388 protein-coding genes, 1 tRNA gene, 27 pseudogenes and 1 other annotated feature (2 of these 417 cut by a window edge) are annotated in these 461,373 nt (G+C 64.0%); of the genes and pseudogenes, 161 read left to right on the plus strand and 255 right to left on the minus strand.

The genetic code is table 11. From position 1 onward, the window contains the following. Together leuB and recO are read right to left on the minus strand one after the other, a co-directional pair. Positions 1-356, minus strand: the beginning of a protein-coding gene (leuB, locus tag HNP60_RS12180; protein WP_184154083.1) for a 3-isopropylmalate dehydrogenase. The gene continues 688 nt to the left of window position 1, outside the view; the window shows 356 of its 1,044 coding nt (coding positions 1-356); its start codon is at positions 354-356; the stop codon falls past the left edge of the window. A gap of 68 nt (positions 357-424) precedes the next feature. After that, positions 425-1,159 carry a DNA repair protein RecO gene (recO, locus tag HNP60_RS12185; protein ID WP_184154085.1) on the minus strand — a complete coding sequence of 245 codons (735 nt, stop codon included), beginning with the start codon at positions 1,157-1,159 and terminating at the stop codon, positions 425-427. A gap of 117 nt (positions 1,160-1,276) precedes the next feature. Here recO and HNP60_RS12190 point away from each other — a divergent pair, with 117 nt between their 5' ends. Beyond that, positions 1,277-1,765, plus strand: coding sequence for an FKBP-type peptidyl-prolyl cis-trans isomerase (locus HNP60_RS12190; RefSeq protein ID WP_184053398.1), 489 nt, complete (start codon positions 1,277-1,279; stop codon positions 1,763-1,765). Positions 1,766-1,784: 19 nt separating this feature from the next. Here the strand turns inward: HNP60_RS12190 and tpiA are convergent, their stop codons facing one another. Further along, entirely contained in the window at positions 1,785-2,531 is a 747-nt protein-coding gene (gene tpiA / locus HNP60_RS12195; RefSeq protein WP_184154087.1) for a triose-phosphate isomerase, read from the minus strand. Positions 2,532-2,701: 170 nt separating this feature from the next. Between tpiA and HNP60_RS12200 the strand changes: the two genes are divergently transcribed. Both HNP60_RS12200 and HNP60_RS12205 read left to right on the plus strand, forming a co-directional pair. Continuing rightward, positions 2,702-4,654, plus strand: a complete 1,953-nt coding sequence (locus HNP60_RS12200; protein ID WP_184154089.1) for a peptidylprolyl isomerase — start codon at positions 2,702-2,704, stop codon at positions 4,652-4,654. 30 nt (positions 4,655-4,684) lie between these two features. Further along, positions 4,685-6,181, plus strand: a complete 1,497-nt coding sequence (locus tag HNP60_RS12205) for an anthranilate synthase component I family protein (RefSeq protein WP_184157027.1) — start codon at positions 4,685-4,687, stop codon at positions 6,179-6,181. Positions 6,182-6,201: 20 nt separating this feature from the next. On the opposite strand, the gene HNP60_RS12210 is transcribed toward HNP60_RS12205, so the two are convergent. Beyond that, positions 6,202-7,518, minus strand: a complete 1,317-nt coding sequence (locus HNP60_RS12210; RefSeq protein ID WP_184154091.1) for an amidohydrolase family protein — start codon at positions 7,516-7,518, stop codon at positions 6,202-6,204. Between the two features lie 190 nt (positions 7,519-7,708). Here HNP60_RS12210 and HNP60_RS12215 point away from each other — a divergent pair, with 190 nt between their 5' ends. Next, entirely contained in the window at positions 7,709-8,662 is a 954-nt protein-coding gene (locus HNP60_RS12215) for a cation diffusion facilitator family transporter (RefSeq protein WP_184154093.1), read from the plus strand. 12 nt (positions 8,663-8,674) lie between these two features. Here the strand turns inward: HNP60_RS12215 and HNP60_RS12220 are convergent, their stop codons facing one another. Together HNP60_RS12220 and HNP60_RS12225 are read right to left on the minus strand one after the other, a co-directional pair. Next, positions 8,675-9,514 (minus strand): class I SAM-dependent methyltransferase, encoded by an 840-nt coding sequence (locus HNP60_RS12220; protein ID WP_184154095.1) that lies wholly within the window; start codon positions 9,512-9,514, stop codon positions 8,675-8,677. Beyond that, positions 9,511-10,014, minus strand: a complete 504-nt coding sequence (locus tag HNP60_RS12225) for an asparaginase domain-containing protein (protein WP_184154098.1) — start codon at positions 10,012-10,014, stop codon at positions 9,511-9,513. The genes HNP60_RS12220 and HNP60_RS12225 overlap by 4 nt, the downstream gene beginning before the upstream one ends. Before the next feature lie 87 nt (positions 10,015-10,101). Here HNP60_RS12225 and HNP60_RS12230 point away from each other — a divergent pair, with 87 nt between their 5' ends. From HNP60_RS12230 to HNP60_RS12265, 8 genes are all read left to right on the plus strand, one after another. Next, positions 10,102-10,686, plus strand: a complete 585-nt coding sequence (locus HNP60_RS12230) for an anthranilate synthase component II (protein WP_184154101.1) — start codon at positions 10,102-10,104, stop codon at positions 10,684-10,686. A 178-nt stretch (positions 10,687-10,864) separates the two neighbouring features. Continuing rightward, on the plus strand, positions 10,865-12,592 hold the full coding sequence (locus tag HNP60_RS12235; RefSeq protein ID WP_184154104.1) for a DUF885 domain-containing protein: 1,728 nt from the start codon (positions 10,865-10,867) through the stop codon (positions 12,590-12,592). Between the two features lie 170 nt (positions 12,593-12,762). Beyond that, entirely contained in the window at positions 12,763-13,755 is a 993-nt protein-coding gene (gene trpD, locus HNP60_RS12240) for an anthranilate phosphoribosyltransferase (RefSeq protein ID WP_184157029.1), read from the plus strand. Beyond that, positions 13,752-14,543, plus strand: coding sequence for an indole-3-glycerol phosphate synthase TrpC (gene trpC / locus HNP60_RS12245; protein ID WP_184154107.1), 792 nt, complete (start codon positions 13,752-13,754; stop codon positions 14,541-14,543). Before trpD ends, trpC begins: the two co-directional genes overlap by 4 nt. Then, positions 14,540-15,007 carry a cyclic pyranopterin monophosphate synthase MoaC gene (gene moaC / locus HNP60_RS12250; protein WP_184154109.1) on the plus strand — a complete coding sequence of 156 codons (468 nt, stop codon included), beginning with the start codon at positions 14,540-14,542 and terminating at the stop codon, positions 15,005-15,007. The genes trpC and moaC overlap by 4 nt, the downstream gene beginning before the upstream one ends. Then, positions 15,004-16,218, plus strand: a complete 1,215-nt coding sequence (locus HNP60_RS12255; protein ID WP_184154111.1) for a molybdopterin molybdotransferase MoeA — start codon at positions 15,004-15,006, stop codon at positions 16,216-16,218. Before moaC ends, HNP60_RS12255 begins: the two co-directional genes overlap by 4 nt. 96 nt (positions 16,219-16,314) lie before the next feature. After that, positions 16,315-16,401, plus strand: a tRNA-Leu gene (locus HNP60_RS12260). A gap of 179 nt (positions 16,402-16,580) precedes the next feature. Then, complete coding sequence (locus HNP60_RS12265; RefSeq protein ID WP_184154113.1) at positions 16,581-17,807, plus strand: tyrosine-type recombinase/integrase; 1,227 nt, start codon at positions 16,581-16,583, stop codon at positions 17,805-17,807. A gap of 96 nt (positions 17,808-17,903) precedes the next feature. Here HNP60_RS12265 and HNP60_RS12270 read toward each other — a convergent pair whose 3' ends face one another. From HNP60_RS12270 to HNP60_RS12330, 13 genes and pseudogenes are all read right to left on the minus strand, one after another. Next, a complete protein-coding gene (locus HNP60_RS12270; RefSeq protein ID WP_184154116.1) occupies positions 17,904-18,140 on the minus strand; it encodes a MerR family transcriptional regulator in 237 nt (78 codons plus the stop codon). Further along, complete coding sequence (locus HNP60_RS12275) at positions 18,137-18,367, minus strand: DUF2274 domain-containing protein (protein ID WP_184154119.1); 231 nt, start codon at positions 18,365-18,367, stop codon at positions 18,137-18,139. Before HNP60_RS12275 ends, HNP60_RS12270 begins: the two co-directional genes overlap by 4 nt. A 1-nt stretch (position 18,368) precedes the next feature. Next, positions 18,369-19,577: a TraB/TrbI/VirB10 family type IV secretion system protein gene (locus HNP60_RS12280; RefSeq protein WP_184154122.1), complete on the minus strand. Its 1,209-nt coding sequence runs from the start codon at positions 19,575-19,577 to the stop codon at positions 18,369-18,371. Continuing rightward, entirely contained in the window at positions 19,574-20,527 is a 954-nt protein-coding gene (trbG, locus tag HNP60_RS12285) for a P-type conjugative transfer protein TrbG (protein WP_184154125.1), read from the minus strand. Before trbG ends, HNP60_RS12280 begins: the two co-directional genes overlap by 4 nt. Continuing rightward, positions 20,524-21,318, minus strand: a complete 795-nt coding sequence (gene trbF / locus HNP60_RS12290; RefSeq protein WP_184154128.1) for a conjugal transfer protein TrbF — start codon at positions 21,316-21,318, stop codon at positions 20,524-20,526. Before trbF ends, trbG begins: the two co-directional genes overlap by 4 nt. Before the next feature lie 5 nt (positions 21,319-21,323). Then, complete coding sequence (gene trbL / locus HNP60_RS12295; protein WP_184154130.1) at positions 21,324-22,631, minus strand: P-type conjugative transfer protein TrbL; 1,308 nt, start codon at positions 22,629-22,631, stop codon at positions 21,324-21,326. A 114-nt stretch (positions 22,632-22,745) separates the two neighbouring features. Continuing rightward, a complete protein-coding gene (gene trbJ, locus HNP60_RS12300) occupies positions 22,746-23,489 on the minus strand; it encodes a P-type conjugative transfer protein TrbJ (RefSeq protein WP_184154132.1) in 744 nt (247 codons plus the stop codon). After that, the gene (gene trbE / locus HNP60_RS12305) at positions 23,489-25,936 is read right to left on the minus strand and encodes a conjugal transfer protein TrbE (RefSeq protein WP_184154134.1); all 2,448 of its coding nucleotides are present in this window, start codon (positions 25,934-25,936) and stop codon (positions 23,489-23,491) included. The genes trbJ and trbE overlap by 1 nt, the downstream gene beginning before the upstream one ends. After that, positions 25,930-26,214, minus strand: a complete 285-nt coding sequence (locus tag HNP60_RS12310; protein ID WP_184157031.1) for a VirB3 family type IV secretion system protein — start codon at positions 26,212-26,214, stop codon at positions 25,930-25,932. The genes trbE and HNP60_RS12310 overlap by 7 nt, the downstream gene beginning before the upstream one ends. Positions 26,215-26,222: 8 nt before the next feature. Continuing rightward, positions 26,223-26,558 carry a TrbC/VirB2 family type IV secretion system protein gene (locus HNP60_RS12315; RefSeq protein WP_184154136.1) on the minus strand — a complete coding sequence of 112 codons (336 nt, stop codon included), beginning with the start codon at positions 26,556-26,558 and terminating at the stop codon, positions 26,223-26,225. Position 26,559: 1 nt separating this feature from the next. Further along, positions 26,560-27,507, minus strand: a complete 948-nt coding sequence (gene trbB / locus HNP60_RS12320) for a P-type conjugative transfer ATPase TrbB (protein ID WP_184157033.1) — start codon at positions 27,505-27,507, stop codon at positions 26,560-26,562. Positions 27,508-27,545: 38 nt separating this feature from the next. After that, positions 27,546-27,950 (minus strand): CopG family transcriptional regulator, encoded by a 405-nt coding sequence (locus HNP60_RS12325; protein ID WP_184154138.1) that lies wholly within the window; start codon positions 27,948-27,950, stop codon positions 27,546-27,548. A 3-nt stretch (positions 27,951-27,953) separates the two neighbouring features. Beyond that, positions 27,954-29,976 (minus strand): annotated as a pseudogene (locus HNP60_RS12330) (conjugal transfer protein TraG). 165 nt (positions 29,977-30,141) lie between these two features. Between HNP60_RS12330 and HNP60_RS12335 the strand changes: the two are divergent. The 4 genes from HNP60_RS12335 to HNP60_RS12350 all read left to right on the plus strand — a co-directional run bounded on the left by HNP60_RS12335 (position 30,142) and on the right by HNP60_RS12350 (position 32,046). Beyond that, positions 30,142-30,384 carry a hypothetical protein gene (locus HNP60_RS12335; RefSeq protein WP_184154140.1) on the plus strand — a complete coding sequence of 81 codons (243 nt, stop codon included), beginning with the start codon at positions 30,142-30,144 and terminating at the stop codon, positions 30,382-30,384. Positions 30,385-30,456: 72 nt separating this feature from the next. Beyond that, positions 30,457-31,158: an antitoxin Xre/MbcA/ParS-like domain-containing protein gene (locus HNP60_RS12340; protein ID WP_184154141.1), complete on the plus strand. Its 702-nt coding sequence runs from the start codon at positions 30,457-30,459 to the stop codon at positions 31,156-31,158. Next, a complete protein-coding gene (locus tag HNP60_RS12345) occupies positions 31,155-31,736 on the plus strand; it encodes an RES domain-containing protein (protein ID WP_184154143.1) in 582 nt (193 codons plus the stop codon). The genes HNP60_RS12340 and HNP60_RS12345 overlap by 4 nt, the downstream gene beginning before the upstream one ends. Before the next feature lie 37 nt (positions 31,737-31,773). Next, positions 31,774-32,046: a hypothetical protein gene (locus HNP60_RS12350; protein WP_184154146.1), complete on the plus strand. Its 273-nt coding sequence runs from the start codon at positions 31,774-31,776 to the stop codon at positions 32,044-32,046. Positions 32,047-32,057: 11 nt separating this feature from the next. Here HNP60_RS12350 and rlxS read toward each other — a convergent pair whose 3' ends face one another. From rlxS to HNP60_RS12380, 6 genes are all read right to left on the minus strand, one after another. After that, positions 32,058-34,097, minus strand: a complete 2,040-nt coding sequence (gene rlxS, locus HNP60_RS12355; protein ID WP_260394862.1) for a relaxase/mobilization nuclease RlxS — start codon at positions 34,095-34,097, stop codon at positions 32,058-32,060. A 277-nt stretch (positions 34,098-34,374) separates the two neighbouring features. Beyond that, positions 34,375-34,533, minus strand: a complete 159-nt coding sequence (locus HNP60_RS12360; protein ID WP_184154149.1) for a hypothetical protein — start codon at positions 34,531-34,533, stop codon at positions 34,375-34,377. A gap of 264 nt (positions 34,534-34,797) precedes the next feature. Beyond that, positions 34,798-35,424, minus strand: a complete 627-nt coding sequence (locus tag HNP60_RS12365; RefSeq protein ID WP_184154151.1) for a transglycosylase SLT domain-containing protein — start codon at positions 35,422-35,424, stop codon at positions 34,798-34,800. Next, positions 35,412-35,972: a S26 family signal peptidase gene (locus tag HNP60_RS12370; RefSeq protein WP_184154153.1), complete on the minus strand. Its 561-nt coding sequence runs from the start codon at positions 35,970-35,972 to the stop codon at positions 35,412-35,414. The genes HNP60_RS12365 and HNP60_RS12370 overlap by 13 nt, the downstream gene beginning before the upstream one ends. Beyond that, a complete protein-coding gene (locus HNP60_RS12375; protein ID WP_014076936.1) occupies positions 35,969-36,193 on the minus strand; it encodes a helix-turn-helix domain-containing protein in 225 nt (74 codons plus the stop codon). Before HNP60_RS12375 ends, HNP60_RS12370 begins: the two co-directional genes overlap by 4 nt. A gap of 127 nt (positions 36,194-36,320) precedes the next feature. Continuing rightward, complete coding sequence (locus HNP60_RS12380) at positions 36,321-36,620, minus strand: DUF736 domain-containing protein (protein ID WP_184154156.1); 300 nt, start codon at positions 36,618-36,620, stop codon at positions 36,321-36,323. A 385-nt stretch (positions 36,621-37,005) separates the two neighbouring features. Here HNP60_RS12380 and HNP60_RS12385 point away from each other — a divergent pair, with 385 nt between their 5' ends. Beyond that, positions 37,006-37,221, plus strand: a complete 216-nt coding sequence (locus HNP60_RS12385) for a hypothetical protein (protein WP_184154158.1) — start codon at positions 37,006-37,008, stop codon at positions 37,219-37,221. Here HNP60_RS12385 and HNP60_RS12390 read toward each other — a convergent pair. From HNP60_RS12390 to HNP60_RS12405, 4 genes are all read right to left on the minus strand, one after another. After that, a complete protein-coding gene (locus tag HNP60_RS12390; RefSeq protein WP_184154161.1) occupies positions 37,174-37,374 on the minus strand; it encodes a hypothetical protein in 201 nt (66 codons plus the stop codon). The two genes, HNP60_RS12385 and HNP60_RS12390, sit on opposite strands and share 48 nt — an antisense overlap. Positions 37,375-37,652: 278 nt before the next feature. Next, a complete protein-coding gene (locus HNP60_RS12395) occupies positions 37,653-39,410 on the minus strand; it encodes a ParB/RepB/Spo0J family partition protein (protein WP_184154164.1) in 1,758 nt (585 codons plus the stop codon). An 86-nt stretch (positions 39,411-39,496) separates the two neighbouring features. Continuing rightward, a complete protein-coding gene (locus tag HNP60_RS12400; protein ID WP_184154167.1) occupies positions 39,497-39,898 on the minus strand; it encodes a DUF2958 domain-containing protein in 402 nt (133 codons plus the stop codon). Continuing rightward, positions 39,895-40,101, minus strand: a complete 207-nt coding sequence (locus tag HNP60_RS12405; protein ID WP_260394864.1) for a zincin-like metallopeptidase domain-containing protein — start codon at positions 40,099-40,101, stop codon at positions 39,895-39,897. The genes HNP60_RS12400 and HNP60_RS12405 overlap by 4 nt, the downstream gene beginning before the upstream one ends. A gap of 411 nt (positions 40,102-40,512) precedes the next feature. Between HNP60_RS12405 and HNP60_RS12410 the strand changes: the two genes are divergently transcribed. Beyond that, positions 40,513-40,719: a TOBE domain-containing protein gene (locus HNP60_RS12410; protein ID WP_184154173.1), complete on the plus strand. Its 207-nt coding sequence runs from the start codon at positions 40,513-40,515 to the stop codon at positions 40,717-40,719. A 3-nt stretch (positions 40,720-40,722) separates the two neighbouring features. Beyond that, positions 40,723-41,133 carry a winged helix-turn-helix domain-containing protein gene (locus HNP60_RS12415; protein ID WP_184154176.1) on the plus strand — a complete coding sequence of 137 codons (411 nt, stop codon included), beginning with the start codon at positions 40,723-40,725 and terminating at the stop codon, positions 41,131-41,133. Between the two features lie 2 nt (positions 41,134-41,135). Here HNP60_RS12415 and HNP60_RS12420 read toward each other — a convergent pair whose 3' ends face one another. Continuing rightward, a complete protein-coding gene (locus HNP60_RS12420; RefSeq protein WP_184154179.1) occupies positions 41,136-42,155 on the minus strand; it encodes a cytochrome c peroxidase in 1,020 nt (339 codons plus the stop codon). 4 nt (positions 42,156-42,159) lie between these two features. Continuing rightward, positions 42,160-42,687 carry a homogentisate 1,2-dioxygenase gene (locus HNP60_RS12425; protein ID WP_184154182.1) on the minus strand — a complete coding sequence of 176 codons (528 nt, stop codon included), beginning with the start codon at positions 42,685-42,687 and terminating at the stop codon, positions 42,160-42,162. A gap of 112 nt (positions 42,688-42,799) precedes the next feature. On the opposite strand from HNP60_RS12425, the gene HNP60_RS12430 reads away from it, so the two are divergent. Further along, positions 42,800-44,863, plus strand: coding sequence for a TonB-dependent receptor plug domain-containing protein (locus HNP60_RS12430; protein ID WP_260394865.1), 2,064 nt, complete (start codon positions 42,800-42,802; stop codon positions 44,861-44,863). A 17-nt stretch (positions 44,864-44,880) separates the two neighbouring features. On the opposite strand, the gene HNP60_RS12435 is transcribed toward HNP60_RS12430, so the two are convergent. From HNP60_RS12435 to HNP60_RS20315, 8 genes and pseudogenes are all read right to left on the minus strand, one after another. Then, positions 44,881-45,750: an ArdC family protein gene (locus HNP60_RS12435; protein ID WP_184154188.1), complete on the minus strand. Its 870-nt coding sequence runs from the start codon at positions 45,748-45,750 to the stop codon at positions 44,881-44,883. 169 nt (positions 45,751-45,919) lie between these two features. Beyond that, positions 45,920-48,082 carry an integrase gene (locus HNP60_RS12440; RefSeq protein WP_184154191.1) on the minus strand — a complete coding sequence of 721 codons (2,163 nt, stop codon included), beginning with the start codon at positions 48,080-48,082 and terminating at the stop codon, positions 45,920-45,922. Next, positions 48,079-49,866 (minus strand): annotated as a pseudogene (locus HNP60_RS12445) (hypothetical protein). Before HNP60_RS12445 ends, HNP60_RS12440 begins: the two are co-directional and overlap by 4 nt. Then, positions 49,863-51,212, minus strand: a complete 1,350-nt coding sequence (locus HNP60_RS12450) for a site-specific integrase (protein WP_184154193.1) — start codon at positions 51,210-51,212, stop codon at positions 49,863-49,865. Before HNP60_RS12450 ends, HNP60_RS12445 begins: the two are co-directional and overlap by 4 nt. Before the next feature lie 157 nt (positions 51,213-51,369). Further along, the gene (locus tag HNP60_RS12455; protein ID WP_221414701.1) at positions 51,370-52,179 is read right to left on the minus strand and encodes an ArdC family protein; all 810 of its coding nucleotides are present in this window, start codon (positions 52,177-52,179) and stop codon (positions 51,370-51,372) included. Between the two features lie 353 nt (positions 52,180-52,532). Next, positions 52,533-53,036 (minus strand): hypothetical protein, encoded by a 504-nt coding sequence (locus tag HNP60_RS12460; RefSeq protein WP_184154196.1) that lies wholly within the window; start codon positions 53,034-53,036, stop codon positions 52,533-52,535. A 196-nt stretch (positions 53,037-53,232) separates the two neighbouring features. Then, positions 53,233-53,751 (minus strand): DNA -binding domain-containing protein, encoded by a 519-nt coding sequence (locus HNP60_RS12465; RefSeq protein WP_184154200.1) that lies wholly within the window; start codon positions 53,749-53,751, stop codon positions 53,233-53,235. A gap of 7 nt (positions 53,752-53,758) precedes the next feature. Continuing rightward, positions 53,759-54,040, minus strand: coding sequence for a transcriptional regulator domain-containing protein (locus HNP60_RS20315; protein ID WP_221414700.1), 282 nt, complete (start codon positions 54,038-54,040; stop codon positions 53,759-53,761). 184 nt (positions 54,041-54,224) lie between these two features. Between HNP60_RS20315 and HNP60_RS12470 the strand changes: the two genes are divergently transcribed. The 6 genes from HNP60_RS12470 to HNP60_RS12495 all read left to right on the plus strand — a co-directional run bounded on the left by HNP60_RS12470 (position 54,225) and on the right by HNP60_RS12495 (position 58,367). Next, positions 54,225-54,971, plus strand: coding sequence for a LuxR family transcriptional regulator (locus tag HNP60_RS12470; protein WP_014076944.1), 747 nt, complete (start codon positions 54,225-54,227; stop codon positions 54,969-54,971). Positions 54,972-55,051: 80 nt separating this feature from the next. Continuing rightward, the gene (locus tag HNP60_RS12475; RefSeq protein WP_184154203.1) at positions 55,052-55,660 is read left to right on the plus strand and encodes an acyl-homoserine-lactone synthase; all 609 of its coding nucleotides are present in this window, start codon (positions 55,052-55,054) and stop codon (positions 55,658-55,660) included. Positions 55,661-55,665: 5 nt separating this feature from the next. After that, positions 55,666-56,568, plus strand: coding sequence for a phytanoyl-CoA dioxygenase family protein (locus tag HNP60_RS12480; protein WP_420825247.1), 903 nt, complete (start codon positions 55,666-55,668; stop codon positions 56,566-56,568). Beyond that, positions 56,565-57,173, plus strand: coding sequence for a GntR family transcriptional regulator (locus HNP60_RS12485; RefSeq protein ID WP_184154206.1), 609 nt, complete (start codon positions 56,565-56,567; stop codon positions 57,171-57,173). Before HNP60_RS12480 ends, HNP60_RS12485 begins: the two co-directional genes overlap by 4 nt. A 218-nt stretch (positions 57,174-57,391) precedes the next feature. Beyond that, entirely contained in the window at positions 57,392-58,171 is a 780-nt protein-coding gene (xth, locus tag HNP60_RS12490) for an exodeoxyribonuclease III (RefSeq protein ID WP_184154209.1), read from the plus strand. Between the two features lie 28 nt (positions 58,172-58,199). Next, complete coding sequence (locus tag HNP60_RS12495) at positions 58,200-58,367, plus strand: hypothetical protein (protein ID WP_184154212.1); 168 nt, start codon at positions 58,200-58,202, stop codon at positions 58,365-58,367. Positions 58,368-58,727: 360 nt separating this feature from the next. Here HNP60_RS12495 and HNP60_RS12500 read toward each other — a convergent pair whose 3' ends face one another. The 3 genes from HNP60_RS12500 to HNP60_RS12510 form a co-directional block, all read right to left on the minus strand. Then, positions 58,728-59,471 (minus strand): trypsin-like peptidase domain-containing protein, encoded by a 744-nt coding sequence (locus HNP60_RS12500; RefSeq protein ID WP_148276594.1) that lies wholly within the window; start codon positions 59,469-59,471, stop codon positions 58,728-58,730. A 192-nt stretch (positions 59,472-59,663) separates the two neighbouring features. After that, positions 59,664-61,286 carry a chaperonin GroEL gene (groL, locus tag HNP60_RS12505; RefSeq protein ID WP_184154215.1) on the minus strand — a complete coding sequence of 541 codons (1,623 nt, stop codon included), beginning with the start codon at positions 61,284-61,286 and terminating at the stop codon, positions 59,664-59,666. A gap of 57 nt (positions 61,287-61,343) precedes the next feature. Next, the gene (locus HNP60_RS12510; RefSeq protein ID WP_014076989.1) at positions 61,344-61,658 is read right to left on the minus strand and encodes a co-chaperone GroES; all 315 of its coding nucleotides are present in this window, start codon (positions 61,656-61,658) and stop codon (positions 61,344-61,346) included. Between the two features lie 269 nt (positions 61,659-61,927). Between HNP60_RS12510 and HNP60_RS12515 the strand changes: the two genes are divergently transcribed. After that, positions 61,928-62,161: a hypothetical protein gene (locus HNP60_RS12515; RefSeq protein WP_184154218.1), complete on the plus strand. Its 234-nt coding sequence runs from the start codon at positions 61,928-61,930 to the stop codon at positions 62,159-62,161. Next, entirely contained in the window at positions 62,158-62,427 is a 270-nt protein-coding gene (locus HNP60_RS12520) for an usg protein (RefSeq protein WP_014076991.1), read from the plus strand. Before HNP60_RS12515 ends, HNP60_RS12520 begins: the two co-directional genes overlap by 4 nt. 65 nt (positions 62,428-62,492) lie before the next feature. Here the strand turns inward: HNP60_RS12520 and HNP60_RS12525 are convergent, their stop codons facing one another. The 5 genes from HNP60_RS12525 to HNP60_RS12545 form a co-directional block, all read right to left on the minus strand. Then, a complete protein-coding gene (locus HNP60_RS12525) occupies positions 62,493-63,134 on the minus strand; it encodes an HdeD family acid-resistance protein (RefSeq protein WP_184154221.1) in 642 nt (213 codons plus the stop codon). Further along, complete coding sequence (locus tag HNP60_RS12530) at positions 63,131-63,568, minus strand: NADH dehydrogenase ubiquinone Fe-S protein 4 (RefSeq protein ID WP_184154224.1); 438 nt, start codon at positions 63,566-63,568, stop codon at positions 63,131-63,133. The genes HNP60_RS12525 and HNP60_RS12530 overlap by 4 nt, the downstream gene beginning before the upstream one ends. Beyond that, the gene (locus HNP60_RS12535; protein WP_014076994.1) at positions 63,531-64,052 is read right to left on the minus strand and encodes an Hsp20/alpha crystallin family protein; all 522 of its coding nucleotides are present in this window, start codon (positions 64,050-64,052) and stop codon (positions 63,531-63,533) included. The genes HNP60_RS12530 and HNP60_RS12535 overlap by 38 nt, the downstream gene beginning before the upstream one ends. Before the next feature lie 86 nt (positions 64,053-64,138). Then, a complete protein-coding gene (locus tag HNP60_RS12540) occupies positions 64,139-64,618 on the minus strand; it encodes an Hsp20 family protein (RefSeq protein ID WP_184154227.1) in 480 nt (159 codons plus the stop codon). Between the two features lie 343 nt (positions 64,619-64,961). Continuing rightward, positions 64,962-66,530, minus strand: coding sequence for a hypothetical protein (locus HNP60_RS12545; RefSeq protein WP_184154230.1), 1,569 nt, complete (start codon positions 66,528-66,530; stop codon positions 64,962-64,964). A 352-nt stretch (positions 66,531-66,882) separates the two neighbouring features. Between HNP60_RS12545 and HNP60_RS12550 the strand changes: the two genes are divergently transcribed. Next, the gene (locus HNP60_RS12550; protein WP_184154233.1) at positions 66,883-70,803 is read left to right on the plus strand and encodes a hypothetical protein; all 3,921 of its coding nucleotides are present in this window, start codon (positions 66,883-66,885) and stop codon (positions 70,801-70,803) included. A gap of 221 nt (positions 70,804-71,024) precedes the next feature. After that, positions 71,025-75,758, plus strand: a complete 4,734-nt coding sequence (locus HNP60_RS12555; RefSeq protein WP_184154236.1) for an NACHT domain-containing protein — start codon at positions 71,025-71,027, stop codon at positions 75,756-75,758. Positions 75,759-76,303: 545 nt separating this feature from the next. Here HNP60_RS12555 and HNP60_RS12560 read toward each other — a convergent pair. Together HNP60_RS12560 and HNP60_RS12565 are read right to left on the minus strand one after the other, a co-directional pair. Then, the gene (locus HNP60_RS12560; RefSeq protein ID WP_184154239.1) at positions 76,304-76,867 is read right to left on the minus strand and encodes an alpha-ketoglutarate-dependent dioxygenase AlkB; all 564 of its coding nucleotides are present in this window, start codon (positions 76,865-76,867) and stop codon (positions 76,304-76,306) included. Between the two features lies 1 nt (position 76,868). Next, the gene (locus HNP60_RS12565) at positions 76,869-77,132 is read right to left on the minus strand and encodes a DksA/TraR family C4-type zinc finger protein (protein WP_184154242.1); all 264 of its coding nucleotides are present in this window, start codon (positions 77,130-77,132) and stop codon (positions 76,869-76,871) included. Positions 77,133-77,482: 350 nt separating this feature from the next. Between HNP60_RS12565 and HNP60_RS12570 the strand changes: the two genes are divergently transcribed. After that, positions 77,483-77,725 carry a hypothetical protein gene (locus HNP60_RS12570; protein WP_148276589.1) on the plus strand — a complete coding sequence of 81 codons (243 nt, stop codon included), beginning with the start codon at positions 77,483-77,485 and terminating at the stop codon, positions 77,723-77,725. On the opposite strand, the gene HNP60_RS19765 is transcribed toward HNP60_RS12570, so the two are convergent. Both HNP60_RS19765 and HNP60_RS12580 read right to left on the minus strand, forming a co-directional pair. Next, positions 77,722-77,943 (minus strand): hypothetical protein, encoded by a 222-nt coding sequence (locus HNP60_RS19765; protein ID WP_221414841.1) that lies wholly within the window; start codon positions 77,941-77,943, stop codon positions 77,722-77,724. The two genes, HNP60_RS12570 and HNP60_RS19765, sit on opposite strands and share 4 nt — an antisense overlap. A gap of 162 nt (positions 77,944-78,105) precedes the next feature. Then, entirely contained in the window at positions 78,106-78,921 is an 816-nt protein-coding gene (locus HNP60_RS12580; RefSeq protein WP_184154248.1) for a SirB1 family protein, read from the minus strand. 148 nt (positions 78,922-79,069) lie between these two features. Between HNP60_RS12580 and HNP60_RS12585 the strand changes: the two genes are divergently transcribed. Further along, positions 79,070-79,978 (plus strand): endonuclease/exonuclease/phosphatase family protein, encoded by a 909-nt coding sequence (locus HNP60_RS12585; protein ID WP_014076969.1) that lies wholly within the window; start codon positions 79,070-79,072, stop codon positions 79,976-79,978. A 61-nt stretch (positions 79,979-80,039) separates the two neighbouring features. On the opposite strand, the gene HNP60_RS12590 is transcribed toward HNP60_RS12585, so the two are convergent. After that, the gene (locus HNP60_RS12590) at positions 80,040-80,534 is read right to left on the minus strand and encodes an SOS response-associated peptidase family protein (protein WP_184157041.1); all 495 of its coding nucleotides are present in this window, start codon (positions 80,532-80,534) and stop codon (positions 80,040-80,042) included. Positions 80,535-80,580: 46 nt separating this feature from the next. Between HNP60_RS12590 and HNP60_RS12595 the strand changes: the two genes are divergently transcribed. The 4 genes from HNP60_RS12595 to HNP60_RS12610 all read left to right on the plus strand — a co-directional run bounded on the left by HNP60_RS12595 (position 80,581) and on the right by HNP60_RS12610 (position 87,068). Next, entirely contained in the window at positions 80,581-81,228 is a 648-nt protein-coding gene (locus tag HNP60_RS12595; protein ID WP_184154250.1) for an SOS response-associated peptidase family protein, read from the plus strand. A 68-nt stretch (positions 81,229-81,296) separates the two neighbouring features. Continuing rightward, positions 81,297-82,076 (plus strand): ImuA family protein, encoded by a 780-nt coding sequence (locus HNP60_RS12600; protein ID WP_184154252.1) that lies wholly within the window; start codon positions 81,297-81,299, stop codon positions 82,074-82,076. Then, positions 81,991-83,808, plus strand: a complete 1,818-nt coding sequence (locus HNP60_RS12605; protein ID WP_338056716.1) for a Y-family DNA polymerase — start codon at positions 81,991-81,993, stop codon at positions 83,806-83,808. The genes HNP60_RS12600 and HNP60_RS12605 overlap by 86 nt, the downstream gene beginning before the upstream one ends. Then, a complete protein-coding gene (locus HNP60_RS12610) occupies positions 83,808-87,068 on the plus strand; it encodes an error-prone DNA polymerase (protein WP_184154254.1) in 3,261 nt (1,086 codons plus the stop codon). Before HNP60_RS12605 ends, HNP60_RS12610 begins: the two co-directional genes overlap by 1 nt. A gap of 146 nt (positions 87,069-87,214) precedes the next feature. Here the strand turns inward: HNP60_RS12610 and HNP60_RS12615 are convergent. Beyond that, a pseudogene (locus HNP60_RS12615) lies at positions 87,215-87,469 on the minus strand (xanthine dehydrogenase family protein molybdopterin-binding subunit); the annotation flags it as partial. Positions 87,470-87,859: 390 nt separating this feature from the next. Between HNP60_RS12615 and HNP60_RS12620 the strand changes: the two are divergent. Both HNP60_RS12620 and HNP60_RS12625 read left to right on the plus strand, forming a co-directional pair. Beyond that, positions 87,860-88,339: a thermonuclease family protein gene (locus HNP60_RS12620; RefSeq protein WP_184154256.1), complete on the plus strand. Its 480-nt coding sequence runs from the start codon at positions 87,860-87,862 to the stop codon at positions 88,337-88,339. A 37-nt stretch (positions 88,340-88,376) separates the two neighbouring features. Further along, a complete protein-coding gene (locus HNP60_RS12625; protein WP_184154258.1) occupies positions 88,377-88,562 on the plus strand; it encodes a hypothetical protein in 186 nt (61 codons plus the stop codon). A 168-nt stretch (positions 88,563-88,730) separates the two neighbouring features. Here the strand turns inward: HNP60_RS12625 and HNP60_RS12630 are convergent, their stop codons facing one another. Genes HNP60_RS12630 through HNP60_RS12645 form a run of 4 tightly spaced genes read right to left on the minus strand, consistent with a single transcriptional unit; the run spans position 88,731 to position 92,099 of the window. Continuing rightward, a complete protein-coding gene (locus tag HNP60_RS12630; protein ID WP_184154260.1) occupies positions 88,731-89,411 on the minus strand; it encodes a peptidoglycan-binding protein in 681 nt (226 codons plus the stop codon). After that, positions 89,408-90,493, minus strand: coding sequence for a His-Xaa-Ser system radical SAM maturase HxsC (hxsC, locus tag HNP60_RS12635; protein WP_184154262.1), 1,086 nt, complete (start codon positions 90,491-90,493; stop codon positions 89,408-89,410). Before hxsC ends, HNP60_RS12630 begins: the two co-directional genes overlap by 4 nt. Continuing rightward, positions 90,490-91,890, minus strand: a complete 1,401-nt coding sequence (gene hxsB, locus HNP60_RS12640) for a His-Xaa-Ser system radical SAM maturase HxsB (RefSeq protein WP_184154265.1) — start codon at positions 91,888-91,890, stop codon at positions 90,490-90,492. The genes hxsC and hxsB overlap by 4 nt, the downstream gene beginning before the upstream one ends. Further along, positions 91,887-92,099, minus strand: a complete 213-nt coding sequence (locus HNP60_RS12645) for a hypothetical protein (protein WP_184154269.1) — start codon at positions 92,097-92,099, stop codon at positions 91,887-91,889. The genes hxsB and HNP60_RS12645 overlap by 4 nt, the downstream gene beginning before the upstream one ends. Positions 92,100-92,297: 198 nt before the next feature. On the opposite strand from HNP60_RS12645, the gene HNP60_RS12650 reads away from it, so the two are divergent. Further along, a complete protein-coding gene (locus HNP60_RS12650) occupies positions 92,298-92,885 on the plus strand; it encodes a hypothetical protein (RefSeq protein ID WP_184154272.1) in 588 nt (195 codons plus the stop codon). Between the two features lie 749 nt (positions 92,886-93,634). Next, complete coding sequence (locus tag HNP60_RS12655) at positions 93,635-94,675, plus strand: CHAT domain-containing protein (protein WP_184154275.1); 1,041 nt, start codon at positions 93,635-93,637, stop codon at positions 94,673-94,675. A gap of 490 nt (positions 94,676-95,165) precedes the next feature. Here HNP60_RS12655 and HNP60_RS12660 read toward each other — a convergent pair. Beyond that, a pseudogene (locus HNP60_RS12660) lies at positions 95,166-95,279 on the minus strand (IS5/IS1182 family transposase); the annotation flags it as partial. A 334-nt stretch (positions 95,280-95,613) separates the two neighbouring features. Here HNP60_RS12660 and HNP60_RS12665 point away from each other — a divergent pair. The 3 genes from HNP60_RS12665 to HNP60_RS12675 are packed head-to-tail and all read left to right on the plus strand — an operon-like array spanning position 95,614 to position 100,681. Next, positions 95,614-96,366 carry a hypothetical protein gene (locus tag HNP60_RS12665; RefSeq protein WP_184154278.1) on the plus strand — a complete coding sequence of 251 codons (753 nt, stop codon included), beginning with the start codon at positions 95,614-95,616 and terminating at the stop codon, positions 96,364-96,366. A gap of 27 nt (positions 96,367-96,393) precedes the next feature. After that, positions 96,394-99,873, plus strand: a complete 3,480-nt coding sequence (locus HNP60_RS12670; protein WP_184154281.1) for a DUF7379 domain-containing protein — start codon at positions 96,394-96,396, stop codon at positions 99,871-99,873. Further along, the gene (locus HNP60_RS12675; RefSeq protein ID WP_184154284.1) at positions 99,866-100,681 is read left to right on the plus strand and encodes a hypothetical protein; all 816 of its coding nucleotides are present in this window, start codon (positions 99,866-99,868) and stop codon (positions 100,679-100,681) included. The genes HNP60_RS12670 and HNP60_RS12675 overlap by 8 nt, the downstream gene beginning before the upstream one ends. A 711-nt stretch (positions 100,682-101,392) precedes the next feature. On the opposite strand, the gene HNP60_RS12680 is transcribed toward HNP60_RS12675, so the two are convergent. Then, positions 101,393-101,854 carry an IS3 family transposase gene (locus HNP60_RS12680; RefSeq protein WP_260394872.1) on the minus strand — a complete coding sequence of 154 codons (462 nt, stop codon included), beginning with the start codon at positions 101,852-101,854 and terminating at the stop codon, positions 101,393-101,395. Between HNP60_RS12680 and HNP60_RS12685 the strand changes: the two genes are divergently transcribed. Further along, the gene (locus HNP60_RS12685; RefSeq protein WP_184154287.1) at positions 101,827-102,267 is read left to right on the plus strand and encodes a hypothetical protein; all 441 of its coding nucleotides are present in this window, start codon (positions 101,827-101,829) and stop codon (positions 102,265-102,267) included. The genes HNP60_RS12680 and HNP60_RS12685 overlap by 28 nt on opposite strands. A 179-nt stretch (positions 102,268-102,446) precedes the next feature. On the opposite strand, the gene HNP60_RS12690 is transcribed toward HNP60_RS12685, so the two are convergent. From HNP60_RS12690 to HNP60_RS12700, 3 genes are all read right to left on the minus strand, one after another. Continuing rightward, positions 102,447-102,956 carry a DUF4411 family protein gene (locus HNP60_RS12690; RefSeq protein ID WP_184154290.1) on the minus strand — a complete coding sequence of 170 codons (510 nt, stop codon included), beginning with the start codon at positions 102,954-102,956 and terminating at the stop codon, positions 102,447-102,449. Then, a complete protein-coding gene (locus tag HNP60_RS12695) occupies positions 102,956-104,149 on the minus strand; it encodes an ImmA/IrrE family metallo-endopeptidase (protein ID WP_184154293.1) in 1,194 nt (397 codons plus the stop codon). Before HNP60_RS12695 ends, HNP60_RS12690 begins: the two co-directional genes overlap by 1 nt. A 238-nt stretch (positions 104,150-104,387) precedes the next feature. Further along, positions 104,388-105,824: an IS1182 family transposase gene (locus HNP60_RS12700; protein ID WP_184154297.1), complete on the minus strand. Its 1,437-nt coding sequence runs from the start codon at positions 105,822-105,824 to the stop codon at positions 104,388-104,390. 410 nt (positions 105,825-106,234) lie between these two features. Between HNP60_RS12700 and HNP60_RS12705 the strand changes: the two genes are divergently transcribed. The 5 genes from HNP60_RS12705 to HNP60_RS12725 all read left to right on the plus strand — a co-directional run bounded on the left by HNP60_RS12705 (position 106,235) and on the right by HNP60_RS12725 (position 112,790). After that, on the plus strand, positions 106,235-106,939 hold the full coding sequence (locus HNP60_RS12705; RefSeq protein ID WP_184154300.1) for a dienelactone hydrolase family protein: 705 nt from the start codon (positions 106,235-106,237) through the stop codon (positions 106,937-106,939). 152 nt (positions 106,940-107,091) lie between these two features. After that, positions 107,092-109,305: a TonB-dependent receptor gene (locus HNP60_RS12710; RefSeq protein ID WP_184154303.1), complete on the plus strand. Its 2,214-nt coding sequence runs from the start codon at positions 107,092-107,094 to the stop codon at positions 109,303-109,305. Positions 109,306-109,320: 15 nt separating this feature from the next. Then, on the plus strand, positions 109,321-110,664 hold the full coding sequence (locus HNP60_RS12715) for a Rieske 2Fe-2S domain-containing protein (RefSeq protein ID WP_184154306.1): 1,344 nt from the start codon (positions 109,321-109,323) through the stop codon (positions 110,662-110,664). A gap of 9 nt (positions 110,665-110,673) precedes the next feature. Next, positions 110,674-111,960: an MFS transporter gene (locus HNP60_RS12720; RefSeq protein WP_184154309.1), complete on the plus strand. Its 1,287-nt coding sequence runs from the start codon at positions 110,674-110,676 to the stop codon at positions 111,958-111,960. Then, a complete protein-coding gene (locus HNP60_RS12725) occupies positions 111,957-112,790 on the plus strand; it encodes a class II aldolase/adducin family protein (RefSeq protein ID WP_184154312.1) in 834 nt (277 codons plus the stop codon). The genes HNP60_RS12720 and HNP60_RS12725 overlap by 4 nt, the downstream gene beginning before the upstream one ends. 13 nt (positions 112,791-112,803) lie before the next feature. Here HNP60_RS12725 and HNP60_RS12730 read toward each other — a convergent pair whose 3' ends face one another. The 6 genes from HNP60_RS12730 to HNP60_RS12755 all read right to left on the minus strand — a co-directional run bounded on the left by HNP60_RS12730 (position 112,804) and on the right by HNP60_RS12755 (position 118,389). Beyond that, a complete protein-coding gene (locus tag HNP60_RS12730) occupies positions 112,804-113,757 on the minus strand; it encodes a LysR substrate-binding domain-containing protein (protein ID WP_184154314.1) in 954 nt (317 codons plus the stop codon). Continuing rightward, positions 113,754-114,647: an oxidoreductase gene (locus HNP60_RS12735; protein WP_338056717.1), complete on the minus strand. Its 894-nt coding sequence runs from the start codon at positions 114,645-114,647 to the stop codon at positions 113,754-113,756. The genes HNP60_RS12730 and HNP60_RS12735 overlap by 4 nt, the downstream gene beginning before the upstream one ends. Beyond that, positions 114,637-115,641 carry an NAD(P)-dependent oxidoreductase gene (locus tag HNP60_RS12740; protein WP_184154320.1) on the minus strand — a complete coding sequence of 335 codons (1,005 nt, stop codon included), beginning with the start codon at positions 115,639-115,641 and terminating at the stop codon, positions 114,637-114,639. Before HNP60_RS12740 ends, HNP60_RS12735 begins: the two co-directional genes overlap by 11 nt. A gap of 459 nt (positions 115,642-116,100) precedes the next feature. Beyond that, positions 116,101-117,111 carry a DUF3644 domain-containing protein gene (locus tag HNP60_RS12745; protein WP_184154323.1) on the minus strand — a complete coding sequence of 337 codons (1,011 nt, stop codon included), beginning with the start codon at positions 117,109-117,111 and terminating at the stop codon, positions 116,101-116,103. 65 nt (positions 117,112-117,176) lie between these two features. Further along, positions 117,177-117,962, minus strand: a complete 786-nt coding sequence (locus tag HNP60_RS12750) for a hypothetical protein (protein WP_184154326.1) — start codon at positions 117,960-117,962, stop codon at positions 117,177-117,179. Between the two features lie 19 nt (positions 117,963-117,981). Continuing rightward, positions 117,982-118,389: a DUF488 domain-containing protein gene (locus HNP60_RS12755; RefSeq protein WP_338056718.1), complete on the minus strand. Its 408-nt coding sequence runs from the start codon at positions 118,387-118,389 to the stop codon at positions 117,982-117,984. 551 nt (positions 118,390-118,940) lie between these two features. Here HNP60_RS12755 and HNP60_RS12760 point away from each other — a divergent pair. Beyond that, positions 118,941-119,669, plus strand: coding sequence for a hypothetical protein (locus HNP60_RS12760; protein ID WP_184154328.1), 729 nt, complete (start codon positions 118,941-118,943; stop codon positions 119,667-119,669). A gap of 392 nt (positions 119,670-120,061) precedes the next feature. Here the strand turns inward: HNP60_RS12760 and HNP60_RS12765 are convergent, their stop codons facing one another. Together HNP60_RS12765 and HNP60_RS12770 are read right to left on the minus strand one after the other, a co-directional pair. Continuing rightward, positions 120,062-120,985, minus strand: a complete 924-nt coding sequence (locus HNP60_RS12765; protein ID WP_184154331.1) for a nucleotidyltransferase and HEPN domain-containing protein — start codon at positions 120,983-120,985, stop codon at positions 120,062-120,064. Between the two features lie 92 nt (positions 120,986-121,077). Beyond that, positions 121,078-121,293 carry an RNA polymerase sigma factor gene (locus HNP60_RS12770; protein ID WP_184154334.1) on the minus strand — a complete coding sequence of 72 codons (216 nt, stop codon included), beginning with the start codon at positions 121,291-121,293 and terminating at the stop codon, positions 121,078-121,080. A 439-nt stretch (positions 121,294-121,732) separates the two neighbouring features. On the opposite strand from HNP60_RS12770, the gene HNP60_RS12775 reads away from it, so the two are divergent. The 4 genes from HNP60_RS12775 to HNP60_RS12790 all read left to right on the plus strand — a co-directional run bounded on the left by HNP60_RS12775 (position 121,733) and on the right by HNP60_RS12790 (position 128,095). Then, entirely contained in the window at positions 121,733-122,275 is a 543-nt protein-coding gene (locus HNP60_RS12775; protein ID WP_184154337.1) for an RNA polymerase sigma factor, read from the plus strand. Then, positions 122,272-123,294, plus strand: a complete 1,023-nt coding sequence (locus HNP60_RS12780) for a FecR family protein (protein ID WP_184154340.1) — start codon at positions 122,272-122,274, stop codon at positions 123,292-123,294. The genes HNP60_RS12775 and HNP60_RS12780 overlap by 4 nt, the downstream gene beginning before the upstream one ends. Positions 123,295-123,392: 98 nt before the next feature. After that, entirely contained in the window at positions 123,393-125,993 is a 2,601-nt protein-coding gene (locus HNP60_RS12785) for a TonB-dependent receptor plug domain-containing protein (RefSeq protein WP_184154343.1), read from the plus strand. Continuing rightward, the gene (locus HNP60_RS12790; protein WP_184154345.1) at positions 125,987-128,095 is read left to right on the plus strand and encodes an Atxe2 family lasso peptide isopeptidase; all 2,109 of its coding nucleotides are present in this window, start codon (positions 125,987-125,989) and stop codon (positions 128,093-128,095) included. The genes HNP60_RS12785 and HNP60_RS12790 overlap by 7 nt, the downstream gene beginning before the upstream one ends. Here HNP60_RS12790 and HNP60_RS12795 read toward each other — a convergent pair. The 3 genes from HNP60_RS12795 to HNP60_RS12805 all read right to left on the minus strand — a co-directional run bounded on the left by HNP60_RS12795 (position 128,049) and on the right by HNP60_RS12805 (position 130,664). After that, a complete protein-coding gene (locus HNP60_RS12795) occupies positions 128,049-129,833 on the minus strand; it encodes an asparagine synthase-related protein (RefSeq protein WP_184154347.1) in 1,785 nt (594 codons plus the stop codon). The genes HNP60_RS12790 and HNP60_RS12795 overlap by 47 nt on opposite strands. After that, entirely contained in the window at positions 129,830-130,216 is a 387-nt protein-coding gene (locus HNP60_RS20200) for a lasso peptide biosynthesis B2 protein (RefSeq protein ID WP_184154349.1), read from the minus strand. The genes HNP60_RS12795 and HNP60_RS20200 overlap by 4 nt, the downstream gene beginning before the upstream one ends. A gap of 316 nt (positions 130,217-130,532) precedes the next feature. Continuing rightward, the gene (locus tag HNP60_RS12805; protein WP_184154351.1) at positions 130,533-130,664 is read right to left on the minus strand and encodes a benenodin family lasso peptide; all 132 of its coding nucleotides are present in this window, start codon (positions 130,662-130,664) and stop codon (positions 130,533-130,535) included. 510 nt (positions 130,665-131,174) lie between these two features. Here HNP60_RS12805 and HNP60_RS12810 point away from each other — a divergent pair. Both HNP60_RS12810 and HNP60_RS12815 read left to right on the plus strand, forming a co-directional pair. Further along, positions 131,175-131,432 (plus strand): annotated as a pseudogene (locus HNP60_RS12810) (DDE-type integrase/transposase/recombinase); the annotation flags it as partial. Between the two features lie 159 nt (positions 131,433-131,591). Beyond that, positions 131,592-132,615 (plus strand): annotated as a pseudogene (locus HNP60_RS12815) (IS110 family RNA-guided transposase). Positions 132,616-133,056: 441 nt separating this feature from the next. Here HNP60_RS12815 and HNP60_RS12820 read toward each other — a convergent pair. The 6 genes from HNP60_RS12820 to HNP60_RS12845 form a co-directional block, all read right to left on the minus strand. Continuing rightward, entirely contained in the window at positions 133,057-133,404 is a 348-nt protein-coding gene (locus HNP60_RS12820; protein WP_184154353.1) for a hypothetical protein, read from the minus strand. 14 nt (positions 133,405-133,418) lie between these two features. Then, positions 133,419-136,106 (minus strand): RHS repeat domain-containing protein, encoded by a 2,688-nt coding sequence (locus tag HNP60_RS12825; RefSeq protein WP_184154355.1) that lies wholly within the window; start codon positions 136,104-136,106, stop codon positions 133,419-133,421. 21 nt (positions 136,107-136,127) lie between these two features. Beyond that, positions 136,128-137,915: a hypothetical protein gene (locus HNP60_RS12830; RefSeq protein WP_184154358.1), complete on the minus strand. Its 1,788-nt coding sequence runs from the start codon at positions 137,913-137,915 to the stop codon at positions 136,128-136,130. Between the two features lie 112 nt (positions 137,916-138,027). Further along, positions 138,028-138,300, minus strand: a complete 273-nt coding sequence (locus tag HNP60_RS12835) for a hypothetical protein (protein ID WP_184154361.1) — start codon at positions 138,298-138,300, stop codon at positions 138,028-138,030. A 153-nt stretch (positions 138,301-138,453) separates the two neighbouring features. After that, positions 138,454-138,786, minus strand: a complete 333-nt coding sequence (locus HNP60_RS12840; protein WP_184154364.1) for a hypothetical protein — start codon at positions 138,784-138,786, stop codon at positions 138,454-138,456. Positions 138,787-138,868: 82 nt separating this feature from the next. Next, positions 138,869-139,123, minus strand: a complete 255-nt coding sequence (locus tag HNP60_RS12845) for a hypothetical protein (RefSeq protein ID WP_184154367.1) — start codon at positions 139,121-139,123, stop codon at positions 138,869-138,871. Between the two features lie 1,151 nt (positions 139,124-140,274). On the opposite strand from HNP60_RS12845, the pseudogene HNP60_RS12850 reads away from it, so the two are divergent. Continuing rightward, positions 140,275-140,631 (plus strand): annotated as a pseudogene (locus HNP60_RS12850) (transposase); the annotation flags it as partial. A 236-nt stretch (positions 140,632-140,867) separates the two neighbouring features. Here the strand turns inward: HNP60_RS12850 and HNP60_RS12855 are convergent. Then, entirely contained in the window at positions 140,868-141,305 is a 438-nt protein-coding gene (locus HNP60_RS12855) for a hypothetical protein (RefSeq protein WP_184154370.1), read from the minus strand. 281 nt (positions 141,306-141,586) lie between these two features. Beyond that, positions 141,587-141,754 carry a hypothetical protein gene (locus tag HNP60_RS12860; protein ID WP_184154373.1) on the minus strand — a complete coding sequence of 56 codons (168 nt, stop codon included), beginning with the start codon at positions 141,752-141,754 and terminating at the stop codon, positions 141,587-141,589. 257 nt (positions 141,755-142,011) lie between these two features. On the opposite strand from HNP60_RS12860, the gene HNP60_RS12865 reads away from it, so the two are divergent. Further along, a complete protein-coding gene (locus HNP60_RS12865; protein ID WP_184154376.1) occupies positions 142,012-142,350 on the plus strand; it encodes a hypothetical protein in 339 nt (112 codons plus the stop codon). 271 nt (positions 142,351-142,621) lie between these two features. Here HNP60_RS12865 and HNP60_RS12870 read toward each other — a convergent pair whose 3' ends face one another. The 12 genes and pseudogenes from HNP60_RS12870 to tnpA all read right to left on the minus strand — a co-directional run bounded on the left by HNP60_RS12870 (position 142,622) and on the right by tnpA (position 152,020). After that, positions 142,622-143,005, minus strand: coding sequence for a TrbC/VirB2 family type IV secretion system protein (locus HNP60_RS12870; protein ID WP_184154379.1), 384 nt, complete (start codon positions 143,003-143,005; stop codon positions 142,622-142,624). Next, positions 143,002-144,027: a P-type DNA transfer ATPase VirB11 gene (gene virB11, locus HNP60_RS12875; RefSeq protein ID WP_184154382.1), complete on the minus strand. Its 1,026-nt coding sequence runs from the start codon at positions 144,025-144,027 to the stop codon at positions 143,002-143,004. The genes HNP60_RS12870 and virB11 overlap by 4 nt, the downstream gene beginning before the upstream one ends. Next, positions 144,024-145,175, minus strand: a complete 1,152-nt coding sequence (locus HNP60_RS12880) for a TrbI/VirB10 family protein (protein WP_184154385.1) — start codon at positions 145,173-145,175, stop codon at positions 144,024-144,026. Before HNP60_RS12880 ends, virB11 begins: the two co-directional genes overlap by 4 nt. Beyond that, positions 145,175-145,867, minus strand: coding sequence for a TrbG/VirB9 family P-type conjugative transfer protein (locus tag HNP60_RS12885; RefSeq protein WP_260394876.1), 693 nt, complete (start codon positions 145,865-145,867; stop codon positions 145,175-145,177). The genes HNP60_RS12880 and HNP60_RS12885 overlap by 1 nt, the downstream gene beginning before the upstream one ends. A gap of 11 nt (positions 145,868-145,878) precedes the next feature. Next, positions 145,879-146,649, minus strand: a complete 771-nt coding sequence (locus HNP60_RS12890) for a VirB8 family type IV secretion system protein (protein WP_184154391.1) — start codon at positions 146,647-146,649, stop codon at positions 145,879-145,881. Beyond that, positions 146,646-147,788: a TrbL/VirB6 family protein gene (locus tag HNP60_RS12895; RefSeq protein ID WP_260395048.1), complete on the minus strand. Its 1,143-nt coding sequence runs from the start codon at positions 147,786-147,788 to the stop codon at positions 146,646-146,648. Before HNP60_RS12895 ends, HNP60_RS12890 begins: the two co-directional genes overlap by 4 nt. A gap of 44 nt (positions 147,789-147,832) precedes the next feature. Further along, positions 147,833-150,206 (minus strand): annotated as a pseudogene (locus tag HNP60_RS12900) (VirB4 family type IV secretion/conjugal transfer ATPase). Then, positions 150,185-150,469: a VirB3 family type IV secretion system protein gene (locus HNP60_RS12905; protein ID WP_184154396.1), complete on the minus strand. Its 285-nt coding sequence runs from the start codon at positions 150,467-150,469 to the stop codon at positions 150,185-150,187. The pseudogene HNP60_RS12900 and the gene HNP60_RS12905 overlap by 22 nt, the downstream one beginning before the upstream one ends. 2 nt (positions 150,470-150,471) lie before the next feature. Beyond that, on the minus strand, positions 150,472-150,798 hold the full coding sequence (locus HNP60_RS12910; RefSeq protein ID WP_184154401.1) for a TrbC/VirB2 family protein: 327 nt from the start codon (positions 150,796-150,798) through the stop codon (positions 150,472-150,474). Positions 150,799-151,043: 245 nt separating this feature from the next. Beyond that, positions 151,044-151,184 carry a hypothetical protein gene (locus HNP60_RS12915; RefSeq protein ID WP_184154404.1) on the minus strand — a complete coding sequence of 47 codons (141 nt, stop codon included), beginning with the start codon at positions 151,182-151,184 and terminating at the stop codon, positions 151,044-151,046. Between the two features lie 54 nt (positions 151,185-151,238). After that, positions 151,239-151,604 (minus strand): IS66 family insertion sequence element accessory protein TnpB, encoded by a 366-nt coding sequence (tnpB, locus tag HNP60_RS12920; protein ID WP_184154407.1) that lies wholly within the window; start codon positions 151,602-151,604, stop codon positions 151,239-151,241. Continuing rightward, the gene (gene tnpA / locus HNP60_RS12925) at positions 151,601-152,020 is read right to left on the minus strand and encodes an IS66-like element accessory protein TnpA (RefSeq protein ID WP_184154410.1); all 420 of its coding nucleotides are present in this window, start codon (positions 152,018-152,020) and stop codon (positions 151,601-151,603) included. Before tnpA ends, tnpB begins: the two co-directional genes overlap by 4 nt. Positions 152,021-152,098: 78 nt before the next feature. Here tnpA and HNP60_RS12930 point away from each other — a divergent pair. Then, positions 152,099-152,916, plus strand: a pseudogene (locus HNP60_RS12930) (IS701 family transposase); the annotation flags it as partial. 102 nt (positions 152,917-153,018) lie between these two features. Here HNP60_RS12930 and HNP60_RS12935 read toward each other — a convergent pair. The 4 genes from HNP60_RS12935 to HNP60_RS12950 form a co-directional block, all read right to left on the minus strand. Continuing rightward, positions 153,019-153,420, minus strand: a complete 402-nt coding sequence (locus HNP60_RS12935) for a hypothetical protein (protein ID WP_184154413.1) — start codon at positions 153,418-153,420, stop codon at positions 153,019-153,021. Continuing rightward, positions 153,417-154,574, minus strand: a complete 1,158-nt coding sequence (locus HNP60_RS12940) for an RHS repeat-associated core domain-containing protein (RefSeq protein ID WP_476712842.1) — start codon at positions 154,572-154,574, stop codon at positions 153,417-153,419. Before HNP60_RS12940 ends, HNP60_RS12935 begins: the two co-directional genes overlap by 4 nt. Beyond that, the gene (locus HNP60_RS12945) at positions 154,540-157,602 is read right to left on the minus strand and encodes an RHS repeat domain-containing protein (RefSeq protein ID WP_184154419.1); all 3,063 of its coding nucleotides are present in this window, start codon (positions 157,600-157,602) and stop codon (positions 154,540-154,542) included. The genes HNP60_RS12940 and HNP60_RS12945 overlap by 35 nt, the downstream gene beginning before the upstream one ends. A gap of 143 nt (positions 157,603-157,745) precedes the next feature. Then, entirely contained in the window at positions 157,746-158,285 is a 540-nt protein-coding gene (locus HNP60_RS12950) for an Ig-like domain-containing protein (protein WP_184154421.1), read from the minus strand. Positions 158,286-158,488: 203 nt separating this feature from the next. On the opposite strand from HNP60_RS12950, the pseudogene HNP60_RS12955 reads away from it, so the two are divergent. The 3 pseudogenes from HNP60_RS12955 to HNP60_RS20325 all read left to right on the plus strand — a co-directional run. Further along, positions 158,489-158,698, plus strand: a pseudogene (locus HNP60_RS12955) (transposase); the annotation flags it as partial. A 24-nt stretch (positions 158,699-158,722) separates the two neighbouring features. Then, positions 158,723-158,934 (plus strand): annotated as a pseudogene (locus HNP60_RS20320) (IS481 family transposase); the annotation flags it as partial. Between the two features lie 66 nt (positions 158,935-159,000). Further along, positions 159,001-159,196, plus strand: a pseudogene (locus HNP60_RS20325) (IS481 family transposase); the annotation flags it as partial. 202 nt (positions 159,197-159,398) lie between these two features. On the opposite strand, the gene HNP60_RS12965 reads toward HNP60_RS20325, so the two are convergent. From HNP60_RS12965 to HNP60_RS12975, 3 genes and pseudogenes are all read right to left on the minus strand, one after another. Beyond that, positions 159,399-160,283 carry a hypothetical protein gene (locus HNP60_RS12965; protein ID WP_184154424.1) on the minus strand — a complete coding sequence of 295 codons (885 nt, stop codon included), beginning with the start codon at positions 160,281-160,283 and terminating at the stop codon, positions 159,399-159,401. Continuing rightward, on the minus strand, positions 160,277-160,924 hold the full coding sequence (locus HNP60_RS12970; RefSeq protein WP_184154427.1) for a hypothetical protein: 648 nt from the start codon (positions 160,922-160,924) through the stop codon (positions 160,277-160,279). Before HNP60_RS12970 ends, HNP60_RS12965 begins: the two co-directional genes overlap by 7 nt. Before the next feature lie 150 nt (positions 160,925-161,074). Further along, positions 161,075-161,299 (minus strand): annotated as a pseudogene (locus tag HNP60_RS12975) (IS481 family transposase); the annotation flags it as partial. 189 nt (positions 161,300-161,488) lie between these two features. Between HNP60_RS12975 and HNP60_RS12980 the strand changes: the two are divergent. After that, entirely contained in the window at positions 161,489-161,833 is a 345-nt protein-coding gene (locus HNP60_RS12980) for a hypothetical protein (RefSeq protein WP_184154430.1), read from the plus strand. A gap of 261 nt (positions 161,834-162,094) precedes the next feature. On the opposite strand, the gene HNP60_RS12985 is transcribed toward HNP60_RS12980, so the two are convergent. Next, positions 162,095-162,637 (minus strand): hypothetical protein, encoded by a 543-nt coding sequence (locus HNP60_RS12985; RefSeq protein WP_184154433.1) that lies wholly within the window; start codon positions 162,635-162,637, stop codon positions 162,095-162,097. On the opposite strand from HNP60_RS12985, the pseudogene HNP60_RS20330 reads away from it, so the two are divergent. Both HNP60_RS20330 and HNP60_RS12995 read left to right on the plus strand, forming a co-directional pair. Then, positions 162,591-162,887: pseudogene (locus HNP60_RS20330) on the plus strand (IS110 family transposase); the annotation flags it as partial. The gene HNP60_RS12985 and the pseudogene HNP60_RS20330 sit on opposite strands and share 47 nt — an antisense overlap. Before the next feature lie 594 nt (positions 162,888-163,481). Beyond that, positions 163,482-164,712, plus strand: a pseudogene (locus tag HNP60_RS12995) (tyrosine-type recombinase/integrase). 329 nt (positions 164,713-165,041) lie between these two features. Here HNP60_RS12995 and HNP60_RS13005 read toward each other — a convergent pair. The 3 genes and pseudogenes from HNP60_RS13005 to HNP60_RS13015 all read right to left on the minus strand — a co-directional run. After that, positions 165,042-165,272: a DUF2274 domain-containing protein gene (locus HNP60_RS13005; RefSeq protein ID WP_184157048.1), complete on the minus strand. Its 231-nt coding sequence runs from the start codon at positions 165,270-165,272 to the stop codon at positions 165,042-165,044. A gap of 1 nt (position 165,273) precedes the next feature. Beyond that, a pseudogene (locus HNP60_RS13010) lies at positions 165,274-165,636 on the minus strand (TraB/TrbI/VirB10 family type IV secretion system protein); the annotation flags it as partial. A gap of 1 nt (position 165,637) precedes the next feature. Then, positions 165,638-166,668: pseudogene (locus HNP60_RS13015) on the minus strand (IS3 family transposase); the annotation flags it as partial. Continuing rightward, positions 166,271-166,387: a sequence feature (AL1L pseudoknot), on the minus strand. It overlaps the preceding pseudogene by 117 nt. A 402-nt stretch (positions 166,669-167,070) precedes the next feature. Here HNP60_RS13015 and HNP60_RS13020 point away from each other — a divergent pair. Genes HNP60_RS13020 through HNP60_RS13035 form a run of 4 tightly spaced genes read left to right on the plus strand, consistent with a single transcriptional unit; the run spans position 167,071 to position 173,776 of the window. Further along, on the plus strand, positions 167,071-169,080 hold the full coding sequence (locus HNP60_RS13020; protein WP_260394877.1) for a TonB-dependent receptor plug domain-containing protein: 2,010 nt from the start codon (positions 167,071-167,073) through the stop codon (positions 169,078-169,080). A gap of 3 nt (positions 169,081-169,083) precedes the next feature. Beyond that, the gene (locus HNP60_RS13025) at positions 169,084-169,617 is read left to right on the plus strand and encodes a MotA/TolQ/ExbB proton channel family protein (protein ID WP_184154445.1); all 534 of its coding nucleotides are present in this window, start codon (positions 169,084-169,086) and stop codon (positions 169,615-169,617) included. Continuing rightward, positions 169,614-169,991, plus strand: coding sequence for a DUF2149 domain-containing protein (locus HNP60_RS13030; RefSeq protein ID WP_184154448.1), 378 nt, complete (start codon positions 169,614-169,616; stop codon positions 169,989-169,991). The genes HNP60_RS13025 and HNP60_RS13030 overlap by 4 nt, the downstream gene beginning before the upstream one ends. Continuing rightward, entirely contained in the window at positions 169,988-173,776 is a 3,789-nt protein-coding gene (locus HNP60_RS13035; RefSeq protein ID WP_184154451.1) for a cobaltochelatase subunit CobN, read from the plus strand. Before HNP60_RS13030 ends, HNP60_RS13035 begins: the two co-directional genes overlap by 4 nt. Before the next feature lie 273 nt (positions 173,777-174,049). On the opposite strand, the gene HNP60_RS13040 is transcribed toward HNP60_RS13035, so the two are convergent. Genes HNP60_RS13040 through HNP60_RS13055 form a run of 4 tightly spaced genes read right to left on the minus strand, consistent with a single transcriptional unit; the run spans position 174,050 to position 178,639 of the window. Further along, positions 174,050-175,444: an efflux transporter outer membrane subunit gene (locus HNP60_RS13040; protein ID WP_221414695.1), complete on the minus strand. Its 1,395-nt coding sequence runs from the start codon at positions 175,442-175,444 to the stop codon at positions 174,050-174,052. After that, positions 175,441-176,346, minus strand: coding sequence for an HlyD family secretion protein (locus HNP60_RS13045; protein ID WP_184154454.1), 906 nt, complete (start codon positions 176,344-176,346; stop codon positions 175,441-175,443). The genes HNP60_RS13040 and HNP60_RS13045 overlap by 4 nt, the downstream gene beginning before the upstream one ends. Continuing rightward, positions 176,343-176,558, minus strand: coding sequence for a DUF1656 domain-containing protein (locus HNP60_RS13050; RefSeq protein WP_184154457.1), 216 nt, complete (start codon positions 176,556-176,558; stop codon positions 176,343-176,345). Before HNP60_RS13050 ends, HNP60_RS13045 begins: the two co-directional genes overlap by 4 nt. Further along, a complete protein-coding gene (locus HNP60_RS13055) occupies positions 176,555-178,639 on the minus strand; it encodes an FUSC family protein (RefSeq protein ID WP_184154460.1) in 2,085 nt (694 codons plus the stop codon). The genes HNP60_RS13050 and HNP60_RS13055 overlap by 4 nt, the downstream gene beginning before the upstream one ends. A 77-nt stretch (positions 178,640-178,716) precedes the next feature. Between HNP60_RS13055 and HNP60_RS13060 the strand changes: the two genes are divergently transcribed. Next, positions 178,717-179,517 carry an AraC family transcriptional regulator gene (locus tag HNP60_RS13060; RefSeq protein ID WP_184154463.1) on the plus strand — a complete coding sequence of 267 codons (801 nt, stop codon included), beginning with the start codon at positions 178,717-178,719 and terminating at the stop codon, positions 179,515-179,517. 216 nt (positions 179,518-179,733) lie between these two features. Here the strand turns inward: HNP60_RS13060 and HNP60_RS13065 are convergent. Both HNP60_RS13065 and HNP60_RS13070 read right to left on the minus strand, forming a co-directional pair. After that, positions 179,734-179,949, minus strand: a pseudogene (locus HNP60_RS13065) (RES family NAD+ phosphorylase); the annotation flags it as partial. A 43-nt stretch (positions 179,950-179,992) separates the two neighbouring features. Next, positions 179,993-181,140 (minus strand): IS3 family transposase gene (locus HNP60_RS13070; protein WP_184150945.1). Its coding sequence is split into 2 segments (ribosomal slippage): positions 179,993-180,882 and positions 180,882-181,140, totalling 1,149 coding nucleotides; the frame shifts between segments, so codons are not numbered across the junction. Positions 181,141-181,495: 355 nt separating this feature from the next. Here HNP60_RS13070 and HNP60_RS13075 point away from each other — a divergent pair. Then, the gene (locus HNP60_RS13075) at positions 181,496-181,771 is read left to right on the plus strand and encodes an Arm DNA-binding domain-containing protein (RefSeq protein WP_184154466.1); all 276 of its coding nucleotides are present in this window, start codon (positions 181,496-181,498) and stop codon (positions 181,769-181,771) included. Between the two features lie 9 nt (positions 181,772-181,780). Here HNP60_RS13075 and HNP60_RS13080 read toward each other — a convergent pair. The 3 genes and pseudogenes from HNP60_RS13080 to HNP60_RS13090 all read right to left on the minus strand — a co-directional run bounded on the left by HNP60_RS13080 (position 181,781) and on the right by HNP60_RS13090 (position 186,134). Continuing rightward, a pseudogene (locus tag HNP60_RS13080) lies at positions 181,781-182,470 on the minus strand (IS6 family transposase). Positions 182,471-182,542: 72 nt separating this feature from the next. Then, positions 182,543-183,214, minus strand: a complete 672-nt coding sequence (locus HNP60_RS13085) for a response regulator (protein WP_338056719.1) — start codon at positions 183,212-183,214, stop codon at positions 182,543-182,545. After that, the gene (locus HNP60_RS13090) at positions 183,201-186,134 is read right to left on the minus strand and encodes a sensor histidine kinase (RefSeq protein WP_184154469.1); all 2,934 of its coding nucleotides are present in this window, start codon (positions 186,132-186,134) and stop codon (positions 183,201-183,203) included. Before HNP60_RS13090 ends, HNP60_RS13085 begins: the two co-directional genes overlap by 14 nt. 530 nt (positions 186,135-186,664) lie before the next feature. On the opposite strand from HNP60_RS13090, the gene HNP60_RS13095 reads away from it, so the two are divergent. The 12 genes and pseudogenes from HNP60_RS13095 (at position 186,665) to HNP60_RS20335 (ending at position 198,036) form a co-directional block, all read left to right on the plus strand. Continuing rightward, on the plus strand, positions 186,665-187,321 hold the full coding sequence (locus tag HNP60_RS13095; RefSeq protein ID WP_184154472.1) for an isochorismatase family protein: 657 nt from the start codon (positions 186,665-186,667) through the stop codon (positions 187,319-187,321). A gap of 77 nt (positions 187,322-187,398) precedes the next feature. Continuing rightward, the gene (locus tag HNP60_RS13100; protein WP_184154475.1) at positions 187,399-188,235 is read left to right on the plus strand and encodes an alpha/beta fold hydrolase; all 837 of its coding nucleotides are present in this window, start codon (positions 187,399-187,401) and stop codon (positions 188,233-188,235) included. Positions 188,236-188,257: 22 nt separating this feature from the next. After that, a pseudogene (locus HNP60_RS13105) lies at positions 188,258-188,413 on the plus strand (DUF1427 family protein); the annotation flags it as partial. A 32-nt stretch (positions 188,414-188,445) separates the two neighbouring features. Continuing rightward, positions 188,446-190,386, plus strand: a complete 1,941-nt coding sequence (locus tag HNP60_RS13110; protein WP_184154481.1) for an amidohydrolase — start codon at positions 188,446-188,448, stop codon at positions 190,384-190,386. 3 nt (positions 190,387-190,389) lie between these two features. After that, on the plus strand, positions 190,390-190,797 hold the full coding sequence (locus tag HNP60_RS13115; protein WP_184154484.1) for a DoxX family protein: 408 nt from the start codon (positions 190,390-190,392) through the stop codon (positions 190,795-190,797). After that, positions 190,794-192,365 carry an MFS transporter gene (locus HNP60_RS13120; RefSeq protein ID WP_184154487.1) on the plus strand — a complete coding sequence of 524 codons (1,572 nt, stop codon included), beginning with the start codon at positions 190,794-190,796 and terminating at the stop codon, positions 192,363-192,365. Before HNP60_RS13115 ends, HNP60_RS13120 begins: the two co-directional genes overlap by 4 nt. Continuing rightward, positions 192,362-193,726, plus strand: a complete 1,365-nt coding sequence (locus HNP60_RS13125) for an alginate export family protein (RefSeq protein ID WP_184154490.1) — start codon at positions 192,362-192,364, stop codon at positions 193,724-193,726. The genes HNP60_RS13120 and HNP60_RS13125 overlap by 4 nt, the downstream gene beginning before the upstream one ends. A 179-nt stretch (positions 193,727-193,905) precedes the next feature. Next, positions 193,906-194,082, plus strand: a complete 177-nt coding sequence (locus HNP60_RS20015) for a DUF1810 domain-containing protein (protein WP_260395051.1) — start codon at positions 193,906-193,908, stop codon at positions 194,080-194,082. A gap of 196 nt (positions 194,083-194,278) precedes the next feature. Further along, the gene (locus HNP60_RS13135) at positions 194,279-194,887 is read left to right on the plus strand and encodes an FMN-dependent NADH-azoreductase (RefSeq protein ID WP_184154493.1); all 609 of its coding nucleotides are present in this window, start codon (positions 194,279-194,281) and stop codon (positions 194,885-194,887) included. A 12-nt stretch (positions 194,888-194,899) separates the two neighbouring features. Further along, positions 194,900-196,132 carry an acyl-CoA dehydrogenase family protein gene (locus HNP60_RS13140; protein WP_184154496.1) on the plus strand — a complete coding sequence of 411 codons (1,233 nt, stop codon included), beginning with the start codon at positions 194,900-194,902 and terminating at the stop codon, positions 196,130-196,132. A 35-nt stretch (positions 196,133-196,167) separates the two neighbouring features. After that, positions 196,168-196,542, plus strand: coding sequence for a glutathione S-transferase N-terminal domain-containing protein (locus HNP60_RS13145; RefSeq protein WP_184154499.1), 375 nt, complete (start codon positions 196,168-196,170; stop codon positions 196,540-196,542). Between the two features lie 285 nt (positions 196,543-196,827). Next, complete coding sequence (locus tag HNP60_RS20335; RefSeq protein WP_184154502.1) at positions 196,828-198,036, plus strand: MarR family transcriptional regulator; 1,209 nt, start codon at positions 196,828-196,830, stop codon at positions 198,034-198,036. A gap of 18 nt (positions 198,037-198,054) precedes the next feature. On the opposite strand, the gene HNP60_RS13155 is transcribed toward HNP60_RS20335, so the two are convergent. The 3 genes from HNP60_RS13155 to HNP60_RS13165 all read right to left on the minus strand — a co-directional run bounded on the left by HNP60_RS13155 (position 198,055) and on the right by HNP60_RS13165 (position 203,212). Further along, positions 198,055-199,464 (minus strand): MFS transporter, encoded by a 1,410-nt coding sequence (locus HNP60_RS13155; RefSeq protein WP_184154505.1) that lies wholly within the window; start codon positions 199,462-199,464, stop codon positions 198,055-198,057. Between the two features lie 119 nt (positions 199,465-199,583). Further along, positions 199,584-200,510, minus strand: coding sequence for a TauD/TfdA dioxygenase family protein (locus HNP60_RS13160; RefSeq protein WP_184154508.1), 927 nt, complete (start codon positions 200,508-200,510; stop codon positions 199,584-199,586). Positions 200,511-200,533: 23 nt separating this feature from the next. After that, the gene (locus tag HNP60_RS13165) at positions 200,534-203,212 is read right to left on the minus strand and encodes a TonB-dependent receptor (RefSeq protein ID WP_184154511.1); all 2,679 of its coding nucleotides are present in this window, start codon (positions 203,210-203,212) and stop codon (positions 200,534-200,536) included. Between the two features lie 365 nt (positions 203,213-203,577). On the opposite strand from HNP60_RS13165, the gene HNP60_RS13170 reads away from it, so the two are divergent. Further along, positions 203,578-204,474, plus strand: a complete 897-nt coding sequence (locus HNP60_RS13170) for a LysR family transcriptional regulator (RefSeq protein WP_184154514.1) — start codon at positions 203,578-203,580, stop codon at positions 204,472-204,474. A 54-nt stretch (positions 204,475-204,528) separates the two neighbouring features. Here HNP60_RS13170 and HNP60_RS13175 read toward each other — a convergent pair whose 3' ends face one another. From HNP60_RS13175 to HNP60_RS13185, 3 genes are read right to left on the minus strand one after another with little or no spacing between them, the layout of a single operon-like run. Next, positions 204,529-205,704 (minus strand): amidohydrolase family protein, encoded by a 1,176-nt coding sequence (locus HNP60_RS13175; protein ID WP_184154517.1) that lies wholly within the window; start codon positions 205,702-205,704, stop codon positions 204,529-204,531. A 54-nt stretch (positions 205,705-205,758) separates the two neighbouring features. After that, the gene (locus HNP60_RS13180; protein WP_338056720.1) at positions 205,759-206,823 is read right to left on the minus strand and encodes a Rieske 2Fe-2S domain-containing protein; all 1,065 of its coding nucleotides are present in this window, start codon (positions 206,821-206,823) and stop codon (positions 205,759-205,761) included. 38 nt (positions 206,824-206,861) lie between these two features. Next, positions 206,862-207,878, minus strand: a complete 1,017-nt coding sequence (locus HNP60_RS13185; RefSeq protein WP_184215314.1) for a DODA-type extradiol aromatic ring-opening family dioxygenase — start codon at positions 207,876-207,878, stop codon at positions 206,862-206,864. Between the two features lie 187 nt (positions 207,879-208,065). On the opposite strand from HNP60_RS13185, the pseudogene HNP60_RS13190 reads away from it, so the two are divergent. Continuing rightward, a pseudogene (locus tag HNP60_RS13190) lies at positions 208,066-209,441 on the plus strand (helix-hairpin-helix domain-containing protein); the annotation flags it as partial. Between the two features lie 147 nt (positions 209,442-209,588). On the opposite strand, the gene paoC reads toward HNP60_RS13190, so the two are convergent. The 3 genes from paoC to paoA are packed head-to-tail and all read right to left on the minus strand — an operon-like array spanning position 209,589 to position 213,377. Further along, entirely contained in the window at positions 209,589-211,790 is a 2,202-nt protein-coding gene (gene paoC, locus HNP60_RS13195) for an aldehyde oxidoreductase molybdenum-binding subunit PaoC (protein ID WP_184154522.1), read from the minus strand. Between the two features lie 4 nt (positions 211,791-211,794). Continuing rightward, positions 211,795-212,745: an FAD binding domain-containing protein gene (locus HNP60_RS13200; protein ID WP_184154525.1), complete on the minus strand. Its 951-nt coding sequence runs from the start codon at positions 212,743-212,745 to the stop codon at positions 211,795-211,797. Then, positions 212,742-213,377 carry an aldehyde dehydrogenase iron-sulfur subunit PaoA gene (paoA, locus tag HNP60_RS13205; protein WP_184154528.1) on the minus strand — a complete coding sequence of 212 codons (636 nt, stop codon included), beginning with the start codon at positions 213,375-213,377 and terminating at the stop codon, positions 212,742-212,744. The genes HNP60_RS13200 and paoA overlap by 4 nt, the downstream gene beginning before the upstream one ends. 291 nt (positions 213,378-213,668) lie before the next feature. Between paoA and HNP60_RS13210 the strand changes: the two genes are divergently transcribed. Further along, a complete protein-coding gene (locus tag HNP60_RS13210; protein ID WP_184154531.1) occupies positions 213,669-214,499 on the plus strand; it encodes a 23S rRNA (adenine(2030)-N(6))-methyltransferase RlmJ in 831 nt (276 codons plus the stop codon). A gap of 75 nt (positions 214,500-214,574) precedes the next feature. Continuing rightward, on the plus strand, positions 214,575-214,838 hold the full coding sequence (locus HNP60_RS13215) for a hypothetical protein (protein WP_184154534.1): 264 nt from the start codon (positions 214,575-214,577) through the stop codon (positions 214,836-214,838). Between the two features lie 96 nt (positions 214,839-214,934). Here HNP60_RS13215 and HNP60_RS13220 read toward each other — a convergent pair whose 3' ends face one another. Genes HNP60_RS13220 through HNP60_RS13235 form a run of 4 tightly spaced genes read right to left on the minus strand, consistent with a single transcriptional unit; the run spans position 214,935 to position 219,765 of the window. Next, positions 214,935-217,439: an ABC transporter permease gene (locus HNP60_RS13220; protein ID WP_184154537.1), complete on the minus strand. Its 2,505-nt coding sequence runs from the start codon at positions 217,437-217,439 to the stop codon at positions 214,935-214,937. Positions 217,440-217,473: 34 nt separating this feature from the next. Continuing rightward, a complete protein-coding gene (locus HNP60_RS13225) occupies positions 217,474-218,154 on the minus strand; it encodes an ABC transporter ATP-binding protein (protein WP_184157062.1) in 681 nt (226 codons plus the stop codon). A 13-nt stretch (positions 218,155-218,167) separates the two neighbouring features. Further along, complete coding sequence (locus HNP60_RS13230; protein ID WP_260394881.1) at positions 218,168-219,511, minus strand: efflux RND transporter periplasmic adaptor subunit; 1,344 nt, start codon at positions 219,509-219,511, stop codon at positions 218,168-218,170. 35 nt (positions 219,512-219,546) lie between these two features. Further along, the gene (locus tag HNP60_RS13235; protein ID WP_184154540.1) at positions 219,547-219,765 is read right to left on the minus strand and encodes a hypothetical protein; all 219 of its coding nucleotides are present in this window, start codon (positions 219,763-219,765) and stop codon (positions 219,547-219,549) included. 153 nt (positions 219,766-219,918) lie between these two features. On the opposite strand from HNP60_RS13235, the gene HNP60_RS13240 reads away from it, so the two are divergent. Together HNP60_RS13240 and HNP60_RS13245 are read left to right on the plus strand one after the other, a co-directional pair. After that, the gene (locus HNP60_RS13240) at positions 219,919-221,319 is read left to right on the plus strand and encodes a sigma-54-dependent transcriptional regulator (protein WP_184154543.1); all 1,401 of its coding nucleotides are present in this window, start codon (positions 219,919-219,921) and stop codon (positions 221,317-221,319) included. Next, the gene (locus tag HNP60_RS13245; protein ID WP_184154546.1) at positions 221,309-222,643 is read left to right on the plus strand and encodes a sensor histidine kinase; all 1,335 of its coding nucleotides are present in this window, start codon (positions 221,309-221,311) and stop codon (positions 222,641-222,643) included. Before HNP60_RS13240 ends, HNP60_RS13245 begins: the two co-directional genes overlap by 11 nt. A gap of 481 nt (positions 222,644-223,124) precedes the next feature. Here HNP60_RS13245 and HNP60_RS13250 read toward each other — a convergent pair whose 3' ends face one another. Genes HNP60_RS13250 through HNP60_RS13260 form a run of 3 tightly spaced genes read right to left on the minus strand, consistent with a single transcriptional unit; the run spans position 223,125 to position 228,005 of the window. Continuing rightward, on the minus strand, positions 223,125-224,612 hold the full coding sequence (locus HNP60_RS13250; protein WP_184154548.1) for a sulfatase-like hydrolase/transferase: 1,488 nt from the start codon (positions 224,610-224,612) through the stop codon (positions 223,125-223,127). 10 nt (positions 224,613-224,622) lie between these two features. Continuing rightward, the gene (locus tag HNP60_RS13255; protein ID WP_184154550.1) at positions 224,623-226,095 is read right to left on the minus strand and encodes a sulfatase-like hydrolase/transferase; all 1,473 of its coding nucleotides are present in this window, start codon (positions 226,093-226,095) and stop codon (positions 224,623-224,625) included. A 2-nt stretch (positions 226,096-226,097) separates the two neighbouring features. Continuing rightward, positions 226,098-228,005, minus strand: a complete 1,908-nt coding sequence (locus tag HNP60_RS13260; protein WP_221414693.1) for a sulfatase-like hydrolase/transferase — start codon at positions 228,003-228,005, stop codon at positions 226,098-226,100. A gap of 275 nt (positions 228,006-228,280) precedes the next feature. Here HNP60_RS13260 and HNP60_RS13265 point away from each other — a divergent pair, with 275 nt between their 5' ends. Then, positions 228,281-229,321 (plus strand): LacI family DNA-binding transcriptional regulator, encoded by a 1,041-nt coding sequence (locus HNP60_RS13265; RefSeq protein ID WP_184154553.1) that lies wholly within the window; start codon positions 228,281-228,283, stop codon positions 229,319-229,321. A 68-nt stretch (positions 229,322-229,389) separates the two neighbouring features. Here the strand turns inward: HNP60_RS13265 and HNP60_RS13270 are convergent, their stop codons facing one another. From HNP60_RS13270 to HNP60_RS13335, 17 genes and pseudogenes are all read right to left on the minus strand, one after another. Further along, the gene (locus HNP60_RS13270) at positions 229,390-231,675 is read right to left on the minus strand and encodes a TonB-dependent receptor (RefSeq protein WP_184154557.1); all 2,286 of its coding nucleotides are present in this window, start codon (positions 231,673-231,675) and stop codon (positions 229,390-229,392) included. Between the two features lie 269 nt (positions 231,676-231,944). Next, the gene (locus HNP60_RS13275; RefSeq protein WP_184154559.1) at positions 231,945-233,204 is read right to left on the minus strand and encodes an MFS transporter; all 1,260 of its coding nucleotides are present in this window, start codon (positions 233,202-233,204) and stop codon (positions 231,945-231,947) included. Positions 233,205-233,234: 30 nt separating this feature from the next. Further along, entirely contained in the window at positions 233,235-234,920 is a 1,686-nt protein-coding gene (locus HNP60_RS13280) for a sulfatase family protein (protein ID WP_184154561.1), read from the minus strand. Continuing rightward, on the minus strand, positions 234,917-235,852 hold the full coding sequence (locus HNP60_RS13285; RefSeq protein ID WP_184154563.1) for a formylglycine-generating enzyme family protein: 936 nt from the start codon (positions 235,850-235,852) through the stop codon (positions 234,917-234,919). Before HNP60_RS13285 ends, HNP60_RS13280 begins: the two co-directional genes overlap by 4 nt. Before the next feature lie 109 nt (positions 235,853-235,961). After that, entirely contained in the window at positions 235,962-237,650 is a 1,689-nt protein-coding gene (locus tag HNP60_RS13290; RefSeq protein ID WP_184154565.1) for a glycoside hydrolase family 3 protein, read from the minus strand. A 780-nt stretch (positions 237,651-238,430) separates the two neighbouring features. Beyond that, positions 238,431-238,643, minus strand: a complete 213-nt coding sequence (locus HNP60_RS20340; RefSeq protein ID WP_420825249.1) for a transposase — start codon at positions 238,641-238,643, stop codon at positions 238,431-238,433. After that, on the minus strand, positions 238,640-238,840 hold the full coding sequence (locus tag HNP60_RS20345; RefSeq protein WP_420825250.1) for a transposase: 201 nt from the start codon (positions 238,838-238,840) through the stop codon (positions 238,640-238,642). The genes HNP60_RS20340 and HNP60_RS20345 overlap by 4 nt, the downstream gene beginning before the upstream one ends. Then, complete coding sequence (locus HNP60_RS20350; protein WP_420825255.1) at positions 238,816-238,944, minus strand: hypothetical protein; 129 nt, start codon at positions 238,942-238,944, stop codon at positions 238,816-238,818. Before HNP60_RS20350 ends, HNP60_RS20345 begins: the two co-directional genes overlap by 25 nt. Continuing rightward, the gene (locus HNP60_RS20355) at positions 238,914-239,186 is read right to left on the minus strand and encodes a transposase (RefSeq protein WP_420825251.1); all 273 of its coding nucleotides are present in this window, start codon (positions 239,184-239,186) and stop codon (positions 238,914-238,916) included. Before HNP60_RS20355 ends, HNP60_RS20350 begins: the two co-directional genes overlap by 31 nt. Before the next feature lie 413 nt (positions 239,187-239,599). Beyond that, a complete protein-coding gene (locus HNP60_RS13300) occupies positions 239,600-240,520 on the minus strand; it encodes a DUF8021 domain-containing protein (protein ID WP_184154567.1) in 921 nt (306 codons plus the stop codon). Between the two features lie 42 nt (positions 240,521-240,562). Further along, a complete protein-coding gene (locus HNP60_RS13305) occupies positions 240,563-243,604 on the minus strand; it encodes a TonB-dependent receptor (RefSeq protein ID WP_184154569.1) in 3,042 nt (1,013 codons plus the stop codon). Between the two features lie 171 nt (positions 243,605-243,775). Next, positions 243,776-244,726, minus strand: a complete 951-nt coding sequence (locus HNP60_RS13310) for a DUF8021 domain-containing protein (RefSeq protein WP_184154571.1) — start codon at positions 244,724-244,726, stop codon at positions 243,776-243,778. 31 nt (positions 244,727-244,757) lie between these two features. After that, complete coding sequence (locus HNP60_RS13315) at positions 244,758-245,747, minus strand: FecR family protein (protein WP_184154573.1); 990 nt, start codon at positions 245,745-245,747, stop codon at positions 244,758-244,760. After that, positions 245,744-246,319, minus strand: coding sequence for an RNA polymerase sigma factor (locus HNP60_RS13320; protein ID WP_184154576.1), 576 nt, complete (start codon positions 246,317-246,319; stop codon positions 245,744-245,746). The genes HNP60_RS13315 and HNP60_RS13320 overlap by 4 nt, the downstream gene beginning before the upstream one ends. 437 nt (positions 246,320-246,756) lie before the next feature. Then, positions 246,757-248,098, minus strand: a pseudogene (locus HNP60_RS13325) (dicarboxylate/amino acid:cation symporter). Between the two features lie 82 nt (positions 248,099-248,180). Further along, on the minus strand, positions 248,181-249,638 hold the full coding sequence (locus HNP60_RS13330) for an amidohydrolase (protein WP_260394882.1): 1,458 nt from the start codon (positions 249,636-249,638) through the stop codon (positions 248,181-248,183). A gap of 89 nt (positions 249,639-249,727) precedes the next feature. Beyond that, positions 249,728-251,551: a TonB-dependent receptor gene (locus HNP60_RS13335; RefSeq protein WP_184154579.1), complete on the minus strand. Its 1,824-nt coding sequence runs from the start codon at positions 251,549-251,551 to the stop codon at positions 249,728-249,730. 37 nt (positions 251,552-251,588) lie between these two features. Between HNP60_RS13335 and HNP60_RS13340 the strand changes: the two genes are divergently transcribed. Then, on the plus strand, positions 251,589-252,071 hold the full coding sequence (locus HNP60_RS13340) for an RNA polymerase sigma factor (protein WP_260394883.1): 483 nt from the start codon (positions 251,589-251,591) through the stop codon (positions 252,069-252,071). Further along, the gene (locus HNP60_RS13345; protein WP_184154582.1) at positions 252,068-253,090 is read left to right on the plus strand and encodes a FecR family protein; all 1,023 of its coding nucleotides are present in this window, start codon (positions 252,068-252,070) and stop codon (positions 253,088-253,090) included. The genes HNP60_RS13340 and HNP60_RS13345 overlap by 4 nt, the downstream gene beginning before the upstream one ends. Before the next feature lie 6 nt (positions 253,091-253,096). On the opposite strand, the gene HNP60_RS13350 is transcribed toward HNP60_RS13345, so the two are convergent. The 3 genes from HNP60_RS13350 to HNP60_RS13360 form a co-directional block, all read right to left on the minus strand. Continuing rightward, positions 253,097-255,529 (minus strand): TonB-dependent receptor, encoded by a 2,433-nt coding sequence (locus tag HNP60_RS13350; RefSeq protein WP_184154585.1) that lies wholly within the window; start codon positions 255,527-255,529, stop codon positions 253,097-253,099. A 357-nt stretch (positions 255,530-255,886) separates the two neighbouring features. Then, positions 255,887-256,750: an NAD(P)H-binding protein gene (locus HNP60_RS13355; RefSeq protein ID WP_184154588.1), complete on the minus strand. Its 864-nt coding sequence runs from the start codon at positions 256,748-256,750 to the stop codon at positions 255,887-255,889. A 37-nt stretch (positions 256,751-256,787) separates the two neighbouring features. After that, entirely contained in the window at positions 256,788-257,450 is a 663-nt protein-coding gene (locus HNP60_RS13360; protein ID WP_184154591.1) for an O-methyltransferase, read from the minus strand. Positions 257,451-257,546: 96 nt separating this feature from the next. On the opposite strand from HNP60_RS13360, the gene HNP60_RS13365 reads away from it, so the two are divergent. After that, positions 257,547-258,179, plus strand: a complete 633-nt coding sequence (locus HNP60_RS13365; protein ID WP_184154594.1) for a TetR family transcriptional regulator — start codon at positions 257,547-257,549, stop codon at positions 258,177-258,179. 536 nt (positions 258,180-258,715) lie between these two features. Here HNP60_RS13365 and HNP60_RS13370 read toward each other — a convergent pair. Then, complete coding sequence (locus tag HNP60_RS13370; RefSeq protein ID WP_184154596.1) at positions 258,716-259,027, minus strand: ArsR/SmtB family transcription factor; 312 nt, start codon at positions 259,025-259,027, stop codon at positions 258,716-258,718. Positions 259,028-259,157: 130 nt separating this feature from the next. Here HNP60_RS13370 and HNP60_RS13375 point away from each other — a divergent pair, with 130 nt between their 5' ends. After that, positions 259,158-259,892, plus strand: coding sequence for a 3-oxoacyl-ACP reductase family protein (locus HNP60_RS13375; protein ID WP_184154599.1), 735 nt, complete (start codon positions 259,158-259,160; stop codon positions 259,890-259,892). 94 nt (positions 259,893-259,986) lie between these two features. Next, a pseudogene (locus HNP60_RS13380) lies at positions 259,987-260,746 on the plus strand (IS5 family transposase). Between the two features lie 127 nt (positions 260,747-260,873). Here HNP60_RS13380 and HNP60_RS13385 read toward each other — a convergent pair. Continuing rightward, positions 260,874-261,320, minus strand: a complete 447-nt coding sequence (locus tag HNP60_RS13385) for an Lrp/AsnC family transcriptional regulator (RefSeq protein ID WP_221414691.1) — start codon at positions 261,318-261,320, stop codon at positions 260,874-260,876. A gap of 133 nt (positions 261,321-261,453) precedes the next feature. Between HNP60_RS13385 and HNP60_RS13390 the strand changes: the two genes are divergently transcribed. Then, on the plus strand, positions 261,454-262,500 hold the full coding sequence (locus HNP60_RS13390) for an ornithine cyclodeaminase (protein ID WP_184154602.1): 1,047 nt from the start codon (positions 261,454-261,456) through the stop codon (positions 262,498-262,500). A gap of 6 nt (positions 262,501-262,506) precedes the next feature. Here the strand turns inward: HNP60_RS13390 and pdxR are convergent, their stop codons facing one another. Further along, positions 262,507-263,919, minus strand: a complete 1,413-nt coding sequence (gene pdxR / locus HNP60_RS13395) for a MocR-like pyridoxine biosynthesis transcription factor PdxR (RefSeq protein WP_338056758.1) — start codon at positions 263,917-263,919, stop codon at positions 262,507-262,509. A 65-nt stretch (positions 263,920-263,984) separates the two neighbouring features. Here pdxR and HNP60_RS13400 point away from each other — a divergent pair, with 65 nt between their 5' ends. After that, positions 263,985-264,674, plus strand: a complete 690-nt coding sequence (locus HNP60_RS13400; RefSeq protein WP_260394885.1) for an FMN-binding negative transcriptional regulator — start codon at positions 263,985-263,987, stop codon at positions 264,672-264,674. 15 nt (positions 264,675-264,689) lie between these two features. Here the strand turns inward: HNP60_RS13400 and HNP60_RS13405 are convergent, their stop codons facing one another. From HNP60_RS13405 to HNP60_RS13435, 7 genes and pseudogenes are all read right to left on the minus strand, one after another. Then, positions 264,690-266,228 (minus strand): amidase, encoded by a 1,539-nt coding sequence (locus HNP60_RS13405; RefSeq protein WP_184154608.1) that lies wholly within the window; start codon positions 266,226-266,228, stop codon positions 264,690-264,692. Positions 266,229-266,245: 17 nt separating this feature from the next. Next, positions 266,246-268,270, minus strand: a complete 2,025-nt coding sequence (locus HNP60_RS13410) for a S9 family peptidase (protein WP_184154610.1) — start codon at positions 268,268-268,270, stop codon at positions 266,246-266,248. 26 nt (positions 268,271-268,296) lie between these two features. Continuing rightward, positions 268,297-270,876, minus strand: a complete 2,580-nt coding sequence (locus tag HNP60_RS13415; RefSeq protein WP_338056721.1) for a TonB-dependent receptor domain-containing protein — start codon at positions 270,874-270,876, stop codon at positions 268,297-268,299. A 483-nt stretch (positions 270,877-271,359) separates the two neighbouring features. Beyond that, positions 271,360-271,458, minus strand: a pseudogene (locus HNP60_RS13420) (IS5 family transposase); the annotation flags it as partial. A 10-nt stretch (positions 271,459-271,468) separates the two neighbouring features. Then, positions 271,469-272,500, minus strand: coding sequence for a methionine synthase (locus HNP60_RS13425; RefSeq protein ID WP_184154616.1), 1,032 nt, complete (start codon positions 272,498-272,500; stop codon positions 271,469-271,471). A 15-nt stretch (positions 272,501-272,515) separates the two neighbouring features. After that, complete coding sequence (locus HNP60_RS13430; RefSeq protein ID WP_184154619.1) at positions 272,516-273,502, minus strand: DUF1852 domain-containing protein; 987 nt, start codon at positions 273,500-273,502, stop codon at positions 272,516-272,518. A 53-nt stretch (positions 273,503-273,555) separates the two neighbouring features. Beyond that, entirely contained in the window at positions 273,556-274,515 is a 960-nt protein-coding gene (locus HNP60_RS13435; protein WP_184154622.1) for an ArsR/SmtB family transcription factor, read from the minus strand. Between the two features lie 601 nt (positions 274,516-275,116). On the opposite strand from HNP60_RS13435, the gene HNP60_RS13440 reads away from it, so the two are divergent. The 4 genes from HNP60_RS13440 (at position 275,117) to HNP60_RS13455 (ending at position 279,045) form a co-directional block, all read left to right on the plus strand. Continuing rightward, positions 275,117-275,878: a GAF domain-containing protein gene (locus HNP60_RS13440; protein ID WP_260395053.1), complete on the plus strand. Its 762-nt coding sequence runs from the start codon at positions 275,117-275,119 to the stop codon at positions 275,876-275,878. A 150-nt stretch (positions 275,879-276,028) separates the two neighbouring features. After that, on the plus strand, positions 276,029-277,555 hold the full coding sequence (gene adh / locus HNP60_RS13445; RefSeq protein WP_184154628.1) for an aldehyde dehydrogenase: 1,527 nt from the start codon (positions 276,029-276,031) through the stop codon (positions 277,553-277,555). 66 nt (positions 277,556-277,621) lie between these two features. Continuing rightward, positions 277,622-278,653 carry an alcohol dehydrogenase AdhP gene (gene adhP / locus HNP60_RS13450; RefSeq protein WP_184154631.1) on the plus strand — a complete coding sequence of 344 codons (1,032 nt, stop codon included), beginning with the start codon at positions 277,622-277,624 and terminating at the stop codon, positions 278,651-278,653. An 11-nt stretch (positions 278,654-278,664) separates the two neighbouring features. Continuing rightward, positions 278,665-279,045 carry a DUF779 domain-containing protein gene (locus tag HNP60_RS13455; protein WP_184154634.1) on the plus strand — a complete coding sequence of 127 codons (381 nt, stop codon included), beginning with the start codon at positions 278,665-278,667 and terminating at the stop codon, positions 279,043-279,045. 27 nt (positions 279,046-279,072) lie between these two features. On the opposite strand, the pseudogene HNP60_RS20025 reads toward HNP60_RS13455, so the two are convergent. The 3 genes and pseudogenes from HNP60_RS20025 to HNP60_RS13465 all read right to left on the minus strand — a co-directional run. Next, positions 279,073-279,522, minus strand: a pseudogene (locus HNP60_RS20025) (transposase family protein); the annotation flags it as partial. A gap of 17 nt (positions 279,523-279,539) precedes the next feature. Next, positions 279,540-279,992: a DUF3237 family protein gene (locus tag HNP60_RS13460; protein ID WP_184154637.1), complete on the minus strand. Its 453-nt coding sequence runs from the start codon at positions 279,990-279,992 to the stop codon at positions 279,540-279,542. Further along, complete coding sequence (locus HNP60_RS13465; protein ID WP_014077041.1) at positions 279,992-280,540, minus strand: DUF3237 domain-containing protein; 549 nt, start codon at positions 280,538-280,540, stop codon at positions 279,992-279,994. The genes HNP60_RS13460 and HNP60_RS13465 overlap by 1 nt, the downstream gene beginning before the upstream one ends. A 214-nt stretch (positions 280,541-280,754) precedes the next feature. Here HNP60_RS13465 and HNP60_RS13470 point away from each other — a divergent pair, with 214 nt between their 5' ends. Beyond that, on the plus strand, positions 280,755-281,174 hold the full coding sequence (locus HNP60_RS13470) for a MarR family winged helix-turn-helix transcriptional regulator (RefSeq protein ID WP_260394886.1): 420 nt from the start codon (positions 280,755-280,757) through the stop codon (positions 281,172-281,174). Here HNP60_RS13470 and HNP60_RS13475 read toward each other — a convergent pair. The 10 genes from HNP60_RS13475 to HNP60_RS13520 all read right to left on the minus strand — a co-directional run bounded on the left by HNP60_RS13475 (position 281,159) and on the right by HNP60_RS13520 (position 295,418). Continuing rightward, the gene (locus HNP60_RS13475) at positions 281,159-281,962 is read right to left on the minus strand and encodes an alpha/beta fold hydrolase (protein ID WP_184154643.1); all 804 of its coding nucleotides are present in this window, start codon (positions 281,960-281,962) and stop codon (positions 281,159-281,161) included. The two genes, HNP60_RS13470 and HNP60_RS13475, sit on opposite strands and share 16 nt — an antisense overlap. A 14-nt stretch (positions 281,963-281,976) precedes the next feature. Beyond that, positions 281,977-282,846 carry a DUF8021 domain-containing protein gene (locus tag HNP60_RS13480; RefSeq protein ID WP_184154646.1) on the minus strand — a complete coding sequence of 290 codons (870 nt, stop codon included), beginning with the start codon at positions 282,844-282,846 and terminating at the stop codon, positions 281,977-281,979. Further along, positions 282,843-284,171, minus strand: a complete 1,329-nt coding sequence (locus tag HNP60_RS13485) for a spinster family MFS transporter (RefSeq protein WP_184154649.1) — start codon at positions 284,169-284,171, stop codon at positions 282,843-282,845. Before HNP60_RS13485 ends, HNP60_RS13480 begins: the two co-directional genes overlap by 4 nt. Then, positions 284,161-285,621 carry a carotenoid oxygenase family protein gene (locus tag HNP60_RS13490; RefSeq protein WP_184154652.1) on the minus strand — a complete coding sequence of 487 codons (1,461 nt, stop codon included), beginning with the start codon at positions 285,619-285,621 and terminating at the stop codon, positions 284,161-284,163. Before HNP60_RS13490 ends, HNP60_RS13485 begins: the two co-directional genes overlap by 11 nt. Before the next feature lie 68 nt (positions 285,622-285,689). Beyond that, on the minus strand, positions 285,690-287,225 hold the full coding sequence (locus HNP60_RS13495; protein ID WP_184154654.1) for an MmgE/PrpD family protein: 1,536 nt from the start codon (positions 287,223-287,225) through the stop codon (positions 285,690-285,692). Next, the gene (locus HNP60_RS13500; protein WP_260394887.1) at positions 287,212-289,983 is read right to left on the minus strand and encodes a TonB-dependent receptor; all 2,772 of its coding nucleotides are present in this window, start codon (positions 289,981-289,983) and stop codon (positions 287,212-287,214) included. The genes HNP60_RS13495 and HNP60_RS13500 overlap by 14 nt, the downstream gene beginning before the upstream one ends. 222 nt (positions 289,984-290,205) lie before the next feature. After that, complete coding sequence (locus tag HNP60_RS13505; RefSeq protein ID WP_221414689.1) at positions 290,206-291,045, minus strand: LysR family transcriptional regulator; 840 nt, start codon at positions 291,043-291,045, stop codon at positions 290,206-290,208. A 43-nt stretch (positions 291,046-291,088) separates the two neighbouring features. Further along, entirely contained in the window at positions 291,089-292,582 is a 1,494-nt protein-coding gene (locus tag HNP60_RS13510; protein WP_184154660.1) for a PepSY-associated TM helix domain-containing protein, read from the minus strand. Beyond that, complete coding sequence (locus HNP60_RS13515) at positions 292,579-293,157, minus strand: hypothetical protein (RefSeq protein WP_184154662.1); 579 nt, start codon at positions 293,155-293,157, stop codon at positions 292,579-292,581. The genes HNP60_RS13510 and HNP60_RS13515 overlap by 4 nt, the downstream gene beginning before the upstream one ends. Beyond that, positions 293,154-295,418, minus strand: coding sequence for a TonB-dependent receptor (locus HNP60_RS13520; protein ID WP_184154664.1), 2,265 nt, complete (start codon positions 295,416-295,418; stop codon positions 293,154-293,156). Before HNP60_RS13520 ends, HNP60_RS13515 begins: the two co-directional genes overlap by 4 nt. A 103-nt stretch (positions 295,419-295,521) precedes the next feature. Here HNP60_RS13520 and HNP60_RS20360 point away from each other — a divergent pair. The 3 genes and pseudogenes from HNP60_RS20360 to HNP60_RS13530 all read left to right on the plus strand — a co-directional run. Beyond that, positions 295,522-295,710 (plus strand): annotated as a pseudogene (locus tag HNP60_RS20360) (GMC family oxidoreductase N-terminal domain-containing protein); the annotation flags it as partial. Beyond that, a pseudogene (locus HNP60_RS20030) lies at positions 295,670-295,816 on the plus strand (SUMF1/EgtB/PvdO family nonheme iron enzyme); the annotation flags it as partial. The pseudogenes HNP60_RS20360 and HNP60_RS20030, both read left to right, overlap by 41 nt. A 125-nt stretch (positions 295,817-295,941) precedes the next feature. Next, on the plus strand, positions 295,942-296,205 hold the full coding sequence (locus tag HNP60_RS13530; protein WP_014077054.1) for a DksA/TraR family C4-type zinc finger protein: 264 nt from the start codon (positions 295,942-295,944) through the stop codon (positions 296,203-296,205). Positions 296,206-296,315: 110 nt separating this feature from the next. Here the strand turns inward: HNP60_RS13530 and HNP60_RS13535 are convergent, their stop codons facing one another. Both HNP60_RS13535 and HNP60_RS13540 read right to left on the minus strand, forming a co-directional pair. Further along, the gene (locus HNP60_RS13535; RefSeq protein WP_184154668.1) at positions 296,316-297,038 is read right to left on the minus strand and encodes an anti-sigma factor family protein; all 723 of its coding nucleotides are present in this window, start codon (positions 297,036-297,038) and stop codon (positions 296,316-296,318) included. A 4-nt stretch (positions 297,039-297,042) separates the two neighbouring features. Further along, positions 297,043-297,582, minus strand: a complete 540-nt coding sequence (locus tag HNP60_RS13540) for an RNA polymerase sigma factor (RefSeq protein ID WP_184154670.1) — start codon at positions 297,580-297,582, stop codon at positions 297,043-297,045. A gap of 62 nt (positions 297,583-297,644) precedes the next feature. Between HNP60_RS13540 and HNP60_RS13545 the strand changes: the two genes are divergently transcribed. The 3 genes from HNP60_RS13545 (at position 297,645) to HNP60_RS13555 (ending at position 300,094) form a co-directional block, all read left to right on the plus strand. After that, complete coding sequence (locus HNP60_RS13545; RefSeq protein WP_260394888.1) at positions 297,645-298,934, plus strand: S8 family serine peptidase; 1,290 nt, start codon at positions 297,645-297,647, stop codon at positions 298,932-298,934. Positions 298,935-299,032: 98 nt separating this feature from the next. After that, on the plus strand, positions 299,033-299,692 hold the full coding sequence (locus HNP60_RS13550) for a hypothetical protein (RefSeq protein ID WP_184154676.1): 660 nt from the start codon (positions 299,033-299,035) through the stop codon (positions 299,690-299,692). A gap of 171 nt (positions 299,693-299,863) precedes the next feature. Then, entirely contained in the window at positions 299,864-300,094 is a 231-nt protein-coding gene (locus tag HNP60_RS13555; RefSeq protein WP_184154679.1) for a hypothetical protein, read from the plus strand. A gap of 56 nt (positions 300,095-300,150) precedes the next feature. On the opposite strand, the gene HNP60_RS13560 is transcribed toward HNP60_RS13555, so the two are convergent. Further along, positions 300,151-300,672 (minus strand): DUF1993 domain-containing protein, encoded by a 522-nt coding sequence (locus HNP60_RS13560; RefSeq protein ID WP_184154682.1) that lies wholly within the window; start codon positions 300,670-300,672, stop codon positions 300,151-300,153. 313 nt (positions 300,673-300,985) lie between these two features. Here HNP60_RS13560 and HNP60_RS13565 point away from each other — a divergent pair, with 313 nt between their 5' ends. Further along, positions 300,986-302,374, plus strand: coding sequence for an MFS transporter (locus HNP60_RS13565; protein WP_184154685.1), 1,389 nt, complete (start codon positions 300,986-300,988; stop codon positions 302,372-302,374). A gap of 12 nt (positions 302,375-302,386) precedes the next feature. On the opposite strand, the gene HNP60_RS13570 is transcribed toward HNP60_RS13565, so the two are convergent. The 7 genes from HNP60_RS13570 to HNP60_RS13600 all read right to left on the minus strand — a co-directional run bounded on the left by HNP60_RS13570 (position 302,387) and on the right by HNP60_RS13600 (position 312,862). Continuing rightward, a protein-coding gene (locus tag HNP60_RS13570; RefSeq protein WP_476712839.1) for an IS630 family transposase occupies positions 302,387-303,329 on the minus strand; the annotation gives its coding sequence in 2 pieces (ribosomal slippage) (positions 302,387-302,984 and positions 302,983-303,329; 945 coding nt in all). Positions 303,330-303,543: 214 nt separating this feature from the next. Continuing rightward, entirely contained in the window at positions 303,544-304,626 is a 1,083-nt protein-coding gene (locus HNP60_RS13575; RefSeq protein WP_184154687.1) for a hypothetical protein, read from the minus strand. 301 nt (positions 304,627-304,927) lie between these two features. Continuing rightward, positions 304,928-305,839 (minus strand): LysR family transcriptional regulator, encoded by a 912-nt coding sequence (locus tag HNP60_RS13580; RefSeq protein WP_184154689.1) that lies wholly within the window; start codon positions 305,837-305,839, stop codon positions 304,928-304,930. A gap of 34 nt (positions 305,840-305,873) precedes the next feature. Beyond that, the gene (locus tag HNP60_RS13585) at positions 305,874-306,818 is read right to left on the minus strand and encodes a glycoside hydrolase family protein (RefSeq protein ID WP_184154692.1); all 945 of its coding nucleotides are present in this window, start codon (positions 306,816-306,818) and stop codon (positions 305,874-305,876) included. A 221-nt stretch (positions 306,819-307,039) separates the two neighbouring features. Next, positions 307,040-308,464, minus strand: a complete 1,425-nt coding sequence (locus HNP60_RS13590) for an FAD-dependent oxidoreductase (RefSeq protein ID WP_260394889.1) — start codon at positions 308,462-308,464, stop codon at positions 307,040-307,042. Positions 308,465-308,544: 80 nt separating this feature from the next. Further along, complete coding sequence (locus HNP60_RS13595) at positions 308,545-311,433, minus strand: TonB-dependent receptor plug domain-containing protein (RefSeq protein ID WP_184154696.1); 2,889 nt, start codon at positions 311,431-311,433, stop codon at positions 308,545-308,547. 514 nt (positions 311,434-311,947) lie between these two features. Continuing rightward, positions 311,948-312,862: an SDR family oxidoreductase gene (locus HNP60_RS13600; protein ID WP_184154699.1), complete on the minus strand. Its 915-nt coding sequence runs from the start codon at positions 312,860-312,862 to the stop codon at positions 311,948-311,950. A gap of 210 nt (positions 312,863-313,072) precedes the next feature. Between HNP60_RS13600 and HNP60_RS13605 the strand changes: the two genes are divergently transcribed. Beyond that, positions 313,073-313,534: a MarR family winged helix-turn-helix transcriptional regulator gene (locus HNP60_RS13605; protein WP_221414687.1), complete on the plus strand. Its 462-nt coding sequence runs from the start codon at positions 313,073-313,075 to the stop codon at positions 313,532-313,534. Next, positions 313,531-314,346: an NAD-dependent epimerase/dehydratase family protein gene (locus tag HNP60_RS13610; RefSeq protein WP_184154705.1), complete on the plus strand. Its 816-nt coding sequence runs from the start codon at positions 313,531-313,533 to the stop codon at positions 314,344-314,346. The genes HNP60_RS13605 and HNP60_RS13610 overlap by 4 nt, the downstream gene beginning before the upstream one ends. 51 nt (positions 314,347-314,397) lie before the next feature. Here HNP60_RS13610 and HNP60_RS13615 read toward each other — a convergent pair whose 3' ends face one another. Both HNP60_RS13615 and HNP60_RS20035 read right to left on the minus strand, forming a co-directional pair. Continuing rightward, entirely contained in the window at positions 314,398-315,375 is a 978-nt protein-coding gene (locus HNP60_RS13615; RefSeq protein ID WP_184154708.1) for an AraC family transcriptional regulator N-terminal domain-containing protein, read from the minus strand. Between the two features lies 1 nt (position 315,376). Continuing rightward, positions 315,377-315,652, minus strand: a complete 276-nt coding sequence (locus HNP60_RS20035) for a hypothetical protein (RefSeq protein ID WP_260394890.1) — start codon at positions 315,650-315,652, stop codon at positions 315,377-315,379. Here HNP60_RS20035 and HNP60_RS13620 point away from each other — a divergent pair. Then, positions 315,651-316,802, plus strand: a complete 1,152-nt coding sequence (locus HNP60_RS13620; protein ID WP_260394891.1) for an MFS transporter — start codon at positions 315,651-315,653, stop codon at positions 316,800-316,802. The genes HNP60_RS20035 and HNP60_RS13620 overlap by 2 nt on opposite strands. 112 nt (positions 316,803-316,914) lie before the next feature. Continuing rightward, entirely contained in the window at positions 316,915-317,709 is a 795-nt protein-coding gene (locus HNP60_RS13625) for a MipA/OmpV family protein (RefSeq protein ID WP_184154714.1), read from the plus strand. 60 nt (positions 317,710-317,769) lie between these two features. On the opposite strand, the gene HNP60_RS13630 is transcribed toward HNP60_RS13625, so the two are convergent. After that, on the minus strand, positions 317,770-318,666 hold the full coding sequence (locus HNP60_RS13630; RefSeq protein WP_184154717.1) for an SDR family oxidoreductase: 897 nt from the start codon (positions 318,664-318,666) through the stop codon (positions 317,770-317,772). Positions 318,667-318,764: 98 nt separating this feature from the next. Here HNP60_RS13630 and HNP60_RS13635 point away from each other — a divergent pair, with 98 nt between their 5' ends. From HNP60_RS13635 to HNP60_RS13660, 6 genes are all read left to right on the plus strand, one after another. Then, the gene (locus HNP60_RS13635) at positions 318,765-319,589 is read left to right on the plus strand and encodes a helix-turn-helix transcriptional regulator (protein ID WP_184154720.1); all 825 of its coding nucleotides are present in this window, start codon (positions 318,765-318,767) and stop codon (positions 319,587-319,589) included. 211 nt (positions 319,590-319,800) lie between these two features. Further along, positions 319,801-322,737: a TonB-dependent receptor domain-containing protein gene (locus HNP60_RS13640; protein WP_184154723.1), complete on the plus strand. Its 2,937-nt coding sequence runs from the start codon at positions 319,801-319,803 to the stop codon at positions 322,735-322,737. Positions 322,738-322,951: 214 nt separating this feature from the next. Next, on the plus strand, positions 322,952-324,325 hold the full coding sequence (locus HNP60_RS13645; protein ID WP_184154726.1) for an MFS transporter: 1,374 nt from the start codon (positions 322,952-322,954) through the stop codon (positions 324,323-324,325). A gap of 58 nt (positions 324,326-324,383) precedes the next feature. Then, positions 324,384-324,971, plus strand: a complete 588-nt coding sequence (locus HNP60_RS20205; protein ID WP_184154729.1) for a MarR family transcriptional regulator — start codon at positions 324,384-324,386, stop codon at positions 324,969-324,971. Between the two features lie 39 nt (positions 324,972-325,010). Next, positions 325,011-326,300: an aconitase X gene (locus HNP60_RS13655; RefSeq protein WP_184154732.1), complete on the plus strand. Its 1,290-nt coding sequence runs from the start codon at positions 325,011-325,013 to the stop codon at positions 326,298-326,300. Continuing rightward, positions 326,297-326,737, plus strand: a complete 441-nt coding sequence (locus HNP60_RS13660) for an aconitase X swivel domain-containing protein (protein WP_184154735.1) — start codon at positions 326,297-326,299, stop codon at positions 326,735-326,737. The genes HNP60_RS13655 and HNP60_RS13660 overlap by 4 nt, the downstream gene beginning before the upstream one ends. A gap of 178 nt (positions 326,738-326,915) precedes the next feature. Here the strand turns inward: HNP60_RS13660 and HNP60_RS13665 are convergent, their stop codons facing one another. The 4 genes from HNP60_RS13665 to HNP60_RS13680 all read right to left on the minus strand — a co-directional run bounded on the left by HNP60_RS13665 (position 326,916) and on the right by HNP60_RS13680 (position 333,446). Continuing rightward, positions 326,916-329,450: a TonB-dependent receptor gene (locus tag HNP60_RS13665; RefSeq protein WP_184154738.1), complete on the minus strand. Its 2,535-nt coding sequence runs from the start codon at positions 329,448-329,450 to the stop codon at positions 326,916-326,918. A gap of 75 nt (positions 329,451-329,525) precedes the next feature. Then, positions 329,526-330,881, minus strand: coding sequence for an MFS transporter (locus HNP60_RS13670; RefSeq protein ID WP_184154740.1), 1,356 nt, complete (start codon positions 330,879-330,881; stop codon positions 329,526-329,528). After that, a complete protein-coding gene (locus tag HNP60_RS13675) occupies positions 330,878-332,506 on the minus strand; it encodes a thiamine pyrophosphate-requiring protein (RefSeq protein ID WP_184154743.1) in 1,629 nt (542 codons plus the stop codon). The genes HNP60_RS13670 and HNP60_RS13675 overlap by 4 nt, the downstream gene beginning before the upstream one ends. Position 332,507: 1 nt before the next feature. Beyond that, entirely contained in the window at positions 332,508-333,446 is a 939-nt protein-coding gene (locus HNP60_RS13680) for a TauD/TfdA dioxygenase family protein (RefSeq protein ID WP_221416051.1), read from the minus strand. 374 nt (positions 333,447-333,820) lie between these two features. Between HNP60_RS13680 and HNP60_RS13685 the strand changes: the two genes are divergently transcribed. Beyond that, on the plus strand, positions 333,821-334,609 hold the full coding sequence (locus HNP60_RS13685) for an IclR family transcriptional regulator (RefSeq protein ID WP_184154749.1): 789 nt from the start codon (positions 333,821-333,823) through the stop codon (positions 334,607-334,609). Positions 334,610-334,696: 87 nt separating this feature from the next. On the opposite strand, the gene cobA is transcribed toward HNP60_RS13685, so the two are convergent. The 15 genes from cobA to HNP60_RS13760 form a co-directional block, all read right to left on the minus strand. After that, positions 334,697-335,491, minus strand: a complete 795-nt coding sequence (cobA, locus tag HNP60_RS13690) for a uroporphyrinogen-III C-methyltransferase (RefSeq protein WP_184154752.1) — start codon at positions 335,489-335,491, stop codon at positions 334,697-334,699. Next, a complete protein-coding gene (locus HNP60_RS13695) occupies positions 335,484-338,075 on the minus strand; it encodes a molybdopterin-dependent oxidoreductase (RefSeq protein WP_184154755.1) in 2,592 nt (863 codons plus the stop codon). The genes cobA and HNP60_RS13695 overlap by 8 nt, the downstream gene beginning before the upstream one ends. 58 nt (positions 338,076-338,133) lie before the next feature. Continuing rightward, positions 338,134-338,472: a nitrite reductase small subunit NirD gene (gene nirD, locus HNP60_RS13700; RefSeq protein ID WP_184154758.1), complete on the minus strand. Its 339-nt coding sequence runs from the start codon at positions 338,470-338,472 to the stop codon at positions 338,134-338,136. Continuing rightward, a complete protein-coding gene (nirB, locus tag HNP60_RS13705; RefSeq protein ID WP_184154762.1) occupies positions 338,469-340,988 on the minus strand; it encodes a nitrite reductase large subunit NirB in 2,520 nt (839 codons plus the stop codon). The genes nirD and nirB overlap by 4 nt, the downstream gene beginning before the upstream one ends. Before the next feature lie 183 nt (positions 340,989-341,171). Next, a complete protein-coding gene (locus tag HNP60_RS13710; RefSeq protein WP_184154766.1) occupies positions 341,172-342,377 on the minus strand; it encodes an alginate export family protein in 1,206 nt (401 codons plus the stop codon). A gap of 64 nt (positions 342,378-342,441) precedes the next feature. Beyond that, entirely contained in the window at positions 342,442-343,692 is a 1,251-nt protein-coding gene (locus tag HNP60_RS13715) for a nitrate/nitrite transporter (protein WP_184154768.1), read from the minus strand. A gap of 215 nt (positions 343,693-343,907) precedes the next feature. Further along, positions 343,908-345,119, minus strand: a complete 1,212-nt coding sequence (locus HNP60_RS13720) for an ABC transporter substrate-binding protein (protein ID WP_184154771.1) — start codon at positions 345,117-345,119, stop codon at positions 343,908-343,910. Then, positions 345,116-345,697, minus strand: a complete 582-nt coding sequence (locus HNP60_RS13725; RefSeq protein ID WP_014077092.1) for an ANTAR domain-containing response regulator — start codon at positions 345,695-345,697, stop codon at positions 345,116-345,118. Before HNP60_RS13725 ends, HNP60_RS13720 begins: the two co-directional genes overlap by 4 nt. 111 nt (positions 345,698-345,808) lie before the next feature. Beyond that, a complete protein-coding gene (locus HNP60_RS13730) occupies positions 345,809-346,003 on the minus strand; it encodes an alkaline phosphatase (RefSeq protein WP_338056722.1) in 195 nt (64 codons plus the stop codon). A 234-nt stretch (positions 346,004-346,237) separates the two neighbouring features. Then, on the minus strand, positions 346,238-346,750 hold the full coding sequence (locus tag HNP60_RS13735) for a hypothetical protein (protein ID WP_184154774.1): 513 nt from the start codon (positions 346,748-346,750) through the stop codon (positions 346,238-346,240). Beyond that, a complete protein-coding gene (locus HNP60_RS13740; RefSeq protein WP_184154777.1) occupies positions 346,747-347,166 on the minus strand; it encodes a c-type cytochrome in 420 nt (139 codons plus the stop codon). Before HNP60_RS13740 ends, HNP60_RS13735 begins: the two co-directional genes overlap by 4 nt. Further along, the gene (locus HNP60_RS13745; RefSeq protein ID WP_184154780.1) at positions 347,163-348,728 is read right to left on the minus strand and encodes an FAD-binding oxidoreductase; all 1,566 of its coding nucleotides are present in this window, start codon (positions 348,726-348,728) and stop codon (positions 347,163-347,165) included. The genes HNP60_RS13740 and HNP60_RS13745 overlap by 4 nt, the downstream gene beginning before the upstream one ends. Before the next feature lie 159 nt (positions 348,729-348,887). Further along, positions 348,888-349,403 carry a nuclear transport factor 2 family protein gene (locus HNP60_RS13750; RefSeq protein WP_260394894.1) on the minus strand — a complete coding sequence of 172 codons (516 nt, stop codon included), beginning with the start codon at positions 349,401-349,403 and terminating at the stop codon, positions 348,888-348,890. Then, positions 349,400-349,816, minus strand: coding sequence for a nuclear transport factor 2 family protein (locus HNP60_RS13755; RefSeq protein ID WP_014077100.1), 417 nt, complete (start codon positions 349,814-349,816; stop codon positions 349,400-349,402). The genes HNP60_RS13750 and HNP60_RS13755 overlap by 4 nt, the downstream gene beginning before the upstream one ends. A gap of 7 nt (positions 349,817-349,823) precedes the next feature. After that, a complete protein-coding gene (locus tag HNP60_RS13760) occupies positions 349,824-350,339 on the minus strand; it encodes a DUF3237 domain-containing protein (protein ID WP_184154786.1) in 516 nt (171 codons plus the stop codon). A gap of 308 nt (positions 350,340-350,647) precedes the next feature. On the opposite strand from HNP60_RS13760, the gene HNP60_RS13765 reads away from it, so the two are divergent. Continuing rightward, positions 350,648-351,187, plus strand: a complete 540-nt coding sequence (locus tag HNP60_RS13765; protein WP_260394895.1) for a MarR family winged helix-turn-helix transcriptional regulator — start codon at positions 350,648-350,650, stop codon at positions 351,185-351,187. Positions 351,188-351,527: 340 nt separating this feature from the next. Here HNP60_RS13765 and HNP60_RS13770 read toward each other — a convergent pair whose 3' ends face one another. Then, the gene (locus HNP60_RS13770; RefSeq protein WP_184047224.1) at positions 351,528-351,956 is read right to left on the minus strand and encodes a nuclear transport factor 2 family protein; all 429 of its coding nucleotides are present in this window, start codon (positions 351,954-351,956) and stop codon (positions 351,528-351,530) included. A 393-nt stretch (positions 351,957-352,349) separates the two neighbouring features. Between HNP60_RS13770 and HNP60_RS13775 the strand changes: the two genes are divergently transcribed. The 3 genes from HNP60_RS13775 (at position 352,350) to HNP60_RS13785 (ending at position 356,867) form a co-directional block, all read left to right on the plus strand. Beyond that, a complete protein-coding gene (locus HNP60_RS13775; protein ID WP_184154789.1) occupies positions 352,350-354,719 on the plus strand; it encodes a TonB-dependent receptor in 2,370 nt (789 codons plus the stop codon). Between the two features lie 87 nt (positions 354,720-354,806). Further along, a complete protein-coding gene (locus tag HNP60_RS13780; RefSeq protein WP_260394896.1) occupies positions 354,807-355,385 on the plus strand; it encodes a nuclear transport factor 2 family protein in 579 nt (192 codons plus the stop codon). A 63-nt stretch (positions 355,386-355,448) separates the two neighbouring features. Further along, positions 355,449-356,867: an aldehyde dehydrogenase family protein gene (locus tag HNP60_RS13785; RefSeq protein ID WP_184047218.1), complete on the plus strand. Its 1,419-nt coding sequence runs from the start codon at positions 355,449-355,451 to the stop codon at positions 356,865-356,867. A 60-nt stretch (positions 356,868-356,927) separates the two neighbouring features. On the opposite strand, the gene HNP60_RS13790 is transcribed toward HNP60_RS13785, so the two are convergent. Then, a complete protein-coding gene (locus HNP60_RS13790; protein WP_184154792.1) occupies positions 356,928-358,397 on the minus strand; it encodes an aldehyde dehydrogenase in 1,470 nt (489 codons plus the stop codon). Between the two features lie 113 nt (positions 358,398-358,510). Between HNP60_RS13790 and HNP60_RS13795 the strand changes: the two genes are divergently transcribed. Genes HNP60_RS13795 through HNP60_RS13810 form a run of 4 tightly spaced genes read left to right on the plus strand, consistent with a single transcriptional unit; the run spans position 358,511 to position 362,068 of the window. After that, positions 358,511-359,149, plus strand: coding sequence for a nuclear transport factor 2 family protein (locus HNP60_RS13795; RefSeq protein ID WP_184154795.1), 639 nt, complete (start codon positions 358,511-358,513; stop codon positions 359,147-359,149). Next, on the plus strand, positions 359,143-360,024 hold the full coding sequence (locus HNP60_RS13800; protein WP_184154798.1) for a DUF8021 domain-containing protein: 882 nt from the start codon (positions 359,143-359,145) through the stop codon (positions 360,022-360,024). Before HNP60_RS13795 ends, HNP60_RS13800 begins: the two co-directional genes overlap by 7 nt. Further along, positions 360,021-360,821 (plus strand): SDR family NAD(P)-dependent oxidoreductase, encoded by an 801-nt coding sequence (locus tag HNP60_RS13805; RefSeq protein ID WP_184154801.1) that lies wholly within the window; start codon positions 360,021-360,023, stop codon positions 360,819-360,821. The genes HNP60_RS13800 and HNP60_RS13805 overlap by 4 nt, the downstream gene beginning before the upstream one ends. Before the next feature lie 35 nt (positions 360,822-360,856). After that, positions 360,857-362,068, plus strand: coding sequence for an MFS transporter (locus HNP60_RS13810; protein ID WP_221414686.1), 1,212 nt, complete (start codon positions 360,857-360,859; stop codon positions 362,066-362,068). Between the two features lie 179 nt (positions 362,069-362,247). On the opposite strand, the gene HNP60_RS13815 is transcribed toward HNP60_RS13810, so the two are convergent. The 3 genes from HNP60_RS13815 to HNP60_RS13825 form a co-directional block, all read right to left on the minus strand. Continuing rightward, on the minus strand, positions 362,248-363,006 hold the full coding sequence (locus HNP60_RS13815) for a hypothetical protein (protein ID WP_184154805.1): 759 nt from the start codon (positions 363,004-363,006) through the stop codon (positions 362,248-362,250). A gap of 147 nt (positions 363,007-363,153) precedes the next feature. Further along, the gene (locus HNP60_RS13820; protein WP_184154807.1) at positions 363,154-364,632 is read right to left on the minus strand and encodes a lignostilbene-alpha,beta-dioxygenase NOV2; all 1,479 of its coding nucleotides are present in this window, start codon (positions 364,630-364,632) and stop codon (positions 363,154-363,156) included. Between the two features lie 88 nt (positions 364,633-364,720). After that, the gene (locus HNP60_RS13825) at positions 364,721-366,328 is read right to left on the minus strand and encodes a GMC family oxidoreductase N-terminal domain-containing protein (protein WP_184154809.1); all 1,608 of its coding nucleotides are present in this window, start codon (positions 366,326-366,328) and stop codon (positions 364,721-364,723) included. 215 nt (positions 366,329-366,543) lie between these two features. Between HNP60_RS13825 and HNP60_RS13830 the strand changes: the two genes are divergently transcribed. Then, complete coding sequence (locus HNP60_RS13830; RefSeq protein WP_184154811.1) at positions 366,544-367,041, plus strand: nuclear transport factor 2 family protein; 498 nt, start codon at positions 366,544-366,546, stop codon at positions 367,039-367,041. Positions 367,042-367,229: 188 nt separating this feature from the next. Here HNP60_RS13830 and phoA read toward each other — a convergent pair whose 3' ends face one another. Further along, positions 367,230-368,636 carry an alkaline phosphatase gene (gene phoA / locus HNP60_RS13835; RefSeq protein WP_184154814.1) on the minus strand — a complete coding sequence of 469 codons (1,407 nt, stop codon included), beginning with the start codon at positions 368,634-368,636 and terminating at the stop codon, positions 367,230-367,232. A gap of 109 nt (positions 368,637-368,745) precedes the next feature. Beyond that, positions 368,746-371,496, minus strand: a complete 2,751-nt coding sequence (locus tag HNP60_RS13840) for a TonB-dependent receptor (protein WP_260394898.1) — start codon at positions 371,494-371,496, stop codon at positions 368,746-368,748. Between the two features lie 542 nt (positions 371,497-372,038). On the opposite strand from HNP60_RS13840, the gene HNP60_RS13845 reads away from it, so the two are divergent. From HNP60_RS13845 to pcaF, 3 genes are read left to right on the plus strand one after another with little or no spacing between them, the layout of a single operon-like run. Beyond that, a complete protein-coding gene (locus HNP60_RS13845) occupies positions 372,039-372,791 on the plus strand; it encodes an EthD domain-containing protein (RefSeq protein ID WP_184154819.1) in 753 nt (250 codons plus the stop codon). Between the two features lie 18 nt (positions 372,792-372,809). Continuing rightward, positions 372,810-373,520 carry a CoA transferase subunit A gene (locus HNP60_RS13850; protein WP_184154822.1) on the plus strand — a complete coding sequence of 237 codons (711 nt, stop codon included), beginning with the start codon at positions 372,810-372,812 and terminating at the stop codon, positions 373,518-373,520. Next, on the plus strand, positions 373,517-374,719 hold the full coding sequence (gene pcaF / locus HNP60_RS13855) for a 3-oxoadipyl-CoA thiolase (protein WP_184154825.1): 1,203 nt from the start codon (positions 373,517-373,519) through the stop codon (positions 374,717-374,719). The genes HNP60_RS13850 and pcaF overlap by 4 nt, the downstream gene beginning before the upstream one ends. Before the next feature lie 4 nt (positions 374,720-374,723). Here pcaF and HNP60_RS13860 read toward each other — a convergent pair whose 3' ends face one another. Both HNP60_RS13860 and HNP60_RS13865 read right to left on the minus strand, forming a co-directional pair. Further along, positions 374,724-375,890, minus strand: coding sequence for an iron-containing alcohol dehydrogenase (locus HNP60_RS13860; protein WP_184154828.1), 1,167 nt, complete (start codon positions 375,888-375,890; stop codon positions 374,724-374,726). A 534-nt stretch (positions 375,891-376,424) separates the two neighbouring features. Beyond that, positions 376,425-377,324, minus strand: a complete 900-nt coding sequence (locus HNP60_RS13865; protein ID WP_184154831.1) for a LysR family transcriptional regulator — start codon at positions 377,322-377,324, stop codon at positions 376,425-376,427. Positions 377,325-377,481: 157 nt separating this feature from the next. Between HNP60_RS13865 and HNP60_RS13870 the strand changes: the two genes are divergently transcribed. The 8 genes from HNP60_RS13870 to HNP60_RS13905 are packed head-to-tail and all read left to right on the plus strand — an operon-like array spanning position 377,482 to position 387,768. Continuing rightward, positions 377,482-377,697, plus strand: a complete 216-nt coding sequence (locus HNP60_RS13870) for a DUF3311 domain-containing protein (protein WP_014077123.1) — start codon at positions 377,482-377,484, stop codon at positions 377,695-377,697. Beyond that, positions 377,694-379,262, plus strand: a complete 1,569-nt coding sequence (mctP, locus tag HNP60_RS13875) for a monocarboxylate uptake permease MctP (protein WP_184154834.1) — start codon at positions 377,694-377,696, stop codon at positions 379,260-379,262. The genes HNP60_RS13870 and mctP overlap by 4 nt, the downstream gene beginning before the upstream one ends. A 13-nt stretch (positions 379,263-379,275) precedes the next feature. Further along, positions 379,276-379,890, plus strand: coding sequence for a glutathione S-transferase family protein (locus tag HNP60_RS13880; protein WP_184154837.1), 615 nt, complete (start codon positions 379,276-379,278; stop codon positions 379,888-379,890). A gap of 31 nt (positions 379,891-379,921) precedes the next feature. Next, complete coding sequence (locus HNP60_RS13885; RefSeq protein WP_014077126.1) at positions 379,922-380,800, plus strand: amidohydrolase family protein; 879 nt, start codon at positions 379,922-379,924, stop codon at positions 380,798-380,800. Then, the gene (locus HNP60_RS13890) at positions 380,790-382,889 is read left to right on the plus strand and encodes a nuclear transport factor 2 family protein (protein ID WP_184154839.1); all 2,100 of its coding nucleotides are present in this window, start codon (positions 380,790-380,792) and stop codon (positions 382,887-382,889) included. The genes HNP60_RS13885 and HNP60_RS13890 overlap by 11 nt, the downstream gene beginning before the upstream one ends. Then, positions 382,879-384,789, plus strand: coding sequence for a nuclear transport factor 2 family protein (locus tag HNP60_RS13895; RefSeq protein ID WP_184154842.1), 1,911 nt, complete (start codon positions 382,879-382,881; stop codon positions 384,787-384,789). Before HNP60_RS13890 ends, HNP60_RS13895 begins: the two co-directional genes overlap by 11 nt. Then, positions 384,786-385,592 (plus strand): fumarylacetoacetate hydrolase family protein, encoded by an 807-nt coding sequence (locus HNP60_RS13900; protein ID WP_184154845.1) that lies wholly within the window; start codon positions 384,786-384,788, stop codon positions 385,590-385,592. The genes HNP60_RS13895 and HNP60_RS13900 overlap by 4 nt, the downstream gene beginning before the upstream one ends. 31 nt (positions 385,593-385,623) lie before the next feature. Then, entirely contained in the window at positions 385,624-387,768 is a 2,145-nt protein-coding gene (locus HNP60_RS13905) for a nuclear transport factor 2 family protein (RefSeq protein ID WP_184154848.1), read from the plus strand. 85 nt (positions 387,769-387,853) lie between these two features. On the opposite strand, the gene HNP60_RS13910 is transcribed toward HNP60_RS13905, so the two are convergent. The 3 genes from HNP60_RS13910 to HNP60_RS13920 all read right to left on the minus strand — a co-directional run bounded on the left by HNP60_RS13910 (position 387,854) and on the right by HNP60_RS13920 (position 392,987). Continuing rightward, positions 387,854-389,359: a CoA-acylating methylmalonate-semialdehyde dehydrogenase gene (locus HNP60_RS13910; protein ID WP_184154851.1), complete on the minus strand. Its 1,506-nt coding sequence runs from the start codon at positions 389,357-389,359 to the stop codon at positions 387,854-387,856. Between the two features lie 13 nt (positions 389,360-389,372). Further along, on the minus strand, positions 389,373-390,344 hold the full coding sequence (locus HNP60_RS13915; protein ID WP_184154855.1) for an alpha/beta fold hydrolase: 972 nt from the start codon (positions 390,342-390,344) through the stop codon (positions 389,373-389,375). A gap of 138 nt (positions 390,345-390,482) precedes the next feature. Further along, positions 390,483-392,987 carry a TonB-dependent receptor gene (locus tag HNP60_RS13920; RefSeq protein WP_184154858.1) on the minus strand — a complete coding sequence of 835 codons (2,505 nt, stop codon included), beginning with the start codon at positions 392,985-392,987 and terminating at the stop codon, positions 390,483-390,485. A 67-nt stretch (positions 392,988-393,054) separates the two neighbouring features. Here HNP60_RS13920 and HNP60_RS13925 point away from each other — a divergent pair, with 67 nt between their 5' ends. After that, on the plus strand, positions 393,055-393,516 hold the full coding sequence (locus tag HNP60_RS13925; RefSeq protein WP_184154861.1) for a hypothetical protein: 462 nt from the start codon (positions 393,055-393,057) through the stop codon (positions 393,514-393,516). Here the strand turns inward: HNP60_RS13925 and HNP60_RS13930 are convergent. Then, positions 393,473-394,408, minus strand: coding sequence for an alpha/beta fold hydrolase (locus HNP60_RS13930; protein ID WP_260394899.1), 936 nt, complete (start codon positions 394,406-394,408; stop codon positions 393,473-393,475). The genes HNP60_RS13925 and HNP60_RS13930 overlap by 44 nt on opposite strands. Before the next feature lie 577 nt (positions 394,409-394,985). Between HNP60_RS13930 and HNP60_RS13935 the strand changes: the two genes are divergently transcribed. The 8 genes from HNP60_RS13935 (at position 394,986) to HNP60_RS13970 (ending at position 402,351) form a co-directional block, all read left to right on the plus strand. Beyond that, positions 394,986-397,988 (plus strand): TonB-dependent receptor domain-containing protein, encoded by a 3,003-nt coding sequence (locus HNP60_RS13935; RefSeq protein WP_338056723.1) that lies wholly within the window; start codon positions 394,986-394,988, stop codon positions 397,986-397,988. Between the two features lie 633 nt (positions 397,989-398,621). Next, positions 398,622-399,191, plus strand: coding sequence for an SRPBCC family protein (locus HNP60_RS13940; RefSeq protein WP_184154870.1), 570 nt, complete (start codon positions 398,622-398,624; stop codon positions 399,189-399,191). Further along, positions 399,191-400,381: a zinc-dependent alcohol dehydrogenase gene (locus HNP60_RS13945; RefSeq protein ID WP_184154873.1), complete on the plus strand. Its 1,191-nt coding sequence runs from the start codon at positions 399,191-399,193 to the stop codon at positions 400,379-400,381. The genes HNP60_RS13940 and HNP60_RS13945 overlap by 1 nt, the downstream gene beginning before the upstream one ends. A gap of 22 nt (positions 400,382-400,403) precedes the next feature. Beyond that, positions 400,404-401,186: an SDR family NAD(P)-dependent oxidoreductase gene (locus tag HNP60_RS13950; protein WP_184154876.1), complete on the plus strand. Its 783-nt coding sequence runs from the start codon at positions 400,404-400,406 to the stop codon at positions 401,184-401,186. A gap of 3 nt (positions 401,187-401,189) precedes the next feature. After that, entirely contained in the window at positions 401,190-401,486 is a 297-nt protein-coding gene (locus tag HNP60_RS13955; protein WP_184154879.1) for a DUF3175 domain-containing protein, read from the plus strand. Then, positions 401,473-401,769 (plus strand): plasmid stabilization protein, encoded by a 297-nt coding sequence (locus HNP60_RS13960; protein ID WP_184154882.1) that lies wholly within the window; start codon positions 401,473-401,475, stop codon positions 401,767-401,769. Before HNP60_RS13955 ends, HNP60_RS13960 begins: the two co-directional genes overlap by 14 nt. 49 nt (positions 401,770-401,818) lie before the next feature. Beyond that, complete coding sequence (locus HNP60_RS13965; protein WP_184154886.1) at positions 401,819-402,100, plus strand: hypothetical protein; 282 nt, start codon at positions 401,819-401,821, stop codon at positions 402,098-402,100. Next, positions 402,097-402,351: a hypothetical protein gene (locus tag HNP60_RS13970; RefSeq protein WP_184154889.1), complete on the plus strand. Its 255-nt coding sequence runs from the start codon at positions 402,097-402,099 to the stop codon at positions 402,349-402,351. Before HNP60_RS13965 ends, HNP60_RS13970 begins: the two co-directional genes overlap by 4 nt. Before the next feature lie 249 nt (positions 402,352-402,600). Here the strand turns inward: HNP60_RS13970 and HNP60_RS13975 are convergent, their stop codons facing one another. The 7 genes from HNP60_RS13975 to HNP60_RS14005 form a co-directional block, all read right to left on the minus strand. Beyond that, entirely contained in the window at positions 402,601-403,956 is a 1,356-nt protein-coding gene (locus HNP60_RS13975; protein WP_338056724.1) for a glycoside hydrolase family 130 protein, read from the minus strand. 8 nt (positions 403,957-403,964) lie between these two features. Next, on the minus strand, positions 403,965-406,187 hold the full coding sequence (locus tag HNP60_RS13980) for a glycosyltransferase family 4 protein (RefSeq protein ID WP_338056725.1): 2,223 nt from the start codon (positions 406,185-406,187) through the stop codon (positions 403,965-403,967). 237 nt (positions 406,188-406,424) lie between these two features. Continuing rightward, complete coding sequence (locus HNP60_RS13985) at positions 406,425-407,549, minus strand: glycoside hydrolase family 130 protein (RefSeq protein ID WP_184154894.1); 1,125 nt, start codon at positions 407,547-407,549, stop codon at positions 406,425-406,427. Beyond that, positions 407,546-408,343 carry an SDR family oxidoreductase gene (locus HNP60_RS13990; protein ID WP_184154897.1) on the minus strand — a complete coding sequence of 266 codons (798 nt, stop codon included), beginning with the start codon at positions 408,341-408,343 and terminating at the stop codon, positions 407,546-407,548. Before HNP60_RS13990 ends, HNP60_RS13985 begins: the two co-directional genes overlap by 4 nt. A gap of 176 nt (positions 408,344-408,519) precedes the next feature. Next, positions 408,520-409,992 carry an aromatic aldehyde dehydrogenase DesV gene (gene desV, locus HNP60_RS13995; protein ID WP_184154900.1) on the minus strand — a complete coding sequence of 491 codons (1,473 nt, stop codon included), beginning with the start codon at positions 409,990-409,992 and terminating at the stop codon, positions 408,520-408,522. 123 nt (positions 409,993-410,115) lie between these two features. After that, complete coding sequence (locus HNP60_RS14000; RefSeq protein ID WP_184154903.1) at positions 410,116-410,805, minus strand: glutathione S-transferase family protein; 690 nt, start codon at positions 410,803-410,805, stop codon at positions 410,116-410,118. 153 nt (positions 410,806-410,958) lie between these two features. Further along, positions 410,959-411,843 (minus strand): SDR family oxidoreductase, encoded by an 885-nt coding sequence (locus tag HNP60_RS14005; RefSeq protein WP_184154906.1) that lies wholly within the window; start codon positions 411,841-411,843, stop codon positions 410,959-410,961. Positions 411,844-412,204: 361 nt separating this feature from the next. Here HNP60_RS14005 and HNP60_RS14010 point away from each other — a divergent pair, with 361 nt between their 5' ends. From HNP60_RS14010 to HNP60_RS14030, 5 genes are all read left to right on the plus strand, one after another. After that, a complete protein-coding gene (locus HNP60_RS14010; RefSeq protein ID WP_184154908.1) occupies positions 412,205-413,122 on the plus strand; it encodes a ketopantoate reductase family protein in 918 nt (305 codons plus the stop codon). A 538-nt stretch (positions 413,123-413,660) separates the two neighbouring features. Beyond that, positions 413,661-413,918 (plus strand): hypothetical protein, encoded by a 258-nt coding sequence (locus tag HNP60_RS14015; RefSeq protein ID WP_184154910.1) that lies wholly within the window; start codon positions 413,661-413,663, stop codon positions 413,916-413,918. Then, positions 413,915-414,523, plus strand: coding sequence for a DUF4142 domain-containing protein (locus HNP60_RS14020; RefSeq protein ID WP_184154912.1), 609 nt, complete (start codon positions 413,915-413,917; stop codon positions 414,521-414,523). The genes HNP60_RS14015 and HNP60_RS14020 overlap by 4 nt, the downstream gene beginning before the upstream one ends. A gap of 189 nt (positions 414,524-414,712) precedes the next feature. Further along, entirely contained in the window at positions 414,713-415,411 is a 699-nt protein-coding gene (gene gntA / locus HNP60_RS14025; RefSeq protein ID WP_014077154.1) for a guanitoxin biosynthesis heme-dependent pre-guanitoxin N-hydroxylase GntA, read from the plus strand. Beyond that, entirely contained in the window at positions 415,408-415,998 is a 591-nt protein-coding gene (locus HNP60_RS14030; protein WP_184154914.1) for a DUF1989 domain-containing protein, read from the plus strand. The genes gntA and HNP60_RS14030 overlap by 4 nt, the downstream gene beginning before the upstream one ends. Here HNP60_RS14030 and HNP60_RS14035 read toward each other — a convergent pair. From HNP60_RS14035 to HNP60_RS14085, 11 genes are all read right to left on the minus strand, one after another. Continuing rightward, positions 415,974-416,873, minus strand: coding sequence for an oxygenase MpaB family protein (locus tag HNP60_RS14035; protein WP_184157081.1), 900 nt, complete (start codon positions 416,871-416,873; stop codon positions 415,974-415,976). The two genes, HNP60_RS14030 and HNP60_RS14035, sit on opposite strands and share 25 nt — an antisense overlap. Beyond that, the gene (locus tag HNP60_RS14040) at positions 416,873-417,310 is read right to left on the minus strand and encodes a hypothetical protein (RefSeq protein ID WP_184154916.1); all 438 of its coding nucleotides are present in this window, start codon (positions 417,308-417,310) and stop codon (positions 416,873-416,875) included. The genes HNP60_RS14035 and HNP60_RS14040 overlap by 1 nt, the downstream gene beginning before the upstream one ends. Before the next feature lie 362 nt (positions 417,311-417,672). Next, positions 417,673-417,792: a DUF2474 domain-containing protein gene (locus HNP60_RS14045; RefSeq protein ID WP_184154918.1), complete on the minus strand. Its 120-nt coding sequence runs from the start codon at positions 417,790-417,792 to the stop codon at positions 417,673-417,675. Beyond that, on the minus strand, positions 417,792-418,790 hold the full coding sequence (gene cydB / locus HNP60_RS14050) for a cytochrome d ubiquinol oxidase subunit II (protein ID WP_184047071.1): 999 nt from the start codon (positions 418,788-418,790) through the stop codon (positions 417,792-417,794). Before cydB ends, HNP60_RS14045 begins: the two co-directional genes overlap by 1 nt. After that, complete coding sequence (locus tag HNP60_RS14055) at positions 418,787-420,235, minus strand: cytochrome ubiquinol oxidase subunit I (protein ID WP_184154920.1); 1,449 nt, start codon at positions 420,233-420,235, stop codon at positions 418,787-418,789. The genes cydB and HNP60_RS14055 overlap by 4 nt, the downstream gene beginning before the upstream one ends. Positions 420,236-420,372: 137 nt before the next feature. After that, positions 420,373-421,821, minus strand: coding sequence for a UdgX family uracil-DNA binding protein (locus HNP60_RS14060; protein ID WP_184154923.1), 1,449 nt, complete (start codon positions 421,819-421,821; stop codon positions 420,373-420,375). Then, positions 421,818-423,059 carry a putative DNA modification/repair radical SAM protein gene (locus HNP60_RS14065; protein ID WP_184154926.1) on the minus strand — a complete coding sequence of 414 codons (1,242 nt, stop codon included), beginning with the start codon at positions 423,057-423,059 and terminating at the stop codon, positions 421,818-421,820. The genes HNP60_RS14060 and HNP60_RS14065 overlap by 4 nt, the downstream gene beginning before the upstream one ends. A 194-nt stretch (positions 423,060-423,253) precedes the next feature. Continuing rightward, positions 423,254-423,799: a hypothetical protein gene (locus tag HNP60_RS14070; RefSeq protein ID WP_184154929.1), complete on the minus strand. Its 546-nt coding sequence runs from the start codon at positions 423,797-423,799 to the stop codon at positions 423,254-423,256. Between the two features lie 66 nt (positions 423,800-423,865). Beyond that, positions 423,866-424,642, minus strand: a complete 777-nt coding sequence (locus HNP60_RS14075; RefSeq protein ID WP_184154932.1) for a hypothetical protein — start codon at positions 424,640-424,642, stop codon at positions 423,866-423,868. Next, positions 424,639-425,604 (minus strand): hypothetical protein, encoded by a 966-nt coding sequence (locus HNP60_RS14080; RefSeq protein WP_184154935.1) that lies wholly within the window; start codon positions 425,602-425,604, stop codon positions 424,639-424,641. Before HNP60_RS14080 ends, HNP60_RS14075 begins: the two co-directional genes overlap by 4 nt. A 68-nt stretch (positions 425,605-425,672) precedes the next feature. Then, positions 425,673-426,578: a hypothetical protein gene (locus HNP60_RS14085; RefSeq protein WP_184154938.1), complete on the minus strand. Its 906-nt coding sequence runs from the start codon at positions 426,576-426,578 to the stop codon at positions 425,673-425,675. Between the two features lie 154 nt (positions 426,579-426,732). Between HNP60_RS14085 and HNP60_RS14090 the strand changes: the two genes are divergently transcribed. Next, positions 426,733-429,471 carry a protein kinase domain-containing protein gene (locus tag HNP60_RS14090; protein WP_184154941.1) on the plus strand — a complete coding sequence of 913 codons (2,739 nt, stop codon included), beginning with the start codon at positions 426,733-426,735 and terminating at the stop codon, positions 429,469-429,471. 333 nt (positions 429,472-429,804) lie between these two features. Here HNP60_RS14090 and HNP60_RS14095 read toward each other — a convergent pair whose 3' ends face one another. Both HNP60_RS14095 and HNP60_RS14100 read right to left on the minus strand, forming a co-directional pair. Then, a complete protein-coding gene (locus HNP60_RS14095) occupies positions 429,805-430,635 on the minus strand; it encodes an alpha/beta fold hydrolase (protein ID WP_184154944.1) in 831 nt (276 codons plus the stop codon). A gap of 38 nt (positions 430,636-430,673) precedes the next feature. Then, positions 430,674-431,477 carry an alpha/beta fold hydrolase gene (locus HNP60_RS14100; protein WP_260394900.1) on the minus strand — a complete coding sequence of 268 codons (804 nt, stop codon included), beginning with the start codon at positions 431,475-431,477 and terminating at the stop codon, positions 430,674-430,676. Positions 431,478-431,617: 140 nt separating this feature from the next. Between HNP60_RS14100 and HNP60_RS14105 the strand changes: the two genes are divergently transcribed. Further along, the gene (locus tag HNP60_RS14105) at positions 431,618-432,091 is read left to right on the plus strand and encodes a MarR family winged helix-turn-helix transcriptional regulator (RefSeq protein ID WP_260394901.1); all 474 of its coding nucleotides are present in this window, start codon (positions 431,618-431,620) and stop codon (positions 432,089-432,091) included. On the opposite strand, the gene HNP60_RS14110 is transcribed toward HNP60_RS14105, so the two are convergent. Genes HNP60_RS14110 through HNP60_RS14125 form a run of 4 tightly spaced genes read right to left on the minus strand, consistent with a single transcriptional unit; the run spans position 432,080 to position 436,726 of the window. Further along, on the minus strand, positions 432,080-433,363 hold the full coding sequence (locus HNP60_RS14110; RefSeq protein WP_260394902.1) for an MFS transporter: 1,284 nt from the start codon (positions 433,361-433,363) through the stop codon (positions 432,080-432,082). The genes HNP60_RS14105 and HNP60_RS14110 overlap by 12 nt on opposite strands. 48 nt (positions 433,364-433,411) lie before the next feature. After that, positions 433,412-434,461 (minus strand): amidohydrolase family protein, encoded by a 1,050-nt coding sequence (locus HNP60_RS14115; RefSeq protein WP_184154956.1) that lies wholly within the window; start codon positions 434,459-434,461, stop codon positions 433,412-433,414. After that, positions 434,458-435,747, minus strand: coding sequence for a fumarylacetoacetate hydrolase family protein (locus HNP60_RS14120; RefSeq protein WP_184154959.1), 1,290 nt, complete (start codon positions 435,745-435,747; stop codon positions 434,458-434,460). Before HNP60_RS14120 ends, HNP60_RS14115 begins: the two co-directional genes overlap by 4 nt. Further along, positions 435,737-436,726 carry an MBL fold metallo-hydrolase gene (locus tag HNP60_RS14125; RefSeq protein ID WP_184154962.1) on the minus strand — a complete coding sequence of 330 codons (990 nt, stop codon included), beginning with the start codon at positions 436,724-436,726 and terminating at the stop codon, positions 435,737-435,739. The genes HNP60_RS14120 and HNP60_RS14125 overlap by 11 nt, the downstream gene beginning before the upstream one ends. A gap of 115 nt (positions 436,727-436,841) precedes the next feature. Between HNP60_RS14125 and HNP60_RS14130 the strand changes: the two genes are divergently transcribed. Continuing rightward, complete coding sequence (locus HNP60_RS14130; RefSeq protein WP_184154965.1) at positions 436,842-437,477, plus strand: TetR/AcrR family transcriptional regulator; 636 nt, start codon at positions 436,842-436,844, stop codon at positions 437,475-437,477. Positions 437,478-437,495: 18 nt separating this feature from the next. On the opposite strand, the gene HNP60_RS14135 is transcribed toward HNP60_RS14130, so the two are convergent. The 4 genes from HNP60_RS14135 to HNP60_RS14150 all read right to left on the minus strand — a co-directional run bounded on the left by HNP60_RS14135 (position 437,496) and on the right by HNP60_RS14150 (position 442,990). Continuing rightward, complete coding sequence (locus HNP60_RS14135) at positions 437,496-438,431, minus strand: fumarylacetoacetate hydrolase family protein (protein ID WP_184154968.1); 936 nt, start codon at positions 438,429-438,431, stop codon at positions 437,496-437,498. Between the two features lie 19 nt (positions 438,432-438,450). Then, positions 438,451-439,566: an FAD-dependent oxidoreductase gene (locus tag HNP60_RS14140; protein WP_184154971.1), complete on the minus strand. Its 1,116-nt coding sequence runs from the start codon at positions 439,564-439,566 to the stop codon at positions 438,451-438,453. Then, complete coding sequence (locus HNP60_RS14145; RefSeq protein WP_184154974.1) at positions 439,563-440,471, minus strand: VOC family protein; 909 nt, start codon at positions 440,469-440,471, stop codon at positions 439,563-439,565. The genes HNP60_RS14140 and HNP60_RS14145 overlap by 4 nt, the downstream gene beginning before the upstream one ends. A 71-nt stretch (positions 440,472-440,542) precedes the next feature. Continuing rightward, on the minus strand, positions 440,543-442,990 hold the full coding sequence (locus HNP60_RS14150) for a TonB-dependent receptor (protein ID WP_184154977.1): 2,448 nt from the start codon (positions 442,988-442,990) through the stop codon (positions 440,543-440,545). A gap of 203 nt (positions 442,991-443,193) precedes the next feature. On the opposite strand from HNP60_RS14150, the gene HNP60_RS14155 reads away from it, so the two are divergent. After that, positions 443,194-444,069, plus strand: a complete 876-nt coding sequence (locus HNP60_RS14155) for an SDR family oxidoreductase (RefSeq protein ID WP_221414685.1) — start codon at positions 443,194-443,196, stop codon at positions 444,067-444,069. A 19-nt stretch (positions 444,070-444,088) separates the two neighbouring features. Here HNP60_RS14155 and HNP60_RS14160 read toward each other — a convergent pair whose 3' ends face one another. After that, positions 444,089-444,607 carry a DUF3237 domain-containing protein gene (locus HNP60_RS14160; RefSeq protein WP_184046994.1) on the minus strand — a complete coding sequence of 173 codons (519 nt, stop codon included), beginning with the start codon at positions 444,605-444,607 and terminating at the stop codon, positions 444,089-444,091. A gap of 243 nt (positions 444,608-444,850) precedes the next feature. Between HNP60_RS14160 and HNP60_RS14165 the strand changes: the two genes are divergently transcribed. Further along, a complete protein-coding gene (locus HNP60_RS14165; RefSeq protein ID WP_184154980.1) occupies positions 444,851-446,263 on the plus strand; it encodes a FadR/GntR family transcriptional regulator in 1,413 nt (470 codons plus the stop codon). Between the two features lie 36 nt (positions 446,264-446,299). Here HNP60_RS14165 and HNP60_RS14170 read toward each other — a convergent pair whose 3' ends face one another. From HNP60_RS14170 to HNP60_RS14180, 3 genes are all read right to left on the minus strand, one after another. Further along, positions 446,300-447,706 carry a spinster family MFS transporter gene (locus HNP60_RS14170; RefSeq protein ID WP_184154983.1) on the minus strand — a complete coding sequence of 469 codons (1,407 nt, stop codon included), beginning with the start codon at positions 447,704-447,706 and terminating at the stop codon, positions 446,300-446,302. A 96-nt stretch (positions 447,707-447,802) separates the two neighbouring features. Then, complete coding sequence (locus HNP60_RS14175; RefSeq protein WP_184154986.1) at positions 447,803-448,522, minus strand: alpha/beta hydrolase; 720 nt, start codon at positions 448,520-448,522, stop codon at positions 447,803-447,805. 163 nt (positions 448,523-448,685) lie between these two features. Beyond that, positions 448,686-449,882: an LLM class flavin-dependent oxidoreductase gene (locus HNP60_RS14180; protein ID WP_184154989.1), complete on the minus strand. Its 1,197-nt coding sequence runs from the start codon at positions 449,880-449,882 to the stop codon at positions 448,686-448,688. Positions 449,883-449,964: 82 nt separating this feature from the next. On the opposite strand from HNP60_RS14180, the gene HNP60_RS14185 reads away from it, so the two are divergent. Next, positions 449,965-450,276, plus strand: a complete 312-nt coding sequence (locus HNP60_RS14185; RefSeq protein WP_184154992.1) for a YciI family protein — start codon at positions 449,965-449,967, stop codon at positions 450,274-450,276. 44 nt (positions 450,277-450,320) lie between these two features. Here HNP60_RS14185 and HNP60_RS14190 read toward each other — a convergent pair whose 3' ends face one another. The 3 genes from HNP60_RS14190 to HNP60_RS14200 form a co-directional block, all read right to left on the minus strand. Beyond that, positions 450,321-451,130 (minus strand): CmcJ/NvfI family oxidoreductase, encoded by an 810-nt coding sequence (locus HNP60_RS14190; protein ID WP_184154995.1) that lies wholly within the window; start codon positions 451,128-451,130, stop codon positions 450,321-450,323. 181 nt (positions 451,131-451,311) lie between these two features. Next, complete coding sequence (locus tag HNP60_RS14195) at positions 451,312-452,724, minus strand: MFS transporter (RefSeq protein ID WP_184154998.1); 1,413 nt, start codon at positions 452,722-452,724, stop codon at positions 451,312-451,314. A 94-nt stretch (positions 452,725-452,818) separates the two neighbouring features. Then, positions 452,819-455,773, minus strand: a complete 2,955-nt coding sequence (locus tag HNP60_RS14200; protein ID WP_184155002.1) for a TonB-dependent receptor domain-containing protein — start codon at positions 455,771-455,773, stop codon at positions 452,819-452,821. Positions 455,774-456,228: 455 nt separating this feature from the next. Here HNP60_RS14200 and HNP60_RS14205 point away from each other — a divergent pair, with 455 nt between their 5' ends. Then, positions 456,229-457,104, plus strand: coding sequence for a TauD/TfdA dioxygenase family protein (locus HNP60_RS14205; RefSeq protein ID WP_184155005.1), 876 nt, complete (start codon positions 456,229-456,231; stop codon positions 457,102-457,104). Positions 457,105-457,180: 76 nt separating this feature from the next. On the opposite strand, the gene HNP60_RS14210 is transcribed toward HNP60_RS14205, so the two are convergent. The 3 genes in view from HNP60_RS14210 to HNP60_RS14220 are tightly spaced (at most 50 nt apart) and all read right to left on the minus strand, a layout consistent with a single transcriptional unit that may run on beyond the window. Continuing rightward, positions 457,181-458,164, minus strand: a complete 984-nt coding sequence (locus HNP60_RS14210) for a phospholipase C/P1 nuclease family protein (RefSeq protein ID WP_184155008.1) — start codon at positions 458,162-458,164, stop codon at positions 457,181-457,183. Between the two features lie 14 nt (positions 458,165-458,178). After that, positions 458,179-459,300: a YdcF family protein gene (locus tag HNP60_RS14215; RefSeq protein WP_260394903.1), complete on the minus strand. Its 1,122-nt coding sequence runs from the start codon at positions 459,298-459,300 to the stop codon at positions 458,179-458,181. A 50-nt stretch (positions 459,301-459,350) separates the two neighbouring features. Next, on the minus strand, positions 459,351-461,373 hold the 3' portion of the coding sequence (locus HNP60_RS14220) for a TonB-dependent receptor (RefSeq protein ID WP_184155014.1). It continues 452 nt past the right edge of the window; only the last 2,023 of its 2,475 coding nucleotides appear in the window; its start codon lies beyond the right edge, outside the window; the stop codon is at positions 459,351-459,353.

The following is a 461,373-nucleotide window of genomic DNA, read 5'->3' on the forward strand; positions in this document are numbered from 1 at the left end:
ACTTCGCGGCGCAGGGTGGACGCATCGGCTAGCTCGGGGAACATCTTCGCCGGGCGCAGGTTCGAGAACAGGTTCAGTTCCTTGCGCAAGCCAAGGATCGCCTGCTCCGGGCGCAGGGAACGCTCCAGCGTGTCGCAGCGCGGATCGCCCACGGCGCCGAACAGGATGGCATCGGCCCGACGCGCCAGCGAAAGCGTCTCGGGCGGCAGGGGGTGCCCATATTCGTGATAGCCCGCGCCGCCGACCAGCGCGTCCTCATAAGCAAGGCCGGGGATCGCCAGCGCATCGAGCACGCGCTTTGCCTCCGCCACGACTTCGGGGCCAATGCCGTCTCCGGGAAGCAGCGCGATCAACATGGAGCTCACCTTATCTTGTGCCCCGCACGCGCGGGAATGGGGAAGGGCCATAATGGCGGCGAACGCTCTCACGCAACCGCTCTTTTGAGCCGCTCGATCAGGCGCTCGCGCGCGGCGAGCACGTCCTGCCGGCGCGGATCGAAAAGATTCTGGAGGAGGAAATGGCCGGTGAGCGAGAAGCCGGCGAGGATCTCCGGCCAGCCGGCCTCGCCGCCCTGGGTGAGGAAAGCAGGCAAGGGCAGCAACCGCTCCTGCCGCCCGCCTGCCCCTTCCTCGGTCACCGCCCGGCCGGTGCGCGGGCTGATCCAGACGAGCCCCTCGCGCGCGCCGGTGACGGCACATTCGGCCAGATCGAGCCCGAAGCCGAGTTCAGCGAGCAGCAATTGCTCGTAGCGCACCAGCGCCACGGCCCAGCCGCGCGCGGCCGGGGCGGCTTCCACGGCGTCCAGCACCGCGCCGAGCCCGCTCCAGAGCGAGGGATAAGGCTGATGCTCGGGCAATGTCGCGGCCGTGAGCGCGCAGGCCCAGTCGATGGCCGCCGCCGGCAAGGGCTCTGCAAGCAGCGGACCGCGGCTGCGCTCCAGCTCGAGCGAGAGGCTGGCGAGTTGCTCCGCCGTCCGGGCGCGGAAGAGACCGCGCACGACATTGCCGGGAATCAGCACCGGCCGCAGCCGGCTCGATCGTCCGCCCTGCACATAGCCGGCCATGAGCCCTGCCTCCTCCGTCAGCGCGCGCACGATCGCACCGTGCTCGCCATGCGGCCGGACCGCGCAGATGATGGCCGTAGCGGCAAGGCTGGTCATCGCCCTTCCTTACCCGGCCTTCGCGCGATCGCGAAGAGCGGGACGATTGACCGGCGCGCGCTTTCCCGCAATGGCGGCGGCAACTGGTAATGAAAGGAGCGGCAGGTGCAGCGAATCATGCGTTGGGGCATCGCGGGAATGGCGGCCGCGACTCTGGGCGCCCTCGCCTTCGCGCAGGACGAGCCGAGCGCCCCCGACGTCGCGCAAAGTGCGCAGTGGCACAATCAGCAGGCGCTCGCTCTGGCGAAGCTGCACTGGCAGGATGGCTGGCGAGTGCTGCCCGGCGGACTGCGCTGGCGACCGGTCAGTGGCGACGGCTCGGGAGTTCATCCGACTGTCGAGGATGCGGTGACGCTCCATTATGAGGGCCGCCTCGTCGACGGCACGGTGTTCGACAGCAGCTACGCGCGCGGCGAACCGGCCACCTTCCCGCTCGGCCGGCTCATCAAGGCTTGGCAGATGGCGGTGCCGCAGATGGGCCTGGGCGACACAATCGAGATCGCGGTGCCGGCAGAGCTGGGCTATGGCCCCCGCGGCAAGGGCCCGATACCGGGCGGCGCGACCATGTTCTTCAAGATCGAGCTGCTCGGCATCGAGGGCCGGTAAAAGGCGCTTTCGCCCGGCGTCAGGCTGCCGCGATGATCGGCGCGAACTTCGCGGCTGAGAGGCTGGCGCCGCCGACCAGCGCGCCGTCGACATTGTCGAGATGAAGGATATCGGCCGCATTGTCGCCCGAGACCGAGCCGCCATAGAGAATGCGCATCGCCTGCCCGTCCGCGCCCAGCGCTTCCACCAGGGCGTCACGAAGCGCGCCATGCATGGCGGCTATCTGCGCCGGGGTAGCGACCTTGCCGGTGCCGATCGCCCAGACTGGCTCATAGGCGATGGTCAGCCAGCCCGAACCCGCGCCTTCCGGCAAGGATGCCAGCAGCTGATCGACCACCCAGCCATGGGCGGCCTCGTCGCCCTGCTCGCGCGTATCGAGCGTCTCGCCCACGCACAGCACCACCTCGAGCCCGTGCTGGCTGGCGCGCGCGGCCTTGGCGGCGACATCCGCATTGGTCTCATGCTGATAAGTGCGCCGTTCGCTGTGGCCGACGAGCGTACCGCCCGCGCCGGCACCCAGCAGCATGGGCGCGGAGATGCATCCCGTGAACGCGCCCGCTTCTTCCTGATGGCAATCCTGCCCGCCGACAAGGACGGTCCCGGCGAGCGGCGCGGCGGCAGAAATGAGCGTCGCGGGCAGAAACAGCGCCACGTCGATATCCGGACGCCCTGCAGCCAGCTCCCCAATGGCCGAAACCTCGCCGAGCTGCGCCTTCAGCCCGTTCATCTTCCAGTTTCCCGCGATCAGCTTGCGCCTGCCGGTCATCGTCCGAACTCTCCTCTCGCTGTCCAGTCTTCCACGATACAGTCGGTCCGGATGGACGGCGCGGGCGGCTTTGTCCAGTGCTTCCACCCGCATTGCCCGCTTGATGCCGCTGGTGCGCGGCCCTAAAGCGACCGGACCTTTCCTTCCCGCCAGCTCCTGGACCCTACGACATGAATTTCTTCCGGCGCATCCTCAAGTCCAAGTTCGGCGGGGTGTTCGCGGCCGTGTTTCTTGGCCTGATCGCGCTCGCCTTCGTCTCGGGGGACCTCACCTCGGGCGGCATGAACCTGTTCGGCCCCTCCTCCGCCGAGGTGGCGAAGATCGGCGGACGGACCATCACCGTCAACGACGTGCAGACCCGCACGCAGATGGTGTTCGAGCGGATGCGCAACGAAAACCCCGCCCTCACCATGGACCAGTTCCTCGCCGAAGGCGGACTGCGCAACGTGGCGAGCGAGATGATCGCGATGCAATCGCTCATCGCTTATGGCGAGAAGCACGGAATGCAGATCAGCAAGGCGCTGATCGACGCCGAGATCGCATCCAATCCCGCCTTCGTGGACGCGACCGGCAATTTCAGCGAGACCGTGTTCCGCCAGATGCTGGCCCAACAAGGCATTGCCGAGAAGGATCTGCGCGAGGACATCATCGCCAGCATCGTCCAGCGACAGATGCTGGCGCCGGTGAGTGCCGGCGCGCGGACGCCCGCCAGCATGGTCCCGCCTTATGCGGCGATGCTGATCGAGGAACGCAGCGGCGAGATGATCTCCATTCCCTCCGCGGCCTTCGCACCCTCGACGCCGCCGGGCGATGCCGAGCTGCAGGCTTATTACCGCAGCAATCCCGGCCAGTTCACGGTGCCCGAACAGCGCAAGCTGCGCTATGCGACAGTGAACCTCTCGCGTTTCGAGGCCCAGGCCGCCCCGACGGAGGAAGAGCTTGCGCAGGCCTACAAGGCACGGTCGCAGGAATTTCAGGCGCGGCAGACGCGCGACGTGAGCCAGCTCATTCTCGCCACCGAGAACGCGGCCCGCGACGCCGCCGCCAAGGCCAAGGCCGGAACCCCGCTCGCCGATGTGGCGCGCGGGCTCGGCCTCGCCGCCACGCGGATGGACGGGCAGGACGAGAAGGCGCTTGCCAACCAGACGACGCCGGAGATCGCCAAAGCCGTCTATGCTGCCGCGAAGGACGCCGTGATCGGCCCGGTGCGCTCACCGCTCGGTTGGGCGGTAGTGCGGGTGGAGGACGTGCGCGCCGTGCCGGGCAAGACGCTCGATCAGGCCCGCGCGGAGCTTACAGCCGAACTCCGCAAGTCCAAGGAACAGCAGCTTTTCAGCGCCTTCCTGAACGACATCGACGGCAAGATCGGCGAAGGCCTCAGCTTCGCCGAACTGGCCAAGGCGCACAACCTGACGATGGTCGAGACCCCGCTCGTCCTCAAGGACGGTACGGCGCTGCGCGATCCGGCCTTCAAGGCCGACGCGACGCTTGCCGCACTGCTCGACCAGGGCTTCTCCATGTCGGCCGACGATGATGCGCAGGTCGTCTCGGTAAAGCCCGATGAGGAAGCCGCCATTCTCGCGGTCGAGGACGTGGTAGCAGAGGGCCCGCCGCCGTTCAACGAAGTGAAGTCCGCCGTGCAGGTCGCATGGGGCCTTTCCAAGGGCGCGGAGCGCGCGCGCCAGCTCGCCACGCAGCTCGCTGCGGAACTGGGCAAGGGCGCCGACCCTGCCGCTGTGCTCGCCAAGCTCGGGCTCGCGCAGCAAGCGGAACGCCAGACACTCTCGGTCCGCCGGGCCGACATCAACAATCGTGAAGACGGCCGCATCCCGCCGCCACTCGAAGCCCTGTTCACCATCAAGGTCGGCGCAACGCGCTTGCTGCCGCTGGAGAACAACCAGGGCTTCTCGGTCGTGCGCCTGGACAAGATCACCCCCAACGATCCCTCACAGGTGCCGCAGCTGCTGGCTTCGACCCGCGCCGGGCTCAGCAATGTGCTGGGTGGCGAATATGCTCGCCAGTTCATGGTCGCCGTCCAGAAGGAGCTGGGCGTCCAGAGAAACGAATCCGCGCTGGCGGCAGTCGAGAAAGCCTTGCGCAGCGCGAATGGCGGCGGCGAATAGGACCGGCGCTTGACCCGGAGCACCAGCAGCATGGAGGCCGCGCGCGCGGCACTTTCCCGAGGGCGGCCGGCGCTGCTTTGGCAACGCGTCATCGCCGACACCGAGACCCCCGTCTCGGCGGCGCTCAAGCTCATCGAACCGGAACGCGGGGACTTCATCCTCGAATCCGTGGAGGGCGGCGCGGTGCGCGGGCGCTTCAGCCTCATCGGCCTGGCACCGGACCTTGTCTTCCGCGCCACGGGCCGCACGAGCGAGATCAACCGGGACTGGCAGACCGATCGGGAAGCCTTCACGCCGCTCGGCACCGATCCGCTCGATGCCCTGCGCGCGCTCGTCGCCGAATGCCGGGCCGAAGTCGACCCCGAGCTGCCGCCGGCGCTTGCCTGCCTCGTGGGCTATTTCGCCTATGAGACGATCGGCCTTGTGGAGAAGCTCCCGCGCCCTGCGGACAATGGCCTGGGCACGCCGGACATGCTGTTCGTGCGCCCTACGGTCGTGCTGGTCTTTGACCGTCTGGCCGATGCGTTGACCATCGTCGCACCGGTCTGGTCAGCGCAGGCAGACCAGATCGACCGCGCGCTGGCGGCGGCGCAGGACCGGATCGAGCAGACCGCCGCCCGGCTCGCCCGCCCCCTCCCACGCGCACAGGCGCCGGACTTCGACCCCGCAGACATCGCGGTGGAGCCAGTCCTCGGGCCCGGTCGTTATGCGGACATGGTGCGGGCGGCGAAGGATTATATCGTCGCGGGCGATATCTTCCAGGTCGTGCTGGCGCAGCGCTTTACCACACCCTTCACGCTGCCGCCGATCGATCTCTATCGCGCCCTGCGACGGATCAACCCGTCGCCCTTCCTCTACCATCTCGACTTGCCCGGCTTCGCGCTCACCGGATCCAGCCCGGAAATCCTCGTGCGGGTGCGCGACGGGGAAGTCACGATCCGGCCGATCGCGGGGACGCGTCCGCGCGGCCGCGCCGCGACGGAGGATGCCGCGAACCGCGATTCCCTGCTGGACGATCCCAAGGAACGGGCCGAGCATCTCATGCTGCTGGACCTCGGCCGCAATGACGTGGGCCGCGTGGCCGCCGCCGGCAGCGTGACGGTGACGGACAGCTACATGGTGGAGTTCTACAGCCATGTGATGCACATCGTCTCGAATGTCGTGGGCCGCCTCGCGCCGGGCAAGGATGCCCTGGACGCGCTGTTTGCCGGCTTCCCCGCAGGCACGGTATCCGGCGCGCCCAAGGTGCGGGCCTGCGAGATCATCGCCGAGCTGGAACCCGAGACGCGCGGCCCTTATGCGGGCGGCGTCGGCTATTTCTCGCCAGACGGGAACATGGATAGCTGCATCGTCCTGCGCACCGCGCTGGTGAAGGACGGCGTGCTCCATGCGCAGGCGGGCGCCGGCATCGTGGCGGACTCAGAGCCCGCCTACGAGCAGCGCGAATGCGAGCACAAGTCCGGCGCGCTGTTCGCGGCGGCGCGCGAGGCCGTCCAGATCGCACGCGAGGGCCGGTTCGGGCAGTAGCCGCGATCCGTCAAAAGATGTTACTCGGCCAGGCTGTAGGCTTGGCGAACATTATCCAGCATCGCCGCCAGGGCGGTACGGTCGTGCCAGCGCCCCTCAACCATCACACCCACCGGATCGCGTAACGTCCCCAGATCATCGAGCGGACTGGCGGCGCTGACAATCAGGTCAGCGCGCGCGCCGGATTCGATTACGCCGTTCCGCGTCGCGCCAATGGTGGTGGCAAGAAATGCGCCGGGGATGCGCGTCGCCGTCGACAGCGCCTGAAAGCGGCTGAGCCCCGCCTGCTCCAGCTCGGCCAGGTTCTCATGCAACGAGAAGCCGGCCGCGACGCAGGGGATAGTCGGCGCATCGGTGCCGGCGAGCAGGGGCACATCAGCATCGGCCATCGCCTTCAGCATCTGCTGCAGGAAGGCATATCTGGCGCGCAGATCAGCCGTCTTTGCGACGTATCCGCTGCGCCGCCATGCGAGTCTGTCCGCTGGCGACACGAGACTCGCATTTGCCGCCGCAAGGCAGGCTGCGACCACCTCCCTGTGCCCGATGACCCGCATGATACCGCCATAAGTGACCAGATCCGCGCCAACTGCGGTGCCGTGGCGCCGCAGCAGCGCGATCACATCTGCGATCCGGGCCACCGGCGGCGGTGCATCGGTCTGCTCCGACCCCGGTGCCGAGAAGAAGGTGTAGAAAAACTCTTCCGCATGCGCGACGGCCGCCTGGCCTTGCTCGATCTGCGCTTCCAGGCCCAATTTGGTGATCCCATGGCCGACCAGCGCCAGGCCCTGGCTGGCTGCCTCATCAGCCGCGGCTGCAAAGACATCGGCCTCGAGATTGTTGTAGACCTTGATGAAGCGGTAGCCATTCGTCTTCGCCAGCATCACCGCGGTCCGCGCCTCCTTTGGCGTTGTGACGGTAAAATGCCCGAATGCAGGCGAGCCATCGATAACGAAGGCACTGAACACACGGGGACCGGCGATGTCTCCTCGCGCCGCGGCGGAGGAAAGCCGGCCGACGAACGCCATGCGCGCGTCTCCCATGTTGACGATGGTCGTGACGCCATTTGCCAGATAAACGGCAAGGTCATCGCGCGTGTCTGAATGGACATGCATGTCGGCAAGTCCCGGAGAGACCCATAGTCGCCCTTCGCCATCGATCACCTGCGCGTCGGCCGGAACCTTGATGTCGTTGCCGATCTGCGCGATGTAGCCGTCACGCACGATGATGGTCTGATCCCGCAAGACGCGCTCGCGGTCCATGGGGACCAAGTTGACGCGCACGAACGCAGTTTCCCGCGCCTGCAGCGAAACAGCGAAGAGGGCCAGCAGGAGGCCCATGATGGCTCTGGCGAGGCTTGGCACTGCTCCGCTATAAGACTGGACCGGACGGACGCAAGATCCCAACCTGTCGCGGCCCAGCCAGGATGGGAGGCGGGCAGATAGCAATACCCGTCAGCGACGCCCTTGGAGCCCGCCTTCCGCTCTGATAGGCAGGCCCGAACACGGACGGGACGACACCGCAACGGCCATGCACGGACATAGCAGCCAAGACCATGATCACGGTCATCCGGATGACGGGCACGCGCACGATGCCCATCACCATCATCACGCACCCGCATCCTTCGGCCGGGCCTTCGCGATCGGCATCGTGCTCAACACCGCTTTCGTGGTCATCGAAGCGGTTTATGGCTTTCTCTCCGGTTCGATGGCGCTGGTCGCCGATGCCGGGCACAATCTCTCGGACGTTCTCGGCCTCGTCATAGCCTGGGGCGCGACCGTGCTCTCGGCCCGATCGCCCTCCAGCCGCTTCACTTATGGATTCAAGAGCTCGTCCATCCTCGCCGCGCTGCTGAACGCAGTGCTGCTGATGATCGCCGTGGGGGCGATTGCGCTGGAAAGCATCCAGCGCTTCATCAATCCAGCGCCGATCAACAGCGGCACGGTCGTCATCGTGGCAGGCATCGGCATCGTCATCAACGGCTTCACCGCATTGCTCTTCATGCGTGGCGGCAGGGATGACATCAATATCCACGGCGCCTTCTTGCATATGGCGGCAGATGCGCTGGTCTCGCTGGGCGTGGTGGTCGCCGGTGTGCTGATCGGCCTCACCGGCCTGCTGTGGATCGACCCGCTGACCAGCCTCGTGATCGTGCTGGTCATCACCATCGGCACCTGGGGGCTGCTGCGGGATTCCGTGAAGATGAGCCTGCTCGCCGTGCCGGACCGGGTGGATCACGAAGCGGTCGAAGCCTGGCTGCGTGCCCAGCCCGGCGTGACGAAAGTCCATCACATCCACATCTGGCCGCTTGGTACCACGGACACTGCGATGACGGCGCATCTCCAGATGCCGGCCGGGCATCCGGGCGACGCCTTCCTGCAGCGGCTGGACGCGGAGATGAGCCGGCGTTTCCGCATCGGCCATTCGACGTTCCAAATCGAGATCGACGCTGCCGAGGGGCGCGTGCCCGGCTGCCCGGCCTGACGGGCGCTCCGTTCAGCCGGGCTTGCGACCGCTCGCCCACCACACACGATGCGGCACGAGCAGAGGCTCCGCGCTGAAATCAGCGGCGAGCAGAGCGCGCAGGCCCTCTTCGAAGCGATCCGTCGCGGCCGGGTCGAGACTGGCGCGGACGCCGGCGCTGGCCCGGATGCGCCCGCACCAGCCATCATGACTATAGGGCTGCGTCACATCGAAGGAGCATGTCTCGATATCCGTGAAGCCCGCATCGGCCAGATCGCCGGGCCATTGCGGATAGATGCCGGTGCCACCGCCCATGGTCCAGGCCGGGTTCGCCTCCAGGATCAGTCCTTCGGTCGCTTCCACGACGGAACCGCGCAATGGCAGCCAGTCGAAATGGGCAATGACCATGAAGCCACCGGGGCGCAGCACGCGGAAGGTCTCGGCGGCGGCCTGCGCGCGATCGAACCAGTGCCAGCACTGGCCGGCAGTCACCATGTCGAAGGCAGCATCAGGAAATGGCAGGCTCTCGGCCGTCCCCTGCCGATAGTCCACAGTGACGCCAGTTTCCCGGTCAAGCCTCGCCGCTTCGTCCAGCAGGGCCGGCGCCGGATCGAGCCCCGTCACACGCATGCCGCGCCGCGCGAAGCCCCGCGCCAGCGTACCGGTCCCCGTGCCGACATCGAGTATCGTTGCGACACCCGAAAATGCGCCGGTACCGGCCAGCCGGTCGAAGAACGCCTCGGGAAAGCCGGCCCGAAAAGTGCCGTAATCCGATGCCGTGCGTCCGAAATCCACCTGCGCACCGAAACGGGCGGTGGCCTCGATGTTCGGACCGCGATCCGCTGACGCCGTCCGCGCACCGGGCTGGATCATGGCATCGCCACGAATGCACCCTGCGCCCGGTCCTTCACTACCTCGGCCGCGCGAAATACCGTGCCGTTCATGGTGATGTAGACGCCCGGCGGCGCGATCTGCGCCGTCGCGAAGGCCATGCCCAGATTGAACGGCGCATCGCTCTCCGCAAAGCGGGCGGGCGCAAGCGCGCCAACCAGGACGACAGCACGGTCCTGCGCCAGAGGGGCCAGCGCTGCGGCCGTCTGCGTCATCGTATCGGTGCCATGGGTGATGACGACCGGCCGACCGGGCGCCGCCGCGACGCGCTCCACGATAAGCGCGCGATCGGCATCGTCGAGATCGAGACTGTCCTTGCGCAGCAGTTCCACGATCTCGACCGGATGCGTAACCCGCGCAGCGTCGAGCACGCGCGCGAGGATCGACTCGCCGATGCGGTATTCGCTCAGCGCGTCGAAATAGAGCTTGTCGATGGTGCCGCCGGTGGTGAGCACGAGGATGGGATCGCGGGATTTGATCATGTCTCGTCCATAGCGCGGAACACCGCCGCCCCGCTACCCGTGCGAAGCGATTGCGCACCGGCCCGCCAGCCCGTAGAGCAACGCGCCATGATCCTCGTCATCGACAATTATGACAGCTTCACCTGGAACCTGGTCCATTATCTGATGGAGCTGGGCGCACAGGTGGAAGTGGTGCGCAACGACGCCATGTCCGCCGGGCAGGCGCTGTCCAGCGGCGCGCAGGCCTTCCTGCTTTCGCCCGGGCCCTGCACGCCCAATGAAGCGGGGATCAGTCTGGATCTGGTCGCGGCATGCGCGGATGCCGGCAAGCCGCTGCTGGGCGTGTGCCTCGGGCACCAGGCGATCGGACAGCATTTCGGCGGCAAGGTGGTGCGTGGCGGACTGATGCACGGCAAGACATCGCCGGTGAGGCATGACGGCACCGGCCTGTTCGCGGGCATCCCCTCCCCCTTCATCGCGACGCGCTATCATTCGCTGATCGTGGAGGAGATTCCGGAAGCGCTGATCGTCAACGCCACCAGCGAGGACGGCTCCGTCATGGGTTTCCGCCACGCGAGCCTGCCTATCCACAGCGTCCAGTTCCACCCCGAGAGCATCGCCACGGAACATGGCCATGCCATGTTGGCCAACTTCATGAAGGTCGCGGGCATCAAGGTGACGGAGCGCGCCTGATCTTGCGGCGAACTGCAGTCCCTGCCCGTCACGACCCGTCCATCGTTTTTGAAGTCTGATCTCCTGCCATGCGGGCGCGCGAAGCGATGCCCCCTGCGTCGCAGAACGCCTGCTATATGGACAATGATTGTATTTCGTATACTAAACTTCGAGTCGAGGATTCGAAGGGGAAGCGGACATGCGCAGGCACTGGTTCATCGCGGCGGCACTGGTCGCTGCATCGGTATCCACGGGGGCGCTGGCCCAGGGCGCTGCCGACCAGCAGCTCAAGGCCCTCTACGACGCCGAGTGGCAGTGGCGAGTCAGCGAGAATATGGCGCGGGGCGAGGGTCCGCCCAATCCGCACATGCCGCATGTCGACGCCGCGTCGCAGGCGCGGCGCGCTGCTTACTGGAGCGATGCGCTCAAGAAGCTGGACGCCATCCCGCTCGACCAGCTCTCGCCGGAAGAACGCATCAATGCCGAAGTGTTCCGGGAAGCGTTGGAGGGCTTCCTGACCGAGTATCGCTTCAAGGAATATGAGGACGCATTCGGGTTCTGGACCTGGATGGCCCCCAATTATGGCTTCGGCTCGGTCGAGGGCTACAAAGCCTATCTGTCGCGCCTTTCCGAAATGCCGCGCTATGTGGACGAGCAGATCGCCAACATGCGCGCGGGAATCAAGCGTGGGTTCACGCGTTCGGCGATCGCCGTGAAGGGTCGCGAGAAGGCGGTGGAGCCGCTGGCGAGCACGGACGCCACAGCCAACCCCCTCTACCAGCCCTTCACCATGATGCCTGCCAGCATCCCCGCCGACCAGATCGCGCCGCTACAGGCGCAGGGCAAGGCCGCCGTCGCTGAGACATCGAAGGCGTTCGCGAAGCTGCTGACTTTCCTCCAGACCCAATATATGCCCAAGGCCCGCACCGAGACCTCCGCTGAGGCACTCCCGGACGGCAAGGCCTATTATGCCGCCAAGCTGCGGCAATATACCACGCTGGACCTGACGCCGGACGAAATCCACGAGATCGGCCTGAAGGAAGTCGCCCGCATCAAGGCGGACATGGACCGGACCATGAAGGAATCCGGCTGGACCGGCGATTTCGCCGGCTTCCTGCACTTCCTGAAAACCGACCCGCAATTCTATGCGAAGACGCCTTACGAGCTGCTCGCCAAGTCCTCTTATGTCGCCAACAAGATCAATGGCGAACTGAAGAACACGATCGGCCTGCTGCCGCGCTATCGCTTCACCATCCGGCCAACGCCAGACAATATCGCGCCCTTCGCGACCGGCGGCAATGGCGGCCTCGAAAGCTGCAAGATGAACACCTACAATCTGCCGGCACGGCCGCTCTATACCATCCCACCGCTCACCGCGCATGAATGCGCGCCGGGCCACAGCTTCCAGGCCGCCCTCGCTCTGGAAGGCCCGGACAGGCCGGAGATCCGCAAGAACACCTATTTCTCCGGCTATGGCGAAGGCTGGGCGCTCTACATGGAATGGCTGGGCACCAAATGGGGCATCTACGAGACGCCTTATGACGAATTCGGCCGCCAGACCTACGAGATGTGGCGCGCCACTCGCCTCGTGATCGACACCGGGCTGCACCACAAGGGCTGGACCCGCCAGCAGGCCTATGATTATCTCAGGAACCACACAGCCCTGTCCGACCATGAGGTCACGATCGAGACGGACCGCTACATCACCAGCCCGGGCCAGGCCAATGCCTACAAGCTGGGCGAACTCCTCATCCGCCGCAAGCGTGCCGAGGCGGAAAAAGCATTGGGCGACAGGTTCGACCAGCGGTGGTTCCATGACGTGATCCTTGGCCTGGGCGCGGTGCCCCTGCCCACGCTGGAGCGCGTGATCGACGAATGGATCGCGGGCGGCGGCAAGAACCCCAACCCCGATCTCGTCGCGGACTGAGGCGCGGAGCGGCGCTTGTCCGGCGCCGCTCTTCCTGCCGCGAGGGCGCCGTCCCCGCCCCGGCCGCTTCCCCCTTTCCGGGGTAATCCTCGCCGCGCGCTGGCGAAACCGGGCATGAACGGGCTCGACTTTTTCGATCCACGGCCCTTATGGCAACGACCATGAGCGCGATGACCTCCCTGCCCGACCCCACCGCACCGCTACCCGAGGCGGATGCAGCCCGCGCCTTTGCGGCCATTCTCGATGGCGCGGTCAGCGATGAGGCCATCGCTGCCTTTCTCGTCGCCCTCTCCGACCGGGGCGAGACGGCAACCGAAATCGCCGCTGCAGCGCGGGAAATGCGCGCGCGGCTGATCCCCGTCACCGCGCCGCCCGGCGCGATCGACGTGTGCGGCACCGGCGGCGACGGGCATCATACGCTCAACGTCTCCACGGCCGTCAGTCTCGTGGTCGCGGCATGCGGGGTACCAGTCGCCAAGCACGGCAATCGTGCCGCCTCATCCAAGGCTGGAGCCGCGGACACGCTGGAAGCACTGGGGCTCGATCTCGACCGCGCGGCGCAAACTGCCGAGCGCAGCCTCGCCGAGATCGGCATCTGCTTCCTCTTCGCGCAGAAGCACCACCCTGCCCTGGCGCGGCTGGGTCCGATCCGCCGGGCTCTCGGGCGGCGCACCATCTTCAACCTCATGGGCCCACTCGCCAATCCCGCGGGCGTCACGCGCCAGCTCATCGGCATCGCGCGGCCGGCCTATGTGCCGATCTATGCGCAGGCGCTCGCCTCGCTGGGCATCGAGCGGGCCATGGTCGTCTCGGGCGACGAGGGGCTGGACGAACTGAGCATGGCCGGGGGCAACGACGTCGCGGACGTGACGGCTGACGGCATCGTGGCGATGCGACGCGTGAGCGCGGCCGACGCCGGCCTGCCATCCCACCCCATCGATGCCATCCGGGGCGGCGACCCGGCGCACAACGCCGCGGCGTTGCAAGCGCTCTTGCTGGGCGAGCATGGTCCCTATCGCGACGCCGTGCTGCTCAATGCCGCCGCGGCGCTCATGGTCGCCGGACGAGCGGAGACGCTGGTCGAGGGTGTCGCGCAGGCCGCCGAAGTCATCGACAAGGGCCTTGCCAAGGCCCTCCTCCAGTGCTGGATCGCTTACGAATGAACAAGCTCGACGAAATCTGCGCCACCAAGCGCGAGGAAGTTGCCGCGCGCAAGGCGGCGATCAGCCTTGCGGACCTCGAGAGCCGCGCCGCCGCGCAGACGCCGCCGCGCGGCTTCCGCCGGGCGCTGGACGCGAAAGTGGCCGCAGGAGGCTATGGACTCATCGCCGAGGTGAAGAAGGCCAGCCCTTCCAAGGGGCTCATCCGCGCCGATTTCGATCCGCCGGCTCATGCCCGCGCTTATGAAGCCGGCGGCGCGGCCTGCCTCTCCGTTCTGACCGATGCCCCCTATTTTCAGGGCCATGAGGATTATCTTGTGGCCGCCCGCGCTGCCTGCACACTGCCGGTGCTGCGCAAGGATTTCATGGTCGATCCATGGCAGATCCTGGAAAGCCGCGCGATCGGCGCCGACGCGATCCTCATCATCGTCTCGGCACTAAGCGACCAGCAGATGTGCGAGATCGAGGACGTAGCCATCGGCCTGGGCATGGACGCGCTGGTGGAAGTGCATGATGCCCACGAGTTGGAACGGGCGCTTGCCCTGCGCTCGCGCCTCATCGGCGTCAATAATCGCAATCTCAAGGACTTCACCGTCGATTTTGCCCGAACATATGAGCTGGTGGGCAGTGCGCCGCAGGGCTGCACTTTCGTCGCCGAAAGCGGCCTCACCACGCGCGCCGATCTGGACGACATGGCGGAGCACGGGGTGCGCTGCTTCCTCGTTGGCGAATCGCTCATGCGGCAGGCGGACGTCGAATCCGCAACCCGCGCGTTGATCGGCGCCGCATGACCGGGCTCAGCCATACCGACGAAGCGGGGGCCGCGCGCATGGTGGATGTCTCCGCCAAAGCGGACACTGCCCGCACCGCTGTCGCAACCGGCCGGATCGACATGAATGACGCGGCGCGCGCCGCGATTGCCGAGGGAAGCGCCGCCAAGGGCGATGTGTTCGCCGCGGCACGCATCGCCGGGATCATGGCGGCCAAGCGCACGAGCGACATCATTCCGCTTTGCCACCCGCTGCCGCTCACCGGCATCACGCTCGATCTTGCGCTCGACGAGAAAGGCGCGATCGCCACGGCGACCGTGAACACGGCAGGCAAGACCGGCGTGGAAATGGAGGCGCTCACGGCCGTCTCTGCGGCCCTCCTCACCTTGTATGACATGCTCAAGGCAGTCGACAAGCAGATGATCATGAAGGACATTCACGTCTCGGCAAAGAGCGGCGGGAAATCCGGCGACTGGTCGGCATGAGCCTGCTCCCCGTCGAGGAGGCGCAGGCCCGGCTGCTCGCGATGGCGAGCCCCCTGCCCGCCTGCCCCGCGCCCCTGGCCGAGGCTGCCGGCCGCTACCTTGCCGAACCGCTTGCCGCCGCGCGCGATCAGCCCTGGACGGATCTCTCCGCCATGGATGGCTATGCCGTGCGCCATGCGGACATGCCCGGCCCCTGGCGCGTCGTGGGCGAGATGGCGGCGGGTGCCGTACCGGGCCGTGCGCCTCTTGGCGAAGGCGAGGCGATGCGCATCTTCACCGGCGCGCCATTGCCCCCCGGTGCGGACACGGTCGTGGTGCAGGAGGACGTCCATGTCGATGGAACGCTGGTACGCCTCACCGGCGAGGGACCCGGGGGACGGGGACGCCATGTCCGTCCGCGCGCCAGCGACTTCGCACAAGGCGCTACCCTGCTGCCGGCTGGCATCCGCCTCGGCCCAGCTCAGGTCGCGCTGGCCGCGCTGGCGGGATACGGAGCGATGCCGTTGGGGGGGCGCCCGCGCATCAGCATCCTTTCGACCGGAAGCGAGCTGGTCCCGCCCGGCGCGCCTTGCTCACCGGGCCGCCTGCCCGCCTCCAACGGCGTCATGCTGCGCGCGATGGCCGAGGGTGCCGGCGCGACCGTGGCCGGGGAAACGCTGGTTCCCGACGATCTCGGCTTGCTGACACAGGCCCTGCGGCACGCCGCCGAAGCGGATGAAGCGCATGTCATCGTCACCTCGGGCGGCGCCTCGGTCGGCGACCACGATCTCGTGCGGCCTGCGCTGGAGGCCGCGGGGGGCAGCATCGATTTCTGGCGGATCGCCATGCGGCCGGGCAAGCCGCTGATCGTGGGCAGGATCGGCGGCGCCATCCTCCTCGGCCTGCCGGGCAACCCCGTATCCGCCATGGTGACCGGCGCATTGTTCCTGCTCCCGCTGGTCCGTCACCTCGCAGGCGCTGCCGAACCGCTGCCTCGGACGCGCGATGCCATGCTTGCCGTCGACATGCCGGCGGTGGGCGGCCGCACCGATTTTGTGCGTGCGACCGTGGCAGGCGAGACCGTCACGCCCATCGCGTTCCAGGACAGCGCGGCCATGCATGCAGCCGCCAGAGCGAATGCACTCATCGTCCGCCCCGCAGATTCGCCGGCCTCCCGCGCCGGCGAAAAGGCCCCGATCCTCGACTGGCCCGCCCTCGGCCTCGCCGGCTGAGCGATCTCCTGCGATTTTCCCCAACGGACTCGTTGACAAGCCCGCTCGCGCCCGCTACCCGCGCCCACCTACCCAACAGGCAGTCCACTGCCCCGTGCCCAGATGGCGGAATTGGTAGACGCACCAGCTTCAGGTGCTGGCGATCGCAAGGTCGTGGAGGTTCGAGTCCTCTTCTGGGCACCATTTCTGGACGCTAAGTGCGTCCAGCAACGTCCAGTAAGCGACTGGTTTTGCAGCATTAATCGACCGATGATCGCCGGCTAAATGTCCGGTGACGTCCGGTCAGAACCATCAACAGCACAACATCCCTGATGGTGCTATCGATGGTCTCCGGATCGACCCGGCTTGCTGGGAAGACTCCAATGCTCACACACATCAAAATCACATCCGCCAAACCCGCAGCGAAAACCTATCTCCTGCGCGACACCCAGGGCCTGTATCTTGCCGTTCAGCCTACAGGCTCGAAGCTGTGGCGCCTCAACTACCGGTACCTGGACAAGCAGAAGACGCTCCACCTCGGTCGCTGGCCGGAAATCGGCCTGGCCGCTGCACGCGCCAGACGGGATGAGGCCCGAAAGCAGATCGCGGAAGGCATCGATCCCGCGATCGAAAAGAAGCGGGCCAAAATCGCTGCGAGATATGCGGCGGCCAACACGTTCAGCGCGGTCGCGGAAGAATGGCTCCTGAAGTGCGAGCGCGAAGGCCTCGCAGCTGTGACCATCGACAAAATTCGCTGGCTGCTCTCCAAGGCCTATCCGGTCATCGGCAGTCTGCCGATCTCGCAAATCACTCCCCACGAGGCCCTCGCCGTGCTGCGCAGGATCGAAGCCACCGGCGCCTACGAAAGCGCCCGGCGCATGCGCAGCGTGCTTAGCCGGGTCTTCCGGTATGGCGTCGCTACGCTCCGATGCGAGAAGGACGTGGCACGTGATCTTCGGGGCGCGATCGCGACGCCAAAGGTCAGGCACTTCGCCGCGATCACCGACCCGGCGGACGTGGGCAAGCTTCTGAGGGCCATTGATGGCTATACCGGCAGTGCAATCACACGAATGGCGATGCGAATCTCGCCGCATGTCCTTTTGCGCCCCGGCGAACTCAGGCTGGCCTTGTGGAGCGATATCGATCTCGACAAGGCGATCTGGTCGATCCCCGCCGAGCGAATGAAGATGCGCAGGCCCCATCGCGTGCCGCTGTCGCGCCAGGTTCTCCTGATGCTGGAGGAACTGCGGGAATGCACCGTCTACTGGCAGTATTTGTTTCCTGCCCGGGGGAAGCCGCGCAAACCGATGTCCGAGAACTGCGTTAATCTGGGTCTGCGTCAGCTGGGCTACGCGAACCAGATGACCGCGCATGGTTTCAGGGCGATGGGCGCGACGCTGCTCAATGAATGCGGCAAATGGCACGCCGATGCGATCGAGCGGCAGCTTGCACATGTGGACACCAATCAGGTCCGGCGCATCTACGCCCGCGGCGAATATTGGGATGAGCGGGTGCACATGATGCAGTACTGGTCCGACTATCTCGATACGCTGCGGGACGGCGGGAAAGTGCTGCAGGGCAGCTTCGGCAAAGACGGAACTTCCGGCTGAATGTTCTTTCCGGCGCTGGCACGGGGCAGCATCGTCTCGTGTCAGCGCCACTGATCGGTTTGCCGGTCACTCCCGCATTGACGACCGCAGTATCGGTCATTCCCCGTGATTCGTATCGCTGCCTGACCCGGGCATGGCTGAAGCCTCGTTGCCCGTCAGGACCTTCAGGCTCCGATACTGGACGAGCGTCGCGCGCCCGACCTTCGTTGTTTCAAGGTCACCGGACTGGATGAGCTCGTAGATCCGGGATCGGCTGAGACCTGTAATCCGGACGGCCGTGGACACACGCACCGTCAGGGGCTCAATCTTCTTTTCCCATCCCCGCTCGATCATTGCTGCCCCCTTAGCGCAGCGTCACGGGCCCTCAGAAATCCGCGATCGCTCTCAAGGAATGCCGCGAGCATCGCGGGAATGAGTTCGGTCAGCGGCTCGGGTGCGCCATAGGCTTGCTCATAGGCACGGGCATAAGCCTTGAGCGCCTGATGCAGCTCGGGTGAGAGCGTGATGCCGAGCTTGACCGGCGTCCGATCGGGAAGCTTTCCCAGTTTCAGGTCCGCCATGTCAGTCTCCTTGTTCATGCCAGGGCGCGAGGTTCAGATCCTTGTGAACGACCAGGCGCACGGGCGCGCCGGGCCGGATCGTGATAGTCGGCTGGATGTTGAGATTGCGCTGGGTGATCCGGTCGCCGGCGCGCGATACCGTATCCTGTGTCGCCATGCGGAGCGCCTTCACAAGATCGCTCTGACCGGAGAAGGCCAGCTCGGAGCTGACGCCGAGCAAGGTCGACAGAGCGACGCCTTTCAATAGCTGCCAGGTGTGAAAATCCACCTTGTCCTGCAATCCGGCATACCCGGAGGGACCGGTCGCCGGCACGTTGTCGATACGAAGCGAGCTGCCGTCTGGCAGCATGATCCGTTGCCAGACGACCAGCGCACGCTTCTGCCCGAAAGCCACCACACTGTCATAGCTGCCGATTAGCCGCGCGCCCTGCGGCACGAGCAGAATACCGCCGGTGGCGCTGTCATAGACATTCTCGGTCACCTGGGCGGTGACCAGCCCGGGCAGGTCAGATCGGATGCCCGTTATGAGGCTGGCCGCGATCACACTGCCGGCCGACAATGTGTAAGGCGACGGGGCCGGGACGAGTGTGTGCGGATTCGTGTCGCCGCGCGGATCGAGGCTGCTCACGAATTCGGCCTTGCGCCCCTGGGCGTTTGGATCGCGCTCGGGATCGAGCGCGACCTTGCCATTGTCCGCCGATGAGGCCGGCGCGGAGGCAGCCGGCGCCGCAGGCAGGCTGTCGGCGGTGCTGCCCCCCTGGCGGCTCCGCACCAGCACGTCCGATTCCCGCGCCGCCTTCTGCTCGGCAATCCGGCGCTCGCGCTCGGCTGCCTCGATCTGCTGCGCCTGCTGATCCACCGGGCCGGCCACCCCAGCCATCGCCCGCTGATGCTCGAGGATCGGCCTGCCGAGATCGCCGGGCAGCGGCGGACCCAGCCTTGGCAGATCGCCATAGCTGGCCGGCGCTCCGCTCAGCGCATCGCTCGTCGGACGTGCGTTCGGCTGGGACAGTTCCTCCTGTGCATCGAAGCGCTGGAACATACGCGGCTTTAGCGCCAGCCAGGCGACCGTAATGAGACTGGCCGAGCCGATCGCGGCAATGGCGATCATGACGCCGCGCCTGAACCGGATCGCGCGCGGCGGCCGGGCGCGCAATACCAGCGTCTCCGGGTCAGCCTTGGGCGCCGGCTGGAGGGCTGCTTCGCTCATGAGCCCCTCCGACGCCGACCGCTGTCGCTCACGCGGGCGATGCGGACGATCTGCTGATGCCTGAGCCCCAGCCGCAGCTCGGCCACGTCGAACAGCCGATCTACCACATAGAAGCGGCCCTGGACGCGGTAGTTGACAAGGCTAGCCTCGCCTTTCGCATCGACGAGGAACAAAGGCGGCGCCTCGCCGGTCGCGAGGCTCGCCGGGAACTCGATGAAGGACTGCCGCCCGTCGTCGAACGCGCGCAGCGGCCGCCACGCCGGGTTGTCGCCGGTGATCGCATAGCCGAAATTGAGCTGCTCGACAGCAAGCCCCGAGGCGACCGGCCGGGCCGCCGCCGCCTCGGTCTGCTGGCGCCGGATCGCGATCAGCTCATCCTGCGGATAGGTCCAGGACAGCGCGGCCATCGCGGTCGTCGCAGTGCTTTCGAGCTGCAGATGATAGGCGCGCCGGTCCGTGGTGATGATGAGGTTGGTCGACAGGTCCGCCGCGAACGGCTTGACGAGGATGTGCGCGCGCTTCGTGTCGCCGGTGCCGCTGCTCGTATCGCCGACCGTCCAGCGCGCGGTGTCTCCCGCAGCGATCGAGACGATCGTCTCCCCCGGCTGAAGCGCGATGTCGGTCACGCGCTCGGGCGCTGCGAAAAGCCGATAGAGCACGCCGTCGCTATAGGGATAGATCTGAACGGCGTTGATGAAGGCGCGCGCGGCCGGCTCCTGCGTTGCCTGCACATTGGCGGCGCGCACGCGCAGCTCGGCCTCCGAGGGCCGCACCTGTCGATGCCGGAGAGGCTGCGTCGCTGCCACGGGCATCGGGGGAGCTGGCGGGATCGCTGCCAGAATGACGGGCGGACTCGCTGCGACCACCGGCGGCGCGACCGTCGCCCGGGGCGTTGATTGGGCATGGGCGGTGGCGGCCAGCACGGCCGTCGCGAGGATCGCATATTTCATGGACGGGTCTCCGGTTGGGGTTGCGCGGGAGTGCCGGGGTTGAGGTCGAGTGGGGAGCCGAGCGGCAGATTGGCCGGAGGCCGCATCGGGGCCGGCCGATCGGCCGACGTCTCAAGCTCGCGACTCCAGTCGATCGCATCGACATAGAGACCGAGCGGGTTCTTCCTCAGCGTGTCGGCGGTCTTTGGCGGCCTGACCGTCACGCTAAGGATGGCTGTCCAGCGCGACGTACCCGCCAGTGCGCCGCGGTCCCAGGCCGTCTCGGTCCATTTCACCTGAAAGCTCGTGTCGGATGCGCGCACAACGCTCGTCACCTGAACCGATACGGTCCTGTCGCCGAGACCCGCGAAGGGATTGGCCGAGCGGGCATAGTCGCCGAGGAAGACGCTTCCACGCGTCGTCACGAAATCATAGGCTGACAGCCAATTCTGGCGCATCAGCACGGGATCGAGCGAGCGACCGCGGACATCCGCGATGAAGCGGCTGAGGAACCAGGCGATCTGCGGATCAGTCGGCCGATATGTCGCATCCGCCGGACTGACAGCGCGGGGTTCTCCGAGCTGGTCCACCTCGACCACATAAGGGACAACGCGGCTCTGCATCGACTGCCACAGCAGGCCGCCGGACAGCGCGGCAGCGAGGCCCAGCCCGCCGAATGCCATCAGCCGCCAGTTGCGGGCCTGGACGCGGGCTGAGCCAATCCTTTCGTCCCAGAGCTGGCCGGCACGCTGAAACGGTGTTTCCGGTTCGGGGGTTCGTCCATAACGCTGGACCGGACGCTTGAAGATCATGAGGATCAGTCCTCCCTTTGCTTGATGTCGGGGGTGGCGCCATGACCGCCGCGGTCGCCGGATTGCAGCGCATGGATCGCCATCTGACGGTGATGACGGGCGGCCTGCCTGGACTGGAGCCGGCGTGCCCAGCCGGGGGGCCTATCGGATACCGGCCCGCCTGCGGTCGCGCGGGCTGACGCGGGCGCGGTGCCCCCCGTTGCCCAGGCCGCTTGCTGGCCCCGTTCGGCAGCGGCGCGAACGCCGAAAGCATTGTTCAGCCGCTGCGCCGCTGTACCGCGCGCGGCTGTGGCGAGGCCGCCCAGACCAGCACCGACCGTGTTGGAGCCGGATGTTTCCTGGCCGAGCTTCCAGGCCGTGGACGAGGCTGATCCCATCGTCGTGCCAGCGCGGATCGCGCCAAGGCCCGCGCCCGCGAAACCCCGCGCCGCGGAGACACCGGCACCACCAGCGGCGGCGAATCCGCCTGCCGCCAGTGCTGTCGTGGCGATCGCCGATCCGGCGCCGAGCTGTGGGGCGCCTGCGACCAGGCCGGACGCGATGCCGGGGCCGAAAATGCCAAGCCCGAACAGGGCGAGGCTCGCCAGCACGAGGCTCATCGCCTGCCCGATGTCGGGTTCCTGACCCTGCAGCGCGGTCGTGAACTGGGTGAAATAATTGGAGCCGATGCCGACGATGACGGCGAGCACCATCACCTTGATGCCGGAGCTGACGACATTGCCAAGCACCCGTTCGGCGAGGAAGCTGGTGCGGTTCCAGAAGGCGAACGGCACGAGGATGAAGCCGGCCAGGCTGGTCAGCTTAAACTCGAGGATCGTCACGAACATCTGCACCGCAAGGATGAAGAAGGCGAGGATGACGATGACCCAGGCGATCAGCAGGATCATGATCGTCAGGAAATTCTCGAAGAAGCCGGTGAAGGTGGTGAGCTTCGACGCCTGATCGAGCAGCGGCCAGGCCGCCGAGAATCCAGTGCCGGCGAGCCTGCCGGGCTTGAGCAAATCGTCCGCCGTCAGCGTACCGCCGCCGGCCGTGAGCCCGGCCTGTGCGAATGACCGGAAGATGATGTCGGCCAGCGTCGAGAAGCTGTTCAGGATGAACGCGAAGGCACCGATATAGAGCACCTTGCGGATCAGGCGCCCCAGCACATTGTCTTCGCCACCCAGGGCCCAGAACAGGCCGGCCAGCGTGATGTCGATCGCGATCAGCGTGCGGGAGAGGAAGCTGACATCCCCGCCCAAGAGGCCGAACCCGCTGTCGATGTAGCGGATGAACGCCTGCATGAAGCTGTCGATGACGTTGAGGTCGTTCAAATTCGTTGTCCTGTTGAAGCGGGATGCCGCGGGACGTGCCTGGGGAGCTGAGGGCGACACGCCCCGCGGCGACGGCGGCGGGAGGCGAACCGCCGCCGCCTGATCCGGCGCAGCCTATTGGGGGGTGTAGGCGTTACCGGAACCGAGGAACCTGGCGGTTGCCGCCTGCCCATCCGCCTTGGACTGCGCACGCTGCGCCTGCTCGATCGCCTGCGCGCGATATTGCGCGGCCAACAGGTTCTGAATCTGGAACTGCTGCTTAGCGGTGAGCGCCAGAAGCTGGTTGGTGGCCTGTTGCGCCTGAAGCGCGCCCTGTGCGCCCTGGCTGCGCGCGACGATGCCGGCGAGCGCCTGCGCGTCAGTCTGCACATTCTCGACAACCTGCGACTGGACCGTCATGGTCTGCTGGAATGCCGCCTTTGCCGTATCCATGCGGGCGCGGGCACTCTGCACCTGCTGGTTGGTGGTGAATGCCTGGTTCAAGCTGTCGGGGAAAAGCTGGTGGAATTGCTGGTCGAGATTGGCGACACGGAACTGGATGCCCTGCGCCTGTCCCATGAGCTGGTCGATCTGCTGGATTGTCTGGGTGATCGTCTGAAGCTCGGGAAAGCTGATCGTCGTCAGGTTCTTCGTCTGGTTGATGAGACTCTGCGCCTGGTTCTGCAGCATCTGGATCTGGTTGTTGATCTGCTGCAGCGTCCGGGCGGCCGTCAGGATATTCTGGCTATAGTTCGAGGGATCGAACACGGTCCATTGCGCCTGGGCAGGCGTGCTGGTGGTCACAGCGATGATGAGCGCGCCGGTCGCGCCGAGACCGAGCGCGGACGCGATCAGATATTTGCGTGGGACGATACGCATTACAGGACTCCTTCTTTGGGGGCAGGGGGGGCGGTAAAGTCAGCGAGCAGCTCAGCGGCCCAGTCGAGGCCAGTGGAAGCGAGGAAGTGGGTCGCGAACTGATCCGGCCCTTGCTCGGCCAGGATGCTGTCGATCCGCTCCTGCGTGGCGGGATCGGACGCGCCGCACAGCGCCAGCGCAATCGGTCCCAATCCCAGCTCGAACAGCCGATTGCCCCGCGCCGATTGCAGATAATAGTGCCGCTTCGGCGTGGCGCGGGCGATCAGTTCGATCTGGCGGTCGTTGAGCCCGAACCGCTCATAGGCGGCGCGCGCCTGCGGCTCGATCGCGCGATCATTGGGCAGCAGGATACGCTGCGGGCAACTCTCGATGATGGCCGGGGCAATGCTGCTTTCGGCCACGTCGGCGAGGCTCTGGCTGGCGAAGACGACACCGACATTCTTCTTTCTGAGCGTCTTCAGCCATTCGCGGATGCGCGCGGCGAACAGCGGATGGTCGAGGAACTTCCAGGCCTCGTCGAGGATGAGCAGCGTTGGCCGTCCGTCGAACCGCTCCTCCAGGCGGTGGAAGAGATAGGTCAGCACCGGCGCCACCGCGCCCGTGCTGTTCATCAACGTCTCGGTCTCGAAGCACTGCATATCGGCAAGCGCGAGCCGGCTTTCCGCCGCATCGAGCAGCCGTCCATAAGGGCCTTCGAGCGTATAGCTGGCGATCGCGGACCGGAGCGCATTGGACTGAAGCAGGAGGGCCAGGCCGGTGATTGTCCGTTCATCGGGCGGGGCCGACGCCAGGCTGCCAAGTGCCGACCAGACCGCTTCCTTGATGGCCGGATCGACCACAACCTTTTGCTGGTCGAGCAAAGCCACGATCCATTCGGACGCCCAGGCCCGTTCCGCCATGTCGTCGATCGCGCGCAGTGGCTGGAAGGCCAGACCGCCCTCGTCGTCGCCGGACCCGAGCGCGTGGTGAGCGCCACCGCATGCCAGCGTCGCAGCGCGGGCCGAACGCCCCATGTCGAAGATATAGATCTGGCTCGCTGCATAGCGCCGGAACTGGAGCGCGATCAGCGCCAGAAGAACCGATTTGCCGGCGCCCGTCGGCCCAACGACCATCATGTGACCGACGTCGCCGACATGGGTCGAGAGCCGGAACGGGGTCGAGCCAGCGGTCTGCGCCACGAGCAGTGGCGGCCCGTCGAGATGAGCATTGCGCGCCGGTCCCGCCCATACCGACGAGAGCGGCATGAGATGGGCCAGGTTCAGCGTGTGGACGATGGGCTGGCGGACATTGGCATAGGTCTGGCCGGGGAGCGACGACAGCCATGCCTCGACCGCGTTCACACCCTCGCGGATCGTGGTGAAGCCCAGCCCGTTGATGATCCGCTCGACGTTGCGGACCTTGTCCTCCACGCGCACGCGATCCTCATCCGCCACGGTGATCGTGGCGGTGAGATAGCCGAACGCGACATGATCGCCGCCCAAAGCCTGCAGCGCGAGATCGGCATCGATCATCTTGTTGTCGGCATCGCTGTCGAGGAGCTGCGCCGGCTGGTTATACATCACCTCGCGCAGCAGCGCGGTGATCGACTTGCGCTTGTTGAACCATTGCCGCCGGAGCCTGGTCAGCACCCTGGTCGCATCGGCCTTGTCGAGACTGATGAAGCGCGTCACCCAGCGATAGGGAAAAGCGGCCTCATTGAGCGCGTCGAGAATGCCCGGCCGGCTCATATTCGGGAAGCCGGTGACGGTCAGCGTGCGGATATGACTGAGCCCCAGCATCGGCTCGAGGCCACCGATGAGCGGCGTGTCGGCCAACAGTCCATCCAGATAGATGGGCGTATCGGGCATCGCGATCGGATGCGGCCGCTCCGATATGGCGCCATGCAGATAGGTCAGCGTTTCAGCCGAGGAGAGCGCGCGCATCTCGGGCATGAAGGCGCCGAACAGGTCGAGCGCGCGATCGGTTTCGGCGACGAAAGATGCGAGCACGCTGCGCCAGTCGCGGCCTACATGGGCATCGGGACGCTCCACAAGCGACCGGCCGGCGGCGTCGCTGCTATCGGCAGGCGGCAGCCAGACCAGCGTCAGATGGAAGCGGCTCTCATAATGCTCGCCTTCGCCTTCGAATTCAGCGCGCCGTTCCTCATCGAGCAGCCAGGACGCCGCATCGGGAAAGGCGCTATCGGGATAGCCTTGGCTCTCGCGCCGTTCCGCCTCGAAGAACAGCGCCCACCCGGTCCCGAAGCGTTTGAGGACATTGTTGGCCCGCGCGCAGGCCGAGATCAGCTCCGCTTCGGTCGCGCTTTCGAGGTCGGGGCCGCGAAACGCCAGGGTGCGCTGGAAGCTGCCATCCTTGTTCAGAACAACGCCGTCCGCGACCAGCCCCGCCCAGGGCAGATGGTCGGCCAGACGGTCGGCGCGGTGGCGATATTCGCGCAGGTTCAGCATGTGAAATGGCTCCTCTGCCTGAGATGGCGGATGAGGACTGGCGCGAAATCGGGGTCGCGGCGGGCGGCGAACACGGCAAGGCTGTGTCCGGCCGCCCACAGCACCAGCCCCGCCACCCATTGCTGGAGACCGAGACCGATCGCGGCCGCGATCGTGCCGTTCACGATCGCGATCATCCGCGGTGCGCCGCCCAGCAGGATCGGCGAGCCCAGGGCGCCGTAAATTGGCGCCTCGAAGCCCTCGATGTGGGCCCCGGCGATATGCGGCGAAGCTGGCATGGCGGTCGTCACGCAATCAGCGCCCCGCCGCCAAACGAGAAGAAGGACAGGAAAAAGCTCGACGCGGCAAAGGCGATCGACAGACCGAATACGATCTGGATCAGGCGCCGGAAGCCACCGCTGGTCTCGCCGAACGCGAGCGTCAGGCCGGTGACGATGATGATGATCACCGCGACGATCTTGGCGACCGGCCCTTGCACCGAATCCAGAATCTGCTGGAGCGGTTGCTCCCACGGCATTCCGGTGCCGGATGCAAAGGCACGGGTCGTGACGGTGAGCGCCAGGCCGATCGCGGCGCCGATGAGGAAAGTGGAACGGCTACAAGGGATCTTCAAAGCACGCATGTCATTCTCCTTGGGGTTGGGAGGCTGGGGTGATGTCGAGGACCGCGTAACCGCCGTCGGGATCGAGACCGGCGACGCGGGCGATCGTCTCGATGCGGCGGCCTACGCCACGCCCGGCGATGAACACGATCAGGTCGATCGCCTCGGCGATCAGCCGACGGGGCACGGTGACGACCGCCTCCTGCACGAGCTGTTCGATCCGATAGAGGGCGGAGGTCGCGCTGTTGGCATGGACGGTCGCGATCCCGCCAGGGTGACCGGTGTTCCAAGCTTTCAGCATGTCGAGGGCTTCGGGGCCGCGCACTTCACCGACGATGATGCGATCCGGCCGCAGCCGGAGCGTCGATCGAACAAGGTCGGCCATCGTTACCGAGCCGGCACGGGTACGCAGCGCCACGACATCGGGTGCAGCGCATTGCAGTTCGCGCGTGTCCTCGATCAGGATCACCCGCTCGTCGAGATGCGCCATCTCGGCGAGCAGCGCATTGGCGAGCGTCGTCTTACCCGACGACGTGCCGCCGACGACGAGGATATTCATGCGATCGACGACGGCGCGGGACAGCAGCCGGGCGGATTCCGCCGGCATGATACCGTCGGTGACATAATCGAGCAGCGTGTAGATGCGCGCGGCAGGCTTGCGGATCGAGAAGCAGGGCGCGGTCGATACCGGCGGCAGCAATCCTTCGAACCGCTCGCCGGCGCCGTCGCCGTGCGGCGGCAGCTCGGCCGAGACGATCGGCCTTTCGCCATGCACCTCGCTCCGGGCCTGGCTGGCGACCAGCCGGATGATCCGCTCGACCTGCGCGGGATCGAGGCGGACGTCCGTATCGACCCGACCTTCGCCGAGGATGTCGACGCGCAACGCGCCATCGGGATTGACCATCACCTCGACCACGCGGGCATCGCCAAGGGCGGCGGCGATGGCCGGCCCCATCGCCGTGCGCAGCATCGCGCGACGCCGGTCGACGGACAAAGTGGATGCCGCGGTCACTGCTGCGCCTCGGCGGCGTCAGCGCCGCGCAATGTGTGCTTGCCAGCCGCGATCTGGCGGCCGAGCTGGGCGATGAAACGCTCGAACCGTTCGTTGCCGGTCGCGAGCGCGGCGGTATCGGCTTCGGGGAGCGGCGCGGTGACGGTAAGCTGGTAGCGCACGAACAGCGCGAAGGCTTCGAGCACAACCTCGATGTCGCGGCGGCACGATCCGATCTCGCGCGAGATGCGGTCGAGCCGAACCTTGAGCAGATCATCGACTTCCTTGGTGGCCCTGCGGGCCAGCCAGGTGCCGAGCGCCTCATTGACGATGCGCGACTTGTTGCCGCCGGGGCGCAGCGCCAGCGCTTCCAGCGCGTCGGCAAGCTCCCGGTCGATATAGAGGTTCTGCCGGATCTTCATAGGTCAGAACCCTGGGAGCAGGTCCTGGGCCTGCCCCTGGTTCATCGCATGGCCGCGCACCAGCGAGGCACGGGCGCGATCCATCACGCGCTTATCGACGGCGGCGTCCGTGTCGTCGCGCTCGGTCTCGGGAAGATCGGGCTGCTTCTCCGTCTCGGTCCGATCTGTTTTCTCCTCGAGACCGGGGTGGCGCTGCTGCTGAAGACCACCTTCGTCCTCGGCCGCACCGGCCTCGTCACTGGCGATCCCGAGCCGCGCATCGGGTGTGCGGACGATGCCAGCCCAATCGTCGGGACGGGTCTGCGGCCGGTCGGCATAGGCGCCGCGGGCCAGCTCGGGCGGCGGGGCGAGACGGTCGCGGAAGTTCCGATCCTCGTAATAGCGCAGCTTTTTCGCACGGATCGGCGCGAGCCCCGAGACCAACACCAGCTCATCGGCGGGCGGAAGCTGCATCACCTCGCCCTGGGTCAGCAGCGGACGGGCGGTCTCCTGCCGGCTGACCATGACGTGCGCGAGCCAGGGTGCGAGCCGGTGCCCGGCATAGTTGCGCATCGCGCGCTGCTCGGTCGCTTGCCCGAGCGCGTCCGAAATCCGCTTGGCGGTGCGCTCGTCGTTGGTCGCGAAGGCGACGCGGACGTGGCAATTGTCGAGGATGGAGTTGTGCTCGCCATAGGCTTTCTCCACCTGATTCAGGGACTGCGCGATCAGGAAGACGCGCACGCCGTATCCGGCGAGAAACGCGAGACTGGTCTCGAAGAAGTCGAGCCGCCCCAGCGCCGGGAACTCGTCCAGCATCATCAGGAGTTGGTGCCTCCGGTTCTTGTCAGCGTTCGCCATCGAGCTTCTCGGTGAGGCGGCGGCCAATCTGGTTGAGCACGAGGCGCACCAGTGGCTTGGTGCGGCTGATGTCCGACGGCGGGATGACGAGATAGAGCGAGACCGGCTGCGGCCCTTCGACGAGATCGGCGATCCGCCAGTCGCAGCGCGATGTGACCTCGGCGACGGTCGGATCGCGGTACAGCCCGAGGAACGAAATGGCGGTCGACAGCACGCCGCTGCGCTCGTTGTCGGACTTGTTGAGCACCTCGCGCGCGGCCGACGCGACGACGGGATGTACCCTCGGCGCATCCTTGGTGCCGAGATGATTGGTGGTCATCATCCGCCGGAGCGTGGCGGTGAACGGGCGCCGGGGATCTGACAGGAAGGTGGCGACCCGCGCGAGCGTTTTCTCTTCTTCGGCGTAAAGAACATGCAGGATCGCGCCGACCAGCAGCGAGTGGCTGGTCTTTTCCCAATGATTGCGACGCTCGAGTGCGCCTTCGGGATCGACCAGGATGTCGGCGATGTTCTGGACGTCGCGGACCTCGGATTCGCCGCGGCGGACCTCGAGCAGGGGATTATATTTGGCCGAGCGCGGGTCGGTGGGATTGAACAGCAGCACATGGCTGAAGCGCGACCGCCAGCCGGCGGTGAGCTGCCAGTTCTCGCCCTTGATGTCGTGGATGACTGCCGAGCCGGTCCAGCTCAGCAGGGTCGGAACGACCAGCCCAACGCCCTTGCCCGAGCGGGTCGGCGCGAACGCCATGACGTGCTCTGGCCCGTCATGACGGAGATAGCGTCCCTCCAGGCGGCCGAGAAAGACACCGGCATCGCGGCGCAGGCCAGCACGCGCGATCTCACCGGACCTTGCCCAGCGCGCGGAGCCGTAGGTGGTGACGTTGCGCGACTGGCGAGCCCGCCAGAGCGAACCGGCGATCGCGGCGCCGCAGCCCAGGAAACCGCTGGCACCGGCAAGCGTGCCGGCCTTATCGAAGACGTGCGGCGCATAGGCTTCGTAGTGATACCACCAGAGGAAGATCGCCCAGGGCCGATAAATCGGAGTGCCGTCGATCACGAACCAGGCAGCGCCGAGCTGCCGCTGGTAGCCGAGCATCGCCGCGCACCATTGCGTCGATGCCCAGACGCCCGCGATAACGATCGCGAAGACAACAAGAATCTGGCCGATCAGCAGCTTGGTTGGGGTCACGTTCCAGCTCCGGGAAGGACGGTTCGTCCTGACCGGGCAAGAATCCCATTCCTCAGCCTGCGAGCGTTACGGCCTCGCTGCCGACAGGGGCTGCCTTTCTGCCGACAGCCGTTCAATCATGCGCGGTGATTGACTCGATGTTCCATTTTTGTTCTCATGCTCGGCATGACCCGAGTCGATGACGATATGCTCTCGCTGCACCTCGAGGTGGCCCTTTCCACCGCAGCCCCTTCGTTGCTCGATAGCCTGACCGATTCCGACCGGCGGCGGCGTCATGCCGCAGTCGGCGAGATCGTGCGGCAACTGGTGGAACGGTTGCGCTGCTTCGACATCCGTGCCGAGCGCGATGAGACAGGGGTATCAAGGCAGCGGCTGCTCTTCCCTCCCGATATGGGGCCGCTAGGTTAGAGTCGGACATATCGGACATTCTGGACAAAGCGGATGTTCATCGCTATATCCGGCCTGGAAGGAGCGATGAACATGGCGACTCAGTTGCACAGTGCCGATACCAGCGCCGGTGTCCGCCGGTTGGTGGCGAGCGAAGTGAATGAAGCGCTCACTCGCCAGCCTGGCCTTGCCAAGTCCGCGGCCGCCAACACGGCGCAGATCGTCGCCGCCGTCGCCGCCGTCGTGGTCGCGCTGCCCCCGGCGCAGCAGAAACGGCTGAAGAGCAAGAGCGCTGACGTCGCCGATATGATCGCCGCCCTGGCCCGGGAGGATGCGCCTGCCCGAATCGAGATTCCCGAGCCGACTGAGATTGAGCTCGGCAAGGGCAGCGGTATCGGCGAGTTGATCGACATTGAGGAGGGCCGGCGTCGGCTGGCCGCTTATGCGACCAGGGTTCCGCTCGAGGATTGGGCGGGGCCTGTCGCCGGATCGAGCGCGCTGAGCGATCAGGGCATTGCCCGCTCGACGCTCCATGACTGGCAGAAGCGTGGACAGGTCGTGGCGTTGCTTGCAGGCGCGCGTAAGCACGCCTTTCCGCTAGAGCAGTTCGTCGACGGCCGCCCCGTCGAAGGCATCGCCGATGTGCTCAAGGCCGTCGGCAATCCGCGCCGTGCCTGGCTGTGGCTGGTCCAGCAAAGCCCGTTGCTCGCCAACAAGCGGCCGATCGACCTGCTCAAGCAGGATCGCAGGGACGAGGTCGTGGAAGCGGCCTGGACGGTCTTCGAACATCCGTGACTTTCGACGCCGCAATCCTGCGGGAGCTGGCGGTCGGTATCGACGTGTCCGGCTATCTGCGGATCATCGAAGCGCGCCATCGCGCCACGCCGATGGGCGTGGGGCATGGGAAGACGCGCTTCTCCAGCGCGACCAACGCCTTCACCGTGCTCTATGCCGCGCAGGATCTGCCGACCGCCATTGCCGAGAAGGTCATCCGCGATCGCTTTCAGGGCAAACAAGCGCGTGTGCTGCTCGGAGCCGATCTTGATGAGTTGGTGGTCACGAACCTGATTGCGTTGAAACCGCTCAAGCTGCTGGATCTTCGCACCAGCGGAGCGAGCCGGCTTGGCGTGCCTACTGATGCCATTCGCGGCCGGGCACAAAAGGCCGGTCGCAGGTTCAGCCAGCAACTCTATGACGCGACCGACTTCGACGGCGTCGTCTATATGTCCAGGATCACCAACGCCGAGTGCGTCGCGATCTACGATCGCGCTGCCGAGGTGAAGCTCGATCCGCGCTGTCCGGTCGAGGATTTGACGCGCCTTGCCGATCTCATACCCGCACTGACGTCACTGAACGTTCAGCTCCGGCATTGACGTAAGCGCAATCGCTATATGGCCGAAGGAGAGCAAAATGGATTTCGACACCATCGTCATAGCCCGACGTCTGCAGGACACCGGCGCAACGATCCGGGTTCAAACGACCGCGGCCGAAGGCGAGCGGCAATTTCGGTTCGATGCTTCCGATGCGATGGATTTCTTGACCCATCCTCGTGCTTGGACCGCGACTGGTCTAAGGACGCCTGCCGACGGCCGGCTCGGCGATGAAAGGTACGAAGGCGATCCCGACGACTGGATGGAAATCGAGTTCGGCGAGCCGGATCCAGCCATTACTCCCTTTCGTTGAACCTGTGCCGATCAGGAAATGCTCGGCCCACTCCGTTGACGCCCTAGCGACCAACTGATCCCACCGTCGCGCATGATGCCGGACACCGACTTGCCAACATGCGGCCCCAGCACCGGGCGCCAAGGGACCAATGTGAAATCCCGCGAGCGCTCGATCAGCGCATGCCGGCCGCTCACCAGCTCGACCGTGCGTGCGAACCGGCCCTCGATCCGCTCATGCTGCCCTGCCTCGGCGAACGGCAGGCCCAGCTCGTCGGAAAGCTGCCCGGCCACGCGCAGCAACTCGCGCCGCTGAAGCGCGGTGAGCATATCTGGCCGCGGCGTCCATTGTCCGTCCATCTCCTCGGCAAGCCCCTGCGCCATCAGCCATTGCCGCCGCCGCGCCTGCGCCTGAACGGCATCTTGCCCGAACGCGGCGTCGCGCAGCGGCTCCGGCGTGGGCGCGACCAGCTCGCGGTCGAGCCAGGTCGCCGCATCGGCGTCGACCAGTTTCTCCAGGGGCAGGTGCGAGAGTGTTTCCACCGCAATCGGCCGATCCCTGGCGCGCGCCGCTTCATAGGCGGCGGCGCGGTCGAGATGATCGGGCGCGATGATCCAGGCGCCGTCGGGCTCCCGCTCAACCGCCTTCGTCAGTCGCCGCATCGCCTCAAGCCGGCGCACATGACTTTCGGCGAACGCTTCGGTGGCGCTCGGATCGTGGCGAAGGTGCGCATCAACCGTATAACGCCCGCCATTGGCGGCAGCGACTTCAGCCACGGTGCGATCGGCAGCGCGGATGCGCGTTTCGACCGGCGTAATGCGAACGATCGCGCCGGTCTCATGAGCCTCGACATTTTCGCCCTTGCCGATCGCAACATAGTGCGAGCGTCCGTCGGCCGCCTCGACGATCAGGTAATGGCGATCGGCATGTTCATCGGACAGGCCGCGCTCGGCGATACGACCGACCAGCGGACGGGCACCCGGCGCGGTGGGATCGTAGATTGCCTGGTCGGCGATCGCCAGCGCCTGGCCGCGCGCGGCATAAGCACGCTGCATCGTGCGGATGATGTCGCCGCGCTCGCCCATGCGCCGGAGCGTGCCTGCGAGATCCGGCGCAAGCCGCCAATGGGCCGCGCCGAACTGCGTTGCCAGGCCCAGGCGCTCCAGCTTCTTCAGCCGGCCCATGCGGATGGCCTGATCGAAGGCGCCACGCGCGTCCGAGCTGACGAGGATATTGGCGTCGGCCTCGCGGATCAGCGCGCGGTCGATGCTGGTCAGTCGTTCCTGTCCGACCTCGGCGCGCAGTCGCAGCTCGATCGCGTCGTCAGTGCGCGGTCCCAAGTCGAGATCGACCAGCTCGCAGGCGCGCTCGCGCAGGCCGTGGCTGATATAGTCGCGGGCGATGACGAGATCGCGGCCGCGCTCGTCGATCCCGCGGACGATGATATGGGTGTGCGGGTGGCCGGTATTGTAATGATCGACCGCCACCCAATCGAGCTTCGTTCCGAGATCCTCCTCCATCCGGGTCATGAGACGCCGGGTGAGCGGCTTCAGATCCTCATAGTCCGCGCCGTCCTCGGGGCTGACGATGATGCGGAACTGGTGACGGTCGTCCCTGGCCTGGTCGAGCCAGGCGTTGCGATCGACCTTGTCGGTTTCGGCGCCATAGAGCTGGCCGCGATCGCCATCGCGGGTGGTGCCATCACGCTCGACATAGCGAAGATGCGCCTTGGCGACAGCGAAACCCTTGCCGCCCAGGGTGACCGGCCTGATCTTGACGATGACGCGGCGCTGGCGAAACGCGGCGAAGCGGTCGCGGCTGGCGAGCACGCGGCCGACCCCGGCGCCGCGCCCGATCCGGCTGCCGGTGAAGCCCGGCTTGCGCGACAGTCCCGGCGCGCCGCCGCGCGCGAGGTTGGCGGCGGCGATGACGCGGTGGAGAAACTTGCGCGGCGATCGCGACTTGCTACCGCTGCGGATGCGGCCCAGCCGAGGCTCGAACTCGTCTTCGGTGCTCATGGACAGGGTGATCCGGCCAGCGAAAAGCCGACCATGCGCGCTGGCGAAATCCATGAAAACCGGTGCCGCTGAACATGGCGGAAATCCGCCATTTCTGGCCCGACCGGCACTGCCTCCGCAGCGGCGGCACTGTGCTCCGCCCTAGAAAAACGATGTGCAGACAATAACTTATGGTATGTCGGCGGAGCCGGTAGTGCCATAGCTTCTCTATCTTGCCTTACCCCTTCTGCTCCTGCCCCCCGCCCCTGCTGCCACTTCGTGCTCGATCCCGTTCTCTGTGCAACGATCAAAATGGGGGAGCGACGCCCTTGCAGACATCGCTCCGGACCGGTCATTCCAGCGCTGCGTTTCCTGTTCCGAACGCGGCCTCGAGCCGCGCTTTCTCCGTCAGCGCCATCGCCAGTTCGGCCCTGATCTGAGCCTCCTCGACAGGGTTCGATATGGCTCCTAGCTCGGCGCGCAGCTCCTCGATCTGAGCTTCGATTGTCATGTCCGGTTCCTCGCTTTGCTGTGAAAGACGAGGCTGGCCGCTGGGTGGATCGGGTCGGGTCAGGAGATCGTGGCGCTGGGCGCCACGACCGCGCGAGCGGCGATGGGGGTCACGATTTTCCTGGCGCCGCGCGACGCTGACGAAGGAGAGCCGACGCTGGTTCGCCAGGAAAATGGTGGGGCCCCGTCGTCTCTTGAGGCGGCCCGATCCAGCCTGCACACTGGGACGAACTGAGCAGACATCCCCTTTCCGGGTTGCGCCGCCCTATGGTCGCGCGCGGTCGGAAGCCGTGTTTAGATCGACAAAAATGCCATTGCCATTCGGCTGTCGGGGGGGCTGTCCAATAGCCCTGCCCGCAGAGAAAAACAGCCTGTCGCCGGAAAGAATGCCGGACGGCATGGCAGGCGAAAATGGCATCCGGGCAAGCACCGCGAGGTAGGCCCGGGTCTCGCCCGGAAGCGGACGGCCCGTCCGAAGGTGCTCCGCATAGCGTGTTGGGCCGGCATTGTAGGCCCCAAACAGCCCCGGGTAGCCGAACCGATCATGCATCAGCCGCAGATAGGCCGCGCCCGCCAGGATGTTGTCGCGCGGATCATGAGGATCGGGCCCAAGCCCGAGCCGGCCGCGCATTTCCGCATAGGTGCCCGGCATGAGCTGCATCAGGCCTATCGCTCCGGCACGGCTGGTGATCGGTTGGCCATCGAGGGTCGTCCTTCCGCGGCTTTCGGCGCGCATGACGGCAATGATCCAGGCTTCCGGTAGGCCGAGGCGCTGTGAGGCTTCGGCGATGATCGGCTGCCATCTTGCGACCGGATCTTCAGCGACACGAGCGCTTGCCGGGGCCGCGACCAGCAGTGCCAGCGCGACCGCGATCGTATTCAGCGCCGCCACAAAAGATGCGCCTTGCCGATGATGCCATCCGCTTGGGTCGGCCCGAAATAGCGCCCGTCAAATGACGCCGGGTTGTCCATCAGGAGGAGCAATGCGCCATCGCTCAAGGTGACGCAGCCGGTCCACCAGGGCATCGGACGGCCACGCGCATCTGTGGTCAGACGCCGCGCAATTGTCCGATCGTTGACGCTCAACGCCGACCCGGATGCGCAGACCCTGTCGCCCGGCGCGGCGGCGACGCGCTTCACCAGCGGTACATTGAAGGGGATGTAGCGGCGCTCCGCACCAAGCCGGCGCGCGGTCTCGGGTGGCCAGGCGATCACCATATCGCCGGTCCGAATTCGCTCGGGCGCGGTCACGGCATAGAGGCCGACCGGCGCGCTTGCCGATGTATTCCAGACCAGTAGCGGGCGCGGCGGCAGCGCGATCGTTGCGGCGAGACACGCGACCCCGATCCCGAGGATCGCTGCGCGATGGCGGAGCGTGCGGCGGCGCTGCCTGGCGTCCCGCAGCGCATCGCCCCAGCGGGAAAGCCCGCGCCCGCTCATCGCCGGCCTCCGTTGCGCGAGGCCTCGGACCAGGCGATGAGATCGTCGATATGGTAGAGGACATAGCGCGCGTGGCGGCGGAAGGCGGGACCTTCTCCGCGCCGGCGCATGCGCTCCAGTGTGCGCATCGACAGGCCGAGAAAGTGTCCGGCCTGGGCGGTGTTGAGAAACGGATTGCTGGTGCGCGCACGCTCGGCGCGCGTCATATCATCATCGTCCATGTCGGGCTCCGTTCCGGGCGGCGCCGTGCTGGTCTGGGGGCGGCCCGGTACGGCGTACTTCGCCTGCCGACGGCGATGGTGGGAGTGTCGAACCCGCCAGAGGCGAATTCGACACTCCTTTGGCCGGTCAGCGCGACCAGATGAGCTTGTGCTCGCCTTCGTCGCTCTGGGTGAGCGTCGCATAGATCGGGGCCGGGAAGGACGGATCGTCGAGCTTGAGGCTCAGATATTCGAGGCCGGTTTCGCGCGCCGCCTTGGTCCAGCCCGCGCCGAATTCGACGCCGTTGGCGTTGACGCGGTGGTCGGGCGCCTTGTCATGCTCGCGCTCGCAGGGCCGGATCGTGGCCTTGACGCGCAGGGTCAGGGTGCGGATTTCGCCGGCGTAGATGCCGTTCTCGCCGCGGATGAAGCTGCCAATCTGTGCCATGTCGTCATTCCTTTTCAGTCTCGACGCCGCCCGATTGCGGCCTCGATGCGGTTGTCGGGCCGCAGGCCGGACGGCGCGCACCCGCAGGGCCGAAGCGGAAGCGGAGGACGGCGGGAGGCGGGCTTCTTGCCGCGCGAGGAAGGCGTGGCACACGCCGGGGAAGAAGCCCGTCGGTTCGCCGTTGCGCGATGAAGGACGGACAGCGGCAAACCGCTCAATCGAACAGGCCGCCGGCAGCGCAGACGGAAAAGTCGGGCGACAATGAAACGGGAATGCGTCAGCCCCGATGGGACGGCCTACGCCCGAAACCAGCGCCTGTGGTCCCCCTGCCGCCCGTTGCCCGCCCGCCGCGACGCTCCTACAAGAGGCGGACGGAGGGGGAACGATGACGGTACTGGATCAGGTGCGGGGATTGGTCGAGCGGCTGGCGCCGACACCGATCTGCGACGACTGCATCACCGGCAAGCTCGGCCTTTCGGTGCGCCAGCATGCCAATCACAAGACACGCGAGCTGGCTGGCAGTGCGGGGTTCGAGCGCCGCAAGGATGTCTGCTCAATCGGCGGCGAGACACGGATCGTGATCCGCCGCGCGCGGAAATAGCATGCCGATCAGGCTGTCTTTTCCGGTCGGTGCGTTTGCCCTGCCGCTGACCGCGCCATTCGAGCACCTGTCACCGGTCGGATTGCTGATGTAACCGATGGCGATAACTTCCAGCTGGAGAGCGGCGAACGCATCCGGATCGGCGGTATCCATGCGCCGGAACTGCATCAATGCCAGGCGGCAAGAACAGCGGCAAGCGGTCGATCTGGTTCAACGGCAAGAACACGCGCGCAGACTGAGCCTGTAAAGCCGCAATATCAGAAATATGTCGCAACCGGTTTCCGCCGCATCGTCGAGGATGACCCGGACCTGCCCGTTCCCTGAAACGAAATGCCGCGCGCCGACGCCCGTCAGGGCCGAGGCGAGCGGCGAAATTTTTCAACCAGCCGGAAAGAAGAGCGGACGGCGGAAAACCGCCGCCCGCATCGAGATCAGGCCGCGTGCGCCACCGGCTCGGCCTCTGCTTCGCCCGCAAGCATCGCCCGCGCCGCTTCGACCCTGGCATGGGCGGCGACGGTGGCGACGCCGCCGCGCGCGGTATAGGCGGCGGGGGGGAAGGCCATCCATTTCGGCACCCAGCGTTCGACCCTGGTCCTCCCATCCTTGCCGTCGAGATGATCGCGGACGATGCGCTTCAGGGTCATGGTCGTCTCGTCCGCATTGGCGCTGGCGACCTGCTCGCCCGCCATTTCGGCGACGATCTGGCCGAGCACTTCCTTATCACGGATCAGCTCGAACAAAGCCGCGTCGGCCTGCCACCAGTCGGCCATATCGACGGTCAGACAGGCGCCGACCGCATCGACGGCGGCGCTGCCGACTGCCAGCGTTTCGCCCATGACAAGGACGATGACCTCCATCAGCGCCGGGTCGGACAGGTTGAGCAGGCGCAGGAACAGGCTCGCCACGCCATAGTCGTCGCCATTGCCGCCGGTCACGGTCGCTTCCTCGGCAGAAAGACCGAGCACAGCGAGCACGGCGCGGCGATGCTCGTCGAAGCGGGTTTCGGCAAGGCAGGTTTCGACGGACTCGCGCACCGCATCGTTGCGAGCGGTCTGCGGGTCGGGCTTCACGCTCCACAGGTGCGAGCCGACGATGGCATGGGCGACCATGAGACGCAGCGCGACCGCCGGATGGCTAAGGAGAGCGGCCCGCACCGCCGCATGGCGATGGAGATGGACATAGGCGGCGAGGGTGCTGGTGAGTTCGGCGCGCCCCGGCTTCGTCCCGCTCGCGGGGGTCGCGCCCGTTTCAGCGCGGCGGGCTTCCTTGCGCGTGAGATAGCCCTCATGGAACACCACCTCGCCATTGGCGCGCAGGGCAATATAGACGCGCCCGCCCTTGCGCTTCTGCGCGCGTTCATGCTCCCAGGTCTGGAAATGCTCGCCGGGCGGCACGATCACGACATCGCTCCAGCCATTTTCCAGATAGGCGGCCTTCTTGGTCTCGATCGCCGCATTCTGTGCGGTCCAGAAGGCATCAGCGTCCGCGAAATAGCGGTCCTCGCCGAAAAGATCGCCGGTGATCGGCCCCTTGAAGCTGTCCACGTCGAACAGGGCGTGCCTGACCGGGATCGCCTGTCCTCCGAACAGCCATGCCTTCACCTGATGCCCGGTCGGCGCCCGGGCTTGCGGATCGTCGATCAGCGCCAGCCATGCCTTTTGCTGGCTCTTGCTGGCCAGGGTCAGGTGGCGGACAGTGGCCGCATCGATCTTCTCCCTGCGGTAGAGATCGCGGATACGCGGGAGCAGATTGCCAAGGGCGAGGACGCGCCGGACCGTCAACTCGGGCAGCCCGAAGGTCTCCGAAATGTCGGCCACGTCGCGGCCTTCCCTGACCAGCCGGGCGAAGCTCTCCCACTGGGTCACCTCGTCGGGGTCGAGCCGCGCCATGTTCTCGATCATCGAGGCTTCGATGGCGGCGGCATCATCGCCGTCCCCGAGAATGGCGCAGGGCAAAGGCCCGTGGTCGATGCCTTCGGCGCGGGCAATGCCATCGGCGGTCCAGCGCCGCGCGCCTGCGACGATGCCGCAACGGCCTTCGTCATTGGCGGGCTTGACCAGCAGCGGCAGTATGATGCCGCGCTTGCGGACAGTGGCGATGATGTCGCTCACGTCCGGGGCGCGTCTGCCGTAGCGAATATTTGTCTTGTCGATGAACAGCTTGTCATGATCGATGAAGTCGAGTTTCATGGGACTACTCCTTTTGAGTGCCGGTCCCGTTGATCTTGCCGGATGGCGGGACCGGCTTTCTGATCGGCGGCGAACGGCCGCCCGCGTCATCCGCCGTTGCCGGTCGGAAGCTCGGAAGCGCCGCGCGCTGCGCGGCGGAGCAGCGATTCGGCTTGGAGGATCGAACCGGCGCGGCGCGCCCATTCGGCCCAGACCGACAGCGGCCGGTCCGTCCCGAACGCGATGTCGCGTTCGATGCGCAGGCCGTACGGCAGGCGGACGCTGGCGATTTCGGACAGGCTGAACACCCCGAGCCCGGGGCAGCCGAACCCGAGATCGGCAAGGCCGAACAGGGTGTCGTCATCCTCGTGAAGCTCGGTCGCCAGCCATGTGGCAGCGCTCAGCGGATTGAACAATTTGACCAGGGGCAGCGGATCGTGGCCGGGCAAATTGATTTTGCCAGCGTTGGCCCGCAGGGCGGCGCGAAGCCCGGGCGTGAGGAGGATCATGCCGCGATCCTCCCTCCGACGCGCGCATCCTGCGCTTTGCGATGCCGGGTCAGCAGCCAGTCGGCGGCCCTGCTTGCCTGACTGGCGGCGCGGAAGATCGCCCGGCTGTCCTCCCGGCAAACCTCAAGCCATGCCGCGAGGTAGTCGGCATGGCGGACGGTCGGCACGATGCCCAGCGCGGCGCACAGGAAGGCCGATCCCATTTCGGCGATATATCCTGACAGTCCAGCCCAAAATGGCGGTTGGAAGGTGAAAAGCATCGGTAGCCTCCAGCACTGCCCAAAAACCCCATGGCTCCCGCCGAGGCGGGGGTGGGCGGCGAGAGCGACTGGAGAGGCCCGCTGAAGCGGCGGGCTGCACCCGGAGGGGCGAAATGAAATGGAGCAGCCCGGCGAAGCCGAGGCTTGCAGCGCACCGTGGCGGGCCTAGCAGGGATCGCCGACCACTCCCGCATCGCAGGGAGGCCCAGAATATCAGCGCCGCCGCGCAAGCGGCGTCCGCAATACTTTAAGCGTCTGTCTGGCTATGGCGCCGGCAGCTTCTCCGGCTGCTCGAAAGCGTTATCGAGCGGGGCGAATATGCTATGACTGTTCAGGATTCCGCAGGAGTTGAAGATGAAGATAAGCGCGCGCAATCAGATCGCAGGAACAGTCGTTTCTGTTACGCCAGGTGCGGTGAGCGCTTCGGTCAAGATCGACATCGGCGGCGGCAACATCGTCACGTCCAGCGTGACCAACGAAGCCGTGGCTGATCTGGGTCTTTCCGCTGGCGACAAGGTGACGGTCATCGTGAAGGCGAGCGACGTCCTGATCGGCAAGTAGTCGATGGTCAGGAAAGGGGCTCTCAAGCTCAAGGCGCAGATATTCTGCGGCGATCAGCCGGCCATCGGCCCCGGCAAGGCCGATCTGCTCGAAGCGATCGACCGCGAAGGCTCGATCGCGGCCGCGGGCCGCGCGATGGGAATGAGCTATCGCCGCACCTGGATGCTAGTCGACACCATGAACCGATCCTGGAAAGACAAGCTCGTCGAAACGACCAAAGGCGGCGGGCCGTCCAAGGGCGCGCGGCTGACCGATTGCGGCCGAACGGTGCTCGATGCCTATCGCGCGCTTGAGCAGCAGCTTGCGGAGGCGGCCGAAGGGAGGCTCCGCACGTTGACTGCGCTCTTGCTCGACACCCCACGAGAGGCGAGCGAGCCGGCCCGAGCGGCATCGACGCCGGCAGCAACGAATTAGCCTCAGAGTTTTTTGCCGCACGCCTTCATCGGCAACGCGAACTGCGGGTCTGTGATGAAACGCTGATCGGTCAAGGCCCTGAGAAAGGCGACGAGATCGGCAATATCGGGTTCCGAAAGCCTCTCGATCGAGGCAACAGTACGATGGTGACGAACAGCATCGATCAATGTCGGGCTTTCGCCGTCGTGCATATAGGGCGCAGTCAGGGCCACATTGCGGAGCCCGGGCGTACGGAATTTGCCATCGTCCGAAGCGATGCCCGTCACCTCCCCGAGACCCCGATCGGTTCCCCGCGTCGGAACTTCGAGGGCATGGAAGCCATCGTCGGTGAAGTTCGGCCCGCCATGGCAGCTGGCGCAATCAGCGCGTCCGAAAAACAGCTCGGCACCGCGTCGCGCCGCTGGGATCATCGCATCGGCCCGCCCCCGGCGAGAGCGATCGAAGGGCGTATCGAACGCCAGCATCGTGCGCTCGAATGCCGCGAGTGCCTTTGCCACGGTCGTCATGTCGATCGCGCCGTTCACCTCGGGAAAGGCCGTCTGGAACATCCGAATGTAGCAAGAATCGCTGGCGAGCCGCCGCGCTATCTCGGCCTCCTTGCCCTTCATGCCCATCTCGACCGGATGCTCGCCTAGCACCGGCACAGCGACCTGCAACTCCAGGCTCGTCAGGCGCGGGTCGGCCCAGGTCAGCCTTGCCGCATAGCCGACGTTGGCGAGCCCGGGGACATTGCGGCGGCCGGGATCGCCATACACGCCGGGACGCGTGCGGTTGTCGTCGGCGAAGGCATGCTTTTGCGAATGGCACGTGCCGCAGGACATGGTGCCGTCGATCGACAGGTCGGCTTCATAGAATAGCCGCCGGCCCAGTTCGACCTTGGCCGCACTCATGGGGTTGTCGATGGGAACCGGGGGCGGCGCCATTCCGGCTAGAAGGTTCCAGCGCCATTGCGGCGAATGGGCAGCTGCGATCGTCAGAAGAGCAGCCGCGATCCCCAAACCGTTACGTGCGACGCGGCGCATTGCCTCAGGGCAGCCGGGCGATCATCAGCGAAAGCTTCGGCTCCCCGTTCGCCGCGATCTGGAGCGTGTACCGGCCCGGCGTCAGCGGGAAATCGACCATCTTGCGGATGCCCGAGCAGTCCGGCCCGTGACCATGCGCCGTCGATGCGACTGCAGTCCTGCCCCGCAGCACATCGATCCACGCCCCGGAGCCGAGCGCGACGCGATAGATGCCCGCTTGTTCGACCGTAAAGGCGAACAGGCCGCCATAGCTGACCGAGCCGCCGGGCTTCTCAGGGCGCGTCACGTAGCGGACTTCGCTGGTCGACTTGAGTGTCGCGTCCGCCGCAGAACCGATGACGAGAGTCGCGGCGCGAAGGCCCGACGCATCGCTGGATGCAGCGATCGGCCGCCGTGAAGACCACCCCAAGAGCTCGGGTGGCATGGTCGCCGAACCGGCAGCGCAGCCCTTTACGTCCTGCTGGGCGCGGGCGTCCGACAAGGACGTCATCAGTGCGATCCCGACCAGTGCTGCGACAAGACCATGGCGCATCCCGCTGTTCCTCCGAACCAAGTGATGTATATGGCCATATATAGCGAGTCGCCAAAGCACAATGCCGGCGCGCGCCGATGGGGGACTGATGCGACTTTTACCGATGCTTGCCATGACCACCGCGCTCGTGGCCAACACACAGGCGCACGCCCAGACGGCGGACACCGCGGGGCTTGCGGACGACAGTGCCTTCACGCTGGGCCAGATCATCGTCACCGCGCCGCGGCCAGAGGGGATCGCGATCGGTCAGGCGACATTGTCGTCCGACGCGATCTACACCTTCAACCGCAACACGCTCGACGAAGCGGTCAACCTGATGCCCGGCGTGTCGTCGTCGAACAGTGGCGGCTCGCGCAACGAACGGCTGATCTTCGTGCGCGGCTTCGACCGGTTCCAGGTGCCGCTCTCGCTCGACGGCATCCGGGTCTACCTTCCCGCCGACAACCGGCTCGATTATGGCCGCTTCCTCACGCCCGACATCGCCGAGGTGCAGGTCGCCAAGGGCTACGCTTCGGTGCTCGACGGCCCCGGTGCGATGGGCGGTGCGGTCAATCTGGTGACGCGCAAACCCACCAAGGAGATCGAGGCGGAGGTGCGCGGCACGCTCAACCTCGATCGCGACGCCGACTATGCCGGCTACAACGTCTTCGCGCTGCTTGGGACCAGGCAGGATAGATGGTATGCGCAGGGCTCTTACACGCGCAACTTCCAGGACCATTGGGATCTCGCGGGCGGCTACACGCCCACGCCCGGATCGGCGGAGGATGGCGGAGCGCGCGACTTCTCGCGCACCCGCGACTGGCGGGTGAACGCCAAGTTCGGGCTCACGCCCAATGAAACGGACGAATACTCGATCAGCTACACGCGGCAGGAAGGCGCCAAGAACGCGCCGCTCCATGTAACCGATGGCGTTGCGACCCAGCGCAACTGGAGCTGGCCCTATTGGAACATCGAGAGCATTTACTTCCTGTCGACCACGGCGCTAGGCGAGCGGGCGACGTTGAAAACGCGCGCCTACATCAACAGCTTCGACAATCTGCTGCGCTCGTTCGACAACCGCACCCAAACCACGCAGACACTGGGCCGCGCCTTCAACAGCTACTATGCCGACAAGACCTGGGGCGGCTCCGCCCAGCTCGACGTCGAGCTGACCGATGCCGATCGGTTGAGCCTTGCCGCGCACTATCGGCGCGACAAGCACGTCGAATGGCAGCAGAGCTTCCCGAGCGGCTTCACCGAACCGCGCCAGACCAATGTTGAAGACACCTACAGCATCGCCGCCGAGAATCGACTGGTATTGTCGCCCGCGCTGACGTTCATCGCCGGCGCGAGCTTCGACTGGCGCGATCTCCAGAAGGCTGAGGAATATGGCACGCCGCCCGGCGGCGGCGCCGCGCGGTTGTTCAGCTATCCGATCCGCAATGCGAGCGCGTTCAACGGTCAGGGCCAACTCGTGTGGACGCCTGATGCCAGCACCAGCCTCCACGCGAGCATCTCGTCGCGGGCACGCTTCCCGACGATCTTCGAGCGGTTCAGCACGCAGTTCGGCACTGCAGCATCCAATCCCGACCTCAAGGCGGAGCGAGCAACCAATTACGAAATCGGCGGGTCGCGCCAGTTCGGCCTGCTGCGGGTCGAAGGCGCTATCTTCTACAGCGACATTAGCGACGCGATCGTATCGGTGCGGCCGGCCGGCTTCCCGGCGAACACCAGCCAGCGGCAGAATCTTGGCAGCGCCGAATATTATGGGGCGGAACTGGCGCTAACCGCCCATGTGAGCTCCACCCTCGAGCTTGGCGCCAACTATACTTACACGCATCGCTCGTTCGACATCGGCACGCCCGCGCCCGGCACGATCGTTCCTGTCTTCCGGTTGACCGACGTGCCCACCCACAAGGGCTTCGTCTATGCATCCTGGTCCCCGGTGGCGGGGCTGACGGTCGTGCCAAACGTTGATATCGCATCGGACCGGACGACCCTGACCACCGCCTCGCCGCCGGTCTACTACCGCACCGGCAGCTATGTGCAGGCGAACCTGCGTATCGATTATGCGCTGCTTGACGGCGTTGAAATCGGTGTCGGCGCACGCAACCTGTTCGACGACAACTACACGCTGACGGATGGCTTCCCCGAGCCCGGCCGCAGCTTCTTCGCCAGCGTTCGGGCTCGATACTGATCGGTTCGACTGAAGGATCAAGCAGGTGCCTGCTGGGAGTGCATCCAGTCGGCCGCGGCTTGCGCCTTACTGGCGGCGGTGAAGATCGCCCGAGGCTCGTCCTTCAGGAGTTGGAGCCAGAAGGCGATGTAGGCGGCGTGGTCGGGTCGGGGTTCGTGCGCGATCCCGAGATCGGCGAGCAGGAATGATGCGGTGAGCTCGGCGGTCGCTTCCTCCATGGCAAGCGCGTGCCTGGTCCACTTGGCGCTGAAGTCCCGGTCGAGCCGGTGGGCTGCGCCACTGGCATGAGCCGCCTCGTGAATATGGGTGGCGTAGAAGCCGTGGGCATCGTGAAAGGCGCTGAAATCCGGCATGTGGATGCGGTCTTCGGCGATGTGATAATAGGCGCTGGCCGAGCCGTAGACGGTATCGATGCCGAGGGCGGCGATGAAGGCTTCGGCGGCGGCGAGGCGTTCGCTCTGGGGCAGGTCCGGCCCCGGTTCGGGCGCATAGCCATCGACCTGATCGGCGTTGAACAGGCTGAACGCCTTGGCGAAAAGCCGTCGATGGTCGTCATCGTCAACGGCTTCGTCGCCCTTCGCGCGAAACTCCTTCCAGAGGACGCCGAGGCTGGAGTGCTCACCCTTGCGGACCTGCGAGCCGAGCGCCTGCCACTGGCGATAGGTGCCCCAGACCCCGCTCGCATAGCCGCTGCCATAGGCGGCCGCCCAGAGCGAGACCGTATTTATGCCGCGATAGGGCTTGCCGCTGGCGACGTTGGTCGGGCGGGTGACGTCGGCGCCGGTGTGGTGCCAGGGCATGCGCCAGGTGCCGGTGCCGGCTTCGATGGCGTCGACAATCGCTTGCGTGACGCGAGCATAGACGTCTGAGCGTTGTGAGGCTGACATGATCTGTTCTCCGTTCTCGCGCCGGGGACCATCCCCGGCGGCGGAGGCCCGTTCGCGCCGGGCACAGGGGTGCTCGCGCACCCGTCAGGGCCGCAGCGAAGCGAAGGACGGCGAAGCCGTTGCGCGGGCGCGCCGACCGGCGCAGGACTCCGCCAACAGCCGGGGTGGTCTACGGCGCGGGAGGATCGATCCCGGCAATCACCACGCTCAGGCGATCCAGCTCGCGCTGGAGAGCCTGACGCTGGAGATCGGAGATGCGCCGTTCGCGTAAGTGCGCCTTGGCATCGGCCGCCGCGCGTTCCCAGGCCGGCCTATGGCGAGCGGTGATGCAGGCGTTGGGACAGCGGGTCGGTTCGCACAGGGCGGTGAGCGGCTGTGCCGGATCGGGGGTCGTCACGCGCTTGAGGCAGAGCGCGGTCGCGGGATCGAAGAAGCAATCCGCAAGCGGGCCGACATGGAAGGTGCGCGCGACGCTGGCGAGCATGACGCGCAGGCGGGCGCGATCGGCGATCATGGCGGGCAAAGGCCCTTGTCTGACGGCGGCATCGTCGAGCGTCCGCGCGATGCGCGGTCCCGCCGGTCCACCGAGCGATGCGCCGCCCTGACGCCGGTCGAAATAGTCCAGCAGGTCGTCAATCTGACCGAGCCGGCGCTGCGCCTCGACCTCAGCGCGAAACCCCGATGCGCTGGTCCCGGCATAGCCTTCGAACGCGGCGACCGAGGCGTGCTTGTACTGGATCATGCCGGCGATGGTGCCGAACGGACGGTTGGCGATGTGCCACGCGATGGTGCGCCGGAACTGCCTCGTCGTGATGCGCCATGGGTTGCCATCGGGACCGGGCGGGATGACCGGCTCATCGGGGCTGCCGAAGGCGGTGTTGAGGTGATCGCGGAAGGTGTTGAGCTGGCGCACCACCTCACTCGACAGATGCGTCTTGCTGACAGCGCGGGGACGAAGCACCGGCCAGAGCGTATCGCTGCCGCTGGCGCGCGCCGCTCCTGCCGACAGACGTTCGAGCACCGCGATCGCGTCTGCGACCGGTTCGATCGTCACCCAGCTCGCCGCCTCGCCCGCGGCGGCGCGGCGCTTGTAGATGGTCGATCGGATGCGATGCCGTTCGATCAGGCCGTCCTCGCTGCGCGCGATCGAGAGACATCCGCGCCGCATCGCCTGCACCTCGCAGTCGCGCATGCCGGTCAGATAGGCGCACACGATATAGGCGGCGGCCTGGAGCATCCGTTCCTCGTGTGCGAGAGTCTTCGCGTCGAAGCGCTCGCGCCATGGCCGACCGCTATCGGGATCGATCGAGATCGGCGTGTCCATGCCGCCGACCTCCACCCCCAGCTCGGCCGCCACTGCATCGATCAACCTCGCTTCGCCGCCGGTCAGCATGAGATGCGCTCCGGGCTCGGCCTGCGCGTCGATCCCGGCATGGAGATGCAGGAGATGGGCGTTGATCGGTGGGGTCACGTTGCCGGTGCCCGGATCGACGCGCAGCTTGCCGTTATGAGCGGTGGCCCAGATCGGTGCGCCGCGCCCCTCGCGGCGTCGGCGATCGAAATAGGCCTTCAGGCGGGTGCGGCGACGTTGCCGGCGATCAGCGTCTGGAAGGCCGGCATCGGCGGTGACAAGGCGGTCCCGGCGCGCTTCGAGCCGATCAAGCTCGCGGCGGGCTGCGAGAATATCGTCAGCGAAGACGGTGACGTAGCGCAACGACCAGGCGAGCAGCGCGGCGATGACCTCTTCGGGGAACCGCGGCGTGCGGTTCTCCCGGACATGCCGGTAGCCCGCGACGCGTGCCGGGGCCTGGCCGGCCCAAGGCTCGAATGCAAGGCCTCCGCCAGCGAGGTGGTCACGATAGTAATAGAGATCCGAAACCACTTCGAGGAGGTGGCCGACGATGACTGGCCGTCGGGCAGGATCGTCACGAAGATGACGGGCATAGGCATCGACCAATGCCTGATCGATACGGGAAACGTCGAGCCGTCCGAGCCGGTCACGAGCGAAGGCGAAGAACCGGCGGGCACGGTTGAATGCCTGGCGGATACAGGCGGGCGGTAACTTCGTCCGATAGCCGGGGAGATCGGCGTTGAGGCGGGCGTAGAGATAGGCGCGCATCGCCGCCTGCACATCGGCATGTTCGAGCACGTCGAAATGCACGGTGACGTGGCAGCGCCGGGCGTTCTCACGGAAGACGGCGGGACCGAGATCCCAGCTCGGATCGCCGACGCGCGACAGCTCCTCGCGGGCGTGGCCTGCCTTGAGCGGCGCGCTCGCCAGCACGGGGCGATCGTCGAAGGCGGGCGCCTGGGCATGGGCTGGCATGGTCATGCGCGTGCCTCCGGTGGCAGATAAAGCCGCTCGCTCTCCATCTGCCGGCGTCCATCGGCGATGACTGCATCGGCGAAGGCCGGCAGGACCTGGGCGGTGATGCGGGCATGGACGCGGCCGAACTTGGCCGTCCAGTCGGTCGGGGGCAGGCTCAGCCGCTGTTCTTCGACGAACGCGAGGAAGGCGAGGATCGCGGGGAGCTTGCGCACAGTGATGACGGCGTTGGGACAATCGAGGCAGCCCCAGAAGGGCTGCGCGCAGGGTGATCCAGCGTCGGCGAAGGGACTGCTATGGAAGCCCGCGCAGGCGGCGAGCCAGACATCCTGTTCGCCGTCGAGCAACGGACCCACGGTATCGGGCGGCATCAGCGGCGCGGCCTGATCGGGTGCTTCGCGCAGCGCCTGCTCGGCGGTGGGCGGCAGCACGGTCGGCGTGGCGGTGGCGACCGCTTCGCGAAAGGCGTCGGCGACGGCCTTCTCGTGCAGGGGTCGGAGCGATGGGAGATCGGCATAGTGCCGCGCCGCAACCTCGCGCGAGTGGCCCACCGCGAAGCGGGTCATATGCCCCTCGGTCTTGGTGTACCACAGCGCCTTGTGGGTCTTGCGGAGCCGGGAGAGCAGCAGGTGGAGCGGATTGCCGTCGTCATCGACAATAGCATGCTGTGCTATCCAGGCAGCGATCCGCTCCTTCGGATGAGCGATACCCGCCCGCAGGCCGCCAACGTTGTGATAAACCTAAAGACGCTCATCGGTCAGATGCTCGCGGGCGACCGATGTAGCCTCGATGATGCGACGGATCAGGCCGCCGGGAGTGCCGCTGCCGCCATCGCGCACCCGCATGCTCTTGTGCTCGGCGCCGCGGGCGCGGTGCTTGAGATAGTGTAGCTCCACCGTGCCGGCATGGGGGTTGGCGAGACAATCTGTGGTCAGCGCCTTCAGGCACTCGGGCTCGAGGCCGGTATCGAGCGTCAGCAGCACGAGCAGCGCCGGCAGATCGCGCGCAAGCAGGTGATGGCGGCCATGCAGATCGTCGATGAGCGTGCTGATCGGCAATCCGCGCCGCATGCGCATGAAATAGAGGCTCTTCAGCGCCGGATGTTCTGCAACGATAAAGCCCTGCCGCGCGATGATGGCTTCGACGTCGGCCCGCGCTCTGGCGATGACCGGGTCGCCCTCATCGGTGCGGTCGTCGGCACCGAGACGGCGGAACATCGCTTCGACGTCGGTCCTCGCGGCGTCACGCAACGCGCGGGCGACGAAGGGGCTATAAGCATCGCGCGGGGTCGAGCGGCCCGCCGACGTGGCCAGTGTGTAGCGCAGCCGCTCATGCAGGTCAGGCGCGATCCGATCGGGCCGGTCTGCCTCGATCGCGCGCAATGTGTTGACGATCTTGCCGACCGTTATGTGCCGGTGGATCGCGCCCATACCGCGGCGGTCGAGCGCGGAGGCGAACCCATCGATATGGGCTGCGCGCAGGTCGCCGACGCCAGCCACGTTCAGCGCTTCGTCGCCAAGCCAGGCGAAGAACAGGCGGTAGGCATTTACATACTGCTTGATGACGCTCGCCGCACCGATCGGTCCTCCGAGCGCGGCCGACCGACGCAGCGCGCCGGCGAAGGCGATGGCGAGCGGACGAGGATCGAGTGCGGCCATATCGACCAGGACCGTCCCGCCATGCCGCGCCTCGATGGTGAACTTGAGGCCGAGCACGGGATCAGGCTGCACGGGCTCCGGCGTGATCGGCACGAAGGCGACGGGCCGGCCCTTGCGGGGACGACCGCTCATGCGCCCTGCGGTCCCGGCAGCAGCGCGAGCAGCTCCTCGACCGCCGCATCCACTGTATCGGCGCGGGTCGCAATATGGTCGAGGTAGATATAGGTGGTGGTGAGGCTCGCGTGGCCGAGCAGGCGTTGCACCTGTTGCAGCGGGTCCCCGAGGATCAGCCGGTAGCTCTCCACCGGCCCCGCCGGCAATGCCGCTTCGCGCAGTCGCTGCTGGATCAGCAAGGCGAGCATATGGACTGCGAATGTGTGGCGAAGCTGGTGCGGGTTGATCGACAGCGGGAAGCCGTTCTCCGCGCACCGGTTGCAGGCACGGGTGAAGATCACCTCCCACGAGTTGGGCCGAACGGGCTGCCCTACCTCGGTCAGCCACAGCGCCGCCGGCTCGCGGGGCGGTCCATCCTCGTCGTACAGGATCAGGCGGCATCGTTCCTCCGGGGTGCAGATATCGCGCATGCGGTCGAGACCGGCGCGGGTGACAGGGATCGGTCGTTCGAGCTTGGTCGCGCCGTCTCGCGCGGCGAACTTGGCCACGCCCGCTGCGCGCTCGACGGCGACGTAAGCGGCAATCTGACGAAGCAGCCGACGCGGGAGCAGGACGCTGCGTCCCCGGTCGCCCTTGGTCAGCGGTGGCGGGAGAGGCAACCAAAGTTGTTGGGCATCGCCGTCCTCGCGGTCGATCGCCGCGAGCTCGGCGGCGAGCAGCCCCGACGCCTCTTCGAGGCGCAGGCCGGTGGTGACGAGAAGATCGGCAAACAGCGCGTTGCGCTGCCCGTTCCGGTCGCGCGCGCCGGGGCGCTCGGTGCCGTCAGGGGTAAGGCCGCGCAGGCCGACCTCGCGGAAAATACGGTAGTCGTCCATCGTGACGAACCGCACATCCGATCGCCTGGCAACACGTTCATAGGCGTCATTGCGCGCCGCGATCATGCCGCGACGGCCACCATGCGCCGGTCGCCACACGGCGCGGCGGCTGAACGGCGCGTCGGTGATCAGCCCGTGCTGCTCACCCCATCGGTAAAGGCGATCGAGACTGGCGACGGCGCGGTTCCAGCTTACGGCCGTTATCCGGTGATCGGCCTCGTCGCGGCGTCGCTCACGATGATAGGCGTCGACATCGTCGCGGGTCGCAGCCCACACGGTCTTGTCGCAGGCATCGAGAAAGCGAATCCAGACAACGACATCATAGGCATAGGCGCGAAGCGAGTGCCGCGAGCGGACGCCCGACAACGGCAGGTCGAGAAAGAAGCGATCCAGATCGGGATCATAGAGCGCGTCGCCGCGCAGGATCAGCGGCACATGCGCATCGAGGCCCCTGGCCTCGCGGCGCTCGCAAACAGTAATGATCGACACCGGCGCGAAGCCCTCCCCCCGGACCCCCCACCCGGAAGCTGACCTTCACACCGTTGCGCACTATGGCCCGGCAGCAATCAGGCTGGCCTCCGCCAGCTCTTGGGTCAGCGCTACGGCCAGCCTGATTACTGCCTACCGTGGGCGTCCATCGCCGACCTTACTGCAAAGTTGCGGGCGGCGCAGACTGTCCAGATAAGGCGACCAGTTCCTCGCGGGCATAGTCGTTCGATCCGAAGGCGCCGGTCAGGTTGCGATTGAGCCGCCTGGCGTGGCCGGTGGCATGGGTCAGTTCGTGCAGGCAGGTGCGGTAATAATTGATCTGCTCGAAGAATGCGGGCTGCGGGGGCACCTGTACGAAGTCATGGGCGGGCACATAGAAGGCGCGATCGCCGCCGATGCGGAAATCCACGCCGCTGGCCGCGATCACCTCTTCCGCAACCGGCACGATCGCGCGCGCGGGAAGCCGCACCGGATCAGGCATGAGACCGGGCCGCAGCCCCTCGCACTGTGCGATATTGAAGACAGTGAAGCGCCTGAGGAACGGGATCGCCCGGGCCTCGTCGCCGCGTTCCCGCGCGCGCTCGGCCTCGGCTTCAGGGACAAAGCGGTCCGCATAGACAACGGTGGTTCCGCGCTCGCCCTTGCGGACGGCACCGCCCGCTTGCGAAGCCTGACGGAAGGTGAGCCAGCCTTGCGAGGGCCAGCCCCGCTCGATGACCGCGCCCCACAGGATCAGGATATTGATGCCGGAATAAGCGCGGCGGGTCAGCGCGTTCATCGGCAGACCGGGAACGGGCGAACCGTCCCCGACCTTTCCCCACGGCTGTACCCAGGGGAAGCGGCCCGCCTCCAGTTCGGCGACGATGCGGGCGGTGACGGTCTGGTAGAGATCGGCGCGCGGCGAGGAACCCTGTTCGCGTTCCTGTTTCCCGGCTTTGCCCCGCACACGGGCGTTGGATTGGCGCATGACGTTTCCTCCTTCGCCACCCAAAAAGCGCTTGGCCTCCCCGGAAAGCGGGGGTGGGCGGCGAGATGCGGACGGAAAGGGCCGGCAGGCGACGGCGGCACCCGAAGGGGCGCAATGCAATGGAGCACCCGGCGCGAAGCGCAGGGTTGCAAGCCGGCGACCGCCGGCCCTAGCCGGGAGCGCTGCCCACTCCCGCGCCACCGGGAGAGGCTCCAGGCAACGCCGTCGCGCCGATGAGGCGCGGCGACTGCATTACGATCGTGACCGTCAGGCCGTGACCTGCAGGGGCCCGGCGGAGGCCGGCGGCAACGCCCCGGCCGGAGTAGAGCGCGGTCGCGCGTATGGGCGAGGCGCTATCGACCTTTTGGCCACCGACAGTCGACGCTCTTTCCGGACCGCCAGGCGATCCCGAAACCGTTGACGAGGGCGAGTTCCATATCTTCCTTGCAGGGCTGATCGTCGATGACGATCAGCTTCGCGGGATTCCCCTTCGCGCGCTGATGAAAATCGAGAAGCTGCCCGATCGCGGCCCGAATAGCGAACCGGACCGTTGCCGGTTCCGTCGACGTGATCCCGGCCAGGACCAGACCTTGCGTTGCATCCCGAAAGCGCACATCGACGCGGTCGGGCCTGGCATGGACGCCTGTGTCGCCAGCCGCCTTAAGGAAAGTCTCGAAATCTCGTTGCAGCAGACGATGCCAGGGCGAGATAACCAGCTCATATTCCTGCATATAGCGAACCATCGGGCCGGTGGCGGTCGATGCCGGGCGGCGACCTCCGTTCTTCGGCGGCCGCGCGCCCTGAACGCTTTTGTCGCGGACGGGATCGAAATCAGGCGTGGACAGCCAGGCAATCACGGCGTGATCCGGTGAGAGCGCGCGCTGAACAATCGACAGCGCCTGATCGGGCGGGATACACGACTGTGCCGACTATGGCATGGAGGTGGCCGCCCTGTTCGATACGGTGTGTGAGGGTCATTTCGGCCCGGCATCAAAAGGACAGGAGCAGACCGGACCTGAGCGCGGGCTATCGTCCTGGCGCGCCCGCAGCGCGCTAAGGCAGGAGCAGATGCCGATATTCACCGCTGGCCATCCGCCGCGCTTCGGCCACACGACGACGCACGCGGGAAAGGAGAAAGTCCGAGCGGCCACCCCATTCCTCGCGAACACGCTCAATGCCGAAAAGCGCAATGGCCACATCCCGATAGGAAGCGCCGTCCGCCAGTGCGTCGGAGACGCGCAGGGCTTCCAGCCGCTGTGCCATCCGGGGGAGACGTGGAAAGAGAGAAGGATCGAAGCCGTCGTCGCGTTGGAGAGCGAGTAACTGGCGAAGTGCGCGAAGACGGGGCTCAAGGCCGGTAAAGCCGGACAGCTGATAGTGCAGCCTGACCTGCCTGGACGCGCATATTGAACCTTCGATCACATCGAGCCGGACACGGTGCCACCCATTCGACAGGGCAAGATATTCGCGGCCATCGTCGTCGCGGGCAAGGGTTGCCTGATGGCCGAGCCGGGTCAGATCAAGCGCTTCGGGGTCGTCAGGGGCAGTCGGCTCGGCGCGCACCCGCAGCACGTGCGGGTCAAAAGCGGCACGCCAGAGCAGCCGTGCGGCGGGCGCCGGACGATCTGGACATTCCGCGAAAGTGGAGGCCCCACGGCCGTGCCGACGCATCTGCCTGCAAAGGAAATACCTGCGTTCCGGGGGCCGAAGTCCCTCCAAAACCGTGCCAGGACGCCACATAGCCCGGATCGCGGCGCAACCATTCCCAGGCGAGGCCGGCACGATCGATGCCCTCCAGCGCGCAATAAGGCGCGCCGGAGCGCCAGTCAGGGCGATGATCAGCCCCGCGCTCCGCCGGCATGAAAGGAACAGCCGTACCGGGAACGAAAGCAAATATATTTGCACAGTCGCAACGGGCTACATAGCATTCCGCACTTGCCGAACGATCTGCCGCGCCGACTGAGAATCGGTGTCTGCAGACTCTTGAATGCTGTCACGGGAGCATCGCAGCCTGGGGCGTCTCCCGCATCGATGTGGCGCATGCTATGTTGCTGACCAGGATCGCCCGGGAGTTTGCAGATGCGGTGGATGAGGCGCAGACGGCCGAGGCGCTGGCCACCATATTGCACGATGTGGCGCGCGAAATGGGGTTTCACTATTTCGCGCTGACCCACCATGTGGACGTTCCTCTCGCGCCGCAACCGGCAATCAGGCTGCACAATTATCCTGCAGCATGGGTCGACTATTTTGACGCGCACCATCTGGGACTGTCCGATCCCGTGCATCGGGCAAGCCAGCAGACCAACGTTGGCTTTTCCTGGTCGCGACTGGCCGGGATGATCGAACTGACGGCGCGCGACCGCGACATTCTCGAGCGCTCGCAGCGTGCCGGTATCGGCGAAGGGTTTACGGTGCCGGCGCATGTACCCGGCGAATCCGCGGGCTCCTGTTCTTTCGCCGTTGCAGCGGGGCAGCCATTGCGGGAAGAACGGCTCCCGCTCATCCAGCTTGTCGGGGCGATCGCATTCGAAGGCGCGCGCAGGGTCTCGGCCCTGCGCATGCCGGCACCCGCCCGGCCGCGGCTGACCGACCGGCAGCGGGACTGCGTCTACTGGGCCGCGCGCGGCAAATCCGACTGGGAGATCGCGAAGATACTTGGCATCAGTCATGAAACGGTGATCCAGCATCTCAAGCAGGCGCGCGAGCGCTATGGTGTCGGCAAGCGGGCGCAACTGACGGTGCATGCGCTGTTCGACGGAACGCTGACCTTCGTCGATGTGCTGCGGCGTTGATATCCCCATTTCTGGGGAATGGTCCTGGCGGGCAGCCGGGCGGATGATCGGGGCCTTTCACGAGGCAGGGAGCTCCGGTCATGCTCTTTACGGTCAGTGCGGGCAGCAGCAGCGAGGACGCGGCGATGCGCGCGATGTTCGAGGCGCGCAAGCGCGTGTTCGTCGACCTTCTCGGATGGGACCTTCCCATTCTCGACGGGCGCTATGAAGTCGACCAGTTCGATGATGTCCATGCATGCTACCTGATCCTCACCGACGGCGAGGGGCGGCATCGGGCATCGGCGCGGCTGCTGCCAACGACGCGGCCGCATATCCTCGACAGCCTGTTCGGCACACTATGCGAGGAAGCGCCACCGCGCGGCCCGGACATTTTCGAGATCACCCGGTTCTGCCTCGACCGCGGCCTCAACGCCGCGCGGCGGCGGCAGGCACGCGATACGCTGGTCACGGCGCTTGTCGAACACGCGCTGAAAACGGGGATTTCGATGTATACGGGTGTGGCCGAGATCGGCTGGCTGCAGCAGATCCTGGCCTTCGGCTGGCGCTGCCGGCCGCTCGGGCTGCCGCAGAGGATCGACGGCATGATGCTGGGCGCGCTTCGCATCGACATCACGCGCGATACGCCGGCGCTGCTGGCACGGGCAGGCATTCGCAGCGAGCAACCCGAAACGAGGCGGGAGGCGGCGTGATGCAGATGATCCGCCCGGTGCCATCGGCCGATCGCGACAAGGAGATCGACGCCTGGACCATGCGCCTGCTCGATCAGGGCTATTGTGTCATTCCCGATGCCGGCTCGCCCGGCACCATTGCGGCACTCGACCAGGATCTTGCCGGGGACTTCGCAGATACGCCCTTTTGTCAGGGCGGCTTCTACGGGGCACGGACACGGCGGTTCGGGCGCCTGCTCGCCCGTTCCTCTCATGCGGCGGCGCTGGTAATGAACCCGCTGGTCCTCGGCGTTGCCGGACGCGTGCTGGGGCCATGGTGTGAGAGCATCCAGCTCAACCTGACGCAGGCGATCGCCCTGCATCCGGGGGCGCTTTCGCAACTGCCGCACCGGGATCAGGACATGTGGCGGGGAACGTCCGGCGAAGTCGAATATCTGGTCAACGTGATGTGGCCGTTCACGCCATATCGCGAGGAAAACGGCGCCACGCTTGTCTGGCCCTGCAGTCATGGGCAGCATGCTCTGGAGCCCGAGCCGGCAGGATCGTCGGTCACGGTCGAGCTCGATCCCGGCGCGGCTCTGATGTTTCTCGGCTCGACGCTGCACAGTGCCGGCGGCAACCGGAGCACCAGCGTACGGCGCGGGATGATCGTCAGCTACTGTCTGGGCTGGCTCAAGCCTTATGAGAATCAGTGGCTGGCCTATCCACCCGCGATCGCGCGCAACTTTGCGCCCGACCTTGCCGCGCTCGTGGGATACCGGCAGCACCGTCCCAATCTCGGCAATTACGAAGGTCAGTGCCCGTCGGTGCTGCTGGCGGACAATCTTCCGGCTCACCTCGGGGCGGTCGACGCGCTACGACCCGACCAGCAGGCGCTGGTCGACGCCTATGTCACCGGCCAGGAAGAATGCCGGCCGGCGGGAGAATGAGCCCCGGCGTCACCTTCGAGCGCATCTACCGGGAGCTGAAGCGCCAGCTTCGCGATGGCGTGCTCGCCCCGGGCGCGCCGGTCGAGCCGGCCGTCATCGGCCATGAACTTGGCGCAAGCATCACGCCGGTCCGCGACGCGCTCCACCGTCTGACCGGCGAGCAGCTGGTGGAGACGCCGCAGCACAACGGGTTCCGGGTGCCCCGGCTCACCGAGATGGAGCTGCGCGATCTCTATGCCTGGAACGGACTGGTGATCGGGGTCGCCACGAGCCGGGCGAAAGTCGATATAGTCCGCGATATCCGCCCGCCGGAAGACGGAGAGACCATCGCCGGAAGAACCGCGGCCATGTTCCTGCGGATCGCTGCTGCAACCGGCAGCGGCGAAAATCTGCGGGCGGTCGCGCAGCTCAACGACCGCCTGGCGCCCTTCCGGCGTGCCGAGCAGCAGGTGCTCGATGGACTGGCAGAGGAACTGGAGGGAATGACCGGACTGGCAGCCGCCATCGGACGGACCCGTCTGAACCGCGCTCTCGCGCGTTATCACCAGCGACGAACGACCGAAACGCCGCGCATCCTTGCGGCGACCCTCAACGCCCATGCCTGATCTGCTTTCACCAGGCACCGTTCGGGTGACATCCTGGTAGACGACCAGCTGAAGCATGCTTCTCTCCGGGAGGAGGCCGGTGGTACTTTTGCGCACCCAGGGATGCGAAGACGACGATCGCGACGCTGACGAATCTGATTCCAGCATTTCGCGACCGAACCCCGGTTCGTCGCGAGCTGATCCTGGAACGACTCGTTCGTCGCGTCATTTCGAGCGGTGTGAAGATTGCGACCTACAATGTGAATGGGGTCAACGGCCGCCTCCCCGTCCTGCTTCGCTGGCTCCAGGAAGCCGGGCCAGATATCGTTTGTCTCCAGGAATTGAAGAGCCCTGATGAGCGCTTTCCGGCGCAGCCGATCCGTGAGCTGGGTTACGATGCGATCTGGCAGGGCCAGAAAAGCTGGAACGGCGTCGCGATTCTGAGCCGCGTTGGCGAGATTCACGAGACACGTCGCGGCCTTCCGGGCGATCCCGATGACCGTCACAGCCGCTATATCGAAGCAGCTGTCAACGGGATCCTGATCGGAGCGCTCTATCTCCCCAACGGCAACCCTCGCCCGGGACCTAAGTTCGATTACAAGCTGCGCTGGTTTGAGCGACTTATCGAGCACGCCAGAGGCCTGATCGAGACGGGCCTGCCCGTCATGCTGGCCGGCGACTTCAATGTGATGCCGACTGACCTCGACGTATACAAACCGGAGCGCTGGCTCGACGACGCGCTGTTCGCACCCGACGTGAGAGCTGCCTATTCCCGGCTTCTGGATCAGGGCTGGACCGACACGCTGCGCTCCGTTCATCCCGGGGAGACGATCTACACTTTCTGGGATTATTTCCGGAATGCCTATGCCCGTAATGCGGGCTTGCGGATCGACCACCTTCTCCTCAGCCCAGCGCTGTCGGATCGGCTTCTCGACGCGCAGGTCGACCACCATGTCCGGGGCTGGGAAAAGACCAGCGATCATGCGCCGGTCTGGATCGAACTGGCGGACAAGGCATAGGCAGGCGACGCAGGTCCGGAGACTGACGATGGCGGTGATCGGCTGGAAAGCCGATGTGATCGATCGCGCAGCGCTGCTAAACCGATTTCCGCCCATATGGCCCGACATCATCGCGGATCATGTGACATTCGGTGGCAAGCTGGCGAGCGGTCAGCTGCCGCCCTCAGTTGCAGCCCCGGATTGTCGGCCCCGCTGATGACGGCATCGGCCTGGAGGCCTGGTGGTTGCGATCGACGGGACGGCCACCCGCATCGAGGGCAGCAGTTGTCATATAACCTGGTCTCCTGATCGTACCGCAGGGTGAACCGCGCCGGGTCTGCCGGAGGCATTGGGTTGTGAGACACGCTGCCATATCGTTGGCACGTGAAGCCGTTGCCGCCAAGATTTCAGTCGTTCCCTCGCCATTTTGCGCGCGCTAATATCTGCCATCCGTTCAGGGGCTTTGTTGAGAACTGTTCTTGCCTCATTCACTCACGCCGACAAAGCAGAAGAGCCGGAACTGCTCACCGCTCTCACCGCCCAGATCTAATACCAGCAGAGTCAATGCCTAGCTTATCTACTTGGGCAGCTTCGTACCCGTAAGCTGTTCGACGACGGTGCGGGTAACATCGGCCGGCACGGCAAGACCGATGCCGACATTGCCGTCGCCCGGCGTGATGATGGCGCTGTTCACCCCAATCACTTCACCGCGCATGTTGATGAGCGGCCCGCCGGAATTGCCGGGATTGATCGGCGCATCGGTCTGCACATAGCGATAGCGGCCGTCAGAGGAGGTGCGGATCGCGCTTACGATGCCGGACGTCACGGTCTGACCGACTTGAAAGGGATTGCCGATGGCCACGACATAGTCGCCGACCTCGGTGCGCCGCGCCTCGGCCAGCGGAAGTTGGCGAAGACCACGCGCGGCAATTCTCAGCACCGCGAGATCGGTGCGGGGGTCGCTGCCAATCAGTTCGGCCTCAACTCTGCGATCCCCGATACCGACCGCTATGGCGCGCGCATTGGCGATCACATGATGATTCGTGACCACCAACCCGCGCGCAGCGTCCACGATAAAACCTGAACCGGCCGAGACGCGCGGCGCCAGCGCCTCGTCAGGAACGCCCATGAACATGCGGTAGTAGGGATCGCGCAGAAGCGGATTCTGAAGATGTGGCGACGCTTGCAGGACGGCGATGTTGACCACCGCCGGCGACACCTGCCTGACGAGTGGCGCCAGCGTAAGCTGATCGAGCCGAACGGCATTGACCGGCAGAGACCCGGCGGCCCGCGCTTCCGGTTGTTCGAACAGCGTGGTCATCGCGGCGCCACCGGCAAAACTGCCAAGCCCGCATATGGCGAGAAGCGCAAGCGCGAAGCTCCGCGAACGCCCGGATGATGCCGATCCCCCGTTCACGACCAAGTCTCCCATGCGAAAAAGCCGCTGTCACGCGGAGCCCGCTTCATCTCTGGAATCGCGTTTGGGGCCGGCGCGGAGCCAGCCCCGCCTTTCTCAGAAGTCCATCGCCGGCATGGCGGGCGATGCCTTCTCGTCCTTCGGCAGTTCCGCGACGAGCGCTTCGGTGGTAATGAGCAGCGAAGCAACCGACGCTGCATCCTGCAGCGCGGTGCGCACGACCTTGGCGGGATCGATCACGCCGGCCCTGACGAGATCCTGATACTCGCCGGTCGCGGCATTGAAGCCCCAGTTATAGTCGTCGCTCTCCAGCAGCTTACCGACGATCCACGCGCCGTCCTCGCCAGCATTGTCGGCGATCTGACGCACGGGCGCGCGAAGCGCGCGGCGGACGATGTCGATGCCCGACTGCTGGTCGTCGTTTGCAACCTTCAGCCCCTCGAGCGCCTTCAGTGCGCGCAGCAACGCGATACCGCCGCCCGGCAGAATGCCTTCCTCGACCGCGGCGCGGGTTGCGTGAAGCGCGTCATCGACGCGATCCTTCTTTTCCTTGACCTCAACCTCGGTCGCGCCACCGACCCGGACGACGGCGACGCCGCCAGCCAGTTTCGCGAGACGCTCCTGCAGCTTCTCGCGATCATAGTCGCTGGTGGTCGTTTCGATCTGCTGACGGATCTGTGCGACCCGACCATCAATGTCGGACTTCTGGCCCACACCTTCGATAATGGTCGTGTTGTCCTTGTCGATCGTGACCTTCCTGGCCCGGCCCAGCATGTTGATCGTGACATTCTCAAGCTTGGTGCCAAGCTCTTCGCTGACCACATTGCCGCCCGTGAGGATCGCGATGTCCTCAAGCATCGCCTTGCGCCGGTCACCGAAGCCAGGCGCTTTCACGGCCGCGATCTTCAGACCGCCGCGCAGCTTGTTCACAACCAGCGTCGCGAGGGCTTCGCCTTCCACATCCTCCGCGATGACGAGAAGCGGCTTGCCGGACTGCACGACCTGTTCAAGCAGCGGCACCAGCGCCTGCAGGTTGGAAAGCTTCTTCTCGTGGATCAGGATGTAGGGATCGTCGAGTTCCACCTTCAGCTTTTCGGCATTGGTAATGAAATAGGGCGAGAGATAGCCGCGATCGAACTGCATGCCCTCGACCGTTTCCAGTTCGGTCTCCAGGCTCTTGGCTTCCTCGACGGTGATGACACCTTCGTTGCCGACTTTTTCCATTGCTTCGGCGAGGATGCGCCCGACCTCGGCGTCGCCATTGGCCGAAATGGTCGCCACCTGGGCGATCTCGCTGTTCGCGCCGACTTTCTTCGCGTGGGCCTCAAGGTCCTTTACAACCGCGCCCACGGCCAAGTCGACGCCGCGCTTGATATCCATCGGGTTCATGCCCGCTGCGACGGCCTTGGCGCCTTCGCGCACGATCGCCTGGGCGAGCACGGTTGCGGTGGTCGTGCCGTCTCCTGCCTTGTCATTCTGTTTGTTGGCGACTTCGCGCAGCATCTGCGCGCCCATATTCTCGAACTTGTCGGCCAGTTCGATTTCCTTGGCGACCGTCACCCCGTCCTTGGTGATGCGGGGCGCGCCGAAACTCTTGTCGATCACGACGTTGCGGCCCTTGGGACCCAGCGTCACCTTCACTGCATTCGCAAGCGTATCCACGCCGCGCAGCATGCGATCACGCGCGTCCGACGCAAACTTCACTTCCTTGGCAGCCATCTGCCTTGCTCCTTTCTATTGATATCCTTCCTGAATGTTTGTGGTGAGGGCGGTGGATCAGGCCGCCTGCTTGAGCGGTACGACGTTGTCGAGGACGCCGAGGATATCGCTCTCCTTCATGATGAGCAGATCCTCGCCATCGATCCTGACTTCGGTACCGGACCATTTGCTGAACAGGATGCGATCACCCGCCTTGACGGACAGCTCGACGAACTGGCCCTTATCGTCGCGCGCCCCTGGGCCAATGGCGAGAACCTCGCCCTCTTGTGGCTTTTCTCTGACGGTGTCGGGGATGATGATGCCGCCCGAGGTCTTTTCCTCGGCGTCGATGCGGCGGACGACCACACGGTCGTGCAAGGGGCGGAAATGCATGGCAAAACCTCCAGATGCAAAACAGGATGTGATAGCCTGGCCGTTCATGCGAACGACAGGTGTCGCGGAGCTAGGAAGTCATATTTTTCCATTCAAGAGCCGGATTGAAATTTTTGGCACTCTCCTGCGCAAAGTGCCAATCTGTTTGTTATCGGTGGCTTAGTCGCCAATTCCGCTCTTGACGCGACTCATTCAGGTACCAAAATTTGCAAGCGCGGCAGCGCGCCGCACTCGTGAAAGGAGCGACATCAGGAAAGGAGGCAACAGCCATGTCGCAGCCATTTTCCCGTTTCCTGCATCCCTTCGACGTTGCGCGCCATCCGAGCCTGGAGCCGGAAGTGAAGCGCGCCATCCTCGCTTCATGGGCATCGGATCGGTCGGCGGTGAAGGATCAGCCGGCAATGCGCAAACCACCCGGTGCCCGCCGTGCCGTGCCGATCGACGACATCTTCGCCGCGATGCGGACGCTGGACGAACGGCTGGATCACACGTCGCTGCAATGACCGATCGCGCGTTCATGATGCGGTTGCAGGGCTATGGCCTGACGACGGCCGAGATCCATTATTATCGCCCCGATGCGCCGTCGCTGCTGCAACTGTTCGTCTGGCAGGAATATGACCTGGCGCCGGACTTTCCGGTATTGTTCGATTTCATCGACCATTGGAACCGGGAGATCGAGGCGGCGCTCCATTCCATCCGCATCGCTCATGACCAGTTGGTCCGGCCGACGGAATGGCGTGCCGCGCGTGGCGAACTTCGGCTCGACTGAACGACCACGCGCCAAAGGCCCGCCGTCCCGCTTCCGGGATGACGGGCCTTTCTTTGGCGTCCGCTTCAGGCGGCGGCTTCGCTCCTGCCAGCCTCGCGCTTGCGTAGACGCAGGCCGAGCGCGATCAACACACACCCGGCGAACAACGCCCAGACGGCAATCATCGTCCCCACAGAGAGGATGGTCGCGACCGGGTGCAGCCAGAGGAACGCCCAGACACCCAGGCCAAGTAGGAACGACAGCGCTCCGGAGAGACCCAGCAACCATTCGCCCTCGATCTCCTTGCGCAGCCGAATGGCGGCCGCGATCTCGAACGCGCCGGTCAGCAGCGCCCAGGCGATCACGGTGCCTAGCGTCACGAGCGCATAGCTGACCACGGCGAGACCAGGCAGGATCACGAAGATCACGGTGCAGGCGATCCCAACCACGCCCCGGAGCAGCGCGCTCCACCAGCGCTTTTCCTTGCGCGAAGCGCGCCGGATGCCGGCGATCAAAGACAGGATGCCGTCCGCGCCGGCATAGGCCGCGAACAGCAAGGTGAAGGCGAGCAGCGCATTCGCCGGGAACAGGAATGCCGCGACGCTGAGCGCGAGCGCGAGCACGCCGCGCAAGATGAACCAGCCGGGATGACGGGTGGTCAGCACCGGCTCAGACGGGTTGTCCCGCCCCGATTCCTGGAGCGGGAGAGTAGCGGATGATCCAGTCATCTACTTCTCCCTTCACTATTGATATGACGTTGATTGTGATCCCCGGGCCAAGCCCGCACCGTATAGGGCAATCCCTGGCGCATGCAGTATCCAACCGCCGCTTCCGCGTTGGGAAAGCGCAGTCCAACATGGACGAGAGGATCGCTGCCACCGGTCCACCCGGTCAGCGGGTCGGCGAACGCCGGCGCCTTCTGCTCGAACCGCAGACGCCACTGGTCGCGCAGCTTGCGTGGCACGCGATCGCCGAGCAGCCGGATCGGCTCGATGATCGTGTGCGCGTCCGGTGGGAAAGTGCTTCCCCACGCCGGATGAGCGCCGCGATTGTCATTCGCCGCCGATTGCCGCGGTGCGTGACCGTAACGGCACGGCCCGGGGCTCACGCCCCGGACCGACGGATCAAGCCGCTTTCGCGTTGACCGGGATGCGCCGGACATTTTCATTCGCCTCCGCGGAGCGGGGCAGCGTGACGGTGAGCACACCGCTCCGGAAGCTTGCCTGCGCCTTGTCGCGTTCGATCCCGCGCGGCAGGCCGATGCGTCGCTCGAAACGGCCGTAGCTGCGCTCCGAATAGCCGCGTTTCTTGTCCTCGACCTCGGCCCGCTTCTCGCCGCGCAGCGTGAGCACGCCGTCCTCCACCAGGATATCGATGTCCTTCTCGTCGAGGCCTGGCAGTTCCGCGGTGATGCGGATTTCGGTGTCGTTCTCGTCCAGCTCCACCTGCGGCCAGCTCGCCGTGCGGCCCAAGCCGGCGAAAGCGGGCACGCCAAAGCCACGAAAAACGTCGTCGAACAGCCTGTTCACCTCACGATGGAGCGAGAGCAGGGGATGGGACTCCAACGCCGCTTCCCGCTCGGGTTCGACCGTCGCGGGCAGCCGGTTCTCCTGCCGGCTCCAGGGAATCAGATCACGCAATGCCATGATAGTCATCTCCTTTTCTGGCTGGAATTGGCATGACCCGCCGGCCCACCCGAAGGCAGCGCCGGCAAGTCACTTTTGTTTATGGATCAGGCCGCTTCGAGCGCCTTTTCCTTCGGCGCCTCGATCCGCTCGCCAGCGGGCTTCGCCCTGCCAATCTCGATGCGGCGCGGCTTCATCGCCTCGGGAACCACCCGCTTCAGCGCGATGCTGAGCAGGCCGTTGTCGAAGCTGGCCTCACCCACCTCGATATGGTCGGCAAGCTGGAAGCGCCGCTCGAACGCGCGCGTCGCGATGCCACGGTGCAGATATTCGCCCTTGCCGTCCTCATCGGCGCGCTTGCCGGTGACGGTGAGCTGATTCTGCTGGGCCACCACCTCGATTTCGTCAGGGCGGAAGCCAGCTACCGCAAGCGTGATACGATAGCTGTCCTCGCCTTCCTTCACGATGTCGAAGGGCGGATAGCCATCGGCTGCGTCGCCGCGCATGCCGGTCTCGAGCAAATCGAACAGACGATCGAAGCCGACCGTGGAACGCCGATAGGGCGTGAAGTCAAAGTTGGTTCTCATCTCCAAATCCTCCTGAAAGCGATCTGGGCATGAGCTGCGCCGGAAAAAGGAGAGCCGACGCCCTCTATGTCCCACCGGACCCGAACACGGCGCCCGGCAAGCAGGAGTTAGAAAGCATTTTTTTCGTTTCAAGACCTGTATCGGTAGGCACGTCGACCTCAAGTCAGCCAACCTGGATTCCAACGTCCTTTCCAGCAAATCCGGCCGTATTGATCGCTAGACGCTGAACGCCGTCCATTGCAGACGAGGCAGCGCTCGCCGCAGTAGCCGTCGTTCAACGCCCCGAATTGCCTCGCCGTAAGCGGCCCTTCATTCAAGCTAAATTCGGCGACTAGGAACGACTTCAGCCGCCCTGACCGGGGGTGGCCATTTTTGCGCCTACTACATCCCACCAAGGCAGAACCTCGCCGAGATTTGCCTCGAATGGATAGGGTCGCGGTTCCACCTCGTCGCGATTGACGATTTCTGCATGGAGTTCCGCGAGCCGCCACCCCTTGCGGCCGTTCTGGGTGGACAGTTCCAGTGCGGCCCAAAAGTCGGCTTCACCCGCCTTGTTCAGCGTATCTTCTAGACTCGTGATCGGGCAGAAGAAGATCGGTCTCTTGTCTTCCGGCAGGATGTTCGGATCTCGCTCCGCCGCCATTTCCTCGGCCCTGCGCACGATGTCGTCGATAAGGCTGTTCGCCATGACCAGCCAATCGTCAAGCGTGAGCACCATCCCCATGGCATCGCCGCGGACAGGCCTGCCGCTGATCTTACGCCGGCAATGAGAAAAATACCGCCAGATTTGGAAGACCGCTTTGACGAGATCCCCATAGCCGGGCACTTCGAGCGGGTCATCCGCAAACCGCGCATTGTGGGAAAGGCGCGTTGCCTTGCATTCGATGGCAAGCCGCACTCCGTCCGGCTCACACCAGAGAATATCCGGACTTTTGAATCCTCCTTGAGGCGTTTGATAATCATGCTCCGCTTCCCACTGGATGCTGGGCAACATCGCGCGAAGGAAAGCGAGACCATATTCCTCGAAACGGACGCCATATTCCTGGCGCACGTTCCAGCCGCCATCCACCACATCGTAGAATATGCCCGAAGTAACCCGTTCAACGACAAGTTGTGAGAGTGGCGAACGGATACGTTCGCCTTCTTCGCCGAACGCAATGCAGGGATATTGGCGCAGGAGACTAGGCCTATGGGCGACCGGTCCGGGACTTATCTTCATCTTGGCTGTCTTCGAGCGCATTTCATGCATCGGCAAACTCATCAGATCGAGGCCGCGCCGGACAATCTCATTGGGTAGATCAAGATCGGGAAGTGACATTGTGCGGGCTGCGATTGGCCGAGCAACGGATTGAGCATGAAGGACAAAGCCGAGAAGCGAGAATTGATTTACGGTCAAACCATGCTTGTGCTCGAAATGCGCCGAACAAGCGCCCTGTCCGTAAATAAACGCCGAACGGTAGAACTGGGGCTTGTTGAACCATCCGCGCTGCCATTCGAACTGTCTTGCCGCGATGCGCGGCATCTCGTCGAGAATATTGCCGTTGCGAACCCAGCGGCCCGCTTCGGCGTTCTCCAGTTTGCGTAGCTTGTTGATGACTTCGGCCAGCGCCTTGTACTGCTTGCAGTCGAGCTGATGAAACGGGCCGCGGCTAGGCGCCTTGCGTCTCGGGGTTCGGAGCAGCTCATTGAGCACCGTCTCGAGTTCCCACTTGTAGATGAAGTGTTGGTCGGCGATCGTGCTTGTGACGGCAGCCTGCGGCACACCCGCTACATAAGGGAGCCCGGCTTTGGGATTCTCCCCTTGAATCAGGTTGAAAGCCCAGACGAGTTGGACAAACATCTCATCGTCCGCCGAACCCAGCAGCCAGACCAGTCGCTTGCGATACATCGCACTCAGCGCCTGCTTGCGCATTCTCTTCACGTCTGATGCCCTAACGAAGCTCGCATTCCCATCGTCGCGGTATACAAATCAATTATCGATGCGATTCCAGTTAAAGCTCTGGACAATGTATTGGCGAGACATGACGATGCCAGTCTCCCCTGCCTTTTTCATGCCTGTGGATAGATGGAATCTCGCCGAAATTGGGGACATTCGACTGGCCAAAATGGTTCCTGAAACCTGCCCTTAGTTCATCCGACTGGCGTAAGGTGGAGAACAATCGGACTTGGGCCGTATCCCTGCTGGCGAGTTTTCGGTGCATTAGGCGCAAAGCGGTCATTCGTTATGAATGCGCTACACCGATTGAGCAGCTAAGACTGGGTCAATGGCCGACACCATCCTCATCGATCCAGAACTATGGGCATCAACCCGCGCGGGTGCTCGCGCGGGCCGTGGCTTTCGTTACCAGGACGTCGCAACCGCACTACTCGCAGTGCAATCATGGTCGGGTGCCGAGTGGACGTCGGTCATCCCAGAAGGCGTCGACGACGCTACCCTGCACGGGCCGGCTCGCGAGTTAAGGGTTCAGGCGAAGTCACGTCACGATCCGCGCGGCATGTTCAGTACCGTCGAGGTGGCTGCCCACATTGCGAAGTCTGTTGCCGATGTCTCGGCCCAAGACTTGTTGGCTGGCCGCGTCGGGCTGGTGCTGCTTCTCGAGCGGCCGGTGGATGGAATCGAGGCTACCGGGCTCGATGCAACGCTGGGTGACGATTCGGGCGCGGCTGCCGCCTTGAGTGAGCACCTGACTGAGGTTGCGAATGCCCTTGGCATTTCCGCTACCGATATAATGGCAGCCACCCATCTGCTTGTTGTGCCGGAGCCCGCCGATGCCATCGTCGATCTCGTCGTTAGCCGAGCTGACTGCGTGCCGGCGGCGGGACGCCTTGTAGCCGATCGGCTTCGCCAGCGAGTTGGTGCGCTTGCCGACGCCAATTATCGCGCCGCGGCTGCTTCACCCGCACTCCTGAACTCGAACGATGTTCAAGCGGTCGTCGACGATGTACTAGCCCTGGTCGATCGCGACTCCGTGTTGTCTGCGATTTCGATCGGCCTGTGCGAACCGGTTTCCTTCGCTCCGCTAGAGTCGCCTGGTTTCTTCGACGGCGTCGATGTTGTTCCTGGGCACGTCGGGGCTGGACTGGTGCTCGATAGACCGGAAGTGATCGCCGAGGTCTCGCGCGCATTGCAACGGCGAAGAAGCGCTCTCGTGGCGGGACCATCGGGCAGCGGAAAGTCAGCCTGCGCATGGCTAGCCGCCCACGACAGCCGTCACGCAGTTCGCTGGTATCGCGTTCGACGCGCCCCTCCCGACCAGGCTCATCTTCTTCTCGATCTCGCAAAGGCGATCGAAGCCTCTGCGGACCGCCCGGTAGGGTTCGTATTCGACGATCTAGGTCGCGACCTTGCCGGTGGCTGGGATGCCTTTCAACGCGCAGCCGACGGCCAACCCGGCATCCTGATGCTTGGTACGGTGCGGGAAGAAGATCTGTACCTCATCAACGATCTGGCCGGCACGCCGCTCGTTCGACCGACGCTCGACGAAGGGCTCGCACAAAGGATATGGACCGCGCTGCGTGCCGAGCGCGACCTCGCATTCGTGTCTTGGCGCGAACCGTATGAGCGCTCGCTCGGCCTCATGCTCGAATATGTGCACCTCCTTACAAGCGGAAACCGGCTGCAGGATACGCTGGATGCACAGGTGCGACGACGCGTGCGTGAGGCGCGCGATGCCGAGTTGAACGTGCTTGCCGCCGTGGTGGAAGGTGCCCGTTTAGGCGGATCAATCGACGCGAAGCTGCTGCGCGACCGTCTCGGCCTATCTGCCGGTGACTTCGATCGCGCGCTGATGCGCTTGGTCGACGAACACGCGATCAGAGTGGTGGGTGATGGCACCCTGACCGGGCTTCACGAAATTCGTTCTGCCGGCCTGCACGATGCGCTGGCGCGGATGACGACCCGGTCGCGGGGAGATGCGCTCGACGACTTGATCGCGATGCTATCCCCTCGCTCGTTCGCGGTGGTATTGCCACGGCTGCTTGCGGACGGCGGCTTCACCGACGGTGCCTTGCTCGACGCGGTCGCAACGCGCGCACCGTCGCTCTCGGCTCCCGACATCGCATCACTGGCCTACGGACTTGGCCTGGCGAACTGCGATCGGGTCGCCGAACGTTGGCTTGTCATCGCTGGGGAGGAAGGCCTTGAGCCAAAGCAGGCGTCGCTACCGCTGAGCCTCGCCATCGCGGAGACCACGATCGATGTTCCACCATTCGCGAAGATCAACGCGGCGATCAATCGGCGCAACGAGCTGGTCATGCCCGACCTTCGAGCGGGCCTTTTGGACCGAACGGGCGGGTTGCGCTGGCTCAATCCAGGCTTGACGGACTATCACGACCTAGCCGCCTCGTTCGCGCCCATTCCGTTTCTCGATCCCGAACCGCCATTCGAACTGCTGCCCGACCTGGGTACGAGCGATCCCACGCTCGACGAGATCCTCGACTTGCTTTCGACGACGCGGACTTTCGGCGGTGGTCGAGCGGAACGCGTCGTCGACCTGTTCGGCGGCACCGAAGCGCTGCTGGAGCGCATCCACATGGAGAAGTCGTGGATAATGCGCCCGGTGCTCCGCAACGAACCCGAAGGTCTCGCTGTCGTGTCGGACGTGCGCTATGTCGATCCGGTCGTGCAGGGCGAGCCAAACGACGTTGTCGTCACGCATTGCGGCCATCTCATCGCCGCTGCGCCATTCGCGGACCTCGCGGTTTCCACCCTTGTCGGCTGGGATGGCCGACCAGCGGGGCTTGCGAATTTTCCGGTGGCGGCAAAGCGCATCCCGCGCGAGAGCCTTCCGTCGCCGGTGTCGGTCGCGTGGAACCGGGCAATTTTAAGGGCCGTGCAGCGGCGCCATGCCAGCGCGACCGAAAGTGGGCGCGCGAACGCGCTCTCCGTCGCAATCGCCGAACTCGGCGACCTGCTTTCCGACGCTGCCGAATTGCATTGCCGAGGCGCCGCCGCGGGCAAGCCGGCCGAGCTCATGGTCGCAGTGCGCACCCTGCTTAACTCGTTCATTGAGGCCGGCGGCACCGATCTTGGCGGCCAATCTGCGCGCGATCCCGGGGCGGCAGACATGAATGACGAACTTCATTCGTTCGTGACGTCCGTCACCGACCTCGTGCGCGAATTAGGGGCCGGGGACATTGAGCGCCCGCTCATCAAGGCCGCCGACGTGGCACGGCTGAGAGCCACGGCGAGAACGATCAGAAGTGCGCCCGACTGGCGTTGGCTCGAGGAGCCACCGCATGAAGCGCTCGACCGATTGGCGGGCATTTTCGACGATCTCGATGCCGTGCTCGGCTTGGCCCATGGCGACCGTAACGCTTGGCGCCAACTGCGGCTCCATGCTGAGCGTAGCAGTCGCAAGAACCGGACGCTGCCACGCTTTGCTGCCGACGCCAGGCGGATCACCGAGGCAAGTTCCGAGCGTGTAGCATTGGCAATTCGCGACGCGCTCTCGGCGGATGGACGCACGGCCCGGGTCGTGAGGCGACCCGCAGACCCTGATGCCCTGGCATGGCCCCGCGTCGAATATCTCGCACTCGTGACCGTCGACAGCCTCGCCACGTTCATGGCTGAAGTCGACATCTTGACCGCCACCTGTCGCGCCGCCGCCAGCGGACATCCGATCTACATCGCACCCGTGCGTGAAGGCATGGTTGTCGCAATGCTGGCCGGCTTGGCCGCAAGCGTTGACGAAAGCTCGATTGGTTCGGTGTTCCCGTCAGGGTTTGTCACCGACACGTCCTTCGACCGCTGGATCCCACATTTGCCACTGCCCTTGCTTCAAGAACGCTCGTCCGCTGCGTTCCATGAGGTCACAGCGACTGCTGTTCAGCTGTCGTCGGTCATGGCCAACGCCGACCGACCGCCGAACGAGAAAGAGATGGTTTATGCGCAGGGGCTTGTTGATCGGATGCGCGCCCGAGCCGCAGAACTTGGCGCCCTGCGCGACGCCGAGCCGGACGAGGATCTTATGCTCGCGTCCGAATATGTGATCAATCTGCTGCAGCGCCTGCAGCGAGAACTCGACGGTGTCGAGGACGGAGAAACCATTGCTGCAGAGACCGCCCGCCTTGCTTTTGGCGAGGCGACGGAAGCCAGCTTGCGCGGACCGATCATCCGGATCGGCTTGGTCGAGCGTGACATCCTCGCTTCGGCGCAGACGAATCTATCGGGCGAGGCACCGTAAGCTCTCCAACGCTCGGAGAAGAAGGCGACAATTAGTGCGTGCCCTGATCCGCGAAATCCGCTGCAGAATTTCTAAAGGCCAGGCAGAGAACCGATTGAAGCAAGACCTCCAGCATGCCCCGAACACTTCACGGCTTGCGCGATAGAACGCGGCATGGCCTTTTAGCAAAGCATGCCGATGCCCGTCTTCCTTCCCGCTATCTCCGCTCGAGGAAAGACACGATGAAGCACGCGGCATCGACCGAATCGACGGGTGGAATCGGCGTCAGCTATGAGCGTGCTGCTGCCGCCGTCTACCTCGCGGCGATGCTGGCAGGCGGAGCGGGACCCGGGCTAGCCGGAAAGGTGGTCCGCGTCGCTGCGCAGCAGGCAGCGGCGCTCGACGACCTCGAAATCCATTGCGAGGACGAACAGGGCCGCACCACCGTCGCTCGCTTTCAAGTCAAGCATCAGCTCACACTGAGCGCATCGCCGAGCAACACCAACTTCGCCGACATCGTCCGCGATGCCTGGCGCGACCTGTGCGCGCCAGGCATCGCAGCGGTGGATTGGGTCGGCGCGGTCGCCGAGCGGATCGCCAGCGACAGCCTCTATGCAGTGCGGCGGCTCACCGAGATGGCTGTGCTGGCCGCAGACGGCGCCGCGCTGGTAGCGGCGCTCGATCGGCCTGGCCAGGGCGGCGACGCCAAGCAGCTTTGGGATAATGTCGCGGCGCTCAGCGAGAAGCCGCTCGGTCGCGCAGCGACCAGCGAAGAGCTCCTCAACTTCTTCCGGCGTTTCACCGTCGTCGGCATCGACGCTTCGTTCGCGCGGGACCGCGACCGCGCGCACGCAATCGATCAATTGCGTGCAGTGACTTATCTGGCAAATGCTCCCGATCCGGTGAGCTTGTTCGCCACCCTCGAAGTCGTTGCGGGCACGCTCAACGTCCGCGGCGCGGGGTTCGACGCCGATCAGCTGCGCAGCCATCTCGCCGAACAATATGCCATCACGCTCGAGCCGACCGACCCCCAACTCGAACCGATCACCCGCGCTGCGCGCAAGGCTGCCACCCGCGATGCCCAGGCATGGCGCGACGGACTCCAGATCGCAGCGCTGTCTCCGGAGTTCGTGCCACTCGATCCGATCGGCTATGAGGGCGATCCGCCGTCACCCGGCGCCAGCACGACGTTCGCCCTTGGTGATATCGAAGCCTTGCTGCGCAAGCATCGCGGCCTCGCAGTCGAAGGGGTGCCGGGGGCGGGCAAGACGCAGAGCCTCGTGCAAATCGCGACGCATCTGCTCGAGAGCAGCGAACTGGTGCCGATCGTTCGCCGCCTGCCCCGGCTCGCACTCGGTGGGCAGCCGATCCTCGACGGGATCGCCAGCGATCCATTCCACACGATTGGTCGCGACGCGCTGGCGTTGCTGGCGCGCAGCGGGCGGCTGGTGCTGCTGCTCGACGGGTGGAACGAGCTCGGACAGACACAACGCGACTGGGCCTGGGAGGCACTGGGCGAGCTGCGGCGGCTCTACCCCCACGTCCTGCTCGTCCTCACCACTCGTACCGGCACGGTACGTCCCTTTGGCGCCGAGATGCGACTCGAGCTCGCCGCGTTCGACCGCGACCGCCAGTTTGCCGCCGCCGAGCTCCAGCATGGCAGCGACGGCCGCCAGCTGCTGATCCGCGCCCGTGCGCAGCCCAAGTTGCGGCCGCTGCTGCGCATTCCCTTGTTCTTGACCGCGATCCTCGCCCAGGCGCGCGGCGGGACGCTTCCGACTGATCGCGAGAGCGCGATCCGCCAGCTGATCGACGTCGCTAAGGGCGAGCCCAAGCAGCGCGAAGCGATGCGCATCGCGCTAGACGGGCAGCAACAGGCGTTGCTCGAGGATCTAGGCTCGGCGCTAATGGCGGCCGAGAGCACAGCGATCGCCGAAGGTGAGCTACTTCCTCTGCTCGCCACCAGCCTCGACCGGCTGCGCGCCGCGCACATGCTGTTCGTGCCGGTCACGCCTCCGCAGGCGCTCGACCAGCTGCTCGCGGATTCGATACTTACCGCCGATGGCGAGCCCGGCAGCCGCGATATCGCTTTCTCGCACCAGTTGCTCCAGGAATGGTTTGCGTCGCACGCGATCGACGAGATGATCGCCACTGCCGACCGGACCATTCCGACCAGTCTACTCGCCATCCTCGACGCACCGTTCTGGGGACAGTCCCTCGTGTTCTCGGTCGAGCGGCTCGCGCGCGACGGCAGCCGCGCAGCTGCGCTTCGCGCGCTAGTTTCGGTCACGCTCGGCATCGAGCCATTCCTCGCGACCGAGATGCTCCAGCGCGTGCCCGAAGCGGCCAAGGCGCCGCTCGATCCACTGCTTGATGCGTTCGCGACCGCCTGGCTTAAAGAGCAACAGACCCGCGCCGCGAGCTTCATGCTGGCGAGCGGGCGGCCGCAGTTCAGCGAGAAGCTCTGGCAGATGCTTGAGGCGCATGGCGAAATGGCCTTCGGCCTCAGAAGCGTACGCCACCGTTTTCCGCTCGACGCGCTGCTGCCAGGCTGGGACGCGCATTTTGCGAGGCTCGGAGACCAGACCCGCCGCGTGCTGTTGATCGACATCATCGACCAGGGCGATTCCGCCGGGCTTGACCGCGTGGTCACGGCGGCGCTGGCCGACCCCGATCCCGATGTCGTCTCGGGTGTGGTCGACTATCTCGACTTCCACGACGAAGCCAGCCACCTCAACGGCCTGCTCACGGGTATCGACGACGCGACCGGCATCCGCATCGCCCGCGAACGCCGACCCGAGGCGATCGACCAGGCCAATCGCGCCCGCTGGGAGCTATGGCGACGCAAGCGCTTCGAGACGGCTGAGGGTGTGGAATGGATTGACCTCGCCCTCGAATATGACCTGGCCAGACCGGAGGCCATCGTCGCGGCGCTGCTTGCGATCAAGCTCGACCATAGCTGGTCGGCGCGCGGCATCTACGAGAAGGTTGCGGCGCGTCATGCAAGTACGCTGAGCGAAGCTCTCGCTGAACTGCTGGGAAAGGGCAAGCGCATCCCGCTCGAAGCGCGACCCTGGCTGACCCAAGCGCCTGCCAACACGGGCTATCTCCGCCTCATCCTGACCAGCGAGGACGGCGACTGGCAGAAGCGCACCGACGCCGCTCGGCTACTCGACGCAGATGCGATCAGCACCATCCTCGAAGAATTGCTTTCCTCCAGCAGCAACCCGGAGTTCCGCCGCGACAAACGCCTCGCGCGACTCTCCGACGCGCTCGTACACACGCCATTTGCGCTGCTGGCCGGCCAGGTACTTGCCCGCGACGCGCGTAATGCTGGCGAGACTTTCGTGCTCGCGGACGCGCTTGCCGGCTGGAAGAGCGGCAGCGACGAGAGGCCGTTGCTGCCGATCGCACCGGGCGAGCGCGCCGCGCTCGACGCTAAGCTGCCGGGCTGGACGAGAATGATGATCGCCGATGCCGACGGTCCGCGCTTCCGTCTCGTCCCGCTAGGTCGGCTGATCGGCCGGCTCGGCGATAGCCGCCATCTCCCGTTGCTGCTCGACCTGATCGAGGAGGACCGCGCCCGCCTCGTCCGCCAGCGTGCCGCACGCGACGCCGCGTTCGGCAATATGGCGGGCAGCGAAGCCAATATGGTCTATGACAACCAGTATCAGGATGCGCTGGTCCGGCTCGGCGGCGACATCGTCGTCGACGCGATGATAGAACGGTTCGCCGACCCGGCATGGGAGGACGATGCGGCTTCGGTGCTGAGCCAGCTACGCGCCGTCGAACCGCGCAGCTCCACCCTCTTCGGCGGCCAGCTCGACGACATGACCGCACGCCGCGCCAGCCTTGCCGAGCGGTCCCACCGCACGCCCGATCCCGCCGCCGCGATGATCCTCGGCCGGGTCGATCAGCTTGCGGCACGGGACGATAAGGCATCGATCGCCAAGGCGCTGTACCTTGCCAGCCGGGCAATGCAGATGGACTATGGCAACCGCGGCGCCAGCCTCCGTCACCTGCTCGACACTGCCAAGGAAGCCTATCGCTTCCCCGAATACTGCAAGGCGTTGGCCGAACGCGGGGAACTGCTCCCTGCGGCGCTAGTCCATGACGAAATCGACCGCGAAGCCAGAGCGATCGAAGCGCGCTGGCATTCCGAAAACGATCTGTGGAAGCTCAAGCTGTGGATCCGGCTCGCCGCTTTCGCCGACGATCCGGCTGCGGCGCTCCCCGACCCCAGCCAATGGCCCGAGCAACTCCGACGCCAGCACAATCATCAGGATCTGGTGTTCGCACTCGGCTATTCCCCTGCGCAAACTGCGCCGAAAGCGCTCGAGATGTTGCGCCAAGCCGACCCACTCGCATTGTTTGGTGACACTTGGCCGCGCGCGCTCGCCACGATCGGCAACGACGATGCCGCCAATGTCCTGCTCGACGCAATCGAGACGACGCCGGTCGACGCCACGCACTGGCGCGACAGTCACGGCATGCGCACTGCACTCGAAACACTTATTGCCCGGCCCGCGCCGCGCGCCCGGGCCTTCGCCATGCTTGAGATGCTCAGCGAGCAAGCCAAGCTCGGCGTCATCGCCAGCGCGATCGCCGAGACCATGGACGAAGGCGATGCGATCAGACTGCTCGAGCTCGCCGACACCAAAGGGCGCAATATCATCGGCAATGAGCTAGCCAGCCGCCTCGAGAATGCGGCCGTCACCCGAATACCGGCCGCTAATTTGGGAAACACCTACGAACTTGAGAGCAAACCACTCCCGGCCCTCCGAAAACGCGCTTTCAAACTGATGCGCACAAATGCGGCCTCCGCCCATCACGCGCGCTTGTGCCTGCGGGCCATCGACGAACTGCGCGACCAGTATGGCAAGCCTTTGGCCGAGCCGAATCATCCTGATCTCGAATCCCATATTCCCTGGCCCGAAGCGGGAATGTTAGGTTGGAGCTCCGTGAACCTTGAATAGCGTCACTCAATGGTGCGCCGTTTGGTGACATTCTGCACGTCGATGTCGAGAATGAATGTCCACTTCTGGTGGCGCTCTCAGATCGGTCCAACGGCAGCAATTAGGGCGTGAAACTGACGCGCCGGCCCGCTCCTCGAAACGTCCGCTATCCCACTCTGCGCTCCTCAAAGGGGACGTTCCGGATCGTCCAACGAAGATGACGCTGTCCTAGCCTCTCGGTAGTCCGGTGACCTGGCCATGCAACGTACCCTAAATCACCACGGGCACGGGTTAGGCGAGCCACCTTTGTTGCGCATCACCGACTGGACTAGGCATTCATTTCCGCCCTCACACAAAAACGAAGGGCCGCCCCAGCCGGGACGACCCTTCCATTGTCGGTGCCTTATGCGGCAGGCTTAGAGCCTGACCCCCGCGGAGGCCATGCCCAGACAATCTCCCGCACGTAGCGTGGGACAATGAGACATCTGACCACCTCCTTTCCGTTGTTGAACGATAGGTTGGATGTGGGGCGCGCCTTGCCCCTCTTCAAGATACCGGCCCGTCAGTCATCGTGCGAGACTTCGAAACGTGATTGACCATCGGGGGAGCTCCAACGGTGCAATGCTGTGCTCCCAATTGTGTCGGACCTCGCCAGAGAGATGGTAGATCGACCGGGGCGGGAGTTCGATCTTCGCCCGCCTGAAGCCGTCCGCGCGGCGCTGTCGCAAGCGAAGGGTGGCTGCATTGCCTAAGGAAAGACCGACAACGTGCCCGAAGACCGGACGGTCCCTGTGCCAGCCGATGCCGGCCCCCGGATCGTAGCGGATGAGAAGTGCCTGGACGAGATCGCCTTCGGCGAGGCCCGCAAATCGCTCGGCCCGCCGTTTCACGGTATAAAGCCACTCGGGTATCGGCTCCGTCTGCGTGAAGGATCCAGTCTCGAAATCGTAACTCCAACCGAAGGATCGCGTCAGGCGTTTGCCGGTCCACTGCTGGAAGCGGAACGGACTGAGCGACTGTTCATCGATCCGCTCGATGAGGTCTGCTTCTTCGCCGGACGCGACTGCCTCCCCCTGAAAGGCCAGACCAGAGACGACAGGCGTCGGAAACAGGTCTAGGTTAGAAGCCATGTCAGCGTAGCTGGCTATCCTTGCTGCCCCGGCGATTGATAGCAGAATAGCCTGGACGCCTGTCGCGCGCCGACTGGCAACCGACACATGTTCGCGCCCCAGGAAGGGCAATCCGGCGCGCATCCGGAATTGGCTCGCCGCATTCCTCGCATTGGGACAACCCCTCTCCGGTGGGCAGACGCGCACGCGCCATCGCCAGCGCGTCCTTCACGCTGTCGTCGATCTGATCCTGAACGGCGCCATCGGGCGCCCAGCCATTCGCCATGGGCATTCCCTCTCATTGCTAAGCCAGTGTCTATGTAGGATGCCTGCCGAGATTTTCATCCGCCCGAGCCCTGGCTTACAACGATCGCCGGGAGGGATTGCGCAACGAGCGCCCTATCGGCCCTTGATCATCGTTCTTCTTTCGTTCTACCCAAGCCGACCATGAAGATCGAATCGACGCGCGGGAGTAAAAGCAGTGCAATCCGGTGACCGGCCCTATGGTCCGAACGAGCGGGCCGAAGACAGCAGCCTTTTTGAGATCATGATGGGCATGACGCCGGAGGAATGGGACGCGCCCGTTCTCCCGAAGGGCAGTGAGGCGGATGACTAAGCCCGCTCACGCACCGATCCATGGATGAGGCAATGGAGGTTTTGCGCGCTGCGGTGAGCCGCAGCGGCGCAGGAAAACAGACTGGCGCCGATGTGCGGCTCGCCCTCAAGGCGCTTCGGTTCGTTGGCATTCCAGCAGAAGCGATCCGTTATTTCTGGGACTCGTGTCAGTCAGACAATGAGATCGGGCGCTCCCAGAATATGAGTGCTGCTCTGCGACGCATTGAGTTGCTGAGCGCTGCCGCGCGTCTGCGGCAGGACTAGTCTGGAGGGCCTGAGATCTCGGCCAGTCCGGCGAACCATGGTGCATAAGGGGTGCTGCGGACCATGTGGTGATTATAGTCAGGCGCGCCATCGTCCCACCAGACCGGTCCCCGTTCGCCCAGTGCGCGTTTCAGCCGGTCGACCTCCGTTCGCGCAGTCGCCCGGCCAGCCTCGTCATTCGACCGACTGGCCTGTGCAATCGCGCGGCGGACCCTCATGAGGGCGCGAACCAGCGCATCTTTTTCCGCAGTCGGCAGGGCAGGATTTGCGAGGCGCCACAGCCGGCCACGAACGACGAAATAATGTCCGTCAGGCGTGACCGGACGGCCCGATCTTTGGGGGCTCGTTTGCTCAGGCATGACAGGAGCGATCCAGCATTCTCACCGTCTCGCGAGCCGCCAGGCTCCGGAAATCTGTTCGAGCACCGAGGTGATCACTTCACGACGCTCCGGGTCCCGGGTGATTTCAAGCATGGCACTGAGGCTCTTGCGGGCGGGATCGATGTGTCCTGCCGTGAGCTGCAGTCGTGCGAGTGACCACCAGCCGTCCGGATTGCTCGGGGCAACCAGTGTCATGCGTTGGTAGATTGTCATGGCCCGGCCCGGATCGTTCGCGCTTTCGGCTCGCATGGCCTGGTTCATCAGGAGGCGGACCAGCGTGTTGCGATTGCTCATGGGGCCGGATTGTTCCGCAGATACCGCGACACCTGCGGCTGCGGCCCTGCCGAGGAGCGCGAGGAGCTGTTCCGGTCGGACAATCGCGCCGCCGTTGAATGGATCGATCACCACCGCATCATCTCCGCCGAGGCGGACCAGAACATGACCCGGCGTATTGAGAGGGTCGGCGGTCCATCCGACCCGCCGCGCTGCGGCGACATAGAGGATAGAGAGGCTCACCGGCAGACCCTGACGTCTGTCGAGCACGCGGATCAGATCACCATTGAGCGGCGCATCATAGCTCTCCACGTCGCCTTTGAACCCGAACTCCTCGTGAAGCACCTTTGCCAGAACGGCTGCCTGGTCCGCCGGACGTGTCGCGTCGGCGCCGTCGTCCGCAAGACGGCTCGAAATATCCTGGAGCAGACTAGCATAAAGCTCAAGGTCCGTGCCCGGATGATCGAGCTCACTGAGGGCCAAAGCTGCCAGATCGAGGGTGATTTGCTCGTCATCGAGCAGGCCGATAGTCGCAATGGTCATTAGCCTTATGTCGGCGGCGGGTGACTTCGCTTCAAGGCGTATGCGCAAGCCGTCGCGATCCCGAGGATTTCGACACACTGGCAATCTGGAGAGGCGGCGGCTGCGTTTGGCAGTTGATGCCCGATCACCTTGGCGCCAGAAGCGACCGATGAAATTCCTCCTCGCGCTTCCCCTCGCCTGCCTTGTTGGCCTCTCCGCCTGCGCGACGCCAGCGGCACCGCCATCTCGCGCCGAAACACGCGCCGACCGTCCGCTCAAGCTTGTGAGCTGGAACATGGAATTTCTGGCTGAGAAGGATGGCGTCGGTTGCGAGCCACGTGTCGAGAGTGATTACGCCGCTATGCGCAGGATCGTCGATGGTCTCGATGCGGACGTCATCGCTTTCCAGGAAGTCGAGACCGAGGCGGCAGCGGCCCGCGTGTTCGATCCTGCGCGCTACACCATCGTCATAGAGGCGCGAAAGGGCTCGCCTGGCGGCACCTGTGGCGGGCAGTTCAAAGAGCAGGCCGTCATTCGTCAGGCCGTGGGATTTGCCATTCGCAAGGGCCTTGCGTTTGAGCGTCATCCTGATGTGACATCGTTGATGCTCGGCAATGAGCAGCTTCGCTCGGGCGTGGACCTGACGTTGAGGCCGGCCGGCCGCAAGCCGCTGCGCCTTCTCTCGGTTCACCTCAAGTCGGGCTGCTTCACCGGGCAGGATGCGAAGGCTTGCCCTGTCCTGCTCGACCAGATTCCGAAGCTTGAAGCCTGGATCGACGAGGCCGCGAGAGGTCCTCTCCCGTTCGTGATCCTGGGCGACTGGAACCGACGCCTTGGCTTGCCTGATGACCGGGTCTGGGCAGAGATAGACGATGGTGAACCAGCAAATGCGGATCTCAGGCTCGCCGACGCCGGCACGCCGCCGACCTGTGATCCCCGCTATGACAGCTTCATCGATCATATCGTGCTGGATCGCCGTGCCGCGGGCCGCATGATCGCGTTCGGGGAGACCCGCTATGCTCCAGGCGAGAAGCATTATTCAGATCATTGCCCGGTCTCGGTGACACTGAGCGAGTGACCAGCTGATCCGGATACTCAAAGCGTCAGCTTGCGCGGCTCCGGCGGGCCGATGCTGCGCGTCAGATCTGCTCGACGATGAATGTGTTCCTGGGCGGCGTGATCAGCAGTTCCTCATTGGAAACGGTCCGATCCAGCCAGTGCATGACCTGTCGCGGAAAGAGGATCGCGCCGTGCCGATCCTGGAAAGGCGCGACCTCGACATTGGCCGCAACCGTCACGATCCGGAAAAATGGGAGATCGGAGTCCGTCCCCAAGGGCGGCTCCCAGACCCCGGCCAGATAGAAATGCTGGCCACTGTCGAGCATCACCCGGTAGCGCTTCTTGCCGACCTTCATGTGGAATTCGGACGCCGGCATCAGGCAACGGTGGCTGGGCAATGTCTGCCCTTCAGATCGCACAAAGCGATAGCTCACCCCATCGCTGAACCGGGGATTGGACCCCCAGCGCGCTTCGATCATCTCAAGCTCCTCGACATCTTCGGGATTGCGCCGGATGATCGGCCGCGTCGCGCCCATGGGAGCGTCGGAGTCGAAGGGTGTTGCCGCCACGCCCATCATTGGAACATACAGGGAACGATGACGATCGACAAGGGCCCGGACCATGTGCAATGATTACCGCCTCCTTCTCGACATCGCCACGATCGCCGATGACTTTGAAGGGCTGAAAATCAGGATCAGGATGCCGGAAGGCGCGCCGAACGTGCAGGCGCGTCAGGACATCAGGATGACCGACATGGCGCCAATCGTGCGTACGCCTGCCGACGGGCAGCACCGCGTCGGCGAGCTTGTGAGCAGACGTTGGGGCTGGCCAGGTAAGTCGGGGCCGGTCTATAATTTCCGGACTGAGGGCTTTGGCGGCAGACCGCCCGATCTCAGCGTCCAGCGCTGCCTCATCCTCGCCGACGGCTTCTACGAATTTACCGATCCCGAAGTCCCACGTCCGAAGGACAAGCGCCTCGACAAATGGCTGTTCACGATGAAGGACCATGACTGGTTCTGTATCGCCGGGATCTGGCGGGATAGTCCGGTCGGCCAGTGCTTCTCGATGCTGACGATGGACGCAGGCGAGGAGATTGCGCCCTATCATAATCGGCAGATCATTCCCCTGACGCGCGACCAGTGGGCGGACTGGCTCAATTCCCAAGTGCCTGCGCAGGAAATCCTGCGGTCTCTTCCGGCGGGAAGCCTGGTGGTCAAGCGCCTCTACCCGCCGCCCGGCCGGCTCGCCCAGGCGACGCTCTCGCTCTGACGCAGCCGTCTTGACGGAACCTTCATACAGGTAGAACATAATGGGAACATCTGAGTCGATGTCTCACTATGACAGAACCGAACCATTCCCCCGATCGCCTCCGGGCCGATCAGCTGTCGGCGCTTCGCGCCGAGCTCATGCACGCGCAAAGCGTGCGCGGCCCCGTGCTGCCATTTGGCGTGCCTGCGCTCGATGATCGGCTCGTCGATCATGGCCTGTCGGGCGCTGGCCTGCATGAAATGGCGCCCCGGTCCGCCGAGCTGACCGACGATGCAGCGACCAGCCTGTTCATCGCCGGGATTGCCGCGCGCTTCGCGGCGAAGCCTGGAGCCAATGTGCTCTGGGCCCTCTCGACGTTTGATCTCTATGCGCCTGCGCTCGAACATGTCGGCCTCGGTCCGGATAAGCTTCTCTATGCCCAGGGACGCCGGGACAGCGAGGTTCTTGCGCTTGCCGAGGATGGTCTGCGGGACGGATCGCTGGCCTGCGTCGTCGCGGAGGTGAAGGTCGCCGACCAGGTGGCGACCCGCCGTCTGCAACTGGCTGCATCCGACGGCGGCACGCCGATCCTGCTCTATCGCCGTCACCGCGCGCGCGATCGGTGCCCGCTGGCGCAGCCATCATCTGCAATGACCCGCTGGCTGATCGGCTCTGCCCCCTCCGCCCCCCTGCCCCATGCCGGTGTCGGCCGTGCGCGCTGGTCGGTCGAGCTGGTTCGCCAGCGTGGCGGCAATCCCTTCCAGCTTGAGATCGAGGCCTGCGATGACCAGGGTCGCCTCGCTCTTCCTGCCGCAGCTCCCCATCGAGCGCCTGCGCAGGATGGAGCGGCCATCAGCGCTGCTGCCTGAGCCGTTTCCGCAGTCCGCCCAGACGCCCCTGCCGCCCATCGATGATGAGCCAGGCGCCTGCTCGGTTCCGCGCGGCGGAGGCTGGAGGCCGGGTGCACGCTGGGCGCGCGATGGCGCGCTAAGCCGGCGCCCCTCGCAGGCCGAACCGGATGCCATGCCGGCTCATCAGCGGCCGACCATGCGCGAGATGGGACGCCGCAGCGAAGCCGCGGACAATCCATTCAAGGCTATGCGGCCTGACGATGGCAGCCGGGGCGGCGGCCAGGTCCTGCCAACGACGATGACAAATCCATGGGCCAGGCCGCTCATCCTGATCGAGCGGATCGGGCAAAAGGAAGTGATCAGTGCGGCCTGCCCGATCGCAATCGATCTGGGCCTGCGCCCTGGCATGCCCGCCGCGCAGGCCCGGGCACAGGTCACCGATCTGGAAGTACGCGATGCAGAGCCGGATGCCGATCGGGCCGTTCTCGATCGCCTGGCGCTCCATGCGGTCGGGCATTGGACGCCGACCGCAAGCGTCGCCGGTCCTGACGGCCTTTGGCTCGACCTGACGGGCACGACGCATCTGTTCGGCGGCGAGGCGCGCTTCTGCCAGCGGCTGCTCAATTTTCTACGCAGGCTGGGCTTCACGGGCGGGATCGCAATCGCCGGAACGCCCGGCGCGGCCCATGCGCTCGCCCGGTTCAGCGGGCGCGCGACAACGATCCTCCGGTCCGGCCAGGAAACGCAGGCGCTTGCCGACCTTCCCGTTGCTGCTCTGCGACTGTCTCCGGCCGCCCTGGTCTCGGCGGCGCGCTTTGGTCTGGAGCGTGTCGGCGATTTCTATCCGATGCCGCGCGGCCCGCTCGCTCGTCGCTTTGGTCTCGAAACGGTCCAGCGTCTGGATCAGGCGCGAGGCCTCTCGCCTGAGCCGATCGTTCCCGTCGTGCCGTTCGAGGAGCCCTTGGTCGAACGTCAACTGCTCGAACCGATCGGAACAGCCGAAGCCATTACGCAGGTCATCGGCGATCTGGTCGACGATCTGGTAGCCGTGTTGCAGGTGCGCGGCCTCGGCCTGCGCACGCTGGTATTATCCTGCACGCGGGTCGATAGCGACGAGCAGCGGATCGGCCTCGGCACAGCACGAGCAACCCGCGATGCCAGGCATCTCAAACGCATGCTCGGTCTGCAGATCGAGCGGATCGAGCCAGGCCTCGGTATCGAGGCGATGCGGTTGCGCACCCCGCGCGTCGAGGATCTTCAACCCGAAGCGCTAGGGGACCCGCTCGGCGGCGAGACCGCCGCGCCGGACATCGCTCTGCTGGTGGACCAGCTTTCGGGCCGCGTCGGTGAGGAAGCGCTGTTTCGCGCGAGGGGCATCGAAAGCGACGTTCCGGAGCGCGCGGTCGGTCGCGCGCCGCCCCTGTCGACACCAACGGGATGGGCCCCCTGGCGCCGACCGGTCCGCCTTCTGGCGCGGCCGGAGCCCTTGGGCCAGGTCATCGCCTTGCTGCCCGATCATCCGCCACGGCGTTTCATCTGGCGCCGCCAGCTCTACACGGTCGTTGCTGGCGATGGTCCGGAACGCGTCCATGGCGAGTGGTGGCAGCGGCCCGGGGAGCTCTGGGCCGTGCGGGACTATTTCGCGGTCGAGACGCAGGGTGGCGCGCGCTTCTGGATCTTCCGGCGCGGCGACGGCGTCGAAGCGCCCACGGGCGATCTCAGCTGGTACATGCACGGGGCGTTCGGCTGATGGCGACTTATGTCGAGCTTCAGGTCACGAGCCACTTCTCTTTCCTGCGCGGGGTCTCCTCTCCCGAAGAGCTGTTCGCCGCAGCCCGGCTGCTCGGCCACAAGGCGCTGGGCCTTGCCGATCGGGGCAGTGTGGCGGGCGTGGTGCGCGGCTGGGAAGGCCAGAAGGCCACGGGTGTTCGGATGATCGCCGGCGCGCGCGTCGATCTTGTCGATGGCCGCGCCCTGCTGCTCTATCCAACGACACGCCCGGCCTGGTCCCGGCTCACCCGGCTTCTCTCGGTCGGGAAGGCGCGCGGCGGCAAAGGACATTGCACGCTCGAATGGAGCGACGTCGCTGCATGGGCCGAGGGCCTCGTCGCCATTCTCATCCCCGACGAGCCTGATGACGGGCTCACGGGACGGCTGAGAGAGCTACGCGATGTCTTCGGGTCTAACGGCCACCTCGCCCTCACCTTGCGCCGGCGCCCGAAGGACGCGGCCCGGCTTCACGCGCTCGCCGCCGCTGCCGACGCCCAATCCATACGCTGCGTCGCGACCGGCGACGTCCTGTTCCATTCGCCCGAACGGCGCCCGCTCCAGGACGTCGTCACTGCCATCCGGGAGCGAACGACGATCGATGCGCTGGGCTTCAGGCGCGAGCGGTTCATGGACAGGAACCTCAAATCGCCACAGGAAATGGAGCGGCGCTTTTCGGCCTTTCCTGACGCAATACAGGCCAGTGCCGATATCGCCGCGCTCTGTGCATTCGACCTCAGCGAGATCCAGTACCAATATCCCTATGAGCAGGTGATCGAAGGTCGATCGGCGCAGGAGGCGCTGGCGATCCTGACAGAACAGGCCGCCCGGGTGATGTTTCCCGACGGTCTCCCCCGGCCCTATCGCGATCAGATCGATCACGAGCTGCGGCTCATCGGAGACCTTGGCTATGCGCCCTATTTTCTCACCGTGAATTCGATCGTCGCCGAGAGCCGCAGGCGCGGCATCCTCTGCCAGGGTCGCGGCTCAGCTGCGAACAGCTGCGTGTGCTTCATGCTCGGCATCACTTCCATCGATCCGATCAAGCATGAGCTGCTGTTTGAGCGTTTCGTCTCGGGCGAACGCAAGGAGCCGCCCGATATCGACGTCGATTTCGAGCACGAGCGACGCGAGGAGATCATCCAGTGGATCTATGAAACCTATGGTCGCACGCGCAGCGCGCTGACCGCGGTCGTCACCCGTTATCGCACGCGCGGCGCGGTGGGCGAGGTTGGCAAGGCGCTCGGCCTGCCAGCCGATCTCACGAAGATGCTGACCGGCCTTGTCTGGGGCTGGTCGGAAGACGGGATCTCGCAGGAGCAAATTGCCGCCCTGAACCTCAATGGTCAGGATCATCGCCTGCGCCTCACGCTCGAGCTCTCCAGGCAGTTGATCGGGACACCTCGCCACCTCTCGCAGCATCCCGGCGGCTTCGTGCTGACTCAGGAGCGCCTGGACGATCTCGTACCGATTGAGCCTGCGGCTATGGAGGATCGTCAGGTCATCGAATGGGACAAGGACGATATCGACCGCCTCAGGTTCATGAAGGTCGATGTGCTCGGCCTTGGCATGCTGGGTTGCATGAACAGGGCCTTCAATCTGCTTGAGCAGGACAAGGGGATCAGGGTCAGCATGGCTGACCTGCAGGACGATGATCCCGATGTCTATCGCATGATCCGGAAGGCCGACACGATGGGCACTTTTCAGATCGAAAGCCGCGCGCAGATGTCGATGCTGCCGCGCATGAAGCCGGTCCGTTTCTACGATCTTGTCATCGAGGTCGCGATCGTACGGCCTGGCCCGATCCAGGGGGACATGGTCCACCCCTACTTGCGTCGCCGCGAGGGCAGGGAGACGCCGGACTATCCCAAACCCGAGCTGCGCGCCGTCCTCGAAAAGACGCTTGGCGTGCCGCTGTTCCAGGAACAGGCGATGAAAGTGGCCATCGTCGGCGCCGGCTTCACGCCCGTCGAAGCCGACCAGCTGCGCCGTGCCATGGCGACCTTCAAGCTCACCGGCGGGGTCAGCCATTTCTACGACAAGCTCGTCAACGGCATGGTCGAGCGCGGCTACCCCAGGGACTTTGCCGAGCGGACCTTCAGGCAGATCGAAGGGTTCGGCTCCTATGGTTTTCCCGAAAGCCATGCCGCGTCGTTTGCCAAGATCGCCTATGCGAGCTGCTGGATGAAGCATCACCATCCCGATGTCTTCTGCGCTGCGCTGCTCAACGCCCAGCCCATGGGCTTCTACGCGCCTGCCCAGCTCGTGGGGAATGCGCGCGATCATGGCGTCGAGATCCGTCCGGTCTCGGTCAATCACAGCCATTGGGATTGCACGCTCGAAACGACCGGGGGGCGATATCTTGCGGTCCGGCTCGGCTTCCGGCAGGTGCGCGGTCTTGCCAATGCCCACGGCGCAGCAATCGCGGGCGCACGCGGCCCGGTGCCCTATGACAACGTCGAGGATGTGTGGCGGCGCGCTGGTGTGCCGCGCGCCGCGATCGAACGTCTGGCGGAAGCCGATGCCTTCCACGTCATTGCTGAGGACCGGCGCCAGGGTCTCTGGAAGGTGAAAGGCCTGGGCGAAGCGCCGCTGCCTCTGTTCGCGGCGGCAGATGCGCGCGAGGGCAAAGTGAGCGCGGAAGGGATCGAGCCTGACGTGGCTTTGCGCCCGTTGACCGCTGGCCGCGAGGTTGTCGAAGACTATCGGTCGACCCAGCTTTCGCTGCGCGGACATCCGGTGAGTTTTCTTCGCGAAGAACTGGATCGAATGGGCATCGTGCGGTGCGGCGACCTTGCCGGCATCCGCGATGGCCGGAATATCGAGGTCGCGGGGGTGATCCTCGTGAGGCAGCGCCCAGGCTCGGCAAAAGGCGTCCTGTTCGTCACGATCGAGGACGAAACCGGAATCGCCAACGGCATCCTGTGGCCCGACCGGTTCGAGATCTATCGCCGGCCGATCATGTCGAGTTCGATGATTACCATGCGTGGCCGGCTGCAGAAGGAAGGCGAGGTCATTCATGTGATCTGCGACCGGATCCTCAATCAGGACGATATGCTCCGCTCGATCGGCCGGACCGATTTCCTCGTCGCGCCCGGCAGAGGCGATGGCGCATCAAATGGCGGCGGACCGGATCCGCGCGGTCCGGCATTCCCGCGCGGGCGGCCCCTCGCCTCCCCGCCCCGCGGCACGGCGACCGAACAGGATGAGATTGTGCGCATCAGGAGCCACGACTTTCATTAAACGCGCAATCCTGATTCGCCAGAGCTGCGTCGCTGCCCATCTGGTCTGACGGCGCATTCCTGGCGAACGGGACAGCAACTGTCAGGCCTTCCGCCCCCGGGGCAAAGCTCTGCTTTATTGACGGACACCGATACTCCTGCTTCAGACTAGACCGGCTTTGGCAAGCGCGAGAGATGCTTGTCCAGGGTCATCGGATAATCGCGCAACCGCACGCCGGTCGCATTGTAAATGGCGTTGGCGATCGCCGCTCCCACACCGCAAATTCCTAATTCTCCGACGCCCTTCGCCTTCATCGGAGTGGACCAGGGGTCGGTGGCATCAAGGAAGATAACGTCCTGGTGCGGGATATCGGCATGGACACGTACTTCGTACCCAGCGAGGTCATAATTGACGAAGAAGCCTTTAGCATATCCGGATCGGTGTCTGCCGAGGCGGCACGGAACTCAATCGCTTCCGGGGCGTCGCGACAGAGCGGCGCCGGGTCGTGAAGCGCCGCAGATCGGCGCCTCCTCGCACGCAGGCCGCAGAAAGGCATGGACGAGCATGCGCACCCGGACCCTCGGGGGCTTGCTTCTGTCCCCCAGCATGCCGCGCAGCAGATCGGACGTGCGGCGGCACTCGTCGCTGTGGCGGCGGCAAAAGATCGACGCCTTGTTGGGGAAATATTGGCAGAGCGACCCGGGGGCCGCGGTGAATGGCTTCGCGCCTTCGGTCGTCAAAACCTGAACAGCCGCATGACTTCGCGCCTGTCACTTACCGTTGGTTAAGCTGCTCCCCCGCATTATAGGGCTATGTCCAGGCTCTCAACGCCCATCATCATCGGTACGGCGGCGGTCATCGGACTGGGCGCTGGAGCGCTCTGGTCAAACGTCGAAGGCCGTCAGGCGCAAGCGCAACCTGCAGCAACAATGGTGTCGATCGCACCACGCGTCTTCAGCCTCTGCCATACCGGTGGCGGCACCAATTGCGTGGTCGATGGCGACACCGTCTGGGTGGATTCTGTCAAAATTCGCATCGCGGACATTGACGCGCCTGAAACCCATCCACCGCGTTGCGATCAGGAAGCCGAGCTTGGCCGACGCGCAACGGGACGGCTGCTCCAGCTTGTGAACGCCGGGCCATTTGAGATGCGCGCCCTGAATGGCCGCGAGGCGGATCTCTATGGCCGAAAGCTCAGGATCTTCCTGCGGAACGGCCAGTCCCTTGGCGATCAGCTGGTTCGCGAAGGACTCGCCCGGACCTGGTCCGGGCGCCGGGAACCCTGGTGCTGACCATTTGATGGATGTCTGGCCAGGAAGGACCAGTCGTGTGATTGCTGCTTTCGAACTCCGGGCTTGCGCCCATGCGGTGTTGCAGGATCAGGGTCCTAATGCGCTGACCTTCGTGACCAAACGCATCGGCCCGCTGGCCGTTAAAGGCGATGTCGAGGGCGTCGAGACACGGAAGCAAATCGCGCACCGGTTGGAGCAGCCCATGGGAACCCCGCTTCGCTGAGCATGAAGCGTCGCCCTGAATCAGGGCTGCCTGCAATAGCCGGCTGAGTCATCATTCTGTCGCCCATCTTCTCTCCATCGAAGCCGGGGCTCAGCCAGTTGCTCACGGTTGCAGACCGCTTAGGGAGCATATCACCGTGAGACCATCTTTGCCGGCGCCGCGGCGATGTCAGTTGCTCGCGATGCGCAGAGCATCGAGCACCTGAGGCGTGATTGTACCGGTGACGGTCAAACCATGACTTGTCTGAAATCTGCGCAAGGCAGCTCGCGTGGCAGGGCCGACATCACCATCGATAATGCCTCGATATTCGCCCTGCCCCGTCAACCCGATCTGCACCCGTCGCACGATCGCCCTGAACCGTTCCGCGCGCGCCTGGATCGCAGCGCCTGGGCCCAGTTGCGGCGGCGTAGCGCGGTCCGGCGCTGCCGAAGATGGCATCTCCAGCAAAGAGCGCGGCCCCAGGGTTGACGTTGAAAAGGGAGCGGCAGTGTCTTCCGGCGGCGTTGGCGTGGAGCTTGGCGATGGCTCGCTCGGCCTGGGAGCAGGCGCCTGGTAAAAGGACCCGCCACTGTAGCCCCCCGTGCTCGATCTGTGACTGGTATGGCTTGTGTGGCTATAATGGCCGCCACTGCCGGAACGATGGCTGCTATGGCTGCGGTGACTGCTGTGACTGCGATGGCTTCTGTGGTCGGCAAAAAACAGCGGATGATCCTGGGTGAAGATCTGAAACAGCCTCGCACCCTCATCGATCGGCGTTGAGGCGGCCTGGATCAGCTGGGCCTGGATCGTCTGGGGTTTGAAAAACCCGGCGGCCAACAGGCTCGAGACGAGAAACTTCTTAGGGATCATAGCGGCGATATCCAGGCATTGGCGTGCTCATCAGGATGCCATTCGAAGAACCCGCAGCACTGGTCCTGCTCCCGGCAGGTGGCGCAGGCGGGTGCAAATTTGCGCTTCCAGTCGGAAATGGAGGCCGGCGCGAGCGCACGATACTGAGCCGGGACCGTACAGCGGGGAAAATTGAAGAGATGCACCGCTTTGCCGTGCAGCAGCGCATAGTCCAGAGCAGCAGCAACCGGTTCGAAGCCGACCTTGTGATCCACGAACAGACCGGCCCAGCGATTGCGGGCAAAGCCGGTTTTCTCCAGCTGCATGATCGACCAGCTCTCGATGAAGCGCAGCCGGCTCGCGACCAGCCGGGCCAGTCGCGGCAGGTGGTCGATATTGTCCTGGATGAGCACGGTGCGCAGCTCGATCCGCGCGCCGGCCAGAAGCAGCACATGAAAGCTGCGTTGCAACCGATCGAAGGCGCCCGTCTTGCCGACAATCTCATCATGGCGCGCCGGTTCGTTCGAATAGAGCGGAATGCCCCAGCTTACGCGCCGGAACACGTCCTGGCGCAGGCGATCGACGTCGGACGCTTCAAAATGCTGCGCATTGGTGAGAACATGGAATTCGATATCCGGGCGTACCGTTCCAACGCGCTCAATCAGGCCAAACAAGTCGTCCTTGTAAAGAGTCGGTTCGCCCCCGGTGATGCCAATAACGATATTGGGCCGGGCCAGCAGGCAAGCCTGTTCAAAGAGCGCGAAACGATCAACATGCGTCTTCCTGGGCGGCTGCGAGCACATGACACAGAGCTGATCGCAGCGTTCAGTCACAAGCAGCGTATTGTGCGAAGACCCATGGCGCAGCAATCGTTCAGCCCGACCAGTATCGGGTTGCACGAGCATGACATCGCCTTCGAGCGCGTCAGCACACACACCTTCCAGGGTCAGCAGGCCGTGCAGGCCGCTAAAGCTCGGTCCTTCCTCGTCTTCAACGACAAGGACAGCGTCAGCCTCATCGGTCGCCGCTGCCGGATCAACGCGCAGGCGCGCCACATAAGGCATGGTTGCTTCGGACACAGCCGGAACGCTGAGCGGAATCATAGCCTGGTCCCGAAGCTTGCAGGGACGCCTGGCAAACGGAGCCACCGGGCCAGCGAATAGTGAATCGCCGGATCGTCCGAATAGACCATCTCGAAGATGAGATCGAACATGTGCAGGTGCCGGCGGCAGAACTCGGTCTGGGTCCGCTCGACGTCGATGCGACCATAGCGGGCCAGGTCATCGACCAGATCGCGCCCGCAAAATGGCTGGTAGGCGCAGCGACGACAGCTCTCGTCGAACTGGTTGGTCGCATGCGCATTGAGCAGTTGCCGCTTCTCGCTGTCCCAACCCGAAAAGACATCTCCGATCGAGAGGTCAATGATCCCCGAGCGCGTCAACATGCGGCTCTCATCAGTCGGGTAGACGGTCCCGTCATGGTCGATGACTACATAATCGACACCCATCGGATTGGGATTGCGCAGATCGACATGACGATCATGGCCGGGCTGGAAAATCCGTCGCAGGCAAATGCTGAAATAGGTTTCCTCCAGCACCACCTCCCGATCGGCCCAATTGCGTTCGATGATCCGTCGGACGAAACGTTCATGAAACCGTCGCCAGTCATTCGACTGCTCGCGCGCGCCGCTATGTCGTTTGCGCGCGAAGCCCTGATAGTTGATGGGCCGCAGAAAGATGCTGTGAAGGCCGCGCCTAGCATAGCTGTCGATCAGGGCATCGATCGCAGGGGGGGTCTGCGGATCGATCGTCGGGAGCGCGGAAACCTTATCGGGACCGAATTCGCTCAGAATGCGCTCGAGATTGTCGAGGAACTGCTGCGTTCCTGCTCCGGTGCGGTTATGGGCATGTGTGTCGACATCCCCATCGAGCGACGTGCTGATATAGACATCTGGTCGCGCCAGTATGGCGAGAAAATCGTTGTGCAGGTCCTGGAGATTGGTGCAGATGACAAACTGCTTATGCTCGAACCGCTCGCAGCGTTCGATCACGGCCGTAATGAGATCAGGACGTAAGCTCGGCTCGCCACCCTGAAACTCGATTTTGATACGCTGCGTCGGAAGTGTGTCGAGCAAAGTCAGGACGGCATCCAGCGTCTCGCCACTCCAGTCAAACCCTTTACGTTCCAGCCCCACGCGCGAAACCTGACAATAGCTGCAGCTTAAGTTGCACCGTAAAGTGGGGACCAGAATCAGATAATCGAGTTCTCCCGTCCGGTCCCACCGCGAGGCGCAGCCATAGGCGTGCGCATCGAACGCGAAGGCATCATCCTCCGAAAAGAGGTGTCCGTCACAGGCAAGTTCAGCCCGGTCACTCTGCGCGAGGGCATCCCCGATGACACGCTCGACCAGATAATCCGACGCGAGAAAGAAGCGTCCGGTATCATTGACTGCGAGCGTGCCCCGATCAATCGCCCGGAACCTCAGCGGAATGACGCTCATTGCAGCAACCGTTCGATCACGGCCACCCGCGCCGGCTCGCTGCGCCGCACGCTCAACTCATTCACGATCATAACCTGAAGAATCCGGCGCAGAGCATCGTCCGAGCGCGCATCACTCGACAAAGTCACCAGCTGCTCGTCAATGGACACGGTCACGTCGGGATAGAAACGCACAGCCATATCGGCCAGTGATGTTTTGAGTTCGCGCATTTGTGGCGCGAGCAGATGTTGAACCACCCCCATGGCTTACCCCCTCCCTGCCATGTCTAACAGGAAGTCCTGGTCCGCCAAAGACCCTTTGCATCGTCATTGACTTGAATATCGCAACCGCTGCACATTCATGCCCGGGATCAATATTCCTGGGAGCACAGATTCCCCGGGGATGTTTCGAAAATCAGGGGAAGTCATATGGCGCCAATGCCACATGGCACACAGAACGGATTGGGGGCATGGCTCGGGCTGGGCGCTATCGTCATCATTCTCTTCGCTGCGGCCTCCCAATGCTCCACAGAAACGCAGACACCGGCGCAACTGGCGGCGGCCGAGTTCGCGCAGAACACCAGCCAAGGCATCGCAGCGCAGACGGCCGATCCGATTGAACCGATGAATCGTGCCAGCCTCCGGCAGGGACTGGCCGATATGCGGGCGGCGATAAAGGCCGAAGGCATCTCCGGGGCCATGATCTACAGTCAGAATTGCTACGAGGGCTTGTCGCGGAAATTCACATGGGTGCGAATGGATGTTTGCGGCGCCGCAGACATGTTGGCCGTTCAAGCCGTCGATGTCGCCGACAGCATTCGATTATCGGAAATTGGCTATTTCGAAAGCGAGGTGGCAGCCGGGCGATACCTGGCGGCGGCCACGAGCGCCGGCCAGGATGCGTCCGAGGCCGATCAGCGGCTCGAGAAACTGAAAGCACAAACGCGCGATCGTGTGGAAGCGATAGATCCTGAACAATCAAGCGCGGAAAATGAAGATAATGGTGTCAGCTTCTAGCACTACATGGCAGAAGTTCATTGAGACGCCTGGCCGCATCCGCATTGAGGACAACGGTCCGGCGGTGAGCAAGACAGGCGCTCAATGATGGCGTGGCGCACTGCCGGCAAGGTGGGCTGGAGGTGGGCCGAGGAGTCTTTTGTCCGCCCCGCCCTGGCGGCCGGCAACTCACCCTGCCCTACGTGATTCACCTTATTGACAGGCGTCGTGAATGGGGCCGACACCGTCTGCGGGAGTGGGCGGAAGCTGGCTTCCTGGTGGGGGGGAAGCCTTGGGAGAAGAGTTTGGGTCCTGCCGGACATGACAACAGGGCCCTTGGTGCTCGGTAAAGGTCCAGACCAGCCGAGTATTGTCATCCGCCGTTGGGTAATGCCACAAGCACGACCAGCCGCCCGGCCTGGACGGCTCCAGCCTTGTCTCAAGGCGCCTTCGTCTCACCCAGTCGTTTTGCCCGGTCGAGGGCGTCGCGTTCGGCCCCGGGACAAGTAGGTCTTGGCCGGCCGCAATGAGACAACCTGCGAAAGTGGGAATTGAACATGGGTGAGCTTGATCTGATCCGTCGATTGCTACTCGACACCTTGGTGTAGGCGAGTATTAGATACGGGATCCTGGCCGCGCGCGCTGGAACAACAGTGCTCAGGCCATTGCTCGAAGATTTATCGACTCAGCGAGCGAGCCATGTTGGCTTTGTGCCAGCCATTATCGAGAACCTAGTGCGAGGACTCGGCTGTGAACGATCGGGGGGATCTATGCGCATACTTTACGTTGCTTCGCAGACTGACGAATCTGAGACGCTCGCGCTCGAGCGTGAAATTACCGATGTGCAGCGGCAGTTGTCTCAGACGTCGCTGCGCGCCGCTGATATCGAGTTTCTTCCTGACATCACGATCGAAGCATTGCCGATCGAACTGTCGCGCACCAAGCCCGACCTGCTGCATATTTCGGTCCATGGCGAACGCGAAGGACTGTGGTTCGCGAAGGAAGCGTTCCGAGGTCAGCCTAAGCAATTCGTTCGCTTGGCAGCCGAGCGGCTGTACGCATTTCTGGATCCCGATAAACCACCGAAACTGGTATTCCTGAACGCCTGCAATTCGCATCAGGTCGCTGAAGTCTTGGCTGAGCGCGGGATTGCGGCTATCGGAACGAGCGCGCCGATCACCAACCATGCGGCGGCGGCGGCAAGCCGGCTACTATACGAACGGCTGCTGGGTGGTAGATCAATCGCCGAGGCGTTCGAAGCCGTCAACGCCTTGGCACAGACGATCGATGACGACCGCGTCAAGCTCCACCTGTTCATGCCAGCGGGACTGGATGCCGGCACCCTCGCGCTGCATCGTGTGGTCAAGCTTGCGGCACGCCTCTCTAGCGAGGCGGTCGTCAAGCCGGGCAAGCCCGTCGCGATTCAGTTGGGGGTGATCGGCTGCCCGGCCGAGACATCCCAAGTAGTCTTCTTCACCGACGACCTGACGTTCATTTCCCAGAACAACAAATCAACCCTCGAGGAGGATTTGTGCGAAGTCATCCGAGATAACCCCCGTCGCGGCGAAATATGGACCGAAGTCGACTGGCGCGCAGACGGAGATTTCCGAGGCGCGGCATGCGGCATTACCGCAGCGGGACGAACCTTCGCCGTCAGCGGCATGCTCATCGACGCACTCGAGTCCTATGCCCGGATGTCGTCGCCCTCGCCCGAATACCTTGATTTGCTCGCACAAGCTGTCGACTTGCTGCGCACCTATGACGGTGCCGGCCTTGCCTCGTGGCAGAAGGCGAAGCCGAAAACAGCATAGACCGCAACACCACCCTCAGTCCCCTCCGATGGCTAATGACGACCATGGTTTCGGATGAGGGAGCGAATTCTCATAAGGCTGAGGTGTCCAGAATGATGGCGACCCCAACAGGCGATCGTGCGGTGGCCATGACGGCTCACGAGGATCGGGGCCCCACCATTTTTCGCGCCTTTGCCGCAGCCCGGAAAACCCCCGGGCTACTAATACTGGCCAAGGGGGATGAGCAGATTGTCCATATACTAGAAGGAAAGCTGTTCTGCCAAGAGAAGGATTTGGAACAGGCGGTCGCCATATACAGAAAGCATAAACGGTAACCATCCGTCATATTAATCGTTTTGGGTTTTGCTGCGATCGGCTTGTCGATCACACCTGATCCAACGCCCAGAGTCGATCGGCCGCCTGATCCCTGAACAAGGGTTTACTTCGACTGGGATAGCGCAAGCCTCACGCCTGAAACAGCGGCTCTGCTAGGGCTGAGACTCAATCGCAGCCAGAATGCCGACGCGGTGACGAGCGCTGCGCCTGACAGGAAATTGGCGGCAAGCTTGTCGTAACGGGTCGCGACGCGGCGGAAATCCTTGGTCCGGCAGAAGGCATTTTCGATGAAGTTGGCGTCCTCAGCCGAAGATGTAGGCGGGTTTTTATAAAGTTTGGGCGTACCACAGGACAGGATGGAACTAAGGGCTGGGGCGACGAAAGTTATCCGTGAACCGTAAGAGGCCCCACCAAGAAAAAGAACGCCAGTCGGACGAGTCGATATCTGGGTCTATGGCCGCGAGCGTTCGAACGCCAACCGCGCACCAACGAAATAGCCGCTCGCTAAATAGACGAAGCGCCGGGCGATAGACGACTCCGACAGAATCATGTATCCGCAGTGAAAATCATAGGTCGCATCCAGCCAGACTGTTCACTCTGAACTTGGGGGCGTTGCGATGTCATTGGCAGCCTATATCGAAGAAGTCCCGCTTGCCGCGATGCAGGCGTTTTCGCAGCGGCGCGACATAAGCGAGGATGCGCCGCCACCAGCCGATTCGGAACAGATTCGCGCTGCCGTCAATGGCAGCAGCCTGCTGTCCTTCGTCGACGGGATCGAGGGGACGGAAAAGCAAGATATTCTCTTCTCCATCCAGTTCGCCGCCCGCGCGGCATCGGGCAAGCATGACCGGTTTCTCGAAACGCCGGCTTGGTACCGCCGCTACATCGAAGTGCTCGAACAGGTTGGTTGGGCCGGCGAGCAGTTCGTCTTCAAGGCTGTTGGCGAACGCGAAGGCGGCGTGCGCATGGACAGCGAGGCGCTGAGCGTCATCGCCGCCATCGCGACCGGCAATCAGCTCACCGTGCTGACCGAATCGATCAAGGCATTGCGGGCGATGGCCGACGATGATGGCATGATCGACCTGTTCGAATTTCAGGCGTCCAGCCTGCTCGGCGGCAATTTCCAGATCGGTGCCGTGGAAAAGAGTACCAGTGGGCTGCTGTCGATAGCGCTTGGCGGCTTCTATTTCAAATCCTTCGATAATCGGAAGAAATTCCTCTTCATCAAGTGGCACGAGAAAGAGGTGAACCTGTGGACAGCCGCGCAGCGGATGGTCTTCAACCCGGTCCTCTACGCGGCCGCGCGCGAGCCGATCAAGAAGCGGCTAACTGACGCCATGGACTTCATCGACACAATCGAACTGGCAGACATGTAGCCCCGCCGGACGGAGAGGAACCAATAAATGACAACGATCAGCCTGGGGCTTGGCGTGACGTTCGAAGGCGCGTCGGGCCATGTGATTCATGATGAGACGGCTGGACGCCGGAGCTTGCGGTCCACCGATTTCGTGGCCGACGATTTTACAAGCGTCATCGACGATGCGCTCGGGGCTGCCGAGCTGGAGGTCGTCGCCGACGCGATCATCGCGCCGGATGGCGCCGCGCCCATGCGCCGCAATTTCGACGATGCCGATGGCCCGCCCACGATCACGGTCGAAGTCGGCGAGAATGAAAGTGCCGTGCTGCTGCTGGAGGATGCCGAAGGCGTCTTCCACTGGCAGTTCCCGCGCGAGGAGGACGCGCAGCGCCGGGGCATTGGCCCGGATGTGCTGGTCTTCGAGCTGACGCCGGCTGGCGATGGCGCCTCGGATCGGCGTTCGTTCGGGAGTGCCCTGTCCTGGCTTGGCAAGAAGCTCATCGCGCCCATCCGCGTGCGCGTGGTCCGCTTTCTCGCCACCGCCACGATCGAGACAGTGATCGACCGCATCGAAGGCGATCTGAAGCTGGGTCTCGTTGTGCTGGATAGCAGCAAGAACCAGTGGCAGGCGACTGACAGAATCCCTGCGCTCACCCCGGGACGGACGCCGCGCGTGCTGCTGCTGGTGCACGGAACCTTTTCGACCACCCTGGGCAGTTTTGCCGCGTTCGAAGTCTTGCCGGAAGGGCGCGATTTCCTGAAGCAGGCGCAAACGGACTATGATATCGTCCTCAGCGTCGATCACAAAACGCTCGCGGTCGATCCCGACGTCAACGCCAAGGAGATGCTTGAGGCGCTGGCCTTCCTGCCGCACGGCACGCACATCGATGCGGTCGCTTATTCCCGCGGCGGGCTGGTCCTGCGCGCCTTTCACCGGCTGGCCGGGCAAGGCCCCAACAAGAACCGTTTCCGTTTCGACAAATCGGTGTTCGTCGGCTGCACAAACAGGGGGACGTTGCTGGCTGAGCCGGACAATTGGGACGATCTGCTCGACCTCTATACCAATATCGGCATCGCCGGCGGCCGCGCCTTAGGCATTTTGGGCAGCCCGCTGGCCGGGACCATCGTCACGCAACTGGTCAAGCTGCTCGGCGGCTTCGTGCGAGCACTCCCTCAGATCGGGGTCAGGGAAGGGCAAGTACCCGGCTTGGTCGCCATGCGGCCCGGCGGCAAGTTCGTCACCGATCTCGCACAGGAAGCCTTTCCGGTCGAGCGTGCCTATGCCGTGATCTCCGACTTCGAGCCACGGCCGGGAGAAGGAAACGGGATGACGGCGGGCCTTGCCAAGGTTCTGACCGATCGCATCGTGGACCGGCTGATGCAGGAAGGGAACGATCTGGTCGTCCATTCCGCATCGATGACGAAGCTGGGCAACAACCAGACGATCACTGAGGACAGGGTCTTTTCCTATGCGCCGAGCGAAGGCGTGTATCACACCATCTACTTCCTGACGCCCGAGACGATTGCGCGGCTCAGCGACTGGCTGCTCGCCAGGCCGACGGCCGCTGCCGTGGAACCGGAGCGACGCGATGGGGGCGTGGACGGCGGCGGCTTTGGTGGCGCAGTCCCCTGGGAAGAAGTGGAGGAATCGGCAGCGCCGGACGAGGACGCCTTCGACTGGGTGGACTTAAATATTGGACGGCCATCACACCATTATGCGGAAGGCTCCCCAGCGGATTTCGGTGCCCGGCGATCAATCGCCGACGACGATGATGGCCTTGAAACCTGGAGCCTGCCCGATAGCGACGGCGGCCATCGCGGCATAAGCTCGCCCCTCCCGCCGTCGCGCGCTTCGATCGATGACCTGGAAGAAGCGCCGCCAGCCGCCGCGGCGGCGGAACCGCCCGGGACCGCAGCCGCAGAAGAACCGCCGGCAAAGGTCGACTGCCATTTCGCCGCCGAAATGAACCCGACGCCGAAACTCGGCGGGGTGACGCCGCTGTTCCTCACCATCTCCCGCAACAAGCTGCGCCGCGCGATGCATGCGGCGGCAGCGGGCAATGACGAGGCCGTGGCTGCTGACCCGATGCTGCCACTCGACGTCGAAGTGCTGGCCATCGAAAATTGCCGGGTCTGGTCGGACCAGCCCGAATCCGAGAACCAGGCGCAAAGCAAGATCGAAGGCGCATCGGCCAGCCAGAGCATCCCGCTGCCCGAGCGTTCGGACATATTGCGCTTCCTCGTCGAAGGCGTGGCGGCCGGCACGGCAATGATTCAGGTCGAGGTCACGCAAGGCCCGGTCGGCCTGGTCTCCTTCATGCTCGAGCCGGTTTTCATCGGGGCCGAGCAGCAGCGCCTGAGCGTCGAGCGCAATGCCGTTCCGGCCCAGCCGACGGCCCAGCATCCGGCCGTGCTGCGCATCTATGAGCAGAAGGTCCCCGGTGTCGGCCTCGTGCTGAAATATGACCTGGTCTGCATCAGGCCGAAGATCGCGGTGAAGGAAGAGCTGGTCCTCCCCGCCGGTTTTTCGGTCGAGGCCTTTTCGGCAGGCTTCCTCCAGGCCCTGAATGACGCCTGGCAATTGAGCGACGACCAGTATGACAATTTTCTCGAGAAGATCGCGGCCTACTCCGTGAACCGGACCAACGAATTGCTCCCCGTCGGCATTCGCCAGGCGCTGTGGGACAATTGGGATAAGCTGCTCACCATCCAAGTCTTTGCGGAAAATGCGCATATTCCCTGGGAGCTACTCTATGTCGACGATCCGACAGGCCAGAACCCCCGCACGGACGGCTTCCTCGGTCAGCGCGGGCTGATCCGCTGGGTCTACAATGCCCCCCTGCCCGACGAAGAGTTGCCCATGCGCGGCGCGGATGTCCGCTATGTCATTCCCGAATACCGCGATTCGCGCCACACGCTGCCGAATTCCAAGGATGAAAAGGAAATGCTGGAGGGCTATTTCCCCGGCTGCCGCCCGGTCGAGGCAACAACCGCGGGGGTGACGGAATTCCTGCGAACGGAAGCCGAGACCAGCAGTCTGCTCCACTTCACCTGTCATGGCGACACAGAAATGCGCGCCGTCATCTCGGCAGATCTGCTGATGGAAGGGATCGACGGGCGCGACGGGAAGATCGTGCAGGACCGGCTCTCGAGCGAAGTCGTGAAGCGTTATGCTCGCTTTGCCGAAATAAACCCGGCTGCCTTTGTCTTCGTCAATGCCTGCAAGACCGGCCAGACCGGGCCCAGTATCGCGGGCGTCACTGGCTTTGCCGACGCTTTCCTGCGGCCCAACGGCAAGCGCGGCGCGGCCGGCTTCATCGGTGCGCTTTGGTCGGTCGGCGACAAGTTGGCGCTCGATTTCGCCAAGAGCTTCTATGACGGCATGGTCAAGGAGCAGCTGACCTTGGTCGAAGCCGTCAAGCAGGCGAGAAAGGCCGCGATGGACCGATCGGACTTCACCTGGCTCGCTTACACGGTTTACGGCAACCCGCTGTCTCGTTTCGTCATGCCGGACACCGATGGTTGACGTCATCCCGGGCGGGTCGGGCTCGTCGCTCGATGTCGAACTGGTGGCCGCGCGGGCGGCCGCGCTCCCCGGCGAGATCCGCGCGGCCCTAGCCGATCGGGGCATTCGCATCGTGGCGTGCCGCGACAATGTGACCGACTATCAGCCGAACATGGCGGAGCTGCTGCCGCGAAACTGGCCCGCGGGGGTCACCTGGTCGGTCGTACCGGGATGCTTCATCCCCGCCCAAAGCGTCGTCGTGATCGCTACTCTGGGCGATGACGACGAGCGCCACATTCCCGCCAAAGGCGAGAAGCACGGCTCCTTCGACCTGGTGATCCATGAAGTGATGCACGCAGACGACATCCTGCTGCAGGACAATGTCTGGCGCCGGCGGAGCGACAATCCGCAGTTCCGCAGCGCCTGGGCAGCGGACATCGCGGCCCAGGGATTCGAGCGATATGCCTATGAAAGGGCGCAAGCCGAAGAGGCCTATGCCGAGAGCGCCGCACGGCATTTTGCCGGCGATGATCGGCTGGAGGTCGAATGGCCCGCAATGGCGGAATTCTGGCGATCGACGTCCTATCCGGTTGCGGTCGGCGAGACCCGCCGCGCCATCGTAAGCCGTGGTACCCATAGCGTGGGAACGGCGCGCGCCTTGGGAGAAGCCGGTTTCCAGCTCGATCTGGTGGCGACGAGCGAGGATGGGATTATCGGCCATGCGCTCGTCGCCCTTGAGCCGGGCGACGCCGGATATGATGCGGTAGACCGCCAATTTTCGCGCCGCCGGGATTTCGGCAGTGAGATCATCGTGCTGGAGCCGTTCTGAATCTCCGGCGTGCCCCCTTGTTTGATCGATCGTCCAGCTATGCGTTCACCGTCGATGCCTACATTCGCGGTATCAGCAGAACGCATTGGCAACCTGTACCCGCCGGGGCGTCGAGCAATTGGCTTCGAAAATCTGGGGCAAGCCAACTTGGATCGTCACGCATTTCTCTGGCGTTGTCGAACTTCGGCTTTGCGCGACATCGATGGGTGAGTTTGCCAGTCCAGGCTTGGGCCACCTGCCGAATAATATGATTGCTTTGTTCCATGCCTTACCGAAATCCCATGGTCAGCAGCCGACCCAATTGCGGACATAACATGGGGGTGGCAATAACGCCGTTATGGCAGGGCCACGATCAAAAAGCCGCAGCGAAAGAAGGCCCTGAGCTACGCCAAGGATCGTCGGAACGTTTATGGCGAGGATGACAAGGCATCTCGCAAGGCGATCCCGGCTCGCAAGGCGGTCGAGAACGGGAAGGTCAGGCGGAATGCTAACCAAGCCCTGGAAGCAGTTGAGCAATTGCACGAAGCCGCTTTGGATTTGATCGATAGCTCTCTCCGTTACGACATCACACGCGTTGGTGGATGGAAAAAGGGTGCCGATGCCCCGCTCGCTGAGTATATCGACCTTCAGGCGCGACGCCGCTCTTGGCGTGATCTTTCTCCCAATCGGCCTGGCCTGCTGCCGGTTTGGTGGACACCGAGATAGGCTCATTTAGGCTACCCCAGCTTCTCGCTCGAAGTCGATAGGGCTGAGGTAACCCAGGGTCGAGTGACGCCGGGTCGGATTGTAGAAGCACTCGATGTATTCGAACACGTCCGCCTTCGCCTGTGCCCTCGTGCGGTAGACCTTTTTCCCGATCCGCTCGGTCTTGAGCGAGGAGAAGAAGCTTTCCATCGCGGCGTTATCCCAGACGTTGCCGGACCTGCTCATCGAACAGGTGACGCCGTTGTCGGCCATGAGCCGCTGGAACTGCTCGCTGGTATATTGGCTACCCTGGTCCGAGTGATGCAGCAGGGCATCGGGCTTTCCGCGTCGCCAGATCGCCATGATGAGCGCATCGGTAACGAGCTGGGCGGTCATCGTGTCGCTCATCGACCGTACGACGCAACTCATGCTTTCCAGACTGCGGCTGCAGCTGCGGCGATATGGGTGAGGCTTTCGATCGCATCGCAAAGCAGGAGATGCGGGTACCGCTCAAACTGACCGACCTTTGCCGCCAAAACATCGGGTGGTACAGCGACCGCTCGCTGGAGCCGAGCGGTGTAAGCGGCTGGGGACTTGGCAAGCGCTCTGGCCTCTATTTCCTCTGGCACAAAGATGACTATTGCGATCAGCACGACCTATTCCACATGCGTGCGCTATACGTCGGCAAGGGGGCTTTTTCAGCCCGACTTAGGAAACATTGGGCAGCAAAGGATACGTCGGAAGAGATGTTGGTATATTTCACATACGTCGAACTGCCCAATCGGATCGCGAAATATGTCGAGCAGCTACTGCTAGACATATACCGACTGCCGTTGAACATCTCGGAGAACCGCGGAAAAGCAACGCTCTGCGCCTACTTCTCGCAGTGCGAGGTTGACTGAAATCGCCAACAAAGCCGATGCTCGACCGTTCGAAAGAGCTCCGTAAAACTTGCCCTTTGTTCATCTGGCTATCACGGCATAGTGATCGACCGCCCTTGGGACTTAACTGCCGTCCCAGAGCAAGAGTTCGGGCGACCGCTCTAATCAGGAGCCGACGTTCAGCGGTTGCCCAACCGGCACTAACCCACAAGCTTCTCTAAGCAGTCCCAATCGGTCGTGAAATCGAGCTCAGCGATGAACGCGACCGGACTAATCCAGTTGACGGCGCAATCGCCACAGACGTCGGGGACGTGTCGACGGGCACCCGTTCTCGTTGGCTTCGACACTTCGGCGGTGACGACGCAGCGATCATCCTTTCCGACGGCCGCTGCGATCAAGAAAGGGTCTTGCCCGATCGTGATCATGTCATCTTCCGTCAATGGATTTCCGTAGCAAGCCAGCACCATCTGGACCGAGTCCAGATCGCTGTCCTCGGCGAGCATCAGCGCCTTCTTCGTTGCAGCGTCGTGCATCCATGCCGCCAACTCGTCCTTGCCGGCCTCTACCTCGGCGTAAATCTCTTGCGGCAGTTTGATCGTGCCCGCTTCGCCATGATGTATTAGCCAACGCCAGAACTCAGGTACGCGCTTGTGCCCGTACCAGGTGTTGTGCGCGGTGATTAGCGCATTGGCGTCCAGTAAGTAGAGCATCAGGCGTTTGCCCGTCGCGGTTCAGCGAGAAGCGGGTAGACGTTCATTGGCTTCACCCCCAACATCCTCGCCGCGCGCGTCGGTGTCAGGGAGCCGTCGGCCATTCCTTGCCGCGCGACTGCCAAGATCGCGGAGCCAAGCCGGTGCCGACGCACGACATACCAGTTGGGGCCACCGTCTTTGCCTCGGTTTCTTTCGCGCTCGCGGTCCTTCTGCGTGACCCACAGGCGGCGGAAAGTGTCCCGCAGCTCGGTCCAACGAACCTCGTCGATCACGCCGACGCGAAACAATTGATACGCAACCATCGACTGGCTGATGCGAGCTTTATCGGCGAAAACTTCGATTACGTTGATGTCGCCATCACCGTCGCGGAGAAGCCGCTTCAAATCGACCACCTCCGCGCGGTCGACAAGGACTGCTGCGGCAGCATCATTGCATAGCTGCTCGATACCAGCCGCCGGTGTGCCGCCGCTGACACCGGTCTCGCCAATCAGTAGGTGGGCCAACTCGTGCAGAAGGGTAAAGGCCCAGGCGGACTTCGCGTCTTGGTCATTGATTACGATGAAGGGTGCCAAGCGATCGGCGATCGCGAAACCGCGGAAAATGCCGACCTCAATTGCGGTGGACCAGTGCCCGCAGTCACCTGCTAGCAGGACGAACACGCCTTTGCCCTCCACCAGCGTGCGGAGATACGCGAACGCCTCCTCGCCCTTTGCGTGTGCGCGGTATGCGGCTCGGTCAAAATCAATTGCGCGGGCGATCGCGGCACCTAGTTCGGCGGCGTTGCGGATACCTTTTGCGGATCCGACGAGGTCGACCTCCACAGCGTCTTCGTCTTCCTCAAGCGTCTCGCGCACTAGTGCCTGCCTTGCCTTGACGTCGCGTAGCAAGGTGGCGAGTAAAATGTTGGACTCGTCGCCTTGATCCGGCAGCGTACGAAAATCCTGCCCCAGCTGCGGCGGCGCGGGCACCGTCGGCAGGTAGAATGTCAGGATCGGGCGGTGGTATTTTTCCGCCATCCGGCGAAGCAGCGCTGCGCTCGGCATCACCTCGCCAGCCTCAATCGCTGCCAGCCGCTCAGCCCCGGACATACCGCGCGCGGCGTTGAGCGCGATCTTGCGGGCAGCCGTCTCCAGATCAAGACCAGCGGTCTTGCGTGCCCAGATCAGAATCTCGGGGTTTATCTCTGCCACGACGACACAATGCACAAGGACCGGTTAACGCGCTACTGCGATTATCAAGGATGGTGGTCCGAACGAACCGCAGATTCTGGCAGACGCTGCTGTTAGAAGCCCGACCAGCGAACGACACATGTTGGTCGCTTGCTGCCGGATGCGGAACGCCGCGAAGTGGGACAGGCCGTGTAAAAACGGCTTCACAGTAGCTGGTCGGTAGTTTCGGCGCGGCGCGTTAAAGGTTGAACGTTGGCGCTCAGCGCTGGATGGCTGCGATCAGTGGCTGGACACCGAGGATGCCGACCAGCCTTTTAAAGTTATAGGCCAGAATGTGGAGACTGGCTTCCGTTCTGACGTGTTTTAGCGTCTTCATTTGGAAGTGGGTCGAGCCCATCCAGGATTTCAGCGTGCCGAACGGATGCTCGACCGTCTGTCGGCGGATTCGCATCGCCTCTGGCCTACGATCGAGGCGGCGTTCCATTGCTTCAACGACGGCCTCATGCTCCCATCGTCTAACCCGCCGTTCCTTGCCGGTCGTGCATTGGTCATGAAGCGCGCAGGTCTGGCAGTTCGAGCTCCAGTAGCTATGGAGCGTCATGCCGTCCTCGACCGACGTGTACCGATAGATCAGATCTTTGCCTGCGGGACATCGATAGACGTTTTCCTGCTCCAGATAGAAGAAGTCCTGCTTTCCGAAGCGGCCTTGCGCTTTTGCCCCCGAGGTCAGCGGCCTGGGCACGAAGGCGGTAACGCCCATTCCCTCGCAGGTCCGGATGTCCTCGCCCTTGAAATAGCCCCTGTCGGCCATGGCATCCAAAGCCTCCACGCCCATGGCGTCCTTGGCTTTCGCCGCCATGGGAGCAAGTTGCCCGCGGTCATATCCGATATTCAAAAGCTCGTGCGCGACAATGAGGTGATGCTCGGCATCGACGGCCGCCTGCAAATTGTAGCCGACGATGCTCGTGCCGCGCCCCGCACTCGCCATGGCGCGGGCGTCCGGATCGGTCAGCGATACCTGCTGGTCCGGCGCATTCTGGACTTCCTCTTCGCGTGCGGCGAGATCGCGCAACTGCGCGCGCAACCGGGCAATCTTCTCCGTCAGGCGCTTCGCTTTCGGCTCGGCAATGTCGTTTTCTTCGCGATCGGTACGATCAAGCGCGTCGAGATATCGGTCGATATTGTCCTGCACCTGCTTCATCCGCGAGGCGACCTTCGCGGCCGTGTAGTTCTTGTCGCGGTTGTCGACCGCCTTCATCTTGCTGCCGTCGATCGCGACAACCGCGCGCTTGAACAGCCCCAACTGCCGGCACAGAACGATGAACTGGCTGCACACAGACTGGATCGCAGCGCCATTGGCCTGGCGGAAGTTGGCGATCGTCTTGAAGTCGGGCGCCAGTCGCCCCGTCAGCCACATCAGCTCAATGTTCCGTTGGGTTTCACGCTTGAGCCGTCGGCTCGATTGGACGCGGTTCAAATAGCCGTAGAGGTAAATCTTGAGCATCGTTGCTGGATGATAGGCAGGACGGCCCGTCTCAGCCGGCGTCATTCCAGCGAACTCCAGCGCCTTCAAATCGAGCGCATCGATGAACGCCTCGACCGCCCGAACCGGGTTGTCTGCCGACACGTAATCATCCAGCGATGCTGGCAGTAGATAGTCCTGCCGACGGTCTTCCCCCTGAACGAAACGGCTCATGCCCAAGCCTCCCGAAACGCCAAAGAACCATAGCAGATTCCAGCGTTTTTACACAGCCTCGGGACATTCCGGCCGGTCGGCATTGCGACTGAGAATGTCCGCGGACGCCGACACCGGACATTCCTAAAGCGCCGAAGCCCGCGCTACCATGACCAAGTTGTCGGACAGTCCGGAATGTCCGCTTCTGGCCCCAAGGTCTAACTTAGCGGTCGTCGCGCAGCGACTGAGGCTTCTCGCGATGCAATTGATAGGCATGTCGTTCGCCTTCCGTAAGCACAGCAATATGCATCGAGGCATGCTCGCCGAGCGGGCTCTCCCGAAAAGCCGGTGATCGATTTAGTTCTGCTAAATTGTCATTGTCTATCGAATCAGTAGAAAGAAAGCGTTCAACGTGAATGGAGGCTTGTGCGGTGGCACTGCAGGATATCGTGATCCTCGAAGATGAGGGAAAGCAATTTGGCGCGACGCTGGCCGTGCCCGCGAGCGGAGCGGGGCAGGCAGTCCTGCTGCTGCCCGAGGTCTATGGTGTGAACGAGGATATTCGCGGGATTGCGGCCTGGCTCGCCGAGGCCGGTTATGTCGTGCTCGTGCCGGATCTTTTCTGGCAACAGGACGCGGGCGTGACCTTTGCCTATGCCGACCGTGAGGCCGCGGGCGCCGCCTTCCGTGCACTCGGTGCGTTCGATGGCTATTATGCGCTGGTCGAACCGGCCCTTGCAGCACTCAAGGCGCGGCCGGAAGTGTCCGGCGAGCGGGTCGCCCTCCTGGGCATCGGCATGGGCGGCATCATCGCCTATCGCGCGCTGGCGAGCGGCCAGGGCGATCTGGGTGCCGTCTATTATCCGGCGCTGCTCGATCTCGCGCTGGCGCCGCAGTTCGACGCGCCCTTGCTCTACCAGGTTGCACAGAACGACAAGATCGCGCGACCGGGGCTTTATGACGACGCGAAGACGGCCTTTGCCGACCGCCCGAACGTCGAAATCGTGCTGCACGAAGGCGCCGAGCATGGCTTCGCGTCGCCGGGCCGGCCGGAATATGATCAGGCTGCCGCTGACCGCGCAAATGCGCTGACCCTGGCCTTTCTTGAAAAGGCCTTCGAGCGCGAGCTGAGCTGACCGCGGGTTCTTCCGCAGGGGACAATGGAAAACCAGTCGGGCCAAGGCCCGGCCACGCGCTGGAGTCCGGCAGCGGGAGGCTTCCCGTCGCCCGACCACCGCTGCGCGCGCCGCGAACCGGAATACCGGCACAACATATTGGCGATTATTCAATGAAAACAGATAATCATATATTTGTCGGGGCAACTTCGGCGCGTATTCGCTTCGCGTCATCCAGCGTTATCGCCGCCATGCTGGCCATGGGCCTGCCCGTGCTGGCGCAGGCCGAGGATGGCGCCGCGGCGCTTGCGCCAGCCGATACCGGCCTCGCCGCCGCAGATGACGGGAGCCGTGAGGCGGGCGATATCGTCGTCACGGCGGAGCGACGCGAGACCTCCATCCAGCGCACGCCGCTGGCCGTCACCGCCGTCGATGCCGAGACGCAGCGCGAGCGGGGTGTTGTGGCGCTGCGCGATCTGGTCGGCATCGCGCCCGGCCTCGAGGCGCCAGCAGGTCCGATGCGCGGCACGGAAAGCACCCAGCAGCTCTATATCCGCGGCATCGGCACGGCCAGCCCGGCTTATTATGGCGCGGTCGGCCTCTATCTGGACGACGTCTATATCCCGCGCATGTACGGGAATGGCGGCATCGATTTTCCCGATGTCGAGCGGATCGAGATCCTGCGCGGGCCGCAGGGCACGCTTTACGGGCAGAATACCAGCGCGGGCGCCATCAAGATCGTTTCGCGCAAGCCCTCCGAGGAAACATCGGGCTGGGTGCGCGGCGCTTATGGCACGTTCGATACGGTGGAACTCGCCGGCTACCTCACCGGCCCGCTGGCCGATGGCCTGTCCGCCAGCCTGGCGGCCAGCACCCGGCGCAACGACGGCTATGTCTATAACGAGACGCTCGGCAGGAACGTCCGCCGGGTCAATATCAGCCAGTATAGCGCCAAGCTTCGCTACAATCCTGACGACCGGCTGGATGCCGTCCTGTCGATCAACTTCACCCGCGACCGGTCGGACAATGGCGACATCATCGCCGAAGGCTATCGCGATTCCGGACCGCGGCGCACCTATGGCAATATCGATCCGCGCAACAGCAATGATGCGCTCGGGATCAATCTCAACGTCAGCTATGCGCTGAACGACCATCTGACGCTCCGGTCCATCACGGCCGGCCGAGGTTTCGACTATTATGGTCCCTGGGATTTCGACGGGCGGCCCGAGGATCTGAGCGGCTTCCTGCTGTTCGTGAATCAGCGGCAGTTCAGCCAGGAACTGCAGCTCATCGGGGATGCGGGACGCTTGTCCTACATCGTCGGCGGCCTGTTCTTCCATGAGGATTATGAGGCGTCGCGCCCGTCCTGGTTCAATCGCAACTATTCCGGGCTCCATTCACACACCGATACCTCGAATGTCGGCCTTTATGCACAGGTCGGCTATCAGGCCACGGACGCGCTCAAGCTGGTGCTCGGCGCCCGCCTGCACCATGAGTGGCAGACCTTCTCCGACTATGGTTTCGCCACGGACGCCAGCTTCAAGGAGCTGTCGCGGACCTGGTCGGTCAGCGATCTCAAATATGACAACACGGCCTTCACGCCCAGGATCGCCCTGGAATACCAGGCGACCCCGGACATCTTCGCCTATGTGAGCGTGACCAGGGGCTCGAAGTCGGGCGGCTACAATCCGCTGGCCGGCGCGCTCGTCGTGGCGGAATATCCGGTCGGCCCGGAAAAGGTGACTGCCTATGAGGGCGGGCTCAAGACGCGCCTTTTGGATCGGCGCCTGACCTTCAACGTGGCGGCCTTCTACAATGACTTCCGCGATTATCAGGCCTCGGTCCAGTCGCCGATCATCGACGGGCGGCCGGTCATCGGCAATGTCGTCGTCAATGCCGGCCGCGCCCATACCTATGGGCTGGAAATCGAGACGATCGCGCATCTCACCGACACGTTCACGCTGAACGGCAATGTCGCCATCCTGCGCACTAAGTTCGACAAGTTCATCAATCCGACCGGCAACGCCAATACGGATTATACCGGCAAGGAACTGACAGGGGCCCCGCGCCACAGCTTCGGCGTGCAGGCGAACTGGCAGCTACCGCTGCCGACGGAGGCCGAACTGCGCTTCAACGCCGGCCTTCGCTATGTGGAGAAGAGCTGGACCGATCAGGCCAACACCATCCCCACCAGCAACCAGACCTATGTCGACGCGGCGATCAGCTACACCGACCCGACCGGTCACTGGCTGCTGAGCGTGCGGGGCAAGAACCTGTTCGACAAGCAATATGTCCACAGCCGCACGTTCGACGCGATCGCCAACATCTCGACCGTCTCATACGCCCCGCCCCGCACGATCCTGGGCGAGGTCCGATACAGCTTCTGAGCAGGAGAATTTCCCATGGCACTGACGCACGAGGAAAATGAAGCGTTGACCCGGGTCGGGCCGGGCACGCTCATGGGCGATGCATTGCGCCAATATTGGCATCCGGTGCTCCGTTCCGAAAAGCTCGTGGCGGATGGGCCGCCGGTGCGCGTGCGTCTGCTCGGCGAGAATTTCGTGGCGTTCCGCGCCACGGACGGGCGCATCGGCTTCTTCGACGAAGGTTGCCCGCATCGCTGCGCCTCGCTCGCGCTGGCGCATAATGCGGGGAATGGCCTGCGCTGCATCTTCCACGGCTGGAAGATCGACGTCTCCGGCCAGATCGTCCATATCCCGACCGAGCCAAAGGAAAGCGCGCTCGAACTCGCCTCACGGGTCAAGGTGAAACATTATCCGACCTGGGAAGCGGGCGGGCTCGTCTGGGTGCATCTCAACACCAACGGCGCGCCGCCAAAACGGCCGGACTTCGCCTTCACGCATCTGCCCGACGCACATGTCGACGTGCGCGTCGGCAAGTTCAACTGCAACTGGCTGCAGGCGATGGAGGCCGTGCTGGACCCGGCACATCTGGGCCAGCTTCATCGCTCCTCCTTCGCGGAGAACCCCATCGGCGGGCGCAAGAACCCCAATCATGCGCTGGAGACATGGAAGGAGCAACCGGCGCTGACGTTCGAGGCGCTGTCCACGCCCTACGGTTTCCGCCAGGCGGCGATCCGGACCATGGCCGACGGCGCACGCCACCTCAATCTGCGCCAGTTCGCGGCGCCCTACTATTCCTTCCTGGGCTCGCTCGATCGGTACATCATCCTGTGCGTCTCGGTTCCGCATGACGATGAATGGACCTCGCAATTCTTCATCAGCTACAATGCGGCCCGCCCGCTCGATCCGGAATGGATGGAGGATCTCTGGCTCTACGCCAATCCCGACCCGGACGACATCGCCGGCAACATCGGCAGCATCGACAATATGTTCGGGCAGGACCGGGCCGCCATGCGGGCAGGCCATGCAAGCGGCTTCCCGGGCCGAAACTTCTTCCATGAGGATTTCATCGTCCAGCTCTCGATGGGCACGATCGTCGACCGGACAAAGGAGAATCTGGGCGTCAGCGACAGCCAGATCAGCTATGTGCGCCGGCACCTCCTCAAATCCGCCTACGACTTTCGCCACGGCCAGCAGCCCTGGGGGCTCGAGGAGGTCGATGCCTTCGATTATCGCAAGATCCAGTGCGGCGGGAAATTGCTGGCACCCGGCGAGGACTGGCGCGGCTATGACCCCTATACGGAATGGGCGGCCCGGATCGCGGCGGCGGCGGAAGCCGACCGCACCCCCGAAGAGCCGGCCGCCCATTCGGTTCGGGCATAGGAGGGAGCGATGCGTCCTTCTGTCCTGAGCGATGTCGAACGGCTGCGTGGTTTTGCCATCGTCGCCATCCTGTTCCTCTCCAGCGCCCTCAATGGTGGCACGACGCTCGCCAAGGGCGTGTTCTTCGATGGCCTGAGCCACGAGTTCGATCTCGGCTCGGCGGCGACGGCGGCGCTGCTCAGCACCACCCAGTTCGTCGGCATCGCCTCGACACTGCTCGGCGGCTGGTTCCTCCGTCACAACCGCACGCCGCAATATTGGCTGGCGGGCGCCGCGCTGCTCGACGGTCTGGGTTATGCCTGGGCGGGCGTGGCGCAGAGCTATTCGCAGCTTGTCGCAGCCTATTTCCTGATCGGCGCGGGCGCCGGTGCGGCTGTGATGATGCCGCTGGTGCTGCGCAACTGGTTCCCGCACCATACCGGCACCGTGCTCGGCATCACCATGGCGGGCATCACTGCGGGCGGTGTCATCGTCACCCCGCTCATCAACCTCGTGGTCGAGCAATGGGGCTGGCGCGCCGGCTATCTCGCGCTGGCGGTACCGGCGGTGCTTGTCCTCGTGCCGCTCTATCTGGCGGTGCTGCGCTTTGCCCCGGCATCGTCGCGACCTGTTGCGGTCGGGGCGGCCGCCGAGCGCAGCGCCGGTGCGGCCGATCCGGAACAGGACGGTTTCACCATCCTGCAGGCAACGGCAACGCCGACCTTCTGGCTTCTGCTGATCGCCAAGTTCATTTTCTTCGCCGTCTGCTTCTCCTTCTTTCTCTTCTTCGTGCCTTCCCTCAAGGAGGCGGGCTATTCGAGCTCGGAGGCGGTGCTGGCAATGAGCAGCATCTATTTCCTGGCGTCGCTCTCCAAGCTCGGATTCGGCTATGCGTCGGACCGGATCGGGGTCCGCAAGATCCTGATCGGCTCGTTGCTCGCGACCTCCGTCATCCTGCTGCTGATGATCCATATGGGTGGTCGCGCGCAGATCTATGGCTTCGTGCTGCTTTATGGCCTCGTCTATTCGGCGCCGCTGGTGCTGTTCACCGTCATCGTGCTCGATGTGTTCGGTCGCCGCCATTTCACGGCGCTGACCGCGGTGATCAACGTCGTGGCGAATGTCGGCAGCGCCGTCGGGCCCATAATCGGCGGATGGATCCTCGACCAGACCGATCGGTCCTTCACGACGCTCTATGCGGCCAGCGCGGTCGCATTCCTCATATCGGGCCTGCTCGTGCTCGCGTCCGGCCGTCCGGTCCGCCGTGCCGCGCGCACGGGCACCGACCAGCTCATCCTCACCGGAGAACCCACATGACCGTCCTCACCGCCCTGCGCCCCAAGGCCATCGACCGTAGTTTCGCCGAACCCAGCGACAAGGGCAGTCCGCTCGCCTTCGCGATTCCGCAGGCCGATCCCGATCCGGCCGTGGAACGCCTCTACCGCAAGCAGCGTCTGGCGGGCGCCTTGCGCATCTTCGCCCGGCAGGGCTTCGATTTCGGCATGGCCGGCCATTTTGTCGCGCGCGATCCGGAGTGGACCGATCATTTCTGGGTGAATGCCTGGGGCAAGCCCTTCTCGCTGACCAGAGTTTCCGATCTCGTGCTGGTCGGGCCCGATGGCGGCGTGGTCGGCAGCGATCGCACTTATAATCGCGCGGCCTATGCCATCCATTATCCGATCCTCCGCAAGCGGCCCGAGATCGTCTCGTCGGTCCATGTCCACTCGGTCTATGGCAAGACATGGTCCGCTGTAGGCCGCGAGATCCAGCCGCTCACGCAGGATCTGACGGCCTTTTACCAGGATCATGTCGTGTTCGATGCCTATGAGGGGCTGATGGGGCGCGGCGAAGGCGAGGCGATCGCCGAAACATTGGGGGCGCACAAGGCCGCCGTCCTGCTCAATCACGGCCTGCTCACGGTCGGCACGTCCGTCGAGGTCGCGGCCTGGTGGTTCATCGCCTTCGAGGATGCGTGCCGCGTGCAGTTGCTCGCCGAGGGGGCGGGCACGCCGAAGCCGCTGCCGCACGAGATGGCCCGCAAGCTCGGCTCGACCAAGCTCGGCATCGGCAACGACACCTTCGCCTGGGCCTCGTTTCACAATCTCTGGCAGGAGATTGTCCAGCGCGAACCGGATTTCCTCGAATGAAAGTGATAGCCCGTCAGGCGCCGGACATGATGCCGGGATCATGTGGCCGCGGGAGGCCGTCCTTGGCGGTCTCGCTCATCAGCCAGGAAATGAAGGCGCGAACCGGCGCGCGCAGCGTCCGGCCGCGCGGCCAGACGAGCCAATAGGCAAAGGCGAGCCGCGTTTCGTCCGGCAGCAGCGGGACGAGACGGCCGGCGTCGAGGTCCATCTCGGCAATGACGCGCCGCGCCAGCGCGATGCCCTTTCCGGCAACGGCTTCCTCGATGACGAGGCTGCTCTGGTTGTAGCGCGGGCCGATGCGCGTTTCAGCGCCGCGCACATTGCGCGCCTGGAACCACATCGGCCAGTCGGGGCAGGACGGGTCGCCTTCGTCGCTCGCGTCATGGAGCAGCGGCGCCCCGAGGAGCCGGTCTGGATTGTCGCCGAATCCGAGCTTCTCCGCCAGAGCTGGCGATGCGACCGGAAGGACCGTCTCCTCCAGCAGCTTTTCGGCGACAAGGCCATCATAAGCGCCGCCGCCATAGCGGATGGCAAGGTCGACATTGGTGTTCAGGAAATCGACCAGTTGCATGTCCGCCGACACCCAGACCTCGATACTGGGGTGCATCTCCCGGAACCGGTCCAACCTGGGCAACAGCCATTTCGACGCGAATGAGGGCGGGGCCGAGAGCGAGACGACGCGGCCGGACCGTCCGCCCGAGCGCAGGATTCGACCTGTCTCCGCAAGCCGGTCGAAGCCTTCGCGCAGCGTGGGAAGCGCTTCCTCGAGAAGCTCGGTCAGCAGCACCTCGCGACCGGTCCGCCTGAAGAGCGGTGTGCCGACCCAATCCTCGATCGTGCGGATATGCTGCGTGACCGCGCCTGGCGTGACGCCCAGTTCCTCGGCAGCCCTGGCGAAGCTGCGCAGCCGGCTGCAGGCTTCCAGCGCCCGAAGCGCCGTCAGCGGGGGCAAGCGGGGTTCGTTCATAGGGGAATGCTGGTGAACGGATCGCTCGAACTGTCCTGCCGCGCATAATCGGTTGCTGCCGACAGGCTTTCCCAGGCGTCGAGGTCTTCGCGCACGCTGCGCAACTTCGCGCGGGCAGTCTCCAACGCTAGGCGGCCCAGCGCGAGGCGCAGCGGCGGATCGGCACTGACGGCCGCGTGAATGATGGCGCGGGCGCCGCGTTCCGGATCACCGGGCTGATGGCCGCTGGAGGCGGACACCTGCCGTCGCCTTTGGCCTGCCGTCGCTTCATAAGCGGGCAGGTAGACCGGGGACTGATGCAAGGACCGACCGGCCCAATCCGTGCGGAACGGCCCCGGCTCGACGATCATCACCCGCAGGCCCAACGGCTCGACTTCGCGGGCCAGCGCCTCGGACAGCCCCTCGATCGCGAATTTGGACGCCGCATAATAGCCCGAGCCCGGCAAGCCGACGAAACCGCCCGCGGACGAGAGATTGATGATGACGCCCGAGCCCCCTTCACGCAGCGCCGGCAGTGCCGCGCGCGTGACCGCCGCGAGCCCGAAGACATTGGTCTCGAACAGGTCGCGGATCTCCCGATCCTCGCCTTCCTCCACCGCCGCGAGATAGCCATAGCCGGCATTGTTGACGAGCATGTCGATCCGGCCAAAGCGCTCGATGCCAAACGCGATCGAAGCGTCGATCTCGGATTGCCGCGTGACATCGAGCCGCGTCGTCGCGACCCGATCGCCATAGCGGCGGGCGAGCCAGGCGATCTGCTCGGGCGTGCGCGCCGTCGCGATCACCTTGTCCCCGCGCTCCAGTGCGGCGAGGGCGAGCGCCAGGCCGAAACCCGACGAAGCCCCGGTGATGAACCAGACGCGCGCGCCTGCCGCGGGATCAGTAGCCACGGGCGGCATCGACCAGATCTTCGAGCGCGTTGCCCGCGCGATAGTCCGCCAGATTGTCGACCAGCTTCCGGAGGACAGCGCGCGCGAAATCCGGTGTCGCGCTCGAACTGTGGCCCGTCAGGCGGACATTGGGCAATGCATAGAAGGAGTGGCCTTCCGGCAAAGGTTCGGGCTCGGTCGTATCCAGCGTCGCGAAACCGACGATGCCGCTTTCGAGCGCATCGTGCAGCGCATCATGATCGACGAGCGATCCCCGCCCGACATTGACGAGATGGAGGCCGCGCCGTGCGCTCGCCAGCACCGTGCGGTCGACGATGTGACGGGTCCGTGCGGTCGCGGGCGCTGCCAGCACGACGGCATCGGACGTGGCGAAGAGTTCGGCGGCGCTCGCCGCGCGCCAGACGCCCTCGATGCCAAAGGGTGCGTCGGACCGGCGAACGGCCCTCACGTTCATCCCCAGCGCGAGCGCGAACCGAGCCAGATGCCGATTGATCGGACCGAAGCCCAGCAGGCCGAGATCGAAGCCCCGGACGGCGCGCAGCGGACGCATTCGCCAGTCTTCGCGTGTCGACGCGTCATTGGTGCGAACCTGCTTGATCTCCGCAAGCAGCGCCGCGAGCGCGAATTCGGCGATCGGCTGGCCGGCCGGCCCGCGCATGCAGTTCACCACCGGGCCATCGCCCAGCCATGCGGGATAGCCGTCCGACCCGACCGTGACGAGCTGGACGAGCCGAAGACCGAACGGCCAGCCAGGCGGTGGCAGGCTGTCTCGGCGGATCCCCCAGGGAATGAGGACCTCGGCATCTGTCGGGAAGTCGGAGAATGAACCCGGCGCCAGGGCAGCGACGCTGCTGTTCGGCAGGCGATCGGGCAAGGTCGCGGCGATCTGCGACCCCAGTTGCGCCAGTGGTCCGCCGAGCTGCGACGCGACGACCAATGCGCGCGCCGGTCTCTCATATGTGTTCAGCCTGTCCACATCGATTGCGCCAGTCATAAAGTCTTCCGTTTCGATAGACTTTATGACTGGCGCAATTGGATGGATGGGTCAATTTAGCAAAACTAAATCGCGCATTGGTCTGACTTGTGCGGCCGACCCAGCGCAACGACCCCGTGCGGTAAAATCGAATCCATACTTCACGCCAGCCATGCAACCTCCGAGCCGTACCGTCGTAGATTGCTGCCCCCCCCCGGCGCCCCTCCAACCAAAGCCGCGCGAGAGCGGCGTGGGCGGGCTCTCAGAGTGACGTGAATGAATGGCCATTCTCAGACCTATACCCCTTTTCTCCAATGTCCGAGATGTTGGCGGCGGCAGTAGTCGCCCTTTCGTCGCCGCATAATTTCCACTCAGCCTTCACTTTCCGGACGTCAACTCTAGATGTTCAACGTTCCCATTCTGAAACCTATTGGAAAAGATATTCGATACTGGCCATAACCGCCCGACGATAGAACCAATCTACTCGGATGGCGCTGGATCGAACAAAGTCGCTTCCTTGCGTGTGTAGTGCGCGTCAAACTCCTTCAACACATTGGGGTTGAAGAAGGATTTCTTGGTTCCCTTGCGTTTGTCGGGGTCCAGATAGCGCTCATAGCACAGCTTCGCGTTGGGCTTCACCGCGTTCATCAATGTATGGAAATCGCCATTCTGTTTGAAGTCGGAATAGCGTTCCTGCAGCTTCTTGACGAGGTCCTGGTAAGTTAGGGTGAACCCGGCCGGGACCTTGTCCCCTTCGACCGTCACCGTCAGATCCGCTTCCGCCCCGCCGACAACGGCAGCTTTGACCGCCGCGCCGTCCTTCTTCTTGATCAGATCGAAGTCGACCCGGACTGTGAAGGAATAGGGCGATTGATCATTGGGCAAGGCCGCCTCGACCTTCTGCATATGTGCCAGGAATTTGGTCACCGCCTCCGCTGATTTCTTCGCCACGGCATCGACCTCCTTCTGGTCCAGGTCGAAGGAAATCGGGATCGAGGCGATGTTCAGATCGGAGAACGAAATCGAAAACCAAGACTGGGCCGCCTCTACGTAGTTGCGCACCGCCGCCAGGGAAATTTCGGTGAGCTTCTTGCGGAGCAGTGCGTCGGTAGCGACGAAGTGGGTGGCGCTGTCGCGGATTTCCATCAACGCCTCGATGTTGGCGATGCAGTGGGCGTCAATGCGGTGCTTCGAGTAATTTGACACCAAGTTCCAGCAACGGTCGATGCCGATCGTCATCGGCGCGCCGGATCGGGTGGTCTTCACCTCCCTGAATTTGCTCGGCGTCCCGTCCTTCTTCTTGCGTTGTCGATATTCATGAAGGGCGCTTGCCTTGCCACCATGTTCGCGCATGACCCGGGCCTTGAGCAGCAGCTCCCAGGCGTTGATCATCAGGATCGCGAAGGTTTCCTCGCGATACAGTGAGGACGCCCTGTTGTAGCTCTCGACGGCGGAAAGACAGGCAGCTCGGGACTTCGCAACCAACAACATGTATTTCGGGGTAGGCAATCCGGTCCCTCCGTCCGGTCAAAAACACCACCAGATTCAAGCTGCAGTTACAGCATTGTCATCTGGGTTACCGGGTTCGCCCGCAGGACGCCATTGATCAACCACTGACCTTCCCAGCGCCGGTGGGTGCCCATGGCCAGGACCATGCCCTTCCGCGGAAATTCGACACCGAACTTTTCGGCCATCCAGTCGAGCGCCGCCGCCTCGCTTCCGAGGTCGCGCCGGCGGTGAAGGAATGTCGCTTCCGTCTCCCAGTCCTGGCATGTGCCGATATGGATGCCGTCGGCGTCGCGATAGCGATACTTGAAGACGTGGGGACAGGCCTCCCTCGGAATCAGATTGCCCTTGCTGAAAAAGTCGTTCTGCCTCCGCATATTGTCATAGACATCCTCCTGCCGCCTGAGCTCTTCGGCGGTCTGAGGCTCATGCCAGAAATCGATGATTTCGCAGTTGAGGATGGCAAGGCTGCGACCTTGGTCCCATTCAGCCTTCAGAGAGGATACGGCCGCCCGGCTCAGGAAGGAATGGCGCTCGCCTTCCTTCAACTTACCCTTGATCTCGATGCTGTCCTGATCGACGCGCCGGGATTCCACCCGCTGATCTGAGGTTGCCTTACGCCAGCGATAAGAAATCCGATCCCACCGGCCGAATTTCTGCCCATCAGCCAGGTGTCGGAACGAGACCGGATAAAGACGAACCCATTTCCCGTTCATGTCGATGGCAGCAATGCAGACCGTTTCGCCATGTGACTGGCTCGCCCGGGGAGCGGCTTTCACTATGATGAAGGCTTCATCATCCTTGTGTTCATGTGATCCCTCGGGCGCCGACGACATTCACAGTTCTCCTCGTCGTTCAGCTTGGATGTACCCCCAAGTGAACAATTTCGACCGATACTATGTCGCGAATTCGTTCTGCCACAATAGATCTGTGGCAATCTTTGGGTGTCCGCTCGTAGCACATGAGCGCCACTGTCTCTTCTTGGGACACCGTGGCGGCATCCCGAATGGCGATCTGGGACTCCTCGGACTCCAAGTGGGCGCCGAAGATCGAACGGAATTCAGCCATGTCGCCGCGGCGTGCCGCATCGCGTCCCGGCTTGGGGTCGCCCAGCTGGCGCATGTGCCGATAGCCGATGCCTGCTTCCTCCAACGCTTCCGACAGCACTCGCTTCGAAAAGCCTGGGCGGCGGGACTGAGGCAGCTGACGCACATCAAGCAGCAGGGATATTCCGGCACGCTTCAAGGTCGCGATGAAATCCACGACATTGGCACCTTCATATCCCAGCGTGTAAATCTTGTTCAGCTCTACCTCCCCGGCAAATTGGCGATGGTCATCATCACCGGCGCCCTAAGCGAGAACCAGCCAAAATTCTATCGGTCATCGCCGCGCCGGGGCAATTAGCGACTCAGCCGTCCGATTGGCATCGGAGGCATTAAAATGGGGCGTGAACGACGGCTTATCCCAATTGACTGTGAGGAAGCGGACTGACCGTATAGTCCCAACGAGGGGCGATCGCCGCGCTGAGTTACCTATGAACGAACGGCAAGTTTCGATGGCACGATCCTACACTCGGAACGACAGTTATGTTGGCGGGAGCAGCATCCGACCAAAAAACCGTCCAGAATGCGGGCGTCATTACGAAACCGCCCTTGGTTGGACCGGCAAGATTGACCCGAGCCTCCTAGCTTGGCAATACCGATGCGGGATGATGGTGTAATGGAAACACGCCCCTCGGGGAGTCTATCCGGGTTCGATTCCCGGTCATCAAAGGGCATTCACTGAGTGCCCTTTGATGACCGGGGATGAATTGAATGCCAGCGACGCCAGAAAATCTCTACAAAGCTCACGTGAAGAATCTGCGTGCGGTTGATACTGCGCTTGAGCGAATGTTGCGTGAGCTGAACGCTTCTCTCTCACGATGCGACGAGACCACCTCCGATGCATTGCTTAAAACAACAATGCTTCTGCTCGGAGCGTGGGCCGAAGATCGTTTAAGAAAGATGCTGTTCGAGCCCAATGGGTTCACCCCTGCCGAGCGGCAGCAAATAACAAGCGCAGGATCACAAATTGAAATTTGGAAGGCAGCTTTGGAACGAGGGTTCAGGAAGCGATATCAAATTCCGTTGGCCGATCTTTCACAGACACTCCCGCTTACTCCACGAGCCCGTTATGCAGCGCTCCTGAGCGTCATCGAAGATGATCTAAGGCCGATAATCGAGGTGCGAAATAAGCTTGCCCACGGGCAGTGGATAAGGCCGCTTAATTCGGAAAATGATGATTACTCACCGGTCCATACGCAGCAAATTAACGGAGAGAACGCTCATTCGGTGAAATGTAAGCATCGGCTTCTCGAGTATCTTTCGCAGATCATCCATGACTTGGCCGTCGGCGGCCAGGCATTTGAGCGAGACTTCGATGGGCATTATTCTAAATTGGAACACGCGAAGCGCGAAACCACCTCACGCTCTTACCAAAAATGGCTCGCGGCGATGCGTGCCAAATACCAGCGAGGTCGGGCCCGGCGAACCGGGCAAGCGTGAGGCGACGTACTTGCGTCAGGAGGGCGCTTGGATGCTCATCGGCGCCCTCGTCATCCAAGCAGAACGTCTTCAATGTCGCCGGAGAGCGGCTGCACCGGAGATCGTGAACGAACGACCGCTTTCAGAAAATTCCGTGCCACCGTGGAACGACGGCTATGTTGGCGGTTGCGGCCGAGATGATCGGCCACATGCCAACGGCAAGTTTCGGCCTAAGCGGACGCTCAGCATGTCTAGGCTGAACGACCGGCTCTGGGTCGAACGCGACCGTAGGTGTTGAGCGGGCGAATGGCGGCTATCCCGTTTTCGCGGGCCATAAGCTGCCTTTCCGGTTCGTCCGCAATCTCGGTCGTGTCCTACCGGTTGTCCCCCTCAGATCGTGCGTAGTGTGGCAGCTAACTGCGAGCGTCCCTTTCCAGTTCGGCGATGCGCTCCGAGCAGACGGCGTGGACGACGCGTCCAAGTTCCTCAATATGGTCGGCCAGCCAGGTCAGCTCATCCATTGTGATCCGGTAATGCTTCGAATAGCGGGCCTTGACGTAGGCTTCCTTGAGCTTCGAAAAGATCGCACGCTCGCGGCGGTTATCCGACGGCCAGACCTGAGCCAGCCGCGCATCCAGCCTCTCAGCCTGACTGCGCAAAAAAGCGAGATTGTGGACATGGGGTGTATAGAAGGTCACCACTAGCAGCACACAATGATACAATTGCTCAGTGGCTTGATGCAGAAGAAACGCAGCACGTTTTGAACGGCCCTTGCTAATCAAATGGTCGGCACTATCCTTGAAATCTACTGCCGCCGGAAACCATTCCTCGTAATATTCCTCGGCCATCTCCAGCGCCTTTTCGGGCGTCTTGGGCACGGGCGTGCGCAGTTTCCGGTCATCGCTTTCGTAGAGGACGATCCCATCACGGGCGATATCCATGAAGAAGTAACGGCCATGCGCCAGCCCGTCGTTCACTTCCTGGAGCGAATGGACGATGAAATTGACGGGCGTACGCAGCCTGTTGACGATGCTGGTCTCGCGCATCAGCCGGTCATCGGCATTCGACCAGTAATCGACGCGATCGGTCAGCCGCTTGTCGTTGACGATCACCAGCAGATCGAAATCGGAGCGATATCCCTTTGCGGTATGCGGCTCGTCGACCCAGCCACCACGCGCATAGGAACCGTAGAGGATGACCTTGAGGATGCGCCCCTTCTTCTTCCAGTCCTGCGTCGCCAGGGCACGCGCCTCGTCGAACTCCTCGAACAGGATCTGGAGCACGCGCTCCAGCTCGCGGCGTTTCGCAGGGGGAAGATGATCAAGATCGGTCTGCATCGGAAAAGGAATCCTAACCGGGACCGGCGCTTATGCAACCGGATTGAGAAGGAAAGCGCTCCGGAACGTTGCCGGAACGGCCGGGGAGACGCTCACCCGTCGGGCGCGTTGCCCAGCGTCCGGCCGATCTGGACGATGGCGGCCCCGAGCTGACGTTCGACCTCGCACAGGCTGATGCCCAGCCGAATGCCGATCGTCGGATAGTCCAGCCCGTCTGCAGAGTGCAGCCTGAATACCGAGCGCATCGGTTCGGGGAGCGCTGCGACGGCTGCGCGTATCCGGTCGGGGTCCTCATCGATTCCGGTCATATCTGCCTGCTCCATTCTGCGGCGCCGCCGGGGCTGGCGGCAGGCAGCGATCCCAGGAGCGCGACGGAGTGAGGCGGACCGCACCCGCAGGGGCGCAGCGCCAGCGGAGCAGCCGGGCACCGGCTTGCGGTTCGCCGCGTCGTGCCCAGGGTCGGCCGCCACCCGCCCCGGCGATCCGCCTGCAGCAGGCAGTTCCGAGGGGAGATGAGGGGCAGCGACCGCCACGAATTGCATCGCCCGCCAATCTCGCGCAGGATGAAGGTGCAGCCGGACAAGGCCGGCAGCTGGCTGCGGAACTGACCGCCAGGCATCACGAGCGTCCATCCGTCCCGGTCGGACGACATATCCGAGGCATCGCCCGGCACGGGACCTGATCTCGTGCGATCCTTTTTGCGTGCCTCCGCTCCGGGCGGGTGCAGTTCACCGTGCAGCTGACGCAATGGCGCAGCCCCCAGACGATGACGATGTACCGCCCGCCGATGCCGGCAACGGTGTCAGGGCGCACCTCGATATCCTGTACCGCGATCAGGCCCCGCAGCTCCGCCGCCGGCTTCGCGGGCAGCTGCGCTCCTCCGAGGAAGCGCACGACCTCGTGCAGGACGCGTTCGTCAGGCTGCTGGGCGCGGCTGCGCGACAGGCACTGCGCGAGCCGGAGGCCTTTCTCAACCGGATCGTCCGTAACCTGCTCATCGACCGGTCGCGCCGTCTCGCTGCGCGCGCGGCGCATGTTCCGCTCGACGAGGACAGCGAACCGGGAGTGCGGCCCTCGCAGGCCGACACCATCGAGCTGGCACAGATGCGCGACCGCTACCAGGCCGCAGTGAACGCGCTTCCCGAACGGATGCGCGAGGTATTTCTGCTCCACCGGATCGAGGGGCTGGGCTACAGGGAAATCGCGACGCGGCTCGGGATCAGTCACCGGACGGTGGAATGGCATATCGCCGAGGCGATCGTCCGGATCGGCAAGGGCCTGGAGCAATGAACGAACCTGAAGCACCGCCGGCGGAGCCGCCCGAACAGCTCGCGCGCGAAGCCGCGACCTGGTTCGCCCGGATGCGCGGTCCTGATGCGGATGCGCACCGCGCGGCGTTCGATGCCTGGCTCGCGCAGGGTGCCGCGCACCGCAGTGCCTATAACCGGGCGGCCGAGATTTTCGCGTTGGGCAAGCTCCTTGCCGAACCCGAGACAGCCGCGAGTGTTCGCAGAGGGCGCAGGCCACGGATTGCCGCGCTGACGGCCGGCATCGCGCTTCTGCTCAGCGCCGCCGGCTGGTTCGCCCTGCACAGGTCAGGCCCTGACGGGCCGGCACCCGCCGTCGTGGCCGGTCGCGGCAACGACACGCGGCTGCTGTCGACCGTCGCGGGCGAGAGGCGGACGATCCGCCTTGCCGATGGCTCTGTCGTCCGGCTCGAGGGCGACAGCATGGTCAGGACCGGGTTCAGCGCGGACATGCGTCAGCTGCGCCTCGAACGCGGCAGCGCCAGGTTCGAGGTCGCGCATGAACGCCGGCCCTTTGTCGTTCTCGCCGGGGGCGGCAGCGTCACGGCGCGCGGCACGATCTTCGAGGTCGCCCTGACAGGCCGGGGACATGTCGACGTGCATCTGCTGCAGGGTGCGGTTGACGTCGCGCTGCCGGGCCGGAACAGCGAGAACAGGCCCGAAGCGGTCAGGCGGCTGGCGGCGGGCGAGCGCGTGTCGTTCGTGGCGAAGCCGCCGGCTTCCGGGACGGGGCTGTCGGTCCCGGGCGCGGCGAATCCGCCCCCGTCCCCCCTCCCCTCTCCTGCGCGCGATTTCACGGGCATTGCGGTTGCGGACCTGGTCGCCGAGGCGAACCGCGATGCCGTGCGTCCCATCCGGCTGGCTGACGCCTCGCTCGGCGCCCGTCGCGTATCGGGACGGTTCCGGGTCGACGACACGTCGCTGCTGGCGCGCCGCCTCGCGGCACTGTTCGACGGAACCGCAGATTCCAGCGATCCGCAGGAGATCGTGCTACGGCCGTAAGCCAGGATAAATTTTTTCGCCCCCGCGCCCCGTAGTTCCGCAATCACTGCGTCAAGCCCCCTGACGCCGGCCTGAAGCCGGCAGGAAAAGGGGTGACGATGACAATCAGCAAGGGGGCGTTCACGGCCGGCTGCCTCGTGGCGGCGGCAATCCAGGCAGGCATGCCAGCACCGGCGAAGGGGCAGACGGAGAGCGTCGCGACCTGGGATCTTCCCGCGCAGGCGCTGGGGGAGACATTGCGGGCGATCGCGCGCCGCTCGGGTCGTGATATCCTGTTCGCAGATGCGCTGGTCCGGGGGCGCCGGGCGCCGGCGGTACGGGGCAGTCTTACGGCCAGGGCCGCAGTGCGCGCGGCACTGGCCGGCAGCGACCTTATGGTCGAGGACCGTGAAGGCGCTTTGCTGGTGCGGGCCCGGCCGCATGCCGCCCGGCAGGACGATCCGGGGCCGGGCGAGATCGTGGTGACCGGTACGCGCATCCGTGGCGCGCAGAGCCCGTCGCCGCAGATCGTCGCGACACGGCAGGCGCTCGAGGATGCGGGCATCGACGATATGGCCGGCTTCTCGCGTATGCTGCCGCAGAATTTCTCGGGCGGGCAGAATCCCGGCGTGGCGGGCGGCGGCGACCAGGGCGGCCAGAGCAATATCAACAATTCGACGACGCTCAACCTGCGGGGGCTTGGTGCCGATGCGACGCTCACGCTGATCAATGGCCATCGCATCGCCTATGACGCGCTGAACCAGGGCGTCGATGTATCGGCCATTCCGCTCGCCGCGATCGACCGGATCGAGGTAATCGCCGACGGTGCCTCGGCGCTCTACGGCTCGGATGCGGTCGGCGGCGTAGTCAATCTGCGGCTGCGACGCGACTATAGCGGTCTGGAGACGACCGCCCGGTTCGGCGCCTCGACCGAAGGCGGCAATGTCCAGCAGCAATATAGCGCTGTGACCGGCGCGCGCTGGGGGTCGGGCGGGTTCATGGTCGCGGCGGACTATGACCATTCAACCCCGGTCCTGGCCTCGGACCGAAGCTATACGCGCAAGCTCAACGGATCGCAGACATTGCTCGCGCGACAGTCGCAGACCAGCGTTGTTCTCGCCGGCCACCAGCAGCTCATGCCGGGCGTCACCTTCGAGCTCGACGGGCAGTTTTCCGACCGCAGGCTTCAGAAGACGAATGCCTTCACGGCAACGACCGACGCATCCGTCAACGGCCTCGTCAACCGTCCTGCTGTCCGCTCATGGTCGGTCACGCCGACATTGCGCATCGATCTGTCTCCGGACTGGACCGCCTCGCTGGAGGCGACCCGCTCGGTCAGCAAAACGGATATCCGCTCGCGCAATTTCCGGAGTGGTATCGAGACCCCGGGGCGGCTGATCTACGAAAACAGGCTTGTCAATATCGAGGCCGGTGCCGAAGGCCCGCTCGTCCGGCTGCCTGGCGGCGACGCACGGCTGGCGCTCGGCGGCGGGTGGCGCCAGTTCGATCTCGGGATCGATGTCACGCAGACAAGTGCGGGCGTTACCCGGACGACGCGACGCGGGACCGAAACGCGCAGGAGCCTGTTCGCCTATGGCGAGCTTTCCGTGCCGCTGGTCGGGCCGGACAACCGCATGCCGCTTGTCGAGCAGCTGCAGCTCAGTGCGGCCGTGCGATATGAACGCTATCAGGGCATCGAACAGGTGGCGACGCCCAAGCTCGGCATCATCCATGCGCCGCATCGCGATGTGACGCTGCGGTTCAGCTGGGGCAAATCCTACAAAATTCCGACGCTCGATCAGGTCAACCGCGTCGAGGCCGGAGGGCTTCTGCCGGGCAGCCTGTTCGCGCCGCAGCCGGTACCGGCGCTTCCGTCCGGTGCGACGGTGCTGGTGCTGAGCGGGGGCAATCCCGACCTCCGCTCCGAGCGGGCGACGACCTGGACTGCGTCGTTCGAGGTGCGTCCGCAATTCCTCGAGGGCCTCAAACTGGGCGCGAGCTGGTTTGACGTCGATTATCGCGACCGCATCGCCTCGCCGATCTCGGATACGCTGTCGGCGCTCGCCAATCCGGCATTCGCCGATTTCGTCCTCATGGCCCCTTCAGCGGCAGCGGTGCAGGCCATCGTCGATGGTCTGCCGCAGGCAATCACCAATGCGACCGGACAGCCGTTCGATCCGGCAAGGGTCGGCGCGATCCTCGATGGACGTCTGCGCAATTCAGCGCATGAGCATGCCCGCGGCGTGGATCTCGACATCGAATACCGGATCAGTCCGGGTCCCCGGGAGAGGCTGACGCTCAGCGCGACTGCAAGCTATCTCGATGCCAGCCGGCAGCTCAGCCCCGGCCAGCCCGTGCTTGCGCGATCGGGGGTGATCTTCACGCCTCCCACGTGGCGCGTGCGGACAGGCGGTAGCTGGGATCGCGGCAACACCGGGTTCACGGCCTTCTTCAACTATTCCGGTGGGGTCTATGACAATCGCCTCGCGTCGCCGGGCGATATCCCGGCCTTCCCGACAGTGGATCTCAGCGCGCGCATCCGTACCACGGACGACCGGGGCCTGCTCCATGGCCTGGAATTCCGGCTGTCGGCGCTCAACGTCCTCGACGAGAAGCCGCACACCATCTTCACCTCCGACCCGGCGGCGATCCCCTATGATTCGACGAACCAGTCGTCGATCGGACGGTTCATCAGCCTGGCCGTGACCAAATCATGGTGAGCGCGATGCGGATGCTGCTGGCGGGCCTTGTGCTGCTCGCTCTCCTGCCCGGCAGGGCGCTTGCCGATACGGCAACGCCCTGCGGCGATATCGTTCCGCAGGCGGAGGGACCGTTTCCCGTGCGTCCGGTCACACCTGATGATCTCGTCAGGCTGCGCGACATCGGCCCGGTGGATGCTTCTTCGCTCGACGCGCGGCTGTTTACGCTGTCCCCCGACGGCAGGAGCGTCGCATTCCAGCTGCGCCGGGCCGACCCGGTCCGCAACGGCTATTGCCTGGCGATGGTCGTGCTTGATCTGCGGAAGGGCGCGCATCCACGTATCATCGATTCCGGCGGCGAATTCATCCGGATCCATTTCGACTTTCGCGACAAAGCGGATTTCCCGACCGGCATCGCCCGGCCGATCACCCCGCGATGGTCTCCGGACGGGCGCTGGATCGCGTATCTGAAGCGCGAACACGGCCTCACCCAGGTCTGGCGCGCCAACGTGGATGGGTCCGGCAGCATGCCCCTCACCCACAGCGCCAGCGATGTGGAGGATTTCCGGTTCGCTCCGGATGGTCATACGCTCGTCTTCTCGAGCCGTCCGGCACTCGATGCCGCCCGACGGGCGATCGACCGTGAGGGGCTGTCCGGCTTTCATTATGACGATCGCTATGCACCGATGGCCAGCGACCGCCCGTTTCCGACCGCGCCGCTCCCGCGCGAGGTCGTCGCACAGGAGCTCGGGACCGGGACAATCCGTCCGGCGACCGCAATCGAGACCGCATTGCTGCCGGGGTCCCCGGTCACGGAAGTCGCATGGACCGAAACGCGTGGTCGCGATGGACGAAAGGCGTGGCTCGCCATTCCGTCCGCGACATTCTGGGCATGGCGCGGGCGGCTGATGGCCGAAGACCGCAATGGCAAGGCAGTCACCTGCGCGGCACTCGTCTGCGCGGACGCGCGGCGGCCCTGGTGGACGCACAACGGGCGCGTCCGGTTCTTCCATCAGGAAGGCTGGGCAGATGGGTCGGTGGCCATCTACGAATGGACGCCCGGCGTCGGCGCACCACGTCGCCTCTACGTAACGGAGGATGTTCTGGCCGACTGCCAGCCCGATGGCGATACCCTGCTGTGTCTGCGCGAGGCGTCGCTGACGCCGCGGCGGCTTGAACGGCTCGATCCGGCGACCGGGCGCCGCACGGTCATCTTCGACCCCAATCCCGGCTTTGCCAGGCTGCAGAAGGGGCAGGTCGAACGGCTGCATCTGCGCAACGCCTTCGGCCTGCCATCGATCGCCGATCTCGTGCTGCCGGTCGGCTACCGGTCAGGCACACGCTATCCGCTGGTTGTTGTGCAATATGAGACGCGCGGTTTCCTGCGGGGCGGCACCGGTGACGATTATCCCATTCAGGCCTTTGCGGGTCGCGGCTACGCTGTCCTCAGCGTCAGCCGGCCGGCGTTCACGGGGTCGGAAAGCGGCAAGGCGGATGTCGTGAAACTCGAACGCGGCAATCTTGCCGATTTTTCCAACAGGAAGAGCGCCCTCTCCTCGATCGAGGCCGGTGTCCGGCTCGCCACAGAACGCGGGATCGCCGATCCCGGACGGGTCGGCCTTACCGGCATGAGCGACGGCGCGACGGTCGCCGCCTATGCGCTGCTGCACAGCCGGACCTTCGCCGCGATCGCCATGAGCAGCTGCTGCTTCGACACGACATTTCCGACGCGGGTCGGACCGGTCGCGGCACGGCATTTTTATGCGGTCGGCTATCCAAAGATGACCGACGAGGCCAGGGGAGCCTTCTGGGACCAGATCTCCCTTTCGCGGAATGCCCGGAAGATCCGGACGCCGATCCTCCTTCAGGTGGCGGACGATGAGTTTATGAGCGCGCTGGAAAGCTACACCGCCCTGCGCGAGGTGAACACGCCCATCGATCTGTTCATGTTCCCGGGCGAGCATCATGTGAAATGGCAGCCTGTCCATCGTCTTGCCATGTACCGCAGGTCGCTTGACTGGTTCGATTTCTGGCTGAAGGGCGAGAAATCGGCTGAGCCCGACCGGCAGGAGGACATCAGGCACTGGGAGGCCCTGCGTGATGCACCGCCGGCTGTGAAGTGAGGTCCGCCAGTTTCCGGCTCCATATCCCTGTCCATGCCTCGCTATCGAGCAGATCGAGAAGGCGTACCTGCTCTTCGCCCGTGAAAGGCATGTCGCTGCGAAACCGGCGGTCGACCGCATCGCGGTCGAGGATCTGCTGCCGGGCGAGATTGCCTTCGAGGAGCCGGGACCGGATCTGCTCGCGATGGTTACGAAGGATGGTCGCACTGACGCCGTCAGGACCACCCTTGGTCCGGCGAAAGAGCACGGCATCCGGCAGATCGGCGGCGAAGGCTTGTCGGGCGACGGCGCGATCGCGGCCGCCCGATCGCCATTGCCATGACGGAATGGCGAGGCAGGCCTCCACGAGGGGTTGCGAGACGAGCGGTGTCAGGACGGGCGCGAAAGCGCCCCGGCCAGGGTCGAGAACATGCTGTACGCGCAGCAGCGCCGCGATGTGCGCAGCCTTGCCTGGCAGGGCATCGGGCGGCGCCTCGAGCCAGGGATGCGCGATCTCCCCTGTCGCAAGGCAGGCATCGGAATCGAGAAACATCGCCGAGCATGGCCAGGGATAGCGCCGCCGTCGGCGGGTCCGCCAGGCGGCCTGGAGCGCTTCGCCCGGGCCGCATCCGGTCTGGCGGCAGACGTCCAGAAATGTCGTGAACAGACCGGCGGTGAAGCCACGGGCGAAATAGCGGTCGGTGATGGCGGCAGCGGACTGCGAATAGCCAAAGACATTGTCGCCGCCATTGCCGGTGATGAAGGCGTCGCTTCCTTCGGACCGGGCCACTTCCAGATGCGCCCGTTCATAGGCCTGAATGAGCGTGCGTCCGATCGGCCGTGGCAGATGCGGACTGACAGGCCTGTCGATGTCGATCTCCTCGACGGCATAGCGGCATTCCGTGAGGGGAAGACCGAGGTGGGCACAGAGCACCCGTGCATGGCTGCGTTCGTCGCCGGCGGGATCATCGGTGTACATGGTGATGCAGCGGACATCCCGGCCCGAACGGGCAAGACACGCCGCGACGATCGAGGAGTCGAGGCCGCCTGAAACGCTGACCAGCGGGCGCGAGCAGGTTGCGGCCCAGCTCCCGACGGTATGGAACACCAGGCGCCGGAGCCGTTCGGCAGCGGATGTGTCATGTTCGTCCTGACCGAAAGCGACATGCTGCCAGGGCGTCCACTCGGGTCGCTGGCCCGGCTCATGGCCGGGGACGCCAATCGAACATCCGGGCAGCAGTTCACGGATGCCATTGAGAGCCGTGCCGGCCTCCGGCAGACCGCGACTGTAATGGTGGCGCAGAAGCGCGCGCCAGTCGATCGCCGGTCGGACTTCTCCCGATGCCAGCAGGAGCTCGACGTCGGACGCGAACAGAGTCGCTGTCGGGGTCTCAGCATAATAGCAGGGCAGCAGGCCGGATGCATCGCGCAGCACGCGATATCCGCCAGCGTCGGGAAATATACCCGCCCAGGCGCCCCAGCAGCGCATCAGGGCAGAGTTGCCTCCGCCGGCAACGATCAGGCCGGCTTCGCCGTCGTCGATCACGCCGAACGGTCGTGCCGGTCCGTGCCGGGGAAACAGGGTGCCGACGATCACGCCCCGATCGTGAAGGAGTGGCCGTCCGCAGGTGCTACTCGCCAGCACGGCCAGGGAAGAATGTTCATGCAAGACCTCAAGACCGGTCCTGCGCGCAAGCAAGTTCGGGTCCGGCGCCGGGGCATGGCCGTGCGCGATGGCGAACAGGTAGCGGGGTTTCACGATATCACCCGGATCGGTGTGAACATGCGCGCTTCCTCGAGACCGCCGACAACGACGGCGTCGTTCCACTGCACCCAGCAATGGGCGGCGAACGGCTCGAGCCGCACGCCGAACACGATCGCAGGAGAAACACCGACACGGCGACAAAGCGCCCATGCCGCAAGCGCGCGCGGCAGGCATTGGTCCGCCTTGCGGAACGAGAGTGCAGTGGACGCGAAGGCGGCAGCGATGCGTGTGATGCGCGCTTCCGCATCGACGGTTCCGGGCACGGTTCCCGTGTCTGCTTCCATTTCACGTACGATGTCGGCCAGATGCCGTCGGCGGAGCGAAGCCGAAGAGCGGCGCCATGCCAGAAAGGCGCGGCCAATGTCGAAGCTGCGCACGGCACGCGGCAGGTCAGCGCCTGCGTCCCTCACCGGAAGCGGATACGACACAGCCGTCGGCGGGCGTGGTGCCCCGGCTGTCAGCAGGCCGCACCCGGCAAGTCGGTCGAGCTCCTTCGGTTCCGTGCCTGTGTTTGCCCATTGCAGGAACAGCGCATTCTGCTCCGGACGCAGGCGGACATAGCGGTCGCGCCGAAGGTCGAGAAAGACGGCCTGCCCGGCACAGACGCACCATGAGATATCGTCGGATATGTGGAAGGACATGACGGGGTCCCGCGAAAGGGTGCGCGCGCCGGTGGCACGCGCACCGGTATCGTCAGTCGTCGGTGAGGCCCGTCTGGAGACTGAGGCTCCCTTCATTGTCCTCGACGATGAAGGCACCGCCCTTCGTGTCGGTGCTCGCGGTGCCGAGTTCGATCAGATCGTCCGTCTCACGTTCGTAGTTCATGGCTTTCCTCCATTTGAGAGAAACGTCATGGCCATGACCGCTCCAAATGTAGCGCGTCCGATAGTTATACGAAGCTTATAATCCTGTTATTTTGCGATTATTCGGCGCCCGCGGTCCCGAACTTGCCATCTGCGCGAAGCCGGGTGTGAGAACATGCCTGGACATGCACCGTCGCCTTTAGTCGCACGACCTGGACATCCGCGACGGCCACCCGGCAGCGCACCGGTCGGGCGTGCCTCGAGTCGTCATTGAGGCATCGCGAATGATGCGTTGCAACATAATTGTCACAAACCGGAGACGCCAGACGTGTAAGCGTGCGGTTGTCGCCCTTCGGCCGCTGACATCCCAAATCTGATGAATGGCCGGATGCGCAATCTAATGACCCTGGCAATAGCCGAATCCAGTGCAGTCCAGCCTTGGGATCAGATTAATTCAATCAGCTCAACTGCATATGGTCGATCGCCGAACCTTGCCATGCTGATCGCATGGCAGCCGGCTTCAGCTTCGGCGCACCACGTCGGGCGACGACGGGTGCGACGGCTGATGGCGAAGATGGGCCTGGCGCCGATCTACCGGCGGCCGCGCCCGAGCGATCCCCACCCGCAGCACCGGGTCTATCCCTATCTGCTGCGCAAGCTGGCGATCGAGCGGCCCAACCATGTGTGGTGCGCCGACATGACCTACATTCCGATGCGCCGGGACTTCCTCTACCTCGTTGCGATCATGGACTGGGCGACCCGCAAGGTGCTGGCCTGGCGGCTGTCGAACATTCGGCATTCGAGCGACTGAACCAGTGGGAAAAACTACGCCCTTTCGCTGCTGCCGAGCCCTGTATGTTCTCAATTGGGGACTGACCTGATGGGATGGACGGCCCCTGCACCAACTGTGCGATGATGGCCGTAGAACCACGTCTAGAGGAGCCGTCCCATGCAGCAGGAGATAGTGACCGTCGGATTGGATCTGGCGAAGAACGTGTTTCAGGTTCACGCGATTGGCGCAGAAGGCAGGGTGATCGAGCGCCGGCAGTTGCGGCGCGCGGAGGTCTTGAAGTTCTTTAGCGGATTGCCGCCCTGCCTCGTCGGCATGGAAGCGTGCGCGTCGGCGCACTACTGGGGCCGGGAGCTGATGAAGCTGGGCCGCGATGTCCGGTTGATGCCGCCAGCTTATGTGAAGCCCTATGTAAAGCGCGGGAAGACCGATGCTGCCGACGCCGAGGCGATCTGTGAGGCGGTGACCCGGCCGACCATGCGCTTCGTCGCCGTGAAGACGCCGGAACCGCAGGCGGTACGGGACTGATGCTGCACAAGACCCGCGACCTTCTGGTGCGGCAGCGCACCGGTCTCATCAACGCTCTGCGCGCCCATCTGGGCGAGTTTGGCATCATCTCGAGCAAGGGCCTTGGCGGCGTGACCACGCTGGTAAAGCTTGTTCACGAAGCGTAGGATCTTGTTCCGCGCATGTCCGATCGGCGCTGCACACGATCGCCGCGCAGCTGCGAGCCCTCGCCAGCGAGATCGAGCGGCTTGAGATTCAGATCATCGCCTGGCATCGCAGCGACGCCGCGAGCCGGCGCCTGGTGACCATCCCCGGCATCGGTCCGATTACCGCCTCGGCAATCGCGGCAGCCGTGCCGGATGTCTCGATGTTCCGGTCGGGCCGCCAGTTCGCGGCATGGCTCGGGCTCACGCCCCGACCGCATAGCTCGGGTGGCAAGAAGCGCCTGGGCGGGATCAGCAAGCAGGGCGATGGCTATCTGCGCCGCCTGCTGGTCGTCGGCGCTACAGCGGTCATGCGCATGGTCCGCAAGGATGCCAGCAGACATCCCTGGGCTGCGCAGTTGCTCGAACGCAAGCAGGTGAAGATCGCTACAGTAGCCTTTGCCAACAAGACAGCGCGGGTTGCCTGGGCCGTGATGGCACGCGGCCAGACATACCAACCCGTATCCGCATGATCGCCGTCGCCTGACCTCGAGATGGCGTGAAGGGGCTTTGAAGTGATGACAGACCGGTCAGACCGGGGATCGCGATAACCCAGGGGAGCAGAGTGCCAGCGAGCACGATGACGTGATTAGGGAAGCGATTCGCGGATTACATCAGGGCCAACAGCCATGCGGTGCTGCATGAACAGGCCGAGCACAGGGATGCACCCGACCAGTGCTGCTCCTCACCCAAATACCTCTTGCGCCGCAGGGGCCGTTGACACATGGCTCTACGACCATCATCGCACAGTTGGTGCAGGGGCCGTCCATCCCATCACGTCATGTCCCGTCAAAAAATGTTGTGCAGACAACAGCTTACCACAACAGGGGGAGTTAATCCTTTAATCTTGCTATCTTCCAAAGGACTGACGCTTTCGGCTTAAGCGACGGCGGGTTGGGGCAACCGACGATATTTCAGCGGGATACAGTAACACCCGTCATTATGGTGGGACCGCAGAGATGCTCCACACAGATACCGTCTCGACCACATCCTTCAGCTTCCAAGGTACCAGTCAGCGTCACCCTTTTGCCAACAAGAGATTTAAAATCTTCCTTTTGGCTATCTGTTATTAGAATACCCACACACTCTTGATTATTTCTTGAGAAGAGATTGTAGTATCCGTTTCTTTCACGCAGAGTGCCGGACAGGATTATCACCTTTCCGTCATTATCTTTACGATGCTCTACCGCTACAACAACATCGTCTTGATGCGTTGCCGCACACGCCATGAGCGAGAACACCATTGAGGTGATGAACAGCATAGCTCTTACAGCCATTATCTTGATCCCCTCTGAAGCTGATTCAACTGCCTTCTGATTTCTCGCATCTCTCCCGCAGTGGGATTGCCTGAGACGACGCGCGCACGGAACTGACCCTGCGATCTTTCTATGACGATCGTGGCTCCGCTGTTGGTGATGTAATTGGGTCGCCCGGAATTAACCTGAACGTGATCACCGATGCGGCGATTCTCATATCCAGGAGCAAGGTTGGATCGCGTCCCCAGATCAAGATGCGAATGTCCGACTGCATCAGGATCCCCAATCGGCGTAGCCCGTCCTTGGGTGGTCTGGGAACCTTCGGAGGTCGTCGTGCTGAGCGGAGTGAAGGTCACAGTTGATCCGTTCTGATCGAACTGAGCAATGTTCTCGTTCGGCCCCTTGTCATTTGCGATGCTTGGCATGTTCGTGCGGGCAGATTGATCAATCTCGGGAGTGCTGACGACGGTCCGCGTTCCGTCTTTCTTCTCATTATAATTGGAAGCGTCGACACACGGCCCCGTTAGGCCAGCTTGGGTGTCCTTACCCGCGTCGCTACATCCCTGCATTCCAGTCGGGTCGCGCCCATTTACCGGATCGTTTGCTACATAGGCATAGAGGTTCATCTGATCGTCATAGCCGACCGGATCGGTCTGGAGGAACCGGCCGAGCGAAGGCGAGTATATGCGCGCCTTGTAGTGATAGAACCCCAGGTCCGGTAACCAGATCTGACCGGTATACGCAAACCGGCCGTAGGGAAGACGTTGGTTATCGACACTATTGAATGGAATACCGAACTCGTCGTAGCTATTGACCGCCAGCGAGTTTCCGGATGCATCGGCAACTGCGACGATCGAGCCCTGATGATTGGAACGCAGGAGGCGCCGTGCCGCAAGCGACGTGCCCTCGAACCAGAATAATGGCTCGTCTACGCCCGGGCCATGCACATAGCGGCGCTGCAGAACATTCGAGCCATTATACTCCGCGACAAGGACGTCCCCGTCATAGAGGAACTGTGTGGTCCCAGAGCCTCCACCACTGGTCTGGAACAGCCGGCCGAGAGGATCGTATACCAGTGCCGCTGTTGTTGCACCCGTTGTCCCACGTATCAACCGGTTCTCATGATCATATGCATAGGCCCAGGTCCCGTCCCCAGTCAGGTTTCCGTTGGCATCGTAGCTGAAGCTTGTCGGGCCGGCTGTTGTATACTGATTAAGACCATTGGTCGCGTAATTGCGATCTACAGCGACGTGGTTAGTCCACGCGTAGACACCGTTGCTGGTCGTGTGACTGAGCACCTGACTTGCCGGATTGTAGCTGGTGAAGCTGTAGTTGATGTCTCTATTCGTATTGGCGAGGTCGTGCGACAGGGATGCCAGCCGGCCGACACCGTCGTAGGTATAGGCTGTCGCGACGCCACCGGCCAGACCTGAACGCCGCCCTTCAGCATTGTAAGCAAGCGTGGCGATCTGCGAACTGCCACTTTGGCTGACCGATGTCATGCGGTCCAGACCATCATAGCCGTATGTAAAATACTGGCCATCCGGAAAGGTCACCCGCGTTCGGTTGCCATGCGCGTCATATTCATGGGAAAGCGTTCTGCTCACCCCGCCCATGTTGGTCGTACTGCTGGTTAGTCGCCCAAGGCCATCGTAAATGTTCGAAACCCCCTCCCCCGATGCCGCTCCAAAACGAGCGAAGGTCTGGAGCCCACGAAGATCGTAGCCATAGCAAACGTCGTTACTGTCGCTGGGAAGGCTGTAGCAATTTGCACTTGTCCCGGCATTGGGGCCGCCGGCGGGATTTGGAACACGCTTCTGGACGACGCGGTTAAACGCATCATAGGAAAAGGTCAGTGTAGAGGCATCGCGTTTGCGGTGGCTGATTCGATTGCCCTTCGCGTCGTAGGCATATTCCTCATAGTCGGCACTATTGACCGCACCGGCTGTTGCCAGAGCCGTGGCTTGCGTCGCGGGGTTGTATGCGGCGGGCTTAGCTGTGCCTGGAAACGTCCAGCGCACCTGCCTGTCAAATCCATCATAACCTAGACTTGCACGGTTGCCACTGGCGTCGATGACAAACTGCCGCTTGCCGTTCAGCGTGTAGCTATACGTCGCATAAGCATGCTCCAATGTCGTGCCGACCGCCTTGCGAATCTGCACAAGCTGACCAGCCGCATCATAAACGTTGCGCGTAATACGATCCGGCCCCTGCGCGCCTTCTGGGCCCAGAGCACAAGCATTACTGCCAGCAGCTGGAATGGAAGCGAGGTTCATTCGCACAGCGGTACATTGCAGGCGATTCAAGGCATCGTAGCTCATTTGCGTGACACCTTGCACCGCGCTGGTACCGGCAAACGTGCGGCTCTCGATAATCTGGCCACTGTCGTTGTAGCTGTTCTCTATAATCTGGTGGACGGTAAATCCGACCCAGTCTTTCGGAAGAATCTCGTGGGATTGCCAGGTGGCCAGCCTCCCCTCCTCACGCTTCGCCAGTTGCCCCCGAACATTGTAGGTAAGTCGAGTGGCAAGGAAGGGCCCGGCTACACCCGCAGGGCTGGGGCGGATATCGCCGACCGGACGTCGCGACGCATCCCATCGTTGGCCGGACGTATAAGCTGAAGGACTGGTTTGCGCCGCCAGGGGCGTCGAAACCACCCCTGAAGCTGCAGTCAGAACTGCCAGGACCCACCGAGTTGCGTGGCGCATGTCAAAGTCCCCCATGTCTCGTTACGGACAAGCCGTGAGGCCAGCACGCGCCCCTGTTTCGGATATCTTGTTTCCGTAGATGTCGTACCCGAAGCAGTTTCGGGTCGTGATGCCATTTGCTGTAGTCACAAGAGCCTTGAGCAACAGATTATTTGGTCCAGCGTTTGAGCCGTACTCGTAACTTGTGATCACTTCGTCGGACGCCCCACCGGCACACGCATTTCCAACGGTCGCAGTCGCCATACAGGTACGTTCTTCGGTTTTCACCCAAACTGGGGTAGCCGCCTGGACATAAGCGCCAGTTGAATTCTTGAACCAGGCATAACGCTGCGCATAGGCAAAGCGTGTAACTGGCTGGATGCCGTTCACTGCCGGCCCCGTCTCTGTCAGCACGCCTCCATGGGCCGAACTGTAAGTAAACGAAGTAACATTTCCTCTTGGGTCTGTAATAGTAAGTGGTTTGTTACATGTAAAGTATGCCGCAGGCAGAGAGCAATCCGTAGGGTAAGTTCTATTCTCCGCAACGGGGGCAAGACCAGACCCGGGCTTTGGATATGCTGTTTGATTGACAAGATATCCGCCAGGTCGATTTGTGAATATCGAATAGTTACCCTCCGGATGAACGGCCTTTGTCAAATATTTCGTCCACGCAAAATATTCGAACTCAGAAACTCTTAAAAGAGGATCAGTCCATTTAATAACACCATTCCCAGGATATTTTGCGACATAGACATTCGTTGCCGACAATGGCCCTGATGCAGTGACCGTCCAATGCTGCAAGGCACTGTTATTACTATAAGTGTAATTCGTCGTGACCCCATTTAATGTCGCGGACGTCACACGAAATGGCGACCCGCCCATACACCAGGACGGACCCGGGTGACATGGATTAATTATGTATGTCTGAGTGTACAGAATGTTGTCGGCCGCGTAGCCCGGCTCCTTTATCCTCATCCCTAAATTGGGAGCTGAATAACTGCTATATTTAGCCTCCCCTTCGTTGTTTGTCGCCGTTACGGTATTCACATTTCCCGACCCCGGCAATCCTGCCGAAGTGTAGGTATAATTAACTTCCGGCCACTGCATTGATAACGTGCAACCGTCCGCTAGAGGATCACAATATTCGTATGCATTATTAATAGCTATTGCCTTTGTTCTCTGCCGCCAAAGCCCGGAGTTAGAAAAATCTCCGTTCATAGCATTCGTCGCATACTGGAACTTAATCTGATATCCCGTATTTGACGTAACGGACTGAATCCTTAAATAATTAATTGTCGGACTTTGAACGGACTTGTAGTGAAAAATCCACTGAACTCCATTGGGATAAGTTACTTTATCAGCAGCATAAAATGCGGAAAAAAAAGCATCCTGCCATTGCTCAATTATGACAACTGGATACGTAATTAACGTTCCATCATTAAGTTTGTACCCTCCGCCAGATCCATAGGGCCCCACCTCATTTCCACTTGCGCTCTCATCTGGAAATTGGTCACTGTTATTCCCAAGCTGAGCCGAAAAACTGTAGACAGTTCCAAGTAAATTATCTATATTCACTGAGTACAGATTGGAATAATTGTCGCGAAGCGTGCCCCCACTATAAATTCGGTCGAGCTGTAGCCCCATATTTCCTTCCGGCCCGATCGAAAGCTCCCTTCGTGAGTACACGATGTTTCCGGAGGGCAGATCCACGCCATTTACGTCTACCTGAGGCTGCTTGGGGGGCGGAGCCAAGCCAATGGTTTGCGCCAAACCTCCAACTGCAGGCAGGAGGACAGTTGCTAAACCTAAAAGAATGATCCAATTTTTCATACAGAACATATCCTCTCCCACGCTGCGCCCAAAAAGCCGACGAAGATCGGGGAACGCACCGGAGAATTATCAAATGCAAAGAATAGCCGATATGTTCGGCGACCGCAGCTCATCATAGAAGATGGATATGCTCAATCACGCATCCATTATTCCTGCCAAAGAGCCGAACCTTTCTGTTCGCAGCCCTTGCCGCCATGAGCCCGGCCATTACCGACTGGATATTGATGTTCCGCGAGGCTGTGTCACTGCCCCTGATTTCCCAGCGCAACCACTGCCCGACTGCGCATGATCCACCTGCATTACTCACCATGAAGGGCAACTCGCTGGGCATATAGCTGCCTTCTATCGTTGTGACGTAGGTCTCGATCGACCAGTCGTAAGCCATGGACGGTGAGGCAGACAGAAAAAGGCCGGCACATGATAGCGATTTCCAAATCCTATTCACACGCATACAATACCCCCAAGAAATCGTTCGCTGTCAATTTGGCTAAAATTAAACTGCCGCAAGGTTCTCCTGTTTCAGCGATCCCAACACAGCTCAAAGGGCGTGAATGAACTCGATGGAACAGTTTGTATTGTTGCCGTGCAAACGCATCCTGATTCGGGAGAACTGCGAGGTCAGAAGAGCCGAAAAGACCGCCTGAAAATTCGCCTGCCTGGCATCTGTGTCAACACCTGTCGCTTCCCAGCGCAGCAGGCTGCCAGCTGGACAACTGCCAGCGCCGACATCAACTGTAAACAGGATCCGGACAGGTGCATAGCTCGGCTCGACCATCGTGACGGCACCCTCGACAGTCCAGTCGAAAGCGCTCGCCGGCGTGGTGACCGCCAGACATACCGCGGCTGCCAATGCCGGTTTCATGAATCCCATTGCCTCCCCCTTCGAAGAAAGTCTTCGTTAATGCCGCCTGCCTCTCCACCTGAGGGGCGGCACGGCCGCTCCTGGGACCTGCTCAATTAAGAGGAATGATTGTAAATCCGTTCAGCGGCAGGACCATAACCCGGACTGGGGCGTCAACAGTGACATTCGTCCGGTTGTCAGCCGCATCGTAGCTGTAGGTGCTCGTCGCTCCGTCAGCAGGACCACCCTCCTGCTTCACCTCAATGAGCCGGCCGCGGGCATCATATTTGTATTTCGTAGTTTCCGCTGCAGGCGAAGAGCTGGCCCAAAGAAGACCGAGAACTGGCAACCATTGGATCGATTTCATTGTCAGCCCCCGCCGCTCGCCTGCGTGCAATCACGCAGGGACAGATAAGCCTATTTTACTTCGCATCGCAACAGCTCATTAAATAGTATTGGAACCTCCACTTCATGCAGGCAAGCCGCAGCGTCTGAAGATATGCACATCCGAGTCCTGTTTGCGGAAGGAGGCATCACGGCCGGCCTGACGGTAGTATGCCTGAACCGCCCTGCGGATCTATCGCCCCCGCCGCAGGAGGCCGCCTGCGCCAGAGCGGGTGGCCAAGCCCTTTCTCGATCGATCATGTCAGTGCCTTTTCGTCCGCAGTGGCCAGCCACCCCAGGCCTGCGGCAGCCCATCGCGTGAGGCCTGGAGAATGTGACGCCTCGCGGAAAGAGCGGCCTCACCCTGAACGCCGACGGCGCTCGTGCAACGCCAACAGCTCATAGAAGCTCCTCGCTGCGTCCACAGAGCAATCGAGGCAACGCAACTCATAATTTTTGAAAAGCTTTCGCCAGCCGGTGACTTGACGCCAGAAAAAGAACGACCGAGGGTACATCCGATGTTAGCGGGGGATAAAACTATGCTTTTTGATGTCAGAGGATTGGGGACAAGACTGTTTGCCATATTGGGTTTCGCGATGTTGACCCCATGGTCAGAGGCCCACTCTGGCACCCTGAATAACGCAAAGGTTCTGGAACTGGTACCCTCTTCACAAGGCTTCAGTTTTGTCACCACAGGAGGCACCAGACAATCGACACCTCAGTGCGCGAGCGGGAACCCCGTCGGCTGGGCTGTCGACAACAGCACTCCCCAAGGCCAGGCCATCGCAGCTTCTATTATTACTGCATTCTCAACCGGAAAAAATATTTACATCTCCGGAACAGGAAGTTGCCCTGTCTGGAACAGCACAAGTGAGCAGGTTTTTTTCGTAGCAGTCAAGAATCCATAACATTCAATTGAGAATGGTTTTTGATACTTATCTGATTACTGAGGACATTCATGGAAATCTGCCTATCGATGAGAAGTTGCAGTAGGTTAGATTTGGCCCAAACCAGTCAAAATACTGACCCACTTCTTTCCCGCCCGAACCTCGCCCGGGAGAAGGCCGGCCTCAGGATAGCAGTGATCAATGGGAATGTTCCAAATGATGTCGGCCTTCTCACGGAAATCGCCCCATGTGCCGCTATGATCTGACCGACTTCGAGGGTCGCGTGTTCGAGCCGCTGTGCCCTGCAAGCCAAGAAGTGTGACGCGCGTCGATAGACCGGCGCGTACTGAACGGCGTCTTCTGGGTGCAGCGACCGGGAGCGCCATGACGCAACCTGCCCGAACGCCACGGCCCGCGCACCACCTGCTACAACCACTTCGTGCGGTGGCGAAACGCAGGCGCACGGGACCGGTTTATGGACGCCATCACTGCCGGGTTCGACGGCGACATCCAAATGATCGACAGCGCCGCCGTCCGGGCGCATCAGCAGGCCGCGACTGCAACAAGGGGAGACAGATTATGCCTCGCCCGCTCACGCGGCGGGTGATCAAAAAGCACTTGGTTGTCCACGCGCGAGGTCACCGACAAGCCACAGGCGATGGCACCGCCTGGCTACCCTCTTTATGTTGATCCCGTGGCGCTTGGCCAGAACCCTCGGGGTCTCTTGACTATCTTCTGTTGCTCGACGGGCTGCCGCTGTCTCCGTGCAGAACCTGACCCATAGTGCCCCCTTCCATTCCTGCAGGGACAAATGCGCCATCAAACTGCGTGACCAGACATCTAGCGCTCCACCGACGCGGCAGTGAGCTTGCCTACTCCATCGGTATCGCAGGAATCCAGCCAGACGGTGACCGTTTTGTCTGAAGCAAATGCGGTCATGAGCGTGGACGCTATGACGGCATAGTTCGCGGCCGTCAAAACGATCCGGACGGCGTCATTGCGCGAACACCTCATCGGACTCGAGATCGGCTGATCCGTGATGAGGTCCACAGCATGCTCGCGCGGAAATAACTTCGCAATCTTGAATGGAGTCGCGAGACCCGGCTCCGCCTCTGCAGAACCCACAGAACATATCAGAGAAATGGTCAGAAGCGCGGTTCTACGTTTTTTCATATCATCCCCCAATTCGATCAAAAGAATGCGCGACCGTGAAGAGCCGGTACAAGTCAAACGCAACGGCAGCAAGAATTTCCCGTAGCCGAGACTTCCGGTCTTCAACGACGAAATATCTCATGGTTTCAGCGTCCCTCCCAGTATCGCATGCGCCTGCATCTTGCACGGATAGCGCTTCCGAAAACTGTATGCCTTCAGGAGCGTGACCGCGACAGCTTGATCGCTCGGTGTTGAGGTACCGATGACCCAACACTGCAATCGCGTAGATGAAGGCGGACGAGCGACGAGCCCCTGTCCTGCCACCAGATTGGCATTTTTCTGTTCCCTTTGCGCGGGATGCGTGACTGGCTTCACCGAACTTCGCTTCACGGGAAGCCGGAGCATTTTCATTTTGAGGGTTGATAGCCGGCAGCCTGGAAGAGGTTAGCGCGATTAGCTGGAAGAAATCGATCGAGCATGCTGCCGATGCGCTCGATCAGGGCATCGACGGTTCGTGCGGCTTTTTGCCTCAGCAACGCCTTTAGCTTCGCGAACGTCATCTCCATCGGGTTCATGCGGGCTGTAGGGCAGCGGGAGAAGAGCTGGGTGCGACGGTCTGCGATCTCCTCGCGGATGCCGGCGACCCCGGGGCGAGCAGGTGGTCGAGCTCCACGACGTCGCGGGGCTTGAGCGGGGGGCCAGGACGTCGCGGACGTAGGTGCGGAAGGCATCGCCATCCATCGCGCCATCGGGCACCGCGGCGCGGTCATGTCGCTCAGCCTCGTCCGGCGATGAAGGTCATGTTTCTGCAAGGCCCGAACGGCACGCTGTCGTGGCACTGCCTGCCGACCGCCCCTCAGCCGTGCAGCCGCCCATCCTCGTGTCGACGCCCATGCCGTTGAGGAAGATGAGCCTCTCAGAATCGATGAACGTTTGCGCCGCTCTCCACAGCTTTCACTTCCCGGTGCCGTCGCGCAATCGTGCTCGGCTGCGCGCAGGACTATTCTTGAATGCGGACGGCACCAAGGCGATGCAGCCCGTTCCAGGTCGATCCGGTGCTGCGCTGCACAGCATGCTCGCCAGCAGCAAGCCCTATGCCTGCGCCAGCGTGATTCCTGATTGCGAGTGCATGGGCAATGCAAGTGATTGCTCCTGCTCGCCGGAGAGCTGACCCGGACCATGGCCGCGATCAGGGTTGATCCCGGCGTCGCCGGTCCAATACCGCCGCATCAGCGCCCTGCTGATGTACACGATGCTCACTGCAGACGTCCCCGCCATCGCGGGCCCCGATCCCGCCGTCCAGCGCACCAAGCACCCGATCGCGCAACTCCAGCGAGAAGCTTTGCCCAGATCGCCAACTCATCGCCGCCTCCTTCGTGACGGCATCCGATGAATCACACGATCACGAATCCCCCAGCGCTTCCGCTCAACATGAGGATGCTCTAGAACCTCGGCACAGAAGCGCCTGCATATGGGTCATAGGAAGGCAGCTGGGGCGGGACCGTCACGGGCGGTGGAGGCGGATCCATCCGGGCGACCTCTGCTTCAGGGGATATTTCGTTTCCTGCTATCGCAGACTGGGCTGACTGAATTCCGGCGGCGATCGCCGACGCACCGAAAAGAACGAAACAGCCCATGATCACCGTCGCGCCACGCCGGTAATCGACTCTCCCGGCAAGCAACATGAACCCGAGCGCTGCGACCGCGATAATCGCAACCGTTGTCGCCAGTGTTCCGAGCAGGGTATGCTCGAGCCAGCGAACCGCGGCCAGCAGAACGCTCTCATCTGCAGGCTCTGAAAGAGAGTAGATGATCTCCGGGTTCATGGCCCTCCCGCCGCCCCCCTCTCCTTCTTTTTGTCGGATCCGGACCAGAGGAGGACCTCGGATACCTCGCGCCTGCCACCAGTGCGCACGAGCTGCACGAAGATGTCAATCGTGGTGCGGACGTAATGGCGCACATCCGCGCGCGTGAGCTGTGTCCCGCCCTGCAGGACAAGCAGCGAAAGCTGTTCGACCGCGCGTTCTGCGCTATCTGCGTGGATGGTCGTCATGGAGCCTGGATGACCTGTGTTGACGGCCCGCAGAAAGGCAAAAGCCTCTTCGCCGCGAAGTTCGCCCAGGATGATGCGATCGGGGCGCATGCGCAAAGACGCGGCAACGAGATCATTGGCGCTCACCTGAGCCTCGCTGAGGTTGCTGCGACTTGCCAGAAGCCCGACGGCGTTGGCGTGACGAAGCTGAAGCTCAGGCGTGTCCTCAATGAGGATCAGCCGCTCATCTCCAGAAATTTCACGCAGGAGAGCATTGAGAAAGGTGGTCTTGCCGGTCGATGTGCCGCCCGAGATCAGGATGTTCTTGCGCGCCCGCACGGCCTGAGCAAGCATCCCTGCCACGTCTCCGCGGGCAAGAAGCGACTTCAGATGCTCGTCGATGCCTGAGGAGCGCGAGCTGGTTCCACTGTATGTGTTCTCAAAAGCCCCTTTGGCGACATAGTCGCTCAGTGAAAGCTCGGAAGAGACGTGCTTGCGGATTGCGAAAGCCATCCCGCCTCGCGTGGCAGGCGGCGCGACAATCTGCACGCGAGCACCGTCCGGAAGCCTGGCCGAGAGCAAGGGGTGCTCCCGACTGATCCCCTGGTGCGAGATGGCCGCTATCTGCCGGGCAAGCCGGCCAAGCATGACTTCATCAAGAGCAGAGATCAGGTGGCGCTCGATGTTCCCATGAAGGGATTCGGCCCAGACTTCGCCCGGACAGTTGATGTAGATGTCAGTGACGTCCTCCCGTTCAAGCAGAGGCTCGAGGGGCTCGAGGCAGCTTTGAAGATAGATCGGACGGGCCGCGTTCATTTTCGTTCAACATCGGTGAAATCGAGATCCCGTGCGACGAACACGCTGATGCCGGTCCCACGTTGCACGGTCAGGGTAGGTGCGATCTCTCGGGGCTGTATTGTCTGCGCGGCAACCCCGTTCATGGCACCGGGCAAAGCGATGATTGTGGCTCCGCCAGCCTCGCGTGTGGCCAGATTGACGCCGACATCGAGGGCAGATTGAAGGATGGCCCCCGAGAAACGCTCCCAGAAATGCGTGTTCACTTTCGCACGCACGCCGGTTCCGCCCAGAGTGTCACTCACAGGTGAATCCAGCGCAATCGTCACACCGTCGGGACGAATAAGCCTTGTCCAGTTGATAAGCGCCCGCTTCTGACCGGTCGTGGTGTCGGCCTCGACCTCGCCAATCAGACGACTGCCTCGCGGAATAAGAACTCTTGAGCCGTCAAAGCTACGGACATCGCGGGAAACGAGCGCACGCGCAAAGCCGGGCCTAGTCGTATCCAGCGCCGACTCCAGAACGGCAGCGATCAGCGTCCCCTGTACAACCGTTGTCGGGCGGTTGGCGAAAACCCCGGCCCGGGCCCGGTCGGTGTTCAACGGCTTCGCTCCGGTCGGACTCGAGGGACCTGCGCCCGCCGGCCCCGATTGCGGGGACGTCCCCGGGAACGAAGCAGAGGGGGACACAGGAATGTCGGATCCGGCCTGAAGCTCCCGCGGCAGGGCCATGCCGGTATCGATCACGAGCGCAGGTCCATTGCTCACCCGGGGCTGCACCGATGGCACAGGAGGTTCAGCCGGCTGTGGTGAATAGTTGCTTGAAGGTTCCAGCGGCTGAACCTGCTCAACAGGTGCCGCCGGAGGCGAAGCTGAAACGGACGGCTCGGAAGGTGGTATCATCGGCGAATATACCATCGGCGGCACAACCTCCGGAGGTATGAAGAGCGGAGGCGGCGAACGAAAGGCCGTACTGGTTGCAGTTTCAGTGCGCACCAACGGAGCCGTGAGAGATCGACGCCGGGCATCCAGCACCGCAAAAAGCGCTGCTGCCGCAACAACAGCAAAAAGCACCAGAAGCCAGGGAGGCAGGCCCTGGCCGGGAAGCGCAACCGAAGGCCGAATATCGGTTTCGCCCTTCGCTGCCGATGCAGAGGTTTCGCCGGCCATCACCGCCTGCTCTTCGGCAGTCGCCTGACAGCGCGGGCGCTGCGCCGGTCGATACGGAACACGAGACGCGGCGCCACCGCGTCGATAACGAAAAAGCCGTCCCGCATCATTCCATTCACAAGAGACTCCTTCCCCCGCTCATCCACCATGTAGATCGCGGGAATCGCTGCGCTGGCGGGCCATTCAATGTAGGTATGGACGCCATCATCGCTCACTTCGCTCGGACGCAGGGTTCTGTCGCCATGCAGGGTGTAATAGGCCTCTGCGACGTCTGCCGCAGCCGCCGGGAGATCTTCAGCCACGCCCTGGGGACGAGGATATACAAACCTCACGCGATAGGCCATGTCGGGCGTCACGCGATCGAGCGGATAGAGGTCGAACAGATATATCCGCGCATCCGTCACAACGGTCATGTTCGTGGTCGTACCGGCCTGGACAGTCTTGATGAACAGCTGATCGCCCCGTCGGTTCGGTGTCACCTGCCACGCCCCGCTATCGCCGATAGCAACGCTTTCTATCCGCTCATCGGGCGCGAATTCAATGCTGAGCTGATAGCCCGGCGCCGCCTGCAGCTGCACAACCTGTTCGGCCCGATAGTCGACCATCTGAAAGCGTGGATCGCCACCGGCTGAATAGGGACGCACCTGCGCGCGCCCCACGCCCGGCGAAAGAGCCAGTGCGGCAATGAGCAACCAAGTACCTCTCATGGCGCACCCGCCGCTGTGCCCGGGGGCGCTGGCTGCGGAGCCGTGGCGCTGGAGGAATTGGCAGGCGGCGCCACGCTCGGCGGGGACGGCAGGGCTTCGGGATCCTTGCGATAATGCACCACCTGGAACCCGAGCGGATTGAGATAGCGATCTTCTACTCTCATGGGCTCGCCCGAATAACGGAACCGGATAACCGCCACCCAGGGCGTCGCGCTCTGCGGCTGACCATTGCGATCCACGCGCCGCGTATCAAACCGGACAAGGGCGCTGTTCTGCCCCATCGGCGAAACGCTCTTGACCTGCGTTTCGATCTGCGTGGAGCGGGGATAACGATTGAGCGGACTGTCGGGATTGTTGACCTGGATCCCCGAGATGTAGGAAGTGCGGGCTGTATCCGCCGACCAGAGCGCCACTTTGCGGTACCGATCCTGAAGGGCACTGATATCAAAGCTCTCCCGGGCAATTACATACTGAACCAGAAAGGACTGCGTCAGCGCCGTATCGCCTGAGACCGTCCGCGCATCCAGCGGCTTCAGTGCCTCGACATAGCCGGTCTGGCGATCGACCAGCAGGGTATATGGCTCGACCGTCTTGAGAGGCGCAAGCAACATGAGCGCGAAGCCTTCGACAGCTGCAATGCTGCACGCCACGGACGCCACAATCCAGGCCACGCGCCGGGAGGAGCGCAGCGCATCCTGACGATCCTGGCTCCAGCTGGCGGCCTCGCGATAATATGTTTCGCGTCCGGCTTTGGTCTCTTCAATCATGCTCTGTCCCTGCGGCCGGCACTCGACGATATCCTTGAGCTGGTTCGGCGCCTGTAGCTCTGGCCAAGAGGTGTGCTGACCGGCATATGCATTTCCCGCGAGAGAAGCTGTGGCGTTGACCGTAAGGCGGCCGGATGCATTCCTGCCCCGATCAGCCCCGCCTCTCGTCGCTGACCTGCAGCAATGGCATCAGCCATCGCCGCAGCACGGGAGCGCCCTTCGACAGCCAGCGGACTGTAGTCCGGCCGGGCCAGGGATCCGCCGTGGACGGGTTCGCGCCGAGACCCCACGAATTGCGTCAGGGCCTGACCGTAGCTCCCTAATCTGAATCCGACGCTGAGGCGCGCAATGGTCCAGAGCACTGCAAGGAAAAGAAGGCAGAAGATGATCATGGCGACGAACAGCTCGACTGGCGCATTGGGGATGGCGCGCCTGGCGGCTCTCAGAGCCATGAGATCAGACAGCCAGGGCTCAAGCAAGGCAAGTTGCACGCCCAGCATCATTGTGGCTGCAAACGCCCCCAGTACGGCGCCGATCAGTCCTCGAAGCCAGCCTTCAAAAAGGCTCCTTGTTGCATCGAACAGCAGGAACGCCACGAACAATGGCGCTATGGCAAGCAGCAATCCGGCGACAAGGCGGGGCACTGCCAGGGCGCTGACCAGGCCAACGAGATAGAGGATGCGTGCGCCGCCGAAGGCAAAGGCATCGAAGCCTGGAAAGGGCGGAGGGTCGCGGTCTGCCATGTTGACAGGCCCCACGCCAGCGCCCGCAAGGGCCACAAGCGCCTGGTCAGCGGCGTCAAGACGGTTCACCATCCCGCCGCCCGTCCCCGGCAGCCCGGCAGCGTCTCCGATCTGCGCGGAGATCTCGGCCGGCGCCCGAAGGGCAACATCGTAGACCAATGTGCGATAGGCTGGCCAACTGGTCGTCAGAACGAGGACGATACCGATCTTGACCATCGCCAGCACACCCTCGCGAACGGTCGGAACATGTCCAAGCAACATCCGGTAGCCGAACAGGGCAATGAACAATGTCAGCAGTCCGGCCATGATGAGTGTGAAGGTGGAGCCCGGCGCGGATATGGCCTGATAACCTTGCGAACCGATCGACTGTGCCTGGCAGTCCACAAAAGCAACCATGCCTGCCACGAAATTGCCGCCTGAGCTGAGCGAAGGACAGGCCACTACGCCAGCTCCAGAAGGCGCGGCATCCATTGCGCAGGATCGTCGCCGGTCTGTTCGCGAATTTCATCGAGGAGCCGAACGGTGCGTTCGCGACCCGAAAGTATCGTGAGGATCTCGCGTTCTCCCGACAGGTTCAGGCGCGCCACCACGCTATCCCCACCATGCTTGATCAGGAAACAGTGCGAAGAATCGGGCAGCGTCCGGACCAGATCATATTCATGTCGCGTGAGACCAAAACCGTCGACATAGTCTTCCTCACGCGCCTTGGGGTTGATCATGAAGATCTGCGTCGCAGCCTGTTCGATGATCGCGCTGGCAATGCGGCTTTCCAGCGCATCCTGCGCGCTCTGTGTCGCGAAACCGACGATGCCGTTACGCTTGCGGATTGTCTTCTCCCAATCCTTGATGCGGCGCACGAAGACATCGTCGTCGAGCGCCTTCCAGCCCTCGTCGACCACGATGATGGCTGGGGTACCATCAAGCCGTTCTTCGACCCGATGGAAGAGATACATCATCGCCGGGGAGCGCGCGGCAGGATCATCGAGAATGGCGGTCATGTCGAACCCCACGACCTCTGCCGACAGGTCTGTCAGATCCTGAAGATTATCAAAGAGCCAGGCGCGTTCTCCGTCACCCCACCAGGGCCGGAGACGCGCCCAGAGGTCTCCGCCATGGGGGCGATGCCCGCCACGGAACAGCGCGACAAGATGCTGGAGGCGGCGATGCTGAAGCGGCTGCGCAAAATTGGCGTCGATCGCGTCCTTGATCTGGGCGATTTCATCGATGTCGGCGCCTCCGGCGAGCAGCGCGATCCAGTCGATCAGGAACTGACGATTTGCGGCATTGTCCTCCATCTGCAGCGGATTGAGCCCTGACGGTTCGCCGGGGCGCAGCAAATCATAGCGCCCCCCGATCGCGCGGATGAACAGTTCTGCGCCGCGATCCTTGTCGAAGAAGATGGTCCGGGGCCGAAACTTGCGCGCCTGCGCCAAAAGGAAATTGAGCACCACAGTCTTGCCCGACCCTGTAGGACCTATGATCGTGAAATTGCCCAGATCGCGCATGTGAAAATTAAAATAATAAGGCCCCGCCGCGGTGGTCTCCAGAAGGGAGACGGCCTGCCCCCAGTGGTTGCCCCCGGCCCTGTCCGAGCGGAAAGTTGTGACTGCTGGCGAGCCCTGCGAAATTGCTCGTCGAAACCAGACCACGCCGCGCGATATATTTGAAGTTGCCGGGGAACTGCGCCCAGAAGGCGGGTTCCAGTGCGATGTCCTCGCGGACGGCCACGATGCCCATATCTGCGAGCGCGGCCTGCACTTCGGCAATGCCTTCATCAACGGCTGCCGGCGTATCACCCTTTATCGCGATGGTCATATGGTGTTCGCCAAAGCCTGCCCGTCCGGCAGCAACCTCGTCCTTGGCCTGAGCGAGATCCCCGCGCAGGCTGACTGCTTCATCCTCTGCCGAGCGCATCCGTCGCAACGCGAGATTCATGCGCCCCAGCGCGGCCTGACGATCGACAAAGCCAAAGCTCTGCGTGATCGTCAGCTCAAATGGCAGGCGCAGCAGCTCATCGAACATGCCGGCGGCGGTTCGCGCGGGATAATCCTTGATCGAGACCAGTCCCTGGTAGCCTGGCTTGAGCTCGCCTGAGGCACCGAGTTCTACCGTTTCCTGGCCAAAGCTGACCCGGCGGAAAGGAAGATAGTGGCCGATATCCCCGGTTGGCAGCAACACTGGCCGCATCTCGCCGTTGAGAAGGCCGGACAGGAATTCGAGAGGCTCCGAACAGGGACCGTTCGCAGTCTCGTATACGCCCAGCAGGCGTGGCGCGTAGCTGCCCATCGCAGCAAGCAACGCGTCGCGCGCGGCATCGAGCTGGCGGCGCTCATGGACCGAGGCGGCTTCGCGGTCGAAATGCTCCCGGCCCAGCCATGACCGCGCCCGGTCCAGCAGCCCCACCCTTCCCTGCAGCGGGCGTCGCACGAGCGTGACGAAAAGCTCGTTGACGTAAAGGCTTCTGGTCGAGAGCCTGGCCCGCCATGCAGCATCGAGCCGCCGTGAAAACTCGTCCGGAAACTGTGCGGGGAGTTGCGCGTCGACCTTCCGCCGTACGACGTGATGATAGACCGCAAAGCGCGATGTGCCGATTGCCTGGAGCATCGCATCCCGCAGGCGCTTGCGATAGTTGAGCTCTTCGGTGTCCGCAGTCTCAAACAACAGTCCACGCAGGTGGATGGTCTGCATCAGCAGACCATCGCGTGTCTCGATTGTATGATCGTCGATATGGGCCGCGTAAGGAAGATGTGCACCGACCGGCTTTTCACGATCGACGACTTTGCGGTCTCTCGTCAGGGGCGGTAGGAGTTGCATCGCCAGATCGCGTAGTTGCGGACGCGCGGGCAGCGGCCCACGCGGGTGAGCCAGAGATCGAAAAAGCGCGGCTCTCGCAGGCACAGCAGCATGCCTGTGAGGTGTACCAGTATCGCGATCGCGACAGCCCAGACCGACCGGAAGATCAGGAAGAGTTCCGTCGCCAGCACGGCATTGGCCACGAAATAGCTGTATGTTACCCCGGCGAACATCTGCGGGCGCGTCAATGCCACGAACAGCGTGTCGCGCTCAATTCCTTCCATGATCAGTTACCGAGCGAGGCGGCAGACTGGATACCGGCCACGATGCTGGCGGCACCAAACAGAATGAAGCAACCCAGAATGACCGTGACGCCATAACGCCAGTTGATCCTGCCGGTGAGCATCATGAACCCCACAACCGCCACAGCGATCACAGCGACAACGGTGGCGATGGTTCCAAGCAGCGTGCCCTGAAGCCATTGCACGGCCGAAACGAGAACACCGGAACCTGCCGGATCGGCGAAAGCATCCTGAGCAAGTGCTACATCGGGAATAAAAACCCCGAGCACAACCTGCGCTGCAACCGAAATCCGGCAACGGAATCTAATCATTCACCCCCCAATCGCGACACGCCATTTTCTAGCATTGGGCCGACACTCATAGCAATGCGATTGTCAGTTTTTTTGCGATCAGGAAGCCCGTTATTTCAAGTGTTGCGAACCGGACGTTCGCCGGCATGCCCCACTTCAGGTCGACGACTGCTCCCGAGAGATCGACGTCTCCTCCAGAGGCGCTGCTCCGACTCAAAGACGAATATAGTGTGCGCTGAAGACAGTCGACCATCCATTGGCCGTCCTCATACGCAGCTATGCTCGAGCCGCGCTGCGCGGGCGCGCTCGGCTAGCAGCATCCTCTTGAGCTGCTCGACGTCGTTGGGAAGCTCGTCGTATCCGGCCTCCGGACCGGTCGCCGCAGGGATTTCGCTGATGCCCACCACGCCCGCATCCTAGCCGCTTTTGCCCTGCCGGGAACGGCTTTGCGCCAGGCGGATTCAGGCGCGCGGCCTACTGCGCGTGGAGCGGGTTTGGGAGCGCGGCACATGCACCCGCGACCAGTCGAGCCCCTCGACCAGCGCCGAAGCTTGCGCCGCCGACAGCTTCATCACCCCGTCTCCCGGCCGTGGCCAGCGGAACTTCTCGTCGTGCAAGCGCTTCGTCACAAGCACCAGCCCGGTGCCGTCCCAGACCAGGAGTTTTATTCGGTCCGCTCTACGGGCCCGGAAGATGAACAGCATGTCCGAGAACGGGTCGAGCCGAAGTTCGCGTTGCACCAAGGAGGCGAGTCCTACAATGCCCTTCCTGAAGTCCACGGGCTGCGTCGCAACCAGCACCTTCAACGGCCCGGGCGGGATGATCATGCGTTTACCTGCACTGCGAGCAGCACCCGCTCGATATGATCGGCACTCACATCGAACGGGATACGGATCGACAGGTTGCCCATCTCGATGACGATCTGACCGCCAACCGGCGGCACTGCCGTGCCGGACAACTCGCTGCCGTTGCCGCGCTCGACCATCGCTGGCACGAAGCTCATGGCTTCAGCGCGCTCCCGCAATCCACGCCGCCAGGTGTACAACTGCTGCGGATAAAGCCCGTGCTTACGCGCCACCGCCGACACGTTCGTCCCCGGCTCCAGGCTTTCCGCGATGATTCGCGCCCGCGCCTCCGGCGTCCAGTGCCGCTTGCCCCGCGGGCTCTCGATCACGTCGAGCCGCTCCACCCGGCCCGGTGTGTTCGTTTCGAAACAAGTTTCGAAATCAGTTTCATCACTCATTGGCCACCTCGCCGTCCAACACAGCGAAACTACCAACCTCAGAACACTTGAAAATGTGGGGGATTTTTACCGCTTACGCCCGAGATCGCGGTCGAGGAGATTGATCGCGTCGTTGCCGCCGGCGTGCGCTTCGGCTGTGTGCCGGCCGATGCCGGTTATGGGCTGTCGGCTCCGTTCCGGCAGGCGCTGAGTACACGTGGCCTTGCTGGGCTGTCGGCATCCCCAGGCACCAGAAAGTCTATCCGGCCGACGTGCAGCTGATCTTCCCGGTCGCAGGCGGCGGTCGCCCACGGGTGCGGCATGTGCCGGACGTCAAATCCATGGCCGAACACGCGATGCTCGAAAGCGCGAAGTGGCGGCAGGTCAGTTGGCGCAAGGGAACCAAGGGACGGCTGACGGTCCGCTTGGCGGCCATGCGCGTGCGCATTGCCGATGGTGCGCCTTAACGGATCGGCTCTGCCGGGGCTCAGCACATGCTGGGCGAGGAGGCCTGGCTGGTGGGTGAGCATCGCTTAAATGGCGAGCGAAAATACTATCTCTCCAATCTGCCCGGCGACACCCCAATCAAGGCTCTCGCTGGCGCGATCAAGGCGCGCTGGATCTGCGAACAAGCGCATCAGCAGCTCAAGGAGGAACTGGGGTTGGATCACTTCGAAGGACGATCCTGCACCGGACTTCACCGCCATGCCTTGATGTCGATGATGGCCTACGCCTTCCTGCAGTCCCAAAGGCTCGCTCAGGCGGGCCGAAAAAAAGAGTCCTTGGTCCGCCTCCCCAACCCATTACCGGCAGTGCGCCAAGCCATCCTTGATCGCCTGTCGCGCTCACCGCTAGAGCCTTGCCCTCACTGCGGATGCAGCCTCATCAGACAACCCAGCAAACTTCTGCCAAAGTAGTGCCAGAACACTTCATCGTCAAACCGGTCCAAAAGATGCGAGTGCTGAACAGATAGCGTTGAGGAGGAAATCAACACGATCTTTTATAGATGATATCGGCACTCAATCAAATAGATCACTTTTTACAAGCATCTCGGAGATGTCTTCCGACGTGTGCGGCATATCCGCGAAGTCTATCATCGCATCATCTTGAGCATGACAGACACGCAACAGTCCATCATCCTCAATAATCACGAATCTACAGGAAGTGTTCGATCTAATAGAGGCATATTCAGAGTAACAAACTACATCGGCACAAGATTGTATAAATGATCTCTCTATAATACCTCCGACCTGTTCAATATCTATTGCTTTTACAGCTAGCTTGTCGGGCTCTCCCTTGTCAACGTAGACTGCCCTGAGGGCCAAGTCCCGCTCGCGTTCAAAGAACGCTTGAACTGCATGCCCAATTAAAGAAGCGTTAGAAAGCGCATTCAAATTAAACCGGTATTGGATAAGTTTCATTTTCCGACCTTATTCAAGTTTTCGTCAAAAGTACCCAAACGCTGAGTACCAGTCCTATCATACAGTTTCCACGCCCCCCCATTGTGGCCGTCACGATCACGGGTCCAGAGATTGCCATTGTTGTCTCTATAGAACTTTCCACGACCACCGGGTGACATCTGGCTTGTCTCCTTCCAGCCATGTTTTTCCGCTGCCGATCGCGCTTCGCCTTCAGTGCCGTAGGTGGGGCCGGACCTTGCACCGAAGCCAATTGCTGCCATCGTTGAATTTGCGGCACCGGAAATCATCTGCCCAAGGGTAGGAGCACTAAATGTAATTTGTGTTTCCGATGTAAATCTGACGGCAATTCCAAAAGCGCCGTTCGCTTGCGCCTTAATTACACCAAAAATTCCCGCCCCAAAAGCCTGACTATAGGCAATACTACTAGCGCTATAGGACATATGAGATGAACTTGTTTGAACAACACCATCGACAGTCTTGGAGTACGTAAGATTAACATTGACATGCTTGCTATCACCATCATCTACCGAACTACATTTTCCCTTGTTGGTGTCGCCATTGAACGAACAGTTGATAGCCAAGGCACCGCTCGGATCGGCCTTATTCACCGGATCGTTGCCGACATAGGCATAGAGGTTCATCTGATCGTCATATCCGACCGGATCAGTCTGCAGGAACCGGCCGAGCGTGGGGGAGTAGATGCGGGCCTTGTAGTAGTACATGCCAAGCTCGGGCAGGAAGATCTGCCCTGTATAGGCGAACCGGCCCTGGTTGCCCGAGGCAGGAATGCCATATTCGTCATAGCTGTTGACCGCGATGGCCGTGCCCGCGCTGTTGGCGATCGCCACGATCGAGCCCTGATGATTGGCGCGCAGCAGTCGCCGCGTCGCCAGGGTCGCGCCTTCATACCAGAACAGCGGCTCGTCCACGCCATCTCCATGCACATAGCGCCGCAGCAGCGTGCCGGAGCCATTATACTCCGCCACCAGCGCGTCGTCATCATAGAGGTACTGCGTCGTCCCGGCACTGCCCCCGCTGCTCTGGAACAGGCGGCCCAGCGGGTCATAGGCCAGCGCCGCGCTCGTGCCGCCCGCCGCGCCCAGCAGGCGGTTCTCCCGGTCATAGGCGTAGGTCGAGCTTCCGTCCCCGGTCAGATTGCCATTGGCATCGTAGCTGAAGCTCGCCGGGCCGGCCCGCGCTGTACTGGTTCAGACCGTTGCTCGTGTAGTTGCGCGTGACGTTCATCGCCCCGGTCCAGGCATAGGCATCATTGCTGCGGCTCTGCGCCGCCAACTGGCCTGCCCCGTTGTAGCTCGTGAAGCTGAAGGTCACGTCGCGGTCCGTCCCCGCAAGATCGTGCGAGAGCGAGGCCGGCCGCCCGATCGCGTCATAGCCATAGGCCGTCGCGATGCCGCCCGTCAGCCCGGCACGCGCACCCTGAGCATTGTAGCTCAGCGCCGCGATCTGCGTGCTGCCATTCTCATGGATCGTCGTCATCCGGCCCATCGCATCGTAGCCATAAGCGACGTACTGGCCATCGGGAAAGGTCAGCCGCGTCCGGCGGCTCCCGGCATCATATTGATAGGAGAGCGTCCGGCTCACCCCGCCCATGTCCGTCGTTCTGCTCGTGAGGCGATCGAACCCGTCATAGCCATAGGCTGTGCCCCAGCCGCCCAGCGAGCCGAACCGCACCTCCGTCTGACGACCGCGCAGATCGTATCCGTAGCAGACATCATTGGTGTCGCTGGCAAGGCTGTAGCAGTTCGCCGAGCTGCCCGCATTGGGGCCACCGGCCGGATTGGGCACCCGCTTCTGGATCACGCGGTTCAGCGCGTCATAAGCGAATGTGATCGTGCTACCGTCCCGCTTGCGAAGGCTCGTGCGGTTGCCATTGGCATCATAGCCATAAAGTTCATAGTCGGTCCAGGTTGGCATGCTCGCCGTGGCTCCGTCCGAGGGATTGAATGCGGGAGCACCGGCCGGGTTTGGAAAGTCGAGACGGGACACCCGGTCATAGCCGTCATACATGTATTTGCTGCGGTTCCCGCTGGCATCGATACTGTTCTCGACCCGGCCATTGTTCGTGTAGCTATAGGTCGCATAAGCCTGCTCCAGCGGCGTACCGACTGCCTTGCGGATCTGCCGGACCTCACCGGAAGTAAAATAGATTCTCCGCGTGATCCGGTCGGGCCCGTTGGTCCCTTCCGGGCCCAGCGTGCAGGCGCTGCCCGGCAACGAACCGAACGCCGCAGGGTTCATTCGCACCGTCGAACAGACGAGACGGTTGCGATTGTCCCAGGACTTGTCATTCACGCTGTAGGTCGTGGTGCCAGACCAGAGGGTCTCGCGAACCGGATTGCGACGGACATCATAGGCGGTGGTCACATGCTTCTGCACAGTGAACGCGGTGCTCGAAGCATCGGGGACCGTGCCTGTCTCGACCAGCGTCACCTTGTCGTCCGAAGCACGATAGGTGAACCGCGTCGCAAGGCGCTGGCCGCCGCTCGCCGACACCGGCCCAATCTCCCAGGTCTTCCGGCCCACCGCATCATAACGATAGTGAACCGTATCGTCGCTGCCGGCCAGGGGACCGTCCACGGACAGCAGCCGCCCTGCACTGTCGTAGCTGTAGGTCGTGGTCAGCACCGTCGCGCCGTCATAGCGCCGCTGCACGCTCGGCAGAGATGTATTGCCCCAGTAATCGGTCTCCGTCCGGATACTCTGGTTCGAGGCCGTGTCGCAGGCAGACGTGCCGGGCACTACCCACTCGGCAACGGGGCGGAGCGGGCCAGCGCCTATGCCGGCACTCGTATAGGCGATGCAGGTCTTGCGGCGCACGCCCGATGCATCGGCCGGATCGATCCGCTCGGTCACAAGCCCGTTGCTGTTGTGCACATAATCGGTCTGCCGGCCAAGCGCATCCCGGCTCCACAACGGGCGATAGCACAGAACATTATAGGCATAAACGCAGCCGGTCGTGTTGTACCCGGCCGTCTCCACCAGATCCGGGAGGCCCGAGCCGGGTTTCGCCTTGGTGCGCTTCTCGGTCAGATTTCCCTGATTGTCATAGGTTACCGTAACCCCGTTCCCTTCAGGATAAGTGACCCCCGTCAGCCGAAGCAGAACATCGTAGGCCAGGAATGTCTGGCGCCCCAGTTCGTCCTTGAATGACGAGACGAATTTCTGGTTGGAGATAACGCCGATGGTATATTCCCGGGCGTAGCTGTCCGGGCCGGTGACGTTCACCTTGTCGTACTGATAACCACCCAGCGTGGTATTGACGGCAATATTGGCATAGGCATAGGACCATGTGCCTCCGTCTTTCGTAATCGTCGAGACCACGTCATAACTGGCATGTTTGCCGGACTGAACATGCGCCGTCGACTCTCCTGGCAAGGTCAGGGAGCTCGGATTGAAGACTTCAATGGTAGCGCCAACACTGTTCTGGCAGAAGCTGCACTGATAAACACGACCGAGCAGGTCTGTGATGGTCCCGCCGGAATAGGTGAACTGTGCAAGCGCGACAGTCGGCGCACTGTTCGCGTAAATTCCGACCTGGGCCGGCGCAAGCCAGCCCGTGGCGCCTCCCGTGTTGGTCTGATAGGTAATGCGAATCTGATAGCCGGTATTGCTCGTAACGACAGCCGGCCTGTAATAGGTACGGCTCAGAGCGCCTGCAGAATAATAATAAGAATCATAACTGATTGTAATTGATTCCCCATCAGCATAGCTGATCGACGATGCATAATATTGCCGAAGCGTATTCGAGAGATTGGCATCAATATGGGTGAGGTTAAATTCATAGAGAGCTCCCACCCCCCCCTCATAAAACTGGCGGCCGTTTGACTCAATGACTGAACCTGTACCTTTGATCGGCAGGCAGGCACCATCCACGCATTTGAAGAACTCCGCACCCCCTGCCCCCTTGTGAACAGACCAGGACGCGGTCTCGGCTGTTTCCGTGCGCCGGCCGGTCACATAAGGCGCCCAGTCCTGGACGCGCTGAAACCTGAGACGCGGCGCAGCCGGAATGGAGAGCACGGGGAGTTGCACGCTTGTCTTGCCGCTGGCCAGATTGAGGCCATTGGGATCCAGGTCAACCTGAAGGGGCGAGATCAGTTCGGGCGGAGCCGGCTGCGCATGGACTGCGGCACCAGATCCAAGCGAGGCGATCGCAGCCATGAGACCCCGGCCTATCCAGGAAGCAGCCGCCCGAACTGTCATCATATTGCTTACCCCCGGAAGACGTGATGCTGAAATATCGAAAAATCGTGATGCGCCGATGGTTTGCCCGCCCCTTGAACCACAGTCCCGGCTTCTCATCGCTAAACCCCGCAGTAGTTGACGTTACTGACGGTAATGGTGACGTTTCCGGTGGCGGTCGCGCCCAGACTGTCAGCTATGACATAAGTGAAGGTCTTCACCCCGGAACTGCCCAGGCTCTCCACCATGATCGTGCTTGCGCTGATGATGCTGAGCGACAGCCCGCTGCCGCCAGCAACGCTCTGGACCGCCAGAGGCAGATGGCCTTCCGGATCGGTATCATTCGCGGTGACATTGAGACTGACGATGGCGCAGCGCGCGATCGTCGTCGAATCAGGATTTGCAACGGGAGGCTGATTGACCGGCCCGGCACTGCAATTCGCCAGGGCGCCCCCGGAATCCGATTTGTAGACGGTACGGTTGCCGGCCGCATCGAAGCAGGTCGAACGCACCTGACCATTGTTCACCGTTCCCGATGACTGGGCAGACGCCAGACGACCCAATGCATCATAGCTGAAAGTTTGCGTTTCGGCGGAAAATCCGGAAGATACACAGAGAAACGACGACGCAAACAGCGTCGCCACCATGTGACGCAATTTCATCCTGCCCCCCGGCCCCAATGATTACTGGCCGATACCAAACATCTTTTGAGACACGCAAGTCATTTTAAGAAGAACATTGACGCAACCATGTTTTTTTAATGCCAGGGCGTACAGACCTCTTGTTATCTGCCGGCGAGCCAGAACGCGCGAGCGATTGCGGCTTCCTGCACGGCATCCATTCGCTGATCGCGCACTACAGCCAACCAGCGGCGGAAAAGCGGGGTTTTGACGCGGGCAAGAAGGTTGTCGGTCTTATACGGAACATTGCCGTCGACACCGATGGCCGATTGCTCATGGTCAATCTAACCACTGCCGACATCTCCGACAGCGCCGGCGCTCAGGCGATCGTCGTGGCCGTTCGCAAGCGATGGCCTTGGCTCAAACACCTGTTTGCTGATCGCGGACTCAAGAGGCCCCTCATTCACCCCGTGACCGAAGCTGAGGAGGCGATGGTTGTCGCATTCCGGCGGCACACGCTCCTGCGCCTCTCGACGATTGCGTCTATGCCCGGAAACCGACGATCCCGCATTTGACGCGCTCGGCACTGCATCGCTGCCTGCAGCGTCACGGCAGAGAACGCGTGCCGGATGTCGAGGGCGATAAGCCCAAACTGCAGCGGTCCAAGCGATATCCCATCGGCTTTTTCCACATGCTCATCACCGAGGTGCAGACCGGAAGCTCGCATCACGCCCGGATGAGAAACCGCGGGACCGTCAATCCCTGGACCAACGGCCAGGTCGAACGGATGAACCGCACAATCAAGGAAACCACCGTCAAACGCTTCCATATACGCAGCCACGATCTGTTACGTACGCATCTCGCCGCCTTCCTGAACGCTTAGCAACTTCGCACGCCACCTCAAGAGGTTCGGCGGCCTTACGCCCTACGAATACATTGCCAGAATCTGGACTCAGACCCAGATCGATTCATCGTCACCACGATCCACCAGATACCGGGACCAAGCCCCCGTGAAGCGAGTACGCCGATGGCGATAAGGGTGACGATGCGGATCGCCATCGGCGTACTCGCTTCACGGGACTGGACTTCGTCATTACCCCGGGGAGTGTGCAGGGGCGCCATTTCAGTCGAATGACGCCCTGCACATCCCTGCATTTACGTGGTGATCGGCGAGCCGGGATTGATGATCATATGACTGTGGATATTGCCCTGTGCTCCGATCGGGACCGTCGCCCGCGCAATCCGATTGGTGGCTCCCTGTACGCGCGTGACATCCAGCATATATTGGCTCGCACTGGCATCGAGCGCGATGCCATATGTCCAGGCACCACTTAGGCGCATAGTCGCCAGCGAAGCCTTGCTCCGGCGCCCGCCGATCAGGAGCATTGCCTGTTGCGAACTCGCGCCACTGGTGTTGACCGCCTTGATATCGAAATCACACGAAACTGCGCTGATCGCGTAAAACGCGGTGTTATAATCGACAAATCGGCCACTGATCGTGCACTCGGTGCCGTCAGCGATATAGGCGCCATAGACGCCCGGACTCAGTCCGCCGATGGCCTGGACGTTGGTAATGGCAACGCCATGCGAAGCTTCAAGCCGCAGCGCGTCGCCCGTCGCGCCACTGGCTCCCGCCACATAGGGGCTCTCGATATTCAGCGTTGAACCCAAAGGGGCATTGAGAATGTGGATGCCATTGTTGCGATAGCCATCGCAGACCGGATTGATGACCTTGACGTCCGCCCCCGCACTGCCGCCACCGTTCGTGAGGTCGAAAAAGATGCTTTTGTTCCCGCTGGCGGTTTCAGGCTGAACGAGCCACAGATCAGCCAGCGAGCCATTGCCATAGATACCATAGCCGCTACTTGGCGCGAAACCACATACCATGTTGATGTAGCTGACGGTCAGAGAGGGGTTGGGCGAAGGGCCGCCAAAAGTCCCGCCTGGCGTCAGCCCGTCAATCCAGGCGCCATACCACCGGTCGCCCGCGCCGCCGAGGGTGCGAACGCCGCGAATATGCTCAAAGCGTCCCGTCAACACGTTGCTGATGTAGACTTCGGCCAGTTATTGTAGGTATACACATTCTCGAAGATCGGATTGGAAACCATGAAGCAGTGAATGCCATGGCCCTGTGCATTGTCGTTGTTCGGGTTGGCGGGCGTTGCCGGATTGACCGAGCGGGAAATCGCAAAATTCGATCCTCGCGGGCATTCGAGATACCGGCTGTTGGCGACGCCTGAACAATTGATCAGATGATCGGTCGGATGGCTGATGCTGATCGAACTGTGATTTGGTCCTGCCCCTTCGATGACGCTGTAATCGGGCATCGATATTCCACGCGCGCAGAAATAGACGCCCTTGCTGAGTTGAACCCAGCCGTGGATCAAAAGCGCGCTGTTGATCGCCGGTGTACTGTCGTAAGCGCTGTTCCCGAGCTGTGCTCCGAACCATTCGGGCCTGGCGCCCCCTCCGTCCCATTTTCGGACCCAGCTTCCAGTGCCTGGCGCAACCGAGGTCGACGCGACATAGATGCCCTGCAAAGTATCGGCGGCGACCTGCGCACTGAAATTTCCAGCCTGAAACTCGAAGATGCCCTCCCGGCCATCCTCCATCAGGAATGCGACTTGTCCTGCAGGATTTGCTATCGCTGCAAGGGCCGCACGGGTCGTGACATTTACCATTGCCATAATATCTCCAAATTGCGTTCGATGGAACATTTGGAGAACATCTAAAATCCTACATTGCAATGGCTATTCGTCAGCCTCGCATCGCGATAATGTTTCGATCGCAATATTGCGGCAACTCGCCTTCCAGAGCGCAGAGAGAACTATCTAGGTGTTTAGTCCCAGCATGTGATGGGTTGGCTGAACGATAAATGCCTCTGGCTTTGATTTCGGAGTTCCTCTATGGCCTCGTAAGACGTCCTGAACCTGAGAGCTTTGAGCTGCCTAGCGAAGTTGTAGGCGCAGCCAGTCACCGACATGTCGCCGCAGTTCCTCGGTCGAGGCACAGTGTAAGAATTTGACGGTCGCTTCCTTGCTGGTTCGGACCATTCGCCTATCACAGCAAAGGCGACGACGCATCCATGCGAGTGTTTATCGTTGACGCCGGCTGCACGGTTGAGTTTATCCACCTTTGAGGTGCTTCGGTGGGCTCGAACCAGAAGGAGAGAGGATATTGGCCACCATTAAACGTGGATCCCCCGACCTGATTGTGGACGGGCGACGTCATCTGGAGGAATTGTCATGAAAAAATCTCTCGCGATGCTCGCCTCAGGAGCGTTGGCAACAGGCGCTGTGCCCGCGCAGGCGTCAACCGCCGATCCAGGATTTCTATCCGTTTTTCACGGAATGGCAGGCGGCCAGGTCATTTTCTTTTCGACGGGCACTCGGAGCGCAATGCCGGCATGTGCCACCACTGGAGCTAACAGGTGGGCAATCGATGGCTCCACCGCAGCCGGTCAGGTTAGGATGTCGATCCTGCTGACCGCGTGGGCTCAGCGAAAACGCGTTATTATCGTCGGGACAGGAAATTGCAGCGTCTGGGGCGACACTGAGACGGTCGATTTCTTTTACACAGAAAGCGAATGATAACTCAGGAACAAGATATTGTGATCTACGACCACTCACGTCATCTAGAATAAGCATAGTGATGACAGGCCTCGCTCACCACTATGAGCGAATACTGTATAGGCTTATATTCTTATCCCGAGCTAATGAATTCTGGATAACACCTCGATTAGATCTACTTGGAAATTGTCGGACGATTTTTTCGTAGTCGACATTGAATAATTTAGCGCCAATTTATTTGGCAGTAAGTGCCATTCTTAGAGGCTGACATATCAGCATTCATTAATCTATAATATAAAGATAATCTACCGCCTCCGAGTCAAACCAGGTCGAGCAGTCCCCTGTTCCCTGAATAACCACTTTCTTTCGCATCGAATACGCTGATAGAATAATTGCTACCATAGCTTTTCCCGCGTCTGTCGATGTATCTACCGCCCAACGATTCAGCGTTGAGCAACTGGGCTGAGCAGTTCTGGTGCCGTTCTGGCTAAAAATGAAAGGTCCTTGACGGATTTGCGTGATCGCGAGAACGTAACCCTGAGCGGAAGTGCTGGCTACACCTGATGTCGCAGTACAAAGCCCCATAATTACCATAACAAACGACGCCAACCGAATCATCTTCACCTCCAAGGGCATGTCAATCATGATTTCGTTATTTGACATACCGAAAATAGCGTTGGCAACATACGAATTGATGGAATGGATGAATTCTGCACAAGCGTAGCTTAGCTGTGCGATAATGGCCGTAAGATTATCGAGTGCCCCCAGTTGCTGCGCGGAGGCCTTGAAGTTCTTTGGCGAATTGCCGCCCTGCCTCGTCGGCATGGAAGCGTGGGCGTCGGCGCAGTACTGGCCCCGGGAGCTGATGAAGCTGGGCCATGAGGTGAGATTGATGCCGCCAGCTTATGTGAAATCCTACATGAAGCGCGGAAAGACCGATGCCACCGAGGCCAAAGCGGTCTGTGAGGCAGTGACCGACCGACCCTGGGCTTCGTAGCCGTGAAGACGCCTGAGCAGCAGGCGGTGCTGATGCTTCGCAACACGCGATCTGCTGGTCTCGCAGCATACCGGTCTCGCAACCATCCCCGGTTTCGGACTGTCACAGTTTCGGCGATTGCTGCTGCGGTGCCGGATGCATCGATGCTCTGATCCGGCCGCCAGTTCGCGGCATAGCTCGATCTTACCCTCAACCGCACAGCTCGGGCGGAGGAGCGCTTGCGCTGGATCAGTAAACAGGGAGATAGCTCTCTGCGACGCTCACTCGTCGTCGGCGCCACGGCGGTCATGCGGATGGTCCGCAAGAACATCACCGCGCTCCTTCGGACCGTTCATCTGACTTGTGGAACGGCCGCACCCCGGACTCGAACTGAGCATCCAGTTACACCCAGCCTTTTCCACGAATCCAGATTATGTTATAGTTGGCTTCGGCAATCAAAAGTCGATATTTTGGTTGATAGATCAGTCACTTGACCATGACCCCAACTTTATCTTCTGGGCACCATTTTCTGGCGCTAAGTGCGTCCAGCAAGCGACTGGTTTCACACCATAAATCGACTGATGATCGCCGGCTAAATTTCCGGTGACGTCCGGCCAGGACCACCAACAGCACCCCCACATTTGGGGTGCCTTTGATGGCCCCGGATCGACCCGGCTTGCTGGGATGAATCCAATGCTGACTTACATCAAGATCACGACCGCGAAGCCCTCAGAAAAGCTCTATAAGCTTCACGATGCCCTTGGCCTCTATCTCGCGGTCAACCCCAACGGCTCCAAGCTCTGGCGCGTGAACTACCGTTTCCTGGGGAAGCAGAAGACGCTTCACCTGGGAAAATGGCCTGCGGTCGGTCTCGCCGCCGCCCGTGCGAAGCGGGACGAGGCCCGCGAGCAGATTGCCGCCGGAATGGACCCCGCCACCGAAAAGAAGAGGGCGCGGATCGCCGCCAGGCATGCGGCAGCCACCACGTTCGAGCTGGTTGCGAAGGAATGGCTGGTGAAGTGCGAGCGCGATGGGCTGGCGCCAGTCACGATCGACAAGATCCGGTGGCTGCTCGAGAAGGCCTATCCGGTTATCGGCGAGCTACCGATCGCGCAGATCACGCCTCACGAGGCGCTGGCAGTCCTGCGCAAGATCGAGGCCACGGGCGCCTATGAGAGCGCCCGGCGCATGCGCAGCGTGCTCAGCCGGGTCTTCCGCTACGGTGTTGCCACTGTCCGATGCGACAAGGATGTGGCCGCGGATCTGCGCGGCGCAATCGCCACGCCAAAGCCCAGGCACTTCGCTGCGATCACGAGGCCCTCGGAGGTAGGAGCGCTGATGAGAGCGCTCGAGGACTACAAGGGCTATCCGGTGACGCGGATGGCGATGCGCTTGTCTCCGCATGTCTTGCTGCGGCCTGGGGAGTTGCGGGCGGCCGAATGGACCGACATCGACTGGGAGGAAGCCATCTGGTTCATCCCGGCCCGAGCGGATGAAGATGCGGCGGCCTCATCGGGTGCCGCTGTCGCGGCAAGTCCTCGCCATGCTGAAGGAACTCCACGAGCACACTCATTAGTGGAAGTACCTGTTTCCGTGCCTTGGGCATCCGCGCAGGCGCATGTCCGAGAATACGGTCAATGCCGGATTGCGCCGGCTCGGCTATACCAGCGACCAGATGACCGCCCATGGCTTCCGGGCAATGGCGGCCACGCTCCTCAACGAGATGGGAGAATGGCATCCCGATGCGATCGAACGCCAACTGGCGCATGTCGATACCAACCAGGTCCGACGCGCCTATGCACGGGGTGAATATTGGGACGAGCGCGTGAGGATGATGCAGCGCTGGTCGGACTATCTCGATACGCTGCGGGACGGCGGGAAAGTGCTGTGGGGCAGCTTCGGCAAAGACAGAACTTCCGGCTGAATTTTCTGTCCGGCGCTGCCACGGGGCAGTATCGTCTCGTGTCAGCGCCACTGACCGCTTTGCCGGTCACTCCCGACATTGCGACCGCAGTATCGGTCACTCCCCGTGTTTCGTACCGCTGCCTGACGCGGACATGGCTGAAGCCTCGTTGCCCGTCAGGACCTTCAGGCTCCGATAATGGACGAGCGTCGCGCGCCCGACCTTCGTTGTTTCAAGGTCACCGGACTGGATGAGCTCGTAGATCCGGGATCGGCTGAGACCTGTAATCCGGACGGCCGTGGACACACGCACCGTCAGGGGCTCAATCTTCTTTTCCCATCCCCGCTCGATCATTTCTGCCCCCTTAGCGCAGCGTCACGGGCCCTGAGAAATCCGCGATCGGTTTCAAGGAATGCCGCGAGCATCGCGGGAATGAGTTCGGTCAGCGGCTCGGGTGCGCCATAGGCTTGCTCATAGGCACTTGCATAAGCCTTGAGCGACTGATGCAGCTCGGGTGAGAGCGTGATGCCGAGCTTGACCGGCGTCCGATCGGGAAGCTTTCCCAGTTTCAGGTCCGCCATGTCAGTCTCCTTGTTCATGCCAGGGCGCCAGGATCAGATCCTTGTGAACGACCAGGCGCACGGGCGCGCCGGGCCGGATCGTGATAGTCGGCTGGATGTTGAGATTGCGCTGGGTGATCCGGTCGCCGGCGCGCGATACTGTATCCTGTGTCGCCATGCGGAGCGCCTTCACAAGATCGCTCTGACCGGAGAAGGCCAGCTCGGAACTGACGCCGAGCAAGGTCGACAGAGCGACGCCTTTCAATAGCTGCCAGGTGTGAAAATCCACCTTGTCCTGCAATCCGGCATAGCCGGAGGGATCGGTCGCCGGCACGTTGTCGATACGAAGCGAGCTGCCGTCTGGCAGCATGATCCGTTGCCAGACGGTTGAACCAGTCGACCCATTCGAGCGTGGCATATTCGACGGCTTCGAAGCTGCGCCATGGTCCACGCCTGTGGATCACCTCAGCCTTGTAAAGGGCCATTGATCGTCTCGGCCAAAGCGTTGTCGTAGCTATCGCCGACGCTGCCGGCCGACGATCGTGAAGCGCCTGCTCCAGAGCATCGAGCACGAAGCTGGCATGGGCTGTTCTGCTGGCCCGCCAACCGACAATCCGCCAAGCATAGGTATCGATGACGAAGGCAACGTAGACGAACCCCGCCCAGGTCGCGACGTAGGTGAAGTCCGACACCCACAGCATGTTCGGCGCTGGTGCGTAGAACCTGCGGTTGACGTGATCGAGAGGGCATGGCGCCGCCTTGTCACTGATAGTTGTGCGCACCGGCTTGCCCCGGATCACCCCTGCCAGGCCCATCTCCCGCAACAACCGCGCGACTGTGCAGCGGGCGACCGGAAAGCCTTCCCGCATCATCTGCCGCCAGACCTTGCGCACGCCGTAGACTGCGAAGTTCTCGGCGAATACGCGCGCGACCTCGGGCTTCAGGGCGACGTCCCGCTGTGCCCGCGCCGACAGGTGTGTCGGATCCTGCCGCTTTGCGACGCGCTCGTGGTAAGTGGATGGGGCGATCGGCAGGACACGGCAGATCGGCTCGACCCCATAGGCATCGCGGTGATCGTCGATGAAGGCGATCATCGCCGGAACGGGCGGTCGAGCTCCGCCTGGGCAAAATATACCGACGCCTTGCGCAGGATCTCGTTGGCTTGTCGCAGCTCGCGGACCTCGCGCTCCAGTGCCTTCATCTTGTCGGCCACCTCGGTCGGGACGCCCGCGCGCTTGCCGCTGTCGACCTCAGCCTTCTTCACCCACTCATGCAGCGTCTGCGGAACGCAGCCGATCTTCTCCGCAATCGAAACCACCGCTGCCCAGCGAGTGGGGTAATCACGTTCGTGATCGATCGCCATCCGCACCCCGCGCTCGCGGACTTCCGGCGCAAACTTGTTCGTTGTCTTGCTCATACAGGCTCCACCTTCTCAGGAGTTGGAGCCTCCGGCAGACCCGGCGCGGTTCATTCCGGTGGTGAGGGGCATGGTGACCACCGCATCCTCAAGGGCCTTCGTACGACTTGGCGCTGGCACCTCTACTCCGACTGGGCGAAGGCTCATCACCACCTTCGCTGGCGCCGATGTTTGACGCTTCGCCAATAATCGTCACGGCGGTCGATTGCCTCGTCCGCTGCCTCACACCGTCCTCGACATCCTGACCCTCAGAACGAAGATCAACCGGGCGCCCCTGCCTTGCTGGAACACAGGCGATTGGCATCTCGCAGAAGTAACGTTATCTCATATCACGAATCAGCCATAAGTTGGGGGTCGAAATTGCTTTTCCATAATAATGGCGCGTGCCTGCTCGCCGCGTCCTTGTCCGTTTGTTCCGTCGGCGTGCGTGCAGAGGAAGCGGGCGCCCCCGCGATCGCGTCGGACATTGTCGTCACGGCCAATCGCACGGAGGAACGGCGGGAGAATGTCGCTTCGTCCATGGAAGTGGTCGGCGAGGAACAGCTTGCCAATACGGTCGCCCTCAACTTCATCGATCAGCTCAAGAAGAATGCGAGCGTCGACGTCATCCAGTATCCCAACGGGCTGGGCGGCGTCGGCTTGCGCGGCTTGCGGCCAAGCTTCGAGTTCTCGATCAATCCGCAGGTGCTGGTCCTCGTCGACGGCCGCCCGTCAGGTTCGAGCAGCTTCACCACGATCGCGCCGGAAAGCATCACGCGCGTCGAAGTCCTGAAAGGCCCGGCCTCCGCGCTCTATGGGGCGTCCGCTGTGGGCGGCGTCATCAACATCATCACGCGCCGCTCGTCCGGGCCTCTGGGCGGCCAGTTCACGGTTGGCGGCGGATCTTTCCAGACGATTCGGTCCGGCGCCACGCTTGGCGGCGACCTGGTGCGCGGCGTCGATTTCGATCTTGATGTCGGCTACGTCAATCAGGATGGCGACTTCCGGCTCGGCAATGGCGCGCGCGCAGGGAACAGTTCCTTCCGGCGCGGCTCCGGCCGGTTCAGGGTGGGCAGCACGCTCTCGTCCATTGCCCGCCTTGATGCGAGTTTCGACTTCGCCAGCCTCGACAATGATGCGCCCGGGCCGCAATCCTATAATCCCAGGACGCCTTCCGGCAACCAGACGGACCGGATCACGGGCGACATTCGGCTGGAACTGACGCCGCAGGATCACGCGATCCGCCTGATCGGCTACGCCTCTCGGGAGAACTATGATTATTATACCGTGCCGCAACTGGCGTCCCGCTATGTCTCCAGCAGCACGCTCACGGAGTATCGCGGCGCTCAGGTGCAGGACAGCTGGCGTGTCCTGCCGGCCCTCCGCCTGACCTATGGCGGCGATTGGCAGAGAGTCGAGGCGAGTCGGCAGTCATGGAATGCCAATGGCACGGGGAAGGCGCCCTCGTCGCCGAACGAAAGCCGGGAGACGAAAGCCCTGTTCGCGGAAGCGGGCCTGAACCTTCTGGATGAAGGGCTGATCCTGACGGCTGGTGGCCGCTATGACTGGATCACCGTCCGGACCTATGAGACGCCCTATCGCATCAATTTCACGCCGGGATCGGCCAATTTCGGCGTCTTCAATCCACGCGGCGGCGCCGTGTTCAAGCTGGGTGGCGGTTTCCGTCTCCACGGCACGATCGGACGCGCGTTCGTGCCGCCACAGGCATTGCAGCTGGCGGGCGAGAGCGAGGAATTCGCGGGCATCCAGCGCCGCGTCACATATGGAAACGCCGATCTTCAACCGGAACGCAACACCACCTGGGATGCCGGCTTCGGTTTTGCGCATGGGGCGTTGTTCGCCGACATCACCTATTTCAACGCGCGCACCCGAAACCGGATCAAGACCGAGCTCGTCTCCGAGACGCCGACGCTCCGCCAGACAAGCTATGTCAACGCCGACAAATCCCGGATGGAAGGCGTGGAAGCCCAACTCGCACTCGACGCCGGGGCCGTTCTCGGGCTGGCGCCGGACCGGGTGCGTTTCAACGGCAGCGTGACGCACATCATCACCGCACAGGACCAGACGGCCGCCGGGGTGGCGACCGCCATCCGCAACGTCGCGGACTGGAAAGCGACCGGATCGCTCACCCTCTCTAACGGCAGCACGCTGTTTGGCACCGCTACCGTGCGCTTCAATGGCGACCGGGTCGATGCGGACAACAGCCAGGGACGCATCTTCACCAACGGTGCGGGCGGAGAGTTCACGCTCGCCCGCTTCACCACCGTCGATTTCAGCCTGCGCTGGCAGCCGACCCCCATGGACGGCTTCCGGCTGGAAATCGCCAACGCCTTCGACGTCCACTATTACGAGAAGGCCGATTACTGGATGCCCGGTCGCACGGCCTATGTCCGTTACGTGCGGAAGCTCTGAGCGATGTGGGCGAAGGACGCGCTTGGCGCGATTTCCGACCTGCTGTTCCTGCCCGTGGTGGTGGGACTGCTCGGCGTGGTTCTCTGGACGGTCCTCGCGCTTGGCCTGTTCCTGCGCAGCCTGATCGGGCGCTATCGCGGCCGTCGCCCCGCGCGGGATCGCTACCGCGCCGCGATCGATCAGGCATTGACCGGCCAACCGCATGACGACGAGCTGGCGATCGAGGAAATCGTCGCACGCGCGGAAGGCGATGCGGCCCGCTCGCTCAACGCAGTGCGTTTCGCCATCCGGATCGGCCCCTCGCTGGGGCTGATGGGCACGCTGATCCCGATGGCTACGGCCCTCTCGGGACTGGCGCGGGGCGATCTCCAGATCCTTGCCTCCAACATGGTGATCGCATTTTCCAGCACCGTGGTCGGGCTGGCGGTGGGCGTCGTCGCTTATCTGGTCGCGATGGTACGGGAAGGCTGGGCGCGCGCCGATCTCGACGCGGTGCGCTTTCATGCAGAGCGCGTATTGCGCCGGGAGGAGGCATGAGCCGCCGCCGCCCCGTCCGTTTCGTCCGCCGTCGCGATGAGGGAAGCTGGCAGGAAGATCCCCTCGCCGGCATTGCCAATCTGTTTGACGTCAGTCTCGCCTTCATCGTGGCGATGGTGGTGGCGCTCTATTCGATGATGGGCGCGCCGTCGCTGCTCGATCCCGCCAGCAACTGGACGATGACCCGCACCGGGGCGGATGGTCGCATGGAAATCATCCGCAAGGACGGCAAGCAGATCAAGGTGGAGAAGGTGAGCGACCGCAAGCTCAGCGGCAATGGCGACCGGCTCGGCGTCGCCTATCGCCTGCCGGATGGCAAGGTCGTCTATGTGCCGGAAGCGGAGGCGGAAGGGGTCGGCGGAGGGAAGAAATGAGCTGGCTTCCACTGGTCGCGCGACTTCTGCTGGCGCTGTGCATGATCGGCATAGGCGCGGCGGGCCATGCCCAGCCGGCCCCGCCGCGCCCGGACTTGCCACGTCCGGACCTGCCACGCATCGCCTTCGTGTCCATCCACATCGCCGAAATGCCGACGATCGCGAAGGCCGGCGCGCGGCGCGTGGCAGATGATGTCACGGTGGACTTCTTCGGCCTGGGCGGAGGGCTGGTGCCCTCGATCGAGGGGGTCGACCTTGGCCGCTATGATCTGGTTTTGCTCGATGCCGCCGGACCCCGCCTGCTCAACTTCACGCGCCAGATCGAGGATGCCAAGACGCGCACCAAGGTTCTGGTCGTGGGCCCCGGAACGCCGATCGCGGGTACGATCGACCCTGCTGCCCATCCCGATATCGCGCGCTACTGGACCAATGCGACCGAAGCGAATTTCGCCGGGCTGTTCGCTTATGCCGCTGCGCGGGTGCTGGGGCGGAGCATGGCCGTTCCGCCACCCGTCGATTTTCCACCACTCGCGCTTTGGCATCCCGATGCGCCGGCGCCCTTTGCCGCCATGGCCGACTATCTGGGCTGGGCCTCTGCGCGCTTTGCCGATGTAGGCGCACGGCCGAAAGTCGGCATTCTGTTCTATCGCAGCCTCGCGCTGGCGAACAACGCCCGGCTGGTTACGGCACTCGTCCGGGAAATCGAACGGCAAGGGGGCATGCCGGTTCCCATCTGGCGGGAGGGTGGCGGCGACCTTGCCTCCACCCTGCTCGGCGACACGCGGCTCGATGCCCTGATCCTGTGCGGCAACCGGATCGACTATGCATCGGCACAGGCCGGGGTGGCTGAGGCAGAGCGGCTGGGCGTGCCTCCTTTGATGTGCGCAACCGATTATCGCCGCGATGCGGATGCCTGGAGAAGCAGCCTGGGTGGCTTCGCGCCGGCTTCGACCGGCGAGCTGGCGATGAGCGAACTCGATGGCATCGTCGAGCCGATGATCGTGGCCGCCCGCGCCACCGCGCCGGACGGCACGGCGAGCTATGACCCCATTGCCGATCAAATCCGCTGGCGTGTCGCACGCGCCCTCGCCTGGGCGAATCTGCGCCGCCTGCCCAACGCGGACAAGCATGTGGTCGTCAGCTACCATAATGAGGAGCCGGGTGAGGCCGACGTCGGCAGCGATCCGGATTCCTATCTGGATGCGCAGGGCAGCATGGTCGCGCTGCTCGAGCGGCTTCGCGCGGAAGGGTATGATACGGGCGCCGCTCCCCTGCCTGACAGCGCGACGCTCGCTCGCCGTCTCGCCACGGAAGCGACCAATGTCGCCCAGGGCGATGACGAGGCCCTGCGGCGCAGGATCGCACAGGGAGCCATCGCAGTCCCGGTCCGGACATATCTCGCGTGGTATGCGGCTCTCCCCGCCGCGCTGAAGCAGGAGGTCGAGCGGGTCTGGGGTCCACCGCCGGGCAAGCTCATGACGGCGGACGGGCAGATCGTCGTCCCGGCCCTGCAGTTCGGCAAGGTCATCCTCGCTGCCCATCCGCTCTGGGGGCCCCAGACGGGTGGAAAGGCGCTGGAACAGCGCGGCGCGCTGCCGCCTCATCACCAGTATCTGGCCTTCTACCTGTGGATGCAGAAAAGCGGGCGGGCGGACGCCTATCTGCCGCTCTTCACTCAGTTGTCGCTGATGCCTGGCAAGCAGGAGGGCCCGGCCGCCACGGATGCAGTCGGTCTGCTGATCGGGGCGCTTCCGCACATCCAGCCCCAGCCGCTGCAAGCCAATGGCGGCGTGGGCAACAAGCGCCGCACGCAGGCCATGACGATCGGCTTCATGCCGCAATTCGTCCGTGCAGGCCTGTCGCCGCCGCTCGCCGGGATGAAGGCCATGCTGAACGCCGATCCGTCGGACGAGGTGGCGCTGCGGAGCGCGGTCGCCGCGGCGGGCCTGGCCGCTTCGCTCGGCCTTGATCCGGCCAGCGCGCCACTTGACGCGCTACGCGCGGCGCTGGCCACTTACCTTGCCGAGGCGGAAGCCGCGCCCATTCCGCTGGGCGGCCACATATTGGGACAGGCGCCCACGCCCGTTGTTGCCGCGAGGATGGTGCAGGCCATGCTGGCGGTCGGGCAGCCTGCGCCTCATCTGGAGGATGTGGCGCGCGCTCTTGGCGGCGAGGACGATGTGCTGGACGCGGAAAACACCCACCGCGCCCGGGAATATGCGGCACGAATCGCCAGCGCACCAAGCGAGATGGACGCGATCATTGCCGCGCTGGCTGGCGGGTATGTGCCCCCCGGTCCGATGCAGGACGCGATCCGCAATCCCGACGCGCTGCCGGCCGGCCGCAATCCCTATACGCTGGATGTGCGTGCGGTCCCGACGCCGCAGGCCTGGGACCGGGGCGTGACGTTGGCCGATGAGATGCTTGCCGATTATCGTGCGAAGCATGGCCGCTTGCCGCGCAAGGTCGCCTTCGTGCTCTGGTCCAGCGAGACCGCGCAGAACGGCGGAACCAACGAAGCCCAGATCCTGCATTTGCTCGGCGTGCGCCCGATCCGCGATGCGCGCGGCCATGTGGTGGACATCGCCCTTGTCGATCGCGCCGCGCTGGGCCGGGCGCGGGTCGACGTGCTGGTGACGACATCGGGCACATATCCCGATCATTTCGGCGAGAAGCTTGCCCTGATCGCCAGGGCGATCCGCCTCGCCGCGCAGGCTGAGGAGGCGGACAATCCCGTGCGCGCCGAAACGCAGGCCCGCGCCCGCGCCCTGCAAGCGCAGGGTGTCGCACCCGAAACGGCGGAGAAGCGGGCCCTGCGCCGTATCTTCTCCACCGCGCCCGGCGCCTATTCGCCCTCCACTCAGTTCGCCAACCGCGAGGGATGGAGCAAGGCCAAGCTCGATGAGCTCTATCGTGCCCGGATGGGCCATGCCTATGGCGACGGCGACGGCGACGATGGCGAGCCGGACAGTACGGCCTTCACCGCGAGTCTCGGCACGGTGGACGCGGCAGTCTTCAGCCGGTCTTCCAGCGCTTATGGCCTGCTCGATACGCCCATGCCCGCCGCCTATCTGGGCGGTCTCTCGATGGCCGTGCAGCAGCAAACCGGCCGCACCATCGAGAGCTACATCGCCAACGAGCAGGCCTCGGGCCAGCCGCATGTCGAAACCGTCGACCGCTTCTATGCCCGCGAGCGCGACAGCCGCTATCTCAACCCCGCCTGGATCAAGGCCATGCAGGCGAGCGGCTACAATGGCGCGCGCTACATGGCGGACCTCACCGACTCCATGTCACTCTGGGAACAGACCCGCCCGGATCTGGTGTCGGACCGGGACTGGGAGGCCGTGCGCGACGTGTATCTGCGTGATCGCTACCAGCTGGGCATGGACCGCTACTTCGCCGAGCATAATCCGGCGGCGCGCGAGAAGCTGGTCCGCACCATGCTGGATACGATCGACCGGGGCGACTGGAAGGCCGATGATGCCACGCGCGCCGAACTCCAGCGGACGAGCAACGTGCGACCGCCGACCAGTGGCCGGGAGATTGCGCCAGTAACCAGAAGCGAAAGTCCTGCATCCCGGGGGCCAATAACCGCGCAAAACCAGGTGCCGTCAGCAGCCCGCGCTCCACAAGCTCCTCTTGTGTCGGGATACGAGCTTGAGCCCGCCAAATCCAACGCGCCGATCCAACCTCCGGCGCGCCGGACAATGCTGGCGACGACAATCACCGCGGTCCTCGTCGCTTTGCTGCTCATCGGCGGCGCGGGGCTCAGGCCCCGTTGGTAGTTCCACCGCTGCCACGCGGCGGTGGGCATGAGGCGAACAGTCGCTTGCCGCCAACTAAGCAGCCGCTCGACCGCTCGAAACGACTCCCTGAAACCTGCCCTGCGTTCATCAGGAAGGCATGCGGCCGCGCAAGCCTGAACCTAGTCGGAATTCGCCGGTTCGAAAGAATAAGACACCGTGGCTGCAGCCTCCGACAAACTCGGCATTCGACGGCTTAAATCTGCTCTCCAGAACCCGCCCTTCATAAATCGTTGCACCGATCAGCAGTCCGCTTCATTCCCAGCCCCCGCCCAAAGCAAGGAAAAGATCGACTTGCCGATCCACGAGGGCAGCGCGCGCGTCGGACAGGCTGGCCTGCGCTTCGGCATAGGCCGCTTGTGCGGTCAATAGATCGAGGAAAGCCACGCGGCCAAAGCGTTGCAGCTTCTCCGCATCCGCGCTGGCCCTGCCTGCCGCTTCGGCAGCGCTTTGCAAATCTTCGAAGCGATCCCGTGCGCGGGCATAGGAAGAGAGCGCCGTCTCGGTCTGGCGAAGCGCCAGAAGCACCGCCCCGTCGAAGCGGGCGAGGCTGGCATCGGCATCCGCCCCTGCCTGGGCCATGCGCGCGCGCACGGCTTGCCTGTTCGGGAAGGACCAGGACAGAAGCGGCCCCAAGGTGAAGCCGAAGGACGAAGGCGCCAGCAGATGGCCGGTCGATGCCGCACTTCCTGCCGATGCCCCGATACTGACTTTGGGATAGAGCTCGCTCTCGACCACACCGATCGACGCAGTGGCGGAGGCGAGCTCGCGCTCAGCCATGCGAATATCGGGACGCCGCCTGAGCAGCATCGCGCCATCGCCGACGGGAATGGCACGCGAGATTGTCGGAATGGTGCTGCACGTCTCGGCCTCCTCGGGAAAATCCGCAGGCGGGCGCCCCATCAGCGCGGCGAGTTCGAACAACGCAGTGCGCCGTTCGGCAAGAAGGTCCGGTAGGGCAGCATCTGCGGCATGCGCGGCGGCGCGGGCGCGATCGACATCGAAGCGGGTGCCACGCCCGCCGCGCGCGAGGCGCTCCGCCACGTCGAGTGTCGTCTGCTGGATCACGGCGACGCGGCGCGCGGCGGCAAGCGAAATGTTGGCAGCGCAAATTCGCGCGTAGCTGCGCGTTACACCGGCAGCGACAACAACGCGCACCTGATCACGCGCTGCCACCGCCGCTTCTGCCTGCGCACTGGCCGCCTCTATTCCGCGACGGACGCTGCCCGCCAAATCGGGCGACCAGGCCGCGTCAAACCCGAGCGCATAGCTGAACGTGCCGGGAAGAGCCGCCTGCGGACCATGTGTGCGCGCACCGTAGCCCTGACCGGTAAGGGTTGTGCTGACTGTCCGGCCCGCCTCCGCCTCCTGCACAACCGCACTGGCACGCCGGAGATTTGCCTCGGCCATGCGCAGATCGGTGTTGGCGGCAAGCGCTTCCTCAACATAGGAATCGAGCCTGGGATTCTCGTAAAGCCGCCACCAGTGTGGGGGCAGCTCCTGTTCGGTCACTCCCGCATCCTTTTGGCCCAGGAACGGCGCGGCGAGGTCCGGACGCTGGGCCATAGCATCCTTCGGTACGCGATAATTGGGTCCCGCGACGCATCCGGCCATCAAGACGATCGGGATCAATGATAGAGCGCGTTTCATGAGTGGCTCCGGGAACTTGCAGCGACCCGGTTCACATCGGCGGGCAGGATCTCCACGCTTGCGGTTCTGCCAGCGATCAGGCGGACGCCGGGAGGCACCCGATCGATATATATGCGCACCGGAATGCGCTGGGCGAGCCGGACCCAGGAGAAAGTCGGCGCGACTTTGGGCAACAAATTGCCCGTCTCGTCCCGTTGGTCGTCCGCAATCGCAGCGGCGATGCTCTCGACATGGCCCGTGATCTCCGCATTGTCGCCCATCAGGCGGATGCGGGCGCTGTCGCCGATTGCCACATGATGCAGTTTGGTCTCCTCGAAATAGCCTTCGATACGCAGTGACGCGGTGTCGACCAGCGCCATGGCCTGCGTTCCAGCCGCAAGATAGTCACCCGCATGAATGTCGAGATTGGTGATGATGCCGCTCGCTGTCGCGCGAATCTCGGTCCGCTGCATGTCGACGCGCGCGACGTGGCGATCGGCCTCAGCGCGTTTCAGCGCTGCTTCCGCCGTCTTTACCTTCGCGACATTCTGTTCGCGCGCCTCCGTGGCCACGAGATCGCCCAGCGCGATGTCGCGCCGCGCTTCCTTGCGCGCTTGTTCAAGCGCTGCTCGTGCCTCGGCGATGGCAGCGTCGGCACGCGCGATCGTAGCGGCAATGCGCGGGCGGTCGAGCACCAGCAGGAGCTGCCCCACCTCGACGCGCTGGTTATCGCGCACGGCGACCTGCGTCACCAGCCCGCCAACGTCGGTCGAGACACGCACGATATCGGCACGCACGCGACCATCGCGGGTCCAGGGCGTGCTCTCGTAGCGCGTCCACGCCTGCCAGGCGACAAGCGAGGCTATAGCGACAATGGCGAGCGTGAAGGCGTAGCGCCCCAACAGCGGCAACAGCGATTTCATGACAATATTCCGATAGAGGGCAGGAACTGCACCAGCAGTCCATAGAGGAGGGTAAAGGTCGCGATTTCGAGCAAGGGTCGGAATCCGAACCGCTGAACCAGACCGGTGGACGTGAGCAGGCGGAGAACGGCGACAGTCCCGGCAAGCGAGATAATGGCGAGGACGAGCAAGCCTGGGAGCAGGACCCCGCCAATAGTGATGTCAGGAATCACGCGGCTTCCTCCGCATTGGGGGTTTCAGCTGATGAAAGCGCGAAACGAAGATCGATCAGCATGCTGAGCAGTCGCTCACGTTCGGGAAATGTGCTTCCGGTGACAGAAGTGATCAGAGCATTGATTTGCTCGACCGGGGCGTCACCACGAGTTGCGATTGTCGAAAGCAAGCTATGCAGGTCGCACCCGATTTTACCGCCAACGCTTTGGCTGAGCGAGAAGAGCTGACCCGCGACATGTCCCAGCCGGAGATGACGGATGGTTTCTGCCAGTACTTCGTCGGTTGAATGGCGCGAGGTTTCAAGCTTTGGCAGCAGCAAGGCGGTCCGATCGATCATCAGGCTCGTCCAGCCCGCTTCATCCGGACCGCGCCCACGGGCGCGTCGGGCCACGTCCGTGCGATTCAGATAGCGTAGCCGGTTGATCGCCGTTCCTGGCCGCACCGTTTGGAACATGCTCATGCTGACCACGGCGAACAGCAGGGCTGCGAACAGGGCAACGACGCTGTTGAGCGCTTCGGCAAAATCGGCGCCATAATGTGATCCGAGACCCGCAAGGATCGGAATCGTCAGGGTGATGCCGAGCGCCTTGTATGTCGTCGCCGGGCGCGCCTGAAGCGACCCGCCGAGCAAGAAAGCAGGCGCAAGCACTGCGACAAGCACGCCGAAATCCGTCACGCGCGGCAGGATTACGAAGCTGTAAGCGAGGCTGATCGCCACGCCATAGACCGATCCGCCGATATATTTGACCACGTTCGGCGCAGGCGCATCGACATTGCCGAACAACGCACACGCTACGCCGAGGAGCGAAACCGCCAGCCCGCCGTCGGGCCAGGCCGACCAGATCCAGAAAGCGCAGCCAATTACGATGCCGACTACCGCACCCAGCGCCGTGCGCCCTGCCATCCACGGATCGCGGTGATAGACATAGCCTCGCGCTTCTCCGGACCAGTTTAGGGGAACTTCCGGTCTGTTCCGGCCCCATGTCGCGATCGCTCTGCTCAGACAGTGGCAATCGTGCAGCAGCCCCACCAGTTCAGCGAGATGCCCAGCGAGATTGGCCGCAAGCAATTCGCGGATCGAGGCCTTCTGGTCAGCAAGCCTGGTTCCAATTGCGCGGGCACGCTCGATCAGTGGCAATGCCTGCTGATCGCGTTCCGCCATGTCAGTGAGAGCGATCCAATCGGCCGCATCGCGCAGCAGCACTTCCACTTCGCCGTCGGAAAGAGCGCCAGCCTTATCCAGTGCGTGGACCCGTTCCTCGACTTCGGTTGCGAGTGGAAGCAGTCGGGCAAGCCGATCATGGATATGCTGCAGCTTACGGTCACTCGGCGTTGTGGGCGCCGGATCGTATGGCAGATGCGTACCCAGCCCCTGCAACATGAGCAGGTCAGCGCTGAGCCGATACCGGTCCCGGCGGATTGCCGGTTTCGGCGCCCCTTTGAGCGCGTGGCTGGAGAGTTTCCGCGCATCGAGCAGAGTCGCATGCAACTTGCCAAGGAACTGACCGGTCATATGCTTCGGCAGGACAAAGCGATGCACCAGCACGGCGCAGAGGATGCCGATCGAAATCTCCTGAACCCTCAGCGAGGCGGTGTCGAATATCGCGCCGGGGTCGGCGACGCCGGGAAAGCCAATCAGGCTGGCGGTATAGCCGGCGAGGACGAAGGCATAGGCGCGCGGCGTGCGATCGAGCAGTGAGAAGAACAGGCAGAGGCCAATCCACCCGGCGAGCACCACGCTGCACACGAGGGGATGACTCACGAAAGCAGGTACGATCGCCACCGTCGCGACGGCTCCGATTATCGTTCCGGCGAGCCGATAGACTCCCCGGCTCAGCGAAGCGCCGGCCGAGGTCTGCGAAACGATGTAAACCGTAAGGACCGCCCAATAAGGACGCGGCAAGCCGATGCGCAGCGCAATATAGTAGGCGAGCATCGCCGCAGCGAAACTCTTCGCGGAAAAAAGCAGCGCATCGCGGTCTGCCTGTAACGCGGGGTTTCGCAGCAGGTGGAGGACAGAGGCTAGCCCATCAGCGAGCGGCAGCCTTTTCCCGAGTATCGCGATATTTCCATCAGCCATGGCTTATTGATAGCCATTTGCAACAATGAACAAAATTCAGTATCCTGACAGATAATCCCTATATCTGGTCAGAACGCATGCTCCCCTCCCAATCAGCCGTTTCCGTGTTCGATCCGGACCAGACCCGCTTGCCTGCGGTCGCCTATCAGCTCGATTTCGCCGATCATGTGGCAGAAGTGCCGGTGCATCGGCATCGCAAGGGTCAGTTGATCATCGCATTGCACGGTGCCGTCATTTGCACGGGGAACGAGGACATCTGGATCGTGCCGCCCAACTGCGGCGTGTGGATTCCCGGCGGCGTGTCACATAGCGCGCGAGCGACCGAAAACGCCCGGCTTAACTATCTGTTCGTCGAGCCGGGTGCCGCGCAGTTGCCGCAAGTGTGCTGCACGCTGGCTATCTCCCCGATGATCCGGGAGATGGTCGACCGACTTGCCCGCGAACGCGCGGACTATCCTGAAGACGGCCATATCGCCCGGCTTGCCAGAGTAGTGCTTGACGAATTGGCCGAGATGCCGCGCGAGCGCTTCAATCTCCCCGTCTCCTCACATCCCAAGATCCGTGCCATGGCGGACGCGCTGACAGCGCAGCCCTCTGACCGCAGTACGCTTAGCCAATGGGCGCAGCGCGTGGCGATGAGTGAGCGCTCATTGGCGCGGCTGATGGTGCGGGAAACAGGTCTGACCTTCGGCCGCTGGCGACAGCAGCTCCATCTCGTCATCGCGCTGCGGGACCTTGCGGGCGGAGCGCCGGTGCAGACGGTTGCAGCTGAGCTTGGCTATGAGTCGGTCAATGCGTTCATCACGATGTTCAAGAAAGCTCTGGGCGCCACGCCGGCACAGTATTTCGCGCGTGGCACAGCGGGCATCGGATCGTGAGCGGTCGGTAGCGAATAGGGCAAGTCATCCGATCCGGGTGATCCTTCTCGTCGGCAATCGCCAACATAGCAGTCGTCCGAGTGTCCAGATGCGAACTCCGAAAGCTGCCGGTCGGTCACGCCATCCCGCAAGCCAATCATATGCGCCGATCCAACCTAAGTGAGATATAACTTAGGGCGTCACCCTCTGCGGATATGTCATTCAGAATGCAGCCACTCACAGCGTAATCTGAAAGACGTTGCCGGTCGCTGGCTCTCGGTAGAAATCGACGCGAGACCCATTCCAATGATAGTCGAGATGCCGACCCTGGACAGGGTTGGCGGCGCGATCGGGGTAGAAGAGCGCAATGCATTCGCCCCCGGCCTGTCTCCGGCTTGGATAGACCAGGCCATCTGACCCGGCCGCTCGAAGATCGGCGCCCAGCTTCTGGCTCTCTGGCCTGCTGCCGGTTTGGTGGACACCGAGATAGGCTCATTTAGGCTACCCCAGCTTCTCGCTCGAAGTCGATAGGGCTGAGGTAACCCAGGGTCGAGTGACGCCGGGTCGGATTGTAGAAGCACTCGATGTAATCGAACACGTCCGCCTTCGCCTGCGCCCTCGTGCGGTAGACCTTTTTCCCGATCCGCTCGGTCTTGAGCGAGGAGAAGAAGCTTTCCATCGCGGCGTTATCCCAGACGTTGCCGGACCTGCTCATCGAACAGGTGACGCCGTTGTCGGCCATGAGCCGCTGGAACTGCTCGCTGGTATATTGGCTACCCTGGTCCGAGTGATGCAGCAGGGCATCGGGCTTTCCGCGTCGCCAGATCGCCATGATGAGCGCATCGGTAACGAGCTGGGCGGTCATCGTGTCGCTCATCGACCAGCCCACCACCCTGCGCGAGAACAGGTCGATGACGGCGGCCACGTAGAGCCATCCTTCGGCAGTCCAGACGTAGGTAAAATCTGCCACCCACTTCTGGTTGGGCCTGTCGGCCGTGAACTGGCGACCCAGAACGTTGCCGGCGATGACCGAGCGTTCGCCCTGATCCTTGGGCAGTCCACGGCGGCGTGGCCTGGCCCGCAGCCCTTGCGCTCGCATGAGCCGTTCGACCCGATGCAGACCGCAGGAGATGCCTTCGGCGAGCAGGTCGTGCCAGACACGCCGGGCGCCATAGGTGCGATAGCTGCCAACATGGCTGGCCCTGACCCTCGAGCCGATCACCTCGTCGTCGCGGGCACGCTGTGACGGCGCCCGGGTGAGCCAGGCATGGAAGCCGCTCCGCGAGACACCGAGCGCCCCGCACATCCATGCCACCGGCCAGATCCCTCGGTGCTTCGCGATGAAGGCGAACCTCATATCGAGTCCTTCGCGAAGTAGGCGGCGGCTTTTTTTAGAATGTCGCGCTCTGCCTTCAGCTTGGCCACTTCCCGGCGCAGACGGTCGATCTCCAACTGCTCCGGCTTCATCTGACCCTGCCCGGGAAAGGCATGGCCAGGATCAGCGGCCAACTCCTTTACCCATTTGCGCAGCAGGTTCTCGTGCACATCCAGATCGCGGGCCGCCTGCGCAACTGCCACACCGCGCTCACGGACCAACCTTACCGCCTCAAGCTTGAACTCGCGGCTGAACTTCCTTCGTTGCATTGTGGGCCTCCGATAGGTGAAAACACCCTATCTCGGTGTCCACCAAACCGGCAGCAGGCCATCCAAGTACATCCAGCCCTTTCCACGAATCCAAATTATGTTATAGTTGGCTTCGGCAATCAAAAGTCGATGATTTGGTTGATAGATCAGTCACTTGACCATGACTCCAACTTATCTTCTGGCACCACTTTCTAGCGCTAAGTGCGTCCAGCAAGCACCTGGTTTCACAGCATAAATCGACCGATGCTCGCCGGCTAAATTTCCGGTGACGTCCGGTCAGAACCATCACCAGCACAACATTCCTGATGGTGCTATTGATGGTCCCGGATCGACCCGGCCTGCTGGGAAGACTCCAATGCTGACTCACATCAGCATCACATCCGCCAGGCCCGCAACAAAAACCTATCTCCTGCGCGACACCCAGGGCCTGTATCTTGCCATTCAGCCTACAGGCTTGAAGCTGTGGCGCCTCAACTACCGGTACCTCGACAAGCATGAAGACTCTCTACCTCGGCCGCTGCGCGCGCTAGACGGGATGAGGCCCGATAGCAGATTGCGGAAGGCATCGATCCGGCGATTGAAAAGAAGCGACATTGCCAGGGTGACTTTCGTCGTCGAGCAAAGGCCCTGACGGTTAGATTCATACCTGAGCGGCGGACGCGGCGAGCCACTCCGCCATAGCTGCGGATCGGAACTGGCGCATCGTGTTTCGGCAGATCAGTGGCGCTGAAGTTTGAAGGTGTTGTAGATCGCTGTGGGTTGAGACGAACCGCTGGGCCGGCGCCGGGACTTGAAGCGCTGCATCTTTCGCTGTCGACGTCGGACTGGCAGCTGCGAGTTCTCGGCCCGGTTGTTGTCCCGTAGTCGCCCCGGCCGTTGACGATCCCGGCAGCCTATCTCGCGCATGGCCGCCTCGTGGAAAGCGAGGTCGTCGGTCACGATCGTATCCGGAATGAAGCCCTGGTTCATGAGCAGTTTTCGCAGCAATTTCATAGGTGCGATCTTGTTTCGCCGCTTCTGCACGAGGACATCGAGTACCCCGCCCTCCTTGTTCACGGTCCGCCACATGAACATGTGTGTGCCGTTGATCCGCACTATCATTTCGCCGAGATGCCGCTATCGGCACGGCCACGCCGCTTAATGTTAGCCGCGATCGCAGGACCGAACTTGTTGGCCTAGCAGCGAACTGTCTCGTAGGTCACGTCGATCCCGCGCTTGGCGAGCATCTCCTCAACGTCGCGCAGCTCGTCGTAAAGCGAAAGTAGAGCCATACCGCCAGCCGGATCGCATCCTGCGGGAACCTGTGGCGCTTGAAGCAAATGGATGGCATGGTGGTTTACTGCCGGAGACAAGGTAGCGTTTGCCTGACGGCACCACATCAGAGCTGCCTCAGCGATGAAGCTCAGCTCAGATAACCGCGTCGGACAGCGATGGTCACCGCGTGCGTGCGATCATCGACCTGCAGCTTCTCGAATATCGATTTCAGGTGCGACTTGACGGTCTCGATCGATATGCCGAGCTGCCAGGCGATCTGCTTGTTTGGCTGCCCCTCGGCCACCAGTTGCAGCACCGCGATCTCCTTTCCGGTCAGCCGATCCTCAAGGGCGTGGACGGCAAGCTCCAGCGCAACTTCGGGCGCGATCACGCGGCGCCTGGTGTGGACGGCGCGGATTGTGTCGACGAGCTCTTTGCGCAGGCATGATTTAAGCAAATAGCCCGCAGCGCCGGCGGCAAGAGCACGATGCGCCTGAGCATCGCCGGGATAGGTGGTGAGGATCAGCACAATGGCGTTACCATCTTCGGCGCGGATCGCCTCCAATGCCTCAATCCCTCCCACGCCCGGCATTTGTACATCCATCAGCACGACGTCAGGGCGCTTCTCCCGAAACATCGCCAACGCCTCGTGACCGTCCCCCGCCTCGCCGATCACGTCGATATCGTCCTGCCGGCCGAGCGTCGCGCAAATGCCTTCGCGCATCATGGGGTGATCATCGACCACCAGTACGCGAATGCGCCGCCGTTGCGCGGAGCCGCTTTCGGCGTTGCCGCCGCCTGTTCGCTCATTCTCGGTCACTGGGCTTTCGATATACCATCGCGGCGGGCGCCGCCACGGTCACTTCGGTACCACCTTCTCGCCGCCGGGCGATGCGCAGCGTGCCGCCGATGCGCGCGGCGCGCTCGCGCATGCCGGGAATGCCGTAATGGCCGCGGCGTCCTTCGCGCGCGACATCGGCGGGAATGCCGATCCCATCGTCAGCAATGGACAAGGCGACACCCGTCGAGCGGTATTGCAGATCGACGATCATGCTAGCGGCATGAGCGTGCCGGGCGACATTGAACATGACTTCGGCCGCGATACTGGCAAGTTCGTCCCATGCGACCGGATCGAGCGGGCGGCGCACGCCTGACGATCGCACCGTGGTCGCAATGGCGGTACCGGATAGTTGCCGCCCGGCAATCTCGCGCAGCGTGGCCTCGGGATCTTCCAGGCCGCTGCCGCGTCTCAGGTCGCGCAGCCGGTCGCGGCCTTCGGCCACGACTTCGTCAGCGCGGTCCATGGCATCCTCAAGTTCGCGTCGCGCCTTCGTATCTGACGGCAACCCATCGACCGCCAGCTGGAAGCGAAGCATCAGGGCCTGGATCGACTGCAACAGCGTGTCATGGATATCGCGGGCCACCCGCTCGCGCTCGCGCATCCTGTCGAGCATCCGGCTGCGGATACGGCGGGCCAGCACGCGCATGCGCAGCTGGTAGACAAACCACAGGAACAGCGCGGCCAAGGCGGCGCATAGCGCCTTGAACTTCCAGCTTTGCAGGAAGGTCGGCGGAATATCGATGGTGAGCCGCTGACCCTGCCGGTTCCAGTTCCCCTCGGCGTCCTGCGCGATCACCCGAAACTCGTGCCGGCCGGGATCGAGATTGGTGTAGCTCGCCTCGCGCCGTTGCCCGGCCGCTGTCCAGTCGGCGTCGGAGCCATCCATGCGATAGAATGCCGTGTTTCGCGTCGGCACGGCCAGGCTGTTGACCGCAAAGCCGATGCGCAAGCTGCGCGTGCCTGGCGGCAGTTCGAGATGCTGAGGCGGATCGCGCCAGAACCGCCGCCCCGTGCTGACAGTGCGAATGACAACCGGCGGAGCGGCCCTGGCGGCTCGCGCTTGCAACGGGTCGATCTGCAATAGACCGGCGCGTGAGGCGAGCAGGACGCGACCATCGCTCAACGCCTCGACCTGTGGGCCGCGAAAACTGATCGCCTGACCGCGGGTCTCATAACCATCGATATGATCGTACATGCGATGCTGCAGGGCCGCGCCCGGCCTGGCGAAACCGCGCTCGAGCTCGGTGCCGGCGACTCGTACGACGCCCAGCCGAACGAGGAACCATGCAGCATCGTCGCTACCGCGCGCCATCCCTCGCACGCCCACAAGCCAGGGGTTGGCGGCAGAGTCGATGCGCGCCATCCCCCGCGCACCGATCCGCACGACGCCGGTCGCGCCGCTAGCATAGACCGTGTCACCCGTCCGCCAGATGGTGGAAATCGGGCCGATCCCCAGGATGCGGGCGGGGATCGCGGCCCGATGCGTGGGGGTGAGGTGCAGCAGCCCGCCGTCGCCCGTGTTTGCAATGACCCCGTCTCGCGAGGGATCAGGGACGAGGTCGAGCACGTTTCTCATGCCGGTGTAACGCTCGACCCAGCGGTTGTCTTCACGCACCCACAAGCCATCCTCACCATCGATCCACAACCGGCCTGAGCGATCCTCCGCGCAGACCGTCGGTGCTACAGGGTCCGCAGGTCGTGAGAAACTGGCCGCGGCGGTCGAGCCGTAGCGCACGACCCGGTTGCCATGCACGGCCCACACCCCGCGGTTGCCGGCAGGGCACAGCGCTGCGATCCGCTCGCCGACGCGTCGGACTCGCGTGATCGAATCTTTCCCCATCCTGTAGAGATCATGCGCAGCGCCGACGTACACGCTGGTGTCGTTCGCCGCGAGTTTGATGCCGTCCTGCACATCGGGGGGAATGGCGGACAACGGGCTGATGGGGACGGGGCGGTAGCGGTCGATGCCCGCATCGGTCGCTACCCAGATGCTGCCTTCGCGATCGGCAAAGGCATCGATCGTGGCGTTCGATGTCAGCCGCCGCCCTGCTTCGATTCGCTCGACGGCGCCGGTGGCTTGCATGTCGCCGCGAAACAGGCCGACACCGCGCGTCGAACCCCACACGCCACCGCGACGATCGAACGCGAGCGAGGGGACGGCTGCGCCGGGCACTGCCGGCATCGCACGGGGCGAACCAGGCGCTGCGCCGCGCGCGTCGCGGATCGACCGCGTGCCGAACTGATCCGACACCCACAGCGATCCGTCCGGCGCGCGTGCGAGCATCGAGAAGCCGATTCGATCAGGCTCCAGCGTGAACCGCGCCGCTCCTGGTTTCAGGCGAGCCAGGCTGCCGCGCTCGCGGCTCTCGCCCAGCGTAACCCACAGGCTGTCGTCGGCCGTCACGACAAGTGATGCAATCTCACCCGGCGGCAGGCCGAGCGCACGGTCCACGGACTGCCACCGGTCCCCGCGCAAGCGGAACAGCCGCTCGCCCTGACCACCCCATGCAGCCCAGATCGTGCCGTCTGCGGATTGCGCGAACCGCATGACCGAGGGCGGCGGGGCGGGCATCGCGATCGGGTGCAGGCGCCCCGCGCGGTAGAGGGCAGGACCCGCACTCTGATTGAACCCGACCCACAGCCGCCCCTGCCGATCGACGAAAATCGCCGTCGGTATGGCATTGGCAAAGCGGGCGTCACCGGGATTGGCGATACGCTCAAAGGCCAGGCCGTCGAAACGGAACACGCCTTCCGCCGAGGCAAGCCACAGATAGCCATCCGGGGTCTGCGCGATACCGACCACATTGCCCGGTGCTCCTTGTTCGGGCGTCCAGCTGCTGTGCTTGAATCCCGCCATTTGCGTCGCGGCGACGGGGGCGCTTGCGAGCGTCGCGGTCATAGTCAGACAGGCAATGGCGTGACGCAATCGATGACTCCCCCGAGCCGCGTGGCGGCGCGGCTGGCTGAATAGCGCAACTGGAGGACCTTCGGCTCCCCCGAATGAGGGAGCGGTCTCCCCCCCGTGTCAGTGTGCCGCCGCCAATCCCATCGCGCTAGTCAATCTTCCGTCGGTCGCCGCTTGGGAGATCGACCGAGACAGGAGGTCGTAATGCGGCGAATGCCAAGGATGCAGGCAACATATCTGCCGCCGTCGAATCCGCCGCTTTCTGGCCGGCGCGATCGGCATCGTCAGCCTGCCCGCGGCCAGTTCCGCCATCGGCCAGTTGAACAGTCTCGCCGCATGCTTGCTCCACTGTCTGGCAAGCTTTGCCGCCGTGCTGCCCCTGACGTGGGCCGACCCGGACCGACGTAATCACTATTCAAAAAAATAGAACGATCCGATCAGTTTTATCCGGATTGGTCGCAAAGCATCTCGAACCTAACGTTGCCCAACACCGCGCACATTGTTTTGACAAGGGAGATTTTACCATGACGACCGCCACCGCTACCCCCGGCCCCACGCTGCTTTCGCCGACCGACCACGCGCTGGTCATGATCGACTTCCAGTCGCAGATGGCGTTCGCCACCAAGTCGATCGCGGCCGAACTGCTGCGCAACAACGCAGCGCTGGTCGCCAACGCAGCGGCCGGCTTCAAGGTGCCGACGATCCTCACCACCGTCGCCGAGAAGAGCTTCTCCGGCCCGATGTTCACCGAAGTGACCGACCCGTTCCCCGGTCAGGCGCTGCTCGACCGCACGTCCATGAACACCTGGGAAGACGCCGCGGTGATCGATGAGGTCAACCGCATCGGCAAGACCCGGCTCGTCTTCGCCGGGCTCTGGACCTCGGTCTGCATCGTCGGTCCGGTTCTTTCGGCGATCGACCAGGGCTTTGAGACCTATGTCATCACCGACGCCTGCGGCGACGTTTCGGAAGAAGCGCATGAGCGCGCGGTCGCCCGGATGATCCAGGCCGGTGCCCGCCCGATGACCGCGCTGCAATATCTACTCGAGCTGCAGCGCGACTGGGCGCGTGGCGAGACCTACGACCTGACAACCGGCATCGCCCGCAAATGGGGCGGCGCCTACGGCCTCGGCGTCACCTACGCCAAGACCATGTTCGGCGCGTCCGAAGGCGGTCACTGAAGCCCCCCCGGCCGGACCGCATCCCCCCTGCCCGCGGTCCGGCCACCCATCAGCAGCGCGAAGAAAGGAACCGACTCATGAGCACCATCACGACACAAGACGGCACCGAGATCTTCTACAAGGATTGGGGTCCCAAGGACGCGCAACCGATCATGTTCCACCATGGCTGGCCGCTGTCTTCGGACGATTGGGACAGCCAGATGCTGTTCTTCTACAATCAGGGTTTCCGCGTCGTCGCGCACGACCGCCGTGGGCATGGCCGCTCGGCGCAGGTCGATTTCGGTCATGACATGGACCATTACGCTTCGGACGCGGCCGCCGTCGTCGAGCATCTGGATCTCAGGAACGCCATCCACATCGGCCATTCGACCGGCGGTGGTGAAGTCGCCGCCTATGTCGCTCGCTACGGCATTCCGCAGGGTCGCGTCGCCAAGGCGATCCTCGTAGCATCGGTCCCGCCGATCATGCTCGACACCGAACGCTATCCTGATGGCCTGCCGATGTCTGTGTTCGACGGGCTGCGCGCTGCCCAAGCGGCCAACCGGTCCGCCTTCTTCCGTGAAGTCGCCGACTCCTCCTTCTACGGCTTCAACCGGCCCGGTGCGAAGGTGATCCCGGCGGTTGCCGACAATTGGTGGCGCCAGGGGATGATGGGCAGCATGCTCGCTCATTATCAGGGCATCAAGGCCTTCTCGGAAACCGACCAGACCGATGACCTGAAGGCGATGAGCGTCCCGACGCTAGTGCTGCAGGGCGATGACGATCAGCTCGTCCCCTACAAGCATGCCGCCGAGCTGCAGGCCCAGCTGCTGCCTGACGCCCAGCTCAAAATCTATCCCGGCTATTCGCACGGGATGCTGACGGTGGATGCCGACGAGCTGAACGCTGATATGCTGGCGTTCATTCGCGGCTGATGACGGGCAGGGGAGCAACGACATGAAACCCTATCTTCTTTCGCTGGGTGCCGGGCTGTTGATCGGCATCATCTACAGCCTGATGGGCGTCCGCTCCCCCGCACCACCGATCATCGCCCTGATCGGGCTCGCCGGCATCCTCGCCGGCGAGCAGATCGTGCCGCTCGCCAAGCGCTGGGTCGCTCCACCTGCCGCACAGGATCATCGACCATGACGCATATCACTCGCCGCCAGGCGCTTGCGGGCGCCGCCGTCACGACCGCCCTTCTCACCCGAACGGAGAGCTTCGCCATGTCGCCCAAACAGCCAGACCTCCTGATCACCAACGCCAGGGTAACGACGCTCGACCGCGCCAATCCGCAGGCGCAGGCCGTTGCGATCCGTGACGGCAAGTTCCTCGCGGTCGGTTCGGAAGCGGATGTGCGTGCCGCGATCGGCCGGGATGCACAGATAATCGACGCCAAGGGTCGCCGCCTGATCCCCGGCCTGATCGACAGCCACATCCACGTCATTCGCGGTGGCCTCAATTATAATATGGAGCTGCGCTGGGACGGCGTGCCGACGCTGGCCGATGCGATGGCGATGCTCAAGAAGCAGGCGCAGAATACCCCACCGCCCCAATGGGTGCGTGTCGTGGGCGGCTTTACCGAACATCAGTTCGCCGAGAAGCGCCTGCCGACGCTTGCCGAGATCAACGCTGCGGCGCCCGATACGCCAGTGTTCATCCTCCACCTTTACGATCGCGCGCTCCTCAACGCCGCGGCACTGCGAGCGGTGGGCTATACCAAGGACACACCCAATCCGCCGGGCGGAGAGATCGTGCGCGATGCCGCCGGCAACCCGACCGGGCTGCTGCTCGCCCAGCCTAACGCGACGATCCTCTATGCGACGCTGGCCAAGGGGCCGAAGCTGCCCGAAGAGTATCAGCTCAATTCGACCCGCCATTTCATGCGTGAACTGAACGGGCTGGGCGTCACGTCGGTGATCGATGCGGGGGGTGGCTTCCAGAATTATCCGGACGACTATCAGATCATCGAGAAGCTGCACGGCGACGGCCAATTGACCCTTCGGATCGCCTACAACCTCTTCACGCAGAAGCCGAAGGAGGAGCTCAAGGACTTCGCCACCTGGTCAGCGCAGGTGAAGCCCGGCGATGGCGACGACACCTATCGCCACAATGGCGCGGGCGAGATGCTGGTCTACTCTGCAGCGGATTTCGAGGATTTCCGCGTCGAGCGCCCCGACATGCCGGCGAGCATGGAAGGCGACCTGGAACCCGTCGTGCGCCTGCTGGCCGAGCGGCGCTGGCCGTGGCGGCTGCACGCCACCTACGACCAGACGATCGGCCGTGCACTCGACGTGTTCGAGAAGGTCAATCGCGACATTCCGCTGTCCGGCCTCAACTGGTTCTTCGACCATGCCGAGACGATCAGCGAACGCAATATAGATCGCATCGCCGCGCTCGGCGGCGGTATCGCGGTCCAGCACCGTATGGCGTTTCAGGGCGAGTATTTCATCGATCGCTATGGTGCCAAGGCGGCCGAGACAACCCCGCCGATCAAGCGGATGCTCGATGCAGGGGTGCCGGTCGGCGCTGGCACCGATGCCACGCGCGTCGCCAGCTACAACCCGTGGGTCTCGCTATCCTGGCTGGTCACCGGGCGTACGCTGGGCGGCACGACGCTCTATCCGGTGCGAAACCGCCTCGACCGCGAACTTGCATTGCGGCTCTGGACCGAGCGCAACACCTGGTTCTCGAACGAGGTGGGCAAAAAAGGACAGATCAAGGCGGGCCAGCTCGCCGATCTGGCGTTGCTGTCAGACGACTATTTCAGCGTCGCGGAAAGCGAGATCGTCCATCTGCGATCGGTCCTGACCCTGCTCGGCGGCAAGATCGTGCATGGCGAAGGTGATTATTCGAGCATCGCGCCCGCATTGCCCCGGCCGATGCCCGACTGGTCGCCGGTCGCGACCTTCGGCGGCTATCATCGCGCGCCGCAGACCGCGCAGAAGCTCGCCAGCGCCTGCGGTTGCCACTCGGCCTGCGCGGTGCACGGCCATGACCATGCCGCGGCGCTAGCGAGCAACGCGCCCGTGGCCGACGTCCAGAGCTTCTGGGGCGCGTTCGGCTGCGGCTGCTGGGCAGTCTGAGCGATGACGCCCGCGCCGATCGCCACGCTGCTCACCGACCGTCGCTTCGCGATCCTCGCCGCCGCGCTGCTCACATCGCCATACTGGACGAGCGCGCTTGCCAAGCTGCTCGATTGGAACAGCGCAGTTGCCGAGGCCGCACATTTCGGGCTGCAACCCGCCATGTTCGTGGCCGCGCTGACCATCTTGGTTCAGCTCGTCGGATCATTCGCGATCGTCTTCAGGCGCGGCGCGTGGCTCGGCGCGGGGGCGCTCGGCGTGTTCACCGCACTCGCCACGCTCGTCGCGCATCCATTCTGGACCATCGCCGAACCGATGGCGCGCTTCCATGAGCGCAACACCTTCCTCGAACATGTCGGGCTCATCGGCGGGCTGATGCTCGCCGCGATCCTGCGGGAGCGCACGCGATGACCACTGCCAGCGACCAGCCGCTCGCCAACAAGGTCTTCCGCGCGATCTGGATTGCCACGGTCGTTTCGAACATCGGCACCTGGATGCACGATGTCGGCGCGGGCTGGCTGATGACCTCGCTGTCGGCCGATCCATTGATGGTCGCGCTGGTCCAGGCCGCCACGACGCTGCCGATGTTCCTGCTGGCACTCCCCGCCGGCGCGCTTGCCGACATCGTCGACCGGCGCAAGCTGCTGATCGGCGCGCAGTTGTTCGGGCTGACCGCCGCCGCGATCCTCGCGCTCAGCACCTTTGCCGGCCTGACCAACGCCTGGATCCTGCTCGCCCTTACCGCCGCCATCGCGGTCGGCGCGGCGCTGTCGGCCCCCACCTTCCAGGCGATCGTGCCGGAGCTGGTGCCGCAGCCGGCCCTGCAACAGGCGGTCGCGCTCAACAGCCTGGGCGTCAACATCGCCCGCGCGATCGGCCCGGCGCTGGGCGGCGTGATCATTGCCGCGGCCGGCACCGGCGCGGTCTTCGCGCTCAATGCGGTGTCGGTCCTCGGCGTCATCGCTGTGCTGTGGCGCTGGCGGCGCGCGACATCCGAGCGCCATCTGCCCGCCGAGCATTTCGTTGGCGCGATGCGTGCAGGGCTGCGCTACGCGATGCGCGCGCCGGAGCTGCAGACCGTCCTGATCCGCTCGGCGGGCTTCTTCCTCTTCGCCAGCGCGCTCTGGGCGCTTCTGCCCATCATCGCGCGGCGCGATCTCGGCCTGGGTCCGGCCGGTTATGGCGGTCTGCTCACTTTCATGGGGCTGGGCGCCATCGCCGGCGCGATGCTGATGCCGCGCCTGCGCGGCAAGCTCGGTGCGAACCGCACGACGGTCGTCGCCTCGCTGTTGCTCGCCGCAGCAATGGGCGGGCTGTCGCAGGCCACCGGCTTCGCTACCGCCGCTATGGCCTTAGGCGTCGGCGGCTTCGCCTGGATTGCAATGATGGCATCCTTGAATGGCGGGGCGCAGGCCAGTTCGCCCGGTTGGGTGAAGGCGCGCGCGCTCGCCATCTACCTGCTCGTCTTCCAGGGATCCATGACCGCCGGCTCGACCCTATGGGGCAGCGTGGCCGGCCAGATCGGCGTACCGCTGACGTTGCTGGCGGCGGCCTGCCTGCTTGCCGCCGTCACGCTGGCACTCTCGCTGCTCTATCCGCTCGATGGGATGGCGAAGCTCGACCTCGCCCCCTCGCTACACTGGCCCGCTCCGCTCATCGACGGCGATATCGAGCATGATCGCGGACCGGTTCTGGTGACGATCGAATATCGTGTCGATCCGGCCCGAGTGCCCGATTTCTTCATCGCGATGCAGGATATGCACCGCATTCGCCGGCGTGACGGCGCGATCCATTGGGGCGTGTACGAGGACGCGGCGGAGCCGGGCCTCGTGCTCGAAATTTTCACCGTCGAAAGCTGGCTCGAACATCTGCGGCAGCATGAGCGCGTCACCAATGCCGATCGCGTCCAGCAGGATGCAGTCCGTGCCTTCCAGCGCGAGGATTCGCTCCCGGTTGTTCGCCACCTGATCGCGCGATGATGCGCACGGCAATCCTCGCGGCACTGCTTCTGTTGCCAGGCATGGCGCAGGCGCAGGTTGCGCAGACCAATGTCCGCTATGACGAGGATTGGTCTGCGCCATCCGCCACCGCCCCACGAGACGCGCATTGGTGGGAAAAGCTGAAGGCACGGCCACTCGACACCCAGGGCGACGTCTCGCTCACCCTGGGTGGCGAGGCGCGGGCACGATACGAGGGGTTCGCCGACAATCTGTGGGGCCAGTCCCCGACATCCGATGACGGTTATCTCTGGCTGCGTTTCATGCCGCTTGCCAGCGTGAAAGCCGGCCCGGCCCGCGCCTTCGTACAGGGGATTGCTGGTGATGCCGTCGGGGTGGCCGGCGGTCCGGGGCCGGCGGACCGCACGGGCATCGATCTGCTCCAGGGGTTTGTCGATGCGGAACTGCCCTTCGCCGGTGGAACGCTGATCCTGCGCGGCGGCCGGGAACTCGTCGCACTCGGATCCGAGCGGTTGGTGGGGACGCGCTACGGCCCGAACATCCCGCAGCCCTTTGATGGCGCACGCGTGAGCTGGCAGCGCGGCGCCCTGAAGCTCGAAGGGCTTCACCTGCGCCCGGTCGCGATCGGGCCGGGCAATTTCGACGATCGCAGCTCAACCAGCAAGCGGCTCGACGGCATTTATGCGACACTACCGCTCACCGATTTCGCCAAGGCCGATCTTTATTGGCTGCATTATGGCGACGCAGCTGCACGGTTCGGCGGGCGTATGGGATATGAACGGCGCGATACGTTTGGCGCGCGGCTGTTCGGTAAACAGGGCGCTCTCGCCTGGAACTGGGAGGCGATGCTCCAGCGGGGCAGCTTCGCTGGACAGAGCATCCGCGCTTGGTCGATCGCGACCGAAACGGCCTATATGCTGAACGGACGGATGCATCCGCGCCTTCGTCTGCGCGCCAACATCGCGAGCGGCGATCGTGACCCTGCCGACGGCCGGCTCGGCACGTTCAACGCGATGTTCCCGAAAGGCAAATATTTCGGCGAACTCTCGCCGATCGGCCCGCGCAACATCATGAATATCCATCCGAGCATCGATGCCGATCTCGGGTCGAACGTGACGGTCGAGGTTTCCGCCATCGCCTATTGGCGCTTCAGCCGCGCCGATGGTGTTTACGATGTGCCCGGCCAGTTGGTCCGCCCGAGTGGTGCGGCATCGGCCCGCCATATCGGCAACCAGGCGGAAATTTCATTGGGCTGGCAAGCGACGCCAATCCTTGGCTTCGCCGCTTCCGCCTCGATCTTCCAGCCCGGGAACTTCATTCGCCAGACCGGCAGCGCCCAAACGATCCAGATGATCGGGCTCGAGGCAATGCTTCGCTTCTAGATGGATGCGAATAGATGGACGCGAACCGCGCGATAGGCAGCAAGCCGACCGAAGGAGCCCGCGGCGTCGACCTGTCCGCCGCGGTTGAAGCGGAAAGCGATGGTGATTGAACGTACAGGGCCATTTCACCGGCCGCGCGGCATTTCGCAATCCGTTCGCGCGATGAAGCTCGGGGATTCCTGAACCATCCCGTGCTCGGGCCCCGTTGCCGTAAATGTGTTCGAGCGTTCGAGGATTTGCACTGGCGACCCGGCCCCCGTGCTTGGCGCAATGGAGGCGATAAAGCGGCGATCCTCGCTAACGTTGTCCAGACGGCCCAGCCCGATCTGTCAATCGCTGCTACTCCGGACCGCTGATCTGCGGCGTGCGCGATCCGCTGACGTTACGCTTTCTCGGCATTTCCAACGGCCGACCTGACGCAGACGCAACGTTCCGGACACCGTGACCAAGGAGATGATGCACACTCGCCCCGCAATTGAAGTTGACGACATCCCCCGAATCCACTTAAGTTGCTTTTATCATCTCGCCACGAAGCGGGTCAGAGGAGAGGTCATGATCAAGCTGCTGCACATCCAGTCGAGCCCCAATCTCACCAACTCGGTAACCCGCATCCTCAGCGACGAGTTCGTCGCGCAATGGCGCGCGAGCCACCCCGAGACAGAGGTGGAGACGCTCGATCTCGCGCTTGATCCGATTCCACACTGGGGGCCGGACGCCATTGGCGGCTTCATGGCGAAGGATGGGGAGCGGACGCCGGAGGGACAGGCCGCCGTCGACCTTTCCGAAAAGCTGATACGCCAGGTCGAAGATGCCAAGATCCTCGTCATCGCATGCCCGATGTACAACATGTCCATGCCGACGCAGCTCAAGAGCTGGGTCGATCATCTGACGCGAGCCGGCCGCACCTTCAGATTTACCGGCCAGGGGCAGTATAAGGGCCTGATCTGGAACAAGAAGGCCTTCGTCATCCTGTCGCGCGGCGGCGATTACAGCCAGCCCCCCGCGAGCGCCTCGGATTTCCAGGAACCCTTGCTGCGCGCCAATCTCGGCCTGATCGGCATCACGGATGTCACCTTCATCCGCGCGGAAGGCCAGCGCCTGCAGGAAGCGCCGAGCTACATCGCTAAGGCACGCGAAACCATCGCCTGGGTCGCAGGCTGAGGAGTCCGTCGCATGAGCACGCTCGTCAGAACCGCCTTTGCGCCCGACGATGTCGCGGCGAGCTGGCCCCCCGGATCCACCCTCACCAGCCGGATCGCGGAGCTGCTGCCGCGCATTGCCGAGCTGGCTCCCGAAACCGAAGCGCAGCGGCGCGTTTCGGACGAGATCATCGAGGCCCTGCGCCGCGCCGGCATGTGGCGCGTCTATGTGCCGAAGGAATATGGCGGCACGGAGGAAAGCATCCTCGAGGTCGCCCGGGCCATCCGCATGGTGGCCAGCGCGTGCGCCTCGACTGCCTGGGTCATCGGCGTGCTTTGCGCGCATCCCTTCATCACGAGCCTCTACTCGCGCAAGCTGCAAGACGAATTCTGGGCAGATGGCCCGGATACGCTGGCATCAACCTCGGGCTTGCCGATCACCCGGGCGAGGATCGTCGAGGGCGGGCTGCGGGTGACCGGAAAGTTTCCTTTCTCCTCCGGGTCGGTCAACGCGACATGGGCCATGGTGGGCGTTAGCGTCCCCGACATCTCGCAGACGAACAGCGAACGCTTCCGCATCCCCTATTTCTGCATCGTGCCGCGTTCGGATTATGAAATCGAGGACAATTGGCACGTCATGGGGCTGGCAGGCACGGCGAGCCGCATGCTCGTGCTCGACGACGTCTTCGTCCCCTCCCACCGCCTGGAAATGAGCGGGGCGATGGCCAATCGCTACACCAGGGGCGAGGGTCTGCATCAAGGCCCCCTGTGGAATGCGGGCTATGCCGCCACGATCGGCACCGCCCTCACCCCGGTCTTCCTTGGCATTGCCGACGCGATGCTGGACGTCGTGACGGGCAAGGTGCGCGGGCGCACCGCTCCGGGCACCCGCATACCCACCAATTCCATCCCCAATGCCATGCGTCTCGCCGAGTCCACGCTGGAGCTGCGCGCCGCCACGCTCCTGTGGGAAGATCATATCAGACGCATCGAGGAGCGCGCAGCCGCGGGCATCCTGCCCGATGAAGACTTCAGCGCAAACGCTGCGGCGACTGGCGTCTATGTGCAGGAGCTGGCGACCCGGACCATCGATCGCCTGTTCGCTGTCGCCGGCGGCACCTCGATCCGGCTAGACAGCCCCATCCAGCGCATGTGGCGCGATGCCCACGCCGGGCGAAGTCACATCGCCAATGAATATGACGCCGCCGCCCAGGCATTCGGACGTTACATATTGGGGCTGCCGCCGCTCGGCCGCTGGGGCAGCTGAACGCCCTGCCCCTCGGGAACAATGGAGTGATGAACATGACCAGCGCGAACCGACCGATCGCCTATCTGAAGCGGAGCTGCCCATTCTGCCTGAAGTTCCGGATCTTCCTGACCGAAGCCGGCCTTGCGGACAATTTCACTTTCGAGATTTTCGACGATGGCGATGAAACCCACCAGGCCCTGCGCGCCCGCATGGAAGCGGCAGGACAACAGCCCAGCTTCCCCGCCGTCGAAAGCACTCCCGGCACGATCGACACCGGCACCGACGACCTCATCGCCCGCTTCGCCGGGGAAGCAGGCGTGGCCCCCGTCAGCCTGCCACTGCTCGATTATTATGCGAATGGTGTTTTCAAGCGCCATGGCGAGATGTTTCGCGAGCTGCGGACCCTCAAGGCGCAACAGCCCGGCTGACCGCGCCCACCGGAAGGCGGCAGGCAGATCGCGATCGCCTGCGCGGGTCTGGCGTGCGCCGAAGCTTGCATGTCATCCAGCTATGCCTAGAGCATCGTCTGGTCGGATCGGCACATCCGGCGCCGGGGAGACGATGGCGCGGCACGAACATGAACCGGGGACTCTGGTGCGATCGAAGCACGAGGCACGCAGGCCGCGGCCCGGCCGCCCGTCGCGATGGACGGCACGCGCGCCCGACGATGCACATCGCTCGACCTGCAATCCGGGCCCGGCCGGGAGGCGGCCATGGCGTTAACGACGGGCACGGTGCCGACGGGCGGGGACAATGCAGCGAATGCAGGGGGCCGGGCGCGGCGCGACCTGCTCTATGCCCGCCTCATCACGCTCATGCAGCTTGCCGATGAAAGCGCCCGCATGGCCTATCCGCGGCAGCTGGACATGCCCGACATCCACCGCCAGCTCATCTTCATGCTCGGCATGCATGGCGGCATGGTTTCCCGCGATCTGGCCACCACGTCCGGGCGTGGCAAGGCGCAGATCAGCCGGGGCATCAAGGGGCTTCAGGAAGCCGGCATGATCGAACGGCACGGGCACCGCAGCGCCATCGGCCTGAATGCCCGCGGTCAGGCGGTCTTCAGCGACGTCATGGCCATCGCCCGCGCGCGGGACAGGCAATTATGCGAGGGCCTGCCCCCGCCCCGGGTCGCCCGTTTCATCGAAATGACGGAGATGCTGGTCGACCGCGCCTCCAGCATCTTCGTCGCGGACGAGGCCGGCACGGAGATCGATCTCGCCCAGCGATCGCTCGCGCATCACTTGCCGGGCCGGAAGCCGGGCCGGATCGACAACGATGCGGGTGACGCGGACGCGCCCCCGTTCCGCGACATGGTGCTGCCCTGGCTGCAGAGCCTCATCACATATATGCGGCGCAGCGGCACCGTGATCTTCCGACGTGAGGTGGGCCTCTCCAACTTCGAATGGCGCGTGCTTTCGCTCATCGAAGAGAACCAGCCGATCAATCTCTCCACGCTCATCGCTCGCACCCGGCGCGACAAGAGCCAGATCGCCCGCATGATCAAGCAGTTGCACCAGGCCGGGCTGGTGGACCGGCAGGATGAAGGCCGCATCAACACCTGCCTCGCGCTGACCGCTGCGGGCCGCCGGCGCTACGAGCAGATCTATGCCATCAGCCTCGAGCGGGATCGCCTGCTCTTCGCGGGCCATCCTCCCGAAGCGCGCGCTTTGTATCTCGACGTGATGGACCATCTCACTGCCAATGCGCAGCGGATGCTGAAGGACGAGCAGGTGGCGGGCGACCCTGCCCGTGATCGCACGCCTGCGCCTGCGCCGCCCGGCACATCGCCTCCGGCCCCACTGCCGTCGCGGGCACAGGAACTTCAGACACTGCGCGACGAGAATGTCCGGCTCAAGCGCCTCCTCGCCGAGGCGATGCTGGAAAACGCCGCTCTCAGGGAGCGCCTCCCCAAAGTCTGAACATCGGCGTAGCCCGGCTCAGTCTGCCGCGGTGGCCGCCTTGTAGGCCTCGCCATATGGCTTCACCGCGATCCACACGAGCGCCAGCGAAACCGGCCCCGCCAGCGCCGCGATCGTGACCATCGCATAACGAAGGTCCGCCTCCGACTGGAAGACGAAGTCGGTCATCAGCGCCACGACGGTCGGCCCGAGGCCTTGTCCGAGCACGCTCAGCGTGAAGAGGTACAGGGCATTGACCTGCCCCCGCAACTCGTTGGGCGTGACCACTTGCATCGCCGCAAGCAGAGAGGGAGCGCTCGCAATAGTGAGGAACGTGCTCATCAGGCTCACAGTGAGCGCCATTTCGAAGGTGGGCATCAGCGGGCTCACGATGCCGAGCGGAATGGCGCCGATATTGGCCCAGAGGACGATGCGCATGTTCGCATCGGCATGGCCCAGCCGCGCCAGCCGTTCGGACAGCATCGCCCCGGCGATCAGGGCAATGGGCGCCAGAATGAGGTTGGCGACGCCCATGATCGGCGCGAAGTCCGCAGGCCCCCATCCATAAGTGCGCTCATAGAAAGTCGGGCGCCACGAACCGATGCCGACCATCTCGATATTGTTCACGGCTGAGGCGAGAAGGATGGGGATGAGCACCGCGCCCGCCTTGCTGCGGAACAGGAAAGCAAAGACCTCCTTGAGCGGAACCGAACCCTTGATCTTCCTCCCGTGCCGCGCAGGTTCCTTGACTGTGGCCAGGAAGATGAGCGCGAAGACCAGCCCCGGAATGCCGAAGATCAGGAAGACCATGTGCCAGTCCCGCATGGGACCGATCAGCGGGATCTGGACCGTGCCCAGCGTCGCGAAATAGCCGATCAGCAAGCCGCCGATAATGAGTGCCAGCGCCTCGCCGAAGCGGATCGAGAAATTATAAGCCGCGTAGGCGCGAGGGAGCTGGTCCCGCGGAAACAGATCGGAGATCATCGAGACCGAGCAAGGCCCCTTTACCGACTCCCCGCCCCCCACGATCGACCGGGCAATGTAGAGCTGCCAGAAATTCGCGGAAACGGCGCAGAGCGCCGTTCCAAAGCTCCAGGCCGCCAGCGCGCATGGCAGGATATATTTGCGGGTCGCCACATCCGTCAGCCGCGCGATGGGCAGGCCAAAAAGGAAATAGGCGCCCGAATATGCCACGCCCATCAGCAGGCTCATCTGCGTGTCGGTAAACTGAAGGTCGCGCTTGATCGAATTGACCAGGAGATAGAAGATCGCGCGGTCCATCTGCCCGAGGATGGTGACCGTGCCGATCATCGAGAGCGTGAACCAGGCGGTGCGGGGGGATGCCCAGCCGGGAGCCGTCGTCTCGGGCGCGGCGCTCGATTGTCTGCTTCCCTCGTCACGCCCCGGCAGCACGCCCTGGCTGTCCGCCACCGGTTCAACCGTGCGCATTGGAGCGCCTGTCGCGGCTCTGTCCCGGCGCGCCACGCCCGGCGCCCGATGCGCGGGAAGAGCCCGTGGAACGAAGCCCTGAACCCGTGATGTCCTGCGCGCGCTTCGCCGGCCTTGGCTCAGTCATGCGCCATGGCCTCGAACTGGGCGGCATCGAACCGATCGGCGAAGCGCGGATCCATCACGACCGGCGGCGGCGGATAGGCCATCACCGTCGTCCGGCGCATGTCGCGGCGATGGTTCACGTCGTCATATTCCCCGCCCCGGTGCATGGTGCAGAAATTGTCCCAGATGACGAGGTCGCCTTCCTTCCAGTGATGGTCGAAGGTGAATTGCGGCTGGGTCGCGAACGCCAGAAGCTCCTTGATGAGCGCGCGGCCTTCCTCTTTCTCCATGCCTGTGATGCGCAGCGCGTGGCTGGCGATGTAGAGGCTCTTGCGGCCCGAGATCGGGTGCGTGTGCACCAGCGGATGGCGCGCGATCATGCCTTGCTCGACCTCCTCCTCGGTGATCGGGAAGCCCGCGAGCATCCGCGAGTAATTGTAGCTGTGCTCCGCCTGCAGGTCGGCGATGCGCTCCTTCATCTCCTGCGGCAAGGCATCATACGCGCCCCGCATGTCCGCGAAGCCGGTCTCGCCCCCCGAGACCGGCACTTCATGCGCCAGAAGCAGGGAATAAGTCGTGCGCTCCTTGGTAAAGCTGGAATCGGTGTGCCACAGCCGGTCGCCCTTGCGGCGCTTGCGCGCCATCTCGTCGTCGCTGATCGTGCCTTCCGCCGTGAGATTGCCGGCCTCGAAAAGCTGCGGGTAATCGAAGCGGGATCTGCGCGTCCCCTGCCCGCCGATCGTCCACAGATTGCCGAACATGCGGCTGAACCAGATGTGGCCCTCATCGGTCAGGCCGGTGTCCGGATAAACGCAGACACCATATTCCGCGATCGCCGAGACGATCTCGGCCTCCACGTCCGGCGTGAGGGGTTTTGTCAGGTCGACACCGGTAATCTCGGCGCCAAAGCTGGGCGTGATCTTCCTGATCTGCAACGTCATCGCTCCGTCCTCGCTTCCTGTTCTCAATAGTTCGCCGTGACGGTCAGGCCGATGGTCCGCGGGCGCACCGTCCGGCCGCGCGTGAGCGGATAGAAGGTCCCGTAAGTGGAGCATTCCAGGTCGCGGCAGGACGTCCTGCCAACCAGATCGTTCGGCAGCAGCGTCTTGTTGGCGAAGAGATTATCCACAAACAGGGATATGTCGAAGCGGCTGGTCGAGACGCCCACGCGCGCGGTGGCATTGTCCATGGAAGGCGCGTTGAACACATCGGGCGAATGGCTCAGCACGCCCGGGCCCAGGGTGGTGACATAGGAGCCGGTATACTGATAGGCGCCGAACGCATAGGCCCGCCATTCCGGAGAGAGGCGGAACTCGTAGCGAGCGGCGACCGAGCCGGTCCACTCCGGCACTTCCAGCAGCCGCATGCCTTCGCCCACGAGCAGACTGCGATCCCCCTGTGCGTTTGGCTCGGTCAGAACGTCCTGCGTGAATTTGGCGTCGGTATAGCCCAGCGCGAAGTCGATCGTCAGGCCCGGCGCTGCCCGCAGCGACCCCTGCAGATCGAACCCCCGGCTGTAGGCACCGCCGATATTGGTCACATATTCAAAATTGCAGGTCGGCAGACGGTAAGGCGTCTGCGGCTTGTTCCACTGCACATGGAACACTGTGCCGGTGAACTGCAGCGCCCTGTTGAAGAGGCGGACCTTGGCTCCCGCCTCATAGTTCCACACCGAGTCCGATCCGAACGCGCTCGGCGTCTCGGTGATGTTGAGCGCCGCCATGTCATTGGCGCAGATCGCCGGATTGGCCTGCCCCTGCACGCCGCCGGGACGATAGCCCTTGGACGCCGTGGCGTAGAAAAGGTTATCCGGCGTCGCCTGATAGGCGAGGCTGATCTTGGGCGTGATCGGCTTCTCCACCGTGCCGCCCTCGACATAGGTGCCCACGCCGAACGGCGCATTGGTGAGCAGGCCCCATGTCCGCAGCGAATAAGCGATGTCTTCCCGGGAGAAGCGGATGCCGGCAATGACTTTCAGCTTGTCGGTCAAGGCGTAAGTCGCTTCCCCATAGAGAGCCATCGAGGTCTCATCCAGGATCTGGACCTGCTCCTGCTGGTTGTTCGACGCGATCTGCTCGGCCGTATGAATCGGGAAGAATGTCTGGCCGATATTGAACACCGCTTCGCGCGGGGCGGACCGGTCGGAGATGTTCACATTCACCGATTCCGTCCGCGCATCCGAATAGTAGACGCCAGCGACGAAGCTCAGACCGTTGCGGTCCTCAGGATAAGTGAGGCGGATTTCCTGTGATTTGGCTTCGCGCTTGGCATCGAAGAAGAAAGTGCTGGTGATGGGACGCACCGTGTCGAACAGATAGGATGTATTGACCGAGGGATGATATCCCGGGATCGCCGTGACGCTGACCGAGGAAATCATGGCAGCGGGGAAGGCGCCCTCGCCCGTGTCCCGGAGATAGCTCGTCACCGACATGATCTGGGCAGGTCCCAGGTCCCAGTCCATCGAGACGCTGCCCAGATACATCTTGTTCACGCGCCCCGAAGGCTCGCGCGCGATGGGCCCGGTGTAATTGTCCCCCACATTGGTGACTTCGATGGTGTCATAGGGGCCAAGGACCAGGGCCGGATAGCTGTGTTCGGGATGGATGAAGACCGAGCGGCCTTCTGCCCCAGGAATATCCGTCACGATGCCGCCGCCCGGCGGAGGCACATATCCCGCCGGCAGCAGGCCGCCGCCCGGCCCCGTGCCGGTATAGCGGCCGAACAGGGGCGATCCGCGACCGGGCGTGCCGGGCGGGCTGCCTGCAGGCGCGGCATCCTGATAGGTGCCGAAGGCTGGCGTCGTATAGCCCGGCGAGGAGCGATACACCTCGCTCAGCGAATTGAGCTTGTCGCGGGCATAATAGAAGGAGGGCGTGATCCGCAGCGCGTCCGAGGGCTCCCAGGCCAGCGCGGCCCGGAACACCTGCTGCTCGCGCCAGTTGGCGTCCGCCTCTACCACCTTGCTCGTGTCGCGCCTGTCCTTGAAATCGATGAAACCGCCCAGATGGCGGTGGAAGCCACTCACGCGAAGCGCCAGCCGGTCGAGCACGAGCGGGAAATTGACCGCAATGCCGCCCTCATAGCCCATTTCACCCTGGTCCACGCTGTTCACCTCGGCGCGGGCCTTCACGGTGAAATCCCGCAGATTGGGTGCGGGCGTGATGAATCTCACCGTTCCGCCGAGCGAGGAGCCGCCGTAGAGCGTCCCCTGCGGGCCCTTGAGCACTTCCACGCGCTCCAGGTCGAAGATGGGCGGGAGGAACACGCCGCCGCCTGCCGCCGCGCCACGCAGGGCCCGCGCCTGCAGGGCCGTGTCGTCGATATAGACGCCGGTCGTCGCGGAGCCGGTCTCCGAGCGGACGCCGCGAATGGAGATGTTCGAGGAGGATGCGTTCACTTCCTCGATCCGCAGGGCCGGCACGAGGCGCGAGATATCCTGCGCGGTCTTCACGGCCTGCTGGTCCAGCAGTTCCTGGCTCTGCGCGACGATGCTCATGGGGACGCGATTGACCGAGACATCGCCCTGGCGCGTCGCGGTGACGATGATGTCCATGTCGTCCGCCGCGGCCGCCGGGGCTGAGCGTTCCTGCGCAGCCGGCACAGGACTTTCCTGCGCTGCCGCCGGCATCCAGCCGATGGTCAAGGCTGTGGTTCCCAGCAGAATTCGCACGTTACGCGACGTTGCCATATGCTTCACGTCTCTTCCCCTCCATCGTCATGCCCGGCGTCTTGCACCGGATCGTGTGACGGGAAGGTCGAGACAAAGGGATCTCGCCCCGGCCTGGCCCGTCTGCTCCTGCGAAAGGCAAAGGAAAGCCGTGCCCCGGCGCGGTGGCACGGGGGATCTTTCTCTTTTTGGCCGGGCGATGTCCGCGACTGCTTTTTCAGCATGTGCGGCGCGGGGTCCGCAGCCTCTCCTTCGCTTTATTTTCTTTTATGTTCGACAGATGAGGCAGGCCCCGGCAGGATGTCCACTGCATAATTGAACGAGAGTCATACCGAATCGACATGCCCTTCGATGATCGCACCCGAGACGCATTTCTCATCGTCGCCAGCCATGGCAGCATCGGCAGGGCCGCCGAGGTCCTGAACATGTCCCAGCCGACGCTGAGCCGAATGATCAAGCGTCTCGAAATGCGGCTGGGCGTCCCCTTGTTCGATCGCTTCGCAAGCGGGGTGACGCTGAATGTCTACGGCGAGGCCCTGTTGCCGTTCGCGAACCGGATCGATCTTGAATCCAGCCACGCGCGCGACGAGATCGAGCGTCTGAGGACGGGGTCGCTGGGCGTGCTGCGGATCGGGTCGGCGGTCAGCGTGGGCGCTCATCTCCTGCCGCCGATCTTCCATCGCATGGTCATCGAGAACCCGAATCTTCGGATCGAGATGCTGGAAGGCGTTCAGGATACGCTGGAGCCTGCGCTGCTGAACCGCCAGGTCGATATCATCATCGCTACGGAAATGCCGGTCAACGAGGACATGCTGAGGCTGGACCTGACCTTCTCGGATTATGGCTCGGTGATCGCGAGCCCGCATCATCCTGTGCGCGCACGCGGCCCGCTGACGGTGGCCGATCTCAAGGATGAGCTCTGGACCATGCCGCCGCAAGGCAGCCAGCCGCGCCGCGGCTTCGAGCGTATCCTGGCGGAGTTGGGCATCAGCCCGCCGCGCATCGCCGTGGAGACCTGGTCGACTTCCATGATGAAGGCGCTGGTGGCGGATTCCGGCTTCCTGAGCTGGCTTCCCGACACCGTCTACAAGGTCGAGGAGAAGGCAGGCCTCATCACGGATCTCGAGGTCGCGGGGATGACCGTGCCGCGTCGCATGGTCATGTATCGGCGCAGTCGCGGACTGGTGCCGCCGGTCGTCACCCGCTTCCTGGAGATCGCGCGGACGATGGCTAACTGAGGTGCCAACTGCGGGGAAGCGTCGCTCCCGGGAAACCGGAAGCGACCCGCCCTGTCATTGGGCTGCCTTCAGTCCCGCCGCTTTCCAGGCCGCGTCGATATCCAGCCCATAGAGCTTCGCCGCATTGCCAGAGGTAAGCTTGCGGACCGTGGCGGGCGGCAAATGCCCCATCTGGCGCTGGATTGCGGCGTGGGAGTTTGGCCAGATGCTGTCCGGATGCGGATAATCCGAGGCCCAGAGCAGATTGTCCGGCCCGTAGAAATCGAGCAGAGCCATGGCCGTCGGGCTTTCCTGGAAGGTCGCGTAGATCTGGCGCTTGAACAGTTCGGACGGTTTGCTCTTCAGCGGGATGCCGCCACGCGACTTCCAGAACTCCTCGCCCTCCCAGACGCGCCAGTGGCGATAGTCCAGTTCCTCGATCAGCCAGGGCAGCCAGCCCACACCGGATTCCGCGATCACGATCTTCAGCTTCGGGTGGCGTTCGAGAATGCCCCAAGCGAAGAGATCCACGAAGGGATCGATGAACTGGGAGACGAACGATTTGGCGTGGATGAGATGGCTGGCCACCTTGCCGGCCGCCGGATTGGGGCCTCGTCCGGCGAGGAACACCACGACATGGAAGGAGAGGATCATGCCCGTCTCTTCCACCGCGTTCCAGAACGGTTCCCAGCGTTCGTCGTGCAATCCCGGCCTGGCCACGGCGATCTGCATGTTCGCTTGCCGGAACACGCCCATGGCGGCGAGGCGACGGATCTCTTCGGTCGCGGATTCGGGATATTCCGGAAGCATCGGCACGCCGATCAGCCGGTCCGGCGCGGCGCGGCAATAATCGGCCAGCCAGTCGTTGTACGCGCGATAGCACGCATCCCGCAGTTCCTGATCCTCCAGGTTGATCGACGTGACGGGGCCGAAGATCACATGAGCGAAGACACCGTCGCGGTCCATGTCCGCCAGGCGCAGCGCGGGCACGGCCGGGCGGCGCTCCGATACGTCAGTGATGCCGCCGCGGTCGAAGGCGGTGAAGATCGGCTTGGGCCCGCTCGGCCCGGCCGCCCGGCCCGACCAGCTGCCCCAGACATCCCCTTCGCAGACCCAGACCGGCTTGCCGTCACGCTCCTCGATGTGCGGCGCGCGGTGACGCAGATGCTCCGGAAGCCGCGACGTCCAGAGATCTTCGGGAAGCATGTTGAGATCAAGATGATCGTCACAGGATATCAGTGGGTAATCCATGGTCTTCTCCTCTCCGCGACGGTCCGTCCTTTGTTCGACCTTATCGCATGATCGTCACGCGGCGTCTGTCTCGCGCGCGTTTCTGCCGCGCGCCGCCTCATCGGCCTGCGTCCGCAACATCCGCCGGATGATCATGCGCGCCCGGACCCCGCCGGAATCGATATTGAAGTTCAGCATCCTGAGATCGGGATTGCGCGCAAGGGAACGCTGCTGGGCCTCGAGCACATCCAGATCCTCGGCGAACACCTGGCGCTGCACCTCCTTGGTGCGCTGGGTGCGCTCGTCATTGCCGATGTCCGTGTTCCGCGCCGCGCCCCAGTAATAATAAGTCGTCGTCTCGGTCTCGGGGCTCATCGCGTCTATCACGAAGCTGCGCACGGGATGGTTCTCCAGCGTCGCGCCTTCCTCCACCGGGGCGACCCCCACATCGATCACGACGCTTGAGGGCGGCAGAAAATAGCATATCTGCCAGCGGTCGACATTGCCGGAGAGATGGGGCTGGCGATAGGCGGGCGGCGTCGGCACGTTGGGCATCCAGCGCTCGACCACGACCTTCCCGTCCTCGACGCGCGTATTGATCGGCGTATCCATGAGCTCCTGTTGGCCGATGGTCGTGGCATGGACATATGTCTCGTGCGTGAGATCCATCAGATTATCGACGAGCAGCTGGTAATTGCACCGCACGAAATAGGTGTCGCCGTCAAACACCCAGCCTTCCTTCTCGCACATCCAGTAATCGGGAAGCAGCGAAGGATCGGCCCTGGCGGCGTCGCCGATCCAGACCCAGACGAAGCTGTAGCGTTCCACCACCGGGTATCGACGCGCGCACAGGGCTGGATTGACCCGGTCCGACCGCAGCGGCATCTCGACCGCACGGCCCTCCGCATCGAGCATTAGCCCGTGATAGCGGCAGCGGATATTGTCGCCTTCCTTGATCCCCATGGAGAGCGGCAGGAGGCGATGGGGACAGGCATCCCGCATGGCCGTCACTTCGCCATTCTGCTTGCGATAGACCAATATGGGCTCCCCGCACACCGTGCGCGCATAGGGTTCGGGGCCGATGTCGCGAGACCAGCCGATAACATACCACTGATTTTGAACAAAAACGTTGTCAGGCACTGCAGCTCCGGCCGCCTGCTGCCCGGTCCCCGCCATGCTCATGCGCGCACGCCCGGCTCAGCGCCGCCCCAGACTGCGAAGGCCGTGCCGACCCCGGTTCCGGCCGGCGTGCGGTAGGCGGGATAATATTCCACCCAGTTCAGTGGCAAATGGTCGACCGCGCCGGCGGTCAGGACCCAGTTGAGGATCTCCGACGATCCGGACATCAGCGCGCCTCTGGGAAGATTGCGCAAAATTTCCGCTTTTTCGGGCGCGAAGCCCTTGAGGACCTGCCGGTCCAGCGCCTCGTCCACGATGAAGTGGCTGAGTCCGCCCGATGCGATGATCGCCACGCGCAGATCCTCGTCATGGCCCTCGATGGCGGCCCGCAGCGCCCGGCCCATGTCATGGCAGCGCCATGCCGGCGGCACGTTGGGCGGATAATATGTATTGAGCAGGATCGGCACGACCGGCACGGGCTTATCCCCCATCAGGCGCCGGATCACGAAACCGAAGGCATGGCCGAAGCCGGCCCTGTGGGGATCGTCCACGCGCGCCGCGCTGGAGACGTCGATGCCACGCTCCACCATGGCTTCGATCAGGGCGCGGGCGAAATGCGGCGCGCCGGGGAAGCTGTAGACCGCGTCCATCGCGTAGCCTTTGCCCATCTGGCGCGCCCAATCGGGATAGCTCGCCGCCCCCCAGCGATCATGCGTGACGACTTCCTCGCCATAGAAGATCGAGAGAACAGGCATGTTCTGCGGCCCGAACAGCTCGGACTGATCGTCACCGACGATCAGGATCACGTCCGGCGCCGCCGCGGCAATCTCCTGCTTCAGACGGTCCAGGGCCCGCTGGCATTGCCTGCTCAGCGTCTCCAGCGCGTCCGGCGCAACCCGGTCCGCATGAAGGGGCCCCCTCTGCTCGAGCAGATCCGCATAGCTGATCCAAGTGCCGTCCGACTGGTTGAGCTTCTCGTTCTTGAGGTCATCGGCGGCGCGATGGATCCAGTCCTCGCTGCCCAATGTCAGCATCGGCGTATGCGATGTTCCCACTCCCAATATGATCTGAGCCATCAGGTTGTCCTGATCTCCTAAGCGATGATCCAAGAAACGCAGCTCAATCCGCGAGCGCGCTGATCCGCAGCAGGAAAACCGTCCACACCCGGCGGGTTCAACGGCAACCTGACGGGTCCCCCAAAAACTGATGCCTCGCACCCCGCATTGTCCATTACATAATTGAAAAGGAGGCATACAGAATGGGTATGACCATTTGGAGCGGAGAAGAGGAGGCCAGCGGCTTCTTCAATCAGCGGCGCTGCGGCGAATCTCGGGAAGGCCGCGCAAGGTGGTAACCTTGCCGGAGCAAGCGATGAAGGTCGCGATCGTCGGTGCGGGGTTTACGCCGGTCGAGGCCGATCAACTGCGCCGCGCCATGGCGACCTTCAAGCTCACCGGGGCGTCAGTCATTTCTACGACAAGCTCGTCAACGGCATGGTCGAGCGCGGCTATCCCAGAGATTTTGCCGAGCGGACCTTCAATCAGATCGAAGAGAGTTCGGCTCGTATGGTTTTCCCGAAAGCCACGCTGCCTCCTTCGCCAAGATCGCCTGTGCGTCTTGCTGGATGAAGCATCATCATCCCGAGGTCTTCTGCGCGGCGTTGCTCAACGCCCAGCCCATGGGCTTCTACGCGACTGCCCAGCTCGTGGGTAATGCGCGCGATCATGGCGTCGAGATCCGCCCGGTTTCTATCAATCACAGCCATTGGGATTGCACGCTCGAGCCGTCCGGGGGGCGCCATGTTGCAGTCCGGCTCGGCTTTCGCCAGGTGCGCGGCCTCGCCAATGTTCATGGCGCCGCGATCGCGAGCACGCGTGGCCCGGTGCCTTATGACAGCGTAGAAGATGTCTGGCGGAAGCCGATGCCTTCCACGTCATTGCTGATGACCGGCGCCAGGGCCTCTGGAAAGTGAAAGGCTTAGGCGAAGCGCCATTGCCTCTGTTCGCTGCAGCAGATGCCCGCGAGGGCGCGGTCCGCGCAGAAGGGATCGAATCTAACGTGGCTTTGCGCCCGTTGACCGCTGGCCGCGAGCTTGCCGAAGACTATCGGTCGACCCAGCTTTCGCTGCGCGGACATCCGGTGAGCTTCCTTCGTGAAGAGCTGGATCGAATGGGCATCGCGCGGTGCGGCGACCTCGCCGGCATCCGCGATGGTCGGAATGTCGAGGTCGCGGGGGGTCGTGAGGCAGCGCCCAGGCTCGGCAAAAGACGTCCTGTTCGTCACGATCGAGGACGAAACTGGAATCGCCAACGGCATCCTGTGGCCCGACCGGTTCGTCGATCTATCGCCGGCCGATCATGTCGAGTTCGATGATCACCATGCGCGGTCGACTGCAGAAGGAAGGCGAGGTCATTCATGTGATTTGCGACCGGATTCTCAACCAGGATGATATGCTCCGCTCGATCGGCCGGACGGATTTCCTCATCGCGCCCGGCAGAGGCGATGGCGCATCAAATGGCGGCGGGCCTGATCCACGCGATCCGGCATTCCCGCGCGGTCGGCCCCTCACCTCCCCGCCCTGCGGCGCAGCGGCCGAACAGGATGAGATCGTTCGCATCAGAAGTCACGACCTTCATTAAACGCGCGATCCTGATTGGGCAGAGCTGCGTCGCTGCCCATGTGATCTGACGTCGCATTCCCAGCGACCGGGACAGCAACTGTCAAACCTTCCGCCCCCGCGGGCAAAGCTCTCCTTTATTGACGGACACCGATACTCCTGCTTCAGACTAGGCCGGCTTTGGCAAGCGCGAGAGATGCTTGTCTAGGGTCATCGGATAATCGCGTAATCGCACGCCGGTCGCATTGTAAATGGCATTGGCGATCGCCGCTCCCACCCCGCAGATTCCTAATTCTCCGACGCCCTTCGCCTTCATCGGAGTGGACCAGGGATCGGTGGTATCAAGGAAGATGACGTCCTGGTGCGGGATATCGGCATGGACCGGTACTTCGTAACCCGCGAGGTCATGATTGACGAAGAAGCCGAACCGCTTGTCGACCACGAGTTCCTCCATCAGCGCCGCGCCTGCGCCCATGGTCATGGCACCGATCACCTGGCTTCGCGCTGACTTTGGATTGAGGATGCGCCCGGCATCGCACACGGCGAGCATCCGCCTGATGCGGGTTTCGCCCGTGAAGGCGTCGACGGCGACCTTGACGAAATGGCCGGCGAAAGTGGATTGCTGCGCACGGTCGGCAAAGTCGTCCGCATAGTCGATACCATCTTCGGCGACGAGTTCCCCATCATGTGCAGCGTTGCGCAAAGGCAAGGCTCGATCGCCCGAGCGGACTTCTCCCTCGGAAAAAATCACATCCGCGTTGTTCAGCCCCAGGCGCGTCGCCACCTGGTGGCGCATCTTGATGCACGCGGCATAGACGCCGGCCGTCGAGTTGGCTGCGCCCCATTGGCCGCCAGAGCCGGCTGAGGCAGGAAAGTCCGAGTCGCCCAACTTCACAATGACGTCATCCAGGTCCACGCCCATCATCTCCGCAGCGGTCTGTGCGATGATCGTGTAAGTGCCGGTCCCGATATCTGTCATATCGGTCTCGACGGTGATCTTGCCATCGCGCGACAGCCGGACCCGTGCCGCGGATCTGGTCAGCTGATTGTTGCGAAAACCGCCCGCGACGCCCATCCCGATGAGCCAGCGGCCTTCACGCACGGAGCCCGGGGTCGCCTTGCGCTTTTGCCATCCGAAGCGCTCCGCTCCGGTCCTGAGGCATTCGACGAAATGACGCGCCGAAAAGGGACGCTCAGGCTTCATCGGATCGACCTGCGTATCGTTCAGGATACGAAACTCCACAGGGTCCAGCCCCAGCTTTTCAGCCATCTCATCCATGGCGATCTCAAGCGCCATCAGCCCGGGCGCTTCACCGGGCGCGCGCATCGCATTGCCTTCCGGCAGATCGAGCTGCGCCAGTTTCATGGAGACTTCCCGACTTTCCCCCGCGTAGAAAAGTCTGGTTTGCTGGACAGCAGTCTCCGGCTCCCCATCCGGGAGATTCCCCGAGATGCTCTCATGCGAGATTGCGAGAATCCGCCCATCCCTGTTCGCGCCGATCCTGATATGCTGAAGCGTAGCCGGCCGATGGGTCGTGTTGTTGATCATGAGCGGCCGCGTGAGGGCGACTTTCACCGCCCGCCCAACGGTCCTGGCCCCCAGCGCCGCGAGAACGACATCGGCGCGCAGAAACAGTTTTCCGCCAAAGCCACCCCCGACATAAGGCGAGTCAAGGCGTACCTGCTCGGGCTTGAGCGATAGGGCCCTGGCAAGATCGCGCTTGCCCCAGGCAATCATCTGGTTCGACGTCCAGACGGTGAGCTTCTCCCCTTCCCACGCGGCGATGGTGGCGTGCGGCTCCATCATCGCATGGCTCTCGTCCGGCGTGCTATAGCGCTGGTCGAGCTTGACCTCGGACCTGGCGTAGCTGGCTGCAAAATCGCCGGCTTCGTTGGTCTCGTCCTCATCCGGAACAGGCTTGGCCCGGGCAGCCTCGCGCTCGAGATCGAACTTGCCGTCTTCCCGGGCATAATCGACCTGAATCAGCGATGCGGCGGCGCGGGCCTGCTCGAACGTCTCGGCGACCACCAGCGCGATTGCCTGATGATAATGCTGGATCTTCGCTCCGCCGAACAGGTTTGCGGTGTTCTGGCCGCCGAGGGGCAGCGGCTCGTAGTCGAGCGTGGTGATGATAGAGAGGACACCGGGCGCGGCCCTGGCGTCGACCAGATCGAACGACCGGATGGTCCCCTTGGCGATGGCCGCTCCGACGACGAAACCATAGGCCTGGTTCGCTGCGACGTCATGCCTTTCATAGGCATAGGGTGCGCGGCCCGTCGTCTTGAGCGGCCCGTCGATCCGGTCGGTGGACTTGCCGACGACCTTGAGCTGGTCGATCGGGTTCTGGGTAGCGGGGGCATCGAACTTCACGGCATCAACCCTTCGCGTCGTGCAAGATGCCGGCGAGCGTCCGCTCCACCAGCTCGATCTTGAATGCATTGTCCCTGGTCGGCGTGGCGCCGGCGAGGAGGTGCCGCGCCACTGCCTCCGCCCCTTGCGGAAGCGCGGCATCCGCAGCATCTATGCGCCAGGGCTTGGGCGCGATCCCGCCCACGGCAACACGGCCTGAACCATTCCGCTCGAGGATCACCGCTACCGACACGAGAGCAAAGGCGTAAGAGGCCCGATCACGCACCTTGTGATAGAAATGCAGACCGCCAACCGGCTTGGGCAGCAGCACGGCCGTGATCAGTTCGCCGGGCGCCAGCGCGGTTTCCACATGCGGCGTCTTGCCGGGCAATTTGTGGAAGTCGGCGATGTTGATCGACCGGACATTGCCCTGTGCATCGACCGTCTCCACGCGCGCATCCAGCAGCCGCAACGCAACTGCCATGTCGCTGGGGTTCGTCGCGATACAGGCAGCGCTGCCGCCAATCACCGCCAACTGGCGGGAGACCCCCTCGATGGCCGCGCAGCCGGTCCCGGGCTGACGTTTGTTGCAGGGCTGGTTGGTATCGTAGAAATAGGGGCAGCGCGTCCGCTGCAGCAGATTGCCGCCGGTGGTCGCCTTGTTGCGCAGCTGTCCCGACGCGCCGGCCAGAATGGCCCGGCTCAGGACAGCATAATCGCTGCGCACGCGCCGATCTGCCGCCAGCGCCGTATTGGTGACGAGCGCGCCGATCCGCAGGCCGCCATCGGGCTCCTGCGTAATCTGATCGAGCTTCAGATCCTGAACATCGACCAGATGGGTCGGCGTTTCGATTTGCAGCTTCATGAGGTCCAGCAGATTTGTGCCGCCAGCAATGAAGCGCGCGCCCTGCTGGCGGAACACGGCCGTCGCGGCCTGAGCGGGCGAGGTCGCGCGCTCATAGGTGAACGGCCTCATCCCTTCGCCTCCGCGACTTCGGTGATCGCCTCGGCAATGTTGGAATAGGCACCGCAGCGGCAGATATTGCCGCTCATCCGCTCGCGCAGTTCCGCATTGCTGAGTTGCGGCTTGGCCGACAGATCATTGGCGACGTGGCTGGGCACACCGGCTGCGATCTCGTCCAGCACGGCCACCGCAGAGCAGATCTGGCCCGGCGTGCAATAGCCGCACTGATAGCCATCATGCCTGACGAAGGCGCGCTGCATGGGGTGGAGCTGGTCCGGCGTGCCCAGCCCTTCGATGGTGGTGACCTCGTCGCCATCGTGCATCACTGCAAGCGTGAGGCAGCTGTTGATCCGGACACCGTCGACCAGCACGGTGCAGGCGCCGCACTGGCCATGATCGCAGCCTTTCTTCGTGCCGGTGAGTTTGAGCTCTTCGCGCAGCGCATCGAGCAATGTTGTGCGTGTATCAGTCGTGAACCTGCGCAGCGTGCCATTCACGCTCAGCGCGACCTCGACCATCGCCGCGGGAGGTTGCGGCAAGGGGCGCCGGGCATCGGCCTTTTTCAAGCTCATGGCTGCCGCTGTTGCCGAGCTGCCAACGAGCATGCCCCGTCGGGAGACGCGCCACTCCTCCGGTCGATCCATGGCTTCATCGTCCTTCGCAACTGCTGACTGGATAGTCCCATGCTGGCCGAACGCAGCAACCGCGAATTGGCTTCCAGACGACCCCGCATCGCAAACAGGCGTGGCCCCGCTTGCACTTCCATGCGACCGTATCCATGCATCTCCGCCTGTCGCGACGATCGCCATCGCAGACTTTAGGTCGCGCGCGGACGTGCTTTAATCGCTCCCCCAAACTTTGTACGAGCACCGGATGTGTTGCTTCAATCGCCTCGCGTCCGTGCCGGGCAGCTCGTATCCGGATTGCGTATCACAATGAATTATCGCCACTCTTTCCACGCAGGCAACAGCGCCGATGTCGTGAAGCACAGCCTGCTGATCGCCCTCGTACGGTCCCTGCAGCAAAAACCGGGCGCGCTGACGCTGATCGACACCCATGCCGGCTGCGGGCTGTACGACCTTGGCGGCGAGGAGGCCGGACGGACCGGCGAGGCCATGCAGGGCGTGCTGCGGGCCTTTTCCGATCCGAATCCCTTGCTGAACGACTACCGCGCCGCCGTACAGGCGGTAAATGCCGGGGCCGAGCCACGGCTCTACCCCGGCTCGCCGCAAATCCTGGCGCAGCTTCTGCGTCCGCAGGATGTCCTGATTCTCAACGAGAAACATCCCGAAGACGCCCGTGCCCTGCGCAAGGTGATGCGCGGCACATCGGCTGCCGTGCACGAGCGCGACGCCTACGAGCTGTGGCTGGCGATGGTGCCGCCCCGCACCGCGCGCGGCGTGGTGGTCGTCGATCCACCCTACGAGCAGCCGGACGAACGCGCCCGCGTCACAGCCAGCCTCGCCGCCGCGCACCGCAAATGGGCGCATGGTGTGACGGTGATCTGGTATCCCTTGAAAGACCGCGCCATGCATCAGCGCTGGAAGGGGCAGTTACGCAGGCTCGGCATCCCGAAATTCCTGTGCATCGAGCATTGGTTGTACGATGCCGATCAGCCCGGCATCTACAACGGCGCGGGCCTTTATATCGTCAACCAGCCCTACGCCTTCACGCAGGCGCTGCCGGCTCTGCTGGAAGCCCTGCGCGCCACGCTGGCGCCGGAGGGGCACAGGGGCGAGATCACGACCGATTGGCTGGGCGATTAATGTAGCCCCTCCGACGCCACCGCGCGGCTCGGCTTCAGCTGCAAGACCGACCTCACGCAGCGTTTCGACAAGCTGGTGCGGGGCTATGCCCGCTATGTCGGCAAGTCGATGCTCGGGGTCGGGCCGATCCTCGGCCAGCTTCAGGGCAATTATGTCGACAGCGGACTGGAACTGCGGGTGGGCGACGAGACGCGCAGCATCAGCCTGAGTCTCACCAATCTGCTCGACACCCGCGGCAACCGCTTCGCCTTCGGTTCGCCCTTCTCGCTGCGGGACGGCAATCAGATCAACCCGCTCCAGCCGCGCAGCATAAGGCTCGGTTTCGATCTGGCTTTTTGATCGGGGACGTCACCGGCCCGACAGCGCTCTTCGCAAGGTCGCAAACCGACCTCCCGGCGGCGGCGCAAGGGAATGCCGCCGCCGGGTGCGCCGCGCTCACTCGTAGCGCAGCGCCTTGATGGGGTTGGTGCGCGCCACCCGCACGGCATGGGCGGCGATCGTCACCACCGCAATCAGCAGCGCGAGCAGGCCAGCCAGCAGGAAGGGCGTCGGCCCCAAAGGCATGCGCGCGTCGAACTGGTTGAGCCAGTCGCGCATCGCCCACCAGGCGATGGGCCAGGCGATGAGGTTGGCGATCACCACCGGCCGCGTGAACTGCCACACGAGCAGCCGCACGATGTCGAACGTGCCCGCGCCCAGTACCTTGCGGATGCCGATCTCCTTGGTCCGCCGCTCCGCCGTGAAGGCGGCGAGACCGAACAGGCCGAGGCAGCCAATCACCACCGCCAGCAGCGCGAACATGCCGAACATCTGCGCCCGCGCGTCGATCCGCTGGTAGGTGCGCGCCATGATGGCATCGCTGAACTCTGCCTTGAAGGGCACATCCGGTGCAAAGCTGCGCCAGACGCGTTCCACGCCCGCGCGCACCTCCGCCGGATTGCCATCGTAGCGCACATCGAGCCAGTTGGTGTTGTTGGTGTTCACGAAGAACATGATCGGCTCGATCGGCGTGCGGACGCTGCGGAAGCGGGAATCGGTCACCACGCCGATGATCGTGAGTTTCATGATGCCGCCCTCGTCGCCGCGATCATAGTCGATGATCTTGCCCACCGCGTCCTGCGGGCTGGTGTAGCCGAGGCGACGCACGCCGGATTCGTTGAGGACGATATTGGCGCCGCGTGCCCCCATGGCCCGCGCCGCTTCGGGATCGGGCACGGCCGGCTCGGTCGCGTCGTCCGCAGGACGATTGCGATCGAAAATGCGGCCCGCGACCGTCCGGATCTGCATGGTCGGAAAATAGTCCGCGTCGATCGCATAGATGCCGATCTGGACCGGCTCGGGCTGACCCGGCACGCCCACCACGGTGCTGGAGGTGTTGCCGGTGTTGACGCCGATCCCCGTGCGCGCCGCCGCGGTCACGCCGGGCACCTTGCGAATCTGCTGGATCAGCGCTTCCTCGCGGCCCTGCAGGCTGGTCGCGCCGATGCCGTTCACCTGCAGCAGCCCGTCCCGCTTGAAACCGGGGTCAGCGGAGCGGGCATAGAGCGTCTGACCATAGACGATGGCGGTGCAGGCCATCAGCCCGATTGAAACCGCGAACTGGACCACGACCAATATGCCGCGCAGCCGCCCCGATCCTTCCGCCTCCGATGCCGACTTGTTGGCCTTGAGCACGCGCGCCGGCTGGAAGCGCGAGAGATACAGCCCGGGATAGAGGCCGCCGGCCGCGCCGACCAGCAGCACCAGCGCCAGGATCGGCAGCAGGAGACCGCCGTGCCCGAAATAGTGCAGCGCTATGTCCGCATCGAGAAAATGCGCGAACCAGGGCACCGCGATCTCGGCCAGCGCCAGCGCGACCAGCGTGGCGATGGCAGTGAGCAGGATGGATTCGCCCAGAAACTGCATGATCAGCTGCTTGCGCGTGGCGCCCAGCACCTTGCGCAGCGCCACCTCACGCGCCCGCTGCCCGGCCCGGGCGGTAGCGAGATTGGTGAAGTTCATGCAGGCCATTGCCAGGATCAGCACGGCAATCACGGAAAAGGTAACGATCGAGGTCCGGTCGTTGCCCGGCGTCATGTCCGAGTTCTGCGCCTTGCCCAGATGCACGTCGCGCACATTCACCAGCGCATAGGTCCGTCCGTCGCCCTCGTTGCTGCGCTGGCCGTTGGTCGTGCTGTCGGGGATGTTGCGCTTCTTCCAGGCGTCGAACTGGCTATTGACCGTCGCCACGTCCACGCCGGGCTTCAGCTTTACATAGACCCAGCCGGCGGTCCATCCCCAGCTCTCCAGGAACGCCTCATTATGGCCCTGAGCATAAAGGCTGGGCATGTCGGCGCGCAGCAGCATGCCGAACGCCATATGCGTGTTCTTGGGCAGATCCTTGAAGACCCCCGTGACGCGATAGTCCGCCTTCACGCCCATGATGATCGTGGTGAGCGTGCGGCCGACCGCATTGGTCGTGCCGAAGAAGCGGATCGCCTGCTTCTCGCTCAGGATCGCCGAGCCGGGATTGGCCAGCGCCCGGTCATTGCCGTGGAGCATCGGCAGCGCCACCACATCGAGGAAGCGGCTGTCGACCAGTTGCGCGTCCTCGGGCGTGTAGGCCTGCCCATCCTTGAGGACGGTGATCCCGACGCCGCCGCCCACATAGGTCGCCGCCTCGATCTGCGGGAAATCCTTGAGCAGCGCGCCCTTGGTCACATAGGGCACGCCCTGATTGTCGAATTTGTCGGACGACGTCAGGCTCTGATAATAGCTCTGGAACTGGAACACCCGGTCATTGTCCGGCAGCCAGTCGTCATAGCTGCTCTCATAGCGGACATAGAGCAGGATCATCAGGCAGGCGGCGATGCCGATCGCCAGGCCGAAGATGTTGATGAAGGCATAGACCTTGTTCTTGGCCAGGGCCCGCACGCCCACCGTCAGATAATTGCGCCACATTGCTGCGTCCTTCCCGTTCCCGTCCCGTCTTTCCTCACGCCGCCCGGCGGCGCTCCTGCAGGATGCGCCCGTCGAGCATGTTGACGATGCGCCCGGCATAGTCGGCATGGGCGGGCGAGTGAGTGACCATGACGATGTTCGAGCCTTCCGCGTTGAGCTGCTGGAGCATGCGCATCACTTCCTCGCCATGCTGGGTGTCGAGATTCCCGGTCGGCTCGTCTGCCAGGATGAGCTTGGGCTCGGCGACGAGCGCGCGGGCGACTGCCACGCGCTGCTGCTGGCCGCCGGACAGCTGGCTGGGGAAATGCTTGGCCCGATGAGCGATGCCGACCCGGTCCATCACAGCTTCCACGCGCGCTTTGCGCTCGGAGGGCGCCACCTTGTGATAGAGCAGCGCCAGTTCGATATTGTCGCGCACTGAGAGCTCGTCGACCAGATTGAAGCTCTGGAAGATGAAGCCGATATTCTCCTTGCGCACGACCGCCAGCTTCGTCTCGGACAGGCCGGCGACTTCCTGCCCGTCGAACAGGTAGGAGCCGCCTGTGGGGCTGTCGAGCATGCCGATCATGTTGAGCAGGGTGGACTTGCCACAGCCCGAGGGGCCCATGATTGCGACGAACTCGCCGGTCGCGATGTCGAGATCAATGGCATCGAGGGCCGTAGTCTGCACCGTGTCGGTGCGATAGACGCGGGAGAGTTCGCGCATGCGCAGCATCATGGATGTCCTTTCATTTCGCGAGGTCGAGGCGGCTCTTGTCGGTGAAGCCGGTATAGGGTGAGGTGATGACGCGCTCGCGGGGGCTGAGACCGTCGAGCACTTCGATATACTCGCTGTTGCGCCGGCCGAGCCGCACATTGCGTCGTTCCGCGCTGCGCCCGTTCGGCGCCACCACGAACACCCAGGCGCCCTGCGTGTCGTTGTAGAAGCCGCCGCTTGGCAGCAGCAGCGCGGGGGTGGGATCGCTGAGCGTCAGCCGCGCCTGCAGGCTCTGGCCGCGCTGGATCTGCTCCGGCTCGGCTCCGATGAACTGGAGGTCGACCTGGAACTGGCCGTTCTGCACCTGCGGATAGATCTTGGTTACGCGGGCCGTGTAATGTTTGCCGCCCCAGTCGATGGCGGCGCGCTGGCCCAGCGAGACGCGGCCGAGATAATATTCGTCAACGCCGGCCTGCAGCTTGTTGTGGCCGGGAGAATCGATCTGGCCGATGCGCTCGCCGCGCTGGAGCGACTGGCCGACCTGGATGTTGAAGCCGGAGAGCTGGCCATCCACCGGCGCGCGCAGGTTGAGCGCTTCCAGGTTCATATGGGCCAGTTGCAGGCTAGATTGCAGCGATTCCACGGATTCGCGCAGCTGGGCGAGCTGGCGGCCCTGCATCTGCGTGTTGGATTGCTGGGTGCGGCGCAGCACGGCGGCGCGCCGCACCTCGAAATCATATTGGTCCTGCGTGTCGGCGAACTGCCGCCGCGAGACGAAGCCCTGCTCGGCGAGCGGCGATTCCAGGTCGAGCTGGCGCTTGGCCTTCTCCATCGCGAGGCGAGATTCGAGCACGGCGCGCTCATCGGCGAGCTGGGTCTGGGAGAGCGCCAACTCCTGGCTGCGCATCGCATTGATCTGCTGCTCCACTTCCGCCTGGTCGCGCAGCGTGGAAAGCTGGAGATCGGCATTGGAGAGCACGGCGATGAGCTGCCCCTTGCCGACCACCGCGCCATCCTCGACCAGTATCCTGTCGACCCGCCCGCCCTCCAGGGAATCGATAAACACGGTGAGCAGCGGCGTCACCTTGGCGCGCAGCGGGATGAAATCGTCGAATGTGCCGCGCTTCACTTCCGAGATGGCGAGCTGGGCGCTCTGCACCGTCTGGCTCGCCCCGCTCGGCGCGAACCACCAGAAGCCGGCGCCCAGCAGCGCCAGCGCCACCGCGCCGCCGTTCAGCTTGAGCCGCGCGGGCAGGCGGCGGCTCTCCACCACCTGATCCATGCCGCTGCCGCTCGCCGGTCCCGCGGATGCGTCCTCCTTCCTGTCCGTCCTGATCCGCACGATGCTCATGCCACCGCTCGTCGCAAGCTTCATGCCATTCGCCGCGCGTGCCACAATGTCCCGCCCGATCACGAGAAACCGCCCCGCCCACTGTCCGTTTTCGGACGATGGTGTTCGAAATCGAACGCCAGCCGGATGACGGCGGCGGTCAGCACGATGCGGGTGCGCTCCTGCCCGATGTCAAGATCGAGCCCCAGCGGGCGATAGCCTCCTGCTCCCGGCACCCCAAGCAACAGCAGGGACAGCCCCGCCAGAACGGCGAGAATGCTGCTGCGTTTTTTGTCCATGAGAGCGTTCCTTTCGGCTCTTGGCATTGCGGTTGCCTCTCAGGGAGCATGAGCCGTGCCAGTTTCGGTTTTTCGCGAAAATCCATGAGACTGGGGAACTGGCACGCATTTTGATTGTCCGAAATCGCACAGTCACCTTATGGGAACGGACAGATGGAGCGCAGCCACGAATTCGATCTCTGCATCGTCGTCGACGATGACGAGGACATCCTCATGGCGGCGCGCATGCTGCTGCGGGGCCTGTTCGCCGAGGTCGTCACCGTCCGCACGCCGCAGGAGGCGATGCCCCTGCTCGCCCGCAAGCCCGAGGTGGTGCTGCTCGACGCCAATTTCGCGCGCGGCGCCACCGATGCCGCGGAGGGTCTCGCCTGGCTGGACCGGATGCTGCTTGCCGATCCCGATCTGGTGGTGGTGATGATCACGGCCCATGCCGGCGTGCAGATCGCCGTCGCCGCCATGAAGCGCGGCGCGACCGATTTCGTCTCCAAGCCCTGGGCGAACGAGCGGCTGCTCGCCACGGTACGCACCGCCGCCATGCTTCGCCGCTCCCGCTCGGCGGTCTCGACCGAGCGCGGCAAGGTGGCCACCGTCGCCAGCTCCGGCACCGGCGAGACCCCGCTGCTCGGCGACGCGCCCGCCATGGCCCGCGTCCACAGCCTGATCGCGCGCGCGGGGCCGACCGACGCCAATGTCCTCATACTGGGCGAGAATGGCACAGGCAAGGAACTGGTCGCCCGCGCCCTGCACCGCGCCTCGCTGCGCGCTGAGCGGGCGATGGTGACGGTGGATCTGGGCGCCATCTCCGAGGAACTGATCGATTCCGAGCTGTTCGGCCATTTGAAGGGCGCCTTCACCGATGCGCGCGCCGACCGCGTCGGCCGGATCGAGGCCGCGGACGGCGGCACGCTGTTCCTGGACGAGATCGGCAACTTGCCGCTGCATCTCCAGCCCAAGCTGCTGACCGCGCTCGAACAGCGCAAGGTGACGCCGGTGGGCGCCAACAAGCCGGTGCCGGTGGATATCCGCGTGATCGCCGCGACCAATATGAGCCGGGACCGTCTCACGGACGAGGGCCATTTCCGGCAGGACCTGCTGTTCCGCCTCAACACAGTAGAGATCGACCTGCCGCCGCTGCGCGAGCGGCGCGAGGACATCCCCCTGCTCGTCGCGCATTTCCTCGCCCTTTACGCGCGGCGCTACGACCGGCCGCCGCCCGAGCTGAGCGACGGGGCCCGTGCGGCGCTGATGGCGCATGACTGGCCCGGCAATGTCCGCGCGCTGCGTCATGCCGTCGAGCGCGCGGTGATCCTTTCGAATGGCGGCCCGCTCCAGCCCGACGATTTCCCGCTGAGCGCCAGCGCGCCCCGCGTGCCGGTGACCGCGCTTACCGCGGCGACGCCTGCCGAGGCCGGCGACCTCAATCTCGACCGGGCGGAAAAGCGCATGGTCGAGGAAGCGCTGCGCAAGCATGGCTACAATATCTCGCTGGCAGCGGCCGAACTGGGCCTGTCCCGCGCGGCGCTCTATCGGCGCATGGAAAAACATGGGCTCTGACCGCCGCTTCACATTCGCGCTGGCGGGCTGGATCGCGCTGCTCGGCGCCGCGCTGGCGGCCAGCGTGGGCGCTTTCATGCTGCCGGGGCTGGGCGCCGGGCGGATCGTCGCGCTGCTCGGCGTGGCCGGCGCCACGGCGGGCCTGTGGCTGCATGTCCGCCAGACCAATCGCACGGTCGCGCGCTTCGTCGAGGCCCTGCGCTTCGGCGACAGCGCGACCCGTTTCGGGCTCGAGCAGGGCGCGGGCTTTCGCGAGCTGGGCGAGGCGCTGGACGCCGCCATGACGCGCGCCCATGCCCGACAGGAGGCGATGGCGGGCGAGCTGCGCTTCCTGGAGGCGCTGGTCGACGACATGCCCATCGCGCTGCTCACCATCGACGCGGAGGGTCAGGTGACGCTCGCCAACAAGGCCGCGCGGCGCCTGTTCCGCGATGTGCAGGGTGCCCGTGCGGAGGATTATGTCCGCTACAGCGCCACGCTGGCGCGCCAGCTCGCCGAAGGCCGGCCGGGCGAGACCATGCTGCTGATCGCGCTCGACGGCATGCCGCAGAATGTGCTGGTCCGCCGGGCCAGCCTGGACCGGCTGGGCCGCCGCATCAGCGTCGTCACCGTCCAGCCCGTGCAGGGCATGCTGAATGCCGTGGAGGCCGCTGCCCAGACCGATCTGGTGCGCGTGCTGACGCATGAGATCCTCAATTCGCTGACCCCCGTCACCTCGCTGGCCGAGACCGCGGCGGGGCTGCTCGAGGCACCGGACCTCGCCGCCGAGCCGCGCGTCGCCGATGCCCGCGCCGCCGTTTCCGCGCTCGCCCGGCGCGCATCGGGCCTGTCCCATTTCATCGAGGCCTATCGCGCCGTCGCCCGTTCGCCCGAGGTACGCCGCCAGCGCTTCCTTGCCCTGCCCTGGGCCGAGGAACTGGTCCGCATCTTCGCGGCTGAAGCGGCCGAGCTGCCGATCAGGCTGATCGTCGAGCCGCAGGATCTGCCGCTGGACGCGGACCCGGACCTGCTGGCGCAAGTGGTCATCAACCTGCTGCGCAATGCCCGGCAGGCGATGGATGGCCACACCGACGCGCCCCACATCACGCTGCGCGTCAAGCCCTATGGGCAGGCCGTGCTGCTTGAAGTGGAGGATTGCGGCCCCGGCGTCCCGCCCGCGCTGCGCCACGACATCTTCCTGCCCTTCTTCACCACCCGCGCCAACGGCACCGGCGTCGGCCTCAATCTCGCCCGCCAGATCGCCATCGCGCATGGCGGCACGATCGAGGTGCGTGACGCTCCGGACGGCGGCGCTCTCATTTGCCTCGCCTTGCCCCACGCCTGATCGCCCATTTTCAGCCACCGATGCGACCCGGCGCATTTTTACTTACCTCCGCGGACAGCGCACGGCATAGGCGCCGGACCTGAAAACGAACCCCGGGCCGACATCGTGAATCGATGCCAGAAGCGTGCGATTATCAGAATAATCACGCTATGGGCTGTGTAGTCAGAGAACGTGTTTCGCAGGCGCGCAGCAGATTCCGCCCGCCGCTGTAACCTCAGATGTGGTCGTTCACCGCCAACATCTCGGACATTCCCGCCTCAATTCTGACGTCCCGATAGCCGCTATTCGTTCATCCCGCTCGTCATGACGTGAAGGTCGGACGATTCGGAAAGGCGACAACGAGAATGGCATAACTGCCAATCGTTCATAGGCCATTCTGGTTGCTGGCACTCGCGCTCGCACTTGCCTGCGTACCATTGCAAAAGATGTCAGCGTGCCATTGAAGTCCGGCAGCCCGAATAAAGCAAAAGGCCAGCTCAAATCAGTCGCCTGCGATCCGATATCGCTGAGGATTCTGCAGCAATACGGGCACTTGCCCTCGCAACGCGAGGCGATAGTTCTCGAGTTGAGGATCAATCGTTCGCTCCATCTCCTCCAGCATGAGCCGCTTCATCCGCTCTGCAATCGGACGATGGGCTTCGTCGTAGACAAGATTGACGCGCTGTCCCGGATCGACCTGCATGTCATAGAGTGCGAGAAGGCGACCGTGAACATATTGGTCAACCCGTTCCGCAATCCGGGCGTCACTCTGCGCCGCTTTTTCCATGGCGGGATAGGTCAGGCCCCACATGCTTTCCAGCTTGAGTTTGGTCTTGCCGTCCGCCCAGGCCGTGAAGTGCAGCGCATATCGGCGATCCTGCAGGGTTCGTGATGGATAGAGCCAGCCACTGGACACATAATCGACGTAGGACATGACGAACGGCTGCTGGACGGCGCCTGTCCCTTTCATCAGCGGTACCCAGCTATGGCCGTCGAGGTTGACCGGGCGTTCGATCCCGAGAAGCTCAAGCAGCGTCGGCAGGATGTCGAGGTTGCTCGCAAGATTGTCTAAGCGGCACGGCGAGGTCATGCCGGGCGAGCGCAAAATGACGGGTGTTCTGATGCCGTGATCGTAACAGGTTGCCTTGGCGAACGGGAAAGGCATTCCGTGATCCGAAACGAACAGGACGATGGTGTCATCAGCCGCACCGCTCTCCTCGAGCGCTTTGAGGATATTGCCGACGGCGATGTCGAGCCTTTGAGCAGAGTTCCAGTATTGGGCGATCTCCTGCCGTACCTCGGGAAGATCCTCCAGATTGGCCGGGACAATGACGTCGTCGGGACCGAGCGGATTGGGAATGCGGTAAGGGCCCTCCTGCCCGTGATCCAGTTCCTCAGCATCCCGGCTGCCATAAAATGGCCGATGGGGATCGTTGATATTGCAGTTGATGAAGAACGGTTTGTACTGGGCCTGCGCCTCGGCAATCGCGAGCCGGGTCATATCGGCATGGACCATCGGATGCCGGTCCTTCCCTTCCTGCATCATGTGCCACGGGAAAGACGTCGCAGGCTGCATGTGCCCGATCTTGTGGCTCGCCGCACAATAATAACCCTCTGACGCCAGCAAGGAGCAGAGCGTGGGCGTTCCTTCATGCATGGGGAAGAAGCCATTGCCCCCGTTCCGATGTGGCAACAATCCGCTCATGAATGCCTGGCGCGACGGCATACAGATCGGAGCGACGGTCCGGACCTGTTCGAAAACGTGGCTCTGGCTCGCCAGACGGTCCAGATTCGGTGTCAGGTCGCGTCGCCCGTTCATGAAGCCGAGCGCCGTCCAATCGATATCGTCGGCGGTGATGAGGAGCAGGTTCGTGCGCTTGCGCTTGTCGCGCTTCACATAATCGCGATCCTGAGCCAGCCCTGGCAAGGAAATGAGGGCGCCCGAGGCAATGCCGGCCATCAGAAGCTGGCGTTTTGAGAAACTGATCACGAGGCCATCCTTAATAAACGAACTCTGTCTTCCGGCCGCCGATCACCATCTCCCGCGTGGATTTGAGCGGCCACATGGCCTCCGGCAAGGAGGCGTCAAATCGATCGACCTTCTCCTTCATCGCCCGGACGCGATCCGGCATGGCGGACGAGAGATCGTTCACTTCCCAAGGGTCGGCTTCGATGTCGTACAGCCGCGTCTGTGCCCAGTCGTCGGAATGCCAGAGCTTGAAACGACCCTCCCGAATGGCCCGCACAGGCCGCTGACTCCACATCAAGGTTCGCTCGGGGCCCATGGGTCGCGCGACGGTCGCAAGGAGGTCGAGCCCTTCCAGCTCCTGCGGGACCGCCTGCCTGGGCGCAGCCGCCTTGAGAATGGTGGGCAGAATGTCGAGCGCGCTGACGGGCGCGTCGACCCTGCCTCGCTGCTTGAGGCCGTTGGGCCACGACAAGAGGAAGGGGACACGGGTTCCTCCCTCAAGATAGGTGAATTTGCCGGCGCCCCACGGGTGATATTCCGGGCAGTAGCCGAACTGCACGGGGCAACCATTGTCCGACAGGAAAATCACGATCGTATCGTCGCGCACGCCTGCGTCGCTTAACGCCTTGAGGATCTGCCCCACGCCAGCGTCGAGCGCGTCGATCATCGCCACATAGGTGCGCCGGACGGGATCGGCGATTTCAGTGCGATTGTCATAATAGACCTTGGGCACCTGCAGCGGCCAATGCGGGGCGTTGTAGGCCACGTAGCCGAAGAAGGGCTCGCCCGATGCTGCACTGCGCCGAATGAAGTCGACGGTGCGTTCTGTGATCGTTTCCGTCAGATACTGGTTGGGCTGCTCCACAATCTGCATGTCCGGCCCCTCGAAGAGGCGGCCGCCGCCCTCCCGCTTGGTTGGCTCATAGCGATCGGCTTTGGTCGGTGTGGTGACGAGCCCGGGCGTATCCGGCTCGGCATAAATTGTTTCACCAGCCAGAAAACCGAAGAACTCGTCGAAGCCCCGGCGGGTTGGATAGAATTGCGGTTCCGCACCCTGATGCCATTTGCCGAAAACAGCCGTCCGATAGCCCATCGGCTTTAGACGCTCCGCGATCGTCGGCACGTTGGTAGGAAGACCTGCGCCTGCATCCAGATTGCCGCGATCATTGATGTTGTACATGAAGCCGTAGCGCGCCGGGGTTCGTCCCGTCAAAAGCGCCGCGCGTGATACGGCGCAAACGGAAGCGGCAACATAACCCGCGGAGAACGTCACCCCCTGCTCGCCGATGCTGTCTATATTGGGCGTGTTGATGGTGCCCGCCTTATTGATGGAGACGTCCGTCCATGGGAGGTCGTCCACGAGGATGACGATCACATTCGGCGTCTTCTTCTCCTGCTGAGCTTGCACTTTGCTCGCCGGTGCGACGGGTGGGACCGGAGCACCTGTGCAACCCGCAATCCCGAAGACGCTGGCGGCGGCCATCAGTTTCATCAGGGTCTTCATGATCAGCCTTCGATGTTGGATTGTTTGCCCAGTCGATCGAGTTCGAAGATCGGCATGGACGGTTGGTAGCGATCCGTCAGTTTGGCCTCGAGATAGAGGGCGCAGCTACGAACAAACAGATAAGGATCACTTTTTGCAGCGGAAATTTGCGAGAGCACCTGCCTGGCCAGAACCGGCGCGCAGAAGGTGAGTCCATTGATGGCCTGGAGCCGCACCGCGTCGGACTGGCTCGCATCCAGAAGACCTGCAAGCGTCCGGACGCCCTCTTCTCCAAAGCCGAGATGCGTTGCTGCCTCGGCCGCCGCGATGCGAACCTGGGGGCACGGATCCGCCGCCATGGCAGACTGAACCAGCGCTGCTGCCGGCGTAGCGGTCGACCCGATGATGAGAAGGCCAGTCGCGGCCCAGTAGCGCATTACGGCATCCGGATGGGAAAGGAGCTTGCCAAAGCGATCGGCATTTGCCGGGTCGCCTTGCGCCGCATCGGCTGCCAGCGCCATGATGTTCTTGAGCGGATAGGCACCCGCGACACGGCTGGCTTCATAGCCTTCGACGGACATGCCTTCCGGGATGAAGCCATTGTCATGAATAGCGAGCATGTGGGCATCGAGCGCCCGGCTCATGCCCCTCATACGGTTCTTGTATTCGGAACGGGCAGCCAGATTCTCAACCTGATCAGGGTCGTTCTTCAGATCGTAGAATTCTTCAGCAGGACGGGGTTCGAAAAAGCGCCTTTGCTTGCTGCTGCATTGGCCCACCAGAAACGCCCGCTCATAGGACTGATAGCCTTTGGCGAGCCATGCGAAGGCTTGATGCTGACCGCAAGGCCGATGCGGCGCGTAGTTCCGTATGTACCTGTACCGGCCCTCCGTCACGGTACGGACGAAGTCGTAGCGCTCGTCCATCCGATTCCGCATGCCGAAGGCAAAGCTCTTCGAAGGCACGCGGCGCTTCCCAAGAAACGCGCTTCCCTGCATCGTCGCAGGCGCACGCTGGCCCGCCAGGGAAAGCACGGTCGGCGCAAGGTCGATGAAGCTGACCGCCGTGTCGACCACTGTTGCGGAACGATGCGGCGACAGATGGGCAAATTTGGGCGGTACGCGCACCACCAGTGCGCAGCGCAATCCCTCATCATAGCAATAGCGCTTGGAACGAGGGAGCGAGCCGCCATTGTCAGAATAGTAAAAGACGATCGTGTCGTCCGCGAGGCCATCCGCCTCCAGCGCATCGAGCAGCCTCCCGACCTGGGCGTCCATCTGCTCCATGAGATTATAGTAAGTGGCATAATCCTGCCGGATTTCGGACGTGTCCGGCAAATGCGTGGGGACGCGGATATCGGACGGGGTGACGCGGCCGGCCACCGGGTTGAAAAGCCGAGACTCATGCGTGGTCATCATGTTGAAGACCGACATGAATGGAGCGCCTTCCGGCCGGTCACGCCAGTGCGCTTGCGCTCCCTGAGCGCTCCAGATCGTGTCCGATTCGACATCGCAATTGTAATCGGTTTTGGCGTTGTTGGAGCAGAAGTAGCCTGCGTCGCGCATCAGTTCCGGGTAGGTTCGGATAAAGCCCGGCAGGTGGGCGCGGGCCCGCATGTGATGCGCCGGGCCGCAACTTTCAGGATAGACTCCCGTCAAAATACCAAAGCGAGAGGGCGCGCAGACCGGGGCATTGGAGTAGACATTCCGGTACAGAATGCCCTCGTTCGCCAGCCTGTCGATTGCCGGCGTGTGGGCCAGAGGATCGCCATAAGCGCCGATGAACGGGTTATTATCCTCGCTGACGATCCACAGGATGTTCGGCAGGTCCCCCTTCGGGGCACGGACGGCCGACCGCGCCCCCGCTGCTGTTGCAAGGGCAGCGATGCCAGCGACGATCTGTCGTCGCGTAGAGTGCCCTCCGCCCGTCAAATGTTGCCTGCCATCAGGAGTTTGGCGGCCACTCCCGATCGGGAAGGAGTAAAATCGAGAACTGGCTTCTGCTGCGCCCAGTAAACATGGACACACGGGAAGCGCGCCGAGACGAGCGGCTTCTCACCTACCGCTTGATTTGCAGTGATCATCGCGGCTGCCCCCTCTCCCGTCATCGACCCATGTCTTCGCAATTCAAATACATGATTTACCGCTAAATCATACGTCTCTATGCGCCCTTGTCAATCAGTGCTCAAACCGCATAGGGATTTGCCATGACCAAACGCCCCCGTCGCCGAAGCAAGAATGTCGTGACGATGGCGGAGGTGGCCAACCTCGCCGGCGTCTCGACGATGACGGTTTCCAACGTCCTCAACAACAAGCCAAGCGTGTTGCCTGAGAGGCGACGGGCAGTCCTCGAAGCCATGGACAAGCTGAACTATCGCCCCAATGTGGCAGCACGTGCGCTAGCCAGCGCAGGCTCTATCAGGATCGGCCTACTTTATCGTGACGTGGAGAACGCCCTTCTCGGCGCCATGTTGGTCGGCGCGCTGAAGGCGTCCGCACGCTTCGGCTTTCAGCTCATCATTCGCAGTTATGACGAGACAAAACCTCTCGACGATGTGGCAGCCTTTGCGGTGAGCGAAATCGACGGCCTCCTGCTCCCTCCTCCGCTTTGTGAGCTGGTCAGCTTCAGCGGCATCTCGGCGAAGCTCAGCATCCCCATGATCGGCCTCGCGCCCGGAACGAACCTGTCTGACATTCCTGCCGTGCGGATCGACGATGAGGTGGCCGCTTATGAAGTCACACACCTGCTGCTGGAGAAAGGGCACCGCCGGATCGGCTTTGTGAAACTTCCCGGAGCCATGGTGGGGCAGACGCGCCTGGCCGGCGTTCAGCGGGCCCTCGCCGAGCACGGGGAAGTGCTGGAAGAGCGGTTCATCTGGGAAGCCCGTCCGATTTATGAGGCCGGTCTCGCCCTGGCGGATATGGTTTGCAAGATGGAAGAACGGCCAACCGCCATCCTGGCCGGCAGTGATGACATCGCCGCAGCCTTCGTCAACGTGATGCATCGTTGCGGACTGCACGTCCCGGAGGATATCTCGATTGTCGGCTTTGACGACACACCGATTGCGGTGAAAATCTGGCCAGCTCTGACGACCGTACGCCAGCCACTGGCGCGCATTGCCGAACAGGCGACCGAGCGGCTCATTCAGATGATCCGCAACCCGGAGCAATATACCAACGACGTGATCTATATACCCCATGAGATCATTCAGCGGGCGTCGGTGTCCGAACGTCCTTTACAGGACTGACAAGAAAGGCGGTGAATCGCTTCACCGCCTTTCGATAGATTTCCAGGGAAGCCCAGCCCCTCAGCGCATCAGAAGTGCACGGCTGCGCGCACGCCCCAGTAACGCTCGGCGTCACGCAGGACCTGCTGGTACACCCGGCCACCATTGAAGGTGGAGTTGAAGAGGTTGCCCGTGAAGTTCTTGTCGAACAGGTTCCTCACGAACACCGACACCGAATAGGTGCCGTCCTTGCTTTCCAGGCCCACGGCCCCGTTTACGACGGCATAACCATCCTGGATCGTCTTGGGATCCTGATCGAGACTGTATTGCACCTTGGTCTGGTACACCACGTTCGACTGAATGAAACCATCGAAAGGTGCGCTGTCGCCAAAGGGCACGGTCTGACGCACGTAGAATGTGCCGCGGAAATCCGGGGCATTGGGCAGTGCGCCACCGCTCAGGTCCTGAGATCCGCCCACGCAACCTTGCGCTGCCGTCTGGCCCACATGGCAGGGGCCGATCGGGAACTCGTCGATACGCGCGTCCGTCCAGGTTCCGCCCAGCGAAATGTCGAGAAGCCGGGTGGGCCTAAGGGTGGCTTCGAGTTCGATGCCACGCGTCGAAACGGTGCCTGCGTTCAGCAGGTAGAACGAGATATCGCCGGGCAGGCGCGCTTGGGACTGATAACCCCGATACTTGGTGTAGAACAACGCGGCATTGAGCGAGAGCTTGCGGTCCAGTGTCTGAATTTTCGCCCCTACCTCGAAGGCGTCAGACAGCTCGGGATTCACAGGCTGGTCGGTCGGTTGGGTAGCAAAGATCAGGTTGAAGCCCTTGCCTTTGTAGCCGCGTGCGTAACTGGCATAGACATTGCCGAGGTCCGTCAGGCTTTGACGAATGCCGATCTTCCCGACCACCGCCGTATCGCTCGTGGAGTTCGAGAAACTGGCGGCCGTACCCGTCGCGCCGGTCAGCGGCAAATCACCGGGAACGAGTATGTCGGCGGGATCGCGATCTGCGCTCCACTCGAGCGTCTCGTGCAGCAGGCGTAGACCGCCGAAAAGTTGGGTGTTCGCCGTCAGATCGATGTTCGTGCCGATGAACGCCGCCACATTCGAACTGGATGTGCTTCCGGAGAACTGCCCGCTGCGGGGCCCCGCCACAAAGACCTGGCGACGCTCAAACGTCGTGTCGATGTCCACCTTGGACGCGAAAGCGCCCACAAGCAGATCGAAGCCGCCCAGATCACCGGAAACCAGGCGAACTTCCTGCGTCAACTGCTGCAGAGAGGTGGTGCCGCTGTTGATGTCCCACAGGCTGACACCTGCAACAGGTGTCGTCAGCGAGGTGTAGTCGGTGTCGCCGCGACCAGTGAAATCCCACTTCCTGATCGCGCTGATCGAGACCAGCTCGAAATTGTCGTTGAGACGGGCCTTGATGCGTGCGGAAATACCCCACTGCTCGCTGTCGTTGGTATTGTCGGCATTCAGGTTGACCTGCCGGTTTTCGGCAGACGGGACGACGGGCGCCACGGCATTGGCATAAGCCGCTGTTCCAAGCTCGCGCAGCGTCGGAACGGTCGTGTCGCTGCCCTTGCTATAGTCGCCGATAATGGTGACTTCGAGATCGTTCGTGGGCTCGAAGCGCAATTTCCCTCGCGTTCCCCAGACATGGTAACCTGAGAGCTTGCTGTCGCCGATGCCGGAAACGTTGTCCACGAAACCGTCATAATCCTTGAAGAAGCCGCTGAGACTGAAACCCAGTACGTCATTGATCGGACCGGAGATTGAGCCGCGGAGCTGCAACTCGCCGCCTTCTGCGTACATCGCATCGAAATCGCCCGTAAGCGTGCGACCCGGCGCTTTGGTCGTAACCGACACAAGGCCGGCGGATGCGTTCTTTCCGAAAAGCGTGGATTGTGGACCACGCAGAACTTCAACCCGCTGGACATCGATCAGATCCTGGAAGCCCTGACCGGATCGGGCCATCGGCACATCGTCCACAATCACCGAGACGGCCGGTTCAGTTGCCGCGGAAAACACAGTCGTCCCGATGCCGCGGATGCTAAGCGAGCTGTTGGACTGATTGCTGCCCTTGGTGAACGTCAGGGACGGAGAAGCGTTGGCGACTGCTTCCATGGACGACGCGCCAATCGCATCCAGCTGCTCACCGCTCACGACGGACACGGCGACCGGAACCTGCTGGAGGGTCTGCTCACGCAACGTTGCGGTAACGACGATGTCGCCAACCTCGGCGGCTGCCTCTTCTTGGGGAGCCGCAGCTTCCTGACCGGCCTGTGCCATCGCGGCATGCGGCAGGGCGGTAGCGAGAGCACTGATACTGCACAGCGCGAGGATTCTAAAATGGCGGATCATGAAACTCCTCCCCTTATTCATCACGGGTATTTACAAAATTTAGCGCTACATATCGTTCGCTCTGCACGGCGTCAACCTGGGCGCGATCACCTCCGCAGCGCTTTGGACGCCCCCTGTTTCTCGCGCAGCAGGCGGTGCCATTGACGCTTGTCACTGCGCCGAGCGACCGCAACCGCGCTCTCCCCTACCCCGGGGAAATTCGGCCGGCGGGTGATCAGTGGATCGAGCGCAGGTCCGGTCGCGCGAAAAGCCGTGCGCGACTTATCTTTTCATCGCGATCGCCTGATGGGTGCGATCGCCAAGGCGCCAAGCAGGGCGAAGAGGGTGCCAGCGATGAAGACGGCGGCGTAATTCTCGCCGTCCGCACTGCCCAAAACGAGAATGATTGGTGCCAGGGCCGGCGCCAACGACTGGGGCAGCGAATTTGCGATCTGGAAAACACCCATGTCCTTGGCACGCTCTTCCTTGTTCGGAAGGATGGCCGCAAGCAGGGCAAGATCCACAGCGAAGTAGAGACCCTTCCCCAGCCCGGCGACCGCAACGCCGACAAGGAATTGCGGCACCGAAGGCGCCAGGGCGACGAGCAGGAAACCTGTCGCTTCAATGACAGCGGCCAGAGCGACGAACGGCTTGCGACGCCCTGACCAGTCCGAGATAAACCCACCGACGATTGAAACGCTGATGGTCGCTACGGCGATAATCGCCATCGACCGCACCATGACCTGTGTGGCGTCGGCCCGTTCGAGCGAAAGCTGATCGGTGAGAAAAAACAGCTGATAGGTCAGCAGGAACGACCATGCCATCATGATGAGGAAGCGGCTGACGAAGGCCCAGCTGAAATCCCGATCGAGAAAAGGCTTGATCAGCGCGCGCGGTATTGCTGCGAGATCAGCCCGATGGCCGTTCTCTGCAGACGATGCCCGGTCAGGCAGGATCAGAACGAGAGCCAGGACACCAAACACGGTGACGCCGAAAGGGGCGAGGAACATCAGCAACGTGGAAGTCTGCGTAAACTGGGTGATCCAGCTTCCGGCGAAAGTTGCCGCGGTGGAGGTCATGCCGAGCATGCCTGCGACTCGGCCCTGCAAACGGAATGGAACGACATCCGGCAGAATCGGCAGGCAGGCGGCCTGCATGGCATTGAAACCGGCCTGGCAGATCATCCAGCCCAACCCAAGCAAAAGCAGGTTGGGCGCGGTTCCTAATATGGTGAGGCCGACCGCACTTACAGCCAGGCCGCCCACCAACCATGGCCGCCGACGTCCAAAGCGGCTTCGGGTTCGGTCCGAAAGTGCACCGCAAACAGGAGCGGCAAGGAGTGCCACAAAAGCGCCCGTCGCGAGGATAATGCCCAGCCACTGCCCCTTCTCGGCCTCGGTCGCGATCTCGCCCACCCGCAGGGCGATGGTCAGAACAACCGGCGTAAGCAGGGCCACCCAGATACCGAACTGGGCGAGCACATACACCGCGATGAAGCCGCCCGAGACGTGGCGGACGTCTTCCGCAGGCGCATCGAGTCCTGTCGTCATCTTAGTCTCCGAAAGGCGCCCCGGGGGGCTTTAAGGCCGGTACGACCGCTTTTCGGCATCGGCTTTGGCCTTCGCCGCGCTGTCGGGGAACAGGCCGTTCATCTTGGATGGCAGGTTCGGCTCGATGTACCAGTCGTCGGGAAAATCAGCGGCTCGGGAGCCGCCGATCTTGCGGCTGACGAGACCCGTGCTGGTCTTTTCCGAGAAGGGAACCACGTGCTGACCCTGATTATTTGCAAGCTGCTCGAAAAGCGCCTTGCGAAGGGTGATCTTGATATCGAGCCAAGCTGGATCGTTGATGAGGTTATGCCGTTCATCGGGATCGGCCTTGAGGTCATACAGTTCCTCAAGGTCCCATACGCCGTGATACTGAATGTACTTAACCCGATTGCGCTGGATGGCGAAGGTCGTGGGGGTCTGCGGGAAGCTCCACTCCCAGTAATATTCGTAGACGAAGTCTCCAGCACCCCAGGCCTTCTCATCGATCTTACCTTCTGCCAGTGGCAGTAAGCTTTTGCCTTCCATCTGGGCTGGCTTGCCAAGCTGCGCGACATCGAGGAACGTCGGCGCCAGATCGAGATTACGCACCACGGCGGGGTTGGTCACGCCCTTGGGCAGGGTGCCAGGCGCCCAGACGATCATCGGCACCCGAACCGAAGGCTCATAGGCATTGCGCTTGTCGATCAGGCCGTGCTCGCCGATCAGAAAGCCATTGTCCGAATAGAAGACGACCATCGTGTTCTTTTCGAGGCCGTTCTTCTTCAGATAGGCCATGATCCGACCCAGGCTTTCATCCACCGGGCTCAGCGTGCGGTAGTAATCGCGCACCTGCTCCACCATGGAACGATCGGTGTGATAGGGGAAATCCGCGCCATGCCAGCTGTTGCGCTGATTGCGGACCCACATCGGCTTGCCGGCATTGTTTTCCGGCGTATTCGGCATGGTCGCCGGCAGTTCGATCTTCAGGTCAGCATATTGGTTCTTGTAGCGCGCGGGCGGCACCGGGTCGGAATGGACCGCCTTATGGCTGAGATAGAGGAAGAATGGCTTGCTCCGGTCCCTCCCCTTCTCCAGCCAGTTCATCGCATAGTCGGTGAGCTCGTCGGTGATGTATCCCTTCTGCTGAACAGGCTTGCCGTCCACATTCAGCATCTGGCGCTCGCCAGCGGCGATCCGCTCAGGCGACAGCAGGTCCGTGGGGAAGTAGGTCCCCTGCCCCTTGAAGCTGACCCAGCGATTGAATCCGGGCCGTGGCGCGTCAGTATCCGCCCCCATGTGCCACTTGCCGAAGAAGCCGGTCTGATATCCCGCCTGCTGGAGATAGGCTGGGAAAAAGGTCAGATGTTCCTCAGATGAATCATGATTGTCGACCACGCCGTGATTGCGCGTGCTCTGGCCGGTCAGGATCGTTGCCCGGCTCGGCGAACAGAGCGAGGAGGTCACAACGGCGTTCGGGAAGTACACCCCTTCCTTTGCAAGCCGGTCGATATTGGGCGTGTTGAGGCCAGGCTTGAGAAAACCCATCGCATCGTAGCGGAGGTCATCGACCAGCACGAAGACGATGTTCATCGGCTTCCTGTCGTGAGCATCCGTCTGCAGGGAGCCACCCGCGTCGGCGGTCGATGTGGTCTGACCGGCCCACGCGGCCGTGGTCAGCAGGATACAGGCCGAGAAAGCGGCGGCGCGCAGGGCAATGTGGGAGCGGGAGCGGGTCATGAGGGCATGTCCTCCTTGTTGTCCCTGATGATGCAACGAAAGCCGATATGGCTGGTCGAACTGTCCACCGGCTGCGGATGCCGCGCTGCCGGTCGGTAGCGCTGGCAATAATTGGGCGCACAAAGATGTGAGCCGCCCTTGAGGACCTTGCGGCCGATCGGGACATGCGGTGCACAGGGATCGAGGCTCTCCCGCTCCGTGCCTCCGCGGGGATTGGATGGCACGCAACAGGCACCGGCAGGTTTCTGCCCGGCCTTGGGCAAGGCGTACCAATCGGCCGTCCATTCCCAGACGTTGCCGATCATATCGAAAAGGCCGTAATCATTGGGTGGATAGGCACCCACCGGAGACGTGCGCAGATAACCGTCTGCCATGAGATTCTGGTACGGAAACTGACCCTGCCAGTAATTGGCCAGGACACTTCCCTCCGGAGCCAGCTCCTCGCCCCAGGCATATTCCATGCCCGCAAGCCCGCCGCGTGCTGCGTATTCCCACTCCGCTTCCGTCGGCAAGGCCTTGCCGGCCCAATCGGCATAAGCCTGCGCGTCCTTATAGGCGATGTGAACGACGGGATGATCCCACAGGCCGTCGAGCGAGCTGTCCGGTCCGTGCGGATGTCGCCAATCCGTACCGAAGCTGAACTGCCACCATTCGCGGAAATCCCGAAGATCGACTGGCCCACTCGTTGGCATGAACAACAATGAGCCCGGCTGAGCGAACTCGGCCGGCATGCCCGGATAATCGGCAGGATCGGGCGCGATCTCCGCCAGGGTCCGGTGCCCCGTCGCCTTCACGAATTCTGCGAAGGCCCGGTTGGTGACCGGCGTTTCGTCGGTCCAGAAGCTGTCGACGCGCACCTGTCGAACGGGTCGTTCCTCCGGATAGAAGCGCTCTGATCCCATGGCAAAGACGCCACCGGGAATGTGCCGCATGTTTTCGGTGGACGGGGTGCTGGCATCCCTCATCTGTGGGCGCCGATCGCTGGGGAAGCTGCCACAGGTCGCGGACCGATGCAGGCGGGGCGTGGAGAGCCGTTCCCGATTACCACCGCAACTGCTCCATGCCGCAGAAGGGATCGACGGGACTGTCGCCTGTGAATGACTGCCGGCCGAAGAGGCGCAGGGCCAGCTCTTCCTGAACGACGGGCAGTGCACTGTACGCATTGATGCAGGTCGACATATTCGGCACGTCGTAGAGATAATAAGGCTGTCCAAACGACACCAGAAGCGTCGGAATTTCGCGATTGAACTGGACCATGGCGAGGCGCGATCCGCCATGCAGCCTGGTGAAGTCAAGGTAGATGTGACTGATCGCCGGGGTCGCCTCCTGACCGACAAGATAGAGAAGCAGGTCGCAATCCTCGCGGGTCGGCAGGCTTTCCGGGTCGTAAAAGCGGACCTCGTGCCCGTTCGCTTTCATCGCCCCGAGCAGCGGGTCGAAGCTCCGGGGTGCAGCACCGGACACGAAATTCCAGCCTTCGTCGGCGATCACGACGATGCGTCGGTGGCGCTGGGCGTCCAGTGGAAGGAGAGCCTGGCTGTCCTTCACGAGAGTAATACTTTTGCCAGCAGCCTGCTTGGCGGTTTCGCGATGATCGTCGTCGGCAAGCTTCGCCCTCAACGCGTCGAGCGGCGGCAAACGATCTTCCGGCATTGCGCGGTGGAGACCAAGCGCGGCCTTCAGGGAAAGCATGCGCGTGACCGCCTCCTCGAGCCGCTGCTCCGAGAGCCGTCCTTCCCGCAAGCCTCTGAGCATGCGGTCCATATCCTCGCGAGGCTCCCGGCTGAACAGGAACACATCGCATCCATTCTCGATCACCGCTGGAACGGCCGCCTCGCGGTCCATCCAGCTGGTCAGCCCGCCCATCACCGTCGCGTCGGAGACGATGACGCCGCGAAAGCCGAGTTCGTCGCGAAGAAGATCCTGATTGAGCAAGCGCGAAACGGCGGCAGGCGCAAAAGCGTCCCGCCCGAGGTCTGGAAAACGCGCCCGAGCAAATGCCGGCAAAGCAATGTGCCCTGACATGATCGTCATCACCCCGGCACCGATCATCGCGCGGAAGATGCGGCCGAAGCTTTGCTCCCACGCGTCCATGGACAGGGAATTTACCGACGTGCTCAGATGCTGATCGCGATCGTCGATCCCGTCACCCGGCCAGTGCTTTGCGCAGGCTGCCAGACCTTCCGACTGCAAGGTCCGGATATAGGTCGAGGCATGACTGATGATCCGGTCCGGGCCGGCCCCGTAAGACCGCGTGCCGACCACGGCGTTACGGAAAGCGTGATTAATGTCGACAACCGGGGTGAACGACCAGTTATACCCAAGCGCCCGGCTCTCTTTCCCAACAATATGGGCAAGTCGTTCCGTTAGATCGAGGTCATTACAGGCAGCAATGCCCATCTGGTTCGGGATCTGCGTCGCGAAGGGTGCGCTCAGCATCCCGCCCTCGATATCCCCCGAAAGGATCAGCGGCACGTCCGAACGATCGAGTTGCGCCCGCGTTGCCGACCAGGCGGCTTCGAGGTCGTGGGTCGGGAAGCGGTGAACACCGCCTGGTGCAAAGCCGGCCAGCCAGTCCACCTCTTCCAGCGTGTCCTGCCGGGACGAAAGAATGAAGAGCTGCGCGACCTTCTGCTCGACGCTCAAACCGTCGCGCGTTCGCTCCACCCAAATGCGGTCTTGAGGCGAAAGGGACAGGGGATCGTTTGATGAGGCGCGATTGATGTTCATAATACCCGAAAATTCGTTGAGGGCCCCTCTGAGGGTTGCCCCCAAAGCTTGCCGGCCGTTGGATGTCCGGTGCCTGCCTGGAGAGAGGAGAGGCAGGCACCGGGAACTAGGGCGCCGCGGGTCATAGCTCGGCGCCCATGCAAAAGGTCATCGTTGAAGGGGCAGCTGACGCTCGGCGCGACATTTGCAGGCGCCGTCCTTGAGTTGCGCGTAGCCAAGATGGTGTCGCGTGCGTCGATCGCACAGCGAACGCCCGTGACCAGCTCGCGCTTGATCGATGCGTCACTGGACAGATCAACATACTTACCAGGTTCGTTGCGCGTATAACTACGACGATCTGAGGCACGCATGGCGACGAGGGCGGAAACATCGGCGTTCTGGCAGCTCTCGGCGAACTGCGTCCCGGGCTGGCCCAGGTGGTCTCTCTTTCGAAATACTGGCCGTGCGGCACGACGGGTGATGGTTGATTTCGGTATCAGGGCATTAGGATTAAGGCTTAGACAGCTCGCCGAGCCGCCGCGCTTCCCGGTACCAGCGTCAGTGAGGAAAGGCCCGTTGCCATTTACACTGAAAGCCATCCCTCAACCTCCCCGGCCCAAGCCTTCACGGCCTGCCATGGCGCATGCCTCCATGCCATCATCTTGATGTAGCGCTACATATCGTCTCTTCTGTTAGAGTCAAATGATGCAATTGCGAGATCCAGGCGAGCGATGGCGGATCGAGCGTGGGGACGTGGGTGGTCGGGCTTCTATCTTGATGAACACTAGGTTGTGTGGACAGTTATCGGAGCCATAGAACGGTAGCAGCGAGAGCGACGACGGCGAGGTAGTTCCTGGCGGTTTTCTTGAAGCGGGTGGCGACACGGCGGAACTGTTTGAGCTTGCTGAAGCAGCATTCGACGAGATGTCGCTGGGCGTAGAGATGCTTGTCAAGCGGGTATTTCCGAGTGCGCGACGGGTTGTTCGGGATGACGGCGACAGCGCCTTTTTTCAGCGATGAGCTGACGGAATGTGGTCGGCATCATAGGCAGTGTCGGCCATGACGACCTGGGCGGGCATGTCATCGATTAGCGGCGCGGCGTGTGGCACATCGCCACGATGACCGGCGGTGAGAGCGAACCGTACGGGACAGCCCAGGCCGCGAACCGCAAGGTGGATCTTGGTGCTCAGGCCGCCGCGGGAACGACCAATGGCTTGATCTTCAAGCCCCCCTTTTTGGCCCCCGCCGCATGTTGGTGGGCGCGAACCACGGTGGAATCGACAATCAGATACTCAAAGTCCGGATCATCGGACATCGCCTCGAATATTCGCCACCACACGCCTTTCGCGCTCCAGCGACTGAAGCACCGGAACACGCTGTTCCAGTCCCCGAAAACTCGGGAAAATCACGCCAGGGCGAGCTCGTCCGAACGATCCAGAGCACCGCTTCAACAAACATCCGGTTGTTCCGCCCCGTCGACCCCTTCTGATCAGGACGACCGATGATCAACGGCGCCATCCGCTCCCAAGCCCCATCGCTCAGTACCAATCGATCCATCACACCCAACGCTGCCTCCAAAAGACAGCCTTGAATCAGACTTCAACACAAATGAGAATCCCAAGAGTCCACACAACCTAGCGCCTGCGCGGTTATGGGCTCAAGATCAAGACGGCAACGCTCTGTCAGCCCTTCCGGAGTTCGCATGGGCACGCCGGGCAGAGGCTGCATCGCCAATGCGCCCGAGCGCTTTTTGCGTTTGCGCTGCTCTTCGTCGCTCTGGCATTTGGCGCGAGGTTTCCGGAAAGAAAACGACCATTCGTTGCGCGCCGTGCTGCGGAGCTCGGGGCGCGGCAAGTATGTCCGAAGGTTACTCTGTAGCGACGCCCGGCAGACTGATGAACGGAGGGTGGCTCCAGGGCGCCATTCAGAGTTGCCGAGCGCCTGGTATGACGGCGAAGCTTGCCCGTGCTTCACGGCCTACGTACCGGGTCCAATGATGGCCAGGACCGTCCGAGTGCCTGCGGGCGGGTGGTCAGGAATGCATTGATCGAATGGATCTTGCCGCCCCAGACCTTGAAGGCTTCGAAGGTGATCAGCGCATTGCCCGGCTCATAAGACCCGGTGTCGCCGAAATTCATCCAAAGGAGTACGATACCCTGTTCTTCGTCAACGGCCGCTACGCTTGCGAGAATGGCGGGATGGACGAAGATGTTCTGTGCATAGAGGCCGCAATCGGCCCGTCCGCAACCTTCACCGGCTGTGACAACCCCATTTTCGACCCGATAGGTCTCGGCTGCGAACGGCGTGTCGGCGTCCGTGAAATTGCCGACTCTCAGACCTTCAGTATAGGTCAGCGCAGTCTCGATCATCGATTGCCGAGACTGCTTTCCGCTCGCCGGCACGGGATCGTTCATGCCTTTGATCGGGCTGCCGAGCACCTTGGGCTGAAAGCGCGAATTGGGCGTGAAGCGTTGGACGAGCGTCTCAACGCCGGCAATGCGGCCGCCCTCGACATGCAGCACCACCGAGAGGAGAACGGGATTCTTCCCCTCCCGCATTTCGACATGGGCGGCAGCGACCTGCTTGCGCAGATCGATATAGTCCTGCCGGAAGCCCCCCTTGCCGGTCACCGATTTCCACAGGCCTTCGCCGGGCTTCATATCCTGAGAATCTTCGGTGAATCGCGCGCGCGGCGCCAGCGGCAGCTTCGAGGGATCGCCCGCCGCCAGCGCATCGACATAGCTAGTGAGCAGGCCGGTCAGGCAGGCCCTGTCACAGGCATCGATGGACTGCGCATCCGCGGGCCGCGCCGCCGCCGCCGCCGGCAACAGGCTCGCCCATGCAAACGCCACCGCGCTGAAGCCGAGCATCACATGATGTCCAATCCGCATTGCTTTATCCCCTCCTGATTCATCCTTTATTGGTTCGGGCGTTCACATGACGAAGCGGAAGCCCACCCGGAACGAGCGGCCGACACGTTCGTAATTCGGTCCGCCCGAAAACACGAAGACGGCTGGCGGGCGCTCGTTGAAGAGGTTCGACACGTTGAAGAAGATCTCGCGCTTGTGCTTGCCCTCCCCGGCATCGAGGCTGGCCTGAAGGCCGACATAGGTGCGTGACGAGATGCTGTTGTCGTTGATGTCGGTCGGCAGGACGAACGTGTTGTCATACTTGCCGCCGCCAATATAGCTGATGTCCGCAAAGACGTTGAACGGGCTCATCTGGAAACCGAGCGTGGCGTTGCCGGTCCATTTGGGCTGCGCATTCGAGATATCGCCCGCGCGCTCGACCGCGGTCACGCCATCGCTGACCTTGTAGGAGAAGGTCCGGTTGGCGAGGAACCGCGCCGAGGCTGTGCCGGCGCCGACCGGAATATGATAGCTCACTTCGATGTCGAGGCCATCGGTCTTCAGCGATTGCAGATTGAGATAGGGATTGTCGATCCGGGTGATCGCGCCATTGGTCCGCGTGATGAGTGCGCAGAGGTTCTGGTTGCCGGCAACGCAGCGATTGACGATGTCCTGTAGCGACAGGGTCGAAATCGCGCTGATGATGTTGATCTTGTAGTAATCGACCGAGAATTCGAGCCCCCGAAAGAACGGAGGACGCACCACCACGCCGGCGGCGGTGGTGTCCGCACGCTCCGGACGCAGGTTCGGATTACCGAGCGAATAGGTCTGGAATGTCGGCGAAGTGTTGGTGACGGGATCGATCACGCCGGCCGTCGATAGCACGGGCGAGGTAAACAACTCGACGATATTGGGCGCACGGATATCGCGCGATCGGGTCGCGCGGAAGCGTATCCCGTCGACCGGTTCCCAGTTGGCACCCACCTTCCAGGTCGTGATCGATCCGCTGGTGCTATAGTCGGTCACGCGAATGGCCCCATTCAGATCGAGCGATCGCAAGAAAGGCACGTCCTTCGCGAGCGGCACGACGGTCTCGGCGAAGACCTCCTTCATATTGAGATTGCCAGATAATGGCTTGGGATTGCCGAGACCGAAGGCATTGGCCTGAGACAGGGAATCCGACGTCTGGCGAGCAGATTCCTCACGATATTCGCCACCGGCGACGACGGACACCGGTCCGGCCCAGGTCGAGAAGGGCTCACCGGAGAGGCTCGCCGCGACGACCTTCTGCGTCACCGTCAGATCGGCGCGGGAGGTCCCGAAGACATAGGCGGCAGCAGCTGGAGATACCGGGGCGAAGCGCGTTGCGGTCGGCCCGAAGATGTTGAGCGGAATGCAGCCATTATTCGGATTGGTGATCGTCGAACGGCAAACGATCTTGCCGCTGGCCACGCCGGTGAGGATCAGGCCCTCATCGACCGCATCCGAAGCCAAGGCGAGATTGGCACGGATCGAGTTGTTCTCGATCAGGAGCTTTTGCTTGTTCTCGCCATATTCGCCATAGACATCGAGATACCAGCTGCCGCCGATATTGCCCTGAAGTCCGATCACGGCACGGAAGGTGTCATTCGTGCGGCTCACCTGGGACGCCCCGAAATCCTCGGAATAACGCCCGACGCTGATCGTCTGCAGGCCAAGCGTCTCCATCAGGGTCTTCACCGACTGCGGAAGGTAGGCATTGTCGCGCTGAATGACGAAATTGCCTGTAATCAGCGTATTGGCCGGGGAACTGAAGAATGGGCCGGGCTTGTTGCGCGCGATCACGCCGGTCGCATAGGCGGTGAGGCCGTCCGTCACGTCCCAGCTGATGCGGCCATAGCCCGTCGCCTTTTCCTGCGGCAATGCGGAGAGCGAGACCGACAGGTCCCAGGCCTCGCCGTCGAACCGGCCGGGCAGGACATGGTTGGATGTGCCCACATAGGTGCCGACGGGCTGCTGGAAGGTCGTGCCGCCCGACCCGAATTCGAGCCCGGCCAGCGGCCCGCCCACGATGACACCGCCGAGCGTGGCTGTCCGCGTGTAATTATAGGGCACGATCAGGCGGCGGAACTGGCCGTTGGTCGGCGTCCACGCCGGATTGGTAATCAATCGGGCGATCGGATACTCGGTGTCCGGCCGCGCATTGATCGGCACGCCATTGGCCCGCACATATTCGCCGCTCAGCAGGACATGGCCGCGCTCGGCGAAGCGGAAGCCGCCGCTGAGCGATGCGCGGACGGTGCGGTTGTCGCCATAGGTCGAGATGCCGATCTCCGCCGCGCCCTTGAGGCCCGTGAAGCGATTGTCGAGAACGAAGTTCACCACGCCAGCCACAGCATCGGAACCATATGCGGCCGAGGCGCCACCGGTTACCACGTCGACGCGCTGGATCAGTGCACTCGGAATGACGCCGATGTCGACCGTGCCGATGGAGGTACTGGGCACGAAGCGTTGCCCGTCGAGCAGCACGAGCGTCCGATTGGCGCCGAGGCCGCGCAGATTGGCGAAGCTCTGCCCGGAGGAGCCAGCCTGGCCGACGCCCGCCGTCTGGGCGGTCGAGCTGTTCTTGAAAACCGGGAGCGTGATCAGCGCATCGATGATTGTCGTTGGCGCCTTGGAATCGATGAGTGTGCTGCCGATCACGGTCGTGGGGGTCGGCGCATCATAGCCGTCGCGGACCACGCGCGTGCCGGTGACGACGATCTCGCCCGCGACGGGATCCCCGGAGCCGTTCCCGAAGAGGTCGCTGGTGGCCTCCGGAGTCCCTCCGGGCTGGCCGGCCTCATTTCCTTGTCCGTTTCCCAGGCGCGCCACCGCCAACGCTCCGGAGGTGTCCACGCGCATGCCGAAGCCGGTGCCGCGCAGGAGCGCCTCAAGCGCCTCTTGCGGGGAGGCCTTGCCGCGATAGCCCTTCGAACGGAGGCCCTGCATCTCGCCGCCCTGATAGATGATCGGTGTTCCCGCCTGACGGCTGAACGCATCGAGCACGGTCTTAAGGTTGCCCGCCGCAATGTTGAACTGCCGGTCTTGTGCCTGCGCGGGCACGGCCATTGCCATGATGCAAACGCCCGTCGCAAACGCCGCCATCAAATTCCGCGTCATGAAATCCTCCCCCGTTTTTATTCCTGCCTGTTGAGACAAACGGGCGGCGCTTTTGTGTAGAAAGACATTCGCATTCAGCAGCGAAGAATGAGTGCCGCCACCAGGAAATGGCGCACACGGGGTGCTCCGCAGGCGTGCCGGGTCGTCAGCAGACCTTCATTTCGTCGGGCTGGGATTGGTGATCAGAGGGAAGTTTCCGTCATAGGGCGGCCAGTTCGGTAGCGGTTGATCGGGCGGCGCGTAAAACATCGCCGCGTGAACGCTGCGGATGCGACCGGCATCGACCCCGAACACCTCCATGAAGTGATTGCGGCGCCGCGGATCGCCCGCCTTGCGCACGAAGACCGCCGAGGCAAGTACCACCTGCGCCTCCTCGTCGATCAGCGGATAACGCCGGGCCGCGACCAGCCCCCCCAGCGTCGGATAGCCGGAGGTGCAATCCTGCTTGCCCTGGAAGCCATCCTGCTCCTGCCCGGGCTTCAGCGGCCCACCAAAGGCGGGAAAGCCGTTTTCGTAGCGAGTACAGCCGCCATGCGCGAGGACGGCACGTCCATTCTCCGCGACGATGCCGTCGAAATAGCTGTTCACGACGGCCACCAGCGTCTCGCGCGGCAGGCGCTGGTCAGGCGCGACGACGCGCTCGGGCGGCGGATCGGCGGCTAGTCTTGCAAGATTGAAGACCACCTTGCTGCCCTTCCCGTAGATGCCGGGATCGCCCTCATGCGCGATATGCCATTCGCCCTCGGTGATCTTGCCGTTCCTGACCTGGAGGCGAACCGAGGCGACCGCCTGCGTGCCATTGTCCGTCACGATGCCGAAGAAGGCCGCATTGCCAGTGACCACATCGAAATAGCGCCGTTGCAGCGGCCCCAGCGACGAGAGCGTCTTCCAGACGCCCGCGTCGGTCAGCGTCAGCCTGGCATTTTGGGTCTGGCGAAAGCCGATCGCCAACGGCGCGCGCGCCGGGTCCTTGGCGATCACTGCCGCCAGGAAGGCATCGAGCGTGCTGCGCAGGCAGGCTCGATCGCAGGACACGGGCTGTGCCTGCGCCGAGCCAAGTGGCAGAACGAGCGCGGCGCCAAGCCCCGCCAGATATGGAAATTTCAATAGTCCCTCCCCTTTTCAGCGCCTGCCCCGCTCAGCGGGACACGCGAATTTCAGTCTCGCGTTCATCGATGGCGATGCCATAGGCATCGCGGAGCAACCGCGCGAAGGCATCGGGCTTGTCCGATGGGAAGGTCCCCGTGATCCTGATCGCCGCTACGGACGGGCCAACGAGAACGAGTTTTCTCTCATTGTAGCGATTGAATTCCGCAGCGATGGCCGGCAGCGGCTTCTCGTCGAACGTCAGCATGCCTGTGCGCCAGGAGAGCGCGCTCTCCACCTTGTCTTCCGAGCGCGCCGTCACCAGCGTCGCCGCGCCTTCCGCCATCGCGATGTCGCCGCCGACGATGATCGAAGATCGCATCAGTCGATTGTCCTTCATCTCATCGACCCGCACGCGTCCTTCGAGCACCGACACGACCACTTTGCCGCCATCGCGCCACACCGAGAATTTAGTTCCGAGCACGGTAATCTGGCGATCACCGGCATAGACGATGAAGGGCTGGTCCTTTCGGTGCGCGACCTCAAAAAAGGCTTCACCCTGATCGAGCCAGACCTGACGGCGCGCAGCCGTGAACGCGGTGCGGACCTTCGACTGGGTGTTGAGCTGCATGCGGCTCCCGTCCTCCAGGCCGACCAGGCGCTTGCCGCCCACGGGCGTCGTAAAGGATTGGGCGGAGGTGTCCGGAACGGGCTTGCCTATAGTCATGGACGCCCTTTGCGTCGCAAATTGCCAGCTGCCTACGACCAGCGCGATCGACGCGGCGATGGCCATGGGCACCCACCAACGCGACCATCGCGCAGGACGCAGCTCTTCTTCTGAATCGACAGTGTCCGGGCCGAGCGCGCCGATCCGGTCTGCCTGCTCCCAGCCATATTCGAGACGCCAATAGGCGGCCTTGTTGCCATCGGACTCAGCCATCCAGGTCTCGAACCGCGACTGTTCGCCCGGCGACAGCGGCCCGTCCTGCCGGGCGATCAGCCAGTCGGCCGCCTCCAGGTTCGTCTGGCGGGCGCGGCTCATGCATCGCCTCCTGTCTCACGGCGGTCGGGGGGAGCGACTCTGGCGGTTCCCCCGCCCCCTCCGCCCAGCATATGATCGGTCAGCGCGCGCATGCCGATGCTTGTCTGCTGCCGCACGGCATCACTGCCGATACCGAGCCTCTCGGCCGTCTCCCTGATGTTGAGCCCCTCGATCTTGCGAAGTTGGACGATCTGTCGGACGCGCGGCGTGAGTTTCGCCAGCCCCTCCTGCACGCGGCGCAGGGCTTCGCGCGCGCCCAAATGACGCTCCGCGTCGAACAGGCCGAAGTCGCTGTCCACAAGCTCAAGATCCGCGACCAGTTCGAAGGAAACGATGCGCGCCCGCTTGGCGCGATTGATAAGATGGTTGCGCGCAATGACGAACATATAAGGACGCGTCGCGAGCGGCAGACCCTGCCGAGCGCCGGCAATTACCAGTTCATACACATCGTGCCTCAGGTCCATCACGTCGTCTTCAACCCTCCAGTTGTGACGGATGAAGTGGGTCAGCTGCCCTTCGAGCGGCAACACCTCCCGACGAAACCACTCCCTGATTTCAGCATCGTCCAGCATGAGCCGGCCTGTCTCTCCTTCGAAGGCGCATGTTATCACCCCTTGAGACAATCGACGGAACAACATGTGTAAGAGGAAATTGATGATGCGATTTTTTGATGAATGAAGGGCTGCTTTCAGTCTTTGGCGGAAGGTGCGTCGAACGACCGCAAGGTCGGCGTTAGGCGCCCAAAGCCCTGGCCGAGGCGCTGGCCACCGCCCACCGGAAACGTGCCCGCGACGTTGAGCCCGGCGTAGCGAGTCTGCTCTGGATGCTGGGTTTCGACACCTGCCTCTGTTCATCGGCCCGCTGGCAGGAAGCCATCGTCTGGCTTTGGGCTTCCCCGCCGGTGTCTACAGTCACCATATGCGGAAAATCCGACCGCGCAGCGTCTTCAGGTTGATCTGAGGCGTCTTCCATTCGCAGGATTCTCAGTTCCAGGTAGAACAGTCGGATGTCAGCCCCTGTTCTCTTCTGCCACCATATCGTCGGCGAGTTCCAGACCCGCCCTTCCGTCGGCGGCAGTGTGGGCGGGGGCTTTGGGGCGGGCGAGGTACTCGGGCTCCTCGACCTCGAGCATGCCTTCCCACCGCGTCACCACCGATGTCGCGATGGCATTGCCCAGCACATTGGTCGCGGTGCGGCCCATGTCCATGAAGTGATCGACCGCGAGGATGAACGCGATGCCTTCGACCGGCAGGTTGAACTGACCCAGCGTCGCGGCAACCACCACCAGGCTCGCTCGCGGCACCGCGGCAATGCCCTTGCTCGTCACCATCAGCACCAGCAGGATGGTGATCTGCGTGAGGATCGGGAGATCGATGCCATAGGCCTGCGCGATGAAGATCGTCGCGAAGCTGGCATACATCATCGAGCCGTCGAGATTGAAGCTGTAGCCCAGCGGCAGCACGAAGCTGTAGATGCGGCGCGGCACGCCGAACCGGTCGAGCTGCTCCAGCATCTTGGGATAGGCCGCTTCCGAGGACGCGGTGGAGAAGGCCAGCAGCACCGGCTCGCGTACATAGCGCAGCAGCGTGAGGATGCGCCGCCCCAGGAAGAACGCGCCGGCCAGGATCAGCAGCCCCCACAGGAGGAACAGCGCGATGTAGAACTCGCCGACCAGCTCGCCATAGGTCAGCAGCACGCCGGGCCCTTCCCGCGTGATCGAGGCGGCCAGCGCGCCGAACACCGCGATCGGCGAGACCCGCATCACATAGCCGGTCACCTGCAGCATCAGCTCGACCAGCGATTCCACCAGCGTGACGATCGGTTTGCCCTTCTCCCCGATCGCGGTGAGCGCCACCCCGACGAACAGCGAGAAGACCGATCTGGTTGTCCGCCATGGCCTGCACCATCGACGTGGGGAAGATGTGCAGGATGAAATCGCGCAGGTTGAGCCCGCCGGTCTCGATGCCCGCCGCGCCGCCGGCCGCACCGGCCTCCGCCGCCGTGCGCGTGAGGTTGAGCCCCTCCCCCGGTGCCAGCAGGTTCACCATCACAAGGCCCAGGCCGACCGAGATCAGGCTGGCGACCAGGAACCAGCCGATCGCCCGTCCCCCGATCCGCCCCAGCGCCGCGCTGTCGCCCATATGCGCGATCCCCGCCACCAGCGTCGAGAACACCAGCGGCGCGATGATCATCTTGATGAGATGCAGGAACACATCCGCCGGCAGATGGAGATAGCCCGCCACCCGACCCGACAGCGCCGCATTCTCCCCAAACGCAAAATGCGCCCCCGTCCCGGCCGCAACGCCGAGCACCATGCCCATGATGATATAACGCGTAAGGCGCGGTGCCATGCTTATCTTCCCGTCAGGCAAGAGAACGCACACGGCGCGACTGGGCCGTGTGCGCCGTTCATGAAGATGATTGAGGGACGGATCAGCCGGCCGTCTGGTTCTTGCGGTAGTCGAGGGCCGGGGGATTATCGCCCAGCAACGATTTGTAGACAAAGTCCCCGCCGCGCCGCTTCTCCAGTTCGGCCTGTGCAGCGGCGAGCACGTCAGGGCTCTGGAACAGCTCCGCCGCGGTCAGCGCCATCGCTTTCGCAGCCACGACCGCTCCCTTGACGCCCACGCTGTGGCCACTGGCCGCGACGGCCTGCCAGCTGTGCGCGGGTGTCCCGGGTGCCCAGGTGGCGGCGGACATGCCGACCGTCGGCGTGGTGTAGCTGACATCGCCGACATCGGACGAAGCCGGGATGACTATCCCGCTCGCATAAGGCTCCACAGCCCGGCTCGTGCGCCGGGCGGCTGCCGGGAAGGTCGCGCTCACCTGATCGATGAAAGCCTGTTCCTTGGCGCTGTAGCTCGGCGCCGCCACCTTGAGCAGATTGCCGTGCATCACATGGCCGAGCACGTCGTTGGGTAGCGTATCGAAAGTGCCACCAGTCTGGTCGAACGCCACGGTGGTGCCGGTGCCTAGCGCAGCACCCTCGGCCGCTCTTTTAACGCGCTCAACGATCTGCGCGACAGTGCGCTGATCCGGGTGCCGAATGTAATAATAGACTTCAGCCGTTTCAGGCACCACGTTCGGAGCCTTTCCACCATCGGTGATGACGTAGTGGATACGCGTTTCCTGCGGCACATGCTCGCGCATCATGTTGACCATGTTGTTCATGGCCTCCACCCCGTCCAGCGCGGAGCGCCCCCGGTCGGGCGCGGCGGCAGCGTGGGCAGAGAGGCCCTTGAACCGGAACTTGCCGCTGACATTGGCCAAGGTTCGACCCTGTGAAGCACTGTTGCGATCGCCCGGGTGCCAGTGCAGCATGGCCGAGACATCCTTCGTCAGCCCGGCGCGGACGAGGAAGACCTTGCCGGATCCGCCTTCTTCTGCAGGTGAGCCATAGACGCGGATCTCGCCCTGGACGTTGTTGGCTATCATCCAGCGCTTCGTGGCGATCGCCGCCGCGACCGAGGCCGCGCCGAAAAGATTGTGGCCGCAACCATGGCCGTTCTCCATATCGGGCTGGGCGGCGCGCTCGGCCGCGGCGGCCTGACTCATGCCCGGCAATGCATCAAACTCGGCAAGGATACCGATCACCGGGCCCTTGCCGGTCCGAAAACTGGCGACAAAGGCCGTCGGCATGCCCGCTACGCCCGCTTCAACCTTGAAGCCGGCATCTTGCAGCTCCTTCTGCAGCAGGGCCGAGCTCTTCGTCTCCTGAAAACCCACTTCCCCATAATGCCAGATGTCCAGTGCCGTCTTGCTCAGAACCGGCGCGTCCCGATCAATGTCCACCATGATCGACTGGCTCGCCATATCGGATAGCGGGGCAGCCAGCAGGGGCGTGCCGATGGCGCCGGACAGGAGCAGCAGCGAGCGAAGGATGAGTTTCAAGACGACGACCTCATGATTTTGGGGCGGAGAACTTGCGGATGATGACAGTATGGCGCGCGAAAAGCTTGCTCTCCGCGCGCCGGTTATTTTCAGCGCTTCCCGAAGGCGACGCGAAGCTGCACGCCGAAGGTGCGGGGCTCGTTGTACACCAGGGTGGTCGACGTGATCGACGGTGTGACGACGCCGCCGGCAGCCGCATAGGTCACGTCGAAGACGTTCCGGACGAACACACCCAGGTCGATACCACGACCTTCGATATTGTTCAGGTCAAGTTTGACGTTGACGAGGTCGTAGGCGTCCTGGATGCCGTTGGTGTCCAGCGGACGCTCCACATACCAGACCTTCGTGCTGTGGAACCAGTTGGCGTTCAGCACCAGTTCGCCTGCATTGCCCAGATAGTGCGCGTACCGCGCATTCGCACCCACCGTCCAGGTCGGGGTGTAGGAGAACTTGTTGTTCACCGGGTTACTGCCGAGCAGCGGGACGAAGGCTGCCGGTGCATCATATTTGTCGTACTTTGCATCTGTATATGCGCCGAAGCCGGACAGCGTGAAACCGCGCACCGGCGTGACCGACGCATCGATTTCCACGCCCTTGATCGTCGCTTCCGCTGCATTGATGATCAGCGTAGTCGGATCGTTCGACGGATCGTTGTCACCATCGAAATTGGCGCCGGGGAAGATCGAGCGCTGGATGTTCTTGTACTTGCTCGTGTAGGCCGAGACGTTGAAGCGACCGCGCATCTCACCCAACCGCCAACTGCTCTTCAGGCCGGCTTCATAGTCGGTGACCTTCTCCGGCTCGAAGGTTTCGAAGCCGTCGAAGTAGGAAGACAGGCCGCTCTGGTTGTAGCCGGCCGCCCGGTAGCCGCGACGGTTCGTGACGTAGAGGAACACATCATCATTGACCTGATAATCGAGACCCAGCGTCCAGGTCGGCGCCTTGGACTTTTCCGTGCCGGTGCGGCCACCCGAGGTGCTGCAGGCATCCGGCCCGACGCGTGAAAGCGTCTCAAGCCGGGCGACGCTGCACCCGCTGGATTCATCCCAGGTGTAGCGGAACCCGGCGTTGAACTTCAGGCCCTCCAGGAAGGGGAAGGCATAGCCGATCTGGCCGAACAGTGCCTTGCTCTCGCTGCTGTTATAGTTCTCGTTGAACGTGAAGGTAGAACCCGGGCGCACTGCCGAATAGGTGACGCCGCCGTTCACGCCGGTCGGCTTGCTCTTCAGGTAGAAAGCACCCACGATCCAGTCGAGGCTGTTGTTGAAGGACGTGCCAAGGATCTGGAACTCGTCCGAGAACTGCTCGACATTGGTTTCGGTGATGCCGTCATTCAGGCGGAGGCCGGTGCCGTCCATGTCGCGCGCCGTCGAAAGCTCGGTACGACGATAGCCAAAGATGTTCTTGAACGTCACGTCGCCCACTTCGAGCGTGGTGGTGTTCGCAACGCCCCAGAAGGTACGGTTCGAGCGCGGTGCGATGCTCGTTTCAACGACGCGGGGACCGCGTGCGTTCTGCTGTGCGAGCGCAATGTCCACGTCGCAGCCGGCGACGCCGCAATCGAAGTACGGGCGGTTGACCGCCGAACGCGCATTGCCGCCGCCGGCCACGGCCGGATTGGGATAGACGCCGTTATTGACCAGCCCGGTGCCGTTCTCCCGCGCGCGATAATAATCGAACACGGTCACGTTCTTGAGGCCGGCAAGGGGCTCGAGCAGGAGCGAGGCGCGGAAGGCATCATTGTGGCGATCGTCGAGATCGCCGCCGACGCCGATGTTCTTGGTGTAGCCGTCCCGGCGAGTGAGCTGCCCGGAAAGGCGAACGGCTGCAACGCTATCTGCCAGGGGGACATTGACCGCACCTTCAAGGGTGCGCTCGCGGAAGGAGCGGGCAGTCTCGGAGACACGTGCCATTTTCGCTCAGCGTCAGTCAGGCCCGATAGCGGGTGACTTGTCGGCCTATGTGCCGGCACTGCGGCGCTATTTCTCCAAGCGCGCGGACATCGTCGACATCGACGATCTCGTGCAGGATGTCCTGTTGCGGATGCATGTTCGAAGGCAACATGCGGCAGGCGAAGACGAAGAGATCGCCAATATTGAAGGCTATCTCTTTCAGGTTGCCGCGAGCGTCCTGACCGACCGCGCCCGCCGCGATCAGGCGCGCCAGCGCAACGCACACTTTGCGCTGACCGATGAGTTCCATCCGGTCGAAGAATTGACCCCTGAACGGGTTCTGGGCGGACAGGAAGACTTCAGCAGGCTTGCCGATGCTCTGGAAGAAATGCCGGACCTCACGCGAGATGCCTTCGTGCTGCATCGCTTCGAGGACATGTCCTACGACATGATCGCCCAGCATCTGGGAATTTCGGTCGGGGCTGTGGGACGGCATCTCATGAAGGCCGTGCGCTTTCTGGCTGAGAGAGATCTGCCATGAGCCACGCTTTCGACGCCCGCGCGCTTGAGAAGATCGATTCGCCCGAAGCGACCGCCGCCGCCTATTTCAGCCATCTTCGCTCCCCAATGGCGACCCCGGAGGATTATCTCGCGTTCGACAGCTGGTTCGCGCGAGACGAGCGAAACCGGGCGGCGTGGGCGAAAGTGGAACGTGCCTGGGAGGGCGCGGGCCGGGCAGCGGACGATCCCCGTATTGCCGCATTTCGGGAGCACGCGCGGACGAGCAGCCGGCCTGCGCCACTATGGCGACGGCCGATGCCTGCTCTTGCAGCAGTCCTGGCGCTCGTTGCTATCGTCAGCGCGCCGTTCATGTACCGCATCGCGACTGATCGCCAGCCGGCAGCATCGTCCGCTCTGGCGGGTCACACGATCGCCGCCGGCATCGGCCAACAGGCCTCGTTTCATATGACCGATGGCTCGGTGGTCACCGTGAACACGGCCTCCAAGGTCGTCGTCGCCGAGTCCGAATTGCGCCGCCTGGCCAGGTTGGACTATGGAGAAGCGTTTTTCGAGGTTGCCAAGAACGCACGCAAGCCTTTTGTCGTGGAGGTCGGCAAGGTGTCGGTCACGGCGCTCGGTACGGCCTTTTCGGTGCGTAATTTGGATGGCGCAATCCATGTCGCATTGGCTGAGGGTCGGGTCCGCGTCGACGTTCCCGGCAAGGACAGTGCAGCGAAATCGGTCATTCTGGAACCGGGCACCTCGCTCAGTTTTGCCAGGGGTGTCCTCTCGGAAAGCAAGAGCGATGTTACGCGGATGTTGGCGTGGCGACAGGGTATGCTGAGTTTCGATCGCACGCCGCTGGCCGAGGCCGTGGCAGAGATCAACCGCTACACCCAGCAGGAAATAGCGATTGTCAGTCCGGAGATCGCAGAGCGGCGCATCAGCGGCAGTTTCCGGATCGGAATTACGCGCGGTTTCCTCCAGAGCCTCGAAGCAGCCGGCATTGCACATGTACGCAGCGAGACACCCGCGCGGGTCGAACTCGCTGCCCCCTGATCCGGCCTAGTCGAAGCTGTAGCGCAGCCTCAGTCCCCATGTGCGCGGCGGACCGGGAATGACCGAAGCTACGCTGAAAGTCGGGTTCAGCATCACGCCGCCGCTCGCATAAGACTTGTCGGTGAGGTTGCGGACCCACAGATTGGCATCGAGCGACGTGCCGGCAATGCGGTACCAGGTGATACCCGCGCCTAGCAGCCCGTAGCCCGGCTGGACGGCAAAGCGGTCCTCCACGCGCTCGGCATAACGGGAAAGACTGCGGTAGCTATAATCGCCACTGATTTCGATCGACCCAAGCGTGTCAGGCAGCCTAACGCGGTGCGAAGCCCAGATGGAAGCGCTCAAACCGGGCGCGTAGGAAAAACGGTTGTTTCGCGGATCGCTGCCCAGGAGAGGGTCGAGTGCGGCGGGCGCATAGACGCGATCATAGCCACCGCTGACGTAGGACAGGCTGAGGCCGGCCTTCACATTCCGGCCGAGCCGCGCCGTGAACTCCCCATCCAAGCCGGAAATGCGCGCTTGAGCGAGATTGACGTACAGGGTGATGGGGTCGTTCGTGGGGTCATCGTCACCATCAAACCCCGGCGGCGCGAAGAGCGCGCGCTGAATGTTGGCATAGAAGCCCGTATAGGCGGCAATGGCATAGTCGCCGGAAAGTATCGGCCCCGACCAGCTTCCCTTTACGCCTGCCTCAACATCCGTGAGTGTTTCGGGTTGGAAGACCTGGAATGGCTCGAGCGTTCCACCCAGTTGAGGGCTGTTATAGCCACCCGAACGAAAGGCCTTTCGACTGGTCAGGTAAAAGGTCGCGTTGTCCACCTTCTGGCTAAGGGCGACGGTCCAGGTGAGTTGTCCCGTGGCGATCCGCGCCAGTGATCCGCCGGTCGCTGCGCAGGCAGCGGAGCTCTGCGACGCCTCCGTGATCGAACGCAATGAGCAACCCTTGATCGTTTCGCTGGTATAGCGAAGCCCGATATCCACGCTCCGTCCGCCACTCAGATCCACGGTGGCTTGTCCAAACAGGGCTGCACTCCGAAAGCTCTGGTAGTTGGCGATATTGGTTGCCGGATTTCCAGGCCGCTCGAACTGCGCAGCGTGCTGAAGCATGGGGCCGCTTGGCGCACTGCCGAGGTAGAATGCGCCCGCAATGTACCGCACGGCGGCGCTGCGTCCCTGCACCTGAAATTCCTCGCTCCACTGGTGCAGGTTGGTGATTGTCGTGACATCGTTGATCGGCAAGGGGGTCGCATCGCCATCCAGGGCGGTCTCCTGCTGGACGGACCGCCAGCCCACGATGTTCCGCAGCATCAAATTGGCGTCGCCATATTCGGTGATGTTCGTGAAACTGCGGAAGCGACGCCGGAATTGCGGCTTGAGGCCGGACTGCGACGTGCGGCCGCCCAACATTGCCTGCCGTTCTACATAGCTGTCGATATCGCAGTTCCCCTCCCCACAATCGAAATAGGGCGCGTTGGCCGCTGTGCGGGCATTGCCCGCCGGATAAGCGCCGACAAGAATTTGCGTCGAGCCGGTCTCGTCGCCGTTTAGGAGCTCGAACGTACTTGTCGACCGCAAGTCATCCAGCGGCTGGACTTTAAGGATAGCCCGGATGGCATCCGTATGAGCATCGTCTGCACGTCCGTCGTGGACCAGGCGGAAGAAGCCATCGCGCCGCTGCATCTGCCCCGCAACGCGCAGGCTGACAGCGGGTGCAATATCCGCATCCATGGCTCCCTCAAGCCGATGCTGCCCGTAGTTGCCGACATCATACTCGACATAGCTCGGTACGCCGTCCTCGGGCATGGCGGAACGAACCAGCACGGCGCCGGCCGTGGCGCTGCGACCGAACAGTGTGCCCTGCGGCCCGCGCAGCACCTCGACCGAGGCGACATCGAACAGTGGAGACAGGGCTGCCTGATTGGGCAAGGGCACCTCGTCGACGTAGACCACGAGAGGCAGTCGGTTCTCCTCCGCGAATGAACGTCTTTGCCCGCGCATCACCAGAAGCGGCGTTGCGCTCGACCCTTGTCCCGTGGCTACGAAACCGGGGAGGATGCGCGACAAGTCCGCAAGGCTGTGCGTCTGCTGTTGCACCATCTGCGATGCGGTGACCCGCGTAACCGCGAGAGGTACGTCCATAGCCCGTTCGACGCGACGCCTCGCCGTCACGACAATGTCCGACCCTTCGACACCCTCACTGTTTTTCGCCGCAGACAGAGCGGGAGAGCGCGACCGCGATGCTCCTCCCGGCTCTATCAAATAGATGCTGGCCGAAAGCGGTCGAAACGTGAGCCTTTTATCCCTGAGCAGCTGTTTGAGCGCTTCCTCGACCGTCATGCGACCTCGGATCGCCGGGGTCCTGCTATTTTCCTGACCCGGCGCATTCAGGAGGATCTCCACCTGAGCTTGCTTCCCCAACTCAGCGATCGCCGTGGCCAATCGGGTTTCTGGAATATCAATAGGGCTTATGGAGGCTTGCGCTGGCACCGCCATGCCGACGAGGGCGATTCCGATACACCGCGTAGCCACGATCCAGGCTCATGCATCAGGCCAAGGGCATCAGCAACTCCATAGAAGCTCGCAAAGTGCCCTCCCCGCCAATCGAGTGCGTGCCAGTTACGATGCACCGCAATTATTCAACCAACGCGAGGCTGAGGGTTCTGGCGTTAAGAACACCGCCTAGGTCGCTCACCGCCGACGAGTCGGATATTCCCATGGCGAGATGCTCGCCTCCAAAGCGGACGCCCGTTCAGCTAACTTCTTACACCAGTCGGACGGCGCCAGTCGGCCCTCAGTCTAGAAAATCGCCTCACAGAACGTCCTGAAGCTCCTCTGCCCGCTCGTCACTGGCGAGCGTCGGACGACATTGTCGATGCCCTCGTCCTTTGCGCGATACATGTCGACGTATCCCTGCGCGAAGGATTCGCTCGCGCCACGATCGAGGAACTGTTTCCTGAACTGGTCGAACGAGATCTGCTGGTAGCGCACCGGGCGACCGATCACTTCGGAGAGGATCACCGCCTGATCATCGAACGACAGATCCTGCGGGCCGAGCACAGGCAGGTCCGACTGGCCGGTCCAGTCCAGGTCGGTGAGCAGCCGAGCGGCGGCCGTCGCCATGTCGCGGGTCGCGGTCAAGGGGAGCTTGCGGTCGGGCCGGATCGGGCCGAAGAACAGGCCCTTCTCGCGGATGACGCCGGCCTGACGGGCCGTATTCTCCATGAAGGAGGGCATCGCCAGGCCGCGATAGGCGGCACCGCTCGCCATCAGCAGATCGTCCATCCGGAGCGAGGTCGTGACGAGACCGGCGCGATCCTGCCAGGGCGTGCCGCGTCCCAGCGCTGTGATCGCGACCACGCGCGGGACGGCGTGGCGGCGGATCGCCTCCGCAGCCGGTCGGGTGAAGTCGAGATAGGCCTGCTCCTGCGTCTTCGTCACGTCCGGCGGGACGAGCCAGAACAGGGCGTCTGCCCCGTCGAACGCGCGATCGACGATGGCGGGGTCACCATGCGATCCCTTGAGTAGCTCGACACGGTCGCGAACGCCCTCGGGCAGCTTGCCGGCATCACGGACAATGAGACGGAGAGACGCGCCGGCGTCCAGCAGCGTGCCGACGAGCTTGCTACCGATCTGGCTGGTCGGTGCGGTGATGACGATCATCTTGAATCTCCAATCTGTCCGAATAGGGGCCGGTCGCTCAGAGCCGGATCGACAGCTCGACCTCGTCGGTGAATGGCAGGGTGATGTAGCCATTCTCGGTCGCGCTCACATGGGCGAGATAGTCCGGGCAATAATCGGCATTGTCGGCCAAGATGACCGCGCCCGGGCGCAGCCGGTCCTCGACCAGCATTAGAATGTCGCCATAGAGCGCTTTGGCGCCGTCGAGCAGGAGCAGGTCTATGGTCTCGGGCAGGTTGCTTGCCAGCGTCTCCAGCGCATCGCCCTCGCGAACCTCGACGAGGTCGGAAAGGCCGCCTGCGGCGATGTTCGCTTTGGCCGCCGCCACTTTGGACGGTTCGAACTCGCTGGTGATTAGTCGTCCGCCCCCATTGTCGCGCAGCGCCGCCGCCAGATGCAGCGTCGAGAGACCAAAGGACGTCCCGAACTCGACGATGGTCTCTGCCCGCATGGCGCGCGCCAGCATATATAGCAGTCGGCCGGCATCGCGGGACACCGGCAGCGCGTAGTCCCTGAGCTCAGCATAAAAGGAGCGATAGTCCGTCTTGCTGCGCATCAGCCGCTTTTGCTCCTCCTTCGAAATCGCGGCGAACACCGGGCTGGCAAGCGGAGAATGGGCGTCGGCCTCTGCAAAGAGGCGATCGAGCAGTGGCGCCACCGGGGCGCTGACGAGCGTGGTCATGATAAGTCTCCGATGATCGAGCGACTTGGATGTTGCTCGACCGGGAAAATACGAATAATTCATCGCCTTTTCTATTCGCATTGATCGGATGCCCTGGTGCCGAGTCCCGAAACTGCCAGTGTTTCCTCGAGAAAACAGCCGAAACAGGCACGCTCGAACGACCTTGTTGCAGCAGTGCTGGATGCTGCTGTTCAGGTTTTGACGGCCGAAGGCGCGCAGCGATTCACCACCGCTCGCGTCGCGGAGCGCGCCGGTGTTAGCGTCGGGTCGCTTTACCAATATTTCCCCAACAAGGCGTCAATCCTCTTCCGCCTACAGAGCGACGAGTGGCGCCGCACGTCCGATTTGCTACGCGGCATCCTGGCGGACAGAAACAAGCCCCCGATGGTCCGGGTGCGCACGCTCGTCCATGCCTTTCTGCGGTCCGAGTGCGAGGAGGCGTCGATCCGCGGCGCGCTTCACGACGCGGCACCGCTCTATCGCGATGCGCCGGAAGCGATTGAATTCCGCGCCGCCTCGGCGGACATTGTCGACGATTTCATGCGCGAAGTGCTGCCGAATGCGACCGAGGAAGGGCGCCAGCGCGCCGGCGATCTCATCAAGACAACACTCAGCGAAGTTGGCAGCAGCTTTTCCTCGACGCCACGAAGCGACGCAGAGATTATCGACTATGCGGATGCGCTCGCCGACATGTTCTGCGCTTATCTGGAGCGGCTAGTGAAACGATAGTGGTATCGCAATGCGGGGGCTTCCCGAGGCTGCTACCGCCGACAGAGCGTCCGCTCGGAACCCATATTTGGCTTTTCCTTAGCTGCCTTTCGTTCAGCACATCCAAATTGGTAACTTACACTCACATCAGGCGCGCTCGATCCCCGGCTTGCCATGCGGCACCACGAAGCGGGCATAGCTTGAGAGTTGTCCGTTCGGCTGACTTGCCCGATAGCTGCCATTCATTCATTTCTTACGAGGTTTTCGATGGAAGGGATGGGTCATCCACGTTGATGAAAAGCATCCATCGCGCAGAATAGGTGCTCGCATAAGGCGAGGCTGAATCCAGTTTCCGCGAACGCCTCCCTGATTTGTCAGCCTTGTGAAATTTTCACGACGGGCCAAGCCGCTCTCGCCAACATAGCCGAGGTTCGCGGCGCCTTGCTCAATCGTCGAAGCCGGCCGTCCGTTCATGATCGAACAGAGCTGAGACCGAAAATTATGAGCTGCGCGCCAACGGCATCTCACCGATGGTCGTACCGCAGCCGTGCTTTGCACTAGGCGGGCTGGTTGGCGAGTACTGCGTCCAAAAGCCCCGGAAACCGCCGGTCGAATTCGCTGCGACGCAGCGTGTTGATCATCTCGCGCCCGGCCTGCGTCGTCTCGACCAGCCCCGCAGCCCGCAGCAGCTTGAGATGATTCGACAGCGTGCTCTTGGGAATTGAGGCGCAAGGCGCCGCGTCGGTGCAGCTCAGCCGTTCGGTGCCGGCCAGGCGCGCGACCATGGCCAGCCGGTTGGGATCGGCGAGCGCGTGGAGCGCCAGCTCGAGCGGGACGTCCTCCAGCCTAGGATGGGTGAAGCGAGGCATGAGCAATATATAGGCCCAAATGGAAAATTTAATAGTTCGGGAATATTGAACTGTTGGATCGGCGATCCATCTTGCTCCCTGCCGGCAGCGCACGACGCCGTGATCGCGGGCATCATTTTGGAGAATTCACATGTCACTTCAGGGCAAGAAGGCGCTCGTTACCGGCGGATCGCGCGGTATCGGTTCGGCGATCGCCAGGCGCCTCGCGGCCGATGGCGCGGCAGTCGCGATCACCTATGCAGGGAACAAGGCGGCGGCGGATGAAACCGTGGCCGCGATCGAGCGCGCGGGCGGTACGGCCTTCGCCTTTCAGGCCGATGCGTCCCAGCCCGACTCGCAACGCGCCGGCATCGAGCAGGCAGCGGCCGCGCTCGGCGGGATCGACATCCTGGTCCACAATGCCGGCGTCGCCGAATTCTCCACCATCACCGACGACACCGACGAGACCTACGATCGTCAGTTCGGGGTCAACGTGAAGGGCCTGCACGTTGGCACGCGCGCGGCAATGCCGCACCTTCGCGATGGGGGACGGATCATCCTGATCGGCAGCATCTCAGGCGAGATGGCGTTCCCCGCGACCTCGATCTACAGCGCGACCAAGGCGGCGGTGGCGGCGCTGGCGCGCGGCTGGGCCAAGGACCTCGCCTCGCGCAACATCCTCGTCAACACCGTGCAACCGGGGCCCATCGACACTGACATGAACCCCGCTGACAGCGAGTTCGCGCAACAAATGATCGGCGTCATTCCGCTCGGCCGCTACGGCCGGGTCGAGGAGATTGCCGGTGCGGTCTCGTTCCTTGCCGGGCCCGATGCGAGCTACATCACCGGCACTACGCTCAATATCGACGGCGGCGCGTCGGCTTAGCTGCGGGATCGCCCCCTCCGCCTAGGGTCAGGACCTATTAAATTGCTTGCGCGGGATCGGGAAAGTTGATTCAAGGTGGCGGGAGAATGCCGCCATGGACGATCTTTTGTTGTTGAGCGAGGCGCAGATGCGCCGAATTGAGCCCTATTTCCCATTGTCGCATGGTGTACCGCGGGTCGATGATCGCCGAGTGCTGAGCGGGATTTTGTTCGTGATCCGCAATGGTCTGCGCTGGCGGGACGCGCCATCCGCCTATGGACCTCACAAGGCAATATACAACCGCTTCATCCGCTGGAGCAGGCTGGGTGTATTCAACCGCATTTTGGCGGAACTGGCCGCGCAAGGCGGCAGCGCGGATCTATTGATGATCGATGCGACCCATCTCAAGGCACACCGCACCGCCGCCAGTCTGCTCAAAAAGGGGCTCTACCCCGATTTATCGGACGCAGCCGAGGCGGACTAACGACCAAGCTGCATGTCGTGTGCGACGGTGATGGACGGCCCTTGCTTGTGCGCCTAACCGAAGGCCAGGCGGGCGATCACCCAACCGCCCTGCGCATGTCTCAGGATATGCCGCCCGCCCGGCACTGCTCGCTGACCGCGCCTACAGTTCCATAGCGTTCCGACACACATTGGAAGAACGCGGCATCGCGCCTTGCATCCCGCCCCATCCCAAGCACCGTATCCAGCATAGTTACGACGCCAGGCTCTATCGACAACGCCACAAGATCGAGAACCTCTTCGCCCGCCTCAAAGACTGGCGGCGCATCCATACTCGATGCGATCGATGCGCTCACACATTCCTGTCAGCCATCTCGTTCGCCGCCGCTTTCCTCTTCTGGCTCAATCAATGAGTCCTGACCCTAGCGGAGGGGGCGTTAGTGCTAAACTCATGGCGACCGCGAAACCGCCGCCCGGCCTCTTTCCGTCGAGTTTGACACCCGACAGTTTCCATGGATTTTCGAGCGAGCGAAGCGGATACTACACGGTGCTGAGCAGCAAGCTCGTTTCGCTGTTGGCGACGCCGTCGATCATGCGCACTTCCCGCAGAATGCGATCGAATTCCGACAGGTTTGCGACTTGGATATCCGCGACCAGATCCCAGTTTCCGTTCGTGGTATGCAGCGTTCGGATCTCGGCGATGCCACGCAGCCGCTTAATGACCTGCGTCGTCGATTTGCCGATTACCTCGACGAGCATAACGGCACGGATCGCCTGCTCTTCATAGTCTTCGCGGACGCGCACCGTGAAACCAAGCAGGGTGCCGGTCTCAATCAAGCGATCGAGCCTGTTCTGAACGGTCCCGCGCGCCACACCCAGCGCTTCTGCCAGTTTCGCCAGTGAGGCCCGCCCATCGACGCGCAGGTGGGAGATGATGCGGCGATCGAGTTCGTCGGGAATGAACTTGGCAATATGCATGATCGGCATCCTTGACATCTTGCGCAATCATACAGGGCAAATTGTATAAAAGCACGACAGTTTCGATGTCGAGCTGCCATTTCCGTCGTTACCGCGATGAGGCAAATCTGCCCAAGACATTCCATCGCAAGAGGTTTAATCAATGCCACCGCCAGCGTCCCCCCTCGCCTACATTCCGTTCGTAAGCGTCGAAAACATGATGCGATTGGTTCACCATCACGGCATCGAACAAGTCCTGCGGGACCTCACGGACGAGATCGAAGCCGACTACCGGCGCTGGGACTTGTTCGAGAAGGCGCCGCGCCTGGCCTCACACTCGAACGACGGCGTGATCGAATTAATGCCGACGTCAGATGGTGAGGTTTTCAGCTTCAAATATGTGAACGGCCATCCGAGCAATACGGCAAAGGGGTTTCAGACGGTCGCCGCCTTCGGACTGCTGGCGCGGGTGGACACCGGCTATCCGCTGATGCTGTCCGAGATGACCCTGCTAACCGCACTGCGCACCGCCGCGACATCGGCGATGGTTGCCCGCCATCTCGCGCCGAAGGAGGCGCGGACGATGGCGATGATCGGGAATGGCGCGCAGGCCGAGTTCCAGGCGTTGGCGATGAAGGCCGTGATCGGCGTGCGCGAAGTTCGCCTGTACGATATCGATCCGGCCGCGACGCGCAAAGCTGCGGCGAATCTTCGCGGCAGAGGGTTGACCGTCGTTTCGTGCGAAAGCGCTCAGACCGCGATCGAGGGTGCGCAGATCATCACAACCTGCACGGCGGACAAGGCGTATGCGACGATCCTGACCGACAACATGGTCGGTGCGGGCATCCACATCAACGCGATCGGCGGCGATTGTCCCGGCAAGACCGAACTGCATCGAGACATACTGGGTCGCGCTGCGACTTTCGTCGAGTTCGAACCGCAGACGCGGATCGAAGGCGAGATCCAGCAGATGCCCGCGGATTATCCGGTGACCGAGTTCTGGCGAGTGCTGCGCGGCGAAGCGCCAGGGCGCACCGATGCGCGTCAGATCACGCTATTCGACAGCGTCGGCTTCGCCATCGAGGACTTCTCGGCGCTGCGCTACATACATGGCAAGCTTCATGGCAGCGATTTCTTTCATCAACTCGATATGCTGGCTGATCCTGACGATCCTCGCGACCTGTTCGGCATGCTGCAACGCGCCGCCTGACCTAGTTCAGCCGCGCATCGCGAGGTACAGTGCGTCGACCGCGTGCCGTGCCTCAGCCATATTGAGGCTGGCAAAGCCGATGCGCAGACCGCGTGAAGCATCTTCACCTGCCATGAAGGATCGCGATGAGGCGAAGCGCAGCCCCGCCGCCTGCGCTCGCGCCTCCATCGCGTCGAGATCCACGCCTGGAAACTGGAGCCAGAACGCCAGACCGCCGTCGGGTAGACTGAACGCGATGTCGTCCCCGAATCGAGCAGTCAGCAGTTCGGCGAACTGGCTGCGGCGCTGGGCATAGATCTTGCGGACCTTATGGGCGTGGCGCTGTAGTTCGCCGCTGACGATCAGATCGGCAGCAGCATCTTCCGTCAGCCGATTGCCCATGCCGTCGGCCACCGAAATCGCGTGCGCCAGCGCGGGCATGACCTGACGCGGCGCGACGATATATCCGATGCGCAAGGTCGGCAGCAAAAGCTTGGACAGCGAACCGAGATACAGGACATGCTCCGGCGCATACGCGGCCATCGGCAGCAACGGCTGCGAGGCGAAATGAAATTCGTGATCATAGTCGTCTTCCAGCACGGCGAAGCCGAATTGCTGGGCGAGCTCAAGCACGCGCAGCCGTCGTTCGGGGCGGAGCGCGACTGTTGTCGGGAACTGATGATGCGGCGTCAGGAATAGTGCGCGGACGTGATGCTCGCGGCACGCCCGCTCGATGCTGTCGACATCGATCCCGCCCTTGTCGAGCGGCACTACGACAATGCGCGCACCGGCTGCGCGAAACGCTGCAATCGTGGGTTCGTGAGTGAGCGTCTCGACGATCACGGTGTCGCTGGGCTTGAGCAGGATGCGCGTGGCTAGAAACAAGGCGTTCTGGCTGCCGCGGGTGATGCAGACCTCGTCCGGTGTCACGGTCAGGGCGCGCTGGTTGCGCAACATGTCCGCAATCGCCTGACGCAACCGCATCGACCCCAGAGGGTCGCGATATTGCAGCCGGTTTTCCGCCGACGCGCCGTGGATCGCCCGACGATAGGCGCGGGCAAGTACGTCGGGCGGGAACAGCCGCCCATCGGGTGCGCCCTCGTCCAGCTTCAACCCTTCCCCTGCCGGCAGCGCAATCGAGCGATCGGGCGGGGGAAGGACGCGATAATAGGGTGCGACATCACGGCCGGCGCGCGAACCATCCTTGCGATCACCGCCGGGCGGGACCGGAAACACCGGCGAGACGATCGTGCCCTTGGTCCCTGCAGTGCTGAGCCAGCCCTGCGCGATCAACTCTTCATACGCGACCACCACGGTCTTGCGATTGACGCCGAGCTCCATCGCGAGCTGCCGGCTGCTGGGCAAGTACATACCCGCCGTCAATCGCCCCGACTTGATGTCGCGCACGATCGCGCGGATCACCTGAATGTACAACGGCACATCCTTTTCCGGCGAAATCCTTTCTGACAGCGTGATGGGTAACGGACGTAGCACGACGCAAATCCTTGGACCTGTATGACGCCGCAATCTTGGCCCTTGAATGGACCAAGGCGCAAGGCCAAGCTTTCCGCTCAAGCACTTCTGAAGGCCAAACGGTAATGAGCGATTCATTCGCAGATTTCTCGTCCGACGACGTACGGTTGCTGATAGCCAACCATCGGCTGGCTTGGGTGTGTTCGGTCAGGGCGGGAGCTCCGGAAGCTGCGCAGCTGCCGCTGATTGGCGAATATGACGAGGCGGGCCGGCTGATTTCCCTGATCGGGCATCTGGCACGCGGTAATCCGCTTTGCGAACGGCTTCAGGCCGAGCGCGCGGCGCTGATCTTGTTCAACGGCCCCAACGCTTATGTGTCGCCCGAACATGCCGGGCTGCGCGACTGGGCTCCGACGTGGAACTACGCCAATCTGCGCATCCGTGCCGAGGTGCGCGTGGACGAAGCGCTGACCGACGAGGCGATCGACACCCTTGCGGCGGCGATGGAGCAGGGCCGGGCAGACCCATGGACTCGCGGGGCGATCGCACACCGCTATGCGTCGATGGCGCGCGCGATCATCGGCTTTCGCGCCACCGTCACCGAGATCGCCGGCCGCTTCAAGTTCGGCCAGGATGAGCGTGACGAGGTCTATGCCAACATCATCGCTCGCCTGCCCGATCCGGAGGTCACCGAATGGATGGCGCGGCTCAACAATCGCTGAGGGCGCCGATAGGGCCTAGCGCAGCGCGGACGGTCGGGTCCGCGCGATCCACGGTGACGCCTGTTCATAGGCATGGCCCAGTTGCAGCACGGCAAGGTCGGCATTGCGTGGTCCGATCAGCTGGATGCCCATCGGCAGGCCGTCACGCCCCCCGAATCCTGCCGGTATGGCGAGCGTCGGCAGTCCCGCCATCGTCGGCGGCAAGGTCACCTCCATCCAGCGATGATAGGAGTCCATCGTCTTCCCGGCAATTTCACGTGGCCAATGCTGCGCGATGTCGAAGGGAAACACCTGAGCGGTCGGCATGGCAAGAAAATCGAAGGTTTCGAAAGCCTTACGAAAAGCCTCGTAGATACGCGTACGTCCCTCCGACGCCTTTGCCAGTTGCGGCCCGGTCAGCTTCATGCCGCCCTCCACCTCCCAGATCGCTTCCGGCTTGAGCTGCGCGCGTTTGGCAGGATCGTCGTAAAAACCCTGCAGATCCGCGCCCACCGACCAGTGACGCAGGGTGACAGCCGTACGCCACATCGCTTCGGCGCTTTCGGACAACCCGGCTTCGTCGACGGTCATGCCGATCGCGCGAAAGGCGGCCAGCGCCTTCACACAGGTCTGCATCACGCCCGGCTCCATGGCCAGCGCACCGCCCAGATCGCCGAGCCAGCCGATACGCCTGCCCTTCCACGAGCGGTCGAGCGGCTGGGCGAAGTTCGCGGGATCGTCCATTTGGGCGAAGGGCGCGCGGGGGTCCGGTCCCGCCTGTACCGACATGAGCAGCGCCACATCGGCGACGCTGCGCGCCATCGGCCCCGACGTCGCGAAATTCTGCCAGAACAAGTCGCTGTTCGGGATCGAGGGCACCCTGCCCCATGAGGGGCGGAAGCCGAAAACATTGTTCCAGCCCGCCGGGTTACGCAGCGAGCCGCCGAAATCGCTGCCATCGGCCAGCGGCACCATGCGCAGCGCGAGCGCCACGGCACCGCCCCCCGTGCTGCCCCCCGCCGACTTGCGCGGATCAAAGGCATTGCGCGTCGTGCCGAACAGCGGATTGTACGAGTGCGAACCGAGCGCGAATTCGGGCACGTTGGTCTTGCCCACGAAGATCGCGCCGGCATCCCGCATCCGTGCGACCACGAGCGAATCCGTGGTCGGAATGTTGTTGCGCAACAGCGGCGAGCCTTGCGTGCTGGCAATCCCTTTCGTCGGCGCCGTGTCCTTTACCGCATGGGGGAAGCCATGCAGGATGCCATGAAAGCGACCGGCGACGGCGTCCTCATCCGCCTTCGCCGCCTGCTTCAGCGCCGCATCGCGATCAATACGCGAGACGATCGCCGTGAAGCGTGGATTGAGCGCATCGACCCGAGCCCAATGCGCGAGCATCAATTCGCGCGCCGACAGATCCCTGCGCCGCAGCGACGCGGCGAGCGACACGGCGCTCATCTCGAGCATGTCGGCATCCTTCCCGGTCGCGAGCGCAGGCGCTGCGGCCGCAAGCGCCGGGGCTGCCGCCAGCATCTCGCGACGGGTCAGTTCGAAAACGGGTGTCTTGATCGTCATGTTTCGGTTGTCCGTCGTCAAAGATGTTCGTCAAACCAGTCCAGCACGCGCCGCTGGACGTCGAGCTGATGTTCGCGCTCGCGGATCCAGTGCGGCTCTCGCGGGTAGCTCACCATTCGCGCTTCCTTGCCCTGCAATCGCAGCCCCTGATAGAAAGCCAGTCCCTGGGTCAGCGGCACCCGTCGATCTTCCTGACCGTGCAGCACCAGCACCGGCCCCTGCGCCCGGTCGATCGCGCGAAGCGGCGAGACCGCGTCCATTTTCGCAATACTGGCCGGCGACAGGCCATAATAGCCGGCGAACCAGTCCGGCGTGTCCGTCCCCAGCGACAGGTTGAACAGATCGGTGACGCCGGCCCCGACGATCGCCGTCTTGAAGCGCGTATCGTGCGTGATCGCATAGGCGGACATGAACCCGCCATAGCTCCATCCCCCGATGCCGATCCGTGCCGGATCGGTCACCTTGCGCGCGATCAGCATGTCGATGCCGTCGACGATATCCTGATAGTCGGCAATGCCCCAACCATCTTTCACACCGCGGCTGAACGCGCTGCCCTGCCCTTCCGAACCGCGCGGGTTCGGCAGCAGCACGGCATAGCCGCGCGCGGCGAGGATCTGCGCCCAGTCAGTCCAGCTGCCCTGCCACGACGCCGTCCATACGCCCTGCGGTCCACCATGGGGCTGCACCACCGTCTTGATCGGCACGTCCGGCTTCGCATCCGGCGGCGTGAATAATAGGCCATAGATCGGCTTGCCGTCACGACTGCTGGACCAGCGGACCTTTTCGACCTTTGCAAGGCGCCAGTTGCGCATCTGCGGATTGATATCGGTCAGCCGGCGCAGCTTGCCCCGGCGAGAGATCCAGGCGTCGGCCGGGCGATCGACCTGACTGCCGACGAACGCGATCGTACCATCGTCGGCGACGGAATAGTCGCGGATATGACCATCGAAATCGATCAATGGGCTAAAGCGGCCGGTCGCGACATCGATCCGGGACACGATCGTGCGGTCGTGGACGATGGTCCGTGCCAGTATGGTCCCGTTCACACGCGACCAGTCCAGTCGCTTGAGCGTACCATCGAACGTTGCCCCCACTTCCCGCGTGGCACCGGTCGCGACATCCGCCACGAAACCGCGAATACCGATATTGCCCTGGTCCGGCGCGATGAAGACGATCCGCCGTCCATCGGGAGACCAACTCGCGGTGCCATAGACGCCCTTGAACACGGTGCGTTCGACCGTTCCGCTGGCGGCGTCGACCAACACCAAGTCCGATCGGTAGAAGAAGTCATTGAGACCGGCCGTCGCCGCGACGCGCAATGCAAGCTGCTTGCCGTCGGGCGACCAACTGAGATCGCTGGCATCCCGATCGGGAACCGCGATGCGGCGCAGGCCGCGCGAAGCAAGGTCGAGGATCCAGACACGGTTGAACTCGCGCGGGACATCGGCCTCAACCCAGTCGCGCTTCGCGGCACGATCGGCGCGCACCTGTGCCGTCAATGGATCCGGCGCGAGCAATGCGATGCTGTGCCCATCGGGCGACCAGCGGAAACTGCGGATGTCCCGGCCGATCGCCGTCAGCGGCTGCGCCTCCCCGCCTGACAGCGAGATCGTCCATAACTGCCGTGTCGGCTCGCCAGCGATGGGCTGATCCGGGCCGAACGTGGCTGGGCGGAGATTGCGGTCTGCCTCCTCACGGACGCCCGGTTGCGGGCGGTTGGACAGAAAGGCGATCGTGCGCCCGTCGGGCGACCATTGCGGAGCGTCGTCAAGCGACGCGCTGACAGTCAAGGGCCGGGCCGGTGCGCTACCATCGGTCGGCACGATCCAGATTGCCGAATGGCTGTCGCGCTGGCCGATCCCGGGTCGCGTGACATAGAGCAGGTGCCGGCCGTCCGGCGAAATCTCCGCATCGGCAAGGTCTGTCAGATCGGCGATGTCAGCCGGCGTAATGACTCGAGCGACGGTTCGAGCTGTGACCCGATCGACGGATACCGCTGGACCGGCGGCACCCATGGCGACGGCCAGGCAGACGCCGATCATCCAGGAGTATGCCCGGCCGGCCCGCATCACAGCGCCAGACGCGCGCCAACCGAGAGATAGCGGCCGATCACGTCATAATAGGGCGTGAAGGTCGAATGTTTTGGCGGATCCTTGTCGAACAGATTGGTCACGCTGCCATAGATTTCGAACGCCCTGCTCTCCCCGATCCGCACCTTCTGGCTCAGCTGCAGATCAACATAGGTGAAGGCGGGGATAGCGTTGTCTCGAAGCGTGGTGCGCGTGCGGTCCCAATAGCCCGACGAGATGTAGCGCGCACGGACCAGCCCGCTGAAGCCGTCGCTGGCATAGCCGACCGTGGCGTTGACGCGAATGCGCGGCGTCCCTTCGGCGAAGGCGTATCCCTGCGTCCCGACATATTCGATCTTGGTGATACCGTCATTGACCGTGAAGCTGTTGACCCACGTGCCGACGAGCCGCAGCTGGAAACGGCCATTGGCTGCATCGTTGAGCGACCGGATATAGCCGATCTCGACATCGACCCCGTCCGTTTTGAGCCGGGACAGGTTGAGCTGCGCGGAAGTGATGCTCTGGATCACGCCGGCGGCGTTACGGTCGATGAACCGGCACAAGTCCGCATTCCCCGCCTGGCAGCGATTGACGATATTCTGCGCGCCAAGCGTGGTGATCACATCCTCGACCGAGATATTGAAATAGTCGATCGAGGCGGTCAGCCCCCGCACAGGCGCGGCGGTGATACCGGCCGTCCAGGTATCGGCCAGTTCGGGCCGCAGGATCGTGCTGCCGCCGCCATAGATCAGCGTGCTCGAGGTGCCGAGCTGCGGATTGCGTGGGTCGACGATGCCCGAGAACGAGACCGTGCGCGCGGTGAACAACTCGGCCAGGTTCGGCGCGCGAATGTCGCGCGACCGGGCGACACGACCGATCACGCCGGGAAGGAATTCGTTTGTAAGGCCGAGCTTCCACGACCAGAGCGAACCGGTAAGGCTGTAATCCGACACGCGCGCCGCACCGTTCAGCTCCAGCTTGCGCAGCAGCGGCAAATCGCGAACGACCGGCACCACGACCTCGCCGAACGCTTCCTTGACGTCGGTATTGCCGGAAAAGCCGGTAAAATAGAATGTGCTATAGGCGGCAGCCGCATCGAGCTCGCCGATCGTGGCGCGGGTCGAGACATTACGCCCCTCTGCACCGATCGCGATCGACACCGGGCCGGCAGGCAGCTCGAACGGCTCACCACGCAACGTGACGCCATACGTGTCGAGCTTGTCGAGAATGTCGCTCCGCGGGGTGCCGGTGACGTAATCGATCGCAGCCTGGCTGGGCGCACCGACACCGAAGAGGTTGATCGGCACGCAGGCGCTGCCGGGGTTGGTCAGCGCGATGCGGCACACCGGCTGATTGGTCGCGGGGTTGATTACCGCGTCGACCGCATTGGCGAAGTTTTGCGTGATCAGGAAGCCCGGCGCGCGCAGGTTGTTTCGGTACTGCCCATGGCTGTAAAAGGCGGTGTAGCGCCAGTCGCCGCCTCCAAAACTGCCGTCGAGCGCGATCGACCCCTGGATGTTGCGCCGATCAACGTCGAGGTTGGCGAACGCGAAATCGCCGTTGAAGCGAGAGAGCAGGAAGCTTGTCTCGTTCGCGGCGGCAAGCTGGGTCTTGATCTCCTGCCGCAGAAACGCATTGTCGTTGCGGATCGTCAGATTGTCGCTGTGGCTGCCGAACCAGGCGTAGCTGTTGTAATAGCGGGAATAGCGCAGGTCCGCGCTCAGCTTCACATTGTCCGCCAGGTCGAACGATGCCTTGCCCATCACCGCATAGCGGCGCTGCGGCACGATCAGCACGCCCTGGTCGTCGTTCGACGGCCCTTCGCCCCCAATCATACTGCTACCGATGACCGTGCCGAGATTGGGTGTCCGCAAACTGCCGTCCGGGTTGAAGCCCAGACCGCGCAGGACGCCCGAATTGATATAGCCGCCGCGGAGGCGCGTCGAATAGCCGACATCAGGCGTCAGCGCGACGTTTCCGTTAGTCGACCAGCGACCCGTGTTCTCACGGTCGATGCGGCGCGGGATGCCACTATTATCTACATATTCCGCGCCGATCACGACATGCCCGCGACCATCGGCGAAGCTGGTGCCGAACTTGCCCTGAAACTGATATTGCTGTGCATCGCCGCGCGATGAGACGCCGGATTCCGCACCCAGACGCAAGCCTTCATAGCGCCCATCGGTGAGTAAATTGACCACGCCGCCGACCGCATCGGAGCCCCACGCCGCAGATGCGCCGCCGGTCACGACATCGACCTTGTCGATCATGATCGACGGCACCGTATTCAAGTCCGAACTGACCAGCCGCCGGCCGTCAAGCAGCAGCAAAGACCGCTTGTCGCCCAGTCCACGGATGTTGATGGGAAACCGCCCCGCCCCGACATTGGAGCTGGACGTCACCGGCGATTCCGCAGCCTTGAACTGCGGTAGATCGGCCAGCGCCGCCCCCACATTGGCGCGAGGAACCACTTGCAATTCCTCCTGCGTAACGCGCAGCAGCGGCGTAGGCGATTCATAGCCCGGACGATCGACGCGCGAACCGGTGACGACGATGTCGGCAGCGCGAGCGCTTTGCACTGCCTCATCAGTCGAAGCCGATTGGGCCATGGCCGACGCGGGCACCAAGCCCATTAGCAAGGCGAGCGAGCATCCACCCAGCAGCTTAACCCTACCCGGCGTCCGCAATGCATTCTTTAACATTCAATCCCCCTCTGCTCACCGATCGGCTGCTCGAAAGACCACACCCGCCCAGTCAGACCGTCACCAACAAGGTTCTAATAGTGTGACTTTCGTCATTTCAATGTAAGTTGATTACAATCAATGACGGAAACGCGATACAATTCGACAACGATGTCAGCCAAATCGTCAATTCCAGTAAGTTGCAGCCGCAGTTGGTTGGCGATCGAGGGCGCCAATTAAACATCCAATTTTTCCTTGTGCCGAGGGTCCAATGGCAAGAGGGGCGCCGGTGGCTCAGAGGGCTCTTACCCGACTGCGTCGCCCTTCCTGCGCGCGGCAACCATCGACGACCTGCCGGGCTATGGTCAGGACCCGTTGATCAAGCCAGAAGATGACGGTGGCAGCGAGGGCGATGGCAGAGAAGAAGGCAGTGGGACACCTGTCGTAGCGAGTGGCGACCCGCCGCCAGTCCTTCACGCGGAGCCGTAACTTAGGAGGCCGCGAGTTCTTTTCGGACAATGCCCGCGCCAGCGCTCAGAGCGTTGAGCTTGCCCCTTGCCACGCGACGGGAAAGAGGCGCCATGCCGCAGTTGGTCGAAGGATAAAGCTTGTCGGCATCGACAAATTGGAGGGCCTTCCGCAGGGTATCGGCGACGTCCTCCGGCGTCTCTATGGTGTCGGTTGCCACATCAATGGCTCCCACCATGACTTTTTTGCCTCGAATGAGTTCGATCAAGTCCAGCGGCACACGAGAATTGTGGCACTCCAGGGAGATGATATCGATCCTGGATTTCTGCAGTTTGGGGAAGGCTTCCTCATATTGCCGCCACTCCAAGCCCAGGCTCTTCTTCCAATCAGTGTTGGCCTTGATGCCGTACCCATAGCAGATGTGTACGGCAGTTTCGCATCGAAGCCCTTCCATCGCCTTTTCCAACGTGGCGACTCCCCAATCGTTCACCTCATCGAAGAAGACGTTGAATGCGGGTTCGTCGAACTGAATGATGTCGATGCCAGCTGCCTCCAGTTCTCTGGCTTCCTGATTAAGGAGCTTGGCGAATTCCTGGGCCAGTTTCTCACGGCTTTTATAATGGTCATCGTACAGCGTATCGATCATGGTCATGGGGCCCGGCAGCGCCCATTTGATCGGCCGATCAGTCTGCTGACGCAGAAACTTCGCGTCCTCGACAAAGACCGGCTTCGGGCGCTCGACGGTGCCCACGACTGTCGGGACGCTCGCATCATAGCGATCGCGAATCCGAACAGTCTCGCGTTTCTCGAAATCAACGCCGCTGAGTTGCTCGATGAAGGTCGTGACGAAATGCTGGCGCGTCTGCTCGCCATCGCTGACAATATCGATGCCCGCCTCAAGCTGATCTGCCAGCGACAGGCGCAACGCATCCTGCTTGCCTTCGACCAATTCGTCGTCCTGCAATCTCCAGGGGGACCAAAGTGTCTCGGGCTGCGCAAGCCAGGAGGGCTTTGGCAAGCTGCCAGCCGTCGAAGTCGGCAATAGTGCTTTCATACATGGATGACCTTGTTAAGCAGCCAGATTAGCGCACAGTCTGTCCAGAATGGCCTGATATGGTTTGATGAAGTGCTCCTGAGCAAACTTGCCTTGCTCGACCGCCAGCCTGCTACGCTCTTCCCGATCATAATTGATTCGAGTGAGCGAATAGTCCTGATATTTGAGGCTCGGCTTATACATCTCCGCCGCCACGGAGTTGGCGTTGTATATCTCCGGACGATAGATTTTCTGGAAAGTTTCCATCGTGCTGATCGTGCTGGCAAGCTCGAGATTGGTGTAATCGCTAAGCAAATCGCTGATATGATAGAGGGCGAAAGGCGCGACACTGTGTCTGGGCATGAAATAGCGAACCTTCATGCCCATCTTCGCGAAGTAATCATCCGTCGCAGAAAATTCGTCGTTCCGATATTCCAAACCCAGCAAGGGATGCTCGTTTCCGGTGCGATAGTAGGTCTTGCTGCTCGACACGCTCAGGCAGATGACCGGCAGCTTTCTGAAATTGTCCCTGTAAGCCTCTGAACTCAGGAACAGCTTGAACAAGTTTCCATGCAGGTCGCCGAACCCCTCCGGCGGACCGGAATTCGCGTGCTTCTTGCTGTGTTCCAGCAGGAGCACACTGAAATCATAGTCCCGGACATAGGATGAGAAGTTGTTCCCGACGATCCCGTCGATGCGCTCGCCGGTCCTTTTGTCGACGATCGTTGTGTGAAGAATCTCGATCAGCGGGAAGAAATCTTTGCTTCCGGAGGCGCTGATATCGATCTCGACCGTGATGATCTCAAGCTCGACCGAATAGCGATCGCCTGTGGGATTGTCCCAATGCGCAAGGGAATTGAACCGGTTGTCGATCATCCGCAGGGTGTTGCGCAAATTCTCCTGACGACCCTCCCCCCTTGCCAGATTGGCGAAATTGGTGGTCACACGCGTATTTTCGGCAGGGCGATAATCCTCGTTGAAGGGCGTGCGCTGTATGGAGAATGCAAAGGCGCTGTGGGTCATGGCCGAATATCCTGGTTTCTGGGATGGGCTCTGGCTGAAGGGGACATGGAAGGTCATGCTGGAACGGCCCGCAGATGGGCGGAGCGAGGCTCTGCCGACCAGATCGTCACGGTAAGCGTGCCGCCGGCGAGATGGTCGACCACCCTGCCCTTCAGAGTCGCCGCCTTCATGAAGTCGAGAACCTCATCATCTCCAAAACCGAGCCGCGCATGGGCATGTTCGCGGCGCAGTTCCTCGCGATCATGCGGCGCGACGTCGATGACGATCAGCTTCCCGGTCGGCTTCAGAATCCGTGCGGATTCGGCGATGACCGCGGCCGGCCGCTGCGCATAGTGCAGGACCTGGTGGAGGACGACCGTATCCGCCGAGCCGGAAGGCAGATCGAGGGCGTTCATGTCGCCTTGGCGCAGCTCGGCATTGGTGACGCCCGCCTGCAACAGCTTCGCCCGGCCAAAGCGCAGCATCTCGGGTGATCGGTCGATGCCGATCATGGAGTCAGCACGACCAGCAAGAAGATGAACCATCGTGCCGGTCCCGGTTCCGATATCGACAAGCGTGCCCACATGATGATCACCGATTGCCAGCAGGATCGCCTCGTCGACATCCTCTGTAGGAACATGGAGCGCGCGGAGCCGGTCCCACTCCGCGGCGTGCGCAGCAAAATAGGCGGCCGCTTCGGCTGAGCGATCCGCGTTGATCGCTTTGAGCCGGGTCGCATCTGCCGCAAGCCAGGGATTTCGGCCATGCACCTCCGCCCAGCGATCGAGCAATGCGAAGACAGGGTCGACGAGCGAAGCCGCGCCAAGCCTGAGGAAAACCCAGTTTCCCTCCTTGCGCCGGCCAACCAGACCGCAGTCGATCAGCATTTTGAGGTGCTTGGAAACCGTGGGCTGCCCCTGAGCGAGCGTGTGAGCGAGTTCTCCCACGGACAGCTCCATCTCCTGAAGCAGATAGAGGATTCTGATGCGGACAGGATCCGCCAGAGCCTGGAGCATGAGGACATCTCGATTCATACATGTCTATATGCCAATATAGGAATATATCGTCAACGCACTTCTCTCCGGCACGCTGATGCGCACAACCCGGAGGCGTGAACGAACCTGACAGCCTCAGAAGCTCAAAACCCGGGTCTCAGGCCCAGAAACCAAGGTAGCGCGAAGCACGCTACAATGAGGCAGCATCAGGCGCTCATTCGGAGCGCTGCAGCGTTACAGCCAGGTCCGGGACCAGAGGCGATAAAAACGGTCGGCTATCGTGGCGCGACCCCACCTGCCTGACGGCACCAGCGTCAAACGAGACCGGGCAATCGATCAGGAAAAGCGGCAAGGCGCCACCTGCCGTTTCGCTTCTCGACAACGCCAGCTCCTGTGATTAGTTTTCGTGGAACGTCCCGCGATTTTTCCAACGATGGAGGGCGGCATGAGCAAGGCCAGCGCGCGTCATGGCGAGGCGGTTCTGGAAGCCGTACGGTCGCCAAGCAGCGCAGGCGTGTCTGCGATTGCGGCCTCATGGTGCCGGTCTGTTCTGAATCACGGGCTTGATCCCGAGCGGCGTGATCAGCGTGAGCGGATCGCCAGCGGTGCATTGTCAGCGCTAAGGGCTGAGCATGAGGGCATGCTGGCGGTTGCCGCGCCAGTCCTCGATCATATGTTTCGGTCGGTTGGGCGGTCGGGCTGTGCAGTGATCCTGAGCGACGCGCGCGGCGTCATCCTGGAGCGCCGTGCGGGCGATGGCGATGCAAAGGGCTTCGCTGCCGCGGGTCTCGTCGAGGGCGCGATGTGGGGCGAAGCCGAGGAAGGGACCAATGGTATCGGCACCTGCCTCTTCGAAGACAAGCCGGTCATCATCCATCGCAATCAGCATTTCGCCAGCCGTAATGTCGGCATCAGTTGCATGGATGCCCCTGTTCACGATCCGCACGGGCGGCTTGTGGGCGCGCTCGATGTGTCGACCTGTCGTGATGACCATGGCCCGGCAATGGCCGAGATGATTGCTGCGCTGGTCCGTGACGCAGCGCGCAAGATCGAGCGTGATTATTTCTGCCGCCATTTCGAAGGGAACCGCATCATATTCCTGTCCGACGATACCGTCGCAGGCACCGCGCTGCTGGCCGTCGATCGCGACGACCTGGTGATCGGTGCCAGCCGGGCGGCCCGACTGCGGCTGGGGCTGAACGACGCCGCTCTGGCTGCGCCGCGCGTGCTTGCTCAGCTGCTTGGAGAAGGCGCCCCGCCCTCATTCGAGGATGCCGACCGGGCGGTGCTTCGCCAGGCATTGGCGCAAGCCGATGGTAATGCCAGCAAAGCCGCACGCTTGCTCGGCATCGGCCGGGCAACCCTGTATCGGCGGATGGCACGGGCCGGGCTGACGCATTGACAGATTGTTGGCTTGACCTGTCTCGCTAGCGAGACAGAAGCCGCTCGCCTCAGGCCCCACCCCTCTTTCCTGTCGCTGGGGCGCTCCTAGCTTTGCTGACAGACGCCCTCCCAACGGCGCCTTACCAGCAAAGGAAGAGGATCAGGCACAATGGCCTCCATCGTTCAGGATCGACCAATCACGAGACTCAAGTCGCCATTCGCGGCGCGCTATGACAATTTCATCGGCGGTCAATGGGTCGCTCCCAAAGCGGGGCGCTATTTCGAGAATGTCTCGCCGGTCACCGGCAACCCGGTGGGCGAAATCGCCCGATCGCAAGCCGAAGATATCGCTGCCGCGCTCGATGCCGCGCATGCCGCCAAAGATGCATGGGGCCAGACCTCCGTCACGGAACGCGCGCTGATCCTCAACCGCATCGCGGACCGGATGGAGGCCAATCTCGAAAAGCTCGCCACGGCCGAGACATGGGACAATGGCAAGCCGATCCGCGAGACCATGGCCGCCGATCTCCCGCTCGCCATCGATCATTTCCGCTATTTCGCCGGCGCCATCCGCGCACAGGAGGGTTCCCTTGGCGAGATCGATCATGACATGGTCGCTTATCATTTCCATGAGCCGCTGGGCGTGGTCGGCCAGATCATTCCGTGGAATTTCCCATTGCTGATGGCCGCCTGGAAAATGGCGCCCGCGCTCGCCGCAGGCAATTGCATCGTGCTGAAGCCGGCCGAACAGACCCCGGCCTCCATCATGGTGTGGATCGATCTGGTAGGCGACCTGCTGCCGCCCGGCGTGCTCAACATCGTCAACGGCTTCGGGCTTGAAGCGGGCAAGCCGCTGGCCACCTCACCGCGGATTTCAAAGATCGCGTTCACCGGCGAGACAACGACCGGCCGCCTCATCATGCAGTATGCCAGCGAGAACCTCATCCCGGTGACGCTGGAACTGGGCGGCAAGTCGCCCAACATCTTCTTCGAGGATGTCGTGCGCGAGGATGATGACTATCTCGACAAGGCAATCGAGGGCTTCGTCATGTTCGCGCTCAATCAGGGCGAGGTGTGCACCTGCCCCAGCCGCGCGCTGATCCATGAAAAGATCTACGACCGCTTCATGGAAAAAGCCCTGAAAAGGGTGGCCGCCATCGTGCAGGGTAGCCCGCTCGATCCGGCCACGATGATTGGGGCGCAGGCATCATCGGAACAACGCGAGAAGATCCTCTCCTATATCGATATCGGCAAGCAGGAAGGCGCCGAACTGCTGATCGGCGGCGGGGCGGCGGATCTGGGCGGCGAGCTGTCGGGCGGCTACTATGTCCAGCCGACGGTCTTCAGAGGCCACAACAAGATGCGGATCTTCCAGGAGGAGATCTTCGGCCCGGTCCTGTCGGTCACCACTTTCAAGGATGAGGCCCAAGCGCTGGAGATCGCCAACGACACGCTTTACGGCCTTGGCGCCGGCGTGTGGAGCCGCGAAGCCAACACCTGCTATCGCTTCGGCCGCGCCATACAGGCCGGGCGCGTCTGGACCAACTGCTACCATGCCTATCCCGCTCATGCGGCCTTCGGTGGCTACAAGCAGTCCGGCATCGGACGCGAGAATCACAAGATGATGCTCGATCACTATCAGCAGACCAAGAATATGCTGGTCAGCTACAGCCCCAGGAAGCTCGGCTTCTTCTGAACGCCCCCCTGCCCGCGCGCCCCTCCTCTTCCGGCGCGCGGGCCCCTCGATCTTAGGAGAAAAGCAATGGCCAAGACCATGAAAGCAGCGGTCGTCCGTGAATTCGGCAAGCCTCTCATCATCGACGAAGTGCCGATCCCGCAAGTCGGCCCCGGCCAGATCCAGGTCGCAATCCAGGCCTCGGGCGTGTGCCACACCGATCTCCATGCCGCCGAGGGCGACTGGCCGGTCAAGCCCAATCCGCCCTTCATCCCCGGACATGAGGGCGTGGGCTTCGTTTCCGCTGTAGGTGCGGGCGTCAAGCATGTGAAGGAAGGCGACCGGGTCGGCGTGCCCTGGCTTTACTCCGCTTGCGGTCACTGTGTGCATTGCCTGGGCGGCTGGGAGACGCTGTGCGAGGCGCAGCAGAACACCGGCTATTCGGTCAATGGCGGTTTTGCAGACTATGTGATCGCCGATCCCAATTATGTCGGTCACCTCCCCGCCAATCTGAGCTTCAACGAGCTGGCTCCGGTGCTCTGTGCCGGTGTGACGGTCTATAAGGGCCTCAAGATGACGGACACCAAGCCGGGCGATTATGTCGCCATTTCCGGCATTGGTGGCCTCGGCCATATGGCGGTGCAATATGCCAAGGCGATGGGCCTGAACGTCGCCGCCATCGACATTGACGACCGCAAGCTCGCACTGGCCCGCAAGCTGGGCGCGGACCTGACGGTCCACGCCCGCCATGAAGACCCTGCCACCATCATCAAGAAGGCCACCGGAGGCGGCGTGAACGGTGTGCTGGTCACGGCGGTCAGTCCCAAGGCGTTCGAGCAGGCGGTCGGCGTCGTCGCGCGTGGCGGCACGGTGGCCCTCAATGGGCTTCCGCCGGGCACCTTCCCGCTCGACATTTTCGGCATGGTGCTGAACGGCATCACGGTGCGCGGTTCCATTGTCGGCACCCGGCTGGACCTGCAGGAAAGCATCGACTTCGCGGCGGAAGGCAAAGTCAAGGCGACCATCGAGACCGCAAAGCTGGAAGACATCAACACCGTCTTCGATCGCATGCACAAGGGCCAGATCGACGGGCGAATCGTGCTGGAAATCGCGAGCTGAGGAGTTCAGCCATGTCCGACGGGTTGAAAAAGGTGCAGCGCGTCGTCGCCACCCCGGCGGCGCTCGACCTGATCGCCGAAATCCGTGCCGAACACGGCCCCTTGCTGTTCCACCAGTCGGGCGGATGCTGCGACGGCTCGTCGCCAATGTGCTATCCGGCGGGCGAGTTCCGCATCGGGGACGGAGACATATTGCTTGGCGAAGCCGGAGGTGCACCCGTCTATATTGGCCGTGCGCAGGGCGCTGCGTGGGCGCACACGCAGTTGATCCTCGATGTCGTGGCCGGGCGGGGCGGCATGTTCAGTCTGGATAACGGACGCGAAAAGCGGTTCCTGACGCGCGGTCGGGTATTCGATGACGCGGAACAGGCATGGTTGCGCGACAACCTCTGACGTGAGCGGCAACTTTCAAAAATCCCAACGCCCCTCGGCCGCCTGCACCCGGGCGATGTCGATGTGAAAGTAGTCGATCGGATGAGCCCTGAAGCGCTTCTTCCAAGCGTCTGCCGCGCTTTCCAGCGCGGCAGACGACCGATGCCGTGGCGTTGCAGGCAGCGATGTAGCGAGAATCGCGTCAGGTGCGGAAGCGATGGTTGCAATGCACAGAGGCAATCCTCCAGGGGCAACAGCGTGCAGCGGCGGAACGCCACGGCCATCGCCTCTTCCTCGGGCGTGAGGACGGTGAAATGAGTGGCCCTGGCCCTCATCGGCGGTTCGCTGAAATGGGTCCGCTTGCGCCACTTCTGTACCGTCGTCGAGCTGATCCCATACCGATCGGCCAGTGCTCTCACGCCCTCTTCACTATGCCGTATCGCTCGACGGACTGTCTGTCGTTGGGGCGCTGCCCATGATGATCAATCGTACCACCATATTGCGGGAGCAGACGCCTAAAGCACTTCGAAAAATCTTATCAGCGCAGAAGCGTCGTTCGGCTCCTCTATCACGCCGACGAAAAACAGGCCGAGCACCCAATTATGGTCGCTGCGCACATCGACATCCATCCAGCTCGTGACGCGCTGGTACCCATCGAGGCGCGCGTAGCCGATGTTACGAATATAGAGCCATTCACCTTTCTTGTCGCGCAGGACGATGTGCGTGTTGAGATCGGTTACGCCGTCGGTCCGTTTGAGCGAGTAGTCGCCTCCGCCGCTCGGATAGACTGCGCCCTCGATCTTGCCCGATATGGCGCCCCCGACGATCTTGCGCATGCGGCGCTCGCCATGCGGGGTCTGCTCAATGCGCACGGGCTCGAACTCCAGGCGGACCTCGAAGGCGGGCGCGAAACCGATTTTGGCAATGAACTGTGGCTCACGATCGAGCGCAATGGACAACTCAGTCATTACAACACCTCGTAATAGGTGAAGACGGTCCGATCGGGATCGGTCCTGCGCAGCCCGTGGCCGATGATCAAGCTGTGATTCAGCCAGTCATGCGGGCTATCCTTAGGCGCATCGAAAAAGGGCGAGGTCCTCATTCTGAGCGGCACGTCCTTGTCTGGTGGCGCGACGAAGTCCTGATTGATCGGCGCGCCAGCTTCCCGCGGTGGCAGCCCCCGGTCGAGCGCAGTCGCCGGATCCCAGTCGACCCGGCGCATATAGCCGCGATTGTTGATGTAGATCTGGTGCCCATCGTTCGCCTCGAACATGTAGTGCGCGTCCAGCGGACCACCGCCGCCGCCAAAGTCCGCACCGCCATAAGGCACGACCTTGCCCTGCAGACGCGGCCCCCAGATATCGCCGCCAATCGTCGGCACGAAGGCACGCCGGAAGGGCGCCTCGATCATGATGCGCTCGCGGAAGAACACGCTGACGGAGAAGGCCCAGCGATAGGAGACGCCACTCATCGTTTCGATGGGCGAAAGGGGCGGAGATATCTGCGGATCGCTCATGTCATGACCTTCCTCTCGAGGGTTGGAGCGGCACTGTATTGATCCGTTGCCGGACCGGAAATTTTGCGGGAGGCACCACTGGACATGCGGCGCTCAACCGCTCATTCAGGCGTCCATGAGTGGCGCCAAACCGACCGAAACTCGCGCTGTTGGAAATAGCCAGCGGCCTGCGCGAGCCAGCCGACTGAGCGCGGTCCATCGTGGCGATGTCACCTTGCCGGCGGAACTCAGCAACGCCGTGGGCTTCCAGATCAGGCGTGCGACGGGCGTTGCCGATGCGCTGTTCGCCGAGACATTTGGCGACATGGAAATCAACGCGGCACAATATGCCATTCTGATGGTCGTTCGCCACAATCCGGGTTGTCCGACTTCGGCGGCAGGAAGCATGGTCGGCATTGCCCCCAATAATTTCGTTCCCCTGCTCGATAGCCTGACGGCGCGGGGCTATATCCGCCGGACTCTGAGCACCAAGGACCGCCGCGTCCGGCACCTGCGGCTCACCCCGCGCGGCGAGGAGTTCTGCGAGGCGCTGGTGGCGCGGCACGAGGCGATCCAGGCCAGGATCGAAGAGCGCATGGGGCATGGGTCTGTCGCCGAGTTTCTGAGGTTGCTGAAGCTCTATTGCGGCGCCTGATCGGCGGCCAGGCCATCGCCCAGATGTTCGATCATCGCGGCATTGAAGGCCTGCGGATTTTCGACATTGCTGAGATGCGCCGCGTTCGGCAGGACGACGCTGCGGCCGTTCCGCACGCTCTGCGTGATGAGTGGCAGCGCGGCGCCGCGCGGGCCGTCTTCCGCTCCGCCGATGACGAGGGTCGGCGCGGAAATCGATGGCAGAGCGTCACGCAGATCGACATCGCGCAGGGCGCTTGCGTTGCCCGCATAACCCGCGACCGGCATCCCGGCCATGGCCGCCACGAGCCTCTCCACGGCATCTTTCCGTCCGGCGCGAAAGCCCTCGCTCAACCAGCTCTCGATGGTCGTGCGGGCGATGTCCGCCATACCTTCGGCGCGCGCCCGCGCGGCGAGATCGTCCCACATCTGCTTGTTCGGGATGAAGGGCGTCGTATTGGCGAGCACCAGACGGCCAATGCGCTCGGGATGATGCGCAGCCAGCCACATGCCCGTCATGCCGCCCTGCGAAACGCCGATGAAATCGGCGCGCGCGATGCCGAGGGCGTCCATGATCGCGAGGACGTCGCTCCCGAGGAGCGCGACGGAATAGTCGCCCTCCGGAGCCTCGCTCGCCCCCTGCCCGCGTGTATCGAAGCGCACGACGCGCCGCCCGGCGAGCGCGGGCATCTGGGCATCAAAGCAGGCAATATCGCCGCCGATATGGTGGGACAGTATGACGGGGACGCCATCCGGCGGACCTTCGACGAGAACATTGAGGCGGCAATCGCCACTGGCGATGAAGGGCATTGATCGGCTCCAGCTCAAAGGGTGGTCGAGCCCCAGCGGGCCGCGGGTGCCCATGGGGTTTCCATATAATAGGGAACGGCGATGAAGGTCGCCTCGACCGCCGTGATCCGGCCGGCCTTGATCTTGAACAGCTCCAGCAGGTGCCAGCTATGCGGCTCGCGGAAGATCGACTTCATCGCCGTCCCGTCGGTCAGCACATAATCGTCGAGAATGCCCTTATGGTCGATGAACCCCCGTGCCATCACGAGGCCCCTTGCCTCATCGACCACGACAAAGTCCCGGTCGCGCACACGCTCGTTGAAGCGATAGCGGCCTAGCCGGAACAGCTTCTCGACATCGGCATAGGCCTTGCCATTCTCGTAGCGCACGCAGTCCTCGGTGAAGGCGGTGTTGCGGATCGCGCCGTCATTCTGCTCCAGCGTCTCGAAATAGCCGTTCGCGATGCCGATCAGCGCGGAGCGGTCCATCCGCTCATGGTCGGCGACCGGCTGCGCGAGATCGAGATCATGCCGGAACTCGTCGACCGGCCCGATGGGCGTGGGAGGACCCGACAGGTTGCGCGGGGTGCTGAAGACATGCTCGGCCTCGATAATTTCGTCTCCTTCGAGGCGCAGGCGAATGGCGAGATATCCGGCAACATCGAGCGTGCGGATCGCCGTGAAGATGCCGATGCTGCGCTGCACCGTGTCGACCAGCGTCAGCGCCGGCCCCAGTTCCTCGGAGATGCTGTCCCAGGTTCCATCGGGAAACGGCAAGGCAACGCTGTTTTCGCTGAAGCGGATCGTCGCGGCGATCGGCGCCCGCGAAGGGTCTCGCGCGGCATAGGCCGCTCGATAGGCGTCGGCGATGCGATGAAGCCTGCCTTCCTCGGCCAGATCGGTCATGGGGTCGGTCCTTTCGCGGGCGTGAAGATACGCGCAGCCTCCAGGTCGTCGCGCAGACGGCCGGATGCGAGCACCATGAGAATGGAAGCGATCACGACGCAGATGGTGGCCACGATCATCGAATAGCGCACGGCCTCGTCGCCATAGAGGCCGGCCCAGCGATCGTTCAGCCAGCCGATCGCCAGAGGGCCGATGATCTGCCCGACCATGTTGACGCAGAACAGAAAGATGGCGGCCGTCGTGGCGCGCATCGAGGGCGGGACGATGGCGACCATGGCCGCATAACTCGGGCCGAAATGCATGGCGCCGGCAAGCGAGGCGAGCCCAAGGCCGGTCAGGGCAATCGGCAAGTCGTCCGACAGCAGGAACAATAGCTCCGCCGGCACCGAGATCGCTGCCCCGATGGCGGGGAGAAGAAGCAGCCAGCGCGGGTTCCTGCGCGCGGCCCAGCCGGCCAGCGCGCCGCCGCCGATCACGCCGACGATGCTCGAGAGCCCCCGGATCGGACCGAAAGCGGCCGCCGCCTCGCCTGGCGTCAGGCCGTGCACGCGCATCAGGAAAGTCGGTGTCCAGGTGATCATGGCATAGGTCGTGACGGCGAGGCAGGCGCCCGAGGCGCACATCAGGCCGAAGCTGCGCCGCGTGCGCAGCCAGGCCCAGACCGTGCCGAAGGACGGCGCGTCGGCCTTGCCGTCCTTGCCGAGCCGCTGCGGCTCGGGAACGGTCAGGAAGAGCAGGATGGCGATGACGATGCCGAAGGAGCCGGCCACGAAATAGGCCGAGCGCCAGCCATGATGCTGGGCAATATAGCCCGCGACGGGGAGCATTAGCAGCGCCGAGAGGCCCGACCCGGAGGTCATGATCGAGAGCGCCAACGGCCGGCCGCGCGGGCCGAACCGGTCGGACAGCATGGCCGTGGTGGGGGCGATGCCCGCCGCTTCCGCCGCGCCCATCAGAAAGCGCGTCAGGGCAAGTTGCGCGACATTGGTGACGGCGCCGGTCAGCACCGTCATGAGGCTCCAGGCCGCGCAACCGAGCGCAAGGATGTTCCGCCGGTTGCCGCGATCGGCCAGCCGCGCGATCGGCACGCCGAGGCCGGAATAGAGCAGCACGAAGGCGAAGCCGGTGATGAGGCCGAGCATCGTGTCCGAGATGTGCAGTTCCTGCTTGATGAGTGGCAGGACGATACTGAGGATGCTGCGATCCAGGAAGCTCAGCGCATAGATGATGGTCACGACGACCAGCGTGTAGATGGAGATCGGCGTCCAGTCGCCGCCTGGCTCCGCCCAGCCGGGCGGGGTTTGCTGAGTGGCCTCACCAGACATTGAGTTGCGCATCGCTATACCACCGGGCATGGACCTGAACATTGGCGCGGAAGGGCAGGATGACCCGGCCGACCGCACCATCCTCCGGATGCCGTGCATCCGCCACCACCAGTTCGGTGCGCATCTCGGCATAGTTACTGGCGGTTCCGATCAGCCAGCCATCCCCTTCCTCGGCCTGATCATGTCGCGGCACGAATGTCACCTCCTGCAGGGCGTGGGTTGGCCCGGCGTAGAAGGCGCGCATCGTGCGGTCCTTCATATCGAACACGCCATAGCTGTTCGTCAGGCGCCGCGCGCCGGTGCCGAGGCGATCCCGGTCGACCGGCTTGGTCGGGTCGTTGAACGAGGTATAGGCATAGCGCGTCTCGCGCCCCACGAACCGTTCGTCGACGCGTCCCAGATCGACCACGGCCAGATCCGGGAACAGGACCTCCTCCCGGAAGCTCTCATCGCTGGAATTGAGATCGAAGGTCAGCCGCCGGATCAGCGCGCGGCTCTTGAAGGGATCCCATCTGGAGCCATCCGCGAACGGGAAGAAGGGGAACGGATTGTCCTCGAACATCGGCGCATCAAGGATGACCTTGTCGCCCGCCGTCCAGGCATTGAACGTGTGGATGACAGCGCGGGTCGGCCCCTTGAACCAGCGCAGGTCCTTCGCCTCGCCATCGCGCGGGATGATGCCGTAATAGCTGGGCCTCGTCCCGTCCCAGTGCCAGTGGATCTTGCCTGCCTTGAGCCGCTCCAGATCGGTCACATAGCCGAACACAGGGAAAATCACATGTTTCTCGGTGATCGCGAAATCATGGATCATGCTGACATAGGGCATTTTGAGCCGGGTCTCGCGCGTCACCGCGCCGGCGCGATCAATGGTATAGAGGAACACGTCGTTGGTCGCGGGGCCGGTCGCTTCATAGCCGAAGGTGACCATCTCGCCGGTCACCGGATCGACCTTGGGGTGGGCAGTGAAGGTCTGGCTGCGATAGCGCCCGCCGAAATTGTGAAAGCCCCTGGTTTCGAGCGTGACCGGGTCGATCTGCGTCGGCGGCGCGTCTTCCTTGAGCGCGAACAGGCGTCCGGCATTCACTTCGACATTGGTGTTGGCCACCGTATTGCGCCACGGCTCGTCGACGTGACGGACCGACGGATCGGTATCGAAGGGGTTGCGATAATAGCCGTAAAGCTGACGGTCGGCGGCGCGATTGTTGCGATACCGCTCCGTGTCGATCCAGCGGCCCTTATAGTCGACGCGGCCATTGCGGAACCGGAACCGGCTCACATAACCGTCCTGGCTGAAGGGTGAATCATCCTTGTGCGCCGGTGGATAGGCCCAGTCGCCTCCGACACGAATGAAGGCGCCGTTCAGCCCGTCGGGGATAGTCCCCTCGATCTGGCAACGGGGCACCTCCGCCTCGAAACCCTGCGGGGCAAAAAAGTCTGATGTTTGGGACATTTGGGGGATGACTCTCGATCCGGCAGCTGGGTTGGAGGAAAGGTGAGGATGGTGGGCAAAAGGCTGGTTCAACCTGGATAGCGGGTGGCGCGCGAAAGAAGCGCCGCGAAGGAGGCCATGTCGCGCTCCTTCTCGACCTCCCCGATCCGCTGGCGCAGTTCATCGGCCAGGCCCTTCGGGACGTTTCCGGCAAACGCCACCTGCTGGTAGAATTTCCGCTCCACCTCCTCGACGGTGCTGCCCGCGTAACGGCGGGGCCGGCCGATCAGCCTTTCGGTCAACACGGTGCCATCCCGGCGTCGAACACCGAGCCGGATTCCCGTCTCGCCCGCCGGGAGCTGGGTCAGCGTCGTGCGCTCGATGAGGCTGACCAGGGCCGGATCGGCAATCGCCGGGAGGGCATAATCTTCCTGCCGCAGATCGCCGCGCAGCAGCGCGGTCGCACAGGCAAAGGCCAGGCTGAAATTGGTCTGCGAATGCAACGACGGCCCGGCGCGCAACGGCTTGGAGATGAACAGCCCAAGGATACGGGGCTCGACCTCGATCGTCACGGAATCGATCGTCGCGGGATCGAGCTTTTCCCGCGCGCGCAGGGTCAGCGCGCTTTCGATCGCGGGGTGCGTGGCCGCGCAGGATGGCCAGGGCTTGAAATAGATCTCACCATTCCATTCCTGCCCCAACCCGCCGGTCAGCAGATCGGGCCGGGCACAACCCGCCGTGAACTGCGCATAGAAGCCGCACGGCGAGAGCAACGGATCGGTCATGCCGCTCCAGCCGATTTCGGCGAAGCGCGCCGCCAGGACGCCGTTGCGCGCCGCCGTGCCTTGCAGGATCTTCCAGCTATTGGCTCCATCCCAGACATTCTGGACCGTGCCGCCGATCTGATCGGCGGCGATGCCGAGCGCCTGCCGCGCCTTTTCCGGCGAGAGCTTTCTCGAATGCGCGGCGATTGCGGCGGCTGCCATGGTGACATGGAGCGGAACGCCGTCCCAGCCGTCATTGAAATCGAGGCCCGACGCCGCGATGGACCGGGCGGCGAGATCGTCGCCGAGCGCAAGCGATGTCAGGAACGCCTTGCCATCGGACTTGGCCGCTTCCGCCAGCGCCAGCGCCGTCATGACGGTCGTCGGCGCATTGTGGGAGGGTGAGATGACATCCCGCACCTTCACCGTCATGACCTCGAAGTCGAACGCGCGCGCGAGCATCGCATTGGCCATTGCCGCATCGGGAACCGACGCCTTGCGATCAAGGCCGAAGACGGTCGCGTCGCCGCCGCTGTCGCTGGCGAGCAGTTCGGACATCGACCTTTGATTTTCGCCGCGCAGGCCGCCAATGGCGCAGCCGATGACATCGAGAAGCCGCAGCTTGGTGCGTTCGCGGGCGCCGGCGTCCAACTGGTCGAAGCGGGCGGACGCGACATGATTTGCGATGACCGCGCTGAGGCCGCCATCCTCGCGGCTGGGCGCGGGCTTCTGCCGCGCGGCCCTGGTGGGCGCCGGCGCCGGGGGCGGCGTCGATGCGGCCAGCGTGGCGGCCGGCAGCGCCAGAGCTGCGCCGGCCAGGACGGTGCGGCGGCCGAGCGCCATGCGATCAGAAGCGGACATTGACGCCCACCGTGAAGGTGCGACCGATCGTGTCATAATAGATCCCGTTCGTCAGGGTGAAGACCGTTGTCGATGGCAGGGCCGGCGGCGCGGTGTTGAACAGGTTGTTCACGCCCGCGAACAGCCGGAACCTCTCCCCCACCTCCTGGCTCGCCTGCAGGTTGAGATATTGATAGGCCGGGACGTGGTTGTTGTTGATCGACGTCGCGGCATTCAGGTTTGCCGTATTGTCGATATTGCCCGCCGAGATCGTGGTGACTTGCCCGGTCAGCGAGAAGCCGCCGCTCTGATAGGTGAGAGACGTGTTCGACCGGAAACGCGGCAGGCCGGCCGGGCTGTTGTCCTTCACATAGTCGATCGTCGCCGAGCCGTTGCCGAGATTGCTGTAATAGTGGAAGACATAAGTTCCGCTGAAGCTCAGCGTGAGCGACCCGTTCCAACCATCCCTGATGTCACTGAGCGGCAAACGATAGCTGCCGGCAATGTCCAGTCCGTTGGTGCGCAGCGACGCGGCGTTGAGATAGCGGGCATTATAGGCCGTCGGCGTCGTCCCTGCGAAGGTGAAGAGCGAGCAGAAATAGGTCTGCCCCGCCGAGCACAGATTGCCCGCGACCGTGCCCGACACCGTCGTCACGGCATCCTTCAGATCAATATTATAATAGTCGACCGAGAGGGTGAAGCGCGGCGCGAAGCTGGGATTGATCACGGCGCCGATCGTCAGCGTGTCGGCCTTTTCCGGCCGCAGCGCCGCATTGCCGATCGTGGCGTTTTGCGGGATCAGCGCTGCGGTTACGCCATTGACGGTCGCCGAGAGATTGGTGACCGCGCCGGCGGAGAACAGCTCGAAGATGGCAGGCGCGCGGATATCGCGCGAACGGGTGGCGCGAAAACGAAGGCCGTCAAACGGTTCCCACACCGCCCCGCCCTTCCAGGTCGTCTGGGTGCCGGCCGTGCTGTAGTCGGCAACGCGCAGAGCGCCGTTCAGGTCCAGCGAGCGCAGGCCGGGCAGATCCCGGGCGAGCGGGACGATCGCCTCGACATAGCCTTCCTTGACATTGAACCGGCCGCTGTAGGGCGCCGCGTTCGACGTCTCATAGAGCCCGGCTGCGGCGACCGCATCGGCACCGACCACTTCCTTCTCGCGGCGATATTCGGCACCGAGCGCGACCGAGACCGGCCCGGCCCAGGTCGAAAAGGGCGTGCCGCGCAGGTTGGCCGCGGCCGTCACCTGATCATATTTGGCGGTCGCGACCGAACGATCCAGAATATAGTCGATAGCAGCGGCAGACGGCGTACCGTTGCCGAACAGATTGATGGGCACACAGCCGGCTGCATTGGCATTGAAGGACGGACCCGGCAGCGTCGCGCGGCAAACGATGTCATTGCCCGATTGCACCGCATCCGTCGCAAAGCGGAACTTGGTGAGATTGCGGTTGTTGGGAACCGTCTGCCGATAGTCATTCTCGGCCCAGGTGACATGCGCATCCCATGACCAGCCGCCGCCGATCTTGCCCGAGGCCCCGGCCATCAGGCGCGGAGTGCGATTGGTGACGTGGACCTTGAACAGGCCGATATCATAATCGAGACGCGAGATGGTGAAGCTCGGCAGGGCGCCCATCGCGCTGCGCACGACCGCCGGAATATAGGGATTGCTGGCGAGGATCGTCACCGCCGCATCGCGCGGTGGCAGCGCCGTCATCTGCGCGCGCGTCTCGGAATAGGAGGCCTCGGCTTTCAGGGTCAGCGCGTCGCTGAACTCATATTCGGCATGGAGATAGGGATTGAAGCGCTCGATCCCGGGCGCCAGCGAGACACCGCGCGCCAGCGACTGGCCCTGGCCGCCGATCTGGAGGGAGGCATTGCGAATGCCTCCCCCGTCGAAAGGCGCCACGGTCGTCGCCGATGTGAACTCGTAATTGCGCAGGGAGAAGGTCGCTGGGCCGGTGATGAGTCCCCCGAGCGACGAGCCTGCGTGGACGTTGGTGGCGATGATGTTCGCGGGCTGCCCATTGGTCGCAAAGGCAGGATTGGCGACGCGGCCATATTCATTGGCACCCCAGGGTCGCGTGTAGATGTCCCCGACTTCGTCGTTCTTCACATAGTCGATGCCGGCGACGATATGACCACCCTCACCGAACGCGGCCCCGCCCAGAGCCGCAAGGCGATAATTGCCGGCGTCGCCATATTTGCTGACGCCGGCCTGAGCGCGCAGCTCCAGCCCGGTGAACCGGTTTTTGAGGATGATGTTGACGACGCCCGCCACCGCATCCGAGCCCCACTGCGCCGAGGCACCGCCAGTCACGACCTCGACACGTTCTACCATGAGCGTCGGGATGGTGTTGAGATCCGGCGCGCTCGGCGTCGTGCCCGTGCCATTACTGGCGGGAGCCAGTGGAGGAACACGCGCGCCGTTGACCAGAACCAATGTACGCGCGGCCCCCAGGCCACGCAGATCGGCGGTTGAGGCGCCGGGGGTCTGGGTGCGAATGGCATTCGCGCTCGGGCTGGTGGTTGCCCGGAAGACGGGCTGTTCGTTCAGCAACTGAGCGACGTTGGTCACCTGGCGATTGTCAATCGCATCCGAGCCAATAACGGCGGTCGGTGTCGGTGCGTCCGCTCCGTGGGGGGCAGCGCGCGAGGCAGTCACGATAATGTCCGCTGCCGTGGCTTGGCTGCCGATCTCGGCTTGCTCGACCTGAGGTGTGGGCTGCGCCATTGCCGCACTCGGCAGTGTGAGAGCGCTTGCCGCCGAACTCATGAGCAGCGTCCTGCGCAGGCGTCGTCCACCCCGACAGAAAAATTCCGTCATCTTCCCTCTCCATATGATTCTTATTTAGTTCTTGAGAAAGAACTATTCTGAAAAAAGCACTTCTGTCAACAGGGAGCGGTATTGGGCGAACGAGAGAAGGGTGGCTCTACGGCCGTCATCGCACAGCTAAGCTACGCTGATGCGGGGGCCGTCCATCCCATCAGGTCAGCTTCACCGAGCTTTCAAGCAGCCCCGCTTGCTCGAAGTGCTTCTTTGAACAGTTCGAAGGCCGTCGTTCCCCTTCGATCGGGGTAATAGAGGTGGTAGCCGGAGAAACTCCAGCAGGCGTGTGAGGCGGCCATCGGCAATCGGGGACGCCACCAGATCCTCCAGAATATAGAGAATGCCGAAGCCCTCCAGTGCGGCGGCCACCAGCAGGTCGGCATCGTTGAACACTGGCCCGCGTCCCGGCGCGACCGTCATCGCATGACCGTCGCGCTGGAACGACCAGGGAGACGGATCCCCATGGGCATCGCGATAGGGGATGCAGCGATGCGCCGTGAGGTCGGCGGGTTCCATCGGCGCCGAATGGTCGCGCAGAAAGCCTGGCGCGGCCACCACCGCGACGCGAAGCGGCGGCCCGACTGCCAGCGCAATCATTTCCTTCTCCAAATGCTCGCCAAGTCGGATGCCCGCATCGTAGCGACCCGCCACGATGTCGGTCATTCCGTTCTCCACGCAGATCTCCACGTCGATGCCCGGGTGAATGTGCATGAACGGCGGCAGCATCGACCATAGCAAGGTGTCCGAGGCGTGTTTGCCCGTCGTGATCCGGACGGTGCCGATCGCCGCGCCGCTTGCATGGGACAGCGTCTCGATCGCAGCATCCAACCCAGCCAGTGCTGGCGACAAAGTGGCGAGCAGGCGGCACCCGAGCTGGCCCTCCAGCCGCTTCATGGTCTGGCTCAATGCCGACTGCGTGACCCCGAGCCGCTTCGCAGCACGCGTAAAGCTCCGGTCGGCGGCAATCGCAGCAAAAACGGCGAGGTCACCGAGCCGATCCGGACGCATTGATGATCCATCGAGCCGTTGATCAAGTCAGATAGTCTGGCGGTCACGCTACTTGCATCATCGTCGGCACGACCTTGCGCCAGCGGAAAGAGATCGCAAGCAATCCCAGGCCGATCAGGCAAATGGAAGCATCGACGATCAGGGCCATGCCGTCATCGACGCCGAGCACGATAGAATGCCCCACCGCAAGGGCGATCAGCAACGCGCCTGTTCCGGCTCGACCGATCCGCGTCAGACTGGTGGGCGAGAGGACAAGCGCTGCGCCAAGCGAGGCGAGGCTGATCCCGGCCCAAATCCAGATCGGTAAGGTGACTGCAGGGGTGAACAACGCTGCCAGGGCCGCCCCGGCCAATGCGAGCGGCTGCCCCCAGACGGTCGCCGCCCAGACACGCTCCCAGCCTGGCACCGGTCTGCCCTTGTCGCGTCGTCGCGCCAGCCAGATATTTACACCGCCGGCTGCAAGATAAGTGAGGCCGAGCCCCAGCAGCGCATAGGCAATCTTGACGATGCCCCCGCCGAACCAGCCAAAATGCAGCGGACCAAGCGACCCCAGAATCTGCTGGCCCACATTGTTCTGCGCTGCTTTCTGCTCGTAATAAAGCCTCCCGGCGCGATCGAAGGCGTAAACGTCGCTGCTGGCGATACGGGATGTGCCGCTCTCCACTTCGAACATGGCGGCGGCGCCCTGCTCGGTCGGATGCTCGACAATGAGATAAGTGACGGGAGCGCCCTGCGCCCGTTCGGCGATGCTGGCAAACAGCGGTCGCAGATCGATCGGCGGGGCCGGCCGCTTGTCTTCTGCCGGATGGGGGGGCGTGAATATGGCGTAGACCTTGGCGGTATCGCCCTGGAACACGGCAAGGCCGATCGCGCCGATAATGACCGTGCTGAGGCCCAGCAATGCACCGGTCAGCGAGACGGTGACGTGGAAAGGCAATGCCCATACGCCAAGGCGATTGTGCAGGTCGGCTTCCTGCAGCCGCCGCGATCCCGCAAGCCGCAGATGGAACGCATCGCGGAAGATACGCGGATGAGCCAGCAATCCGGAAATCAATGAGGAGAGCAGCGCAACGCCGCTCAGCCCGACGATGAAGATGCCCCAGCTCTGCGGCAGGTGCAGGTTGATGTGCAGGCGCGTCAGGAAATGCGTCCAGCTTTCGCGCAATTCCCCGGTGATCCGCCCTGCACTGTCAGCAATCCAGGTGGTCCGCGTGCCGTCCTCGGCATCGACCCGCACCGTCGGCCAGGGCCGGTCCTCGCTGGGCATCAGGATGAGGACGTGCTCGACAGCCCCCTCGGTACGCGCCATCGCTTCGCGATAGGCCGCCTGAACGGCTTCGCCGGAGATACGCTCCATGCGCTCCGCGCCCGGATTCTCCCAGCGATAGAATTCATTGGCAAAAACGGCGATCGCCCCAGTGAGGCAGACAAGATAAAGAAGGGCAGCGAAGGCAAGGCCCAGGCCACTATGTCCCTTGAGCACAGCGCGCACGAGATCGGGCGACGGGAAGGACGCCCGCTTTTTCGTTTTTGTCATGTCAGCCCCTTCAACATGGCTGCGCCAAAGCCGACAATCGCCGTACCCACGAGCACGGCCATCGCGCGGAGGATCCGGCTGTCGGCCAGGGTCCAGGCCATCGCACTGCCCCAGGCCAGCGGCACGATCAGTCCACCGATCAGCAGCCGCGTCTGTATCTCACCGGGCGCCCAGACAGCATAGCTGATCCCCAGTCCCATGGCTGCCACCATGCCGATGGGGCCGGCGAGCGACCAGCGCAAGGTGGTGCGCCACGCGCTTGGTGCCCGCTCTGCAGGCTCCGGGGCCAGCCCTTCCCGCACGGCACGGCCTGCCCGGGCGGGACGGAGCGTATAGCCCGAAGCGATGACTCCGAGCGCCACGACGGACAGCAGTGTCACCGCCACAAACGGGCCACGTGCCTCGCCGATCGCCCACGCTGGCCACAGCAATGTGACGACGAGCAGAGCAAGCCCCACCGAGCGCCAACGAGCCTTGCTTTGTTTGAGGCGCCATGCGCGGCGCAGCGACCAGGCGCCAGCAAAGCTGCCAGCGATGATTGCAGCGATGGCTGTCAGGAATCCCGCGTCACTCAAAACCCGGCCTCCAGCACCACGCCGATGCTGCGCGGCGCGCCGATTACAGCGAAGTTGGTGAAGTCATTGACGTACTGGTCATATTTTTCGTCGAACAGATTGTTGGCGAAGAGCGAAAGCCTCCAGTGGTCGGCTTCATAGCCGATCCGCGCATTGACCAGCGTGCGCGCGCCAACGCGGCTGTCCGCCTGCGGGATCGATACATCGGTCATCACCGCACTGCGATAGCTCGCGTTGACATTGGCATTGAAGCCGCCCCCAAACCGCACATTGGCCCCGCCGGAGAGCGTCCAATTCGGCGCATATGGGAACTCCAGACCCGAGAGGTCGGTGATCGAGCCGACATCGGTCACGAACTCGTCGAACTTCGTGCGGGTATGCCCCACGCTCGCGTACCAGTCGAAGCTCCGCGAGACCCGGTGCGCCACTTCGAGCTCGAAACCGTAGATGTGCGACTTGCCGGCGTTGACCGTGTGCGTGTCATAGGTTCCATTGCCGAAATTGGCGGTGGTCTGCTGCTCGGTCCAGTCGATGTAGAAGGCATTGGCGTTGAGAGTCAGCCGACCATCCAGCCACGCCGAGCGCAGGGACAGCTCATAATTCCAGGTAAATTCCGGATCATAGGCGAACAGCTGTGATCGCGCCGTGTTGAAGCTGCTGCCGCCCGAACGATAGCCGCGTTGCACGACGAAGGCAGTCGAAAGATCGGGCGTCCACGCCATTTCGATCCCACCCTTGGGCAGGAACGCGTTAAATTTGCGGGTGCCGACCGGCGCAGAGCCGTTGGCATCTTCCACCAGCCCCAGCACAAAGCCGTTCAGGGCCGTGATCGCGCCCTCGAGCGGCGCCGGGTAGAGCGTTGCGTCCGGCAACGTGCCGACGAATGTCGCGATCGCCTCGCCGCCGATCTTGTTGCGCTCATGATCATAGCGGAAGCCGCCGATCAGCGACAGCTGATCCGTCAGCCGATACCGGGCGTCGGCGAACACCGCCATGGTTTCGACCTGCGTCGGGAAATCCGACGTATAGTCAACCGGGATGCTGGGCAGCGCAGCGGTGTAGATCGCCGCCACCTGCTGCGCGGTTGCGGCGCCAAGACTGGGCGTGAGCGCATTGATAATCGTGCTGGCTGGGGTCGGCACCAGTGTGACCTGATGTGACCTGCGATATTGATCGCGATTATAGTAGAACAGGCCGACAAGTCCGCTCAGCCGATCGCTCTCATAGTTGAGCCGCAATTCCTGCGTGAAGGTTTTCGCGCCGCCTGCGATGTCACTATAGGCGATGCTGGCGGCCGATGAATCTCCGTCATATTTGCGGATGAAATCGGTGTCGGTCCACGTGCCGAGTGCGCTGAGAGACAGGCCACCGCCCAGATCATAGCGCAAATCCAGCGTCACCTGATCATTATCGACATCGCTGCTGTTGGGATAATCGGACGGGTTCGTTCGCGTATCGAAATAATTGCCGTTCGCACGGTCGACATAAACGAACAGATAGCCGCCCTGCGTCTCGAAATGATGGTAGTTCAGGCGCGCCTCGAAACCCGGGAGAGCCGAAGGCGTCCAGAGCAGCTTGCCGCGCACCGAAACCGAGTCGACGGGGTTTTCGGGCGCCTTGCGAGTGGGATTGTAAATATATCCGTCGGAATCGCGCTTTTCGGCGGACATGCGGAAGGCCAGCTCGTTCGCCACCAGCGGTCCGCCGCCGGCTATGGCGAACTGAGTGGTGTCAAAGGATGACACGAGCGCGCGGCCTTTCACGCCCCAGTCGAAGGTCGGGTCCTGGGTGCGGATATGCACTGCACCGGCGAGCGCGTTGAGGCCCTGGATGGTGGACTGCGGTCCACGAAAGATCTCGACTTGTGCAACATCCCACATGTCGGTGGGCCCGTTGGAGAGGATATCCTGCTGAACCGGCGCGCCATCCACGAACACGGTCGCCGTCGCAGCATCGCCGCCGCCCGAAACACCGCGCTGATCGATTCCGCGGATCGAGAAGCCGGAAGCACCGTAGGTCTCGGAGACGTTGGCAGTGCGCTGATAAATTTCCTGAATGGTGAGGACATTCTCATCCTCGAGACGCTCAGCGGTCACGACGCCCACGGACGCCGTCGTTTCCTGCAAGCTGCGCGACGCCTTTTCGCCCGTGACGATGATTTCCATCGGCTGATCAGCAGGCGCGACATCCTGTGCGAGTGCCGCAGCAGGCCAAGCGAGAACGGTGAGCAGCGACGTGGATAGCAGGCAATTGGCGTTCATGGGTCCCCCTGACGTTCGTAAGGGGAGCCTCTATTTTTCTCGCTAATGCGAGTCAAATGCAAATAGATGCTGTCCCGCCCTTGCGAGGCAGAATCTTCATGTGATGAGCCACGCTCAGGTGTCCCGCCTGCTGTTATCCGCCGGCCGCGTCACGGGCGTCGAGGTCCAGCCGAATGGACGGATCGAACAGATACAGGCTGACGGCGAGGTCATCCTTTCGTCCGGTGCGATTGGCTCTCCGGACATTGTTCGGCCGGCGCGTTCTGAAAGGAGGATCCCATCTCTGCGCGGAGAATTATTGCCAGCGCTATCGCCCGGCGGCACGCTATCCCCAGACCATCGACACGGCGACGTCCCACATCGGCTTCCGCTGCGCGCGCGACTTGTCCTCGCACTGATCGTTAGCGCGGATTTCCAAATCCAACCGTCCCAGCTGTAGCTCGGACGGTTCCTCCATAGCCGCCGGTTGAATCAGGAACCGGCTGTTCCCAGATAATGTCTGTCTAGGGACGAAGGAATCGAGATGGCCGGTGGATGGTCACGCGATGGCGCGGTACAAGATCAGATCGACGATACAATCAACGACGCAGTCCGTGCCGCCCGGTCACGCATACACACGGGCGAAGGCAGCGAGCATTGCATCGATTGCGGCGAACGCATCCCTGCCCGCCGACGCGAGGCGCTTCCTGGCGTACGTACCTGTGTGCTTTGCCAGAGCGAACAGGATAAAGCGGTGGTTCATTCGACGATCAACCGACGCGGAAGCAAGGACAGTCAGTTGCGGTAAACCTGTCGGAATGAGGCGGGTGTGCGAGGCGTTGCCAGTCAGTTCCGTTCACATTCTTCCCTGACAGACCCATCTGGCGAATTTCGGTAGGCCACTCCCCTGTCACCGCTTCACTTTGCGGTCCAATCATTTTGCATCGCTCTCCTCTCCGCGTCGGCATCCAGGGGATCTCCGCTGATCTGGGTATCGATGTAGGCCATGATGGCGGCATTCCCGCTGCTCGCCATGCGATAGTCAGCCTGGGTCTGGGGCTGATATGCGACCAGCGCGCGCACGGCCCAACTGCCTTCCTCGCGGCAGGCCACGCCTGCGGTGGAAGAGGTCTCGAAGCTCCGACATAGATTGCCGCCAGCGTCACGGAACGTCAGGCGGACCTGCACCTGCTGATCAGATCCATCCTCGTGGCTTGCGCTCGCCAGCTGTGTATCGAGCGCGGCGAGCACCTGCGCGTTGACAGCAAGCCCATGCTGCGGCGCTGTATCACCGCCAGTGAACATATACCCCACCATGAATCCCGCAACAAGGGCCGCCGCCACGCCAGCCCAGCGCGGCAAACCAGAGCCGGGGACGACGCGCTTCATGCGCGCGCTTGCCAGACCCGCCACCCTGCCATCCTCTCGCGCCACAGCGCTGATCCCGGCGGGTACCGGCGCTGTGGCTATCGGACCGAAAGCCGCGCGCAGCTGCGCCTGCAACTGGCGTTGCGCTTCCAGCTTTTCGCCCAGCGCCGGAGTCGCTGCGACCAGCGCCGCCACGCGCTTCGCCTCGGCCTCGGGCAACTCGCCGTCCAGCCAGGCGTAAAGGGTCTCATCGTCAATTATCGGGTCAGTCATTACCTCATCCTTCGCCGACAAGCGCCAGCAGCGCATTGCGTCCTCGCACCAGCCGACTGGACAAAGTGCCAACGGGTATGTCCAGTATCTCCGCAGCTTCACGGTAGCCGCACCCTTCGATCAGCACGAGCGCGACTGCCTCACGCTGGTCTTCCGGAAGGCGGGCCATGGCAGCCATCAGACTGTCGAGGTCCAGCCGCGCCTCGAGTCCCGGGCGTGGATCTTCGCCCACCTGTTCACCAACCTCTTCCGGCAGCAGCCGCGCCATCTCCCTGCTCCGCGCACGCGCCGTGTCGATCCAGGCATTGCGCGTGATCCTGTACAGCCAGCTATCGAGCCGCGTGCCCGGTTGCCACTGGCTGCGAGCCCGCAGCGCGCGCTCAACGGCGATCTGCACCAGATCGTCTGCATCGGCAGAACTGCGCGAAAGCCCGTGCGCAAAACGCCGCAGGCGCGGCAACATGGTGGAGAGGCCTTCTTCGAATGCGTCCAAGCCCTTTCCTTTCAGCGTCGTGGATGAAACGACCCTTGCTCTGCGTTTCATCCATAGCCGGAAAAAAATGATAAGGACCGACCATGGGAAGACAATCAACTGCAATTCTCGTCATGACCGCGCTGCTCGCCGGTGCGGCACAGGCACAGCTGCTCCCGGGGAATATCGGCGCACTGCCGGGGCAGGTGGCAGGTCGGGTGATCGATCCGCTTCTGGGGGATGCCCCTGCGAGCCTTGGCAACACAGTAAACGGCCCTGTAGATACGCTGAGCGTGCGCGCCGCCCAGACGCTGAACCGCACCTCGCTGCGCGATCTGCGCCTCGAGCGCCTGCAGGCGCTCATCCGCGCGAACCGCGAGGTGTTGGAGGCCGATGACGATGGCCAGCCGGTGCGACGCGGAGAAATCATCGCGCTCGATGCCTCACCGGCCTTGCTCGCGCGGGTCCAGGCCGCCGGTTTTTCGATGTTGCGCGAAGATGAGATGGAAGGGATCGGCGTGCGCGTCCATGTGCTGAGCGTCCCGCGGGGGGAGTCCGGGCGCAAGGCGCTGGAACGTTTGCACAAACTCGCACCGGAGGGCGCTTTCGATCTCAATCATGTGTTCGAGCCAGCCGGCAGCGCGCTGGGCGCGGCGGCGGACGCTGCTGCAGCGGCCGCTCGCAGCGTCAGGGATCGTGGTGATAGCATCGGCATGATCGACGGCGGCGTCGCCGCTCATCCAGCGCTTGCCGGCGCCTCGATCCACCAGCGCGGTTTCGCGAACGGCGGGCTGAAAGGAAGCGGGCATGGCACGGCCATTGCCTCGCTGCTCGTCGGCGAGGAGGGGGCTTTTCGCGGCGCCGCTGTCAGCCGTTCGCTGCTCGCCGCTGATGTCTACGGCGGTAACCCGGCCTCAGGATCGGCTGAGGTCATCGCGCGGGCGCTGGGCTGGCTGGTAGCCGGCGGTGCACGGGTCATCAACATTTCGCTCGTCGGCCCGCCTAACCGGCTGCTGGCCCGCGCCATCGAACTGGCTCATGAGCGTGGCGTCACTATCGTCGCCGCCGTGGGCAATGATGGACCGGCTGCCCCGCCCATGTATCCGGCGTCCTATCACGGCGTGATTTCCGTAACGGGCGTGGATGCGCGTGACCGGGCGCTGGTCGAGGCCGGGCGCGCCGCCCATCTCGATTTCGCTGCCCCCGGCGCGGACATGGTCGCCGCCATGCCCGGCAAGGGCTATACCAAAGTGCGCGGCACCTCCTTCGCGGCCCCGCTCGTTGCGGCGAGACTGGCGGCGGCAGGTGGTTCGCCGGCAAATCGGGTCGACATTGTGGCTGACGAGGCCGTCAGCGGGCACGGAAAAGTGGGGCGCGGCATCGTGTGCAACACGTGCCGCACGGTGCCCGCAACCACTCCCTGACAAAAAATTCGGGCGCTCGGGGATGAAGTCGCAGACCCTCATCGTTCTTCTTTCGACGGGCGGCCATCGAGCGGCCCGCATCTTGAAGGAGATGAGACATGAAACGGATTTTGATCACTACTCTCGTCGCTGCCGCTTTCTCGCTGCCTGTGCAAGCGCAACTCCTCGGCAACGTCGGTGGCTCGCTCGGCGGCACGCTGGGCGGTGCCGGCAATCTCGGTGGCACGCTGGGTTCAGCCTCGCAGAATGTGAACGGTACACTGTCCGGTTCGGGTCGGGCACACACCAGCCGGTCGGTCGACACGCGCTCGGGCTCGGCGAGCGCCAGTGCCGGGCTTGCCGGAACGGTTACCGGAACGGTCGATAGCGCGACTTCGGCGACTGGCCCGGCAGGAACGTCGGCCAGTGGTGGCGGCAAGCCCGGCACCAGCCAGAGCATCGACAAGAGCGCCAGCGCCTCAATCCAGGGTGTCGGTTCGGATGACGCCCGCAGGACTGCCGGCGACGTCGTCGGCGCCACTCGCGATACGGCGCGCGGAACCTCCGATACGGCGCGCAACACTGCTCTGGGAGCTGCAGATAAGGCGCGCAGCGCGGCCCGAGGCGCGGCTGAAACCGCTCGCGGTACGGCGTGGGGTGCTGCCAGCACGGCGACGCGCGACGCCGTCGACGCGGCTCGCACGGTTGAAGTCAGCGGGTCAGTCGAGGGTTCGGGTTCCGGTGCGTTCGGTCAGCCCGCCAGCACCAGCGACGAATAAAGTCCCTGCGTCGCCGTCGGGCAACACCGCGCGGGACAGGTTGTTCGGGGAAATGCCCCCCGGCTTCAATGAAGCCGGGGCATCTTTCTTCGAATGACCATCTGGTCAGGCCAAATCCTGACCGCCACGAGGAGGGTTCCAGCGCGGGGTCGAGGGGAGAGCGATCGAAGGATGATCGGCCATAAGCGTGTAGACATTGCTGCCATATCCATAGTCCAACATTGCTTTATTGAAGTGCGCAAAAGCTTCTTCCTGGTTTTGCGCGCTTGGATCGATGCATTCTTGTCTTCCAGCGTACCCATCTCGCTATGGTTTGCGTTCGATGGTGAAGACCGCGATAATACTCAATCACGGCAGTGCAACTATTCGCCAGTCTATGACCATGGCGGATTCTTGATGTGAATCCGCATTACCGCTAACCGCGCGAGGCTCCGAAGGCGGCAAGGCTTTCTTGCATGTCAATCCCGCTTTCGGACACGCCCAATGAAATCGCGCTTGCCAATCTGCACGCCTTTCATGCGCAGGATGTCATAAGCGGTCGTGGCGTGAAAATAGAAATTCGGCTGGGAGAAGGAGAGCAGGAATTCCTCGGCGGAAAAGTCTATGGCATTGGAGCCAAATTCAAAGCGCATGTCCTGCCCGATGAAGCTTTCGACTTCCTCGGCACTTGTCGCTTCAAGTTCAGCGATAGCTCCGGCGACGCGTTCGCGCAGGCCGTCGAATGTGGTGGGCGGTATGGAGGTGTCCGGCGAGAAGGTCCCATTTCTGACGCCCTCGATGGCACCGATCGAATGCACGGTGGTCGATTTGACCTGATAGGCGAAAGGAAGCATGTCGTCCGCAAGACGTGCCTGAATGAGTGTCTCGGGTTCAATGCCTTGGTCGCCACAAAAGGCCTCGGCTTTGCCGATCAGGCTCGAGATCGAATTGAGGATCTGCAAATAGGACGGGATTGTCGCGGCATAGAGTGTGAAGGCCATTGCGCTGACTCCTGCAAAGGTTGGGCATTCCTGCGCGCGGTTGGCGGGCGACGTCAATTTGAAACCTAGCCCAACGCCGGTCGGTCGAGCAACGGTCCTGCCGGAGGTCAGCGCGTCTGGTCCACTTCGCCGACAAAGCGGGCGTCCCCCTTCCCGAGCCTGCGCGTTTCGAGAAGGTTGATCAGCCTAGATACTCGCTTCTCCCGGAAGTTCGCGAATGGCAGACGCGCCGAGCTGTTGCCTGAGGCGCGTGACGTCGCGCCACACGGTCGACAGCCGAGAACAAATAGTCGGCAGGGGATCGACAGCAGCCATGTCTGCGGCACCAGACACCAGTTCAGCCAATACGGCCATGATCGATGTGGCCGAGATACTTCGGGTTTCCGCCTTTGGGCGGTACCATCTCTGGATTCTCATCCTCTCATGCGCCGTCACGTTTTTCGACGGGCTGGACTTTCTGCTGATTGCCTACACGCTTCCCTATATTCGCGATGAGATGCATCTGAGCGAAACGGCGATGGGCTATGTCAGCGCCGCCGCTTTTGTCGGCCAGATGATCGGCGCCCTCGCTGGCGCTTATCTCGCCGATCTGCTGGGCCGGAAGCCCATAATCCTGACATGCACGGTGCTCAGCGCTTTCCTGACCTTCTCGACCGGCTTTGCACAAACGCCCGAAACCCTCATGATCCTGCGCCTGCTTGCCGGGCTGACCATCGGCGGACTGCTTGCCCCGGCATGGTCGCTCAACGTCGAGGTGATGCCGCGCGCGATGAGGGCGACATCTGTCACCATCATCATGCTCGGCTTCAGCCTCGGCGCGTCTGCCAGCGGTGCACTCACGAACCTGATCGCGCCCCACCTGGGGTGGCATGCCGTCTTTTTCCTGTGCGGCGCATTGACGCTGATCCTGGCCCTGGTCCTGCTGTTCACGCTGCCTGAATCCGTCCGCTGGATGGTTGCTAAAGGAAAACCGGCCAGCGCCGTCCTCTCGGCCCTCCAACGTCTCGCGCCGAACGAGCCTCTCGATCGCTCCAGTAGCTTCTATTTGTCCGACGAAGCGTCCTCCTCGGAACGCACCTCACCCGCCGCCATGTTCCAGCAGCTGTTCAAGGGCTGGCTGGCCTATATCACGCCGCTGATCTGGGTCGCATACTTCTGCTCCTCTTTTGCGATCTATCTCAAAACGAGCTTCGGGGTGCTTTTTCTTGAAGAGCTGGGGCTTTCCGTACCCGATGCCACCTGGCTGGGCGCCGTGACCGGCCTGCTCGGTGCGCTTGGCGGTGTGCTGCTGCTCGCGTTGACCGAAAAGCGCGGACCCGCCTGGATTGCGCTGGCTCCGGCCATCGGAGCGCCCTTCACGCTCCTTCTCGGCCTCGGCCTTGTCCTGAACGGACCATTCTTCATTCCCGTCGTCCTGATGAGCTCCATCATGGTCGGGACGGGCCATGCTGCGGTGGTTGCGATGACCGGCATCTATTACCCCAGCGCGATCCGCGCCACCGGCGGTGGCTGGGCGAGCTTCGTGGCAAAATTCGCGTCCGTGGCAGCTCCGATCATCGGCGCCCATTTCTTTCTGGGAACCAAGGAACGCGTGTTGCACGGCTACCTCTTTTCGGCAGCTTGCCTGCTTGGGGTCATTGTCTGCGTGCTGGCTCTGGCGAAATTCGCGGCGCGATTGACCGAGCAGAAGCCGGACGCTTAGAGTCTGTCCTGTTTAGATTGAAGCATAGCCACTATTCCTGAGGTAGTTGGCGCACTCATGGGGTGGGAAGGCATTGAGCAGTTTGCCTATCCGCTGCCATGTGGCTTCGACGGTGCGCTCGGCGGCTTTTCGCAGTAGCAGCTTGAGCTTGGCGAAGACCTGTTCGATTGGATTGAGGTCAGGGCTGTAGGGCGGCAGGAACAGGAGCTTGGCCCCTGCCGCACGGATTGCCTTGCGCACGGCCTGACCCTTGTGACTGCCGAGGTTATCCATGATGACGATGTCGCCGGGCACGAGGGTGGGCACGAGGAACTGCTCGACATAGGCGAGGAAGAGCTGGCCGTTGATCGGGCCGTCGAGGACGCAGGGCGCATCGATCCGGTCGTGACGAAGCGCCGCCACAAAGGTCAGCGTCTTCCATTTGCCGAACGGCGCCTTGGCGATCAGCTTGTCGCCGCGTTTTGCCCAGCCCCGCAACGGGGTCATGTTGGTCTTGGCCCAGGTCTCGTCGATGAAGACCAGCCTGCGAGGGTCAAGCCGGCCCTGGTACTTCTTCCACTGCGTCCGCCGCCGAGCTACCTGCGGGCGGTCCTGCTCGCTGGCGAACAGGCTTTTTTTTGAAGCTGTGGCCAGCCTTGCGCAGCAGCGACCACACCGTGTTGGGGCTGACTCGGTGACCGCGCCCGGCCAGCTCGACCGCCAGCCCGCGCACCGTCAGATGCGGACATTCCTCAAGACGAAGCAGCATCCATTCCTGCTCCCCCGCCAATACCCGTTGCTTGTGGCCTCCCATCGGACGTGAACCGGCGTTGCCCGTATCACGCAGACGCTGCGACCACTTCACTGCGCTCGCCACGCTCACACCGAACGCACCAGCAACCTCGCGAACCGAGCGGCCCGACAAAACTGCCGCTGCAACCCGATCTCGCAAATCGTCAGAATAGGCTCGTGCCATCGCTGCTGGCCTCCTCCCCAGCAAGCAGCTTGAATCACAACAAAGCCACCTTGGGAATCCCCAAACGATTCAATCTAATCAGGACAGACTCTAGGCTATTCCGCGACGCTGGCGAGGCCATGCGAGCCGCACGCGTCCCAGCGCAACCTTGCCGTTAACGAGGATCGCGCCGGACATGGATGGGCCAGGAAGACCCCGGCAATCCTGTCTGCGCTCAGCTCCGCACCGCCCGCCCCACGACGGATTCGATCACGGCCCGATGCGCTTCGACGACAGGCTCCAGCAATGCTGCGTCGACCTTGTCGATCGTGTCATCGGCCACGTGGCACCAGCGATGAATGCCAAGACCTGCAAAGGCATTCGCATAGCCGCGGTCGATGATGGAGGACAGCTCTCCCGCTCCGCCCACGACTTCGATCGGCTGCTCATAACCTGCAAGGCCGCGAAATGCGGATGTCGCGTCTGCCATCAGGCTGTGCGAAGACATGAGAACCCGCTGCGGATCCGCGGTCGACAGGAGCTGGCGATTGCGGCCGAGCACCTCATAGGCGTCGCGCGTCGCGAGGCCGGCGCCCAGATGGGTCCAGACTTGCGTCTGGGCCGGAGGCGGCCCTTCCGAAAGGGAGTGATGCGCGCCGGCAAAGTCCAGCTCATGACCGCCCGCATTGATCGCGAAGAGGGAGTGATCGGGATAGCGAATAGCGACCCAGCGGCACAGCTCCAGGAACGCTGCCGTGCCCGGGGCGCGCTCCCCGACACAAAGCCCCCAGCCTGAGCGCGGCGTCGAGAATGCGAGCCACTTTGGCCCTGCCAGGCGACGGGCAAGGATGTTGCAGCTATTGCCGGTCGCGCTCTTCCCGGTGAGCACCAGGGTTAGAGGCCGCTGCGCTGCCACTGCCTCGACAACGGCCGGCAGGTCACGCGGCGCCATGAGGGCAATGGGGACCTCAGCAATCGGCTTCAAACGCGTGTTAAGAGCAATGATGTTTCCAGTCGGGCCCGTGGTGACGATCACGATGGCCGCCGGCTTGTGAGGAATGACCTGATCAAGCATCAGCTTGGCGTCACCGGTGAAGATGGCCGCATGGCGGCCATAAGGCAGCACGACGATAGCGATCTTGCCCGTTACGGCGCGGGCCTCAAAGGCGTCACGGACCAGAACAGCCAGCGCCGTGAGCCCGGCCGGGGGCGTCGTGATGACGACTGGCTGGGCTGCGACCGGCACATGCTTGCTCCCGAAGCGCAACTCCGACACGCCGGGCTCGAACACCGGGATCGGGAAGTCGACCTGGTTCACGGCGAATCCTGCGGTGCCAAGCCGCTCACCGATCCATCTGGCTGCGGCCAGATCTCCCGGCGATCCCGACAATTTGCTACCAAAGGCCGCATAAGTTTCCATGTCTTCGCGCAATTGCTTCTGGAGCGGAGATGCTGGTTCATTAAGACCCGAAGAGGTCGCGTTGACGGGCCCGGGTGTTGCCGAAGCCGGAGATGCGCCGCCCAGTGCCGCTACGCCGACCAGCCCGACAGAAGCCTGAAGCATATCGCGCCTGCTTTGCATCGTTTCCGTTCCTTCTCCGAGCCCCTGTGGGGCGTTTTCAATCCGACGGGTCTTCGCGATCCCATGGCGCCACTGGCTGGGTAAAAGCGACGATGTCTTCCACCAGTGCCTGAACCAGCGGCTGAGACATCTTCACATTCGGGACTAGTGCTTTGAGCCACAATGATTTTGCGGGAAATTCGGGCATCAGCCGCACGAGCCGGCCGGTACGCACAGCGTCGCGGGAGACGAATTCACTGAGCATGGCAATTCCCGCGCCCCGCAGCGCCGCATCGCGCAGAACCATGGCTGTATTGACAGCAAAGCGCGATGTCACATTGACGGCCAGATCGCCGGATTCGCTCTCGAAAACCCAGGTTCCGCCGATCGATTGGGACCCCAGGCAATCATGCTCGACCAGCTCGCGGGGATGCTTTGGATGTCCCTCGCGCGCAAGATATGAGGGGGCTGCACAGATCACCATCGGATGTTCACATAATGGCACGTCGATCACGCCGGCATAGGAAGCGGCCATCGCCCCGATTGCGAGGTCAAAACCTTCCTCGATAGGGTTCACGGATCGATCGACGAGCACGAGATCGATACTGACGCCGGCGTGGCTTTGAACGAAATCCGCGAAAAACCGCCCGAAATAGCTACTGGCCACGGTTGTGGGGCATTTGATCCTCAAATGCCCATCTAGTGCCTGGCGTGACCGGCGTGCACCGGAAATGACCTCATCTGTCTGCCGTACAAGGGCGCGAATGCGAGGCAGCTGCCGCTCGCCGAAAGAGGTAAGCTCGGCCTTGCGGGGCGTCCTGATGAACAAGACGGCGCCCAGTTCATCCTCCAGACGCCCGATCCGCTTCGTGACCACGGACGGTGCGATGTTGAACTTGCGCGCAGCGCCCGCGAGACTGCCGCATTCAACCACGGCCAGAAAGGCGCGCATGTTGAGCAGCGTATCCATCAGTGAGCCATGGGAGGAAGCATCGGAGGCGGCATCATTTGAAGGTTACCCGCGCGACCGCAATCCCTTTCTCCCCGGCAACCGAGTAATAGAGATAGATGCGGCCATCGTCATTGAGAACGCCAGGGTCACGCAGGGCATGCTCGAAGCCGGAAGCCATGCCGCCGCGTGATGACACGAGCGGCAGATCCGCCCCTTCATAAGGCCGTTCCGGGCGGAGAACTTCAATGGGTGTTGACGCTGTCCATTCTGACCAGTCGGAACGCAGGTCGACGCTGGAATGGAAGATGCGCTCGGGCGAGTCCCCAACGTTGGTGTAGAAAATATGGAGCGTATCGCCGATCCGGGTCACCCCCGCATGGCGCATCTCGTCAAGGATGCGCGGCCCTGCCTCGAAAGGCGGCAAAAAGGAGGATGAACGGAAGAACTGGCCGCTGCGCAGCCAGGTCGGATAGGCAGTGGCCTTATCCGCCATGCCCAGCCCGTAATAGGCTCCCTTGTAGTCGAAGACCCGAATATAGGGCGCACCGAATGCCCCGGATGCAGCCGTGAAGTTCAGCCCATCCGATGACGTCGCGACGAAGCTCCGCTGCGCATACGGTCGCCCGCCATAATCGCCGCCCGGCATTTCGGTTGCCCCGTGATAATAGAGCACGATCCGCTTGTTCTCCTCATCCACGACTGCGTCGGGTGAGGCGATATGATGCAGGGCCGAGGTCTGCTCCAGACGCAGCGTGCCGGCCTTGTAGACGGTCCACGGCCCCTCGGGGTGGTCGGCATAAGCGAGCCGGATGTAACCGCCCCGATGATGGCCGAAATACATATAATATTTCCCGAGGGGATTTTTGAGCCAGCTCGGCGCCTTGATGACCGACGGGCCATCGATATTGTTCCCGAGTTCACCTTCCAGACCGGGCATGTCCGGGTAAATGATGGGACGGTTTCCCAGTCGCTCGGCAGTCACCGCAGAAATCTTCACGCTCTCGTTCGATCGCGATTCGGGGGCCGGAGCGGTCCCTGGCGCTGTGCTGGCCAGGACAGGGCTCGCGAGGACAGGAAGGGTCAGCAGACAAGCCAGCACGCCCGCAAGTCTGCGCCGCATCGTCCGTGCCATCGACATGTCCCTCATCCTCTCAATAAATGCCCGTACATTCAGCTTTTCTGTACGGTTCCCTGTTCAGCTTCCGGCACCTTACCGGCCTAGTCATGGAGGAATACGCCCTGCCGGCGCAACTCGGCTTGGAGACTTTTCACGTCGAGCGCCCGCGGCTGGACGCCCGCGCCGACCGAGAGCGCGGCTGCGGCGCCTGCGGCCTGTCCGGTGAGCCAGCATTGCGGGATCTCGCGCATGAAGCCGTGCGAGTTGGCATCGCAGCTGATGTGCTTGCCGCCGGCCAGCAGGCCATCCAGCTTGCGCGGCACCAGCGCGCCATAAGGCACGGAGATCACCGGATATTTGAGGCTGACCGATGGACTGACACCGATCTCGTCCGGCAGCGCGATGCCATCGGCCCACTGGCTGCGCAGCACCTTGCCGACCCCGCCCAGACGCCGCGTGTGCCGCACGCCGAGTTGCGAGCCGCTCTGCAACATGTAGCATTGCTCAAACCCCGGCGCATGCTCCAGGAAGAACTCGCAATGCGTCTGCATGAAGCGGTGCGAACGGATCTCCAGCTCGGTCTGGTCGTCGACATCCAGCGCCGAAAGGCCGGACTGGCGCGGGCCCAGGAACAGCGCGATGTCATTGCGCCAGGAGACATAAGGCGGCTGGAAGAAGCCCAGCCGCTCGCGGCCCAGCTTCGCGAATTCGGCATATTGCTCGGGCTCATTGCCGCGGAACGCCAGCCAGCGGTCCATGTCCACACCGCCCAGCATGAAGCCGGTGTTGGCGCTGTGATGGACGTCGCCTTCCTCGATGTCGGTGTCGAACTCGGCGCCGGCGCGCGCGAAGATGTCCCCATCGCCGGTGGTATCGACGACCACCTTGGCGCGCAGGGCCTGACGCCCGGCCTTGGATTCGAACACCACGCCCTCGACCTTGCCATCGGCCACCATCGGCACCGCCGCCCAGCTGTGGAACACCAGCCGCACGCCCGCGCCCAGCAGCATTTCCTGGCTGATGAGCTTGAGCCGCTCGGGATCGAGCGTGGGCGACCAGCAGACCGTGCCATGGAAGGCCGCGGTGCGCTGGCCCCAGTAGCTGGCCTTCTTGGGATCGCGCGAACCCCAGTCGGCGCGCGGCGGCCCGGCCAGGCCGGCCGCGGGCAAGCGCCCCAGCACATCATTGGCGAAGCCCTGGATCACTTGCCGGCCGGTCCAGTCGGTCATCCGGTCGATCCAGATCACCAGCCCGCCGGTCGAGAGACCGCCCAGATGATTATAGCGCTCCATGAGCACCACGTCCGCGCCCGCCTGCGCCGCCGCCCAGGCGGCCGCCGTGCCTGCCGGCCCGCCACCCACCACCAGCACGTCGCATGTGTGATAGACCGGGATCTCGCGCGCCGGCTCCATCCACGTCCCCGTGCCATTGGCGCGCGGCAGCACCCGACCGCCCGTCTCGAAGACGTCGGATGCCAGAAAACGATCCTCCGACTGGCGGACTTCTTGAACTTTAGGGCGATCCATGACGGACGAACCATTTCCTTTCTGCAGGATGGTGCTCATCGCACCATCCCATCATGACTGACGAAGGGCTTTTGCCCCTCTCAGAGCTTGAACCTCAGACCGACACGGAACGATCGGCCAACCTGATCGAACAATGGCGACGCCTGATCCGGGAACGGCGGCGCGACATTGAAGATGTTGTTGAGACGGATGAACATCTCCCGACTGCGATCAGCGTCCCTGGAAACATCGACCGTGAACGTGGCGTTGGTGTAGAAGATGTTCTTCGTGTCGTTGAAGTTGATCGTGTTGAGCGCCCCCGTGCCGACAACGAAATCATTGTCGATCTTGCCACCCTGCAGCCAGCGGAGATCCAGCGTGCTCGTCAGGCGACCTAGCTCATGCGTGATCAGACCGGAGACGCGCCAGTGCGGTGTCACATACTCGCCTGCCCGCTCTTCGGTGCTGGCCGTGGCCACGGCCGTCGTCGCCAGGGTGTCGAGATAAGTGCCCAACAGGCGAACGGAGAGCGTACCTGCCCCTTCGCCGAAGATGTTCTCCAGCGAAGAGCGATAGGCAGCCTCGATGTCGACGCCCTTCGTCTTCAGGCGATCCAGGTTCTCGAAGCGTACCGTGATGCCGCTGATGTCGCCATTCGGCGCACCGCCGGCGGTGGTGACAAGGTCGCAGAAGTCGGAAATACCATCGACATAGCAACGCTCGAGCACTTCATTGGCCGAGATCGTACCGATCAATCCCTTGATGTCGATGTCGTAATAGTCGACCGAGAGACGCAGGCCATCCAGCCAGCTGGGCTGGTAGACGATGCCGGCCGTCAACGTATTGGCCGTCTCGGGATCGAGATTGGAATTACCCAGAGACGTGACCTCGACGGTATAGTTCGTCGAACGCCGTGGATCGCGAATATTCTGACGCGACACCGTCGTCGGAGCGAACAGCTCCGCAAAATTGCCGGCCCGGATATCGCGCGACCGCGTCGCACGGAGCCGCAGTTCCCTCGACAATTCCCAGGTCGCACCGATCTTCCAGGTCGTCACGCCACCTGACGTGCTGTAATCCGTGTAGCGCGCCGCGAGGTTGAGATCGAACGAACGAACGAGCGGCAGATCCTTCAACAGCGGGATCGCCAGCTCGCCGAACACTTCCTTCACATTGTAGCTGCCGGCGATCGGCTGACGCGAGCCGCTTTGCCACTGCCCGGCCTGCGAAATGGCATCCACCGTCGCGTCGATCGATTCCTCGCGATATTCCGCGCCAAACGCCGCGTTGATCGGACCGGCCCAGCCTTCAAACAACGCACCATTAGCACTGAATGCTGCCACTTGCTGCTTGGTGGTGAGGTCGAACCTGGACGTGCCGGTGATGTATGAAATGGCTTCCTGCGATGGCGACCCGAAGCCGAACAGATTGAGCGGCGCGCACGCCGGATCGTCATTGGCAGGATTGGAATCGGCATTCACGCGGCAGACAATGTCGTCGCCCGAGCGCACGGCGTCGATCGCCTTGCGATAATTGATCATGTTGATCTGACCGACATACTCCTGAACGAAGTGATTGCGGCCATATTGATAATAAGCGTCGAACGACCACTCGCCGAGCTTGCCTTCGACGCCGACGACGCCCCGGTAGACCGAAGGCGAGCCCACACGTCCGCGCACGGCACCAAGGCCGGGCTCCCGGTAGGAGCGACCGAAGTTGAAGCATGAGACCCCCGCGGCGATGGCGCGCTCGCGGAATTCGTCGCTCAGATAGGGGTTGGTGATCGGCACCAGAACGTTGCCGGTCTGACCGCCAGGAATGATCGTCGCGGAGCACGTCGGATTACCCGTGACCGAACCCTGCTGACGCGGCTCGGCGAAATAGCCGTTGGTCACAGAATGAGCGAACGTTCCTTCCGCAAACAGGGAGAGATTGTCGAACACTTCGTAGGAGACGCGCGCCATTGCCGAATAGCGCTCCACCGGCTGCTGCAGATTGCCGCCCGGATTGATGATTTCGGTATAGTTATCGGTCCCGGCGATCATCCGGTTACCGAAGACCTCGCCATAGCCGAACTGACCCGTTTGCCCGCCCGGCAGGAATGCGGTCCCGCGCAGCGGACCGCTGGTGATCAGGCCACCTTCCCAAAGATCGGTGCGGCGCACATCATCCGCGTAAATGTTCGCGGGCAAGCCATTCGCGGCATAGTTGGAATTGCCGGCGAGGCCACGGCTAGCCCATGGGCGAGGACGATAAGGGGTCTGGCCGATCCCGTCATTCTTCGAATATTCCCCGCCGATGAGAATGTGACCACGCCCGCCGCCGAAGCGCGTTCCGGCCGCTAGCCCGGCAAGCACGTTCTGGGCATCACCATATTGGGAAATACCGCTCTGCACCGTGCCCTCTACGCCTTCGAGATCCGATTTGAGAATGAGATTGATCACACCGGAGACAGCGTCGGACCCCCAGGATGCCGAGGCGCCGCCCGTCACGACCTCAGTGCGTGCGATGAGAATGGAAGGGATGACGCCAAGGTCCACCGTGCCATCGGGCGCTGTGGCGACGTGCCGGCGGCCATCGAGGAGAACCAACGTCCGCTGAGGACCGACATTCCGCAGATCAGCCGTCACGGTCGCAGAGGACAGGGCACGCGCCACACCGCTGCCGGTTGTAGAGAATGCCGGAATGAGGCGCAGGATATCATCCACGCGCGTCGGAGCGACGGATTGAATCTGCGCCGTGCTGATGACAGAAGTCGGCGTAGGGGCCGTAAACCCGCCGGCCTGAATGCGCGAGCCGGTTATCACGATGTCCTGAGCGGGCGCCGCAGCGCTTCCAGCAGCAGCGCTTTCCGGTGTGACCTCAGCCGCCACGGGCGCATCGGCGGGCTGCTCGCTGCTCTGAGCCGTCGCGGCGCTGAACGGGCACACCACCGCGGCGATGCAAACACCCACAAGAAGGCGCCATGGCGCTGCGTTGAAAGATTTCATCTGATCCTCTCCCTGCTTCAACTTTTTATGACCCCAAGGGTGAGGCGCCATTGCTCCGCGGGCTAGATACGCGAGCTGAGCGGCTCCACCCTGAAGTGATGGGCAGCGTCTTAGGTCGGGCCTGGATCGTCAGGAAGACAAGCTCCGTTAGGAGATGCATTCTCAAATCGAGAATGGTCGGGCTGTATGCGCACTGGGCGCTGGAGCATTGAAGCTCATCGCGCCTGAGAACCGAGATCGAGGCGGACGGCCAGGGCAGAGCCGTTCGACCAGATCAAGGCCGACAGACGACTTGTGCAATGGCCCAAGCTCGCGAGCATGAAGCTGATATAAAAGTACACAATCTTGCGAGAACTGCCTGCCCCCGCGATAGCGGCCGTTCGCTACCCCGAAGGAAATCGCCGAAAGCTGTCAGAGGTTCATAAATCTGACTGGGGCGCTATTAGCCAGAGCTTGTCCCGTGCGTCAGTCAAATTTTGAAGCGCAATGGCAATTTGCCGGCTTTTGACCGACATCAAGCAAACTGCACTTTCGCCAGGTCCAGGGACAGCTCCCACAGACGCGCGGCGGCGGCGTCATCCAGCGCCTGCCTGGGCGGTTGCTCATCGGTTGGATATCCTCGCGTGCCGCCAAGCCGGTCGGGTCCATAATAGCCGCCGTCTCGCGCCGAGGGATCGGTTGCCGCGAAAAGTGTCGGCAAGGCGCCTTGCCAGGCGGGCTGGAACAGGAACCAGAGGTAGCGACGCAGCCGGCCATGAAGGCTGGATCGGCCCGAGCCGTTCACGATGAGGTCCGTGCGCGTGATGCCCGGATGCGCCGCGAGGCTCTCGATGCCCCAGCCGGCCGCCTTGCTGCGCCGGCTCAGCTCGAGCGCGAACATGAGGCAGGCGAGCTTGGACTGGGCATAGACATGCATCGAGCGGTAGCTGCGCTCGGCCTGCAGGTCCTCGAAGTCGATCGCTCCCTGGCGCGCCGCGACGCTGCTGAGCGTCACGACCCGTGGTTCCTGCCCTTTCCTCAGCAGCGGCAACAGATGCGCAGTAAGCGCGAAATGCCCGAGATAGTTGGTGCCGAATTGCAGTTCAAAGCCGTCGCGCGTTTCACGACGTTCCGGCGGGCGCATGACCGCCGCATTGTTGATGAGCAGATCAAGACTGTCCTGTTCCTGCGCAAGCTGCCCCGCGAAGGCCGCGACCGAGCCGAGATCGGCGAGGTCCAGCTTCCCGAACCGCACCTGTGCGCCAGGCACGGCGCGCTTGATCGCCGCGACTGCCGCAGCGCCCTTCTCGGGATTGCGCCCGGCGATCACGACATTGGCGCCGGCGGTGGCCAGGGCAAGCGCATCTTGGAAGCCAAGCCCCCCGGTGCCCGTCACGATCACATCGCGGTTCCATTGGGGCGGGATGTCACTGCTCGTCCAGTTCGTCATTGATGATCCTTGCCTTCCCAACGCGGGCGGGCGCCGCGGGCAATCGCAACCCGCGATGCCCTTGCCGCGCCGTCCTGCTCCATGATGCCGGTGGCCCGGAAAACCGCCATGCCGGAACGCGCAAAAAACCTGCCCATTCCTCCAGGAGGTTGACAACCGTATGGCACCTTACATATTTGTATGGTGGCTTACGAATTAAGGGAGGCATCCTTGCCGGACAAACAGGAAGGCACAGCGCAGGACAGTATCGGCGCCTGGGCGAAGCGCTGCTATTTCGCCGGTCGGGACGTCATGGATTCCGTTCTGCGTCCCCATGGCCTTGGCTCCGTGCAATGGTATGTTCTGCACCGGCTTGCCACGGTGGGCCCAGTCATCCAGCGCGATCTGGGACGGCTGCTGGAGATCGAACGGGCGACCATGAGCGGCATCGTCGCCACGCTCGTGCGCAAGGGGCTGGTCGAGCAGGTGCCCGATCAGGCCGACCAGCGGCAGAAGCTGCTGCGCCTTACCGATGCCGGCGCGAAGCTGTGGACCACCCTGCCCGACCTGTCCTTCATTCGCGCCGTGGCGTTCGGCGGAATGGACGCGGCCGATATCGAGACCGCGATCGGCGTGCTCCGCACGGCAACCGAACGGCTCGAAAGCCTGCTTGAGAAAGGAAACAGACCATGACCATCCTGGTAACCGGCGCGAGCGGACTGGTCGGCGCCCGGCTTCTTCCGCGTCTGGTGCAAGCGGGGCTGGACTGCCGGGCACTGGCCCGGCCGGGCAGTGGCGTGCCTGCAGGCGTGTCGATAGCGACTGGCGACCTGCTCGATCCCGCCTCGCTGGCATCGGCCGTGCAGGGCGTTTCGGCCGTCATCCACCTCGCGGCCGTCTTCCGTACAACCGATGCCGACCTCATCTGGAAAGTGAATCTCGACGGGACGCGCAACCTCATCGCCGCGATGAAAGCCCATGCGGCGGACGCGCGGCTCATCATGGCCAGCACGTCCCACGTCTATGACGCCGACGCCCCGCGACCCGGCGCAGAAGAGGATCGCTGTTCCCCCACGCTCGACTATCCAGCGAGCAAGCTGGCCGCCGAGATGGACCTGCGGGACAGCGGCCTCAACTGGTCCATCCAGCGCTTCGGCTTCGTCTATGGCGATGGGGACGGCCATATCGAGTCGCTTCCCCGGCATCTCGCCCAAGTGAAGCTTCACCCCGCCCAGCGGATGAGCATGGTCCATCATCGCGACATTGCGACCGCCATGATGCTGGCGCTGAATGGCGCGATGGACGGGCGGATCGTCAATATCGGCGATGATGCCCCCACATCGATCCATGAACTGGTGCAGCTGGCGGGAGGCGCAATCGAGCCCTCCTCCGCGCCGCTGACCAATCCCTGGCGCCTGCATATGGACGGCGCGCTTGCCCGCCGGCTCGGCTTTCAGCCCGCCGTGAGGAGTGTCCACCAGGCCGCACACGAAGGGCTGCTGTAACGCGCGGCCATGTGAAGGCGCGCTTGCCAAGCCGGCGCCACCGCGCCGCGCCTATGCCTCTTGCAGCGTGCGGCTGGCATATCGGCTATATTGGCGGCGCATATCCAGCACGTCCCGCTTGGGCGCGGCACCGAACATCCGCGTATATTCCCGACTGAACTGCGACGCGCTTTCATAGCCCACCTGATAGGCAGCCTCGCTCACATTGACCCCGTCGACCACCATCAGTCGCCTGGCTTCCAGCAAGCGCAGCTGCTTCTGGTACTGAAGCGGCGTCATGGACGTGAGTGCCTTGAAATGCTGATGAAATGACGACGTGCTCATGCGCGCGGTCTCGGCCAGTTGCTCCACTCGCAGTGTCTGCGCAAAGCTGTTCTGCAGCTGGAATATCGCCTTGCTGACTCGCTCGCTGCTCGATTCCGGCAAGCCAAGGTTGCGCAGTTCGCCGCCATTCGGACTCGTCAGCAGCCAGTAGCAGATCTCGCGCATCACGGACGGGTAGAGGATCGGGATCGCCTCGGGCGTCTCGGACAGCCGGAGCAGGCGCAGCATGCAATCGGCCAGAGGTGCATCGACCTTCCCGACGAACAGGCAGGGCCCTGACCCGCTGGTCGGCACGGGCGGCGTTTCGAGCTGTCCCAGCACCTCGCGCATGATCGTCATGTCGAGATCGATGGTGATGCCGATATAAGGCGCGTCCGCGCTTGCCTCGATGACCCGTCCGCTGGCGGGAAGATCAAGGCCGATCGCCAGACATTCCATCACGCCATAGCGAAAGGTCTCCTCACCGAAGAGAATTTCCTTTGCGCCCTGGATCACGACGCAAAGCCCCGGCCGATAGACCTGCCGCATCGGCATCCGGGCCTCGAAGGACCGCATGATGTGCATGCCGGCAAGCCGCGTCGGAAAACGGCCCTCGCCGCCGCCCTGGGCATCGATATGAGCGGCGACCGCCGCGTGAAGGGCTGAAGGCACGCGTTTCTCCGCCTGGGCGAGCGGCCAGCGCAGGACCTGCCCATCTCTGCTCACCCTATCGGCGCTTGGAGGATTGGGCAAGTTTATTGAGGTATTCGGCATTCTGATCATGGGTCGCTCCATCTAACTTGCTGGCACCAACCCAAGTGAGGAGCGTCACGATCATGGCAGAAATTGCCACGCGATCAACAGAAATATCCAGCGCTTCTTTCCAGATCGGCGAGGAAAGTTCGAATGAACATGCGAATGGATGGCGCTCCGTTCTAATACTTTTTGCCCTGTTCCTCGTCAGCCTGATCTCGCAGATTGATCGGATGCTGCCCTTCATCATGGCAGAAGCGATCAAGATTGATCTTTCTCTCAGCGATACACAGATCGGACTGCTCACAGGCCTTGCTTTCGCGGTCTGTTATACGCTTCTTTCCCTGCCGCTTGCCCGCGTTTCAGACCGGGGGTCGCCCCGTTTCGTGCTTGTTTTCTGCGCTCTGGTCTGGAGCGCGATGACAGCGCTCGGAGGTCTTGCCGCGAGTTTCCTGGTCCTGGCGTTCACGCGCTTCGGCGTGGCCTTCGGGGAGGCCGGCGCGATCCCGGCCGGACATGCGATCATCGCCCGGAAAATCCGGCCGGAGCGAAGAGGCCTGGCGATCGGGCTGTTCGCTCTGGGCATCCCTCTTGGCACCATGGTGGGGTTTGCGGCCGGCGGCGCGCTCAGCGACACGGTCGGCTGGCGCACGGCGCTGGTCGGCGCAGGCGCCCTTGGCGGCGTGATCGCTCTCATTGCCTTCGTCGCCGTCGGGCCCACGCCGCCGCTGCAACGCATGGCGGCCTCTGCAGAACCCTTCATGCGCACAAGCATGCGCCTGCTGTCGGCACCCGGCTTTCGCTGGCTGTTCATCGGCGCGATCGCCAGTGGCTTTGCCGCGGCGCCCTTTTATGCCTTCGCCGCACCCTTCCTCATCCGTACCCATGGCTTCACCGCCAGCGAGGCCGGCCTCGCCTTCGGGTTGCCGCAGGGTCTGCTGGGCATCGTGGGCACGCTGCTGGGCGGGCGCTGGTTCGACCGGGTGGTGCGCTCGGGCACCGGACGCGTGCTGGGTCCCCCTGCCATCCTGTTCATCATTGCCGCGGTGACGACGACGGCAGGCCTGTTCGCCCCTGTCGGCTGGCTCTCGATCCTGCTGTTCCTGCCGAGCATGCTGTCCTTCGCCTTCCTGCTGCCATGGGGTTTCGGCGCCGCGCACCTCGTGGCCGGCCAGGGCCGCGAGGCCATGGCGTCGAGCCTCGTCCTGATCGGGTCGGGCCTGCTTGGCCCTGCGCTAGGTCCGCTCATCGTCGGCCTGATCAGCGATGCGGGAAGCGCGGCGCACATGCCCAACAGCCTCGGGCTCGGCCTGCTGACCGTGCCCGTCGCCAGCATCCTCAGCGGCCTCGCAATTCTGATGGCAAACCACAGGATCGCTGCCTTGCTTCGGCAGCGCTGACTCCAGGGGGTCGCCAATCTCACCCGCCCCGCCGCGACCCCCGGCCACCGAAGGACAATTTTCCGGAAACGGAGCGCCTTCGGTGGCCCCCTCAAAAAGAAGGAAATCGGCTATGCGACTTCTCGTCTCGACCCTGCTTGTCTGCGGCACGGCCCTGTCGGCCACCGGCGTCCATGCGCAGGAGGCCTCCCCGGACACCCCCTCGCGCGGCATTGTCGCGGTCGGTGCCGGTATCGTGCCCGAATATGATGGCGCGAGCGACATGCGCGTGCTCCCCTTCGTCACGGGGGAGATCCGCCTCGGCATCGTCAGCCTCGAAATGCGTGGCCAGCGCCTGCGCCTCGATCTCAACCCGGGGTCGCGCCTCTCCTTCGGCCCGGCCATCGGCCTGCGCCTGCCGCGTGACGATGCCGACGGTTCCGTCGGCCTCCTGCCGGAAATCGACACCGCGATCGAGGCGGGTGGCTTCGTGGGCTACAGGATCGGCGGCGATCGCTTCGGCCAGGGATCGGTGCAGATGGACCTCACCGTCGTTCACGACGTGTCGGACACGCATAAGGGCCTGATCGCGACGGCGACCGCCAGCTATGCCGCGATCCGCAACCCCGTCTTCTCCCTCTCGCTCGATGCGCAGGCCGGCTGGGCCAATGCGGATTATGCCCGCACCTATTTCGGTATCGACGAAGCCGCCGCCGCTGCCAGCGGTTTGCCAGCCTATCGCCCCGGCGCCGGCTTCCGGGACGTGGGCGCCGGCGTGACGGCATCCTACTGGTTCAACCGCCGCCTCGGCGTGGTCGCCCGCGCCGGCGCGAGCTATCTCATCGGCGATCTCGCCGACAGCCCCGTCACCCAGGAGGGCAGCCGCTGGCAACCGGCCGCCGGCCTGGCCCTCGCCTATCGCTTCTGAAGTCCGTGCAAGACGGGCGGCCCCGGCGACGATACTGTACGGCGCCGCCCCTTTCGCAGCTCAGGCCGCCACGGACGAATAGTCCATTCGCTCGAGATCCCCGATCAGGCCCGGTCCACTCGGCTCCCAGCCGAGCAGTGCTCGGGTTCGGGCGCCGGATGCTGACATGTCGGTGGCTGCGAACATCGCGAACCAGCCGAAATGATGAGACGCTTCTTCAGAAGACAGCGAACAGAGCGGAAGGTCGAGACCAGCGGCAACGCTCGCCGCAATCTCGCGAAGGGTGACACCTTCCTCCGCGACCGCATGGTAGCGTGCCCCGGGCTCAGCCCGCTCCACCGCGAGGCGATAGAGCTGCGCCACGTCGAGAACATGCGCGGCGGACCAGCGGTTCTCGCCTTCGCCGACATAGGCAACGACGCCCTTCTCCCGTGCCAGTTCCACATAAGGCGTGATCAGGCCCTGCTTCACCGTGTCATGCACTTGCGGAAGGCGAACGACCGACAGGATCACGCCCCTTTCAAGCAGCGCCTCGCCAGCCAGCTCAGAACTCGACCGGGGGTGGTGGCGGACTGTGAATAACGTCTCGACGGCCGGGCTGCCATCATCAGACGCACCCATGATCACTGCCGAGGTGATGAGCAGTGGCCGCTCAGAGCCCGCGAGCACCGCGCCAAGCGCATCGATCACGTGACGATCCTGTTCGCAGCTCGCCGCATATTTTGAGAAGTCATGATCGAAGGCAGTGTGGATGACAGCGTCGGCGCGCTCGGCGCCGGCGCGGATGCTCGCAAGGTCTTCCAGATTGCCGAGATGGGCCTGCGCGCCAGCGGCGGTCAGCGCGCGTACGCCGGCCTCCGAGCGCGTCAGGCCGATCACCTCATGTCCCGCACCCAGAAGCTCAGGCATGATTCGCGAACCGATAAAGCCGGTGGCACCAGTGAGAAAGATACGCATGGGGAACTCCTCCAGATTGACGGACCGTCCCATTCGGTGAGAAGGTATTCCTGTTAAAGTAGTGACTTTATCCTGGTATAATTATCGACAGGATTCGGATGCCCCTCCAAGGCGAGAACCAGCTCGGCACATTCCTGCGCGATCGGCGCATGCGCCTGGACCCGGCGACCTTCGGCTTTCAGCCGGGGCGCCGGCGCACCCCCGGCCTGCGCCGGGAGGAGGTCGCCCAGCGTGCGAACATCAGCCCCACCTGGTATACCTGGCTGGAGCAGGGTCGTGGCGGCGCACCGTCCGCCGATGTGCTGGACCGGATCGCTACCGGCCTGATGCTCACCCAGCCGGAGCGCGATCATCTCCACATCCTCGCGTTCGGACATCCTCCTGAGGCGCGCTATCGCCAGCACGAAGGCATCACGCCGCGCCTGCAGCGCGTGCTGGACGCCATGCCGCACAGCCCCGCCATCATCCGGACCGCGACCTGGGATGTCGTCGCCTGGAACAAGGCGGCGACGCTGGTGCTGGCCAACTATGCCGAGCTGCCGCGCGAGGGACGCAATATCCTGCGCCTGATCTTCGCCGACGAGCGCGTCCGCGCCGCGCAGGACGACTGGCGCAACGTGGCGCGCTATGTCGTCGGCACCTTCCGAGCCGATGCCGCGCGCGCTGGGGCCGGTCAGGAGATCCGACAACTTGTCGATGAGCTGTCTGCCTCCAGCGCCGAATTCAGGGCGCTGTGGAATGACAATGAAGTCATGGGACACGGCGAAGGCACCAAACGACTTCATCACCCCGTCCTGGGCACCGTCGACCTGGAATTCTCCACCTTCGCGGTCGAAGGACGGTCCGATCTCATCATGATGGTCTATAATCCGACGATGCCGCGAACGATCGAGCGCATTCAGGCGCTGGTTGCGGAGGCATGAAGTGGAGATTTCGAACGGACATTCGAACATCGATCTCCGCTTCCCGACAACGGACGCCCGTTCATCACCTGTTGAAAGTGGCGCGAGCTTGGCGGATCCGCGACAGCGATGGCATCAGCCCCCCAAACTGAACCCTCCAAAAAGTAGATTGCAACCTAATATTCTAATCAGTAGATTGCTACCGGAATAAAAATAACTGGGAGAGTGAAGCATGAGGGATTCCGTCAAGCGGCTGCTCGCACATTCGAGCGTGGCAGCCTTTGCAGCCGTATTGTGCGCGGGTGTTCAGCCTGTGCACGCTCAGGCGCAGGAAAGCGCGACTGACGGTCCGGCCGAGAGTGGTACGTCAAACGAAGCGATCATCGTGACGGGATCGCGCATCGTGTCCGGTTTCGATCGGCCTACACCGGTCTCTGTGATGGACGGGGCGAGGCTCGAGCAGCGAGGCGCCGCGAATATCGGCGATGCCCTTGCGGAAATGCCCGCATTCCGCGCGACAAACACGCCGGCCTCGACTGGCCTTTCAGCAGCGGCAGGCTATGTCGGTGGCCGCATCCTCGATTTGCGTGGCCTTGGCGCCGTTCGCACACTGACGCTGGTCGACGGCAAACGCTTCGTTCCCTCGACCACGCAGGCGACGGTCGACACCAACATGATTCCGTCGATCCTGCTTCAGCGCGCCGAGGTCGTCACCGGCGGCGCCTCTGCCGTTTATGGATCGGACGCGGTTTCCGGCGTCGTCAACCTTCTGATCGACAAGAATCTGACGGGCTATAAACTAGCCGGCCAGATCGGCTTTTCCGAATATGGCGACAATTATACGCGTCAGTTCGGCGGCGCCGCGGGCTGGGCACTGGGCGACCGGCTGCACCTCGTGATCGGAGGCGAATATGAGCGCAGCAGCGGCGTGGAAGCCTGCCCGGAGCGCGAATGGTGCGCCAACGGCTTCATCAACGTAGGCCGCAATCCGCTTCGCCCAGGTCAGACGGCCACCATTCCGGCCAATAATATGCGCCGCGCCGCGACGCCCTGGAGCGCTTCGTATAATGGTGTAACCACCCCGCCCTCTTCTGCATATGTCGGCAACTTCGTGCCCTCGCTGCGCCCGATCGACGGCATTACTTTCGGCGCGGACGGCACCCCGCGCCGCTTCCAATTCGGCACGCACGTCAATTCACTCTACCAGTTTGGCGGCGAGAGCGACGGGCCGGGCGAGAATATCTATTTCGACTTCCCCATTGTTTCGCCGACCGAACGCTGGGCAGCAATGGGCTATCTCACCTTCGAGGCCACGCCCGCACTCACGCTGGAGCTCGGCGTCAATTACGGCCATGGCGAAGGTGACCACCGTGCGCCGGCCTATCGCAACACCGCAATCACCATCCGTGACGACAATGCTTTCCTGCCGCGCTCGTCCGACCCGACGCTCGATATCCCGACAATTCTCGCGCAAAGCGGCCTCACCAGCTTCACGCTGGGCAAGGGTTTCAAGGATATCGGCTCCTCGCCGATCCACGTGCGCAACAATGTCCTGCGCATTGTCGGCTCGGCCGCCTATGAGATCGACAGCAACTGGCGCGCGGATCTTTATTATCAGTTCGGCCGCAATGATTTCCGCAGCGACCTGACCAACGGTGTCGTGACGAGCCGCATGCTGAACGCCCTGGATTCGGTCCGGAATTCCTCAGGTCAGGCAGTATGCCGGATCAACGCGGATGGCATCACGACCAATGACGATCCGAGCTGCGTCGCGCTCAATCCGTTCGGTTTTGCAAACCAGCCGAATTTTGAAGACGCCAAGGCCTATGTGACGGCCAACGCCTTCCAGACCAACATCACGACGGAGCATGTCGTTGCTGCGAATCTGACGGGATCTCTGATCGATCTTCCCGCCGGCAAGCTTGGCATCGCGATCGGCGGCGAATATCGCAGCGACAATGTCGAGGGCGACACGGATGCACTCTCGCAGGCGGGCCGCTTCTTCACCGGCGGCGGTTCGACCATCTCCGGCAAGATCGACGTTGCCGAAGTCTATGCCGAAGCGGAAGTGCCCTTGCTGGCCGATATGACCGCGTTCCAGGAACTGGGCATCAGCGGCGCCATCCGCCGGACCCATTACAATCGCTCGAGCGCGACTGCGGAGAGCAGCAGCGTGAATGCCACGACCTGGAAGGTGGGCGGCACGTGGGCGCCGATCGATGCCATTCGCTTCCGCGTAACCCGCTCGCGTGACATTCGCGCGCCCAACGTCGCGGAACTGTTCGGGCCGCTCACCAACACACAGGGCATTGTCACCGACGTCGGCCGTGGCGGCATTCAGGCCGTAGTCCCGATCACACTGGGCTCCAATCCCGATCTGCGTCCGGAGAAGGCCGATACCTTCACGGTGGGCGTCGTCCTGGCGCCGAGGGGCGGGTTCCTAGGCCGCTTCCGCTTGTCCGTCGATTATTATGACATTCAGATCGATGATGCGATCAGCACGCTTGGTCAGCAGAATATCGTCGCTCGCTGCGCCGATGGCGATGCGCAGAGCTGCGGCTTGGTAACGCGCGATGCAGATGACGTGATCACGAATATTCGCGATACATTCCAGAATGTTAACGAGCTGATTGCACGGGGTTACGACATCGAGCTGGCTTATCGTCAGCCGCTTGGTGGCAATATGCTGAATCTGCGCGTGCTCGCATCCCATGTGAAGGATCTGATCACGGTGGATGCCGTCGGGCCAACCGAACGCGCAGGGCAGACTGGCCTGCGCGGCGGCACGCCTCCGGGTATTCCCGACTGGACGATCGACGGCACGGCCACGCTCGATATCGGCGAGCGCTTCTCGATGACCGCGAATGCCCGCTGGATCAATGACGGCTTCTACAACGCTGCTTTCGTGGGCCCCGAGCAACCCGGCTTTGCCATCGGGTCGGCGAACAGTTCCAACACCAATGCCATGCCCGGCCGCATCTATCTGAACCTGCTCGGCACGGTGAAAGTGCCGATCAGTCAGGATAACCGGATGGACGTGTATTTCGGCGTCGACAATGTGTTCGACAAGGATCCGCCGAACTATCCAGGTGCGAACGGCAGCGGTAACAACGTGCTGTTCAATCCCGTCGGTCGGATGTTCAAGGCCGGCGTGCGCGCAGCATTCTGATCCATTCAGGCGACGGGCCTGCGAAGGTCCGGCGCCTCCTGGCCATCCACCGCGAGGCAGTCATGTTCGATCGATGCTCCAGTAACAGGCCATACATTCTGCAGATCGAGGCGTTTACCCCTGCTCTCGGGCCAGCCCCCCATTGTCGGGCCCGGGGCGCGGTCCGTCGGGTGGATCCGCACGCGCGTCGCAGCGCAAACCGGGACGCCTGATCATGGCCAGCACGCCCCGCTCGATCGACATCGCGTCGTTCATCAATAATCGCAAGCTTGGCCCGTTCAATTACAAGCTGATCGTGCTCTCATGGCTGATCACCGTGTTCGACGGGTTCGACATGATGCTCATCAGCTTCACCGCACCCTGGATGCGGGACGATCTGGGCCTCTCCACCCACATGCTGGGTAATGTCTTCTCCGCGGGTCTGGTCGGCATGATGGTGGGCGGTTTCGCCCTGGCCTATATCGGGGACAAGATCGGGCGGCGGCAGACGATCATCTGGGCCGCCTTCGCCTTTGGCATTCTCACCGCCGCGACCAGCTTCGCGCAGAACTACGAACAACTGCTGGTGCTGCGCTTTCTCGATGGGTTCGCGATCGGCGGCATGCTGCCGCTCGCATGGGCGCTGAACATCGAATATGTACCGGCCAGATATCGCTCCACGGTCGTGACCGTCATCATGATGGGGTATAGCATCGGCTCCTCGCTCGCGGGGCCGGTCACGGTGTGGCTCGCGCCCGACTACGGATGGGAGGGCGTGTTCATCTTCGGCGGTATCGGCACCATCGCCTGCGCCTTCGGCCTGCTCTTGTGGCTACCGGAATCCGTGCGCTTTCTTGCCTCCAAGAACCTCAAGCCGCAGGTGATCGCCGCGACCCTCAACAAGATCGACCCGGCGCTGAAAGCCACGCCGCAGGACCGTTTCCTGCTGTCGGACGAGAAGAAGGACGAGGGCAACTTCACAGTCGGCAAACTGTTCACCGGCGATCTCAAATGGCTGACCCCCCTTTTGTGGATCGGCTACATCGCCAGCACGCTCGCGGTCTATTTCAAGGCCAACTGGGGACCGATCGTTTATGAGGATCTGCAGTTCTCGCGCGAGACGGCTGCCTATGTCTCGTCCATCGGCGGCGTGGCAGGCGCTGTGTTGGGACTGTTGCTGATGCGCTTTACCGATGGCAAGGGCCCCTATGCGGTCGCCTTCTATCCGGCCATCGCCTTCCCCCTGCTGCTGCTCGTCGGCCTCGTGCCGATGGACCCCACGGTCTTCCTTGCCGTCTCGGTGGCGGCGACCAGCTTTGTAGGCGGCGCGCATTTCGGCATTCTTTCGATCGCGGGCGTTTTCTACCCCTCCTCGATCCGCGCGAACGGCGCCGGCTGGGCCACCTCCATCGCCAAGATCGGCGGCATCGCCGGGCCGATCGTCGGCGCTTATGTGCTCTCCAGCGGCCTTCCCATCGTGCGCAGCTTCGCTATCCTGGCGCTGTGTCCCGCCGCGCTAGCCCTGTGCGCCTTCGGCATCGGCGCCATCGTGAAACGGCGCCGGGCGCCGACGCCCCCCCCGGCTCCCCATCTGGCTGAGGCGAACTGAGCATCATGGTCCTGCTGGCATCCCGCATGAGACAAACGGGTCGCAGAGGGCGTCGCCCGTGAAAGAGCAGCGACGCACCAAGAAGGCGGAAGGCGGAGAGAGCCCCGAGCAGTCATCCGGCGTTGCGAAGAACGGCTTCTACGGCGGCTATCCCAAGGATCAGGCCGAGCGCCATTTGCGGAACTTTTACACGACCACCGTTCCGGATGCGCAGGATGTGTTCAATTTTCGCACGACGCGAGCGCTCGTTGTCGCTGGGCGACGCTGGCGCAAGCTGGCGAACGACCGGCTCAAGCCGATCGGGCAGAACATGGCGCGTTGGGAAACGCTCTACCTCATGGCGAGCTCCGAGGAGGAGATCAGCCAGGGTGAACTCGCCCGCGTGGTCGGCGTCGAAGGGCCGACCATGGTATCGATGCTGAACTCGCTCGCGCGTGATGAACTCATTGATCGTTACCAGAGCAAGATTGATCGCCGCATCACGCACAACCGCATCACGGAGAAGGGCATCCAGGTGGCGCAGAACATCATGGCCATCACGAACAAGCTGCGCAGCGAAGTGCTCCGGGACATCGATCCGGCCAAGCTTGCGGTGACGCTGGAAGTGCTGGAGCAGATCCATTTCCGGTTGGACGAACTGAGCTAACTGAGAAGCATTCATTGGAATGATGTCGGAGACGGAAAGATGGTCAAACTGACAGATGCGGAACAGGCGATGCTTGATGGGCAAGCCGGGGCGGCAACAAGCAAAGCCATGGAATTGCTCATCCGCTATGCCGATGCGCTGGGTGCCGAGCGCTTTGTCGAGACCAACAATGTCGCGGGCGTTCCCGGCTCCGCGCCGCAATGGGTGAAGGACCATTATGCGGCCGACGGTGGCGACTATCGCGCTGTCTTCTCGCGCTTTGACCTGGATTCCGACGAGGTCGTGGACGTGCCGCGCATGAACGCCTTCTCCTGTCATCTGCAGGGCGGGATGGACCCCGCACTGTGGCAGGAGCAAGGCATGAGCGCGGACGCTCATGCCAATTTCGTGTCGGATGAAGCCGAGGTGGCCGCGCACGGCATTCAGATCCTCAAGACCTGCACGCCATATCTGGCCGGAAATGTGCCCGTCATGGGAGAGCATTGCGCATGGATGGAATCAAGTGCTGTCGTCTTCGCCAATTCGGTGATCGGCGCGCGCACCAATTGCGAAGGCCGCGAATCCACCAGCGCCGCGATGCTGGCCAAGCGCATTCCGGACTGGGGCTTCCATCGGGATGACTTCCGGAAGGGGCAGCATCGCGTCAGCGTGGAGATGCCGGTGGACTCGATCTTCGAGTGGGGCATGCTCGGCTATTTCGTGGGTGACGTCGTGCAGGATACCATCCCGGTCATTACCGGCGACATCAGCAATCCAAGTCTCATTCGCCACAAGCATTTTGGCGCAGCGGCCGCATCGTCCGGCGGGGTCGAGATGTATCACATGGTCGGCATCACGCCGGAAGCACCCAGCGTCGAGCACGCCTTTGGTGGTGCGGCGCGCGGCGAGCATTTCGTCTATGACGCCGCTGCCAGGCGGCGCATCTATGAGACGCTCAACAGCGTCGGCCAGAGCGAGGATGTCGACTATGTCATGCTCGGCTGTCCGCATTATTCCATTGAACAGATCGCTCAGGCCGCCGCGCTCATCGAGGGGCGAAAAGTGCATGAAAATTGTGCGCTGTGGATCTTCACGAGCCGCGCCGTCAAGGCGACGGCGGACGCGAACGGCTACACCAGGATCCTGCGTGACGCGGGCGCCTATCTGATGACCGACACGTGCTCCGCGATCAGCCAGGCCGTCCCGAAAGGCACGAAAGTCGCCGCCCTCGATAGCGCCAAGCAGGTCCATTATCTGCCCGCGATGATGGGCATCGAAGGTTGGTACGGCACGACGGCCGAATGCATCGACGCTGCCTGTACCGGCAAGTGGAAAGGAAAACTGGCATGACCCAGCTTCTGGAGAAGCCTCGGATCGTCCTGCGCGGCCGCAAGGTCGTGGGCGGCGTCGCTGAGGGCGAGGCGCTTGTGACGCGACAGACCATCTCTGGCTGGGGTGGCGTCAATCTCATGAACGGAACTGTCATCGAAACCCGGCACGAGCTCAAGGGTCAGAGCTTCGCGGGCAAGGTTCTCGTTTTTCCCGGCGCCAAGGGCTCGTCTGGCTGGTCCGGCATCTTCCACATGGCCAAGCTGCGCGGCATGGCCCCGGTCGCAATGGTGTTCAACATCATGACAACCAAGGCTGCGCTGGGCGCGGTGGTCATGCGAACACCTGCCGTCACGGACTGCGACCAGGATCCGCTGGATCATATCCGGACCGGCGACTGGGTCCGCGTCGATGGCGACGCGGGGACAATCACTATATGGGACCGCAAGCCGGATTGAAGCGATCGCTGCTTCATTTTCGGCTGAGGGCGGGCCTTTATGCGCTGCCGAGTGCTGAGGAGGCAGGCCGACAAATTGAGCATAATCTCTGAGCCGATCTTTCTCCGTCCCGGATGGGACCTGGCGAAAGACCGACCCAGAGATGACCGGTGTCGGCGATGACGACGCCGTCTAAGTCTCAGAACTTCTTCCGAACAGTGACTGCCCATTCCCGAGGACGCCCGGGCTGGCCACTGGAATAGCCCTGCCCGCCGACCGTCTGATCGTAGATCGTGAGCAGATAATATTCGTCGAAGAGATTTGTCACTTCGAGCGAGACATCAAGATCCTCGTCATCGTTGCGCCAGGTGAGCCGCGCATTTGCGACTGTGTAAGCGTCGATGCGATTGCTCGAACGGTTTGCGGACACAGTGTAGATCTTGCTCTGGAACGAGGCATCGATACGCGGGGTCAGCGAGCCCGCCGTACCGAGGTCGATCTCATATTGCGCGCCGGTGCTCCACTTCCATTTCGGCGTGTAGGGCGCATAGTCGCCGAATTGCGGGCCGTTCAGATTGGTCGGGCCGCCCACAGCCACCGTGGTTGTGCCGACGGTATAGGTTCCAAAGCGCGTATACTCGAAATCAAGATAGCTGACCGCACCATCGATGAGCAGACCATCTACCGGACGGATGGTCGCCTCCACTTCGATGCCCTTGATATCCGCATCACCGGCGTTGACCGGCAGAGCGCATGGCGCGCCGAACCCTGCGCCCGTGATGGCCGTGCAATTGCTGAGCGAAAGCTGGATCCCCTTGTACTTGCTCAAGAATGTTGCGACGTTCAGGCGCAGCCGTCGATCGAAGAAGTCGGTCTTCAAGCCCAGTTCATAGGCGTTCAGCGTTTCCGGGCCGAAAGAAAGCGCCTGCTGAACAAAGAATGGCCGCGGATTTACGCCGCCGCCCTTGAAGCCCGTCGAGAACTGAGCGTAGGCCATGACGTCGTTGGAAAAGGCATATTGCACATTTGCGCGATAATCCACGCGCTCCCCGCTGAACTTCCCGATCGTTCCATTAAGCGGGAGAACGCCGTTTGCCGTTACCGAGGTCGGATCAAGATAGGGCCGTTGGCGGACATACTGGTAGGTCTTGCTCTCCTTGGTGTACCGGATGCCGCCTGTGAAAGTCAGCGGGTCGATCGGGTTCCACGACAGATGAGCAAACACGGCCTTGCTGTCTGCGTCCACGGGGTCACTTTGCTGGAACTGGAGATTTGAAGAACGCAGATCCTGGAACGAGGTATAGACGGACTTCTGGTCGCTGTAATAGGCGCCAACCGTATAGTCGATCGTGCTACCTATCTGACCGTTCAGCCTGAGCTCCTGACTGAAGAAGCGAAAGGTCAGCGGCCCATAACCAAGGCTGTGAGCCATGGGCGAGACGTCATTATCGTTCGAGAAATTTGACGTGTAGCGCCGGAATGCCGTGATCGAGTTGAGCTGCAGATGATCGGCGAGCTGCCATTCGACCTGGCCCGATACGCCCCAGCCTTTGAATCTCACCCGGCCATCGCCGCTTGATGCCCGAAAATTCCCGTCGGCAGGCATGTCGTAGGTGCCGAAGTTGCAATATTGGCCGCAAACAAAGCGATTATCATAAGCCAGCAGCGTATCCGGGGCTGCGAATGGGTTTATGTCGCGGCCCGGGGGCGAAGCGGCGGCGTAGTTTTGCGGCGGCGATGATCCTGCCGCCGGAATGAGCGGCAAGGGGAAACGGGGACTTGCCACCGCGCCATTGGGATATTGGCGCAGCAGCAGCACCGACCCTGCCGCGACGCGATCATCATCGGTATAGTCGCCGATGATGTTGATATCGAGCGTATCTGTCGGTCGCACGCGAAGCTGGCCGCGCACGGCGACATAGCCGACCTCTCCCTCCTTCGCGAGAACACAGTCACTGCGATTGGTGCGCGCCGGGATGCCGCCAACGGGGTTCATCAGCATGGGCGTTTGGTTGGGATTGGAAGCCGTTGGAAAGGCCGGGGTGAAGGTCGCCGGGCCACCGGCCGGATAGAGGCAACCGAAATCGAGCCGATCCACATAGCCTTCCTGCTTCTTCGCGACGCCCGAGATGCGCGCATCGATCCCGTTTGCGACATGGAAATCCGCGCTTCCACGCAGGTCGAGCCGATTGCGGATGCCATATGTCGCGGCCACAGAGCCGGTGTTGCTGCCTTCGGGCTTCTTGGAATACAGTTTGACCGCGCCGCCGATGGAGTTTCGGCCGGCCAGCGTCCCTTGCGGACCACGCAGCACCTCGACGCGATCAAGGTCGAGCAGATCCATGATCGAACCGGTCAGTGTCGCATAATAGACATCATCGACATAGAAGCCCACGCCCGGTTCGAGTGCCGGGTTGAAGTCGGTCTGGCCAACGCCGCGAATATTGGCACTCAGGGAAGGACCATAAGCGGCTCCCTGCGGTTTGAGCGTGACTGAAGGAGCCTGATTGGCCACCTGACTGATATCGGTTTGACTGCGCGCTTCCAGCATTCCCGCATTGACGGCCGTAATCGCGATTGGCGTGTCCTGGAGATTTTGAGCCCGGAACTGCGCCGTCACGACGATATCGGTCTCGGAAGCTTCGCTCCCTGTCTGTGCGGTTTGCCCGTTTGCCGAAGATGTCGCGAGCAAGGCCATGGCCGTGCCGCCGATCAAGAGTGTCCTGCTATTCATTTTTGCCTCTCCCTTCCGTCTTTATCTTTTCATCACGACAGGTCCTGCGCTCGCCGAGCGAAGGCGCGTCTCACGTCATTGCCGCTGCTCCCTGGTGGTGGCTCTTCCAGCGATGAAGAAGCACAGGCCAGCCAGGACCGCTGTTCCGGCGACGATGAGCATCGAGTATCGAATGGCCTGGAGACCGAATGCGGGCTCCAGCAGGTCGTTCATGACCCCGACAAGAAGTGGGCCGACCGCTTGCCCGAACATGGCCGAGCAGAAGAGCAGGATGGAGGTCGCCACCGCTCGGGTGCGCAGCGGCGCGACAGCAACCACCCCGGCGAACACCGGGCCCTGATGGACAAGCAGGAGAAAGGCGCTGACGGCGAAGCCGCCGAGCCAGACCACATGATGGTCGCTCAGAGCGAATGCCGCCTCGGCCGGCCCCACTAGAATGCAGGCGATCGCAGGGAGCGTCATGCGCCAATGCGCGTGACGACGCCCGAGCCTGTCGATGAGGAGGCCGCCGAGCAGGACGCCCGCCACGCCGCAAGCGCCGCGCAACGGGCCGATGGTCGCAGCAATCTCGCCCAGGGAAAGGCCATGGACGCGGGTGAGGAATGTGGGGGTCCAGACCGAGGAGGCGAAGACATTGAGACCCATGAAGGTGGATCCGGCCAGAAGCGCAAGATAAGCGCGCGAACCCAGCAGGAGCCGGAGGCTCTGCCAGAAACGGACAGTGCCTTTGTCCTTGCTCGAGGTCGCATCGCTGCGGGCCGTCCTGCTTTCCGAGGCTCCGCGACGAGGCTCACGGACCGTCAGGAAGAAGAGCAAGGCCAGCCCCAGCCCGGGCAGCCCCGCGACGATGAACATCTGGCGCCATCCATAATGCTGCCCAACCCAGCCTGCGATGGGAAAGAAGAGAATGGACGAGATCGAGGCGGCTGTCGCGAAGATCGAATAGGCGAGCGGTCGGCGTTCGGCCCGAAACAGATCCGCAGTCATCGAGTTTGACGGCGCGATACCGCAAGCCTCGCCCGCACCCATGAGGAAGCGGGCAATCGCGAGCTGCCAGATGTTGCCAACCCAGGCCGTGGCGAGGGTCATGAAACTCCAGAACGCAAAGCCCACTGCGATGATGTTGCGTCGGTTCCACCGATCCGCTGCCCAGGCGATCGGTACGCTCATGATCGAATAGAACAGGACGAAGGCCAGCCCTGACACGAGCCCCATCACCGTGTCCGAAATATGCATTTCGGCCTTGATCTGGGGCAACGCCAGGCCAAGCAGTGAGCGGTCGAGATAGTTGAATGAAGAGACCAGCGTCAGGAACCCCAGGCTATATATTGCCTGGGCTGACCAGTCACCGCGCGGGTTCGTCTCAAGCTCGCGAGCATTTTCGGCATTGGCCGCGGGCGTGGAGCCGTCAGGGATCGGAAGGCCCCTCACAGCCGCGACGCTCTCTTTTCCTTGGCGGTGATGAATTCGATCAGCGCCGGTTGACCGGCTTGCGTCGCGGCGATGCCGCGTCTGATTGCGTCGGCGATATCGGCGGGACGTTCGACACGCTCGCCATATCCGCCAAGCGCGCGCGCAAAAGCAGCATAGTCTCCTGAGATGTCGGTCGCACGGTAGCGCTCCGTGGCGGCCGGCATGATATCAAGCTCGATCGCCATGGCGCTGTTGTTGAGAAGGATGGAGAGGATCGGCAAACGTTCGCGGACTGCGGTCTCGAAGTCCATGCCCGTGAAACCGATTGCCGCGTCGCCCCACACGTTGATGCACAGCTTGTCCGGGCAGGCCAGCTTTGCGCCCATCGCCAGGCCAAGCCCATAGCCAAGCTGCGTCGACTTCCCCCAGCCGATATAGGAGAGCGGCGTCCTGCTTTTCCAGAATGGGGTGAGTTGGTCTCGGGGTGAGCCCGCGTCATGTGTGATGATGGTGTTGGCCACATCCACCGTCTGCTGAAGCTCCCAGAGCACCCGATAGGGTGTCATCGGGACACTGTCGCTGGTGAGGATCGGCAGCCACTCGGCCATCCATGACCGTTCGACCTGCGCAATCTCCGCTGCGATCGGGGCCATATCCCGGGGACCGTCGATCAGTCCCCGACTTGCGTCGAGCAACATTGAAAGGGTGAGCTTTGCATCTCCGACAAGGGCGAGTTCGCAGGGCACCGACTTGTTGATGTCCGCCGGGTCGAGCGTCGCATGAATGATGCGTTTGCCCTCTGGCATACGTACCCCGAAGGCCGTTTCCGAGAAACTGCAGCCGATGCCGAGAATGACGTCGGCCTCGTCAAGGAAATGCCGAAGCTGGCCGGGAATAGCCGCGCCACCCGAGCCCAGCGCGAGGGGATGCGTCTCATCAAAACAGCTCTTGCCTTCAAGGCTCGTCGCGACGGGCACGGCCAGCACCTCGGCCAGAGCCCGCAGTTCATCATAGGCCTCTGCCCAGTGCACGCCCTGCCCGGCATAAATGACGGGACGTTTCGCCGATGTGAGCAGCGTTGCGGCGGCCCGAACGCCGGCCGGATCGGGTGCACTTTTCGCGCTGACCGAGGGATGGTAGACAAGGGGTTCTTCTACCTCCTCGGGTAGAACGTCCCAGGGCAATTCGATGATGACCGGCCGCAAGCGACCGTTGCGCAATTGCGTGAACGCGCGACGCATGACGTTGCCGACTTCCTCGGCCACGTTCAACGGTTCTGCATGCTTGCTGACGTCTCGCATCGAAACTGTCGCATTGTAGTTGTCGGGCAGGTGCGCGATGCGGCGCGCATAGCCCTGCGGAAGAACAAGGACCGGAACGGATTCCGAATAGGCCTGGGCGACACCGCCATAGGCATTCTCGGTGCCTGGGCCATGTTGCATGGCGAAGACACCGAGGCGCTTGCCCCGGCTCAAGCGGGACAGCGCATCCGCCATATGGACGCCAGTCCGCTCCTGCCGGACGATGACCGGCCGGATACCGATCTCGGCCGCCGTCTCCAGCACGGCATTACGCGGATAGCCGAAGATGACCTCCACGCCCTCTTTCGCGAGGATCTCCGCGATGGCTCTGCTGACCTTCATCTCAGGCTTTTGGGCTGAAGTCGCCAGGACCGAGGGGGCGTTCGCCCTTCACGGTCGTCCGGACGAGGTGACGGCGCTCGAATTTGAAATCATGAACACCGCGATGAAGCGTGAAGCGATTATCCCAGACGATCAGCGTGTCCTTCTTCCATTTCACCCGGCAGTGATAATGGAGGTGCTGGGCGAGGGACTGGAGGTAATTCAGCAGAGCGCGGCTTTCTGCTTCATTCCATCCGACGAAATGCTTGAAATAGGCGCTTGTCGCGAAGAGGGCCTTGCGGCCGGTGACCGGATGGACACGCACTGCAGGATGCGTGTTGGTCAACTGATCTTCGGTGAAGTCATGGCTCTCGCGCAGGCGGAGGCGTTTTTCCGGCGGCAGGTTTTCATTCTTCGACCAGATTTCTGCGCCAGAATAAACCACCTGGAGCCCGTCCAGGAGCGCCTTCATCCCGTCCGAGAGATGTTCATAGACAAGATAGGCATTGGAAAACGCGGTGTCGCCGCCCCATCGCGGCACTTCGAGCGCTCGCATGACGATGCATTTGGGCGGCTGCAGCAGAAACGGGCTGTCCGTATGAAAATGCTCGAATGACGGAACGACATTCTCGGGCTCGAACGCCTCGCGACGCACTTCCTGCATATCCCGGTGCTCGCCATAGATGGGAGCCTGGGGCAGTTCAGTGATTTCACCAAAATGACGAGAGAAAGCCTTGTGCTGCTCGGGAGACAGGTTCTGGTCGCGCAGCACGATCACGGTGAAATGTTCAAAAGCCTTCATGATCTCCGCGAGCGTCTCGGAATCCAGAGGCTCGCGCAGATCGACGCCGCTGATTTCACACCCACAGGCACCACTGATTGGTTCGACACCAATGCGCTTGAACTGGGGCATCGGAAGGCCCGCGACGATCGGGGGAGGCAGCGTTGCGTCGTCGGGCATTGTCTTTGAAACCATTGCTATTTCCTTGAAACAGGCGCGCGAACGCAGCTGGCGCGCTTAAGGTCTAAAATTCCTCACTGGGAATGCCCCGACGGCCCGTCACGTGGACCGCTTGCGAGCGTCGCGCGTTCACTCGTTCCTGTCGCCGAGCGCGCGTGGCCGAGCCGACCAACATCCTCCCCCTCATATTTTTTCCGAAGCCGTTCGCCGGCTCACCTTGGTGATTGGCTAAACCCGCGCGCGCGCTTTCGTCAACATAATTTCCGATATACGTAATTACTTTTCCGATATACGGAAAATCTCCGCGCTTTTTCTTTCTTGGCACGATTGAACCGGGCTATGGATGAAGGGTGGGCCAAGGAAACGGTGGGGCAATGACAGAAGACGATCGCGGAGCAGGTGCACGGACAATTGCCCTGCTCAAGATTGTGGCGGAGAGCGGGGCCACATTCACATTGACTCAGCTCGGAGCGCAGGCCGCCTTGCCGCCCAGCAGCGTCCATCGCCTTCTTCAGCCGCTGATCCGCTCAGGCATGGTCGAGCGCGGGACGGGACAGGCCTATCGCGTCGGCAGCGAGTTCCATCGGGTGGCATCGCTCATCATGCAGCATGTCGATCCGGGTCGGCTGGCGGATCCGATCTTGCGTCGCCTGTGGTCGCAGTGGGAAGAAACCTGCTCCCTTTGTGTCTACAAGCCATCAACTCATACGGCCGTCGTCGTTGCCACGATACAGACGCCGCATCCTCTGCGCTTCATGATCGAACGTCACACGGAACTCTCACTGAGTTGGGGATCGCTCGGGCGCGCCATTCTGGCTTCACTTCCAGATGCAGATGCGGCCGAAGCGATGAAGAATCACGCCCTGGGCCCGCTGAGCGGCCAGGCCATGCCCTCCGCCGCTCAAATGGCATCGGTCATCGAGAAGGTGCGCACGGACGGCGTGGCAAACTACAGGAACGAGGAAATGGATGTTGCCGGTGTCGCGGCTCCCGTCTTCCGCGCCGACGGGACGGTTTTGGGGAGTTTAGGCGTCACAGCACCGGCCAGACGGCTGCTGCCCCACATAGCGCTCGACATAGAGAGCTCGGTGAAGAGTGCGGCTCGGGAGCTGTCTGCTCTGCTGGGTTATAAAGCCCGCGATGTGTTGCCTTCAAGTCGGTGATACTCATCACTGGGCAAACAAGGAAGAAGCACCGATGCGCCGAACGAAGCTCCAGCCGCAGAGCCCGACGCTGAAGGCGTTGACCTGCTAGCCGCTTATCGCTGCGCGGCCGGCGGCCTCTTTCACAATCCCTTCGCCAGAGCTTGCGGCAAGCCCGCAGTGGACGGCTTCGCCGATCAGCAGAAGCGTCGGATCGTCCTGGCCGATTGCCCGGACGAGGAAGGCCAGGGCATCAAGGCGGCCACGCAGCAGCCGTTCGTTCGGCAGCGAGACATTGACGGCAATGAGCACGGGCGTGGCCGGGTCGCGGCCCGCTGCGATGAGATTTCGCGCGATGTCCGCAGCGGCCGCGCGGCCCATGTAGATGGCGAGCGTGCCTTTGGCACGGCCGAGCGCCTCCCAGTCGTGCTCGATTGCCTCACCTCGTCGTGCATGAGCGGTCAGGAAGGTCAGTTGTCTCGCCATGCCGCGCAACGTAAGCGACGCAAGCCCCTGCGCCGCCGCGGCACTGGCGGCGGTAATGCCGGGACAGATACGCACCGGCACGCCATGCTCAGCGCAGGCAGCGATTTCCTCCGTCGAACGACCGAAGATCGAAGGATCCCCACCCTTCAGCCGCAGGACATGGCGGCCGGCCAGCGCCGCCTCGACGATCAGCCTGTCGATCGTGCGCTGATCCTTGGAATGCCGCCCGGCGCGCTTGCCGACATTCACCATTTCCGCCTGAGGCGCCATCGCAAGGATCGATCTGCCGACGAGTGCATCGTGGAAAATGATGTCGGCGCGGCCCAGCAGGCGTTCCGCCTTGCGGCTGAGCAGGTCGGGATCGCCCGGCCCCGCTCCGACCAGCCAGACCATCCCGGCGGGAAATTCCTCAACCATTGGCAGCTTCCTTTCGTTCATCGGCAATGAGGCGGGCGATCGCGGGCCGGCATGAACCACAATTGGTGCCAGCTCCCAGAGCCACCCCGATGGCTGCGATATCGGCCAGCCCTTCATCGCGGATCGCCGCGACGATGGCGCGCATCCCGACATCGAAGCACGCGCAGACGATCGCGCCTCTCTCCAGCTGTCCGCCAGGCGCGCGACCGGCGAGCACCCGCGGCCCCTGCGGCTGCTGGAGCTGGCCGATCAGCCAGTCCCGCGAAGGCAATTCGCCGCTACGCGTCACGAACAGCGCGGCGACGAGGCGCCCCTCATGCAGGATGGCGACACGACGCGTGCCCCGGGCAGGATCGCTCGCCTCGACCCGTTCGCCGCGCGGCAAGGCGCGATCGAGCGCAAGCGGATCGCCCAGCCCCGCGATCTCGTAGAGCGTGCCGCCCGGCACCGTGATCCGCGTCGCCCACAGACAGTCGGGCAGCGGCACTTCGCCATGCACGATCAGGAAGCCATGCAAGTCGACAGAAACCGACGCGATGCGCGCGGGCGTCATCTTGAAACCCGGCTGACCGCTGTGCGGATCGACGAGGGGCCGCGGCAACAGACCGGCGCGGCCGCCGGTCGATTGCCGGTCAGTCCAGTGAATCGGCACGAACAACTCGCCACGCCGCTGTCCCGGTTGATGGGCAACCCGAAACACGCTCTCGCCCTGCGGCGTCGAAACCCGCGCCAGCGCCCGATCAGCGAGGCCGAGCGAAGCCGCATCATCGGGATGGATCTCGACCAGCGGCTCCTCGCGATGCCGCGCCAGCCTGGGGCTGAGCCCCGTGCGCGTCATCGTGTGCCAATGGTCCCGATAGCGCCCGGTGTTGAGCGTCATCGGCCAGTCCGCGAGGCTTGCCTCGGCGTCGCGCTGGGCCACGGACACCAGCCGCGCCTTACCGTCCGGCGTGGGAAAGCGCCCGTCCGCGAAAGGCCGCCCGCCCCACTGGAACGGCGCCAGAGCATCATAGGCTTCGTTTCCGATCGCGGCCTTGCCCCGCAGGTCAAGCGCCCGCGCGCCCTCGTTGCGATAAGCGGTCAGACGGGCATGCTCGCGCCAGATCTCCGCGGGGCGATCATAGCCGAAGGCCGTGCGCCAGCCCATGCGGCGGGCGACTTCCTTGATGATCCACCAGTCCGGCCTCGCCTCCCCGGGCAGCGGCATCAGCGCACGCTGGCGGCTGATCATGCGCTCGGAATTGGTGACGGTGCCGTCCTTCTCACCCCAGGCGGCGGCGGGGAGCCGAACATGCGCAAACCGGCCCGTATCGGTATCGGCAATCACATCGGAGACGACGACGAAAGGACATTCGGCGAGGGCTTCGCGGACACGACCAACATCAGGCAGCGACACCGCCGGATTGGTTGCCATGATCCACACCGCCTTGATCCGGCCCTCGCCCATGGCGCGGAACAGGTCCACCGCCTTGAGCCCCGGCTTCGTCGCCATGCGTTCCGCTGCCCAGAAACGGCCGACATCGGCGATGTCCTCATCGGAAAAGTTGCGATGCGCCGCCAATGTCGAAGCCAGTCCACCGACTTCCCGCCCCCCCATCGCATTGGGCTGCCCCGTGATCGAGAACGGCGCGGCGCCGGTCTTGCCGATCCGGCCGGTCGCAAGATGGACGTTGATGATCGCGTTCACCTGGTCGGTTCCACGGATCGACTGGTTGATCCCCTGGCTGAACAGCGTGACCGTGCGCGGCGTGGCTGCGAACAGCTCATAGAAGCCCTGCAGGTCCGCGGGGGCGAGATCGCACAGGCGTGCCACGCTCCACAGGTCGTTGTCCGTTTCCAGAGCGCTCCAGAACCCGTCCGGCACGCTGACATGCGCTGAAAGATAGGCCTCGTCGACCAGCCCCTCGCGCCGCATGTGGGCGAGCAGGCCGTTCATCAGCGCCACGTCCGTGCCGGGGCGCAGCGGCAAGTGAAGGTCCGCCTCCTCGCAGGTCTCGGTACGGCGGGGATCGATGACGACAAGCTTCGTGCCCCGTGCCGCACGCGCAGCCATGATGCGCTGATAAACAACCGGGTGGCACCAGGCCGTATTGGAACCCACGAGCACGATGAGATCGGCCGCGTCGAGATCGTCATAGCTCGCCGGGACGACATCCTCCCCGAACGCCCGCTGATGACCGGCCACGGCGCTCGACATGCAGAGGCGCGAATTGGTGTCGATATTGGCCGAGCCGATGAAGCCCTTCATCAGCTTGTTGGCGACATAATAATCCTCGGTCAGCAACTGGCCGGAGACGTAGAAGGCGACGCTGTCCGGCCCGTGGCGGGCAATGATGTCGCGAAAGCGCTTCGCCACCAGGTTGAGCGCCTTGTCCCAGCTTGTGCGACGGTTGCCGATCATGGGGTGGAGCAGCCGGCCCTCAAGGCCGACCGTCTCGCCCAGATGCGTGCCCTTGGAGCAGAGACGGCCGGCATTGGCGGGATGATCGGGATCGCCCTCGATCTCGACTTTGCGCTCGCCGGTCACACGCGCGAGGATGCCGCAGCCGACACCGCAATAAGCGCAGGTCGTTCGGACAGCCACTAGACCCTTCCCTTCCGGAATAGGGCTTGGATGGAGCGGGGCTTGCGGTGGTTTTCGCTCACGCCGCCGCCTTCAATGTGCTTGCCCGGCAGATCAGCACCCGCCCGCCATCGATCTTGACCGGGATGACCGGCGTGCAGCCCTTGTCCTCGCCTTGCGCTTCCCCGGTGGCGAGGGCGATGTTCCAGTTGTGGAGGGGGCAGGCGACGCTGTGGCCATGGACGATGCCCTGGCTGAGCGGCCCGTGTTTGTGCGGGCAGCGATTGACCAGCGCGAAGATCCTGTCGTCACTGGTGCGGAAAACGGCGATCTCTTCGCCGCCCTCGACGGGCACGGTGCGGCTGCCGCGCACCGGAATCTCATTCACCCAGCCGATGTCGAGCCATTCGCCGATCATGCCATTTCCTCCAGCCGTGCAGGTCTGAACTGCGCCATGTGCGCATGCTGCTCGCGTGCCACGCCTTCGGCGCGCTGCGCCCAGGGATCGTCCTGACTGAAGCCCTGCGAGAAGAGAAAGCGCGCGCGCAGCGCCTCGCGACCGATCTCATCCTCGACGATGCGCTGCTTCACATAATCGATGCCGACCCGCTCGATCCAGGGCGCGGTCCGCTCCAGATACCGGGCCTCCTCGCGATAGAGCTGGATGAAGGCGGCGCAATAATCGAGCGCCTCCTGTTCCGTCGCCACCCTGCAAAGCAGATCGGTTGCCCGAACCTTGATGCCGCCATTGCCGCCGACGCTGAGCTCGTAGCCCGAATCCAGGCAGACCACGCCAAAGTCCTTGATGGTCGCTTCCGCGCAGTTGCGCGGGCAGCCCGAGACGGCGATCTTGAACTTGTGGGGCATCCAGGAGCCCCATGTCATCCGCTCGATCCTGACGCCGAGGCCGGTCGAATCCTGCGTGCCGAAGCGGCACCACTCGCTGCCGACACAGGTCTTCACCGTGCGCAGCGACTTGCCATAGGCATGGCCCGAGACCATGCCCGCAGCGTTGAGGTCAGCCCAGACCGCGGGCAGATCCTCCTTGCGGATGCCGAATATGTCCAGCCGCTGCCCGCCCGTCACCTTGACCATCGGCGCGTTATATTTCTCGACCACATCGGCGATGGCCCGCAGCTCACGCGGATTAGTGAGGCCGCCCCACATGCGCGGCACGACGGAATAAGTGCCGTCCTTCTGGATGTTGGCGTGCATCCGCTCGTTGACGAAGCGGCTCTGCTGATCGTCGATATATTCACCGGGCAATGCGCACAGCAGATAATAATTGAGCGCCGGACGGCAGGACGAGCAACCATCAGGCGTGGACCAATGGAGCTTCTGCATTACCTCGGGGATTGATCGCATGTCCTGGGCCACGATCTCGCGCCGGACATCGTCATGCGTGAAGGTCGTGCATTTGCACATGGTCTTGGAGCCGGCCTGAACATCGTCGCCCAGCGTGATCGCCAGCAATGTTTCGACCAGGCCGGTGCAGGACCCGCAACTGGCGGACGCCTTGCAGGTGACGCGCACGGCGTCGAGACTGTGCGCCCCCCTCGCGATGGAGGAAAGCACTTGCCCCTTGGAGACGCCGTTGCAGCCGCAAATCTCGGCATCGTCCGAGAGCGCTGCAACGGCAGCCTTAGGGTCCGCCGCGCCCCCTCCCGAGGCGAATGCCTGGCCGAAGATCAGGACGTCACGCAGGTCTGCGACGCATTCGCCTTTCCTCAGAAGATCGAAATACCAGCTTCCGTCCGCAGTATCGCCGTACAGGACCGCACCGATGATGCGGTCGTCCTGCAGCACCAGACGCTTGTAGATGCCCCGGCTGGCGTCTCGCAGGACGATATCCTCGCAACCACCGCCGACGCCCGAAAAGTCGCCCGCCGAGAAGACATCCAGCCCGGCGACCTTGAGCTTGGTCGAGGTCGCCGAACATCGATAGGGGTTCGCCTTGCCGGTCAGGCCGTCCGCGAAGCTGCGGCACATGTCCCACAGCGGCGCCACGAGGCCATAGACGTTGCCGTCATGTTCGGCGCACTCTCCCACGGCCAGGATCGACGGGTCGCTCGTGACCATATGGTCGTCGACCTTGATACCGCGCCCGACCTCCAGCCCCGCCTCGCGCGCCAGGGCGACCGAAGGGCGAATGCCGACTGCCATGACAACGAGACTGGCCGGGATCTCCCGCCCGTCCTTGAGCCGCACGCCTTCCACCTTGCCGTCACCATAAATCTCGGCTGTGTCGGCGCCCGTGAGGATCGTCTGTCCACGTTCTTCAAGGGCCGTCTTGAGCAGCCAGCCCGCAGCCTCGTCGAGCTGACGCTCCATCAGGCTGCCCGGCAGATGCAGCACCGTCACGTTCATGCCGCGCAGCGCAAGGCCATGCGCTGCCTCGAGACCGAGCAGGCCGCCGCCGATCACCACGGCCGCACCGCCCTTTGCTGCAGCGGCGAGCATGGTGTCGACATCCTTCATGTCGCGAAAACTGACGACGCCGGGAAGGTCCTTGCCCGGCACGGGAATGATGAAGGGGTCCGACCCCGTCGCGATCAGCAGGCGATCATAGCCCAGCGTGCGGCCGGACCGGCTGGTGACGGCTGCGGACGCGCGATCGATGGAGACAATGGGATCGTCCGTGATCAGCGTGATCCCGTTGTCGCGATACCAGTCACGCCCGTTGATGATGATCTCGTCGAACGTCTTCTCGCCCGCGAGCACCGGGGAGAGCATGATCCGGTTGTAATTCACATGCGGCTCGGCGCCGAAGATAGTGATGCGATAGCGCCCCGCGTCACGCGCCAGCAGTTCCTCGACCGCCCGGCAGCCCGCCATGCCGTTTCCCACTACGACGAGATGCTCGCGCGGATCGCCGGAGAACCGATCTGCAGGCTCGTCGGTCCCTTCGCGGGGTTGATAGTCCTGGAAGTCCATGTCCCATGCTCCAAAACAAAAAAAAGCCGCCACCCAGGCTCCGGCTTTGGCCGGAAGCTGGATGGCGGCTTTGCCATCATGACACGCCTTGACGGTCCATCCTCGGACCGTCGCGGCTATAAGAACAGGGCAACCTTGCCCTTCGCACTGCAGCATGACCGGGATCGCTTCCCGGCGCAAGCGTCAAAATATCCAGTCGACCTGCAACCAGAACTTGCTGGTATCGGTCGCGAGCGCATCGGCCTCATAGCGCGCGAATCGTGCCGAAAAGACGGTGCGCTTTATCTTCATGCTGGCCAGCAGATCGATCTCGTCGCCATAATGCTGATCGAGGCGATCGCTCTCGAAACGATGCCAGGTGGCCTGCAGCGAGACCGAATCGATCCTGCCGGCGCCGGCCCAGCCATGGCCTGCGCCCACATAGAGATCACGTACGCCATTGGGCGGCGTGGTCAGCAATTTGTCGGCCCAGCCCTGAAACTTGAAGTTCGTGCCCAACGGGATCTGGAAGCTGGTGAGCGTCATGCCCTCGTCCGCGCCAAGCACCTCATAGCCGGCGTTCAGCTTGAATGGCTTCACATCCAGCGCGAGGTCCACAAGCCAGTAATCGGCAGCATAGCTATTGGGATTGCGGCGATAATCGCCCTGGCGCGCATAGCTCAAGCCATAGCTCAGCCTGGCCGCCCGGGAGAGGCTCCGCGATCCGGAAAGACGGAACCCATAAGTCTGGCTGGAGAGACGATAGCCCTGCACATCGGCCTCCTTCTGATCGACCAGATAGGCAAATCCGGTGACCTTCCCAACGGGCGTTGCATAGGAGAGGTTCACGAAGACATTCTCGCCGCCAATGCTTCGCGGACGTGCGCCCCTGCCGTCCACACCCCAGATCGTGCGGACACTCCACGCATAGCTGAGGTCCAGCTTGAGTCCGCCTAAGCCTGTCCATTCGGCGCGGACCGCGTCGAAGCTCTGGGCATTCTGGCGAAACGCGACATTGCCGACGAACCGCTCGTCATCCAACGCGATGCGCTGTCGCCCCGCGGTAACCATCAGGGCATCCGTCTTGTACTGAAGCTGCGCCCGGTAGAGCGCGACATTTTCCGGATCAGCGACGAGCGGGCGCGAAGCCGACCCATGGAGGCCGTCATGATAGCTGCCGGCCAGCGCCAGCGTCCCTTGCACCTCTGCAAGTGCCGACCAGGAGCCCATACCCGCCTGTGCCCCGGTGCGAAGGCGGATCGTCGCGGCATGAGCCTCGTCGGGAAGCCCAGTCTGCTCCACGACTTCATAGCGCAATCGCGCATCGATGAGGGACTGGACCGTCACGGTCTGGGCGCAAGCGGGTCCGGCAGCGGCCAGCCCGGCCGCCGCGAAAAGACAAGACTTCATGGACTATCCCCCGATGAGGAAGCCGGCGGAGCCGTATTCCGGACGCCGGCTTCGCCTCTCCAGCTCAGATGCGAGCGCCAGTGCTCCAGTTGGCGCGCCATTTTCCCTTCACGAGCGTAATCCCCACCAGCGCCAGCAGGGCGAGACCCGCGAAGATGAGAAAACCGGACCCGAAACTGCCGGTGAACTGCCTCGCGAAACCGAGCGACGACGCGAGATAGAAGCCCCCCACCCCGCCGGCCATCCCGACGAGCCCGGTCATGATGCCGATTTCGGACTGAAAGCGCTGGGGAACCAGCTGGAAGACCGCGCCGTTGCCGGTACCAAGCGCCAGCATCGCAATCACGAACAGCGTGAGCGCAGTTGCCAGTGTCGGCGCCATGCTGACCCCGGCAAGCGCGAGAGCCGCGACGATGAACACAATCGTCAGGCTGTTGATGCCTCCGATCCGATCCGCCAGAGCGCCGCCCATGGGCCGCACCAGCGAGCCGGCGAAGACACAGGCGGCCGTGCAATAGCCGGCCAGGATCGTGGTCAGGCCGAACTGGTCGGTGAAGTAGATCGTCAAGGAAGAGGCAAGGCCCGAGAAGCCGCCGAAGGTGACCGCATAGAAGCCCATCAGCCACCAGGCGTCGGCGGTCTTGAGGGACGTGAAATAGTCCGCGAATTTCTTCGGCGCGGGAGCGTCAGGCGCATCCTTGGCCAGGATAAGGTAAATGACGAGGACGATCGTGAGCGGAATGCAGGCGAGGCCCAGCACGGCGTTCCAACCAAAGAGCTTGGCCAGGACCGGCGCGAACAGCGAGGCAAGAACGGTTCCAGAGTTGCCCATGCCGGCCAGTCCCATAGCCTTGCCCTGATGCTCCGGCGGATACCAGCGACTGGCGAGCGGCAATGCGATGGCGAAGCTGGCACCGGCAAACCCGAGAATGATCCCCAGGACAAGCGTGCCGACAAAGCTGTTGACGCCCAGAAACCACGCCACGAGCAGGCCCGCGATCACGATCAGCTGATTGAGGGCACCGGAGAGCTTGGGGCCGATCCGGTCGACCAGCAGACCGTTCGCCACGCGAAGCAAGGCACCCATCAAGGTGGGCGTCGCGACCATCAGGCCTTTTTCGGCGGGAGTCAGGGACAGCGTCCTGGCGATTTCCGGCGCGAGCGGCCCCAGCAGAACCCACACCATGAAGGCGAGATCGAAATAAAGGAAAGCAGCAATGAGCGTCGGTTTGTGGCCGACGCGCCAGAAGTTGCTTTTCGCGGTGGCTGCGTCCGGCATTACGGTGCCGGAAATGTCCTGAATGACTGTAGCCATGTCACGTCCCCCTCTTTGGACGATGAAAACGAAAAAAGCCGCTCGACGGATTTGCGCGCATGGGCGCGAAATCCGGTCAGCGGCTTTGCTGCGAAAATGGGGAGGGCAGTGGGCTCCGTCTGTGGAGCATACCGTCCAAAAGGCCACGCCTCGTCGCGTAGCCCCCGCACTATCTCGCGATTCGTTTCATGTTGCAAGGCACAATTCTGGGCGCATCAACGCGGCACCTCGAAGCCCTCCAGATAGTCCTCGATCCGATCCGGATCGAACATGCGTCCGTCGAAAAAACGGTCCGGTCCCAAGGTGATAGCGCCTTTTGGCGCCCCGATGGCGAGGGGCTGGGCCAGCGCGCCTTCGACCTTCATGCTCGCACCGGGCATCGGCGCCTCGCTGCTGGCCAGGGCACGGCGATAAATGTCGGGGCGGAACACCGCCGCTGCGCGCGCCTGCGCATCGGCACTCGATTCGACCATGCGCCACCGCACGAACTGGGAATAGATCCACAGCGCCTGGCTCCGCCAGGGGAAGGGCGTCGCTTCACGCGCGAAGAGCAGGAAATCCGGCAGATCGACCGGCGGCTCCCCGCGACGCGCCACAATGTGTCCGGAAAGCGCCCGTTCGATGAGGTCATGCGGCTGATCGACATAGGCGGGATGAGACAGCAGGCGCGCCAGCTCCTCCCGGTTGGCCGGATCGTCGCACCAGCTTGCCGCTGCCACCAGTGCGCGGAGCAGCCTGTCGACCGTGTCGGCATTGTCTTCCATCCAGTCCGTGCGCAGGGCCAGCACCTTCTCGACGCCGCGTTGCCAGAGGCGCTCGCTGGCGGCGACCGCCTCGGCGAGACCCGCTTCGATGGCACTGCTGCCCCATGGCTCGCCTGCCGTAAAACCGTCGATTTCCCGCGCGCGCATCGCTTCGACCATCAGCGAGGGCGGCAAGACCCTCAGCACCACGTCCCGATCAGGGTCGACGCCGGCGCTGGCGAGAAAATAGCGCAGGATCAGGGCGTGGCTGGAGAAGCGATGGACGACACCGATGATGGGCTTGCGATGGTAAAGGCCGATCGCATTCGCAAAATCATGGGCGGTCGCGAGCGGATCGCCAAGCCGCGCGGCGGCGTCCGGTTCCAGAGCCGCCGCAAAATCCGGGTTCATCACCAGCAGGTTGCCATTGACGTTGAGCTTGCAGGGCGCGGAGAGTGCGCAAGGCTGCTGGCTCAGCCCAAGCGTCACGGCGACGGCCAGCGGCGCCAGCATATGCGCTGCCTGTACCTGGCCATAGACGAGCCGGTCGCGCAGCGTTGCCCAGCTTGTGTCACGCAAGAGCTCCAGCGCGATCCCTTCGGCCTCGGCAAAGCCCTTTTCGAGCGCGACGACCAGCGGCGCGGCATCCGTGAGCCCGAGAAAGGCGATGCGAATGGGCGTCACGACATCCCTCCCAACAGGTCGCTGGCGGTAATCAGGGCGGCCGCGACGTCGACCATCTTCTTGCCCTGATTCATGGCGGTGGTGCGCAACAGCGCATAAGCGTCCGGCTCGGACAGGTCGCGGGTGCGCATCAGGATCGCCTTGGCGCGATCGATCGTCTTGCGATCGGCAAGCTGGGTGAGCGCCTCGTCGCGTTCCGCCTGCATCCTCGCGAAGGCATTGAAGCGACGGATGGCGAGATCCAGTATGGGCTTCACCCGCTCCTTGCGCAGACCGTCCACGACATAGGCCGACACGCCGGCATCGATGGCCGCGCCGATCATGCTGTCATCCGACTGATCGACAAACATCGCAATCGGCTTTGCCAGAGCCCGGCTGACGATCAGCATCTCTTCCAGGGAATCGCGGCTGGGATTGCCCAGATCGATGAGCACCACATCCGGTGCCATGCGCTCCAGCCGCGCAACGAAAGCCCCGCGTGGCGGCACCACGTGAATGTCATCATAGCCGGCGTCACGCAGCCCTTCCTCGAGGACCGTGGCCCGCGCACCGCTGTCGTCGATGATGACGATTCGCACATGATCTCCTTCGCATCCGCAACATGCTTGGCTCTGAAGTCCGGGAAGGTCAAACCCCCGCCGGACAAACGCCGCGTGAGAGATCACCGGGCAGGCATGCCGCAAGAGCGCTCAATCCAGCTTGAGCGCATCCCGCACGATGTAATGGAGATCGGTCTGGTCGAGCAGGCCGCTGACATTGACGGCCTGAGGCCCATAAGCGGCGATGCGCAGCTGCGCGCCTGTGTGGCCTTGCGAGCCTTCCTCCGCGGTGCCGTAGTTCACTGTCATGACACCGCCCTCCCGCGTGTTCAGTGCCGCCGTCACGCCGGCCCGCGATGCGCTCCACCCTCTGACGGGCGAGCAGCTGGTGGAGACGCCGCAGCACAACTGGTTCCGGGTGCCCAAGCTCACCGAGATGGAACTGCGCGATCCCTCTTGGCTCCCCATAAAATGCAATTCGACGGAGCCCATTACGCGCGTCGCGCTAAAGGAACTTCAAAAATCACACCTCCGCCAAAGTAGTGATCGGTACCGCACCGCCCCCCTCCCGGCCCCCCGCTATCCCCGCACGAAGGCCCAGCTCATGATCGGCCCGGTCGCCGTCGCGGACCGGCCTGGGCGGTAGGCCGGGCCGAGGCCTGCGGCGATCTCGGCGAAGACGAGTGGCCATTGATCGCCGGCGATCCTGGCGAGGGCGCCGGCGGAGCGCATGGGCTGGTGGCGGGGCTGGACCACGGATCGGTCGGCGCGATGCTGCACGGCCAGTTCGGCGCGATAGCCATGTTCCCGCAGGATGTCGGCGGCCAGCAACTGGTCCGCATGACGGGAGAGGCCCCACAGGGAGGCCGGTCTTTCGGCCAGCACGCGCTGCAGCAGCCGCACCCGGTCCTGATCGAGGGCGATTGCCGGGAGGCCAAGGGCACGCGCGCGCTGGGCGAACAGGCGACCGGCCGCCAGCCCCGGATCATAAAGGGCGATCCGCGCGGCGGACGGCCTGTCCAGCCCGCAGGCGCCCAGCAGCGGCACGGTGGCGGCTGCGGTGACGAAGCCGCGTCGGCTGACGCGCGTCATGGCGCCGCTGGTCCCTTGCCGCTGGCGAGATAGGTCGCGATCTGCTGCATCTCCGCGTCGCTCACTTCGCCCCGGGGAATGGGCGGCATGTTGCCGATGCCGGTGCGCGCGGCCTGCACGACATAATCGACGCTTAGGTCCTTGCGCGCCTCCAGCAGCGGCTCGTCGGTGCGGCGCGCGAGCAGGCCCGAGCCCATGCCGCCGGGGCCATGGCACATGCCGCAATGCTGGATGTACAGGCGCTCGCCGCCGGTTGCGTCCGGTCTTGCGGCGACCGTCAGTGGCGGCGGTGGGGGCGGCGGGCCTCCTTTCACGGCGTCGCTCTTCTGGTCGGGTGCCTGCTGGCCGCAGGCCGCGAGGACCAGCGGGAGAAGCGCCAGCGGGAAAGCACCCGCAATCCGGACGCGCACCTTCATGAAGGCTCTCCCGCCTGCGCCTGCCGGGTCACGGAGCCGATCCCGCTCTTGCCGGGCGCGATCACCCCATGGGGATCGAGCGCGGCCTTCACCCGGTCGTTCAGCTTCCCCAGCGCGCCATCGTTGAAATCATAAGTGGAGGCGACCAGGTCCATATAATCGAGATGCGTGCGATATTCGCCGTAGCCCTGCGCCTTCGCGTCGGCGACCAATGCGCGGATGAAGGGATCGACGCGGGCCATCATGGCGGGATCGTCCTTGTCCAGCAGGATGGCATTGACGTTGATGAGGTGGCGCTCGCCAAAGGCGAAGCTCGCCTGATAGTCCATGCCATATTCTTTGTAGCGCTCGTAGGTCCGGCGGAACTGCGCCATGGCCGCGCTGCCCGATTGCGGCAGGACCGGGGAGAAGCCGATATGCCCGCCCCGGCCGCCATGCCAGTTGGCATTCTGCATGGGAAAGGTGATCGGCGTGCCGGTCCAGCCGGTCATTTCCAGCGGATCGCCGCGTTTCCAGTTCGTCGGCTTCATGCTCAGCGGCTTGAGCTTGTTCATCTCGCGTTCGAGAATGGCATAGGCTTCGCGGTTGATGGTCTCGCGTCCGTAGAGCCGCAGACTGACGCCCCACCAGCCCATCTGGAACTTCTTGCGGATCGCCGCGATGACCGCGTCCGACAGCGCGCCTTTCTGGTCCGTCCACTCGTTGCGCGTGGTCAGAATGGCGGCGGCGCGCAGCCAGTTGCCGATCGTCGGTGATTGCTGGAGGACGCCTTCCCGGCGCAGGGGTGCGATGGCATCGATCAGCGGGCCGAGATCGTCCGGCTTGTCGAATTCCAGGTCCATGCCCATCAGCGATTCCGGCTCGGGCATGAGCCAGAGGCCCGCCTTGGTGACGATGCCGAAATTGGATTGCACGAACATCTGGTCCCAGGCCGGCCCGAAGCCGAAGCGATAGAGCTGCCAGGTCGGCGAGTTGGTGAGCGCGCCCATGCCGGTGCGGACCAGCGTGCCGTCGGCCAGCACCACTTCCATGCCGCACAGCTTCGTCGTGTGCTCGCCATAGGGCGTGTATCCCACGCCCCGGTCCAGCGCATTGCCGATCACCGAGCCCCAGCTGTTGCCCGGCGTCGAGAGCCAGTGCTTGAGGCCGCGCGCCTTCAGGAAATCGTAGAGATCGTAGAAGCCGACGCCGGGCTCCAGCAGCACCGTGCCGTTCTCCTCGTCATATTCGATCTTCTTCATCCGCGAGAGGTCGAGAATGACGGAGCCCGCCAGCACGGGTGCCGAGCCGCCATAACCGAGATTCTTGCCCCGGCTGATCGGCCAGAGCGCGATCCTGTGCTCGGCCGCGATGCGCACGATCGCCTGGATCTGCTCCACCGTGTCCGGCGCGATGGCACCGGCCGGGCGATGCAGATTGTCGTCGACCGCGAAGGCATCGGCGTAGGCCTCCTGGTCCTGCGCATCGAAGAACAGATTTTGCGCACCGACCACGGCGGCGAAGCTGCGGCGCGCGGCGGCCATCTGTTCCGGGCTGGTGGTGTGGCGTGTGGATGACGGCATGGCTTTATCCGGTCTGTGCACCCCCTTGCTGACGCCTCGGTGACCTTGCTCGCCCCTCCCGGTGCGGCCGGCCGTTGTCCCGCGCGTTCAGCAAGACGATCTGTGAGTTGTAACGATCGTTATATGTTCGACGGCTTGTCCCTGACGCGCCCCGGCCTCCTATGCTGGTTTGTCGAGGCGACGTTCGTTCGGGTCAAGCTTCAGCATCTCCGGGCTCTTGAGGGCCGGGTCCCAATGCTCGACGATCTTGCCGTCCTCGATCCTGAACAGGTCGAACCAGCTCGTATGATAAGGCTCGCCTTCCGCGTCGCGCTCGGGACGAACGAACGTGAACTGCACCATGTCCCGCTCGGCGACGATGGAGACCAGCGGCAGTTCGATCGTCGGCTTGATGTCGCGTTCGGGGCGCGATGCCCGGATGAAGGCGCTCAGGGCATCCCGGCCGCTCACCACATTGGGATTGTGCTGGATATAGTCCGGCCCGATGAAATCGCTCACCCGATCCGCGCGCCCGGCCTGCAGGACGATGCGGTACATGTCATAGCACAGCCGCTTGTTCCGCGCGATCGCGGGATCGGCGCTGGCGAGCATCGCGTCGTGATCGGCCGCGACGACCGGGGTCGTCTGGCCCGGAATCGGCTCGGCGGCCGCGACCAGCACTGTCCTGCCGCTCAAGAGGGCTGCTCCTCGTTCCAGGGGCGCGGCCATTTGCGCGTGTCATCCCAATGCTCGACGATCAGGCCGTCCTCGAGCCGGAACATGTCGAAGGCATGGCCCATATAGGTCTCGCCCGGCCGGGTCGGGTCGGGCTGCGCCTGTTCCCAGATGGCCACGACATAGTCGCCCTGGGCCACCGTGCGCAGCAGTTCCTTGCGAGCGGGCGGCGTGAAGCCTTCCGGCAGATTGCGGATGATCTTGACCAGATGCAGGATATGCTCCCGGCCGGAGGGCATGTTCACATTGTGCTGGATATAGTCGGGGTGGATATATTTGAGGACCGCTTCCGGGTCGCCTTCGTAGATCACGCCCTTCCACATCTCCATCACGATCGCGGCATTGCGCTCTTCAAGGGTGGGTTGGTCTGTCATGCCTGCCTCATGTCAGCGCGTAGTAACGCAGCACATTGCCTTCGACATGGCGCTCGCCCACGCCGATGAAGACATGTTTGGTGAGCCAGTCATGCTTGCCGACCGGCGTCTCGAAGCTCGGCTGGCCGCGAAGATAATATTCCTGCTGCTCGACCGGCGCCCCGCCGCGGAACGCCCAGTCGCGGATCCGTTCCATCGTCTCGGGCTTGCGGCCCCATAGGAAACCCTTGTTGTTGAGGAGGATGAGCGTGCCGTCTTCCTCCTCAAGCATGTAGCGCGCATCGAACACGGCGACGTCGTCCGGTCGGAAAAAGGCATAGTCGCCGCCCGAGCCCGGCACGGCCTTGCCGCGCAGGCGCGGCCCCTCGAAGGTGCCGCTTTCCACATAGACCGCGCCGCGATTGCCGCCCCAGGGCGTGTTGTTGATCATCTGGACGCGCGGAAAGGTGAGCCGCACTTCCATCACGAACTCCAGCCGGGGGTTGTCCAGGGTGGAGAAGGGTCCCGTGAAGGCGTCAGTCATGGGACAGCCTCCGGGCCGGCGCGGCGGCCGTCGGGGACATCGCGTTCATGCCGGTCGGGCGGCAGGATGGTGGAACTGGGCGCAAGGCTAGCCTCTCCTTTTTATCTTCGTTGGGAGGCATGGTAACGATCGTTATTATGCCCTGCAAGAGGCGATGCGCACCCTCGCGCCGGACCCGAAGGCATCGTGCGTCGCCCGAAGGCGCCGGACAGAGCCGGATCCGGACGGGCTTTCCGCGCGATGTCGCGGTGACGCGCGGATCATCAACGGCCTTGACGAAATCGAACGCGCCGCCGCAGATAGCCCCCATGTCAAACCCATCCGACCCGTCCGAGACGCCGCAGACGTTACAGTCCAACCTGAGCGAAGAAGCCGAAATGCTTCACAATATCCTCAAGCTGGCAAACCGGCTGATGGCGCCTTTTTCGACGTTTCTTGCCCATGAACATCGCATCAGCCTCAACGAATTCCGGGTGATGATGCAGATCGGATTCTACAACACGACCGCGAGTCACGAGCTGGTCGAGCTGACCGGCGTCAATGCGATGAGTATCTCGCGCGCGGTCGCCACGCTCGAGCGGCATGGCCGCGTGGTCACGGTCCCCGATCCGACCAATCGCCGACGCAAGCGACTGACCCTGACGGCCGAGGGCGAGCGGCTGTTCCGCGCGATGCGTCCGGCCACGGATCTTGTCGCCCAGTATCTCCTGTCGCGACTCAAGCCCCATGAGAAGGCGGCGCTCGATCATATCCTGCGCACGCTCATCGACACGCTGGAAGCGAAGGACGAAGAAGGTCGCTCGCTGTTCCTGGAGCACACCCGCCCGGATCGCGCGGTCGAGCCCTGAATGCGAAGACGGATCGACATTCAACCTCTGAAGCGCATTGCCTCCCTGTAAAACGTCATGCTGAACTTGTTTCAGCATCCATTTCGCGTCCGAGACCGGAGCTTGAAGGCACGATGGATGCTGAAACAAGTTCAGCATGACGAAAATATTGGCAGGAAGAGTCCTGTTCAACGGACGAAATGAACGTCGATACCCCCTAGGGCTGATCGACATTCAGATGATGGCGTGGCGAAAATGGTGGTTTCTCGGGACCCGGCGCGCAGCGTACTCAAGGTACGTGAGCACCGGAAGACCGAGAAAGCGCCATTTGCAGTCCGCCAGCGCTGGATGTCGACCAGCCCTAGCCCATGCCGCGCCCGCTTGCGGTGGTGACCGGCACGGGCTGCGCCACGTCCCAATGCTCGACGATCAGGCCATCCTCGAATCGGAAAATGTTCATCAGCGCATGGCCCGGGTCTTCCGGTCCCTGGCGGCCGATGAGGTGCGCGACGGCATAGTCGCCGTCCACCAGGATGCGCCGCACGTCCATGGTGACGGTGGGCCGGGCCAACAGGCCTTCGAGATGCGCAATGGCGGCTTCCCGGCCATCGGTGACCGCGGGATTATGCTGCATATAGTCGACATGAACGTAACGTTCGAAGGCTTCGCGAACCTTCATTTCGTCATAATATAATCGCACGAAGTCCAGAAATGCAGCGCGCGTGCGGTTCGTGCGGGCGGCATATTCGGGCGTGGAAGCTTCTGTAAGCTCGGCGGTTCGCATGTTCATGGCCTATCCTCCTCCTTGATCCGCTCGTTTCGCGCGGTTTGCCGGATTTTTCGATGTGGTCGCGAGGCTGATGTCAGCTCGATTGACCAATTGTAACGTTCGTTATATTGTTCTGCGTCTGGCTTCAAACCACTTTCAAGGTGGGAGGGCAAGGAGAGGAAGCGATGCGGGCAAGCGATATCCTGATCGAATGGTGCGTCGGCGCGGCTTCCGGCCTTGCGCGAGGTGAGGCTGCGGCCGCGCCTGGCTTGCGGAGCGGCGCCGCGATTGCAGGCGACGCCACTCCGGCTCTCGTCGCCGAGTCAGACCATTGGCTCTTGTCCGCATGATCCGCGGCGGGCCGGCACGACAATCGACACAGATAAGCATCAACAGAAAAGAAGGGGAGGAAGCATGAACACCATATTTTTGCGCGGCTGCACCAGCGCGTTCGTGATCGCTGCGGCGAGCTTGGGCGCGAGCCAGGGATGGGCGCAGGACGCCGCCGCCGGGGCGCCCGCGCCTCAGGACGAGCGCGTCGACGCGGCCGAGGGCGATATCGTCGTCACGGCGCAGCGCCGTTCGGAGCGTTTGCAGGATGTCCCGATTTCCGTCTCGGTGGTCGGCGGCGAGCGGCTCGCCCGTGACAATCTGACGAGCCTGTCCGCGGTCGCCGATCGCCTCGCCAATGTGCGCATCACGCCCGGGCCGTTCGACCAGTTGAACATTCGCGGCATCGGCTCGTCCAACAACACCGGCTTCGAACAGTCGGTGGCGACCTTCGTCGACGGTGTCTATCGCTCGCGTCCGCGCGCCATCCGCGCCGCCTTGTTCGATGTCGAGCGGGTCGAGGTGCTCAAGGGGCCGCAGACCACCTTCTTCGGCAATAACGCGATCGCGGGCGCGCTCAACATCACCACGCGCAAGCCGGGCAACGCCTTCGAGGCCAATGCCTCCGCGCTTTACGGCACTTATGGCGAATATAATGTCGAGGCCGGCGTGACCGCGCCGCTCGGCGAGATGCTGAGCGTGCGCCTGGCCGGCCGGCTTTCGGGGATGGACGGCTTCGTGAAGAACGAGTTCACGGGCAAGGATGGGCCAAGGGAGCGCAACCGGGTCGGGCGCGCGTCGATCGCCTTCACGCCGAGCGCCAACTTCCGTTCGGATCTTCGCTTCGACACCGGCAAGATGTCGGCGCAGGATTTCCTGCCTTTCGAGCTAGAGCATTGTCCCCCGCCCTCGCCTTTCCCGGTCGGCGGCAGCTGCGCCAACTATATCGCGGCCAATGGCGGCCCCGTCGACGACGAGTTGAACTGGCGCAATTCCAGCCGCCCCGGCAAGCTGGACTATGCCTTCAACGAGCTGGGCTGGACCAACTCGCTCAGCATCGGCGATTACACGCTGAACGCCATCACTGGCTATTTCGATCATGATACGGAATATCTGCAGCAGCTCATCCCCTCGCCCGTTCCCGGGATCGGCGGGGGCAGCCTGCTGCCGGTCTTCCAGCGCGAGACGTTCAGCCAATGGTCGCAGGAAATTCGCCTCGTCTCCCCCACGGGGGGCTTCCTCGAATGGCAGCTGGGCGCCTATTATGGCAGCAGCAAGATGCGCAACAATGGCGTGACGGGCTTCTTCTTCGCGCCCTTCGGCGCGTCCGCGCCGCCCTATACCGCCCAGACGCCCGTTGCCGGGCGCCTGACGGTGCATGAGGATGCCACCACCAAATCGGTGTTCGGCGCCGCCACGCTGCGGCCGGTGGACCGGGTCAAGCTCAACCTCGGCCTGCGTTACTCGGTGGTCTCGAAGGACGCTTTCCGCGCCCTGCACAACGGCACGGCGGACCCGAACTTCCCGACACCGGAGAACTATGTGCCGGCCAGCAAGGCCGTCAGCGATACGCTGAACGCCATCCTCGGCTCGAACAACATGGATTTCCCGGATCCCTCGCGCGAGGATGATAAGCTCATGCCGTCCGTGAGCGTACAGTTCGATGCGACACCGGACCTCACGGCTTACGCGAGCTACACTAAGGGCTTCAAGGCCGGCGGCTACAGCGGCGGCTCGGCCGGCGGGGATTTCGGGCCTGAGACGGTCAATGCCTATGAAGTCGGCCTGAAGGGCAATCTCTTCGCCCGGCAGGTCACATTCTCGCTGAGCGCGTTCCGGGGCGATTATTCGGGCCTTCAGGAATCCGTGTCGGAGACCCTGCCCAGCGGCACGGTGCGCGTCAGCGTCGCCAATGCCGCGTCCGCCCGATCACAAGGCGTGGAATTCTCGGCGAGCTGGCGCATGACCAGCTGGCTCACTGCGAGCACGGACCTTGCTTATCTGGACGCGATCTACCTCAATTATGACGGTGCACCCTGTTCGTCGATCCAGACGCTGCTCGGCGCCTCGGCCGGCTGCGTCGGCCGGCGGCAGGACCTCTCCGGCAAGCGGCGCGGCTTCGCACCCGAATGGACCGGCAATTTTCGCCTCGATGCGACCATTCCGGCCGGAGACATGCAGGTGCGGATCTCGCCGCTCCTCTATTTCAGCTCCTGGTACTTCCAGTCCTCCACGGCGGACGACCTGATCCGGCAGAAAGGCTTCGCGAAAGTCGATCTGCGCGTCGGCGTCGGGCCGCAGGATGATCGCTGGAGCGTGGCGGTGATCGGCCAGAACCTGACCGACCGCGCCACCGCCGGGTTCCGCCAGACGGTGAGCGGCGCCAATGGCTCGGTCTCGGCCCTGGCCGAGCGTCCGCGCACGGTCGCGGTCCAGCTGACCGCGCGCTACTGAGATGGGAGGGCGGCGGGGCCTTGCTCCGCCGCCCGACACGGGCCCGCCGCAGGGCCGGCACAGGGTAGAGACAGGAGAGCCTCGCGCATGAAGTCGCCCTTGATGATGATGCTGGTCGCCTTCGCCGCCACGTCCATGAGCCATGCCCAGACCGTCACCACGGCCGAAGGGCAGGCAGCGCTGCTCGCCAGCGCGGACAGCAAGCTCCAAGCCAACAAGAAGCTCGTCTATGACATGTATCGCGAGGTGCTGCTCGGCGGCCGCGCCGATCTGGTCGATCGCTACTTCACGGTCGAATATCTGCAGCATAATCCCAACGTCGCATCGGGCCGCGATGCGCTGGCAAAGTTCATTCGCGGGTCGCGGCCCGAGCGTCCGGTCAATCCCACGATCACGCTGCCGCTCATCACCATCATGGCCGAGCGCGACCTCGTTCTGGTCGTGACGCAGCGCCCGATGCGCGACGAAGGCGGTGAAGGCTATGTGACGAGCTGGTTCGATCTTTTCCGCATTGCCGATGGCAGGATCGCCGAGCATTGGGATCCGGCGCTGAAGTCCGCCGCAATGCTTCGGTTCGATCCCAACAGCGTGCCCGAGGCGCTGTCGGCGATCGAAGCGGAGACCGCGAAGGATGAAAAGAAACCCGGGGGCGACCCCGAACGCTGATATCATGCAAGCCGGTGCGACCGATCGCCCGGAGTCGGCCACGACGTCATCTGGAGGAACGATATGGACCATGAATTCAAGCTGCTGATCGACGGCAAGGCCGTCGATGGCGCAAGCAGTTTCGATGTCATCAATCCTGCGACCGGAGAAGCGTTCGCGCAATGCCCGAAGGCGGACGCGGCGATGCTCGAGGACGCGGTGGCCGCTGCCCGGCGGGCTTTCCCCGCATGGTCCGCCCTGCCCATCGAGGAGCGCGCCGCGCGGGTCAACGCGCTTGCCGATGCGCTGGAAGCGCGCGCCAGCGAGTTCGCGAGCCTGCTGACGCGCGAGCAGGGCAAGCCGATCGATCAGGCCATGTACGAGATCATGGGCAGCGTGTTCACGCTGCGCGCCTTCGCGGACATGCGGATCGAAACGAAGGTCCTGCGCGAGGGCGAGGGCAACACGGTCATCGAGCATCGCACGCCGCTCGGGGTCGTCGGCGCGATCACGCCGTGGAATTTCCCGGTGATCCTGCTGATGAACAAGCTCGGCCCGGCGCTGGTGACGGGCAATTGCGTGGTCGCCAAGCCGGCGCCCACGACGCCGCTCACCACGCTTCTCTTCGGGGAGCTCGCGAAGGACATTCTGCCGCCGGGCGTGTTCAATGTGCTGTGCGACGAGAATGAGCTGGGCCCGCTCCTCACCAGCCATCCCGACATCGCGAAGATCGCCTTCACCGGATCGACGGCGACCGGCAAGAAAGTCATGGCTTCGGCTGCGGACAGCGTGAAGCGCGTGACGCTGGAACTGGGCGGCAATGATGCCGCGATCGTGCTTGACGATGTCGATCCGCGGGCGGTGGCCGGCAAAGTCTATCAGGGTGCAATGGCCAATGCCGGCCAGATCTGCGTGGCGATCAAGCGGGCCTATGTGCCATCCTCCATGTATGACGAGTTCTGCGACGAGCTGGCCCGGCTGGCCGGCGAGGCCGTGGTGGATGACGGTGCCCGGCAAGGCGCGACGATCGGCCCGATCCAGAACAGGATGCAGTTCGAGAAGGTCAAGGCGCTGCTCGACAGCGCCCGGGCGGAGGGCACCATCCTGTCCGGCGGCGAAGCGCTCGACCGACCCGGCTATTTCATTCCGCCAACCATCGTGCGCGATCTCGACGATGATGCGCCGCTGGTCCGGGAGGAACAGTTCGGCCCGGTGCTGCCGGTCCTCAAATATGACGATATCGATGATGTGATCGCCCGTGCGAATGACAGCGATTACGGGCTCGGCGGCACCGTCTGGGGCCGGGACGTCGCGCGCGCGACGGAAGTCGCCAAGCGCATCGATACCGGCACCGTCTGGGTGAACCAGCATCTCGCCATCGACGCCAACATCCCCTTCCGCGGATCGAAGCAGTCCGGCCTTGGCGGCGAACTCGGCGAGGCGGGCCTGTTTGAATATACGCAGGCGCACATCATCAACGCGGTTCCGCTCGAGGACCGCTGACCCGCACGATCGGCGGCCCGGCCTCCCTGCTGGACGGGGAGGCCGGGCCGCCTTTTTTGCTCAGAGCTGCGCGGGCATCGCGTCCAGCAGCACGGTCTTGGTCTCGAGATAGGCCTGCAGGCCTTCGACCCCGCCTTCCCGGCCGATCCCGGATTGCTTGAACCCGCCGAAGGGCATGCCGAATTCGAGACGCATGCCGTTCTGGCCCACGCCGCCCGTGCGCATTTGCCGGGCGATGCGATAGGCGGCATCGGCATCATTGGTCAGCACTGAGCCGTTCAGCCCGTACTGGCTTTCATTGGCGATGCGGATGGCGTCGTCCTCGTCCTCCGCCGGAATGAGGGCCAGCACCGGGCCGAAGATCTCCTCCTGCGCGATGCGGCTGCGATTATCGACATTCGCGAACAGGGTCGGTTCGATGAAATAGCCCTTGTTGAACGCGGCGGGCCGTCCGCCGCCGGTCACCAAGTCGGCGCTTTCCCGGCCGAGCGCGATATAGTCCTCCACCCGGTCGAGCTGGCGCTTCATGGCGAGCGGGCCGAGCTGGGTATCGGGCGCATCGCTGTGCCCGATCTTGATGCCCTCCATCACGCGGGCGATGGCGTCCGCCAGCTCGTCATGGCGTTTCTTGGGCACGATGGCGCGGCTCAGCATGGCGCAGACCTGGCCGGACATGATGGTGATCGTGTTGCCCAGGATGGCGGCTGCGGCCTCGATGGGGAAATCGTCGCGCACGATGGCGGCGGACTTGCCGCCCAGTTCCAGCGTGCAGCGCGCCACCCGGCTCGCGCAGACCTGCCCGATCCGCTTGCCCGCGGCCGTGGAGCCAGTGAAGCTGACCTTGTCCACATCCGGGTTGTTCACCAGATGATCGGAGGCGTCGCGATCGGCGCAGACGAGGTTGAGCACCCCGGCCGGGAAGCCCGCCGCCTCCGCGGCCTCGGCCATGATATAGGCCTCGAGCGGCGTTTCCGGCGAGGGCTTCATGACGACCGTGCAGCCCGCCACCAGCGCATAGGCGACCTTGCTGGACATCGTGGCGAACGGCGCATTCCATGGTGCAATGCAGACCGTCACGCCCACCGGCTCGCGGACCACGAGGGCGGTGTCCACCTGCGCGCTCGGCCGGCGCTCGACGAAGGGATAGCTCTCGCCCAGTGACGCGATGAACTCGAGCGTCGCGACGCCGCCGCCATGCATGATCGGCGCGAAGCTGGCGAGACCGCCGACCTGCGCCGTCCAGGCAGCCGACAATTCGCCGATGCGGTCCTTGAGGATCGCGGCCCAGCGGCCGACGAGCGCGCCGCGCTCGGCGGGGCTCATGCCGCTCCAGGCACCATTGTCGAAAGCGCGCCGGGCCGCCGCCACGGCGCTGTCCATATCCTCGTTCGTGGCCTCGGCGACGCGCGCGACCACTTCCTCGCTGTTAGGCGATACGATCTCGATCCTGCCGCCGCGTGCGGGAGCGACCCACTGGCCGTCAATGAAAAGCTTGTCTGGATGCGCGATCCGGATGCCGTCAGGGGTCATGTCCCATTCTCTCCTGCACGTTAAAAATTATCGGGGTTCTTGCAATAATTCTAACGACCGTTACGATGATGCGCAACGAGATTGTCGCCAGAGCGGCTGATAGGAGAGTTGGGATGTCTGATGAAATCGCGTCGCTGCGCGAGTCGATCGAGGCCTTGCGGGCGGAAGTCCACACGCTGAGAGACAGGACGTCGCAGGCCGAATCCCATCTCGCCATCGCCAATCTCCAGGCCGCTTACGGCTATTATGTCGACAAGGGCCTGTGGGACGAGGCGGCCGACATGTTCACGGCGGACGGCACGCTCGAGATCGCCGGGCGCGGGGTCTATGTCGGGCAGGATCGGGTGCGGCAATATCTCCACGCGCTGCCGCCTTATGAACGCGGCGTCCTGTTCAATCACATGCAGCTCCAGCCCGTCATCCATGTCGATGCCGATGGCGAGCGGGCGCAGGGCCGCTGGCGCGCCTTCATCCTCATTGCCTGGCTCGGCGGCGAGTCTCGCTGGGGTGAGGCGATCTATGAGAACCGCTACCGCAAGGTCGATGGCGTCTGGCGCATTGCCGCGCTGCACGCTTTCATCACTTTCTATTGCGAGTATGATCGCGGCCTCAATCATGGCGGCGTTCCGATGGTCCGCAGCATCGACGGCCTCCAGCCGGACAAGCCCTCAACGCACGACTATGAGGCTTTCCCGGAAGTCTTCGTCCCGCCCTTCCATTATCCCAATCCCGTGAGCGGCCGGACATGGTGAGCGCGATGCCGGTCGTCCACGAGAGGGCCGCGCTCTATGCGGTCATGGATCGGTTCATGGAGGCGCTCGTCGCGCGCGATCCGGGCCGGGTGCGCTGGGCCGATGACCTCCGCGTGACCGAGAACAACGTGGCCCTGATGATGGGCGACGGCATCTGGGGCACGGCGACGGCGCGCGGCGACTATGACCTGCGCTTCGCCGATCCGCAGACCGGTCAGGTCGGCCTGTTCACGACGATCACCGAGACGGTCGAGGAGTCGGCTTTCACTGTCCGGCTCGGCGTCGATCCCTCAGGCGCGATCACGCAGGTCGAGACGCTGGTCGTCCGCCAGAGCGACGAGGCGCTGGTGTTCGCGAACCCGCGCTTCGAGAGAAAGCCGGTGCTGGAAGCCATCGTGCCGGAAGCGGAGCGGATGAGCCGCGAGCGGCTGCGCGCCGTTGCGGATGGCTATTTCAACACGCTCGAGCAGAATGACGGGCAGCTCTTCACGCGCTTTCATCCCGAGTGCAATCGCGTCGAGAATGGCGTGCAGACGACCAACAATCCCGATTTCATGCTGCCCATCGCCGGTCTTCCCTGCGAGGAGCAGTTCAGGCTGGGCTGGTATCGCTATGACGATCGCCTGCGCGGCCGTCGCTTCCCGCTCGTAGACGTCGAGCGGGGGCTGGTGCTGGCTTATGGCTTCATCGATCATTGCGGGCGGCTTGCGGACTATACGCTGACCAATGGCGAGCATGTCTCCTCGCTGATCCGCCGTCCGCATACCTTCTATCTCGCCGAACTGTTCAAGATCGAGAATGGCGCGCTGCGCCAGATCGAGGCGAACTTCATTACCGTGCCTTATCATATGCCCTCCCCATGGGATCGCCCGTGAGCGCGCGGCTGATAGAGACGGTCGCCTTCGTGACCGGCGGCGGGCGCGGCCTTGGCGCGGGCATCGCGACCGCACTGGCCGAGGCGGGCGCGTCGGTCGTCGTGGCGGCGCGCACCCTGCCGCAGGTCGAGGAGACGGTGCAGGCCATCACCCGTGCCGGCGGACGGGCGATCGGGGTGCGCTGCGACGTTACCGTTCGTGACAGTGTGGCGGCTGCCTATGCGGAGGCGAAGGCGGCGTTCGGCATGCCGGATCTGCTGGTCAACAATGCCGGCGTGCAGGGTCCGCTCGGCCCGGTCGGCCTGGTCGATACGCAGGCCTGGTGGGATACGCAGGCGGTCCACGTCCTGGGCGCCCTGCACTGCATTTCGACGGCACTGCCCGACATGATCGAGCGCGGCCATGGCCGCATCCTCAACATCGCCTCGCAGGCGGGCACCTTCGTCGCGCCCTTCGCCTCGGCTTACGCCGTGGCCAAGGCCAGCCTCATTCGCCTTACCGAGCATCTCGATTTCGAGCAGAAGGCGGCCGGCGTGCGCGCCTTCGCCATCCAGCCGGGCACGATCATGACGGCGATGGCGCAGGAGACCCTGAAGTCCCCGGAGGCCCATGCCTTCGCCAAGCCGCTGGTCGCCTTGCTCGAATCCACCACGGCGGAGGAGAGTGCGCAGGGCATGGCCCGGCTGTGCCGGTTCGTGGTGGCGCTCGCCGCCGGTGAGCATGATGCGATGGCCGGCCGCTATCTGGATATCGAGAAGGATATCCCCGATGCGGCCACGGGGTCTCAGCCGTCGTGACGTCCGCGACCTTATCCGCCGATCGGCGGACCTTCATGCCGCTGCTCCTGTGCGCGCTGATCATGTTCATCGACGGGTACGATCTCTATGCCCTGCCGCTGGTCGTGCCTTATCTGTCGGCGGAGCTTGGCATTCCTCCCCAGCAGTTCGGCGTGGCGCTTTCCGCGGTCCTGCTCGGCCTCGGCCTGGGCGCGGTGCTGATCGCGCCAATGGGCGACAGGATCGGGCGCAGGCCGGTCATCCTCACCGCGACCGCCATGATGGGGCTGACCTGCCTCGGCACCGCCACCGGCTCGACCGTCACGGAGTTCACTTTGTGGCGGCTCGCGACCGGCCTTTCGCTCGGTGCCTGCCTGCCCAACGTGACGGCGCTGGTGGCCGAACTCGCGCCGCAGGGCAAAAGCGCGCGGACCCTGACAGTCGTCTCCATGGGCATTTCCGGCGGCGGCATCGTGGCGGGGCTGGTGGCACCGCCGCTCATATCGCTCGGCGGCTGGGAGTCGCTGTTCGTGGCCGGCGGCATCGCGACGCTGATCCTGCTGGTCGCGCTCGCCTGGAAGCTGCCCGAATCCCCGACATTCAGGAAATCGGCCGGGCAAGTGCAGGAGAGGAAGTCCATTGCCTTCGTCCAGCTGCTCAGCCCGCCCTTGCTCTTCTCGACCGTCCTGTTCGCCGGGCTTTATGCGGTCAATGCGCTGGTGCTCTATTATGTGACGAGCTGGGTGCCGACGATCCTGCCCAATGCCGGCTTCGCCATGGACACGGCGTCGCGCTTCCTCTCGCTGATCCAGCTCGGCGGCCTGCTGATCGGCCTCGGCCTCTCGCTGCTGCTGGATCGCGGCTGGGCCGTGCCGGCGATCGTGGGTACCTATGCCAGCGTCGTGGTCGCGCTGCTTCTGCTGGGCGTCGTGGCGCCGGGCCTGTGGAGCTGGGGCTTCCTGCTGCTGGTCGCGGGCGGCGGCATTTCCGCGGCACATCTGGTCATCATGGCTGTCGCGGTCGGCTTCTTCCCGCCGCATCTGCGCTCCTCCGCGATCGGCATCGCGGTGGCCGTGGCCCGGCTCGGCGCCATTGGCGGGCCGATGCTGGGCGGCCTCGCGATCGGCGCGGGCGCCAGCACGTCGACATTCTTCGCGCTGGCGGTGCTTCCGGCCTGCCTGTGCATTGGCGGGGCCTTGCTGATCCCGAGAGCGCAACGCACCGCCAAGGCGGTCACGCCCCCCGCTGTTGTCGGGGCCGGCGCCTGATCCACGCGGAAACGCCCGGCGGGCAGGACCGGCCGGGCGTTCATGCCTCGGAAGAGCGGACCGGGCGTGGCGACATTGCTGCTGTTGCTCTCTCCCCTCCCTTGAGGGGAGAGAAACGGAGGCTTGTCAGCGTGGCAGGCGCCAGCCATTCCGCGCGAATGACTTTGTAGCCATCACAATCAGCAAGGAACAGCGGGAGACAGCGCATCGACAATCCGTGTCGTTACCTTGGCCTTGAACAAAACGATGTCACAAAAAAGCCCGAAGATCAGCAATAGCCAAAGACCATAAGTCCAGCCCACGAAATCGCCGTAAAGGAGGGTAAAAAACCAGTTCTGGCCAAACAAATAGATGACGCTCCCCGTCGCGACGGTCACCCCGAGCAGGATGCCCGGCACAAACAGCTGGCGCGTATAGCTAGGCCTCGCAATTGAAAGGACTAACAGAAGAACGAAGGCGAGCATGCTGGTGCTAAGGTAAATACGCAAATCGCGTAGCAGATCGGTGACGATCTCGCTGTACTTTCCCTGAATTATTCTGCGCAGTTGAGGATCGGCGTGCTGCAAGTTCGAAAGGCGCGATTGACCAACTCTATCTAGACCTCGTCGCATAAATTCACGGCATTCGCAATCGGCATCCTGCATCTTTGCCAAGGTGTCTGCAATCTGCGCGTCGAGGCCACTTGCCAGATACTGCCGCAGCACGCTGATCTCCTCTTTGTTCCGCTGCGCCAAAACCTCGGCCATACCGCCGACTCCGACCTCCCGAGCTTCTCGTGGGTGGATGCCGAGTTCATTTTTGATTTGCCGCTTTATCTGGCTCTGGACGAAGACGCGCGCGGCGCGCTCGACATGGATCGGCGACACATACGTCAGGACCAGAACCGAACCAAAAATGGCTAAGCCCGCAAAGCCCATTAATCCTAGCGTCCACTTCATCCCAACCCTTTCGGCATGCGACGAAGTTAGACAGCCCGGTTGGCAGCCGCAACGGAACTTGTGATGAGGCTCGACTCCTGCCGTTCGCTCCGCATCGAGGGCTTCTGAAAGCCGACGTTCATTCGGGCTGGAATTTGTCCAAGTGCCCTACGCCGCCGCAGCGCGGCCCCGGGCCTGCGCCAGTCGCTCGCGTGACACCCAGGCGCCATGGATCTGCGCGCGCATCGGAACGGGGATCAGCACTCGCGCCACCGGTCCCGCCGCGATGTCCCCGGCGTTCACCACCCACAGTTCCGAAGCGAAGCGACCGGCGTCGAGCTGACGGTCGATCACCGCCAGCAGCCACCCCTCATGGTCCGGCTCGGACGAGGGGACGTGCACCGGCTCGCTGATCGCCAGGCCGGGCTCCAGCGGCATCATGTCGATCCGGCCATTGCCCGGCTCGATGCGCAGCATGGCGTTGAATGCGGCGCCGACCGGGCCGCCCGGAAGCGGTGCGCCGCCTTGCGGATTGATGGTGAGATACCAGGCCGCGCGATAGGCCCGGCCCTGATCGGCATCGCGCAGCCGGGGCATGTCGCCCGGCGGGCCGATCACCCGGGATTCGAAGCCCTCCTCGTCGCTCGCCAGATTGAAGGTCCAGCGGACGAGGCCGCCCCCGAGCTCGTTCTGCGCCCGGTGGATGCCGCCCGCCTCGCGCATGAAGGCGAAGGCATTGGTGTCGGACAGGCAGATGTCGAGATGCACCAGATCGCCATCGTCATAGGCGTTGACGAAATGGAAGGCGGAAACGCCCTTGGGTCCCTTGAACCAGCGCATCTCCTCGACCTTGCCATAGCGCGGCATGATGCCCACCCAGCTTTCCAGCTCCTGCTGATGCGCCCAGTGGGCACCGCCGGCCTTCAGCCGGTCGAGGTCGGCCGTGGTCGGGAAAATGGGGAAGACCGCATATTTGCCGGTGATCGCGAAATCATGGATGGTCGAGCAATAAGGCTGCTGGAACCACTGTTCGGAGACCAGATTGCCATCCTTGTCGGCGATGCAATAGGCGACGTCCGGCGTGCAGAGGCCCCCGGCCTCATAGCCGAAGAAGAACATCTCGCCGGTCGCCGGATCGACGCGGGGATGCGCAGTGAAGGTCTGCGACTTCAGCGCACCATGATAGTCCCAGCGCCCGATCGTCTCGAGCGTCTCGGGATCGATCTCGTAAGCAAGGCCATCCTCCTTGGTCATGAACAGGCGCCCCGCATGCCAGACCGGCGTCGTGTTCGAGACCGTCCCGTCTATGCCCTGAACCTCCGCATCGTCCGTGAACGGATTGCGATATTTGCCGAACAGGGAGCGGCCCGCCGCCTTCTCGGCCTTGTAGCGCGCCGTCTCGACATAGCGGATGGCGAAATCCACCTTGCCGTCGCGAATGCCGAACCGGGAGATCATGCCGTCGCCCGAGAGCACGATCTCGTCATCGAACTTCGGCGGATAGGCGGGGTCGGGCACGGCACGGAAGAAGGCGCCGTCGATCTCGCGCGGGATCTCGCCGATCACGTCCAGATCATGCGCGTTCCATTCGATGCGGACGGGCGTGTTGAGCCCGGTGAAGTGAATGGTGTCGGGAAAACTCGCCATGGGCTGATCCTCTCATATTGTCATTGATCGTTCGCGGCAGCGCACCGGCCAAAAGCGTATTTCAGGACGGCTCTCGGACGTCGCCCTCTCAGGCGTTGCGCCGCAGCGTCCGCAGGACATGATCCGCGCCCTTGTCGCCCACCATGATGGCCGTCGCATTGGTGTTGCCTGCCGTCAGGGATGGGAAGATCGAGGCATCGGCGACCCACAGACCGTCCACGCCGATCACTTTCAGGTCCGGATCGATGACGGCCATGGGGTCGTCCGCAGCGCCCATCCTGGCCGTGCCGACCGGGTGGAACATGGGGATGGCCGCGACCCGGACATAATCGCGCAGCTCGGCGGGATCGGTGAGCGCGGGGCCTGGGCGCACTTCGCTGGTGATATGCTCGGCCACGGGCGGGCGCGTCAGGATATCCCGCGCGATCCCGATGCCTTCGACGATCTGGTCGATATCGTCGTCGCAGGACAATTGCTGGTGATGGATGACCGGCGGCGCGAGCGGATCGGCCGATCCAAGCGTGATCTGCCCGCGATAGCTCGGCCGCATCAGGCCGACCAGTGTCGAGACCGAGGCGGTCTTGCCCAGCACGAGGCGGCCCTGCTCGTCGAAATCGAAGGCAAAGGCCGCGAACGAGATCTGGATATTGGGCGCCGGCAAGCCCGGCCGGGTCTTCACGAAGGCCTGGGCATGGCCGATGGAGGTGCTGAGCGCGCCGCGCCGCGACACGGCATAGCGCAGCACCGAGAGCGCGCCGCGCAGGCCGCGCGCATCGTCATTGAGCGTGTGCGCGGTGACGGTGTTGACCACATGCGTGCCGACATGATCCTGCAGGTTGCGGCCGACGCCCGGGCGATCGCACAGCACCGGCACGCCGACCGAGGCCAGATGGGCGGCCGGGCCGATGCCGGAGAGCATCAGCAGGCGCGGCGTGTTCATGGCGCCGGCGCTCAGCACGACGCCGTGCTTCGCGTGCAGCGTCTTGTGCGCCCCGTCCTGAATATAGGCGATGCCGGTCGCGCGGCCATCCTCGATCAGGATGCGCAGCACCTGGGCGCCCAGCAGCGTCTGCGGCGGCGTTGCGCCCTTGAACTCATGGAGATAGCCGCGCGCGGACGAGCAGCGCGTGCCGTTCCGCTGGGAGACCTGGACATAATCGACCCCTTCGGCCTTCTCGCCGTTGAGGTCGCGTCTTTCGATGCCGGCCTGCTCCGCTGCGGCGATCCACGCATCGGTGATGGGGTAATGCGCGCGCCCTTCGGACACCGCGATGGGGCCACCTGTGCCGCGCCAGGCATCCGCACCGCGTTCATTGTCCTCCATGCGCCGGAAATAGGGAAGCACGGATTCATAGTCCCAGCCGGCCGCGCCGAGCGCTTGCCAGTTGTCATAGTCCCAGCGATGTCCCCGGATGAACATCATCCCGTTGAGCGCGCTGCCGCCGCCCAGCATCTTGCCTGCCGGCCAGATGTCGGCCCGGCCGCCCCGGGATTCGTCCGGCTCCACCTGGTAGCACCAGTCATAGGCGGGGTTCTGGACGATGGAACTGGTGAGCGCGGGGACGCGGGACCGGAAATGCCGGTCCGACTGGCCCGCCTCAACGAGCGTTACGTTCAATCCGGCCTCGGCGAGCCGGCCGGTCATGGCTGCGCCCGCCGATCCGCCGCCGATCACGATGATGTCAGTGTCGCTCACGCGCTGCTTCTCTCTTCTTTGAGTGAGTGGAGTTTCCGGGAGCCCGGGCGTGTTTTTCCGGGATGTCAGCGCTGCGTGCAGCTCGTCTCACCAGCCGATGCCACGCATCGCATGCGGTGGATTCACCATCAAGCTCCTCTCGATTTTGGTCCTGCGCCCTTGTCATGAACCATAACGAATGTTACGATTGTGTCAACAGAATGGAGAGGAACGACATGGATCTTTCGGTTGAGGATCGCTTTGCCCTGGAGGACCTGCTCGCGGCTTATGCCTGGGCGCTGGACACCGGTGATGTGGAGGGGCTGGTCGCCTGCTTCACGCCGGATGCGCGGATGGTCGAGGAGGTTTTCGAGGAGCCCGACATCTGGGAGGGCCATGAGGGCATTCGCGGCATCGCCGAACATTATCGCAATGCGGAGGGTTTTCCCGGGCGCCAGCACCACGTCACGCAGGTGCAGTATATGCCGCAGGCGGATGGGACGGTGAAGATGCGCTCCTTCGCCTTCGTGACCGAATGCGAAGGCGAGACGCCCTTCCTGCTCCGCTTCGTCGGCTATTATGAGGACCATGCGGTCAAGGGCGACGATGGCCGCTGGCGCCTCCACCGGCGCGTCGCGCGTCTCTGGGATGGCGAGATCCTCAAGAATTTCCCCGGCCGGGGCCAATGGACCCCCCGCAAGCGCCCGGATTCCCTCATCATCAGGAAGCCGTAGGGGGCGAGCATATGCCGCCCCGGGACTGGCCGGCTCCGCCGATGTGCGCTGGTCGCCGGCGCGGAACTGCGTGGTCAACGGGGGAGCCATTGCCCGAAGCCCGCACTGCGGGGCGGAGCGCGTCGGATCTGATGATCCGCGCACGCCAGCCGCCCCACCGAACACTCGCGACCTTGCCGGAAGAGCGCTCAATCCAGCTTGAGCGCGTTCCGCACGATGTAGTGGAGATCGGTTTGATCGAGCAGGCCGCTGACATTGACGGCCTGAGGCCCATAAGCGGCGATGCGCAACTGCGCGCCTGTGTGACCTTGCGAGCCTTCCTCCGCGGTGCCGTAGTTCACTGTCATGACACCGCCCTCCCGCGTGTTCAGTGCCGCCGTCAGACCGGACGAGCGCGTGCCGTTGCCCACGATCTGGCTGGTATGGGCATGGTCCGCCGTGACGATGACCAGCGTGTGGCCATCCGCCCGCGCGAAGGCCAGCGCGACCTGGACCGCCTCGTCCAGATCGACCGTCTCGCCGATCTGCCCGCAGGGATTGGCCGCATGATCCTGCTTGTCGATGGACGCGCCTTCGACCTGAAGGAAGAAGCCTTTGGGCTTGTCCTTCAGGAGCGCGATCGCCTTGCCGGTCATCGTCGCGAGTGTCGGCGTGCTTTCCGTGCGCGCGGGATTGGGCTGGCAAGTGATGGCCGGCTTGTCGATGTTGCCGTGAAGGCTGGCGCGCGGCCCCGTCCAGCGGACCGGCATATTGCCCTCGGCGAACAGGCCGATCAGCGGCTGCCTGTCATCGGCGCGCGTGACGGCCTCGAGTTCGGCGGCGTTGCGGACGATCCGGTAGCCCCGCGCGCTGGCCTGCTCGAAAAGCGTCTTGCCTTTCCATCGCCCCGCCTTCGCCATCTCCGCGAAACTCGCCGCGCCGCCGCCGAGCACGAGATCGGCGCGGGTATCGAGCAGTTGCTCGGTGATCGAGCCGGCCCCGCCATTTTCCAGGGCATTCTGCGGGCAGGTCTTACTGGTCGCGGTCGGCCCATAGCAGCTGCGGAAAGCGACGTGAGCCAGCAGCGCGGCGGGCGTTGCATCCTGGATCTCGGCGGTCGAGACATTGCCGGTGGCAAGACCGGCTTTCCTGGCCAGCTCGATCAGCGTTGCATGGGGCTTGCCATGGATATCGACGCCGATCGCGCCGTTATAGCTTTTCACGCCCGACGCCCAGGCGGTGGCGGAGGCAGCACTGTCCGTCACATAATCGGGTTTGCCGGTCTCGCGCTCGAGCGAATAATGGGTGTACTGGCCAGTGAAAGGCAGGGCGTCGATGCCCTTGAAATAGCCGCCAGCCCCCTCGGCATAATTGCGCGCGATGGTGATCTCCGAATCCCCCATGCCATCGCCGATCAGCAGGATGACGTTGCGCACTTCGCCCTCGGCAGTCAGCCTGCGATAGGCCGCGCGCATATCACCGGCGAGGCGCCGCGCCCCGCCCGGTTCGCGCAGATCGCCCCGCGCCGCGCGCGCCAGATCCGGCGCCTGCTCCTGTGCGAGAGCTGGCTGGGCCGCGAGCACGAGTGCGGCAGTCAGAGCGATACGGGTCATCATGGCAGGTCTCCGGGAGAAAAATGGGCCAGCGAGCGGTGCGCATGGTCGAGCACGTCGGCGCTGGTCGCGTCCGTCACGCTCGACCGCAGGCCGGCCCGCAGAACGTTGATCAGAGCTGGGCGCGGATGCCCAGGCTGATGCGGCTTCCCGACAATTCATAAGTGGTCGGGAAAGACGGATCCATCGTGTAGCCGGTGGTCTTGGCATTGCCGACGTTGATGCCCTGCACCTCGACGCGGACATTGCGGGTCAACTGATAGCTCGCCGCAAAGTCGAACTGGCCATAGGCATCGCGATAGACCGGATACATGTTCCGCTCGATCCGCTCCACATATTTGCCCCTGCGATTGTAGGACAGGCGCAGCGAGAGCGGGCCTTTGTCGTAGAAGACCGTCGCGTTGTAGGCGTTGTCGGACAGGCCGATCGGCGAGGTCGGGATGTCGAGGCTCGACTCGCCGGTCAGCGAACTGTCGAGGAACGTGGCATTGGCGTTGATGCCGAAGCCGTCCGCCCATTCGGCAAACATGCCGAAGGGGATCACCGCGTTGAGCTCGACGCCGCTGACCTTGTAGGAGCCTTCGGCATTGACCGGCTGATAGACGTCGAAGTCATAGACGCCGTTCACCGTGCCATTGGCATTGTAAACCGTCACGTCGGGCACGACGCCGGTCAGCTGGCTCTGGACCACCCCCTTGATCTTCTTCCAGAAGTAGGACGCGGAGAGGATGCCGCCACGGCCGAGATACTTCTCGACGCCCACTTCCCACTGATCGGCATAAGTGGGCTTCAGGCCGGGATTGCCATCGGTGTATCGGAAGCTGCTGTAGCTCGCCGTGCGCTTGTAGGCGAGATCGGTCAGCGCCGGGCGGATCAGCGTCTGCGAGGCGGCGGCGCGCAGGAGCAGGCTTTCGGTCAGCTCGGCATGGGCATTGAACGAGGGCAGGAACTTCTCGTAGCGACCTTCGCTCGACACCGGCGTCGGCGTAAGCCCGGTCGTGCCGTCCGGGTTCTGGACCTGGTGGAAGCCTTCGGAATGGATGGTGGTGCGCAGATAACGGCCGCCGAGATTGACGAACACGGGCACCGCAATGTCGAACTGGAAATCGGCCATCGCATAGCCGGCGATCGTCTCTTCCTTCACCTTGGCATAATTGGCATCGGCGAACGGCGTCACGAAACCGGCGGGGCGGAAGAAGTCGCGCGCATAGTCGTTGGAGATCTGGGCCCAGCTGAGATCGCGGGCCTGGTAGGCCTTGCCGCCAACGATGTCCGTCACATCGGTGAGCGGGCTGGCACCCAGCGTGCGCGTGTTGACATAAGCGGTGCTGCCGCGCGTCGGACCCTGGATCTTCTCCTCGCCATATTGGCGTTCGTTGCTCTTGTTGGTGTAGCGGCCACCGAAGTTGAGGCGCTTGAGGATCGAGGATGCAAAGCCATAGCTCACATCGACCTGCGCGGCGTATTTGTCGTCCTTGATCTGCTCGCGGGTCGTTTCATAAGCCTCGAACAGATAAGCATCTGGCGCATTGTACATGTCGATCGTGCGCGGGTTGCTGCTGGGGATCGTCTCGCCGCCATTCTCGGTGTAGCGGCTGCGCGAGGGCGCATAGGCGACATGCTTGAGATTGGCGTAATCGAGCGTCTTCTCCGCGCCCGAATAGCCGCCCAGCGCATTGATCGTCCAATTGCCGGTTTCCCAGTTCAGCTCGCCGCCGAACTGTCGATAGTCGGTCTCGTTGATATATTCCTTGCTCAGAAATTCATGCTGGGTGTTGGTGTAGGACACGTCGCGCAGCACGATGATGCCGGCGTCGGACAAGGTCTTGTCGTCATAGGCATGGATGGTTTCCAGCGTTGAGTTGCTCGAAGCCGAATAGGCAGCCGCGTCATATTCGTCCTCGGTCGTGTCGTAGGAGCCGACGAACGCATCGAAAGCGAGGCTGAAACTGCTGCTGGGCTTGTACTGGATCGAGCCTGACAGGCCGAGGCGGTCCTGATCGTTCTGATAGACGCGGTCGCCAACCTTATCGAGGAAGACGATCTTGTTCTTCATCGCGTCCGTGAATGTCACGCCGGCGTCACGCTGCAGCACGGCGATCGCCTGATTGCGGTAGGTCGTCCCCGCACGGTCGGTCCAGCGGGCGATCGGACGGAAATTGATGCCGGAGTTGGAATCGGTCCGGTTGGTGCGCTGCTGCTTGGCGACCGACACGAGCACGCCGAAATCGCCGAAAGTGTTGCTGGCGAGGACAGAGAAACTCGGATCGATCTTCTCGGAAATCGAATTATACGCGCCCTCGGCGCTGCCGACGAGGCGCAGGCCGGGGTTGTCGAACGGGCGCGCGGTGCGGATCGAGACGGACCCTGCGATGCCGCCTTCCTCATCGGCCGCGGTCGGCGACTTCTGGACAGTGACGGACTGGATCAGTTCCGAGGCGAAGATGTCGAACTCGACATCGCGGCCACCCGAGCCCGAGGCCGTGGCCAGTTTGTTGATGAAGACGAAGGTGAACTCGGTCGGCAGGCCGCGCACGTTGACGCGCGTGCCCAGCCCCTTGTCACGCTCGATCGTAACGCCCGGTACGCGCTGCAGGGCTTCGGAGAGGTTTTGCTCGGGGAAATCGGCAATGTCGGTCGCGACGATGGAATCGGAGAATCCCACTGTCACGCGCTTCATGTCGATCGCTTCCTCGATACTGCGACGATAGCCGGAGACGACGATCTCCTCGCCCGCACCGTCCTCGCTCGCCGGATCCACCGTCGTGGTCTGCGCCATGCCGGGGGCGGCCGTCAAAGCCGCCAATGCAACGCCGATGAGAAAAGGCGCTGTGCGCACCGAGCGGTTGAATTTGCTGTTCATCATTGGACCCCTTTTCAAATATCCCGACGTCGGCTCGCAGCGCCCGATCGCTGGGCGCGCGCCTGGGTTTCCCGATCTCCTGGAGACCGGGATTGCGGCGCTTCTTGCGAGCTTGTTCTGTGCAGGCGTAGCCACGGCCTTCCGGCCCCAGCGCGCGCCTACCTCCCCCCACCCGACGGGCGGCGACGCATCGCAGCCTGTAGCGACGACGAATGGCGCGTTGCCAGTTTCGCCGTCCCGTCCGGTTGGCGGGTGCGATGGAGAAGAGATATTACATGGCTGTGACGGGACGCGATTTGTCAGCCGCCATGCGGCGTGAAAGCAACGCAGGCCGGAAGGCGCCGATCGAAACGACAGACGACCGCCTCCCCGCTTCAAATCTGTGCGGAAACGCGGGATTAAGACGCGCGCGAAAATCTCTACAGCATGGCGGCATGGCACTGCAGCGATCGACGACGACAATTCCGGAATCCGGATCGCCGAGCCCGGACCACGGTCAAGCCGGCTCCGCCACGCGTCGGCAAGTCATTCGGGCCGGAGCCATGCTGCCCTTCCTCGCAATGGCAGGCACCGTAAGGCCGGCGACAGCCACAGCTTCCAAGCTGATGGCGATGATCGCGCGCCCGCCCGAGCTTGGCGAGGAGCAGTTCCGTATCCGCTGGTTCGGCTTCCATGCCGCCCTCGCTCGCAGCCTGCCGGGCCTGCGGACGCTGATCTACTCGGAGACCCTCGGTGCCGGGGGAGCGGACCAGCCGCAGGCCGCTTATCCGTCGCGGATCGACGGAATGGTGCAATGCGCTTTCGAGAGCGAGGACGCGCGACTGGCCGCGCTCTCCTCAGAGACTGGCGAGGCGCTGTTCGCATCCGGCGGGCGCATCATGGATCGCGCGGAGTGGCGCCGGTGGACGGTCCGCGAGAATGTCGTCATCGCGCCGGACCGGGCGGCCGTGGGCATCAAGCGCACCCTGCTGCTCGCGCGCAAGCCCGGCCTTTCCCGTGCGGATTTCGAGCTTCACTGGCTCGGCCGCCACGCCGAACTCGCGCATGAGGTGCCGGGCCTCAAGGGCGTCGTGTTCAACACGATCCTCGAAGGGGACGCGGGCAACGGTCCCGGGATCGACGGCATCACCGAGACATGGTGGGCGAGCGGCAGCGATGAGCCGGGCGGCAAGGTGCCCTCGCCGCAGGCAGATGCCTGGATGGCCGATGGCGAGCATTTCCTCGATCTGCCCCGGTGCCGCACGATCGTGACCATCGAATATCCCTTCATCCTTCCCGATCAATCAGCGGGCTAACCTCACAAGGGCCTCTCCATGGCAAACAAGATCCATCCAGATCCGGCGTCCGCGCTGAGCGGCCTCCTGTTCGGTGGCATGACCATCATGTCCGGCGGGTTCGGCCTCTCCGGCAACCCGGAAAGCCTGATCCCCGAAATCCGCCGGGCCGGCGTCAAGGACCTCACCGTCATTTCCAACAATGCCGGCGCGGACGGCTTCGGCCTCTGGATGCTGCTGGAGAGCCGCCAGATCAGGAAGATGATCAGTTCCTATGTCGGCGAGAACAAGCTGTTCGAAGCGCAGTATCTGGCCGGCGAGCTGGAACTGGAACTCACGCCGCAGGGCACGCTTGCCGAGCGCATCCGCGCCGGGGGCGCCGGCATTCCCGCCTTCTACACGAAGACCGGCGTCGGCACGCTGGTCGCGCAGGGCAAGCCGACCGAGTTCTTCGATGGCGAGGAATATGTGCGCGAGACCTGGCTGCGGGCCGATCTCTCGATCATCAAGGCGTGGCGGGCGGATAGCGCCGGCAATCTGATGTTCCGCAAGACCGCGCGCAACTTCAATCCCAACATGGCCACGGCAGGCCGGGTGACGGTCGCGGAAGTCGAGGAGATCGTGCCCGCAGGCACGTTCGATCCGGACTGCATCCACACGCCCGGCATCTATGTGGACCGTATCGTGCTGAGTACGATCAACGAGAAACGCATCGAGAAGCGCACCACGCGCCCCCGCGAGGTCGCATGACCGGGGCCTTCATCTGCGATGCGGCGCGTACCGCCATCGGGCGCCTGGGCGGCGCGCTCGCGCCCGTGCGGGCGGACGACCTCGCCGCAGCGCCGATCCGTGCCCTGATGACGCGCAACCCGGGTCTCCATCCCGCCGCGATCGGGGAAGTGATCCTCGGCTGCGCCAATCAGGCGGGCGAGGACAATCGCAACGTGGCGCGCATGGCGGTGCTGCTCGCGGGACTGCCCATCAGCGTCCCCGGCGTGACGGTCAACCGCCTCTGCGCAAGCGGCGCCGAAGCCGTGGGTCAGGCGGCCCGCGCGATCGCCACGGGCGAGATCGACATCGCCATCGCCGGAGGCATCGAGAGCATGACTCGCGCGCCGCTGGTGATGGGCAAGGCCGAACAGGCCTTCGCGCGAACGCAGCAGGTCGAGGACACGACCATTGGCTGGCGCTTCGTCAATCCCGCCATGCAGCGCCTCTACGGCACCGCCTCGATGCCCCAGACGGCCGAGAATGTCGCGACCCGTTACGGCATCACCCGCGAAGAGCAGGACGCCTATGCCACGCAGAGCCAGCAACGCGCCGCCGATGCGCGGGCCCGGGGCTACTTCGCGGCCGAGATCATCCCGGTCACGATCAGCGGCCGCAGAGGCGATATCATCGTGGATACGGATGAGCATCCCCGCCCCGGCACCAGCCTTCAGGCACTCGCCGCGCTGCGGCCAGTGGTGCATGCGCAAGGGACGGTGACGGCCGGCAACGCATCGGGCGTGAACGATGGCGCGGCCGCGCTGATCATCGCATCCGAAGCAGCGGCGGCGCGCCATGACCTGACGCCGCGCGCCCGCATCCTCGGCATGGCGAGCGCGGGCGTGGAGCCCGATGTCATGGGCATCGGCCCCGTGCCTGCCAGCCGTCGGCTGATGGACCGGCTGGGGCTCACGCTTGCGGATTTCGACATCATCGAGATCAACGAGGCCTTTGCCAGCCAGGTCATCGCCTCGCTGCGCGAGCTGGGCGGCGACCCGGCGTCGACGCAGGTCAATCCCAATGGCGGCGCCATCGCGCTCGGACACCCGCTCGGCATGTCCGGCGCAAGGCTGGCGATGACGGCGGCCCATGCGCTGGAAGAGACGGGCGGCAGGCGCGCGCTGGTCACCATGTGCATCGGCGTCGGCCAGGGGCTTGCGCTCGCCATAGAGCGCTGCTGAAGCCCTAACCCTGATCGAAGGCGCGCCGATAGAGCGCGTGCATCTCCGCCTCGGTCGGGACGCGCGGATTGTTGGCGGGGGAGCCGGAAGCGATCGCCTGCTCGACCATGACGGGGATCATCTCTTCCCAGCGTTCTCGCGTGACGCCATAGGCATTGGGGCTCGGCACAGCGAGATCACGATTGACGGCCGCCAGCTCCTCGACGAGCCGGCTCACCGCCATCTGATCCCCTTCCCCGTCCGATGCGACGCCCATGACCTTGGCGCAGCGGGCATAGCGCGCGACATTGCCGGGCGCTGAGAACTCCGTGACGAGCGGCAGCAGCATGGCATTGGAAAGGCCGTGGGGCACATGGAAATGCGCGCCGATCGGCCGGCTCATGCCATGCACGAGCGCCACGGAACTGTTGGAGAAGGCGACGCCCGCATAAGTCGCGCCCAGCATCAGCTGCTCGCGCGCCTCCATGTCGCTCCCGTCCGCCCAGACGCGGCGGAGATTGGGCGCGATCGCCTCGATCGCCGCCAGCGCGAACAGATCCGACACCGGCGTGGCGCGGCGGGACACATAGGCCTCGATGGCATGGGTCAGCGCGTCGATGCCCGTGTCCGCCGTCAGCCGCGCCGGCTTGGTAAGCGTGACCTCGAAATCCACCAGCGCCGCGACCGGCAGATAGGCGAGACCCGCGCACAGCATCTTCTCGTCCCGCTCGGTATCGGTAATGACGGTGAAGCGCGTCGCCTCGCTGCCGGTGCCGGCCGTGGTGGGAATGGCAATGACAGGCAACCCCGCGTCATTCTGCAGGTGCGGCGCCTTGTAGTCCGAGATATGCCCGCCATGCCTCGCCAGCACGGCCACCGCCTTGGCGCTGTCGATGGGACTGCCGCCCCCGAAGGCGACGATGCAATCATGCTCATCCAGCAGCAGATCCGCCAATGCCCGCTCGATCGAGGGCACGTCCGGCTCGGGCACCGTATCGAGGAAGAATCGTGCGCGAATGCCGGCCTGATCGAGCGCGTCCCGGATGGCATCGAGCCGGCCATTGTCCCACAGGAAGCGGTCCGTCATCACGAACGGCCGGGACAGGCCGATCTGTTGCAGCATATCCGGCAATTGACGGGAGACACCCGCACCAAAGCGCATACTGCGCGGGAATCCGACCGAAAATTCCATATGTCCGCTCCTGTTCACCCGTTCGGCTTCGGAGGCTCCCCCAAAGCTCGGTCGCACCGGCATATGGTGAGGGAGGCACAGAGCATATAAACAAAGATGCATGCCTGCTGTGCGCTTGTGCGGCATCGGTTTGGGATGGGCCCGCGTCGGGGGAGATCATCACGGCGGATGTGCTGTGAAACAGGCGCTCATGGAAGCCGGGAGCCGGAGGTACGGACCAGATCGGCGGGGCAGGCGCGATTACCCGACGGATCGGTGCGCGGGGCATGGGCCGTGCGGGGCCGAGAAACGGTCGGATGCTCAGGGACTTGGGGGGAAATTAAGCTCAGCGCCCGGCGGGAAAGCGGACATTCTAGGACACATAGACACGCGCATTGCCCTTGAGCATGGCAGCCTTCCGCTCATGCATCTAGATATGTGATAATATATTGATAATTAACAACTTTATTCCAAGACCGCTGTTTCAAGCACCGGCCGGCCGGGAAAGCCTCCCGCTACACCGCGGCACACATCCCCGGGAGAGAAGAAGCGCGCCTATTCGCCCAGGAACAGGCCTCGCTCGGCCTCGGCCTGCGCCCGGATGAAGCGCCGCACCGCCTGCACGCGCGGGCTGGGCGCCACATCCGCGCTGGCGACCATCCAGTAGCTGCGCTGCAGACGGATCTCTTCCTTGAGGACCGGAACGAGCCCGGGCGTGCGCGACCCGATGAAGGCGGGCAATACGCACAGGCCATAGCCGGCGCGCGCGGCTTCGGTCTGTGCGTGCAGGCTGGAGCTTTGCAGGCGGGCGCGGATGCCCTTGCCCACCTCGTCGAGATAATCGAGGCCCCTCAGAAAGACCAGATCATCGATATAGCCGCAGAACACATGATCCCGCAGGTCAGCCGGCTTGCGGATCGGCGGACTGGCTTCCAGATATTCCTGCGAGCCGTAGACGAACAGCCAGTAGTCGGTCAGCTTCTCGCGATAGAAGCGCCCCGTCTCGGGCGGCTGGAGGCTGATCGCGAGATCGGCCTCGCGGCGCGAGAGCGCGACGATCTGCTGGAGCGTCAGCAGCTCGATGGTGAGATTGGGATATTCCGCCGCGAACTTGGGCAGACGGCTGGACAGAAAGAAATTCCCGAAGCCCTCCAGCGTGCTGATCCGCACCACGCCGCCGACGCCGCGGCTGCTCGAGATCTGCTCCCGCCCGATCTTGCGGGCTTCCTGCTGGATGAGCTCGGCGGAAGGCAGCAGCCGTTCGCCGCCCTGCGTCAGATAATAGCCCCGGGGGCTGCGCTCGAAGAGCTTGACACCCATCGCCCGCTCCAGCGCATCCACCCTGCGGATCACCGTGGCATGGTCGACGCCCAGCCGGCGGGCGGCCTGCGACACCGTGCCCGACCGGGCCACACTCAGGAAGTAGCGCAAATCATCCCAGTCAAACGGTCGCATCGCTCCACCCCCTCCACAAAACTGCACAATGCTCATGCGATATTGCTAGTTTGACCGCACAGCTTAAGTGCTCCACTAACGTCGTCAAGAGCAGCAATTGCCGTCGGGCGGAACGGGGCAGCGCCGCATGCCCTCGCGATGAAGAGTGGAGGATGTAATGAAGGACCGGGGGGGGCGCGGCCTCAGAAAATGGGTGAATCTGTTACTGCTTGCACCCTTCATAGCCGTGCTCTGGGTGCCGTTCTATAACAGCGTCGAACCCAGATTCTTCGGCATTCCCTATTTCTATGCCTATCAGCTTGCCTGGATCTGGATCGGCGCCGGGCTGACCTGGATCGTCTACCTCGTGGACTGGCGCGGGTCGGACAGATGAGCTCTTTCATCGATCCGGTCGCAACCGGCGTTTTCATCACCCTCTTCTTCCTCATCTCCTCGCTGGGCTTTGTCGCGTCCCGCTGGAAACGGGCCGATCTCGGCCATATCGAGGAATGGGGTCTGGGCGGCCGGCGTTTCGGCCCATTGCTCGTGTGGTTCCTGCTGGGCGGCGACCTCTACACGGCCTATACTTTCGTGGCCTTGCCGGCGCTCATGTATGCGGCGGGCGGATCGGGCTTCTTCGCGGTGCCCTATTCCATCATCGTGTTCCCGATCGTCTTCGCGGTCTTCCCGAAGGTCTGGGGAGTCTGCGCCAAGCACGGCTATGTGACGGCCGCCGACATGGTGGCGGGCCTCTACCGCAATCGCACGCTGGCGCTGATGATCGCGCTGACCGGCATCGTGGCGACCATGCCCTATCTCTCGCTGCAGCTGGTGGGTCTGGAAGCGATTTTCGCCGGGCTCGGCCTGCATGCGAGCATCACCATCTTCGGCAGCGAGATGGAATTGCCGCTCTTCGTCGCTTTCCTCGTGATGGCCGGCTTCACCTATAATAGTGGCCTGCGCGCCCCGGCGATGATCGCGATCGTCAAGGATATCCTGATCTACACCACGCTCATCGCGGCGATCCTGATCGTCCCGGCCAAGCTGGGCGGCTATGGCGCGGTGTTCGATGCAGTGCCGCCGGAAAAGCTGCTCATCCCGGACGCGGAACCCGGCAGCCTGGGCCCGCAATTCGCTTATGCGACGCTGGCACTGGGCGGTGCGCTGGGCCTGTTCCTCTATCCCCATGCGCTCACGGGCCTGCTGTCCGCATCCAGCCGCGACGCGATCCGCCGCAATGCCGTCTTCATGCCCATCTATGCCTTCGCGCTGGCGCTGCTGCTGCTGCTCGGCTTCATGGCGCTGGCGGCGGGCGTGAAGGACATGCCGCAATATGCAGACGGCTTCGCCCGCTTCGGCAACATCTACGCGGTGCCGGCGCTGTTCAAGCACCTCTTCCCGTCCTGGTTCGTGGGCGTCGCCTTCGCGGCCATCGCGATCGGTGCGCTGGTCCCGGGCGCGATCATGTCGATCGCCGCGGCCAACCTGTTCACCCGCAACGTCTATCGCGCCTATATCCGCCCCGAATGCTCGGAAGCGCATGAGACACAGGTCGCCAAGATCTTCTCGCTGCTGGTCAAGGCAGGCGCGCTCGGCTTCGTCACTTTCTTTCCCGAGACATCGGTCGTCCAGCTCCAGCTCATCGGGGGAATCTGGATGTGCCAGACGCTGCCTGCCGTGCTGATGGGCCTCTATGTCCGCTGGCTGGATTCCCGAGCGCTGCTCACCGGCTGGATCGCGGGCATGGGCGCCGGCACGCTGATGGCCGGGGCCACGGGGTTCAAGGATTCGGTCTATACGCTGACGATCCCCGGGCTCGAGATTCCGTGCTACTCGGCGGTCAGCGCCCTGGTGCTGAACATCATGGTCACGCTCGCTCTCAGCCTCATCATTCGCCTCAGGACAGGCGCGGCGCCCTCCTCCCCGCCCGCGCCTGTCCGCCCCGCCCTGCAGGATTGAAGGAACCGCCGCCATGAAGCTTCACTGGGGAAAAATGTCCCCCTTCGCCCGCAAGGTGATGGTCACCGCGCATGAAACGGGCACCGACGGGCGGATCGAGCTCATCGATACGCGCGTGGACATGGCCAGCGTCAATCCGCAGGTCCAGCTTGCCAATCCGCTGAGCAAGGTCCCCACGCTGCTGCTCGATGACGGCACGGCGCTCTACGACAGCCGGGTGATCTGCGAATATCTGGACAGTCTTGCGCCGGAGCCGGTCCTGTTTCCGCAAGGCGCGGCGCGCTGGGAAGCCCTGCGCCTCCACGCGCTGGGCGACGGCATCATGGATGCGCTGATCCTCTGGCGGCAGGAGCGCCTGAAGCCCGAGGAACGGCGTACGCCCGCCTGGATGGACGCCTTCGCCGACAAGCTGGCGGTCGCGCTGGACCAGCTCGAAAGGGAGGCCGCGCAACTTTCCGCCGCGCCCTTCCACATCGGCCACGCCGCGCTCGGCTGCGCGCTCGGCTATCTCGACGCGCGCTTCGACGACCTGAACTGGCGCAATGGCCATGACCGGCTCGCGGATTGGCATGCCGGCTTCGAAGCGCGCCCGTCCGCCATCGCAACCCATCCCGCCGCACTGACCTAGGCGCGTGCCAGCGCCTGCCAAAGGAGTACAGATGTCCGAGATCGAAACCGTCATTCCCCGCATGCCGACGGCCCCGACGAACCGGCAGCCCGACAATGCCGTCGACTGCCACAGCCATGTGTTCGGCCCCTATGACCGGTACAGCCTCGTCAATCCGCCCAATTACGCGCCGCCCCAGGCGCCGGTCGAGCGGCATCTCGCCATGCTGGATACGGTCGGCAACCGCTATGGCGTGCTTGTCCAGCCCGCGGCCTACGGCCTTGATCCAACGCTGATCGCGGACGCCATCGCCGCCTCGGGCGGGCGCCTGCGCGGCATCGCGCTGGGCGGCGCGGAACTCACCCCGGCCCGCATCGCGGAACTGGACGGCCAGGGCTTCAAGGGCCTGCGGTTCGTCGACATGCTCGATCCGCAGGGACGGCCCTATATCGGGGCGATCTCCGCCAATGTGGCCATCGAGATGGCGCCATTGCTGGCCGATGCGGGCTGGCACCCGGAATTGTGGGCCGGGATCGACCATCATGTCGAGGTGATCCCCAAGCTCATCCCCTTCGGCATCCCGATCGTGCTCGATCATCTGGCGGGGTTCAGCGTGGCGCGCGGCGTGAATGATCCGGCCTTCCAGCAGCTCCTGCGCTTCATGGGCGACGGGCATGTCTGGGTGAAGACCAGCCTGTGCCGGCAATCCGCCGCCTATCCGCGCTACGAGGAATTGAAGCCGTTCCACGATGCGCTCGTCGCCGCCAATCCGGAGCGGCTGCTGTGGGGATCGGACTGGCCCTATCTCGCGATGGGGGACGCCTCGCCCGACGTCGGGGTGATGATCGATCTCGTGCATGAATGGGTCGGCGATGCCGCGACGATCAAGCGCATCTTCGTCGACAATCCAGCGTTCGTCTATGGCTTCTAGGGTCCTCTGCCTGGCGGCGCTGTGCCTCGCTCCTCTGGGGCTCGCGGCCGGTGCGATGCCGGCCATCGCGCAGGAAGCGGCGCCCACCATCGCGGAGCGGGCTGCCCTGCTGGCGCGCGACACGCAGAGCGTCACCGCCCTGCGCGACGTGCGCCGGCTGCACATCGCCTACACGCAGTTCGCCGAAGTCGGCCTGTGGGACGAGATGGCCGATCTCTTCGCGCCCGATGCCGAGATGATCGTGGGCGATCGCACCATGCGCGGCAAGGCGGCGATCCGCCAATGGATCGTGCGGGAGCTGGGTGGCGGCCGCGCCGGCCTCGCGCCCGGCGAGGTCCGCACGCTGCTGCCCGCAACGCCCGTGGCCAGCCTCGGCCCGGACGGGACCAGCGCGAAGATACGCTGGCATGAGCTGGCGATGCTGGGCTCGCAGGGCGGAAACGCCCGCTGGACGGGTGGCATCTACGAGAATGACTATGTGAGGCGGGATGGCGTCTGGCTGATCGCCCGGATGCATTATTATCCCCAGTTCGACGGCAGCTACGAAGAGGGCTGGCGAAATGTGGAGGCGGACCTCAAGGTCGTGCCTTATCATTACACGCCCCGATCCGCCGGCATTCCGATCCCGGAGCTGGCGGCGCCGGCGCCACTGGAGGATGCCGCCGGGACGGTGGCGGCATTGGACGCGCCCCTCACCCAAATGATCGCGGAGAATGCCGTGCGCAATCTCCAGAATGCTTATGGCTATTATGTCGACCGGCGCATGTGGGACGATGTGAGCGACCTGTTCGAGACGGACGGCACGCTGGACATCGCCGGGCTGGGCGCGTGGAACGGACAGGCCAGCATCCGGCGCGGACTGGAGCGGCAGGGACCGGCGGGGATTGGCGCAGGCGAACTCAACGAGCATGTCCAGGTCGCCATGATCGTCACGGTCGATCCCGATGGGACGCAGGCGCGCGCGCGCGGCCTGGAACTGGCGATGACCGGCCGGAACGACGACAAGGGCTATTGGGCCGTCTCCATCTTCGAGAATGTCTATCGCAAGCGTGACGGGATCTGGCGCATCGCCGCCATGAACCTCCATCCGCGCTTCCGCGCAGACTATGAGCAAGGCTGGGCGAAGAGCCGGCTCGATCCCGTGCCGCCCGCCGCCGCGCAGGCACCCGATGCGCCCTCGGCCGCGCCGAAAGGGAGCGTCCCGGCCTTCAGCTACATGCATCCCGTCACCGGCAAGCGCATCGACCTTTCCGGCGCGGTGTCTCGCGAGATCGCGGCGGCGGGGGCCGGACAAGCACCGGCGTCTACTGGGTCCACCGCCCTCGTCGACCGCCTGTTCGAGGGCGAGCGCAAGGTGCGGCTGCTCCATGCCGACATTGGCGCTGAGAATGTCTCCAACGCGTTCGGCAATTATATCGACGATTTCGAGTGGAAGCTGCTCGGCGATCTCTTCGCGCGCAAGGGCGCGCGCGAGATGCCTTATGCCGGCTTCTACATCGGCCCGGACCGCATCACCGAGGCGGAAGTCACCAAATGGGGCCAGCGCCGGTCGCCGCGCCGGTCCATCCCCATCCATCTGCGGATCCAGCCGGTGATGAATATCGCGCCGGACGGACGCTCCGCGCGGTTCCGCACGCGCCTGTTCTCGATCGGCAGCAGCTACGACCGGGCAAGCACTTTCTCCGGCGGCGTCTATCCCAACGATCAGGCCGTTCTGGAGGACGGGGTCTGGAAGCTCTGGAGCGTGGCGATCGACGAATTCTATTATCGCTCCTCAAGCTATGCCAAGGGCTGGACCGGGGTGGAGGCGGAACCCGCCGAAATGAAGCCCAACATGCTCATCACGGCCTATCCGCCGGACATCCCGCTGACGGAGCTCGGCCAGCGCCAGCAGGGCTACATACCCGGCAGCCAGATGTTCAATCCCTATGTCTTCAACGGGCCGGCCTATCCGGGCTATCCCTCCGCCACGCCCATGTGGTTCAGCTACGTCAATCCGGTGAGCGGGCGCGTGCCGCCGCATTACTGGCCGGACTGCGTCACTTGCGCCACACACCCGGACACGAGGCTGGACCGGAATGGCTACTGACCGGGCGAAGCGCGCGCGGGCGGCCATCGCGGCGCTTTGCCTGGCGGTGGCGCCGGCAGCAGGACACGCGGCCCAACCGCCCGTCCCCCTCGCTCTCGCGCTGGAGCGCACCGAGGCGATCCGCGCCGTGCGAGACCTGCAGACCCTGCTGGCTCATCATGTCGAGGCCGGCGACTGGGCCGCTGCCTCGGCGCTGTTCACGCGCGATGCGGCGCTCGACTGGGGCAACGGCACGGCCGCGAAGGGGCGCGCGGCCATCCGCGACAGTCTCAGGACCCGGCTCGGCGGCGCGGAGAGCGGCGGTCCCAACCGCCTGCACGCCACGCTGCCGATGGCGCCCGTGCTGACGCTCTCGCCCGACGGCCGGAGCGCGAAAGGGCGCTGGCACGAGGTGGGGCTGTTCGGTGGCGCGCGGCGGGAGGACAACTGGACCGGCGGCATCCACGAAAACGACTATGTGCGCGAGGCGGACGGCTGGCGGATCCGCCGCATGGCCTATCATCCCCAGTTCCGCGGCACCTATGCGAAGGGCTGGCACAGCGCGAAGGACGATCTGCCGGTCGTGCCCTATCATTATGAGGCGGCCAGCGTCGGCGCGCCGGTGACGATGACGGGCGCGGTCGACGCGGAGGGCCCCGCCCTGGCGCCGCGCGTCCTCGCCGCGCGCGCCGCGCGGCTGGCGGACGAGGATGCGGTGCGCAACCTCCAGAATATCTACGGCTATTATCTCGACCGGCGGATGTGGGACGACGCGCTCGACCTCTTCGCGCCGGACGGCAGCCATGCCAGTGCCGGGACCGGCCTGCATCGCGGGCGCGAGGGCATCCGCGCGATGCTGGAGCGCGACGGGCCGGCCGGCCTCAACCATGGCGATCTCAACGATCATGTGATGCTCGATCTGATCGTCTGCGTCGCGCCGGACGGACGCAGCGCCCGGGCCCGGGGCTTCGACTTCGGCATGAGCGGCAACAATGCCGGCAAGGCCTTCTGGTCGCTGACCCTCTTCGACAATCTGTTCGAGAAGCAGGATGGCATCTGGCGGCTGAAGGCGGTGCGCGAATATCCCAGGATGCGCACGACCCATGATGCAAGCTGGGACCTGCCGACGCAGCCCCGCCCCCTCCCGGCCCGCGCCGCCGATGCACCGGCTCCCGCCGAGCCGCCATTGCTCGCGACCTGCGCGCCGGCCGATCCGGTTCCGGGAGACGCGCCCGACATGGCGCAGCTTCGCGCCCGGGTGGAGGCTGCCGCCGCGTCGATCGCGATCGACAATGTCTCCAATGCCTTCGCCAATTATATCGATGATTTCCGCTGGCAGGACCTCGCCGCCACCTTCACGCGCGACGGGCGACGGGAAGCGCCCGGCGTGGGCTTCTATGTCGGGCGCGAGCGCATCCATGCCATGCAGTCCGGTCGCTATGGCCCGCTGGCATCGCCGCGCACCTTCATTCCCATCCATGCCCGCATCCAGCCGGTCATCCATGTCGCGGCCGACGGCAAGAGCGCGAAGCTGCGCACCCGCCTGCTGCAGTTCAACGCCGCGCTCGATCGGCCGGGCTCGATGATGGCCGGGATCTATGAGGACGAAGCCCGGCTGGAAGATGGCGTGTGGCGGCTCGCTCATGTCGAGATCGACCATTATCTCCAGACGCGCAGCTACAGGGATGCCTGGACGCGCATTCCCGAGGGCCTCGGCCACCGCATGATCCCGCGTGCCGATGCGCTGCTGCGGGACAATCCGCCGGACGCGCCGCTGCTGGGCGAGATCTATGCGCCCTTCCCCACCATCGGGCTGATGTGGTTCCATTATGCGAACCCGGTGAGCGGCCGGCGCCCGTCCTATCTCACCCCCAAGACGGCCGCCGTCATGTCGCGGACCGAGGAACCGCTGGACCCATGACTGCCACACCCGATATCTGGCTGCGTTTCGAGACACCGCAAGGCGCGCGCGCGGGCTATGTCGCGGGCGAGAGCATCGTGCCCATCGCCGGCGACATGTTCGGCGACTGGGCAGCGGATGGAGACCCGGTGCCGCTCGCCACGGCCCGTCTGCTGCCCCCTGTTATCCCGCCGACCTTCTATGCCTGCGGGATCAACTATGCCGGGCACTGCCGCACGGCGGCCGACGAGTTCGGCCTCGATCATGACAAGACCTGGCCGCGCACGCCGGAAATCGGCTATCGCGCGCAGAGCGCCATCATCGGCCCGGACGAGCCGATCGTCCTGCCGGCGGACGTGCCGCCCAATGTGCAGGTGGAAGCCGAGCTTGCCGTGGTGATCGGCAAAAGGTGCAAGCATGCCACGCTCGCCAACGCGCTGGATCATGTGTTCGGCTACACCATCGCCAATGATGTGAGCGCGCGCGGCTGGCAATTCGCCGACCGCACTTTCTGGCGCTCCAAGAATGCCGACACGTTCAAGCCGCTCGGCCCCTGGATCCGCCGGGATGTCGATCTCGACGCGCTGGTCACGCGCGTGCTGGTGAACGGGGACCTGCGCGAGAGCTTCCCCACCAACGCCATGATCTTCTCCATCGCCGACTATATCGTGGCCATGACGCGCTACATCACGCTGGTGCCCGGCGATGTCATCATCATGGGCACGGACGGCCATGCCCCGCAGATCCACGCCGGGGACAGAGTCACGATCGAGATCGAGGGGATCGGGACACTCAGCAATCCCGTGCAGGCCGAAGCCGCCTGAGAGCGGCGCGCAAAATCCAGAGGAGAGCGGAATGACAACAGGGAAGTTTGGCCGCGGGCGTCGCATCGGCGCGCTGCTGTGCCTGGGCATGGCGCCCATGCACATGCCGGCGCACGCGGCGGAGATCGACACATCCACGGCCGAGCGCATCGGGCGACTGGACCATGAGCTCTCCCGCACCGAGGGATTGCGACAGGCGAAGCGATTGCAGATCGCCTACAGCCATTATGCGCAATTCGGCCTGTGGAACGAGATGGCCGACCTGTTCGCGCGGCAAGGCGAACTGGTGGTCGGCACGGACAAGGCCAAGGGCCGCAACGCCATCCTTGCCTATTTGCGCCAGCATTTTGGCGGCGGACGCATGGGCCTGCTCCCCGGCGAGGTCGCCACGCGCATGCAGCTCACGCCGGTGATTTCCCTCGCGCCGGACGGACGCAGCGCGAAGGGGCGCTGGCACGAAGTCTCCATGCTCGGCAAGGCCGGCGGCGAGGCGCGCTGGGAAGGCGGCATCTCCGAGAACGACTATGTGCTGGAGGATGGCGTGTGGAAGATCGCACGCCTCCATCTCTACCCCATGTATGCCGGCAGCTACGAGGATGGCTGGCGCAACATCCAGGACGACCTGCCGGTCGTGCCCTTCCATTACACGGCGCGGAGCGCCGGCATCCCCATCCCGCCCACGCCTGCCGGCGCGCGGATCGGCGCGGCCCCGACGGATCAGGCGGCCGCCCTCGCCCGCCTGCGCGAAATCGAGGCGCGGCTGGCGCGGCTCTCGGCCGAAGATGCCGTCATGCGGCTGCAGAATGCCTATGGCTATTATGTCGACCAGAAGATGTGGACCGATGTCACCGACCTGTTCGCGAAGGACGGCACGCTCGAAATCGCCGGCACCGGCATCTACCGGGGCGAGCAGAGCATCCGGCGCTCGTTCGGAGCCATCGCGTCCAACGGCCTGCTGAAGGGCGAAGTGAACGAGCATCTGCAAATGGAGATGATCGTGACGGTGGCGCCCGGCGGCGAGGAAGCCTGGGCACGCGGTTTCCAGCTCGGCATGCTGGGCCAGAACCATGTCGGCGGCTGGTGGACGCAGGCGATCTTCGAGAACCATTATGTCCGGGAAGGCGGCCTGTGGCGCATCAAGGCGATGCGGCTCTTCCCCAGGCTGCGCTCCGATTATTATCAGGGCTGGACGAAAAGCCAGTTGCCCGAGCCGGTGCCGGCCAAGGGCTATGAGCCCGATTCCGCCTCGACCATCGCGCTCCCGGCCGGGCGAAGCTGGATCCCCGCGTTCAATTATCCCAATCCCGTGACCGGCAAGGCGCCGAGCTATCCGGACGGCGCGGCCGTGCTGGCGGCGGCGCCGCAGGCAGCGAGCGCTTCATCCGGCAAGGCGGCCACCGCGCCCGACGGGATCGATGCCGCGCATCTGGATCGGCTCGAAACCGAGCTGGCCCATGCGCGCGCGCGAGACGGGGCCGAGAATATCTCGCACGCGTTCGGCTATTATCTGGACGATTTCAACTGGGACGGATCGAGCGCCCTGTTCGCGCGGACGGGACGGCGCGGCAAATATCAGGTGGGCTTCTATGTCGGCCCGGAACGCATCCGCACGGCCGAGCTGACCCAATATGGCCCGCCGCGGACGCCGCGCAATTTCATCCAGATCCATCTGCGCATCCAGCCCGTCATCGATGTCGAGCCAAGCGGCCTCGGCGCGAAGCTGCGCACGCGCCTGTTCTCGTTCAGCAGCCGCAATGACGGGCCGGGCAGCTTCCAGAGCGGCATGTATCCCAATGACAGGATCGTGCTGGAGGACGGGGTCTGGAAGTTCCAGCACCAGTCCATCGACGAGCTGTATTTCCGGTCCGACGGCTACAAGAATGGCTGGGCGAAAGTGCCGGACCCCAACCCCAAGCAGTTCGCGCCCGATCGCACGCCAAGCGTGATGGACAAGCTCCGCGCCGCCTATCCGCCCGACGTGGACATTCTCGACATGGGCATCCGGGCGGTCGGCTTCGGGCCGGGCCCGGAATTCATCGACTTTCCGAACGTCAAGCCGATGTGGTTCCATTATGCGAACCCGGTGAGCGGCCGCCTGCCGCCCAATTACTGCCCGGACCATTCGACCTGCTATCAGGCAAAGCCGCTGTTCGAGGATCAGGCCCCCACGCGATAAAAGGATCGGGCGCGGGCACAAGGCCCGCGCCCGCCACGGCTTGCGCCGGGCCGGACGGCTTGCGCCATCCGGCCGAAGACAGGACTCATTTCTGGGTCGGCATCAGGAAATCGGCGCCCGCGCTCGGTTCCACCGGCCAGCGGCTCGTGCTGGTTTTGAGGCGCGTATAGAAGCGCACGCCCTCGGGCCCGTGCATATGATGATCGCCGAACAGGGACTGCTTCCAGCCGCCAAAGGCATGGAAGGCCATCGGCACCGGGATCGGCACGTTGATGCCCACCATGCCGGCCTGCACCCGATGCAGATAATCCTGCGCGGTCCGGCCGTCCCGCGTGAAGATGGCCGTGCCATTGCCGAAGGGATGCGCATCCACCAGTGCCAGCGCCTCCTCGAAGTTCGCGGCGCGCACCACGGAGAGGACGGGACCGAAAATCTCCTCCTGATAGATGCGCATCTGCGGCGTCACATGATCGAACAGGCTCGCGCCGATGAAATAGCCATTCTCATGCCCGGGCAGGGAGAAATCCCGCCCGTCGAGCAGCAGCGTCGCGCCTTCCGCCACCCCGGCATCGATATAGCCGCGCACCTTGTCCCGGTGCTGGGCCGTGATGAGCGGCCCCATGTCATTCGCCGGATCGCTGCCCGGGCCGATCCGCAGCGCGCGGACGCGCTCGATCAGCTTCGCCACGAGCCGGTCAGCCGTTTCCGCGCCCACCGGCACGGCCACGGAAATGGCCATGCAACGCTCGCCGGCCGAGCCATAAGCCGCGCCGATCAGGGCGTCGGCCGCCTGATCGAGATCAGCGTCGGGCATGACCACCATGTGGTTCTTCGCCCCGCCCAGCGCCTGCACGCGCTTGCCATTGCCCGTGCCCCGCCTGAAGACATGATCGGCCACGGGCGTGGAACCCACGAAGCTGATCGCGGCGATATCCGGATGGTCCAGCAGGGCATTGACGGCGACGGCATCGCCATGGACCACATTGAACACGCCGTCCGGCAGGCCCGCTTGCTGCAACAGAAGCGCCAGCTCCACGCCGAGGGTGGGATCGCGCTCGGACGGCTTGAGCACGAAGCAGTTGCCGCAACCCAGCGCGACCGGGAACATCCACATCGGCACCATCGCGGGGAAATTGAACGGCGTGATGCCTGCGACGACGCCGAGCGGCTGGCGGAAGGAATGCGCCTCGATGCCCCGGCCGACCTGGGCGCTGAAATCGCCCTTGAGCAGCTCGGGAATTCCGCAGGCGAACTCGACCACTTCCAGCCCGCGCTGGATTTCGCCTTTCGCATCCGTCACGATCTTGCCGTGCTCGCGACTGATGATGGCGGCGAGCCGGTCCATGTTCTGCTCGATGAGATCGCGGAACCGGAACAGGACGCGGGCGCGGACATGAGGCGGGGTCGCGGCCCATTCGGGAAAGGCCGCTTTCGCGCTCGCCACCGCGTCGTCCACGGTCGCGACATCAGCCAGAGCCAGGACGCCCGACTGGATGCCTGTCGCGGGATCGAACAGGGCGGCATGGCGCGGCGCGCTATCCTTGCGGAACTTGCCGTTGATGAAATGAGTGATCTCGGCGGTTTCGGTCATTGTTGCCTTTCGGTCAGCTTGCCTGACGCTTGAAGAAATCGAGCAGGGCCTGGTTGAACGCGGCGGGCCGCTCCCAATAGGCCGAATGCCCGCATTCGGTGAGGATGGTCAGCGCGCTTCCCGGGATGGCGGCCTGAAGCTTGCGCGCGATCGGCGGGGGCGAAATGAGGTCCGCGTCGCCGTAGATCAGCTGCGTTGGAACGGTGATCCGCGACATGGTATCGAGCGAGGCCACAAGGCCCGCCGGCTGGTTGACCTCCGGATTGTCCCCCCGCGAAAGATCATGCAGTTCGTTCCAGCGCGCATGGCCCGCGCGATTGGTGGCGCGATAGGACGGGCTGAGCTCGCGCAGATCATGGGCAAGCGCGTTCCACCAGGCCTCGTAAAGCCAGGGCACCAGCGCCCGCACCTGCGGATCGGCGACGGAGACGATCGAGCAGGCGATGGTCAGGCTCTTCAGCCGTTCCGGCTGCGCCAGCGCGAAGCCTCCGGCCAGGAAGCCCCCGGCCGCCGTGCCGACAAGGTGAAAATCCCGCAGGCCGAGATGGTCGACCAGCATCCGCAGATCCTCGACGCCCGTGCCGGGCGCGGCCGGATCGACCGGGCTTGAACCGCGATGGCCACGCCGCGAATAGCCGATCACGCGATAGCCGGCCTCGGCCAGCGCTGCCTGCTGATAGCCCCAGACATGGCCGCTGCCGGTCGCCGGGTGGAGCAGCACGACGGCCGGCCCCGCCCCGCCCGTGTCCCAGTACCAGAGATCGACGCCATCGAGCCGCGCGACGGACCCGGGAAGCGTGACCTCCATGGGCGGCAGATCGGGCTGCGGCGCGCCGGTCACATAATGTTCCGAGCCGCTCCCCCCATCCCGGCCCCCGTCACGGCCTGCCGCACGCGGGCCGGTCAGCGCCGTGCCGATGCCGGCCATGCCCATCGCGCCGCCCGCAACGAGGAAGGCGCGGCGATTCCAGGAAAAGTCGTTCATCTCCGCCTCCCGGATGAGCGGGCAATCCCTGCCGGCTCCTGCTTCTCGGCCTTGCGTCGGGTTCTCATAGGCCTTCGACTTTCCCAAAAGAAGCGGAGGCCTCGCCCGGCGAGGCCTCCATGCGATCCATCATGCGCCTCAGAATTGCTTCCGGAGCGTCAGCGCCCATTCGCGGGGCACGGACGGCTGTGCATTGGTGTTGGGGAAACCGAGGCCCGAATAATCGAGCAGGCTCACATAATAGAATTTGTTGAAGACGTTGGTGACCGCCAGCGAGACCGAGAAATCATGGACCTCGTTCTTGTAGGTCAGGCGCGCATTGAAGAGCGAATAAGGATCGGCGATCAACTCCCGGCGGGCCGCGCTGAAACTGATGGCACCCTGATAATACCAGTCGACGCGCGGGGTGATCGTCCCCGCCAGCGCGGGCACCTCGGCCTCATACTGGACACCGGCACTGGCATTCCATTCCGGCACGCCGATGAGGCGATCCGTGACGCGACTGAGCGCCTTGAGGTCGGGAGAGTCGAACTTGGCATAGCCCAGCGAACCGTCGATCGTCAGGCCATCGACCGGCTCGGCCCGCAGCTCCAGCTCGATGCCATAGACCTTGCCCGGCGTATTGGTAGCATATGTGCGGGGCACGCATGCAAAGCCCGGCACACCCGCACTGATTTCCGCCGGGGTGCGCGTGCGGCAGCGCGTGGAGCCGGCAGGACCGCCCGGCAGCGGCTCGGTCACCTGGGTGCCCGGCAGCGGATTGCCCTGCGGATCGAGCTGATATTCCGAGCCGCTGGTGGAGGTCGTGCGCTGCTTGTAGTCGGTATAGAAGGCAGCACCGTTCAGACGGAGCCGGCGATCGAAGAAATCACCCTTCATGCCGAACTCATAGGCCACCAGCTCATCGCCCGGCGTCTGGTAGATCTGCGACGGCTGGAAGGGGCGCGAGTTGAACGAAGGCAGGCGGAAGCCCGTGGCGGCCGAAGCATAAGCCAGCAGCGAATTGTTCAGCTCGTAGCTCAGGCCCGCCTTCCAGTCGAACCGCTTGGTCGAAAGCACCTGATCGAAGACGATGTCGTTCGTCGGCACCGCGTCCTGGCGATTATCGAACTGCAGCGGCTTGCTGTCGTCCGAGTAGCGGCCGCCCAGATTGATGCCGAGGCGATCGCCGAACGGGCGCAGCGTGACGTTCGCATAGATGGAGTCGTTCTTCGGCTGGTAATAGTCGTTCCGGTAGCGCTGGAGATTGGAGAAGGGCGCGATGATCACACGCCTCTCGTTCTCCTCCGCGCGATAATGGAAGGCGCCGACGACCCAGTCGATCCAGTCCATCCGGCCGGCCAGCCGGGCTTCGAGCGTATGCTGGGTGTGCGTGGTCAGATTGCGCGTCAACTCGACCGTCAGCGGCGACTGATCGACATCGAACGTATAGCCTACGCTCACGTCGCGATAACCGGCGATGAAGGTGAAATCGATCTGGTCGGTCAGGCCATAGACCAGCTTGCCGGTGACGCCCCACATCTTGACCGGGTTGATCGGCTCGTAGCCAATGCCGCCGCGACGCACCGAGCCATTGTAGAAGGTGCCGGGAATGACCGTGCCGGAGGGAATCGCATCCCGATAGGTCGCGTAAGTCTTGTAGGGATCGCCCGTGACGAAACGGGAATCGTAGATGAATGGCGTTTCCCCGGGGACGGAGAAATAGGCCCCCTGCCCGGCCAGTCCCGGATTGCTGATGGAGCGGCTCGCATCCACCGAGAGGAGCTGGTCCGGCTGCACCGGGGACGTGTCATTGCTGTAATCGCCGATCAGCGAGATTGCGAGATTGTGCGCGGGTTCCCATTTCAGGGCACCGCGCATCCCGTAGGCCCGCGTGCCGCCGTTATGGCCCACGACGCAGCTGTCCGGATCATTGCTGGCGGGCGCGATATTCTCGCCCACGAGGAAGGGCAGATTGCCTGCCAGCTCCGGCGTGCCGCGACGGATCATCTCGCAGCGGAAATCCAGCCGCTCCTGGAACCCGCGCTGGTTCTTGGAGAAGCCCGAGACGCGCAGGGCGAGCGTATCGGTCAGCGGCACGTTGAAGCCCGCCCGCACGTCGAAGCGCTCGCGGATGCCGGTGGTCAGCTCGACATAAGCGGAGGTATCCTGCTCCGGCTCCCGGCTCACCAGATTGATGGCGCCGGCAAGGGAGTTGCGGCCAAAGAGCGTCCCCTGCGGACCGCGCAGGACCTCGACATGCTGCAGGTCCAGCAGATCGAAGATGGAGCCGTGGATCAGCGGATAATAGACATCATCCACATAGAAGGCGACGCCGGGCTCCTGAGAGACCGCCGTATCGGCCTGCCCGATGCCGCGCATGAACGCCGAGAGGCCGCGGCCATAAGCGCCACCGGTCTGGCGGAAGGTGGCGTTCGGCACGATCGCGCCCAGATCGGCGCTGGATGTGATGCTTCTCTGCATGAGGGTTTCGGCCGTGACCGCGGTGATCGCGATGGGCACATCCTGCACATTGGTCGCCATCTTCGTGGCCGTGACGATGATATCGTCCGGCATCGCGCGGGACGCTTCCTCCTGCGCCATGGCTGCGCCGGATATGGCAAGCGACAGCAGCGATGCCGACGCGAGCGTGACCTTCTTCATATACCCCTCTCCTGATTCATGTTCTGATTGCTGAAACTGTCTGCGCGCGCCGAGCGATTGAACCATATTGGATCAACGGCTTGGGCAACGCTCAAATCTGAATAACCTCGACATCCATCTCCAGGCGCACCCTGAGCGCCTTGAGCGCGTCACCTCGATGTCGCGCTCACTTGCTCGGTTCGATCTACTGAGAGATCGCACTATCCGTTCGAAAAAACCGCAGCAAATCCAAATGTCGCTTATCTTCTGTGCAAAATCGCACAACCGGTTGAAAGGTCTCCAGCCTGAAGAGCGCTTGACTGGAAAAGAGAAAACGGCCGATCCCGCTGCATTGAAGATCGCCGGGTTCGGAGGGTTTGAGAAAATTGAAGGAAGCGGGATCCCGGATCAGGTCCGGGAAGACGTCGTGAATGATGGGTCAGGGCGCGCCGCCATCGCCTCGGAATCTCTTCACGCCGCTCCGGGGCCGGGACAGGGACGGTCCGTCAGGCCAAGCGCCTTTTCAGGAAATCCAGGATCGCCTGATTGAACAACGCCGGCCGTTCCCAATAAGCCGAGTGACCGCATTCCGGGAGCACGACCAGCTCGCTTCCTTTCACCGTATTGGCGAACAGTCGGGCCACGGGCGGCGGCGTGATGAGATCGGCATCGCCGGAGATGAACAGGGCCGGCATCGTCAGGCGTGCAATGGCCGCCACTGTGGCCGGCTCCCCGGCCGGCTGGTTGCCCGGGGGATGGTCTCCGCGCGACTGGGCGTAAAGCGACTTCCAGAGCGCTTCGCCTTCCTTGTTGATGCCGCGATAGGAGGGGCTGAGCTCCTGGAACTCATGGGGCAGGCCCTTCCACCAGGGCTCCCTCACGGAGGGCATGAGTGCTAGGACCCGCGGGTCCGCGGACAGCAATGTGCAGGCGAGCGTGACGGTGCGCACGCGCGCGGGCCATGTCAGCGCGAAGGAAGCGGCGGTAAATCCACCCGCCGCGCTGCCGACCAGATGCGCGCGCTCGATCCGCAGATGGTCCATCAGCTGACGCAGATCGTCCGCGCTGGTCCCCGGGCGCTCGGCGTTCATGGCCGACGATCCGCGATGGCCCCGCCGCGAATAGCCGATCACCCGGTAGCCCGCGGCGGCAAAAGCCGCCTGCTGGTAGCCCCAGATGTGACCGCTGCCGGTCGAAGGATGCAGGAGGATGATGGCAGGCCCCGAACCGCCCGTATCCCAGTACCACAGATCGAAACCGTCCAGCCGCGCCAGCTGCGCGGGCGCCGTCAGATCCGGCGGGAGCGGCTCGGGCTCCAGCGGCGCGACATCGAACGTGCAGCCCTTGGCAGGCGCCGCTTCGGCCCGCTCGCCGCCCAGCAGAAGGGCAGCGCCGCCGATTCCTCCCGACAGGATGACCTTGCGACGGCCTGGCTGGAACATGTCCATTCTGTTTCCTCTCCCCTGGTGCCGGGCTTCGTACCGGGCGTTTCTGTCGTGGGATGCGGCACCCCATCCCCGGTTGATAGCCACGCTAGGCGCTCTGCTCCACGCCTGAAAACAGGAAAAACGCGGACAATCCGTGCTGGAATGCACGACATGGGCGTCCCGCGGTGCCCTCGACCGCGCCCCTTGCGCGCGGCCTCCGCGCTGTCCGGCGGCTTTCCTCTCGGGCCTTCAAACCGACGGTTCCGTGCTTGATAGGGCCGGGCGCGTCCTGAATGACCGGCCTGCCTGCGGTGTCGGCGGACGATTGCCCCCACCTCTCGCCCCCGGGAGGTGATGGGCAACTATGCACAGCTGCTCCGCATCAATGCTGCAGGCCTTCACAGGGCCAAGTGGATATATGCCGCCGGGAACACCGAGGTCGGGACGCAAGTCATCCGGTTGACGGCCGCCAGCCGCTCTCCGAATGACGATCGCCAAAACAGACCGAGGACAACAGGAGAGGACGTCCATGAATTCGCGACCCGTGCGCTGCATATTTTCCAGGAAAGCCAACGGCATACCGTCGGCCTCCGTGATCGCCTTGACCGCCGCCCTTGCCGCCGCCCTGCCATCCGTGCCGGCCATGGCGCAGGAAAGCACCGCACCCCAGGAGGCCAGCGAGGAGGCCGATCCCGGAACGGTGATCGTCACCGGCTCGCGCATCAAGCGCAACGGTTTCAACGAACCCACCCCGGCGACCGTGATGAGCGGCGAGCTGATGGCCAATCTCGGGCAGGTCAATATTTCCGAGACGCTCAAGCTGATCCCGCAGAATTCGTCCTTCCAGTCCGATGCCACCGCCGGCACGACGGCCGGCGCGAATGTCGGCGCATCCTTCGCCAATCTTCGCGGCCTCAATCCGTTCAACGGCACGCGCACGCTGACGCTGGTGAATTCCCGCCGCTTCATTCCCACGTCGGATGGCGGCGCGATCGACCTCAACATCATTCCCTCGGCGATGATCCAGCGGGTCGAAACCGTGACCGGCGGCGCCTCGGCGGCCTATGGCTCGGACGCCATTGCCGGCGTCGTGAACGTCATTCTGGAAAACAACTTCCAGGGCATCAAGGCGCAGGTCGATTATGGCCAGACGACGCGGAACGACGGCAAGAGCTTCCACGCCTCACTGATGGGCGGCACGAGCTTCGGCGACGGACGCGGCCATTTCGTGGCCGGCATCGAATATCAGAAGAATGAAGGCATTGGCGATTGCGCCAAGGTGCGCCTGTGGTGCGCGGAGAGCTATGACATCTTCGTCAATTCCAACTCGATCCTGCCCGGCACGACGGCGCGGAGCGGCTTCAACATCCCCGGCTCGCCCACTTACGGCCTGCCCCATTATGTCATCGGCCCGGACTCCAAGCAGGCCTATAACGAACCGCGCGGCGTGCTGCGCAATCGCGGGCCGGCGCCCGTGCAGGCCCGCAACCTGCGGTTCAACGAGGACGGCACCGCGGTGGTCCAGTTCGACCCCGGCCGCTTCGTCGGCGAGGCGCAGATCGGCCCGCGGCAAGGCGGCGACGGCGTCTCGACTTATGACGACAGCGACATCCAGACGCCGTTGCGGCGCTGGGTCGGCTATGTCTACGGTCAGTATGACCTGACCGACGCGCTGCAGGTGCAGACCGAATTCACTTATGCGCGCCGCACCGCCTCCAGCACCAACGCCGTGGTGCCGCCGCGCTCGACCAATTTCTTCAACGCAGACAACGCCTTCCTGCCCGAGTCCGTCCGGACCTTGCTCAACGGCGCCCAGTTCAGCTTCGGCAAGGATATGGACGGCCTGCTCCAGGCCTATAACGAATCCGACGCCACGGTGTTTCGCGGCCTTCTCGGCCTGTCCGGCCCGCTGTTCGGCGACTGGACCTGGGACGCTTATTATCAATATGGCCGGAACGACCGCCACCAGCAGCGCACCGGCACGCGCGTCAACACGCCCTTCATCTATGCGACGGACGCCGTGGACGAAGGCCTGGTCAAGACGGGCGTCGCCAATGGCAATATCGTCTGCCGGGAACTGACCAAGGCGAACCCCGATCCCCGCGCCCAGGGCTGCGTCGCGCTCAATCTCTTCGGCCTCAACAATGCCGATCCCCGCGCGCTGGCCTATGCCTACCGGCCAGTGATGCAGGACTTCAAATACAGCCAGCATGTGCTCTCCGGATCGGTGCAGGGCACGATCTTCGACGGTTGGGGCGCAGGCCCCATCTCCGCCGCGGCCGGCGCCGACTATCGCGTCGAGAGCGGGGACGTGTGGCATGGCGACATCCCCGATTATAATGACTACGCCTTCACGTTCGGCCTCGATTATGCCGGCGAGATCAAGGTGCTCGAAGGGTTCGGCGAGCTGAACGTCCCGGTGTTCCGCGATTCCGCCATCGGCGATCTGCTCGAGCTGAACGGCGCCATCCGCTACACCCGCAATCACGCGAAGAACAGGGACAGCGGCGAGCAGAAGACCTCGGGCACGACGAGCTGGAAAGTCTCGGCCGTCTATGACGTCATCCCGGATTTCCGCATTCGCGCCTCGCGCTCGCGCGACATTCGCGCGGCGGGCTTCCGCGAACTCTTCCTGCGCAATGTGCCGACCGAACCCTGGTCGACCAGCGGCATCGTCAACAACTGGTGGCTCAACCCTGTGGCCTCGCAGACCGGCAATGACGGCACGCCCATCCTCAATGGCGGCAGCTTCGCGCTGACGCCGGAAAAGGCGGACACGACCACGTTGGGCGCGGTGTTCCAGCCCCGCTTCGTGCCCGGCCTGCGCTTCTCGGTCGACTGGTACCAGATCAAGATCAACGACGCGGTCACGACCTTGCCCGGCCAGCGCATCGTCGACTTCTGCCACCAGTTCGACATCTTCTGCGATCGGATCACCTTCGCCGGGGCAGACCGCAAGGACATCACCTTCATCGATGCCCGCCAGGTCAATCTCGCCAAGCTCGAGGTGCGCGGTATCGACGTGGAGCTCGATTATCGCCTCAATCTGTCCGACATCGCATCGAGCTGGAATGGCGCGCTCAATTTCCGCATCCTGGGCAATCACCAATATGACTTCATCAGCCAGGCCAACCCGGCCGCCTCGCCACGCGATTATGGCGGCCAGTCCGGTCCCGTCGTCGATGGCGGCGACTTCAACCCCGCGCCGCCGTGGATCTGGAACGCGTTCGTCACTTATGACAATGCCGGGTTCAACACGACCCTCACATGGCGGCGGATCAGCCAGGGCATCTACAATGTCGAGCGCATCGGCCCGGAAGATGAGGGCTATGATCCCACCCAGCCCAACAGCATCAACACCAACCGCGTGAAGGGAGCGACCTACTTCAACCTGGCCATGTCCTATCGGCTGCCGATGGGCCAGTCGGACACGCGGCATATCGAGCTGTTCGCATCGATGGACAATATCTTCGACCGCAAGCCCCCGGTGGCGCCCGGCGGCGGCGGTGGCGGCGGGTCCAACTACCCGACGAACCCCGTCTATTTCGACACGTTCGGGTCGAAATGGCGCGCCGGCATCCGGGTTCGCTACTGATCGCGGATAGCAGGCCTGTCGAAAGGGGGCTGGGGCATCGAAATTCCGACGTGAATTTCGGTGCCCCGGGCGGCGTGGACAGGTTCGCGGGCTGTGAGGGATCCCGAAGCCAGCTTTTCAGTCTTTTCGTTTGTCATCCCGGGCTCGACCGGGATCCCGCTGCCTTGAAGATCGCCGGGGCCACCCGGTTTGAGAAAAAGGAAGAAGCGGGATCCCGGATCGAGTCCGGGATGACGTCGTTCGTGACGATATGGTGCGCCATCGTGGCCTCGCCATTGGCAGCTTGATCCTAAATGCAGGCTGTCCGGACCCCGATGACTTAGGAGATGATCTCCTCCCTCCCACATCGTCATTCCCGCGCACGCGGGAATCCAGTTACACCGCGGCGCTTGGACGCGATGTTTCAGCTGGATTCCCGCGTGCGCGGGAATGACGGAAAGTCGGAAAAGCACGGATTCGTCCCCGCCGCCGGGACCCCTTCGGTCGCAGCCTCGCAACGCGCCATCGTGCCGCTGCGGGCGACTAACCTGGATCAGTCATTCTCCCGGCTCCTATTTTCCGGCCACGCGTTGCCTGTTCAACCCGATCCCGGAACGCTGACGGCCTGCCGCAGCATGAACATGGAGCAAGGTGATGAATCTTCAGGACGATGCCCCGCTCAGCACGTCGAAAGCGCGCGAGGCTGATCGCGCGGAGCAGGAACTGGCCGACCCCAAGGGCGACAATCTCGTCGGGCGATCGGTCACGATCAACCGCCCGCGCGAGGAGTTGTACGCCTTCTGGCGCGATTTCTCCAATCTGCCGCGGTTCATGGACAATATCGAGCGCGTGGACGTGAAGGATGCGCGGACCAGCCACTGGGTCGTCAAGGCGCCCGGTGGAAAGACGGTCGAATGGGACGCGGTCGTCACCGAGGAGCGGCCGGGCGAGGTCCTGGCCTGGACTTCGTCCGAAGATGCCGACGTCCCCAACAGCGGGCGGATCGAATTCCGCGATGCCATCGGCCGCGGAACGGTGGTCACCGCGACGATCGCTTATGATCCTCCGGCCGGCTTCATCGGCAAGGTAATCGCCAAGATCTTCCAGCGGGAGCCGGCCATTCAGGCGCGCCGCGACTTGCGGCGGTTCAAGCAGCTCATGGAGACCGGCGAGGTGGCCACGGCCGCCCGGACACACAAGCAACTGGAAGAGGAGCAAGGCTGATGCGCGCCCTGACATGGCACGGCAAGCATGACGTCCGCGTCGACACGGTCGACGATCCCGAGATCATCAACCCGCGCGACGCTATCATCAAGGTCACCTCGACGGCGATCTGCGGCTCGGACCTCCATCTTTATGACGGCTATATCCCGACCATGCAGTCGGGGGACATTCTCGGCCATGAGTTCATGGGCGAGGTTGTGGATGTCGGGCCCGGATCGACGCTCAAGAAAGGGCAGCGGGTCGTCGTTCCCTTCACCATCGCCTGCGGCGCCTGCTACCATTGCGGCAAGCAGCAATATTCGGCCTGTGACAACGGCAATCCGGCCGACAATCAGGACATCGCCCAGGAACTTTACGGGCAGCCGATGGCCGCCCTCTTCGGCTACAGCCACATGACCGGCGGCTATGCGGGCGGCCAGGCCGAATATGTCCGCGTGCCATTCAGCGACGTGGGGCCGATCGTGATCCCCGATGGGGTGGACGACGACAAGGTTCTGTTCCTGTCGGACATCCTGCCGACCGGCTGGATGGCGGCGGAAAATGCCGAGATCGAACCCGGCGACACCGTTGCCGTCTGGGGTTGCGGTCCCGTGGGCCTGTTCGCGGTGCAATCGGCCTTCCTGATGGGCGCGGCGCGCGTGATCGCCATCGATCACTTCCCCCGCCGCCTCGAACTCGCCAAGCGGTTCGGTGCCGAGACGATCAACTACAAGGAAAGCAAGACCTACGAAGCGCTGATGGAAATGACGGGCGGGATCGGGCCGGATGCGTGCATCGATGCCGTCGGCCTCGAAGCGCATGGCTTCTTCGTGGATAACGTCATCGATCAGGTGAAGGCATCGATGTTCCTGGGGACCGACCGGATCCACTCGATCCGCCAGGCGATCATCGCCTGCCGCAAGGGCGGACGGGTTTCCATGCCGGCCGTCTATGGCGGGTTCGTCGACAAGTTCCCCCTGGGCGCGCTGATGGAAAAGGGTCTGACGCTCAAGACCGGCCAGACGCACGTCCAGCGTTATCTGCCCGGCCTGCTCAACGCGATCATGGAGGAAAAGATCGATACGACCTTCCTCATCAGCCACCGCCTGCCGCTGGAGAAGGCCCCGGACGGCTACAAGATGTTCCATGACGAGCAGAACGAGGTGACGAAAGTCGTGCTCAAGCCCGGCCTGGACCGCATCGCGGCCTGAGGCCCTCTTCAGGAGAAGGAAAATGGCAGCGAAACTCGCAGTGGTGACAGGCGCATCGACCGGGATCGGCTTCGAACTGGCCCATGTCATCGCGGAAGACGGATATGATCTGCTGGTCGTGGCCGACGAGCCGCTGATCGAGGCTTCGGCAAGGGACTTCGAGCGCCATGGCGGCGCAGTGCAGGCCCTGCAGGCGGACTTGTCCACCATCGAGGGTGTCGACCAGCTGCTGGCTGCGACCGGCGGTCGGCAAATCGATATCCTGTGCGCGAATGCCGGCGTCGGCACCGGCCGGGCCTTTCTCGATCAGGACGTGGCCATGTGGCGCCGCGCGATCGACACCAACATAACGGGCACCGTGTACCTGCTGCAAAAGGTGCTGTCGGCCATGGTGGCGCGGCAGGAGGGCAAGGTGCTCGTGACGGGCTCAATCGCGGGCTATATTCCGGGGAGTTTCAACGCCGTCTACAATGGCACCAAGGCCTTCATCGACAATTTCACGGAAGCCCTGCGCAATGAGCTGAAGGACGTCGAGGGCGTCACGCTCACCACGCTGATGCCGGGACCGACGGATACCGAATTTTTCGCGCGGGCCGACATGCTCGATACGAAGGTCGGGCAGGACGAAAAGGCGGACGCCGCGAAAGTGGCGCGCGATGGCTGGAAAGCGCTTCTCTCCGGCGAGGGACATATCGTCTCGGGATTGTCCAACAAGCTGCAGGTGGCCGGGGCCGGCGTTCTTCCACAATCCGTGCTGGCCGAGCGCCATCGCAAGATGGCAGAGCCCGGCACCGCGGGGAGATGACCGATGGCAGGCCGCAAATGGTCCCAGGACGTGACCGAGCATAGCGATGCGCTGGACCTCGACGACGGCGTGTTCGCGCAGGACGATCCCGCGAAGATCGCCGCCTCGCTGAAGCGATCGGCCGAACACAGCCACCGCCGCAAGGGCACACCCTTCCAGTCGGCGATGAGCATGCTCACTTTCTACATCAACCGGGCCGGCAAGAACCTCGGCAAGGAGCAGCGGGACATTCTCGAGAAAGCCAAGGACGAGCTGCGCGCGGCGTTCGACGAGAAGGAGGATAGCCATGCCTCGCGGTGACAAATCGAGCTATACCGACAAGCAGAAGCGCAAGGCCGAGCATATCGAGCAAGGCTATGAGGAGCGCGGCGTCAGCGAGAAGGAAGCCGAGCGGCGCGCCTGGGCGACGGTGAACAAGGAATCCGGTGGCGGCAACAAGTCCGGCTCCGGCCGCGGGAAGAAGGACAATCATGCCTCCTCCCGCAAGGGCGGACATATCGGTGGTTCGAGCCAGAGCCATGAGAAGCGTTCCGCCGCTGCCAGGAAGGGATGGGAAACCCGCCGCAAGCGCGCGAGCAGCTGAGCGCCCCCCGAGCAACAGGGTGGCTGTGTTTGATGCAGGAGCAAGAGAGATGGCCATTGCGACGACACCCCTGATCGAGCGCGTTGCGCGTGTGCTGGCCGCGCAGCAACTCAGCGCCAATGCCGGCGGGATGTCCACATCCGCCGCGCTGGACGTCGACATCGAATGGATCGACCACAAGGATGACGCGCTCGCCATCCTGAAGGCGCTGCGCGAGCCCGATCACGCCATGGCTGACGCGGGCGATGCGGCGATCTGGGAACGGATGATCGCTGTGGCGATCCATGCAGGCGAGGATCTCGACTCCAGCCATGACAGGATGCACCGATGACGGAAGAGCCGCGCAGCAGGCGCCATGTCCCCACGGAGCAGGGCAAAAGTCCGAACATCTCCACGGAAAACCAGCCGGAAGGTGCCGCCCGGCGGCCGAGCGACACGCTCGATCGCGAACCACGGCGCGATCCCGTGAGCGGGGGCGCCATACCCTCCAATTACAATCCCGAGACGATGACGCGTAAGGGCGAGGAACAGGATAGCCGGGCGGGACGGGAAGGCGCCGGGCGGAGGACGTCGGAGGATTAGGTTGCGCGGGCAGATGCGCGGACTTTGAGGGAGCCGTAAGCGCCCATTTCAGCCCTTTTCGTTGTCATCCCGGGCTTGACCCGGGATCTCGCTGTCTTGGAGATCGGCGGGTCCGGAGGGATTGAGAAAAAGAAGAAGCGGGATCCCGGATCGAGTCCGGGATGACGTTGTTCAGGACGACATAAGGTGCGCTGCCATTGCCTTGGAATTTATCCACGCCGCTCTCTCTCAAACGGGGCGCGCGCGCGCTTATTCCATATGCGCGAGAATGTCGCTGATGTCGGCGAAGGCGAACGCCACGCAGCTGTCCGCGAGGCCATAAGGGAGGAAGAGCTTGGTCCCCAGCCGCATCGCGCCGCAGGTGTAGACGACATTGGGGACATAGCCTTCGCGCTCATTGTCGACGGCCGCCATGAGCGGCTGGGGCGTGCGGGCAAGCACCTTCAGGGGATTGTCCTTGTCGAGCAGCGCGGCCCCGAGCGCATATTTGCGCATGGGGCCCACGCCATGCGTGAGCAGGAGCCAGCCCTCGTCGAGCTCGATGGGCGCCCCGCAATTCCCGATCTGCACGAATTCCCAGGGATATCTGGGTTCGAGCAGGCGCGCGCCGCCGGACCATTCGGTGAGGTCGCCGGACTCCAGCAGGAAGAGATTCTTGCCGTCCTGCCGGCCGATCATCCGATATTGCCCGCCCACGCGCCGGGGGAAGAGCGCCATCCCCTTGTTGACGGCGGCCGAGCCTTCCATCGGTACGAGCGCGAAGGTCCGGAAATCCCGGGTGCGCAGCAGTTCGGACCGGATTTCCCGGCCGCTATAGGCCGTGTAGGTGCCGATCCACTCGCGCGTGCCGTCGTCATGCACGAAGGGCGTCAGCCGCAAGTCTTCGAGCCCGTTGGCTTGCGCCGGCGTCACCGGAAAGATGACGGTGCCGGACAAGGTGCTGTCCCGGTCCCGCTCCACCGCCACCGCGCCGTCGGTATCCCCGATCTGCAGGCATGCCGTCGCCGCCGTGGCGATCCGGGGCTCGGGCGACAGCTCGAACCGCCCGTTCTCACCGACCAGCCCGTCGCGGAAGGTGATGGAGCTGATATGCCCCTCCCCCACTGCCCGGAGCGACATGATGAACCGCACGATGCCCGGGCCGAGATTCGACTGGTCGGGATGCGGCACGATCGAGGGATTCATCAGCGCGGCGGCCTGGAAGCTGTATTCATGCGAGAAATAGGCGCCGATGAGCTGACGCCGGGCTGCGCTGAGCGCGGCACGATCGAGCTTCAGTTCCGCCGCGACCTGATCGAAACGCGTCTCGAACACGCGCTCGATCTGCCAGTGCCGCTGCTCGAAATCATGGAAAACGCCCACCAGCGCCTGCTCGACCGCAGGTTCGTCCATCTCCATGATATCGCTGACGAGACGCGCGCCCCGGCTGGACGCATGACCCGAGGCTTGCCAGGACAGATGGAAGGGGCGCACGACGACGCGTGATGCGTCCGCCGTGAGGCGCTGGTCGAGGCGGCGAAAGATCGGCGAGGTCTGTTCGTCCCGGACAACCCCGGATGGCTCAGCCGCTGCGCCCGAAGGCGCTCTGGTCGGTTCATCAAGCACAGGATGGGCTATAGCACCACAGCGAGCTGGGGTCTTTCCTCATATTCCGCCATCAAGGCGGCCATGCTGTGCCGCGCCATCTGCAGGGCGAGAATGGACTCCGCCCCGCGATTGAGATTGACCCCGTCGCGCGTCAGCCCGTCATAGCAGAGCGTGCGGTCCTCATTGGCAAGCGGCATCGCCAGATCATTGTCGCCCGCGAACCAGCCAAAGGCCTTGCTCGCCGCCGCCATCCACACCGGGTCAGCATCGCAGCGCCGGGCGGACAGACAGGCCTCGATCGTGGCGGTTGCTTCCAGCGGCTGCTGGTCGAAGGAGGCGGGCTCCTCGAACGGCTTGCCGAAGCTCTCCGTGCCGACCGGGCGGAAGTGCCCTTCCGGCGCGCGCTGCTTGCCGAGCAGCCAGCGCAACGTATCGAGACCGAGATCGATTGCCGCCTGATCCTGCAGGACGCGCCCCGCCTCGATCATCGCCTGCGAGAGGCGCGCATTGTCATAGGACAGGACGATCTCGAACCATGGCCAGGACGGCCGATGGGCATCGGCGAGCAGGCGCGTGAAGAGATCGACCGAACGGCGCAACAGCGCGCGGCACCGCTCATGGCCCGGCTCGACCTCCAGGACGGCCGCCATGCCCAGCATCGTGAAGGCGATCGCCCGGGGGGACTGCATCGCCTCTGCCAGGGGGAGCGCCTTGTCGAACAGCTCCCGCGCCCAGCGGCGCATGAAATCATCCGGGGCGGACCGCAGCACATGGCCCAGGGTCCAGAGCGTGCGGCCGTTGGAATCCTCCGACCCTTCCTCTTCCAGCCATTGCCGGTCATAGCCCATGAAATTGCGGAACCGCCCCCGTTCATCGTTCCAGGCGTGCTCGATGAAGGCAGCGTAGATCAGCGCCAGCCGACGACGTTCCTCCGGGTCGCCCGCCCGCGTTTCGCACATCAGCTTGAGGGCGCGCGCATTGTCATCAATGCAATAGCCGTTCCGGCGATCGGGCACGCCGAGCACACTGTGCTGGATGATCCCGACATCATCGGTCATCGCGGCGATGCCTTCCAGCCGGACATGCTTGTTCTCGGCGAGCGCCTGACCCGTTGTTATGGCCGTGGGGTGGCCCCGTTTCGCATCGCAAAAGACATCCATGACAACTCTCGCATTCTCTTCCCAGATGGTCGATCGCGCGGCCTGCCATATCCTGCGCGCATGAGCGGAAAGGCTGAGCGGATCGTTCAGAAGGTCCGTGATGGCGCTTGCTATGGCGTCGGAATCGCCGAAGGGCACGAAGGTCCCGATGCCATCGGCAAGCGCTTCCTCGGCGTGGATATAGGGCGTGGAGACGACAGGCCGCCCCATCGCCAGCGCATAGGCCAGCGTTCCGGACGTCACCTGCTCCCGCCCCGGATAAGGCGTCAAATAGACGTCGGCGGCCTGGAGATAATCGAGCAGATCCTCGTCTTCGAGAAAATCGCCGACGAAGCGGACATGCTCCTGAAGGCCGAGTTCGGCAGCGAGGCCCTTCAGCCGTTCCCGATAAGCCTCCCCCTCGCGACGCAGGAGCACCGGGTGCGTGGCACCGACGACGAGATAGAGAAGCTCGGGATGCTTCGACACGATGCGCGGCATCGCCTGAATGGCGGTCTCGATGCCTTTGCCGGGCGAGAGCAGCCCGAAGGTCAGCACTACGGGGCCGGAACCCAGCCGCAGCCTGCTCTTCATGACGCTGGTGTCGAGCAAGGCCCGGTCCGGCGCGCCATGCGGAATGACGACGATCCGCTCGGCACTCACGCCATAGACCGTCTCCAGCAGGCGCGCCGCCTCGCGCGCCATCACGATCAGCCGGTCGGCCTTCGCCACAAGGGCCTGCATCACGCGAAGCTGATCGGGATCGGGCCGGGCGAGAACCGTGTGGAGCGTCACGACCAGCGGAAGATCGACATGCCGGAGCAGCGCGAGCAGATGGTCGCCCGCTGCGCCGCCGAAAATGCCGAACTCGTGGTGAATCCACAGCAGCTCCGCGCCCGAACGCTGGATGGCAGAGGCCGCGCGCACATAGGATGATATGTCCGCCGCCGGGATCGCCATGGCCACCTCGGGCCCGTAGGTCACGCCGAAGCCGTCATCCATGGCATAATGATCGATCCGCAACCGGGGGAAGGACGCACGCAGGGCCTTCACGCTATGGCTGGTATAGGTGGCGAGACCGCACTGGCGGGGCAAAGCATTTCCAAGCACGGCGACATGCGAAATCGGTTGGTCGATCGGCCGACAGGACATCCCTTGATCCCCGAACGCAAGGCAGGATGCCTCGCATGCTGCAGTGCAAACTGAAATAGGCCCGGTCCGTTCCCGGCAAAAAAGGGCTTCGTCGCAAAAATGGCGGCGACAGGGCGATCGGGCGACGGGATCACCCTGAAACGGGACGGACAGCGCGGGTTTGGGACCGTCGGCGTCGAGCCAATGGCGAACGCGTCAGAGCCCGAAGCAGGCCTTGGGGATATGCGTGATCCGGCAGGCAAGATCGGCCTCGCCGGACGCGACGATGAAATGATCGCCGGCATCGGCAATGCCGGTGGTGAAGACGACGTCCTGCACGTACATTTGATCGGCAAGCGGCGCGGTCAGTGCTTTATTGGCTTCGAGCAAGGCCCCGTGGTCGGTCGCGACAGTGATGCTGGGGTCCTTGGCATCCAGCAGGGACCAGTAGGTCCGGTAGATCCCCACCACCCCGCTGGGCGCAACGCCGTGCCACAAGGTCAGCCAGCCCTTCTCCGTCAGCACCGGCGGCGTGCCCCCGCCCATGCGGGTCGTGGCAGCGGCGGCGACATGGGGGCGAAGGCCAGGCTTGATATAGGGTTTCCAGTGCCGCGCGTCCGGCGATGTCGCCAGATTGATGGAAGGACCAGCGCGCCACTCGCTTTCCGGCGGATAAGCGAAGTAGAGATCACCCAGCGGCCGCGTCTGCGCCCAGTACTGGCCGCCGATCCGCCCCTCGAAAATCAGCATGTCCTTGTTCTGGTGGTCGAGCACGATGTCGGCGAACTGCCAGTCGAGGCCATTTTCGGAAATGTAGAGCGTGGTGGAATGGCGCTCGGGACTGACCGAGCAGGTCGTCATGAGATAAAGGCCATCGACCAGGCTGATGCGCGCATCCTCCACGCCATAGCATTGCCAGTCCCCCTGCGGCGCAATCGCCCGGTCATAATGGATGGCGACGATGTCCAGACCGTCAGGCGTGCATTCCACCGGCAGGAGCCAGGACAGGGAAGTGAGCGCCATCACTTTCCAGCCCTGCCCCCGGATCATGAACTTGCGGGGATCCATCGTGTCGACGAGGTCGAGCGGCCAGGCATCCAGCCTGTAGCGGCCGGCGTGCAAGCGGATGGCGCGGATATAGCCGTCCGCTTCCGGCTGTCGCAGGGCTTCCGCTACCCGCACCATCATCAGCAGATTGCCGTTCGGCAAGCGCGTGAGCCCGGGATTGAAGGTCCCCAGCACATAGGTCTCGGCCGGCAGCTGACCCGCGAGCGGCGAACGGGAGAGGTCCACGTCCTTCGGCAGGAAAACCAGCCGATCCTCCGGGAAGCGCGCGCTCATCGCCTGAGCCTGCTTTCGACGCGCATCAGGGACACCGCGCAGCGGCGCGGCTGCGTGAGCATGAAGTGCGTCGCCACGGCTATGTCCTCCGCCCTCAGCATCTCGTCGCGCCGGATGAGCGCGCGCTGTTCCTCGGGCGGCAGGTCGGGATATTGGAAATCGGCGCCGGTCAGCCCCGGCTCGATCAGGCCCACCTTGATATCGCGGTCCGCCACTTCTCCGCGAAGGGCATGCGCGAAACCCTCGATGCCGGTCTTGGCCGCGACATAGACCGATCCGCCGGGCGACTGGGACACCGCCGACATCGAGCCGATCAGCACGATGTCGCTTCCCGCGCCCATCCGGCCGATCGCCGCCTGCGCACTGTGCAGATAGGCCGAGAAATCCACCGCGATGCGATAGGCAAGATCATCCTCGTCTTCATCCATGAGGGCGTCAGCGGGCACGGCCGCATTGATGACCGCGATGTCGAGGCCACCCAGATAAGCCTCGGCAGCCGAGAAGAAGCGCGCGACATTCTCGCGCTCGGCAAGGTCCAGCGCGAGACCGTCGCCATCCCCGACTTCCCGGATGCGGGCGAGCGCGTCGGCGAGATGCGCGCTGTCCCGTCCGCAGACGAAGACCCGGGCCCCTTCGCTAGCGAGCAGCACGGCGATGGCGCGCCCGATGCCGGTCGTCCCGCCCGTGACGGCCACCTTGCGGCCGGCAAGGCCGGGTTGGCGGGTGTGGGCGTCGGCAGCGCCGCTCGCGGCCGTGTCGGCGCCTCGCGCCGCCGGGTCTTGCGGATCGGCCATGATGCTCCCTTATGCTGATCGAAGGTCGAGGAGCCAACGCATGGAGGGCGGATTGGGTGCCCGGACGCGATGGCGCGAGGGCTCGGCGGCCTCGACCGGGGGCACAGGGAACGGACGATGCAAAACGCCCGGGAAGCAGGTCCCCGGGCGTTCTGTCTGTTCGATCCGTCGTCGGCTCAGGCGAAATAGACCGCCTTGGTCTCCAGATAATTCTCCAGCCCCTCGAGGCCGCCGTCACGGCCGATGCCGGACTGCTTGAAGCCGCCGAAGGGCATGTGGATATCCACCATCATGCCGTTGATGGTGACGGAACCGGCGCGATACTCCCGGGCCACCGCGAAGCCGCGCTCGGCGTCCTGCGTGTAGACCGCGCCGTGCAGGCCGTAGATCGTGTCATTGGCCTTGGCGATCATGTCCGCCTCATTGTCATAATCGACGAACGAGACGACCGGGCCGAAGATTTCTTCCTTGAAGATCGTCATGTTCGGATCGACGTCCGTGAACACGGTCGGTTCGACGAAGAAGCCACGGTTGAGATCGGCAGGACGCCCGCCGCCCAGCGCGAGCGTCGCGCCCTCGGCCTTGCCCTTCTCGATATAGCCCTGCACGCGCTCAAGCTGGCGCTGCATGGTGAGCGGCCCCATGCCGACATCGGCCTGGAAGGGATCGCCCACCTTCACTTTCGAGACGGCGCTGGTGTAGGCGTCGACGATCTCGGCCTTGCGGCTCTTGGGCACGAGAACGCGGGTCAGCGAGAAGCAGACCTGGCCCGTGATCGGCATGGAATAAGGCACGAGGCTCTTGAGGACATGATCCATGTCCGCATCCTCGAGGATCATCGCCGCCGACTTGCCGCCCAGCTCCAGCGAGACGCGGGCAAGCCGCTCGGAGGCCACGCCCGCGATATGCTTGCCGGCCGCCGTGGAGCCGGTGAAGCTGATCTTGTCCACGCCGGGATGGCGGATCAGATGATCGCCCACTTCGCGGCCCGCCGGCAGCATGTTGAAGACACCGGCCGGGATGCCGGCATCCTTGATGCACTCGGCGAGGATGTGCGCGTCGATCGGCGTTTCCGGGCTCGGCTTGCACACCATGGTGCAGCCCGCCGCCAGCGCGGCCGCGACCTTGTAGACCAGCAGCACGAGCGGCGCGTTCCACGGCGTGACCGCCGCGACGACGCCCACGGGCTCCTGCACCACGCGCACCTTGTTGCCGCCCATGGAGCCGATGCGCTCCTCGATGAACGGATAGCTGTCGTTCAGCTCGCCATAGAATTTGAACAGGCCCGGAACCTGATAGCTGGCCTTGCTGGTGAAGCCGATGACGGCGCCGACCTGACCCGTCCAGGCTTCGGCGAGCTCGGGCATCCGCGCCATCAGAAGATCGGACACTTTCTTGAGATAGGTGCCACGCTCGGCCGGCGACATGCGCGGCCAGGGGCCCTGATCGAACGCCTTGCGCGCGGCGGCCACGGCAATGTCGACGTCCGCTATCGTCGGCTCGATATAAGTGAGGACCGTTTCCTCATTATGGGGCGTGACGACGGTCAGCTCGTTGCTGCCGCTGCTTGCGCGCCATTCACCATCGATGAAGAGCTGCGCCGCGCCCCGATCCTTGATGCCTTTGATCGTCTTGTTGAACTGATCCATCCTGCGGTCTCCTAAGAACGATTCGCCTGAGCTTCCCCTTTGCACTGGCGATTTACGCCTTTTCGCGCAAGGCTTTGCGGGGGCAATTTCCGCCTCGGGCAGGCATTCGTCCTTCTGATCCCGTCATTCGCCGCGCCGTCGCTCCAGATCCGCGGGCAGGAAGGTCTGGCCGCTGCGCATCTTCACGGCCGGCAGGTCGGAAACACGCGCCTGCCAGTCCGCAAGAGCGCGCAGGCCCGGGTCGACCGGTAGCCCCGCCCCCCTGGCGAAGGCGAGCGCGGCGAAGAGCGAAATATCGGGCAGGGTGAAGCGATCACCGGACAGAAAAGGAGAGCCGGACAGGACTTCATCGAAATAGGGCAGGTTCACCACCGCCTGCTGGCCACGGCGACGGCCCCATTCCGCCGCGCCCGCCCAGTCCGGCTGGCGCCAGGGCCGCAGGGCCGGGCCGAGGCCGGGCGTGCCATAATGGAAATAATCGTCGACCGGATCGAGCAGCATGATCTCGACGCGGCGTTGCATCATGTGGATCAGCCCCTTTTCGCGCGCCGTGCGCCCGGTGAGCGTGGGCGGACCGGCGAGATTGTCGAGATATTCGGTGATCGCGGTGCATTCCGAGAGGAGGAGACCGTCATCCAGCACCAGCACCGGCGTCTTGCCGATCGGGTTCATCGCGAGGAACCAGTCCTGCTTCTGCTCGGCGGCGATCAGGTCGACCGTGACGAACTCGACCTGATCCTCCAGCCCCTTCTCGGCGAGGACGATGCGGATGCGGGCGGCGTTCGGCGTGCCCTGGCGATCATAGAGCTTCATGGCCACTCCCTAAGGCTGATCGCCATTCAGATGATGGCGTGGCGAAAATGGTGGTTTTTCGGGACCTGGCGCGCAGCGTACTCAAAGTACGTGAGCACCGGAAGCCCGGGAAAGCGCCATTTGCAGTCCGCCAGCGCTGAATGTCGATTAGCCTTAGTCGATCACCGGCATGGCGAATAGCCTGTCCACCGTCTCGCGCCGGAAGCGCTCGAAAGCGGCGCGAGCGGCCGGCACGGGCAGCTCGGTGAGAAAGGCGTCCTCGATCGTGCGATGGCGCTCCTGCACTTCCTCCAGGAACTCGGCATGAGTGAGGATGTGGAAGCGGTTCTCGCGGATCGCGTCCACCACCAGCCGGCCCATGTCCATGGGATCGACGGCGACGCGCATGGCGGCCCAGAGATTGCGGATGAAATCGCCTTCCTCGCCCGGCGGCGCACTGGCGTCATCCTCCGGGATCGCCATCAACGCCGTCTTCACCGCGCCGGGATAAAGGCAGGAGACGCCGATGCCATGCGGCGCGAGATCGAGACGCAGCGCCTGCGTGAAGCCGCGCACGGCATATTTGCCCGCGGAATAAGCGCCCATGCCCGGCAGCGGGACGACGCCGGCCATGGACGAGGTGTTGACGACATGCCCACCCTCCCCCTGCGCCTTGATGATCGGCACGATGATCTTGGTGCCATTGACCACGCCGCCAAGATTGATGCCGATCGAGCGGTCCCATTCCTCGAAATCGGGATCGTCGGCATTGCCGCCGCCGCCCACGCCGGCATTGTTGGCAAGCAGATGGATCTTGCCGAAGACGTCCAGCGCCTCCTGCGCCGCGGCGCGCAGATTCTCCCGATCCGCCACGTCCACCCGGATGAGATGCGTGGCATTGTTCCCCCGCAGGATCTCGCGGGCCTGATCGAGATGATCCTCATTATAGTCGGCAATGACGACCTTCATGCCCTCGGCCAGAAAGTTGCGCGCCATGCCGAGCCCGATGCCACTGGCGCCGCCGGTGACGAAGGCCACCTTGCCCGCGAAATTCCTCATGCTTCCTCTCCTTCCTGCGCCGGGACGCGTCGCCCGGTCGCCGCGCCGCCAAGCCCGGTCAGGAATGGATAATATAGGAAGCGAAGGATCGGGGAGACAGGATCGGGCGGCGTTGCATTATTCGATGATCCGCCATTTAATGATTTATTTTCAATATCTTGTAGATAGACACTTACATAAGATGGCAGAAATCAACCGCTGCCGCGCCAGCGCGAAACAGGCGGAATAGGGACGCCGGCCCGGACGCGCGACGCTTGACCGGCATTGCCCGCCGCCCCTAGGTGCCCGCGAAACGGCGAGGCCATGCGCGCGGGGCCGCCCCACGGGAAGGCGCGGCGGAACGGGCGACGGGAGAACAGATATGCGGAACATCATCGTGATCGGCGCGGGGTCCATGGGATGCCTGTTCGCCGCGCGCATCGCGCAGAGCGGCGCGGACGTGACCCTGATCGACGTGGACCGCGAGCGGCTGGAGCGCATCGGGCGCGAAGGCATCCATCTGACCGATGACGATGGCACGCGCACCGTGCCGCTGCGCGCCGCGCTGGCGCAGGACGTGGAAGCGCCCGCTGATCTTGCGCTGCTCTTCACCAAGGGCATGCACAGCGCCGCCGCGATCCGCTCCATTGCCCATCTCGCCGGCTCGGGCATGCATGTGCTCACGCTCCAGAACGGCCTCGGCAACCCGGAAATCGTGTCGGAGACCTTTCCCGCCGATCAGATACTCAAAGGCATCGCCGCGCTCCCGGCCGACCTGCACGGCCCGAACAGCGTCGAATCCCATGGCAGCGGCCATATCGAACTGGGGGCGATGACGCCCGCCGGCACGCCGGCCGCGCAGGCCGCCGTCGCCCTGCTCGCCCGGGCCGGCTTCGATGCGCGCCATGCCGAGGACATCGATGTCGCGATCTGGGAGAAGGTGGCCTTCAACGCGGCGCTCAACGCGCTGGGCGCCGTGACCGGCCAGCCCAATGCCGGCATCGACAATGCGCCCGGCCGCCGCATCGTCGCAGCGATGGTGGACGAAGTGGTGGCCACCGCAAGCGCCTGTGGCGTGGCCGTGGACAAGGCGCGGATCGCCGGCGCGATCGATTTCGCGCTCACTGCCCATCGCGGCCACAAGGCCTCGATGCTCCAGGACATGATCGCCGGCCGGGCCAGCGAGATCGAGTTCATCAACGGCGCCATCTGCACGCGCGCCCGCGCCGCCGGCGTGCCCGCGCCCGTCAACGAGACCATGGCCGATCTGGTGCGCCTCATGGAACTGACGCGGGGCTGAGGCGAGGCCCTTCTCGCGGCCTTGTGGAAACCGAAAAGCGCCTGCGCGACCGTCCGAGGCCGACCGGCTGCGAGCGGCGGCGCAGGCGGCGTGGACAGATCCGAGGCCATGGCGGCGACCCTGTCTCGTCACTTACGATGTCATCCCGGACTTGCTCCGGGATCCCGCTGCCTTGAAGATCGCCGGAGCCGGCCAGTTTAGGAAGCCGAAAGAAGCGGGATCCCGGGTCAGGCCCGGGATGACGAACGAAAATGGCTGAAAAGCGCGCTTCGCCCCTGACAGGCTGCCTCTGGATCAAAATGCCGGATGACCGCTCTTTTCGCAGGAGCATCGAACTGGTGGCTCGCCCGCAGTTGCCGGATATCGCGGACTGCCGCCTCAGCCCCCGGACTTTTTGCAACATGGATTAGTCGTCGGGCGTTCCGTCGCAACGCCGCGCGGGCAACGGATGTTGTTTTCCTGAGAGAGGCGTCCGCCGCTCCATAGCCGGCCGCCGGCTTCCGGGGGGCGGATGTGCAGAAGCTGAGAGGAATTGTCCATGCAAAGACCCCCTGTCCTCATCGCCACCATGACCGCGGCGTTCGCCTTGAGCGCCTGCAACCAGCAGACGGCCAGCGACGTCGACCCCGCGGAGGGGCCCGGACGCGGGAACGTCTCGACCGACGTCATCAATCAGGTGCAGGGCGGCGGGGGCCCCGACGAGATACCGCTGTCGGCGCGTCCGGGCCCGGCGGGATCGGCGCCGCTGGCCGGGCCGGTGGACAACGCCGCCGCCAATGGGAGTGAACAGCCATGAGATATGTTTCGGGCACAGGAACAGGCCTGGGCGTGGCGCTTCTGGCGCTGCTTCTCGCCGGCTGCAACGATCGGCAGAAGCCTTCCGAAGGCGACGGCACTGTGGCGCGCGATCATGAAGGCGTGCGGCCCGAGGGCGTCTCGAGCACCGATGCGCCGCTCACCAGCACCTATTATATCCCGCAGGCGACGATCGGCGACATGTATGAAGTCGAGGCCGCCGGGATCGCGTCCGAGCGGACGCGCAATCCGGCAATCCGCGCTTTCGCGGCCCGGATGACCGAAGATCACGGAAAGACGATGAGTGAGCTCCAGTCATTCGTGGCGGCCAATCCGGTCAACCGGGCGCCCGCGCAGAGCCTCGATCCCCGCCGACGCGCCATGATCGACAATCTGAAGAACGCGAGCGACGCGGAGTTCGATGAGGTCTATCTCGGCCAGCAGGCCGCCGCGCATGACGAGGCCTTCTACCTGCACAGCAGCTTCGCGAACAACGGCGATGACCCAAAGTTACAGGAGCTTGCTGGACGAACTGCAGAACTGATCCAGCATCATAAGCGGATGCTGACCGAGCTGGGCAGCGGGGGCGCGCAAGAAACGCAGTGAGACGGGGCGTACCCGGGACCAGCCACGAGCGCACGGCCCTCGCCTTCCCGCGGCGAACGGTCCGCGCGGCGTCAGGCCCAAATCACTAAAGCAGGATAAGGAATCCCCGTCTGGCGCGGGTTCCCGGCCCGGCTGGAGGAACGAAAGCGCCGCCCGGGTTTTTCTACCCCACTGTAAACGGACAAGGGAATGGAAGCCGCCTTCATGTTGATCTCACCAGCGGAAGAACGGCGTCTGCGTCAAGCGTTCGAAACCTTCATCATGGACAGGCGCTTCCCCTGTGTGGGCGCCAAGTCGGCCCTTTCGCGCGGGACGCTGCATGTCCTCGTCGGCTGGTCGATCGACAGCGGGTGGGACGATGTGCGGCTGCACCGGGAGCTGCTTGCCTGGGCCGATTCCTACAGCGCGGACCCCGGCCTGTTCCGCAGCCTCGCGATCATTTTCGCCAAGCCCGTCCCGCTGGACGAGGAAGCCTTCGAGCGCGCGATGTGGGACCGGCTGCAGTCCCTCGCGGACAAGGACGCCTGGCTCGGCGTGCCGTTCGACGAGCGGGTGAGCGGCGATCCTGACGATCCGCATTTCTCGCTCAGCTTCGGCGGGGAAGCCTTTTTCGCGGTGGGCCTGCATCCTGCCGCCAGCCGGCCGGCTCGCCGCTTCGAGCGCCCGGTGATCGTCTTCAACCTGCATGACCAGTTCGAGCAGTTGCGGCAGGAGGGACGCTACGAGAAGATACGCGAGACCATCATCGGCCGGGATACCGACCTTGCCGGCTCGCCCAACCCCATGCTCTCCCGCCACGGCGAGTCGAGCGAAGCGGCGCAGTATAGCGGCCGGTTGGTCGGGAACGACTGGAAATGCCCCTTCCACGATCCGCGAGCGGCGGTATGACGCCGCAGCGCATCCCCCCGCGCTCGGGCGTGGCGTTCGAGCTTCTCAAGGGCCAGCGCCTGACGGTCATCGACCCGGAAGGAACACAGGTCGCGGACCTGCTCGCCTATAACCGCGCCGACGTGCGCGAGGTGCTGAGCAACGGGCGCACGCTCGATTATGAAGAGACGATCCGCCTGACGACCGGCAACCGGCTCTGGTCCAACCGGTCCAACGTGCTGCTCACCATCGAGCGGGACACGGTCGGCTGCCACGACTTTCTGCTCACGCCGTGCAGCGTCGACACCTTCCTGCATTTCTATCCCGACAAGCCGGTCGCGCCCGGATGCTTCGGCAATCTCGCCGCCGCGCTCGCGCCCTACGGCATCGAGGAGGACATGATTCCGGTCGCGTTCAACTGCTTCATGAACGTGCCGGTGGGGCCGGATGGCAAGATCAGCGTGCTGCCTCCGCTGAGCCGCGCAGGCGACAGGATCGTGTTGCGCGCGGAAATGGACCTCGTCATCGGCCTGACGGCCTGCTCCGCTTATGCGAGCAATGGCGGCAGCTTCAAGCCGATCGACTATCTCATCGAGGACCCGGGCTGAACGTGCGCGCGGCCTGAGCCGGCGGCGCGCGCGCCATCCGACCTGAAGGCCCAGCGGACCGTCTGCGCGAGCGCGAAGGCACTGCCGCGCACGAGGGGACCGGAGAAAGGCGGCCGCGCGAAGCCGTGGAGCCGCCTTGCCCAGCGCGGCATGATCTCGACCGCCGCCTGCATGACGAGCTTCTGCGTCGGCAGCATCGCAAGGGTCGGCGGCGGATGATCCAGGATCATGCGGGCGACGGCGCGGGTCCGCCCAGTCACGCGCAGGTCCGGGCGGAAGCTCTCGATCAGCGCCTCCGCCTCCGCGCGACTCTCGGGCACCGGCGCGGCACCGAGCGCGCGGGCGATGCGGGCATGCTGCGCGAAATAGCGGTCCTGCGCGGTGCGGGTCATGCCCGGCTCGCCAAAGGCGCGCCATGCCTCCAGAAACGCCATCGCCTCGCAGACATGGACCCAGGCGAGCAGGCGGGGATCGCTCGCCCGATAAGCTGTTCCGTCGTCCAGCGCGCCGCTGATCCGCGCATGGACGTCCCGGACCCGCGCGATCGCCGCCTCGGCTTGCGTCCGTTCGCCGAAGGTCGTGACGGCAATGAAGCGCGCGGTGCGGCGCAGGCGGCCGAGCATGTCGCTGCGGAAGCTGCTGTGATCCCATACGCCCGCCAGCGCGGCGGGATGGAGCATCTGCAATAGCAGCGCGGTCACGCCGCCGATCATCATGGTGGTGACGTCCCCATGCACGCGCCAGATCTCCGATCCACGATCGAACAGCGCATCATTGGACCGGACCACCGGCGCCTCGCCCCGCGCGCGATCGTTGAACACGTCCTGTATCTGGCGCACCAGCAAGCCGCGCACCATCTGCGAGGGGCGGCGCATCATATCCGCCGGTCGCGCCGCGCCAGCCGCCGGTCATTGGCAGTGACCGCCTTGTGATAGGGCGCCAGAACCTTGGCAGGGATCGCAAACCAGCTGGTCATCGCGGCGGTGTTGCGGTTCATGATGGCAAGCCAGTCCTGCGGGCCCAGCATGGCGCCGCCGGCCAGCCGCCCCATGTCCCGCGCATTGGCGGACCAGGCATCCCGGATCGAGGCATCGTCCCTTGCCCGCGCCACGGACGCCTTGCCGAACGCATCCACCTTCTCGCTCACCATCAGGCTGAGCTCGCGATGATCGGCGGTCAGGGGCGAATGGAAAGCCGCGGCAATGACCGGCAGCCGGGCCATGACGACATTCTGCGTCCCGCTGATCGTCTGGGCGATGTCCATGCCCGTGCGGACCATGTCCAGCCAGAGGGAGAACGGGTTGACCAGCATGGGCATGTTCCTTCGCGGGGCGGAGTGCCCCTCGCCCACCCTAATGCATCAGACGCCGTTCGGCTTCTGACAAAGCGCCGAGCAGAGGAGGAATGGATGCCCGGAACGGAGTCCCGGCGCGGACTGTGGATCGAAGCTCGGCGGCGTGGACCAATCCGCGGACTTTGGGGGAGCCAGAAGCGCGCTTTTCAACTATTTTTCGTTGGTCATCCCGGGCCTGACCCGGGATCCCGCTTCTTCCGGTTTTCTCAAACCAACCGGACCAAGCGATCGTCAAGGCAGCGGGATGACGGCGTGCGTGACGAGATGGTACGCCGCCAGGGCTGGAGCCGAAGGCGTCCGCAGGACAATGTCGATCGCTCCTAGGCGATCCAGAGGCGCAGCAGCCATGCCACCGCGCCGAGCACGACGACGCTGGCGGCCCAGATCGCGGCCATCCAGGCGAGGCGCTGCCAGAGCGGAGCCTCGTCCGCATCACGCATCAATGATAGCCCTCATGCCCGACCTTGCCCCGGAACACCCAATAGGCCCAGCCGGTATAGGCAAGGATCAGCGGCAAGGTGAGCGCCACGCCGACGAGCATGAAGATCTGGCTCGATTCCGGCGCGGCGGCGTCCCAGATCGTGATCTGGGCGGGCACGACATAAGGCCAGATGGTGACGCCGATGCCCGCCATGCCGAGCAGGAACAGCGCGAGCGCCAGAAGGAAGGGCATCAGGTCGCGGCGCGTCTTCAGCGCATAGAACAGCCCGAATGCCACGATGGCGGTGAGCAGCGGCACCTGGCTGGCGAAGAGGATATTGGGCATGTCCAACCAGCGCTCCCGATACTGGTCGAGCAGGAGCAGATTGTAGACGCTGACCGCGCCCATCAGCAGCAGCGTGGCGATCGCGGCGCGCACGGCGAGGCGATAGGCATGCTCCTGCACGTCCCCTTCCAGCTTCCAGATCATCCAGCACGCGCCGAGCAGCGCATAGCCGGCGACGACCCCCAGCCCGGTGAGCAGCGTATAGGGCGTGAGCCAGTCCCACCAGCTCCCGTCATAAGCGCGGCCGGTGACGTCTATGCCCTGCAGCAGCGCGCCCAGGATCATGCCCTGCGAGAGCGCGGCGATGACCGAGCCGCCGAAGAAGGCGGTATCCCAGAAGGCCCGGTGCGCCGGATCGCGCCAGCGGAACTCGAAAGCGACGCCGCGAAACACGAGGCCGAGCAGCATGGCGATGATGAGCGGATAGGTCGCCGGCAGGATCACCGCATAAGCGAGCGGGAAAGCGGCCATGAGCCCGCCGCCGCCAAGCACCAGCCAGGTCTCGTTCCCATCCCAGACCGGCGCGATCGAGTTCATCGCGCGATTGCGGCCATGGCCCACACGCAGAGTGGGGAACAGGATGCCGATGCCGAGATCGAACCCGTCCATCACCACATAAGCGAAGACGGCGAAGGCGATGATGAACGCCCAGATCATCGTGAGATCGATCATGCTTCGTCCTCCCGCGTTGCGGCGGGCCCGGCCGTGCCCGCTCCCCTGTTCTGGGCCGGGCCGGGCGTGATGCCGGCACTGCGGATCGGGCCGCGCTCTTCCGTCTCCACACCCGATTCATGGGGTCGCGGCGGCGTGTTCATGAGCCGCAGGATATACCAGGTGCCGACGCCGAACACCGCGAAATAGATGATGACGAAAGCCAGCAGCGAGGCCGCGACGGCCGGCGCGCCCAGCGGCGAAGCAGCGTCCGCGGTGCGCAGCAGGCCGTAGATCACATAAGGCTGGCGCCCCACCTCCGTCGTCACCCACCCGGCAATGACGGCGACGAAGCCCGCCGGCCCCATCACCAGCGCGAAGCGATGGAGGAGCGGCCAGTTGTAGAGGCCCTTGCGCCAGCGGGCCCACAGGCTCGCCACGCCGAGCGTGAGCATGAGAACCCCGAGCCCCACCATGATGCGGAACGACCAGAAGACGACGGCGACGGGCGGACGCTCGTCGGCCGGAAAGGTCTTGAGCCCCTCGATCGGTGCCTTGAAGTCATGCTCCAGCAGCAGCGAGGTCAGCCCCGGGATCTCCACCGCGTAATCGACGCGCTCGCCGCGATCGCTCGGCAGGCCGAACAGGATGAAAGGCGCCCCTTCGGGATAGCTTTCGAAATGACCTTCCATCGCCAGCACCTTGGCCGGCTGATGCTCCCAGCTGTTGAGGCCGTGCATGTCCCCCACGAAAATCTGCACCGGCGCGACCAGCGCGACCATCCACATGGCCATCGAGAACATCTTGCGGGCATGCTCGCTTGCCCGCCCCTTCAGCAGATGCCACGCGCCGGTCGCCCCCACAACGAGCGCCGTGGTGAGATAGGCAGCCGTGACGGTATGGACGAGCCGATAGGGGAAGCTGGGATTGAAGATGATCGGCAGCCAGCTGTCACCGGGGAGGAACTGGCCGTTGTCACCCAGGATATGCCCCTGCGGCGTCTGCATCCAGCTGTTGACCGAGAGGATCCAGAAAGCGGACACGAACGTGCCCAGCGCCACCATGACCGTGGCGAAGAAATGCAGCTTCCTGCCGACGCGGTTCATGCCGAACAGCATCACGCCGAGGAAGCCGGCTTCCAGGAAGAAGGCGGTGAGCACCTCATAGGCCATGAGCGGCCCGATGACCGGGCCCGCCACATCCGAAAAGACCGACCAGTTGGTGCCGAACTGGTAGGACATGACGATGCCGGAGACCACGCCCATCGCGAAGGTGATGGCGAAGATCTTGAGCCAGTAGCGAAACAGGTCGAGATAGACGGCCTTGCCGGTCTTCAGCCACAAGCCTTCGAGCACCGCGAGATAGCTTGCGAGCCCGATGGAGAAGGCCGGAAAGATGAAGTGGAAGCTCACTGTGAAAGCGAACTGAATGCGCGCCAGCAGGACCGCGTCGACCTCGGCAAACATAGCATCACCCCAGACATAAAAGCGCTGGCCTGCCAGCATCGGGACGTGTCGATGGCGGCCCCCTAGCACCTCGGGGCAAGGAGGAGAAGGAGAATTCCGGGCGATTTCCCGATTTCGCGCCCGGGCAGGACCGGTTCTCAGGGCGTGGCGGCCGGCTCTTCCAGCATGATGCGCAATCGGGCCAAATCATCCTGAAAGCGCGCCTCTTCCCGGTCCCGCGCGGCGCCCTCGAGTCGAAGCAGATAACTGGGATGGACCGTCAGCCAGAGGCCGGCGCCGTCCGCCAGACGCATCGCCGTGCCGCGCTCGTCGGCCAGCCGCGGCGCGCGGCCCAGCAGGGCCCGTCCCGCACTGGCACCCAGCGCAAGGACCATGTCCGGCTTCACGAGCCGCCGCTCCGCCTCCAGCCACCAGCGGCAGAGGTCGATCTGCCCCGCCGTGGGCGTCTGGTGAATGCGCCGCTTGCCGCGCGGCTCGAACCTGAAATGCTTCACCGCGTTGGTCAGCCGGATCGATGCGCGATCGAGCCCCGCCTGCCGGAGATGGCGATCGAGAAGCTGCCCCGCCGGCCCGACAAAGGGCCGGCCGGCGCACTCCTCGCTATCCCCGGGCTGCTCGCCCACGATCAGAAGCCGCGCCCGTGCCGGCCCCTCCCCCGGCACGGCGCGCGTGCCGTTGCAGCCGATGGGGCAGCGGCGGCAGGCGGCGATCCCCTGCGCGATCTCCTCCAGCGTCTCGGGCGGCGCGGCCGGAAAGGGATCGGCGCCCTGCGCCACCATGGCCGCTTCGCGCGCCTGCGCACCGGCGATGAGCTGCGGGATCAATTGCGCCTCGGGCAAATTCTTCCAGTAGCGGCGCGGCATCTCCTTCACCATCATGCCGACCTTCAGGCGCGCGGGATTGAAGATCGACGCATAATAACGCTGCCAGAGATCCTCCGTGGCATCCTCCCGGGGCGCATCGCGCGGGTCGGCCCCCGGTGCCTCGACCAGTGACTCGCCATCCCAGTGGAGGCAGAGGTCGGGCGTGAGGATCGACCAGCGCTGACTGGCGAAGCGATCAAGAAAGAAGCGGGCATTGGCGCGCACCACATGATGCTCCGGCTCGAACCAGGCGATGTAGCGATCGCCCCCGTCCGGCTCCGTCACGGCCCGGAACCGCACGAATGCGCGCATCTTGTGGATGTCCCGCCGGACCTGCCGGCCCATGGCCATGGCGCAATGAACATCGGAATCGGCCGGCTTTTCCATCAGCCGGCGATCTCCCTGCAGCCGCCAGAGCAGGCGATAGAGCAAGGCGAAACGGGCCGGATCGCGATGCCGGATCACGCTCTCCGCGAGCCCGAGAAAGGCTTCGTTCGCGCGCACGGCAAGGGGCGCCGCCGGTGATGGAAGGCAGGCGGCGGGCGCTGCGGCGCCCCCGAACAGATCGGCCGCGCCGGAGGACTGCAAGGACCATATGACATGCTCGGGCACCACGCCGGCCGCAGCCAGCGCCCGCGCCTGTTCGCGCCAGGCTTCCAGGTCATCGGGCCGCTCGACGAGAATGCAATGCTGCCGGCTGGTGGCGCCGGGCCGCGCGGTCAACCGAACAGCTCCATCTGACGCGGCGGCGGGGCGAGACGCGCGCGAAGATCGACGCTGTCCGTGATCGAGGCCGGCCGCCAGTCGGCCGTGACGATGAAGGGGCGCAGCCGGGCAATCGAACGCGTGAGGCGCCCCAGATCCTCGAGCCGCAGCCGATGATGCCGGCGCGCCTGCAGGATGGCCGCCACCGCGCGCGTGCCCAGCCCCGGGACGCGCAGCAGCTGCTCGCGCGTGGCCAGATTGATGTCGATCGGGAAGCTTTCCCGATGTTTCAGCGCCCATGCCAGCTTCGGATCGATATCGAGCGCCAGCATGCCTTCCGCGTCGGTCGCCTGCTGCACCTCGGTGGCCGAGAAACCGTAGAAACGCACCAGCCAGTCCGACTGGTACAGCCGATGCTCGCGCATCAGCGGCGGCCGTCGGAGCGGCAGCACGGCGCTGGCATCCGGAATGGGGCTGAAAGCGGAATAATAGACGCGGCGCAGCCCGAACCGATCATAAAGGCCGTTCGCCCGGCCGATGATCTGGCTGTCGCTCGCGCCGTCCGCGCCGACGATCATCTGCGTGGACTGGCCGGCAGGCGCGAAGCGCGGCGCATGGCGGAAGCGCTTGCGCGCATCCTTCGCCTCGACGATGGCATCGCCGATGCGGCCGATCGCGCTCTCGATCTGCCCGCTGTCCTTGTCCGGCGCGAGCCTCGCCAGCCCTGCGTCGGTAGGCAGCTCGACATTGATCGACACCCGGTCCGCCCACAGGCCCGCGCGCTCGACCAGCTGCGGATCGGCTTCCGGGATCGTCTTGAGATGGATGTAGCCGCGAAACGCGTGATCCTCCCGCAGGGACCGCGCCACTTCGATCAGCTGCTCCATCGTGTGGCTGGAAGAGCGAACGATGCCGGAGGAGAGAAACAGGCCTTCAATATAATTGCGCCGATAGAAGCTGAGCGTCAGGTCCACCACTTCGCGCGGCGTGAACCGGGCCCGGCGCACATTCGAGCTCTTGCGGTTCACGCAATAATGGCAATCGAAGATGCAGTGATTGGTCAGCAGGATCTTGAGCAGCGAGATGCAGCGGCCGTCGGGCGCATAGGCATGGCAAATGCCCATCCCTTCCGTCGAGCCCAGCCCCTTCCCGTCCCGACTGTTCCGCTTGCTCGTGCCGGACGAGGCGCAGGACGCATCATATTTTGCCGCGTCCGCCAGGATTTCGAGCCGCTCGGCGAGGGATAGACGGGCCATTTGTTCCTTATATGTTCCGTCCGCTCAGGGAGCAAGCCGGAAGTTGACGGGTCGTGCCGCCGGGGCGACCGGCTGTCGGGCGACCGGAACAAAAAATGCCGGGCGAGGTTGGTTCTCGCCCGGCATTCCCCCTCTCCTCGCCCGCCATGGACGGGGCCCGCGCGCCGTCGTCCCGGTGGCGTGGATGGGATCGCTCAGCTGCTCGCGCCGATCAGCGCGCGGGCATCATGGATCATCTGCTTGTTCGTCGCCCGCAGCTTCAGATTGCGCATGATGACGACCGTCAGGAGGCCGATCGCGCCAAGAAAGAGCAGAAGCTCGCCGCCCAGGAGATAGCCCAGACCGCCGCCGACCAGCACGGCGAGGATCAGCATGCCGCACCCGTTGCCGCCCGCCACATCGATGACGCCGTTATAGACGCGCTCGTCATTGCTCGCGTGGTTCCTGAACAGCACGGGATAGCCGCTCGTCGTGCCCCGGCGTCTGACATAGACCACGCTGGCGGACTGCCCGTCCCGCAAGGGCACGGCGCCGGTCAGCGAGATCGCCGCTTCCTTGCCGCCGTCGACAAGGAAGAACTCGTTGCGCGTCGTGACATGGGTGCTGATGTTGACGGGCGTGTTGTTGTGGCCGCCGCTGCCGCTCACACGGCTCTCGCTCCAGGTCTTCACCCCCGCGGCGGCGCCATGCTCCCGCCACAGCTCGAAATCATCCACGCTCACATTGAAGAAGGATATCATCCGCCCTTTCCTCCACTTCCATCTCCCGCTCGGCCGGCTGGCCGTGTCCCGGACCCATGCCGGGCCTCATTGCGGCACCGTCACGCGGGCAATGGTGGTGCCCGAATTGTTGTTCTTGAGTTCGTAGGAGATCACGCGCGTGCGGATCGTGCCGCCGTCCCGTTCCGGCGCGGCGCCGGTGATCTGCAGCAGCGCATCCACGGCAACGGCGGACGGGTACTGGATGCGATCCCGGATGGACTGAGCCTCGGTCGTCGGGACGCTCCAGCGCTGCGCGGCCTGCGCATTGTCGAACTTCACATGGATGCGCTCGCCCGAGCGATTGAAGATGAGCGACGAACTGGGCGCGAAGACACGCACGCTATATTCGCCATAGCTCGGATCATAATCGCTCAGATTGGCATTCGACGTGATGCGAAGCCGCCCGACATCCTTGACCGACTGCAGGCCGGACGCGAACCGGGCGCGAACCGCGTCCCGCGCGGCGGCCTTGTCGGCGGGCGCCGCGGTGCGCACGCTCATGTCATCCTCCACCCATTTGTCGATGGGCGGCTGCAGGCCGGTGAGGCTGTAATAGAGCATCACCATCGCGAAATCGTCCGGCGCGGTCAGCTCGCCCGTGCGCGCGGCGATCTCGGCCGGCACGGGCGGCGCCGGGGGTGTCGCGGCATCCGTCGGGGATGCTCCTGCGACTGGCGAGGACAAGGCATCGCCCCCGGCCGGCGCAGCGGAGGGATCGGTCTGGTTGTCGCTCCCGGACTCGACCACCGAGCAGGCGGCGAGCAGGGCGAGCGGGGCCAGCGCCGGCAGGAACGCCCGGCGGTGCGTGATACCCCCGCTCACAGCTTGGGCCTCGCGGCGCCCTGATCGGCCTGCTGCAATTCGCTGGCCTGCCGCTCCTGATCGGCACGCGCCAGGGCCTGCTCGGTATTCTCGATGGCGGCATAGCCGGCCGCGCCGTTCTGCGACGCCACCGCAAGGCTGTGCGCCAGCCCCGGATTGTCGGTGGAGCGCCGGATGTCGGCCGCCACCGTCACCCCGCAATCGGGGGAAAGGCTGGTGCCGGAATCGGGCGAGGGATTGAGGGAGCAGCTGTGGTAGAGCGGCGACGTTTCCGTCACGAGGCGCCCGGTCGGATCATATTTCCAGGAGAGCGAGCGGCGGGGACCATTGTCCGCCTGGCTGGTGGGCGTGCCATATTTGGCGATGAGCGCCTGCTCCACGCTCGCGACGGTCGGCGATTGCCCCTCCGGATAATATTCCTCGCGCGCGACCGAGATCACCCGCTCCTGCCCCGGCAGGCCCATCGTGCCGACATAATAGCGGGTCTGGCCCGGCTGGAGCGGCGCCTCATAGGCATTGTTGGCGCGGCGCATCGCATTGCGCTGCATCTCGCGGACGATCTCCTGCCCCGTCTTCTCCACCCGCGCCTCGGCGAACTTCGCGTCGAACCCGTGGCGGATCTTCGCGCCGTGAGTCTCGATCCGGTATTTGCGCGAGCTATTCTCGGTGACGACCAGCATCGGGTTGTCGCACTGGACGACATTGGCCGCCTCGTCCCAGCTCATGCCGGGGCGCACGCCGACCACGTCGTCGACCGGCGCGCCGGCCGGGCGCTGTGTGGCGATGCGTGGCGGGCAGGAGACATTGCCCCGGGTCGCTTCCGCCACTTCCTCGGCCGAGGCATTGCCCGAAAGCGTGCGGCCCGCCGCGCCGGCCTCGTCACCGGCCTCCGCTCCGTCGCCGCCGCCGCCGCATCCGGCGAGCGTCAGCGCCATGGCCGAACACATAATGAGTCGCTTCACGATCCTGTCCTCCTTCATGCGTGAGATTTGTCGGCCCACCCCGGCCGCGCCGTTCAGCCCCGTGCCTCTCAGCCCCGTGCCGCCAGCGGATTTCGAACGATGCCAAGCGCGGCCAGCACCAGCGCGACGCCGATGAGGCCCATCAGCCATGTGCCGATCGCCACCGAGATCGCGGCTTCGAGATTGGCTGAGACCATCGCCCCGATCGCGTTCTCGCCCGCGCCGGCGAATGTCACGATCGACTGCCGATAGGCGAAGACGGCGATCGCCGTGACGATCGAGACCCCGCCCGTGACGAGCGCGATCGTCCGCGTGGACTTGCCCATCCAGCAGAACCACAAAAGCAGCGCGGCGAGCAGCGGCACCAGCCAGCGCAGACCGAGCAGGGCATTGGCCGTCCTCGCCATGCGCGCGGCGCTCAGCCGGGCCTCCATGCTGGCGCGCGCTTCTGCGACGCGCTGCAGGGCGGGACCATTGTCGATCGGCATGCCGCCGAAGCCGGTCATGGGCCGCTGCAATGCGGCTTCCCGCGCATCGAGTTCCGCCAGCGCACGCTCGGCGCCCGCGACATTGCCGTTGCCGAGGAACGGATTGGCGCTCACTTGCCGTTGCAGCGTGCCGAGGCTCCAGAGCGAGAAACTGCCCTGGATGGTGCTCACCATCGGCAGCAGGGTCGCGACCAGCAGCAGCGCTGCCAGCGGAAAGACCAGCGTCGTCATCCCCAGCGCGCGGATCTTCTGTACGGCAGGCGAGGCAGCAAGGTGCGACAGGTCGACGGGCACCTCAAGGCCCTTCCCCACCGGATAGATCTCCGTCGCGACTCCCGACATCGGCTCGAAGTCGACTGTCAGGCCATTCTGAATGGCTTGCTGCCCCCGCCATTGCGCGGCGACGAACGTAAACCGCTCGCCACTCTCGCTCGTGATCGCTCCCGACCCGGTCGATGCATCGAAGCCCAGTATCCTGCCCTTCATGTCGCTGTCCCCCTTCACCGACTGCGCGCGACCGATCGATCGCTGGCGGTCCATCCGCCCGGCCGGATGGACATGAAGGACATGGCGGGTTGCGCGACGGGCGTCTTGATGGAATTCTCAAGATATTCTGAAGTCATGGTGATGTGGGGGCAGCATGGAAGAAGGAGCCGGGGAACGGCCTGAAACGAGCCGTCGTCGGCGGCGGCGTTGGACATTCGGCACGGTCGTCTTCGACGAGGCGAGCTGGACGCTGCTGGTCGACGGGGCGCCGGTCACGCTCGAGGCCAAGCCGCTCGAATTGCTGCTGGAACTCTGCCTGCGCGCCGGCGAAATCGTCTCCAAGGACGAGTTGCTCGACACGGTGTGGAACGGCATCAACGTCGTCGAAAGCTCCATCCCCACGGCCATCGCCAAGCTGCGGCGCGCGCTCGGCCCGCGCAACCAGGATGCGATCGCCACGGTCACGCGCATCGGCTATCGGCTCACCGCGCCGGTCACGGTCGAGACGCTGACCACGCCGGCGCCGCCACGTTTCGCCTTCACGCCCGGCGACATCGTGCCCGGCCGGCCGCAATGGCGCCTGATCGAACCGCTCGGCGACAAGCCCGAGAACGATGTCTGGCGCAGCCGGCATGAGAAGACCGGCGAGACGCGCGTCTTCAAGTTCGCCGACACGCCCGATGGCCTGCGCCAACTCCGGCGCGAGGCCATGGTCGCCCGGCTGCTGCTTTCCGCGCTGGGGCCGGACGGGCCATTCGTCCCGCTGCTCGAATGGAATTTCGAGACCGCGCCTTATTTTCTGGAGAGCCGCGACAGCGGCATGAGCCTCATCGACTGGGCCCGGGCGGCGGGCGATCTCAAGGCCATTCCGCTCGCCAGGCGCATCGAGATCGCCGCGCGCAGTGCCCGGGCGCTGGCGGCAGTGCATGACGTGGGCGTGCTGCACAAGGATGTGAAGCCCGCCAATATCCTGATCGAGGCGGCCGGCAACGACGCGCGCGTCCGCCTCGCCGATTTCGGCAGCGGACAGGTGGTCGACGAGGATCTGCTCAGCCCCTATGCCATCACGCCGCAGCCCGCCGATGCCTCGGGCGAGCCGGGCCTATCCGGCACGCCCTTCTATCGCGCGCCGGAACTGGCGGTGGGCTCCGTGCCGACGGTCAAGTCGGACGTCTATTCCATGGGCCTCATCCTGTTCCAGCTCGCGGTGGGCGATTTCGGCCGCGTGCCGGCTCCCGGCTGGGAGCGCGAGATCGAGGACCCGCTGCTGCGCGAGGACATCGCGGCTGCAGCCGCCGGCAATCCCGCCGAGCGGATCGACTCCGCCGCCCTGCTCGCAGACCGGCTCGAGCGGATCGAGGAACGGCGGCAGGAAGCAGCGGCGGCCGAGGCGGCAGCGCAGCGCTTCGAGGATCTGGCGCGGCAGGATACGCGGCGGCGCGCTCGCCGGCCATGGGTGCTCGCGGCCAGCGCGGCGGCGGCGGTCGGCATCATCGGCACCTCCGCCGCGGCCTTCATTGCCGCCGAGCAGCGGGACGAGGCGCGGCACCAGCGCGAGATCGCCGAAGCCTCCTACAGCTTCCTCATCGACGATCTTCTGGGCCGGGCCGATCCCGCCAAGGCCTCCTCCGCCGAGGAGACGATCGCCGAGGCATCCCGCCGCGCCAGCGCCGAGATCGATATCCGCTTCCGCGCGGCGCCCCTGATCGCGGGGCGGCTGCATGCCGCGCTCGCGCGCGCCTTCGACCAGCGCACCGACCTTGCCGCTGCCCGCGTCGAATATGCCAAGGCGGACGCGGCTTATGGCCGTGCCGGAAACGCGGGCCAGCAGGAACAGGCGATCACCCGGCTGCATCTCGCTGAGATGGAAGCGCTGAGCGGAGACCCGAACCTGCTGCCCAATGCCCGCAAACTACTCGTCGAGGCACGCGGGATGCTGGGCACGGCCAGCGGCGTCCCGGCGGTCTGGCTCGCTTCGACCGAAGGCTCGATCGCGCTGGCATCCGAGGATGTGCCGGCTGCCGGCGTCGCTTTCCGGCGCGCCTCGGAGATCGCCGAGACCCTGCCGGACGACTTCACGCTGCGGCAGCGGCTGAACATGCGCCAGCGCGTCGCCTTCATGGCGATCCGCATGGGCGACGGCGAGGAGGCTGCGCGGCAGTTCCGTCCGCTCGTCGAGGAATTCACCCGGCTGAGTGGGCCCGAAAGCCCGGACGCGCTCAACATCCGGCTCAATCTCATCCAGGCGCTGATGATCCAGAAGCGCCATGCCGAGGTGGTGGAGGCCGCCACCGCGCTGCTGCCACTGATGGAGAAGCGCTACGGCACCCGTCACCGCCGCACCATGCAGCTGCTTGCGGTGCGCCAGCAATCGCTCGGCACTCTGGAGCGCTATGCCGAGGCGGCCGCCGATGGCGAGCGCGTGTGGCGCACTTCAGCCGAGCATGAAGGCGCCAACGCTTTCCAGGCCATTGCCGGGCGCGCGGACACGGCGACGTCCCAGTGCCGCGCCGGGCTGCATGAGGCGGGCATCGCCAATGCCCGTGCCGCCGCGCAGGCCGCCCGCGCCGTGCCGGGGCCGGAGACCGCGCTTTCCATGGGCGTGCGGGCCGCTCTCGCCGATTGCCTCATCGCTGCCGGAAAGCCGGCCGAGGCCGGGCCGCTGCTCGCCGGTATCGACCGCCGCAAAGTCTCCGAGCTGGTCGGCGATCAGAACTGGCCAGCCAATCTCGACCTGGCCCTGGCCGAGGTGGCGCTGGCCGCCGGCGACCGGGCCGAGGCACTGCAGCGGCTGGCGGCGGCGCGGCCGGTCTTCGCGAACAGCGCGGCCGATCCCTACCAGTCGCGCAAGCTGGCGGCGCTGGAGCGGACCCTGACGCTAGCTTCCCGTTGAGGTCGGACGGCGCAGACACATTCGCGGACCTTGAGGGCGCCGGGAGCGCTCTTTTCAGTCCTTTTCGTTTGTCATCCCGGAGTCGATCCGGGATCCCGCTGCCTTGAAAATCGCCGGGCCAGCAGGTTTGAGAAACAGGAAGAAGCGGGATCCCGGATCGAGTCCGGGATGACCTGGTCCATGACGATATGGCGCGCCGCCATGGTCGCGAACGTGTCCACGCCGCCGGTCCCGCACGACCCTATAGTCGTGGAAGCCGGGCGGCGCGGGGCAGCCCGGCTTCGCGAGAATGGCAGCGCAGCGCCGTTTCAGATGCGTCGCGCGGGCGCCTGCTCAGCTTTCGATGAAGGCGAGCAGATCGGCATTGATGGTGTCCGCATTCACGGTCGCCATGCCGTGGGGGAGCCCCGGATAAACCTTGAGCTCGCCCTTGCTGAGGAGCTCGATCCCGAGCCGTGCGCTATGGTCGATGGGGACGATCTGGTCGTCATCGCCGTGCATGAGCAGCGTCGGCACGTCGATCGCCTTGAGATCGTCCGTGAAGTCGGTCTCGGAGAAGGCCTTGATCCCGTCATAATGGGCCTTGGCGCTGCCCATCATGCCCTGCCGCCACCAGTTGTCGACCACGGCGGGAAGCACGTTCGCGCCGGGGCGGTTAAAGCCGTAGAACGGCCCGGAGGCGACGTCCCGATAGAAGCTCGCGCGGTCGGCGGCGAGCGCGGCGCGGAAGCCGTCGAACACTTCGATGGGCAATCCGCCGGGATAGGCCGGCGTGTTCAGCATGATCGGCGGCACGGCACCGATCAGCACGGCCTTCGCCACGCGGCCCGGCTCGGCGCGCGCCACATAATGGGCGACTTCACCGCCGCCGGTGGAGTGGCCGACATGGATCGCGCCCCGCAGGTCCAGCGCCTCGACGACGGCCGCGGCATCCGCTGCATAATGGTCCATGTCATGACCATCGGAGACCTGCGAGGAGCGGCCATGGCCACGGCGATCATGCGCGATCACGCGGTAGCCCTTGTTCACGAAGAACAGCATCTGCGCATCCCAGTCGTCCGCGCTGAGCGGCCAGCCATGATGGAACATGATCGGCTGGGCGTCCTTCGGTCCCCAGTCCTTGTAGAAGATCTCAACACCATCCTTGGTCGTTACGTAAGCCATGGTCCTGTCTCCGTCCTTCGAGGTTGATGAGGTAGCCGTCATTTGTTGCGGTTTGTCGTTTGCGAGAGGCTGCGCGCTGCGTCGTCGATCACGTCGGCGACCGCTGCCGGCTGGGTGATGAAAGCGGCGTGGCTCCCGGGTATCTCGACAATCGTCGCCCCGATGCGCCGCGCCATGCCGGACAGCATGCCTTCCCCGAACGCGCGATCCTCTGTCGCGATGATCGCCCAGCTCGGCCTGGAACGCCAGGCGGCATTCTTCAGGCGGGTCTCGAAGGCGGACATGCGGATGGGGACCTGCGAATCCCGCAGAAACGCGGCGTCCGCATCGGCGAGATCGGCGGCGAAGCCGGACTGGAAGCGATCGGGACGCACGACGCCAAATCCATCGGCGCCGATATCGATGACGAACTGCGACGCGGCCGGATAGCCTTCATACTGGCCGGCGGTATTCTCGCCCGCGTCGGGCGCCAGCGCGGACAGATAGACGAGCCCGGCGACATTGGGATGCACGCCGGCTTCGGTGATGACCGTCCCGCCCCAGCTGTGACCGACCAGAATGGCCGGGCCGCTCAGCCCGGAGAGAACCCGATCGGTCGCCGCGACATCGTCCTCCAGCGAGGTGAGCGGGTTCTGCACGATGCTGACGCGATAGCCTCGCGCTGTCAGGTCCTCGTAAACGCCGCGCCAGCCGGACCCGTCGACGAACGCGCCATGCACGAGCACGACATTGCGAACGGGCTGGTCGGCGGGGATCGCCCGCACGGGCTGCGCCTGCACGCCACCGGCGAGAGCGCCCGCTGCGGCGGCCGCGATCATCATTTTGCGAACCTTGTCGATCATGGGAATCTCCATTCAATCGGATACGATTAGATCGTGCGCGATTTATATAGGCGATTCGCATGAAACGAGTCAATCGCTTGCGATTGAATTGCGCGCGACTATGTAGAGGCTGACTGCAACCTCTTGTGCGAGACCGGATTTTGACGAAGAGCGATGACCTGCCCGAGCCCGAACTGGCCGCGAAGCTGCCAGATTTCCTCTGTTTTGCGGTCTATTCAGCCAATCTCGCCTTTCACCGGGCCTACAAGCCGCTGTTCGACGAACTCGGGCTGACCTACCCGCAATATGCGACCCTGATCGCGCTCAACGAGGAAGGCGACCAGACCGTGAGCCAGCTCGGCGAGAAGCTGTTCCTCGAGTCGAGCACCCTGACGCCGATGCTCAAGCGCCTCGAGGCCTCCGGCTATGTGACGCGCCGCCGTGACACGCAGGACGAGCGGCAGGTCCGCGTGAACCTCACCCCGCAGGGCAAGGCGATGTTCGAGAAGGCATTTTGCGGCCGGGAGACCGTGCTGGAAGCGACGGGGCTCGAACCGGAGCCCTATGTCCGCCTGCAGAACGACCTGATCAGGTTGCGGGACAATCTGCTGGCGGCGGCTGCCTCAAGGAAGTGAGGGCGCGCGCGCCCGGATGCGGGCGGACGCGAGCCAGATCAGGGCGCCTGCGACGAGCGGCGTCGGCGCCATGGTCGCGAGCGCATAGCGCAGCGAGTCGTTCTGATACTGCGGCGCGAGCACATCGCTCACCCAGCCCACGACCAGCGGCGCCACCGCACCCCCGATGATGCCCAGCGCGAGCAGCATGAGCGTGGAGGACACCGCGCGCATGCGCGTGGGCGCGATGCCGACCGCCACGGCGATGCATGGCCCCACGGCACTCGACAGCAGGAAGTTCATGACGGCGGCGGAGGACATGGCGAGCGTCAGCGACTGCGCGGAAATGAAGACGAGGTAGAAAGGCGCGGCGAGCGGGATCGCGATCATCGGCACGAGCAGTCCGTGCACGTCAGCGCCGCGCTTGCGCACGAGGTGGCTGGCGAGCATGCCCGCGGCAATCGTCCCGGTGATCCCGCCCAGCCCCACGGCCGGGCCGATGAGCGCGCCGACGGCCGCCAGTGGCACGCCATGGCTGCGCAGCAGGAAGGCCGGCGCCCAGGTCGGCAGCACCGAAACCGCCATGCCCGCAAACGCCATGCCGAGCGACAGCGCAACGAAGCCGGGCAGCCGGACCAGATGGCCGATGGCCCGCAGGAGATTGCCTTCCTGTGCCGCTTCGCCCGCCGGTTCCCGCACCCGCTCGGGCTCGCGCATGCTCGCCATCATGAGCGCCACCAGCAGGAAGCCGGAGAGGCCGCAGATCACGAACATGGCACGCCAGCCATGCGCCGCGGCCAGCACGCCCGCGAGAATGGAGCCGACGACAAGGCCGACGAACGTGCTTGCCTGAAAGATCGAGATCGAACGCGGTCGGCGCGCCGGGGAGAACAGGTCCGAGATCATCGAGATCGCCACCGGGAAGGCCGTCGCCTCGCCCACACCGACGAGGACGCGCGTCAGGCCCAGCGTCCAGAAGCCCGTCGCGAGCCCGGTCAGCGCGGTCGCGCCCGACCAGAGCGCGATGCCCAGGATCAGGATGCGCTTGCGATGGCCGTGATCGACCCAGCGCGCGATGAAGATGCCGACGAGCAGGTTGAACAGCACGAAGGCCGTGCCCGAGACGATGCTCATCTGCGTGTCGCTGAGCGCCAGGTCCGCCTTCACCGGATCGACGACGATGCCGAGCAGGGCGCGATCGGCAACGTTCAGGAAGTTCGCGAGGAACAGCAGGAAAAGCGTGTACCCCGCGCCGCGCACAGGCGCGCCGAGCGCCTCCGGTCTCTCAGCCATGCTCGCCATCTTCCTCTCCCCTTCCCTGTCGTCTTTTCGATTATCTTGTCAGCGCTCCATCCTGAGCCCGAGCAGTTCGGCCGCGTTGAGGCCGAGGATCTTCGCCTTCGCCGCCTCGTCCAGTCGCGCATGGAAGCCGACGGGATCGGGCTCCGACATGTCGAACGGATAATCGGTGCCGAGGCAGAGCCGGTCCGCGCCATGCGTGCGTACGAGGCTGTCCAGCTCGTCCTGGTCGAACACCAGCGTGTCCAGCCAGAGCTTGCGCAGATAGCTCGACGGCGGATGCGCGCAATGCTCGGAGCAATCGGCGCGGGCGCGCCAGCCATGGTCCATGCGGCCCCAATAGCCGGGGATATAGCCCCCACCGTGCGCCACGCAGATCTTCAGGCCAGGATAGCGATCCAGGACGCCGCCGAAGATCAGATGGCCGACGGCGAGCGTGGATTCGAGCGGATTGCCGATGAGATTGTTGAAATAATATTCGCTCATCCGCTGCGCATGGGTGAAGCCGAGCGGATGGATGAAGAGCAGGATGCCCAGTTCCTCGGCCGCCGCGAAGAAGGGGCGGAACTCTTCGGCATGAAAATCCTTGCCATTGACGTTCGAGCTGATCTCGATGCCGCGCAGGTCGAGCTCGCGCACGCAGCGGGTCATCTCGGCGACGGCCATTTCGACATTCTGGAGCGGCACGGTACCCATGCCGACGAACCGGTCGGGATGCTGCGCCACGGCCGCCGCCATGCCGTCATTGACGATCCGGGCTGCATCACGGCCCACCTCGGGATCGGCGTAATAGAAATATTGCCCGGGGCTCGGCGAAAGCGCCTGCACGTCGATGCCAAGCCGGTCCATGTCTTCCAGGCGCTGGTCGAGCGTGTTGAGCGTCCGCCCCATCGTGGCGAACTGGGCGCGATTGACCTCGGTCGACTTGGCGCTGGTGAAATCGTTGATGCCCGGCGGCGGCCCGGGATGCTTCGCCTGCACGACCGCATCGGCGGCGGGGATGCCCAGATGGCAATGGATGTCGACGACAAGATGCTTGCCGCGCGCTTCGACCGGGATGGGCTTGCGATCGCCGCAGGTGGTGATCGTCATGCCGTTGCCCTCACCGCAGCCATCGCAGGCACGATGGTGCCGCTGCAATCGCCGAAGCCGATGGGCACATAGCCCGGCGCCTGCGCCTTGCCGCGCAGGGTGAGCGTGTCGCCGTCCTCCAGCCATGTGCGGCTCGATCCGTCCGGCAGCGTGATGGTGTCGCCGCCCCGGAAGGTGATCTCGGCAAGGCAGGCCCTCGCCTCTTCCGCCGCGCCGGAGACAGTGCCGGTCGCGACGAGATCGCCCCGCTCCAGCGGCGCGCCGTTGGAGGCCTGATGCGCGACCATCTGCGCCAGCGTCCAGAACAGCTCCTTGAGGTTCGTGCGCACGATCCGCTGGCCCGCGAGTTCGGCGATCAGCTCGATGTCGATGGCGCCATGGCTGCGGTCCGCGGGATCGAGGAGATAGGCGGGTACGTCCGGCTCGCCCGCGTCCCGCCCGCGCGCGGCGAGGCGGAAGGGCGCGAGCGCTTCCATCGTCACGATCCACGGGCTGATCGTGGTGGCGAAGCTCTTGCCCAGATGCGGGCCGAGGATGGACTCGAAGAACTGGATGCCGCGCGCCGACCAGTCGTTGACGAGGCAGCAGCCGAACAGGGCGCGCTCCGCGTCCGCCATGCCGATCGGCTGGCCAAGCGAATTGCCCTCGCGCAGCCACACGCCGAACTCCAGCTCGAAATCGAGCATCGGCTCGGGAGCGAAGCGAATGTCGCTGCTACCCGGCGCCGCAGCGAACTGGCCGCTCGGGCGCATCACGGGCGTCCCGCTGACCATCACCGAGCTCGCGCGGCCATTATAAGCGACCGGCAGCGCCATGGCGGCGAGCGGCGCGGCGCCCTGGGCCATGCGCTTGATATGATCGAGCGACGTGCAGAAATCCGTGAAGGCGGTGGGCTTGAGCGGCAGCAGCAGCTCTGCCGAGGCCATCGGCACCAGCAACGGCTCCATCACGGCGCGATCCGCCGCGCCGCCTTCGCGCAGCAGCTCGGACAATTCGGCGCGCAGGGCACTCACGGCGCTCGGCGCGCAGGCCAGCAGCGGCGCCAGATCCGGCCCCGCCGCTGCCTGCGCAGCCCCGGCCGCCGCCCCACTCAGCAGGCCGGTATCCAGCAAGGCGGCCAGATCGACGATGCGATCCCCGATCGCGACGCCGCCGCGGACATGATCGCCGGTACGGAAGAGGCCGAAAGGCAGGTTCTGGATCGGAAAATCCGTGTCCGGTGCATAGGCGCTCTCGACCCAGCTGCGGCGCGCCGGATCGTGCGTGGCGTTGATCTCAATGCTCATGGTCGCAAGCCTCGTGATGGGCGGCCAGTTCCTTGTGGTAGCGGCCCATCGCGCCGAACAGGTCGCGCTGCTGCTCGGGCGTGAACTGCGCACCCCACTGGCGGTAAAGGGAGAAGACATTGGCGACGATCCGCTCGGGATCGCTCCAGCCCCGATATTCCTGCATGTTGATGTCCCGCGCGGCCTCGTCGAATCCCATGCCGGCATCGAAGCGGGCGCGCGCCTCGTCCCGGACATATTCGAAATAGCCCTTCATGGCGGCGACGGCTGTCCTCTCGGTGATGGGCCCGTGGCCGGGCACGACCACCTGCGGATCGAGGTCGATGATGTGCTTGCAGGCGGCGATCCAGTTCTCGACCGGCCCCGCCCACATGATCGGATGGCCCTCGTTGAACAGCAGGTCGCCGGTGAACACCACGCGGTCCTCCGGCACCCAGACGATCGTGTCGGAATCGGTGTGTGCCGGGCCGAGATCGGTGAGCTCGACCTGCTTGTCCCCCACGGTGAGCGTCAGATGCTTCTCGAAGGTGCGGTTGGGCAGCGTGACGTCGTCGACGCCGGAAAAGTCGAACTTGCGGCCCATCGTCTCGTACAGGAACGCGCCCGCATCGCCCATATTCTGGTAATTGTCGCGCAGCGCGGCCAGCGCCCTGGGATTGAACCCGGCCATCTCCTTCTTCGCTTCGACGGTGCCGATGATCTCGGCATCTGCAACCAGGCCGTTGCCGAAGAAATGGTCGGGATTGGCATGGGTGTTGACCAGCCGGTCGATCTTCGCTGCCTCGGGCACACGGGCCTTGAACTGGTCCAGCATCTCGCGCGTGAGCGGCACGCTCATCAGCGTATCGACCAGCAGCGTCTCGCCGCCGCTGGCGATCAGCCCGGCATTCGACCAGCCCCAGGTGCCGTCCGGCTGGACATAGCCATAGAGGCCATTGCCGATATCATGGATGCCTTGCGTGAACGGCCAGTTTGCCATTTTCCTCTCCTTGTGAGCCGGACCTTATCGATCTGCGCCGCCCGCGCAATTCCTAATTCCGGGAATTTTGTCAGCCTGCTTGCCGCGGGCCGAAAAAAAGCGGAATAGCGGGCGCATGACGAGGATTTCGAAGAGAAAGCGCGGCCAGGGCCGGCCGGCGGACGCGGTGGGCAAGGAGGCGGTGCTGAGCAAGGCCACCGAGCTGCTGCAGGACCTGCCCCCGGCGCGCGTGACGACCTCGTTGATCGCGCGGGAGGCAGGCGTCGATCCGGCCCTGATCCGTTACTATTTCGGCGACCGGGAAAAGCTGCTGCTCGAAGTGGTGAAGCAGCTCATCGCCGACGCGCCGACCGAGAAAGCGACGCTGGCCGCCCCCCTCGCCCGGCTGGAGCACACCATTCGCCACGCCGCGCACTTCACGCGGTCCACCAAGCATGTCCACCGCCTGATGGTCGATGAACTGGCGGATGCGAAGTCGCCGGAAGTGCGCAAGCTGCAGGGCGAGATGAACATGGGCGCGGTCGAGCGTCTCGCCCAGATGATGGCACAGGATGGCGGCACGGAGCTGCGGTCGGTCAATCCCCTGTTCCTTCACCTCACGCTGGTCGGCCTGTTCGACTTCTTCGTTTCCGCGCAGCCGGTGGTGCGCAATCTCGTGCCGGACGATACCGACATGGACGCGCTCGGCGTCGCGTTCGAGGACTTCGTCGTCGACCTGCTCCTCAACGGCCTGCGCAAGCGCGAGGACTGATCGGGCAAGCGCCACGATTCAGCCTTCCGCGACGCACGGATTGCGCTGGGTGCCGAGGCCGGTGATCGTGCCTTCCATCACGTCGCCCGGCTGGAGGAACACGCCGAACGCCGAGCCATTGCCATAAGGCGAGCCGGTGCAGATGACGTCGCCGGGCATCAGCTCGACCCGGTCGGACAGATAAGCCAGCTGCCGCTCGATATTGATCATCATGTCGCGCGTGGATTCGTCCTGATAGACCTTGCCATTGACCGCGAGCCGGATGGTCAGGTCATAGGGGTCCGCCACGAACTGGCGGGGCACGATCATCGGGCCGAGGGGCAGGAAGGTCGGGAAGCATTTGCCCGAGAGCCAGTCCGCGCCGATGGCACTGTTGTCGCGGCGGAAGATATGCTCGCGGGCCGTGACGTCGTTCACCACCACGAAGCCAGCGACATGATCCATGGCCTGTTCGGGCGTCACATGGCGCGCGCGCTTGCCGATCACAACGCCCAGTTCCAGCTCCCAGTCGGGCTTCTGCACATTGCGCGGCAGCACCACCGCGTCATTCGGCCCGACCACGCAGGAGGGGAGCTTGATGAAGCAGAAAGGCAGCGTCGCATAGGCCCGCTCGTCCATCATCTTCTCGACGCGGGCGAGGCGCTCTTCATCCGTCTCGCCCTCGTCCGCCGCGGTGCGCATGGAGGGATCGCCCATGATGAGCCCGATCACATGCTTGCGGTAATTGGCGCCGGTGCAGAAGATCTGGCGCGGCACATAAGGCGCCGCGAGCGCGCGTTCGTCGAGCGGAACGGCCCCTTCCCCGGCTGCGGCGATCGCCTCGAGCCGGGGCAGCGTCGCCTCCCAGTCATCGAGCAGGGCAAGCACGTCGCCGGCCCCCGTGACGGGCACCATCCTCTCGCCCGTCACCAGCACCACGCCGCCATCCCGCAGCTTCGCCAGACCGAATGTCATGTCCCGTCCTCTTCCTGTCTCAGTAAGGCGCCTGCAGCTGGCCCATGGTGGCGCCGAGCATCGCCGGCCCCTTGTTGGAGAGGTCGCCGGCCATCTCCATGTCGCCGATCATCACGCTGTTCTCGACGACGAGGCGCGCCCGCTCGAACCGGCGCTCCATGAAGCCATGCAGCGCCTCGGTGATCGCGTCGTGGCGCTTGAGTTCCTCGGCGAGCACGAGCCCGTCCTCGGCGGCGATGCCCGCGCCGCTCGCCATGTGCGGCGTGGTCGCATGCGCCGCATCGCCGATCAGCACCACGCGGCCATTGTACCAGGGCTTGGGCAGCAGCAGCCATTCGAGCGGACGGTAATTGATCTGCTTGGGATCGGTGAGGCTCTCCCGCACAGCCGGGACCGCCCCGCCGAACGGCGCCAGCAGCGCGCGGACATGCTCGACCATCTCCGTCTCGGCGAAGAACGGATTGTCCGGCACATGCTCCAGGATGAACATGTACATCTGGTCGGCCGAGACGGGGTTGATCCCGAGCTTGACCGGCCCGCCGAAATACATCTCCGCACGGTCGACTTCGGGCGGGCGCGCCGCGACGACGCGCCAGCAGCCCTGCCCGGTGAAGCGGGGCCTGGGCGCATCCGGGAAGATCATGCCGCGGATCTGCGAATAGATGCCGTCCGCCCCGATGACCAGATCGTAGCGGCCGGCGCTGCCGTCATCGAACGTCACGTCGACGCCCTGCGCGTCCTGCGCCAGCGTCTCCACCCTGAGGCCGAGCCGCACGTCGATGCCCTCGGCCCGCACCGTGGCGGAGAGGATATCGTGCAGCACCGGGCGCATGATGCCGCCGCCCTGCTGGATCGGCGTCGGGTTGTCCGGGACGGGCGGTTCCATGACCGTCTGCCCCCCGACGGTCTTGCCGCGCATGCCGGCGCCGACATGCCCGCGCGCCCGGATCTGATCGAGGATGCCGAGTGCATCGAAGGCCCGCAGCGAGATGCCGGTGACGCTGATGCCTGCGCCATAGACCCGCCATTGCGGGTCCGCGTCGATCAGCACCACATCGACGCCGATGCGCCTCAGCGAGATCGCCGCCGTCATGCCGCCGACGCCGCCGCCGACGACAAGCGCGCTGCGGATCATGCGGGCACCTGCCACAGGCCCTTGTCAGGCGTCATCTCGGCATGCGGCACATTGCCCGGAATGATGCGGCCGGTGCCCCATTGATCGGTGATGCTCGGGCTGAATTCATAGACGGTCGGCTGCCAGCTCGCCTCGTCCACTTCCTCGAGATCGGACGTATATTCGACGGCATTGCCGTTCGGCGTCAGATAATAAGTGAAGGTGTTGTTGCCGGCCGTGTGACGGCCCGGCCCCCAGGAGAGCGTGATGCCCTTCTCATGCATGCGGGCAAGGCCGCGCATCATCTCGTCCACCGAGGAGACATCGAAAGCGACATGGTTGAGCGCCGGCGGCCCGGGCAGGATCGCGAGCCGGTGATGAACCGGATTGCAGCGCAGGAAGGCCATGAACGTGCCGATCCAGTCGGTCAGCCGGAAGCCGAGCGCCGCTTCGTAGAAGGCCACCAGCTTGGCCGGGTCGGGCGTATGCAGCACGATGTGGCTGAGCCCGGTCGGGATCGCCTCGCCCTTGGCGAGCCTGCGGTGGGCGCGCTGGTTGGTATCGCAGATCACTTCGATCGCGCGGCCGTCCGGATCGAAAAAGCGGAAGGCATAGCCCCCCGCCGGGCCGTCCGCCGCGCCGGGCTGCGAGATGATCTTGCTTCCCGCCGCCTGCACCTGTGCGAAGAGGGCATCGACATCGGCCCGCGAACTTGCGGAAAAGCCGATCAGGTCAGTCTTGCGCTCATCGTCCTGGCGCAGGCGAATGACGAAAGGATGCGGCGATCCCTCCGCCGCGAAATAGACCTTGCCATCCTGCTCGCCGACTTCCGTCAGCCCCCAGGTCTCGCCGAAGAACGCCCGCTCGGCCGCCAGATCGGGCACCGCCAGTGCGACATAATGAAGATCGTTGACCGACGCGGGCATATTTCCTCCGACTCTAAAATTCCTACACTCAGGAATAAACATGTTTGGATGGGATGGAAAGCAGGCGTTTCCTAGAACTTGCCCCCGACGCGCACGCCCCAGGTGCGCGGCTGCTCGGCCGAGGCCGAGATGAGCCCGGCCGAATTGGCCGTGCCGCCCACCAGCCGCTGATTGTCCTCGATGTTGAAGACATAGAGGCTGGCGAACCAGCGATCATCCGCGCTCGACAGCGTGATCGAGGCATTGCTCACGAACGCCGCCTCGGAGCGGAGATAGGGCAGATAGTCCGCCGAGGAGTAGCTCTCGCTGCGGTAGCGCGTCCCGCCCTGCAGCATCAGCTTGTAGGCGCCGAGCGGGATCGTCTGCTGCGCGTCGAGATTGAACGACCATTCCGGCGAATTGAAGGCCTGCTTGCCCGAGCAGTCGACGCGGAACACGTTGAGCGTCGCGCCGCCCGGCGTCGTCTGGGTGGTGGGCGCAAAGGCGCAGGTCGTGTTGGGCGGCAGTCCCTGGTTCGGCGCGAAATAGACGAAGCTGTCATATTCGGTGTCGAGATACTGCACGCTGGCCGACAGCAGGGTGTTGCGCGTGGCGAGGAACTCGACATCAAGATCGATGCCCTGGATGGTGCTGTCGCCGATGTTGCGGGTCAGGAAGACGGTCGAGGGCGGGTTGCCCAGATCATAGCCGAACTGGCTGTATTGCTGGTTCTTGTACTTCCAGATGAACCCCTCGACATTGACCTGCAGCCGGTTGCCCAGGAAGCGGTTCTTGCTGCCGATGGTATAGGCCTTGATCGTCTCGGGCTCGTAGCTTTCCACGCCGCGCGCGAAGGAAAAGCCGCCGGCATGATAGCCGGTCTCGAAGCTCGCATAGACCATGCTGCGCGGTGTGAAATCATATTGCGCCGCGAGCCGATAAGTGAATTTCTCGTTGGTCAGCCCGGCATTGATCGCGATCGGCGAGCGCAGCACGAACGGCGCCGTCTGCGATCCGCCCGCCACCGGGGGCAGCGCGTAGAGCGGCACGGGCGTCACGGGAATGCCACGCGAGGTGTAGAATTCCTCCAGTTCCGCCGCGCTGCCGGCGAGCGGCGTGAACGGAAGCGTCGGGCAAAAATCCTGCGGCGGTGCGGGATTGCCGCAGAAGACGATATAGACCTGCGACAGGCCATCGAACCGCTTCTTGTCCGACGTATAGCGCCCGGCCGCCGTCAGGCTGAGCTTCTCCACCGGGCGCACGGTGAGCTTGCCGAAGCCGGCCCAGCTCTCGGTCGCGGTCGTGAAGCTCTGATAGGGCGTCAGGGTCGACTGGTTATAATAAGCGAACGGGACGTCGATATTCTCGTCGAAATACATGCCGCCGACGAGATAGTCGATCGCGGGCCCGACATTGCCGGCCCAGCGCGCCTCGACACTGGTCTGCTTGTCCGTCTCCTTCACGCCGCCGCCACGAAACACCCCGTTGAAGGTATAATCGAGCTTGCCCTCGCGATAGGCCGGCTGGACCGTGAGCGTGCCCGCCGCCGTCTCGTAATTGAGCTCGGCCGTGACGCCCCAATAATTATTGTCATTGTACGGGCGGCCATCGACGACGGCGCCCGTGCGGCCGACCTGCCCGACGAAGCGGCTGCCCAGCAAGGCATTGGAGCGCGGATCGAGCAGGCCCTGCGTGCGGTCGAAACCGGTCGGCACATAGCTGTAGCCCGCAAAGCCGGTCGGGCCGAAGGTCGGGTTGACTGCCCCGAGATAGAAGCCAGAGGCCCCGCTCCCGCCCTGATGCGCATAGTCGACCCCCAGGCGCAGGGTCAGCGCGGGCGTCGCCTCGACCAGAAGCTGCCCGCGAAACGCATATTCGCGCTGCTTGCCGGTCCCGTCGCTCAGAAAGCCGTCGCGGTTCGACATCATGCCCGCGACACGGATCGCCGCATTGTCGCCGACCGGCAGGTTGAGCGCGGCCTGGCCAGTCAGCCAGTCGTAATTACCATAGCCGAGCATCACTTGGCCCGAGGTCTCGCCAAGCTTCGGCCGCGCCGGGATCACGTTGATGGCGCCGCCCGTAGCATTGCGGCCATAAAGCGTGCCCTGCGGCCCCTTGAGCACTTCGACGCGCTGGAGATCGTAGAACATCCCCGATGTCGACGAGGGCCGGCCGATATAGACGCCGTCATAATTGAAGGCGATGGCGGGATCCGAATAAGCATTGACCGTCGCATTGCCGACGCCGCGCACGAAGAAGACCGTGGTCGGCCCGCCGCCGCCGCTGGACGCCAGCGCCGGCGAGGTGCGGGACAGATCCTCCGCACGCACGACATTCTGGCGCAACAGCTCGGCGGGATTGACGACATCAAGCGCGAGAGGCGCGCGCTGGCTGCTCTCCTGCACGCGCTGCGCGGTGACGATGATTTCCTCGAGTCCCTGGCCTTCCTCGGCGGGTGGCGCGGCATCGGATTGCGCCGTTGCAGGCACGGCACAAAAGAAGACCCCCGCCGCAGCGGAGGATAGCAGCATCCCCTTCATCACACTCTCCCGTCCTGATTCTGTTTTCCGAATCAATTCCTATTTCCAAGAATAAGGAATTGCTTGCACGCCGCAACGTTTTTTCCTGTTTGCGGGAATATCGCCGATGTGGGACGCTTGGCGCTGTGAGGGATCGGGAAATATGGGCGGACAACCCGCCGGCCGGTCCCCGTTCCGGCAATGAAGGCGCAAGGGAGAGAGACATGGCGGCAGGACAGGCGGTGATTGGCGTTTCCGGGGCGACGGGGCAGCTCGGGGAGATGATCGTGCGGACGCTTCGCGCGCAGTATCCGGACATACCCGTCGTCGCGCTGGTCCGCGATCTCGCCAAGGGCGCCCCGCTCGCCGCGATCGGGGCCGAACTGCGCCATTTCGATTATGATGAGCCCGGGACGCTGGCGCCGGCTCTCGCGGGGATCGACAAGCTGCTGCTCATCTCGGGCAATGCCGTGGGCGAACGGGAGCGGCAGCATCGCGCGGTCATCGAGGCGGCCAAGGAGGCAGGCGTGGGCCTGATCGCCTATACCAGCGTCCTGCGCGCGTCCGAGACGTCCCTCCCGATCGCGGCCGAACATAAGGCGACCGAAGCGATCCTGAAGGAAGTGGGCGTGCCGCATGTGCTGCTGCGGCATGGCTGGTATTGCGAGAATTACCTGTTCCGGATCCAGGCGGCCGTGGACCATGGAACGCTGCCCACCTGTGCCGGCGACGGCCTGATCTCCGCCGCCCCGCGCGCGGACTTCGCGCAGGGGGCGGTGGCCGTCCTCACGTCCCGCGAGGATCAGGCCGGCAAGGTCTACGAACTGGCCGGCAGCACCAGCTTCACCTTCGACGATCTCGCTGCCGAGGCGACGCGCCTGAGCGGCCGTCCGGTCACCTGCGTGCAATTGTCAAAGCCGGCGTTCGAGGCCGCGCTGGTGGAGATCGGCACACCGCCCTTCGTCGCCGCGCTGATCGCGAAATCGGACATGGGCGCGTGCGACGGCGGTCTGTTCGACGAAAGTCGGACGCTGGAGAAGCTGATCGGCCGCCCCACCACGCCGATGAGCGAGGTCATGGCGCACACCCTGCGGCCCTGATCCGGAATCGCGAGACGGATCAGATCGCCTTGTAGAAGCGGATCCGGACCGCCGGCTCGCCCTTCGGCCCGGTCGCTCTCTCCAGCGTTCCGATGAAGGCGGTCCGGTTGAGCCACGCATATTTGCCCAGCGGCGCCTCGAAGCGGGGCGATGTGCGCGCGGGAACGGGTGCCTCGCCTGCCTTCGGCGGGCAGAGCGCACCGGTGTTGACGACATTGATGATCACGCCGTCATCCGTCCTGAGCATATAGTCGGCCTTGACGTCGATGCAGCCATCCGCGCGGACGAGCTGCCAGTCCCAGCCACCCGGGACGATCGTTCCCTTGATGCCCGGCCCCTCGAACGTGCCGCCCGTGATGGGGATGATGTTGCGCCGACCATAAGGCGTCTCACCCGGCGCCATCGCCTCGCCAAGCAGGACGATCTCCTCGAAAGCAAATTCGAGACGCGGCGCCGGCGCCTCCGGTGCCTGCGCCTGTAGTAGCTGTGCCTGTGCCGCCAACAGCCCCGCCATGACCGTGAAAACCGCCTTCCGCATCCACTCTCTCTCCCGGATCATATGTTCAGGGCGTACCTCGCTTGCTTCACCAGTTGAGGACAAGCACGGCTCGGGCCGACGCTGGCAGAAACGGAAAGGCGCACGAAACCCGCATAAGCATTGCACGCTGTTCCGGACAAAAATAGTGCCCACAATGCCGGCAGAAAATATACCTGCGGCCCATGATCTTTCCTGTTGCATCGCGCGATCCTTAGGGCTCCATAGTGCAATGGAGAGGTCCGCATGAGCGTCGCTGAACGCATCTACACTGCCTCGACCCGGGAAGATGAGAGCCCGTCTCGGCTGGCCGAACAACTCGCCCGACAGATCGAGGATGACATCGCCTGGCAGCGGCTGACGGCCGGCGAGGCGCTGGGATCCCTGCGGGACCTTTCGGATCGCTATTCGGTGGGCCGCGCGGTGATCCGGGAAGCCGTCGGGCTGCTGGAACGCCGGGGCCTTGGCAGCCTGCGTCCGGGCCCCTGCGGTGGCTTCATCGTCAAGAAGCCGCTGGCACAATCGATCGGCGAGGAGATCGCGGATTATTTCCGCACGGCCGACATCACGCTTGCCCATCTTCTCGACGCGCGGGAAGCGGTGGACCAGATGATCGCGAGGCTGGCAGCGCTGGCGCGGCCGCCCCTGCCCAGGCTCGTGCGCCTGGAGGCGGCAGTTCGCACGCCCGGTCTCGGCGGCCATCTGGCGCTCCGCAACGAGCTTGCGCGACTGACGGGCGAGCCCGTGGTGATGCTGCTCATCAAATGCCTCAACAGTCTCACGCTCGACTTCGCCATGGACGGGGCGGCGCCCGGCGACCAGCCGCGAATCGCGATCGCGGCGATGCGCGAGGCGCTTGCGAGCGGCGACACCGAGATGGCCGTTCAGGAAGCAGACCGGCTGCATGAAGAACTGACGCGCTATCTGCATCCCCAGAAGGCGTCACAGGATATCCGCCCCATCGAGAGTGCCCGTCTTGCGGACGAACGCACCCTCGCCGTCTCGGTCGCGCGCAAGCTCGCGGTGGAGATCGCGCGCAGCGGCACGACCGGCCAGCGGCTGGGCTCGGAATGGGACCTGTGCGAGCGCTTCAGCGTCAGCCGCCTCACGCTACGTCAGGCCATCCGCATATTGCAGGACAGCGGTCTCGTCGAATGCCGCAGGGGTCGCGGCAATGGCCTCGTCGTGCGCAACCGTCGCGGCACCGGGACGATCCGGCTGATGCTGGCCTATCTCATCGGCCAGCAGATGGACGTGAGAGCCGCCGGCACGATCCTGTTCCAGCTCAACTGCTTCATGCCCGCGCTGGCTGTGAGCCGCGCGGACCGCGAACAGCGTCGCGCGCTGGAACGGCTGATCTCCAGGCTGGAGGAAAGCGACACGCTCGAGCGTTATGATCTGCTCAGCCTCGTCCATTGCGTGTCCCAGCTGGCGCAGAGCCCGATCATCGATCTCTTTTCGCGCTGTCTCGCGGCTTATGAGGCGCGTTTCCATCCCTCCCTGGCCGAGCGCCTTCCTGTCGGCCTCCAGGCAAGCTATTTCCGCCTCGTCCGGCAGTTGCTGAACGGAACCTCCGCCGATGGCCATACGGAGCTCGAATGGGCGAAAGCGCGATCGGCGCATGTCATGCTCGAGATGAGCCGCAGCCGTCCGATCTGAGCGGCGTCATTCAGTCACGACAACGCGCATGGGCAATCAGCGGGGGGATCGGTCCTCGACGCCGGGGCGCAGCTCGGGGACGTAGAGATCCTTCCTCAGCGAGCGGGCCGCCAGCACATAATGAAGCGCTGCCCAGAAGAAAACCGCGAGCATGGCGATGAGCGCATAGCGCAGGCCCTGCATGGAGGCGGCCTGGCAGAGCTGGTCGAGCCCGGGCGCGGCGCCTTGCGCGGCCCGGCCGCCGGGGCAGCGCGCGAGGAAATCTCCCTGCGCGAAGGCCCGGACCGCGAAGAAGTCGCTGGCGATGCCCAGCACGGTCGGGCCGAGGCCGGCGCCCAGCAATCCGCCCACCAGCGCCGTCAGCGCGGAGCTGGTGGCGCGCATGCGCGGACCGACCAGATTCTGCATGGTTGCCATCGTCGGGGCGAAATAAGTGATGAGGACGAAATTGGCGAGCCAGACGAAGGCGAGCGAGACCCCGAGCCGCGTGCTGGCGAATGCGCCGAAGTACAAGGGCGCGCACAGGACGAGCGCGGCTGCCGGCCCCCAGAGCGCCCAGCGCTTGTCCCGGCGCGACAGCCAGTCGAAGCCGAAGCCGCCGGCCAGCATCCCCAGGCCGTTGGACGTGAAAGCGACCATGCCGAAGATGGCGCCCAGCGTCGCGAGGGAGATGTCGAAACCGCGTAGGTAGAAGGGCAGGACGAAGTTGGCGACGGCGTTGAACGTGAAGCCTGCCACCGTCGTGCCGGCCAGCAGGTGAAGATAGGTCGGCTTCGAGACGAGATAGCGGACCACGGCCATGAGGCTGGGTGCCGGCTCCGTGGTAACCGAGCCCTCCGCCAGCCCGCGCGGCGGCTCCCGCAGCGTCAGCAGGACGAGCAAGGCGACCAGTACGCCAGGCACGCCCAGTGCGACGAACGCGGTGCGCCAGCCCCAGTTGCTCGCGATCCAACCGCCTGCCGCCTGCCCGACCAGAAAGCCGATGGGCGAGCCCAGCGTGACGATCGCCAGCACAGAGCCGCGCCGCGACGGCCTGAAGTGATCGGCAAGCATCGAGGATGTCGGCGGTTGGACGCCCGCCTCGCCGATGCCCACGCCGATGCGCCCGAGGAGCAGCGTCGTGAAGCTGGTCGCGAAGCCGCAGAGCGCAGTCATGATCGACCAGACCGCGACGCAGGCCGCGATGAGCCGCTTGCGGTTCACGCGCTCGGCCAGCAGCCCGAGCGGCACGCCGAGCACGGAATAGAGGATCGCGAAGCCCAGCCCCTGCAGGATGCCAAGATCCGTGTCGGTGAGATGCAGCTCCTCCTTGATGGGCTGCGCGAGCACCGCGAGGATCGCCCGATCCGCGAAGTTGAAGATGCTGACGAGCAGCAGGACGAAGACCAGCCAGCGCTTGTAACGCCGGGACAACAGGGGATGTTCGCTGGATGCCGTCGCCATTTTCGTCACGCCCTCACCTGTTCCTGCCCATGCTCATCGCCGGGGCACTCGGCTCGTCGCGGCCGATGCACCCTGCCCCTTTCCCCGCTGCGGAGGTCAGGGAATGGCCGACTCGATCATGTCCGCGCTTTCCTTCATGGCGACATGCTGGAGATCGTGCGTGTAGGGCATCTCCTCCACGCGCCAGCCCGGCCGCGCGCGGAGCTTTTCGGCCATCGGGCGGAACGTGTCGTTCTTGTAGCCGGTGGCGAGGACGTAGGTCTTCTGGGGAATGCGGTCGCGCGCGTCGGTCAGCCGCGCCTTCTCGCTGTAGCAATAGACGGACTGCGGCGTCCGCCGCTCCTCATAAGCGGCACGCGCCGCGGCATCCATGTGCGTGTTGAAGCCGACCAGGTCCGCGCGGGGCGGCGGGACGAGATAGTCGCCTTCCTCGGTCGGCAGATGCGGCTCGCCCGGGACAAGGTCGTTCAGGCTTTCGCCGTCCTCGGGATAGAAGGCATCCATGTACATGATCGACTGGATGACGCCTTCCGGCACGAGTTCGGTCGCCACGGACACCGGCATGCCGCCATAGGAATGGCCGACGAGCAGGATATTCTCGAGCCGCTCATATTTGATGACGTTGGCGATGTCCCGCGCATGCATCGAGAGATTCACGGCCGGGCTGTTCAGGTGCTCGCGCTCGCCAAGGCCGGTCAGCGTCGGCGTGAAGACGTGATGGCCGCGATCGATCAGGATGTCCGCCACGCCTCGCCAGCGCCAGCCGCCGACCCAGGCTCCATGGACGATGACGATCGTTGCGCGCTTGTCTGCCATTCCTAGCTTCCTCGTTCTGTTTTCTGATCCTGCGCTCACCCGGCGGGCGCATGACCTGCGTCAAATGAGCTTGCGAGCGAAAGATGCCGGATTCCGCATGCTGTCCGCGCTCGCCGTGAAATAGTGCCGCCAATTCCGGCCGGCCGTGCCAATGCCGCCCTCTTCATTCCGCCGCGATTTCCTCGGCATAGGGCACCATCGTGACCTGATGGGCCTGAAGGCGCGGAAGCACTTCGGCTCCGATCCGCCGGATCTGGTTGAGGAACATCTCCTGCGGCATGTGCCCGCGATTGCACACGAGCAGGACGTTGTTCGCCCCCGCCTCGTTGCATTCGGCGATGATGCGCTCGACGATCTCGTCGGCCGTGCCGATCGGCATGTGCTCGGCCGCCGCGCGGACCGTGTCCATCGTCCACTCGTTGAACACGGTGTCGTCCTGGGCAAGCGTGCCTTCCGCGCCGTTGCGCAGATGTTCGAACGCATTCGAGCTGTAATAGCCCTGCTTCTTCACATCCTTCTGGTAGACCTGATCGTAGCGCAGCAGCGTGTTGAACAGGTACATGAGATAAGGCCCATATTCCTCGATGGCCTGTTCCTTGGAATCGGCCACATAGCATTCGACCATGATGTTGATCCGGTCGGGCGTGACCTTCCGGCCGTGCTTCGCCTGGCAGCGCGCGAAATGGCGGATGGTATCCTCGCGCATGGGCCCCGGGAACACGCCGGGGGTGATCGCCGCGTCGTTTGCCGCCGCCCACTCGATCGTCTCGCGCGAGCCGGTGAGCGGCACCCAGATCGGCGGGTGCGGCTGCTGCACCGGACGCGGCCAGATCGAGACGTCCTTGTAATTGTAATGCTTGCCCTCGAAGGAGAAGCTGTCCTGGGTCCAGGCACGCCGCATCACTTCGAACGCTTCCTCGAAACGCTCGCGCGATTCGCTCATCGGCACGTTGAAGATGCGGTATTCGCGCGGCGCCCCGCGCGCCACGCCGGCGATGATCCGGCCGTTCGACAGGCAATCCAGCATCGCGAACTCCTCGGCAAGCCGGAGCGGCTCATGGATCGGCAGCAGGTTGGCGTAGATGAGGATCTTGAGCCGCTCGGTGCGCTGCGCAATCGAGGCCGCGATGAGATTGGGCGAATTGCCCATGCCGAAGGGCGTCCCGTGATGCTCGTTGATGGCGACGCCATCAAAGCCGTGCTTCTCCAGCTCAACCCAGGCATCGAGATGATTTTCGTAAGTTCTCACCGCGACATTGGGATCGAAATGAGCCCTCCCGAGACGCGGCATCTCTCCGTTTACACGGAACTTGTCGACACTCTCGCCATAAGCAAGCCAGTCAAAGACAAATACTTGCACATCAATTCTCCAAAATACCAACTTGATTATCAGGTTTACATACTGAATACTCTTCCGGTTCAAACCGGAGAGGCAAACAGACATGAAGAAGACTTTCGCCGCGATCGTGAAGCGCACCGAGGCCTGGGATCCGGGCCGGGAAGCCCATGAGCAGGACGGGTTCGAGCATCACGCCGCTTTCGTCGCGGGACTTGAGGCCGAGGGCTTCATCGCCATGGCCGGGCTCATGGAGGAAAGCAGCGACGTGCTGTTCATCTTCTTTGCCGACAGCGTGGCCGAGGTTCGCGAGCGCATGGCCCGGGATCCCTGGCAGCAGGATGGGCATGCCAAGCTGGTCCGCGTCGAGGAAGTGCAGTTCCGCATCGGCGCGCCGCAGCAGCCGGCCGGCGGCTAGCGCGGCGCCGGCCGGCCGCCCGGCATCGAGGCGCACCATGGCCATCACCGGTCGAAGATGGCGATGGTGCGAGCCTCGAAGCTCTCCCGCTTCGGCGCGCCCGGCGCCGAGGTCGGGTCGACGATGGCCGTGTGGCCCGACATCTTCCAGTCCGGGTCGGCCGTGTCGAACAGGCGGAAGACCAGCGCCTCATCGGGCTGCATGTCTGGATAATAATACCACTCGTGCCGCGGGTTGTAGGCCATGTTCAGGCCGCCGGGCGTGCTCTGGGTGACGGGCTCGTCGCTCTTGCCCAGCCGGACGAGCATGAAATCCTTCTTCTCGACGCTGCGGGCATCGCAGACCGCCAGCGGACTGTTCTGGACCGGCTTGACCCCGCGCCACACATTGATGTTGACTAGGCGCTTGCCCGCCAGTTCGGCGGCGCGGTCGGGCATCAGGCGGGCGACCCAGTCGCGCAGCGCGGCCTCGTTGAAATCGACATGTGCGCTGAGCGCCGGCCCGCCGCCGCGATCGGTCTCGCCGCCACGCAGGATGCCGAGGAAAGCGATCACTTCGTCGGCACCGGTCAGGTCGCGCACGAGCGCGCTGATCTGGGGATAATAGCGGGCCTTCACGTCCTCCGGATCGGCGAAGTTCACGTCCGTGGCGTGGGGAACCAGCGTGAAGCCATGCGTCTCGAAGGAGGTCTCGACCAGCCGTGCATTGCGCACCCGGGCATCATGGTCCTCCATCCCGAAGGAATATTGCCCGTTGGCCTCGATATAGCCGCCGTCCGCTGTCCGGTCGGAATATCGGACGAACGTGTCTATGTACGCCTGTTGCCGGGTCTCGTCGGTTACCGCACTCACCATCGGTCTTCTCTCCTGGCTCGCAGCCTGCACGCGGTTGCTGGTCCGTCCTGTTTCGCGCGGCTCGCTTCCGTCCGTTCACACTGGCGGGGGGACATCCCCGAAAATAGTGCCCACAATCCGCATGCTGCTCCGCTGGCCCGTGCCCGGAGACGGGCCGGCGCATGCGGATTGGCGAAACCCCTCAAACCGGGAGCCCCGCGGCCTTCATGGCCCGGATACGCACACCATAGGGCTTCATCCCCGACCAGTAAGTGATCGCGGAAAGCGGGAAGAGGATCGCCGCCGAAGTCGCGAGGGCGTAGCGGAGCAGCATGGGATCGCCCCAGACATGCTCGGTGAGAAAGGCCATGTAGGTCGGCCCGAGGCCGCCGCCGATCGCCGACATGGTGAAGAGATAGAGCGCCGTCATCTGCCCGCGCATCTCGTTGGGCGTCACGATCTGCATGGCGGCGTTCAGCGAGGGTGCCGCGAACAGCATGCATGCCGAACCAATGCCTCCCATGGCGAGCGCGAGCAAGGGGCTGGGCATCAGCGGCCCCAGGATCATGAACGGCGCGGAGAGCGAGAAGCCGATCGCCAGCACCCGCATGTTCGCATCGGCATGCCCGCGGTTGCGGAACCAGTCGCTGATCCAGATCGCGCCGAGCAGCGAAGGCACCGCCAGCGCGAGGCTCAGCAGGCCGGAATAGAGGCCCACCGTCGCGGGGGCCCAGCCATAGCTGCGCATATAGAAGACCGCGCCCCAGGCCGCCATGCCGAACATGTGCAGGGACGTGAAGCACAGGCCGAGGAAGATCGGGCCGTAGATGCGCCAGTGAAGAAGGAAATAGGCGAACACCTCCCGCAAGGTGGCCGCCCGGTGTGCGCTCTGTCCGGAAGATTGCGGCTGGACGAGGCTGAGGCCCCGGCGCTTCGGCTCGGCGATGCTGGCGACAAGCAGCGCGATCGGGATGCCGACCAGCCCGTTCAGGATGAAGACGAACTGCCAGTCACGCACCACGCCCAGAAGCGGCAAAGTGACGGTCGGCAACCCGTTGAGGATATGGATCATCAGCGCGCCCAGCAGCAGCGAAATCGCCGTGCCGCCCGTGAAGCCGACATTGTAGATGGCGATGGCGCGGGGAAGCTTCTCCGGTGGGAAATAGTCGGCCATCAGGGAGTAGGCCAGTGGCCCGTTGATCGATTCGCCCGCGCCGATGCCGAACCGCGCCGCGAAGAACTGCCAGAAATTCTGGGCGAAGCCGCACGCCGCCGTCGCGCCGCTCCACACGAGAACCGCGCCGGCCGTCAGCCATTTGCGATTGTGCCGGTCCACCAGCCGCGCCGCGGGAATGCCGATGACGACATAGAAAAGAACGGTGGAGAAGCCGAGCAGGTAGCTCATCTGCATGTCGGTGAGCCCGAGATCCCGCTTCACCGGCTCGACCAGCAGCGACATCACGCCGTTGTTGAGCTGCGCGCACATCTGGACGGCAGCGAGCACCCAGGCCGCGTAATAAGCCTGCCGCAACGGCGGCCAGGCAGGCTGCGCGCCGGGCGCCATCGCCGCTTCCGACAGGGGCGCGTGCGCACGCCCGGACTTGATTTCGTTCACGACAATGCTCCCGATTGCAGCGTGGCCCGGCGGAGAGAGGCTTGCCCCTCCCCGCCCTTGCGGTCGCCGGACAGCCGGCCCTGCGGCTGCCCGGTCAGAACTTCTTCCCGAGATGCACCTGGAACACGCGGCCAAGCGGGCTGCCATAGGTCGGATCGAAGCGGATGGCGCTGCCGGCAAGGCCGGCCTGGTTGACGACCAGCGGCGGATCGGTGTCGAACAGATTCTGGATGCTGAACGTGAGGTTGAGACCCTTGGCCGGCATCCAGCCGAGCGCATCGCCGGTATCCACGCCCAGCGTCAGGTCGAAGGTCGTGTAGGAGTCAATCTTGGCATAGCTCGCGGGGACGCCGATCGGCAGCTGCGCGGCATCGATTTCGTAGCCGTTCCGGTAGTTCACGAAGCCGTTGATAAACAGCCGGCCGAACCCGAAATTCTGCTGCCAGCCCACCGAGCCGCGGCCTTGCCAGGTCAGCGGGAAGCCGAGCTGATTGACTTCCTGGACGAGCGCCGCACCGGGGATCGGCGACACTTTCCAGTCCATCGTATAGCTTGCCACCGCGCCGAGGTTCCAGCTGCCGATACTGGAATCGAACGCATAGGAGACGTTGAAGTCGATGCCCTTGCCGAGCGTCTTGCCGGCGTTGATGCGGCGTCCGCTGACCAGCGCGAGCACCCTGTTGGCGGCCGTCGGCGGGCCGAACAGGCCGCCCCGCTCGCCGCCGCTATTGTAGCAGTTGATCATCGCATCGAAGAGCGCCTGTGTGTTCACGGCCTGGCCGAATGCGGCCGCGCAGGCCGGATTGCCCTGATCGATCGTCGGGAACTCCCCGAAGAAGGCGACCGGGTTGTCGGCCGCCAAAGTCGGGAAATAAGTAGGATTGTAGATGATCTGCGAGTTGTAGATCTGCTGGTTGATGGCCGGTACGGTGCCCACCGCGAAGGCGGGCGCACCCACCTGCCCTTCATAGCTCAGCCACCAGTATTTGGCGGAGACGATCAGGCCCGGAATGTTGCGCGGCGTCCATTCGGCACCCAGCGAATAGGTCTCCGAGGTCTCGGGCGACAGGTTCCGATTGGCACCGCCGATCGCCTGATAGATGGCGGCCATTCCCAGCGTCTGACAACCGGTGCAGATCGCGCTGGAGATCTGGTTGCCCATCACGGTGCCGGGGATGACGCCGGTCTGCGAGAAGGGATCGTTGTCCGCGAGGCCCGGCGCCCGGAAAGAGGTGCCCCAGCTGCCGAAGAGCTTCAATCCGTCCGTCGGCCACCAGTTGGCGCCGATCCGCGGATTGGAGGTCGATCCCGCGTCGCTATAGTCGTCGATGCGGCCCGAGATGTTGAGCTCCAGCCGATGAATGGCCGGCACGTTGGAATCCGGCCCCACGATCGGGATGAACAACTCGCCGAACACCGAGGAGACGGTGCGCTTGTTGAGATTGTTGCCGCCGAAATTATTCTGCACCAGCAGCGAGCCCTCGTAACGCTCATAGCCGACCGCGAGCTTCAGGTCGCCTCCGGGCAGCGTGAACAGCTTGCCGCTGGCGCTCGCCGCATAGACCTGCATGTCATGCTTGGCATAGTTTTCGAGCGATCGCCCACCGGCGAGAATGGCCTGCGCGGTGGCGGAGTCCGTGCAGGCAAAGGCCGTGGGATCGCAGAAGAAGTTGAAGGTCGCGAAGTTCGGTGCGGGCGCGCCGCCTGACTGCGTCGTGAGGGACGGCTCGTCATAGGTGCCGGCATAAGCCGAGACGATCAGCGACCAGTCATAAGGCAGGCTCAGCTCGGCGCCGCCGCCATAGCTCCATGTCTTCGTCGTCGCCGTGCGGCGCGGAGACCCGATGTCGTAGACCGTGCTGTAAGCGACGGCGAGGGAGCCGGTCTGGCAGGCCGCGAGCAGCTCGGCCGGGCCGGTCACGACCCCGCCAGGATAATGGCTCGGATTGCAGGGGCTGAACGGATTGCTGTTCGGGATGAGCGGCAATTGCCCGAAATTGGTGACGCGGTTGCTGGTCGAGGAGTTGGGCCCGTTAATGGCGACTTCCCGGCGCACGTAGAGCGCATCGCCGAACAGGCGGAGCCAGTCGGTCAGGCGCTGTTCGGCATTGAGCGCGAAACGATCCGCCTTGATCCGGGGAATGACCTCGATCCCGGTCCAGGTGTTGAAGTAGCGCGGGCTCGAGAGGAGATCGGCGAGCTTGATGGTCGTCCCATCCTGCCCGGCGGGAATGGCGTAATATCGCCCGTTCACGACCACGTTGCCCGGCGCCGCATAAAGCGAGGGCGGCGGCCCGCCATAAGGCGACAGATCGTCATTGTAGAGATCGGGCCGTGCCGATGCCTCGAACGAATCCTGGTAGCTATGCTGGTAGGAAGCGATGAAGCCGCCTTCCATGGCGCTGCCCTCGCCCCATTTGAGGCCACCGATGCCGGTGACGTACCAGCCTTGCTGACCGTCATTCTTCCGATAGCCGCCATAGACTTCGAGCGTCGTCTCGGGGCGCCGCAGGATGTAGTTGACCGTGCCCGCGATGGCGTCCGCGCCATACAGGGCCGATCCGCCGTCCTGCACCACGTCGATGCGCTGGATCATCTGCGAGGGGTAATTGTCCCCGTCGAACACGTTCATGTTCGCGCCTTCATAGGGCACGCGGTGGCTGTTCACGAGACTGAGCGTCGCGCCGGGGCCAAGCCCGCGGATGTTGGGCGACTTGCCGAAGGTGAAGGCCGTGAGCGTGTTGCCCTGCTGGGCCTGGCCGCCGGCGTAATTGTCGCCCGCGCCCAGGCGCAGGATGGACGGGACCGTGTTGAGCATGTCGGCCGTACTGGTCAGGCCCGTCCCCTGCATCTCCTCCTGGCCGAGCTGGACGAGCGAGGACCCGACCGGTGCGACACCCCCGATGCGCGTGCCGGTCACGATGATTGCCTGATCGACCTCTTCCTCCTGCGGCGCCACGGCGGCATCCCCGGAAGCTTGCTGCGCGAAGGCCGGGGCCGTGAGCGCAGAGGCGCCGCAGAGCAGCAAGCCCGCAAGGGTCCTGCTCAATGCGCCCGATTTCAGTTGGGTTGTACTGGTCATCCCGCTTCCCTCCCCTGTCGCGCGTGACATCCGGAACCAGCGCCGGCTTTCCTGGCGGCTTCTGGTGACGCGCTTCGTTCAGTTTCGCCGTCTTTGAGAACGACGCGGCAAGGGAAAATAGTGCCGTCAATTGCCGGTGGCAGGCAGGCGCGAAAAAGGGAGCGCTTTCGTCATCCGGGCTGGATGCGCGCCCGCGATGGTCGCGCCCGGCATCGATCCGCCATCCATTGCCCAGCGGGCGCCAGGGAGCAAAATGACGGCACTATTTTGTCCGGCCGGGAGGACCCACGGTCGCATGGAAGGCACGGAAACCGGTGCTGGAGAGGTGCATGATGGTGCGGCGTCCCACCGTGGATGCCTCCCCGAAGCCCGTTCCAGCCGTCCGGCGACCGGCGACAGGGACGAGGAACAAGGGCTCAGGCATGCAGATCAATCAACTCCATCCGCGCTTTGTCGGGGAGATCATCGGCCTCGACACATCCGGGCCGATCACGCCGCAGATGGTCGAAGCGGTCGAAGCGGCCATGGCGAAATATGCAGTGTGCGTGATCCGCGACGCGAGCCTTGCGGACGAGGATCATATCCGGTTCAGCCGGGCCTTCGGCCCTCTCGAGCTGCCCCCGGCCGGCGGCAAGCGCATCGCGCCGGAACTCTATGACATCGGCAATCTCGATCCGGACGGCGAGATCATTCCGCCCAAGCCGGAAGGTGCGCAGCCGACAGACTTCGAGCTGTTCCATACCGACAGCCCGTTCAACGACCTGCCGACCAAATGGTCGCTGCTGCTGGCCTATGTCACGCCGCCGGTCGGCGCGAACACGGAATATATCGACACGCGCGCGGTCTACGAGGACTTGCCGCAGGAGACGAAGGACCGGATCGAAAACCTGTCCGTCGAGCACGACCTGTTCCGGGCCCTGCAGCGCAATGGCGTCCAGTTCGGCGACGATGCGATGAAGAAAGCCTATCCGCGCATGGCTCATCCGCTGGTCCGGAGCTCGGCAAGCGGCCGCAAGGCGCTCTACATGGGCTGGCATGGCGTGGGCATCGTGGGATGGAGCGACGAGGACGGGCTCAGGCTGCTCGACGAGCTCTATGCCTTCGCCACGCAGGAGAAATATATCTACTCCCACCAGTGGCGCCCCGGCGACATGGTGATCTGGGACAATCGCTGCACGATGCACAGCGCCACCTCGTTCGAGCGCTACCGCTACAAGCGCGACATGCGGCGTACCACCATCAACGAGTCCGGCCCGGAAGTATCCGCCATCGCCGCCATGCGCGAGGCGGCGGACTGAGCGGCCGCCCGGCCCCCTGGGTGCCATTGCCAAAGCCCGCGTTCGAAGCCGCGCTTGTGGAAATCGGCACCCCCGCCTAGTCAGGCGCCGAACCGGTCTCGGGGTTGAACTTCGGATTGGCGAAGTCGATCGGCGAAGGCTCCACCCTGGCGGGCGGCAAGGCGCTCTCGGCCCAGGCGCGGCAGAGCATGTCGCGCAGCATCGTCGCGCCGGCCGCGGTGCGCTCGTAGATCATCTCGCGAACGTCCTTGTCGGCGAAATTGGCGAAACCATCGCGCCTCTCGAGGGCGAAGACGTCGCCCACCTTGTCGCCCGAATGGTCGAGATAGGCGAGCACCGCATCGAACATGTCGCCGTCCGTGCGGCCGGGCTTGCCGATGCGCGGCGCGATGTCGGCCACGGTCAGTCCCATGGCGTCGACGAACCGGCTCTCGAAGCGCCCGTGGACGCTGCGGTCGGTGGTGTAGCCATGGGGATTGGGGCCGCGCCAGCCATCGCTGCTGACCGAATTATGCATCGGATTGGCGCCATCGCCGATATAGTGGCCCAGCCGGATCACGTCGAACGCGCAATTCTGCTCGGCGACCGACGCATCCCTCCCTTCCGCATTCGCGGCGCGGACATGACGCATGCAGACGACGATGCGGTCATAGGCTTCGATCGCGGCATAAGGGAGCGTGCCGGTCCAGCGCACATTGGTCCGTGCGGCGGTCTCCGGGTCGCTGTCCTTGATCTTCTCATAGTGCTTGTACACCGCGATCACGAACTCGTAGCGCGAGCGGGGGATCGGCTTCAGGAACGTGAACTGCTCGCGGAACCAGCCATGATTGGGGTCTTCCTCGATCTTCGAGAAATTCTCGGAATTGCCGCGCCAGCTGTCCGGCAGCAGGGAAGCGGCGCCGATATAGTCCTCATATTTGCGCAGGAAGACGGGGCCATCCTCGGGAATGGCTTCGATCGCGGCGCGATCGATGACGGTGTGCGCGGTGCCGCCCCAGGCCCTGGCGACGCCCGGCATGAGGGACAGCGCGGCAAGGGTGGCGAGAAGAAGTGGGCGCATGATTTCTCTCCGGATCAGGGATCGAGGGGGTCGCGCGGGTCCACCCGCGCGGACAGGGGCGAGGGACGGAATTCCAGCTCCGTGGGCGAGAGGCGACGACCGACCGTCCCCGGCTGGTAGCCAAGCTCGCGCGCGTTGCGCGTCACGAATTGCGGGCTCTCGATTGCCGCGCTCTGGCCGGGATTGCAGACGATCAGCGCGTCCTTTGCCAGCGGCGCGCCCATCGCCATGAGCAGGCGCGTGGCATTGCGCAGATTGGTGGTGGTGTGGCGCGCATAAGGCTCGATGACGATGGCATCGGCGGGAATGCCGTATCGTTCGATGAGAGCGCGGCGCATCTCCTCGGCCTCGGTGAAGCGGGTGGCGCGGGGATGGGCCCGCCCCCCGGAAACGATGAGGAAAGGCACGTCGCCCGCGGCGAAACGCTGCGCCGCGAGGCGAAGATGATATTTGCCGAAGGGGCTGAGCGGCATCCCCTCGACCTCAGGGCCGACGCCAGTGACGATCATCGCACTATAGCGGAAACGCGTCCAATCGAGGCTCTTCGCGCGCTTCATCGCGGGAGCGTTGAGGCCGCTCTGCAGAGGCTCGAAGCCGATCGCGTCAATGCGGTCGCTTCCGTCGAGCAGGGCGAGCGCGAACTCCACGCTGGGATCGAGCGCCTGCACGGAGCCGGCCCGTCCGGTCTGCGACAGCCACGCCGCAGCCTGAAGACGCGCGCGGCTTTCCTGCGGGTCGATGGTGCCCGCACCGTCGATCTGCGGATAAGGCGGCACCTGGCCGAGACCATAAGTGCGCAGGATGATGTTGACGCCCGCGATCTCCCGCGCGGCCTGGGCGGCGGCGCCATCGTCCGCGCCCTTGCCCGGCATGGCGGCGGCGAGGATTTGCGCCTCGCCGTCGGTCCACAGCATCGCCTGCGTCACGCAGCCGAGATCGGCGCCGCAGGCCGCGCGCCTGTCCAGCCGGGCGCGCAGCATGGCGGCGACTCCCGGGCGGTCCTGCAGCGCATCCAGCGCCGCAGGATTGCGTTCCAGCGCGTCGAGCGAGGGAAACAGCCGCTGCGACAGGCTTTCCGTGACCGCGTCCCTTACGGTCTGCGCATGCGCGCAGACCGTCGTCAGGGAAAAAGCCATAGCGAGCAGCGGCACCATCAGCGGTGCCCTCCGCACGGGAGCCCCGGGCATTACCAGGACTTGCCGATGACGAGGCGGAAGTTACGCCCGAAGATCGGACGGCCGTAGATCGCCTCCGCGCTGCCCTGGCCGCTCAGCGAGTCGGTGCGGGTATTGCCTTCGGTCAGGCCATGCGCGTTGAACAGATTGTCGCCGACGACCTGCAACTGCCAGCTGCCATGCTTGACCGTCACGCCCGCACCGACGGTGCCGTAAGCGGGCAACGCGGTGTTGTTGTAGAGATCGACATAGCGTTTGCCCATGTAGGTGTAGCGACCATAGATCGAGACATCGGTGTCGCCCGTGGTGAAGTCGAAGCTCGGGCGGATGTTGCCGTAGATCTTCGGCTGGCGAACGATCTGGTTGCCCTCGGCCTGCTCCGGATCGGCGCCGGTGGCGCTCTCGAAGTTCTTGTACTTGGGGTCGCTGACCGTCAGCGCGGCATTCAGCGTGAACCAGGGCGTCACGCTCCAGGCGCCGTCGAACTCGATGCCCTTGACCTGCGCCTCGCCGATGAAGGGCACGTTCACGTCGTTGCGGCCCGTGGTTGGATCGAAGGCGAGGAACGAGGCGTTGAGCGGATCGAAGTTGGTGTAGAAGCCGGTCACATACAGGTAGGAACGGCCCATCGACAGCTTCAGGCCCGCCTCGAACTGGTCGGCGACCGTGGTGATGATCGTCGGGTTGATGCTCATCACGCTCTGCACGTTGGGCGGCGTCTCGAGGTGCGAGGCGCGGCCGTAGATCCCCACATGGCGGGAGAAGTCGTAGTTCGCGCCAACGGTCCAGTTGGTGACATTGGGCGAGAGCTTGCGGTTCTGGATCACCCCGGTGAAGGCGCGGGTCGTGTCGTCGGCCAGCGTGGTGGCATCGCCGAGATTGGCCTGCTCGGTCAGCGCGGCCCAGCCTTCGTAGCGGTAGCGCTCATGGCGGATGCCGCCGTCGATGCGCAGGCCGGGCACGATCTCCCAGGTATCGTTGGCATAGACCGCCCCCATCCGGGCATCGGCGTCGCCCTGGTTGAGCGTGGCGGCATAGTTCAGCACGCCCTTGTCGGTGACGCGGCCGACGACCTGCCCTGCCGCGTTGTAGCCCACCAGATCCAGCGTGCGGGGCTTGCCCGCCACTTCGATCAGATAGTTCTGGTACAGCGTGCGGCTGTCCTCGCCGTAGAGGCTGCCGTAGACGCCGAGCTTGATGTCATGCGTGCCGATGCCGGTGTCGAACTTCCGCGCGACGGACAAGTTCGCCTGACCGGAGTAGAAGTTCGAGTGGATGTCGCGATACTGGCCCTGCATCACCAGTCCGGACGCGGCATAGGGATCATAGACCGTGTTCGTGCCCGCCAGCACATAGCCGAAGCGCACGGCGCCGAACGGCGCGCCGCCGGTGCGGTTCAGATAGCCATTGGCAAAAGCGTTGCCGTCGACAGGATTGGTCGTCGAATAGAAGGCGGTGAAGTCGTTCTTGCCCTGCGTATAGCCCGCGGCGGCCGTGACGAGCCAGCCATCGAAGTCGCCTTCATAATGCGCCCCGACGTTCACCATCTGCAGGTGGCGGCCATCGGAGAGGTCGGAACTGCGGCTCTGGATCGCGCCGTTGCCGTCCCGATATTTGAGGTTCACGTGCCGGAAGGCAGGCGAGTTCATCGTGCCGGTGAAATAGTCGATATACGGGTCCAGCGACTTGCTGGGGTCGCGCGGGTCCGCCGTCGGGATCGGCAGATAGAAGACATTGTGATCGTTGACGTAATTGAAGTTCAGCTTGATGAACCCGTTGTCCGTCACATGCTTGATATTGGCGCGGATCTGGCCGCCCTTGTCGTTGGGGAACCCGTTGTCGCGATAGCCCTCATGGTAGCGCATGAACCCGCCGACAGCGTAGTAGGTGTTCTCCGCCAGCTTGCCCGCCTGATAGGCGTCGAGACGGTAGAGGCCGGTATCGCCCAGCGTGACCTGCACCTTGCCGCGTGCTTCCTCGCTGCCGGTCACGGTAATCGCGTTGATGATCGCGCCCGAGTAGCTCGCGTAGATG

This window comes from Sphingobium lignivorans (genome assembly GCF_014203955.1).
GTDB classification, from domain to species: Bacteria; Pseudomonadota; Alphaproteobacteria; order Sphingomonadales; family Sphingomonadaceae; genus Sphingobium; species Sphingobium lignivorans.

What these genes read in the sequence shown, in the direction of transcription:
- cydB (WP_184047071.1), bottom strand. Translation starts at nt 418,790, where the DNA reads ATGATCGATCTCACGATGATCTGGGCGTTCATCATCGCCTTCGCCGTC.
- HNP60_RS12555 (WP_184154236.1), top strand. Translation starts at nt 71,025, where the DNA reads ATGAAGCACGCGGCATCGACCGAATCGACGGGTGGAATCGGCGTCAGC.
- HNP60_RS13565 (WP_184154685.1), top strand. Translation starts at nt 300,986, where the DNA reads ATGTCTGCGGCACCAGACACCAGTTCAGCCAATACGGCCATGATCGAT.
- trbJ (WP_184154132.1), bottom strand. Translation starts at nt 23,489, where the DNA reads ATGCGTATCGTCCCACGCAAATATCTGATCGCGTCCGCGCTCGGTCTC.
- HNP60_RS14000 (WP_184154903.1), bottom strand. Translation starts at nt 410,805, where the DNA reads ATGAAGCTCTATGATCGCCAGGGCACGCCGAACGCCGCCCGCATCCGC.
- HNP60_RS12650 (WP_184154272.1), top strand. Translation starts at nt 92,298, where the DNA reads ATGGCGCCAATGCCACATGGCACACAGAACGGATTGGGGGCATGGCTC.
- HNP60_RS12420 (WP_184154179.1), bottom strand. Translation starts at nt 42,155, where the DNA reads ATGCGCCGCGTCGCACGTAACGGTTTGGGGATCGCGGCTGCTCTTCTG.
- HNP60_RS13905 (WP_184154848.1), top strand. Translation starts at nt 385,624, where the DNA reads ATGACAACAGGGAAGTTTGGCCGCGGGCGTCGCATCGGCGCGCTGCTG.
- HNP60_RS12265 (WP_184154113.1), top strand. Translation starts at nt 16,581, where the DNA reads ATGCTCACACACATCAAAATCACATCCGCCAAACCCGCAGCGAAAACC.
- HNP60_RS13275 (WP_184154559.1), bottom strand. Translation starts at nt 233,204, where the DNA reads ATGACGACAGGACTCGATGCGCCTGCGGAAGACGTCCGCCACGTCTCG.
- HNP60_RS13075 (WP_184154466.1), top strand. Translation starts at nt 181,496, where the DNA reads ATGCTGACTCACATCAGCATCACATCCGCCAGGCCCGCAACAAAAACC.
- HNP60_RS12980 (WP_184154430.1), top strand. Translation starts at nt 161,489, where the DNA reads ATGAAAAAATCTCTCGCGATGCTCGCCTCAGGAGCGTTGGCAACAGGC.
- HNP60_RS13785 (WP_184047218.1), top strand. Translation starts at nt 355,449, where the DNA reads ATGGACCATGAATTCAAGCTGCTGATCGACGGCAAGGCCGTCGATGGC.
- HNP60_RS13850 (WP_184154822.1), top strand. Translation starts at nt 372,810, where the DNA reads ATGGCAAACAAGATCCATCCAGATCCGGCGTCCGCGCTGAGCGGCCTC.
- HNP60_RS13095 (WP_184154472.1), top strand. Translation starts at nt 186,665, where the DNA reads ATGACGACCGCCACCGCTACCCCCGGCCCCACGCTGCTTTCGCCGACC.
- HNP60_RS12230 (WP_184154101.1), top strand. Translation starts at nt 10,102, where the DNA reads ATGATCCTCGTCATCGACAATTATGACAGCTTCACCTGGAACCTGGTC.
- HNP60_RS13940 (WP_184154870.1), top strand. Translation starts at nt 398,622, where the DNA reads ATGAATCTTCAGGACGATGCCCCGCTCAGCACGTCGAAAGCGCGCGAG.
- HNP60_RS13160 (WP_184154508.1), bottom strand. Translation starts at nt 200,510, where the DNA reads ATGACGTTGCAGATCAGGAAGATCACGCCCAGCTTTGGCGCCGAGATT.
- HNP60_RS12500 (WP_148276594.1), bottom strand. Translation starts at nt 59,471, where the DNA reads ATGACCACGCTGTTCGAACAACCGGAAGCGCGGGCCGCCGGGTCTCTG.
- HNP60_RS13755 (WP_014077100.1), bottom strand. Translation starts at nt 349,816, where the DNA reads ATGACAGACCAACCCACCCTTGAAGAGCGCAATGCCGCGATCGTGATG.
- adh (WP_184154628.1), top strand. Translation starts at nt 276,029, where the DNA reads ATGGCCTCCATCGTTCAGGATCGACCAATCACGAGACTCAAGTCGCCA.
- HNP60_RS12970 (WP_184154427.1), bottom strand. Translation starts at nt 160,924, where the DNA reads ATGGTAAATGTCACGACCCGTGCGGCCCTTGCAGCGATAGCAAATCCT.
- HNP60_RS12715 (WP_184154306.1), top strand. Translation starts at nt 109,321, where the DNA reads ATGGCACTGACGCACGAGGAAAATGAAGCGTTGACCCGGGTCGGGCCG.
- HNP60_RS12585 (WP_014076969.1), top strand. Translation starts at nt 79,070, where the DNA reads ATGAAATTCCTCCTCGCGCTTCCCCTCGCCTGCCTTGTTGGCCTCTCC.
- HNP60_RS12550 (WP_184154233.1), top strand. Translation starts at nt 66,883, where the DNA reads ATGGCCGACACCATCCTCATCGATCCAGAACTATGGGCATCAACCCGC.
- HNP60_RS12610 (WP_184154254.1), top strand. Translation starts at nt 83,808, where the DNA reads ATGGCGACTTATGTCGAGCTTCAGGTCACGAGCCACTTCTCTTTCCTG.
- HNP60_RS13335 (WP_184154579.1), bottom strand. Translation starts at nt 251,551, where the DNA reads ATGGCACGTGTCTCCGAGACTGCCCGCTCCTTCCGCGAGCGCACCCTT.
- HNP60_RS13830 (WP_184154811.1), top strand. Translation starts at nt 366,544, where the DNA reads ATGGATCTTTCGGTTGAGGATCGCTTTGCCCTGGAGGACCTGCTCGCG.
- HNP60_RS14160 (WP_184046994.1), bottom strand. Translation starts at nt 444,607, where the DNA reads ATGCGGAAGGCGGTTTTCACGGTCATGGCGGGGCTGTTGGCGGCACAG.
- HNP60_RS13920 (WP_184154858.1), bottom strand. Translation starts at nt 392,987, where the DNA reads ATGAAGAAGGTCACGCTCGCGTCGGCATCGCTGCTGTCGCTTGCCATA.
- HNP60_RS12950 (WP_184154421.1), bottom strand. Translation starts at nt 158,285, where the DNA reads ATGAAATTGCGTCACATGGTGGCGACGCTGTTTGCGTCGTCGTTTCTC.
- HNP60_RS13280 (WP_184154561.1), bottom strand. Translation starts at nt 234,920, where the DNA reads ATGACCCGCTCCCGCTCCCACATTGCCCTGCGCGCCGCCGCTTTCTCG.
- HNP60_RS13530 (WP_014077054.1), top strand. Translation starts at nt 295,942, where the DNA reads ATGGCCGGTGGATGGTCACGCGATGGCGCGGTACAAGATCAGATCGAC.
- HNP60_RS12235 (WP_184154104.1), top strand. Translation starts at nt 10,865, where the DNA reads ATGCGCAGGCACTGGTTCATCGCGGCGGCACTGGTCGCTGCATCGGTA.
- HNP60_RS13870 (WP_014077123.1), top strand. Translation starts at nt 377,482, where the DNA reads ATGAAGGACCGGGGGGGGCGCGGCCTCAGAAAATGGGTGAATCTGTTA.
- HNP60_RS13170 (WP_184154514.1), top strand. Translation starts at nt 203,578, where the DNA reads ATGCCCTTCGATGATCGCACCCGAGACGCATTTCTCATCGTCGCCAGC.
- HNP60_RS13600 (WP_184154699.1), bottom strand. Translation starts at nt 312,862, where the DNA reads ATGACGAACTGGACGAGCAGTGACATCCCGCCCCAATGGAACCGCGAT.
- HNP60_RS12985 (WP_184154433.1), bottom strand. Translation starts at nt 162,637, where the DNA reads ATGCCGACGAGGCAGGGCGGCAATTCGCCAAAGAACTTCAAGGCCTCC.
- HNP60_RS12700 (WP_184154297.1), bottom strand. Translation starts at nt 105,824, where the DNA reads ATGAGCCGTTTCGTTCAGGGGGAAGACCGTCGGCAGGACTATCTACTG.
- nirB (WP_184154762.1), bottom strand. Translation starts at nt 340,988, where the DNA reads ATGGACTTCCAGGACTATCAACCCCGCGAAGGGACCGACGAGCCTGCA.
- HNP60_RS14110 (WP_260394902.1), bottom strand. Translation starts at nt 433,363, where the DNA reads ATGGCTGAGAGACCGGAGGCGCTCGGCGCGCCTGTGCGCGGCGCGGGG.
- HNP60_RS19765 (WP_221414841.1), bottom strand. Translation starts at nt 77,943, where the DNA reads ATGAGGGTCCGCCGCGCGATTGCACAGGCCAGTCGGTCGAATGACGAG.
- HNP60_RS13510 (WP_184154660.1), bottom strand. Translation starts at nt 292,582, where the DNA reads ATGACAAAAACGAAAAAGCGGGCGTCCTTCCCGTCGCCCGATCTCGTG.
- HNP60_RS13145 (WP_184154499.1), top strand. Translation starts at nt 196,168, where the DNA reads ATGACCAGCGCGAACCGACCGATCGCCTATCTGAAGCGGAGCTGCCCA.
- HNP60_RS13220 (WP_184154537.1), bottom strand. Translation starts at nt 217,439, where the DNA reads ATGTGGCGCAATTATCTGACGGTGGGCGTGCGGGCCCTGGCCAAGAAC.
- HNP60_RS12645 (WP_184154269.1), bottom strand. Translation starts at nt 92,099, where the DNA reads ATGCGCGAACTCAAAACATCACTGGCCGATATGGCTGTGCGTTTCTAT.
- HNP60_RS14125 (WP_184154962.1), bottom strand. Translation starts at nt 436,726, where the DNA reads ATGGCAAACTGGCCGTTCACGCAAGGCATCCATGATATCGGCAATGGC.
- trbG (WP_184154125.1), bottom strand. Translation starts at nt 20,527, where the DNA reads ATGAAATATGCGATCCTCGCGACGGCCGTGCTGGCCGCCACCGCCCAT.
- HNP60_RS12370 (WP_184154153.1), bottom strand. Translation starts at nt 35,972, where the DNA reads ATGAGCGGGCGCGGGCTTTCCCGCTGGGGCGATGCGCTGCGGGACGCC.
- HNP60_RS13635 (WP_184154720.1), top strand. Translation starts at nt 318,765, where the DNA reads ATGCCCCTCCAAGGCGAGAACCAGCTCGGCACATTCCTGCGCGATCGG.
- HNP60_RS13930 (WP_260394899.1), bottom strand. Translation starts at nt 394,408, where the DNA reads ATGTTCCAGCCAGGCCGTCGCAAGGTCATCCTGTCGGGAGGAATCGGC.
- HNP60_RS13710 (WP_184154766.1), bottom strand. Translation starts at nt 342,377, where the DNA reads ATGAAGTCTTGTCTTTTCGCGGCGGCCGGGCTGGCCGCTGCCGGACCC.
- HNP60_RS13225 (WP_184157062.1), bottom strand. Translation starts at nt 218,154, where the DNA reads ATGCTGCGCATGCGCGAACTCTCCCGCGTCTATCGCACCGACACGGTG.
- HNP60_RS13545 (WP_260394888.1), top strand. Translation starts at nt 297,645, where the DNA reads ATGACCGCGCTGCTCGCCGGTGCGGCACAGGCACAGCTGCTCCCGGGG.
- HNP60_RS13625 (WP_184154714.1), top strand. Translation starts at nt 316,915, where the DNA reads ATGCGACTTCTCGTCTCGACCCTGCTTGTCTGCGGCACGGCCCTGTCG.
- HNP60_RS13820 (WP_184154807.1), bottom strand. Translation starts at nt 364,632, where the DNA reads ATGGCGAGTTTTCCCGACACCATTCACTTCACCGGGCTCAACACGCCC.
- trbB (WP_184157033.1), bottom strand. Translation starts at nt 27,507, where the DNA reads ATGCTGCGCACGGCGATGGGGCCGGCCATCGCCGCCGCCCTTGGCGAT.
- HNP60_RS13460 (WP_184154637.1), bottom strand. Translation starts at nt 279,992, where the DNA reads ATGACTGAGTTGTCCATTGCGCTCGATCGTGAGCCACAGTTCATTGCC.
- HNP60_RS13040 (WP_221414695.1), bottom strand. Translation starts at nt 175,444, where the DNA reads ATGAAACGCGCTCTATCATTGATCCCGATCGTCTTGATGGCCGGATGC.
- HNP60_RS13285 (WP_184154563.1), bottom strand. Translation starts at nt 235,852, where the DNA reads ATGCGGCACATTCCCGGTGGCGTCTTTGCCATGGGATCAGAGCGCTTC.
- HNP60_RS12275 (WP_184154119.1), bottom strand. Translation starts at nt 18,367, where the DNA reads ATGGCGGACCTGAAACTGGGAAAGCTTCCCGATCGGACGCCGGTCAAG.
- HNP60_RS13985 (WP_184154894.1), bottom strand. Translation starts at nt 407,549, where the DNA reads ATGAGCGCGCGCTTCCCGGAGGATCGGCTGGTTTTCCTGCCGAAGGAC.
- HNP60_RS12380 (WP_184154156.1), bottom strand. Translation starts at nt 36,620, where the DNA reads ATGGCACAGATTGGCAGCTTCATCCGCGGCGAGAACGGCATCTACGCC.
- HNP60_RS13770 (WP_184047224.1), bottom strand. Translation starts at nt 351,956, where the DNA reads ATGAACATGCGAACCGCCGAGCTTACAGAAGCTTCCACGCCCGAATAT.
- HNP60_RS14070 (WP_184154929.1), bottom strand. Translation starts at nt 423,799, where the DNA reads ATGATATCCTTCTTCAATGTGAGCGTGGATGATTTCGAGCTGTGGCGG.
- HNP60_RS13115 (WP_184154484.1), top strand. Translation starts at nt 190,390, where the DNA reads ATGACGCCCGCGCCGATCGCCACGCTGCTCACCGACCGTCGCTTCGCG.
- HNP60_RS14005 (WP_184154906.1), bottom strand. Translation starts at nt 411,843, where the DNA reads ATGAGGAATTTCGCGGGCAAGGTGGCCTTCGTCACCGGCGGCGCCAGT.
- HNP60_RS13235 (WP_184154540.1), bottom strand. Translation starts at nt 219,765, where the DNA reads ATGGACAAAAAACGCAGCAGCATTCTCGCCGTTCTGGCGGGGCTGTCC.
- HNP60_RS12580 (WP_184154248.1), bottom strand. Translation starts at nt 78,921, where the DNA reads ATGACCATTGCGACTATCGGCCTGCTCGATGACGAGCAAATCACCCTC.
- HNP60_RS12670 (WP_184154281.1), top strand. Translation starts at nt 96,394, where the DNA reads ATGACAACGATCAGCCTGGGGCTTGGCGTGACGTTCGAAGGCGCGTCG.
- HNP60_RS13860 (WP_184154828.1), bottom strand. Translation starts at nt 375,890, where the DNA reads ATGGAATTTTCGGTCGGATTCCCGCGCAGTATGCGCTTTGGTGCGGGT.
- HNP60_RS13890 (WP_184154839.1), top strand. Translation starts at nt 380,790, where the DNA reads ATGGCTTCTAGGGTCCTCTGCCTGGCGGCGCTGTGCCTCGCTCCTCTG.
- HNP60_RS14030 (WP_184154914.1), top strand. Translation starts at nt 415,408, where the DNA reads ATGACGCCGCAGCGCATCCCCCCGCGCTCGGGCGTGGCGTTCGAGCTT.
- groL (WP_184154215.1), bottom strand. Translation starts at nt 61,286, where the DNA reads ATGGCTGCCAAGGAAGTGAAGTTTGCGTCGGACGCGCGTGATCGCATG.
- HNP60_RS13845 (WP_184154819.1), top strand. Translation starts at nt 372,039, where the DNA reads ATGCTGCCCTTCCTCGCAATGGCAGGCACCGTAAGGCCGGCGACAGCC.
- HNP60_RS13265 (WP_184154553.1), top strand. Translation starts at nt 228,281, where the DNA reads ATGACCAAACGCCCCCGTCGCCGAAGCAAGAATGTCGTGACGATGGCG.
- HNP60_RS13425 (WP_184154616.1), bottom strand. Translation starts at nt 272,500, where the DNA reads ATGAAAGCACTATTGCCGACTTCGACGGCTGGCAGCTTGCCAAAGCCC.
- HNP60_RS13060 (WP_184154463.1), top strand. Translation starts at nt 178,717, where the DNA reads ATGCTCCCCTCCCAATCAGCCGTTTCCGTGTTCGATCCGGACCAGACC.
- HNP60_RS12325 (WP_184154138.1), bottom strand. Translation starts at nt 27,950, where the DNA reads ATGAAGATCCGGCAGAACCTCTATATCGACCGGGAGCTTGCCGACGCG.
- HNP60_RS14145 (WP_184154974.1), bottom strand. Translation starts at nt 440,471, where the DNA reads ATGCCCGCGTCGGTCAACGATCTTCATTATGTCGCACTGGCGGTGCCC.
- HNP60_RS12790 (WP_184154345.1), top strand. Translation starts at nt 125,987, where the DNA reads ATGGTGAGCGCGATGCGGATGCTGCTGGCGGGCCTTGTGCTGCTCGCT.
- HNP60_RS13360 (WP_184154591.1), bottom strand. Translation starts at nt 257,450, where the DNA reads ATGACCACGCTCGTCAGCGCCCCGGTGGCGCCACTGCTCGATCGCCTC.
- HNP60_RS12605 (WP_338056716.1), top strand. Translation starts at nt 81,991, where the DNA reads ATGACCAGGGTCGCCTCGCTCTTCCTGCCGCAGCTCCCCATCGAGCGC.
- HNP60_RS13990 (WP_184154897.1), bottom strand. Translation starts at nt 408,343, where the DNA reads ATGGCCGATCCGCAAGACCCGGCGGCGCGAGGCGCCGACACGGCCGCG.
- HNP60_RS12835 (WP_184154361.1), bottom strand. Translation starts at nt 138,300, where the DNA reads ATGGCTTACGACTGGTCGATCGAGACCTACGTCACAACGATAGAAGGC.
- hxsB (WP_184154265.1), bottom strand. Translation starts at nt 91,890, where the DNA reads ATGAGCGTCATTCCGCTGAGGTTCCGGGCGATTGATCGGGGCACGCTC.
- HNP60_RS12910 (WP_184154401.1), bottom strand. Translation starts at nt 150,798, where the DNA reads ATGATTAGATTCCGTTGCCGGATTTCGGTTGCAGCGCAGGTTGTGCTC.
- phoA (WP_184154814.1), bottom strand. Translation starts at nt 368,636, where the DNA reads ATGATGACCCGTATCGCTCTGACTGCCGCACTCGTGCTCGCGGCCCAG.
- HNP60_RS13655 (WP_184154732.1), top strand. Translation starts at nt 325,011, where the DNA reads ATGGTCAAACTGACAGATGCGGAACAGGCGATGCTTGATGGGCAAGCC.
- HNP60_RS12335 (WP_184154140.1), top strand. Translation starts at nt 30,142, where the DNA reads ATGACCCGAGTCGATGACGATATGCTCTCGCTGCACCTCGAGGTGGCC.
- HNP60_RS13475 (WP_184154643.1), bottom strand. Translation starts at nt 281,962, where the DNA reads ATGCCCTTCATCGCCAGTGGCGATTGCCGCCTCAATGTTCTCGTCGAA.
- HNP60_RS12535 (WP_014076994.1), bottom strand. Translation starts at nt 64,052, where the DNA reads ATGGCATTGCGTGATCTGATTCCCTGGAGCCGGCAGGAGAACCGGCTG.
- HNP60_RS13455 (WP_184154634.1), top strand. Translation starts at nt 278,665, where the DNA reads ATGTCCGACGGGTTGAAAAAGGTGCAGCGCGTCGTCGCCACCCCGGCG.
- HNP60_RS13795 (WP_184154795.1), top strand. Translation starts at nt 358,511, where the DNA reads ATGTCTGATGAAATCGCGTCGCTGCGCGAGTCGATCGAGGCCTTGCGG.
- HNP60_RS13255 (WP_184154550.1), bottom strand. Translation starts at nt 226,095, where the DNA reads ATGAAGACCCTGATGAAACTGATGGCCGCCGCCAGCGTCTTCGGGATT.
- HNP60_RS13865 (WP_184154831.1), bottom strand. Translation starts at nt 377,324, where the DNA reads ATGCGACCGTTTGACTGGGATGATTTGCGCTACTTCCTGAGTGTGGCC.
- trbF (WP_184154128.1), bottom strand. Translation starts at nt 21,318, where the DNA reads ATGATCTTCAAGCGTCCGGTCCAGCGTTATGGACGAACCCCCGAACCG.
- HNP60_RS14170 (WP_184154983.1), bottom strand. Translation starts at nt 447,706, where the DNA reads ATGGCGACGGCATCCAGCGAACATCCCCTGTTGTCCCGGCGTTACAAG.
- HNP60_RS13815 (WP_184154805.1), bottom strand. Translation starts at nt 363,006, where the DNA reads ATGAAGTGGACGCTAGGATTAATGGGCTTTGCGGGCTTAGCCATTTTT.
- HNP60_RS13775 (WP_184154789.1), top strand. Translation starts at nt 352,350, where the DNA reads ATGAACACCATATTTTTGCGCGGCTGCACCAGCGCGTTCGTGATCGCT.
- HNP60_RS13305 (WP_184154569.1), bottom strand. Translation starts at nt 243,604, where the DNA reads ATGGCGGCGTTTGCGACGGGCGTTTGCATCATGGCAATGGCCGTGCCC.
- HNP60_RS20315 (WP_221414700.1), bottom strand. Translation starts at nt 54,040, where the DNA reads ATGCCGGCGGAGCGCGGGGCTGATCATCGCCCTGACTGGCGCTCCGGC.
- HNP60_RS13110 (WP_184154481.1), top strand. Translation starts at nt 188,446, where the DNA reads ATGACGCATATCACTCGCCGCCAGGCGCTTGCGGGCGCCGCCGTCACG.
- HNP60_RS12455 (WP_221414701.1), bottom strand. Translation starts at nt 52,179, where the DNA reads ATGCGCCAATCCAACGCCCGTGTGCGGGGCAAAGCCGGGAAACAGGAA.
- HNP60_RS12805 (WP_184154351.1), bottom strand. Translation starts at nt 130,664, where the DNA reads ATGAACTACGAACGTGAGACGGACGATCTGATCGAACTCGGCACCGCG.
- HNP60_RS13100 (WP_184154475.1), top strand. Translation starts at nt 187,399, where the DNA reads ATGAGCACCATCACGACACAAGACGGCACCGAGATCTTCTACAAGGAT.
- HNP60_RS13435 (WP_184154622.1), bottom strand. Translation starts at nt 274,515, where the DNA reads ATGAATCGAGATGTCCTCATGCTCCAGGCTCTGGCGGATCCTGTCCGC.
- HNP60_RS12190 (WP_184053398.1), top strand. Translation starts at nt 1,277, where the DNA reads ATGCGTTGGGGCATCGCGGGAATGGCGGCCGCGACTCTGGGCGCCCTC.
- HNP60_RS13660 (WP_184154735.1), top strand. Translation starts at nt 326,297, where the DNA reads ATGACCCAGCTTCTGGAGAAGCCTCGGATCGTCCTGCGCGGCCGCAAG.
- HNP60_RS13680 (WP_221416051.1), bottom strand. Translation starts at nt 333,446, where the DNA reads ATGCCCGACGACGCAACGCTGCCTCCCCCGATCGTCGCGGGCCTTCCG.
- HNP60_RS13555 (WP_184154679.1), top strand. Translation starts at nt 299,864, where the DNA reads ATGATCGGCCATAAGCGTGTAGACATTGCTGCCATATCCATAGTCCAA.
- HNP60_RS14085 (WP_184154938.1), bottom strand. Translation starts at nt 426,578, where the DNA reads ATGAAGGGCAGGATACTGGGCTTCGATGCATCGACCGGGTCGGGAGCG.
- HNP60_RS12570 (WP_148276589.1), top strand. Translation starts at nt 77,483, where the DNA reads ATGGATGAGGCAATGGAGGTTTTGCGCGCTGCGGTGAGCCGCAGCGGC.
- HNP60_RS13505 (WP_221414689.1), bottom strand. Translation starts at nt 291,045, where the DNA reads ATGCGTCCGGATCGGCTCGGTGACCTCGCCGTTTTTGCTGCGATTGCC.
- HNP60_RS20035 (WP_260394890.1), bottom strand. Translation starts at nt 315,652, where the DNA reads ATGATGAAGGGCAGCATCCGATCAATCTGCGAGATCAGGCTGACGAGG.
- HNP60_RS12510 (WP_014076989.1), bottom strand. Translation starts at nt 61,658, where the DNA reads ATGCATTTCCGCCCCTTGCACGACCGTGTGGTCGTCCGCCGCATCGAC.
- HNP60_RS12255 (WP_184154111.1), top strand. Translation starts at nt 15,004, where the DNA reads ATGAGCCTGCTCCCCGTCGAGGAGGCGCAGGCCCGGCTGCTCGCGATG.
- HNP60_RS13610 (WP_184154705.1), top strand. Translation starts at nt 313,531, where the DNA reads ATGACCATCCTGGTAACCGGCGCGAGCGGACTGGTCGGCGCCCGGCTT.
- HNP60_RS13345 (WP_184154582.1), top strand. Translation starts at nt 252,068, where the DNA reads ATGAGCCACGCTTTCGACGCCCGCGCGCTTGAGAAGATCGATTCGCCC.
- HNP60_RS13240 (WP_184154543.1), top strand. Translation starts at nt 219,919, where the DNA reads ATGGAGCGCAGCCACGAATTCGATCTCTGCATCGTCGTCGACGATGAC.
- HNP60_RS14210 (WP_184155008.1), bottom strand. Translation starts at nt 458,164, where the DNA reads ATGCGCCCACTTCTTCTCGCCACCCTTGCCGCGCTGTCCCTCATGCCG.
- HNP60_RS13045 (WP_184154454.1), bottom strand. Translation starts at nt 176,346, where the DNA reads ATGAAATCGCTGTTGCCGCTGTTGGGGCGCTACGCCTTCACGCTCGCC.
- HNP60_RS13745 (WP_184154780.1), bottom strand. Translation starts at nt 348,728, where the DNA reads ATGCCGTCATCCACACGCCACACCACCAGCCCGGAACAGATGGCCGCC.
- HNP60_RS12740 (WP_184154320.1), bottom strand. Translation starts at nt 115,641, where the DNA reads ATGACTGGCGCAATCGATGTGGACAGGCTGAACACATATGAGAGACCG.
- cobA (WP_184154752.1), bottom strand. Translation starts at nt 335,491, where the DNA reads ATGGTTGAGGAATTTCCCGCCGGGATGGTCTGGCTGGTCGGAGCGGGG.
- nirD (WP_184154758.1), bottom strand. Translation starts at nt 338,472, where the DNA reads ATGATCGGCGAATGGCTCGACATCGGCTGGGTGAATGAGATTCCGGTG.
- HNP60_RS13410 (WP_184154610.1), bottom strand. Translation starts at nt 268,270, where the DNA reads ATGATCGGCGTCTGCCTGGCCGTCGCCATGGGTGCCGCCGGTCCAGCG.
- HNP60_RS13490 (WP_184154652.1), bottom strand. Translation starts at nt 285,621, where the DNA reads ATGTCCCAAACATCAGACTTTTTTGCCCCGCAGGGTTTCGAGGCGGAG.
- HNP60_RS12520 (WP_014076991.1), top strand. Translation starts at nt 62,158, where the DNA reads ATGACCGATCGCGCGTTCATGATGCGGTTGCAGGGCTATGGCCTGACG.
- HNP60_RS13495 (WP_184154654.1), bottom strand. Translation starts at nt 287,225, where the DNA reads ATGTCCGCTTCTGATCGCATGGCGCTCGGCCGCCGCACCGTCCTGGCC.
- HNP60_RS13735 (WP_184154774.1), bottom strand. Translation starts at nt 346,750, where the DNA reads ATGACGCGCGTCAGCCGACGCGGCTTCGTCACCGCAGCCGCCACCGTG.
- HNP60_RS13960 (WP_184154882.1), top strand. Translation starts at nt 401,473, where the DNA reads ATGCCTCGCGGTGACAAATCGAGCTATACCGACAAGCAGAAGCGCAAG.
- HNP60_RS14140 (WP_184154971.1), bottom strand. Translation starts at nt 439,566, where the DNA reads ATGATCCGCAGCGCGCTTGTCGTCGGCGGCGGCGTCGGCGGCATGACG.
- HNP60_RS14055 (WP_184154920.1), bottom strand. Translation starts at nt 420,235, where the DNA reads ATGTTTGCCGAGGTCGACGCGGTCCTGCTGGCGCGCATTCAGTTCGCT.
- HNP60_RS13765 (WP_260394895.1), top strand. Translation starts at nt 350,648, where the DNA reads ATGTCAAACCCATCCGACCCGTCCGAGACGCCGCAGACGTTACAGTCC.
- HNP60_RS12390 (WP_184154161.1), bottom strand. Translation starts at nt 37,374, where the DNA reads ATGGATACCGCCGATCCGGATGCGTTCGCCGCTCTCCAGCTGGAAGTT.
- HNP60_RS13955 (WP_184154879.1), top strand. Translation starts at nt 401,190, where the DNA reads ATGGCAGGCCGCAAATGGTCCCAGGACGTGACCGAGCATAGCGATGCG.
- HNP60_RS13025 (WP_184154445.1), top strand. Translation starts at nt 169,084, where the DNA reads ATGTGGGCGAAGGACGCGCTTGGCGCGATTTCCGACCTGCTGTTCCTG.
- HNP60_RS12415 (WP_184154176.1), top strand. Translation starts at nt 40,723, where the DNA reads ATGGTCAGGAAAGGGGCTCTCAAGCTCAAGGCGCAGATATTCTGCGGC.
- desV (WP_184154900.1), bottom strand. Translation starts at nt 409,992, where the DNA reads ATGGATCAGTTCAACAAGACGATCAAAGGCATCAAGGATCGGGGCGCG.
- HNP60_RS14015 (WP_184154910.1), top strand. Translation starts at nt 413,661, where the DNA reads ATGCAAAGACCCCCTGTCCTCATCGCCACCATGACCGCGGCGTTCGCC.
- paoA (WP_184154528.1), bottom strand. Translation starts at nt 213,377, where the DNA reads ATGGATCGACCGGAGGAGTGGCGCGTCTCCCGACGGGGCATGCTCGTT.
- HNP60_RS12475 (WP_184154203.1), top strand. Translation starts at nt 55,052, where the DNA reads ATGCTCTTTACGGTCAGTGCGGGCAGCAGCAGCGAGGACGCGGCGATG.
- HNP60_RS12655 (WP_184154275.1), top strand. Translation starts at nt 93,635, where the DNA reads ATGCGCATACTTTACGTTGCTTCGCAGACTGACGAATCTGAGACGCTC.
- HNP60_RS14035 (WP_184157081.1), bottom strand. Translation starts at nt 416,873, where the DNA reads ATGCGCCGCCCCTCGCAGATGGTGCGCGGCTTGCTGGTGCGCCAGATA.
- mctP (WP_184154834.1), top strand. Translation starts at nt 377,694, where the DNA reads ATGAGCTCTTTCATCGATCCGGTCGCAACCGGCGTTTTCATCACCCTC.
- HNP60_RS12220 (WP_184154095.1), bottom strand. Translation starts at nt 9,514, where the DNA reads ATGATCCAGCCCGGTGCGCGGACGGCGTCAGCGGATCGCGGTCCGAAC.
- HNP60_RS13005 (WP_184157048.1), bottom strand. Translation starts at nt 165,272, where the DNA reads ATGGCGGACCTGAAACTGGGAAAGCTTCCCGATCGGACGCCGGTCAAG.
- HNP60_RS12310 (WP_184157031.1), bottom strand. Translation starts at nt 26,214, where the DNA reads ATGCCAGCTTCGCCGCATATCGCCGGGGCCCACATCGAGGGCTTCGAG.
- HNP60_RS14010 (WP_184154908.1), top strand. Translation starts at nt 412,205, where the DNA reads ATGCGGAACATCATCGTGATCGGCGCGGGGTCCATGGGATGCCTGTTC.
- HNP60_RS14120 (WP_184154959.1), bottom strand. Translation starts at nt 435,747, where the DNA reads ATGAGCATTGAGATCAACGCCACGCACGATCCGGCGCGCCGCAGCTGG.
- HNP60_RS13620 (WP_260394891.1), top strand. Translation starts at nt 315,651, where the DNA reads ATGGCAGAAGCGATCAAGATTGATCTTTCTCTCAGCGATACACAGATC.
- HNP60_RS14020 (WP_184154912.1), top strand. Translation starts at nt 413,915, where the DNA reads ATGAGATATGTTTCGGGCACAGGAACAGGCCTGGGCGTGGCGCTTCTG.
- HNP60_RS12280 (WP_184154122.1), bottom strand. Translation starts at nt 19,577, where the DNA reads ATGAGCGAAGCAGCCCTCCAGCCGGCGCCCAAGGCTGACCCGGAGACG.
- HNP60_RS13520 (WP_184154664.1), bottom strand. Translation starts at nt 295,418, where the DNA reads ATGAACGCCAATTGCCTGCTATCCACGTCGCTGCTCACCGTTCTCGCT.
- HNP60_RS20335 (WP_184154502.1), top strand. Translation starts at nt 196,828, where the DNA reads ATGGCGTTAACGACGGGCACGGTGCCGACGGGCGGGGACAATGCAGCG.
- HNP60_RS14040 (WP_184154916.1), bottom strand. Translation starts at nt 417,310, where the DNA reads ATGCTGGTCAACCCGTTCTCCCTCTGGCTGGACATGGTCCGCACGGGC.
- trbE (WP_184154134.1), bottom strand. Translation starts at nt 25,936, where the DNA reads ATGCTGAACCTGCGCGAATATCGCCACCGCGCCGACCGTCTGGCCGAC.
- HNP60_RS12745 (WP_184154323.1), bottom strand. Translation starts at nt 117,111, where the DNA reads ATGTTGTTGGTTGCGAAGTCCCGAGCTGCCTGTCTTTCCGCCGTCGAG.
- HNP60_RS12435 (WP_184154188.1), bottom strand. Translation starts at nt 45,750, where the DNA reads ATGTCAGCCTCACAACGCTCAGACGTCTATGCTCGCGTCACGCAAGCG.
- HNP60_RS12515 (WP_184154218.1), top strand. Translation starts at nt 61,928, where the DNA reads ATGTCGCAGCCATTTTCCCGTTTCCTGCATCCCTTCGACGTTGCGCGC.
- HNP60_RS13535 (WP_184154668.1), bottom strand. Translation starts at nt 297,038, where the DNA reads ATGACTGACCCGATAATTGACGATGAGACCCTTTACGCCTGGCTGGAC.
- HNP60_RS14090 (WP_184154941.1), top strand. Translation starts at nt 426,733, where the DNA reads ATGGAAGAAGGAGCCGGGGAACGGCCTGAAACGAGCCGTCGTCGGCGG.
- trpC (WP_184154107.1), top strand. Translation starts at nt 13,752, where the DNA reads ATGAACAAGCTCGACGAAATCTGCGCCACCAAGCGCGAGGAAGTTGCC.
- HNP60_RS13880 (WP_184154837.1), top strand. Translation starts at nt 379,276, where the DNA reads ATGAAGCTTCACTGGGGAAAAATGTCCCCCTTCGCCCGCAAGGTGATG.
- HNP60_RS13200 (WP_184154525.1), bottom strand. Translation starts at nt 212,745, where the DNA reads ATGAGGCCGTTCACCTATGAGCGCGCGACCTCGCCCGCTCAGGCCGCG.
- HNP60_RS13900 (WP_184154845.1), top strand. Translation starts at nt 384,786, where the DNA reads ATGACTGCCACACCCGATATCTGGCTGCGTTTCGAGACACCGCAAGGC.
- HNP60_RS13895 (WP_184154842.1), top strand. Translation starts at nt 382,879, where the DNA reads ATGGCTACTGACCGGGCGAAGCGCGCGCGGGCGGCCATCGCGGCGCTT.
- HNP60_RS20350 (WP_420825255.1), bottom strand. Translation starts at nt 238,944, where the DNA reads ATGTCCGATGATCCGGACTTTGAGTATCTGATTGTCGATTCCACCGTG.
- HNP60_RS12385 (WP_184154158.1), top strand. Translation starts at nt 37,006, where the DNA reads ATGACGGTACTGGATCAGGTGCGGGGATTGGTCGAGCGGCTGGCGCCG.
- tpiA (WP_184154087.1), bottom strand. Translation starts at nt 2,531, where the DNA reads ATGACCGGCAGGCGCAAGCTGATCGCGGGAAACTGGAAGATGAACGGG.
- HNP60_RS13640 (WP_184154723.1), top strand. Translation starts at nt 319,801, where the DNA reads ATGAGGGATTCCGTCAAGCGGCTGCTCGCACATTCGAGCGTGGCAGCC.
- HNP60_RS13300 (WP_184154567.1), bottom strand. Translation starts at nt 240,520, where the DNA reads ATGCGGATTGGACATCATGTGATGCTCGGCTTCAGCGCGGTGGCGTTT.
- HNP60_RS14045 (WP_184154918.1), bottom strand. Translation starts at nt 417,792, where the DNA reads ATGCGTGATGCGGACGAGGCTCCGCTCTGGCAGCGCCTCGCCTGGATG.
- HNP60_RS13120 (WP_184154487.1), top strand. Translation starts at nt 190,794, where the DNA reads ATGACCACTGCCAGCGACCAGCCGCTCGCCAACAAGGTCTTCCGCGCG.
- HNP60_RS13590 (WP_260394889.1), bottom strand. Translation starts at nt 308,464, where the DNA reads ATGGATCGCCCTAAAGTTCAAGAAGTCCGCCAGTCGGAGGATCGTTTT.
- HNP60_RS12905 (WP_184154396.1), bottom strand. Translation starts at nt 150,469, where the DNA reads ATGGAAGGAATTGAGCGCGACACGCTGTTCGTGGCATTGACGCGCCCG.
- HNP60_RS13950 (WP_184154876.1), top strand. Translation starts at nt 400,404, where the DNA reads ATGGCAGCGAAACTCGCAGTGGTGACAGGCGCATCGACCGGGATCGGC.
- HNP60_RS12340 (WP_184154141.1), top strand. Translation starts at nt 30,457, where the DNA reads ATGGCGACTCAGTTGCACAGTGCCGATACCAGCGCCGGTGTCCGCCGG.
- HNP60_RS14100 (WP_260394900.1), bottom strand. Translation starts at nt 431,477, where the DNA reads ATGATCGACAAGGTTCGCAAAATGATGATCGCGGCCGCCGCAGCGGGC.
- HNP60_RS13405 (WP_184154608.1), bottom strand. Translation starts at nt 266,228, where the DNA reads ATGACGATCAAGACACCCGTTTTCGAACTGACCCGTCGCGAGATGCTG.
- HNP60_RS12785 (WP_184154343.1), top strand. Translation starts at nt 123,393, where the DNA reads ATGACAATCAGCAAGGGGGCGTTCACGGCCGGCTGCCTCGTGGCGGCG.
- HNP60_RS12215 (WP_184154093.1), top strand. Translation starts at nt 7,709, where the DNA reads ATGCACGGACATAGCAGCCAAGACCATGATCACGGTCATCCGGATGAC.
- HNP60_RS13245 (WP_184154546.1), top strand. Translation starts at nt 221,309, where the DNA reads ATGGGCTCTGACCGCCGCTTCACATTCGCGCTGGCGGGCTGGATCGCG.
- HNP60_RS14135 (WP_184154968.1), bottom strand. Translation starts at nt 438,431, where the DNA reads ATGACATTCGGTCTGGCGAAGCTGCGGGATGGCGGCGTGGTGCTGGTG.
- HNP60_RS13055 (WP_184154460.1), bottom strand. Translation starts at nt 178,639, where the DNA reads ATGGCTGATGGAAATATCGCGATACTCGGGAAAAGGCTGCCGCTCGCT.
- HNP60_RS12890 (WP_184154391.1), bottom strand. Translation starts at nt 146,649, where the DNA reads ATGATTGAAGAGACCAAAGCCGGACGCGAAACATATTATCGCGAGGCC.
- HNP60_RS14205 (WP_184155005.1), top strand. Translation starts at nt 456,229, where the DNA reads ATGCAGATCAATCAACTCCATCCGCGCTTTGTCGGGGAGATCATCGGC.
- HNP60_RS12425 (WP_184154182.1), bottom strand. Translation starts at nt 42,687, where the DNA reads ATGCGCCATGGTCTTGTCGCAGCACTGGTCGGGATCGCACTGATGACG.
- pcaF (WP_184154825.1), top strand. Translation starts at nt 373,517, where the DNA reads ATGACCGGGGCCTTCATCTGCGATGCGGCGCGTACCGCCATCGGGCGC.
- HNP60_RS14115 (WP_184154956.1), bottom strand. Translation starts at nt 434,461, where the DNA reads ATGACGATCACCACCTGCGGCGATCGCAAGCCCATCCCGGTCGAAGCG.
- HNP60_RS13390 (WP_184154602.1), top strand. Translation starts at nt 261,454, where the DNA reads ATGCCACCGCCAGCGTCCCCCCTCGCCTACATTCCGTTCGTAAGCGTC.
- HNP60_RS13370 (WP_184154596.1), bottom strand. Translation starts at nt 259,027, where the DNA reads ATGCCTCGCTTCACCCATCCTAGGCTGGAGGACGTCCCGCTCGAGCTG.
- HNP60_RS14155 (WP_221414685.1), top strand. Translation starts at nt 443,194, where the DNA reads ATGGCGGCAGGACAGGCGGTGATTGGCGTTTCCGGGGCGACGGGGCAG.
- HNP60_RS13035 (WP_184154451.1), top strand. Translation starts at nt 169,988, where the DNA reads ATGAGCTGGCTTCCACTGGTCGCGCGACTTCTGCTGGCGCTGTGCATG.
- HNP60_RS12690 (WP_184154290.1), bottom strand. Translation starts at nt 102,956, where the DNA reads ATGCTCTACTTACTGGACGCCAATGCGCTAATCACCGCGCACAACACC.
- HNP60_RS12495 (WP_184154212.1), top strand. Translation starts at nt 58,200, where the DNA reads ATGGCGGTGATCGGCTGGAAAGCCGATGTGATCGATCGCGCAGCGCTG.
- HNP60_RS12595 (WP_184154250.1), top strand. Translation starts at nt 80,581, where the DNA reads ATGTGCAATGATTACCGCCTCCTTCTCGACATCGCCACGATCGCCGAT.
- HNP60_RS12205 (WP_184157027.1), top strand. Translation starts at nt 4,685, where the DNA reads ATGGAGGCCGCGCGCGCGGCACTTTCCCGAGGGCGGCCGGCGCTGCTT.
- trpD (WP_184157029.1), top strand. Translation starts at nt 12,763, where the DNA reads ATGACCTCCCTGCCCGACCCCACCGCACCGCTACCCGAGGCGGATGCA.
- HNP60_RS12710 (WP_184154303.1), top strand. Translation starts at nt 107,092, where the DNA reads ATGAAAACAGATAATCATATATTTGTCGGGGCAACTTCGGCGCGTATT.
- HNP60_RS13910 (WP_184154851.1), bottom strand. Translation starts at nt 389,359, where the DNA reads ATGACCGAAACCGCCGAGATCACTCATTTCATCAACGGCAAGTTCCGC.
- HNP60_RS14130 (WP_184154965.1), top strand. Translation starts at nt 436,842, where the DNA reads ATGACGAGGATTTCGAAGAGAAAGCGCGGCCAGGGCCGGCCGGCGGAC.
- HNP60_RS12270 (WP_184154116.1), bottom strand. Translation starts at nt 18,140, where the DNA reads ATGATCGAGCGGGGATGGGAAAAGAAGATTGAGCCCCTGACGGTGCGT.
- HNP60_RS12600 (WP_184154252.1), top strand. Translation starts at nt 81,297, where the DNA reads ATGACAGAACCGAACCATTCCCCCGATCGCCTCCGGGCCGATCAGCTG.
- HNP60_RS14165 (WP_184154980.1), top strand. Translation starts at nt 444,851, where the DNA reads ATGAGCGTCGCTGAACGCATCTACACTGCCTCGACCCGGGAAGATGAG.
- HNP60_RS12480 (WP_420825247.1), top strand. Translation starts at nt 55,666, where the DNA reads ATGATCCGCCCGGTGCCATCGGCCGATCGCGACAAGGAGATCGACGCC.
- HNP60_RS13500 (WP_260394887.1), bottom strand. Translation starts at nt 289,983, where the DNA reads ATGAGTTCGGCGGCAAGCGCTCTCACACTGCCGAGTGCGGCAATGGCG.
- HNP60_RS12830 (WP_184154358.1), bottom strand. Translation starts at nt 137,915, where the DNA reads ATGAAAAATTGGATCATTCTTTTAGGTTTAGCAACTGTCCTCCTGCCT.
- HNP60_RS12750 (WP_184154326.1), bottom strand. Translation starts at nt 117,962, where the DNA reads ATGTCGTCGGCGCCCGAGGGATCACATGAACACAAGGATGATGAAGCC.
- HNP60_RS12720 (WP_184154309.1), top strand. Translation starts at nt 110,674, where the DNA reads ATGCGTCCTTCTGTCCTGAGCGATGTCGAACGGCTGCGTGGTTTTGCC.
- HNP60_RS12200 (WP_184154089.1), top strand. Translation starts at nt 2,702, where the DNA reads ATGAATTTCTTCCGGCGCATCCTCAAGTCCAAGTTCGGCGGGGTGTTC.
- HNP60_RS12945 (WP_184154419.1), bottom strand. Translation starts at nt 157,602, where the DNA reads ATGGCTGCGATCGCCTCGCTTGGATCTGGTGCCGCAGTCCATGCGCAG.
- hxsC (WP_184154262.1), bottom strand. Translation starts at nt 90,493, where the DNA reads ATGATTCCGCTCAGCGTTCCGGCTGTGTCCGAAGCAACCATGCCTTAT.
- HNP60_RS12840 (WP_184154364.1), bottom strand. Translation starts at nt 138,786, where the DNA reads ATGGGATTCATGAAACCGGCATTGGCAGCCGCGGTATGTCTGGCGGTC.
- HNP60_RS13965 (WP_184154886.1), top strand. Translation starts at nt 401,819, where the DNA reads ATGGCCATTGCGACGACACCCCTGATCGAGCGCGTTGCGCGTGTGCTG.
- HNP60_RS13210 (WP_184154531.1), top strand. Translation starts at nt 213,669, where the DNA reads ATGAATTATCGCCACTCTTTCCACGCAGGCAACAGCGCCGATGTCGTG.
- HNP60_RS13465 (WP_014077041.1), bottom strand. Translation starts at nt 280,540, where the DNA reads ATGAGCGATCCGCAGATATCTCCGCCCCTTTCGCCCATCGAAACGATG.
- HNP60_RS12895 (WP_260395048.1), bottom strand. Translation starts at nt 147,788, where the DNA reads ATGGTTGCTTTTGTGGACTGCCAGGCACAGTCGATCGGTTCGCAAGGT.
- HNP60_RS13375 (WP_184154599.1), top strand. Translation starts at nt 259,158, where the DNA reads ATGTCACTTCAGGGCAAGAAGGCGCTCGTTACCGGCGGATCGCGCGGT.
- HNP60_RS13945 (WP_184154873.1), top strand. Translation starts at nt 399,191, where the DNA reads ATGCGCGCCCTGACATGGCACGGCAAGCATGACGTCCGCGTCGACACG.
- HNP60_RS13440 (WP_260395053.1), top strand. Translation starts at nt 275,117, where the DNA reads ATGCTGGCGGTTGCCGCGCCAGTCCTCGATCATATGTTTCGGTCGGTT.
- HNP60_RS12845 (WP_184154367.1), bottom strand. Translation starts at nt 139,123, where the DNA reads ATGAAATCGATCCAATGGTTGCCAGTTCTCGGTCTTCTTTGGGCCAGC.
- virB11 (WP_184154382.1), bottom strand. Translation starts at nt 144,027, where the DNA reads ATGAACGCGGCCCGTCCGATCTATCTTCAAAGCTGCCTCGAGCCCCTC.
- HNP60_RS12880 (WP_184154385.1), bottom strand. Translation starts at nt 145,175, where the DNA reads ATGGCCGGCGAAACCTCTGCATCGGCAGCGAAGGGCGAAACCGATATT.
- adhP (WP_184154631.1), top strand. Translation starts at nt 277,622, where the DNA reads ATGGCCAAGACCATGAAAGCAGCGGTCGTCCGTGAATTCGGCAAGCCT.
- HNP60_RS12525 (WP_184154221.1), bottom strand. Translation starts at nt 63,134, where the DNA reads ATGACTGGATCATCCGCTACTCTCCCGCTCCAGGAATCGGGGCGGGAC.
- HNP60_RS12630 (WP_184154260.1), bottom strand. Translation starts at nt 89,411, where the DNA reads ATGATCCCTAAGAAGTTTCTCGTCTCGAGCCTGTTGGCCGCCGGGTTT.
- HNP60_RS12315 (WP_184154136.1), bottom strand. Translation starts at nt 26,558, where the DNA reads ATGCGTGCTTTGAAGATCCCTTGTAGCCGTTCCACTTTCCTCATCGGC.
- HNP60_RS13385 (WP_221414691.1), bottom strand. Translation starts at nt 261,320, where the DNA reads ATGCCGATCATGCATATTGCCAAGTTCATTCCCGACGAACTCGATCGC.
- HNP60_RS13790 (WP_184154792.1), bottom strand. Translation starts at nt 358,397, where the DNA reads ATGACCCCTGACGGCATCCGGATCGCGCATCCAGACAAGCTTTTCATT.
- HNP60_RS12730 (WP_184154314.1), bottom strand. Translation starts at nt 113,757, where the DNA reads ATGAACGAACCCCGCTTGCCCCCGCTGACGGCGCTTCGGGCGCTGGAA.
- HNP60_RS13185 (WP_184215314.1), bottom strand. Translation starts at nt 207,878, where the DNA reads ATGGCTCAGATCATATTGGGAGTGGGAACATCGCATACGCCGATGCTG.
- HNP60_RS13485 (WP_184154649.1), bottom strand. Translation starts at nt 284,171, where the DNA reads ATGTCTGGTGAGGCCACTCAGCAAACCCCGCCCGGCTGGGCGGAGCCA.
- HNP60_RS13595 (WP_184154696.1), bottom strand. Translation starts at nt 311,433, where the DNA reads ATGAAATCTTTCAACGCAGCGCCATGGCGCCTTCTTGTGGGTGTTTGC.
- HNP60_RS12590 (WP_184157041.1), bottom strand. Translation starts at nt 80,534, where the DNA reads ATGGGCGTGGCGGCAACACCCTTCGACTCCGACGCTCCCATGGGCGCG.
- HNP60_RS14150 (WP_184154977.1), bottom strand. Translation starts at nt 442,990, where the DNA reads ATGAAGGGGATGCTGCTATCCTCCGCTGCGGCGGGGGTCTTCTTTTGT.
- HNP60_RS12825 (WP_184154355.1), bottom strand. Translation starts at nt 136,106, where the DNA reads ATGCGCCACGCAACTCGGTGGGTCCTGGCAGTTCTGACTGCAGCTTCA.
- HNP60_RS12820 (WP_184154353.1), bottom strand. Translation starts at nt 133,404, where the DNA reads ATGCTGTTCATCACCTCAATGGTGTTCTCGCTCATGGCGTGTGCGGCA.
- HNP60_RS14190 (WP_184154995.1), bottom strand. Translation starts at nt 451,130, where the DNA reads ATGGTGAGTGCGGTAACCGACGAGACCCGGCAACAGGCGTACATAGAC.
- HNP60_RS13885 (WP_014077126.1), top strand. Translation starts at nt 379,922, where the DNA reads ATGTCCGAGATCGAAACCGTCATTCCCCGCATGCCGACGGCCCCGACG.
- HNP60_RS13840 (WP_260394898.1), bottom strand. Translation starts at nt 371,496, where the DNA reads ATGAACAGCAAATTCAACCGCTCGGTGCGCACAGCGCCTTTTCTCATC.
- HNP60_RS14095 (WP_184154944.1), bottom strand. Translation starts at nt 430,635, where the DNA reads ATGGCTTACGTAACGACCAAGGATGGTGTTGAGATCTTCTACAAGGAC.
- HNP60_RS12545 (WP_184154230.1), bottom strand. Translation starts at nt 66,530, where the DNA reads ATGCGCAAGCAGGCGCTGAGTGCGATGTATCGCAAGCGACTGGTCTGG.
- HNP60_RS14185 (WP_184154992.1), top strand. Translation starts at nt 449,965, where the DNA reads ATGAAGAAGACTTTCGCCGCGATCGTGAAGCGCACCGAGGCCTGGGAT.
- HNP60_RS12565 (WP_184154242.1), bottom strand. Translation starts at nt 77,132, where the DNA reads ATGGCGAATGGCTGGGCGCCCGATGGCGCCGTTCAGGATCAGATCGAC.
- gntA (WP_014077154.1), top strand. Translation starts at nt 414,713, where the DNA reads ATGGAAGCCGCCTTCATGTTGATCTCACCAGCGGAAGAACGGCGTCTG.
- HNP60_RS12540 (WP_184154227.1), bottom strand. Translation starts at nt 64,618, where the DNA reads ATGAGAACCAACTTTGACTTCACGCCCTATCGGCGTTCCACGGTCGGC.
- HNP60_RS13125 (WP_184154490.1), top strand. Translation starts at nt 192,362, where the DNA reads ATGATGCGCACGGCAATCCTCGCGGCACTGCTTCTGTTGCCAGGCATG.
- HNP60_RS12775 (WP_184154337.1), top strand. Translation starts at nt 121,733, where the DNA reads ATGGCGCAGCCCCCAGACGATGACGATGTACCGCCCGCCGATGCCGGC.
- HNP60_RS12470 (WP_014076944.1), top strand. Translation starts at nt 54,225, where the DNA reads ATGTTGCTGACCAGGATCGCCCGGGAGTTTGCAGATGCGGTGGATGAG.
- HNP60_RS13540 (WP_184154670.1), bottom strand. Translation starts at nt 297,582, where the DNA reads ATGAAACGCAGAGCAAGGGTCGTTTCATCCACGACGCTGAAAGGAAAG.
- HNP60_RS13430 (WP_184154619.1), bottom strand. Translation starts at nt 273,502, where the DNA reads ATGACCCACAGCGCCTTTGCATTCTCCATACAGCGCACGCCCTTCAAC.
- HNP60_RS12760 (WP_184154328.1), top strand. Translation starts at nt 118,941, where the DNA reads ATGCCAGCGACGCCAGAAAATCTCTACAAAGCTCACGTGAAGAATCTG.
- HNP60_RS12360 (WP_184154149.1), bottom strand. Translation starts at nt 34,533, where the DNA reads ATGACAATCGAAGCTCAGATCGAGGAGCTGCGCGCCGAGCTAGGAGCC.
- HNP60_RS13740 (WP_184154777.1), bottom strand. Translation starts at nt 347,166, where the DNA reads ATGAAGGTGCGCGTCCGGATTGCGGGTGCTTTCCCGCTGGCGCTTCTC.
- HNP60_RS12870 (WP_184154379.1), bottom strand. Translation starts at nt 143,005, where the DNA reads ATGAACCCGGAGATCATCTACTCTCTTTCAGAGCCTGCAGATGAGAGC.
- HNP60_RS12935 (WP_184154413.1), bottom strand. Translation starts at nt 153,420, where the DNA reads ATGAAACTTATCCAATACCGGTTTAATTTGAATGCGCTTTCTAACGCT.
- HNP60_RS13800 (WP_184154798.1), top strand. Translation starts at nt 359,143, where the DNA reads ATGGTGAGCGCGATGCCGGTCGTCCACGAGAGGGCCGCGCTCTATGCG.
- HNP60_RS13645 (WP_184154726.1), top strand. Translation starts at nt 322,952, where the DNA reads ATGGCCAGCACGCCCCGCTCGATCGACATCGCGTCGTTCATCAATAAT.
- HNP60_RS13665 (WP_184154738.1), bottom strand. Translation starts at nt 329,450, where the DNA reads ATGAATAGCAGGACACTCTTGATCGGCGGCACGGCCATGGCCTTGCTC.
- HNP60_RS13550 (WP_184154676.1), top strand. Translation starts at nt 299,033, where the DNA reads ATGAAACGGATTTTGATCACTACTCTCGTCGCTGCCGCTTTCTCGCTG.
- recO (WP_184154085.1), bottom strand. Translation starts at nt 1,159, where the DNA reads ATGACCAGCCTTGCCGCTACGGCCATCATCTGCGCGGTCCGGCCGCAT.
- HNP60_RS13560 (WP_184154682.1), bottom strand. Translation starts at nt 300,672, where the DNA reads ATGGCCTTCACACTCTATGCCGCGACAATCCCGTCCTATTTGCAGATC.
- HNP60_RS12725 (WP_184154312.1), top strand. Translation starts at nt 111,957, where the DNA reads ATGACCGTCCTCACCGCCCTGCGCCCCAAGGCCATCGACCGTAGTTTC.
- HNP60_RS13290 (WP_184154565.1), bottom strand. Translation starts at nt 237,650, where the DNA reads ATGAACATCAATCGCGCCTCATCAAACGATCCCCTGTCCCTTTCGCCT.
- HNP60_RS12440 (WP_184154191.1), bottom strand. Translation starts at nt 48,082, where the DNA reads ATGACCATGCCAGCCCATGCCCAGGCGCCCGCCTTCGACGATCGCCCC.
- HNP60_RS13090 (WP_184154469.1), bottom strand. Translation starts at nt 186,134, where the DNA reads ATGACCGCGACGCTCGCAAGCGCCCCCGTCGCCGCGACGCAAATGGCG.
- rlxS (WP_260394862.1), bottom strand. Translation starts at nt 34,097, where the DNA reads ATGGATTTCGCCAGCGCGCATGGTCGGCTTTTCGCTGGCCGGATCACC.
- HNP60_RS12405 (WP_260394864.1), bottom strand. Translation starts at nt 40,101, where the DNA reads ATGGGATCGGCCTTCCTGTGCGCCGCGCTGGGCATCGTGCCGACCGTC.
- HNP60_RS12395 (WP_184154164.1), bottom strand. Translation starts at nt 39,410, where the DNA reads ATGAAACTCGACTTCATCGATCATGACAAGCTGTTCATCGACAAGACA.
- HNP60_RS13175 (WP_184154517.1), bottom strand. Translation starts at nt 205,704, where the DNA reads ATGGATTACCCACTGATATCCTGTGACGATCATCTTGATCTCAACATG.
- HNP60_RS13780 (WP_260394896.1), top strand. Translation starts at nt 354,807, where the DNA reads ATGAAGTCGCCCTTGATGATGATGCTGGTCGCCTTCGCCGCCACGTCC.
- HNP60_RS12210 (WP_184154091.1), bottom strand. Translation starts at nt 7,518, where the DNA reads ATGGGCCTCCTGCTGGCCCTCTTCGCTGTTTCGCTGCAGGCGCGGGAA.
- HNP60_RS13230 (WP_260394881.1), bottom strand. Translation starts at nt 219,511, where the DNA reads ATGAAGCTTGCGACGAGCGGTGGCATGAGCATCGTGCGGATCAGGACG.
- HNP60_RS13715 (WP_184154768.1), bottom strand. Translation starts at nt 343,692, where the DNA reads ATGGCTACAGTCATTCAGGACATTTCCGGCACCGTAATGCCGGACGCA.
- HNP60_RS12485 (WP_184154206.1), top strand. Translation starts at nt 56,565, where the DNA reads ATGAGCCCCGGCGTCACCTTCGAGCGCATCTACCGGGAGCTGAAGCGC.
- HNP60_RS13140 (WP_184154496.1), top strand. Translation starts at nt 194,900, where the DNA reads ATGAGCACGCTCGTCAGAACCGCCTTTGCGCCCGACGATGTCGCGGCG.
- HNP60_RS14175 (WP_184154986.1), bottom strand. Translation starts at nt 448,522, where the DNA reads ATGGCAGACAAGCGCGCAACGATCGTCATCGTCCATGGAGCCTGGGTC.
- HNP60_RS13155 (WP_184154505.1), bottom strand. Translation starts at nt 199,464, where the DNA reads ATGCGCACGGTTGAACCGGTGGCGGACAGCCAGGGCGTGCTGCCGGGG.
- HNP60_RS12410 (WP_184154173.1), top strand. Translation starts at nt 40,513, where the DNA reads ATGAAGATAAGCGCGCGCAATCAGATCGCAGGAACAGTCGTTTCTGTT.
- HNP60_RS13135 (WP_184154493.1), top strand. Translation starts at nt 194,279, where the DNA reads ATGATCAAGCTGCTGCACATCCAGTCGAGCCCCAATCTCACCAACTCG.
- HNP60_RS13320 (WP_184154576.1), bottom strand. Translation starts at nt 246,319, where the DNA reads ATGCTGGACGATGCTGAAATCAGGGAGTGGTTTCGTCGGGAGGTGTTG.
- HNP60_RS13480 (WP_184154646.1), bottom strand. Translation starts at nt 282,846, where the DNA reads ATGACCGATCTGGCCGAGGAAGGCAGGCTTCATCGCATCGCCGACGCC.
- HNP60_RS12685 (WP_184154287.1), top strand. Translation starts at nt 101,827, where the DNA reads ATGGGTGAGGCTTTCGATCGCATCGCAAAGCAGGAGATGCGGGTACCG.
- moaC (WP_184154109.1), top strand. Translation starts at nt 14,540, where the DNA reads ATGACCGGGCTCAGCCATACCGACGAAGCGGGGGCCGCGCGCATGGTG.
- HNP60_RS12675 (WP_184154284.1), top strand. Translation starts at nt 99,866, where the DNA reads ATGGTTGACGTCATCCCGGGCGGGTCGGGCTCGTCGCTCGATGTCGAA.
- HNP60_RS13355 (WP_184154588.1), bottom strand. Translation starts at nt 256,750, where the DNA reads ATGATCGTCATCACCGCACCGACCAGCCAGATCGGTAGCAAGCTCGTC.
- HNP60_RS13315 (WP_184154573.1), bottom strand. Translation starts at nt 245,747, where the DNA reads ATGAGCCGCGCCCGCCAGACGAACCTGGAGGCGGCCGACTGGCTGATC.
- HNP60_RS12770 (WP_184154334.1), bottom strand. Translation starts at nt 121,293, where the DNA reads ATGACCGGAATCGATGAGGACCCCGACCGGATACGCGCAGCCGTCGCA.
- HNP60_RS12620 (WP_184154256.1), top strand. Translation starts at nt 87,860, where the DNA reads ATGTCCAGGCTCTCAACGCCCATCATCATCGGTACGGCGGCGGTCATC.
- tnpA (WP_184154410.1), bottom strand. Translation starts at nt 152,020, where the DNA reads ATGAGTGATGAAACTGATTTCGAAACTTGTTTCGAAACGAACACACCG.
- HNP60_RS13970 (WP_184154889.1), top strand. Translation starts at nt 402,097, where the DNA reads ATGACGGAAGAGCCGCGCAGCAGGCGCCATGTCCCCACGGAGCAGGGC.
- tnpB (WP_184154407.1), bottom strand. Translation starts at nt 151,604, where the DNA reads ATGATCATCCCGCCCGGGCCGTTGAAGGTGCTGGTTGCGACGCAGCCC.
- HNP60_RS12765 (WP_184154331.1), bottom strand. Translation starts at nt 120,985, where the DNA reads ATGCAGACCGATCTTGATCATCTTCCCCCTGCGAAACGCCGCGAGCTG.
- HNP60_RS13580 (WP_184154689.1), bottom strand. Translation starts at nt 305,839, where the DNA reads ATGGATACGCTGCTCAACATGCGCGCCTTTCTGGCCGTGGTTGAATGC.
- HNP60_RS12530 (WP_184154224.1), bottom strand. Translation starts at nt 63,568, where the DNA reads ATGTCCGGCGCATCCCGGTCAACGCGAAAGCGGCTTGATCCGTCGGTC.
- HNP60_RS12225 (WP_184154098.1), bottom strand. Translation starts at nt 10,014, where the DNA reads ATGATCAAATCCCGCGATCCCATCCTCGTGCTCACCACCGGCGGCACC.
- HNP60_RS12350 (WP_184154146.1), top strand. Translation starts at nt 31,774, where the DNA reads ATGGATTTCGACACCATCGTCATAGCCCGACGTCTGCAGGACACCGGC.
- HNP60_RS12400 (WP_184154167.1), bottom strand. Translation starts at nt 39,898, where the DNA reads ATGATCCTCCTCACGCCCGGGCTTCGCGCCGCCCTGCGGGCCAACGCT.
- HNP60_RS13675 (WP_184154743.1), bottom strand. Translation starts at nt 332,506, where the DNA reads ATGAAGGTCAGCAGAGCCATCGCGGAGATCCTCGCGAAAGAGGGCGTG.
- HNP60_RS12375 (WP_014076936.1), bottom strand. Translation starts at nt 36,193, where the DNA reads ATGGACGATGATGATATGACGCGCGCCGAGCGTGCGCGCACCAGCAAT.
- HNP60_RS12860 (WP_184154373.1), bottom strand. Translation starts at nt 141,754, where the DNA reads ATGAACCCGATGGAGATGACGTTCGCGAAGCTAAAGGCGTTGCTGAGG.
- HNP60_RS12430 (WP_260394865.1), top strand. Translation starts at nt 42,800, where the DNA reads ATGACCACCGCGCTCGTGGCCAACACACAGGCGCACGCCCAGACGGCG.
- HNP60_RS12560 (WP_184154239.1), bottom strand. Translation starts at nt 76,867, where the DNA reads ATGGCTTCTAACCTAGACCTGTTTCCGACGCCTGTCGTCTCTGGTCTG.
- HNP60_RS13685 (WP_184154749.1), top strand. Translation starts at nt 333,821, where the DNA reads ATGACAGAAGACGATCGCGGAGCAGGTGCACGGACAATTGCCCTGCTC.
- HNP60_RS20355 (WP_420825251.1), bottom strand. Translation starts at nt 239,186, where the DNA reads ATGGATCGATTGGTACTGAGCGATGGGGCTTGGGAGCGGATGGCGCCG.
- HNP60_RS14065 (WP_184154926.1), bottom strand. Translation starts at nt 423,059, where the DNA reads ATGGCCCGTCTATCCCTCGCCGAGCGGCTCGAAATCCTGGCGGACGCG.
- HNP60_RS14215 (WP_260394903.1), bottom strand. Translation starts at nt 459,300, where the DNA reads ATGGCTTTTTCCCTGACGACGGTCTGCGCGCATGCGCAGACCGTAAGG.
- HNP60_RS13270 (WP_184154557.1), bottom strand. Translation starts at nt 231,675, where the DNA reads ATGATCCGCCATTTTAGAATCCTCGCGCTGTGCAGTATCAGTGCTCTC.
- HNP60_RS13915 (WP_184154855.1), bottom strand. Translation starts at nt 390,344, where the DNA reads ATGAACGACTTTTCCTGGAATCGCCGCGCCTTCCTCGTTGCGGGCGGC.
- HNP60_RS13760 (WP_184154786.1), bottom strand. Translation starts at nt 350,339, where the DNA reads ATGACTGACGCCTTCACGGGACCCTTCTCCACCCTGGACAACCCCCGG.
- HNP60_RS13030 (WP_184154448.1), top strand. Translation starts at nt 169,614, where the DNA reads ATGAGCCGCCGCCGCCCCGTCCGTTTCGTCCGCCGTCGCGATGAGGGA.
- HNP60_RS12780 (WP_184154340.1), top strand. Translation starts at nt 122,272, where the DNA reads ATGAACGAACCTGAAGCACCGCCGGCGGAGCCGCCCGAACAGCTCGCG.
- HNP60_RS13810 (WP_221414686.1), top strand. Translation starts at nt 360,857, where the DNA reads ATGCCGCTGCTCCTGTGCGCGCTGATCATGTTCATCGACGGGTACGAT.
- HNP60_RS13630 (WP_184154717.1), bottom strand. Translation starts at nt 318,666, where the DNA reads ATGCGTATCTTTCTCACTGGTGCCACCGGCTTTATCGGTTCGCGAATC.